Source organism: Caulobacter sp. GW821-FHT09H08, from assembly GCF_059415885.1.
In genome coordinates, this window is sequence record NZ_JBWKOC010000002.1 from 449,672 (window position 1) to 883,478 (window position 433,807).

Sequence of the window (433,807 nt, forward strand, 5' to 3'; positions counted from 1 at the left end):
GCACCACGGTGCTGTCGCGCGGCTACCGTGGCCCGGTCACCGTCGTCCCGTCGATCGGCGGCGCGGCCGCCTCGGTGGTCCGCACGCCTGGCACGCCGCTGGAGGAAATCACCGGCACGGGCAAGTACGAGTATTTCCTGCCCAGCGTGAACGTCGCCTTCGACCTGACCGACGTCGTGAAGCTGCGCCTGGCCGGCTACAAGGCCCTGTCGCGCTCGGGCATCGAGGACTTCAACGTCGGCATCACGCCGGTGGCCGACACCACGGCCACGACGGTGCAGGGCGTGCTGGCCAACAGCACCACGGGCAACCCGAACCTGAAGCCGCTGCGAGGCTGGAATCTGGATGCCTCGCTGGAGTTCTACGTCAATCGCGACACCTCGTTCGCGATCGCCACCTACTACAAGTGGCTGAAGGGCGCGTCGTTCGACGCCCAGGAGCCGCGCGAAACCAGCATCATGGCCAATGGCAGCCTGGTGACCTTCAACGCCATCGCGCCGGCCAACGACCCCGAGACCCGCGAACTGTACGGCGTCGAGTTCTCGGGCAACCATGCCTTCAGCTACCTGCCGGGCTTCCTCAGCGGTTTCGGCGTGCAGGGCAGCCTGGCGATCACCGAGGCCAATTTCGAGATCCCCGATCCCTCCACCGTCGCCGCGTACATGGGACCGGCCAACCTGAACGGCCTCTCGAAGTACACCGGCAACGGCTCGGTCTATTGGGAGAACGACAAGGTCTCGCTGCGCGCCTCGTACCGCTACCGCTCGGACTACTTCAAACCCAACAGCGGGACCAATCGCAGCGCCAAGGGTTCGGGCTACCTGAACCTGTCGGCGACCTACGACGTGACCAAGAAGGTCCAGCTGAAGCTGCAGGCGCTGAACGTCACCAACACGCGCGACGTCATGTACAAGGCCGGCGAGGACTCGATCACCGAGGTCTCGGACAACGGGGCGCAATACTACTTCGGCGTCCGCCTCCGCTTCTGATCCTAATCGGTCCGGCGGGTCCTTCACCTTATCCCCGCCGGATCGACCACTGTCCCGCCGCATCGCCGCGGTCCGTTGGTCGCCAGGATTCCCCTATCGCCTCCCAAGCGCGGAGCTCCTGACCGACAGATGATCCCCCAGCGAAGGCGCTGCGGGACGCGGGATCCCTTTATCCGCTTCGCCCCCATCGGGACGGAGTTCAGCAGCGACCGCGAGACACCTTCTGGCGCGGCCGCCGAACAATAAAGAAGGGGGAGAAGACCATGTCCTGCAAATCCATCCTGCTGGCGTCGGCGGCCCTGGCCAGCCTAGCCGGCGCCGCTCGCGCCCAGGAAACCGCCGCGCCGTCTACCGTCATCGAGGAAATCATCGTCACGGGCACCAAGCAGGCCCAGAACATCCAGAACGTCCCCGCCTCGGTGCTGGTCGTCACGGCCGCCAATCTCGAGCGCGGCAATGTCCGCGACTTCGACGACCTGCCGCGCGCCGCGCCGTCGCTGACCATCTCCAAGACCACCCAGCCGGCCAACAACTCGATCAACATCCGCGGCATTGGCACCTACGCCTTCTCGATCGCCACCCAGCCCAGCGTGGCCGTGGTCATCGACGATGTGCCGCAAGCCTTCCAGGCCGCCGCCTTTGCCGCCCTGGTCGACGTCCAGCAGGTGGAAGTGCTGCGCGGACCGCAGAGCACCCTGTTCGGCAAGGCCGCCTCCGCTGGTGTCGTCAACATCACCACCGAAGCGCCCAGCAAGACCTTCACCGCCAAGGCCGACGCCCTCGTCACCGACGATCACGAGCGCCGCCTGCAGGCCAGCGTCTCGGGCCCTGTCAGCGACACCGTCGCCGTCCGCCTGGCCGCCAACTACAGCCACTATCGCGGCAACATCCTGAACCTGACGACCGGCAACTGGCAGAACGGCACCACGGACTACACGGTGCGGTCGAAGATCGCCTGGAGCCCGACCGACCGCTTCACCGCCACCCTGTCGCCGTACTACACCAAGACCGAGGGCACCTGCTGCGCCCCGGCCCAGTACTTCCTGAGCCCCGGCGTCACCTTCAGCCGCGCCAACCTGCCGGCCTCGACGATCCTCGCGGGGATCACGCCCGGGCCGAACAATCGCCTCACGCGACTGGACCTCGACACCGAGGGCTTCGCCGAGGACTACGGCGCTGGTCTGCGTCTGGTCTATGACCTGCCGAACGGCGGGACGCTGATGTCGATCTCGTCCTACGACAAGTATCGCCTGGAGGACTTCAAGGACTCCGATTCCAGCGACTTCAACTTCCAGACCCTGACGGTCAGCGGCGTGAACTTCGCGGCCGCGCCGAAGGGCGGGGTAGGGGACGGCGGCTCGTTCGACGTCAAGACGCTGACCCAGGAACTGCGCTTGACCTCGCCGAGCAGCGGGCCGTTCCGCTACGTGGCGGGCCTGTTCTTCAGCAAGACCGACAGCACCCGCGACTATGTGCGGGGCTCCAACACTCACGGCAGCTTCAACGGGGTGATCTTCAACGGCGGCCAGCAACTGCCGACGACCAACTCGCTGGTCTATTCCACCTACATCACCAACTCGACGTCGAAGACCTATGCCGCCTTCGCCCAGGGCTCCTACGACGTCACACCGAAGCTCACTTTGATCGGCGGCCTGCGCTATCACCACGAGAAGCTCGACTACGACTTCCTGGATCGCGACACGGGGGTGACCTTCGGCCGACCGGCGTGCTCCACCAACACCCCGACACCCTCGCTGAAGATCTCGACCTGCGACAGCGACAGCGTCGTCACCGGCAAGGCGGCGGTCCAGTATCGCTTCACGCCCGGCTTCATGGCCTTCGCCAACTTCGCCAAGGGCTACAAGGGCTTGGCCTACGACCTGACCAGCATCCTGACCGTGCGCACGCCGACCACCGCGGCCGGCTCGTGCTTCGGCCTGCCGGTCGCCGACTGCGTGGCCGCGCGCCAGCCGATCCCGCCGGAGACCAGCAAGTCGTACGAGACCGGGTTCAAGGGCTCGTTCTTTGACCGTCGCCTGACCTGGAACATGACGGCCTTCTTCGAGGAGTACCGCCACTTCCAAGCCCAGAGCCGTGATCTGGATCTCGGCCAGAACATCCTGCAGAGCCTGGGCAAGGTGACGTCCAAGGGTGTCGAGAGCGAGGTGGCGATCTATGCCGGCGGCCTGACCCTGAACGCCAACGGCGCCTACAACATCGCCCGGATGGACGAGTTCCTCAGCGCCCCGTGCTACGCGGCCCAGACCGCCGCCGAGGGCTGTGTGAGCGGTCGACAAAACCTTTCGGGCAAGGGGCTGCCCAATGCGCCGAAGTGGACGGCCAGTCTGACGGGACAGTACGACTGGCGGCTGAACGCCGAGTATGGCGCCTTCATCCAGGCGTCGTATCGCTGGCAATCGGACGTGACCTTCAGCCTCGTTCAGGACCCGGACGCGGTGCAGGAAGCCTACGGGATCTTCAACCTGGGCGCGGGCGTGCAGAAGGACCAGTGGAAGATCAGCGTCTTCGCCAACAACCTGTTCGACAAGAACTACGCCCTGACCAAGGGGCGCGACAACGCCTGGAACTTCAGCCGCACGGCGACTCCGGCCACCCTGGCGGTGAACTGGAAGCCGGGCCGCGACAGCGAGCGCTACTTCGGCGTCCGCGCTCAGGTGAAGTACTAGTCCAATCCACGAGGGCGGCCTTCGCGCCGCCCTCGCTCTCGTTCGGAGCGTTTCATGAACCGGCGCGACTTCTTTCTGGGGACGGCCCTTGCCGTCACGACGTTCGGAACCTCGGCGGCGGCCGGTGGCAAGCTGGACCTGGCGGCGATCGACCGAGCGCGGATCCTGAAGGCGGCCGACCGCTATCTGATCGAGGAGCCGGTGACGATCACCGCGTTCGACGCGCCTCGTAGCCCCGGCAGTCGCCAGGACTACTACTCCGAAGCCGACTACTGGTGGCCCGATCCGGCGAACCCGAAGGGGCCGTATATCCGCAAGGACGGCTACTCCAATCCCGACAAGTTCACGGCCCACCGCGACGCGGTGATCCGGCTGGGCGTCCAGCTGCCGGCCCTGGCCGCAGCCTACAAGGTGACCAAGGACGCTCGCTATGCCGAGCACGCCGAAAAGCACCTGAAAGCCTGGTTCGTCTCGCCCGACACCCGGATGAACCCCCATCTCGAGCATGCTCAGGCGATCATCGGGGTGAATACCGGGCGCGGGATCGGCGTCATCGACACCCTGCACCTGGTCGAGGTCGCTCAAGCCGTCTCGGTGCTGAAGGCCGCGCGGCCGAAGGCGAGCGTCTATCCCCAGACGGTGGCCTGGTTCGACGCCTACCTCACCTGGATGAGCACCTCGGCCAACGGCGTCGACGAGCGCGATCAGAAGAACAACCACGGCACATGCTGGGCGCTTCAGGCCGCCGTCTTCGCGCAGCTTACCGGCCGCAAGGCCGAGCTGGACGTAGCGCGAGGCCGGATCAAGACACTGGTTCCCGGCCAGATCGCCGCCGACGGCTCCCAGCCGCTGGAGCTGGTTCGGACCAAACCCTACGGCTATTGCCTGTTCAATCTGGATGTCCTGGCCGCCTGCGCCCACGTTATGTCAACACCGGGCGACGACTTCTGGACCTGGAAGGGCGCGGCGGGCGGTTCGATCGCCGACGCGCTCGCCTACATGGCCCCGTTCATCGCCGACAAGAAGACCTGGCTCAAGCCGCCGGATGTCGAGGCCTGGGACGGCTGGCCCGTTCGCCAGCCCAGCTTGCTGTTCGGCGGCCTGGCGCTGAAACGGAACGACTACCTGGACCTGTGGCGCCGTCTCGATCCGGATCCCACCGAGGCCGAGATCATCCGCAACTATCCGCTTCGTCAGCCGGTGCTTTGGATCGATGCCTGATCTCTTTTCCCATGGAAGCCGGTCGGGCGCGGCCGCGGCGCTGATCGCCACCATCGCCATCGCGGGCTCTGCTCGGGCGGCCGAGGTCCATCGCGTGCCGTTCGGAAAGACCAAGGCCGGTCTCCTCGTCGTCAAGACCGTGATGCGCAACGACCTGGGCATGAGCGTCGCGGCGATCGACTTCGGCGCCACCCTGACCGCGATCGAGACGCCCGACCGCCAAGGCAAGATCGCCAATGTGGTTCTGAACCGCCCCGACATCGGCTCGTACGAGACCAACCAGCGTCGCTATGGCGCGATCATCGGGCGTTATGCCGGCCGCATCACGGACGCTCGTTTCACCTTGGACGGCCAGATCCACGCGCTGGAGGCCGGCCGCAACAACATGACCCTGCATGGCGGCTCGCGTGGCTACGACAAGCGGGTCTGGTCCAGCGAGGCCTTCTCTGATCGGCAGTCCGTCGGCGTCCGCTATCACCTGCTCAGTCCAGCTGGCGACCAGGGTTTCCCTGGCGCGCTGCGGTTTTCGGTGACCTATCGGCTAATGCGAAAGTCCAACGAACTGCGCATCGAATATGCCGCGCGCACCAGCGCTCCGACGGTCGTCAACTTCACCAATCACGCGTTCTTCAATCTCGCGGGAGCAGGGGCGGGGACCGTTGCGGACCACCGCGTCCACATCGACGCGGACCGCTATGCCGAGGTCGACGCGCGGAAGGCGCCGACCGGTGCGTTGCCCCCCGTGGAGGGCTCGGTGCTGGATTTCCGCGCGCCCAGACGACTCGGCGACGTGCTCCGGCTGGACGATCCCTTGCTGGCTTCGTCGAACGGTTTCGATCACAGCCTCGTCCTGCGTGACGCGGTCGCGCCGACCCCGCTTCCGGCCGGTTGGATCGAGGACCCCGTCAGCGGCCGGCGCATGACCGTGCTGACCACCGAACCCTCCGTGCAGTTCAACAGCGGCAACGGCTTCGACGGCAGCGAAATCGGTTCCGAGGGCGTAGCCTATCCCCGGCACGCCGGCTTGGCGTTCGAGACGCAACACCTGCCCGACAGCCCCAACCAGCCCGCCTTCCCATCGACGGTCCTGCGTCCGGGCGAGCAATTCAAGTCGACGACGATCCTGCGGTTCTCGCGTTAGAGACACCGAAGCGCCGCTCGACGTTCGCTTACCCGCGAAACGCACGCCCTCACCAGCGCCTTTTCGCGAGGCCCACACCCGAAGCGCATCAGCGTGCGTTCCGCGGTGCTTCGCAACCCATGCAAGAAATTGGTCGCCCAATTCTCTGGCCGCGCAAAACTGGTCAGGACATTTTGGTGGCGCAAGGGCTTGTTTTGTCTCGATATTCGAAATTGGCCAGGGGACTTTGTCAATTATCCTTTGACAGCGCTGCCATCGTGATGGATTAGATCGTTGCCCATCGAGCCGCCCCGGCGCGAGAAAACACCGTTACCGGTACCGTATTGGGGCGTTTCTGCGCAGGACTGTTCGGCTTGGCGTCGAATGGGATGGCGCGGTGCGATGAGACTGGTCGATCGAACTGGCCAGGTCACTTTGAACAACAACGGCGGATCAGCCGCCGAATGTGCAGGGGGAAACGAGATGAATTCGTCGCCGAAGAACCACTTCCAGAGCATCCGTGAGCGTTTGCAGCTGGGCGTCTCGATCATCGCGCTGGGCGTCCTGGCCAGCGCGCCAGCCGCCTTCGCCCAGACCGCGCCCGCCGCGCCGAAGAGCGAGCCGGAGACCGTCAGCGAGGTTGTCGTCACCGGCCTGAAGGCCAGCATCCAGAGCGCCCGCGACCTGAAGCGCAACGCCGACGTCGTCGTCGACAGCATCTCGGCCCAGGACATCGGCGCGCTGCCCGACCGGTCGGTGACCGAGGCCATCCAGCGTATCCCGGGCGTCTCGATCACCCGTTTCACCGCCGGCAACAATCCGGACCGCTTCTCGGTCGAGGGCAGCGGCGTCGTGGTGCGCGGCTTGACCTACACCCGCAGCCAGCTGAACGGCCGCGACACCTTTACCGCCAACAACGGCCGGGGCCTGAGCTTCGCCGACGTGCCGGCCGAGCTGCTGTCGGGCGTCGACGTCTACAAGAGCCCCAGCGCCGACATGATCGAGGGCGGTATCTCGGGCACGGTCAACCTGCGCACCCGCACGCCGTTCGACGCCCGAGGCCGACTGCTGGCCGCCACGGTCGAGCTGAACAACAGCGACTTCGCCAAGCGCTCCTCGCCGAATGTCTCGGTGCTGGCCAGCGACCGGGCGATGACCGGCATCGGCGAGATCGGGGCCATGGTCAGCTTCGTGCGCTCCGAGCTGCACTCGCGCGCCGATGGCATCCAGATCGCCAATTTCGGCCTGCGCGGCCTGGACGCTGCGGGCAACCTGGTGGCTCCGACCACGGCGGGCGCCAAGCAGGTTTGGGTGCCGCGCGGCGGCGGTCAGCGGACCCAGGAATACGACCGCGTCCGTTACGGCTATGCCGGCGCCCTGCAATGGAAGAGCCTGGACGGACGTGCGACGGCAACCGCGCAGTTCCTGCGCTCGGACGCCCGCGAGAAATCCGACGAACACACCGCCGAGATCGCCACCGACAACGTCACCTCGGCCGGCGACTCCCGCGCCCTGGGCGGAACCAGCTTCACCTTCGACGAAGACGGTGTCTTCACCGGCGGGACCCTGACCGTGCCGGTCGGCTATCGGGACGACCAGTACAATTCCCGCGCCCGCGTGCCGCTGACGGGCATGAAGAGCAACAACACGGTCCGCTATGTCGACCGCCACCTGGTCACCGACGACTTCGGGGCCAACTTCAAGTTCGAGATCAACGACCGCCTGGCCCTGACGGCCGACTACCAGCACGTCCGCTCGACGGTCGACGTCTACGACATGAGCGTGCGGGCGGTGACCTACCAGAACACCGTGCTGCAGTTGAACGGCGGGGATCTGCCGACGCTGAAGTTCATCCCGATCGAGCCCTGCACGACCGCGGCCGGCTGCCCGGGCATCACCTTCCGTCCGACCTACTTCACGACCCCGAACGACGGCTTCCTGAACCCGTACAATAGCTACTACGGCGCGGCGATGGACCACGTCGAGAACAGCACGGGCCAGGAGGACGCCGCGCGGATCGACCTGCGCTACTCGGCCCCAGACGGCTGGCTGAAGTCCATCGACGTCGGCTACCGCTGGGCGGATCGTAAGAACACGGCCCGCTTCTCGGCCTACAACTACGGCGTCCTCAGCGACATCTATGCCGGCGCCGGTCCGGTGTGGTTCGACGACCCGATCAACGGCAAGCCCGACAACGTCGGGACTGATCCCGCCCGCCTCGGCGGTCCGGTCGGGCCCCAGGAAGGCTTCCTGTTCAGCAACTTCCTGCGCGGCAAGGTCTCAAGTCCGGCGGGCGACGGCCGTCTCTACTACCCTTCGGCGCTGCTGCGCGACTACGCCGCGCTGAGCAGCTCACTGCTGCAGATCGGCGACGAGTGGCGTCCGCGCTTGCTGAACGGCTGCCCGCAGAACTGGGTCCCGCTCTCGCAGCGCTGCGGCGTGATCTCGGGCTCGGACTATCTGCCCAGCGAGATCAATCCGGTCGAGGAGAAGGTCAACGCCGCCTACGCCGTCGCGCGGTTCAACGGGACCTTCGACAACGGCTGGGCGCTGAGCGGCAATGTCGGCCTGCGCTACACCAAGACGACGCGCGAGGCCTCGGGCTATTACGCCTTCCCGTCCCGGGTCTACACCTGCACCCAGCCGACCTCGCCGTTCTGCGGCTTCGTGCCGGACGCCAACAAGTTCGCCAACGGCGCCATGACGCCGATCACCACCAAGCTGAACTATGACTATTGGCTGCCCTCGCTGAACGCCAAGCTGAATGTCGGCGGCGGACTGTTGTTCCGGGCGGCGCTGAACAAGTCGATCTCGCTGCCCGAGTTCGGCCTGACCCGCGCCTATTACAGCGTGGTGCTGAACACGGCCGACCAGACGATCATCACCAACGGCAAGCCGGTGGCGATCTTCAACGTCGGCAATCCGTACCTGAAGCCGGTGACGGCCACGAACCTCGACCTGACCGCCGAGTACTACTTCTCCAAGGTCGGTCAGCTGTCGCTGGCGGTGTTCGCCAAGGACCTGAAGGGCGTCGTCACCAACGGCACCGAGCGCCTAACCTTCAACAACAACGGCGTCAGCTTCGACGGCCTGGTCACCACCCCGCTGAACTCCAAGGACACCGGCAAGGTGCGCGGCTTCGAGGTCGGCTACTCCCAGACCTACGACTTCCTGCCGGGCGCGCTGAACGGCCTGGGCCTGACGGCCAACTACACCTATGTCGACGCTTCGGGCGTGCGCCAGAGCACGCTCAGCAGCACCGACCCGGATGTCGCCGCCGGCACCGTGGCCACGGTCGACACCAGCAAGCTGTCGCTGCAAGGCCTGTCCAAGCACACCTTCAACGTCCAGCCCTTCTACCAGAAGGGGCGGGTGGAACTGCGCGCCGCCTATTCCTGGCGCTCGAAGTTCCTGCTGACGACACGCGATGTGATCGTGCCGTTCGCGCCGATCTTCTCGGAGGCGACCGGCCAGTTGGACGCCTCGGCGTTCCTGACCGTCTCGCCGAACGTGCGCCTGGGCCTGCAGGGCTACAACCTGACGGCCGCGACGACGCGCACCTCGCAGGTGATCAACAACAACCTGGTGACCGCGCCGCGCTCCTGGTTCGTGGCCGACCGCCGCCTGACGGTGTCGCTGCGCGCCCGGTTCGGCGGCTAAGGCGGAGCGCGTGAAGATGAGATCGTGGATTGCGGCGGCCCCCCTGGCCGTCGTTGTCTGGGCCGCCGCGGTGCTCCTGGCCCCGCGGGCCGATGCGCAGACCCTGGTAGCGGCGGACCTGCGGGCGGGTCAGAGCCTCTCGGGCCTCTGGCATTACTCGATCGACCCCTATCGATCGGGCGTCACCGACTTCCACGGCCAGCCAGCCAACGCCAGCGAGCGGCGCTACGCCGAGACCGACGTCGACGCGGCGATGCGGGAGGGCGGAGGGCCGTTCGAGTACAATATGCAGGCCGCGCCGCTGGCGACGCTGCCGGGTTCGTGGCTGACCCATTCGGCCGAAATGCGCCACTACCAGGGGCTGGTCTGGTACCAGCGCCGCTTCGTGGCCCAGCTCGAGCCCGGCAAGCGCCAGTTCCTGCGGTTCGGCGCGGCCAACTACAAGACCCGCGTCTACCTGAACGGCGAGTTCGTCGGCGAGCACGAGGGCGGCTTCACGCCCTTCGCCTTCGAGGTGACCCAGCGCCTGCGTGCCGGCGAGAACCAGATCACGGTCGGCGTGGACTCGGCGGCCAGTCCGTCCAGCGTGCCGCCGCCGGTGACCGACTGGGAGAACTACGGCGGGATCACCCGCGATATCCGCCTGATCGCGACGCCCGCGACCTTCGTCGACGACGCCTGGGTGCGGCTGAGCCGCGATGGCCAGATCCTGGTCGACGTCCAACTGAGCGGCGCCCAGGCCGCCGCGCTTCCTGTCACGCTGCGCGTCGCCGCCCTGGGCCTGACGCTGTCTGGGACGACCGACGCCAATGGCCATTGGCGCGCCAGCGCGGCCGCGCCCAAGAGCCTGGTCCGCTGGTCGCCCGAACGGCCACAGCTCTACGACGTCGCCGTCGAGGCGGGCGAGGATCGTTGGCGCGACCGCGTGGGCTTCCGCACGATCCAGGTCCAGGGCAGCCAGATCCTGCTGAACGGCAAGCCGCTGTTCCTGCGCGGCATCAGCCTGCACGAAGAGGAGTTCGGCGTTGCGCCCTCGCGCGCCATTACCTCGGCCGCCGCCCGTGCTCTGCTGACCGAGGCCAAGACGGGGCTGCACGCCAATTTCGTGCGCCTGGCCCACTATCCGCATTCGGAAGTGACTACTCGCATGGCCGACGAGCTGGGCCTGCTGGTCTGGAGCGAGATCCCCGTCTACTGGCTGATCGACTGGGGAAACCCGACCACTCTGGCCGCCGCCCGCAAGATGCTGGCCGAGAACATCGTCCGCGACCGCAACCGCGCCGCCATCGCCATCTGGAGCATCGCCAACGAGACCCCCAACTCGCCGGCGCGCAACGCCTTCCTGCAGACGCTGGCGGCCGACGTGCGGACACTCGACGACAGCCGGCTGGTCGGCGCGGCCCTGCTGACCGAGCGGACCGAGGAGAACGGGACGCCGGTCATGACCATGAACGACCCGCTGGCCGCGTCCCTCGATGTGATGGGGATCAACACCTATAACGGCTGGTACACCGCCGACCGCCTGGCCAGCGTGCCGGCGATCCAGTGGCGCGTGCCCGCCGACAAGCCGCTGCTGTTCTCTGAGTTCGGGGCCGACGCCAAGGCCGGCTTCCACGACGAGCGCGCGACGCCGCAGAAGTTCTCCGAGGAATTCCAGCGCGACTACTACCGCGCCACCCTGGCCATGGCGGCCAAGATCCCGACGCTGCGCGGCGTCTCGCCCTGGATCCTCAAGGACTTCCGCTCGCCGCGCCGCCAGAACCCCTATCAGCAGGGCTGGAACCGCAAGGGGCTGGTGTCGGAGACTGGGCAGCGAAAGCTGGCGTTCGACGTCCTGGCCGACTTCTATGCCGACAAGGCCGCAAAGGAACTGAAGTGATGCGGATGGATCGACGCGCGATCATGCTGGGCGGCGCTGCCGCCGCCTTTGCGCCGACGGGCTTGGCTCAAGCGGCCGAGGGCGAGAGCCTGGCGGCCGCCGCGGCGCGCAGCGGTGTCCGTTTCGGCACGGCCGTGGGCTCGCGCGGCTTCGCCAACGCCGACTACCGCGCCCTGGTCGAGCGCGAGTGCGCGGTGATCACGCCCGAGAACGCCATGAAATGGGTCCCGCTGGCTCCTGGGCCTGACCGCTTCAACTTCGAGGAGGCCGACCGCTATGCGGCCTGGGCCGGCAACGCGGAAAAGGCCTTGCGCGGGCACACGCTGCTTTGGCCGCGCCAGGACCGGCTGCCGGACTGGGTCAAGACCTACGACTTCGGCTCCAAGCCCGTCGAGGCCTGCGACCGCCTCGTCGGCCGTCATGTCGCGACGGTGGCCAAGCGCTATGCCAAGCGCATCGACAGCTTCGACGTCGTCAACGAGGCGATCGATCCCAACACCGGCGGCATGCGCGACAGCATCCTGGCCCAGGCTTCCGGCGGACTGGGCCGGTTGATCGCCCTGTCGTTCCAGTTGGCCCGCGAGGCGGCGCCGAAGGCTCAGCTTGTCTATAACGACTACATGGACTGGGGGACGGGGTCGGCCCAGCACCGTGCGGGCGTGCTGCGCCTGCTGGAATCGCTGAAGAAGGGCGACATCCCGGTCGACGCCCTCGGTATCCAGGCCCACGTCACCGCGCCGGCGGACAAGTCCGCGGTGCAGCGGCGCGAGCGCGACTGGCGAGCGTTCCTCGATGAGGCGACCGGCATGGGCTACAAGTTGCTGGTCACCGAGTTCGATGTCGACGACCGCGATATCGCCGGCGACGCGGCCGAGCGCGACCGACAGGTGGCCGACTACGGCAAGGCCTGGGCCGACATCGTCCTGTCCTATCCGCAGACCACCACTTTCGTGACATGGGGCCTGTCGGACCGCTTTAGCTGGCTGGACAGCTTCCGGCCGCGCGCGGATGGCCAGCATAAGCGCGGATGCCTCTACGACGACGATTTTCAGCCCAAGCCGCTGGGGGCGGCCTTGCTCAAGGCGTTTTCGGCGGCGCCGGCGAGAACCTGAGGTCCACGCCGAACGGTCGGCCAAGGGGGCGCTGAAACGCAGTAGTCAAGGCTCCCCGAAATCCTTAAGCGTGGTCCCCTGAGGTTGAGTAGTGTGTTGGGGGAATCTTGCACCGTCGCTGGAACTGGTCGCCTGTGCTGCTCGCGCTGGCGGCTGCGCTGACGGCTTCGCCGGTTTGCGCCGCTGAACCCTCCGTCAAACCGGATCACCAGACGATCCGGCCCGACCCCTCCGTCCTGCGCGGCGTTCTGCCCAACGGCATGCGCTACCAGATAATGCGGAACGCCACGCCCAAGGACGCCATCTCCTTGCGGTTCGCGGTGGATGTCGGCAGCTACGAGGAAGCCGATTCCGAGCGCGGCTGGGCGCACTTCGTCGAGCACATGGCCTTTCGCTCGACCCGCGCCTTTCCCGATGGGGCGGTGGGGCGGGTGTTCGCGCCGGCGGGCGTTGCATTTGGTCGCGACCAGAACGCCATCACGACGCTGTTCTCGACCGTCTACCAGCTGGACCTGCCAAAGCCTGACCAGGCCCAACTGAAGACGGCTTTCGCCTGGTTGCGAGACGTCGCCGACGGCATCGTCTTCACCGAGGACGCGGTGTCTCACGAGCGGGGTGTCGTGCTGGCCGAGATGGAGACGCGCAACAGTCCCATGCTGATGGCGCAGGAAGCGATCAGCGCCTTCCAGGCCAGCGCCCAACGCTCCGCCAATCGCTCCCCCATCGGTCTCCGCAGCACCTTGGAAGCCGCCACCGCGTCCGGGCTCGAGCGCTACTATCGGACCTGGTATCGGCCCTCGCACACGGTGTTGACGGTTGTCGGGGATCGCCCGGTCGAAGCCATGGAAGCGGCCGTCAAGGCGGGCTTCTCAAGCTGGCAGGCCAGCGGCTCGCCGCCTGAGCGCGCCAAGTTCGTTCAGCCACCCGGCGGGCGGAAGTCGGAGGCGTTCACGCTCGCCGGGCCGACGCTGCCGGCAGCGCTCAGCGCCTGTCGTCTAGGGCCCGCGTCGCAGCAGGGCCCCGACGACGTGGCGCGTCTGCGCCGAAACGCGCGGACACAGATCTGGCAGCAGATTCTCAACCAGCGTCTGGAGCGGCGCGTCACCGCTGGCGACACCAGCCTGCTGGGGGCCGCCATGATGTCCAGCGACGCCCGGGACTTTGCGGCGGCTTGCCTGATCGTCATGCCTGTCGGCGAGGCTTGGCCGGAAGCGCTGAAGGCCGCGCAGGAAGAGATCAACAGCTTCGCCGCCGCGGGGCCGAGCGAGCTCGAGATCGAAAAGGCGGTGGAGCTGCTCCGCGCCCGACTTCGCGGCGCGGCCCTTTCCGTCAGCTCGCGCTCTTCGGTCGATATCGCCAACAATCTCTCCGCGCGCGAAGTGGCGGGAGAGGTCTTCGCCACGCCGGCTGACGCAATTTATGCCTACGATCTGGCGATCGAAGACCTGACGCCGGAGCAGGTCATGAGCAGCTTCGCGGCCGACTGGCCCAGCGGATCGCGCTTGCTGGCGATGACGAACCCCAAACCCGTGGCGCGCGAGGCTCTTCTCGCCGCCTGGGAAAAGGGCGCTGGTGCGATGGCCGAAGCGCGGCCGGCCGAAACGGCGGCGCGACCTTGGGCCTACGATGGGTTCGGCAAGCCGGGCAAGCTGGTCGAGCAGAAGCTGGTGGAAGATCCCGGCTTCCAGCGTCTGAAGTTCGCGAACGGTCTTGTCGTCAACTTCAAGCAAACCGCGCTGGCGCCCAACAAGGTCGAGGTGCGCGTTCATTTCGGCGCGGGGCAGCGTGAGGTCGACAAGAGCGACTACACCGTCGCGGAGCTCGGCCAGACGCTGCTGGCCGCCGGCGGACTGGGGCGTCACCGCCTGAGCGAGCTTCAGGCGATGTTTCCGACCTCGGGCACGTTGAACTTCACCATGGGCATGGGCCCTCAGAGCTTCGGGATCCGCGCGACGACCTTCGTGGACAATATCGAAGAGCAGCTACAGGTCATAGCCGCCTACATGACCGATCCGGGATTCGACCCCTCGCTGGATGCGCGGATCCCGTCGAGCGTCGATTTGATCTATCGGACGTTCCTGACCCAACCCGCCGCCGCGGTGAACATCGCGCTCATCGACGCCGTCGCGCCGGGTTCGGCCAATCGCATGCCGCCGCGCGAGGCGATGGCCGCAATCCGGTCGGCCGATTTCGCACGCGTGCTCAAGCCCATCCTGACGACCGCGCCGATCGAACTGACGCTTGTCGGGGACATCGATCAGGCCACCGCCGTACGCATCGTTTCGACGACGCTGGGCGCGCTTCCAGCCCGGCCCGGGACCGCGCGCGACAAGGGTGATCCCGGTTTCCTCCGTTATCCGGAGAAAGCGCCGGCGGTGATCCGGGCCGAACACGATGGTCCGGTCGACAAGGCCGCGGCCGCGATCGTCTGGCCGCTCTATGTGTCCACGCCCGAGCGCCGGCGCGAGGAGTACGCCCTCAAGCTTCTCGCGTCCGTGTTCGACACGACCTTGCGCCAGCGTATCCGCGAGGAACTGGGCAAGGTCTATGCACCCAACGTATCCTCTTCGGGTCCCGACTATGGCGATCAGGGCGTGCTGCAGGTGTCTATCGACGCAGCGCCAGGGGACCTGGAAGTCCTGATTGTCGAAGCCAAGGCGATCGCCGCCCGGTTGGCCGCGGGTGAGATCACGCCCGCGATGCTGGAAAGCGCCCGCCAGCCGGTGCTGGCCGCCGCTGGCGCACGACGACAGACCAATGCCTGGTGGGCTGGCGCGATGGGCGGCTCGGCGCGCGATCCGGCCATTCGTCGGGAAGCGTTGGACTATGAAACGCTGATGTCCGCACTGACCGTCGACGATCTCAAGACGGCCGCCGCGACCTGGCTGAGCCGTGATCCCATCGTGGCCACGGCCTATCCCCGGAAAGCCGCCACGGGAGCTTCCCAATGAGCCACGGCGACATCGCGCGGCGCATGATCGTCCTGCTGCTGGTTTCGAGCGCCTCATCCGCGCTCGCGGCCGCCTTGCCCTCGGCCGATCCCTTGAAGGCCTGCCTGACCGCCGACTCCGTCCGGGCCAAGCGTGCCGCCCGAGAGCAGATCATCGTCGATTGCGACAAAGCGCTGGAAATGGGCATCGCCGATCGCGCCCAGCACGTCCAGGCATTGGTCAATCGCAGCGGGGCCCATTGGCGACTCGATCACAATGCGGAAGCCGAGAAGGACGCCGAGGCGGCCCTGAAGCTGACTCCGAACGATGCCGATGCTCTGTTGGCCCGTGGCGTGGCGCGTATGGACCAGGATCAGGTCGATCGGGCCCTGGAGGACTTCAACACCGTGTTGAAGGCTCAGCCGACCAATAAACTCGCGCTGCTCTACAGGGGGCGGGCGAGGCAATGGCACAAGAACGATCCGGCCGGAGCGCGCGCCGACTACGACGCCGCCTTGAAGGCGGATCCGGACTTTGTCCGGGGGCTGACCCAGCGCGCGGATCTGCTGACGAGCGATGATCCAGGCCTCGCCGAGCGCGACCTGAAGCACGCCGTGGAGCTCTGGCCGACCGACAGCGGCGTGAAGTTGCAGTTGAGCGCCTTTTACGAGGCGCAGGATCGATCAGCCGAAGCGATGAAGCTCTATGAGGAAGTGATCCGGGCAGAGCCCGACAATCCCTATCCGCTCATCTATCGGTCGGCGTTGAAGCGGTCGCTGGGCGACACCGGCGGCGCGCTCCGCGACGCCGAGGCGTCGATCCGTGTCGATCCAAAGGCTTCGGATGGCTACAACGCGCGGGCGCAAGCCTTGGCGGAGCTGGATCGGGCCGACGAGGCGATGGCGGCCTATCGCGACGCCCTGCGCGTGGACGCCAAGGACCTGACCGCGCTTATCGGTATCGGCTTCCTTTCGCGTAAGACCAAACAGCTGGATGCGGGGTTGGAGGCCCTGGAGACCGCGCTGAAGATCGCGCCGAAGAACACGGAGGCCCTGTTCGACCGCGCCCTGATCTGGGCGGCCAAGGAAGACACCAAGCGCGCGATCGCGGACTACGATGCAGTCATCGCCCTGAAACCCAACGCGGCGGCGCACTACAATCGAGGCCAACTCCTCGCCGACCTGAAGGATCACAAGGCCGCGCTGGCCGACTATCGCAAGGCCGCGGAACTGGACCCCAAGGATCCCGACGCGCTGAACGCCATGGGGGTCGAGCTTGGTGAGCTGGGGCAGGGCGAGGAGGAGTTGAAGGCCTACGACGCGGCGCTCAAGGTCGATCCGAGCAACGGGCCCGCGAAGGTCAACAAGGCCATCTACTACGCCGACAGGAAGGACTGGTCCCGCGCGGCGGAAGCCTACCGGCTGGCGCTCCAGGGACAGCCGAAGCGCGCCGACCTCCACGTGGAGCTCGGCGACGCCCTGTTGAACCTGGATCAGGAAGCCGCGGCCCGGAAGGAATACGATCTGGCCGTGAAGCTGGATCCCAAGGCCGTCGATGGCTGGAGCGCCAGGGCGGAGCTGCATCGCCGCGCTGGCCGCCTCCGCGACGCGATAGCGGACTATGGACACGCTCTGGCGATCGAACCTGACAATGCCGATCTGCTGGTCCAGAGGGCGACGGTGCTGAAGCTCGACCGACAACAGGCCAGGGCGATGGCCGACTTGGATGCTGCTGTCCGGTTGGCGCCGAAGTCGGCCTTCGTCCTCAACAATCGTGGCCTGGCCCACGCCGACGCGGGTCGCAACGACGCCGCCTTGGCGGACTACGCTCAAGCCATCAGCGCCGATGCCGACTACGAGCCCGCCTACTACAATCGCGCCAACGTGTTCATCGACCAGGACCGGTTCGATCGCGCGATCCGCGACCTCAACGCCTCGCTCCGCCTTTCGCCGGGCGACGCCATGTCCCTCGCGCGGAAGGGCTATGTGTACTCCCTTCTGAAGGACTATCGGCGGGCCCTGGAAGAACTGGATTCCGCGCTATCGAGCGATCCGGACTACGCCCAGGCGCTGACCTGGCGCGCCGAGGTGAAGGAGGCCCTGGGCGATACGGCGGGCGCCAACGCGGATCGGTCCAAGGCAGGCGCGCGTCCGGGCTAAGCCGTTCAGGCGGACGCGCGCGCCATGACTAAGGGGCGTCTTTTGATGGCCCGGCCAGCTTCGCTTTCGTCGTGAGCGGCAGGTCCGCCGAGGAACCGCCCACGGCGATCGCGTAGTCGCCTGCGGGCCGGATCCAGCCCTTCTCGCCATACTCCGAGTAAGCCCGGGGTTCGGCGACGATGCGAACGGTCTTGCGCTCGCCAGCCTTGAGCGGGACGCGGACCCAGCCGGCCAAGCGCGGCGTCGCGCCGGGCGGGGTCACGTAGAGCTGGGCGATCTCGACGCCGTCGCGAGCGCCGGTATTCGCCACCTCGACCGAGACGGTCAGGGTCTTGCCCGGAACGGTCGCCAGCTTGGCGTAGGCGAAGCGGGTGTAGGAGAGGCCATGGCCGAACGGGAAGAGCGGCTTGGCCCCGGTGCGCTGGAACCAGCGGTATCCGACGTCCGCACCTTCGGGATACCGCGCCGAGAACGGCTGGAAGACGCCAAAGAAGGGCACGGTCGGCATGTCGACGCCGTCGACCTTCGGGCGCGGCAGCTGGGCTTCCGCAGCGGGGAAGGTCATGGGGAGTTTGCCCGAAGGATTGACCTTTCCGGTGAGGACATTGGCGATCGCCGTTCCGCCTTGCGAGCCGGGGAACCAGGCCTCGACGACGGCGCCAACCTCCGCGAGCCAGGGCATGGCGACCGGGTTGCCGGTTTGCAGCACGACCACGGTCTTCGGATTGGCCTTCGCCACGGCCGCGATCAGCGCATCCTGACCATCGCCCAGCGACAGGTCGGCGCTGTCGTCGCCCTCGCTCTGCCAGCGGTTGGCGAAGACGATCACGACGTCGGAGTGGGCGGCGAGGGCGGCCGCCTCGGCGAGGTCTTGGCCGCTGGCGAACGTGACCTGCATCCCCGGCGCGGCGTCGCTGAGGGCCTTCAGCGGCGCGACGCCGCCATAGGAGACCTTCGCGAAGGCGGCCGAGACGCCCTTGGTCACCGGAAGTTCCAGCTTCGCGCCGCCGTACGGCACGACCTGGGACGAGCCGCCACCGGAGAGGACGCCGACGTCGGCATGGCCGCCGATCACGGCGATGCGCTTGGCCGAGGCGGCAAGGGGCAGCAGGCCGCTGTCGTTCTTCAAGAGGACGATGCCCTGCTCGGCGGCCTGGCGGGCGACGTCGGCATGGGTCGCGCGGTCGATCGTACGCGGCGTGGCCGGGTGATCGACGACTCCCTTGTCGAACATGGTGCGCAGGATGCGGTGGACCATGTTGTCCAGACGAGCCTGTGAGACGGCGCCGCTGGCCAGGGCGGCCTTGAGCGGCGCGCCGAAGAAGTCGGCCTCCGCCGGCGTCGTCTTGCCGCCGACCTGGCTCCACACCATGGCGCGCAGTTGGTCGAAGGACTGGCCCGACTGCTGGTCCAGGCCCGCATTGGCGGCCGCGACCGTGCTGTGCACGCCGCCCCAGTCCGACATCACCCAACCCGGGAAGCGCCAGTCGCCCTTCAGCACCTGGTTCAGCAGGTAGGGGCTCTCCGAGGCGTAGGTCCCGTTGACGCGGTTGTAGCCGGTCATCACCGAACCGGGCTTGCCGCGTTCGATGGCGATCTCGAAGGCCAGGAGGTCGGACTCGCGCAGGGCCTTCTCGTCGATGTCGGACGAGACGACGTTGCGGCCGGTCTCCTGGGCGTTGATGGCGAAATGCTTGGTGGTCGAGATGACGTGGGCGCTCTGCACGCCGGCGATGGCTTCGCCGACCATGACGCCCGACAGCAGCGGATCCTCGCCGGCATATTCGAAGTTGCGGCCGTTGCGCGGATCGCGGGTCAGGTTGACCGCGCCGGCCAGCAGGACGTTGAAGCCCTTGGCGTGGGCTTCGGTCCCGATCATCGCGCCAGCTTCACGGGCCAGGGCCGGGTTCCAGCTGGAGGCCGTGGCTAGGCCCGAGGGCAGGCCGGTCGCTTCGTCGCCGGGGCGCAGGTGGCCGCCGTTGGCGACGCCCAGGCCGGCGTCGCTCTCGTGCAAGGCGGGCAAGCCGAGGCGTGGAACGCCGGGCACATAGCCGGCCGTACCCAACGCGCCGTCGGGTTTGACGTTCAGTGGTGGTGGCGCGTCCTTGAACGCGGCGCCGAACCGGCCATGCACTAGCGCCAGTTTCTCGTCCTGCGTCATCTCGCGCTGGAGCAGCCGGGCGCGTTCGTCCGGGTTCAGCCTGGCGTTCATCCAAGGGCGCGAGCCCTCGGCGGCATGGGCCAGGGGCGTCAGGGCCAGAGCGGCGGACAGGGCCAGCAGCGAAGGCGCGGCCTTGCGGGCGAAGGTCGTCATCGGGTGTCCTCTCAGTCCGGAAGGCGTTCGAACTGCGCGCGCATGGCCTTGAAGACCGGCGGCGGTTCGGCATGCTTAAAGGGAGCGAAGGTCTCGCGGGCGGCCAGCAGCCGCGCCTGCATCGCCTTGGCGATCTCGGGGAAGTTCTGGGCGACGCTGTAGTTCTCGCCCGGATCGGCCTGAAGGTCGTAGAGCTCGTCGTAGCCGAACAGGCGATAGGGCAGGAAGGCACCGCGATAATAGTCGCCGGCCACGTACTTCCAGCGCTGGCTGCGGATCGCGACCGGGACCTCGTTGTTGAAGATCACGACATCCTCGCGCGGCGAGGCCTTGCCGCCCTTGAGCACGCCGGTGATGTCGACACCGTCCAGCACCACGTCCTTGGGCGGCGGCAGGCCGGCCATGGCGCAGAAGGTCGGCAGCAGGTCGACGCCCGAGGCGATGGCGTCGGTTCGCTTGCCGGCGGGCAGTGTCCCTGGACGCCAGGCTATGAAGGGGACCCGCGAGCCGCCGTCATAGCCGCCGCCGCCCTTGCGGTCGCGAAGGTTCCCCGCGGAGCCCTCGAACCATGGCCCGTTGTCGGAGGTGAAGATCACCAGCGTGTCGCGGTCGAGATGCAGCGCTCGCAACTTGTCCAGCAGCCGCCCCATGATCGCGTCGATCTCGGCCACGACCGCGCCGTAAGGACCCGCGGCGGTCTTGGTGTCGAACGGCTCGTGCGGATACGACGGCAGGTGAGGGGCGCTGAGCGCCAATTCCAGGAAGAACGGCCGGTCTCTGTTGTCGTCGATGAAGCGCTCGGCCTGTTCGTAGAACCGCTGTTGCAGTTTCGGAAAGTCGACGGGCTCCTGCTTGATCTCGTCCGAGCCCGCCCGGGTCTCGAACAGCGCCAGCGGGGCCATGTCGTGGCTGTAGGGGATGCCGAAGAACCGGTCGAAGCCGTGCTTGGTCGGCGGCCAGGCCGCGCCCTGGTGGCCCAGGTGCCACTTGCCGATCAGGGCGGTGGCGTAGTCGGGCTTCAGCGTCTTGCCGATGGTCATTTCACTGAGCGGCAGGCCCCGGTTGTCCTGCTGCATGATGACCTCGTAGCCGAGGCCCGTGCGCACCGGATAGCGACCGGTCAGCAGGCCGGCGCGCGAGGGTGTGCAGAGGTTGGCCGGGGCGTAGTAGTCGGTCAGGACCACGCCCTCGCGCGCCATCCTCTCCAGGTGAGGCGTGCGGATCGCCGAGCGGCCGTAAACGCTGGTGTCCCCGTAGCCGAGGTCGTCGCACAGCACGACGATGAAGTTGGGCTTGCGGACCGTAGCGGCGGCCCGCGCACCGCCCGGAAGGGCGGCGGCGAGCGCGCCGGCAGCGCAGGCTTTCAGAAGGTCTCGGCGATGCATGCGCCTACTCCGCGATCTGGAACTAGAACTTGCCGCTGAGAGCGACACCGACAGTGCGCCGCGCGGCCTGGCCGAAGAACTGGCTGTAGCCGGCCGGAGTCGTGGCGTTCCCCGACTGGAACGAGCTGGGATAGATGAACGAGGCGTAGCGCTCGTCGAACAGGTTGCGGGCGAACAGCGCCAGGCGCAGCCCCTGGCCCGGCGTCTGGACGCCGAGGTTCACGCTGGCGATCCCGAAGCCTTCCTGGATCGTGTTGGGGTCCTGGTTGAGACTGAAGTTGACCTTGCTGCGGTAGGCGTAGTTGACGTCCACGAAGCCGTTCAGGTCATGCCACCCCAGCGGGCGCGTGTACGAGGCGCTGAGCGTGTAGGCCCACTTGGGAGCGTTGTTCAGCGGCGAGCCCTTCAGGTCCTGGACGAACGTCGCGCCCAGGGCGTGGCAGCGGCTGCCCGTGACCAGCATCTCGCCTGCGTAGCAGGGCGCGTTCGGGAAGTCGGTGAACTCGGCGTCGGTATAGGCCAGGTTCGCCGAAACCGTCAGGCCACGCGCGGGGGCCGCCAGGGCTTCCAGCTCGACACCGCGCGAGCGCAGTTCGCCGGCGCTGGTCAGGGTGTTGCTCTGGGTCAGGCTATCGTAGGCCGTGGCCTGGAAGCCCTTGAAGACCTCGTTGAACACCGTGGCGTTCAGCTGCAGGCGGCGGTCGAAGAAGGAGGTGCGCGCCCCGGCCTCGTAGGCCGTGGGGATCTCCGGCGGCACCAGATAGGCGCCGGTCGACACCTGGGCGGCGCTCAGGAAGTTCAGGAGGTTCAGGGCCGCGCCCTTGAAGCCGCGCGAATAGCTCGCATAGACCATCAGGCCGGGGGCGATGTCATACTGGACGCCAAAGCGGGTCGAGACCTTGCTCTCGTCCGACTTCAGGCCCTCGGCGATCAGCGGACCGCCAGCGACGGAGGCCGGAGCGGCGGCCAGGGCGCCGGGCAGCACCTTGCGGCGGAACCAGGCGCTCATCTGCTCGGTGGTGTATCGGCCGCCGGCGATCAGCGAGAGCTGGTCGGTCACGTGGAAGGTCGCTTGGCCGAACACCGAGGCGTTCTCGGTGTGGATGCCGCGATCGACCTGGCTGCCCAGGAAGGTTCCCACGGGCACGGCGCCCAGCGTCCCGGCCGACTGGGTCTGGGTCTTCAGGCCCTGGAAGAAGTAGTAGAGGCCCGCGACGTACTCGAGCTTGCCGCCCTTCGGCGAGGTGATCCGCAGTTCCTGGGTCAGCTGGTTCTGGCGCTGGTTGGCGTTGTTCAGGTCCAGCAGGTTGATCGAGACCAGGTCGGAATCGATGTTGTCGTAGACGTGGAAGTGCCGGAAGGCGGTGATCGACGTCAGGGTGAACCCGCCCAACTGCTGGTTCGCCTCGATTGAGGCGCCGGCGCTGTTCTGGTTGTTCACGGAATCGACGCTGGCGGAGGTCTGTTCGTTGTCCTTGCTGGGCGTGACGCCGAGGTATGACGCGTAGGTCTTGCCGAAATAGAGGTTGTTGGCCGTGACTGAGCGGATGGTCGGCGCGCAGCAGGCGCCCGAGCTCTTGGCGTAGTCGGCCATGGCCACCACGTCGAGCGTGTCGGTGGGCGTGAACAGCAGCTTGGCGCGGACGCCGTACTGCTTGCGGTCGTTCAGCTCCGTGCCCGTGGTCACGTTCTTCACGTAGCCGTCGTAGCCGCTGTAATAGGCCGTCAGGCGGGCGGCCAGCTTGCCGTCGACCAGTGGGCCGGTGACGGTGCCGCGCACCTTGCGCTCGCCCTGGTCGGTGATCGTCGCGCCATAGGCTCCGCCGGTCTTGAAGGTCGGCCGTTGGGTGACGATGCTGAGCACCCCGGCCGAGGCGTTCTTGCCGAACAGCGTGCCTTGGGGGCCGCGCAGGATCTCGACGCGGTCGATATCGATCAGGTCGAACACCGACATGGCTTGGCGACCCAGGACCACGCCGTCGATCACGGTCGAGACGCTGGGCTCGACGCCGTCGCTGAAGCTGAGCGTGCCGACGCCGCGGACGCTGAGGCCCTGGCCCCGAGCGCTGTTGGCGTCGTTGAAGGCCAGGCTGGGCGAGACCAGCGGCAGGTTCTCGACGCTGCTGATCTGCTGCTGCTCGAGGCGGGCGCCCGAGACGACGGCCACCGAGACCGGGACCTCCTGCAGGCTCTCGCTGCGCTTCTGGGCGGTGACCACCACCTCTTCGATCTGAATCGGCGCGGCGCTGGCTTGCTGCGCCATCGCGCCGCTCGCCGTCATCAGCATCGCAATGCCGCTCGCACCGCCGCACAGCACGGCCTTGATCCCCTGGCTCATGTCTCGTCCCCGTTGTTGGTCAGGCCGACGTCGTGCGGTCGGCTGAGCCCAAGGTTTTCGAGTTTGGATAAATATGTCAATATTTCTTATCGAAATTGACGACGAGCCCATACACAGGGGGCGTGTATGACTTCCAGGGCAGACGGGCGTGAGGATGCCCGCCGCGCCGTGAAAATGCGTCGCGGGCCTCTGCCATGAGCGCTGTTGTGATCGTTTCGGATGGTGGCGCGACCACCCGTATCGGCTTTCGTCGCGCGGTCGGGCCTTAAGCGGCGGGCAGCAGCAACTGGGCGATCAGCGCCGCGTAGTCCTCGCGACTGACCTTCCGGCCGGTGACGTAGGTCATGTAGGTGACGTTGTTCAGCACGAAGAGCAGCATCTGGGCGTTGATGTGTGGGGTGTAGCCTTGGTCGCGAAGGGCGCGATCTAGGGTCTCGACATTCGTCCGCCTGCGGCCTCGCTCGGCTTGGGCCATCGGCTCAAGCAAGCCGGGGCGGAGACGGGTCTCCGGCCAGATGAAGCTGAGGCAGGGGCCCAGCAGCGGGTCGTTGTAGAGCGCGCGCAGCTTGTCGGTGAAGATCAGCAGGTCGGCCGGGATATCGCCGCTTATCTCCAGCAAGCCGATCTCGAAGCGCTCGTTGAAGGCCTCGGACACTAGCACCGTGGGGGTCGTCCAGCGACGATAGAAGGTCGCCGCCGGCGCCTTGGCGCGAGCGCAGATCCGATCCAGCGTCAGGCCGCCGAAGCCGAATTCGGCCAGGATCTCCAGGGCGGCTTGCTTGAAGCGCTGCTCGATTTCGGGATCGCGCGGCCGGCCAGCGCCGCGCCGGCCGGCCGAGGGCTCGGGGGGCGGCAGGGCGGGCTGGGGCGATGTCGGTTCGGGCGGAGGGGAGAGCCCGGCGCCGGCGTCCGCGACGAAGGTGCCGCGTCCGCGCACCAAGCGAACCGCGCCTCGCGCCGCCAGTTCGTCATAGGCGTGTCTGACCGTATTGAGGTCCACGCCCAGATCGCCCGCCACCTGCCGCATCGTCGGCATCTGCTGGCCGGCGACGAGGTCGCCCGATGCGATCCGCTGAAGCAGGTGATCCCGAATCTGGACGTAGATCGGCACGCCAGTCCGTTCGATCACGAATGTGCTCTGTGTATGCATGTTCTCATACACATCGGTTCGAGGCCGTTTGTAAAGGGCGGCGACAAGGTCACGGCGGTCAGGGGTGATCCGGTCGACGTGACCACGGAGCGAACGCTGCGCCAGATTACCGGATGAAGCGGAGGCGTAACAACTTGGCCACGGGACGGCCAAGCCCGGCGGCTAGCCAGCGGGACTGGCTCTCGCAGGTAATCCATGTCCCGCAAACTTCTCGTCGCTACGGCCGCCGCCGCGCCGCTGCTCATCTACGCCGGCGCCGGCCTGGCCCAGGTGGAGGTCACCAGCAGTTCGCGCACGACACCGATCAGCACCTCGAGCCCGAACGACGGCGCCGCTGACGACGTGAAGGTGACGACCGATGGCGTCATCACGCTGAGCGTCTCGGGTCCGATCATCACGCTGGACAGCAACAATACCGTCACCATGAGCGGCGCGCTCGCCAGCTCCGACATCGACGATTCCGTCGGGATCCTGGTGCTCGGCGGCAAGACCGGCTCCGTCACCAGCGACGGCTCGATCAGCCTGCTGGAGGACTACACCGTCGAGGACGAAGACGAGGATGGCGACTACGACGGCCCGCTGGCCAAGGGCTATCGGCGCTACGGGATCCGCCTGACCGGGACCGATTCGTTCACGGGGACCATCACCCACTCAGGCACGATCTCCATCGAAGGTATGGATTCGGCCGGCATCAGCCTCGAAGCGCCCTTGATCGGCGGCTTCACGCACTCCGGTACGATCAGCGTGACGGGCGACCGCGGCTACGGTGTGCGGATCGCCGCGCCCGTGATCGGCGCGGTGACGATCCAGGGCTCGACCAGCGTGATTGGCCAGGGATCGGTCGGGGTCGAGATCGACGCGCCGATCGAGGGCGCGCTCGTCCTGCAGGGCTCGGTGTACTCCAGCGGCTATCGCGTCACCTCGCGCTATACCGACCCCGACGATCGCGCGCTAATCGACGAAGACGACCGGCTTGAAGGCGGCGGTGGCGTCAACATTTCCGCCAGCGTCACAGGCGGTGTGCTGCTGGATGTGCCGCCCACCGACACCAACGATGACACCACCGACGATGAAGATGGCGACGGCGTCGCTGACAACGCGGAAGGCTCGGCCTCGATCGCTTCGGTCGGCGGCGCGCCGGCGCTGCGGATCGGCTCGGACACCGGCGCGATCACGCTGGGTGCGGTCGGCGCGGACGACAACGCTTATGGCCTGATCATCAAGGGTTCCGTCGCGGCCTCCAGCCCATACGACGGGATCGAGACGACCGGCGTTCAGATCGGCGGCGACGCCGGCCAGCAGACCCTGATCGCCAACGGGATCCGGATCGGCGGCGTGGTGTCGGCCTCGTCCTACGAGGCGCAGACGACGGGGCTGCGCCTGAAGGCCGGCGCGGTCGCCGAGACCATCTGGAACACCGGAACGATCAGCGCGGCGTCGACGTCGGAAGGTGAGTTCTCCGCGCGCGCCGTCGTGATCGAAGTCGGCGCCCTGACCCGTGTTCTCAACAACGACGGCGCGATCAGCGCGACCGTCGCGGGGGAGAAGGGGAGCGCCTACGCCATCCTCGACAACGCCGGGACGCTGACGACGATCAACAACACCAGGGCGATCACCGCCTATGTCGTCCCGACCGACGACGCGTACGACACCGACGACGACAATACGGCCAGCTCGGACGAGGCGACGACCGGCAAGGCCATCGCGATCGATGTCTCCAGGAATTCCGGCGGCGTGGTGATCACCCAGCTTGGCGTCAATGATGGTGACGACGGCGCCGACGAGGTCGCTGACGTCGACACCGATGGCGACGGCGTGGATGACGGCGACGAGCCGGCCATCGTCGGCAAGATCCTGTTCGGTTCAGGCGACGACAGCCTGAGGATCCTGAACGGTACGCTCGTCGGCAGCATTTCCTTCGGGGACGGCGCGGACAAGCTGGTCATCGACGGTGGGGGCTATGTGCTGACCTCGCTGTCCGACGGCGATGGGCGTCTGGACATCACGATCGGTGACGGTGCGCTCGGCATGACCAACGCGGGCGATCTGAAGGTCTCCACCCTGACGCTCGGCTCCCAGAGCAAGCTGATCTTCAGCGTCGATCCCGCCGCTGGGACGGCCACCCGCGTCCTGGCCGACACGGCGACCATCGAGACGGGCGCGAACCTTGGCCTCATCCTCAACAACCTGCTGACCACGGCGACTACCTTCGAGGTGATCAAGGCCGGCAGCCTGACGGCGGGCGATATCGGCCAGGACCTGCTGGGCGATGCGCCGTATCTCTATGTCGCCAAGGCCTATCAGGCAGGGAACAGCATCGACATCGACGTGCGACGCCGTACGGCCGCCGAGGCGGGCATGACCCGCAATCAAGCTTCCGCCTATGACGCCGTGTTCGCCGCCCTGTCCAAGAACGAGGACATCGCCTCGACCTTCCTGCAGCAGACCACGCGGGACGGCTTCTACAACCTCTACAACCAAATGCTGCCGGACCAGGGCCTGGGCATGGCCTCGGCGCTGCAGGCGGTGAACCAGCAGATCTCGGCGGCGACCGCCATCCGCCCGGACCTGGGCGAACGCTACGGCCCCGACAGTGTCTGGGCTCAGCAGATCAATACCCTGGTCCGTCGCGAGAGCGGCGAAAGCCAGGGCTCCGACACCCAGGCCCTGGGCTTCGTCGCCGGCTACGAGGCGATGGGCGACGCCGGCGGCGCGCTGGGCGTCACCCTGGCGATGGTCAATGTCGAAGAGCACGGTACGGTCGCCAAGGTCGGCGAGCATGTCTCCAACTCGATGGTCCAGGCGGGCCTCTATTGGCGACGCGCGGTCGGCGGTTGGCGGTTCAATCTCGGCGGCGGAGGCGGTTATGGCTGGCTGACCGGCGACCGAAGCTTCTACAGCGAGGATGTCAACGGCGATGGCGTGGCGGATGTCGCGGTGACGAACACGGCGCACTGGAACGGCGCCACGGCCAACGCCTTCGCCGGGGTGGCCTATGAGCAGGCGATGGGCCGCGCCTTCATCCGACCCGAGGCTCGTCTGGACTATGTCTACTTCTCGGAAGGGCGACGGGTCGAAAGCGGCGGGGGCGACGGCTTCGACCTGACGGTGGATTCCCGCGCCTTCAGCAACCTCAGCGGCGACCTCGGGATCGTGCTGGGCGCGCAGTTCGGCAAGGCCGTCTGGTGGCGGCCCGAGGTGCGGGTCGGCTATCGCAAGACCCTGGCTGGGAGCGTCGGCGACACGGTGGCGCGGTTCCGGGGCGGGGATAGCTTCACCCTGACCTCGACGCCGGATCGCGACGGCGCCGTAACGCTCGGTTTGGCTCTACGCGCCGGCTCGGCCCTGTCCTATCTGGCGCTGGAAGGCGGGGCGGAGGCGAGCCGCAAATTGACCCGCTACTACATGCGCTTCTCGGGCCGGGCGATGTTCTAGCGGCGTTGCGAGCACCGCCACAATCGCGCCTCAATTCGGAATGTTCGAATACAATGAGCCGCTAATTTCGCCGCCTCCGGTCCTTAGCTTCGCTTCTCATCGAAGCAAGGAGCGCGGGGCGTGCGACAAAGAATTCTTCTTCTGGACGCGGATCAGACCGCGCGCTCGCAGCTCTACGATTTCCTGTCCCGGCACGAGTACGAGGTGATCACCGCCTCGTCGGGGCGACAGATGGACCGCATCCTGACCAGCGTGCCGGTGGATGCGGTGGTCCTCGACATCATGCTGCCTGGCGAGGGCGGCTTCTCGGTCTGTAACCGCCTGCGCAGCCACGTACCCGCGCCGGGTGTGATCGTCGTTAGCGCCATGGCCGAGGAGAGCGACATCGTGGTCGGACTGGAGATCGGGGCCGACGACTATGTCGCCAAGCCCTATCGCTCGCGCGAGCTCCTGGCCCGTATCCGCTCGGTTCTCCGCCGTCGCCAGGAGACGTTCCGGCGGGCCCCCGACGACGATCGTGGCCGTGTCTACCGTTTCAACGGCTGGCGGCTCAACGTCGTCACCCGGCAGTTGTTCGATCCCTATGACCGGTCCGTCGAGCTGTCCTCGGCCGAGTTCTCGCTGCTGCGGGTGCTGCTTTCGCATCCCCAGCAGATCGTGCCGCGCGCCAAGCTGATCCAGGACCCGCAAACGGGCGACTGGCGCGAAGGTCCGTCTCAGCTGAACGTCATCGTCAGCCGCCTGCGGGCCAAGCTGGCGCGGGTCGAGGGCGGCGAGGATTTGATCCGCACCGCCCGTGGCCAGGGCTATCTGCTGACGGCCGCGGTGGACACCGTGCCGCTCGACTAGGCCGCCATCCGCGCGGTGGCGGCCTGTGGCAGACGCAACTCGGCGACCAGGCCGGGCTCGCCGGAACGCAGGCTGAGGTCGCCGCCGTGCGCGCGGATCGTGGCGCGGGAGACCGAAAGTCCAAGGCCAACGCCCGATTGGCCCGAAGCCCGCGCCGCGACGCTGCGGTAGAACGGCTTGAAGACCTGATCCAACTCGTTGGCGGGTAGGCCCGGCCCGTCGTCGGCGACCGCCACGAACGCTTCGCCATTGTGAACCGCCAGGCTGACCTTGGCGCGGCCGCCATACTTGACCGCGTTGTCGACGAGGTTCTCGACGACCCGTTGTACGCCAACGACGTCGATTTCGACCAGGACCGCCGGCCCTGGCTCCAGTTCGGCGGGGCCCTGGGCGTCGTCGACCACCACCTCCACCAGCGAACGCAAATCGACGATCTGCCGGGGCGCGACATTGGCCTCGTCACGCATGAAGCTGAGCACGGAGGCGATCATCTCCTCCATCTGGTCCATGTCGCGGCCGATGGCCTCGCGGAGCGACGGCGGGGCGCGCTCCAGCTTGAACCGAATGCGCGTGAGGGGCGTGCGCAGGTCGTGGGAAATGGCGCGGATCATGCCCGTGCGATCCTCGACATAGCGCTTGAGCCGCTGCTGCATCAGGTTGAAGGCGTCGGCCGCCTTGCCGATCTCGGCCGGACCCGTGAGGGGCGGAAGGTCCGCTGACGGCTCGCGACCCAGTCGGTCGGCGGACTCGGCGAAGACCTTCAGGGGCGCGGCCAGGCGCCAGGCGACGAACAGGGCGAGCGGCGTGATCAGCGCGACGGAGAGGCCGAACCACAGCAGAACGCGCCGCTGCCAGCTGTTCAAGAAGCCTTCGGGGCGAGGCCGGACGGTCGCCCAGCGCCCGTCGGCCATGTGCATGGCCGCGACGAACTCGCCTTCGACATAGGGCGCCTGACCCAGGCGGAAGCCGGTGGTGGCGCTGGGCGGGTCCAGGGTGCGTTCGGTGACTGCGGGGGCGGGCGGTGGCGTCGCCGGGAGTGCGGTGCGCGGGATTGTCGTGAGCACGGGATCGACCGTGGGGCGGACAGGTTCGATCCGCTGCGGTGTCGTGACCGGCGGGGCGGCGGCCGGCGCCTGAGCGATCGGCACAGGGGCGGGCGGCGGCGGGCTGGCCGTCGCTTCCACCGGCGGTGGTAACGAGCGGACGATGGGGCGTGCGAAGACCGCCGCATCCAGCGGCGAACGGATGATCGGGCCTCGCGGCGGGCCGGTGAACGGTTGTGGGGGAGCGGGCATGCGGCCGGGGTCGGGACGGCCAGCGCCTGGCGGAGCGTTGGCGGGCATCCTTGCGGGCGTGGAACCCATCGGCGAGGGAATGGGGCTGGCGCTCGGTGCTCGTACGAGTGGCGGTTGCGAGGATGGCGCTCGACTGGTCGGCAAGCGTGAGCCGGGGAAGGTTCCGCCTGGGAAACCCGCTCCAGACGGCGGCATGCCCGCGCCGGGACCCGGCCTCGCACCTGGTCGACCGGGCGTCATGCCGCCAGGGGGCGGTCCGCCTGGGCCACCCGCGCCGCCGGCCTGGCCGACCTGGGCCATGCGAAGCGAGAAGGGGGGTCGCGTCGCCTCGGCATGCGGCGGAGGCGGCATCGGCGCGCCGGCCAACGGGGGCGGCGCATAGAACAGCAGCCGGACGTCGGCCTCGGCCGCACCGACCAACTTGGCGAGATCTCGCGTTGCGGGCGCCGACACGACCCAACCCGGGCTCTGCAGGCTAGGCGCGCCATCCTCGAAGCTCAGCACCAGCGGCCGCTCATGCTCGCGCGCCGTCGTTGAGCCGCGCAGCGCCGCGCCGATGTCGGTCAGGCTGTACTGGCGCGGAGGTTCCGGCGGAAAGAACACGGTCAAGGCCAGAGTCACCAGTTGCGCGGCGACCAGGGCGCCGACGACGATCGCCAGGATGCGAGCCCAGAGCGGCGGGCTGAGGCGTTTGGACCAGGTCATTCGCCGATCACTCCGGCATCCAGCATGTAGCCCACTCCTCGATAGGTGCGGATCATCTCGCGATCGGTCTGGTCCTGGATCTTGCGGCGCAGGCGGCCGATGTGCAGGTCGACGGCGCGGCCCATCTCCTCGGCCTCGTCCGGGCGTAGCAGGGCGATCAGGTCCTCGCGCGGCACCACCTGCCGGGCGCGATCCAGCAGCGCCGACAGGATCGCCAACTCGCTGCGCGTCAGCAGCAGGATCGCTCCGCTGGGCGCGCGCAGCTGGCGGGCGGCTAGGTCGAGGCGGAACTCGGCGAAGTGATAGACGCTGGTCTTGCGGCTGGTCGCGCCAGGAGGGCGTCGTCGCAGCAGGGCCTTGACCCGAGCCAGCAACTCGCGGGGCATTATCGGCTTGACCACATAGTCGTCGGCCCCGAGTTCGAGGCCGAGGATCCGGTCGATCGGATCGCCCAGGGCCGTCAGCATCAGGATCGCCGGACCGTCGCCGCCCGCCAGGGTCCGACACAGCGACAGACCGTCCTCGCCCGGAAGATTGACGTCCAGCACCGCGACCTGGATGGCGCGTTCGCCCAAGACCTTGCGCGCGCTGGCGACGTCGCCGACCTCGTGCACGACATGGCCGTTGTCGCGCAGATAGGCGGTCATTTCGCGGCGGAGCTCGAGATCGTCCTCGACCAAAAGGATTTCGGCGACAGGCGTCGTGGCGGTCTGCAAACTCATGGTCCGCACAGTAAACCATGAGCGTGCGCGAGCGGTCACATCGTTTCCTGCGGGGCGCGCGACCGGCCGACGCGGGATTGGTGCTCTCTCGGATCGACGAAGTCGGCGGCCGCCGAAGGGTTATAGGGCGGCGTCTAAAGTTATACCGGCGATGCGCTGGGGAGTTGGTAGTCCAAGGATGCGCCGGGCTTGAAGCCGTCGGGCCCCGGACCACCAAGATCAAGGTTCCCGCGTGATCATCGATTGCCACGGCCACTATACGACGGCTCCGCGCGCCCACGACGCCTGGCGCGACGCTCAGACCTCGGCGTTCAAGGTCGGCGGTGATATCGATCCGACCTATCCAGACATTTCCGACGATCAGATCCGCGAGACCATCGAGCAGAACCAGCTGCGCCTGCTCCGCGAACGCGGCGCCGACATGACGATCTTCTCGCCGCGCGCCTCGACCATGGCCCATCACGTCGGCGACGAAGCTGTCAGCCAGGCCTGGACGCTACGCTGCAACGACCTGATCAAGCGGGTCGTCGATCTGTTCCCCGAGACCTTCGTCGGCGTCTGCCAGCTACCCCAGTCGCCAGGCGTGTCGATCGAGAATTCGATCGGCGAACTCGAGCGCTGCGTGACCGAGCTCGGCTTCGTCGGCTGCAATCTCAATCCGGACCCGTCAGGCGGCCACTGGAACGGCCCGCCGCTGACCGACCGCGCCTGGTATCCGTTCTTCGAGAAGATGGTCGAGCTGGACGTGCCGGCGATGATCCACGTCTCGGGCTCGTGCAATCACAACTTCCACGCCACTGGCGCGCACTACATCAACGCCGACACCACGGCCTTCATGCAGTTCATCGAGGGCGACCTGTTCAAGGATTTCCCGGACCTGCGCTTCATCATCCCGCACGGCGGCGGCGCGGTTCCGTATCACTGGGGTCGCTATCGCGGCCTGGCCGACATGCTTGGGAAGCCGAAGTTGAACCAGCATGTGATGAGGAATGTCTTCTTCGACACCTGCGTCTATCACCAGCCCGGCATCGACCTGCTGTTCCGGGTCATTGACGTCGACAACATCCTGTTCGGCTCGGAGATGGTCGGGGCCGTGCGTGGCATCGATCCGGAGACGGGGCAGTATTTCGACGACACCAAGCGCTATGTCGACGCCTTGCCGATCCCGCTGGCGGACAAGCAGAAAGTGTTCGAGGGCAACGCGCGCCGGGTCTATCCGCGCCTCGACGCGATCCTGAAAGCCCAAGGTCGGTAACGGGGTGGCATTAGTGAGTGGCGCCGGCGATACGATCCTCGATCTCGCCGACATAGCCGCGCGCCGCATCCACGAAGGCCTGGGCGTTACGCAGAAGGGGCGTGTCGCCCCGGCGGATAAGCCCGGCAGGGCGTGGCCGCGAGGCCGTCTCCAGCGGCAGCAGGCGCATGGCCCCGCGCAAGAGATCGCCGGCCAGCAGCATGTGCGGCATCACCGCGACATTGTCCGTGGCGTAAAGGATCTCGCGGATCATCGCCGCCGAGCTGGAGCGCAGCGGCTGGCGGGGCGTGACGCCCATCTCGGCCAGCAGCACGTCGATCTCCTGACCGACGCGTTGGGACACCGTCGGCAGCACCAGGGTGTGATCGTTCAAGGCCGAGGCCAGATCGCCGCCGCGCGCGAAGATCGAGTGATCGCTGCGGGCCAGCACCGAGATCGGCTCAGCGTAGAACGGAAGCCGGACCAGGCCGTCGTCCTGCGGCATCGCATAGAGCTGGCCGATGATCAGGTCGATCTCGCGCAGGGTCAGCAGCGAGATCAATTCCTCGGTGCGGCCCTGGATGACGCGGACCTCGATGTCGGGCCGCGCGATCTTCAGACGCGCCAGGGCGCCGGGCAGGACGCCAGCCGCAGCGACAGGCAGGGCGCCCACGACCACCGGTCCGCCGTCGCCGCCTTCCAGGGCGTCCAGGTCGTCTTCCAGTCGTCCGATCTCGGCCAGAAGGCGACGAGCCGAAGCGGCCATGGTCGCGCCAAACGGCGTCGGATCGGCTCCGCGCGCGTGACGGTCGAAGAGGCGCGCGCCGACGATCTCTTCGATCTCTTGCAGGCTCTTGGTCAGCGCGGGCTGCGAAAGGCCCAGGGCCTTGGCGGCCTGCAGGATGCTCTCGTAGGTGACGATGGCGTCGATCACCCGCAGATGCCGGAACTTCAGTTTCTGTTGCAGATAGCGTTTCACGCGGAGCCCTCGTTCAACGCCTTTCTCCGCTGCGCGACCAGATCAAGCAACGCTCCAAGGTCCTCGACCCGTTCGCTAGACGCCGCAAGGCCAAGGGCGCCCTGACGGGCTTGAACCGCGACGGTGGCCGTGGTCATGGCCGCCTCCAGGCCAGCCGTCGCCAGCATGTCGGCGGCTTCGGCCATCTCCTCGCTGCGCCGCTGGCCATGGATCAGGGGGCGCGACAACAGATATCGCGCCAGGCCCGGCCAGTCGGGGTGGGGCAGGGTGTTGGACAGCGAGGCCAGCACCTCGGCCTCGACGCCGTGGTGGCGAGCGTTGGCCAGGCTCTCCGTGACCAAGGCTTCCAGCCCCTTCACGAAGATGCTGCGCGACAGCTTCACGGCCGAGGCATGACCGATGCGATCGCTGGCGAAAGTGGCCGCGAAGCCCAGCTCAGCCAACAGCGGCGCGATCTCTGCAGCGACGGGACCGCCCAGCAGGATCGGCGTCTTCAGGCGTTTGGGCGCGATCGGGGCCATGACCGCGCCCTCGACATAGCGGCCCCGGTGGGAAGCGAGGGCATCCGCCTGAGCCTGGCGCGTATGGGGCGCAACTGAGTTCAGGTCGAGGAAGACAGCGCACCCAAGATGCGGCGCGGCGGCCTCGGCGACAGCCAGGGCCTGGCCGGCCGTCACGGCGCTGATGACGAGGTCTCGATCGCGGCAAACGGTGGCGATGTCCGCTGCGACCTCGATCCCTCGTTCGGAGGCGACGCTTGATGGCGGCGAGGCAGGATCGGCGAACAGACGGTCGTGAACGACGATGTCCAATCCCGCTACCGCTGTGAGGTCGGTGTGCAGAATCTGACCCACCTCGCCGAAGCCGATCAGGCCGATGCGCGGGCTCATCGGCGACCATCCCAGACCGAGGTCGGCACGAAAACCTGCCCGGCCATCAGCAGGCGAGCCGTCCGCAGCAGGGCGGCCGAGACGACTTGGCCGTCGGCGAGGCTGAGCAGGGCGGTGAACTCGCCGGTCGGATGCTCGACGCTGACGGAGACTTCGCCGCGGGGCGTCGGCAGGACGGCCACCGACGCGGCGACCGACCCTGGCAGGCAGGCGGCGGTGGCGACGCTGACAGCGCCGAACACGCCGATGGCCTTGTGCACCGTGTGGGGGATGAAGCTACGCGTCGACAGTGCGCCGCCGGCGGTCGGGGCCGAGACCAGGGTCACCTTCGGTACGGTGGCGGTTCTCACGTCGCCGAGATTCATGCGGCGGCCGGCTTCCAGGCGGATCGCCTCGACCTTGGCGCGGAGCTCCGGATTGGCTTCGAGTTCGGCCGGTGTCTCGTCGCCGCGCACGCCCAAGTCGGCGGCGCGAACCAAGGCCACGGGCATGCCGTTGTCGATGCAGGTGACGTCGACGCCCTCGATCGTGTCGACCACGTTGCCCGTGGGAAGCAGTGCGCCGCAGGACGAGCCGGCGACATTGGCGAAGGTGATCGGGATCGGCGCGGCGGCGCCGGGAACGCCGTCGATCCGACAGTCGCCATCATAGTTCACGCGGCCGTCCGGGGTTTCGATCCGCGCGGTGGCCAGACCGTTGGTGTTGCGCATGAAGATACGAACGTCGGTCTGCTGGTCGGCGGCCTTCACCAGGCCCTGTTCGATCGCATAGGGGCCGATCCCGGCGAGGATGTTGCCGCAGTTCTGACGATCGGAGATCAAGCTCTCGGCGACCGAGACCTGCAGGAACAGATAGTCGACATCGGCGTCGGGTCGCGACGGCGGCGAGATGATCGCGACCTTGCTGGTCAACGAATCCGCCCCGCCCATGCCATCGATCTGCCGCTCGTCTGGCGAGCCCATCGCCGCCAGTAGAACCCGGTCGCGTAGCGCGACCTCGGTAGGTAGGTCCTCGGCGCGGAAGTAAAGGCCCTTGGAGGTGCCGCCACGCAGGATCAGGCAAGGGATCGCCGTCTGCATCGGTCAGTCGCCCTCGTGGTCGACATAGACCAGGCCCGCGGCCTTCAGCGGTTCGCGCATCCCGTAGAGGTCCAGGCCAAGTACGCCGGACGCCAGTTGGGCGCGCTTGTCGACCTCGCGAGCCTCGCGGTCCGCCGAGGCGGCCAGGACGGCGCTTGCCTGGTCGCGGGCGACCACCACGACGCCGTCGTCGTCGGCCACGATCACGTCGCCCGGCCTCACCAGCGCGCCACCGCAGATAACGGGGACGTTGACGCTGCCCAGCGTGGCCTTGACCGTGCCTTGCGCCGAGATCGCGCTGGACCAGACGGGAAAGCCCATCTCCTTCAGCGTGGCGACGTCCCGAACGCCCGCGTCGATGACCAGAGCCCGGACGCCGCGCGACATCAGCGAGGTCGCCAGGAGGTCTCCGAAATAGCCCGCATCGCTGGCCGACGTCGGCGCGACGACAAGGACGTCGCCGGGCCCGCACTGCTCGATGGCCACATGCAGCATCCAGTTGTCGGCCGGCGGGACCGACACCGTCACCGCTGTCCCGGCCACATGCGCGCCCGGCCAGATCGGGCGGAGCTTCGGCGACATCAGGCCGATGCGGCCTTGGGCTTCGTGCACGGTCGCGACCCCGAAGGCCCGCAGACCATCGACAGCGTCCTTGGGCGCGCGCGGCGGGTTCTGGACGACCTTGTTCACAAGCTTCTCCTGCGCTGGGCAGGGTTTGGCTAACACCAGCCATGGCAGGCGGCGTATGCATTTTGAGGTCGAGGTATAACCAAATCGCGGGTCAATCGCGAAAACACTTCGCTCCGTTATAGCCTGCGCGCTTTTGTTATACCGGCGCCGTCGCGCGGGCTTGCTAACGGCTTGGGCTCTGGGGCCGGACAAGGCGGGAGGACCACGTGGCGTTGGCGTTTTCGAAGGGCGCGATCCTGGCGGCGATCGGGGCCCTGGCCTTCTGGGGCCTGGCGCAGGCTCAGCCGGCGCCGAACCTCGCCGCCTTGGCGCCGCTGAAGCCCACCATGCCCTGCGAGGCGCTGACTTCCGCAGATGTCAGCGATGCGGTCGGAGCCAAGACCACGATCACCTCCGCGAAGGTCGCGGGTAGCGGCGACAAGGTCTTCTGCGCCGTCCAGGGCGTGATCGCGCCGAAGATCCGCTTCGAGCTGCGCCTGCCCACCAACGGCTGGACCCAGCGCTATCTGCAGATCGGCTGCGGCGGGCTGTGCGGTGTTCTCAGCATCCGCGCCGAGCACGCCGATGGCTGCACGCCGGTCAGGGACGGCGCCATCGCCCTGGCCTCGACCGACATGGGCCACCAGGGGCAGGGCGGCATGGCCGCCATGGGCGACGAGACCTTCGGGAACGATCCGCAGGCCCGCGTCGACTTCGCCTATCGCGGCGTCCACCTGACCGCCGTGGCCTCCAAGGCGCTGATCGCCAGGTTCTACGGCCAGGGACCGAAATTCTCGTACTTCTCGGGCTGCTCTGACGGCGGGCGCGAGGGGCTGATGGAGGCCCAGCGTTTCCCTGGCGACTTCAACGGCATCGCGGCTGGAGCGCCAGCGATGTACTTCACCGTTCAGAACAGTTTCTACCACGCCTGGCAGGCCGCCTCGAACACCGGACCGGATGGCAAGAGCGTCCTGGTCGCCGCGCGGCTGCCGATCCTGCACGCTGCGGCGCTCGCCGCGTGCGACGGGGCCGACGGCGCCAAGGACGGCCTGATCGACGATCCGCGCGCCTGCCGTTTCGACCCTGTCGTCGCCCAGTGCAAGGACGGGCAGGCGACCGACGCTTGCCTGACGGCCGCCGAGGTCGCGACCGCGCGCAAGCTCTATGACGGTCCCGTCGACGAGAAGGGGCGTCACTTCACCTTCGGTCAGCCTCAAGTGGGTTCGGAGCTGTCTTGGGCGGGTGTCTTCGTGCCGCGCTCGATGGAAGATCGGCCCAACAGCTACGGCATGGCCGAGCAGCCGGTGAAGTACCTGATGTCACCGACCAATCCGCCGGCGAGCTATAGTCTGGCGGCGGACTTCAAGTTTACCGGCGCGCAGTTCGAGGCCCTGGCGTGGGCGCACGGGCTGTACGACGCCACCGAGACCGACCTGCGTCCGTTCGCGGCCAAAGGCGGCAAGCTGATCCTGTGGCACGGCTGGTCGGACCCGCACATCTCGCCCCTGGGCACGATCGCGTACCGCGACGCGGTGGTGAAGGAGATGGGACAGCGCCAGGCCGACGCCGCGATGCGGCTCTTCCTGTTCCCGGGCCTCTATCACTGCGCGGGCGGCGATGGCCTGAACCAGTTCGACATCGTCACGCCGCTGATGGCCTGGGTCGAGGCCGGCCAGGCTCCGGACGCGGTGAGCGCGGCCCATGTCGACCTGCCGGCCTTCGGTCCGCCGCCGGCCGGCGCTCATGGTCCTCCGCCCGGCGGTCCGCCTCGGGGCGAGTCGCCCACGACCGCGCCCAACCTCGTGCGCCAGGTCCAGGCCTACAGGACTGGCCCCGCGTCGCGCGACGCCTATGCGGCCGCCTTTCTGACCCCACATTTCCATAGCGATTGCACGGTCGACGGCCGGGGGCTTTCCTGTACGCCCAGCGCCAAGCCGTAGGGATCAGACATGGCCAAGCTCATCGGCGCGATCGGCGTTTCCCACACCCCGACCATCGGCTACGCCCGCGACCGCAGCCTTGAGAAGGATCCGGTCTGGGCGCCGATCTTCGAGGCCTTCGAGCCCTTGAAGGCGTGGCTGGAAGCCAAGAAGCCCGACGCGCTGGTGATGATTTATAACGACCACGTCACCGCCTTCTCGTTCGACCACTACTCGGCCTTCGCCCTGGGAGTGGGGGAGGCCTACGAGGTCGCCGACGAGGGGGGCGGGCCGCGCGATCTGCCGCCCGTGCCGGGCCACGCGCCGCTGGCCCGCTGGCTGACCCGGGCGATCATGGCTCAGGACTTCGACCTGTCGATGTTCCAGCACAAGCCGCTGGATCACGGATGCCTGTCGCCACTGTCGCTGCTGACCCCGCCGGACGAGACTTGGCCGATCCCGATCGTGCCCCTGCAGTGTGGGGTGTTGCAGTTTCCAGCGCCCTCGGCGCGCCGCTGCCTGAACCTGGGCAAGGCGCTGCGCAAGGCGATCGACGCCTGGCCCGAGGACGCGCGGATCGTGGTGGTCGCGACCGGCGGTTTGTCGCACCAGGTCCATGGCGAGCGGGCTGGTTTCAACAACACCGCCTGGGACGAGGAATTCCTCGATCTGCTGGCCCGTGATCCAGAGCGCTTGGCCAATCTGACCCACGCCGACTATGCGCGACTAGGCGGGTTCGAAAGCACCGAGGTGATCATGTGGCTGATCATGCGGGGGGCGCTCTCGAACGATCTCAAGCGGCTGCACCACGCCTACTACCTGCCGTCCATGACCGCGATCGCCACCGTGCTCTACGAGGACGAGGGCGACGACACGGCGGAGGCCGACATCGCGCAAGTGCGCGAAGCAGCCGCGCATCAGCTGGCTGGCGCCGAGACGCTGGAGGGCACCTATCCCTTCACGCTGGAGACCAGCGCCAAGGCCTACCGCATCAACCGCTTCCTGCAGGGGCTGGTCGATCCGGCGGCGCGTGAGCGCTTCCTGGTCGACCCCGAGGCCGAGTTCGAAGCCGCGTCGCTCAGCGACGAGGAGCGCCGGCTGATCCGCGAGCGGGATTGGCGCGGCCTGATCCACTATGGCGCGATCTTCTTCGTGCTGGAGAAGCTGGGCGCGGTCGTCGGTGTGCCCAATCCGCAGATCTACGCGGCCATGAAAGGCATGAGCCTGGACGAGTTTCTGGCGACGCGGAACGCCAAGATCACCTATTCGGTGGCTCGCAAGTAATCGGGTCTCACCAGGGCATGATCCGGTTATAGGTCCCGGCTTTTATCTATAGCGGCGCCCGCCGATCCCCCTGTTAGCCAAGACGAGAGCTCAACAAGAGCTTTTCGAGCGACCCAAAGGCGCCTTCGGGCAGCCCAAGAGACGGTCGCCAGTCTCGACCCAGGGAGGGTAATTTGACTCACCATTCGGCCCTGAAGCTGGCCCTTTTCGCCTCGGCGGCCTTGTTGGCCTCCCAGGCGCTCGCGGATGAAAAGGCCGCGCCGAGCACGACGATCGAGGAGGTCGTTGTCACCGCCCAGAAGAAGACCGAGCTGGCCTCCAAGGCGCCCATCGCGCTGACGGCCTACAATGGCGACACGCTGAAGGCCCAGGGCGTGGTCAGCGTCTCGGATCTGCAGAACCTGGCCCCGTCGGTGAACATCGGCCGCGACGGTTTCGGCGTGAACACCAACATCCGGGGGATCACCACCACCGACACCACCAGCAAGGGCGAGCAGGGCATCTCGTTCAATGTCGACGGCGTGGCCATCGGCCGTCCCGCGATCCAGGGCCTTTCGTTCTTCGACGTGGAGCGGGTGGAGGTCCTGCGCGGGCCGCAAGGCACCCTCTACGGCAAGAGCAGCACAGGCGGCGCCATCAACGTCATCACCAACAAGCCCAAAGACCAGTTCGAGGCCGCGGCGAACCTTGAGTTCGGCAACTACAACACCCGCCGCGCCGATGGCTTCGTGAACCTGCCCATCAGCGACAAGCTGGCGGTGCGGGCGGCGGTGAGCACCAACAAGCGCGACGGCTATGTCTATCCCGCCGACGGCTCGCCGGCCCGCAACGATCAGGACGACACCTCGGCGCGCCTGTCGGCTCTGGCCAAGTTCAACGACGACACCAGCCTGCTGGTCTCGACCACCTTCGGCCATGTCGGCTCGGTCGGCACGACCACGGTCCCGTTCAACTACCTCGTGACCAAATCGAGCCGCGAGGCCCGCCACGTCTTCGGCAATCCGTTCGGCAGCAAGATCAACGAGGACTTCCACAACTACAACGTCGACTTCAAGACGGCCTTCCAGGGCGTGGCCGTGGATTATGTCGGGGCGCGTCACAGCTTCTCGTCGAATGACCGCACGTCGTCGACCAACGATCCGTTCGGCAACTACACGGGTCCGGGTCCGGCCGTCGCCACCTACAACTGGCGCCAGTACCGAGGCGACGTGAAGACCACCTCGCACGAACTGCGGCTGTCGAACGCTGAGCCGAGCCGCTTCGATTGGGTGGCCGGCGCCAACTACACCAAGGAAGATATCCACGAGAGCGACCATAACTGGAACGCTCCGATCACCAACGCCACCCTCGCTGGCAGCCGCAACGGCATCGATCCCGTCAACAACACGATCCACACCTCAAAGGGCGCCTTCGCCCAGGGAACCTTCCACGCCACGGACCGCCTCAACCTGACCGCGGGCATCCGACGCTCGTCGGACGAGGTGGATCGCCACGGCACCTTCGCGGCCGGCCCCGGCCCCTGGAAGAACGCGGCGGGCGGAACCTGCGTCGCGCCCGACGATTGCATCGGCACGCCCAACAACGGCTTCCAGAGCGCCAAGAAGACGACCTACCGCCTGGCCGCCGACTACCAGATCGCCGAAGGCCAGATGGTCTTCGCCTCGGTAGCCACGGGCTACAAGGGCGGCGGGTTCAACGACTTCGAGCCGTCCACCGGCACGGTCGGCACCTACAACCCCGAAAGCCTGACCGCCTACGAGGTCGGCTACAAGGGGCGGCCGATGTCGAACCTGCAGATCAACACGACGGCCTTCTACTACGACTATCCGAAGTCGCAGGTCTCCAGCCGCATCACGGTTTCGGGCACCACCGTGATCTACACCCGCGCGGTGCCGGTGACGATCTACGGTCTCGAAAGCGAGGCTAAGTTCAAGCCGACGCCGAACGACTCGATCGACCTGGCGGCGACCCTCATGCACTCCGGATACAAGCGCTTCATGGCTGGCATCCTCCAGAACGTGGACTGGTCGGGCGCTCGCCTGGACAAGACGCCGAAGGTGGCCCTGACCGGCGCCTACTCGCACGTCTGGGAGCTGTCGAGCGGCGGGTCGCTGACCGGCCGGGTCTCGAGCAAGTACTCCAGTGGCTATCTGACCAGCGATTTCGTCAACGCCAAGCGTTTCAAGCAGGACGCCTTCACCCGCACCGACGCCACCCTGACCTATGCCGACGGCGACGGGCGCTTCACGTTGGCGGCCTTCGTCAAGAACATCGAGAACGACCTGCAGATGATCAGCGCGCCGGGTTCGTACTCGGCGACCTACGTCAACTCGGCGTCGGTCGCGATCAGCGAGCCGCGCATGTACGGCGTGCGGCTGGGGCTTCGGTACTGAGACCTGTCCCCCTCGGAAGCAGCAGCAACCTGGCCCGGCGCATCCCGCCGGGCCTTTTGCTATTGGGCGGTCGTCTTCCTAGCCGAGTTCGCCTGCCGTCCAGCCGCCGCCCAGCGCCTGGATCAGGGCCACCGCCGTCGTTTGACGGGCCACCGCCGTGGTGATCAAGGCGCGGCGGGCGGACAGGGCCGAAGCCTGGGCGGTGACGACGTCGGTATAGGCCACCTGGCCGGCGCGATACTGGTTCAGCAGCATCTGCTCAGTCTGGTCGGCGGCCTGGGAGGCTGTGAGCTGCAAGGCGTACTGCCGCTCCAGGGTACGCGCGGCCGTCAGTTGGTTCTCGACGTCTTCGAAGGCTTGGAGAGCGATCTGGCGGTAGTCGGCGGCGGTCGCGTCATAGGCGGCGCGTGACTGCTCGACCCGCGCCTTTCGGACCCCGGCGTCGAACAGGGTCTGGGCGGCCGACAGGCCCAGCGACCAGGTATTGGCCGAGGCCGCGAACAGGTCGCCCAGCTTGCTGGCCGTCGAAGCGCCGTTGGCGCTTAGGCTGAAGGTTGGGAAGAAGGCCGCCCGGGCTACGCCGATGTCGGTGTTGGCGGCGGCCACGCGGCGCTCGGCGGCGGCGACGTCGGGACGGCGCTCCAGCAAGGTCGAGGGCACGCCGACCGGGATCTCCGGCACGACCGGCTTCCAGTTCGCCTCGGCGGCCAGGCGGAACCCGCTGGCCGGTTCGCCGACCAGGACGGCGATGGCGTTCTCGAAGGTCGCGCGGGTCTGGACGAGACCCTCGAGGGTCGACTCGGCGTTGGCGAGCTGGCTCTGGGCCTGCAGGACGTCGGACTTGGGCGCGATGCCGGCGTTGTAGCGGTTCTGGGTGATCTGCAGGCTGCGCTGGTAGCCCTCGACCGTGGTGTTGACCAAGGCGATCTCGGTGTCCGCGCGGCGCAGGCCCAGATAGCTGGCGGCTAGTTCGCCTTGAGCAGACAATTGAGCTGCGGCGAGGTCGGCGGCGCTGGCCTGCGCGCCGGCTTTGGCGCCGCTGATCCCCGCGCGAATGCGGCCCCAGACGTCCGGCTCCCAGCTGGCGCCGATGCCGACCTGGTAGCGCTGGGTGTCGCCAGCGCTGGTGGCGCCGCCGGCCGAGGTCGTGGTCTTGGTACCGCCGCCGCCCGACTTACTGGCCGACCCCGAGAGGTCGATCGACGGGAACAGGCCGGCCCGCTGCTCGCGGACCAGGGCGCGGGCCTGGCGATAGGCGGCCTCGGCGCGGGCGATGGTCTGGTTGTCCACTTTCACCCGCTCGGCCAGGGCGTTCAGCTGCGGATCGCCCAGCAAGGTCCACCAGTCGCCGCGATCCAGGTGGTCGGACGGGGTAGCCGTCTTCCAGCCTTCCAGGGCCTTGTACGCCGCCGGAGCGGGGCTCTTGAGGGCGGGGGTCTCATAGGCCGGCGTCATTGAGCAGGCCGAGAGCAGGACCAGCAGCGAGGCGGCGCCGAGCAGGCGGGAGGAGCGAGGCATCATGCGGGTTCCGGCGAGGTCGGGTGGTGGGCCAGATGTCGCTCGTCCTTGTCGCGCGCCTTGCCGCGCAGACGGTCGAGATAGACATAGACCACGGGGGTGGTGATCAGGGTCAGCAGCTGGCTGGCGATCAGGCCGCCGATGATGGCCACGCCCAGCGGGCGGCGGAGTTCAGCGCCTTCGCCGAAGCCGATGGCCAGGGGCAGGGCGCCCAGGGCGGCGGCCAGGGTGGTCATCAGGATAGGACGGAAACGCAGCAGGCTGGCCTCGCGCGCGGCCTCTTGGGCGGTGAGCCCCCGGCTGCGCTGGGCGTCCAACGCGAAGTCGATGATCAGGATGGCGTTCTTCTTGACGATCCCGAGCAGCAGGAAGACCCCGATCAGGGCGATGATCGAGAACTCCATCTTGAAGATCAGCAGGGCGATCACGGCGCCGACACCGGCGGCGGGCAGGGTGCTGAGCACCGTGATCGGGTGGACGTAGCTCTCGTAGAGGATGCCCAGCACGATGTAGATCGCCACGATGGCGGCCAGGATCAGCAGCGGTTGTTGCTTCATCTGGTCGTTGGCCTGGCGGGCCTGGCCCTGGAAGCTGCCGCGCACGGACGTCGGCATACCGATCTCGGCCTCGGCCGCCGCGACGGCGATCTGGGCGTCGCTCAGCGACTTGCCGTCCGCCAGGTTGAACGAGACCGTCGTGGCCAGCTCGCCGTTCTGGTGGTTGACCGAGGTCGGGGTGGCGTTCTGGGCGACCGTGGCGATGGCCGGCAGCGGCGTCATGGCCGTGGCGGCGGTGTTCAGGGCCGAGCCGGTCGACTGGTCGCGCAGGGCCGGATTGACGCTGGGACCGGTCCTGGCCGCCGTGCTGGAGGGGCGGGTCGGCACGTGGACGTCGTTCAACGCTTCGGGGCCTTGGGCGAACTGCTTCTGCCACTCCAGGATCACGGCATACTGGTTGACGTCCTCGTAGATGGTCGCGACCTGGCGCTGGCCGAAGGCGTTGTAGAGCGCGTTGTCGACGGCGCGCGGCGTAACACCCAGGCGGGCGGCGCTGTCGCGGTCGATGGTGACCAGGGTCTCGACGCCGTTCTCCTGCTGGTCGGAATCGACATCGGTCAGCACATCGTCGTGCCCCTTCATCGCCTCGGCCAGCTTGGCGGCCCATTCCTTGAGGGCGGCGCTGGAGTCGCTGTTCAGGGTGTATTGGTAGGTTGAGTTGCTCTGCCGGCCGCCCATGCGCAGGTCTTGCACCGGGTTCAGGAACACGCTGATGCCGGTCACGCGCTGCAACTGCGGGCGCAGGCGGGCGATGACGGCCGAGCCCTTCTCCTTGCGCTCGCCGATCGGCTTGAGGTTCACGAACAGGAAGCCGCCGCCCGCCCGGCCGCCGCCGGTGAAGCCGACCACGGTGTCGACGGCGGGGTCCTTATGGATGATGCCGACCACTTGGCGCAGCTTCTTCTGCATGGCCTGGGACGAGACCGACTGGTCGGCGCGGATGCCGGCGTTCAGCTGGCCGCTGTCCTGCTGGGGGAAGAAGCCTTTGGGCACGGCGACATACAGCCAGCCGGTCATAGCGATCACCGCCACCAGGATGAAGATCACCAGCGGCTTGGCGGCCAGGGCCCAGTCCAGGCTGCGCTCGTAGGTCTTGTGCACGAAGGCGAAGCCGCGCTCGAAGAAGCGGGCGATCGGGCCTTCCTTGTCCTTGCGCTCGGGGCGCAGCAGGTAGGCGCACATCATCGGCGTGGTGGTCAGGCTGATGACCAGCGAGATCAGCACCGCCGCCGACAGGGTGACGGCGAACTCGCGAAACAGCCGCCCCACCTGACCGCCCATGAACAGCAGGGGGATGAAGACGGCCACCAGCGAGATGCTGATCGACAGCACCGTGAACCCGACCTCGCGCGCGCCCAGCAGGGCGGCCGAGAAGCGGTCCATGCCCTTCTCGATGTGGCGGGCGGTATTTTCCAGCACCACGATCGCGTCGTCGACCACGAAGCCCGTCGCCACGGTGATGGCCATCAGGCTGAGGTTATTCAGCGAGAAGCCCATCAGGTACATCACGCCGAAGGTGCCCAGCAGCGAGACGATGGTCGCCGCCGCCGGGATGAAGGTGGCGCGGGCGCTGCGCAGGAAGACGCTGACCACCGCAACCACCAAGAGGATCGAGATCAGCAGGGTGATCTCGATCTCGTGCAGCGACGCGCGGATCGAGTTGGTGCGGTCGCTGGCCACCGCCACGCTAATGTCGCTGGGCAACTGGGCGCGCAGCTCCGGCAAGGTGGCGCGGACGCTGTCGACGGTCTCGATGATGTTGGCGCCCGGTTGGGCGGTGATCAGGACGATGATCGACGGCTTGCCGTTGAAGAGGCCGAGGGTGCGGGTGTCGGCGACGCTGTCGGTCACGTCCGCGATGTCCGACAGCTTGATGCCCGCGCCGCCGCGCCAGGCCACGACCAGGCCGGCATAGTCGGCGGCCTTGCGGCCCGCGCCGGTGGTGTAGATCTGATAGCGCTGGCCGCTACCCTCTAACGCGCCCTTTGGGCGGTTGGCGTTGGCCGACTGTATCGCCGCGCGGACGTCCTCCATGGCCACGCCGTACTTGTTGAGCAGGAACGGATTGGCTGAGATCCGCACTGCCGGCAGCGAGCCGCCGCCGATCTCGACGTCGCCGACCCCGCTGACCTGAGCCAGGCGCTGGGCGACGATGTTGGAGACCGCGTCGTAGATCTGGCCAGGCGTCTTTGAGTCCGAGGTCAGGGCCAGGATGATCACCGGCGCGTCGGACGGGTTGGCCTTGCGATAGGTCGGGTTGCTGCGCAGCGTCGCGGGCAGGTCGGCGCGGGCGGCGTTGATGGCGGCCTGCACCTCGCGCGCCGCGCCGTCGATCTTGCGGTTCAGGTCGAACTGTAGGGTGACCTGGGCTCGGCCGGTCGAGCTTTGCGAGGTCATCTCGTTGACCCCGGAGATCACGCCCAGTCGGCGCTCCAGCGGCGTGGCGACGCTGGAGGCCATGGTCTCGGGACTGGCCCCCGACAGGTTGGCCGACACCGAGATGGTCGGGAAGTCCACCTGCGGCAGGGGCGAGACCGGCAGCACGAAGAAGGCCGCGATGCCCGCCATGGCCACGCCGAGGGTCAGCAGGATGGTGGCGACCGGCCGCCGGATGAAAGGTCCGGACAGGTTCACGACGGCGCCCCCGGGATCGGGTCGGGATCGACGCGGCCGGGATGCTGGCCCTCATCCGTATGCTTGCGACGCGCGGCGGGGGCTAGGCTGTCGAAGGCCAGGTAGACGACCGGGGTCGTGAACATGGTCAGCAGCTGGGACAGCAGCAGGCCGCCGAAGATGGCGATGCCCAGCGGACGACGCAGCTCGGCGCCTTCGCCGAAGCCCAGCATCAGCGGCACGGCCGCGAACAGCGCCGCCAGGGTGGTCATGAGGATCGGGCGGAAGCGCAGGATGGCGGCCTGGAAGATCGCCTCCCGCGGGCTCTTGCCCTGCTCGCGCTCGGCGTCGATCGCGAAGTCGATCATCATGATCGCGTTCTTCTTGACGATGCCGATCAGCAGGATGATGCCGATGATCCCGATGACGCCCAGGTCGTTGCCGGTGATCCACAGGGCCAGCAGCGCGCCCACGCCGGCCGAAGGCAGGGTCGACAGGATGGTCAGCGGGTGGATGTAGCTCTCATAGAGCACGCCCAGCACGATGTAGACGCAGACCACCGCCGCCAGGATCAGCCACAGCTGGTTCGACAGCGAGTTCTGATACGCCCCCGCCGCGCCCAGGAAGGTGTGGGTAACGGCGGTCGGCATCTCGATCCGGGTCATGGCCTTGCGGATCTCGTCGACCGCGTGGCCCAGCGAGACGCCTGGCGCGGTGTCGAAGCCGATCGTGGTGGCCGGGAACTGGGCGACGTGGGTGACCTGCAGCGGCGACTGTTGCGTCTTGATCGTCGAGAACGCCGCTAGCGGGGTTGGCAGGCCGCCGCCGGTCTTGAGGTTCAGATTGCCCAGGGTGGTCGGGTCGGTCAGGACGCCGGGCTTGGCCTCCAGGATCACCCGGTACTGGTTGGTCTCGGTGAAGATCGTCGAAACGATCCGCTGGCCGAAGGCGCTGTAGAGGGCGTCGTCGACATCCGAAGCGGTGATCGACAGGCGCGCGGCGGTGTCGCGATCGATGTCGACATAGGCCGCTTGGCCGGTCGCCGAGGCGTCCGAATAGACGTTGCGCACCGCCTTCACCTTCGCCAGTTCCGCCGTGAGCTTGCTGGCCCATTCCTTGATCGTGGCGGTGTCGGCGCCTTCCAGCGACAGGCGGTACTGGGTGGGGCCGGTCTCGGCGTCGATGGTCAGGTCCTGGGTCGGCTGGAGGTACAGCGTCACGCCGGCGACATTGGCCACACGCTCGCGCAGCCGCTGCATGATCTTCTCCTGCGAGCCCGAGCGGTCGGGCTTGAGGTTGATCTGCATCTGGCCGGTGTGGAGCATGGCGTTGTTGGCGCCGTCGACACCGATGAACGAGGCGACGTTCTCGACCGCCGGATCATCCAGGATCGCCTCGGCCGCCTGCTGCTGCAGGGCCGCCATGCGGTCGTAGCTGACCGACTGGGACATCTCGGTGCGAGCTTGCAACTGGCCGGTGTCCTGGGTCGGGAACAGGCCCTTGGGGATGATCAGGTACAGCAGGCCGGTCAGGACCAGCGTGCCGACGGCCACGACCAGGGTCGCCACTTGGCGTTCCAGCACCCAGGCGAGCGCCGTCTCATAGCGGGCCTCGACGCGCTCGAAGAGGTCCTGGGTCTTCTTGCTGACGCCCTTGGCGTCCTTCTCCGGATGGGCGGTCAGCCAGCGGGCCGACAGCATCGGCGTCAGGGTCAGGGAGACCACCGCCGAGATCAGGATGGTGATGGCCAGGCTGATGGCGAATTCGCGGAACAGGCGGCCGACGACGTCACCCATGAACAGCAGCGGGATCAGCACGGCGATCAGCGAGATGGTCAGCGAAATGATCGTAAAGCCGATCTCCTTCGCGCCCTTCAGCGCCGCCTCCATGGGCTTCTCGCCCTTCTCGAGGTGGCGGGTGATGTTCTCGATCATCACGATGGCGTCGTCGACGACGAAGCCAGTGGCGATGGTCAGGGCCATCAGGCTGAGATTGTTCAGCGAGAAGCCCATCAGGTACATCACCCCGCACGAGCCGATCAGCGAGATCGGCACGGCCAGGCTGGCGATCACCGTCGCGCGCAGGCTGTGCAGGAAGAAGAAGATCACCAGCACCACCAGCGCCACGGCCAGCAGCAGCTCCATCTCGACATGGTGCACCGAGGCGCGGATGCCGGTGGTGCGGTCGGCCAGGACCTGGACGTCGAGAGTGGCCGGCAGACCCGCTTGCAGCTCCGGCAGTTTGGCCTTGATGGCGTCGACGGTCTTGATGACGTTGGCGCCGGGCTGGCGCTGGACGTTGACGATGATGGCCGGGGTCTTGCCGGCCCAGGCGCCCAGGCGGGTATTTTCGGCGCTCTGCACGACCTGGGCGATGTCGGAGAGGCGGATCGGCGCGCCGTCCTTGTAGCTGACGATCAGCGACTTGTAGTCGTCGACGCTGAGCAGCTGGTCGTTGGCGTTGATCGTGTAGCTGCGGGTGGGGCCGTCGAAGCTGCCCTTGGCGCTGTTGGCGTTGGCGGCGCTGATCGCGGTCTGCACATCCGACAGGGTCAGGCCGTAGCTGGCCATGGCCTGGGTATCGGCCTGGATGCGCATGGCGGGCCGCTGGCCGCCCGACAGTGATACGAGGCCCACGCCCGAGACCTGGCTGATCTTCTGGGCCAGGCGGGTGTTGACCAGGTTCTGCACCTCGGTCAGCGGCAGGGTGTCCGACGTGATGGCCAGGGTCAGCACTGGCGCGTCGGCCGGGTTGACCTTGGCGTAGACCGGCGGGGCAGGCAGGTCGGCCGGCAGCAGCGAGCCGCTGGCGTTGATGGCGGCTTGCACCTCCTGCTCGGCGACATCGAGCGTCTCGCCGAGATTGAACTGCAGGGTGACGATCGAGGCGCCGGCCGTGCTGACCGAGCTCATCCGGGCCAGCCCCGACATCTCGCCCAGCTGGCGTTCCAGCGGCGCGGTGACGGTCTGGCTCATCACCTCGGGGCTGGCCCCGGGATACAGGGTCTGGACCTGGATCGTGGGGTAGTCGACCTGGGGCAGGGCCGACAGCGGCAGCAGCCGGAAGCCGACCAGGCCGGCCAGGACGATGGCCGCCATGAACAGGGCCGTGGCGACCGGCCTCTGGATGAAGGGACGCGAGGGGTTCATCGCCAGCTTCCCGGGCTATTCCGGACGCTGCTGGCGTTGGCGGCCTTCGCCGCCTTGCCCTTGACCTTGGGCGCCGCCTTCACGCTTGCGGCGCTCACCCTTGCCCTTGCCGTCCTTGCCCTGGCCTTGCGGCTTGGCGCCGGGCAGCTGGACTTTGCCGCCGTCGCGCAGGCGGTCGCCGCCCTCGGTGATGACCTTGTCGCCAGCCTTCAGGCCTTCGGTGATCTGCACCTGGACGCCCGTGGCCTGGCCGGTCTTCACCGGGGTCTTGGAGACGGTCTTGTCGTCGTTCAGTAGCCAGACGAACGAGCCGTCGCCGCCTTGGCGCACGGCCGTGGCGGGTACGACGATCGCGCCCTTGATGGTGTCCAGCTCCATGCGGACATTGACGAACTGGCTGGGGAACAGGGTGTTGCCGTTGTTCGGGAAGCGGGCCTTGGCCTTCACCGTGCCGGTGCCCGTGTCCACGAGGTTGTCGAGGGTCGAGAAGCTGCCGCGATCCAGGGTCTGGGTGCGGGTGCGATCCAGCGCGGTGACTGGCACATTGGCGCGGCCCTGACGGGCGGCGATGCGCGGCACGTCGTCCTGCGGGACGGTGAACTCTACGTCGATTGGCGAGACGGTGGTGATCACAGCGACGCCGTTCGCATCACCCGCGCCGATATAGTTGCCAACGTCGGTCACCCGCAGGCCGACACGGCCCGAGACCGGAGCGGTGATCCGCGCGAAGCCGAGGTTCAGGCGCGCGGTGCCCACGGTGGCACGGTCGGACATCACCGTGCCCTCCAGCTGTTTCACCGTGGCGGCCTGGGTGTCGACCTCCTGGCGGGCGATCGAGTCTTGGGCCAGCAGGGTCTGGTAGCGGGTGAGCGTCAGGCGCGCGGCGGCCAGCTGGGCCTCGTCGCGGGTCTGGTTCCCCTGCGCCTGCAGCAGCGCCATCTGGTAGGGGCGGGGATCGATCTGGACGAGGGCTTGGCCACGCTGGACCGTCTGGCCCTCACGGAACATCACCTGAGTGATCGTGCCGCCCACCTGCGGGCGCACTGTCACCGTCGCGGCCGGCTTCACCGTGCCCAGGGCCTCGATGACGATCGGCAGGTCCGTGGCGGTCGCCGTGGCCACCGCCACCGTGCTGGCCGGGCCGCGACGTCCGCCGCCACCGCCGCCGGGACCTCCCGGGCCGCCCTGGCCACCGCCTTCGCCCTTGTCGCCGTGCAGCAGCGTCCAGGCCAGCCAAACCACGCAGACCAGCGCGAGGACGGCGACCAGCCCGCCAAGGATCAATCCCCTGCGGCCGGCCGGACGATGCGAGGGAGCGGGGGAGGTTTCGTGCATCGGGGCCTCGGTTCGAGCGGTGGCGCTGCGAGATGTCGGCTTGGCGACCTTGGTGGTCCCTGGCCAAACGAAGCTTGAGCTTTCGCGGTTCCTCGCGGCGCGCTGTCGTCCTCAGATGGCCGGACTGGTTTGCGGTCGGATTTCAGTCCGGAAATCCAACGCGCCTTGATTGGGTCGTCCGTCAGGCTAAGACGGCTGGACCAAGCATGGAGCCTCGAAGCCGCATGACGACCAAGACCCTAGCGTTCGCGTTGCTCGCAGGCGGCGGGCTGGTGACGGCGTCTTCGGCCCTGGCGCAGGCCAAACCGGAGGACACCGAGGTCTGGAAGCCTGTCCCAGCCGTTGTCGCGCCCGCCGCTACGGCGGCCGGAGCTCCCTCGGACGCGATCGTGCTGTTCGACGGCCACGACCTAGCCCAGTGGGTCTCAAGCCGGGACAAGTCGCCGGCTGAATGGACGGTCGCGGACGGCGTCTTCACCGTGAACAAGGCGCGGGGGAACATCGAGACCAGGCGCGCCTTCCGCGACTACCAGCTGCATCTGGAGTGGCGGATCCCGGCCGACATCACGGGAGCTGGCCAGGCAAGGGGCAACAGCGGGGTCTTCCTGGCGTCCACGGGGCCGCGCGATGAGGGCTACGAGGTCCAGATCGTCGAGTCGCATGACAACACGACCTACGCGAACGGTCAGGCCGCCTCCGTCTACAAGCAGCATCCGCCGCTCGTGAACGCCAGCCGCAAGCCGGGTGAGTGGCAGACCTACGATATCGTGTGGCGTGCGCCGATGTTCGGCGCCGATGGAGTCGTGCTCAAGCCGGCGACCGTGACTGTGCTGCACAACGGCGTGCTGGTGCAGGATAACGCGGTGCTGGCCGGCGAGACCGTCTATATCGGAAAGCCGTCCTACAAGGCGCACGGCCCGGCGCCGATCAAGCTGCAGGCCCACGGCGATCCCAGCGAGCCGATCAGCTTCCGCAACATCTGGGTCCGCGAACTGGCGCCGCGCCCCTAGGCTGGCGGCGGCGCGGTGCTCGACCGGACGACAAGCTGGTGGGGCAGGGTGACGTTCTGCAGGGCGGTGGTCCGGTCGGCCAGGATGTCGAGCAGCAGACGCACGACCTCGTGGCCGATCTGCTCCATCGGCTGGCTGACGGTGGTCAGCTGCGGGTCCAGGTACTGGGCGAAGCGGATGTCGTCGAAGCCGACCAGCGAGATGTCCTGCGGGCAGCGCAGGCCTCGGCGGCGGATGGCCTCCAGCGCGCCCATGGCCATCTCATCGCTGAAGCAGAAGATCGCGGTCGGGCGACCGGGCTCGTCCAGCAGTTCGCCGGCCTGGCGCAGGCCGGACTCGATCGAGAAGTCGCCGATGGCCATGCGTAGAGCGCTGGCGCGCCCGTGGCGCTGGGCGGCCGAGAGCACGCCGGCGAGGCGGTCGCTGCTGATCGGGCTGGCCAACGGTCCGGTGATGACTCCGACGCGGGCGTGGCCCAGGCCGTAAAGGTGCTCCATGACCTCGGCGGCGGCCTTGTCGTTGTCGATGTGAGCGCTGGACACCGCCAGGCCCGGCCGGAACTCGCAGCCGTTGACGATGGCGGTCTTGGGTCCCTTGGTGGCGACCATCTCGGCCAGCACGTCGGGCAGTCGATGGCCCAGGAAGATCAGGCCGTCTGCTTCCTTGCGCCGGAACATGGCCGCGTACTGCTCCTCGCGGGCCTCCTCGTGGCGGGTGTCGCCCAGCAGCACGGAATACCCCGCCGCCAGGGCGGCTTCCTCGACGCCGCGGATCACCTGGGAGAAGAACGGGTTCGAGATGTCCGGCACCGTGACCAGGATCTTCTCGGTGCGAAGGGTGCGCAGGCTCTTGGCGGCGAAGTTCGGTTCGTAGCCGAGCCGGTTTACGGCTTCCATGACCTTCTGACGGGTTGCTTCCACCACCAGTTCGGGCGCGCTGAACACGCGTGAAACCGTCGCCGTGGAGACGCCCGCGTCGCGCGCAACATCTTGAATAGTCGCCATTGGCGGGACACTGGCGACTAGGCGGCGCCTTGGCAAGGTGGCGGACCCCTGTTATCGATGATTTCGATTACATCGGAGCGGATGCGGCCCAACGAGGCCGAAAATCCGCCCAAGCTGGTCGGGGAGGGCCAGGACCATGAAGACGAGCTTCAAGCTCTTCGTGATGATGGTGCTTCAGCTGGCCATCTGGGGCGCCTGGGCGCCGAAGATATTCCCCTACATGGGCATGTTGGGCTTTGCGCCCTGGCAGCAGTCGCTGGTCGGCAGCGCATGGGGCGTGGCCGCCTTGGTCGGGATCTTCTTTTCCAACCAGTTCGCCGACCGCAATTTCTCGGCCGAACGCTTTCTGGCGGTCAGCCACCTGATCGGCGGCCTGGCCTTGGTCGGGACGGCGCTGTCCACCAGCTTCTGGCCGTTCTTCGCCTGCTACCTGATCTTCAGCCTGGTCTATGTGCCGACCCTGTCGGTGACCAACTCGATCGCCTTCGCCAACCTGAAGGACCCGGCCGCCGACTTCGGCGCGGTGCGCATGGGCGGGACGGTCGGCTGGGTGCTGGTCAGCTGGCCCTTCGTCTTCCTGCTGGGCGCCCACGCGACGGCCGAGCAGGTCCGCTGGATCTTCCTGGTCGCGGCGATCATCTCGTTCGCCTTCGCGGCTTTCTCGCTGACCTTGCCGCACACGCCAGCCCGCAAGGATGCGCCGGGGATCGACAAGCTGGCGTGGCGGCGCGCCTTCAAGCTGCTGGCCGCGCCGTTCGTGCTGGTCCTGTTCCTGGTCACCTTCATCGATTCCGTGATCCACAACGGCTACTTCGTGATGGCCGACGCCTTCCTGACCAACAGGGTCGGGATCGCCGGCAACCTTTCCATGGTCGTGCTGAGCCTGGGCCAAGTGGCCGAGATCCTGACCATGTTCCTGCTGGGCCGTGTGCTGGCCAAGCTGGGCTGGAAGATCACCATGATCGTCGGCGTGCTGGGCCACGCCGCCCGTTTCGCGGTCTTCGCCTTTTTCGCCGACAGCATTCCGGTGATCGTGGCCGTGCAGCTACTGCACGGGATCTGCTACGCGTTTTTCTTCGCCACCGTGTACATCTTCGTCGACGCGGTGTTCCCCAAGGACGTTCGGTCCAGCGCCCAGGGCCTGTTCAACCTGCTGATCCTCGGCGTCGGCAATGTGGTGGCCAGCTTCCTGTTCCCCACCCTGATCGGCCGCCTGAGCCAGGCCGGCGCCGATGGCGCGGCGGTGGTCGACTACACCAGCCTGTTCCTTGTCCCGACCGGAATGGCGCTGGCCGCCGTGGTGCTGCTGGCCGTGTTCTTCCGCCCGCCGTCGCGCGGTCCCGTCACCCAGGCCGATGAAGACGCCGCCGTGGCGGCCGCCAACCCGGCCCAGGTCTAGCCCATGCTCCTCCAGAACAAGGAAAGCCCCGTGCGTTCAGCAGCTTGCGAAACCCGAGTCCCACGCACCGACCTGTCGCGTCGCGGCCTGTTGGCGGCCGGCGCAGCGGCGCTGGGCGCGACCTATGCCGGCGGCGCAAGCGCGGCGGGGAAGGCCTTCTTCGAGAGCCGCAAGTTGCCGATCGGCATCCAACTCTACACCTTGGGTCCGGATCTGGCGAAGGACCTGGACGCCCAACTGGCCACCATCGCCAAGATCGGCTTCAAGTCGGTGGAGTTGGCCGGCTATCTGGGCCGCACGCCAGCGGAGCTTCGCGCAGCCTTCGACAAGGCGGGCCTGGTCTGCCCCAGCGCCCACATCTCGCCCAAGGGACCTAACGGCTTCAGCGGCGACCTCGCCAAGCTGGCCGATGAGCTGCATGTGATCGGCGTGAAGTCGGCGATCATGCCGATCCTCTACATCCCCGATCGCCTGGGCAACGACCTACGCCAAGCCGGTGTGCAGATGACCGCCGACGATTGGAAGTGGAACGCCGACTTCCTCAACGAGAAGGCCGCCGTGCTGAAGAAGGCCGGTATCGCCACCGGCTATCACAACCACAATTTCGAGTTCGCGCCGCTGGGCAACACCAACGGCATGCACATTCTGCTGGACGGCACGGACCCCAGCCTGGTCACGTTCGAGATGGATGTGGGCTGGGTCACCGCGGCCGGGCACCACCCGCTCAACATGCTGAAGAAGCACGTGGGTCGCTTCACCCAGATGCACGTCAAGGACATCAAGGCGACCACCCAGTCGAACTTCGAGCTGCGACAGGACCCCACCGAGGTCGGCAGCGGCAAGATCGACTGGAAGGCGCTGCTGCCCGCTGCCTATGACGCCGGAATTCGGGGCTTCTACTACGAGCAGGAAGCGCCGTTCGAGCATACCCGCCTGGAGTCGGCGAAGATCAGCTTCGACTATCTCGCGAGCGTGGTCGGCTGATGACTCTGCGGATGGCCATGGTCGGCGGCGGTCCCGGCTCGTTCATCGGGCCGGTGCACCGCATGGCCGCCGAACTGGACGGCCGCATCCGGTTGAGGGCCGGGGTGTTCAGCCGCGATCCGGCCAAGAACGCCCAGGCGGCCGCTGCCTGGGGTGTCGCGCCGGACCGTGTGTATCCGGATCATCATGCGATGATCGCGGCTGAGCGGGCCCGTGAAGACGGGGTCCAGCTGGTCTCGGTCGTGACGCCCAACCATCTGCACTTTGACGTGTCGGCCGCCGCTCTGCGCGGTGGCTTGCACGTGATCAGCGACAAGCCGGCGACCCTGAACCTCGCGGAGGCCCAGGACCTGGCGAGCGTCGTCGCGGCCTCGGGCAAGCTTTACGGCCTGACCTACACCTACACCGGCTACCCGATGGTCCGCGAGGCGCGTGAGATCGTGGCGCGTGGCGATCTGGGCGCGGTGCGCAAGGTCATTGTCGAGTACTCGCAGGGCTGGCTGTCGAAGCCGCTGGAGCGCGACGAGGGCAACAAGCAGGCTAGCTGGCGCGGCGATCCCAAGCAGTCCGGCGTCGGCGGCTGCATCGGCGACATCGGCGTCCATGCCTTCAACATCGCCGAGTTCGTGACCGGCGTCCGTGTCGAGCGCCTCTGTGCCGACGTCGCCACCGTGGTGCCCGGCCGCAGCCTGGACGACGACTGCAACGTACTGCTGCGGTTCGAAGGCGGCGCGCGCGGCGTGCTGATCGCCTCGCAGATCTCGGCCGGGGCCCGCAATGGCTTGACGCTTAGCGTCTATGGCGAGAGGGGCGGCCTGACCTGGTCGCACGAAGACCCCAACATCCTGACCATCGATTGGCTGGACGGACCCAGCCAGGTGCTTCACGCCGGCTCGGGCTATCTGGGGGCGGGCGCGCGAGCGGTCACCCGCCTGCCGACGGGCCATCCGGAAGGCTTCATCGAGGCCTTCGCCAATATCTATCGCGACTTCGCCGACGCCATCGAAGGGCAGGGCGGCGGCCTCGTGCCCGACATCGGCGAGGGCGTGCGCGGCATGGCCTTCGTCGAACGCGCCGTGGCCGCCAGCCGCGACGACGCGGGCTGGGTGGCTCTGGAAGGAGAGGGGCGATGAAGACGCTCAAGGGACCGGCCATCTTCCTGGCCCAGTTCATCGGCAGCGAGCCGCCATTCGACAAGCTGGAGACCATGGCCAAATGGGTCTCGGACCTCGGCTATGTCGGGGTGCAGATGCCGACGGGCGGGGCGGGCTCGTTCTTCGACCTGGCCCTGGCCGCCGAGAGCCAGACCTATTGCGACGACATCGCCGGGATGCTGGCCGAGTACGGCCTGGAGATCACCGAGCTATCGACCCACCTGCAGGGCCAACTGGTCGCCGTGCATCCGGCCTATGACGAGCTCTTCGACGGCTTCGCGCCGCCCGAGCTGCGCGGCAAGCCCAAGGAGCGTCAGGAGTGGGCTGTAGGGCAGGTGAAGGCCGCCGCTATTGCCAGTCGCCGTCTGGGCCTGAAGGCTCACGCGACCTTTTCGGGCTCGCTGGCCTGGCCCTACATGTACCCCTGGCCGCAACGGCCGGCGGGCCTGGTCGAGGAAGCCTTCGCCGAACTGGGGCGTCGCTGGAAGCCGATCCTGGACGCGTTCGAAGAGAATGGCGTCGACGCCTGCTACGAGATCCATCCTGGCGAGGACCTGCACGACGGCGCGACGTTCGAGCGGTTTCTTGACGAGGTCGGCGGCCACTCCCGCGCCAACATCCTCTACGACCCCAGCCACTTCGTCCTGCAGCAGCTGGACTACCTCGGCTACATCGACCTCTATCACGAGCGGATCAAAGCCTTCCACGTGAAGGACGCGGAGTTCCGCCCGTCAGCCCGCTCGGGCGTCTATGGCGGTTATCAAGGCTGGGTCGATCGGCCGGGCCGCTTCCGCTCGCTGGGCGATGGCCAGGTGGACTTCAAGGCGATCTTCTCCAAGCTGGCCCAGTACGACTACGACGGCTGGGCCGTGCTGGAGTGGGAGTGCGCTCTGAAGCATCCGGAGCAGGGCGCTCGCGAAGGCGCGCCGTTCATCCGCGATCACATCATCCAGGTCACGGACAAGGCGTTCGACGACTTCGCCGGCAGCGGGTCCGACGCCGGCCGCAATCGCCGCCTATTGGGCCTGTAGGCCGCCGCCAAATTCGACGGAGTTTGCTTGATGAAGTCCCCGCTTATCCTCGCCGTGGTCATGGCCGGCGCGGCCACCGCTGCTGTCGCCGCGCCGCCCTCGGGCCAGCAGGTGTTCGAGCAGCAGTGCTCGGTCTGCCACTCGCTCCAGCCCGCGCCGGGCAAGATGGGGCCCCCCCTGGCCGGCGTCGTCGGCCGTAAGGCGGGCACGGCGCCGGGCTTCGCCTACAGCAGCGCCTTGAAGGCCTATGGCGTCACCTGGAGCGCCGAAACGATGGACGCGTTCGTGAAGGCGCCGGGCAAGACCGTTCCCGGCACCAAGATGCTGCTGGGCGCGCCGGACGCCGAACGCCGCGCCGCCGTGATCCAGTATCTGGCGACGGTGAAGAAGTAGCGCCCAGCGTCCCTGACGGCGCTCAGCGCGCCGTCAGCTCCTGGATCTGGATATCCTTGAACTCGATCGGATGCCCTTCGCTCTGCAGGGCGATGTAGCCTTCGGTGACGGGGACGCCGCCGCGCGCCAGGATATAGGGCTTGGCGCCAGCCGCGACCGTGTCGTCGACGTCTAGGGTCACGCCCGCATAGTGGTGGACCACCAAGCCATTGATCTTCTGGAAGACCTCGCCGTTCGGCAGGACTTCCAGCTCGGCCTGCACCCAGGTCCCGTTCGGAACGGTCGGCGCGTCCTTCGGCGGCGTGCAGTGCTCCTTGGCCTTCACACCGTCGAAGGTGATGGTGATGCCGGGCGTGCAGACCGCGCCGGTGGGGCGGGGTTTGTCGCCGTCCTGGCCCAGCAGCTGGAACTCGACCGAGACCGGGAACGACTGCTCGACCGTCATGCTCTCGGCGCTCTGGCTGTGGAACATGATGCCGCTGTTGCTGCGCGCCCAGACGGGGGTGTCGGCCAGGCCGCCGTCGGTCAGGAAGCGGTAGGTCAGGCGCAGGCGATAGGCCTTGAACGGCGTCTTGTAGAACAGGTGGCCGAACTGGGCGTCCAGCTTGTCATAGCCGGCATAGGACACCCGGATGACGCCGTGGTCGGCGACGAAGGTGTCGCGGTAGTTCTCGCCCGCGGGGTGCTTGGCGACCTTGGCCGTCCAGCCGTTCAGCGTCTTGCCGTCGAAGAGCGGCTTCCAGGGGCCGGCCTTCACGTCCTCGGCGTTCGCGGCGCCCGCGCAGAGGGCCAATACGAGCGCGGCGGCGAGGTGGCGTGCGCGAAGGGGCGGCATGGTCATGGCGTTCCTGTCTCTCCCTGGTGCTCGACGATTTTGACGTGAAATGCCGAGCTTTGTTGCAATGTAACCCATTTCATGGAAGCCTCTAGCCAAGAATGAAGGGTTCTCCGAGGTCGGGGCGTCGCGTTGCTTACAGCTTCCGGCGTGGCCATCGAGAGGGCCGCAAAGGGAGCGAACATGGCCAATCTGAGCGGCCGCGCGCGTCGCAAGAACACCTACGACGCGATTGTCGTGGGTAGCGGTATGACCGGCGGCATGGCGGCCAAGGAGTTGACCCAGAAGGGCCTGAAGGTCCTGGTCCTCGATCGAGGGCCGATGGTCCGGCACCTCGAGGACTATCCCACGGCGGTCATGGACCCCTGGCAGACCAAATATCCGCGCGGGCAACTGCCGCAGGAGGAACTGGCCGCCCACTATCCCGTGCAGCGCCGCACCAACTACACGATGACGGAGTACACCAAGCACTTCTTCGTCCGTGACGACGAGCATCCGTATACCGAGGAAAACCGCTTCGACTGGATCCGCGGCTATCACGTCGGCGGTCGCTCGCTGACCTGGGGGCGGCAGAGCTATCGCCACAGCCAGCTGGACTTCGAAGGCAACGCCAAGGAGGGCGTCGCGGTCGACTGGCCGATCCGCTACGAGGACCTGGCGCCCTGGTACGAGCATGTCGAGCGCTTCATCGGCGTGTCGGGGCAGCACGAGGGCCTGGCGCACTTCCCGGATGGCCACTACCAGCCGCCGATGGAGATGAACTGCGTCGAGAAGGCCTTCAAGGCCAAGTCCGAAGGGCGGTTCCCGGAGCGCCGAATCTCGATCGGCCGCGCGGCCCACCTGACCGAGCCCACCGAAGAGCAACTGAGCCTGGGCCGGACCAAGTGCCAGTTCCGCAACCAGTGCATCCGGGGCTGTCCCTTCGGCGGCTACTACAGCTCCAACTCCGGCGCCCTGGTGTCCGCCGAGCGCACCGGCAACATGGTCATCCGGCCGAACTCGATCGTCACCGAGCTGATCTATGACGCCAAGGCGGGCAAGGCGACCGGCGTGCGCATCATCGATGCGACGACGAAGAAGGACGAGGAATTCCACGCCGACGTCATCTTCCTGTGCGCCTCGGCCTTCAACTCGGCCTGGATCATGATGAACTCCACGAGTTCGCGGTTCGAGAACGGTTTCGGCAACGCCAGCGACCAGCTGGGTCGCAACGTCATGGACCATCATCTGGGCGTCGGGGCGACGGGCGAAGCGCCCGAGTTCGCCGACATGTACTATTCGGGACGCCGACCGAACGGGATCTACGTGCCACGCTTCCGCAATCTCGGTGACGCGGCCACCAAACGCAGCGACTACCTGCGTGGCTTCGGCTACCAGGGCGGGGCTTCCCGACCGGGCTGGGATCGCGGCGCCAAGGGGTTCGGCGCCGAGCGCAAGGCCGCGCTCAGCCAGCCAGGACCCTGGGTCATGGGTCTGGGCGGGTTCGGTGAGATCCTGCCCTACGAGGACAACCGCATCACCCTGAACCGCGAGGTGAAGGATCAGTACGGCCTGCCGACGCTGTCGATCAACGTCACCATGCGCGAGAACGAGGCCGCCATGCGTCGCGACATGCAGAACGCGGCGGCCGAGATGCTGGAGGCGGCGGGCTTCAAGAACGTGCAAGGCAAGGACAGCGGCTTTTCACCGGGCCTGGGCATCCATGAGATGGGCACGGCCCGCATGGGGCGCGACCCGAAGACCTCGGTGCTGAACGCCCACAACCAGGTCCATGAGTGCAAGAACGTCTATGTCACCGACGGTGCGGCCATGACGTCGGCGTCCTGCGTGAACCCGTCGCTGACCTACATGGCGCTGACGGCCCGAGCCGCCGACCACGCGGTCCAGGCGCGCAAGCGGGGAGACCTGTGATGCTGAACCGACGCGACGCGATCCGAGGCCTGGCCCTGACGGTCGGGGCCGCGGCGACGGGCTGGGCCGGACAGGCGATGGCGGCTCCGGCGTCGGCCCCCGCGCTGACCTGGACGCCGACGGCGCTGACCCTGGATCAGGCGCGCCTGCTCGACGTGGTGGCCGAACTGATCATCCCGGCGACCGACACGCCCGGCGCTCGCGAGGCCGGCGTGCCGCAGTTCGTCGACCGCGCCCTGGCCAACTACTGCGAGAAGGCCCAGGTCGAGCAACTGGTCGGCGGGCTGACCCGCATGGACGCCGACGCCCGCGCCGCCCATGGCGACGTGTTCACGGCGCTGACGTCCGAACAACAGGTCGCCCTGCTGACCCGCTACGATCAGGAGGCGACGACCGCCCGCGGCCAGTCGCCCAGGCAGAGCCACTTCTTCCCGGTTCTCGAAGACCTGGTGACGGTCGGGTACTTCACCTCCGAGCCCGGGGCGACCGTGGCGCTGAAGTACGATCCCGTACCGGGCGCCTATCACGGCTGTGTGCCCCTGGCGGAGATTGGACGCGCCTGGGCCACCCGCTAGGCGCAAGCGATGCCTGTTCGGCATCGAGACGCGCGAAATGGGCATGAGCGATGCGTGTCGGCTCGGCCTAGTCTCCCCGTGTTTTTGGGAGGACTCTGCATGCGTGGTGGTTGGATGATGGCGGGCGCGGCCCTGGTCGGGGTTGCGCTAGCGAGTGGGGCTGCCAGCGCCCAATCGACCAACAGCTTCCCGTCCAAGGTTTGCGACGTACGTGATCACGGCGCGAGCGGCACGCGCATCTGGTTCGACACCGAGGCCTTCCAGAAGGCCATCGACACCTGCGCTCAGGCCGGCGGCGGCACCGTGCGGGTGACGCGCGGCGAATATCTGATCGGCCCGATCTGGCTGAAGTCGAACATCCGCCTGGAGATTCAGAAGGGCGCCGAGGTGCTGGCCGGCACGGATCCTGGCCTGTTCCCGCAAGGCGAGCGCGTGGGCGTCATCAATGTCGACGGGGCCCAGAACGTCGCCATCGTCGGCGAGGGACTCGTCGATGGCCAGGGTCAAGTATGGTGGGAGCGGATCCGCGCCGTGTGGCGCTCGATCCCCGACTACGCCACCAACGGTCAGGCCCGTCAGCAGCAGAAGGACGATCGTCCGCGCCTGGTCTGGGTCAACAAGAGCCAGAACGTGCTGTTCGAGGGGCTTCGGTTCGAGAACTCGCCGTCGTTCCACCTGGTGATCAACAACAGCGACCACATCACGATCAACAAGGTGCGCATCACCGCGCCGGCCCACGGGCCGAACACCGATGCGATCGATCCGATGAACAGCCGCCACATCGTCATCACCAACAATGTCATCAGCGTCGGCGACGACATCGTGGCCATCAAGTCGAATGGCCCCGACGCGCGCTATCCGGACGCGGTGTCGTCCGACATCCTGATCGCCAACAACACGATCCTCGAAGGCCGGGGCATCTGCATCGGCAGCGGCTCCAGCGGCGGCGTCCAGCGCGTGCGGGTCGAGAACAACACCTTCGAGGGCTCGATGTACGGCCTGCGCATCAAGTCGATGCGCGGCAAGGGCGGGACGATCAAGGACGTGGTGTTCAAGAACAACACCATGAAGGACGTCGAGACGCCGCTGGTCTTCACCAGCTACTATGAGTACCGGCCGCTCGACATCGCCTCGGCCGAGAAGCAGCTGCAGCCGGGCGGTTTCATCCTGGGCAACCAGATCTGGCCGGGGCCGACCGACGCGGCCCAGCCGTTCGTCCATGACAAGACGCCGGACATGTCGGGCATCGTCGTCGACGGTGTCACGGCGACGGGCGCGGACCTTGCCGGCATCGTGGTGGGCCTGCCGGAGAAGGCGATCGGCATTACGCTGAAGAACATCAAGATCGAGGCCAAGCGCGGACTGCTGGTCCGGAATGCCGAGGTCGCGACCCAAGGTGTGGTGATCAAGTCGGCGGACAAGACGCCGATCCGCCCGGAAGCGGGCGGGGTGGTGAAGGCGGCGAAGTAGCCGTTGGGCGCCTTACGTCGTCCTAGCCCTTCGACAGGCTCAGGGTGAGGACGATTTTCGACGGTTCAGTAGGAAACCTCACCCTGAGCTTGTCGAAGGGCGGGGTTTTCGGCTCCCGCTGGCTCACTCGCCCCCTTGAACGCCCCCAGCTCCGACCAGAATCCCTCGGCCGCCAGGCTTTGGCGCGCGGCGGGGCGGAAGACACGGATGTCCACCGGCACATCCCATTCGGCGCCGCCGGCCCGCACCAGACGGCCCTCGGACACTTCCATCTCGGCGAGCGTCGCCGGCAGCCACGCCACCCCACGCCCGTCTCTCGCCATCGGCATCAAGCTCGCGGCCAGGCGCGCCGAGAATACCTCGCGCAGGCCGGAGGCGCGGTCGACGAACCGCTGGGATTCCAGGATCCGGCCAAGGCCCGACTCGATGCTGTAGCCGAGATACGGAATGTCGCCGTCGCTGTCGGTCAGCGTCCAGCGCGGCGCGCCGGCGTCATTGGGCGCGCAGTAGGGGACGAGCGCGTCCCGACCCACCACCACCGACCGGAACTGCGAGCCGAACCGGCTCGGCGCGGCCGCGTGGTGGTGGCACAGCAGGAACTGCGCCTGGCCGTGCAGCATAAGTTCCTCGCAGGCCTGCATGCTGTCGGAAATCAGGCGCACGGGCCCCAGCGGCGCGCGGGACTCCAGCAGCCGCATCCACTGTGGGAAGAAGGTGAAGGACAGGGCGTGGGTGGCGGCGAAGCGCAGGGTCGCGGCCTCCTTGCCGCCAGCCTCGCGCGCCTCGCGGCGCAGTTGGATGATCCGGCGGATCAGCTCGTCGGCGCCGGTGCGGAACTGCTGGCCGGCGGCCGTCAGGGCCACGCCGCTGGCGGTGCGATCGAACAGCGGCGCGCCGATCCAGTCCTCCAGCGCCCGGATGCGACGGCTGAAGGCGGGCTGGGTGACGTTGCGGTTCTCCGCCGCCCGCGAGAAGTTGCCCGTCTCGGCCAGGGCCACGAAGTCTTCGAGCCAGATCAATTCCATCGATGATGCCTGTTGCGCATAGCGACCTTCGACAACGGCATTGGCCGGTGAGCGGGTCGAGAGCCTAGGGTTTCCTAGCTGACTGGAGAACCCCGTGCGAATTCTAGACATCCGCGAGAAGACCGTTTCAATCGCCTCGCCGATCGCCAATGCCTATATCGACTTCTCGAAGATGACCTGTTCGGTTGTCGCCGTCATTACCGATGTGTTGCGGGACGGCAAACCTGTCATCGGCTACGGGTTCAACTCCAATGGCCGGTATGGCCAGGGCGCTCTGATGCGGGAAAGGTTCCTGCCGCGTCTCGCCGAAGCCAAGCCCGACAGCCTGATCGACGAGCAGAACGACAACCTCGATCCATTCGCCATCTGGAACACCCTGATGACGAACGAGAAGCCGGGCGGCCACGGCGAGCGCTCGGTGGCGGTCGGCACGATCGACATGGCGGTCTGGGACGCCGTCGCCAAGATCGCCGAGAAGCCGCTCTACCAGCTGCTGGCCGAGCGCTATCGCGGTGGTCAGGCCGACGACAAGGTCTGGGTCTACGCCGCCGGCGGCTACTACTATCCGGGTAAGGACGACGCCCAGCTGCAGGCCGAGATGCGCAGCTATCGCGACCGCGGCTACAAGGTCGTCAAGATGAAGATCGGCGGCGCGCCGCTGGACGTCGACCTGCGCCGCATCGAGTCGGTGCTGGAGATCGTCGGCGACGGCCAGAACCTGGCGGTGGACGCCAACGGTCGCTTCGATCTGGAGACCGGCCTGGCCTATGCCGAGGCCCTGAAGCCCTACAATCTGTTCTGGTACGAAGAGGTCGGCGACCCGCTGGACTACGCCCTGCAGGCCGAGCTCTCGAAGCACTACGAGCTGCCGATGGCGACCGGCGAGAACCTGTTCTCGCACCAGGATGCCCGCAACCTGCTGCGTCACGGCGGCATGCGGCCGGATCGCGACTACCTGCAGTTCGACTGCGCCCTGTCGTACGGCCTGGTCGAATACCTGCGCACGCTCGAGGTCCTCGAGCAGAACGGCTGGTCGTCGCGTCGGATCGTGCCACACGGCGGCCACCAGATGTCGCTGAACATCGCCGCCGGCCTGCATCTGGGCGGCAACGAGTCCTATCCGGACGTCTTCAAGCCGTTCGGCGGCTTCGCGGACGGCATCCGGGTCGAGAACAGCTATGTCGGCCTGCCGGACGTCCCGGGTGTCGGCTTCGAGGCCAAGTCGGAGCTCCACGCCCTGATGCGCACCCTGACCGAAGACCTCGCCCACCAGGCGGCCTGATACGAGCACTGAAACGGGACGACCCGGCGAAGACAGCCGGGCGCCCCCGGGGGGACTAGAGACTTTGAACTTCAAGCGCCTGCTTTCGCAGATCTACGTCCAGGTCCTGATCGGCATTGTCATCGGGGCCGTGATCGGCGTCCTGTGGCCCCATGTCGGCGCTTCGCTCAAGCCGATCGCCGACGGCTTCATCAAGCTGATCAAGATGCTGCTGGCCCCGATCATCTTCGGGACCGTGGTGGTCGGCATGGCCCGGATGGGCGACCTCAAGGAGGTCGGCCGGATCGGGGTCAAGGCGTTGATCTATTTCGAGGTGCTGTCGACCATTGCTCTCGTGATCGGCCTCGTGGTCGTCAACCTCATGCAGCCCGGCGTAGGCCTGAACATCGACGCCGGCGCCCTGGATGGCAAGCAACTGGCGACCTTCACCGAAGCCGCCAAGGAGCAGGGCGTCATCCCGTTCCTGCTGGACATCATCCCCACCACCTTCGTCGAGGCCTTCGCCAAGGGCGCGATGCTGCAGGTCATCCTGCTGGCGGTGCTGATGGGGACGGCCGTCAGCCAGCTGGGCGAGCGCGGCAAGCCGCTGGTCGACTTCATCGACATCTTCCTGGACGCGATCTTCAAGGTCGTCGGCATGGTCATGCGCCTGGCGCCGCTGGGCGCAGGGGCGGGGATCGCCTTCACGATCGGCAAGTACGGCATCGACACCCTCTGGTCGCTAGGCCGGCTGCTGGTGGCGCTATACGTCACCTCGATCGCCTTCGTGGTCATCGTGCTGGGCTTGGTCATGCGCTCCACGGGTTTGTCGTTCTGGCGGTTCCTGGGCTTCATCCGCGAGGAGATCTTCGTTGTCCTCGGCACCTGCTCGACCGAGGCGGTGCTGCCGCGGATGATGAAGAAGCTGGAGGACCTGGGCTGCGCCAAGCCGGTCGTCGGCCTCGTTTTGCCGGCGGGCTACACCTTCAACGCCGACGGCACCTGCATCTACCTGACCCTGGCGACGGTGTTCGTGGCCCAGGCGACCAACACCCATCTGTCGCTGATCGACCAGCTGGTGATCCTGGCCGTGCTCCTGCTGACCTCGAAGGGCTCGGCGGGCGTGGCGGGCGCGGGTTTCATCACGCTGGCCGCGACGCTGTCGACCCTGCACGCCATCCCGGTCAGCGGCCTTGTGCTGCTGCTGGGCGTCGATCGCTTCCTGAACGAGGCGAGGGCGGTGACCAACCTGATCGGCAACGGCGTCGCCACGGTTGCGATCGCCAAGTGGGATGGCGCGCTGGACATGGACCAGGCGCGTGCGACCCTCGCCAAGGGCGCGCCCGGCGCATGACCCTTTCCCTGTACGAGCTTACCCTGTGAGAAGGAGCGCCAAGTTGGTGCGTCGATCGAACAAGGCCCTGCGGGCCGCGCTGTTGGCTTCGGCCGCTCTTCTGGCCCTGCCGACCATCGGCAGGGCCGACGGCCTTTTGTTCCACCTCACCGGCGACAAGGGCCTGAAGGCGGACGTGGCGGCCGGGGAGGCGACGCCGAACTTCGCCGACAAGGTCAAGATCAAGACCGACCCGACCCACGGGGCCTATGTCGAGGCCTCCAGCGAGCAGGTGTTGAGCTGGATGGCCCCGGGGAACATCTACGCCCAACGCGGGACCTTGAGTTTCTACTGGCGAGCGCGCGAGCCGGTCGGGACGACGCCGTTCCCGTTGTTCCGCGTCGGCTATGCCGACCACACCAGCTGGGACATGACCTGGCTGCGCATCGACTGGAACGGCAAGGGCTTCGACGCCTTCGTCACCGACAACAACCTCTCGCGCGTGCGGGTCTCGACCACCCAAGCCGCGCCAAAGCCCGACCAATGGGTGCTGGTCACCTTCGCCTGGGACGAGGCCAAGGGGATCGCGCTCTATATCGACGGCAAGCCGGTGGCCTCGAAGGCCCAGGTCGCGGCGCTGGACGCCGGCCTCGACCAGTTGGGTCCGCACAGCCGGGTAGTCTCGCCGCACCAGGTGCAGAGCGCCTACCAGTTCATCCGGGGTGGCGATGTCGATGACATCCGCATCTACGACCACGCCCTGAGCGACGCCGACGTGGCCGGTCTCGCGGCCGGCAAGGAGCCCGCCGGCGCCGCGCCCGCGCCGGACATGAAGGCCTGGGCCTATCGCTACGGCTGGAACCGTCCGACCGATCCGCCGCCCTATTTGGCCGACGCCGCGACCAGGATCCGCAAAGTCGAGTTCACTGATCAGTTCGACCTGAAGGAACGGATGAGTTTGGGCTCGGACGGTATCGCCGAGACCACCTGGCCGGGGGTGTACAACCGCTCGAAGCTGCCGGGCCGTCACGACTATTTCGAGCTGCCCGACTGGAACGTCTATGTCGAGGGCGGCAAGGGCATCACTTTCACTCTGCCGAACGAGCCGTGGAACCGGCTGGAGTTCCAAGGCGCGGCCTATGGGACGCTGACCGGGCCCGACGGTCTCGCTCTGAAGCGGCCGCAAGGCGAGCTTCGGACCCTGAACCAGTTCACCACGCGCACCGGCGGTCAGCTGAAATTCGAGAACCTGGTCCAGGAGACCCCGATCCAGGAGCTGGGCGCCTACTATGTCGCCGCCGGTGCGGAGCCTGACGAGACGACCCTGGACTATCGCGTGAAGGTCGACGCCGACGTCGCGACCTACCCGTCGCTGGATGAACTGACGAGCTTCGTGAAGGGCCGCTTCGGTCCGGGCGAGCGGACCATGCTGGCGGCCCTGCCGGCTAGGGCACCGAGTTCGCCGCGTCCGAAAGCCGAGGCTGGTCCGGCTCTGCCGATCGCCCACATCCTGATCCCGGCCGACTTTCGCCAGACCCGCGCGGCAGGGCCGGTCGGCAAGTTCCAGTACGGCTGGCAGGGTATGGACGCCGGCCTCGACGGCGTGGCGATCGATATCCCGGCCCTGAAGGTCGCGCCGACGGTCAACGGATTGTTCCCGCTGAACATCAAGGTCAAGGACCCGCTGTGGCCGGGGCGCGACCTGCTGGACGTCAATGTCTCGGTCAAGCCGGGCGAGGCGCGGACCGTGTTCCTCGACACCCGCGATCGCCTGATCATACCGGGCAAGAGCCTGCTGATCACCATCGCCGGTGGCGGCGCGGACTTCGACGCCCGCCAGCTAGACGGCATGGCCGTGCGCCTGAAGTTCAAGCCCGCCGATGACGCCAAGGCCGAGCACATCGCCGACCGCCTGGCCCAGGCGCGCGACAACCTGGCCTTCCTGGTCGAAGAGCACGACGTCTCCAAGCGCCTGGCCCGCTATGCGCGTCTCGACCTGGAGCTGTCGGACCTGCTGCGCGTGGACCCGAAGAACCAGCACGGCCGCGAGATGTGGGCCGAGCTCAATCCCGAGCAGCCGGGCACGCCGGTCACCGTGCCGACCCCGCCGGCCGGCGTGCCGGCCTGGGCGTTCCTGCAGACCGAGGACCTCAAGCGGGTCCGCAAGTTCATCGAGTGGTGGATCGATAATCGCCAGGTGGCCTACGGCGACTTCGGCGGCGGCATCTCGGACGATGACGACCTGACCCAGCAGTGGCCGCCCCTGGCCCTGATGGGCGAGATCCCGGACAAGGTCACGGCCTCGCTAAACGCCCTAGTGGACGCCGCCTACAAGAACGACATGCTCCCGGGCGGCCTTGGCAAGATCAAGACCGACGAGTTGCACTCGTACGAGGAGGCGATCAACGCCAAAGCCGAGGCGATGTACACCGGCTATGGCGACCCCAAGGTCGTCGAGCGGCTGATGGAGACGGCGCGGGCCTATCCGACCGTGATGAAGAAGGCCGAAGACGGCCACACCCACGTGATCAGCCGGTTCTTCTCGGCCACCGATGTGTCGCGCGACGGGCCGTGGGGCTGGTCGCATCCGTACTCGTACCTGATCCTGCACCCAGGCATCGTGCTGACCGACTTCAACGGCGACCCGACGATCAAGAAGCTGATCATCGACCTGGCCGACGGTCACATGGCCCACGGCAAGCAGCAGCCCGACGGGACCTGGGCCTATCCGGAGGACATCCATTCGGCCACCGGCGAGAGCCGTGGCCAGCTGGCCGCCGGCGCGCGTGGCAACGTCTCGGCCGCCCAGCTGTTCTGGGCCGCCTGGCGCTGGACGGGCGACGACAAGTACCTGCTGCCGCTGAAGGGCGAGATGGCGCGCGGCAAGCTGGCTGATCTGGACGAGCTGAACGCCGACGTCGTCGACAAGCTGGGCATGCGCGACAGCTGGGGCGCCAAGCTGAAGGCCGACGCCGATGCGGGCGCGGATGACGCCTACACCCTGTACCAGGCCTGGAAGAGCAGCGGCGACACCAAGTACCTGGAGAAGGTCTTCCACGACGAGGTCGTCACGGCCGAGCAGCGCATGTGGATGGTAACCGACGCCCACTGGTGGTCTGACCGGGTGGAGCTGTTCAGCGACACCTTGCAGCGCACCCGCCTGGGCGGCATGGCCCTGCGCCGCAACCAGATGGTCCCCGGCCATCTGGTCAGCTGGCGCTTCGACATACCGACGGCGGCCGAGGATGTCGGCATCCTGGTCACCGGGACCGGCGAGAAGAGCTTCAAGGTCACGGGCTTCAACCTGACGGACAAGCCGCTGCACGCGGTGATGACCGGCTGGGACGTCTCGGCCGGCCAATGGAAGATCGTCCGGGCGGTGGATGGCGCTGCTGATCCCGCCGCTGAAGTGGCCCTGGAGCGCACCACCGGCGTCGATCTGACCTTCGCGCCCAGCAAGACCACGACCTGGGAGTTCACGCTGACGACGGCCGCCGCGCCGCCGGCTCAGCGCTTCGACCTCGGCATCGGCGTCGACGACGTGAAGGCGCGCAAGGGCGGCGGGATCGACGTCACGGTCCACAGCCTGGGCGCCAAGCCCGCGCCGGCCAGCGTCGTGATCCTGGAGGACGGGCAGGGCAAGGAACTGGCCCGCGTCGCCGCGCCCGCCCTGGCCGCGCCGCTGGACCTGCACCCCAAGACCGCCACCGTTCGCCTCAAGGGCGAATGGAAGGCCGGATATCGCGTCCGGCTCAAGGCCGAGGGCGCGGAGATCACCCAGCTCAACAACCTCGTCACCGTCAAACCGTAAGCTTGTCCATGGCCGAGACTGTCACCGTATCCCGCGACACCTTCCAATGCTTGCGCGCACGGCTGCCCGCCGTGACGCGCGAGCGGCTTTTCGACTGCTATGCGATCAGCGAAACCACCTGGAACAAGCTGCGCGACGGCAAGCCCGTCAAGCGTACGACCCTGGACCGCATCCTGGCGCGCTACGCCCTGTTGGACACCCGCGCGGCGGCCTGATGCCGAACCAGCATAACCACGTTCCAACACGGCATTGGCCCGCGTCGGCGACCCGACCCTAGTCTTCCTGACAAGACGCCAAGCTCTCGCGCTCACCGCGCCGGGCTCAAGGACGTCGGCAACAAGAAGGCCCGACAGGGGAGGGACTATGCGTACCAAGGAACGCCAGCTGTGGCTGGTCAGCGTCTCGGCGGCGGCCATCGGCTTGAGTCTCGCGGGGGCCGCATCGGCCCAGCAGGCGCCGGCTCAGGAAGACAATTCGGTGACCGAAGTGGTCGTCACCGGCTTCCGCTCCAGCCTCGACAAGGCTCTGAACGTCAAGCGCTCGGAAGCCGCCGCCGTCGACTCCATCCTGGCCGAGGACATCGGCAAGTTCCCCGACCTGAACCTCTCGGAATCCATCCAGCGCATCCCAGGCGTGGCCCTGGCGCGTGACGGTGGCGAGGGCCGGCAGATCTCGGTTCGCGGCCTGGGTCCCCAGTTCACCCGTGTCCGCATCAACGGCATGGAAGCCCTGACCACCGCCGGCGGCGCCGACGCTTCCGGTGGCACCAATCGCGGCCGCTCGTTCGACTTCAACGTCTTCGCCTCGGACCTCTTCAACGCCATCACGGTGCGCAAGACCGCCGAAGCCGGCATCGAGGAAGGTTCGCTGGGCGCGACGGTCGACCTGCGCACGGCGCGGCCCTTCGACTATCGCGGCTTCACGCTCGTGGGCTCGGCCCAGCTTGGCTACAACGACCTGGCGAAATCGAAGAACCCGCGCGGCGCCTTCATGATCGCCAACACCTGGGCCGACGGTAAGCTCGGCGCCCTGATGTCGGTGGCCTACTCGAAGCGCAAGCTGCTGGACGAGGGCTCCTCGACGGTGCGCTGGGCGACGGGCAACGCCTTCTCGCCGGGCTTCAACGCGCTGCCGAACGCGGCTGGCCTACCGACCACGGTCAATCCGGCCGAGGCGACCAACAACGCCGCCTTCCACCCGCGCTTCCCGCGCTTCGACATCTACAAGGACGACCAGAAGCGCCTGGGCGGCACCCTGTCGCTGCAATACGCGCCGACCGACAAGACCGAGATCAGCCTCGACGTCCTCTATGCCGACTTCAAGGGCTCGCGTGAGGAGCAGTATCTCGAAGCGCCGTCCTTCAGCGTCGGCGGCGCCTGTACGGCAGCCAACGTGACCACCTCGTGCGGCATCGCCCAGACCCAGGTGGTCTCGGCGACGATCGACAGCGCGACGAACACCATGACCAAGGGGGTGTTCAACAATGTCGACCTGCGCGTCGAGGACCGCTTCGACGAGCTCGACACCAAATTCACCCAGGTGGGGCTCACGGGTAAGCACAACTTCACCGACGACATCCAGGTCGAGGGTCTGATCGGCCACTCTAAGTCGGACCACCAGAACCCGGTCCAGACGACGGTCCAGTTCGACCAGTTCAACATCCAGGGCTATTCGTACGACTACACGAGCGGTCGCCTGCCGGTGATCGGCTACGGCAGCGCCAAGCTGACCGACCCGTCGGCCTGGGTGCTCACCCAGATCCGAATCCGCCCGCAGTCGGCGGTGAACACCTACGACGTCGCGTCCATCGACGCCTCGTGGGCCAATCTCGGCATCTTCAAGCTGTCGGCCGGCGCGTCGTTCAAGAAGTACGACTTCGAGACCACCGAGTTCCGCCGTTCGAACGGCACCAGCACCAACCTCGAGCCGACCGTCCCGGCGGCGCTGGTCGCCATCGACAAGTCGACCTATGGCCAGGTGGTCAATTTCGCGGGCTTCAACAGCCTGATCCCCGACGTCTCCAAGGCCAAGAGCGTCCTTAGCCTCTACGACCAGACCGCCAACGGGGGCACGTTCAAGCTGGGCAAGGAACCGGCGCTTGGCAACAACCGCGGCGTCGCCGAAAAGGACAGCGGCGGCTACGTTCAGGCCGACTGGAACACCGAGATCGGCGAAATGCCGTTCCGAGGCAATATCGGCGTCCGCTATGTCGAGACCGAACAGAGCTCGACCGGCTACACCTACGTCTCGGGCGCGCCGCTGGCGATCTCGGCCGAGCGCAAGTACCACGACACCCTGCCGTCGCTGAACATGGTGCTGGAGCCGCGCGACAACTTCCTGATCCGCTTCGGCGCCGCCAAGGTCATGGCCCGTCCCGACCTGGGCAGCCTGACCCCCGGCGCGACGATCAGCGTCTCGGGCGCAGGGCGCTCGGTCAGCGCGGGTAACCCGAACCTGGATCCGTTCCGGGCCAAGGCCTACGACCTGTCGTTCGAGTGGTACTTCAAGAAGTCGGCCCTGCTGTCGCTGGCCCTGTTCAAGAAGGACATCAACAGCCTGGTCCAGACGCTGCAGACCAACACCACCTTCACCGGCAATCCGTTCGGCCTGCCCGACAGCGTGGCCCTGGCCGCCTGCGGCACGACCAACGGCTGCAGCCCCTCGGCCCAGTGGCAGTTCAGCACCCCGGTCAACACCCCCGGCGGCACGCTGAAGGGCTTCGAGGTCAACTACCAACAGCCGTTCAGCTTCCTGCCCGGCGCGCTGAAGCACACCGGCATCCTGCTGAACTACACGGGCGTGAAATCGGAGATCCAGTACCTGAACGGGGCGGGGGCGGTGATCGCCACCGGCGACCTGACGGGCCTGTCGCGCAAGTCCTACAACGCCACCGTCTACTATGAAGACAGCAAGTGGAGCGCCCGCGTCTCGGCGGCCTATCGCGACAACTACCTGACCCGCATCCCGGGTTCGGAAGCCGGCACCAACGCCGACGGCACCAAGGAGACGCTGAACGTCGACGCCTCGCTGCAGTACACGCTGAACGAACACTTCAAGCTGTCGCTGGAAGGCGTGAACCTGACCGACGAGTACCAGGATCAGTTCAACGACAGCGTCGCCGACCGGTCCTCATTCTACCACCACACGGGTCGCGAGTTCATCCTGGGCCTGCGGTACACCTTCTAGCCTGGGCATGACGCTGGCGGTTCCAGTCCTCCCTTGGACCGCTGGCAGCCAGGTGCTCGGACGCCAACACTCCTCCCGGCGTCCGAGCGTCTGGCGACTTTTTGTGGAATGATCGCGTCGATGCGACTTCGAGTGCTCCCCGGCCTGTTCCTCGCCGGCCTGCTTGCCCTGCCGGTGAGCGGGCTGGCGCAGATCGCCGTCTCGGCCAATGACGGCAAGCAGGTGCTGGACGACGGGAACCAGGTGGTTCCGGTCAAACCCGTGCCGGACACCGTCACCCTGATCGACCTTTCCGTTTCGCCGCCTAGGCTGCTCGGCTCGGTCGAGGCGCCGACCAGCGTCATCGGCCCTCCGGCCAGCGTGGCGGTGGCGCCTGACGAGTCGATCGCTCTGGTCACGGCGGCGCGCAAGCTCTCCGCCACTGGACCGGGCGGCCAGGCGCCCGACGACAAGCTCACCGTCATCGCCCTAAAGGGCGGACCGCCTCGGGTGATCGCCACGCTGAACGCGGGACAGGGCGCTTCGGGGGTCTCGATCAGCCCGGACGGCAAGCTGGCCCTGGTGGCCAACCGCGCCGAGGGCACGGTCTCGGTGTTCGTCATCGCAGGCCAGGATGTGCGCTCGGCCGGAACGGTTCGCATCGGCGACGAGAAGTCGGCGCCGGCCGAGCCCGTGTTCTTCGACGGTGGCCGTCGGGCCCTGGTCACGCGCGACGGTGACCATCGGATCTCTGTTTTACGGATCGAGGGGACGACGGTGACCGTCGAACCCGGCGTGATCGCGCCCGGCCTGCGGCCCTACCAGATCGACACCGTCGGTCCGCGCCGCTTCGCGGTGGTCGGCAATATCGGCGGCGGCGGGCGTGACATGGACACGGTCAGCTTGATCGACCTGACGTCTGAGGCCTTTCCGCGCGTCGTCGATGTCGTGGCCGTCGGCTTGACGCCCGAGGGGCTGAAGATGTCGCCGGACGGCCGCTGGGTGGCGGTCAATGTCAATGACGGCTCGAACGCCAGCCCCAAGTCGCCCCGCTATTCCAAGCAAGGTCTCGTTCAAATCTGGCGCATCGACGAACCGGGCAGGCTGGTGAAGGTCGCCGAGGCCAGGACCGGCGCCTGGGGACAGGGGATCGCCTGGTCGAAGGACGGCAAGACGCTGCTGGTCCAATGCATGGTCGAACGGGCGCTGGACGTCTTCGCCTTCGACGGGCACAGGCTCAAATACAAGACGCGTATCGCCATGCCGGCCGGGCCGGCGGCGATCCGCACAGCGGAGCCCTGAGTATGTCGACCAGCTTGAACCGTCGCACCGTGATCGCCGCCGGAGCGGCGCTTACCGCTTCGCCGGCCTTCGCCAAGTCGAGGTCGACGACCTGGACCTTCGATCGTCTCTCCGATATCGGCGGCGCGCCGACCCAGGTGGAGGGCGATCCGCAGCTGATCGACAGTCCCTATGGCAAGGCCGTGCTGTTCGACGGCGTCGATGATCGGCTGTTGATCGACAAGCACCCGCTGGCCGGCGCGGCCCAGTTCACCTTCGAGGCGTTGATCCGTCCCGACGGCGGGGCCTTCGCCCAGCGCTGGTTCCACCTCGCCGAGGACCCTCAGGCGCCGACCGACGGCCCGCCGCTCAACACGCGCTTTATGTTCGAGATCCGCACGGAGAACGGGCGCTGGTGGCTGGACGCCTTCGTCACGGGGCCGGGCTACAAGCAGACCCTGATCTTCCCCGACAAGACCTTCGTGGTCGGTCGCTGGTATGCGGTCGCACAGACCTATGACGGCAAGATCTACCGCATGTATGTCGACGGGATCCTGCAGGGCGAGGCCGAGATCGCCTTCAAGGCGCAGGGACCGGGCAAGGCCTCGGTCGGGGCGCGGATGAACAAGATCGACTACTTCAAGGGCGCGATCCGCGCGGCGCGGTTCACGCCCAAGGCGCTAAAGCCCAGCGCTTTCCTGAAGGCCTGATCGACGTCAGGCGGCGGGCAGGAAGCCGCGATTCCAGGCCACGAGCGGCGGGGCCGGTGTCAGCGTGCTGTGGGCGGCCGAGACGATGAGCACCGAATGGGTGCCCGCGTCGGTGATGCTGTCGATCGTGCAGCGCGCGACCGCCAGGCCGCCGCGATAGGCCGGCGGGCCGTCTCCCGACAATCGCCAGCGGCGCGGCGAGAAGCGTTCGGCCGCGCGGGCCGAACTGGCGAAACGCAGGGCCTCGTCCTGATCGGCCGCGCCCAGCAGCGCCACCCCGACCTCGGCCGATGCCAGCAAGGTGTCATGACTGGCGGCCTCCTTGCGCACGCAGAACAGGAAGCGCGGCGGCTCGACCGACAGGCCGGTGATCGAGCTGACCAGCAGGCCCTTGGGCGTGTCGCCTTCCCAGCACGAGATGATGGCGACGCCGCTCGCCAGGTGCGCCAACACCTCCTTGAAATCGACGGGAGATGTCGAGATCAGCGGCGAGGGCGGAGCGGCGTCGTAGGGATCCATGAGCCTCAGCTCGCGGCCCGGGCCAGGCGGATGTCGCGCTCGGCCAGCAGCTGGCGGACCAGCGGGATCAGGTCGCGACCGTAGCCAATGGCGTCCTCGACCGGGTCGAAGCCCCGGATCAGGAAGGTCGAGACGCCCAGGTCGTAATAGTCGAGCAGGCTCTCGGCGACCTGCTCGGGCGTGCCTACAAGGCCGGTGGAACTGCCTTGCGCGCCCGTGACGCCGGCCACGCCGGTCCACAGGCGCTTGTCGAGGCGCGATCCCTGCGCGGCGGCGTCCAGCAGGCGCTGCGAGCCGGCGTTGGGCGGACGGTGACCGGTGGTCGGCAGGCCGGCGGCCTCGCGCAGGGCTTTGGCGCGGGCGACGATATCGTCGGCGCGGGCCCAGGCGGCTTCCTCGGTGTCGGCGATCACGGGGCGCAGCGACAGCGAGAACTTCACTTGGCGGCCATGCTTGGCGGCGGCCGCGCGGACGCGGGCGATGGTTTCGCGGACCTGGGCCTGGGTCTCGCCCCACAGGGCGTAGATGTCGGCGTGCTTGCCGGCCACCGGGATGGCTGCGTCGGACGAGCCGCCGAAATAGATCGGGATGTGCGGCGCCTGCAGCGGTTTCACCGCGCCGAAGCCCTGGTCGACCCTGTAGTACTTGCCCGCATAGTCGAACGGCTTGTCGCCGGTCCATTCGGCGCGGACGATGTCCAGATACTCGCTGGTGCGGGCGTAGCGCTCGTCCTTGGTCAGGTGATCGCCGTCCTTGGCCAGTTCCTCGTCCGAGCCGCCGGTGATGATGTGCACGGCCACGCGACCGCCGGTGAAGTGGTCCAGCGTCGCCAGCTGGCGCGCGGCCAGGGTCGGCTGGGTGAAGCCCGGGCGGTGGGCGATCATGAAGTTCAGTTTCTTGGTCACCGAAGCCGCGTGGGCCACGACCAGCTGGCTTTCAGGTGACGTGGAGCTGAACGCGACCAGGGCGCGGTCGAAGCCGCCTTCCTCGTGCACGCGAGCGGTCTTCTCGACATAGGCCACGTCGATGGCCGGGCCGGACGGTGGGTGGATTTCGGACGCGTGCTGCGTGCCAATGAAACCGATGAATTCGACGCTCATGGCGTACTCCAGTCTTGTCGGAATGTTGGGAGGGGCGGTCGGCTTCAGATCACGTAGAAGCCGTGCGTGCCGTCGCGGGCCAACTGGTCAACCAGGCCGAACTCCCAGTCGAGATAGGCCTGCATGGCCTCGCGTGGATGATCGGCGCCCTCGTACGGGCGCTTGTAGACGTCCGTGGGGGCGTTGGCGGCGCGGGTGAGTCCGGCCTCGACGGCGCGGCCGGCGGCGATCCAGCCTTCCGTCCCGCCAGCCAGCACGCGCACGGGACGATCGGTCAGGGCTTCGAGCTCGGACGCCGCCAGAGTGGCGAGAGCGCCATCGGGCGACGTCAGGACGAAGGCCTTGTCCTTCGGCAGGCGTTCCACGGCCTCGGCGAGCTGGGCCCGGATGGCGAACCAGGCGCCGGGCACATGCGCCTTGCGATGGCGTGGGCTGGGCGCGAGGTCGATGACCACTACGGCCTCGTCGGCGATGGCCTGGGCGAGATCGCGCGGCGACAGGGTTTCGACGGTGGGCAGAGGCGGCAGGCGCGGCGACCATGCGCCTATTTCGAGATCGTCCTCGAAGCCGCCCTCCAGCACGTAGACTTCCCAGCCCAGCTGGGCCAGCCAGGAGGCGGTCATGTCGGCGCGCGGACCCAGGTCGTCGGCTAGGACGATGCGGCCGCCGCGCACGGGAGCGAAGACGTCGGTCTCCTGCACCAGCTGGCCACCCGGAGCGGAGCGGAACGCGGGAAGATGGCCGGCCGCGTACTCTTCGGGCGTCCGGACATCGAAGCGGTAGAGCGTGCGGTCCTGATCCCGAACCAGCCCGGCTAGACCTTCGCGGTCGATCCGGCGGACGCCCGCGCGATACGCGACGTCGCGGGCTCGCGTGCGGGCTTCCCCGAGGGTCTGCTCGCGCACGTCTGGGAACTTGCGGCTCTGGCCGTGTTCCAGCGTCTGCTGGGCCAGGGTCCAGCCGATGGTGCCGTTGCGTAGGGCGAAGACGGGGTTGGGCAGGCCGGCGTTCACCAGCGACTGGGCGCCGATCAGGCTGCGGGTGCGACCGGCGCAGTTGACGATGATGGTGGTGGCCGGATCGGGCGCCAGCTCGCGGGCGCGCAAGACCAGCTCGGCGCCGGGTGTGCTGACACCGCCCGGGATGCTCATCACGGCGTATTCCTCGAACCGACGGGCGTCGAGGATCACCTGGTCGGCCTTGGCGTCGATGCGGGCCTGGACCTCCTGGGCGGGCAGGGACGGCGTATGCCGCCGCGCCTCGACCAGCTCGCCGAACGCCTTGCTGTAGGAATTGACGTCCTGGAACAGCTCGTAGCCGGCGGCGCGCCAGCCGGCGAGACCGCCTTCCAAGGCGTGGACGTTGGTGTAGCCCAGCGCCGCCAGCCGTTCGCCGGCTCGGGCGACCAAGCCCTCGCCGTCGTCATAGAGGACGATCTTCGTCTCCTGGCGCGGGACGCGATCCAGGATCTCAACCTCCAGCCGGCTCAGCGGTAGTTGCGAGGCGAACAGAGGGTGGGCCTTGGCGAATGGGTCTTCCTCGCGCAGGTCCAGCAGGGCGATCTCGCGGCGGGCGATCAGGTCGGCGCGCACCTGCCAAGGGGTCACGGTGGGCAGGGTCATTCGGCGGCTCCGTAGGCCAGGGCGCTCTTGCGGTCGAAGAGGAGAGGCGGCGCGACGTCGGCGTAGCCGGAGATGAAGGTCTTCTGGCCGCCGTCGGCGTCGTAGGTCGAGCGCCGCACGGTTCCGATGTCGGCGCCGTAGACGTGAATGCTGATCGACACCCGGTCATCGAAGGCGTTGGCGACGCGGTGGATGTCGCCGACGGTCGGCGAGACGGCCTCGACCTGACCGGCTTCCAGGCGATGGACCTCGCCGGTCGGCGTCAGCGAGCATTCGCGTCGCGCATAGCCTTGCGAAAGCTCGGCTCCGCGCAGCAAGCCGACCAGGCCCCAGACGGTGTGGTCGTGGATCGGCGTCGCCTGTCCCGGCCCCCAGACGAAGCTGACCACCGAGAAGCGGCCCGCAGGATCACGATGCAGGAGATACTGCTGGTAGCGCGAGGGATCGGGCTGGCTATGCGCCTCGGGCAGCCAGTCGTCGGTCGCGACCAGATGAGCCAGCAAGGCGCCGCCTTCCCGCAGGATCACGGCCTCGTCCTGGGTCTGGTCGAGCAGGTCGGAGAGGTCGGCGACGAAGTCCGACAGGCGATGGGGGCGATGCTGGCTCATCGATCAGAGCACGATCTCGCCGGTCGGGAAGGCGACCAGGGCGCCTTCGCCATGGGCTGGAGCCGTCTCGACGCCCAGATGACCAAGCAGGCGGCGGCGGATGGCCTGGAAGCGGGCGTCGGGCGCGCGCGGGCGCTCGAGCGTGATCTGCTCCTCGGCGGCGATACGGCCCTTGTCCAACACCAGCACGCGGTCGGCCAGGGCGATGGCTTCGTCGACGTCGTGGGTGACCAGCAGGACGGCCGGGCTGTGTTCGCGCCAGAGCGACAGCACTAACTCGTGCATCTTCAGGCGGGTCAGGGCGTCGAGGGCGGCGAAGGGTTCGTCGAGCAGCAGTAGGCCGGGCTCACGAACCAGCGCGCGGGCCAGGGCGGTGCGTTGCGCCTCACCGCCGGAGAGCGTGCCCGGCCAGGCGTCGAGGCGATGGCCGAGGCCAACTTCCTTCAACGCGGTTTCCGCGCGGGCGCGGACATCGCCGCCCGAGAGACCCAGCGCCACGTTGCGCCAGACCTTCTTCCACGGCAGCAGCCGGGCGTCCTGGAACACGACGGCGCGGGCGTCGGGCGTCTTCACGTCCTGGTCGCCAGCGGTGTCGAGCCCGGCCAGGGTGCGCAGGAGGGTGGTCTTGCCCGATCCGCTGGCGCCGAGCAGGGCGACGAACTCGCCGGGAGCAATCGAAAGGTCCAGGCCGTCGATGACCGTATTGTCGCCGAAGCGGCGCACGAAGTTCGAGAGGCGTACGGCTGGCTCGACGGACTTCGGAGCCGAGCGGGCGATTTCTGGGCGGCGAAGGCGAGGCTGAGGGGCGGCCATGGTCATTGCTCCACGAGGCTGGGGCGCCACGCCAGCGTCTTGCGCTCCAGCGTGCGGACGAGGGCGTCGGCGGCGAGGCCGAGCAGGGCGTAGACGACCAGGCAGACGACGATGATGTCGGTCCGCATGAAGTCGCGGGCGTTGTTGACGAGGTAGCCGAGACCGGCCTGGGCGTTGATCTGTTCGGAGATCACCAGCACCAGCACTGAGACGCCGAGGGCGTAGCGCAGGCCGACGAAGAACGAGGGCAGGGTGCCGGGCAGGATCACCTCGCGCACGAGACTCCAGCCCTTCAGGCCGAAGCTGCGAGCGGCCTCGACCAGCTTGACGTCGACGCCCCGGATGCCGGCGAACAGGTTGAGGTACAGCGGGAAGGTCGCCGAGACGGTGATCAGCAGGATCTTCGGCGTCTCGCCGATGCCGAACCAGACGATGAACAGCGGCGTCAGGGCCAGGACGGGGATGGTTCGCTTGATCTGCATCAGCGGGTCCACCAACGTCTCGCCCCAGCGCGACAGGCCCGAGATCAGGCCCAGGACCGTCGCAAGAACCAGGGCGATGCCGAGGCCCGCGCCGGCCCGGGCCAGCGAGACCAGCAGGTTCTTCGGCAGCTCGCCGGAGGCGGTCAGGGTCCAGAAGGTCTCCAGCACCGTGGACGGCGCGGCCAGCACCCGCGGCGGGATCACGCCGGCGCGCGCGCCCAGCTCCCACAAGACCAGCAACGCGACGGGAGAGAGCCAGCGGGCGCGGGCCAGATTGGGCCAACGCCATGGTCTAGCTTCAGAAATTCTGTAGGTCGTCGCCAGAGACACTGCGGTCCTCTCTCGTCGGAAACCGTTGCGACGCAAGCGCCGCGGGTCCAGAAAGAAGGCCGTTGAATTCCTACTTGATCAATAGACTTATCCTCACAGGTCTTATTAGCAAACCTCAAGAGGGCCCGATGGCTACCAACCTGCCGACCGAACTGCTGCGGAGCTTCGTGGCCATCGTCGACTCCGGCTCGATGCTGCGGGCGACCGAGCGGGTGTTCGTCACCCAGTCGGCGTTGAGCCTGCAGATGAAGCGCCTTGAGGAGACGGTGCTGACGCCGCTGTTCCACCGCGAGGGGCGCAAGCTGGTGCTGACCCCGGCGGGCCAGACCCTGCTTCCCCGAGCGCGGGAGATCCTGGCGCTGAATGACCGAACCGTGGTGGCGCTGACCGGGGATGTCCTGGCCGGTCCCGCGCGGGTGGGCCTGGTGCAGGACTTCGCCGAGACCCTCTTGTCGGGCGTCCTGGCGCGCTTCACCCAGCTCAATCCGGACACCCAGTTGCAGGTCCGCGTGGCGGGATCGCCGGAGCTTCTAAGCCTTCTGGAAGCCGACCGCCTGGATGTCGTCCTCTGCATGGGCGCGGCGGACGATCCGCGCGCGGCGCGCGTGGCGCCGATGGTCTGGCATGGCGACTCGACCTTGGCCGAGAGCGACATCCTGCCGATCGCCATCCTCGAAGCCCCGTGCCGTTTCCGCGACGCCGCGCTGACGTCGCTGGAACGGTCGAACCGCCCGTATCGCGTCGCCTTGGAAACCCCAAGCCTGTCGGCGCTCCGGGCGGCGGTGCAGGCTGGATTGGCCGTGACCTGCCGGACGTCGCTGTTCCTGCCCGACCGCGCGCCTCTGGCCAGCAACCACCTGCCGCCGTTGCCGGAGGTGGCCTATGTCCAGCGCATCAACGATACGCCGCACGCTTCGATCGCGAAACTGGCGCAGTTGATCCACGCCGCGGCGCTGGATCTCTAGCGGCGCAGTGCGGCCAGCACGGTCTCGGCGACAGCCGCGGCCTGACCGCGGATGTCGGGGACGGCGGTCATTTCCCAGGACGCGCCGCGCGTCGCTGGGCCGACGGCGAGCAACGTCGGCGAGGCTTGGCCGGAGACATCGCGGAGGCCGCTCGCATCATCGACATCGAAGCCCAGCCGTAGTGGGTCGGGGCGGGCGAGGCCGCGCTTGACCAGGTCCTGGATCAGCGGATCGGTCGAGGCCAGCACGTCACTCGTCGGACCGGTGCAGTTGATGACGGCGGTGGCGCGGAAGACGTAGCCGCTCTTTTCGCTGCGGCCTCGCCAGCGACAGAGCGCGAAACCATCAGCCTCCAGCGTCAGGCTGCGGATCTTGCCGGCGGCCAGGGTCAGTTGGCCGGTGTCGCGCATGGCGCCGATCCGTCTGGCGACCAGCGGAGCCAGGCGATGGCGATGGATTTCCCAGAACGGCCGAGCGTGACGCAGGAAGGCCTGCTTCTCGCGGGTCGACCAGCCGCGCCACAGGCACTGGGTCGCCGGACGCGTGGCGTCGATGGCCGTGCGCCAGCCGTGCTCCCGCGATGTATGCTTAAGCCAGCGGAACATCTCAAGCGGCGAGAGGTCGTTGGCGGGCGGCGAGGGCAGGGAGAGCTGCGGTGCGCCGTCGTGCTCCAATGGCGCGAGGCCGCGTCGCGACAGGGCCAGCATCGGCCGGCCGTGCTGGGCATGGTTCAGCGACAGCGCCACGTCGACCATGGTCAGGCCCGTGCCGATCAGCAGCACGGGGCCCTTCGGCAGCGCGGCGGCGTCCCAGCGCCACGGATCGGCGATATAGGCGCTGGAGCCCGCGAAGGCTTCGCTGACGCCCGGCGGCCGGGCTGGCGGAGGATTGCCCAGGGCCAATACGACAGCATGCGCCGTGGCGCTCCGCCCCATGGCGCATTGCAGCCGCCAGCCGTCCCCGCCGGGCTCGATCCCAACGACCGCATCGGGAATCACAACGAGCCGTCCGACACCGGCCGGTCCTTCGGCGACCTCGGCGACCTGGCTTTGCAGGTAGCGACCATAGTCCTCGCGCGTGGCGAAGTCGGCCGGCCCGAGCGCGAAGTTCCGTCCCTTCAGCCACCGAACGAAGTGCCCAGGATCGTCCGGCCAGGCGGTCATGTTGCCGGCCCGCACATTGAGTCTGTGACCCGGATTATGGGTCGCATAGGCCGCGCCGAGACCGACCGGGGTGCGCTTCTCGAATAGAATGACCTTCGCATCGGGCGATCGGCGCAGGATGTTGAGGGCGGTCATCACGCCGCTGAACCCCGCACCGACGACGGCGATGACGGGCGCTGTAGGAGAGGGCATCCGGCAAAACTCTATGAATTTAGTAGAGATTTTGTCGACCATCCCGAGCCGACATGCAACAGGCCTTGTCGATATGCGCTCCGCAAATGCCGCATATTGCGACGCACGATATATAAAACTCTGTATTTGCTCGGAGAAATACTAGGTCGCTCCATCGGGAGGCTCCGACCATGGTGCCCCTCGCCAGCCTCAAGGCCGGCTTCACAGGAGGTTCCCATGAGCGCCGTCCTCGACAGAATTCAAGACGCCAAGCTGAGTGTCAGGCCGCTCAGCCCTACCATCGGGGCAGAGATTGGCGGACTGGATCTGCGTCAGCAACTGGATCGCCAGCAGCGCGATGCGTTGAAGGCGCTGCTGCTGCGCCACAAGGTCCTGTTCTTCCGCGACCAGGACATCAGCCGTGACGAGCAATTGGCCTTCGCGGCCAATTTCGGCGAGGTCTACGCGCACCCGGTCGGCGGGGTCGAGACCCACCGCGCCGTGCAGCCGATCTCTGCGGAAGCGCTCAAGAAGTACGACATCCGCGAGAACCATTGGCACACCGACACCAGCTGGCGGATCAATCCGTCGCTCGGCGCGGTGCTGAAGGCGGTGCACATTCCGGAGGTTGGCGGCGACACGATCTGGGCCGACGGCCACGCGATCTGGAAAGGCCTGCCCGAGGACCTGAAGGCGAGGATCGACGACCTCTACGTCATCCACGACTACCAGGACGCCCTCGCCAAGGCCGGCGAGCGCTACCCGCTGGTGGCCCATCCCGCGATCCGCACCCACCCGGAGACGGGCGAGGAGATCTTCTGGATCAATTTCGGCCTCAAGCCGCGCTTCGTCGACCTGGCGCCGGACGAGAGCCGGGCGCTGCTCGCCCGCCTCTATGACGAGGTCAAGCGACCGGAGCATCAGGTCCGGTTCCGCTGGAAGGCGAACTCCGTGGCCGTGTGGGACAACCGCGCGGGCCTCCACTACGCCGTCCGCGACTACGGCGACTTCCCACGGGTCATGGAGCGCGTGCTGATCGGCAGCGACGACATCCCGTACCGCGAGCGCAAGCCCGGCTAGTTCCGGCGTCCCAGGGCCGGGGACGTCCTTCCACTCACGAAACCAATGACGACGCTCGGCGACCCGCCGGGCGCGGGGGATAGACTTTTGCCTTCTTCGCAAGCCCGTACGGCCGCCCGACAGGGACCTTCGAAACTCCAATATCACGCCGCCTTGCTGACCTGCGCCTCGGTGCTGGCGCTGGCGGGCCAGGTTCGCGCCGATGAAACGGCGCCGGCCGTGGCGACGCCCGCGGCGGCCGAAGGGGATGGCGCGGTGGCGCTGGACAGCGTCATCGTCACCGGCGTTCGCGGTGTCCGCCGCACGGTCGCCGACAGCCCGGCTCCGGTCGACGTGATCAGCGGCGAGCAACTGCTGGCGACCGGCAAGGTCGGCCTCAAGGAGGTCCTGAACACCCTGATCCCGTCGTTCAACCTGCCGGGCATCAATGGCGGCGGCACGTCTTGGACGGTGCGAGCCATCACCCTGCGCGGCCTGAACGGCGACCAGGCCCTGTTCCTGGTCAACGGCAAGCGCCGTCACACCACATCGCTGATCAACAACCTGGCTCGCGTGGGCCGGGGTGGCGCGCCCGTTGACCTGGACCTGATCCCGGCCTCGGCGATCGCGCGTATCGAGGTGCTGCGCGACGGCGCCTCGGCCCAGTACGGCTCGGACGCCATCGCGGGCGTCGTCAACATCATCCTGAAGGACGACGCCGAGGGCGGATCGTTCAGCTATACCGGCGGCCAGAACTTCCTGGGCGATGGCGACACCCGCGCCGCGACGCTGAACTGGGGCCATGCCCTGGGCGACGAGGGCGGCTTCGTCCATCTCGCCCTGAACTGGAAGAACAACGAGGCGGCCAACCGCGCCATACCCTCGCGCGCCCAGTACCTCTACCAGCCCACCGTCATGTCCGTTGGCGGCGTGACGACCGTGACGCCAGATGCGCGCGACGCCACGGCCGACCGCTACTTCTGGGGGCAGAGCTACGGTCCCGGCGAGGAAGATATCCTGGCGGCCTCGTACAACGCCGAACTGCCCTGGCATGACCTGAAGCTCTATTCGTCCGGCACGCTGAGCCACCGCTCTTCGAGGAAGGTCACCGGCAGCTTCCTGCCCAATCTGGCGCCGGTCACCGGTGTTACGGCCGGCCGACCGCTGAACCGAAACTCGCTGCCCGAGGTCTATCCGAACGGCTTCAACGCCCAGCGCCGGATCTTCGAGCTGGACTTCCAGACCAGCTTCGGCGCGCGCGGCGAAAAGGCTGGCTGGGCCTGGGACCTGTCGACCACCCTGGCCCAGGACCACGCCCAGCTGGACGGCCAGAACACGCTGAACGCCACGCTCGGTCCGAAAAGCCCGACCTATTTCCACCTGTCGACCCACGAGTTCCGGCAGTGGACCAACAATCTCGACGTCACCCGCGAATTCACGGGCGTGCTGAAGAACCCGCTGCAGGTCTCGTGGGGCCTTGAGCACCGCTATGAGCGCTTCCTGATCGAGGCGGGCGACGAGGCGTCTTACATCGTCGGCGACTACGTCATCCCAGCCGGCCAGCCGTTCGCGGGTCTGCGTCCCAATCCGGGCCTGGCCTCCTATGCTGGCACCGCGCCGGAGGATGCGGGCTCGACGCATCGTCACAACGTTGCGACCTATGTCGATCTCGGGACCAACCTCACCGACAACTGGTACGTCGGCGTGGCCGGCCGCTACGAGCGCTACGGCAAGGGCGTGGGCGACACCGCCAGCGGCAAGTTCACCACGCGCTGGGAGTTCCTGCCGGGTTATGCGGTGCGGGCCACCGTCAGCAACGGCTTCCGCGCCCCGTCGCTGGGCCAGACCCTGTTCGCGACCTCGACCATCAACGGCAGCCTGTGCCCGGCCGCGCCGGCCAACATCTTCCGCGGCGCGCCTTGCGTGCCCGGCGAGTACCTGACCTTCCCGACCAAGGTCTTGCGCACCGACAGCGCCGAGGCCAAGGCCTTGGGCGCGGAACCGCTCAAGCCGGAAACGTCGACCAACTACAGCTTCGGCGTCACCGCCGAGCCGTTCGCCGGCCTGCGCCTGACCCTGGACGCCTACGAGATCCAGATCGACGACCGCATCGTCGACACCAGCAACCTCGACCTGTCGGTGGCGCAGCTAAGTTCGCGGCCGAACCTGTCGCCGCTGTTGGCGCGATTCCCGCAAGGTCTGACGGCGACCTACTACACCAATGCCGTCTCGACCCGGACCCAGGGCCTCGACTTCGTCGGCGAGTACGGCTTCAGCTTGGGCGACTTCGGCCGCCTGAACCTCAACGCCGCCTACACCTTCAACAAGACCAAGGTCACCAACCTGAAGGCCACGCCCGCCGTTCTGACGGCGGTGAACCCGAACCTCGTCCTGTTCGATCGCCAGAAGATCGCCGACCTGACCATAGGCACGCCGCGCGAGAAGATCATCGTCGGCGCCCAGTGGTCGCTGGCGAACTGGAACGTCAGCCTGCGCAACACCCGCTATGGCCGTTACACCGAGGCCGGCACCTCCGCCAGCCTGGATCGCACGTTCAGCCCGAAGTGGATCACCGATCTCGATATCGGTTGGCAGGTCCGCGAGACGACCAACATCGCGATCGGGGCCAACAACCTGTTCGACAAGCATCCCGACAAGATCGGGGTCCTCAACGCCGACCAGGGCACCGGCCAGTTCGGCATCTTCTCGCCCTTCGGCATCACCGGCGGCTACTACTACGCCCGCCTGACCCAGCAGTTCTGAGGGGGAGGGCGTGATGGATAGACGTCAGCTCATCGCCGGTATCGCGTTCGGAGGCCTGGCCGCCAGTCTCGCGGCTTGCGCCAAGGACTCCGGCGGCCAGCCGGTCCTGAAGGTCGGCAGCCAGCGCGGCGGCACCAAGGCCGTGCTGTTGGCGTCCGGCGCGCTGGAAGGCGTTCCCTACAAGATCGAGTGGAGCGAGTTCCCGGCCGCGGCGCCGCTGCTGGAGGCGCTTTCGGCGGGCGCGGTGGATCTCGGCGAAGCCGGCGACGCGCCGTTCCTGTTCGCCTATGCGGGCGGAGCCAGGATCAAGGCCGTTCAGGCCGGCCAGAGCGGCGGGGCCGCGACGGCGATCCTGGTGCGCAAGGACTCGCCCATCGCCTCGCCCGCCGACCTGAAGGGCAAGAAGATCGCCACCGGGCGCGGCTCGATCGGCCACTATCTGCTGTTGCGGGTGCTGGAGAGCGTCGGCTTGAAGCCGACCGACGTTTCGATCGTCTATCTCAATCCCGGCGACGCCAAGGCCGCCTTCACCGCCGGCTCGATCGACGCCTGGGTCACGTGGGGCTCGTACGTCGCCCTGGCCCGGCTGCATGACGCGGCGCGGATCCTGATCGACGGCCAGAACCTGCTGGGCGGCTTCGGTTACGAGGCCGCCAGCGAGAAGGCGATCGCCGAGAAGCGGCCGCAGATCGCGGACTTCCTGAGGCGGCTGGCCAAGGCCCGGCGCTGGGCGGCCGACAACCCCGACGCCTTCGGCAAGGTGCTGGCGCGCGAGACCGGCCTTTCGGAAGAGGTCGCGCTCTACACCGTTCGCCAGTACCGCATCCTGCCTGCGCCGATGGGGGAGGCTTCGGTCCGGGAGGCGAGAGCGGTGCTCGACCGCTTCCGCGCGGCTGGCGCCGTGAACACGGCCCGCGATCCGGCGGCCGCCTTCGACGCCTCGTTCAATGGGTCTCTGACGTGAGCGAGGCCCTGACAGGCTCGGCCGACGTCCTCGTGATCGGCGGCGGTCTGGCCGGCGCCTGGGCGGCTATGGCGGCCGCGCGCGAGGGCGCGAAGGTTGTCCTGGTCGACAAGGGCTACTGCGGAACCAGCGGCGTCACGGCGACCGCGGGCCCCGGCCACTGGTGGGTTCCCCCCGAGCGTCGCGAGGCCGTCGTGGCCGATCGGCTGAAACGGTCCCTCGGCCTGGGCGATCCGGACTGGATGCGGCGCATCATCGAGCTGACCTGGACCAGCCTGCCGGGCCTGCGCGATCACTACGCCTTCTCGACCGACGACCGGGGCGAGGTGCAGCACCGCGCGCTTCGGGGCCCCGAATATATGAGGGCCATGCGCGCGTACGCCTTGGCGGCGGGGGCGAGGATCCTGGACCACCATCCGGCGTTGCAGCTGCTGCGCCACGGCGACGGCTCCATCGCCGGCGCTTCGGGCGTTGTTCTCCGGGGCGAGCGGCCGTGGACGATCCGGGCGGGAGCGGTCGTGCTGGCCACCGGCGGCACGGCCTTCGCCTCGCGGCTGCTGGGCTCGGCGACCAATACCGGCGATGGCCTGCTGATGGGCGTCGAGGCTGGCGCAGATCTCTCCGGCATGGAGTTCACCAACTACTACACGCCGGCCCTGGCGGGTACGAACATGGCCCGCTCGATGGCCTACAGCTTCGCGCGCTGGTTCGACGCGGACGACAACGAACTCGACATCGTCAACGGCCCCGACGTCACGCCGCATCTGGCGAAGGCGCTGCTGAGAGGGCCGCTGTTCTGCCGGCTGGACCGAGTTCCAGAAGATATCCGGGCGGTAATGCCTGAGGTACAACCCAACTTCGTCTTGCCTTTCCAGAGGCTTGGGATCGAAACCTACAGCCAGCGCTTCGAAGTGACGCTGCATGCCGAAGGCACCGTTCGCGGCATCGGCGGGCTACGGATCGACGACGAGAACTGCCAGACGGCCGTGCCCGGGCTCTATGTCGCCGGTGACGCCGGCAGCCGTGAGCTGGTCACCGGCGCGATCTCGGGCGGCGGCGCGGTCAATTCGTCCTGGGCGCTGTCGTCGGGACAATGGGCGGGAACCGCCGCCGCACGACGGGCGCGTTCGATCGGCGCCCGCGAGACCGATCTTGCCGTCGCCACCGGTCGCGCCGGCCTGTCGCCCCGTGGCGCTTCGCGCGCCTTCGACACGGCCGGTGCTGTCCAGGCCGTGCGCGACGAACTGAACGCCTACGACAAGAACATCTTCCGACGCGGCGACGCGCTGAGCGTGTCCCTGGAACGGCTCGACGGTGTCTGGGCTGAGCTGGCCAACCATGGCCAGGCCCAGGGCAGGGCGGCGCTGCGGCTGCGCGAGGCCGCCGCCCTGGTCGCCGCCGGACGTTGGAGCAAGGCCGCCGCCCTGGCGCGGCGCGAGAGCCGGGGCATGCACCGCCGGGAGGATGCTCCGGGCCTCGATGCTCGCCTGGCCTCCCGTCAGCGCGTGCAAGGTCTCGACCGCGTGTTCACGCGCTTCGAAGCCGCGCCGGCCCCCGAATCTATCAGGGCGGAGGTGGCCTGATGATCGAAGTCGTCATCGAGGACCGCTGCACCGGCTGCGGCGACTGCGTCGAGGCCTGCCCCAGCGATGTGCTGCGCCTGGGCGAGGGCGGCAAGGCGGTGATCGCCGCCCAGGCCGACTGCCAGACCTGCCTGCTGTGCGAACTGCACTGTTCGGCCGATGCGCTGTTCGTGTGGCCCGAGGTCGAGCGCGTCGCCGGGATCACCGCCGACCAGGCCCTGGCCTCGGGCCAACTGGGCGCCTTCCGCCGCGATCACGGCTGGGGCGAGCACGCCGCCACCCACACCAATCAACACTGGCGGATGGGGACGATCTTCGAGCGCGCCTACCGCATGGCGACCGAGCTCGCCGCCGCCAAGACCGCTCGATCCGAGGACGCCCGATGAGCAAGAGCCTGAAAGACCGCCTGGCCGATCTCCACGCCGAGCGCGTGCGGACATGGGATCCGGCGGCGCTGAGGATCAATGTCGATCAGCGCCAGACCCTGATCGACACCGCCGACCCGTCGCGGTGGATCAAGGTCGGCAAGCGCCTGGAGCCGTTCACCTTGCTCGACGTCGAGGGCGGCGAGCTGTCGCTAGAGACGCTGATCCAGCGTGGGCCGGCGGTGCTGGTCTTCTTCCGCTTCGCCGGTTGCCCGGCCTGCAACATCGCCTTGCCGTACTACGAAGAGCGCCTGGCCGCCGGCCTGCGCGATCTCGGTGCGACGCTCGTGGCGGTCAGCCCGCAGGTTCCGGAACGCCTCGTCGAGATCAAGAGCCGCCACGGTCTCAGCTTCAAGGTCGCCTCGGACAAGGACAACGCCCTCGGTCGCCGTTTCGGCGTCCTCTACACGGCCGACGAGGCCAGCCAGGCCGCCCAGCGCGGCAAGGGCGGCTTCATCGGCGACACGACGGGCACCGGAACCTGGGAACTGCCCCAGCCCACCGTCGTCGTGATCGACCACGAGCGCGTCGTCCGCTTCGTCGATGTTAGCCCTGACTGGCTGGTCCGCACCGAGGCCGAAGTCGCCCTCGAAGCCGTTCGCGACATCACTCTAGTTCCCGCCGAATAGATCGGAGATTTCAAATGACTGCGCCCAAAACCTCCGCCCAGAACGACACGGGGCGTCAGCTGAAGCTCGGCTTCATCCTCCACGGCGTCGGCCCGGGCTGGGGCGATTGGCGTCACCCGGACGCCGAGCCCAGCGCCAGCACGGACTTCCAGTTCTACAAGCGCCAAGCCCAGATCGCCGAGGCCGGCAAGTTCGACTTCCTGTTCGTGGCCGACAGCGTCTACATCACCGAGAAGTCCAGCCCGCACTACCTGAACCGCTTCGAGCCGCTGACCATCCTGTCGGCCTTGGCCGGGGCGACCAACAACATCGGTCTCGTGGCCACCCTGACGGTCAGCTACAGCGAGCCGTTCAACGTCGCCCGCCAGTTCGCCTCGCTGGACCACATCAGCGGCGGCCGCGCCGGCTGGAACGTCGTCACCTCGTGGCTGGAAGGCAGCGCCGCCAACTACAGCCGCGAGAAGCACTACGCCCACGACGTGCGCTACCGCCTGGCCGGCGAGTATCTCGACGTGGTTCAGGGCCTCTGGGATTCGTGGGAAGACGACGCCCTGACCTTCGACAAAAAAGGCGGCCAGTTCTTCGATCCGGCCAAGCTGCACACCCTGAACCACAAGGGCGAGTTCTTCTCGGTGAAGGGGCCGTTGAACATCAGCCGCTCGCCGCAGGGACAGCCGGTGATCTTCCAGGCCGGCGCGTCCGAGGATGGCAAGAACTTCGCGGCCCAGCGGGCCGACGCCATCTTCGTCTCGCACGAGGACGTCGAGGCCGCCCAGGCCTACTACAAGGACATCAAGGCCCGCGCCGCCGGCTCCGGTCGCGATCCCGACCAACTGCACGTGTTGCCCGCCGCCCGTCCGGTGGTGGGCCGCACGGCGGAAGAGGCCGAGGCGCTCTACAAGGAACTGACAGAGCTGGTGTCGCTGGACAATGCCCTGTCCATGCTGGCCCGGCCCTTCAATGAGTACGATTTCGGCCAGCACGACCCCGATGGTCCGTTCCCGCTGGAGGCCGCCGTGTTCGGCGCCAATTCCAACCAAAGCGCGGTGACCCGCATCGTCGCGACGGTGAAGGAAGAGAACCTGACCCTGCGCGAAACGGCCCTGCGCTTCGCCACGCCGCGCGGCCATTTCGTCGGCGCGCCGGAACAGGTCGCCGACAGCCTGCAGCACTGGTTCGAAGCACGGGCTTCCGACGGCTTCGTACTGTTCGAGAGCCTGCCGGGTCAGCTCGAAGCCTTCGTCGAACTGGTCGTGCCGATCCTGCAGGCGAGGGGGCTGTTCCGCACCGAGTACGAAGGGACCACCTTCCGCGAGAACCTTGAATTGGACTTCCCGACCAACCGCTACGCCGGCGCGCTGCAGGCGGCGGAGTAGGGCGACGAGAGGGCGCGCTCGTGCGAGCGCGCCCTTCAAGTCAGTGCGTCGCCGCGGCGCTCATCTTGGCCATGAGCTCTTCCTTGCGGGCCTTCATGCGCTCGCCCATGGCCTCCAGGTCCTCGTCGCCCTTCTTGGCCTGGGAGAAGAGGCCGCCGGGCTGCTCCTCCTCCTTCACGTGGTGCTTGATGTACTCGCCCAGCACCTTGACCTTGGCGTCGTAGAACTCGTCGCCGGGCTTCATCGCCTCGATCTCGGCGATCAGCTTCTTGGCCCCGTCGTGCTCGACATAGGCCTCGTCCAGCAGGTCGTCCTCCACCTCGCCGCGGCTTTCGGGATAGAGAATCTCCTCTTCGATCTGCGTGTGCACCTTAAGAGCCAGGGCGATCTTGTTGAAGAGCGCCAGCTTTTCGGCGTCCTTCTCCAGCTGTTCGTACTCGTCGAACATCTGATCGACCTCGCGATGGTCCTTCTTGAGCAGGGCGATGGCGAGCGGATCGCGACGGCCGGTTCGGCGCGTGCGGCGGGCCTTGGCGGTCTTCTGGGCCTTGTGAGCGGTTTTGCTGGCGGCTGCCATGGGAATCTCCTGGTCTGTCATGGGCTTGAAGCCTCGCGACCAACCGCCGGTTCCAGCAGTCAAGCTAGTTGAGAGATGGTCTCAGTCTAGCTCGCCGGAGTCAGGGCGACATCGACCATGATCTCGCCGGAGATTTCCTCCAGCGCCGCCTGGACCGCAGCGGCCTTGAGGACAGGCGGCAGGCGCAGGCGGGCGTCCATGTGGAATAGCGGCGCGCCGGAATGGGGCTCGACGCTGAGGTGCGTGTCGAAGTCCTCGATATTGGCGCCGATGCCGCTGAGCACGCCCGTCACCTGGTGGACGATGCCCGGACGGTCCTGGCCGACCAGCGAGAACTGCACCGCCTCGCCTTGGGCGCTCGCGGCCTCGACCGTCGGCGCGATGCGGACTTCCAGGCCCTGGGCGTCCACGGCGCTGACAGCCACGCGCAGGGTGTCGACGCGGTCCGCATCGAGCTCCACGAGCACCGAACCCACATAGAGACCGCCCAGCTGGCTGAGATGGCTCTCCAGCCAGTTGCCGCCCGCCGACAGCACCGCGCACGCCAACGCCTGGGTCAGGCCGGGTTTGTCGCTGCCGATAACGCTCAGGATCAGGGTGGCCATGGTGTTCTCACGAAGGTCGACGACGCGACCGAACGAGCCACGCACGGCGACCGCAGTCAATGCGCACCCAGCGCCAGCGTGTTTCCCATTTCAATCAAAATACAAGCAGGATTGACTGTATTATTTCTCCGCCTATGGTCGACTCATAGAACAAGGGAGGCGCAATTGGCTCAGGACGGATTCGATCGGCGCGCGCTGCTGATGGGCGGCGTGCTTGGCGCGGGCCTGGCGGCGGCGAAGGCCACCGTGGCGGCGCCCAAGGCCGGCAAGGCCGTCAAGAGCGCGGCGCCGTCGGGCTTCCTGTGGGGCACGGCGGGCGCGGCCTATCAGATCGAGGGCGGCAACCACGCCAGCGACCTCTGGGTGATGGAGCATGCCAAGCCGACCATCTTCAAGGATCCGTCGGGCGACGCCGCTGACGCCTACAACCGCGTTTGGGAAGACATCGCCCTGGCCGCTTCGCTGGGCTTCAACACCCACCGCTTCTCGATCGAATGGTCGCGCATCGAGCCCGAGCCGGGCCAGATCTCGCTGGCCGCCATCGCCTACTACCGCCGAGTGCTGGAAGCGATCCGCAAGCACGGCATGACGCCGTTCGTGACCTACAACCACTTCACCACACCGCGCTGGTTCGCGGCGGCGGGCGGGTTCGAGACGCGCGACAACATCGACGCCTTCGTCCGTTACTGCACGATCATCACCCAGCATCTGGGCGACCTGATCGGTATCGCCTCGACCTTCAACGAGCCGAATCTGGGCGCGCTGATCAGCTGGTCGCCGGCCATTCGACCCCTGCGGCCCTATATCGAGATGTCGAAGAAGGCGGCGGCCGCGTCGATCGGCGCGACCCGCTGGGCCCCACCGGTGCTGGGCGACTTCCGCATCCAGCAGCCGATCATGATCGAGGCGCACGAGCGGGCCTATGAGGCGATCCGTGAGGCCTCGGGCGATCGCTATCCGGTCGGCGTCACCCTGTCGCTGAACGACGAGCGGGCCCCGGCCTCGGGTCCTAGCGGTGTCGAGGCCAAGCAGGCTCAGGTGATGCTGCCGTGGCTGGCCGCCCAGGGCGACTTCATCGGCGTGCAGAACTACACCTGGACCGAGGTCGGCCCAGACGCCGACCTGCCGCCACCCAAGGGTGTCGAACTGAGCCAGATGGGCTACCCCGCCGCGCCCGAGGCGCTGGAGGGTGTTATCCGCACGGTCGCCAAACACACGAAGAAGCCGATCTACGTCACCGAGAACGGCGTCGCGACCGAGGACGATACGCGCCGCGTCGCCTTTATCGACAAGGCCGTGCCAGGCGTCTTCGCCTGCATGCGCGATGGCATCGATGTGCGTGGCTACATCCACTGGTCGCTGCTCGACAACTGGGAATGGTTCTCGGGCTATGGGCCCAAGTTCGGTCTGGTGGCGGTCGATCGCACGACCTTCAAGCGCACGCCCAAGCCCAGCGCCCGCCACATGGGCGCGATCGCCCGCAAGGGCCTGCCCGCTGGCCTGAAGAGCCGCTGAGGAGCGTCGCCTTGTTGAAGCGTTTTGTTGGAATCCTGCTGATGACCTCGACCCTGACGACGGCCGGCGCGGCTCTGGCGCAGGTCGCCGATCCGGACGCCCGCGCCAAGGCGATGGTCGACGCCATGACCCTGGATGAGCAGATCAGCCTGCTGCGTACCCAGGCGGGCTTTGGCCTGCTGTCGCTGGGCATCCCGCTGCCGCCGTCGGTGCCCGAGAGCATGCGCAAGACTACCCCGCCTGGCGCTCTAGGCTCGGCTGGCTATGTGCCCGGGATCGAGCGTCTCGGCATGCCCGCCCAGCAGATGTCGGACGCCAGCCTCGGCGTCGGCAATCTGGGCGGCTTCATCCGGCGCGGCGACGAGGCGACCTCGCTGCCGGCGACCCTGGCCTTGGCCGCGACCTTCGACACCGACCTCGCCCAAGCCGCCGGCGACATGCTGGGCGCCGAGGCCCATGCGAAGGGTTTCAACATCCAGCTGGCCGGCGGCGTGAACCTGACCCGCGAGCCGCGTAACGGCCGGAACTTCGAGTATGCCGGTGAAGACCCGTTGCTGTCGGGCCTGATCGTCGGGGCGCAGGTGGCGGGCATCCAGGCCAAGCATGTGGTCTCGACGGTCAAGCACTTCGCCCTGAACGCCCAGGAAACCGGTCGCTTCGTGCACGACGCCCAGATCGACGAGGCCAGCTTGCGCGAGTCTGACCTCCTGGCCTTCGAGATCGCCATCGATCGGGGCCAGCCGGGCTCGGTCATGTGCGCCTACAACAAGATCAACGGCGTCTATGCGTGCGAGCATCCGTTCCTGCTGGGCAAGGTGCTGAAGGGCGATTGGAAGTATCAAGGCTGGGTGATGTCCGACTGGGGCGCCTCGCACAGCCTGGCGCCCGCTCTGCGCGCGGGCCTGGACCAGGAGTCGCCGCAGGACGCGCCGTTCTTCGGCGAGCTGAAGGCGGCGGTCGAGCATGGCGAGGTGTCGCCCGAGCGGGTGCGCGAGGCGGCGTTCCGTATCGTCCGTAGCCTCTATGCGGCTGGGGTCATGGATGATCCGGCCAAGCCGGGTGGCGTGATCGACAAGGAGGCCCACGCGGCCGTCGCCGAGCGCGTGGCGCTATCGGGCATGGTGCTGCTGAAGAACGACGGCGTGCTGCCCCTGGCGGCCAGCGCCAGGAAGATCGTCGTCATCGGCGGCTTCGCCGACAAGGGCGTGCTGTCGGGCGGCGGCTCGTCCCAGGTCATGCCGTACGGCGGTCATTTCACCGACCGGCGCGGGCGTGAGGGCATCTCCGCCATCCTTGCGCCCGTCTATGGCCTCTCATCGCCGCTGGACGCTTTGAAGGCCCTGCGGCCGGACGCCGACATCCAGTTCGACGACGGCTCCGACCCGGCGCGCGCCGCTGCCCTGGCCAAGGGCTCGGACGTGGTCATCGTCTTCGCCACGCGGCCGGAAGAGGAGGGCATGGACGCCGTCGCGCCCGACCTGCCCAATGGCCAGGACGCCCTGATCGCCGCCGTCGGCGCCGCCGCCGACCATACGGTGGTCGTGCTGGAGACGGGTAACCCGATCCTGATGCCGTGGCTGTCCAAGGTCGGCGCGGTGCTGCAAGCGTGGTATCCGGGGCAGCGCGGCGGCCAGGCCATCGCCAAGATCCTGACCGGGGCGGTCTCGCCCTCGGGCCGCTTGCCCATGACTTTCCCGGCCAGCGTCCAGCAACTGGCGCGTCCGGCCATCCCCGGCTTTGACCCCAACAACCGCAAGCCGTTGGGCCTGGGCGCCAAGGTCGCGCCGTTCGTCGTGCCGTTCAACGAAGGCGCCGATGTCGGCTACCGCTGGTTCGAACGCACCAAGGCCAAGCCGCTGTTCGCCTTCGGCCACGGCCTGACCTACACGCGGTTCGACTATTCGAAGCTGGCCACCGCCGGCGGCGACGGGCTCTCGGTCACCTTCACCCTGACGAACGGCGGCAAGCGCGCGGGGACCGAGGTCGCCCAGCTCTATGTCGCGCCGCCGGGGCGCACCCACCGCCTGGTCGGTTGGGCCCGCGTCGATCTGGCGCCTGGCGAGAGCCGGCAGGTGACCATCAGCGCCGATCTGCGCCTGCTGGCGTCCTACGACACCAAGGCCGATGGCTGGCGACGCGAGGGCGGGACCTATGGCCTCTATGTCGGCAAGTCGGCCGGCTCGCGCGATCTCGTCGGCAAGGTCAGCGTGAAGGCGGGCGCCCGATGAGCGTCGTCGCCTTCTTGGCCGCCGCCGCCCTGGCGGGGCCTGTCGCCAAGATCGAGACCGGCGTCCTGCAAGGCGCGACGTCCGAGGGCGTCACCGCCTTCAAGGGCGTGCCCTACGCGAGTGCGCCGGTCGGTGATCTCCGCTGGCGGGCGACGAAGCCCGCCGCACGCTGGAGCGGAACGCGAGACGCCTCCAGGCTTGGGCCCGACTGCCTGCAAGGCCGCATGCCCGGTTCGCCCGAGCCCGCGCCGCAGTCCGAGGACTGCCTGTTCGCCAATGTCTGGCGGCCGGAAGCGGCCAAGGCTGGAGCGAAGCTGCCGGTCATGGTCTGGATCCACGGGGGCGCCTTCGTGAACGGCGGTTCGTCCTCGCCCGAGACCTGGGGCGACGCCATGGCCAACCGCGGCCTGGTGTTTGTCACCTTCAACTACCGCCTGGGCCGGTTCGGCTTCTTCGGCCACCCGGCCCTGAGCGCCGAGAGCCCGGATGAGGCGACCGGCAACTACGGCCTGATGGACCAGATGGCCGCCCTGGCCTGGGTCCGGCGCAACATCGCCGCGTTCGGGGGCGATCCGAAGAACGTGACGGTCGTCGGCGGCTCGGCCGGCGGCATCTCGATCAACCTGCTGTCGGGCGCGCCCAAGGCCAAGGGGCTGTTCGACAAGGCCATCATCCAGTCGGGCGCGGGCCGCCGTTTCCTGACTCCCGAGCGGCGGCTGTCGCAGGATCTGCCGGGCAAGCCCTCAGCCGAGAGCGTTGGCGTGGCATTCGCCAAGCGCCTGGGCGTCGAGGGAACCGACGCTGCGGCCCTGGCCGCCCTGCGGGCCATGCCGGGCGACAAGATCGCAGCCAATCTCAGCATGGCCACGCTGGTCTTCCAGGGCGAGGGCGCGCTGTACTCGGGACCCGTCGTCGATGGCAAGCTGATCGTCGAGACGCCGGAGGAGGCCTATTCGCATGGTCGTCAGCACAAGGTCCCGGCCATCGTCGGAGCCACCAGCGCTGACCTCAGCCTGGACTTCCCGGCGACCGCAGAGGCCGCCTACGCCAAGTTCGGCGATGGCGCAGCCGCCGCCCGCGCGGCTTATGACCCTGACGGCAAGTTGCCGCTGAAGGCGTTGAACCAGGCGATCGGCGGTGACCGGAACATGGTCGAGCCGGCCCGCTTCGTGGCCCGCGCGATCGCGGCCAAGGGCGCGCCGACCTACGAGTATCGCTTCGGCTATGTCGCCCCGGCGGCGCTGGCCGGTTCTCCCTACGGCGCCAACCACTCGACCGAGGTGGCCTACGTCTTTGACCGCCTGTCGCCGGTTTATGGGGCGAACGTCACGCAAGCCGACCAAGCGGTAGCCGGGCGGCTGGCCGACTACTGGGCCAACTTCGCGCGCAAGGGCGATCCCAACGGTCCAGGCTTGCCGACTTGGCCGCGCTACGACGCCAAGGAGGATGCGATCCTGGATGTGCGTGCCGATGGAAGCTTCATCGGCGTCGCCGATCCCTGGCGCGCGCGCCTGGACGTTACGGAGCGGGCGGCGGCGAAGTAGTCGTCTGCCCCAGCCGCGGCCCCGCGCCCTCCATGGGCGTCAGGGCGGTGGCGATCATGTCGCGCAGCAGCTTCACGGCGCGATTAAGGTCGGCCTCGCCGTCCAGGGTCTTGGCGACCGAGAGGCCGCGAAGGGTCCAGACCATCAGGCGCAGCAGCGGCCGGATCGGCGCGCCGTACCCGCCATCGTGGCGTTCGGCCCAGGCGAAGGACTCGTTCTCGATCGTGTTCTGCAGCGGCAGCAGGCGCTCGGCCAACTCACGATCGCTACGTGAGCCCTGCAGCACCTCCAGCACCGCCACGCCGGAGGGGCGGCTGAGCACCTCCCAGGCGACTTCGACGATGGCCAGCAGCTTCTGACGTGGATCGCGGATGTCGCGCAGACGCGCGCCATACTCGGCGATCTCGCGGTCATAGACAGCGCGGACCACGAACAGCATCAGGTCCACCTTGGTCGGGAATTGATGCAGCATGGCGCCGCGACTGACGCCGGCCTCCTGGGCGACGAGCAGGGTGGTGCTCGCCGCATAGCCGCGCTCGTGCAGGCAGCGGATGGTGGCTTCCAGCACGCGAGCGCGGGTCTCGTCGCTGCGTTCGGCCTGGGTGCGGCGGGGCTTCTCCATGCTTAGTGCGCCGCCGCGAGCAGGGCGCGGACGCCCGGCGCGACCTTGATGATCAGGTCGGCCGGCGGCTGCTTGCCCAGGAAGCTGAAGATCGGACGGGCCGAGGCGGCGTCGAAGGCCTCGACGCGGGTCAGGACGGTTTCGGCCTGGGTGCGATCGGTGTCTGACATCGGCTTGCCGGACTCGACCGCGTCCATGGCCTGGAGGCCGGCCTGAGCGAGGGCGGCGATGTCGGCCGAGATCGGCAGGGCGGCCTCCAGGGCCGGACGCCCCTTGGCTACAGCCTGGAAGGCGGCGTCGTTGGCGCGCCAGGTCACGAGGTCAGCCCGCAACGCCGCGGCGTCGCTCCGTTCGCCCTTCGCCCAGGCCTTGGCGCGAGCCTCGAAGCGATGAGCCGCCAGGCTGTCGACCGGCGCGGCGTCGGCCGGGGTGTTGAGGTCCTGGACGATCTTCTGGCCACGCAGCATGGCCAGGATCCGATGATCGCGGGCCATGTTGCGAGTGGGGCCGACCAACTCTAGCAGCGTCATGATGGGGCCCGAGGCCCCGGGGGAGAGGCGGGCGGCCATTCGAGCCTGGTTGGCTTGGTCTTGCACGCCCTGCACACGCAGCTGGTCCTGCACGACGGGCAGGCGGCGATAGAGGTCGTCCACGTCACGGACGGCGCGCGGCGACCAGAACCGTTCAGCTAGGGCGGCGGCGCGCGGCCAGAGCTGGGCGTCGAGCATCTCGTCGGTGGCGATCTCGGCCCACATCGGCGCCTCGCCGCCCAGCACCAGCTTTTCCTGTTCCGGCGTCAGCGGCGGCAGCGGCTTGGCGACCAGGGCGTCCTTCAGCACGGCGGCCAGCAGGGGGCTGAGCTTGCGGCCCTTCTCGACCTCGGTCGGGGTGAGGCCGGCGGCCGAGGTGTCGGCCGGATCGAACGCATAGTGGAACGAGGCCGGCTCCTTCAGGTCGAGATAATAGCCGGCCGAAACGATGGTGCGGTGGCCCTTGGCGACGGCGGCGGCCGTGGCGTTCGAGGTCTGCCAGGCCTGGACCACCACATCCTTGGACGCGCCGCCGTCGGCGGCGACCTCTTCCCAGCCGATTGGAGTCTTGCCGTGGCCCTTGAGGATCGCCGCGACACGGCGATTGAAGTGGCTCTCGAGCGCCAGCTTGGTCGGCAGGCCCTGGGCCTTCATGAAGGCCTGAACGTGTGGATGATCCATCCAGACGGCGTCGCCGACCTCGTCGCCTCCCGCATGGAAGTAGGCGTCTGGGAACAGGCCGGCCATCTCGCCGAACAGTCGATCGAGGAAGCGGTAGGTTTCTTCCTTCGTCGGGTCCAGCGCCCGGTCGAGGGCGGCGAACGCATTTGCGGGTTTCACCGGCGCCAGGGCGAACTCGGGATAGGCGTCGGCGACGGCGCGGGTATGTCCGGGGACGTCGAACTCCGGCACGATCCGCACGCCCCGGTCGGCGGCGTAGGCGACCAGGTCCCGAACCTGATCCTGAGTATAGAACTGCCCGTCGCCGGTCGCCTGGAGCTTCGGGTAGCGCTTGCTTTCGACCCGGAAGCCCTGGTCGTCGGACAGGTGCAGGTGGAGGACGTTGAGCTTGACCCGCTCCATGGCGTCGATCTGCCGTTTCACGGTTTCGACGGTCATGAAGTGGCGAACGGTGTCGATCATTACGCCGCGCCAGACGAAGCGCGGCGCATCGTCGATCGTGGCGTAGGGCAGGGCGGCGCCCGGCGGGTTGGTCTCGATCATCTGGCGCAGGGTGGCCAGTCCCCGCAGGACGCCTAGCGAGCCGTCGGCTTCCAGCGTGACGCCATCCGCGGCGACGGCTAGGCGGTAGGACTCGACCTCCGAACTCGCCGCACCGCAGCGGATCGTCAGGCGTGGGCCAGGGCGCTCGATCAGGGCCAGGCCGGTCAGCGCGGCCACATCGCGCTGGAAGCGGCCGGCGGCGCGTGCGCCCGAGCCATCGCGGCAACCAGCCCACTCGATCTTGAACGCGCCGTCCAGCTTCAGCGCGCCTTGTGTCCAGGCTACGGAGCGGGGCAGGGGCATGAGCGCTGGCTCGGCGGCGGCCGGAGGGGCGCCGGTGGCAAACATCGCCGCCAGCGACAGGACCTTGAAGGCGGTCGTTCCAAGAAGGGCGTTCAGACGCATGCAGGCCTCCCGTCGCTCATTTACAAGCGAACTTGACTGCATGTTAGTGATGGTTCTAACGTCCGCGCAACCAAAAGGTCTAGATTGACCCAAGAACGCGGGAGAACAGCATGCGAATCGTGACGGCCCTGGCCCTGACCCTTTTGGCGGCCACGCCGGCCCTGGCCCAGAACACCTCGACCCCGGCGCCGGCCCCGGCGGCGGTCGCCGCTGCTCCGGCGTTCTCGGCCGACACGCCGCTTGAGGCCGTCGTCGCCAATCCGGCCGCCAAGGCGGCGCTGGACAAGACCCTGCCGAACCTGGCCAAGCACCCGGCCTTCGATCAGTTCAAGGCGATGAGCCTGCGTCAGCTGCAGCCCTATGCGCAGGGCGCGATCAGCGACGAAGCCATCACCAAGGTCGACGCCGACCTGAAGGCGCTCTCGGCCAAGCCCTAAGAAACCGCGCGCTCCAGAGCGGTTTCCAGACGCGTCATCAGCGACGTTCCGGAAGGGGCGGCGCCGATGGCGCGCGCCTGCGTTTGCGCTCTGTTGGCGGGCTAAGCGACGCAAAAGGCACAGAAAATCACATAACAGTCAGAGCTGACGGAATCTTCTTGCCAAATCAAAAACAATCATCATTGACTGTAAGTCGAGGCGCCTGACGACAACGAGCGCCAACTGAGAAATCGACATAGGGGACTGGGACATGCGAACTACTACTGGCGCCTATCGCGCCGTTCTGCTGGGATCGGCCATGGTAGGCCTGATGGGGGCGAGCGCTGCCCAGGCTCAGGACGCGGCTGCACCGTCGTCGTCGGTGACCAGTCTCACCGAAATCATCGTCACGGCGACCAAGCGCGCGCAACGCCTGCAGGACGTCCCGGTGGCGGTGACCGCCGTTTCGGGCCAGACGCTCGAGAAGTCGAACTTCCGCGAAGTCTCCGACATCCAGTACCTGGCGCCAAACGTCACCTTCTCGTCGACCAATCCCGTGGCCAACGGCGGCGGCTACCAGGTGCGCGGCGTCGGCACCCAGACCTATGACAGCGGCGTCGAGCAGACGGTCGGCCTGGTGGTCGACGGCGTGATCATCGGCCTGCCGCGCGACCCGGGCGCCACCGGCTTCGCCGACGTCGAGCGTGTCGAAGTGCTGCGCGGCCCGCAAGGCACGCTGTTCGGCAAGAACGCCTCGGCCGGCGTGATCCAGATCGTCACCAAGAACCCGCGCTTGGAGCAGACTTCGGGCGAACTGAACCTCTCCTACGGCGAACGCGAAGAGCAGATCGCGCGCGGCAGCGTAAACCTGCCGCTGGGCACGACCGCCGCCGTCCGCGTCTCGGGTTTCTACAACGCCCAGGACGGCGCCATCCCGTATGTCGTTCGCAAGAGCGGTCACGTCGGCGACCGCGAGAACTCCGGCGTGCGCGGCAAGCTGCTGTGGGAGCCGGTCGACAATCTCAGCATCGTGCTGGCTGCCGACTACCAGAAGGGCTTCGCCCGCGACGCGCCGATCGTCCACACGCTGGGCATCAACCCGCGCTACAACAACCTGTTCGCCGCGTTCAGCGAGAAGCCGGGTCCGGACAACTACAGCAGCTACCAGGACGGCGACTGGCGCGCCAACACCAAGGTGCGTGGCGTGTCCGGCCAGCTCGACTACAAGCTGGGCGGGTTCACCCTGACCTCGATCACCGCGGCGCGTAAGTCGCAGATGACCCAGCTGTCGGACATCGACCACGCGCCGATCGACATCTTCAACTTCAGTGACGGCGGGCTGGACAGCGACCAGTTCACCCAGGAATTCCGCATCACCTCGCCGTCCGGCGAGAAGCTGGAATACGTCGCCGGCCTCTATTACCTGCACACCCAGGTCGAGGGTTGGACGACCCAGAAGGGCGACTTCCTGAAGTTCTCGACGGGCAGTTCGGCCTATCCGCCGGCGGTGCTGTTCGGCGCCCGCTACCAGACCAGCAAGACCAAGAGCTACGCCGCCTACAGCCAGGCGACCTATGCCCTGAGCGACACCTTCAAGCTGATCGGCGGCCTGCGCTACACCAACGACAAGTCGTCCGGCACGCTGACGGTCAAGGCCGTCCCGGGCTACTTCACCTACGGCTCGCTGCTGCCCTATGATGGCGAGGTCTCGGCCGACAACGTCTCGGGCAGGATCGGCGGGCAGTACCAGCCCAGCCGCGACCTGATGGTCTATGCGACCTACGCCACCGGCTACAAAGGTCCGGCGATCGACAGCCTGAACGGCAAGATCAAGCGGGTGAACCCCGAGACGGTCGAAAGCTACGAGTTGGGGGCCAAGTCGACGCTGTGGGAAGGGCGCATGACCCTGAACGCCTCGATCTATCGCGCCGACTACACCGACTTCCAGGCCCAGGCCCTGGATCTGACCTCGGCGACGCCGCGCCTGGGTCTGACCAATGCGGGTCTGATGCGGGCCCAAGGCTTCGAGGTCGAGACCTCGATCAAGGTTGCCGAGGGCCTGACCGTCGGCGGCAGCTTCAGCTACAACGACGCCCAGTACAAGGACTACACGGGCGCCTGCTACACGGGCCAGCCGACGTCGACGACCGTGGGCCAGGGCTGCTACGCGCTGCCCGGCGCGGCCGGCACCTTCGTGGCCAACTACGCCGGCGCGCGCCTGACCAATGCGCCGAAGTGGAGCTACAACCTCAACGCCGCCTACGAGCGCGCTCTGACGGCCGACCTCAAGTTCGACGCGAGCGCCAACTGGTCGTGGCGCGACGACAGCTACGCCATCACCGCCGATCCCAAGGCGATGGTGAAGGCCTATGGCCTGCTGAACGCCAATGTCGGCATCGGCCAGGCGAACGGCGGCTGGCGCGTGGGTCTCTATGCCCGCAACCTCTTGGATAAGCGCTTCTACGCGCCCTATCCCTCGCTGACCCTGATCAACGCCGGCGGCTACGAGAAGATCGTCAGCCCCGATGCGTTCCGCACGGTCGGCGCCAAGTTGAGCCTTAGTTTCTAGGGCTCTCTGGGCGGGCGAGGCGCTCTTCCCAGCCTCGTCCGCCCTCCATCCTCGCTTCTTTTCAGGTGGCCCGATGCTGGCTCGAGCGACGTTCTGGGGCATGAGCCTGGCGCTGATCAACGCCGCTTCCGGGCAGGCAGCCGAGGTGGCGGACACCAGACCCGCCATCGTCGGCATGGTCGCCGAGCCGTGTCCTGCGCCTCTGGAAACGCCGCCGCCGGTGCGCGCGTTCAACGACGCTTTTCTCGCACCGGGCAAGGTCGACATGCCGCGCATGCTGGCCCTGACCAAGGACCCGGCTTTCGTCGCGTATAACGACGCCAAGACGGCGCGCGAGGCGACGGACTGGGCGGGGCTCTGCCGCTATCAGGCCGACAACGAAGCACTGCGGCGTTCGGGGCGACGGCCGGCGGTCGTGTTCTACGGCGACTCCATCACCGAGAACTGGGTTCCCGGCGATCCGGCCTTGTTCGGCGCTGATATCGTCGGGCGCGGTATCGGCGGGCAGACCAGCGCCCAGATGCTGGTGCGCTTCCATAGCGACGTCATCGCGCTTGCCCCGCGCGTCGTGCAGATCATGGCGGGCAGCAACGACATCGCCGGCAATCGCGGCCCGACCAGTGAGCGCGACTACCAGGACAACATCATGGCCATGGTCGAACTGGCCAAGGCCCACCGCATCCGCGTGGTGCTGGCCAGCATCCCGCCGGCCGCCCGGTTCTTCTGGCGTCCGGAAGTCGCGCCAGGGCCGCTGATCGCGCGCCTGAACGCCTGGCTGCGCGACTACGCCAAGCGCGAGGGACTGGTGTTCATCGACTACCACGCCGTCCTGGCAGGGCCTGACGGTGGCATGCGGGCAGGCCTGTCGCTGGACGGTGTCCATCCCAATCGCGACGGCTACGCGGCGATGCGAAGCCTCGCGGAGCGTGTGCGCTGAGCCGCGTCTCGACGAAGAGGCTGGACCGCGGCGGCGGTTGCGCTGATCCTGCGCGCATGACTCAAGGTTCGCAGACCCTCGACCCCGTCGCGGCTCGCCCTCGCCGCCGGACCCAGGCCGAGCGTAGCGCCGGGACACGGCGCATCCTGCTGGAGACGACCATCCGCTGCCTGCACCAGCGCGGCTATGCGGCGACCACCACATTGCTCGTGGCCGAGGAAGCGGGCCTGAGCCGGGGCGCCATGCTCCACCAGTTCCCGACCCGCGTGGACCTGATGATGTTCGTGGTCCAGTCGGTCTTCGACGACGAGGTGGCCATCTACGACGCGCGCCTGTCGGCCATCGCCGATCAGAAGGAACGGCTCTACGCCTTCCCGGAGATCGTCTGGGAAGTGCTGAGCCGTCCGTCCGGCGTGGCGGTGCTGGAGATTCTGCAAGGCTCGCGCAGCGATCCGGACCTGGCGACGCGCCTGGCCCCGTTGCAGGCCCAGATCGAGCAGAACGCCCTCGTGCTGCTGGGGCGCTGGTTCGGCGACACCGGGGCGGGCGGCAAGGCGGCCATGCGCCTGGTCGTCTGGGCCATTCGTGGCCTTTCGATTGCACAAGTGCTTGCGCCCGACCCGGAAGAGATAGAAAAGTCCGTGACGCTGTTGCGGCGCTTGTTCGAGGTCTATGCCGAACGGCCGCGCGACAAGATCTAGAGGCGGCTCAGCCTTCCTTTCCGACATTCAAAGATGATTAACCGCGAACCTTGGCTTTTCCTTAGGGCCAGGGTGCGAAAAGGCGGTCATCGAATTCGTCCGCAAGGGAATGGTGCACATGAAATTCTCGATCGCGCTCGCCGCTGGTATCGCCGGTAGCTTCTTCGTCGCTCAAGCCGCTTCGGCCGCTGGTGGTTTCGAAGACCAAATGGGCCGCTGCCTGCAGCAGTTCGCGAACACCCGCGACGCTGCGCAAGTGATGCTGGAATGCACGGCTGACGCCGGCAAGCTGTCGGACTGCAAGGTCGTCGACAACAGCGCCGCTGGTAAGGGCTTCGACAAGGCCGCCATGTGCATCGCCGAAAAGCTGCCGATGGGCGCCAAGACCGGCACCGTGAAGGTTCCGTTCCGCTTCCCGGGTGGCGCGTAAGCTCCACGCGCCAGTCGCATCCGAACAAAAGCGCCCCCGTCGATCCGTCGACGGGGGTGTTTTCGTTTTTAGTCGCCGCGCAGAACCGGCGCGGGGCGTTGCGAGAGCGCCAGGGCGGCGGCGATCAGACCGCCCACCGTGGCCAGCGAGGTCGCGCCGGCCAGCAGCGCCAGCACGCCATTCCAGTCGACGGTCCAAGTGGCCTCGAAGACCTTGACCACCACCGGCCAGGCCGCCGCGAAGCCGAACAGCACGCCGGCCGCGCCCGCGATCAGGCCCACGGCGCCATATTCGATAACATAGGCCAGCAGGATCTGGCCCCGCGTCGCGCCCAGAACTTTCAGGGTCGCCGCTTCCCGCGCCCGAGCGCGGGCGCCCGCCGCGATGGCGCCGGCCAAAACCAGCAGGCCTGCCAGGCCCGCGACGCCGGCCGCGCCCCGAACAGCCAGCGCCAGGCGATCGAACAGGGCGGCGGCTGCGTCCAATTGCTCGCGGACACTGATGACGTTCACGCTCGGAAAGGCCTCGCCCAGCTTGCGGGTCAAGGCCGCCTCCCGCTCGCGGTCCAGTCGGGCGATGGCGACGCTGCGCAATTCGGCGCCTTCCAGTGTCGCGGGATTGAAGATCAGCGCGAAGTTGGGTCCGAACCCGCCGAAGTCGACCTTGCGCAGCGCCGCGATCCTGGCCTCGATCTCGCGGCCCAAGACCTGCACGGTGATCGTGTCGCCGACATTGAGGCCGGCGGCCTCGGCGATCTCGGTGTTCATGGCGACGAGAGGCGGTCCGACGTAGTCTGGCTTCCACCAGTGCCCTGAGACAATCCCCGCCTTCTTTGGCTCGCGGGCGAACAGAGACAGGCTGATGTCGTTGTCGAAGGCCCAGCGCTGGGAGCGCGCGATCGCCTTGGTGTCGATCGGCTTGCCCTTCAAGGCGACGATGCGGCCGGTCGCGAACGGCATGCGCAGATAGGCGTCTTCGTCCAGCGGACCGGTCACGCCGGCCACCGTGGCGTCGAAGGCGGCGGCGCGGTCGCCCGGGATCTCAGTGAAGACCATGGCCGGCGCGGTGCGTGGCGCTACGTCGCTGACCTGGGCCAGCAGCGCCGACTGGATCAGCACCACGCAGGCCAGCAGGGCGACGCCGAGACCGATGGCGGGGCTGGCGGTCCGCGCGGCCGAGCCAGGTCCAGCCAGGTTGGCGAGGCCGAGCCGGGCCGGGCCGCGTGTCAGGCCTCGCGCCTTTCCGGCGACCCAGGCGGCGGCCCTGCCCAGGGCGGAAAGCAGGCCAAAGGCGACGACGACGCCGGCGATCATGATCGCGGCCGCCATCGGTGTGGGGGCGGTGACCACGGCCAGCGCGGTCAGCCCGATCCCGGCGAGGACGGCGCCGAAGGTTTCCAACCCGAGCGGCAGGCGAGCGCGGGGCGCACGCCGGAACAGCGCCGACGGCGGCGTGCTGCGCGCCCGGGCCAGCGGTACGAGCGAAAAGGCGGCGGCCGCCAGCAGTCCGAACAGACCCGCTTTCACCAGCGGCCAGGGATAGACCTTGAACAGGGCTGGAATGGGCAGGTTGGAGCCTGCCATCTGACCTAGGATCAGCGGCGCGACGGCGCCAACCGTCAGGCCGATCCCCACGCCCAGCAGGGCCAGCACGCCGATCTGAATCAGGTGCAGGTTGCGGATCAGGCCGCTTTCCGCGCCCAAGGCCTTCAGCACGGCGATGGCGGGTTCGCGGGTCGAGAGATAGGCCGACACCGCGCCGGCAACGCCCAGGCCGCCGGCGACCAGCGACGCCAGGCCTATGAAGCCTAAGAAGTATTCCAGCTGGTCGATCAGCCGTCGCGCGCCGGGCGCGCTGTCCAAGCGGTCGCGGACGCGAAGGTGGGAGTCCGGCAGCTTGGCTTGGACCGCCTTGCCCACGGCGCGCGGGTCCTGGCTGGCCGGCAGCGCGACACGGACGGTGCGGCTGGACAGGCCGCTGGGCGCGAGCAAGCCGGATCGTTCAAGGACCTCGCGGCGCACCAGGACGCGCGGCGCCATCGAGAAACCGCGAGACAGGCCGTCGGGTTCGCTGATCAAGCGAGCCCTGACGATCAGGGTCATGGAGCCAACCTCGACGCGATCGCCGATCTTGAGGTGCAGGCGATCCATCAAGGCCGGCTCGACCGCCGCTCCGGGAAGGCCGTTGTGGTCTGCCAGGGCGACAGCGAGGTTCGGCGCGCCCTCCAGCTTCACGGTTCCAGCGAGAGGGAAGCGGCTGTCGACCCCGCGTAGGCTAACCAATCGGCGATCGCCGCTGGGCGCCTGGGCCATGGCGCGTGCGCCGGCGGCATAGGTGGTGACGCCCAGCTTGTCGAAGGCGGCGCGCTCCTGGTCGGTGAAGTCGCGGTTCTCGACCGAGAACGACAGGTCGCCGCCCAGGATCTCGCGCGCCTGGCTGGCCAGGCCTTGGCGGAAGGCTTCGGCGGTCGAGCCGGCGGCGGCGATGGCGGCGACGCCCAGCGCCAGGCACGCCAGGAAGATGCGAAAACCGCGCACGCCGGAACGCAGCTCGCGACCGGCCAAGCGGAAGGAGAGGGGAAGCCCGCTCACGCGACGATCCGCCCGTCGGCCATCCGCACGATGCGGTCGGCGCGCGTGGCCAGGCTCGGGTCGTGAGTGACCATGACCAGCGCCGAGCCGACTTCGGCCACCAGGTTGAACATCAGGTCGGCGACCGAGGCGGCCGTCGCGCCGTCCAGGTTGCCGGTCGGCTCGTCGGCGAACAGCAATGCAGGGCGAGCGGCGAGGGCGCGAGCCAGTGCAACGCGCTGCTGCTCGCCTCCGGAGAGTTGGTGCGGGTAGTGGGTCAGGCGCGCGCCAAGACCGACCCGTGCCAGCCAGTCCTGCGCTGTCGCCGTGGCGCCGCGCACGCCGGCGATCTCCAGCGGCGTGGCGACATTCTCCTCGGCGGTCATGTTCGGCAGCAGGTGGAACGACTGGAACACCAGGGCCGCCCGACCGCGTCGCAAGCGGGCGCGGCCGTCCTCGTTCAGCTTGGCCAGCTCCTGGCCGAACAGGCGCACGGCCCCGGAGGTCGGCTCCTCGAGCCCTGCGCCGACGGCGATCAACGACGACTTGCCCGAACCCGAAGGGCCGACTACGGCGACGCGCTCGCCAGGGGCGATAACGAGATCCACGCCGCGAAGGATATTCACGGGGCCAGCGGAAGAGGGCAGGGTCAGGGTGACGGCGTCGAGGGCCAGGGGCGCGGCGGGCAGGGCGTCGTCGGTCATGTCGCTTCCTGAAGGACCAGCCATTGTTCCGCCGGCAGTCAGACTACATAGGAAGGCATGAGCCAGACCGCACAGCGTTTTCCCAACCGTCGTCGAATTTTGCTCGCGTTGGGCCTGTTGCCGCAGATCGCCGCCGCGCCGGAAGCGCCGGTGGTGACCGTGCTGGGCGACTCGATCACCGCCGGTCTCGGCCTGCCGGCGCGGGACGCCATGCCGGCTCAGCTCCAGGCAGCCCTGGCGCGACAGGGCGTTTCGGCGGTCGTTCGGGCTGCGGGCGTGTCGGGCGACACCAGCGGCGGCGGGCTGGCGCGGGTCGGTTTCAGTGTCGCGCCCGACACAAAGGTCTGCGTAGTGGCCCTAGGCGGCAACGATCTGCTGCAGGGCGTGGAGCCCTCCCAGACCAAGGCCAACCTGCGCGGAATCCTCCAGAAGCTGAAGGCCCGCGGCATCGTCGTGGTGCTGGTTGGCGTCGCCGCGCCGCCGTCCATCGGCGCGGCCTATGCCCGCGAGTTCAACGGCGTCTACACGGCGCTGGCGCGGGAGTTTTCCGCGCCGCTCTACGCGAACATCCTGGCCGGCGTCGGTGGGAACAAGGCCCTGATGCAGCGCGACGGCATCCATCCCAACGCCGTCGGCGCCAAGAAGATCGGCGAGGCCCTGGCGCCCTTGGTCGCGCGCGCGCTGAAGGCCGGAAAAGGCTGAGGCCGACGGGGAGCCGCCGACCTCAGGCCGACTACTTCGCGACCGAGACCTTGAACACCATGGTGTTCTTGTAGGCCTGGCCCGGATCCAGGCGGACCGGCGCGAACTGCGGCTTGTTCGGCGCGTCGGGGAAGTGCTGCGGCTCCAGCGCGATGCCGTCGCCCTGGCGATAGATCTTGCCGCTCTTGCTGATCGTCGTGCCGTCGATGAAGTTGCCGGCATAGAACTGGATGCCCGGCTCGGCGGTCAGGATCTCCAGCACGCGGCCGCTCTTGGGATCGGCCAGTCGCGCGCCCAGGCGCAGGGCGCCGCCGGACTTGCCGTTCAGGACGTAGTTGTGGTCGTAGCCCCGGCCGACGACCAGCTGCGGGTCATGCGCGTCGCGGATGCGGTCGCCGACGGCGGTCGGCTTGCGGAAGTCGAAGGCCGTGCCGGCCACCGGCGTCGTGGCGCCCGTCGGGATCAGCTCGCCGTCGACGGGCGAATAGCCATCGGCCGGGATGGTCAGGACGTTGCCCATTGCGCCTTCCGACACGCCTTCGCCGGCGACGTTGAACAGGGCGTGGTTGGTGATGTTGACGATGGTCGGCTTGTCGGTCGTGGCGCCGTAGGTGACCGTCAGCTGGTTCTGCTCATCCAGGGCATAGGTCGCCGTGGCGGTGAGCGTGCCGGGATAACCCTCGTCGCCGTCGGGGCTGACATAGCCCAGGGACACCGAGGCGGACGGACCGGACTTGGTGTCCAGCACCTTCCAGACGACCTTGTCGAAGCCCTTTACCCCGCCATGCAGGGCGGCGACGCCGTTGTTGTTGAGGGCCAGCTGATAGCTCTTGCCGTCCAGGCTGAAGCGGCCCTTGCCGATGCGATTGGCGAAGCGACCGACCGTGGCGCCGAAATAGCTGGCGTTCTTCACATAGGCGCCGGCGTCGGCGAAGCCGAGCACGATATCCGCGCCCTTGCCGTCGCGACCCGGGGCGATCAGCGACTGCAGGGTTGCGCCATAGGTGATGATCGTAGCGCTGACGCCGCGGGCGTTCTTGAGCGTGAAGGCCTCGACGGGCTCGCCCGACGGCGTCTGGCCGAACGGCTTGCGCGACAGCTCGGCGGCGCTCGCGGTCGTCGCGAGGAGGGCGGTCGCGCCGCACAGCGCAATGGTCTTCAGCTTCATGTTTCCTGTCCCTCTTGTCGTTCTTCTTGGATACGTCGGGCTATTCGACGAAGGCCGGTGCGACCACCCGCTCGCTGAGCATGAAGGCGTCGGCGACATGGCGTAGTGGGCTGACATCGACGTCGCTGGCGCCGTCGGCGATCAGCTTGGCGAACTCGTCGTAGAGGCCCGGATACTCGCGGTCCGGCCCCTCCTGCATCAACTGGTCGTCGATGTAGAGCTTGGCGCCGCCGTGGGTCAGCTTCAGCGCGCCGTCGTCGGTGTCGACCTCGATGTCCCAGCTCTGCGGGCCGGTCTGCAGGAAGTCGAGCTCAGCGCGGATCGGCGCGCCGGCGGCGTCGCGGAAGTCGAGCTCGGCCTGGATCGGCGACTGCTTGTTTTCCGGCACGTGCAGCACGCCCCTCGACAGGAAGAACGGCCGCGGCAGGATGCGGGTGACGATCGACAGGGCGTTGATGGCCGGATCGAAGACGCCCAGGCCGCCGGCCTCCCAGATCCAGTCTTGGCCGGGGTGCCAGACGCGTACGTCTTCCTTCCAGTTGATCCGCACGGCCTTGACCGAGCGCTCGGCCAGCCATTGGCGAGCGGGCTCGACGCCGACGGCGAAGCGGGAGTGCCAGGTGGCCTGAAGGGTCAGGCCCCGCGCGACGGCGGCCTGGCGCAAATCCTCGACCTCGCTGAGCGTCGCGCCCGGTGGCTTCTCCAGCATCACGTGCTTACCGGCGGCGAGCGCTAGGTGGGCCAGAGCGTGACGCGGCTGGGGCGGCGTGCACAGGGCGACGGCGTCGATCACCACGTCGCTGGCCAGGAGATCGCCCAGGGCGGTGAAGTGCGGCACGCCGTCCAGCTCGGCGTTGCGGCTGACGATGGCCGCCAGCTCGAAGCGCGGATCGGCGGCGATGGACGGCAGATGCTGGTCGCGGGCGATCTTGCCCAGGCCGACGAGCGCCAGGCGGATCGGGATCACAGCGACCTCACCGCGACCGGACGTTCGGCCGCCTGGGCCAGGACGTTGCGGACCGGGTAGTGGAACGGCGCGGCCTCGATCTCGAACACGTCGCCGACCTTGGTCTGGAATCCGGACGAGAACGACAGGGTGGCCGTGCCGAAGAAGTGGACGTGCACGTCGCCCGGACGACGGAACAGATCGTACTTGAAGTGGTGGTGTTCCAGATTGGCGATGGCGTGGGACATGTTGGCCTCGCCCGACAGGAAGGGCTGCTCCCACACCGTCTCGCCGTCGCGGATGATCCGGCTGGCGCCGCGCACGTCGGTGGGCAGGGGGCCGGTCAGCAGTTCGGGGCCCAAGGCGGCGTTGCGCAGCTTGGAGTGGGCCAGCCACAGATAGTTGCCGCGCTCGATCACGTGGTCGGAGAATTCGTTGGCCAGGCAGAAGCCCAGGCGGTGCGGCGTTCCGTCGGGACCGATCAGGTAGACGCCAGCGATCTCGGGCTCCTCGCCGCCGTCCTGCGCGAAGGCGGGGGAGGTGAGCGACTGGCCGGGACCGACCAACTGGCTGCCGTCGCCCTTGTAGAACCACTCCGGCTGGACGCCCGTCTGGCCGTCGACGGGCTTGCCGCCTTCGACCCCCATCAGGAACATCCGCATGGAGTCCGTCAGCTGTTCACCCGATTGGGTGGCCTTGTGCATCTTGTCGCGACCCTCGGCCGAGCCGAGGTGGGTCAGACCGGTGCCGGTCAGCGCCAGGTGGGCGGGATCGGGATGGTCGATCGGCGCCAGGACCCGGCCTTCGGCCAGGGCGGCGGCGATGTTGATGTCCTCACCCAGCGCGCGGGCCTGAGCCGCCTCGGCCAGGGTGGCGTCGACCCGGATAGCGACCTGGGCCAGTTCATAGAGCGTATCGGCGACCTCGACCTTGCGAGCACGACCGGCGTCGTCCACGGCCGCCAACTGGCGATCGCCGCTGACGCTCTTCAACTGCACGAACCGGAACACCACGGCGAACGACCTTTTCGAAGCTGTATAATAGTCTGACAAATACCGTGGTCGAGCCCGGTGTCAAATCGCGTTTGGCGCACCCGGCGATAGGAAGCGGGTCTGGAAGCCAGCGGAACCGGTGTTTCGGCGCGGTTCGGCGCGTCGATTGATCCTACATTTGGCGCTGCGACGCCTTCCTCACACGTCTGAACAAACAGGCGAATTCGCTTGTTCTCCGACAAATGGTCTCGCTAGAGTCGCGTCGGGCCGTTTTCCGGGTCTAATTTGTGTCGCTGAGGGAGCGAAGGACGCGTGTCGAAGGCCAAGGGAGCAGGTGGCGCCGCCGAGGGTGAGCGCGAGGAAGGCTTCTCCGGCCGTATCCATGGCTCGATCGCGCGTACCCTGGGGATCGCGATCGTCTCCGGCCAGCACCAGCCTGGCGACGTGCTGAACAACGAGATTGACGCCAGCGAGCAGTTGCACGTCTCGCGCAGCGCCTATCGTGAAGCCATCCGCATCCTGGCCGCCAAGGGCCTTGTCGAAAGCCGCCCCAAGACCGGCACCCGCGTCAGCGCGCGCTCGCGCTGGAGCTTGCTGGATCCGGAAGTCCTGGCCTGGTTCTTCGCCTCCGCGCCCAGCGAGGACTTTCTGCGCGAGCTCTACGAACTGCGCATGATCGTCGAGCCGGCCGCCGCCGCCCTGGCGGCCGAGCGACGCAACGACGCTCAGTTGGAGCACATGCGCGCCGCGCTGGTGACCATGCAGCACGAGACCCTGTCGACCGAGGCCGGACAGGCCGCCGACCGCGATTTCCACGACACCGTGCTGGAGGCCACCGGCAACGCGCCGCTGTTCACCCTGAGCAGCAGTATCGGTGCGGCCGTGCGCTGGACGACGATCTTCAAGCAGCGCGACGGTGAGTTGGCCCGTGATCCGATGCCCGAGCACTGGAAGGTGTTCGACGCCATCGCCGCCGGCCGCGCCGACCAGGCCCGCCAGGCCATGGAGCGGCTGGTCAACCTGGCCCTAGACGACACCCGCGCCGCCATTGCGCGGGGGCCTGCGCAGGACAGCTGATCCTTCGAAAACACTGACGATGTTTGCGGATCGCGAGGTCCGAGGCGTCGTCGCGCGACATGCTCGGCGCTCATTGACGCTGGGTACGGCGAGGTATAGTCAGACAAATACGATAAAGCGGGGTCGAGAAGGATCGGGCGGGTGATTCCGCGCTCGGCCTGGATGTTCACGAGCCACCGCTACGGCCAAGGATTGTCATGAGCGTTTCTTCCGTTCCGCCCCGCGCCCTCCGCTCGCGCGCCTGGTTCGACAATCCGGACAACATCGACATGACCGCGCTCTATCTGGAGCGCTACCTGAACTTTGGCCTGACGCTGGAAGAGCTGCAGTCGGGCAGACCGATCATCGGCATCGCCCAGACCGGCTCGGACCTGTCGCCTTGTAACCGCCACCACCTGGTCCTGGCCGAGCGCGTGCGCGAAGGCATCCGCAGCGCCGGCGGCATCGTTCTGGAGTTTCCGGTCCACCCGATCCAGGAGACCGGCAAGCGTCCGACGGCGGGCCTTGACCGGAACCTCTCGTATCTCGGTCTGGTCGAGCTGCTGTACGGCTATCCGCTGGACGGCGTGGTGCTGACCATCGGCTGCGACAAGACCACGCCCGCTTGCCTGATGGCGGCGGCGACGGTGAACATCCCGGCCATCGCGCTCTCCGTCGGTCCGATGCTGAACGGCTGGCACAAGGGCCAGCGCACCGGCTCAGGCACGATTGTCTGGAAGGCCCGCGAGATGCTGGCGGCCGGCGAGATCGACAATGCCGGCTTCATCAAGCTGGTGGCCAGTTCCGCCCCGTCAACCGGCTACTGCAACACCATGGGCACGGCCACGACCATGAATTCGTTGACCGAGGCCTTGGGCATGTCGCTGCCCGGCTCGGCCGCGATCCCGGCGCCGTATCGTGACCGCCAGGAGAACGCCTACCGGACGGGCCTGCGCATCGTCGACATGGTCCATGAGGATCTGAAGCCGTCCGACATCCTGAGCCGCGAAGCGTTCCTGAACGCCATCGTCGTCAACTCGGCCATCGGCGGCTCGACCAACGCGCCGATCCACCTGAACGCCCTGGCGCGTCACGTCGGCGTCGAGCTGTCGATCGACGACTGGCAGCAGACCGGCGAGGAGGTGCCGCTGCTGGTCAACCTCCAGCCCGCCGGTGAATATCTGGGCGAGGACTACTACCGCGCCGGCGGCGTGCCCGCTGTGTTCGGCCAGCTGATCGAGCAGGGCCTGATCCGCGAGGACGCCCGCGCCGTCTCTGGCCAGTCTATCGGCGAGCAGTATCGCGGCGTCGAGATCGAGGATGAGAACGTCATCCGTCCGTTCTCGCGCCCGCTGGTCGAGCGCGCCGGTTTCGTCGTCATGCGCGGCAACCTGTTCAACTCGGCGATCATGAAGACCAGCGTGATCGCCAAGGAATTCCGCGACCGCTACCTGTCGAACCCCGACGATCCGGACGCCTTCGAGGGCGACGCCATCGTGTTCGACGGCCCGGAGGACTACCACCACCGGATCGACGACCCGTCGGTCGGCATCACCGCCAACTCGATCCTGTTCATGCGCGGCGCCGGCCCGATCGGCTATCCGGGCGCGGCCGAGGTCGTGAACATGCGGGCGCCAAACTATCTGATCAAACAGGGCGTGAGCCAGCTGCCGTGCATCGGCGATGGCCGCCAGTCGGGCACCTCGGGGTCGCCGTCGATCCTGAACGCCTCGCCGGAAGCGGCGGCGGGCGGTGGCCTGGCGCTCCTGAAGAGCGGCGACAAGGTTCGCTTCGACCTGCGCAAGTCGCGCGTCGACGTGCTGGTCTCGCCGTCCGAAATCGTCGAGCGCCGCAAGGCGCTGGAAGCAGCCGGGGGCTTTGCCTATCCGGAAAGCCAGACGCCCTGGCAGGAAATGCAGCGCGCCGTGGTCGGCCAGATGGAGACCGGTGCGGTCCTCGAGCCGGCCGTGAAGTACCAGCGCATCGCCCAGACCAAGGGCCTGCCGCGCGACAACCACTAGGCGCTCGACGGAGGGCAGGGCGATCATGGACTTGAACCGTCGCGCCCTGCTCGGAGCCTCGACCGCGTTGGCCGCCGCATCGACGGCCAACGCCGCGCCGGCCAAGGGCAAGGCGCTGCTCGCGCCGACCCCGCCGATGGGCTGGAACAGCTGGAACAGCTTCGCCACCACCATCACCGAGGCCCAGACCTTGGAGCAGGCCGGGATCATGGCGCGCGAGCTGCTGCCCGCCGGCTACGACATCCTGACCGTCGACATCCAGTGGTACGAGCCCGGCGCCAGCAGCTACGAATACGCCGCCAAGCCGGTTCCGACCCTGGACGACCACGGCCGGCTGCTGCCCGCGCCGAACCGCTTTCCCTCCAGTGTCAATGGCAAGGGCTTCAAGCCGCTGGCCGACCGCGTCCACGCCCTGGGCCTGCGCTTTGGCGTGCACCTGATGCGCGGCGCCCCGCGCCTGGCGGTCGAGCGCGGGCTAAAGGTGCTGGGGACCGATATCCCGATCGCCGACATCGTGGACCGGAGCAGCGTCTGCTCCTGGAACCCCGATATGTATGGCGTCGACATGCGCAAGCCGGGCGCCCAGGCCTACTACGACAGCGTCTTCGCCTTGCTGGCCGCGTGGGGCGTGGACTTCGTCAAGGTTGACGACCTTTGCCGACCCTACGACGCCCACATGGCCGAGATCGAAGCGATCCATCGCGCCATCGGCCGTAGCGGTCGGCCGATGATCCTCTCGATGTCGCCCGGCGAGACGCCGGTGATCCGAGGCGATCACGCCCGCAAGCACGCCCAGATGTGGCGCATCTCCGACGACTTCTGGGATGACTGGCGGATGCTGGAGGCGCAGTTCACGCGCCTGGAGAACTGGTCGCCGTTCATCGGTAACGGCGGCTGGCCGGACGCCGACATGCTGCCGTTGGGCAAGCTGGCCTTGGGCGCGCGCGACACCAAGTTCACGCCCGATGAGCAGCGCACCGTGATGACGCTGTGGTCCATCGCCCGCTCGCCGCTGATCATGGGCGGCGACCTGCGTCACCTGGACGAGGCGACCAAGGCGCTACTGACCAACCCCGAAGTCATCGCCGTCAACCAGGCCTCGAGCGACAACCGCCCGCATTTTGTCGAGGATGGCATTCGCGTCTGGACGGCCAAGTTGTCAAACGGCGACGTCTACCTCGCTCTGTTCAACACCGGCGGCAAGTCGCGGGAGCTCGGGGTCGATCTGGCAAGGATCGGCTTGCCGGCGTCAGCTTCGGTGCGTGACCTGTGGGCGCGTCAGGCGTTCGCGAAGGCGTCTGACCGGTTCTCGGCCAGGCTGCCAGCGCACGGCTCAGGGCTCTATCGCCTCAGCCGCGCCTAGCGCGGCGCCTTGAACACGCGCGCCTCGAACACCGCCGCCCACTGGTTGGCGGCCATGTCGAACCGTACCTCGATCTTGTCGCGGCCCTCGGTCAGCGCCTCGGGCAGGGCATAGGTCTTCACGTTCAAGGTCGAGGTGCGTTCGCCCTCCAGGATCTCGCGGGCGATCTCCTGGCCCTCGATGAGGATCGCGAAGCGCTTGTTCCGCGCCGCGCCGTCGTAGCTCACTTGCAGGGCTAGCGGGCCCTGTGCGGTCGCCATCTGAAAAACGATCGAGCCCTTGTTGAGGATGCGGCTACGGACCGTCAGATTTCCGGTGTCCTGGGTGCCGGGGCTGGCCTTCAGGGCGTGGTCGACCTCGGGCTGCTGTTCGCCGAAGCGGAGGATGTCGACGGTGCGCTCGCGGATGTCGGCGCGGACCTTGGCCTCGGCGATCAGGCGCGGCTCCGCCTGCGCCCACTGATCCGACGTCAGGCGACGGAAATAGACGGCCGTGCGGTTGTGGTGCTGCTCGAAATACGGCCGGAAGGCCAGGTCTTGCGGATGTCCATGGTCGGCGAGCGCGAACCGCTGCGGCCCGCCCACCGGCGTCAGGGAGGGCTCACCGACCACCACCGGATCGAAACTGTCCCACGCCTGGTCGGCCGGGCCGAGATCAGCCGCCAGCACCAGCGGACCGTTCAGGAAGGCGATCAGGTCCGGCGCGTCCGGCATGGCCTCGGTCCGCACCGCCATCGGCAGGGTCAGGCTCACCCGGTCGCCGGCGCGCAGGGTGAGGTCGATGTATCCGTCCCGGGTTGTGATGGCCTGGGCGCGGCCGTTGACCTTAGCCGAAGGCTGGGCGCACCAGCCCGGAACCCGCAGTGACAGCGGCGTCGGCTTGCGCGCCTTGCTCAAGGTAAGTGCGACCTCTTCGCCGTACGGAAATTCGGTGTCGATCTCAAGCTTCACGCCCTTCTCGGCCCAGTCCAGCGTGGCCGGGTAATAGAGATTGACCCGCACCCGCTCGCCGTCCTGCCAGAAGATGCTGTCGCCCAGCTTGGCGTAGTTCTCCATGCCCGTGCCGACGCAGCACCAGAACGACTCCGTCAGTGTCGAGTGGCCGCGCGCATAGCCGGAGGCCAGCGGCGAGAAGTAGGTGAACATCCCGGTGTCGGGATCCTGCTGCGACAGGATGTGGTTCAGGTGGGCGCGTTCGTAGAAGTCGAAGTATCGGCTATCGCCCGACCAGGCGTGCAGATGCCGGGTCAGCTTCAGCATGTTGTAGCTGTTGCAGCACTCGCAGGTCTGTTGGCCCAGGCGTGTCGAGAGTTGACGCGGCTTACCCAGGTGCTCGAACTCGGAATTGCCGCCGATGACGTACGAGTGGTCATGGACGATCGTCTCCCAGAACACCATCGCGGCCTTGGCGGCGTTCGCGTCGCCGCCGGTCTCGTAGAGTCGGGCCTCGCCGATCAGCTTGGGGATCTGGGTGTTGGCGTGCTTGCCGGCCAGGTCGTCGCGGCCGGCGACCAGCGGATCGATGATGTCGGTGTGCTGGACACGCCGGGCCAGGTCCAGCCAGCGCGGCTGGCCGGTACGGGCGTGCAGTTCGGCGAAGCTCTCGACGATGCCGCCGTGCTCGATGCGCAGCACGGTCTGGACTTGCTTGGCGTCCAGCGCCTCGAACATCCGCCCGAGATAGTCGCCAAGGCCGGTAGCCACCTTTAGCGCCCGAGGATCGTCGCACAGGGCGTGGGCGTCCAGCGCTCCGGCCAGGACCTTGTGGTAGGTGTAGATCGGCACCCAGCCGCCATTGAGGCCGCCAGAGGTCTCGATCTTGCCGCTGCGGATCTCCTCGTAGACGACCTTGCCGTCCACGGTCTTGCCGCCGCGCTCGACCGTCGTGCCGCCGGTGTAGCCGTCACCGTTCGCGGTCTGGCAGGCGGCCAGTTCCTCGACGATGTAGACGGCGCGCCGCCGGAACTCGGGCTGGCCGGTCTGGGCCCACATCAGCGAAACCGCTGACAGGTAGTGGCCCAGGCTGTGGCCGGCGATGCCAGCGCTCTCCCAGCCGCCATAGGTCGCGCCCTTGGGCGTCAGGCCCGCGCCGGCGCGGAAATTATGCAGCAGCCGGTCAGGCTCCAGCGACAGCAGGTAGCGCTGGTTGGTCTCCTGCGCCGTCAGGAAGCGCGAAGGCTTCAGCCGCACCTGCGACAGCGCGAAGGGCGCGAGGCGTGATCTCGTGGCGGAGGCGGCGAGGGCGGGCGTGGCCAGGCTCGCCGCGCCGACGGCGGCGCCCGTCTTCAGGGCCGTTCGACGCGAGAGCCTGGTCATGAGCGGAGCCCTATTCGACGTGCTGGTCGGGGAGGGCGTTGGTCGCCTTTGAACCCCACAGCGCATAGAACAGCACATAGACCTCGCAGGCCGCCGTCAGCAGGAACGAAGTCTGCAGGCCGAAGGTGTCGGCCAGCCAGCCCTGGACGATCACCAGCGCGCCGCCGGCGATGGCCATGATCAGCAGGCCCGAGCCTTCCTCGGTCAGCGGACCCAGGCCCTTGATGCCCAGGGTGAAGATCGTCGGGAACATGATCGAGTGGAAGAAGCCGACCGCGATCAGGGCCCACATGGCCGTCGGACCCTGGGCGAACGAGGCCACCAGCATCACCAGGAAGGCGCCGATCGAGAAGGCGGCCAGTACGTGCTCGGCGGCGAAGCGGCGCATCAGCACGCTGCCCAGGAAGCGACCGACCATCATGCCGCCCCACAGGATGGCCAAGTAGCGCGAGGCCGCCTCGTGGGTGATCGCGGCGATGTTCGGCTGCGAGACGAAGTTGATGAAGAGGTTGGCCACACCGATCTCGGCGATCAGGTAGATGAAGATGGCCGGCACGCCGAACACCAGGTTGCGGTGCGACCACAGGGACAGGCTCTTGCGCTCTTCGCGCGAGGTGCGCTGGGTGGCCTGGCCAATGGCCGGCAGCTTCACCCGGCCCATGACCACGGCCAGCACGACCAGGGCGATCGTCACCAGCACATAGGGCAGGATCACCGACTGGGCGTCGGCAAGGCGCTCGGCCTGGGTGAGGACGACTTCTCCACCTGCCGTGCCGCTCTTGGAGCGGCCGAGGATCAGGTAACCGGCGAACAGCGGGGCCAGGGTGGTGCCCAGCGAGTTGAAGGCCTGCACCAGGTTCAGGCGGGCCGAGCCGGTCTCGGGCGGACCGATCACGGCGACATAGGGGTTGGCCGCCACCTGCAGCAGGGTGATGCCGCTGGCGATCACGAAGAGGGCCGTCAGCACCAGACCGTAGGACGCGAACATCGCCGCCGGGACCATCATGGCCGCCCCGACCGCCATGCCCAGCAGGCCAACGACGATGGCCTTCTGGTAGCCGATCCGCTCGATCAGCTTGGCCGACGGGATCGAGGCCACGAAATAGGCGATGAACCAGACGGACTCGATCAGGGTCGTGCGGGTGTAGTCCAGCACGAACACGCTGCGCAGGTGCGGCAGCAGCGTGTTGTTAATGACCGTGATGAAGCCCCACATGAAGAACAGGCTGGCCAGCAGGCTCAGCGCGGAGCCGTAGCGCTGCTGCGGGGTAGCGGAAGACGCGCTCGTCGAGGCGCTTTGCGGAAGGGCGGGCATCGTTTCCTCTTCGTCGGCGAAACTGGCGGCTCAAACCGCTCTGCTATTTTGTCGGAGTATAGTTGCTCGTGCGCTGCGTCAACGTGGGCCCGGCTTGGCCTGCGAAACCTAGCTGAAGGCAACGGCGTCAGGGGTTTGGATTTATCCCACAAATTGGGAGTTCAAATCCGATACCGGCCTTATTGTAGGACAAAATAACGCCTGCTACTTAACCACCAGAAGAATGCGGACGCCGCGAGCATCCGCGAACTCCGGAGGAGAGTAAGGATGGCGAAGGCCAACAGGTTCCTGGGCGCGGCGGTTGCGCTGCTGGCGATTGCGGCGGGCGCGCCAATGGCTGTTCAAGCAGCCGAGTTGACGGCGGCGGCGACGCTAAAGAGCGACCAGCCGGGCGCGCCGATCTCGCGCTACATCTACGGCCAGTTCTCCGAGCACCTGGGCGCGGGCATCTATGACGGCGTCTGGGTCGGTCCGGACTCCAAGATCCCCAACGTGCGCGGCATCCGCACCGACGTCGTCAACGCCCTGAAGGACATCAAGACGCCTGTCATCCGCTGGCCGGGCGGCTGCTTCGCCGACGAGTACCGCTGGCGCGACGGCATCGGCCCGCGCGACAAGCGCCCCTCGCGCAAAAACAACTGGTGGGGCGGGTCGCCCGAGACCAACGCCTTCGGCACCCACGAATTCATGGATTTCGCCGAGCAAGTCGGCGCTGACCCGTATGTCTCGATCAATGTCGGTTCGTCCAACCCAACCGAGATGCGTGAGTGGATCGAGTACATGATCTCGCCGGGCGACGACACGCTGGCCCAGGAGCGTCGCGCCAATGGTCGCGACAAGCCGTTCAAGGTCCCCTTCATCGGCATCGGCAACGAGAGCTGGGGCTGCGGCGGCGAGATGACGCCGGAATACTACGCCAATGAGTACCGCCGCTTCTCGTCGTTCTTCCATAAGAACGCCGATAACCCGGCCATCCGTGTCGGCTCCGGCGCCAATTCGTTCGACGTGAACTGGACGGATGTCGTCACCAAGAACGCCGGCAAGCGGATGGATGCGATCTCGCTCCACTATTACACGATCCCGACGGGCGACTGGAAGAAGAAGGGGGCGGCCACCGGCTTCGACAAGGCCGCCTGGGGCAAGACCATGGCCCAGACCCTGCGCATGGACGATCTGATCCAGAAGCACATCGCGGTGATGGACAAAAACGATCCCCAGAAGCGGATCGGCCTCTATGTCGATGAATGGGGCACCTGGTACGACGTCGAGGCCGGCACCAATCCGGGCCACCTCTATCAGCTCAACACCCTGCGAGACGGCGTGCTGGCGGCGGCGAACTTCAACATCTTCCACCGCTACACCGAGCGCGTGAAGATGACGAACATCGCCCAGACCATCAACGTGCTGCAGGCGATGATCCTGACCAAGGGTGACCAGATCGTCCTGACGCCGACCTACTACGCCTACAAGATGTACCTGCCGTTCCAGGACTCGACGGCGATCCCGCTGGACGTGACCGCCCCGGAGATCGACGTTGCGGGCAGCAAGATCCCGGCCTTCAACGCCTCGGCGGCCAAGGGCGCGGACGGCAAGACCTATGTGGCCGTGGCCAACATGTCGCCCGACGACAGCGTCAAGCTCGACGTCGCCTTGGGCGCGCTGAAGGCCAAGGCCGTGTCGGGCCAGGTGCTGACCGCCGACAAGATGGATGCGATGAACGCCTTCGGCGCCAAGCCGACCGTCGCGCCGGCCGCCTATACCGGCGGCAAGATCGCCGGCGACAAGCTGACCCTGACCATCCCGGCCAAGTCGGTCGTCGTTGTCCGACTGGACTGATTTCACACGGGAGCGTCGTTCGCGCGGCGCTCCCATGAATTTCATATTTGACGATCGAGTTTATATATGATGTCCATGCGGCAGGCGCTCCGTGAGAGGGCGTGGCCGGAGGAATCACTCATGACCCTGGGTAAGAGCTCGCGCGCGGGGCTGGCGCCGCTGGCGCTGATCACCGCCCTGTTCTTCCTGTGGGGCGTCGCGAACAATCTCAACGACGTCCTGATCCCGCATCTGAAGAAGGCCTTCTTCCTGACCGACCTGCAGTCGGGCCTGGTGCAGTCGGCCTTCTATCTGGGGTACTTCTTCTTGGCCTTGCCCGCCGGCCTGCTGATGCGTCGTTACGGCTACAAGGCCGCGGTGATCGTGGGTCTCCTGCTGTTCGGCGCAGGCGCACTGCTGTTCTGGCCGGCCGCCGAGCTGCGCCGCTACGAATTCTTCCTCTCGGCCCTGTTCGTCATCGCCTCGGGCTTGGCGTTCCTGGAGACCTCGGCCAACCCGCTGATCACCGTGCTGGGCGACCCGGCCAAGGCCGAGCAGCGGCTGAACCTGGCTCAAGCCTTCAACCCCCTGGGCGCCATCACCGCTGTCGTGGTCGGCCGTCAGTTCATCCTGTCGGGCGTCGAGCCCACCAAGGCAGAGTTCGCGGCCATGAGTTCAGCCCAGCTGTCGGCGTTCCAGGCCGCCGAGGCCAAGTCGACCCAACTGCCGTACCTGATCATCGCGGGCGTCGTCCTGCTTTGGGTGGTGCTGGTGGCGATCACCAAGTTCCCGCCGCAGGCCAGCCGCCCGACGGCCGAGGACCTGCACGAGGAGTGCGTCGACAAGCCGATCCTGGGCCTGTTCTCGCGTCCGCGCTTCCTGTTCGGCGTCGCCGCCCAGTTCTTCTATGTCGGCGCTCAGGTCGGGGTGTGGAGCTATATGATCCGCTACGCCCAGGACCAGGTCCCGGGCATGGGCGAGAAGGCCGCCGCGGCCTATCTGTCCTGGTCGCTGGTCGGCTTCATGGTCGGGCGCTTCACGGGCACGGCCCTGATGAGCAAGGTCGACCCGTCGCGCCTGATGGCGGCCTTCGCGGCGGTGAACGTCCTCCTGACCCTGGCGGCGGCCTTCGTCGGCGGCCATCTGGGGCTGCTCGCCCTGGCCTCGACCAGCTTCTTCATGTCGATCATGTTCCCGACCATCTTCGCCAGCTCGATCAAGGGGCTGGGCCCGCTGACCAAGACCGGTTCGTCCTTCTTGGTCATGAGCATCATCGGCGGGGCGGTCCTGACCGTGGTGATGGGCGGGATTTCGGACGCCAGCGCCATCCGCTTCGCGATCCTCGTGCCGTGCCTCTGCTTCGCCGTGGTGGGTCTCTTCGGGATCACCGCCAAGCGCCGCGTGATCGGCGCGCATGACGCGGTCCTGGCCGGAAGTCACTGAGCATGATGGATGTGCTGGTCTGCGCCGCGCCGGGCGAGTTGAGGGTCGAGCGCCGACCCACGCCGCAGCCTGCCGCCGACGAGGTGCTGCTACGCGTGCGTCGGGTCGGGATCTGCGGCACCGACATGCACATCTATCGCGGCGCCCAGCCGTTTCTCAGCTACCCGCGCGTGATGGGCCATGAGCTGTCGGGCGAGGTGATCTCAGCGCCAACCGACAGTGGCCTGACCGAGGGCGACCTCGCCTATGTCATGCCGTACCTGTCGTGCGGGACCTGCGCGGCCTGCGCCAAGGGCAAGTCGAACTGTTGCATGAACATCCGCGTGCTGGGCGTCCATATGGACGGCGGGCTCTGCGAGTATCTGGCCGTGCCGGCGGGCTTTGTGCGCAAGGTCGAGGGTGTCGGCCTGGACGAGGCCGCCATGGTCGAGTTCCTGGCCATCGGCGCTCACGCCGTCCGCCGCGCGCGGATCGTGCCCGGCCAATCGGTGCTCGTGGTGGGGGCAGGGCCGATCGGTATCGCCGCCACCCTGTTCGCCAAGCTGGCGAGCGCGAAGGTGACCGTGCTGGACGCGCGCGCCGATCGCCTGGCGTTCTGCCGCCAGCACCTGGGCGCGGACCATGTCGTGGGCCTGAGCGGCGAGACCCGCGCCGTGCTCTCCGACCTCACCGACGATGATTTCTACGACGTCGTGTTCGACGCCACCGGCAGCGCCGCGGCCATGCAGCAGGGCTTCGCCTATGTCGGCCACGGTGGGACCTATGTGCTGATCTCGGTCGTCTCGGCCGACATCACCTTCTCAGACCCCGAGTTCCACAAGCGCGAGATGTCGCTGCTGGCCAGCCGCAACGCCACGCTGGAAGATTTCGACCATGTGCTGGCGGCGATGCGCGAGGGGCAGGTTCCGACCAAGGAACTCAACACCCACAAGGCCTTGCTTGGAGAACTTCCAGCGGCGTTGCCGGGGTGGATGGAGCCGTCGGCCGGGGTGATCAAGGCGATCGTCGCGTGCTGATCGACAGTCACTGCCATGTCTGGCGGATCGGCCAGAACGACCACGAATGGCCGACGCCCGATCTGGCGGCGATCCATCGTGACTTTGACCTCAAAGATCTATCTCAAGTTGCTGGTTTGGATAATCTTTCCGGTGCGGTCCTGGTGCAGTCTCAGCCCAGCGAGCGCGATACGGAATGGTTGCTGCGCCTTGCCGAAGTCGATCCGCTGGCGCTGGGTGTCGTAGGCTGGACCGACATTGCCGCGCCCGACGCGCCGGCGCGGATCACGCGGTTGGCGGCGAACCCGTGGCTCAAGGGACTGCGGCCGATGCTGCAGGACCTGCCGAACGACTGGGTCCTAGATCCGAAGCTGGACGGCGCTATCGAGGCGATGATCGCGGCGGGCCTCACATTCGACGCCTTGATCAAGCCGCGCCACCTGCAGTCGATCCTGACCTTCGTCCGTCGCTGGCCAGAGTTGCGCGTCGTCGTCGATCACGGCGCCAAGCCCGACATCGCGGCGGGCGCTCTCGATCCGTGGCGCGAGCAGATGACGGTTCTGGCCGGGGCGCCGGGTGTCCATTGCAAGCTCTCGGGCCTGTTGACCGAGGCCGGCGAGACGCCGACCGCTGACACCGTCGCGCCCTATGCCACGCACCTGATCGAGGTCTTCGGGTCCGACCGCCTAATGTGGGGTAGCGACTGGCCGGTGCTGAACCTGGCCGGCGACTACGCGTCCTGGCGGGCCATGTGCGAAGACTTCATCGCCGCCGAGCATCACGCCGATGTATTTGGCGCGACGGCCCGCCGATTCTACCGCTTATAGGAAGGCGATGTCAGACGTGCCCGCCAAGAAGCGAGAATATCGCGCGCCCGCCCTCGAGAAGGGTCTCGACGTGCTGGAACTGCTGGCCGCTCATCGCGGTGGCCTGACCCTGGCCCAGATTTCGAATGCGCTCGACCGCTCGTCCAGCGAGCTCTTCCGCATGGTCCAGGTGCTCGAGGCGCGCGGTTATGTCGGTCGCGCCGCCGACGAGGATGGCCTCGTTTTGACCAACCGCCTGTTCGCCCTGGGCATGACCCGCGCGCCGGCCAAGGACCTTCTGGAAGCGGCCCTGCCGGTCATGCGCGCGGCCAGCCAGCGGATCGGTCAGTCCTGTCATCTGGCCGTGGCCAGCGGCGACCAGATGGTCGTCGTCGCCCGCATCGAGGCCCCGGGCGACCAGGGCTTCTCGGTCCGGGTCGGCTATCGCCGCAAGATCGTCGAGGCCACCTCGGGCCTGGTGCTGTTCGCCTTCCAGCCCGACGGCGTCCGTCGCCGCTGGAGTGAGGATCTCCGAGGCGACGCGCCCGACGCCGCCTGGAAGGCCTTCGAGGCCGGCGGCGCCAAGGCGCGCAACGACGGCTATGTCCGCGCCGACAGCTACGTCACCAAGGCCGTCGTCGACCTTTCGGTGCCGGTCTACGGTCCCGATGGTGTCGCTGCCGCGCTGACCAGTCCCTACGTCGACACGCCGACCGCGATCCCCATGCCGGAAACGATCGCGGAGCTGCAAAAGGCCGCCGCCGAGATCACCGCCGAGATACGCCCGACCGCTTAGAATCCAGGCCGTCGCCAGCGACGGCTCGGATTGACTTGGCGTGTCTGGAATGGAATTTTATCAGCAAGATCGATTTTACAAATGAACGGGACGGAAGCGCATATGGATGTCGAGAAGCGGTCGGGGACCTTGGCGCGTTTGCCGCGCCTGGGGTTCGGCGGCGCGGCCGTCGGCAATCTCTACAAGGCTATGTCCGACAGCGCGGCCCGCGATGTGGTCGAGACCGCGCTCGCGGCTGGCGTCGGCTATTTCGATACGGCTCCGCACTACGGCTTTGGTCTCAGCGAGACGCGCCTGGGCGAGGCGCTGGTCGGTCATGAGGTGATGATCTCCACGAAGGTCGGCCGTCGCCTGGAGCCTGTCGAAACGACGGAGCACGAGCGTCATGGCTTCGTCGACGCCGCGCCATTCGAGCCGGTGTTCGACTACAGCTACGACGGCGTCATGCGGGCTTTCGAAGGCAGCCTCCAGAGGCTGAAGCGCGAGCGGGTGGATGTGCTGCTGGCCCACGACCTGGGCCGCATGACCCACGGCGATCGGCACTCAGAGCACATGCGAAGCTTCCTGGAAGGTGGCTACAAGGCGATGCGAGAGCTGAAGGACGCTGGTGTCGTCGGGGCCATCGGCCTGGGCGTCAACGAACAGGCGGTGTGCGAGGAGGCGCTGGATCACGCCGACTTCGACGTCTTCCTGCTGGCCGGCCGCTACACGCTGCTGGAACAGACGGCGCTGGATACTTTTCTGCCGCGCTGCTTGGCGCGCGGTGTCGGGATCGTCATCGGTGGCCCGTTCAACTCGGGCGCCCTGGTCGAGACGACCGGGACCCTGCACTACAATTACGAGTCCGCGCCGGCCGAGATCGTCGAGCGGGTTGGGCGCTTGCGGTCGGTTTGCGCCAAGCACGGCGTGCCGCTGGCCGCCGCGGCCCTGCAGTTCCCGCTGGCCCATCCGGCGGTACTGAGCGTCATTCCAGGCATGGCGACGCCCGACCAGGCAACGCAGGCCACGGCGTGGATGGATCGGGCTATTCCTGTCGCACTCTGGGCCGACCTGCGCGCCGAGGGGCTGATCCGCGCCGATGCGCCGGTTCCCGCCACATGAAGCCGATCCTGCTACATCCGGACGACAACGTCCTGGTCCTGGCCCAGGCGATCCATGCCGGCCGAACCATCGAGATCGACGGCGCTTCGCTGCCAGCGCCGGGCGATGTCGCCGTCGGCCACAAGATCGCGCGCCGGTCCTTGTCCGTCGGCGAGAAGGTGCTGAAGTACGGCGCGCCGATCGGCTCGATGATCGCGCCCGCCGTCGCCGGCGAGCACGTCCACATGCACAACATGAAGAGCGACTACATCGCCGGCCATACTCGGCTCGCGACCGGCGAGAACCAGGAGCGATGAGCATCCAGGGCTATCTGCGCGCCGACGGCCGCAAGGGCATCCGCAACGTCGTGGCCGTGGCCTATCTGGTCGAATGCGCTCACCATGTGGCGCGGACCATCGTCACCAAGAGCGATGATCCTGACGTTCACCTGATCGGCTTTCCGGGTTGCTATCCAAATGCTTACGCCCTGAAGGTCATGCAGGCTATCGGCACGCACCCCAACATTGGCGGGGTCCTGCTAGTCTCGTTGGGCTGCGAGAGTTTCAACCGAGAGGCCCTGCGCGCGGCGGTCGCCGCCAGCGGGCGTCCGGTCGAGACCTTGGTCATCCAGGAGAGCGGCGGCACCGCCGAGACTATCCGTAGGGGCGTCGAGGCCGTGGCGCGGCTGAAGGCCGTCGCCGACCAGGCGCCGCGCATTTCGATGGATGTCTCCGAGCTGGTGATCGGCACCATCTGCGGCGGCTCCGACGGCACCTCCGGCATCACCGCCAACCCCGCCGTCGGCCGCGCCTTCGACCGCCTCGGCGCGGCCGGCGCCGCCTGCGTCTTCGAGGAGACCGGCGAGCTGGTCGGCTGTGAGAAGATCATGGCCGACCGCGCCCTGACACCGGAGCTGGGCGCCGAGCTCGAAGCCAGCGTCCGCAAGGCCGAGGCCTACTACACGGTCATGGGCTATGGCAGCTTCGCCCCGGGCAACGCCGAGGGGGGCCTGACGACCCAGGAAGAGAAATCGATGGGGGCCTATTCGAAGTCGGGTTCGGCCCCGATCGTCGGCATCCTCAAGCCCGGCGACCAGCCGCCGACCGGCGGCCTCTACCTGCTGGACGTGGTGCCGGACGGCGACGTCCGGTTCGGCTTTCCCAACATCTCGGACAATGCCGAGATCGTCGAACTGATCGCCTGCGGGGCGCACCTGACCCTGTTCACGACAGGTCGTGGCTCGGTCGTCGGCTCGGCCGTTTCGCCCGTGATCAAGGTCTGCGCCAATCCCGAGACCTACCGCAAGCTCTCGGGCGACATGGACATCGACGCCGGCCGGATCATGGAAGGGCGCGGCACGCTCGACGAGGTCGGCGACGAAATCTTCGATCTGATCCTCGCCGTGGCCGGCGGCCAGCGGACGGTGTCCGAGGCGCTGGGCCACCAGGAATTCATCCTCACCTACAAGGCCTTCGACCCTATCGGTCCGGCCTGCCTGCCGCTGCGGCGCGCGAGCTAAGGAACATTCGAATGGGAAGACTATCCGGCAAGACGGCCCTCGTGACGGCGGCGGCCCAGGGCATCGGCAAGGCCAGCGCGGAGCTGTTTGCCCGCGAGGGCGCGCGGGTCATCGCCACGGACCTCAACATGGACCTGCTGGCCAAGGTCGAGGGCTGCGAGGCGCGCCGCCTTGACGTTCTGGACCTGGACGGCATCAACGCCCTGGCTGCGGAGCTCGGTGCGATCGACGTGCTGTTCAATTGCGCCGGCTACGTCCATTCCGGCACGATCCTGGACTGCGACGAGAAGGCTTGGGCGTTCTCGAACGACATCAACGTCACGGCGCAGTACCGCACGGTTCGCGCCTTCCTGCCGGCCATGCTGGAGGCGGGCAAGGGCTCGATCATCAACATGGCCTCGGTGGCCAGCTCGATCAAAGGCGTGCCCAACCGCTTCGCCTACGGCGCCACCAAGGCGGCCGTGATCGGCCTGACCAAGGCCGTGGCCGCCGACTTCGTGGGGCAGGGCGTACGCTGCAACGCCATCTGTCCCGGCACGGTCGACACGCCGTCGCTGAACCAGCGCCTGGCCGATACCGGCGATTACGAGGCCGCCCACAAGGCCTTCACCGCCCGCCAGCCGATGGGGCGCCTGGGCAAGCCGGAAGAGCTGGCGCAGCTTGCGCTCTACCTTGCCAGTGACGAATCCGGTTTCACCACCGGCCAGATCCACATCATCGACGGCGGCTGGATCAACTGATCCGCCAAGTTCAGGACAAGACTGATGAAACTGCTTCGCTACGGCCCCGAGGGCCACGAACGCCCGGGCCTGCTGGACGCCGAGGGCGTGGTCCGCGACCTGTCCGGGATCGTCGACGACATCGCCGGCGTGACGCTGACCGCCGAGAACCTGGCGCGCCTGGCCGCGCTCGATCCGAACAGCCTCCCGAAGGTGGAAGAGCCGGGCCGCATCGGCCCCTGCGTCGGTCGCGTCGGCAAGTTCATCTGCATCGGCTTGAACTACGCCGACCACGCCGCAGAGAGCGGCCTGCCGGTCCCGGTCGAGCCGGTGATCTTCACCAAGGCCACCAGCGCCATCGTCGGCCCGGACGACAACGTCATCCAGCCGATCGGCTCGACCAAGCTGGACTGGGAGGTCGAGCTGGGCGTCGTGATCGGGACCGAGGCCCGCTACGTCTCCGAGGACAAGGCGCTGGACCACGTCGCCGGCTACTGCGTGGTCAACGACGTCTCCGAGCGCGCCTTCCAGATCGACGGCACGGGCACCTGGGACAAGGGCAAGGGCTGCGACACCTTCGGCCCCATCGGCCCCTGGCTGGTGACCAAGGACGAGGTTCCGGACGCCGGCGACCTTTCCATGTGGCTGAAGGTCAACGGCCAGACGTTCCAGGACGGCTCGACCAGGACCATGGTCTTTAAGCCCGCTTTCCTGGTCTCGTACGTCTCGCGGTTCATGAGCCTGCAGGCGGGCGACATCATCTCGACCGGCACGCCGCCGGGCGTCGGCATGGGCCAGAAGCCGCCGCGCTACCTGGTTCCTGGCGACGTCATGGAGCTGGGCATCGAGGGGCTGGGCGCCCAGCGCCAGACGGTCGTGGTCGAGACGCGGGTCTGACCATGCGCCGCTGCCTGGCCCTCGACCTGAAGGATGATCCCGCGCTGATCGAACGGTATGAGGCCTGGCATGGACCGGGAGCGGTTCCGCCCCCGGTTATCCGCTCGATCCGCGAGGCCGATATCCTCGACATGGAGATCTGGCGGATCGGGACCCGGCTTTTCATGATCATGGACACCGGGCCCAACTTTTCGCCCGAGGCCAAGGCCGCCGCCGACATGGCCTCGGAGGATGTCCAGGCGTGGGAGCGACTGATGTGGGAGTTCCAGCAGCCGCTGCCGGGCGTCGCGCCGGGCGAGAAGTGGATCGCCATGAGCCGCATCTTCGCCCTGTCGGAGCAGCCCTAAGCCCCCAACCTGCGGATCCTCAGTGGCGCCAGCGCAACCCGATGCGGAAATCCCGTCCGGTGCGGTGCTGGTAGTTCGGGATCTCGCTTCGATCGATGAAGTGGCGAACGACGGAGTCGGTCAGGTTCGAAGCGTCGGCCGTCAGGGTGATCTGCGGCGACAGCCTGTAGCGGAACGAGGCGTCGACCGTCGTCACCGGTTCCAGGCCCTCGGCGTCGCCGCCGGTCAGGGCCGGGATGTTCGAATAGTAGCGTCCGCGATGATTGACGCTGGCTCGGGCGTCGATACGCCGGCCGTCATAGACCAGGATCAGGTTGGCGACGACGCGCGGGCCGCCCAGGGCGTCCGAGACCAGCTCGATGTCGCCGTCGGGCATGCGGTAGCGGATCTTCGACTGGGTGTAGGCGACCGAGCCCTGCAGCCGCCAGGGCGCAAGGCGCGAGCCGGGTTGGCCTAGCGGCGTGGCGCCCGAGACTTCCAAGCCATTCAACTGCCCCTTGCCGGTGTTGGCTGGTCGGACGAACTGCCAGATCGGTAGGGCAGGATCGCAGCCGACGCCCTCACCGCAGGCCAGGGTCGCGACGCTGTCGGGCAGGCCGTACGGATTGGTCGAGAACCGCGCGGGCAGGGTGATGGTCTGCTGGACGATCGAGGCGATCGACTTGTGATAGGCCGCGATCGAGATGGCGCCGCCGTTGGGCGCGAACACCTCGACGGCCACATCGAAATTGCTGGCGTGGGTCGGGCGCAGAGTCGGATCTCCGGCCGAGACGGTCTTCAGGCTGGTGGTCGAGATCGTGAACCCAGGGCGCAGGCTGCGCAGGTCGGGACGCACCATGACCTTGGCCGCGCCGAAGCGGACGGTGACGTCGTTCGAGGCCTCCCAGACCAGGTTCGCCGCCGGGAGCAGGTCGTCATAGGTTCGGCGCGAGGTCACAGGCTTCAGCGCGCCGTCGGCCTGCAACTGGGAGCCGCTGGCTTCCTGGACGGTCCGGGCGAGGCGAACGCCGACATCGCCCCACAGGCGTCGCTCGGTGTCGCGAGGGCGGGACAGCAGGATGTAGGCCGCGTCATCGCGCTCGCCGATGGCGTAGTTGGTCGCCGCCACGGGCTCGGGGCCAAGGTCGAAGGCGTTGCAGCCGGCGCTGGCGCAGGCGTCACGCAGCAAGGACAGGCCTCGGCCCACGTCGGGCGACAGCCATTCACGCGGTGGCGAGACGGTGCCGAAGTCGGTCCCGGCGCCGACCAGGCGCGTGTAGTTCGCCACCGGCACGCGGGCCAGCGCGGTAGGGATCAGGGGGTTGAGGTTGGCGATCGTTCCGTTCGAACGGGTGAGCGAGACGGACTCGGTCCGATAGTCCTTGTGCAGGACGCCCGCTTGCCACTCCAGGCCGGCGACGGCGCCGCGGAAGTCCAGGCCGGCGGTCTTGAAGCTGTTGTCGACCCAGTTGGGATCGTCGCGGAACTCGCTGAGCGACCAGGCCGACGCCTTGTCCAGCATCGCGTTGCCATAGCCGACGAATGGTCGCGCGCGGTCGCTGAAGTCGTAGGCGTAGCCGTTCACCCCGTACTGGTCGAGGTGCAGGGTGTTCTGGACTGGATTGCTGAAATCCGAGCGCGAAAAGCCGAGCAGGGCGGTCGCTTCGACGCCGTTCGGCAATTGATGCGTGGCCGACAGCGTGGCTTGCCGGAAGATGGTGTCCAGTTCGTCGTAGCGGGCCTCGGACTTCACATCGACGCCGTCGAACGTTCCGGCGATCAGCACGGGCAGGCCGGGACGCAGCGTCTTGATCAGCGGGTTGGTCGCGGTGACGCCGTTCAGGCCGCAGGACGAAGGCGCGGCGGGGCCGCAGGCGCCGGCCGTGCGGAAGGTGAAACTCTCAAGCAGGAACTCGTTCCGCCGGGATTCCAGGGTCGCATACAGCAGGTCCAGCGAGACTCGGGTCTTGTCGGTCGGCCGCCAGTCGAGCGATCCGGTCAGGCCGAGGCGTGACTGGGCGACGGTCATCAGTTCCAGTCGCGGAATGCGGGCGTGCAGGGCGGCGTTGAGGTCGGCGAGACGGGTTCCGCCAGTGACCGCGCCGAAGCCAGGATAGAGGGCGTCTCCTGACTGCCAGCCCCCGGCGGTGCTGCCCGCATCTACGGCGTAGCGCCGGGAGTAGGCCGCTGAAACGAGGACGCCCAAGTGGTCGTCGGCCAGGCGGCGGGACAGCACGACCGAGCCGCGCGGCGCCAGGCGTTCGGCGCGGCTGTTGTAGGTTTGCTCGGCATAGAGCAGCACGCTGCCGTCGCGCAGGTCGAATGGCGAGCGGGTGCGGATGTCGACCGTCGAGCCGAGGGAGCCCTCGTCGACATCGGCCGAGGCAGTCTTCTGCAAGCGGATCTGCCGGAAGAGGTCGGCGGCGAAGACGTTGTAGTCGAAGGATCGACCGCGGTTGGTGCCGCCGCCCACGTTCGCCCCGCCGAACGTGGCCAGGGTTTCCATGCCATTGATCCGCACCCGGGTGAAGCGACCGGCGAGGCCCCGGATGGCCACCTGGCGGGTCTCGCCACCGTCGGCGACCGCCGCCGTTCCGGGAAGATCGCGCAGGGCGTCGCCCAGGCTGAGCGCGCCCGAGCGGGCGATCTCGTCCTCGGTCAGGATGTCGATGGGGGAGGGCGTACGGCGCTTCAGGTTGGCCGGCTGATCGGGACCCGCGATGGCGGTGACGCTGACGGGATCAACCTCGGCGGGGAGATCATCGATCATATGCGGAGGCGACTGCAACGGCGTTGGCGCGATCCGCAACGGAGAGCGGGGCCTAGTGGGCGCGGCAATGATCGTCACCACGCCATCGGCGCCGATGCGGAAGTCCAGTGGCGCGCCGGCCAGCAGGGTTCGCAGCGCCGCGTCCAGACTCATAGATCCCCGCAAGGCGGGCGCGGTCCGCCCGCTGATCAGCGGGGCAGGGGCCAGAACGACGGCGCCCGCGCGTTCCGACACGGCCAACAGCGCCCCTGCGAGCGGCTGGCTCGGTTGGTCGAAAACGAAAATCGCGGGGCGCTGGGCGGCCAGGGCCGGCGCTCCCGCCAGGAGCGCGACCAGGGCGGCCGCCGTGCCGAGCGGCGAGCGACGGGTCATCGGGCGGCGTCGATCAACATCGCGTCGCTAGCATTCGCCAGGGACGCTCTGAAAGCATGCCACTTGCGCGCATACACGGCCGAACACGCCGGATGATCACGCCGAACTTCTCCCCCCGCGATTCGAAGCTCTGCCCGCTTCGTCCAGGACACCGGCGCTCCCTATTGTCGTCGGCGTCCTCGTTTGCGGTGACGATGCGGGGGAACGGCCCTTCGATCAATGAAGAGCTGGGCTTTTGGCGCGATCCCGAACTTTTTTGTGCGGATCGGACGCCCCGAAACGTCGTTATAGTCCGCCAGCCCTTCGGCAATAAAACCCCATACATTTTCAATAGTTACCGGTAACTTTTCGCTTTTTGAAAGCGATCCGACATGCTTATCTCGAATGACACCGGTGACAAACATATCCGGTGAAGAACGGCCAGCAAGGCCGCGATTTGAGGAGAAGGGAGGAAACCGATGCTCGCGCCATCGCGCCGCGCCGTTTCGAGCGCACCCGCCGATCCGACCTTCTATTCGCGCCCAAGCCAGCTCCGCGCCGCCCCGTACGGCGTGTCGGAGCAACCGTTCCGCAACGCGAATTCCTGAACCCCGAGACCACCTCCTCCCGAGGTGACAACTAGGGCGGCGCTGGTCCTTACCCCGGCGTCGCCCGATCTTCCTTCCAGTGGAGTGTATCCATGCGTCTGAAAGCCCTGACCCTCGCGGCCCTGCTGGCGACCACGCCGCTGGCCGTTCAGGCGCAGACGTCCATCCAGCCCGCCGTGGCCGAGCCCGCGCCGGCCAAGTTCCGGGCGGTGAAGATCGTGCTGATCGGCGACTCCACCAGCGCCGTCCAAGGCGGCTGGGGGCCCAGCTTCTGCGGCTGGCACGTCACGTCGTTCGCGGCCTGCATCAACCTGGCGCGTGGCGGCCGCTCCAGCGGCAACTACCGCGCCGAGGGCTCGTGGGCCTTGGCCATGGACGAGATCAAGTCCGGCGGGTTCGCCGACACCTACGTCCTGATCCAGTTCGGCCACAACGACCAGCCGGGCAAGCCGGGCCGTTCGACCGATCTGGTCGCCGAATTCCCGGTCAACATGAAGCGCTATGTCGATGAGGTGAAGGCGGCCGGCGGCAAGCCGATCCTGGTGACGCCTTTGACCCGTCGCTCGTTCAAGGACGGCAAGTTGCTGGACGACCTGGGACCGTGGGCCGAGGCGGTGCGCAAAGTCGCCGCCGAGACCGAGGTTCCACTCATCGACCTGCACGCTCGCAGCCAGGCCGCCGTCCAGGTCATGGGCCCGGTCGAGGCCATGAAGTTCGCGCAGCGTCCGCCGTCGACCGAGGTGCTGGAGGCCGCGACCAAGACCGGTACGACCATCGCCGCCAGCACCGGCGTTCCGGTCGCTCCGGGCGCGCCGCCCGCCGCGCAGAACAACGCCGCTGTCGAGCCGATGGGCCAGGCCAAGCTGTCGTTCGACTACACCCATCTGGGCGTCGTCGGCGCCGACTACTTCTCGGCCATCGTCACCGACGAGTTGGCCAAATCCGTCCCGGCCCTGCGCCGTTATCTGATCCAGTAAGTCTCAAGGCTTGGCCATGTCCCTGACCCGCAGGTGCACACTCGCCGTCCTCGGCGCTTCCTCGGCTTTGGCCGGCGTTTCGGCGCGAGCCGCCGCGCCCAAGGCCTCGCCTTATCGCCTCTGGTATCGCCAGCCTGCCAAGGAATGGGTCGAGGCCTTGCCGGTCGGTTCGGGCAAGCTGGGCGCCATGGTGTTCGGCGGCGTGGCGGCCGAGCGGCTGCAACTGAACGAGGACACCCTTTGGGCCGGTGGCCCCTATGAGCCGATCAATCCGGAATCCAACGCGGCCCTGCCGGAAATCCGCCGCCTGATCGACGCCGGCGAGTATACCAAGGCCACCGAACTGGCCGACGCCAAGTTCATGGCCCTGCCCAAGCGCCAGATGTCCTACCAGACGATCGGCGACTTGAAGCTGGACTTCCCGGGGCTGGCCGAACCTAGCGGCTATATCCGCGACCTCGACCTGGACGGCGCCATCACGACGACCGGCTTCACGGCCGGCGGCGTCCGCTACCTGCGCGAGGTGATCGGCAGCGCGCCGGACGGCGTGATCGCGGTGCGCCTGACAGGCAGCAGGAAGGGCGCGATCAGTGTCGACCTTTCGTTCGCCAGCCCGCTGAAGTCCAAGCCGGTCTCGTCCGTTGAAGGCGCTCAGCTGATCCTGGCCGGCGCCAACGAGCCTTCGCAAGGCATCGACGCCAAGCTGAAGTTCGAATGCCGTGTCGATGTCCGCGTCAAAGGCGGCAAGGTCACAGGGCGGGGCGGCAAGCTGTCGGTGACTGGCGCTGACGAGGTGCTGCTGCTGATCGCCGCCGCCACCAGCTACCGCAAGTACGACGACGTGTCGGGCGATCCGACCGCGCTGAACAAGGCCACGCTGACCAAGCTGTCGGCCAAGCCCTGGGCGAAGATCCTGGCCGATCATCAGGCCGATCACCGCGTCCTGTTCCGCCGGGTCAGCGTCGACTTCGGCCGCACCCGCGCCGACCTGCAGCCGACCGACGAGCGGATCAAGCAGTCGCCGACCACCGATGACCCGTCGCTGGCGGCGCTGTACTACCAGTACGGCCGCTACCTGCTGATCGCCTGCTCGCGTCCTGGCAGCCAGCCGGCCAACCTGCAGGGCATCTGGAACGACAAGACCTTTGCGCCCTGGGGCGGCAAGTACACGATCAACATCAACACCGAGATGAACTACTGGCCGGCCGAGCCGACTAACCTCTCGGAGCTGGTCGAGCCGCTGATCGCCCTGGTGCAGGACATCGCCCAGACCGGGACCCGCATGGCCAAGGCCATGTACGGCGCGCGCGGCTGGGTCACCCATCACAACACGGATCTCTGGCGCGCCACGGGGGCGATCGACGGCGCCAAGTTCGGCGTATGGCCGACGGGCGGCGCCTGGCTCTGCAAGCACGTCTGGGACCACTACGACTACAACCGCGACCCGGCCTATCTGGAGCGCGTCTATCCGCTGATGAAAGGCTCGGCGCGGTTCTTCCTCGACACCCTGGTGGTCGATCCGAAGTTCGGGGTGCTGGTCACCAATCCCTCGATCTCGCCCGAGAACGGCCACGGCCATGGCTCGTCCCTGGTGGCCGGTCCGACCATGGACCAGGCGATCATCCGCGACCTCTTCACCAACTGCCTGAAGGCCGAGGCCATCCTCGGCGCGGACACCGCCTTCGTCGAGGAACTGAAGACCGCCCGTGAGAAGCTGGCGCCCTACAAGATCGGCAAGGACGGCCAACTTCAGGAGTGGCAGGAGGACTGGGACGCCGACGCCAACGACATCCACCACCGCCACGTCTCGCACCTGTACGGCCTGTTCCCCTCCGACCAGATCAGCATCGACACGACGCCTAAGCTGGCGGCGGCGGCCAAACAGTCGCTGTTGACGCGGGGCGACCTGGCCACCGGTTGGGCCATCGCCTGGCGTCTGAACCTATGGTCGCGGCTGGGCGATGGCGATCACGCCCACAGCGTGCTGAAGCTGCTGCTGGGTCCCGAGCGGACCTATCCGAACATGTTCGACGCCCACCCGCCGTTCCAGATCGACGGCAATTTCGGCGGGACCTCGGGCATGACCGAGATGATCCTGCAGAGTCGCAACGACCACATCTATCTGCTGCCGGCCCTGCCGTCGGTCTGGCCGACTGGTCATATCACCGGCCTCAAGGCGCGTGGCGCTGTCGGCGTCGACATCCGTTGGACGGGCGGCAAGCTGGCCGAGGCCGTGCTGACCGCCGAGGCGGACGGCAGCCACACGGTCGTTCACGCCGGCTCGCCCCTGAAGATCGACCTCAAGAAAGGCCAGACCGCGCGCCTCGTCGTGCGGGGCGGCGCCCTGGTGAAAGCATGATGATCGGCAAACGCCTCTTCCTGGGCCTGCTACTGGCGACGGCGCTGACGAACGTCGCGGTCGCCGCGACGCTCAAGGTCGGACCCAAGGGCTCCTATCGGACCCTGACGGCGGCGATCGAAGCCCTGCCGGCCGATGGCGGCACGATCGAGCTGGCGCCCGGCGAGTACCGGGAGAAGGTCACGGTCGCCAAGCCGAACGTCCGTCTGATCGGCAAGGGGAAGAAGCCTGAGGATGTGGTCATCGTCTGGAGCGACGGCGCCCGCACCGCCGGCGGCACCTTCAAGTCGTTCTCGATGAACGTCAGCGGCGACGGCTTCCGGGCCAAGAACCTGACCATCCAGAACGACTACCACCTGAAGGATCCGCAGCCGTCCCAGGCCGTGGCCCTGGCCATCACCGCCGACCGCGCCGTGCTGGAGAAGGTCCGTCTGCTCGGCGCCCAGGACACGCTCTATGCAGCGTCGAAGAAGGACAAGCCCAGCCGGCAGTACTTCAAGGAGTGCTACATCGAGGGCCACGTCGACTTCATCTTCGGCGACGCCAAGGCCTTCTTCGACAGCTGCCACATCCATGGCATCGCCCATCAGAGCGTGATGATCACGGCCCAGAGCAAGGTCCGGCCCGACCAGGACAGCGCCTATGTCTTCGACCGCACCCTGATCACCGCCGACAAGGACGCCACGGGCATCTTCTTTGGTCGCGCCTGGCGGCCGCTGGCCACGGTGATCTTCATGCGCTCGCGCATCGAGGCCCCGCTGGACCCCGCCGGTTGGCGCGAGTGGACGCCGGGCAAGACCGAGACGCTGAACACCGCCTATTTCGCCGAGTACGCCTCGACCGGTCCGGGGGCGAGTCCCACGACCCGCGAGCCGCGCACCCATCAACTGACCGACGACCAGGCCAAGACCTGGGACCGCCGCAAATTCCTGGCCGGCGCCGACGGCTGGAAACCTTGAGACCGAGTGACCCCATGCGTATCGACCGCCGCAGCTTCCTGATTACCAGTCTCGGCGTCGCCGCCGCCACCGGCCTGGCTCCGACCACCAGCCTGGCCGCCGAGCCGTCGCTAGCCATCCCGGACGATGGATGGCGTCTCTGGATCGACCAGGGCGCGGCCTGGAAAGACGATGTCATCCACCTGCCGGGGACGTTCGAGCTCTCCAAACTGCCGGTGAACCCGCCGACGGGCGGCTGGGGGGCGCTGGCCACCAGCGACGCCATCGGCGTGACTCTGCCGACCACGGTCGAGCAACACCTCTGGGGCCAGTTCGGCACGCGGCCGTATGGCCCCGATGAGTACCGCTACGCCGAGGACGACGACGTCCCCAAGTACGGCGCGTACAAGGGCGTGTCGTGGTGGAGCAAGACGATCGACATTCCCGCCTCGGCCAAGGGCCAGCGGGTGATGCTGAACATCCGCGGCGCGCGCAAGCGGGCCGAGGTGTTCCTGAACGAGCAACTGGTCGGCTATTCGATCATGTCGGAGCTGCCGGTCCACTGCGATCTCAGCGCCGCCATGAAGCCCGGCGAAGCCAACCGCCTGTCGATCCGCATCACCAATCCGGGCGGCCGATTCGACTGGCGCGACTCCACGACCATGATGTGGGGCAAGCTGAAGCTGTTCGCCGACCACGGCTTCGGCGGTCTCGATCGCGGCATGACCCTGAGTGTCCATCCGATGGAGGCTCGGATCGACGACGCGTGGGTGCTGAACACCCCTCAGGCGCGTCAGGTCACCGGCTTCATGGAGGTGGTGCTCGACAAGCCGCTGCCGAAGGCGGGCGTGGACAAGCTGAAGACTAAGGCCGCCGTCGCGCTGGTCGATGACGCCGGCGCGCCCGTCGCCGCCACGACCACGATCGAGGCTGTCGAGGCGGTGGACGAGCACCGCCTGCGCGTCCGGTTCACGGTCTCCGCGCCGGGCGCGAAGATCTGGGATCTCAAGACGCCCATCTTGCATCGCCTGCGTTTCCGCTGGTCCGAGAGCAAGAAGGCCGTCGATACCCGCGAGGTCCGGTTCGGCTTCCGCTGGTTCGGCGTCGATGGCGTCGGGACCGACGCGCTGCTACGCCTGAACGGTCGTCGTGTGCGGCTCTATTCGGCGATCTCGTGGGGCTATTGGGGCTTCAACGGGATGTGGCCGACGCCTGAGCTCGCGCGGCGCGAAGTGACTTCGGCCCACGCGCTGGGTTTGAACGCACTCCACTTCCATCGCAACGTCGGCAAGCCCGAGGTGTTCGACGCGATGGACGAGATGGGCCTGCTGCGGGTGATGGAGCCCGGCGGCGGCCGTCACGCCATCGGACGCGATCTCAAGGCCGGCGAGAGCCTGTCCGTCGCCGACGCGTTCAGCCGCGACTTCATGCTGGAGAAGTGCAAGGCCATGGTGCGGGCGTTCCGCTCGCGGCCGTCGCTGGTGCAATACACCCTGCAGAACGAGATCGGCGCCAACCTGGCCAATCCTGACGTGCAGATCGTGCTGAAGGCCATGCATGACCTGGATCCCAGCCGCGCGGTCGTCCTCAACGATGGCTTCGTCAAGCGCGGCGCGGCCCAGGCGATGTATTTGCCGTACAACGACCACTATTACCGCTCGGACGTCGAGCCGTGGGGCGGCTGGTGGGTCGAGCACCAGGGCGCGGGCGACCAGTGGTACGACAAGTTCTACAAGTCCAAGGACGAGTACATCCACATGCAGAAGGGCAAGCCCTTCATCGTCGAGTTCGGCGAGATGCAGGGGTGCGCCACGGCCGACAACCACGAGGCCATGGTCGTCGAGATCCTCAGCAAGGGTGGCAAGAGCTACGACCTGCAGGACCACAAGGACGTGGTCGCGACCACCAACAGCTACATCGAGCGCTGGGGTTTCAAGCAGGCCTTCCCGACCAGCGAGAAGCTGTGGCTGTCGGTCGGCCGCAAGGTCTACGAGTCCTGGCGCAACTACCTGGAGAACATCCGTCTGGGTGAGACGGTCGACATCGCCTGCGTCTCCGGCTGGGAAAGCACCTCGATCGAGAACCACTCGGGCGTGGTCGACAACCTGAGGGGCTTCAAGGCCGATCCGGCCCTGATGAGCCAGGCTCTGCGGCCGGTCATGGCGATCGCCAAGCCACGCGCCCTGGCCTATGCGGCCGGCGAGACGGCGGAGCTGGACATCTGGTTCTTCAACGACAGCGGAGCCGCCGCCGGCGGCGACGTGGTGCTGAGCCTGGTCGGCCCCGACGGGGTGGCGCAGGAGCTGGGTCGCTGGCCGACGCCGACCCAGACGCCGGACCAACTGAGCTATCTGCTGGCCGAGAGCTTCCACACGCCGGCTTTGACCCACGAGGGTCTCAATCACATCCGCGTGGCGTTCGGCGATGTCGTTTCCGATCGCGAGATCTGGGTCACAGGCGCCGGGCCGAAATCCGCCACGCCGGTCAAGATCGGCGTCTCGGGCATCGCCAAAAGCTTGCGCGAGCAGCTGACGGCCCTGCCAAACGTCGTGGTTGAGGACGTAAAGCTGGGCGTCCGCTACGCTGGCATCGTCGCCTCGGGCCTGAAGACCGACGAGATCGTCCGCCGCCAGGTGGGCGAGCAGACCGGTCTCGAGGTCCAGCCGAAGAAGGGCGAGAAGCCTGTCGTGGTCTTGGGCGAATTGCCGCCGGAGGTGCTGGCGGCCGCCAGGGCGGGGACGCCGCTGCTGGCCATGGTCCAGGAAGACGGGCTCGCCGACGGCGTCGCCAAGCAGCTCGCTGGTTTGGGTCTGTTCAGTTACGCCGGCCAGGTCGGCGGGCTGCGTGCGCCGTGGATGGGCAACTGGAACTTCGTCCGCACCCACGCCACCTTCGCCGGATTGCCAGCCGACATGGCCATGAGCGTCCTGCACCAGGTCGAAGGCCAACCTTCGAACGGTCTGGTGGTGGACGGCCAAGGCGTCGAGGTCATCGCCGCCTACAGCCGAGATCACGACCGCAAGAACGGCGCGGCCAGCTTCATCGCCCGCAAGGACGGCGCTCGCGTGCTGGTCCACCGCCTTCCCGACATGGCCAAGCCGCTGCAGCAGCGCTGGCTGGCCAACGCCATCGCCTGGCTGGCGACCGGCGCCTAGAGGAGTTTCCCGATGTTCACTCGACGTGATGCTTTCCTGGCCGGCGCGGCCCTGGTCGCCACCCCCGGTCTTGTTGTCGCCGCTCCGCGCAAGCTGGTCTTCGATCGCCTGGGCTGGGCCGCCAAGACCCCCGGTGGCGACGGCGGCAAGGTCATCCGCGTCAAGACGCTGGAAGGCGGCGGCCCGGGCTCGTTGCGGGAAGCCGTCGCCGCCAAGGGCCCGCGCACGATCGTCTTCGACGTTGGCGGCGTGATCGACCTGAAGCGCCACAGCATCAAGGTCGTCGAGCCGTTCCTGACCATCGCCGGCGAGACCGCGCCGTCGCCGGGCATCACCCTGATCAAGGGCAGTCTGGCCATCGAGAGCCACGACGTCATCGTTCGCCACATCCGCGTGCGCGCCGGCCGTGATGGCGAGCCCTCCAAGAGCGGCTGGGAAGTCGACGGCATCACCTGCTGGAGGGCCCACGACGTCATCATCGACCACTGCTCGACCAGTTGGGCGACCGATGAGAACCTGTCGGCTTCGGGCCCGCGCTTCGATGGCGGCGAGGATCAGGCTAAGTGGCGTGACGGCACCTCGCACCGGATCACCATCAGCAACAACATCGTCGCCGAGGGCCTATCGAACGCCAGCCACGTGAAGGGCGAGCACTCCAAGGGCAGCCTGATCCACGACAACGCCTACGAGGTGCTGATCGCCCGCAACCTCTATGCCCACAATCGCGAGCGCAACCAGCTGTTCAAGGGTGGCGTCGAGGCCGTGACGGTCAACAACTTCGTCTACGACCCGGGCACCCGCTGCATGCACTACGCCCTGAACGCCAGCGAATGGGTGGGCCACCAGTGGCGCGTCGGCCAACTGGCCATCGCCGGCAATGTCGTGAAGGGCGGCGCTTCGACCCGGCCGGACCTGCCGTTCCTGATCGTCGAGGGGCAGGGGGATCTCGAGCTCTACGCCCACGACAACCCGGCCCACTATGCCGACGGCAGCGAGATGCCACCGGTGCGGATCCTCAACACCACGCCGTTCCCGAAGATCAAGCACTTGGCCAAGGCGCCGTTCTGGCCGGAGGGGCTGAAGCTGATGCCCTCCAGCCAGGTCGAGGCTTACGTCCTGGCCAATGCCGGTGCACGGCCCTGGGATCGCGACGCCGTCGATCGTCGGATCGTCCGCGAGGTCAAGGCCGGCGCGGGCAAGGTCATCGACGACGAGCAGGAGGTCGGCGGGTATCCGAAGGCCTGACGCGCTAAACCCTATTGCAGGTGAGGCGGTCGCCCGGTGTCATCGGCGCGCCATTCCGCGAAATCCGCCACTCGAAGATCATCGTCTTCGGGTCTTGGCGGATGAAGGCGAAGGCTTCCTCGGGCTCGTCCTGGTCGCGCACGCGTGACCAGGTCCATTCGTCTCCCTTCCAGCCCTCCGAGCGGTACCAGCGCATCCCGCCGCCCGACGCGATCCCGGCGCGGTAGGTTTTGCGATCGGGCGCCTGGGCCCAGGTCTCGGTGGCGGAGAAACGGTTCGGCGCGCGGTCCTGGTGAGATTTCACCAAGGCGCCGCTGCGCGGATCGATCTGGAAATCCATGTCCGAGGCCAGCGGCCGGTTGGACGGCAGGAAAGCGCCTTCGCAGCTCCAGCTGCCTTCGAAATAGCTCCAGGGCGCAGGCGACGGCTCGGCCAGGAGGGCGGTCGAGGCCAGGATGAGGGCAAGCATGAACATACCGAACGATGTTACGTGACAAGCTTAGCTAGTGACGCTTGCGGCGACCGCAATGCCGAGCGGATGGCGTATCGGCCGTCTTCCGGCTAAGACGCGCCCTATGCTGCGTATTTCGGAACTGAAGCTGCCGCTCGGCCACCCGCCGGAGGCCATGGCGCCCGCCATTGTCGACCGTCTCGGGATCGCGCCTGACGACCTGCTGAGCCACGTGGTCGCCCGCCGCGCCCACGATGCGCGCCGCAAGGCGGCGATCCTGATGGTCTATTCCGTCGACGTCGAACTGCGCGACGAGGCTGCCGTCCTGGCCAAGTTCGCGGGTGATCACCACGTCCGCGTCAGGCCCGACACCGAATACAAGTTCGTGGTGAGAGCGCCGGAAGGTTTCGACGGCCCGCGCCCGGTCGTCATCGGCGCTGGCCCCTGCGGCCTGTTCGCCGGTCTGATCCTGGCCCAGATGGGCCTCAAGCCGATCATCGTCGACCGCGGCAAGGTCGTGCGCGAGCGGACCAAGGACACCTGGGGCCTGTGGCGCAAGAGCGAACTGAACCCTGAGTCCAACGTCCAGTTCGGCGAGGGCGGGGCGGGGACCTTCTCGGACGGCAAGCTTTACAGCCAGATCAAGGATCCGCGCTTCCTGGGCCGCAAGGTGCTGGAGGAGTTCGTCGCGGCCGGCGCGCCCGAGGAGATCCTGACCGAGGCCCACCCGCACATCGGCACCTTCCGCCTGGTGCACATGGTCGAGCAGATGCGCGCGCTCATCGAGAGCCTGGGCGGCGAGTATCGCTGGCAGCACAAGGTCGAGGACTTCGACATCGAGGTCGGCGCGGACGGTTCGCGCCGGCTGAAGGGCCTGCATATCGCCGGCGAGGACTACCTGCCGGCCACGCATGTGGTCATGGCTCTGGGCCACAGCGCCCGCGACACCTTCGAGGTGCTCCACGCGCGCGGCGTCCACATCGAGGCCAAGGCGTTCTCGATCGGCGTGCGCATCGAGCATCCGCAGTCGTGGATGGACAAGGCGCGCTTCGGGACCTGCGCCGGTCACCCCGACCTGGGCGCGGCCGACTACAGCCTGTCGCACCACTGCAAGAACGGCCGGACCGTCTACAGCTTCTGCATGTGCCCGGGGGGCACGGTAGTGGCGGCGACGTCCGAGCCCGGCCGCGTCGTCACCAACGGCATGAGCCAGTATTCGCGCAACGAGCGGAACGCCAATTCCGGCTTCGTGGTCGGCATCGATCCCGAGCGCGACTATCCGGGCCATCCGCTGGCCGGCATCGAGTTCCAGCGCAAGTGGGAGAGCCTGGCCTATGTGGCGGGCGGCTCGACCTACCAGGCGCCGGGCCAGAAGGTCGGCGACTTCATGGCCGGACAGCCGTCGGCCGAGCTGGGCGAGGTCGTCCCGTCCTACAAGCCGGGCGTCACCCTGACGGACCTGTCGGCCTGTCTGCCGGACTTCGTGATCGAGGCTATGCGCGAGGCGCTGCCGGTGTTCGGCCGTCAGATCGCCGGCTACGATCATCCCGACGTGCTGCTGACCGGCGTCGAGACCCGGACCTCCTCGCCGATCCGGATCACGCGCGGCAAGGATTTCCAGAGCCTCAACACCGCCGGTCTGTTTCCGGCCGGCGAGGGCGCGGGCTATGCCGGCGGGATCCTCTCGGCGGCGGTGGATGGCATCAAGGTCGCCGAGGCCGTGGCGCAGGCCTATGTCGCCGAGGGGCTGATCCCCGCAACAGCCTAGGCCGTCGCGGGGCGGGGCGCCTATTCGGCAGCTTGGAGCGTTTGCTCCAGCGTCGGATAGTCCGTGTAGCCCTCGGCGCCAGGGGCGTAGAAGGTGGCCGGGACCGGCGCGTTGAGCGGCGCGCCCTTCCGCAGGCGCTCCACCAGGTCCGGGTTGGCGATGTAGGCCTTGCCGAACATGACCGCGTCGGCCTTGCCGGCCGCGATGGCGGCGTTGGCGCTGGCCAGGTCGAACTTCTCGTTGGCGAAGTAGACGCCACCGAACGCGGCTTTCAGCGCCGGTCCCAGGCTGTCGGCGGCTTCGTGCTCGCGGGTCGAGATGAAGGCGATCTTGCGTTCGCCCAGGGCCTTGGCGACATAGCCGAAGGTGGCCGGCAGGTCGCTGTCGCTGATGCCGTGGCTATCGGCGCGCGGCGCCAGGTGGACGCCGACGCGGCCGGCGCCGAACACCGAAACCACGGCGTCGGTGACTTCCAGCAGCAGGCGGGCGCGGTTCTCGATCGGACCGCCGTACTGGTCGGTGCGTTGGTTGGAGCCGTCCTGCAGGAACTGGTCTAGCAGATAGCCATTGGCGCCGTGGATCTGCACGCCGTCGAAGCCGGCGTCCTTGGCGTTCTGGGCGCCTTGGCGGAAGGCCTCGACCACGCCGGCGACTTCCTCGGTCGTGAGGGCGCGCGGGGTCGGGTAGGGGCGCTCGGGGCGCAGTAGGCTGACATGGCCCTTGGCCGCGATGGCGCTGGGACCGACCGGCAGTTCGCCGTTCAGGTGCTCGGGGTCTGAGATGCGGCCGACGTGCCAGATCTGCATGAAGATGCGGCCGCCCTTGTCGTGCACGGCCTTGGTCACCTGCTTCCAGGCCTCGACTTGGTCCTTCGACCAGATGCCGGGCACCCCAGCATAGCCGACGCCTTGTGGGGTGACGGGCACGCCCTCGGTGATCAGCAGGCCCGCCGAGGCGCGCTGAGCGTAGTACTCGGCCATCAGGGCGTTCGGCGTATGGGTGGAACCGGCCCGCAGCCGGGTCAGCGGCGCCAGGACGACGCGGTTGGGGAGATCGAGATCGCCGACGCGCAGCGGGTCGAACAGGGTAGGCATGGGTACTGTCCCTCAAAGGGGCGCCGACCCTCCGTCGGCGTCTGCGCAGCTATCTGGGGATGGCTTCCTCTATCGCAACCGAAACAGTTCCGATTTCGTCTGAAGGCGAGGCGGTGAAAATCTGAAAGCGCCCCCGATCAGCGTCGCTGGCGATACTTGTCCAGGTCCAGGCCATGGCGTTCGATCTTGTCGTAGAAAGTCTTGCGGGGAATGCGCAGCACCTCCAGCGTCGCGCGAACGTCGCCGCCACAGCCGGCCAGGGCCTCCTCTATGACATGCGCCTCGTAGGTCGCCACGCGCTCGGGCAGGGGTGGCAGGTCCGCCGCACCGCCGCCGCTGGCCTGGTCCGCCAGGCCGAGCGCCACGCGCTGGGCGTAGTGGCCAAGCTCGCGGACATTGCCGGGCCAGTCGTGATTGTGCAGCCGCCAGCGGACCTTGTCGTCGATGACCGGCTGGGGACCGTCGAGACGCTCGCAGGCCCGGGCCAGGAAGTGCGCGAACAGCAGAGGGACGTCCTCACGACGCTCGCGTAGCGGCGGGATGCGGATACGCACGACATCAAGGCGGTGGAACAGGTCCTGGCGAAAGGTCCCGGCCGCCACGGCGTCGGCGAGGTCCGACTTGGCGGCGGCGACGACCCGCAGGTCCAGGGTGTGGGCGCGATTGGAGCCCAGGGGCGTTACCTCCCGCTCTTCCAGCACTCGCAGGAACTTGCCTTGCGCCTCGGGGGCGAGGGTCTCGATCTCGTCGAGAAACAGGGTGCCGCGATCGGCCTGTTGAATGCGTCCCACGCGCTGGCGGACCGCGCCGTTGAAGGCGCCCAGCTCGTGGCCGAAGAGCTCGCTGTCTAGCGCGCCGGCGGGCAGGGCGGCGCAGTCGACGGCCACGAACTCCCGGTCCCGGCGACGTCCCCAGGCGTGCAAGGCGCGGGCGGCCAGTTCCTTGCCAACCCCGGTTTCGCCTTCGAGCAGCACGTCGACATCGGCCGAAGCGAGCTGGCGCAGGGTGGCGCGCAGACGCTCCATCACGGGCGTCTGGCCGATCAGTGGCCAGTCGGACTGGGCCTGGGCCGCGAGGCTGCGCAGCTCTCGGTTTTCCAGCACCAGCCGCCGCTTCTCCAGCGCACGCCGGACGCTGGAGACCAAACGCTCGGGCGCATAGGGCTTGGCGACGAAATCGTAGACCCCGTCGTGCATGGCCTCGACCGCCTCGCTGACATCGGCGTGGCCGGTGATCAGGATGACCGGCAGGTCCTGGTCCTGCTCCTTCAGACGCCGAAACAGCTGGCGACCGTCCATGCGCGGCATCCGGATGTCGCTGACCACCACGCCCGGGAACCCGGCGCTCAGGGCGTCCAACGCCGTTTCGGCGGAGGCGAAGGCCAGGACCTCGAAGCCGGCCAGTTGCAACGTCTGGACATTGGCGTCGCGCAGGACGTCGTCGTCGTCGATGAAGGCCACTTGGTTGACGATAACGGGCATCTCTAACGCGCCTTGGGAAGGGACATGACGAAGCGCGCGCCGCCGGAGCCTGCTTCGAGGGAAAGCTCGCCGCCGAACTCGGCGACGATGTCGCGGCTGATCACCAGCCCGAGGCCGAGACCTCGGGGCTTGGTGGTCGCGAACGGGGTGAACAGGGTCTTGGCGGCTTCGGGCGCGACGCCAGGACCGTTGTCAGCCACCAGAATCCGCACCTGCGAGCGCTTGATCGAGACCTGCACGCGGATCTCGGGATCGGGGATGTCCTCCAGCGCCTCGATCGCGTTCTGGAGCAGGTTCACGAGCACCTGTTCCAGCCGGAAGCGCTCGGCCATCACCTTGGCGGCCTCGTCGGCCTCGTCGCGAACGACACGAACGCCTTGTTGGCGTAGGCGCGGGCCGACCAAGAGCAAGGCGCCATCGACGGCTTCGCGCACCGCGACCGGAGCGGCCGGGGCGCTGGACTTGCGGGCGAAGGCGCGCAGTTCGTCGGTGATCAGGCCGATCCGTTCGGTCAGGCCCGCGATCAGGCCAAGATTGGCCTTGGCGGTCTTTTCGTCAGAGCGATCCAGGAACTGGCTGGCGTTGTCGGCATAGGCGCGGATGGCGGCGACTGGCTGGTTGATCTCGTGGGCCACGCCGGCGGCGATCTGGCCCAGGGTCGCCAGCTTGTTCGACTGGATCAGCTCGTCCTGCATCAGGTGAACGTGGGCTTCGGCGCGGCGACGCTCCTCCATCTCGACGGTGAGGCGTTCGTTGGTCTCGCGCAGCTCCGTCGTTCGCTCGGCGACGCGGGCCTCCAGCTCCAGGCGCGCGGCTTCCTGGCGCGCTGCTCGGACGCTGGCTTGGCCGCGCCAGCGCAGGACGGCGGCGGCGAGGCCGCAGACCACCAGGCCAACCAGCAAGGCGATGGCCCTGGCGCCGGCGACCGCCGTTCTTAGCACCGCGCCCACCGGGGTGAAGGTGTAGATGGTCCACCCCGCCGCGCCCAGTTCGGCGCTGGCGGCCATGTAGCGCGTCTCGTCCTGCCCTGGCGCGCTGACGCTGGTCAGGATCGGCGCGCCACCGGCCAGAGGGGCGGGCGCGGCGTTCAGCACCGTGAAGGGGGCGTCGCCGAAGCGATGTTCGGCACGAAGCTGATTTTGCTCGGCGCGAGGCAGGAGGCGCAGAGTCGAGAAGCGCCAGGCCGGGATCGAGGTGACCAGCACTACCCCTTTCGGATCGGCCGCGAAGGCGGGCTCGGCCGCGGACCATTCCGCCTCCAGCGCCTCAAACTCGACCTTGACCACCACGACGCCGATCGGCCCCTCGGGGCTATCGACGCGACGGGACATGAAAAGGCCGGGACGACGGCTGACGGTGCCGAGGGCGAATAGCTCGGCGGTGCCGTTGGCGGCCGCGTCCTTGAAGTAGGGGCGGAAACTGTAGTCGGAGCCCACGAAGCTGGTCGGTTCGCGCCAGTTGCTGGCGGCGATGGTCATGCCCTGGGCGTTCAGGACGTAGATCACGGCCGCGCGTGTGCCGCCGCTAAGGGTCTCCAGCTTGCGGTTCAGGGCGTCGATGCCGCGCGGGTCGGCCGAGCGGAGGGTCGCGGCCACGTCAGGGTCCTGCGCGAGGACGAAGGGCAGGGAACGGTGCTTGGCCAGTTCACTGCGCAGGACGGCCGCATGCAGCGTGGCTGAGGCTTGGGCCTGCCGGGCCAGATCCGCCGTGGCTCGACGTTCGGCGATCGCGCCGACGAAGCCGACGACGGCGGCGAGGAGGGTTAGGCTTATCGCCAGGAACGCCGCCCAGCGGCGCACGATCGGGTCGGCCAGATTCGGCATTCGCAGCGACGTCATCGGAGCTCGTCCACGCTTTGTGCGGATTTTCGCACAAATCCGTTCGGCGGCGTGAGGAATCTCGCCGGATCGCGTAGGCCAGTCGCTACTCGAGAAATGGAAATATTGAGATAGAACAATGTTTTGTGGCTTTTCGTGAGGCCGCTTGCGCGGCGTCCTTCCCCCGAGGATCGTCTATCCAAGCGTCCTGGCAAAGGGGCGCGGGGTGGAAACGCGGCCTTCGGGCCTGGCCAAGAGGCGACAGTGCAGACGATCCAACCGGCCGCTCCGGCGCCGTCCGACGGACGACCCACGCCATTCTACCGTCACCTCTATTTCCAGGTGCTCGTCGCCATCCTGGTCGGCGGCGCGATCGGCCACTTCCAGCCCGAGATCGGGCAATCCCTGAAGCCGCTGGGCGACGCCTTCATCAAGCTGGTGAAGATGGTCATCGCCCCGGTGATCTTCCTGACGGTCGTGACCGGCATCTCCGGCATGCGTGACCTGGAGAAGGTCGGCCGCGTGGCGGTCAAGGCGATGGTCTACTTCCTCGTCTTCTCCACCCTGGCCCTGATCGTGGGTCTGATCGTCGCCAACGTTGTGCAGCCGGGCGCGGGCATGAATATCGATCCGGCCACGCTGAAGGCCGGCAAGGTCGCCGAGTACGCCGCCAAGGCCCACGACCAGACGATCGTCGGCTTCCTGATGAACATCATCCCGACCACCGTGGTCGGCGCCTTCGCCGAGGGCGAGATCCTGCAGGTGCTGCTGATCTCGATCCTGTTCGGTCTGTCCCTGACCCTGGTCGGCGAACCGGCCCGCCCGGTCGTCGACTTTCTGGAGCTGGTCGCTCAAGCCTTCTTCAAGCTGGTGCACATCGTGATGAAGGCCGCCCCGATCGGCGCCTTCGGGGCCTTCGCCTTCACGATCGGCAAGTACGGCATCGCCTCGGTGGCGAACCTGGCCATGCTGGTCGGCACCTTCTACCTGACCTCGCTGCTGTTCGTGATCGTGGTGCTGGGCGCCGTCGGCATCGCCAACGGCTTCTCGATCTTCTGCCTGATCCGCTATCTGAAGGCCGAACTGCTGCTGGTGCTGGGCACCAGCTCGTCGGAAGCCGCGCTGCCCAGCCTGATCGAGAAGCTCGAAAAGGCCGGCTGCCCCAAGTCCGTCGTCGGCCTCGTCGTGCCGCTCGGCTATTCGTTCAATCTGGACGGCACCAACATCTACATGACCCTGGCGGCGCTGTTCATCGCTCAGGCCACGGGCGTCCACCTGTCCTGGGAGCAGCAGGCGCTGCTACTGGGCGTGGCCATGCTGAGCAGCAAGGGCGCGGCGGGCGTGACCGGCGCCGGCTTCATCACCCTGGCGGCGACCCTGTCGGTCGTACCGGCGGTGCCGGTGGCGGGCATGGCCCTGATCCTGGGCGTCGACCGCTTCATGTCCGAGTGCCGGGCCCTGACCAACTTCACCGGCAATGCGGTGGCGGCGATCGTCGTCTCCCGCTGGGAGAAGGGGCTGGACGCGGCGGCCTTCAAGGCAGCCCTCGATCCCAAGGCCGCGCCCGCCAACGAACCTATCCCGGAAGCCGCGCGCCCTTAGGCGCGGCCTCGGACCCAGACGTAGCCATAACAAAAAGACATATTGGGGAGCTAACCGCGTGACCAACCAAGCCCATCGCAACCACCGCCGCCGTCTCGTCCAAGGCGTGGCCCTGATCAGCCTGCTCGCCGCCACCGGCGCGGCCGCCCAGGAGGCCGCCGACACGACCAAGGTCGAGGAGATCGTCGTCGTCGGCAGCCAGATCAAAGGCGCCAAGACCACAGCCGCCTTGCCGGTCACGGTGCTCGACAACAGCCAGATCGCCGCCACGGGCGCGGTCTCGGGCGATGACCTGTTCCGCTCGATCCCGCAGATGGGCGACGTGTTCATCAACCCGAGCAACGCGCCGCAGACCAGCAACTCCACGCGTGGCGACGTCAACTCGATCAACTTGCGCAGCCTCGGCGTCGGCAACACCCTGGTGCTGCTGAACGGTCGCCGCCTGGTGTCGCACCCGACCAGCCAGTCGTCGGGCACGGTGCCGCTGCTCGGCTACAACGCCAACGCCATCCCGACCTCGAACCTCGAGCGCTTGGAAATCCTGCGCGACGGCGCGGCCGCCATCTATGGCGCGGACGCGGTCGCTGGGGTGGTCAATACGGTGCTGCAGGACGACTTCGACGGTCTGACCGTCGACGCCCAGTATGGCTGGGCCGAAGGCACGCACCGCAAGGAATACAGCAGCAACATCTTCGCCGGCCGCAACTTCGCGGAAGGTCGGGGCAATATCTCGCTGAACGGCAACTTCACCTGGCGCACGGCCCAGCGTCCCAGCGACCGGCCCTATACCGCAACCCAGGACCTGCGTCCTCTGTTCGCCGGCTATGCCGACTACGCGACCAGCGCCGCGCCGGACAACCGCGGCAACCAGAACTCGTTCGCCAACTTCACGGTGTTCGGCGCGACCGCCGCGATCCGCCAGGGGACGACGGCCCTGACCACGGCGGCCGGAGCGACCCACGTGCAGCCCAACACCATCACCGGCTGCGCCACCCAGATCGGCAATGGCCTATGCCTGGGCACTGGCAACCTGGCGACCGGCAGCACCGCCAACGCGTATCGCTACAATGCGCCGCAGAACGACGCGACGACGATCGCGCCGGAGATCGAGCGCCAGAACCTGTTCCTGAACGGCCACTACGACATCAGCGACACGCTGACGGCCTATGGCGAGGTCGGCTTCTATCACGCCACGTCCGAGGGCCTGACGACCCAGGGCACCAGCCTGGTGGCCATCGGCGTGCCGGCCAGCAACTACTACAACCCCTTCGGCCCTGTGACCTTCGCCAACGGCCAGGCCAACCCGAACCGCCTGCCGAACCTGACCAACGTGTCGGTCAATGGCGCGGCGGTGACCTTCACCAACTATCGCTTCAATGACCTGGGCCCGAGCAAGGTGGAGGTCGAAAACTACCAGACCCGCTTCCTGGGTGGTCTGAAGGGCGAGAAGTGGGGCTGGTCCTGGGATTCGGCGGTCCTCTATTCGAAGGCCGACGCCAAGGACGAGAGCGACGGCATCGACAGCAAGAAGCTGGCGGCCCAGCTCGCCCTGTCCACGCCCGACGCCTACAACCCCTTCAACGGCGGTTGCCTGGACGGCATGGGCGGCCGTGACTGTACGCCCAGCTCGAAAGCCGCCCTCGATGCGATCCGCTTCCGCCTGAAGCGTCACTCGACCACGACCCTGACCCTGGCCGACTTCAAGGTCTCCAAGCCGAACCTGCTGACCATCTGGTCGGGCGATGTCGGCGTCGCCGCTGGCGTAGAGTTCCGCCACGAGACCCAGCAGGACCGCCGCGACCCGATGCTGGACGGCCGCACGCCCTTCACCGATCCGGTCACCGGCGCGACCAGCAACAGCAACGTCACTGGCGTCAACGACACACCCAGCACCAAGGGCTCGCGCGATGTCGGCTCGGCCTTCATCGAATTCGCCCTACCGCTGGTCTCGCCCGACATGAACATCCCGCTGGTCCGTCGCATCGACGTCCAGCTGGCCGGTCGCTTCGAGAACTACAGCGACTTCGGCTCGGTCGCGAAGCCGAAGGTGGCGTTCGCCTGGGATGTCGTCGACGGCGTCCGCTTCCGCGGGTCCTGGCAGCAGGGCTTCCGCGCCCCGAACCTGGAGACCACCAACCCGTTCGCCTATTCGCGGACCAATACGGTCACGGACTACTACCGCTGCGAAGCCGACCTGCGCGCCAAGCGCATCGCGAACTTCACGGCCTGCTCGCGTGGGGTCGGCATTCGCTTCACCACGGCCGGCAACCCGGACCTGAAGGCCGAGGAGAGCGAAAGCTACTCGGTGGGCGTCGTTCTGCAGCCGACCTTCATTCCCGAGCAGTTCGGCCGCTTCACGCTCACGGTCGACCGCTGGCAGATCAAGCAGGAAGGCATCGTCGGCACGCTCGGTTCGACCAACGCGGCCATTCAGGACTATCTGTTCCGCCTGGGCGGCAACACGAACGCCAATGTCATCCGAGCCGCTCCGACCGTCGACGATGTCGCCCTGTTCAATGGCACGGGCCTCACGCCCGTCGGCCAGATCCTGGAGATCCGCGACCAGTTCAAGAACCTGCAGCCCCAGACCGTCAGCGGCATCGACTTCGGCCTGAACTGGACGCTGCGCACCGAGACCATCGGCCGGTTCAGCCTGAACGTCGACGGCACCTTCATGGACAAGTACTCGCAGCAGCTTGCCCCGCCGATCGCCGACCTGTTCGCCGCCCGCGCCGCCGGCACGATTAATCCCGCCACCCCGCTGACCGACCCGGGCGATCTGCTGAAGCGGAACGGCAAGCCGAAGTGGAAGTGGAGCAGCACGGGCACCTGGCGCGCCGGTCCGGTCCAGGTGGGCGCCTCGGTGATCTATACCGGCGCGGTGCTCGACACCGACTTCCTGTCGACCACGGGCGAGCCCTGGCGCGTGAAGCCGCTCACGACGGTGAACCTGTACGGTCAGTATCGCATCGAACAGAAGGGCTGGGCGCATGACACCCGCATCCGGGTCGGCGCGCGCAATCTCTTCGACAAGGACCCGCCGCTGTCGGCGAGCGGCTACATGGGCTCGCTCTACAACCCCTATGCCCGCTACTGGTACTTCAGCATCGCCAAGTCGTTCTGATGCTGATCCGGCCGGCCGCTCCCACCTCCCTGGAGCGGCCGGTCTCTCTGCTTCGCGTTTCAAAGGTCTGCATGGTCATGAAGCTTTCTGTCGCCGTCCTGGGTCTGGGCCTGGCGCTCACTGGCTGCGCGACGCGCGCCGAGCCAGCGGCGGACAAGGCCTGTCCCTCCGGCTTGCCGGCTGAGACCCGCTGCCTGGCGGGCCAGGATCAGAACGGGGCCTATTACTGGATCGCCATTCCCAGGGCGTGGAACGGGACGCTGGTCCTCCACACCCACGGTGGTCCGCGCCTGAAGACGCCCAAGCCTGACGACGCGGTCGAGGACCTGCAGCGCTTCGCCGTCACCGTGGCCGAGGGTTATGCCTGGGCGGGTTCGAACTATCGCCGCGAAGGCTACGGTGTCCGCTCGGCCGCCGAGGATAGCGACAACCTGCGCAAGCTCTTCTGGGACAAGTTCGGACGACCCAAGCGCACGGTGCTGCACGGCCAGTCCTGGGGCGGCAATGTCGCGGCCAAGACCGCCGAGCTCTACGGCAAGGACGCCCAGGGCAAGCTCGTCTATGACGGCGTGATCCTGACCAGCGGCGTGGTCTCGGGCGGCACGCGCGCCTACGACTTCCGCGCCGACCTGCGGGCCGTCTATCAATATTATTGCGGCGACCACCCCGCGAAGGACGAGGTTCAGTATCCGCTGTGGCAGGGGCAGCCCGTCGGCTCCAAGCTCACCAACAAACTGCTGGATGAGCGCCTCAACGCCTGCACCGGCGTGAACCTGCCGGCCGACAAGCGTACGGCTGAGCAGCAGCGCAAGCTGACCAACATCCTGGCGGTGACGCGGATTCCCGAGCGCACCCTGGACAGCCACCTGGGCTGGGCGACCTTCACCTTCGCCGACATGGTCAACAAGCGCCTGGGCGGGAAGAACCCCTTCACCAACGAAGGCGTCGTCTACAAAGGCTCCGACGATGACGCGGCCTTGAACAAGGGCGTGCCGCGTTTTGCCGCCGATCCGGAAGGCGTGCGGCGGCTCGCCGAGGACAGCGATCTGACCGGCAAGTTGCTGGTCCCGACCCTGACCATGCACGCCATCGACGACCCGACAGCCTTCGTCGAGCTGGAGCAGGTGCTACGCGACACGGTCGCCAACGCCGGCAAGGCCGATCTCCTCGTCCAGTCGTTCACCGACGAGCACGAGCACTCCAAGCTGGCCACGCCCGAGTACGCGGCGCTGCTGCGCGCGATGACCGCGTGGATAGAGCAGGGGACCAAGCCGAGCCCGTCGTCCCTGGCCGTCGGTTGCGCCGAGGCCGTAAAGACCTACGGCGAGGCCTGCCACTTCCAGGTCGACTATCGCGTCCCGGACCTTTCGACTCGCAGCTATCCGCGCGCGAAGCCGGGCCTGCCGACGAAATAGACCCTCCTGTTCTGGCGGCCGGTTTTGAGCCAGTCGGCCGGGCCCTGACGATCAGAACGCGTCAATTGCGTGCAGAGGGCTGCTCAGGCCTGCTTTGCTGCTGTGCAAAATGGCGTCTTTTGTGCGCCGCGGCGGCCGCGAACGCCGTTTTGCGATTGCCGGTTTCCGCCGCCGGCCGCCTCCTGATCACGACACGGGGGACAACGACGTTTCCCGTTGGCCTGTAAGGGCCGCCGGCGGTGCTGTAGCCGTCTGGCAAGCTTGGACAACGACGTCCGGAGAGACCGCTGTACGCGGGCTCGCCGGGCGTTTTTTTGTTTTGGCCTTAGGGGATGAAGGCATGAAACCTACTCGATTTATGCTGCACTGCGGTGCGGCACTGAGCGCGCTTGCCTGGAGCACGGCCGCCTTGGCGCAAACAGCGCCTGATCCAACGCCGAAGCCGGCGGAAGAAGCGGCCGCGGAGCCTGCCGCCGAAGCGGCGCCCGAACCGCCGCCACCTCCAGCCCCACCGCCGACGATCAGCGACCAGATCGGCGCCGGTAAGCTGATCCTGGAGGTTCGGTCCCGCTACGAGACCGTCGACCAGACGCGCACCGCAACGCTGCTGGACAAGGCCAACGCCTTCACCGTCCGCACCCGCCTGGGCTGGGAAACCGCCGAGTTCAAGGGCGTCAAAGGCCTGGTCGAGTTCGAGGACGTCCGCCAGCTCGGCTCCGAGCACTACGCCGTCAACGTGCCGGGCGTGACCACCGCGCCGCTGAACGGGGCCGACAAGGCCCGCTATCCGATCGTCAACGATCCTGACGTCACCGAGCTGAACCGCGCCCAGCTGACCTGGACGCCCAGCGCGGCCCTGCAGGTCACTGCCGGCCGCCAGCGCATCCTGCTGGATGACCAGCGCTTCGTCGGCAATGTCGGCTGGCGCCAGGACGAGCAGACCTTCGACGCCATCCGCGCGGATGTCGCCTACAGCCGCTTCAAGGCGACCTACGCCTATGTCACCCACATCAACCGCATCCTGGGCGAGCTGCGCGACTGGGGCAGCGACAGCCACCTGTTCAACGCCACCTGGTCGCCGGCCGAGGCGCTGCGCCTGCAAGGCTTCGTCTACGCCCTCGACTTCGGCAACTCGGCCGCCAACTCGTCGATTACCAAGGGCGTGAAGGCTTCGGGCAAGACCTGGTTGGGTCTCTATCAGGTGGCCTACAACGCCACCTTCGCGCGGCAGTCGGACTATCGCCACAACACGGTGGCTTACGACCTCGACTACTTCGGCGCGGACCTCGCCGGCACGTTCGACATCTATACGGCCAAGGTTTCCTACGAGTCCCTGGAAGGCGACGGTGTTCGCGGCTTCACGACGCCGCTGGCCACCACCCATGCCTTCAACGGTTGGGCCGACGCCTTCGCCGCTCCGGGCGGCAACAAGAGCTTCGTGGACGGGATCGAGGACTTGAACCTCAGTCTGAATGTCAAGCCGCGCTTCCGCCGGACCTACTTCTTCAACAGCGACATCGTGATCCGCTACCACGACTTCGACGACCAGCGGACCGGCGCCGATCTCGGCCACGAGTGGGACGCGCAGTTCACCGCCGCCATCACCACCAAGCTCTCGATCCAGCTGAAGTACGCCGACTTCCAGCGCGTGAAGACCGTGCCGGTCGGCACCGCCACGCCGCCAGCGTCGCGGACCAAGACCTGGCTCACCCTCGAATACAAGTTCTAGCCCTCAGGACGCATGACCATGAGCAAGACCGACAAGACTCAGTCCGGCCTAACGCGCCGTCACGCCCTGATGGGCGCCGCCGCCACCGTCGCCGCCGTCAAGGCCGCGTTCCCGGCCGGGGCCCACGCCGCCGGCGCGGGGCCGGAGACCGCCAAGGCTCGCCTGGGCTTCATCGCCCTGACCGACAGCTCGCCGCTGATCATCGCCAAGGAGCGGGGCATCTTCGCCAAGTACGGCCTACCCGATATCGAGGTCGTCAAGCAGGCCTCGTGGGCCGCTACCCGTGACAACCTGGTGCTGGGCTCCGAGCGCGGCGGCATCGACGGTTCGCATATCCTGTCGCCGATGCCCTATCTGATGACCACGGGCGCGATCACCAACGGCGTGCCGACGCCGATGTACATCCTGGCCCGCCTGAACGTGAACGGGCAGGGGATCTCGGTCGGCAACGACCTTAAAAGCGTCCAGGTCGGCCTGAACAGCGCCGGCGCCAAGGCCAAGTTCCAGCAGATGAAGGCTGCCGGCAATATCGCCAAGATCGCCATGACCTTCCGAGGCGGCACCCACGACCTCTGGGTTCGCTACTGGCTGGCAGCGGGCGGCATCAACCCCGAGACCGATGTCGCCACCATCGTGATTCCGCCGCCGCAGATGGTGGCCAACATGAAGGCCGGCACCCAGGACGCCTTCTGCGTGGGCGAACCCTGGAACGGTCAGCTGGTGAACCAGAAGGTCGGCTACACCGCCTGCCTGACCTCCGAACTGTGGATGAACCACCCGGAGAAGGCGCTGGGCATGCGCGCGGCCTGGGTCGACAAGTACCCCCGCGCCGCCCAGGCCATCACCGCCGCCGTCCAAGAGGCGCAGATGTGGTGTGACAAGACCGCGAACCTGCCGGCCATGTGCTCGATCGTCTCGGGTCGCCAGTACATCAACGTGCCGATGGGCGACATCCTGCCCCGCCTGCAGGGCACGGTGGACTATGGCGACGGCCGGACGCTGAAGAACTCGCCGCACCGGATGAAGTTCTGGAGCGACAACGCCAGCTTCCCGTTCAAGTCCCACGACCTGTGGTTCCTGACCGAGGACATCCGCTGGAGCGTGCTGCCTCAGAAGACCAACACCAAGGCCCTGGTCGATAAGGTCAACCGGTCGGACATCTGGCGCGCGGCCGCCAAGACCCTCGGCCAGAACGGTCCGGCCGGCGACAGCCGCGGCGTTGAACGGTTCTTCGACGGCAAGGTGTTCGACCCGGCCAATCCGGGCGCCTACCTGGCCAGCCAACCGATCAAGAAGCTGGTCTGAGGAGAGGGCGCGTTATGACCTATCCCAAGCCCTCGTTCACCCCTGCGACGCCAGCCCTAGCCCCGACCCCGGTCCCGACTGGTGCGTCGGCTCCGGCGACGATTCCGGCGCCGGAGCCGGACAAGCCCTCGGTGCTGCCGGAGCTGGGCCGTCGCGCCAAGGCCATCGCTGGCGTGTTGATCCCGCCGGTCCTGACCCTGCTGGTCGTGCTTGCGTTCTGGCAGGTGGCGGTAGGTGACGCCTACACCGGCCTGCCGTCACCCAAGCAGGTGTGGTTGGAATCCAAGGACCTGATCCTGCATCCGTTCTATGACAACGGCGGCGTGGACAAGGGGCTGTTCTGGCACGTCTTCACCAGCCTGAAGCGCGTCGGTGTCGGCTTCTCGATCTCGGCTGTCTGCGGGATCCTGCTGGGCGTCTTCGTCGGCTCCAACCGCTGGGCGCATCGCGGCCTCGACCCGATCTTCCAGGTCCTGCGCACCGTGCCGCCCCTGGCCTGGTTGCCGATCTCGCTGGCGGCCTTCCACCAGGCCCAGCCATCGGCCCTGTTCGTGATCTTCATCACGGCGATCTGGCCGATCATCATCAACACCGCCGTCGGCGTGCGGAACATACCCAGCGACTACGTCAACGTCGCCAAGGTGCTGCGCCTGTCGCCGGCCGAGTACTTCTTCAAGATCCTGTTGCCCTCGACTACGCCCTACATCTTCACGGGCCTGCGCATCGGGATCGGCATGAGCTGGCTGGCCATCGTCGCCTCGGAAATGCTGCTGGGCGGCGTCGGCATCGGCTTCTTCATCTGGGATCAGTACAACGCCTCGCGCATCGCCGACATCATCGTGGCCCTGGCCTGGGTCGGTATGACGGGCTTCTTCCTCGACCGCATGGTGGCCCTGATCGGCCATTTCGTCTCGCGCGGCAGCGCGGCCAGCTAGGAGGTCACACCCATGGCAAAGTCCTACCTCTCCATCGAGAACGTCGGCGTGACCTTCGCCAAGGGCGCGTCCCGCAGCGAGGTGCTGACCGGCGTCGACCTGAAGGTCGAGAAGGGCGAGTTCGTCTCGATCATCGGCCACTCAGGCTGCGGCAAGTCTACGCTCCTGAACGTCGTGGCAGGCCTCGTGCCCGTCACCACCGGCGCGGTGATCCTGGACAAGCAGGAGGTCAATGCGCCCGGTCCTGACCGCGCCGTGGTCTTTCAGAACCATTCGCTGCTGCCGTGGCTGTCGGTCCGCGAGAACGTGGCGCTGGCCGTGGACAAGGTGTTCGGCGGATCCAAGTCCTCGGCCGAGCGTCGCGACTGGACGCTGCACAATCTGGAGTTGGTCAAGATGACCCATGCCCTGGACAAGCGCCCGTCCGAAATCTCCGGCGGCATGAAGCAGCGCGTCGGCATCGCCCGAGCCCTGGCCATGGAGCCCAAGGTGCTGCTGCTGGACGAACCGTTTGGAGCCCTTGACGCCCTGACCCGCGCCCACCTGCAGGACAGCGTCATGGAAATCCATTCGGCGCTGAAGAACACGGTGCTGATGATCACCCACGACGTGGACGAGGCTACCTTGCTCTCGGACCGCATCGTGATGATGACCAACGGCCCGCGCGCCTCGGTGGGGCAGGTGCTGGACGTGACGTTGGATCGCCCGCGCGACCGCCTGGCTGTCGCCGAGCATCCGACCTACGTGCACGCACGGGCGGCGGTGATCGAGTTCCTCTACGCCCGCCGAGCGGCTTGATTTTGGCCGCGCGATGGCCGCCGAAACCGGCTGCCACTTTCGGCTATCGCACTCAGGTCGCCGGTTTCAGCTCCTGCAGCATCGTCGGGATCAGCTCCGACACCGTCGGATGGATGTGCACCGCCCGCGAAATCACGGTGTAGGGGGCCTTGGTGTACATCAGGTCGATCATGCCGTGGATGGCCTCGTCGCCGTTCAGGCCCAGGATGGCGGCGCCGAGGATCAGCTTGGTCTCGGCGTCGACCACCACCTTCATGAAGCCCTGGGTCTCGCCCTTCTCGACGGCGCGGCCGACGCGAGTCATCGGGCGCTGGCCGATCAGCAGCGGTCGGCCGGTGGCCCTGGCTTCGGCCTCGGTCATGCCGACCCGGCCCAGCGGCGGATCGACGAACAGGCCGTAGCAGGTGATGCGGTCGCTGACCTTGCGAGGATCATCGTCGAGCAGGTTGGCCGCGATGATCTCGAAATCGTTGTAGGCCGTGTGGGTGAAGGCGCCCTTGCCGTTGCAGTCGCCCATCGCCCAGATACCGGGCACATTGGTGCGCAGCTGATCGTCGACGTTGATGTAGCCGCGCTTGTCGAGCTCGACCTTCGCCTTTTCCAAGCCCAGGTCGTCGGTGTTCGGCTTGCGTCCCACGGCCAGCAACACGTGCGAGCCCGTCACCTGAGGCGCGCCGGCCTCGCAGGTGACGTGGACGCAGACGCCCTCATCGTGGGGCGCGAAGCTGATGCATTCGGCGTTCAGGCGGAAGGCGACGCCTTCGGCCTCGAGGATCTCGCGGATTGTGTCCGAGATTTCCGGATCTTCACGGCCGATCAGGCGCGGCCCCATCTCGACGACGGTGACCCGGCTGCCGAAGCGGCGGAACATCTGGGCGAATTCCAGCCCGATATAGCTGCCGCCGACGATGACCAGATGCTCGGGCAGCGTATCCAGCTGCATCATGTCGACATTGGTCAGGTACGGAATGTCGCCGATCCCCGGCATGTCCGGCGCGTTGGCCCGGCCGCCGACATTGAGGAAGATCTTCGGCGCGGTCAGCAGCTCGTCGCCGACCCGGACCGTATTGGCGCTCTCGAACCGGGCATGGCCCTGGATCACGGTGATCCCCGGCATGCCGCGCAGCCATTTCTCGACACCGCCGCGCGCGTTGCGAACGACCGTCTGCTGGCGCTCCTTGACCCGCTTCATGTCGACGCCGACCTCGCCACCCAGGGTGACGCCATGGTCGGCGGAGCGACGGGCCAGGTGCGCGGCATAGGCGCTGGTCACCAACGTCTTGGTCGGCATGCAGCCGGTGTTGACGCAGGTGCCGCCGAAGTCCTTGCGCTCGATCATCGCCACCGTCTGGCCGGCGGCGGTCAGGCGGCCGGCCAGGGACGGGCCGGCCTGGCCCGCGCCGATGATGATGGCGTCGAAGCGCTTGGTCATCGGGCCAGCGCCACGATGGCCAGGGCGCCGAAGACCGCCACGGCGTCCTCGATCAGTGCGGCGGGCAGGTCCTTGCCGAACTTGGCGGCGAGGCTGCCGCGAACCTTGGCGCCGCCCAGGGTGCCGATCACCGCGCCGACCGCGCCGATCCCGGCGCCCAAGATCCACTGGCCGCTCGGCAGAAGCAGCGCCGCGCCGCTGAAGGCGCCGGTCAGGATGCGTGTGCCGAACTGGTGGGGGACCTTGCGGCTGGGGGTCTTGGGATGCTGGTCGGCGAACAGCTCCAGCGCGGCCAGGACAGTAAAGACCGCAACCGCGACCGTGCCGCCTAGCCAGGCCAGGGGAAGGCCCGCGAGGGGCAGCCAGCCGAGACGCGCGGCCCAGGCCACGGCGGCGGGCGCGGTCATGGCGCGCAGGCCGGCGACCACGCCGATCAGCAAGGCGAACAGGTAGAGGGACATGCAAGGCTCCGCTTCAAGTCGCGCCGTGGAGACTGGCGCGTGTCCTGATGAGAGCGCAAGACCGGTGACGTCTATTGCACGTTCCGAGCGTGTCGAGCGCCCGAATGCCCCTTCACGCGGCATGGCCTTGCTTGGGCGGGCAAGGGCGCGGCAGCGTGATGCCACAGACTGGCTTGCCAGGGGCGGCTTTTGGTTTCGCCCAAGGAACGATCAGGTTTGCTCGATCCGTGAGCATCTTCTCGAGCCGCGCCGCCAGACAGGGGAAAGTTCGCCCCAGCCGGGGAGCCGCCTCCTAGGACCAATAGCGATGCGGGTGCTCGTGATTGATCCAGATACCGCGCGCGCCGCTCTCGTGGCCGAAGGGCTAGAGGGCGTGCAGCCGCTCGAAGTGCGTCGTTCGGCCGTCTATGACGAGGCCGAGGTGCTGGCGTTCGCGCCCGACGTGGTGGTCATCGCCGCCGAGAGCCCCGACCGCGACACGCTCGACAGCCTCAAGGAATCCAGCGCCGGCCACGCGGTCGTGATGTTCGTCGATAGATCCGAGCCCGGCCTGGCCGAGCAGGCGGTTAGGGCAGGGGTCGCGGCCTATGTGGTCGATGGCTTGGCGCCAAGCCGCATCCGTTCGATCCTCGACGTTGCCATGAGCCGCTTCGCCCTGACCCAGCAACTGCGCGGTGACCTGGCCAAGGCCAAGGCCGACCTGGAATCGCGCAAGACCGTCGAGCGCGCCAAGGGCCTGCTGATGAAGGAGCGCGGTCTGGACGAGGACGGCGCCTATCGCCTGCTTCGCAAGCTGGCCATGGACAGGGGCAAGCCGATCGGCGCCGTGGCGGCCGACCTCCTGGCCTTCGCTGGAGTGCTGAAGGGGGACGCCTCGTGAGCGGTCTCTCCGATCTGCGCCTGGGCTTCATCCCGCTGAGCGACTGCGCCCCGCTGGCGGCGGCTCATGCCCTGGGCTTCTTCGAGGAAGAGGGGCTGAACGTCGAACTGGTCCGCGAAGCCTCGTGGGCCACGATCCGCGACAAGGTCGCCGCCGGCGTCCTGGACGGCGCGCACATGCTGGCGCCGATGGCCCTTATGACCACCGCGAGCGGCGAGGGCGAAATTCTGGCGCCGCTGGCCCTGAATCGGAACGGCAGCGCCGTGACGGTTTCGACCGCCCTCGCGCAAGCGATCGGCGCGGCCGAGCCGCAGGATCTGGGTGGCCGACCGGTGACGGCCCAGGCCTTGGCCAAGGTGGCCGCCGACCGCAGGGCCGCCGGCCAGCCGCCGCTGACCTTCGCGGTCGTCTTCCCGTATTCGATGCACAACTACCTGCTGCGCTACTGGCTGGCGCAGGGCGGAGTCGATCCGGACCAAGATGTGCGGATCGTCGTCATCCCCCCGCCGCGCATGGTCGAGCAGATGCGAGCCGGAGCCGTCGACGGCTTCTGCGTCGGCGCGCCCTGGAACGCCGTGGCAGAGGCCGAAGGCGTCGGTCGCATTCTGATCGCCGCCTCGCAGTTCTGGCCGGGCGGGCCCGACAAGGTGCTGGGCGTGCCCGCCACGCTTGCCGATCAGCGCCCCGACGAGCTGCGCGCCGTGCTGCGGGCGGTGATCCGGGGGGCGGCCTGGGCCGACGCGCCCGAGAACCGCGAGGATTTGATCGCCTTGCTCGCCAGGCCCGACCGAGTCGGCGCCGCCGAGGCCGAGATCGCCCGGGCCATCACCCACGAGATCGTCTTCCACCGCGACGCCGCCGGCCTGCCGCGCCGTGAGCATGGCCTGTGGTTCCTGTCGCAGATGGGCCGCTGGGGACAGATCGGCGTCGAACAGGATCTGCAGGCGCTGGTCGATCGCGTCTATCGCCCGGATCTCTATCGGGAGGCGGCGCTGTCCGTCGGCCCGATTCTCGAACCGGCCCTGGCCTTCGCGGACGCCGTCGGTCCCGCCGAAGCACGCCTGTTTGACGGGCGTTCGTTCGACCCGGCGGCCGTGCGCGCCTATGCCGCCAGCTTCCCGATCAGTCGGGCGCTGGCCTGATTTGCACATTTTCCGAGCGGTGCTGCTGTGCAAATGCTGAGCAAGTGTGCGCCGCAAGAAGCTTCGGCGCCGCAGCGCGGCATAGGCGGTGACACCAAGCCCGACACGGGTCTCCACTAAGTTCAAGGCCAACGAACAACGGCGTTCGCGGCTGCCAGAGGACCGCTCGGATGCGGTCAGCCACCCGGGACGATGACGTCCCGCTCTCGCAGACACGCAAACATCCGAGGCCGTCATGCTCTCCCGCGATTTCCTCAAGGCCGGTCATACGCCGACCCTGTTCGCAGCCTTCCTCTATTTCGATCTCAGCTTCATGGTCTGGGTGATCCTGGGTCCGCTGGGCGTCGCCATCGCCAAGGACTTCCACCTTGATCCCGCCCAGAAGGGCCTGATGGTCGCCATCCCCGTCCTGGCCGGCGCGCTGCTTCGCCTGGTCAACGGCGTGCTGGTCGACCGGATCGGTCCGAAGAAGACGGGCATGATCGGCCAGCTGATCGTGCTGACCGGCCTAGTCCTGGCCTGGGCCGTGGGCATCCACAACTACCAGCAGGTGCTGGCCCTGGGCATCATCCTCGGCGTCGCCGGCTCGTCGTTCGCCGTGGCCCTGCCACTGGCCTCGCGCTGGTATCCCGCCGAGCACCAGGGCCTGGCCCTGGGCATCGCCGGCGCCGGCAACTCGGGCACCGCCCTGGCGGCCCTGTTCGCGCCGGCCTTGGCCAAGATCTTCGGCTGGCAGGCCGTGATCGGCCTGGCCGCCCTGCCGCTGGCCGTCGCCTTCGTCGTCTACATGCTGCTGGCCAAGGACGCGCCGGAACAACCTGCGCCCAAGAAGTTCGCCGAATATCTCGACGTCCTGAAGGTTCCGGACGCCTGGTGGCTGATGCTGCTGTACGGCGTGACGTTCGGCGGCTTCGTCGGCCTGGCTTCGTCGCTGACCATGTATTTCAACTCGGAGTACGGCCTGGATCCGGTCATCGCCGGCTTTTTCACCGCCGCTTGCGTGTTCGCCGGCTCGTTCATTCGCCCGGTGGGCGGGGCCCTGGCCGACAAGTTCGGCGGCGTGCGCACCCTGAGCTTCGTCTACCTCCTGGCGGCCCTCGGCCTGGCCGTCGCCAGCTTCCAGCTCCCCTCGGCCTTCATGGCCCTGGCCGTGCTGCTCTTCTCGATGCTGGTCCTGGGCGCGGGCAACGGCGCCGTGTTCCAGCTGGCGCCGCAGCGCTTCCGCAAGGAGATCGGAGTCATGACCGGCCTTATCGGCATGACCGGCGGCATCGGCGGCTTCTACCTGGCCTCGAGCCTGGGCATGGCCAAGAAGATGACCGGTTCCTACCAGTCCGGCTTCCTCGGCTTCGCCCTGCTGGCCCTGTTCGCCTTCTTCGCCCTCTACGGCCTGAAGGCCCGCTGGCGGGCGGTGTGGCCGACCCTGCACGGCGACGCCGCCAGCGTCCGCGTCTGATCCTCCCGCTTCGACGAACGAGATATCCATGACCCATCCTAAGGAACGTCTGGTCGTCATCGGCAACGGCATGGCCGGTTGCCGGGCGGTCGAGGAAGTGCTGAAGCGCGACCCCGCCCGCTACGACGTCACCATCTTCGGCGCCGAGCCGCGGGTGAACTACAACCGCATCATGCTCTCGCCGGTTCTGGCGGGCGAGAAGACCTTCGACGATATCGTCATCAACGACGAGGCCTGGTACCGCGACAACGCCATCACCCTGCATGCCGGTCGCACGGTCACCGCCATCGACCTGGAGTGCCGGACGGTCTCCGCCGAGGGGGGACTGGAAGTCGGCTACGACAAGCTGATCCTGGCCACCGGCTCGGACCCGTTCCGCCTGCCGCTGCCGGGTTCGGACCTGAAGGGCGTGGTGACATTCCGCGACCTGGACGATGTCGAGGCGATGGTCGAGGCCTCCGGCAAGCCCGGCGCCCGCGCCGTGGTCATCGGCGGCGGCCTGCTGGGCCTGGAAGCCGCCTACGGCCTGGCCCGTCGGGGCATGGCCGCAACGGTCGTCCACCTGATGGACGTGCTGATGGAGCGCCAGCTGGACGAGAGCGCCGGTTATCTGCTGCGCGAGGCCCTGGCCGAACGCGGCGTCGAGACGGTGCTCGGCGCTCACTCCGAAGAGATCGTCGGCCAGGACGGTAACGTCGCCGGCCTGAAGCTGAAGGACGGCCGCGTTCTGCCCTGTGATCTGCTGGTCATGGCCGTCGGCATCCGCCCGAATGCGACCCTGGCCAAGGCTTCGGGCCTGCAGGTCAATCGCGGCATCGTCGTCGATGACGTCATGCGCACCTCGGACCCGGCCGTGTTCTCGGTCGGCGAGTGCGTCGAGCACCGCGGCAACTGCTATGGCCTGGTCGCGCCCATCTGGGACATGTGCCGGGCCCTGGCCGAAGAGCTGACGGACGGCGAGGGCGGTTATCAGGGCTCGGTCCTCTCGACCCGTCTGAAGGTGTCAGGCGTCGACGTCTTCTCGGCCGGCAAGTTCGCCGGCGGCGACGGCTGCGAGGACATCGTGTTCCGCGATGCGGCGCGCGGCGTCTACAAGCGCGTGGTCATTGAGGACGGCAAGGTCGCTGGCGCGGTGCTGTTCGGCGACGCGGCCGACGGCGGCTGGTACTTCGACCTGATGAAGGCGGGGACCGACGTCGCGGAAATCCGCGAGACCCTGATCTTCGGGCAAGCGATCACGGAGGGCCTCTCGGGCCTGGACCCTAGCGCGGCCGTTGCGGCCATGCCCGACACGCAGGAGATCTGCGGCTGCAACGGCGTCTGCAAGGGTGCGATCACGGGCGCCATCACGGCCCAGGGCCTGACCTCGCTGGACGAAGTCCGCGCGGTGACCAAGGCCTCGGCCTCGTGCGGCTCGTGTACCCCGCTGGTGGAACAGGTCATCCGCCTAACCCTCGGCGACAGCTTCAAGGCCCAGACGGGGCCGAAGCCGATGTGCAAGTGCACGCATCATCCGCATGGCGACGTGCGCAAGGCGATCGTCGAACTGGAATTGAAGTCCATGCCGGCCGTGATGCAGGCCATGGAGTGGGACACGCCCGACGGCTGCGCCTCGTGCCGTCCGGCCTTGAACTACTACCTGCTGTGCGCCTGGCCGGGCGAATATATCGATGACAGCCAGTCGCGCTTCATCAACGAGCGCGTCCACGCCAACATCCAGAAGGATGGCACCTATTCGGTCGTGCCGCGCATGTGGGGCGGCATGACGACGCCCGATGAACTGCGCGCGATCGCCGACGTCGCCGACAAGTATGACATTCCGGCGGTCAAGGTGACGGGCGGCCAGCGCATCGATCTGCTGGGTGTCCAGAAGGACGACCTGCCAGCGGTGTGGGCCGACCTGAACAGGGCGGGCATGGTCAGCGGCCACGCCTACGCCAAGGGCCTGCGCACGGTGAAGACCTGCGTCGGCAGCGACTGGTGCCGTTTCGGCACCCAGGACTCCACGGGCCTGGGCATCAAGCTCGAGAAGTTCATGTGGGGGTCCTGGGCCCCGGCCAAGGTCAAGCTGGCCGTGTCGGGTTGCCCGCGTAACTGCGCGGAATCGACCTGCAAGGACATCGGCGTGATCTGCGTCGACAGCGGCTACGAGATCCATGTCGGCGGCGCCGCCGGCCTGCATATCCAGGGCACGCAGCTGCTGACTAAGGTCGCCACCGAAGAGGAGGCGATCCAGCTGATCTCGGCGGTCATGCAGATGTACCGCGAGGGCGGCTGGTACCTGGAGCGGATCTACAAGTGGATGGCCCGCGTGGGTGTCGACACGATCCGCGCCCAGACCGTGGACGACCTCGACAACCGCGCGGCGCTGTTCGCCCGCTTCGTGGTCTCGCAGGAAACCGCCCAGATCGACCCGTGGGCCGAGCGCGCCACCGGCGGCGTGGCGGCTGGCGAGTTCACCCCGATGGCGACCCTTCCCCTGGAGATGGCGGCCGAATGACCGTTCAAGCCCATATCGACCCCGACTGGCGTGACGTCGGCGCCGTGACCGACATCCCCGAGCGCGGCGCGCGTCGGGTGGCCACGGCCCAAGGCGACGTCGCCGTGTTCCGCACCGGCGACGGTCAGGTCTTCGCCCTGGTCGATCGCTGCCCGCACAAGCACGGTCCGCTGAGCCAGGGCATCGTCCACGGCCACGGCGTGACCTGTCCGCTGCACAGCTGGGTCATCGACCTGGCCACCGGCCACCCGACCGGCGCCGACGCCGGCAAGGGCTGCACGCCCGTAGTGCCGGTGCTGGTCAAGGACGGCCGCGTCCTGCTGGCCCAGCCGGCGATGGCGGACTGACCGCATGGCCGACGGTTCCGCAGCCCTGAAGACCGTCAAGACGACCTGCGCCTATTGCGGCGTCGGCTGCGGCGTGACGGGCGTGGTCGGGGAGGGACGGTCGGTGTCGGTCGCCGGCGACGCCGTCCACCCGGCTAACCTCGGTCGGCTGTGCTCCAAGGGCTCGGCGCTTGGCGCGACGGTCAGTCTGCAGGGCCGGCTGCTGGAGCCGACGATCAACGGCAAGGTCGCGTCCTGGATCGAGGCCACCACCCTGGTGGCCAAGCGCTTCAAGGACACCATCGCCCGCTATGGCCGCGACAGCGTCGCCTTCTACGTCTCGGGCCAGCTGCTGACCGAGGACTACTACGTCGCCAACAAGCTGATGAAGGGCTTCATCGGCTCCGGCAATATCGACACCAACAGCCGCCTCTGCATGGCCTCGGCCGTGGCCGCCCACAAGCAGGCCTTTGGCGCCGACCTGGTGCCGGGCTGCTATGAGGACCTCGACGTCGCCGATCTGGTGGTGTTCAGCGGGCACAACGCCGCCTGGACCCATCCAGTGCTCTTCCGCCGTATGGAGGCGGCCAAGGCGCGCGGCCAGAAGCACGTGGTCATCGACCCGCGCCGCACTGACACGGCCGAGGGCGCGGACCTGCACCTGGCCATCGCCCCGCAGAGCGACGTGCGGCTGTGGAACGGTCTGCTGGCCGATCTCATCCGGCGCGGTGCGATCGATCGCGACTACATCGCCGAGCACGTGAACGGTTTCGATCAAGTCATTGCCGCGCTTCTGGAAATGGATCAGTCCTTGAGCGCGGTCGCCGCCGATTGCGGTGTGGCGATCGAGGATCTCCAGACCTTCTACGACCTGTTCGCGGCTCATGAGCGCACGGTCAGCCTGTTCTCGATGGGTGCCAACCAGTCGGCCCAGGGCGTGGCCAAGGGCCTGTCGATCATCAACGCCCACCTAGCCACCGGCCGGATCGGCAAGCCGGGCGCCTGTCCGTTCTCGATCACCGGCCAGCCCAATGCGATGGGCGGACGCGAAACCGGCGGCATGGCCAATACCCTGGCCGGTCACATGGACTTCGCACCCGAGGATCGGGACCGTGTCGCCCGCTTCTGGGGCGCGCCCGACACCGCGCGCGCGCCGGGCCTGAAGGCGGTCGAGATGTTCGAGGCGGTCCGCGACGGGCGGATCAAGGCGATCTGGGTGATGGCCACCAACCCCGCCGTCAGCCTGCCCGACAGTGGCGCGATCCGTGATGCGCTGGCCAAGTGCCCGTTCGTCGTGGTCTCCGACTGCGTCGAGACCGACACCACCGCCTTCGCCGACGTCAAGCTGCCGGCCCTGGGGTGGGGCGAGAAGGACGGCACGGTCACCAATTCCGAGCGCCGTATCTCGCGCCAGCGGGCCTTGTTTCCAGCGCCGGGCAACGCGCGCGCCGACTGGAAGATCATGGCCGATGTCGCCACGGCGATGGGCTATGGCGGCTTCGGTTGGGCCAACAACGCCGGCGTCTTCCGAGAATGGGCCCGCCTGACGGCCTACGAGAACGAAGGCCGGCTACTGAACCTGTCCGGTATTTCAACTTTGACGCCAGAGGCTTACAGCGAACTTCTGCCGATTCAATGGCCAGTGAAGGCTGACGGCAGGGGCACGCCGCGCCTGTTCGTCGATGGACGCTTCCAGACCCCCGACGGCCGCGCTCGCGCGGTTCCTGTCAAGCCGCGCGGACCGGCCGAGGCGGTGGGCGCGGCCTATCCGATGTCGTTGAACACCGGCCGCATCCGCGACCAGTGGCACACCATGACCCGTACCGGCCTGGCGCCGGATCTCTGCCGTCACGCACCCGAGCCGTTCGTCGAGGTGCATCCCGACGACGCCAAGGCGCAGGGGTTGAGGGAAGGCGCCCTGGCGCGGGTGATCACCGCGCGCGGCGAGGCGGTCGCGGTAGCCAAGCTCACGGACCGCCAGCGGCGTGGCGGGCTGTTCATGCCCATGCACTGGACCGACGCCTTCGCGCCGTCCGGCCGGGCCAATGCTCTGGTGGCGCCGAACCTCGATCCCACCTCCGGCCAGCCGGAATTCAAGCATACGCCCGCTCGTGTCCGCGCCTATCGCGAGACCTGGAAGGGCTTTTTTCTCGCGCGATGCGGCCTGGCCGCTCCCGCTGGCCTGGATCTCATCTGGCGGCGGATCCCCCAGGACGCCTGCCAGCAACATGAATTCGCGGGCCGGGGCGACGTCGCCGAGCGCGACGCCCTTCGCAAGGTCCTGACCAAGGGTCTGGCGGGCGAACTCGTCAGCTACGAGGACGCCGCCAGTGGCTCGCGCCGGCAGGCCTGGATCGAGGATGGGCGGCTGGTCGCCGTGCTGTTCACGACGGTCGAAGGCCGTCTGCCGCCGCGCGACTGGCTGGCTGAACTGTTCGGCGTCCCCCTGACCGCCGAGGCCCGCGCGGCCTTGCTGTTCGGCCGTGCGCCGGGCGCGCAGGGCGACAAGGGGCCGATGGTCTGCGCCTGCCTGAAGGTCGGCGCCAAGGCTGTCGAGGCCTCCATCGCCGCCGGAGCCTGTACGCCGGACGCCGTCGGCGCGGCCACGGGCGCGGGGACCAATTGTGGGTCCTGTCGCCCCGAGATCGCTCGAATGATCAAGGCCTTGGCCGTGACTTCTAAGGAGCCTGCCCATGTCGGTTGAGAACAAGTTCGGCAAGGTGATGCTGGTCGGCGCCGGCCCCGGTCCGGTGGACCTGATGACCGTCCGCGCCTTCCGCGCCGTCGAGAGCGCCCAGGCGCTACTCTACGACGCTCTGTGCTCGGAGGAGGCCATCGCCCTGGCCCCGCCCGGCTGCGTGCGCATCCAGACCGGCAAGCGCGCCGGCAAGCCCAGCATGAAGCAGGACGAGATCAACCGCCTGATGCTGCGCTTGGCCCGCAAGGGCCTGAAGGTCGTTCGTCTCAAGGGCGGCGATCCGTCGATCTTCGGTCGCGTGGGCGAGGAGGCGGCATTCCTGAATGGCTTTGGCGTCGAGACCGAGGTCGTGCCCGGCGTCACCGCCGCCTGCGCCGCCGCCGCCCAGTTCGGCTTCCCCCTGACCCATCGTGGCGAGGCCCGCCGCGTGGTCTTCACCACCGCGCGCCTGGAAGCCGGCAAGCTGTCGGGCGACTGGAGCGCCGCCGCCGATCCCGAAGCGACCCTGGCCGTCTATATGGGCGGCGACGTGGCCGGTGATCTCGCCCAGCGGATGATCGACGCGGGCCGCCCCGCCGACACCCCGGCCGTCGCGGTCGAGAAGGCTGGTGGCGCGGATGCCAGGCTCTACCGGGCGACCCTGGCCACCCTGGCCGAGCGCGTCGAGGAGGCCGGCGATGGCCCGCTGCTGATCGTGGTCGGCGAGGTCGCCGCCCAGGCCCACGCGGTGGCCGAGATCGTCGAGCAATCGCGCCGGACGGCCTGACAAAAGTTCAATACTGACAGCAGGGTGTCAGTAGGCTTCCTCTAGAACGGCGTTCAACAAACGCTCATCGAGAGGGAAGCCCGATGCTGAAGACCTATACCGGCAGCTGCCACTGCGGCGCGGTCCGCTACGAAGCGGACATCGACCTGGAAGCCGGCACGGGCCGTTGCAACTGCTCGATCTGCAAGAAGGCCCGCAGCTGGGGCGCGCTCATCAAGCCGGACGCCTTCCGGCTGCTGGCGGGCGAGGATCGTCTGGGCGAGTACAAGTTCGGCACGATGAGCGGCAATCACCAGTTCTGCACGACCTGCGGCGTCCGCACGTTCGGCCAAGGCTATGTCGAGCAGATCGGCGGGGCGTTCGTCTCGATCCAGGTCGCCACCCTGGACGACGCGACGATCGAAGAGCTGGCCGCCGCGCCGATCAACTACGGCAATGGCCGCGACAATCTCTGGTGGGAGCAGCCGTCGGAGGCCGAGAAGCGCTATCTGTAGGGATCGCGCGATGACCAGCCTTCGCTTCAGAGCGACGATCGAGATCAACGGCATCAATCCGTTCGTGCCGGTCGACGCCGAGCAGGCCGCACGCCTGCGCGAAGGCTGGCGCAAGCCGATGCCGGTGCTGGTCCAGATCAACGGCGCCCCGGCCGAGCCGTGGCGGATCAACATGATCCCACGCGGCGATGGCGGTTTTTTCCTCTACCTGCATGGCATCGTCCGCGAGGCGGCGGCCGGCGTCGGGGTGGGCGATACGGTCGAGGTGTCGGTCGCCTTCGACGAGGCCTATCGCGGCGGCCCGGCCGATCCGATGCCGGAGGCCTTCGCCGCGGGGCTGAAGCGGAACAAGGCCGCCGCCAAGGCCTGGGAAGCGCTGACGCCGAGCCTTCAGAAGGAAGCCCTGCGCCGCTTCGCCAGCGTCAAGTCCGACGCAGCCAAGGCTCGCAACATAGAGGCCGCCCTGGCTGTGCTGGGCGGCGCCGAGGGGCGGTTCATGGCCCGCGACTGGAAGGCCGGCGCGGTCGTCTAGCCCGCGCGCAAGGCGTCGAAGCCCCGATCCAGGTCGACTTTCAGGTCGTCGATGCTCTCCAGCCCGATATGCAGACGCAGCAGCGGGCCTTCCAGCTTCACCGGCACGGACCGGTTCTTCAGCTGCGGATCGCAGTGGATGGCCAGGCTCTCATAGCCGCCCCACGAGAAGCCCAGGCCGAACAGCTTCAGCTCGTCCAGGAAGGCGTGGACGGCGCGCTGTGAGCAGTCCTTCAGCACCACGCCGAACAGGCCGCAGGCGCCGGTGAAGTCGCGCTTCCACAGGGCGTGGCCTGGATCGCCGGGCAGGGCGGGGTGCAGGATGCGCGACACCTCGGGGCGGTCCTGCAGCCAGCGGGCGATCTCCAGGCCGTTCTCCTGGTGGCGCGGCAGGCGGGTGGACAAGGTCCGCAGGCCCCGCAGCATGGTGTAGGCGTCATCCGGGGATACCGACCAGCCGATGTCCCACATGGCGTTGCCCAGCTCGTTGCCGATGTCGACGTCCATGGTCGTGGCCGAACCCATGAAGCAGTCCGAATGGCCGCCGACATACTTGGTCAGGGCCTGGACGCTGATGGTCACCCCGTGCGCCAGCGGCTTGAAATAGAAGCCGGCCGCCCAGGTGTTGTCGATCAGGGTAATGATGCCCCGTTCATTGGCCGCCTTGGCGATGGCCGGGATGTCCTGCATCTCGAAGGTCAGGGAGCCCGGCGCCTCCAGCAGGATCATCCGGGTCTTCGGCGTCGCCAGGGCGAGCAGCGCTTCGGGCGTGAGGGCTGGGTCGTAGTAGGTGGTCTTGACGTTGAAGCGGGTCAGCACCCGGTCGCAGAACCGGCGCGTGGGCTTGTAGGCGCTGTCGACCACCAGGATCTCGTCACCGGCCTTCAGCACCGCCAGCATCGCGCCGGTGATCGCCGCCAGGCCCGACGGATAGAGGGTGACGTCCGGCGAGCCCTCCAGCTCGGCCAATGCCCGCTGCAGGGCGGCGGGCGAGGAGAGGCCGGTGATGCCGTAGGTGATCTGGTCGTCGTCATACAGTGACGCCGCATTGGGCAGCAGCACCGTCGAGCCGCGCTGGATCGGCGGATTGACGGTCCGCGCCAGCGCAGTCGGTTCGGAGCCTGTACGGATCAGGCGGGTTTCTTCGTCCATCGGAGTACTCTTCGGCGACGCGGTGCGACGGTTGTGGTTTAAGGCCACCCGCGCGCGGTTCAAGGGAGCGATCGGGTGTCGGTGCGATTTGGCGTGATGATCTTGTCGATGCTGGCCCTGACGGCCTGCGATCGACGCGCGCCTGACGCTGAGCCAAAGCCCGTCGAGGCGACCGCGCCGCTCAAGCTCAAGCCCGCCGCGCCGAGCCCCACCCTGAAGGCGATTAAGGCGCGGGGCGAATTGCGCTGTGGCGTCAATCCCGAGCTGCCAGGCTTCGCCTTCCAGGACAACAGTGGGCGCTGGCGCGGGTTCAATGTCGACTTCTGCCGCGCCCTGGCCGCCGCCGTGCTGGGCAAGGCCGACAGGGTGATTTTCGTGCCGCTGGGCAACGAGGAGCGGATCACGGCGCTGCGGACCGGAAAGGTCGACGTCCTCTACCGCAACACCTCCTGGACCTTCTCGCGCGACGCCGGCGACCAGTTGGACATGGCGGCGGTCTCCTACTTCGACGGCCAGGGCTTCCTGGTCCGCCGCAGTCTGAACCTGACCAGCGCGGTCGAGCTGAACACGGCCAAGATCTGCGTCCAGAGCAACGCCACCTCAGCCCAGAACCTAGAAGACTTCTTCCGCTCGCGCGGCATCGCCTACACCGCCATGGTGTTCGACAGCGAGGACCAGGCGCGAGCGGCCTATCAGGCCGAGAAGTGCGACGCCTTTACGGCGGACATCTCGGCCCTGGCGGCGGCCCGGACGTTGATGAGCGCGCCCGGCGACCACGTGATCCTGCCGGACGCCATCTCCAAGGAACCGCTGGGGCCGTTTGTGCGCCAGGACGACCCGGCCTGGACCGATATCGTCCGCTGGACGCTCTACGCCCTGATCCTGGCCGAGGAGCACGGGGTGACCAAGGCCAATGCCAAGGAGATGAAGACCGGCGCCGATCCCGAGGCCCGGCGACTGCTAGGCGAGGGCGGCTATGGCGCCATGCTGGGCCTGGACGCCGACTGGGCCTATCGCGCGATCACGACGGCCGGGAACTACGGCGAGACCTTCGACCGCGATGTCGGGGGTGGTTCGGCGCTCAAGCTGGATCGTGGCCTGAACGCGCTGTGGAACGCGCCCAAGCCGGGTCTGCTGTACGCGCCGCCTCTACGCTAGACGGCCGGCCCCGTCGCCACCGGCGTGTCCGCCAGGCCGCCCCATTCCGTCCACGAGCCGTCGTAGACCGCCGAGCGGGGCTTGCCCATGCGGGCCAGCGCGAGCGCGACGACCGAGGCAGTGATGCCCGAGCCGCAGGTCGAGGCGATCGGTTTTTCGATGTCGACGCCGGCGGCCTCGAACACGATCTTCAGCTTGTCGGCCGACAGCAGCGTGCCGTCCGGTGCGATCATGGCCGACAGTGGGATGTTGCGGGCGCCGGGCATGTGGCCGCCACGCAGGCCGGCGCGGGGTTCGGGATCTCGGCCTTCGAAACGGCCGGCGGCGCGGGCGTCGATGATCTGCTCGCGGCCGGTCTCGACGATCTCGCGCATCTGCTCCAGCGAGCGGTAGATGTCGGCCTGATAGCGCGGCGTGAAGTGGCGTTCCTGCGGGGAGGTTGGGCCGTCCTCGATGGCGCGGCCCTCGGCGATCCACTTGGGCAGGCCGCCGTCCAGCACCACTACGTCCTCGTGGCCCATGGCGCGGAAGTGCCACCAGGCGCGGGCGGCTGGCAGGATGCCGATGCTGTCGTAGACGACGATCCGCGAGCCGTCGCCCAGGCCCAGCTTTTTGGCGCGGGAGGCGAACTTGGTCGCCGTCGGGATCATGTGCGGCAGGTCCGAGGTCTCGTCGGAGATGTCGTCGATGTCGAAGAACACCGCGCCGGGGATGTGGGCGACCAGAAACTCCGCGCCAGGATCGCGCTGAGCGGCCGGCATGTGCCACGAGGCGTCGACCACCCGCACGTCAGGCGCATCGAGATGCTCGGCCAGCCAGGCGGTGGAGACCAGCGGATCGGACGGAGTGCTCATGGAACGCCTCTTCGGAATCTGACTCGCCGGCGACCTTACATCCAAGGCGGCGTCGGCAGCCCCTTTTCCTTCAGGAAGTCGGGATTGAAGAGCTTGGATTGATAGCGCGAACCATGGTCGCACAGGATGGTCACGATGGTGTGGCCGGGCCCCAATTCCTTGGCCAGCTTGATCGCGCCGGCGACGTTGATGCCGGTCGAGCCGCCCATGCAAAGGCCCTCGTGCTGGACGAGGTCGAAGATCACCTCGACCATCTCCTGGTCGTCCACGCGGAAGGGGAAGTCGATCTTGAGGTTCTCGAGATTGGCCGTGACTCGGCCCTGGCCGATGCCTTCGCTGATCGAGGTTCCTTCGGACTTCAGCTCGCCGTCCTTGTACCAGCTGTAGAGCGCCGCGCTGTAGGGGTCGGCCAAGCCGATCTTCACGTCCGGATTGCGCTCGCGCAGGGCCGCGGCCACGCCGGCCAGGGTGCCGCCCGAGCCGACCGCGCAGATGAAGCCGTCGACCTTGCCGCCGGTCTGCTCGAAGATTTCCGGGCCCGTGGTCTTGTAGTGGGCGTCACGATTGGCGGTGTTGTCGAACTGGTTGGCCCAAATCGCGCCATTGGGTTCGGTCTTGGCCAGTTCCTCGGCAAGGCGGCCGGAGTAGCGGACGTAGTTGTCGGGATTGGAATAGGGGACGGCGTCCACCTCGACCAGCTCGGCGCCGAGCAGGCGGATGGCGTCCTTCTTCTCCTGGCTCTGGGTGCGCGGGATAACGATCGTCGTCTTGTAGCCCAGCGCTGAGGCGACCATCGCCAGGCCGATGCCGGTGTTGCCGGCCGTGCCCTCGACGATGCGACCACCGGGCTTCAGCAGGCCCTTGGCCTCGGCGTCTCGGATGATGTGGAGGGCGGCGCGGTCCTTGACCGACTGGCCGGGGTTCATGAACTCGGCCTTGCCCAGGATCTCGCAGCCCGTGGCCTCGCTGGCGCGGTTCAAGCGGATCAGGGGAGTATTGCCGATGGCGTCCAGGACGCTGGTCTTCACAGTCATGATCTTGGTCCGGCCGGGCAGGTCTTGAGCGCCTTAGATCGTGACGTACACCCGACAGGCAAGGCCAGTTTTCCTAAAAGCCCGAACGGCGGCGTCAGGGATCGCGAAGGCGCGGTCGCGATCAGTCGATCCGCTGGGTGATGATCACGTTCAGTAGCGCCAGATTGCCCGCCACCGTGGTCGCCGCGCACCAGGCGCCGTGCAGGCCCTCGACCTCGACCAGGCGGTTCTCGACCGCGTCGATCATGATGCCCTCAGCGACGTTGGAGGAGATCTCGCCGAGCAGTTGCTCCTCCTGGAGCTCGTTGCACCAGGCGGTGACCGCGTCGACCTCGGTCGCGGCGTCGAACTGGCTGATATAGGTGCCGCCGTGGAAGTCGAGGACCATGGTGTAGAGGTTCATCGCCCTAGCTCCTGCTGAGGCCCAGTTGGATCACGTTGGTCCGTTCCGTTCGGAAGCCGGCCTCGCAATAGCTGAGATAAAACCGCCACAGCCGCCGGAACCGCTCGTCGAAGCCATCCTTGCGGATGTCGCTCCAGGCGCCTTCGAAACGGCGCGCCCATTCGGCCAGGGTGTCCGCATAGTTCTGGCCGAAGCGCTTGAGGTCGCTCCACTCCAGGCCCGCGCGCTCGGTTTCTTCTTTCAGCCGCGCCTCGCTGGGCAGCATGCCGCCCGGGAAGATGTAGCGCTGGATGAAGTCGGTGCGACCGCGATAGCGACCGAAGAGCTCGTCGCGGATGGTGATGATCTGCAGGCCCGCACGGCCGCCGGGCTTCAGCACGTCGCGAATCTTTTCGAAGTAGGTGGGCCAGTAAGCCTCGCCCACCGCCTCGAACATCTCGATGGAGGCCACGGCGTCGAACTGGCCCTGGATGTCGCGATAGTCGATCAGCTGGATGTCGGCCTTCTCGGCCAGGCCCTGGTCGAACAGGCGCTTCCTGGCGAAGTCGTACTGGGCCTGGGAGATGGTGATGCCGGTGACCCTGGCTCCGGCCTCCTTGGCCGCGAACTCCGCGAAGCCGCCCCAGCCGCAACCGATCTCCAGCACGTGCTTGCCGGGCGTGAGACCGATCGTTCGGGCCAAGGCCGCATACTTGGCGTGTTGGGCGTCGGGCAGTGGCTGGTTCGGCCGCTCATAGAGGGCGGAGGAGTAGGTCATGCTGGGGTCCAGCCAACGCGAATAGAAGGCGTTGCCCAGGTCGTAGTGAGCATGGATGTTCTTCCTCGCGCCTTCGCGACTGTTGCGATGGATCAGGTGGTGGATGCCGTTGATTGCTCGCATGATTGGGTTGCCGGAGAGCAGGCTGGAGAGCTTGTCGAAGTTCAGCGAGAAGGCCTCCAGCACCGCCGACAGGTCCGGGGTTTCCCATTCGCCGGCCATGAAGCCCTCGGCGAAACCGATGACGCCCGACGAGAAGGCGCGGCGCATGAAGTTATAGTCGTTGATCAGCACGACCGCGTCGGGTCCCGGCTTGCCGCCCGCGAACCTCAGCGCCTTGCTGGTGGGCAGGATCCAGGTGACCGAGCCGGTATCCCAGTTGGTCGCCACCACGCGGAGGGCGGCGCGGAACGCCGTCGGCGCGTCCTTGAGGTCGGGATCGTTCCAGAGCGCAGTATCCAAGGCAGGGCCTCGCATCCGGGTGACGCAAGAATTAGCGCCGTTAACAGCCGGACCGTAAAGCCCCGTCTGGTCAGAGGCTGCGATAGGCCTCCATCGCCCGTTCCCGGGCCCGGGCGTGGTCGACGATCGGTCGTGCATAGAGACGTTTGGCTTCCGCCGGCAGATGCAAGGCCCGCTCCCACGGCTTGTGGATAAATTCGTCGGGAACGCCGCCCAGTTCGGGGACCCAGCGCCGGACATAGACGCCGCGCGGATCGAACTTCTCGCCCTGGGCGATGGGATTGAAGATGCGGAAATAGGGCGAGGCGTCGGCGCCGCTGCCGGCCACCCACTGCCAGTTGCCGACGTTGTTGGGCAGGTCCGCATCGACCAGCGTGTCCCAGAACCAGGCCTCGCCCTCGCGCCAATCGACCAGCAGGTGCTTGATCAGGAACGAGGCGACGATCATCCGCACCCGATTGTGCATGAAGCCGGTGACCCACAACTCGCGCATGCCGGCATCGACAATGGGATAGCCCGTCTCGCCCTTGGTCCAGGCCTCGAAGGCGGCGTGGTCCCGGGCCCATGGGAAGGCGTCGAACTCCGGCTTGAAGTTCTTGGTCGGCAGTTCCGGCCAGTGGAACAGGATCGAGTGGTTGAATTCGCGCCAGCCGACCTCGGATAGGAACTTCTCGATCTCGCCGGCGGGGGCGTCGCCATGCTCGCCAGCGTTGCGGGCGGCCAGCCAGACCTGGCGCGGACCGATCTCGCCGAAGTGCAGGTGCGGCGACAGGCCGGAGGTCGCCTCCACGCCGGGGATGTCGCGCTTCTCGCCATAGCCGTCGACCGGGCCGGTCAGGAAGTCGTCCAGCCTCTCCAGCGCGCCGGCCTCACCGGGTGTCCAGAGGTCGAAGCCCTTGGACCAGTCGGGTTTGGTCGGATGCAGGTTCCAGCCCGCCAGGCTTTCGCTGTGGGGGAAATGGTCGGGTGATTTCAGTGACTTCGGCGCGGGTTCTACGACGACATGGGTCAGCTGCTCACGCGCCGCCCGCCAGTAGGGCGTGAAGACCTTGTAGGGTTGCTTGGCGCCGTTCTGGACCGTCCAGGGCTCGTTCAGCAGGCCGGCGTTGAAGCTCTGGCAATCGACGCCGGCGTCCTTGAGGCGGGCCTTGATCGCGGTGTCGCGGTCGATCGAGGCCTTGTCGTAGAGGCGGTTCCACAGCACGCAGGTCGCGCCCGTGTGCTCCAGAACGTCGTCCAACACGTCGGCCGCCAAGCCCTTGCGCAGCACCAGCTTATTACCAAGCTTCTCAAGGCTTTCGCCCAGGCTCTTCAGCGACTTGTCCAGCCACCACAGCGAGGCCGCGCCCATCGGCCGGACGCCCGGCGTCTCGTCGAGGATGTAGAGCGGGACCACCGGACGCCCGCTTTCCGCGGCATGGCGCAGGGCCGGATTGTCGGCTAAGCGCAGGTCGTTGCGGAACCAGACGATGATCGGGTCCTGGTCGCTCTGTGTCCGCACTTGCTTCACCCCGCCCGAAAGGTCACCTCTTGGGCGCCTGAAATCCCTGTCCGCCGGAAGAGTTGCCTTGAGTCAGCCGAAAGCCGTAGCCCCCAACGCCGTCGTCGAGGTCAAGACGCCGACCGGCGCGCCCGTCCGCATCGGCAACGGCGAGAAGCTCTCGATCATCGCCGGCCCCTGCCAGATGGAAAGCCGCCAGCACGCGCTGGAAACGGCCCATGCGCTGAAGGAGATGGCGGATCGGCTTGGCGTCGGCCTGATCTACAAGACCTCCTACGACAAGGCCAACCGCACCTCGGCCAGCGCCCAGCGCGGCATCGGCCTGAAGGACAGCCTGCCGATCTTCCAGGAGATCCGCGAGGCCTCTGGTCTGCCGACCCTGACCGACGTGCACGAGATCCACCATTGCGCGCCGGTAGCCGAGGCCGTCGACGTCATCCAGATCCCGGCCTTCCTGTGCCGCCAGACCGACCTGCTGGTCGCCGCCGCCGAGACGGGCCGGGCGATCAACATCAAGAAGGGCCAGTTCCTGGCCCCCTGGGACATGAAGAACGTCATCGCCAAGGTGACCGGCGCGGGCAATCCCAACGTCATGGCCTGCGAGCGCGGCGCCTCGTTCGGTTACAACACCCTGGTCAGCGACATGCGATCCCTGCCGATCATGCGCGAGATCGGCTGCCCGGTCGTGTTCGACGCTACCCATAGCGTCCAGCAGCCGGGCGGGCAGGGAACCTCGTCGGGCGGCCAGCGCCAGTTCGTGCCGACCCTGGCCCGCGCTGCGGTGGCCGTCGGCGTGGCCTGCGTCTTCATCGAGACCCATCCCGACCCCGACAACGCCCCGTCGGACGGTCCCAACATGGTGCCGATGAGCCAGTTCGAGGCCTTGGTCGCGAACCTGCTCGAATACGACGCCCTGACCAAGCGAGCCGCCTGATATGACCCGACGCATCGTTCTCGTCACCGGCGGCGCGGGCTTCATCGGCTCCAACGTCGTCGCGCGGCTCTGTGAAGACCCGACCCTCGACGTCGTCGTCTGCGATCGTCTGCGCGATGCGGCCAGCGGCAAGTGGCGCAACATCGCCAAACACCCGATCGCCGACTTCGTCGCGCCGGAGCAACTGACCGACTGGTTGGCGCGCAAGGGCAAGGACGTCGAACTGGTCGTCCACATGGGCGCGGTGTCCTCGACGACCGAACAGGACGCGGACAAGATCGTGCAGTCCAACTTCGTGCTGTCGCGCGACCTGTGGGACTGGTGCGCCGAGCACGGCAAGCGGCTGATCTACGCCTCGTCGGCCGCGACCTATGGCGACGGAACCCTGGGGTTCGAGGGCAAGGACGACCTGGGTTCGCTGCACGCCCTGCGGCCGCTGAACGCCTATGGCTGGTCCAAGGCCCTGTTCGACATCTACGCCGTGCGCGAGGCCCATCGCGGCCACGCCCCGGCCCAGTGGGCGGGGCTGAAGTTCTTCAACGTCTATGGCCCCAACGAGGACCACAAGGCCGGCATGAAGTCGGTCGTGGCCCAGATCTGGCCGCGCATCGCCGCCGGCGAGGGCGTGAAGCTCTTCAAGTCGCACCATCCGGACTACGAGGATGGCGGCCAGCTGCGCGACTTCGTCTATGTCCGCGATGTGGTCGACGTGATCGCCTGGCTGGCCAAGAGCTCGGCGGTGAACGGGATCTTCAACCTGGGCTCGGGCCACGCCCGCTCGTTCCGCGACCTGGCCGAAGCGACGTTCCGGGCGGTGAACCGCGAGCCGGACATCTCGTACATCGACATGCCGGAGGTGCTGCGCGGCAAGTACCAGTACTACACCCAGGCCGACATGAGCCGCCTGCGGGCCGCCGGCTACAACGCGCCGATGACCGCGCTGGAGGACGGCGTCGCCGACTACGTGGCGGGCTATCTGAACACGGAAGACCCTTTCCGCTAAGGCCTGGGCGCTGACGTCAGGGCACGGTTGCCGTCCATTTCCGCGAGCGTAAGCTGAACGCCGATAAGTCGGGTCCACCCGACAGGCAGGGAGCGTGAAATGGCCGGCATCGCCGCCTGGGGAGCATACGCGCCCCGTCTTCGTCTGAGCCGCAAGGCCGTGACCGAGGCCAATGCCTGGGTCGCCCCGAACCTGAAGGCCAAGGGCAAGGGCGAGCGGTCCATGGCCAACTGGGACGAGGACGCCCTGACCATGGCGGTCGAGGCGGCCCGCGACGCCCTGGGTCCCGACGACGACCGCTCCCAGATCGACAGCCTCTATTTCGCCTCTACGACCGCGCCGTTCGCCGATCGGCTGAACGCGGGCATCGTCTCGGCGGCCCTGACCCTTGAGAAGTCGATCACCGCCAGCGATGTCACCGGCTCGCAACGCTGCGGCCTGACGGCCCTTGGCCAGGCCCTGGCGGCAGGCGGGACCTCGCTGGTGGCGGTCGGCGAGCATCGCAGGGCCCGCGCGGTTTCGGCCCAGGAGCTGGACTTCGGCGACGGCGCGGCGGCGTTCGTGGTCTCCGGCGGCCCCGGCGCGGCCGAGTTGCTGGGGCGCGGCAGTGTCACTGACGACTTCGTCGACCACTTCCGCGGCGATGACGGCGGTTTCGACTATTACTGGGAAGAGCGCTGGATCCGCGATGAGGGCATCGTCAAGCTTGTCCCGCCGGCGATCCGCAAGGCCCTTGAAGTCGCCGGACTAAGCGCCTCCGACGTCGATCATTTCTGCTTCCCATCGACCTTCACCGGCATGGCCGCGACCCTGGCCAACTCCGTCGGCATCAAGCCCGAGGCCGTCCGCGACAACCTCGCCGCCGTGATGGGGGAGGCCGGCTGCGCGCACGGGCCGATCATGCTGGCCCATGCCCTGGAGCAGGCCAAGGCCGGTGAAGTGATCCTGGTCGCTCAGTTCGGCCAGGGCGCCGAGGCCCTGGTCTTCCGCGCTACTGGACAGGGCCAACGCCCCGCGCGCGGCGTCACCGGCTCGCTGGCCGATCGTCAGGAAGAGACCAACTACCTGAAGTTCCTGACCTTCAACGGCCTGGTCGAGTGGGACAAGGGCATGCGGGCCGAGAAGGACAACAAGACGGCCCTGACCACGCTGTATCGCAACGAGGACATGATCCTGGGCCTGGTCGGCGGCCGCTGCCGCGAGACCGGCGTCGTCCAGTTCCCGCGCACCCGCATCTCCGTTGCGCCCAACAACCCCGCCGTCGACACCCAGGAGCCGTACCGCTTCGCCGAGCGGAGGGCCTCGGTGCTCAGCTACTCGGCCGACCACCTGACCTTCTCCATGGCCCCGCCTAACCACTACGGCATGATCGTGTTCGAGGGCGGCGGGCGGATCATGATGGACATCACCGACGTCGCGCCGGGCGACGTCGAGACCGGCCTGCCGGTGCGGATGGTGTTCCGCATCAAGGAGGTCGACGAGAAGCGCGGCTTCGTCCGCTACTTCTGGAAGGCCACGCCCGACCGCGCCGCCATTTCCGCCAACACCGCTCAAGCCGCCGAATAGGGAGACCGATCATGCCGCAGGGTATCCGGGATAAGGTCGCTATCCTCGGGATGGGCTGTTCGAAGTTCGGCGAGCGCTGGGACGCCGGCCCCGACGACCTGATGGTCGAGGCCTATCTGGAGGCCATGCGGGACGCCGGCATCGATCAGACCCAGCTGGACGCGGCCTGGTTCTCGACGCACATCGACGAGATCGGCTCGGGCAAGGGCGGCACGCCGCTGTCGATCGCCCTGCGCCTGCCCAACATCGCCGTCACCCGGGTCGAGAACTTCTGCGCCTCGGGCTCGGAAGCCTTCCGGGGCGCGGTCTACGCCGTAGCGGCTGGCGCGGCCGATATCGCCCTGGCCGTCGGTGTCGAGAAGCTGAAGGACACCGGCTATGGCGGGCTGCCGGTCGCCAATCCCGGCACACTCGGCCCGCAGGTCATGCCCAACGGCTCGGCTCCCGGCAACTTCGCCCAGCTGGCCAGCGCCTACCGCGCCAAGCACGGCGTCTCCAAGGACGACCTGAAGCGCGCCATCGCCCATGTCTCGGTCAAGAGCCACGCCAATGGCGCCAAGAACCCCAAGGCTCACCTTCGCAAGCCGATCACCGCCGAACAGGCCCTGAACGCCCCAATGATCGCCGAGCCATTGGGCCTGTTCGACTGCTGCGGCGTCTCGGACGGCGCGGCGGCGGCCATCGTCACCACGCCCGAGATCGCCCGCAGCCTCGGCAAGCACGACCTCGTCACCGTTAAGGCCCTGCAGCTGTCGGTCTCAAATGGCTACGAGAGCCAGTACAATGGCTGGGACGGCAGCCATTTCCACACCGCTCGCATCGCCGCCGGCAAGGCTTACCGCGAGGCGGGCATCGAGCGCCCGCGCGAGCAGATCTCGATGATGGAGGTGCACGACTGCTTCTCGGTCACCGAGTTGGTGACGATGGAGGACCTGTTCATCTCACCCGAGGGCCAGGGATGGCGCGACGTGCTGGACGGCTTCTACGACGCCGACGGCGGGGTGCCGTGCCAGATCGATGGCGGCCTCAAGTGCTTCGGCCACCCGATCGGCGCTTCGGGCCTGCGGATGCTCTACGAGATGTACCTGCAGCTCCAGGGCCGCGCCGGCGAGCGCCAGCTCTCGAACCCGGTCTTCGGCATGACCCACAACCTGGGTGGCGCGCCGGCCAGCAACGTCTGTTCCGTGGCGATCATCGGTCAGGAAGGCGCCTAAGAAAGGGGATTAAAGCGGATCAGGCCTTGGTGTACCGAAGGTCGCATGGGTCAGTTCAAAGGCTTCAAGCGCTGGATCTTCACGGGCGTCGTGCTGTTCCTGGCGCTGATCCTGTCGGCCGCCTTCATCTGGCGCTACGACATCCTCAGCAACGCGCTGGATCCCAAGATCCCGTTCCTGACCTACCACCCGCCGCCCGCGCCGGACTATGGCAAGCGGGACTCGTGGGCGCTGCTGCCTAGGGACCCCGAAGGCGTCGCGCCGGCGGACCATCCGGTCGACGTCTTTTTCGTCCATCCGACCACCTTCGACGGCGGGCGCGACTGGAATGGCGGCATCGACCAGCCCAAGGCCCAGCGGTTCCTGTCGCGGGTGGTGATCCCGAACTATGCGGGGCCGTTCGACCGCGTCGGCCGCGTGTTCGCGCCGCGCTATCGCCAGGCCAGCCTCTACACCTATCTGACCCTGCGCGACGACGCCCGCGAGGCGCGGCGGTTCGCCTATGGCGATGTGAAGCAGGCCTTCGCCGCCTTCCTGGTCCGCTACAACCACGACCGGCCGTTCATCATCGTCGGCGTGGAGCAGGGGGGCTCCCTTGCCGCGCGGTTGCTGCGCGAGGAAATCGCCACCAAGCCCGAGCTCAAGCGCCGCCTGGTCGCTGTCTATCTGATCGAGACGCCGGTCCCCGCCGACGAGTACGCTTCCGACGCGCCGACGCCCGCCTGCGATCGCAAAGGCGAGACAGGCTGCGTCGCCGCCTGGATCTCGGTCCCGGAGGGCGACTTCCAGGGCGCTCAGGCGGTGATGGGGCGCTCGTTGGTCTGGGACGCGGCCGACCAGCTGGTCAATCTGGAGCGCCGTGCGCCACTTTGTTTCAACCCTCTGCTGGGCGGCGTCTCGCTGGAGAAGGCGCCGGCCCGGCTGAACCTGGGCGCAGCCAACGCCACCGGCCTGGAATGGGGCGCCCGGCCGGCGTTTCTGCAGCGGCAGGTGGCGGCGCGGTGCGAGGAAGGCGTCCTGCGCACCAGCAAGCCGAAGTCGAGCTCGCTGCGCGACACCGGTTCTTGGGCCGACCGGCGCAAGGTCGACGCCTACAACCTGTTCTATGCCGACCTGGAGGCCGACGCCCAGGCGCGGGTCGTCGACATGACCGGTCGTCCCCTAGCCGCCGCGCCCGTGGTGACCGGCGCCGAGCAAGGCCGCTAGCCCGCCGTAGGTGGGCTGGTCGATGGCGACCTGGCCGATGGCCGTGGCGCGCAGGTGGGCCAGCACGATCGGGTCCAGCGGATCAAGCCGCCCGTCGCGCAGGTCTTCGCAGAGTTCGGCGTTGAGCGCGGCGTAGTCGCCGCTCTTACCGAGCAGGGCCTGCAATCGTGCGATCGCTTCCGCCTCGAGGCGGGCGCTGTGCTCGGCCTCGCGGGCCAGGGTGGCGCGGGCGTTGTCGGTCACGCGGGCGAGGAAGGCATGGCGAGCATCGCCGGGCGCAGCGATCTCGGCCTCGAACGCGGCGACGGCCTCTGACAACTCGGCGGCGGTCGGATGGCTGATCATGCGGCCTCCATCAGGGCGACGAGGTCGATCTCGGTCTCGCTGGTCCGCCGGCCGATCATGGCGCGCTCGATGGAGCGGTCAGCGCCCGTGGCGAAGCTCTGGTACATCATCAGGCACATGACGCCCCATTTCAGCGAGCCGAGCGCCTGCCAGAACCGCACGCGCTCCAGCGTGACGCCGTTTCCATAACCGGCCAGCAGGTCCGCATATTCGCCGAAACCGCCGACAGGCTTCTTCCAGTCGCCGAAACGCCAGGAGTTGACGCAGATCCAGCCAAGGTCCTCGGCCGGGTCACCCAGATGAGCCAGCTCCCAGTCCAGAACGCCGACCAGGCCTTGCTCCGGATGGATCATCAGATTGCCGTTCCGGAAGTCGCCGTGGACCAGGACGGGCCGCTCAGGCGGGGAGGGCGCGGCGCGCTCCAGCCAGCGGAAAGCGGCCTCCAGGATCGGCCGGCGCGCGCCCAGCTCGCGATAGATCGCCTCGTAGCGCGCCAGCTCGCCGCGCGCGTCGGAGGTCGCCAGCGGCGGCAGGCCCCCGGTCGGAACGGCGTGGATGCGCGCCAAGACCTCGCCGCACCGTCGCGCAAGGCCGGGCCGCACGCCGGCGAAGGCCTCGTCGCGGACGATCCGGCGACCCAGGGTCTCGCCCTCCAGGCGGCGCATGACATAGGCCTCGCCGAGGCCGTCGTCGGGCGCGCAGACATGAACCACGCTGGGCGCCGGCGCACCGCCCTGATCGGCGGCGCGTATCAGGGCGGCCTCGGAGGCCAAGGGCAGGGCCGTCTCGCGCATCGCCGCGCCGTCGGGCCGACGACGCAGGATCAGCGGCGCGCCGTCATCCAGGTCGAAGGCCCAGGTCTCCAGGCTGGCGCCGCCCGACAGGCGGCGAGCGTTCGCCGCTCCAGTCGCGGTCGGCGACAGGCGCGGGGCGAGGCGATCAAGGGCGGCGACGACGTCCATGGCGAGAGCTTCCAACCCTCACCCAGCGTCATGCAAGGCCCTCCAACCTTTACGGCGAGCCCGGCGCGCCTTACGCAAAGAGGGCCCAACTCTGGCTGTTCAGGATCTCCCATGCCCTCCGGTCTCGCCGCGCTGCTCGATGACGTCGCCGGCATCACCAAGATCGCCGCCGCCTCCCTGGACGACGTCGCCGGCGCAGCCGGCAAGGCCGGAACCAAGGCCGTGGGCGTTGTGGTTGACGATGCGGCCGTGACGCCGGGCTACGCCATGGGCTTCACGCCTGACCGCGAGCTGCCGATCGTCTGGAAGATTGCGCTGGGCTCGCTGCGCAACAAGCTGCTGTTTCTCCTGCCCGGCGCCCTGCTGCTCAGCGCCTTCGCGCCCTGGGCCGTGACGCCGCTCCTCATGCTCGGCGGCGCCTATCTGGCATTTGAGGCGACCGAGAAGGTCCTGGAGGCCTTCACGCCGGAGTCCGAGGGCGAGGCGATCGAGGAGCTGGCGCTCAGCGGACCCGAGCTCGAGAAGGAGAAGGTGACGGGCGCCATCCGCACGGACTTCATCCTGTCGGCCGAGATCATGGCCATCGCCCTGGCCGACGTCTCGGGCAAGCCGCTGCCGATCCAGGCCGGCGCCCTGGCCTTGGTCGGCGTGCTGCTGACCATCGGCGTCTACGGCGTCGTGGCCCTGATCGTGAAGATGGACGACATCGGCCTGCATCTGGCCAAGCGCAAATCGAAGGGAGTCGCCGGTTTCGGGCGCGGCCTGGTCAAGGCCATGCCCTACACCATGGAAGCTCTGACCGTGATCGGCACGGCGGCCATGCTGTGGGTCGGCGGCGGCATCATCGTGCATGGCCTGGAACACTTCCACCTGACGCCGGTGCCGACCTGGGTCGAGGGTTTCTCGCATTGGGCGGGCCAGGCACCGGGCGTCGGCGCCCTGACCGGCTGGCTGGCTTTTGCCCTCGGCTCGGCCGTGGTCGGTCTGGTGATTGGCGGCGTGCTCGCTGGCGTCATGCACCTCTGGCATCACCGCAAGGGCGCGGCGGCGCACTAGGCCGGCTTGCGGCCCGCCACCAGGGTCGCGCAGCCGAAGAAGCAGCGCTTGAACTCGACCTCGAGGCCTTCGGCGCGCAGCATGTCGCCGAAGGCCGAGGCGTCGCCGAAATTGGTGCTGTAGGTCCCGATCATCGTGAAGTCCTGGGCGCCGGCCAGGAAGATCCGCTCGATCAGCGGCAGCACGACCTTGAGGTGGAACAGGTAGAGCGGCCGCAGGACCCAGCCCTTCGGGTCCGACGCCTCGATCAGCGAGAAGACGCCGTCGGAGCGCAGGCTGCGGGCGATCAGCTTGGCCAGTCGCCGATGTTGCTCGGGCGCGAAGGTCTTCAGGCCGAAGGTCGAGATCACGAAGTCCGCGCCGGCCTCCGGCAGAGCGCTGTCCAGCACGTCGTCCTCGACGAAGGTGATCTTGTGGGCGCGATGGCGATGCAGCCGCTCCAGGGCGCGCTGGTGCATGCCCGACGAGATGTCGACGGCGGTGATCGACGCCAGATCTGGAAAGCGCCGAAGCAGATGTGGCCAGACCTCGCCCGTGCCGGCCATCAGGTCGTAGCCCGTCGGCGTGCTGGTCAGCGGTTCCGGCAGGGCGGCGACGCACTGCTTGCGCCAGCGCTCGGTGAAGCCGAACGAGCAGATGAAGCTGAAGGCGATGTACTTGCCCGAGCACCGATCGAAGACGGCCTTCACGAAGGTCGGATCGTAGATGTCGGGCATCGGCGGCTCCTGCTAGCCCGCTTCGTTCAGCGGCGAGGCGGGCTTCCAGTCGAACAGCTCCTGCAACATCCGCAGGGCCTGGCCGCGCGGCGAGGTCAGGTCGGGGTCGCGCGCCAGGATCAGGCGAGCGTCGTCCGCCGCCACGGCGATCAGGTCGCGGTGCGCTACCGGATCGGCCAGGCGATAGGCCGGGAAGCCGCTCTGCTTGAGGCCCAGCGGATCGCCGCCGCCGCGCAGCTCCAGGTCCTTCTCGGCGATCTCGAAGCCGTCGTCGCTACGACGTAGAATGTCGAGGCGCTGTTGGGCTACTTCCGACAGCGGCGGGTCGTAGAGCAGCACGCAGGAGCTCTCCCGCGTGCCCCGGCCGACGCGACCGCGCAGCTGGTGCAGCTGAGCCAGGCCGAAGCGGTCGGCGTGTTCAATGACCATGATGCTGGCGTTGGGGACGTTGACCCCGACCTCGACCACCGTAGTGGCCACCAGCACGCTGACCTCGCCATCGACGAAGCGCTGCATGACGGCGTCCTTCTCGGCGACCGGCATCTGGCCGTGGACCAGGCCGACCCCGGGCAGATGTCGGGCCAGATCGGCGGCGCGATCCTCGGCGGCGCGCAGGTCGACTTTGTCGGACTCTGAGACCAGCGGGCAGATCCAGAAGGCCTGGGCGCCGGCGGCGATAGCCGAGCGCAGGCGGTCGACGATCTCGGGCACGCGCGGCGTGGGCGCGGCGCGGGTGGCGACGGGCGTGCGGCCCGGTGGCTTCTCGTCGATGCGCGAGACGTCGAGGTCGCCGAAGACAGTCAGCTCCAGGGTGCGCGGGATCGGCGTGGCGGACATCGCCAGAAGATGGACGCCTTCGCCCTTGTCTTGAAGCCGCCGCCGCTCGTTGACGCCGAAGCGGTGCTGTTCGTCGATGATCGTCAGGGCCAGGGCCTTGAAGGCCACGTCGTCCTGGAAGAGGGCGTGGGTGCCCACGGCGATGTGGTGCGTCCCGTCCGCCAGGCCCTTCAGCTTGGTCGCACGGCCGGCGCCCTTGTCGCGTCCCGTCAGCAGGACCACCGACAGGCCCAGCGCCTCCAGCGGCGCGGCGATCGTCTCGAAGTGCTGACGGGCCAGGATTTCCGTCGGAGCCATGAGGGCCGATTGCAGGCCGCCGCTGGCGACATCGGCCATGGCCAGCATCGCCACCACGGTCTTGCCCGAACCGACGTCACCCTGCAGCAGGCGGCTCATCCGCTCGCCGGAAGCGAGGTCGCCTCGGATCTCCGACAGCGCGCGGATCTGGGCGCCGGTCAGCCTGAAGGGCAGGGCCTTCTCGGCGGTCTCCGACAGCGGTCCGGCCGGAATGCGCGGACCTGGCGTGGAGCGCCGTGACGCCTTGCGCTGAGCCAGCGCCAGTTGGTGGGCCAGCAGCTCGTCATAGGCCAGGCGCCGCCGCGGACGGCACAGCGGCGAGAGCTCGGCCTCGCTGGCCGGCGCGTGGACTGCCGCCAGGGCCTCACGCCAGCCCGGCAGCTTCTCGCGCTGGCGCCAGGCGGCGTCCTGCCATTCGGGCAAGTCCGCTGCGCGGTCCAGCGCTTCCAGGGTGAACTTGCGGAAGGTGCGCGAGGGAAGGCCTTGCGTGGCCGGATAGACGGTCTCGATCTCGGGGATGTCGGCCGCGCGCGCTTCGTCGACAATGTAGTCGGGATGGGCGATCTGGAGTTCGGAGGCGTAGCCGTCCGGTCGCTCTACCTTGCCGCTGACCGCACGCCGCGCGCCCTTCGGGTGTTGGCGCTCTAGGTGCGGGCCGTGGCCCTTGAACCAGATCAGGGTCAGGAAACCGGTCCCGTCCCAGGCGCGGATCTTCCAGGGATGGCCCAGGCGATGCGGCGGCTGGTGCTGGTCGATGGTGACCACGAAGGTATGGACCTGGCCCTCCACGGCCTGGTCGACCGTGGTCACGCTGCGCCGGATCAGGCCGGTCGGCGCCGTGAACAGCACGTCCCGCACGATCGGCCCGGCCAGCTTCTCGACCAACGGCGCGACGCGCGGGCCCACGCCCTTGAGCGTGGACACCGAGGTGAACAGAGGAAAGAGAATCTCCGGGCGCATGTGGCGGGACCATAGCCGGTCCCGCGCGCCCGCGTAGAGCCCTCAATGGGACCTATCGGCGACCGATTAGTCGGCCTTGTTCATGACCGGCTGCAGCGCGATCACGATGTCGGAATATTCGTCGGCCCGCGAAGCGCCCGAAACGTTCAGGCGCGTGTAGAGCCACGTCGCGCCATGACGCGAATAGGCCTCCGACCAACGCGCCTTGGAGTCGATCAGGTTGTTGGCCTCGCCCGCGTAGACGACGGCTCCCTTGGAGTCGACGTACACGTAGTTGCCGGCGATCGTGGTGTTGGGATCACCACTCTCGGCCAGCTTGTAGCGATAGACGGCGCCCGAGGCGCCCTTGAGTTCGATATAAGGCTTCACGCTGTCCTCGCCATAAAAGCCACCCGGCGCAGGGCTTTGGATTCAATAGTTAAAGCACGTGTGAGCGGCGAGGCCGCCTACGCATTCGCCTGACGCGCGAGACCACGAGGTGAAGCGTCCCGTGGGCCAAATTATGGCTGGAGCACACCCGATCTGGCCAGGAACCGACGCGTCCGCTCCTCACGTGGGGAGGCAAGGAGCTGACGAGAAGGTCCTTGCTCCACGATCACGCCGCCGTCCATGAAAATCGTGCGGTCGGCGACATCTCGCGCGAAATCCATCTGGTGGGTGACGATGACCATGGTCCGTTTTTCGGCGGCCAGATCGCGGATCACGGCCAGCACTTCGCCGACCAGTTCCGGGTCGAGGGCCGAGGTCGGCTCGTCGAACAGGATGACTTCCGGGTCCATGGCCAGGGCGCGGGCGATGGCGCAGCGTTGCTGTTGACCGCCCGACAGCGCGGCCGGATGGGCGTCGGCGCGACCGCCGAGACCGACCTTTTCCAGCAGGGCCAAGCCCTTGGCGCGAGCTTGAGCGGGATCGGCCTTGCGGACGACCACGGGACCCTCGATCACGTTCTCCAGCGCCGTCTTGTGCGGGAACAGGTTGAAGTTCTGGAAGACGAACCCGACCCGCCCGTTCAGCGCCTTGGCCAGCGGAACCTTGCCGCCCTCGACGACGCCCGCGATGGTCAGGTCGCCGGCGTTGATCGGCTCCAGGCCGGCCAGGCAGCGGAGCAGGGTGCTCTTGCCCGAGCCGCTGGGACCGATGATCGCCACCACCTCGCCGGGGACGACATTCAGGTCGACGCCCGCCAGGACTGGGGTTTCGCCATAGCTCTTCTTGATGCCCTTGGCGTCAATCGCGCTCATCGGCGGCCCTCCGCGGCGCGGCGTTCCAACCCGCTTTGCACGGCCGCCAGCACGGTGGAGAGGATCCAGTAGATGGCCGCCGCGGCCAGATACATCGTGAAGATCTCATAGGTGCGGGCGGTGATCAGCTGGGCCTGGCGGAACAGCTCCGGCACTTGGATGGTGGCGGCCAGGGAGGTGTCCTTCACCAGGCCGATGAAGCTGTTGGATAGCGGCGCCAGGGCCGTGCGGGCGGCTTGCGGCAGGATGATCCGGCGCAGGGCCTGGCCGCGGCTCATGCCCAGCACGCTGGCGGCTTCCCACTGGCCCTTGTCGATGGCGTCGATGGCGCTGCGCAGGATCTCGCAGCTGTAGGCCGCAACGTTCAGTGAGAAGCCGATGCCGGCTGCCAGCAGGGGCGGCATTTCGATCCCGAACTGCGGCAGGCCGTAGTAGATCAGGAACAGCTGCACCAAGAGCGGCGTGCCCCGAAAAGCCGAGACGTAGACGGCGGCGGGCCAACGCAGCAGCGGGCTCCGCGAAAGGCGCATCAAGGCCAGGCCAAAGCCCAGGACGACGCCCAGGCCCATGCCGATGACGCTAAGCAGGACGGTGTAGCCGGCGCCCTTCAGCAGCAGGGGCGCCGACTGGCGCAGCAGGTCCAGACCGGTTTCCATGAGCCTAGCGGGTCACGTCCATGCCGAACCACTGCTGCGAGATCGAGGCCAGGTCGCCGCTCTTGCGCAGGGCGTCGATAGCCTGGTCGATCACGACCTTCAGGCCCGGATCTTTCTTCATGGCCACGCCCGAGCCTTGGGCCGCGAACGGCGGGCCAGAGGCGACGAATTCCGGTGAGGTCTTCACGAAGTCGGCGGCGACCAGGCGGTCGTTCAGCACCGCGTCGGTGCGGCCGGCCTTGAGGTCCTGGTACTTGGTGGGGTCGTCGTCATAGGTGCGCACGTCGGCGCCGGGGACATTGGCGCGGATCCACTGCTCGTAGTTGGTGCCGAGGCCGACGCCGACCTTCTTGCCGGCCAGGTCCTCGGGCTTGGTGACGCCCGTCTTGCCCTTCACCGTGATGATCTGGATGCCCGAGACCGTGTAGGGCTCGGAGAAGTCGTATTTGACCTGGCGGTCGGGGGTGATGGTGATCTGGTTGATCACGACGTCCACGCGGCCCGATTCGAGCGAGCCCAGCAGGCCGGCGAACGGCGCGGGGCTGAACTCGGCCTTCAGGCCCAGCTGAGCGGCCAGGGCCTTGGCGAAGTCGACTTCAAAGCCGGCCAGCTGGCCGTCCTTGTCCTGGAAGTTGAAAGGCGGATAGGTGCCTTCCAGGCCGACCCGCAACTTGCCCGAAGCCTTGATCCGATCCCAGGCGCTGACATTCGCGTCCGGTTTCTTGCCGCAGGCGGCGAGCAGGGCAAGGCCGAGACCGGAAAGAACGGCGCGGCGGGCAGGGAATCGCATCGGAAAGACCTTTGGGCGAAACAACTCGCCTTTTCTATACGCGCGCGCGCCGTTCGCCAGCCCGAACGTTGCCGTGTTTCGCCGTCCACGGACCGTGACGACGAATTAAGCTGACGCCGTTCCCGGACTCGGGGCCTGCTCCCGCGCACATCTCCGGGGAGAGGGACATGTCCAAATTCGATCCGGCGGCCGCCACGGCCGCCTATCTGGCGCAATTGCCGCCGGAAGCGCACGTCAAGGCGCAGCACTACACCCAAGGCGGCCACTGGCTGCTGCTCTGGGGCTTCCTGGTCTCGCTCGTCGCCGCCTGGCTCATCATCCGCACCGGCGTGCTGGTGAAGGTCCAGCAGGGCGTCGAGCGCAAGAAGGGGCGGCCGTTCCTGGCCAGCCTGCTGGTGGCTTCCGTCTATGTCGCCGTCAGCTGGCTGCTGGAGCTGCCGTGGTCGGTCTACGCCAACTGGTGGCGCGAAAAGCAGTACGGCCTGACCGACCAGGCGTTCGGCGGCTGGTTCAAGGAGAACCTGATGGGCACGGCCATCTCGGTCGTGTTCACCGCGATCTTCCTGGCGCTGCTGTACCTGTTGATCCGCAAGGCGCGGAAGCTGTGGTGGCTGTGGGCCGGCGGCCTGACCGCGGCGACGATCGTGTTCGGCATGCTGATTTCGCCGACCTTCATCGAGCCGCTGTTCAACAAGTACACGCCCGCGCCGGCCGGTCCGGTGCGCGACGAGGTGGTGGCCATGGCCAAGGCGGTCGGCGTGCCGCACGACAAGATCTTCGTCTACGACGGCTCCAAGCAGTCCAACGCCTACACCGCCAACGTCTCGGGCCTGGGCGGCTCGGCGCGCATCGCGATGAGCGACACCATGTTCAAGAAAGGGGCGGATATCGCCGAGGTGCGCGGCGTCGTCGGCCACGAGATGGGCCACTACGCTCATCAGCACAGCCTGTGGATCACGGGCATCTTCGCGGTGCTGGCGGTCGTGGCCTTCTTCATCGTCGACCGGACGTTCCCGTGGTTCGCGGCGCTCTTGAACGCCAAGGGCGTGACCAGCGTCGCCGACCCGGCTGGCCTGCCGGTGCTGGCGGTCATCCTGGCCGTGCTGGGGCTGCTGGGCGGGCCGATCACCAACACCCTGATCCGCGAGGTCGAAAGCGACGCCGACCGCTTCAGCCTGGTCCACTTCAACGAGCCGGACGGCCTGGCCAAGGCTCTGGTGAAGACCATCGAGTATCGGGCGGCGACGCCGTCCAAGGTCGAGGAGGTTCTGTTCTACGATCACCCGGCCGTGGGCGTTCGCGTCCGTCGCGCGATGGACTGGAAGGCGACGCATCCGAAGCCGTGAGACATGAAAAAGCCCCGCGCCTTCTGGCGCGGCGCTTTGATCTTTGATGATAGGTGGAACCTAGCGCTTGCGCACGAACACTGTGCCCGCCGAGTAGCCCGCGCCGAAACTGCAGATTAGCCCCGTCTCGCCCGAGGCGAAGTCGTCGTTGGCGGTGTGGAAGGCGATGATCGAGCCGGCCGAGCTGGTGTTGGCGTACTCGTCCAGGATGATGACGTTCTCTTCCGACGTTGGGTCGCGGCCCAGCACCTTGCGGCCGATCATCTCGTTCATGTTGATGTTGGCCTGGTGCAGCCACAGGCGCTTGAGGCCGTGCGGATCGATGCCCAGGTCGCCGGCATGCTCGACGATCATCTCGCTGACCATCGGCACCACCTCACGGAACACCTTGCGGCCTTCCTGCACGAACAGCTTGTCGCGCGCGCCTTCGCCTTCCGGCGCGGCGCGGTTGAGGAAGCCGAAGTTGTTACGGATGTTGTTGGAGAACTGGGTCTTCAGGCGCGTGCCCAGGATTTCCCAGCCGTCGGTCGCCTGATCGGCGTCCTCGACGATCACGGCCGTGGCCACGTCGCCGAAGATGAAGTGGCTGTCGCGGTCCTTGAAGTTCAGGTGGCCCGAGCAGATCTCGGGATTGACCATCAGCACGGCCTTGGCGCTGCCGGTCGTGACGAAGTCGGCGGCGGTCTTGATGCCGAAGGTGGCCGACGAGCAGGCGACGTTCATGTCGAAGGCGAAGCCGTCGATGCCCAGGGCCTGCTGGATCTCGATGGCCATGGCCGGGTAGGGGCGCTGCATGTTCGAGGCGGCGCAGATCACCGCGCCGATCTCGCTGACCGGCTTGCCCCAACGTGCGATCGCCTGCTTGGCCGCCTCGACCGCCATCTCGGCCAGGATCGACAGCTCGTCGTTCGAACGCTCGGGCAGGATCGGCCGCATCAGGTCCGGATCGATGATGCCGTCCTTGTTCATCACGAAGCGCGACTTGATGCCCGAGGCCTTCTCGATGAACTCGGGCGAGGAGGGCGCCAGGGCGACCACGTCGCCGGCCGCGATGGCGTCGGCATTGGCGGCGTTGAACCGCTCGACGAAGGCGTTGAAGGCCTCGACCAGCTCGGTGTTCGAAATGGCGAAGGGCGGAGTGTACAGCCCCGTGGCGGCGATGACGGCTTGCGGCAAGGCGACGGTCCCGATGATACGCACGGACCTCGATGAGTCCGCGTTCTGACGCTTGTTTGAACCCGTAGATAGCATGGATGACGCCTCCGTCATCACTCCACGACCACTGCGGCTTTTCGGCAACGACACGCAACGGCCTCAAACCGGGCCGTGAACCGCCCCATGCCCGCCGCGTTATCCGCCTACCACGGGCTGGCTGAGGGAGCTGAAGACTACGAGTAGAATTGGAGTACAAGAATGAAGACTCTCATCACCGCTACCCTGGTCGCCGGTTCGGTCCTCGCGGCTCCGCTCTATGCACAGGCTCAAAATTCGACCGACGCCTATGGTTCGTTGAATTACAATCAAACTCGGACGAAGGGCGCGGATACCGGCGCTATTCAAGGTCGCGCCGGCGCCAAGCTTACGCCTAATTTCGGTGTCGAGGCCGAGGTCGCCGGCGGCGTCGATGGCGACAAGGTCTATACGCCGGGCGGTCCGGCGAATGTGAAGATGGAGCACCAGGTCGCCGGCTATGCCGTGGGCTATCTGCCGGTGACCCCGAACCTCGATATCCTCGGCCGCGTCGGTTATGGCTCGACCAAGTTCAAGACGTCCAATCCGGCCGCCACCCAGTTCAACGGCAGCCGCGAAAGCTGGAACTACGGCGTCGGCGCCGAGTACAAGTTCGACGACAAGAACGGCCTTCGCGCGGACTACACCAAGTCCGAATACACCAAGAGCGACCTGAACTCCGACACGGTGTCGGTGGGCTACGTTCGCCACTTCTAAGCAGGCGGTACTTCGAAACTTGAGGACGGCGCGCTCCCGACGGGGCGCGCCGTTCGCGTTCGTGGCGACGTCGTGACAGCTTGACGCCGTCGTTCCGCTCGTCAAACTTAACAGCAATAAGTTACGGGGGGATGCGTCGGTCTTGGACAAGGCGCTGTTGATTCAGTTGGGCGGCTCCGTGGTCGCCGTGGCTTTGCTTGTGGGGTTCGCGGCGTGGCTGGGGGTGGCGCGATCGACGCCGCCGCTCGACGCCGAGTCGGCCAAGGCCCTGCTCGATCTCGAATTCCCGGATCATAGGCCGGACGCCGTCTGGATCGCCGCCGACGGCGCCGCGGTCATCGCCCGCGAAGGGGCGCTGGCGCTGGTGCTCTACCGCCGTGGCGATGGCTATGTCGCCCGCGACCTGCCGTGGAGCAGCATCGCCGCCCTCAAACCGACCAACGGCCGGCTCACAGTACGCCTTGCCGACGCCCGTCCCATCTTCGCCGTCAATGACGACGTCTGGCCGCCGAAAGAGCTCGCCTGATGCTGAAAGCCTCGTTCGACCCCGTCCAGATGGCCATCCCGTTCTTCGTGCTGGCCGTTATCCTGGAAATCCTGCTGGGCCGTTTCGGCAAGGCCAAGGCCAACTACGAGACCCGCGACACGGCCATGTCGTTGTCGATGGGCCTGGGCAGCACCATCGCCGGCGCGCTGCTGGGCGGGGTGATCTTCGCCATCACGGTCTGGGTCTATCAGCATCGGATCTTCACGATCCCGATGACCGCCATCTGGGCCTGGGTCGCCGTCTTCCTGCTGGAGGACCTGACCTACTACTGGTTTCACCGCATTGCCCACGAGCGCCGTGTCTGGTGGGCCAGCCACGCCAATCACCACACCTCGACCCACTACAACCTGTCGACCGCTCTGCGTCAGACCTGGACCGGCGGCGTGGCCGGCACCTGGCTCCTTTGGCTGCCGCTGTCGTTCCTGGGCTTCCCGCCGGCCATGGTGGCCATCCAGAAGGGCATCAGCCTCGTCTACCAGTTCTGGATCCACACCGAGGTGATCAAGCGCATGCCACGCTGGTTCGAGGCGGTGTTCAACACGCCTTCGCATCACCGCGTGCACCACGCCCGCAACGCCCGCTATCTGGACGCCAACTACGCCGGCATCCTGATCATCTGGGACCGTATGTTCGGCACCTTCATCCCCGAGGTCGACGAAGAGCCCTGCCGCTATGGAACGGTGAAGAACCTCGGCAATTTCAACATCCTGCACAACGTCTTCCACGAGTGGATTGGCATCGGCAAGGACGTGGCCGGCTCCAAGTCGCCGCGTGACGCGCTGGGCTACGTGTTCGGCCCGCCGGGCTGGAGCCCCGACGGCTCCCGCGACACCTCGCATACGCTGAAGGCCAAGTGGCGGGCGCGGGTGGAAGCCGAAGAGGGCGGTTCCTGACGGGCCGCTATTGGCAGACGTCCGACCACTTCTGCTCGATGGCGTCGGTGCCATCGGCTTCCTCGACGGTCAGGGCGCCCGACGAGAAGACATAGCGCTCCTCGCCGTCGAACGAGTCCTGCTCCTCGACGATATCGACCCGGCCACAGACCGACGGTACCTCGCCGTCCCAATGGACGAAGGTCTTGCCGTAGGTGACCTGGGCGTCCGGGAAGCGGTTCTGGATGGCGATCTTGGCGCCCGCGATCTGCAGCGCGTCATCGTGCGACTGTTCGACCGCCTCGGTCTCGACGTCGCGGCCGACATAGAGCCAAAGGCCGACGCCCACGCCGGCCAGCAGCACGGCGGCGATTGTCGCGATCAGGACGTTTCGTTTCGCCATCTTGAGGCGAGCTTAGGGCGAACCTCGCCCTGCCTTCAATCCAAAGAAGCCTTCAGTCCCGCAGCAGCGGCAGGGAGAGGCCGGTGGCCTGGCGCGTCGCCAGCATCTCGCGGCGGAAACGGAACAGCTCGGCGGGGCGACCACCGGTTTCGGCGTCCAGGCGACCCAGGCCCTCGACCAGTTCCTCGCGCTCGACCACGCGGCGGAAGTTCTGCTTGTGCAACGGCACGCCGGCGATGGCCTCCACGGTGCGCTGCAGGGTCGAGAGGGTGAACTCCTCGGGCGTCAGCTCGAACACGACCGGGCGGTACTTGATCTTGCCGCGCAGGCGCGACAGGCCCGTAGCCAGGATGCGACGGTGATCCGAGATCATCGGCTCGCCCAGAGCCGCCGACAGGGCGGCGGGTTCGGCCGGAGCGTGGCCGTCGGCGCGGGCCCGGTCACGGGCGGCTTCAGGGGCCAGGCCGGCCTCGTAGAGCAGCTCGTAGCGCTCCAGCACCCGTTCTTCGTTCCACGGCGCGCCGTCCAACGCGAAGGCCAAGCGCGCCCGGGACCACTTGGCGGAGTCGTCGCCGGCCCAGCGGCGCAGGGCAGGGGCGATGGCCTCGTCCAGCAGCGCGGGGCGGCCCGCGCGCCAGTCTTCCCAGGGGAAGAACCGCGTCCACGGCGCCCAGGCCGTGTCCGGGGCGTCGGTGTCGACAGCCTTGGGCGTCAGGCCCAGATAGCCGACCGAGACCACGCGCGCCGCGCCGGCCCCGACCTCGGCGCGCGGGGCGTCGCGACCCTTGTCGCCGAAGGTGTAGAGCTGCTCGACATAGCCCAGCTGGAACCGCGTCTGCTCGGTCACGAAGGCCCGCAGGCCCAGTTCGAAGGTGCGGTGCGCTTCCGGATCGAACGGGCCGAACGGCAGGCCCGAGAGCGGCGAGGCTACATCCGTGACGGCGTCGTGCGGTCGCACGGTCAGCACGACGGTCTCGCCGTCGCGGATCGCCACGACCACCGCCGACAGACCGATGACGACCGAGATGCTCATTCGGTCTCGAACGCCGCGCCGGGGGCGGACTCGTAGCCCGCCGCGCGCGAAAGGACGTGGAACCGCTGCACATAGCGCGCCTGGGCCTCGAAAGGCGGCTGGGGGGTGATGCGCAGATCGTAGCCGGCCGGCGGCGCGCCGAAGATCGCCAGGGACTCGGCATGCTCGAAGCCGGCCAACTGCGTGGCCTCGAAGAAGGCGCAGGCGCGGTCGGCTTGCTTGATCAGTTTCTTGATCGGGGCGGGAGTCTTCACCGGCAGTCCGAAGCGAATGTGGATGGCGTCCTCCAGCCTAGCCTCGAAATCCTTGTAGCTCACCCCCAGCGCCGCCTTGAACGGGCTGATCATGTCGCCGATCACATATTCGCTGGCGTCGTGCAGCAGCGCGGCCAGACGCCACTTGGGCTCCAGGTCCGGTTTGATGTGGGCCGCGATCTCCTCGACCACCAAGCTGTGCTGGGCCACCGAGAAACCGTGGTCGCCGATCGTCTGGCCGTTCCAGCGCGCGACGCGGGCCAGGCCATGGGCGATATCCTCGATCTCGATGTCCATCGGCGACGGATCGAGCAGGTCGAGCCGACGTCCGGAGAGCATCCTTTGCCACGCGCGGGGCGGTCCGCCCTTATGCAGCCCTTTGGCCACGAGATCGTTCCTTATGGTGAAGGTGGTTGACTGGCCTATGGATTGAGAAAGATCAATGTGGCCGTCGCCGTCATCTGTGGAAATGCCCTTCAAGGGAGTTCGATCATGAGTTGGGCGAGAATTATGGTTCCGCTGGCCGGAACGCCGAACGACCAGGGCGTCTTGACCTCCGCCGCGGCCCTCGCGGGCGCCTTCGAGGCCGAACTGGCTTGTGTCCACGCGCCGGCCGACATGGCCGACCTGATGCCCTGGATGGGCGAAGGGTTCATGGGCGGCGTGCAGGTCACCGCGCTGGAAAGCTTGAAGGAAGCCGCGCTGGAAGGCGCGCGCGCCGTCGGCAAGCTGGCCGCACAGACCGGCTATCCGCGCACGCGTGTCGTCAGTCTGGATTCTCCCGTCTGGGCGGGCCTGGCGATGGAAGGTCGGCTGTCCGACGTCATCGTGTTCGACGACGCCTCGGCGCGTGGCAAGGGACCGCTGGCGGAGTCCTTCCAGCAACTGGTCGCCGACGAGCAGCGCCCGACCCTGGTGGCCCGTCCGGGCTTCAAGGTCGACGGCGTGGCCCTGGTCGCCTGGGACGGCGGCAAGGAGGCCAGCCGGGCCATGCGAACTTCACTGCCGCTTCTGCAGAAGGCCGGCTCGGTGATCATCGCCGGCGCGCCCGGCGCCTCGTCGCGCGCTTTCGAGCTGGATCGCCTGGTCGAGTTCCTGGCCGCACGCGGCGTGAAGGCTACGGTGAAGCTTCTGGAAGGCAACGGCGACGCTGCTGGCCTGTTGCTGGGCGCGGCGAAGGACACCGGCGCGAACCTCCTTGTGGCTGGTGCGTTCGGTCATCCCAGGCTGCAGGAGTTCATCTTCGGGGGCACGACCCGCACGCTGCTGAACAGCGACGGGCCTTCCCTGTTCCTGTCGCACTAAGTCCAAACTGTTCCGAAAGAAGGGAGACTCGCATGTCCCTGTCCCGCATCGTCATGCGCCTGGCGCGCAATCCCGGCACCGAGTTCGCCGGCGGCGACGACCACCGTGGATACGCCCTGACCGCGCCGCTGACCGAGGACGGCCACATCGACGAGGGCGCCTACGCCAAGGTTAAGGGCTCTTGCAGCGTGCGCCGTTTCGCGCCGGACGAGGATGCGGTGGACGGTCGCCTAAACAAGCGTGGAACGCGCTGGTTCTTCGACTATGACGACGACGACGTGGCCGACGACGAACCTCTGCACCGCTTGGGCGAGCATCGCTTCGCGCTCGGCGAATACGTCACCGTCACCGACGAGGACGGTCGGCCGCTGACCTACAAGGTGATGCAGGTCGAGCCGGTCACGCAGTAGGGGCCTCAGCCCCCGACGTTGTGGCGGACCAGCGCCTTCATATCCCGGAAGATGTCGTGGTCGTCGGTGTTACGGGTCTTGGCCTTCACCACGGCCACGGCCAACGGGCCGCCCTTGGGGCCGCGAGCCTCGTAGCCGGCCAGGCGGTAGCCCCTCGGGGCCTTGTCGTTGGCCAGGATCAGGGTCGAGCGGACGACTTCGCCCGCCTTCTTGGCGCGGATCTCGGCGGCGTGGTTGTCGGCCTTGATCGTGACGTCACCTTCGCCGTGTTCGTCATCGGCGGAGATGGCGATGTCGTGATGGCCGTCGTCCTTGAAGTTGACGTTCTTGTTGACCTTCACCTCGGCGGCTCCGCCGTCGCTGTTGATGGTCAGGTGGCCGATGCGGATATCGGCGCCGTCGTCGCTGGCGTCGATGTTGATGCCGGGCAGGTGGATGCTGGTCTTGTTCTTGCCGGTCTTGCCCTTGGCGGGCTTCGGCGAAGCCGGCGGAGTTGGCATGACCTCTTTCAGCTCGGCCTCGACCGGCGCCAAGGCGGCCTCGGCGTCGCCGCCGTTCAGTCGCACCAGCCGCAGATCGACTATCGCCTCGCTGGAGGAGTAGGCGCACGACTGGCCGTCGGCGGCCGCGGATACCCGCGTCAGCTCGCCTTGGCGCTCGGGGCAGTCCAGGCGGTCGATGGCGCGGATCGGCTCGCGGCGGCCCAGGCGGCGCTCGTGATGGTCCGGCTTGTCGGCTTCGACGCGATGGCAGGCCGTCACGGCGGCCGAGCTGGCGCTGAGCACCAGCACCGCGGCCAGCCATTTCGAATGACGCATGGGTGTTCCCCCCAGGACCTTCCCAGATTTGAGCGGGAAGGTGGGCGCACGCCCTACGCGCGTCCAGTGAAATCCAAGTAACGGCTGTTTCGCCGCACCCCCTCGCGGGAGACTACTGCCCCGGACGCGAGCCCGAACCCTCGCGACGAGCCAGGAAGGCCAGGCGTTCGAAGAGGTGGACGTCCTGCTCGTTCTTCAGCAGGGCGCCGTGCAGGGGCGGGATGAGCTTGGTCGGATCTTTCTCGCGCAGGACCTGATCGTCGATATCCTCGACCAGCAGCAGCTTCAGCCAGTCCAGCAGCTCCGAGGTCGATGGCTTCTTCTTCAGGCCCGGCACCTTGCGCATGTCGTAGAAAATCCGCAGCGCCTCGGCGACCAGCTTCTGCTTGATACCCGGGAAGTGGACGTCGACGATGGCCTGCATCGTCTCGGTTTCCGGGAAGCGGATGTAGTGGAAGAAGCAGCGGCGCAGGAAGGCGTCCGGCAGTTCCTTCTCGTTGTTCGAGGTGATGATGATGATCGGCCGGATCTTGGCCTTGATCGTCTCGTCGGTCTCGTAGACGTAGAACTCGTTGCGATCGAGCTCCTGCAGGAGGTCGTTCGGGAATTCGATGTCGGCCTTGTCGATCTCGTCGATCAGCAGCACCGGGCGCACGCCACTTTCGAACGCCTCCCAGAGCTTGCCCTTCTTGATGTAGTTCTTGACGTCCTTGACGCGCTCGTCGCCCAGTTGGCTGTCGCGCAGACGGGTGACGGCGTCGTACTCGTAGAGGCCCTGCTGGGCCTTGGTCGTCGACTTGATGTGCCAGGTGATCAGCGGCGCGCCCATCGCCTTGGCGACCTCGTAGGCCAGCACGGTCTTGCCGGTGCCCGGCTCACCCTTGATCAGCAGGGGACGCTCCAGGGCCACGGCGGCGTTGACCGCGACCTTCAGGTCGTCGGTGGCCACGTAGTCGGAAGTGCCTTCGAAGCGCTGGCTCATGCCCATCTCCGCCGGAATCGAATCCGGTTCGAACAGTTGTTCAAAACGAACTGATCAAACTACCGGCGCTAACGCGGTTGGCAAGAGTAACGATGGGGAAGGGACCCTAGACGGGGAGTTGCGCATCGAGGTCGTCGGCCGAAAAACCCTTGTCCAGCAAGCGGGCGCGCGCCTCCGAACGGTGCTCGGACCATTCCTCGGCAAGCAAGCCCAGGCCGATCACATCCTGGGGGGCGCCGCCCTTGATCACGTGAGCGCGTAGCAGGGCCTCGCGGCGGAAGCCGTGGCTCATGTGCAGCGTCCAGGCGACCTCGTTGTCGGCCAGCACCTCGGACCACAGCTTGCGCAGGCCTATCTGACCGAACGCGTGGTCGATCATCTTGAATTCGGCGAAGCGCCCCAGGCCAACGCCGTGCGGCGCTTCCGGCGCCAGATAGCGGGCCACGGTGGCGCGGCCATGTTCGATATCGATGTCCACCAGGCGATTTAAGCCCATCGGCTCGCCGTCCAGCAGGACGATCCAGTCCAGGTGACGCCCGCTGGCGAGCAGGCCGTCGAACCACCGATCATGCCCCTTACGGTCGATCAACTGGTCGGAAAACATGAAGGCGGCGACGGCCGGGTGATCGCGCCAGACCATCAGTCGGTCACGGTCGGTTTCATCAACAGGACGGAGCGAGGCCTTGGACATGCTCAGACCCGCCGATCGCCGCCGTACGCCGCCAAATCGGGGCGACTGCGCACAAATGCGCGGACCGCCGCGGAGTCGAACGCCGGATCCGTCTGATAGAGCGCATCATAGACCGCGCGGACGAACTCCAGGTCGTCGGGCCGATCGACTGTCCAGCGCACCTCGCCCTCGTCGGCCGCCTGCGCGTAGCCGGCCAGGCGGAAGCGCCCCGGGGTGCGGTAGAGGTAGGGCGTGACGTGTTCCCGATCGTAGGGATCGGCGCTTTCGACGGCGGCTCGACGCAGGGCGGCCGCCTTCATCACCTCCACATCCAGTCCCTTTGGGAAGGTGCGCGGCTCGGCGACGTTCGAGGCGTAGTCGGCCTGCGTCTCATGGAAGCGGTCTATGGTGGCGTCGATGACGTCCGGATCGGCCAGGGGGCAGTCGGCGGTCAGGCGGATCAGTGTTTCGACTGGACCGAAGGCGTCCAATGCGCCGATGAAACGGCCCAGGACGTCATCCAGATCGCCACGATGAATTTCCACGCCCGCTGCCTGGACGGCCTCGGCCAAAGGATCGTCATCGGCGCGGACGGACGTGGCCACCACGATCCGCTCCAGCCGCTTGGCGCGGCGCAGGCGCTCGATCTGGCGCAGGATCATTGGCGCGCCAGCCACAGGCGCGAGCACCTTGCCGGGCAAGCGACTGGACGACATTCGGGCTTGCAGGACCGCCAGCGCCATGGCGTCAGCCGCCGACCTTCTCGGTCAGGGCCTTGGCCACATCGCGCAAGGCCGGTTCCCAGTCACTGAAGTTGGGCGGGGAGAAGACGCGCGCCTGCGGGTACCAGGGGTAATGATCGGTGCCCAGCCGGGTCCAGACCTTCGGCGCGGTGATCATCCAGATCGGCGCGCCAGAGGCGCCCGCCAAGTTCATCGTGGCGTTGGAGTAGCCGATCGTGAGGTCGACCGCGGCGCATAGCGCCGCGACGTCGTCCAGATCCTGCTTCAGGTCGATACCCGGCGGCTGCCAGATTTCGACGCCGAACGCTTCCTTGGCGTGCGCGATCTCCTCGTCGCAGTCCCCGTACTGCAGATTGATGAAGGTGACGCCCGGGGTCTTCAGCACCGGCTCCCAGGCGTGGAACGACGAGAACTGGCGCGCCCGTTCGGCGGTGAGCACGAGGCTCTTCCACAGCAGGCCGACCTTGAGACCAGGACCCAGCTTTTCCAGTTCGGCCTTCCAGTGGGCGACCCGCGCCGGATCCGGCGTAAGGAAAGCGTCGCCCTGGCCGAAGGACTCGACCGTGCCACGCAGGCTGGGCAGGAATTCACCGAGCGCGGCCCAGTAGTCGAAACGGCCGAAATCGTCGATTTCGGGGATCGCGCGCCAGACACGGCCCTCATACGAAACGGTGCGATGGGGGACGATCTCGATATCCGGGAACGACCGTTCGAACAGCGGGACCAGACGGCGCTCGACCGCCAAGGTCACCGTGGTTTCGGGACCGAGGTCTTTCAGAATGTCCGGCAGCAAGCTCGCGAGCATGACCTCGTCGCCGAGTCCTTGCTCCGCGATGATCAGCACGGCCTTGCCTTTGAGATCCTGGCCCGACCAGCGGGTTCCGGGGATATAGAAGAGCGGGGCCTCGGTAAGCTCGTGTGAGAAACGAGCCTCATAGGCTTTCCAGCCTTCTTCGAGACGGCCTAGCGCCAGAAGCAGGACGGATTGGGCGAAGCGCATGATCGCCAGGTCTTGAGCCTGGGCGGGACGCTTCATCGCCTCCTCGCAGTCGACCAGCGCGCCCTCGAGATCGCCGAGGTCCGTCTTGGCGAAGGCCCGGTTGTGCCATGCCTTGGCGTAGTTGGGCTCCAGGCGTAGCGCTTCCTCGAAGAAGACGAGCGAATCCCCGGCCTTGCCGAGGTTGCACAGCACCGTCCCAAGTGTGTTCCAGAGCGCGGGTGCGGCCGGATTGATGCCGATCGCTTCCTTCAGCACCTCGATCGCCTCGTCCTCGCGGTTCAGTTCGCGCAGGGCGCAGGCCAGGTTGTTCGAGGCTTCGACGTCCTCCCGGCGGGTCAGGCGGAAGTGGGCGAAGAACTTCACCGCGAGTTCCGGCATGTTCATGCGGAAGGCTAGGCGGCCCAGGTCGCCCGCGACGGCGCTGTGGTCGGCCAGAAGCTTCAGCGCGGCCTCGTAAGCGCGCAGGGACGAGGCATAGTCGCCATTCTTTTCGCGCGAGATGGCCAGGATGTGCCAGGCTAGGCCCAGCTGCTCGTCGCTTTGCAGCAGCTTCAGGGCCCATTTGTCGGCCTTCACGTAGTCGCCGGAATGCACCGCCTGGATCGCGCGGACCAGCAACTTGCTGTTCTCGGCGTTTTTAACGTCCTGGGTGGCGCGTTTCAGGCGCTCCAGCGATTCCGCCGAGGCCGAGTCGCCGATGGCTCCGGCGATTTGACCGTTGTGAATCGGCGCGGCGCCCACGTCGGCCTGGGCGAGGGCGCTGGCGGACATTTCGAGCGCGGCTTTGCGGGACATACGAGGGACCTTAGACTCTGCTGTTAACCATGTCTTGAGGCGCTATGCTTAATCGAGTCCTAAGCTGCGGCTCACGGTCGCAAGGCGGTCGTTTGAGATGCAAGATGGCGTTAACACGTGTTCGCCTAGCTTGCCGATCAAGCCGCCGTCATTGGCGGGGTCGGGCTCGCAGCGCAACGAGAGGGAGCGGCATTAAGTGCCTTTGAAGCTGTCGCTGAAGCCCGGCGAGAAATTCGTTCTCAACGGCGCCGTGGTCCAGAACGGAGACCGGCGCGGTGTTCTGGTGCTCCAGAACAAGGCGTCTGTCCTTCGCGAGAAGGACATCATGCAGCCGGATCAGGTCACGACGCCCGCGCGTCGGATCTATTTCCCGGTGATGATGATGTACCTCGAAGAGGGTACGGCCGAGAAGTTTTACGAGGAATTCGCGACGCGCCTTAACGATTTTATGGGTGTTGTGCGTAATCCTACGGTCCTTCAGGACTGCATCGCCATTTCGAAGCACGTGATGGCGCGTGAGTACTACAAGGCTCTGATGTTGAGCCGAAAGTTGATTGAATACGAAGACGAGAGGTTGGGGCATGTCTCTTCGGGCGTATCAGCAGGCGGCGACGCGGGCTGAGAATCCCCGTGAAATGGAGTACCGCCTGTTCGGTCAGGTGACGCGCGCCCTCATGGACGCGTCGCAGGCCTCGGCGGACGACATTGCTACGCGGATCGACGCACTGGATTGGAATCGCAAGGTCTGGTCGGCCTTGGCGACCGATTGCGCCTTGCCGGAAAACCAGCTGCCCATGGAAATGCGCGCGAGCATTATCTCGCTGAGCCTGTGGGTCGGTCGTCACTCCAGCGCTGTGATGCGCAAGGAGGAGGACTTCGAGCCCCTGATCGAAATCAACCGCATGATCATGCAGGGCCTGGCCGGCCGCGCCGACGCGGCCTAGTTTTCCCTTATCTAGGCGTCGCGCCGATGCGGCGGACGTCTTCTGCGAGCGGCCCGCCGCCGCCATCTGATTCTTCGATTTCCGCAAGACTGAACGTCTTGCCTAGCACCTCCGGAAAAACCTGCCGCCCGGCGAATATTGCATTCGCCGGGCGGTTTTGTTTTTACCCCGGCTTGCTCATATAATTCAATAAAATCAGTAACTTGCGCAATGGTACCGAACGCCGTTCGGCTGGCCCGACGCTTGCGATGGTTCGCGCGGGCAAAACGCCTACCCGGCAATACGCCGGATAAATCCCACCAAAACGGTAGGTATCCAATGCTGAATTCGATCAACACCAATCCTGGTGCGCTGCTCGCGCTCCAAAATCTGAACGCCACTAACACGGAGCTCTCCACCACCCAGAGCCGTATCAACACCGGCAAGAAGATCGCTAACGCCAAGGACAATGGCGCGATCTGGTCGATGGCCAAGATGCAGAGCGCAAGCTCGAGCTCGTTGAACTCCGTGAAGGATTCGCTCCAGCGCGGTCAGTCGACGATCGATGTTGCTCTCGCTGCAGGCGACACCATCACCGATCTGCTCAGCAAGATGAAGGAAAAGGCCCTGGCCGCTTCCGACACCTCGCTGAACACCGCCTCGTTCAACGCCCTCAAGGCGGACTTCGAATCGCTCCGCGACCAAATCCAAAAGGCCGCGGACAATGCGAAGTTCAACGGCGTCAGCCTCGCTGACGGCAGCACCACGAAGCTCGCTTTCCTGGCCAACTCGGACGGGGGCAACTTCACGGTGAATGCGCAGACCCTCGATCTGGATGGTCTGTCGCTGTCGGCGAACTTCACCTTCACGTCGGCGACCAACGCGAAGAGCATCATCCAAAAGATGACCGACGCGCTGCAAACGGCAACGAACAAACTGTCTTCCCTGGGCACGTCCTCGACCGGTCTGGATACTCACCTGACCTTCGTGGGCAAGCTGCAGGACAGCCTGGACGCCGGCGTGGGCAACCTCGTCGACGCGGACCTGGCGAAGGAAAGCGCCAAGCTCCAGTCGCTGCAGACCAAGCAGCAGCTGGGCGTGCAGGCTCTCTCGATCGCCAATCAGAGCCCGCAGTCCATCCTGTCGCTGTTCAAGGGGTGAGCCCGATACGCCGGACGGCCGTCAAAAGCCGTCCGGCGCCTCTTTTCTGCTGGGTGCGCATATTGTGCCCGGCAACAATTGCCTATGTCGAAAGCCTCCCGGCAAAAATTGCCGGGAGGCTTCGTCGTTAATGGATGTATAACTCAGTAATTTCAGCGATTTAGCGGGATTGTCGCAGCCCGGCAGAATTGGCCCGGCAATTGCTACAGACCTTTTCGAGCAAAACGCTCCCGGCAGCCAAAATGGCGTCGGATACCTTGAAAAGGAACCTAGTCGTATGCCGCTGAATAGCATCAATACGAACGCTGGCGCTTTCGTCGCCCTGCAAAACCTGAACACCACGAACAGCGAGCTGGGTGTTGTCCAGCAACGCATCAATACCGGCAAGAAGGTCGGTAACGCCAAGGACAACGGCGCCATCTGGGCCATGGCCAAGAACCAGACGGCCACCGCCAACAGCCTGAATTCGGTGAAGGACTCGCTGCAACGCGGCCAGTCGACCATCGACGTGGCGCTGGCCGCCGGCGACACCATCACCGACCTGCTGGGCAAGATGAAGGAAAAGGCTCTTGCCGCTTCCGACACCTCGCTGAACACCGCCTCGTTCAACGCCCTCAAGGCGGACTTCGAGTCGCTGCGCGATCAGATCGAAAAGGCCGCCACCAACGCCAAGTTCAACGGCGTCAGCATCGCTGACGGCAAGACCACCAAGCTGACCTTCCTGGCCAACACGGACGGTTCGGGCTTCACGGTCGCCGCCAAGAGCTTGAACCTGACGGGTCTGAAGCTGTCGGCTGCCTTCACCTTCACCTCGGCCGCCAACGCCAAGTCGCAACTCGTCGAGATCGACAAGGCCATCGGCACCGCCACCAACAAGCTGGCCTCGCTGGGTACGTCGTCGACGGGCCTGGACACCCACCTGACCTTCGTCGGCAAGCTGCAAGACAGCCTGGAAGCCGGCGTCGGCAACCTGGTGGACGCCGACCTGGCCAAGGAAAGCGCCAAGCTGCAGTCGCTGCAAACCAAGCAACAGCTTGGCGTGCAGGCGCTGTCGATCGCGAACCAATCCTCGTCGTCGATCCTGAGCCTGTTCCGCTAAGGAACTGGAGGAGGCGGGTCCCGGGGACCCGCCTCCCTCTTTCCTCAGGATCCGATCGCAGGAGCATTCAATTCGTAAGGAGGGTCGGCACGTAATCGCCGGCGATTAGAAAATGGAACCCAAAGCCGCATTGTCGGCCATTCGAGACTTCATTGCCCCCGTTTCTCCCGCGAACGCCCCGGACCCGTCCGAGGGCGCGAACGTCGTTTCGGGGCAGGGCGGCCTGGCGGCCGCGGCGCCGGTGGAGAAGGCCCTTCCAGCCGAACCCGCCAAGCCTGTCGACGATGGCCCTCAGCCTGGTGATCTGCGTCTCGTGATCGAGCAGGACGACGACTCCGGCGAGTATATCTACAAGACGGTCGACCGCCGCACCGGCGAAACGCTGCAACAGTTCCCGCGCGAGCAGGTCCTGAAGCTGCGCGAAGAGTCCGACTACGCGTCGGGCGACGTCTTCGACGGCCAAGCCTAGGCGGTAGCAAGTCTAGGCCGGGCCTGTTGGGCGCGTCCGACGGGGAGGGTGCGACGGCGGGCCGCAGGCCTTAACGGACATGGTTTATATCCGTTAACCATAATCTTACTTTCTGAGCCCAATTTCGGCGGCGACTAGATCGCACGTCGAATCGCGTGCGGTCGCAACCAACGGCAAAATCGCCGATCGGAGGCCGCGATGACGCTAAGCGTCAACACGAACCAGCCCGCGCTGATCGCGCTGCAGAACCTGAACCGCACCAACGACGACATGCAGTCGGTGCAGACCCGCATCAACACGGGCCTGTCGATCTCGACCGCCAAGGACAATGCCGCCGTCTGGTCGATCGCCCAGGAACAGCGCGCCGACCAGAGCGCCCTCGGCGCGGTCAAGATGAGCCTGGATCGCGCGACCTCGATCGCCGACGTGGCCCTGGCCGCTGGCGAGTCGGTCTCCGACCTCCTGAAGCTGATGCGCGAGAAGGTGGTGGCCGCCAAGGACACCTCGCTGACGACGACGTCCCGCACCTCGCTCAACGCCGACTTCCAGGGGCTCCTGAAGAACCTGCAGCAGGTCGTGAGCAGTGCGGTCTTCGACGGCGCCAACCTGCTGGACGGCAGCCAGGCCGCCGATATGCAGTTCCTGGCCGACGCCGATGCGGCTCAAGCCATTACGCTGTCGCTGCAGAACCTGTCGCTGGGCGGTCCGGTCAATACGCTGAACCTGACGGACGACATCCTGACGCCGGCCAACGCCACAACGGTGCTGGCGAACCTCGACACGACGATGAGCGCGGTCAACCAGGCCGTCGGCAACATCGGCACCCAGGCCAAGCAGATCGACGCCCACAACAGCTTCGTCTCGCGCCTGACCGACGTGCTCGAGACCGGCGTGGGTAACCTCGTCGACGCCGACCTCGCCAAGGAAAGCGCTCGCCTGCAAGCCCTGCAGGTCAAGCAGCAGTTGGGCGCCCAGGCTCTGTCGATCGCCAACGGCGCGCCGCAGATCATCCTGTCCCTCTTCAAGGGCGGCTAACCCTCCAGGTTGAAAGCCAGTCTGAATTAGGTCCCAAGGCCCGGCCGAGCTAAGCTCGCGCCGGGCTTTTTGGGGATTCGGCGAAGGGCATGATCGAGCTGCGCGACTTGCGGGACGAGGACGAGGCGATCCTCTTTCAGTGGCGCTCGGAGCCCGAGGTCGACCGCTGGATGTCGGACGCCGATCTGCCCAGCCGCGAAGCCCACGCCGCCTGGTTCCAGGCTCTGCGCACAGATGCCGACATGCGCGGCTGGATGATCACCCGCGGCGGCGCGCCGATGGGCTTGCTGACCCTGACCGGCCTGACCAGCCATCATCGCCGCGCCAGCTGGAACTGGTTCCTGGGCTCGGCCGAGGCGCGGGGCAGGGGCGTCGGTCGCGCTGCTCAAGTGCTCGGACTGGACCACGCCTTCGGCGAACTCGGCCTGCACAAGGTATTCGCCGAGGTCATGGCCGACAACGACGCGGCCCTGAAAGCACAGTCGGCCGCCGGTTTCCGCCGCGAAGGCTATCTGCGGGGGCATGTTCTTAAGGACGGTCAGCCCCGCGACGTGGTGCTGCTGAGCATTCTCGCCTCGGAATGGGCGGAGCTGCGCGAAGGCGCTCGCCGGGCTCTTTCCGACGCTAACCTTATCGCGGCTTAAGCCTAGGGCTTAACGAGTCGTAAGCGATCGTCTGGCAAAGGTACCAGCGGGGCATTTTGCGCTCCGCCCGGATTCGCTCGTGATCAGTTTCGATACCAGCGCGCTGCTCAGCTACTATCAGGCCCGTTCGGGCCTGACGGGCGCTGCTGCGTCCGCGCCGGTCACGAAGTCCAAGGCCGTCGTGCCGAACGCGCCCTGGCTTGGCGGCGCAACGCCGCCGGCCAGCGAGCTGGTCCGTTCGGCCCTTAACGGCCGCAAGTTCGTTGACGAAGGCGCCAACACCTCCAGCCTCAAGGGCGTCAGCCCGGACTACAAGAAGTTGTTCGCCACCTATCAGGCGCTCAACACCCTGACGGCGCTGAATACGCGCGCAGGTGAGAAGGGTGTCGCGGATGGCGAGATCGAGCGCCTGCAGACCGCGCTGACCAAGGGGCTCGGCGAGATCGGAAACTACGTCCAGGGCCTGTCGCTGGACCAGATGCGCCTGACGACGGGCTCGGTCACGACCACGGCCAAGAGCACGGTCGGCGTGCCCAAGGCGACCTATTCCTACACGACCGACACGCTCTACAGCGGCCAGGTCGACGACGAGGTGCCGAAGTTCCAGGGCAATGTGTCGTTCAGCGTCGCGGTGAAAAGCTTCGGCGTCACCTCGAACGTGACCATGGACCTGTCGGAGATGGGCTCGACGCCGCGGACGATGTCCAATGTCGTCAGCTACATGAACGGCAAGCTGAAGACGGCGGGCTTCAACACGAGCTTCTCGGTGCAACGCACCACGGGTGAGGAGCGCACGGTCCAGGTCAACGGCAAGCCCGTGAAGCTGCCGGCCACGGGCGACGACTTCGCCCTGAAGGTCAACGGCGACTCGGCGGAGCAACTGACCTTCTCGGCGCCGACCACGGCGCCGGCGGTCTATGTGACGACCAAGGCCGGCGATCCGGACCCGGACAAGAACGCGGCGACCGACGACGGCGTCTTCGAGACCACGCTGAGCAAGTACAGCGCCTCGGGGACCGGCGGCGGCGCGGGCGCGGGCGCGCCGGGCGGCAAGGTCTTCACCGAGACGCTGCAAGGCACGATCTCCACGGTCCGCAAGTCGGTGACCGGCGCGGACGGCTCGATCTATATGCTGGCCGACGTCGACACGGCGGTGGAAGGCAAGACCGACCTCAACGGCCAGATCATCAAGGGCGAGAGTGACGTCGCCCTGCTGAAGTACGACAGCGCCGGCCATCTGCTCTACGCCCGGACCCTGGGCGCGACCGACGAGGCCAACGGCCTGTCCCTGGCCGTCGCCGACGACGGCAGCGTCGCCGTGGCCGGTTCGGTCAGCGGCCGCCTGCAAGGCGCGGTCACCGGTCCGATCAACAACGGCGACAGTTCTTCGGTCACCGACAGCTTCGTCACCCGCTACGACGCCAAGGGCGACGAGCAATGGACGGTGCGCCGCGGCGGCCTGCAGGAGGACGAGGCCACGGCCCTGGCCTTCGGCTCCGACGGCGTCCTCTATGTGGGTGGTCGCAGCAAGTCCGACCTGCCGGGCGCTGTCGGCACGGATCCGTCCGGCGGCTGGGATGCTTACCTGACGGCCTTCGCCGCGGACGCCGGCGGCCAGCCCAAGGCGCTGTTCACCCAGAAGTTCGGCACGGCCGAGAACGACTCCGTCTCGGACATCGTCGTCAACGGCTCGCAGGTCATCGTCGGCTCGAAGGAGAACGGCGAGGCCATGCTGCGCAGCTTCGACGTCGCGGCCAATGTCGTGACCGAGAACGTCACCCAGCTGGACCAGTACGGCGCCTATCAGAGCGTTCCGGTGACCTACACCAAGACCGCCACCGTGACGGCCGGCGCGACGCGCGACCTGGGCTCGCTGAAGGGCGGCGAACTGGTCGGGCTGAAGATCGACGGCGGCCAGCTCTATGTCGGCGGCTATACGGCCAACAACCTGATGTCGATCAACGGCGCGACGACCGCGCCGTCGGGCGGCATGGACGCTTTCGTCGGCCGCATGTCGCTGGACATCTCCGACAACGGCGCCGACACGCTGACCTATTACGGCGGCACCGGTGACGACACTGTCACGGGCTTCGCGGTCTCGAACGGCACGGCCTGGTTCGCCGGTGCGGCCGGCAAGAACCTGGACGGCCAGGAGACGGTGGGGACCAAGGACGGCTACGTCGCCCAGGTCAATGTCGGCACGGGCAATGTCGACTGGAGCCAGCGCCTGACCGGCAAGGACGGCAACGCGACGCCGACCTCGCTCGCGGTTTCGTCGGCCGGCGCCTCGTCCCTGGACCTGTTCGGCCTGCCCAGCGGCAAGATGGACTTCACGCAGTCCGACCGGATTGTCTCGGCGACCGCGGCGCGGGCCGGCGACACTTTCCAGATCCGGACGCGCGAGCGCGGCACGCTGACCACGATCAAGATCGAGGCCAACGACACGCTGGAAACCCTCGCCGACAAGATCAAGCGCGCCTCGGGCTATCGCGCCAAGGTCGAGGTCGGCAGCAACGGCAACAGCCGCGTGCTGAAGATCAGCCCGGCCTCCAGCACCTCGACCATCGAGATCGTGGCCGGCAAGGGCGGGACCGACGTGCTGAGCTCGCTAGGCCTGGCCGGCGGCGTGGTGCGCGCCACCAAGACCGACGACGGCAAGACCGTTTCGGCCGACGGCAGCGGTCCGGTCTACGGCCTGCAACTGCCGCCCGAGCTGGACATCACCAGCGAGGCCGGCCGGAAGAACGCCAGCATCGTCCTGCAGCGCGCCATGTCGTCGGTTCGCTCGGCCTATCGCGAGATCGCCGACACGGCGATGGGGATCAAGAACGACAGCGGATCCAGCTCCGGCAAAACCGACGGCACGGTGCCCGCCTATCTGAAGAACCAGCTTTCGAACTATCAGGCGGCGCTGAACCGGCTGACGGGCGGCTGACACCAGCCCTTTTCTGGCCCCGTCGTGCTTGAAAGCGTCATCGACGCGTCGTAGCCAGGGACCATGGATTTCCTCAAAGATCGACGGACCGTTCTCATCTTCGGCGGCGGCGCGGCTTTCGCGGTGCTGGCGGGTCTGGGCATCGCCGTGGCCCTGATGTCGGGGCACAAGCAGACCGAGGCCCCGCCGGCCTCGCGCGGCGGCCTGATCGTCGAGACCGGCCGTGACGACGACAGCAAGTTGGACCCCGCGCGCCCGCTGCGCTGCTTCGTCGGTGGGACTTTCGTCGGCGAGATCACCCTGGCCGAATGCGCCAAGAAGAACGGCGTCGCCACCGGCGCCCTGGACGTCGGCGTCGACGAGACCGGGGCCCTGGCCGCCGCCGACCAGGCTGGCACGGTGCTGACGCCGCTGCCGCCGACCCCGACCGTCACCGCGCCGACCGCGCCCGCGCCGTCGAACCCGGTCGCGCCTTCGACGCCGACCAATGCTTCGGCCAACACGCCGCTGGGCGCCTGCTGGCGCTACGCCGGCAACGAATGGCGGCGCCTGCCTGGCGAGATCACCCTGAACGCCTGCGCCCAGCAGCTGTTCGGCGGTCGCTGCGAGAAGACCGGCGGCGCCACCTATGGTCGCTGGGGCGAGGAAACGCTGCGCCTGGTGCCTGGGCGGGTCGAGATCTCGTCGGACAACCGCAGCTTCCACACCGCGTTCGACCAGGGCCCGAACTGCTCTATCCCGAACGGCTGATTGGTTTTATAAGTGTAATCCATGAAGAAGACCGTCCTCGCCGTTGCCGCACTCCTGACCGTCTCCAGCCTCGCGCTCGCCGGGTGCGAGAAGCAGACCAAGGCGCCGTTCGAGCAGGGCGTCTGCTTCCATGTGGGCGTCAACAAGGACGGTACGCTGCGCTACAATCCGGTGGCCCGTAACGTGCCGCAGATGGAAGAGTGCGCCGCCACGCTGGAAGGCATGCGCATCCGCTTCGTCCGCATGGGCCAGTCGAACAGCAAGAGCATGGTCGGCGCTTACCAGGGATCCTTCATCTTTATCGAGAAGGAGGGCATCTATCTGGGCCAGACCTATGAAGGCGCGCGCTTCATGTCGCTGGTCCGCACCGGCGATGGCCGCCTGGCCGTCCCGGGCGCCATCCGTCCCGCCCAGTAACGCTTCTCTCTGACGCCTCGACGAAGCGGGCGGGCGACTCGTCCGTCCACAGCCCTCTTGCTCGTCCACAAGAACATTGCAAGAACAAAGCTTGCATTTCGGGCGCGCACTTCGTTAACGTCCGCGCTTAGATTCCGGCGCAAGGGTCGCCGGGCGAGAGCAAGGTCAAGCGATGGCTGGCAGCGTCAACAAAGTCATTCTGGTGGGCAACCTCGGGGCCGACCCCGAAATCCGCAGCCTGGGTTCGGGCGACCGCGTCGCCAACCTCCGCATCGCAACCTCGGAAACCTGGCGCGACCGCAACAGCGGCGAGCGCAAGGAAAAGACCGAGTGGCACCGCGTGGTCATCTTCAACGACAACCTGGTGAAGGTCGCCGAGCAGTACCTGAAGAAGGGCTCGACGGTTTACATCGAGGGCGCGATCCAGACCCGCAAGTGGACCGACAACACCGGCGTCGAGAAGTACTCGACCGAAATCGTGCTGCAGAAGTTCCGTGGCGAACTGACCATGCTGGGCGGCCGCGGCGACAGCGCCGGCGCCTCGTCGGGCGGCGGTGACGAGTACGGCGGCGGCTATTCGGGCGGCGGCGGCTCCAGCTTCGGTGGTGGTGGCGGTCAGCGCAGCCAGCCCAGCGGCCCGCGCGAGAGCTTCTCGGCCGACCTGGACGACGAAATCCCGTTCTAGAGCCAGATCGGCAAAAGATAGTGGAAGGCCGTATGGCGGCCGCTTAGAGCCAAAGACGGCGCCTCCACGGGGGCGAGTGGCGGACGATCCGGTCGGGTCGTCCGCCGCTTTCGTTTTAGGGGGCTAGAGCAGGGCGCTTGGCGCCGACCACCGATACCGCACCACATCCACCTCGCGCCCGCCTGGAGCCGCCTCGCGATAGCACGCGACCTCCACGCCGCCCTTGCGCTCGTAGAAGCCCAGCGCTGAGGCGTTCGGCGCATAGACCTCCAGGTGCAGCGGCGCGCCGCCGTGCTCCTCGACCAGCCATCGCGCCACGCCGGCCAGCAGGGCCGAGCCCAGGCCGCCGCCTTTACGCTCGGGGGCGACGTGCAGGTTGTCGAGCAAAGCGCCCACCTCGGGCCTCAGCCGGAACGAGGCATAGGCCAGGCCTACGGGTTCGGCGCCATCCATGGCCGCCAGAATCAGGTCGCTCGCGGGATCGAAGTCGGCGAACCGCGCGCGCCAGGTCGTCCGCGAAACCTCGAACAGCTCGGTGTCCAGATAGGCGTCGCCATAGAGGCCGCGATAGGCGACCTGCCGACTGCGAGTGTGCAGGTCGGCGATGGCGTCAGCGTCGTTTCGGGACGCGCCGAGTCGGGCGAGCAGGGGGCTCATACGCATCAGAGGATGCATTTCGCAGCGCGAAGACAAGCGCTCAGATCGTCCGGTTCCGGTTCAAGTCGCGGATTCGCCGCGCGCTCGCCGCGAAGCTTGCGAAGTCCGATATGCGGACAACGTTGTCATTGGAATTATTTGCCGAATTCTCTTGTTATCACTTGGAACGCGAACCGCCAGTGGACGCGTTCTTGGCCAAAGTGCTACTGAGGCGCCCGGATATTGCACTGCGGGATCACGACACGCGGAGCTGTTCCAGGGCGAGACGACCCCCGTCAGAGGGGCGCGGCCTTTTCACTTATCGCAGGGTGAATTCAAAGATGCCGGTTGAGACGCTGACCAAGGCCCGCTGGGTTTACGGTTTCGGGGGAGGCGGCGCTGACGGCGACGCTTCGATGAAGAATCTCCTAGGGGGGAAGGGCGCCAATCTCGCGGAGATGTCGTCCCTGGGCCTGCCGGTTCCGCCCGGCTTTACGATCACCACCGAGGCCTGCGTCCACTACTACGCCAACGGCAAGCAGTACCCGGCCGAGCTGGCTCAGCAGGTCGCCGCCGGCCTGGCCAAGATCGAGGAGATCACCGCCAAGACCTTCGGCGACGTCGCCAACCCGCTGCTGGTCTCGGTGCGCTCGGGCGCCCGCGCCTCGATGCCGGGCATGATGGACACGGTGCTGAACCTGGGTCTCAACGACGAGACCGTCGAAGGCCTGGCCAAGCTGTCGGGCGACCGGCGCTTCGCCTATGACAGCTATCGCCGCTTCATCCAGATGTACTCGAACGTCGTGCTCAATCTCGAGCACCACATGTTCGAGGAGATTCTGGACGACCACAAGGATCGCCTGGACGTCCACGTCGACACCGGCCTGACGGCCGACGACTGGGCCGAGGTCATCAAGGACTACAAGGCCGCCGTCCGCGACCACCTGGGCAAGCCGTTCCCGCAGGACGCCCAGGAGCAGCTGTGGGGCGCCGTCGGCGCCGTGTTCGCCAGCTGGATGAACGATCGCGCCAAGTTCTATCGCCGTATGCACGACATTCCCGAGAGCTGGGGCACGGCCGTGAACATCCAGTCGATGGTGTTCGGCAATATGGGCGAGACCTCGGCGACCGGCGTGGCCTTCACCCGCAATCCGTCGAACGGCGACAACCGCCTGTACGGCGAGTTCCTGATCAACGCCCAGGGCGAGGACGTGGTGGCGGGCATCCGCACGCCGCAGTCCCTGACCAAGGCCGCCCGCGAGGAAATGGGCGACGTCGCTCCCTCGATGGAAGAGGCGATGCCGGAGGTGTTCGGCCAGTTCAAGTCGGTCGTGGAGACGCTGGAGCGTCACTACCGCGACATGCAGGACATCGAGTTCACCGTCGAGCGCGGCGTGCTCTACATGCTGCAGACCCGGAACGGTAAGCGCACCGCCAAGGCCGCGCTGAAGACGGCCGTCGACATGGCCGCCGAGGGCGTGATCAGCAAGGAAGAGGCCGTCGGCCGCGTCGAGCCGGCCTCGCTGGACCAACTGCTGCACCCGACCATCGATCCGTCGGCCCATCGCGACGTGATCACCAAGGGCTTGCCGGCCTCGCCCGGCGCGGCGACCGGCAAGATCGTCTTCGACAGCGACGCCGCCGAAAAGGCCGCCGCCAATGGCGAGTCGGTGATCCTGGTGCGCGAGGAAACCTCGCCCGAGGATATCCACGGCATGCACGCCGCACGCGGCATCATCACGGCCCGGGGCGGAATGACCAGCCACGCCGCCGTCGTGGCGCGTGGCATGGGCCGTCCCTGCGTCTCCGGCGCCGGCGACGTGTCGATCTTCCCCAAGGAAGGCCTGTTCCGCGTCCGTGGTCGCGAGTTCAAGCTGGGCGAGACCATCACCATCGACGGCTCGACCGGCGACATCCTGGCCGGCTCGCCGAAGATGATCGAGCCCGAGCTGACCGGCGACTTCGCCACCCTGATGGGCTGGGCCGACGAGGTCCGCCGCCTGAAGGTGCGCGCCAACGCCGAGACGCCGCTGGACGCCAAGACCGCCCGCCAGTTCGGCGCGGAGGGCATCGGCCTGTGCCGCACCGAGCACATGTTCTTCGACGACACCCGGATCGCCGCCGTGCGCGAGATGATCCTGGCCGATGACGAGAAGGGCCGCCGCGCGGCCCTCGCCAAGATCGCGCCGTTCCAGAAGGCCGACTTCGTCGAACTGTTCACGATCATGGAGGGCCTGCCGGTCACGATCCGCCTGCTGGATCCGCCGCTGCACGAGTTCCTGCCGCACACCGAGGAGGACGTCCAAGCCGTGGCCGAGGCCACCGGTCTGGACGCCGCCAAGCTGCTGCGCCGGGCCAAGGAGCTGCACGAGACCAACCCCATGCTGGGTCACCGCGGCTGCCGCCTGGGCGTCTCGTATCCCGAGATCTACGAGATGCAGGTCCGCGCCATCATCGAGGCCGCCTGCGAGATCGCCAAGTCGGGCAAGGCCGCTCCGGTCCCCGAGATCATGCATCCCCTCGTCGCCAAGGGCGAGGAGATGAAGTACCTGCGCGACCTGACCGACCGCACCGCCAAGGCTGTGCTGGAAGAGCAGGGCGTCGAGATCACCTATTCCGTCGGCACGATGATCGAGCTGCCCCGCGCCGCCCTGCGCGCCGGTGACCTAGCCCAGAACGCCGAGTTCTTCAGCTTCGGCACCAACGACCTGACCCAGACGACGTTCGGCATCAGCCGCGACGACGCCGGCAAGTTCCTGAACGCCTATATCGACAAGGGCATCTTCGAGAAGGACCCCTTCGTCAGCCTCGACCAGGAAGGCGTCGGCGACCTCATCCGCTTGGCCGCCGAGCGCGGCCGCGCGGTGCGTCCGGACGTCAAGCTGGGCATCTGCGGTGAACACGGCGGCGACCCGGCCTCGATCAGCTTCTGCGAGAAGGTCGGCCTCGACTACGTGTCGTGCTCGCCCTACCGGGTGCCGATCGCGCGGTTGGCTGCGGCGCAAGCGGCGTTGGCCAACAAAGGCTAGAACCCAAGAAGGGGCCTCGGACTGGACAGTCCGGGGCCCTTTCCCTATCCGGGATCGATATCTCGGGGGATTTCATGGCCTATCTGCGCTGGCGCCGATTCACGGAGCTGATGTCCCTAGACCGTCCGTGGGTCGGCGAGCTGTTCATGCGCAAGCGGAACAAGCCGATCATCGCCGCGCCGGTCGAGAAGTGGGACGCCGAGTACCAGGACGGCATCTACGACCGCCTGAACCGCTCCGAACAACGCCACCATCACCGCCTGCTGGCCGCGATGATCGCCGACCGCTGGCCCAATCCGCGCGTGCTGGAGATCGGGGCGGGCGAGGGCGTGTTCTACGAGGCCTTGCGGGCCCACCGGCCGGCCCGCTATGTCGGCGTCGACTTCTCCAAACCCGCCGTCGAGCGCGGCGAGATGCGCCTCGCGCCCGAGATCGCGATCGGCGAGGTCAAGATGCTGCTGGGCGACGGCCGCATCTTCGCGACCGACGAGACCTTCGACGTCGTGGTCTTCTCCGAGTGCATCGAGCATCTGGGCGAGGTCGAGGCACTGGTGGCGCACTACGCCCCGAACCTGAAGCCCGGTGGCGCCGTGGGCCTGACCATGTGGCTAGCCCTGAAGCCGCTGCGGCTCTGGCATCGCTTGAAGGCCCTGGGCGAGATGCTGGACGAGGCGGTGATCAACACGCCGTGGGGCGGCGGCTGGCTGACGGCCGTGGTGCGTCCGAAGGACTGATCCACCGGCTGGATTATCCAATTCAAAAATTTGGCTAGACCAATTTCGGGCCGACGCTATACCCAGGAGCAAGACTTCTGGGAGGAAGCATCATGCTGGCGATCTTGGCCTTCAGCGCGACCCTGGCCGCCGCGCCTGATCCGCAGCCTCAGATCCTGACGCTTCCGGTCGCAATCGACCTCGCCAAGGCCGCCATCGGCGCCTGCGCCGCCAAGGGCGCACATGTCTCCGCCGCCGTCGTCGACGCCAAGGGCAATCCGCTGGTCGTCCTGCGCGATGAGCTCAGCCCCAAGCCGCCGATCGCCGCGCCGCGCAAGGCCAATGCCGCCGTCGTCTTCGACCTGCCCGGCAGCGTCATGGAGCCGCGTGAGAAGTCCGATCCCGAATTCGCGGCCAAGATCGCCGCCGATCCCGATCGCCTGAACGCCCACGCCGGCTCGTTGCCGCTGCACGTGGGAACCGCCGTCGTCGGCGGGCTGGCGATCGCCGACACCACGCACGAGGCGGCCGATCAGTGCGCCCGGGCGGCCCTGGCCAAGTTTCCGCAGTTCCATTGAGAGCGTTCGAGATGAAGAAGACCCTGATCCTCGCCGCCGTCCTGGCGCTCTCGCTGGGCTGCGCCCACGCCCAGGAGCACGCGCCCGCCAAGCCGCTGCCCAAGCCCGACGCCGAGGGCCAGAAGCCGCGCGCCACCGTGGTGCTGGCCCCGTACCGCTTCAACGACATCCTCTGGGAGAACGACCGCACCGCGCACCGGATCTACAGCCGCGACCTGGAGAAGAACGAGCCGCCGTCGACCTCGGGCGTCGACGCCTGGGGCAAGAGCGAGCGGTGGCCTTACATGGACCGCCAGCTGAAGACCGGCGACCAGCACGCCAACCATGGCGAGGGACTGGACTTCTACGACGTCGGCACCGGTCGCGGCGCGGGCGGGCTGGGCGTCTGGCAGGACAACAAGCTCTGGACCTCGCGCAACTGGTCCAGCTGGAAGATGATCCAGAACGGGCCCGACGTGGCCTCGTTCAGCGTCGACTACGCGCCGTGGCCGGTCGATGTGGATCGCAAGGTCTGGGAGACGCGGACCTTCACCCTGCCGCTGGGCACCAACTTCACGCGGATGGTCTCGACCATCAGCTCCGACCAGCCGGGCCCGCTGATCGTCGGCATCGGCATTTCCAAGCGCAAACGCGCTAGCGGGACGGGCGTGTTCAAGAAGGACCTGGCGCCTGGCCGCGTCACCTTCTGGGAGCCGGCGGATCCGGAGAAGGGCTCGATGGCCATCGCCCTGATGGTCGACCCCAAGTCGGTCGTCGAGGTGCGCCAGGACTTCGACAACTACCTCGTCCTGATCAAGGTCGAGGCCGGCAAGCCGTTCGTCTACTACATGGGCGCGGCCTGGGATAAGGGCCTGGACTTCCACTCGGCGGCCGAGTGGGACGCCTATGTGACCTCGCAGGCCCCGGATTTCGATCCGAAGCACTAGCTGCAAATAGAACGAAAAGCCGCCCCGAGGCGGAGGGAGTCCTCGGGGCGGTTCGTTGATCGTCGGCCATTGGGGGAGGGCGCGGACGATCGGCTACGGCTTGTAGATCCTTGGAGGGAGGATCAGCCGTGCAGCTTGAGGGCGGTCTCGGCGATCTTGCGGCCCTGGTAGCGGGCGCCGACCAGCTCGTTTTCGCTGGGCTGACGCGAGCCGTCGCCGCCGGCGATGGTGCTGGCGCCGTAGGGGCTGCCGCCGGTGACTTCGTCCAGCGTCATCTGACCGGCGTGGCCGTAGTCGAGACCGACGATCACCATGCCAAAGTGCAGCAGGTTGGTGATGATCGAGAACAGCGTGGTCTCGTTGCCGCCGTGCTGGGTGGCCGTCGAGGTGAACGCGCCGCCGACCTTGCCGTGCAGGGCGCCGCGGGCCCACAAACCGCCGGCCTGATCGAGGAACGAGGCCATCTGCGAGCTCATGCGGCCGAAGCGCGTGCCCGTGCCGACGATGATGGCGTCGTAGTCGGCCAGTTCAGCGACGGTCGCGACCGGCGCTTCCTGGTCCAGCTTGAAGTGGGCCTTCTGGGCGACTTCAAGCGGCGCGGTTTCCGGCACGCGCTTGATGTCGACCTGGGCGCCGGCTTCACGAGCGCCTTCGGCGACGGCCTTGGCCATGGTCTCGATGTGGCCGTAGGATGAGTAGTAGAGAACGAGAACCTTGGCCATGACGGCCTCCTTGCGGGAACTGTGGGGAGGAAGGTCGGACGCGAGGTTTAGGTTTCCTCGCGTCCTGTTTCTTGAATGGAACGGTCGCGCTTACGCCGCGTCGACCAGAACCAGTTCGGCGTCTTCCAGCGCGGTGACGGTGATCACGTCCTCGTCCTTGATGCCGGCGCCATCGCGGGCGTTCAGCTTTACGCCGTTGACTTCGACGACACCGACGGCGGGCACCAGATAGCCGCTGCGATCCTTGCCCAGGGCGTAGGTCGTGCTCTCGCCGGCCTTCAGCGTGGCGCCCAGAACGCGGGCGTCGGTGCGGATCGGCAGGGCGTCGGCGTCATCGGCGAAACCCGAAGCCAGGGTCACGAACTTGCCCGAGCGGTCGCCCTTCGGGAACGGCTTGGCGCCCCAGGAGGGAGCCGCGCCGAAGGTCTTGGGCTCGATCCAGATCTGGAAGATCCGGGTCGTTTCCGGCTCGAGGTTGTACTCCGAGTGACGGATGCCCGTGCCCGCGCTCATCACCTGGACGTCGCCGGCCTCGGTGCGACCCTTGTTGCCCAGGTTGTCCTGGTGGGTGATCGCGCCGTCGCGGACATAGGTGATGATCTCCATGTCGCTGTGCGGGTGCGGCGGGAAGCCGGTGTTGGGGGCGATTTCGTCGTCGTTCCAGACCCGCAGCGCACCCCAGTTCATGTTGCTGGGATCGTAGTAGCTGGCGAACGAGAAGTGGTGCTTGGCGTTCAGCCAACCGTGGTCGGCGCCGCCAAGATTATCGAACGGCTTGTGGACGATCATGGCTCTAAACCTTTCTGTACCCTCTGGAGTGCGCCGCGTCGGCGCGTCCTGTTGAGGAGAAGATAGGCGGCTGGCTGAGATCATAAATAGAAACGATTGAAACTCATCGTTTCCAAAACTACGATTATGCCATGTCCAAGCTTCCCGATCTCGAAGGCCTCGCCGTGTTCGCCAAGGTGGTCGAGCTGCGCTCGTTCGCCGCCGCCGCCGACGAGCTGGCCATGTCCAAGGCCACGGTCTCCAAGGCCGTCACCCGGCTGGAGGAGCGCCTAGGCGCGCGGCTCTTCAATCGCACCTCGCGTCGCCTGGCCCTGACCGACGCCGGCCAGTCCCTCGTCCAGCGCGCCAGCCGCGTCCTGGCCGAGGCGCAGGCGGCGGAGGAGGAGGCGTCCAGCCAGTCCTCGGCCCCGCGCGGCAACGTGCGGATGGCCGTGCCGATGTCGCTGGGCATCACCAGTCTTGGGCCGGTGCTGCCGGGCTTCTTCGAGGCCTATCCGGACGTCTCCGTCGACCTGCACCTGTCGGACGCCACCGTCGACCTGGTCGGCATGGGCTTCGACCTGGCCCTGCGCGTGGCGGCCCTTCCGGACAGCTCGCTGGTCGCTCGGCGGCTACGCGCCGTGAAGCGGCATGTCGTGGCTGCGCCTGGCTACTGGAGCAAGCACGGCAGGCCGAACCATCCCGCCGGCCTGGCCGAGCATCGTGGCCTGACCTATGGCCACCAGTCCGCGCCGGAGACCTGGCGCTTCCAGAAGGGCGGGGAGGAGGCGTCCGTGCGTCCCCGCTCGGTGATCCGGGCCAACAACGGCGACGTCTTGGTACCATCGCTGATCGCCGGGGTCGGCGTGGCGGTGCTGCCGGACTTCATCGTTGGCGAGGCGCTGGCGGCCGGAAGGTTGGAAGAGGTGCTGACCGACTGGACCGCCGCCCCGATTGCTCTGCACCTAGTCATGCCGCCCGGCGGCCCGCGTCCGGCACGCGTCGAGGCCTTGGCGAACTACCTGGCCAAGGCGCTGGCCGGCAAAGCCTAGGGAAGCCGCTCGACCTGAGCCGGGGTGAAGGCGCCGACTTGCAGTGGCGTCATCGATGCGACGTTGGTCGCCGACAGCCAGCCTAGCTGCGAGAGGGTCAGGCCCGGAATCTGGGCCGGCTGCAGGTAGCTGACCTGGGTCGTGGTCAGGCTGGCGATCACCGAGGTCGCCAGCGAACCGACCTGGGCCGCGGTCAGGGCTTGGACCTGCGGGCCATTGAGGCGGGCAAAGGCGGTCGCCGTCAGGCTGCGCAGCTGGAACGCCGACAGGCCCGTCAGGGTGCTGGGCGCCAGGGCCGAGACCTGGTCGGACGACAGCGCGGCCAGGTCGGTCACCGACAATGCGACCAGCTGCGAGGCCGTCAGGGCGGAAACCTGAGTCGTGGTGAAATCGCCGATGTCCGTGGTGCTCAGCGCGCTGAGCTGCGTCTGGCTGAGGCCAGCGATCTGCGAACGGCTCAGGGCCTGGAAGGCGGTGGCCTTGAGCCCGCTGAGGTGACTGGCCGACAGTCCGCCGATCTGGGTTCCGGACAGCGAGAAGAACTGGGTCGTGGTCAGCTCGGCCAGGTCGGTGTCCGACAGACCGCCCATTTGCGTGGCGGTGAGGCCGGCCAGTTGGGTCGAGGTCAGGCCGCGGATCTGCGTCAGGCTCAGGCCGTTGAAGTTGGTCGTCGACAGCCCGCCCATCTGAGCGCCGCTGAAGCTGTCCAGCTGAGCCTGGGTGAACTTCGCGAAGTCGGTTTCGGAGAGGCCGCCGATCTGGGTCGCCGTCACCGCCGCCAGCTGCGATCCGCTCAGACTGCGGACCTGGTCCTGGCTGAGGCTGTTGAAATTGGTCGTCGACAGCGAAGCCATCTGGGGCGGCGTCAGATGCTGGACCTGGCTCGGCGTGAACTTGGAGAAGGTGTCCTTGGCGAGCCCGGCCACCTGCGTCGGGGTCAGGGCCGCCAGCTGGTTCTCGGTGAAGGCCTGGATGTTTTCCTGGGTCAGGCCGTTCAGGGTGGTGGTGGCCAGGGCGGCCACCTGGGTGGCGTTGAAGGTTTCCGCCTGGGAGGTCGTGAACTCGGCATAGTCGGTCTGCGACAGGCCGCCGATATGCGTCGTTGTCAGCCCCGCCAGCTGGGCCGCGGTCAGCGCCCCGATCTGGCTCCGGTCGAGCGCGTTGAAGTTGGTCGTCGTCAGCGCGGCCAACTGCGTGGTCTTGAAAACCTCGACCTGGGCGGGCGTGAACGCCGCGAGGCTGGTCTGGGACAATCCGCCGATCTGGGTCGTGGTCAGGCCGCCCAACTGGGTGGCGGTCAGGACCTGGATCTGGTCTTGCCTCAGGTTGTTCAAGCCGGTGGCGGTCAGGGCTGCCAGTTGGGTGGTGCTGAAGATCTCAACCTGGGCCGGCGTGAATTCACCGAGATCGGTTTCCGAGAGACCGGCGATCTGGGTCGTGGTCAGCGCGGCCAGTTGCGTCGCATTGAAGACCTGGATCTGGGTCTGGCTCAGGCTGTTGAGACCGGTCGTACTCAGGGCGGCCAGCTGGGTGTTGCTGAACACCGCTACCTGGGCTGGGGTGAACTCGGCGAGTTCGTTAGCGCCCAAGGCGCGAATCTGGGTCGTTTTCAGGCCTACGATTTGGTCCGCCGTCAAACCGGCCACGTGCTCGGCCGAAAGGCCGGCGAAACCATCGGCGCTGAAGCTGGCTAACTGCGTTGCCGTGAGGCCTTGGACCAGCGCGTCGGAAAAGGCTGCGGTCTGGACGCCGCTCAGGGCCGTGATCTGAGTGGCCGACAGCGCGCCCAGATCGGTGTCGAGGGCCCGGATCTGGTCGCTGGTGAGCGCCGCGATCTGGGTCGCGGAGAAGCGCTGCAGGTGCGTGCTGGTCAGCGACCCCAGGCGCTCGCCCGCCAGGGACGAGATCAGGGTGGCGGGCAGGGCGGCCATCTGGGTGGCCGACAGGGTCGCGAACTTCTCCGGCGAGAGCTCGTTCAGGTCCTCGGCGCTGAACGCGGCGATCTGGGTGACGGACAGCTGCGCGATCTGGGTCGTGCTGAGCGCGGCGACCTGGGTGGCGTCCAGACCCGTGAAGTGGGTGGCGTCCATCGTGCCGACCTGGGTGGCGCTCAGCGCCTGCAAGCGCTGGGAGTCCAGCTTGGCCAACTGGGTGGAGGTCAGGGCGTTGAGTTGGACGCCGCTGAAGGCCTGTAGCTGGTCGATGTCGAACAGGAGGTTCTGCGAGAAGGCCGGGATTTGGGTGGCCGTCAGGCCTTTGACCTGGGTGGACGACAGCGCCGAGACCTGGCTGGAATCCAGGACGCCGATCGCTTCGCCCGACAGCGCCCCGACCTGGGTGCTGGACAGGGTTTCGAGCTTGGTCGTCGAGAGGTTCTGGATCGTCGTCGTCGCCAGGTTGGCGATCTGGGCGGCGGAGAGGTACGAAATCGGCACTGGACTCGTTGCCCCAAAGGTCGCGACGCGAATCGTTCGCGTTAACCATAGGCAAAAGCCGCAGGCGCGGCCATGCGGCGAAAGGGACTAGCTCGCTCGCATGGTCCAGAGATCGAGATCGGCTTCGCGACCGATCAGCGCCAGGCCCGAGGCGATCGACTCGAACTCGCCGCCGCTTTCGATCTTCTCGGCCCCGAAGCGGCGCAGGAAAATCTCGCGCACGGCCGGCACGAACGAGCTGCCGCCGGTCAGGAAGACGCGGTCGACGCCGGCTTCGGTCAGGTCGGCGCGTTCCAGGGCCTGGCCGACGGCGGTCTCGATGGCCGTCAGTTCCGGGTTGATCCAGGCCTCGAACTCGCTGCGCTGGACGTGCTTCTCGATCTCCACCGAGCCGGCGGCGAAATGGAAGGTCGCCTCGGTCTGGCTCGACAGCGCCTCCTTCAGCGCCGAGACCGACTTGTAGAGGGCGTAGCCGTGGTTGCCGTCCAGCACCTCGATCAAGGCCGCGATCTTCTCGGGCTCCACGGCCGCGCGCTCTAGGGCGCGGATGTCGCGCATGTCCTTGGAGGCGCGGAGCAGGGCCAACTGGTCCCAGCGAGCGAAGGCGGCGTAGTAGCGCTGCGGGATCGGCAGGCTGTTGGAGAACGAGCGGTACTCCGAGCCCTTGCCCAGCTCGGGCGAGACCAACTGGTCGATGATCCGGTAGTCGAAGGCGTCGCCCGCCACGCCGACGCCCGAACGCGACAGCGGCGTCGAACGCAACGTGCCATCGGCGGCGCGCTCGAAACGGACCAGAGAGAAGTCCGAGGTGCCGCCGCCGAAGTCGGCGACCAGCACGGTGGCGTCCTGCTTCAGCTGCCGGGCGAAGAAGAAGGCCGCGCCCACGGGCTCGTAGGCGTAGCGGATGTCGGTGAAGCCCAGGCGCTTGAAGGCGTCCTCGTAGCGGCTCAGCGCCAGGCTCTCATTGGGCGAGGAGCCGGCGAAGGTCACCGGGCGACCGACGACGATGCGCGGGGGCAGGGCGTCCAGCTGGCCGGCGGCATGGTCCTTCAAGCGCAGAAGGAACGCGGCCAGCAGATCCTCGAACTGGTAACGCTTGTTGAGGATACGGGTCTCGGTGAAGGCCGAGGAGGCCGCGAAGGTCTTGAACGACTGGATGAACCGCGTCTCCAGCGGATCCTCAAGATAGGACTCGATCGCCCACGGGCCAGCCTCGACGACACGCTCGTTGGCTTGGCCGCCCACGCCCTGAACGCTGTGGAAGCTGAGCGCCGAGCGGAAGGCGAAGAGCTCGCGATTGTCCAGCGTGAAGCGCACCAGATGCGCGTGATCGTCGCCGTGCGTCAGCGAGACGACGGTGTTGGTGGTGCCGAAGTCGACGCCAATGGTCGGCGCGAGAGGTGCGGCCGTCATGGGATGGCTCGATATCTGTCGGGGCGGAGGGGGCGTGCGTCGTAACGCCTCCATCAAGAACGTCAAGCGCCCTGACCAGTTTAAGCGCTCATTTACGGTCGGCGCCGGAATCCTATTCGGTAATGGAGCCGGGTTGGGCACGATTCGTCTGACACCGGTGTCGCTCGCACAAAGTATGGCGAGCTCGCGTAAAGCTGGGGGGAAGGCTGTGAAGCTCGACGATCTCAAGATCTCCTCGAAGGTGCTGTTGCCCGCCGCCGTCCTGGCTGTCGCCACGGTGGCCTGCGCCGGCCTCGGGGTCTGGCAACAGAAACGCGCCGATGCGGCGACCGAACAGCTGGTGGCGCACCGATCGCCGGCCGAGGTCCAGTCCGCGCGCTACCTGCGCCGCCTTTCCATGATGGGCTACGCCGCGCACCGGATCGTCACCTATGACGGCGCCTCCGAGCAGGCCGAGTCGGCCTCCAAGCAACTCGACAAGGTCTATGGCGAGGGCAAGGAAAGCCTCGACAAGATCACCGCCGCCGATCCCAAGACCGCCGAATATACGGGCGAGATGCGGACCAAGCTGGACGCGGTCTATGCCGACGCGCGCTCGGCCGCCGACCTGGGCCTGAAGAACGACGACGTCGCCGCCGCTGGCGTGCTGGCCAAGGTCGATCCGGCCATCGACGCCCTGGCCAAGGAAGGCAAGACCTGGGGCGACGCCTACAACAAGGAAACGGCGGCCATGGTCGCCAGCGCCAGCAAGTCGGCCGCCGCCGGCTCGTGGCTGACCCTGCTGTTCGGCCTGGGCGCGGCCGCCTGCGGCATGGGCTTCTCGCTCTATATCGGCTCGTACAAGATCTCGCGTCCCGTGCGCTCGCTATCGCGCAGCATGACCGACCTGGCCGATGGCCAACTGAATGTCGCCGTGGTCGGCGCCGGTCGCCGTGACGAGGTCGGGTTGATGGCCCGGTCGGTCCAGATCTTCAAGGACAACGCCGTGGCCCTGCGCGCCTCGGAGGCCGAGCAGGCCCGGGTCAGCGCCGCCAGCGACAGCGAGCGCGCGCGCAACGAAGCCGTCTCGTCGGCCGCCGCCCGCGATCAGGCCTTCGTCATGGAGCGGCTGGCCGACGCCCTGTCGCGCCTGTCGAATGGCGACCTGACCGTCCGTGTCGCCGACGCCTTCCCGAAGGGCTACGAAGCCATCCGCGACGACTTCAACGGCGCCATCGCTCAGTTGGACGACGCCATGGGCGGCATCGTGGCCGTGGTCGGGACCGTCGGCTCCAGCGCCGACGAGATCGCCGCCGCCGCCGACAACACCGCTCGTCGCAGCGAACAGCAGGCCGCCAGCCTGGAAGAGACCGCCGCGGCGCTCGATGAGATCACCGCCACCGTCCGTCGCGCCTCGCAGGGCGCGGGCGAGGCCAGCCGGGTCGTCACCTCCACGCGGTCGGACGCCGAGCGTTCGGGCGAGGTGGTGCGCGGCGCCGTCTCGGCCATGAACCAGATCGAGCAGTCCTCGACCAAGATCGGCAATATCGTCGGCGTGATCGACGAGATCGCCTTCCAGACCAACCTCCTGGCCCTGAATGCCGGTGTCGAGGCCGCGCGCGCTGGCGAGAGCGGCCGGGGCTTCGCGGTTGTCGCCCAGGAAGTGCGGGCCCTGGCCCAGCGCTCGGCGGAAGCGGCCAAGGAGATCAAAGGCCTGATCAACGCCTCGACGGCCCAGGTCGACGAAGGCGTGCGCCTGGTCGGCCAGACTGGCGAAGCTCTGGATGGCATCGTGCTGAAGGTCGGCGAGATCGACGCCCTGGTGTCGGAGTTGGCCGCCTCGGCGCGCGAGCAGGCGACGGGCCTCAACGAGGTCAACGCCGCCGTGAACCAGATGGACCAGGGCGTGCAGCAGAACGCCGCCATGGTCGAGCAATCCACCGCCGTCAGCCACGCCCTCAAGAACGACATCGGCGGCCTGGTCCAGATGATCGGCCGCTTCGAGGTCAGCCAGAAGGCGCCCCCGCAGCGCCAACAGGTCGCCTCGCGTCCGGGCTATCGCCGCGCGGGTTGATTGACTTGCACGCCCGGCTCCGGTCGAAGGGACCGGAGTTGAGGTAAGTGGTCTTGGAAACTTTCGACGTCTTGGTTGTCGGCGCGGGCGCGGCCGGCATGATGTGCGCCATCGAGGCTGGCAAGCGCGGGCGCTCCGTGCTGGTGATCGATCACGCCAAGGCCCCGGGCGAGAAGATCCGCATCAGCGGCGGCGGCCGGTGCAACTTCACCAACACCGGCGCGTCGATCCATAACTTCCTGTCGGCCAACCCGAAGTTCGCCCTGTCGGCCCTGCGGCGCTATCGGCCGAAGGACTTCATCGCCCTGGTCGAGCGGTACGGCATTGCCTACCACGAGAAGACCTTGGGGCAGCTCTTCTGCGACGGCTCGGCCAAGCAGATCATCGACATGCTGCTGACCGAGATGAAGGCCGTCGGCGTCAAGCTACGGCTGGAGACGAGCTTTCAGGACGTGGCCAAGACCGAGGCCGGCTTCGAGGTCGAATTGTCATCCGGGACCGTCCGTTGCGCCTCGCTGGTGGTGGCCTGCGGCGGCAAGTCGATCCCGAAGATGGGCGCGACGGGCCTGGGCTACGAGATCGCCAAGCAGTTCGAGATCGGCATCGTCGAGACTCGGCCGGCGCTGGTGCCCCTGACCTTCGAGGCGGGTATGCTGGCGAAGCTGACGCCGCTGTCGGGCGTGGCGCTGGACGCTGTGGTCGCCCACGGCAAGACCAAGTTCCGCGAAGGCATGCTGTTCACCCACCGGGGCCTGTCGGGCCCCTCGATCCTGCAGATCTCGTCCTATTGGCGCGAGGGCGACGAGATCCGGGTCGACATGGCGCCGGGCGTCGACGCCCTGGCGACGCTGAAGGCGGCGCGTACGGCCTCGCCACGTCAGGCGGTGGCGACGGTGCTCTCGACCCTGCTGCCCAAGCGCGTGGCTCAGCTGATCGCCGACGACGAGGACGGGGCGAAAGGCAATATCGCCGACTGTTCGGACAAGGTGCTCGGCAGGCTGGCGGAGGCGGTCAATGCCTGGACCTTCAAGCCGGTCGGCTCGGAAGGCTATCGCACGGCGGAGGTGACGCTGGGCGGGGTCGATACCGATGCGCTCGACTCCCGCACCCTGGAGGCCAAGGCTGTCCCGGGCCTCTATTTCATCGGCGAGGTGGTCGACGTCACCGGCTGGTTGGGCGGCTACAATTTCCAGTGGGCCTGGGCGTCCGGCTGGTCGGCGGGGCAAGAGGCCTAAGAAAAGATCTGCTCCCCTCCCGGGGGAGCTGTCGCGGAGCGACTGAGGGGGCATCGCCGGCCTATGCCGAGCTACCCCCTCTGGCCCTCTGGGCCACCTCCCCCAGAGGGGAGGAGAACCCAATATCTACTTCTTCTTGAACGGCTTACCGGCCGGCTTGCCGCCGGGCTTGCCGCCGGGCTTGGCGTCAAAGCTCTTGGCCTTGAAGGGCTTGGGGCCCTTGAACGGCTTGCCAGGACCCGCGTCGTCACGCTTGCCGGCATAGGGCTTCGAGTACGGCTTCGGGCCGGCGGCGTTGTCGCTGAAGGCCTTCTTGAAGGGCTTCTTCGGGCCGTCGCCGTCAGCGCGCGGCGCACGCGGCTTGAACTCGCGCGGCGCATCGGCTCCGGCCTCGTGACGCGGCTTGAAGGCGCGCTTGGGAGCGCCTTCCGAGTCCTGCGGCGAGTACGGACGCGGAGCTTCGTCGCGCTTGAAGTCGCGCGGCGCGTCATTGTCTCGCGGTGCGCGGCGCGGCTTGTAGTCGCCCTTGGGCTCTTCGCCACGGCCATACGGCTTGGCGTTGCTGACGCCGTCGGCGCTGTAGCTGGACGGACGCGGCGTGTGATCGCGCGAGCCCGGCGCGTTGTCACGCGGCGGGCGCGGCTTGAACTCGCGCGGGCTGTCGTTGTCACCACGCGGCGGACGCGGCGTGAATTCACGGCGCGGACCCGCTTCGCGCGCGGCCGGAGCCGCTGTCGGAGTGATCGTGACGTCTTCGCGCACCGTCTGCTGGACCGCCGCGCCGAACTTCACGGCCGCCTCGGCCGAGATCTCGAACTTGGTGTCGTAGTCGAAGATCCGGATCGACCCGATGTCCTTCTTGGTAATGTGGCCCAGGCGGCAGATCAGCGGGATCAGCCACTTGGGGTCGGCGTTGTTGCGACGGCCAGTGTTCAGGCGGAACCACTCCGAGCCTTCCATGCTGACGCGTTCCGGGCGGTCGCCGAAGTCGCGATCGCCGCCGAACTCGCGGGGCTCACGCGGCTCGCGGCTGCGCGGGCCCGGATCGGCGCCATGGCGCGGGTCGTCATAGATCTCTTCCGGAGCCGGCAGCTTGGCGCGGCGGGCGCGGATCAGGGCCGAGGCCAGCTCTTCGGGCGTGCGCTTTTCCAGCATGGCGGCGACCAGGCCGGCGTCATCCTCGTTGGCGGCCTCGGAGAAGATCGGATCGTCCAACAGACGTTCCTGATCCTTGATGCGGATCTCGTCGGCGGTCGGAGCGCCGCCCCACTGGCCTTCGACGCCGGCGGCCATCAGCAGCTGCTCGGCCTTGCGGCGACGCGTGTAGGGGACGACCAAGGCGCTGACGCCCTTCTTGCCGGCCCGGCCGGTGCGGCCCGAACGGTGCAGGAGGGTCGCCTTGTTGACCGGCAGTTCGGCGTGGATGACCAGGCCCAGGTCCGGCAGGTCTAGACCGCGCGCGGCGACGTCGGTGGCGACGCAGACGCGGGCGTGGCCGTCGCGCAGGGCTTGCAGGGCGTCAGCGCGTTCGCGCTGCGAGAGCTCGCCCGACAGGCCAACGACGTCGAAACCGCGCTCGCGCAGCTTGGAGTGCAGCGAACGGACGCTTTCACGGGTGTTGGCGAACACCAGCGCGCCGGGGCTTTCGAAATAGCGCAGCAGGTTGACGACCGCGTGCTCGACCTCGTTCGGCGCGACGCGGACGGCGCGGTATTCGATGTCGCGGTGCGGTTCGTTGCGGCCGATCGTGTCGATGCGGATGGCGTCGTTCTGGTAGCTCTTGGCCAGCTGCACGATCTCGCGCGCCAGGGTGGCCGAGAACAGCAGGGTGCGGCGCTCGGCCGGGGCGGCGTCGAGGATGAACTCCAGGTCCTCACGGAAGCCCATGTCGAGCATCTCGTCGGCCTCGTCGAGGACGGCGACCTTCAGCTCCGACAGGTCCAGGTGGCCGCGCTCGATGTGGTCGCGCAGACGGCCCGGGGTGCCGACGACGATGTGCGCGCCGTAGTTCAGGGCGCGCTGCTCGCGGCGAGCGTCCATGCCGCCGACGCAGTTGACCACCACGGCCTTGGCCTCGGCGTAGAGCCAGGTCAGCTCGCGATTGACCTGGATGGCCAGTTCGCGGGTCGGGGCGATGACCAGGCACAGCGGCGCGGCGGCGCGGCCGAAGATCTCTTCCTCACCCAGGAGGGTGGGGGCGGCGGCCAGGCCGAAGGCCACGGTCTTGCCCGAGCCGGTCTGGGCGCTGACCAGCAGGTCGCGGCCTTCGGCGTCGGCTTCCAGCACGGCGGCTTGGACGGGGGTGGGCTCGGCATAACCTTGAGCGGCGAGAGCCCGCTCAAGAGCGGGGTGAGAGGCGGGGAAGGGCATTTCGGTCCAGTTCATTTGCGGCCGCACACACAAACGCGCGGCTCGCGCCAATGACCAAATCGGGCCCCTGAAGCCTAAATGCTTCCCTCGGACCGCTTCTTGGTCGAATTCAACGAAAATAGCCCCCTTTCGCGGCCGCGACGATGCGTCGGCGACGAAAAGGGGGCTTGATGAGCGGCCTTATGAGGCTATCCGCCGTCGGAAAGCAAGTGCGGCGGCATATTTGTCGCGGTTCAGACGAGGCCTGTGTCTTCCAGGCGACGCCCAGAGAGCTCTCCGGCCAGGCGCGCGACCCCGGCGGTCAGCAGCCCGAGCATGGCCATCATCAGGGCCTCGGCCAGGCCCGGCGCCAGGATGGCGAGGCTCGGGGTGGCGCCCAGATTGGCGATCCCGACCGCGCCGGCCAGCAGGGTGTAGGCCGCTGCGGCGAAGCCCAGGGGCAGGGCGCTTCTATTGATCGCCGCCAGCCATTTCGGCTCGAGGCGGGCCAGCGCGATCACCGGTCCGGCGATCAAGCCGGCCACCAGCAAGACGGCGATCAGTTTCACTGGGATGGCGGCGTCGACGAAGATGCCCAGCAAGGTCAGGGGTTGCTTGCCGGTAGAGGCCAGGGCAGGCGTAGCGAGCATCACGGCGGCTGCCGCGACGAGTGTTAGATGGCGTAGGCGCATGGTGAACTCCAGCGTGATTACGGATGTAATTCATACGGGAGAGTTACGCGCGTAAATTTTGGAGTCAAGCGCCCGAAATCAGCGCCTGATCGATGGCCTCGGCGATGCGCTCCGGCGTTTCAGCCCCGACCACGGCGACCTTGCCGGCGAAGATGGCGAACGGCACGCCGGTGACTCCGCCCTGGACGGCCATGGCATGCTCACTGGCCACGGCTTCCTTGTCGGCGCCTTCGGATAGCAGCTGCAACACCACGATCCGCTCCATGCCGGCGGCTTCGGCGATGTCGGCCAGCACCATCGGATCGCCGATATCGAGGCCTTGGGTGAAGTAGGCGCCGAACATCGCTTCGACGACCTCGTCCTGGACGCCGGCCGTCAGGGCCCACCGGATCACGCGATGAGCGGCGTTGGTGTTGGGCGAGAGCGTGATGGCCTCGAAGTCGAAGGTGATGCCTTCCTCGGCGCCGCCCTCGACCAATGCCGCGTGGACGGCTTTCAGCTTGTCGGGATCCTTGAACTTGTTGGCCATGTACTGCTTGCGATCGACGCCTTCCTCGGGAAGCGTCGGGTCCAGCTGGTAGGGCCGCCAGACCAGCTGGGCCTGGACGTCAGGGCGCAGGGCGACCGCCGATTTCAGGCGTCGCCAACCCAGATAGCACCAGGGGCAGACCACGTCGGCGACGACGTCGATAATCATCTGCTGAGCCACGGCGCACTCCTCACGAAACCGCTACAAGACGGGTTCCATATAGGAGCTGCCGCTACGGCGCCCAAGCTTCACTTTAGGAGTAGAAACTTAGCCGGCGTCGCGCTTCAAGGCGCTGGCGGCGGCGCGTTCCAGGGCCTTCACGGCGCCTTCGCCCGGCTGGACCTCGGCGACGCCGATGTCGAACTCGCAGACGAACGGCGGGCGGTCGTCGCCGGCGTCGAAGGCCGTGCAGCCGATCACGGCCGCGATCCGCTCGGCGGCGGCGCGGGCGGCGCCCAGGTTGGTCGCGGGCAGGGCCAGGGCGAAGACCTCGGTGGCCAGGCGGGCCGGAGTGTCCTCGACGCGGACCAGGCGGCCGACCATCGAGCCGATCTGCGGGATGGCGCGGTCCAGCCAGCCGTTCTGGCGCGCCCAGACGGTCTCGGGCTTGTCGGCGATGCGCAGGACGCAGATCGACAGCGGCCGGGCTCGTTCACGGGCGGCGGTGGCCAAGCGGGCCAGGTGGGCGGCGAACAGGTCGCGAGTGAAGAGGCCGGTGGCCGCGTCCATCAGGCCCGAACTGCGAGCCTTCTCCAGGGCGCCGCGGATGGCCTCGCCGCGTCGGAAGCTGCGGGCCAGCTCCATGACGCGCATGGCCGTCTCGACCTCGGGCGTCTCGGGCGAGGCCACGTCGGACACGCCGCGATGGAACGCCTCGGACATGGTCACGTAGCTCTCGGCCTTCAGATAGAGCAGGGCCGGGATGTGGAAGAGGCGGGTGTTGCGGCGCATGCCGGCCGCGATCGACAGGGCTTCCTGCTGGCTGTCGCCGGCCCAAAGCACCACGGAGTCGAACGCCCGCTCGTGCAGGTAGTCGAAGGCCGTATAGGCGGTGAAGGCGCCGACCACCTCGGCGCCGCTGCTCTGCAGGGCGTTGGCGAGGGCCAGGAACTGCGGGGCCGGCTCGCCGACGGCCAGGATACGGTAGGGCGTATCCGGCGGCTCGGGCAGGTCGAGGCGACGGCCACGCTCGCCGAAGGTCTCGAGGCGCAGCTCGAACTCTTCCTCGGCGATGGCCGTGCGCACCAGGGTCTCCAGGCGCAGGGCGGCCTGGGACGGATGCAACGGCGGCGAAAGCGTCAGGTCGAACGACTGGTTGCGATAGTCGCCTTCCGGGTCGCCGATGGCGATGACGGGCAGGCGGCGCGGCTGGACGGCGGCCTTCAGGCGACGGGCCAAGGTCTGGGTCTCGGGGCCAGCGCTGGCCAGGTCGACGATGACGGCCTCGATCGGCAGGTCGCCCAGCGCGGCCAGAGCGGCATAGGGACCGCGCGCGGTGATCGTGCGCCATCCCAGCCGGTCCAGCCCTTCGGCCAGCGGTCCGGCGCGAACGTCATCGCGCGCCACGATCAGGATCCGGGCGTCAACCGCCAAACCAACCTCCGCCCGAATGCTCGCGTGGCCTGTACCACGGGTACGGCTGAGATTCGACGCCGCAACATAGCAGAGGCGCAGCGACGTCAAAGCTACGCAACGCCGCAGGCTGGGGGTGAAACGAAGATCGTCGCGAACCTGGGCGGGAGGGCTTGCCTGACCGAGCGTCAGGGTCGTTCTAGTGGGCACAAGGTCGGCCACGTTCGAAGGGCCGTCCCTCAAGGGAAGACTGGGAGATCGCGTCATGGGCCAGGGGCCGCTTTCGGGACTGAAGATCGTCGAGTTCGCCGGCATCGGTCCGGGACCGTTCTGCGGCATGCTGCTGTCGGACCTCGGCGCGGATGTCGTTCGGATTGACCGAAAGGGGCAGGGGCGGGGCTCGCCGGCCGATGTCACCGCGCGGGGCCGCCGCTCGGTGGCGCTGGACTTGAAGAACCCGGAGTCGATCGAGACCTGCCTGAAGCTGCTGGAACAGGCCGACGGCCTGATCGAGGGCTTCCGGCCGGGCGTCATGGAGCGGCTGGGCCTGGGCCCGGACGTGGCGCTGGCCCGCAATCCCAAGCTCGTCTACGGCCGCATGACCGGCTGGGGCCAGACCGGCCCCTACGCCAAGGCCGCTGGCCACGACATGAACTACATCGCCATCACCGGCGCGCTGCACGCCATCGGCACGAGCGACAAGCCCGTGCCACCGCTGAATCTGGTCGGCGACTTCGGAGGTGGCGCGCTCTACCTGGCCTTCGGTCTGCTGGCCGGGGTGATCCACGCTCGCTCGACGGGGCAGGGGCAGGTGATCGACTGCGCCATGAGCGACGGCGCGGCCTCGCTGATGGCCATGTTCTACGGTTTCAAGGCTGGCGGCATGTGGAACGAGGGGCGGCGGACGAACCTGCTCGACGGCGGAGCGCACTTCTACGACACCTACGAGTGTTCGGACGGCAAATGGATCTCGATCGGCTCGATCGAACCGCAGTTCTACCTGCTGCTGCTGGAGAAGACCGGCATCACCGATCCTCAGTTCCAGCACCAGATGAGCCGCGAGGAGTGGCCGGAGCTGCGCGAGAAGCTGGCCGCCGTGCTCAAGACCAAGACTCAGGGCGAATGGTGCGCGATCATGGACGCCACCGACGTCTGCTTCGCCCCGGTCCTGACCATGGACGAGGCGCCCAAGCACGCCCACAACGCCGCCCGCGAGACCTTCGTCGAGGTGGCCGGCGTGACCCAGCCGGCGCCGGCGCCGCGCTTTTCGGCCACGCCCGGCGCGATCCAGGGGCCGCCGCCCAGGATCGGCGGGCATAATGAGGAAGCCTTGGCCGACTGGGGCTTCTCCGCCGGTGCGATCGCCGGTTTGAAGGCCTCCGGAGCGCTCTAGATCGGATGACCGCCGCGTTCAGGTGCGGTTCAGGCGGCGGGTCCTAGCTTACGGGTGTCGACCGGTTGCTACGCCCATCCGTCCCTCGAAGTGGCGACCGGTTCACAGGTACGACCAACAGGCACGTCCTGCGGAGACGCGTCGCCTTCCCCAAGGCGGCGCGTCTTTGACGTTTGGCTCTCCGCTTTGACTCCGGGGGTCCGCATCGCCATGGTCCGCCGGATGCAAGATCCGCTGCACCAAATCCGTTGGCGCGACCTCGACCTCGATCCGACACACTGGGTGCGTGAAATCCTCCGCGTTCTAGGGCTGGCCTTGTCGCGCCTCTGGGGCCGCGATGTGATGCTTTACGTCGGTGGCGTCTCGTTTTTCGCGCTGCTGGCGGTGTTCCCGGGGCTGGCGATTCTGATCGGCCTCTACAGCTTCTTCCTGACGCCGGAGTCGGCCGCGCACCAGGCCACGAAGCTGGCCGAACTGATTCCCTCCGGCGCCCGCTCGATGTTCCAGGACGAGTTCGGCCGCCTGGCACACGCGCCTGGACAGACAATCTCGCTGCAGAGCGCGGTGGTGCTGATCGTTGGCGCCTATGCCGCCCATCGCGGCTTCAAGGCCCTGCTGGCGGGCCTCTCGTTCATCCACGACGAGGAGAATCAGCGCGGCTTCTTCGGCTTCAACCTGATGGCCCTGCTGGTGCTGATGGCGGCCTTCGGCCTGCTTTTCATCATGTCGGGCGTCTTCCTGTTCCTGCGCCTGCTGGGCGCGGCCCTGAGCCTGCGGCCGCTGGCCGGCGTGTCGTGGATCCAATCAGAGTGGACCTGGGCCAGCTTCGGCATCGTGGTCGGCATGACCCTGGTCTATCGCTACGCCATGTCCCGCGAGCCGGTCGGCTGGCGCGCCTCGATCGCCGGCGGCGTGGCCGCGGCGGCGCTTTGCGTCTTCATGTCGTGGGCCAGCGCCTTCTATGTCGAGAAGATCGTCCACCTGGGCGCGACCTACGGCTCGGTCTCGGCCGTGATCATCTTCCTGATCTGGCTGTCGTGGAGCGTGAACGCCATTTTCTTCGGCGGCGCCCTGGCCACCGAGGTCGAGATCGCGCTGGACGAGCGGCCACGCGCACTTCTGGAAGGCCCCAAGCCTATCCCGCTGAAGTCGCCTTCCGAATACGAATCCTGATCACGCCGCCGTCCTGATCGGCGACCTCCAGCACTTCGGCGCCAACCAGGGCAGCGAAGTGTGGTGCGTCGATGCGCGCCATCGGGTCGGTGGCCAGCAGCACCAGCTCCGCGCCCGGCGCGGCGGCTTCATGGGCTTTGCGCAGCTTCAGCGTCGGAACGGGGCAATGGTGGCCCCGCGCATCGACCAGGATCGGCTCAGCCATCGGCGAACACCGCCTCGGCTTCGTCGGCCGGCAGGATGCGATGTTGGCCCGGCTCCAGGTCGGCGGGCAGGACGAGGCCGCCGATCCGTTCGCGATGCAGTGCGACCACGTGATTGCCGACGGCGGCGAACATGCGCCGCACCTGGTGATAGCGGCCCTCGGTGATCGTCAGCCGCGCCGTCTTCTCGTCGACGACATCCAACTGGGCCGACAGCAGCGGCTTTTCCTCGCCGTCCAGCATCAGCGTCCCGGCGGTGAAGACCTCGCCCTCTGAGCCGGCCAGCGGCCGGTCGAGCGTGACGAAATACGTCTTGGGCACGTGCCGCTTGGGCGAGATCACCCGGTGCAGGAAGTCGCCATCGTCGGTGATCAGGATCAGGCCGCTGGTGTCCTTGTCCAGCCGGCCGACGGTCGACAGGCCGGGATCCCGCAGCCGCCAGCGGCGTGGCAGGAGGTCGTAGATCTTCTCGCCGTCCTCCTTGTGCGAGCATGTCACGCCCAGCGGCTTGTGCATGATCAGCACCAGCGGGGCGGGAGGATCGACCGGGACGCCTCGGATGGTCATGCGCTCGGGCAGGGTGGCGTCGACGGCGATGCGGGCGCCGGCGTCCTTCACGACCTTGCCGTCCAGCACAACCTTGCCCGAGGCGACCAGCGCCTGGACGTCCTTGCGGCTGCCATAGCCCAGATTGGCCAGCAGCCGATCCAGGCGCGCCATCAAGGCCTTGCCGCTCACTTCTTCGCCTCGAACACCTTGTAGCCGCCGCCTTCCGCGACCAGCCGGACCTTGGCGAAGCTCTCGGCCAGGATCGCCTCGTAGGGCAGGTGGCGGTTGGCCACGATCCACAGGCTGCCGCCCTTGCGCAGCACCTGCGCCGCCGAGCGGATGAAGGCCTGACCCAGCGTCTTGTCCTCGCCGCCACCCTCGTGGAACGGCGGGTTGCTGACCACGAAGTCGAGGTCCTTCAACTCCGACTGGCGGGCGTCGCCCCAGGCGAACGCGGCGCGCGGGTCGGTGACGTTGCGCTTGGAGACCTCGATGGCGCGATGGTCCAGCTCGACCAGGGTCAGCTTGGTCACCTTGGCCGAGGCCAGGACATTCAGCGCCAGCAGGCCGATGCCGGAGCCGAAATCGGCCCCCGTGCCCGCGAACTCGGGCAGAACCTGCAGCAGGGCGTTGGTGCCGGCGTCCAGGCGATCCCAGCTGAAGACGCCCGGTTGGGTCCACAGGCCGTTCTCGCTGATCCGACGCGGCGCGCCGGCGGCGATGGCGTCGGCCAGGCCCTTGATCTCGGCCGGGCGGACGACGACGCAGATGCGATTGTGCCGGCGGGCGTTTTCGCCCACCTCGCAGCCCAGGGCCTGGAGCTCCTTCTTCAGGCGCAGGCCGCCCCGATCCTTGGGCGCGAAGGCCGTGAGACGAGCGCCAGGCGCCAGAAGACGCAACGCCTGGGCGAGGACATAACGTCGCTCCACCGCTCCGGCGGGCGCTCGAACGGTCACCGCCGCGAAGGATTCGTCCGGAATCGAAGCGATATCGGTCGAGCCGACGACCAGGGGTGACAGCTGAACTGCGTCCGGCGCGGACGGCGCCAGATCGAGATCGGCCTGGCCATAGAGCGCGGTACGGGTCGCCGACATGCTTGTCCTGAAAGGGTTTTCTGGGCCTGGAAGTTGTGGCGGACAGGGTGGGATTCGAACCCACGGTAGGCTTCCACCTACGGCGGTTTTCAAGACCGCTGCCTTAAACCACTCGGCCACCTGTCCGGAGCAGGCGGCTATATCAGCGCGCCCGCGCCTTAACCAGACTTCAAAACAAACAGGCGAAGATGCCAGCTCGGAAGGGTGCGACCCGTCTGGACGGCTTGGAGATGAACCAGCGTATCGATCAGGTTTGGCGGACCGTGCGCAACCTGGGCCTTCTGGCCCTGGCGGCGGCGAGCCTCGCCGCCTGCGCCACGCCCAAGTACGAGGCCGGCAGGCCCTCCATGACCGTGGCTGCCAGCACCGGCAGCGCGCCGCGTCCTGGCTCGACGGTCGGCCGCGACGGCAAACCGCTGCGCGGCACCGAAAAGCCCTATCAGATCAAGGGCATCTGGTACTATCCGCACGAGGACAAGGACTACAACGTCACCGGGACCGGGTCCTGGTACGGCGAGCAGTTCCACAACCGCCGCACCGCCAACGGCGAAATCTTCGACATGGATATCCCGTCGGCGGCCCATAAGACGCTGCCGCTGCCCAGCCTGGTCGAGGTGACCAATCTCGACAACGGCCGCAAGATGATCGTCCGGGTCAATGACCGCGGTCCGTTCATCGACGACCGCATCATCGACCTCTCGAAGGCCGCCGCCGACGAGCTGGGCTATCGCAAGAACGGCCTGGCCAAGGTCCGCGTCCGCTATGTCGGCCCGGCGCCGAAGACCGCCTTCGACACGCCGCGCCAATACGCCCGCGCCGAGACCGCGCCACGCAGCTTCGACGACATCAAGGAACCGCCGCAGCGCGTGCAGGTCCTGCCGCCGCGCCGTGAACCGGAGTGGACGCCGCCCGTGCAGCCGGCCCGACAGCTTCCGAGCATGGCCGACTATTCCGCGCCGGAGATCAATCCGCCGAACCTGGGCGCCATCCCGGCCAAGGCTTACCGCATCCAGGCCGGCTCGTTCTCGAACCGCGAGAACGCCGAGAAGGCCGTACGGCAACTGGCCGGCGCCGGACGCGCCCTTATCGAGCCGATCGAACGCGCCAGCGGCACGCTTTACCGCGTCACGGTCGCCGCCGGTCAGGACGAGGGCGAGGCTTGGAGCCTGCGCGAGCGGGTCGAGTCGCTGGGCTATTCCGGCGCTACGGTCCTTCGTCCCTAGAAGCGCTGGACAAGGCTCGGAAACCGGTCGAATGGAGACCGGTGACCCAGGGCCATTTCATCAGTTTCGAAGGCGGGGAGGGGGCTGGTAAGTCCACCCAGATTCGCCGCCTCGCCGAACGTCTGCAGGCCGCCGGCCATGACGTCGTCGTCACCCGCGAACCGGGCGGCAGCCCGGGCGCGGAGGCTATCCGCGAGCTACTGGTCAACGGCGCGGCCGACCGCTGGTCGTCGGTCACCGAAACGCTCCTGATGTACGCCGCTCGCCGCGACCACGTGGAGCGGGTGATCCGTCCGAGCCTGGCTCAAGGCAAGGTCGTGCTGTGCGACCGCTTCGCCGACTCGACCCGGGCCTACCAGGGCGCCGGCGGCGATGCGCCGGCGACGTTGATCGCCTCGCTGGAAGACCACGTGCTGGGCGGGACCGTTCCACATCTGACCCTGATCCTGGACCTGCCGGCCGAGGTCGGCCTGACGCGAGCCGAAGCCCGTGGTGGCGCCGCTCGGTTCGAGTCCAAGGGCCTGGAATTTCATCAGCGCCTGCGCGCCGGCTACCTGGAGATCGCCCGCAAGGAGCCCGAGCGCTGCGTCGTCATCGACGCCAACGCCGAGATCGACGCGGTTACGGTCGCGATCGGCGACGCCGTCACTCAGCGCCTGGACCTCTGATGGCGACGCCGGCTCATCCCCGCGACGTTTACCGCCTGGACGGCCAGTCCGCCGCCGAGGCCGCTTTCATCGACGCCCTGGACCGTGGCCGGCTGCACCACGCCTGGCTACTGACGGGTCCCGAAGGCGTCGGCAAAGCGACCCTGGCCTACCGAATGGCCCGCCGCCTGCTGGGCGCTCGGCCCGATCCGAGCCAAGGCCTGCTGGGCGCCGCGCCGTCCGACGTCGTCAGCCGCCAGGTCGCGGCCCGCTCGCATCCGGATCTGATGGTGCTGGAGCGCCTGACCGACGACGGCAAGGCCCGCAAGTCGATCCCGGTCGACGAGGCCCGCCAGCTGCCGGAATTCTTCTCCACCACGCCGGCGGTCTCGCCCTATCGGGTGGCGATCATCGATGCGGCCGACGACCTCAACGTCAACGCCGCCAACGCGGTGCTGAAGACGCTGGAAGAGCCCCCACCGCGCGGCGTCATCCTGCTGATCAGCCACGCGCCAGGAAAGCTGCTGCCGACCATCCGCTCGCGCTGCCGCCGTCTGGCCGTGCCCGCGCCGGGCGTGCCGGCCGCCGCCGAGATGGTCGAGCGCATGGCCGACGTTTCCGGCCGCGACGCCGAGCGACTGGCCCGCATGGCCCACGGCGCGCCGGGCAAGGCGCTGCAACTGGCCGCCGCCAAGGCCATCGAGATGGACGACGCAGCCAACGAGATCCTGCGCGGCCTGCCCAAGATCGACGAGGGTGCGCTGCTGGCCATGGCCGACACCTTCCGGGGCGCGGAAGGCGCGGCGCGGTTCGAGCTCCTGATGGATCGCATGGCCGACCAGGTGCGGATCTTCGCCACCCAGGTCGCGGCCGACGGCAAGAATTCGCCAGGCCTGGACCGCTGGGCGGCCGCCTGGGAGCGCCTCTCCAGCTGGCCAGGCGAGGCCGAGGCGGTGAACCTGGACCGCGCCGACGTGTTCTGGAGCGTCATCTCGGACTTGCGCGCGGCGGCCAAGACGGCGATGTGAGCCGCATGCTCATCGACAGCCACGTAAATCTCCACGCCCCCCAGTTCGCCGAGGACAAGGACGCCGTCATCGCCCGCGCTCGTGAAGCGGGCATCGGCCTGATGGTCACCATCTGCGACAAGGTCAGCTCGTTCGAAGCCGTGCACGAAATCGCGATGGCCGAGCCCGACATCTGGTGCACGGTCGGCACCCATCCGCACGAGGCCAAGGAAAACCCCGGTCTAGTCGCCGCCGATCTGGTCGCGCTGGCCCAGCGTCCGCGCGTCATCGGCATCGGCGAGTGCGGCCTCGATTTTCACTACGACCTGTCGCCGCGCGAGGTGCAGGCCGAGGTGTTCCGCCAGCACTGCATCGCCGCGCGCGAGAGCGGCCTGCCGCTGGTGGTCCACACCCGAGAGGCCGACGATGTGATGGCCGAGATCCTGGAAACCGAGCACGCCGCCGGTCCGTTCAAGATCCTCATGCACTGCTATACTAGTGGCCCCGAATTGGCCGCCCGAGCCGCCGCGCTGGGCGCCTGGTTCTCGGTCTCCGGCATCGCGACGTTCAAGGCAGCCGAAGAGGTGAGGGCGGTGATCCGCGACATGCCGGCCGACAAGATCATCGTCGAGACCGACTGCCCCTATCTGGCGCCGGTGCCGATGCGCGGCCGTCGCAACGAGCCGGCCTACCTGCCGCACATCTACGACAAGCTGGCCGAAATCCGAGGCTGGACGCGCGCCGAGACCGAGCAGCGGACTGAAGATGCGTTCTTCGCCCTGTTCGACCGGATCCGACGCCCATGACCGGTCAGCTGGAGTTCACGATCCTGGGCTCCGGCTCCTCGGGCGGTGTTCCGCGCTCTGACGGCAATTGGGGCGATTGCGATCCGGCCGAGCCCAAGAACCATCGCTCCCGCTGCTCGCTGATGGTGCGGAAAATCGGGGAGGGCGTCCCTTCCCGCGAGACGACGATCATCGTCGACACCTCGCCCGATTTGAGGCTCCAGACCGCCTCGGCCGGCGCCAAGCGCGTCGACGCGGCGCTGTTCACCCACGACCATGCCGACCAGGCCCACGGTATCGACGACCTGCGGCCGTTCTTCCTGAACCAGCGGGCGCGTATCCCGGCCTATATGGACCAGGCGACGCATGACGGCCTGCTGGCGCGGTTCGAGTACATTTTCAAGACGCGGGGCGGCTATCCGGCGATCCTGGAGCCGCGCCTGGTTCCGCCGCTGGGCGAGGATTTCGCGATCGAGGGCCCCAGCGGGGCGATCCCGGTCCATACGTTCGATGTCGACCACGGCGAGGTCCGCGCCGTCGGCTACCGCTTCGGCGGCGTGGCCTATACGCCGGACATTCGGGCGGTGCCCGACGCCAGTTGGGCCAGCCTGGCCGATCTGGACGTCTGGATCGTCGATGCGCTGCGCTGGACGCCGCATCCGACCCACGCCCATGTCGAACTGGCCCTGGACTGGATCACTCGCGCCAAGCCGCGTCGCGCCGTCCTGACCAATCTGCACATCGACCTGGATTTCAACGCGCTGAAGGCCAAGCTGCCGTCCGGCGTGGAACCCGCCTACGACGGTATGCGCTTCACGCTCTAGATTACCGCGTTGTCACTTTTGACCGTCGTTTCGAGGCGTAAGCTGCCTAAACCAGGCGCTGAAAGCGCTCCCAAACGTCCTTCGTCGCAACTTCCCCCAAGTTCGGCGAAAACTTGGCCTTACGTAACAGCGTTGAAATAAGCTCGTCCAACAACACCGTCATAGGGACGCGGTAGAGTTCACTTACCCGAGCGTCACTCGACCCAATCGTCATGGCCGAAACCGTCACCATCTCTCGCGAAGTGTTCCAGCGTCTCAGGGCGCGCTTGCCCGCCGTCACGCGCGAGCATCTGTTCGACTGCTATTCGATCAGCGAAACGACCTGGACCAAGCTGCGCGACGGCAAGCCCGTGAAACGTTCGACCCTGGACCGCGTATTGGCCAAGCTGGCGCTGCTGGACGCCCGGGTCGCGGCCTAGAGCCGACTACGCGCACAACGGCCGAAATCTCGACCTCATTGACGAGTTCGTGCGCCGTAAGCCGCAGAACTTGCGATCAACGCCGAAATTGCGGCTGGATCCGCATCGGTGGGCGCAAAACCAAGGCCATCCGCTATTTCTGATAATATATCTTAGACGATATATGGATTGGCGAAGCTGGACGCGCCTGTCGCTGGCCGTCTCACGCTTCCCTCTGATCCATGAAGTTTAGGAAACGGCCGAAGACCCTCGTCTCCGACCGTCTCTCAATCCCTCAGGCGCCCCTCGGCGCCTTCCTGGTCTTGCTGGACGCCTTGGCGGCGTTCAGCGCGACGGCGGCACGGATCAGCGCCTTGAACGCGGTCTCGTTGATCTCGACGCCTTCGCCGAAATCGATCGCTCGCCGGGTCGCGCCTTCCAGGCTGGAATTGAACAGCTTGCTGGGATCCGCCACCGACGCGCCGTTAGCGAAGGTTGTCTTCACGGCGGTCTTGTAGCTCTCGCCGGTGCAGATGATCCCGTCGTGCGACCAGACCGGCTGACCCCACTTCCATTCCTCGACCACATCCGGGTCGGCTTCCTTGATCAGCGCGCGCAGCCGGCCCAGCGTTTCGCCACGCCAGCCGCCGAGCTCCTGGATGGCCCGATCGATCAGGATCGAGGCCGGAACGCCTTCATCTTCTGGACGGGACTTTTTCATGATCTGGCCGCTCGTTAATGATTATGAAGCGCTGGCTCGGCCGCGCATCCGCAGCACGTACGGCAGCGCGAACAGATAGAGCCCGGTGACCAACAGTATGATCAGCGGGATCAGGGCCAGCAGTCCGACCCAGCCCGGCGGTTGGGCTTTGCCCACGGTCATCGTGACGATGTAGGTCAGAACGCCCAGTGTGAAGGCGATCGACAGCCAGCGGTGAACCTGGCGCATCCACTTGTTCATGGTGAGAGTCCCCTACTCTACGGTTTGGTCCAGCCGCGTCAGCAGCTGCTCGAGATTGCCGAAGAAGGTCTTCCAGCCGGCATGGGCGCCGCCGAAGGCCTGCTTCTGGTCGGGACGGAAGCCCACCTGCTCCATGCGCAGATGCGTGCCGCCGCCGGTCGGGGTCAGGGTGAAGGTCACCACGCTCTTGAGGTCGTAAGCCGGGTCCTCGTGCTCGAAATCCCAGCTGTAGGACAGCGACGTCGGCGGCTCGACCTCGATCACCTTGCAGTCCAGGACCCCGCCCCATTCGCCGCGCAGATTGAACTTGTGGCCGACGGTCGGCTGGAAGTCGTTCTGCATCAGCCATTCGGAGATCAGGTGCGGCTGCGTCAGGGCGCGCCATAGCTTTTCGGGCGGATGAGAGATGTCGCGCTCGACGATGACGGAACGGGCTTCGGTCATTGGTCCATCCTGTTGAGAAGGTTTTCGAGGTTGTCGAACCGGGCTTCCCAGAAGCCGGTCATCTGGCGCGTCCAGTCCGTCAGCGGCGCCAGGGCGCCCAACTGGGCGCTGTAGTGGGTCTGACGACCCTCGTGGCGATCACGGACCAGGCCGGCGAGCTTGAGCACGCCGAGATGTTTGGAGACCGCTGGTTGGGACACGCCCGCCTGGACAGTGATGGCGCCGACGGTCTGTTCGCCGTCACGGCACAGGCGCTCGAAAATGGCTCGCCGTGTGGGGTCGGCCAGTGTTCTGAAGAGCGCGTCTTGGGCATCGGTTGCCGACAACTCATAACTCCTTGGATATGAGTTATTCATAACCGCAGAGCTATAGGTTCGTCAAACCCGAAAAATGGACGCTCGCGACGACGCCAGGAGGATCGCCTCGTCGCGAGCGGCGTCCGGTTTATCGCCAGACGAAGGTCCCGGCGGAGCGGGCCGGTAGGAATGCCTTGAAACGCCGAGCGCCCTCGCCGATCGCGAAGCTCGCTGGCTGGGTTCCGACGTTCAGTACGATCATCACGCGCTCACCGTTCTTGTTCTGGAACGCGACGGTTCGCAGGTCGCCGACCTTGGCCGGCGAGCCGATCCGCACCGCGCCGGGCTTCACGAACCGACTGGCGTGACCGAAAGCGTAGTATTCCTGGGTCCGCGTGACCGCGCCGGTCTTGCTGTCGATCGAGACGACGCCCCGGCAGCCGCCGCAGCCGCCCTTGTGCGGGCCGAAGGTCTCGTCGAGGGCCAGGTTCCACATCAGGACGCCGCGCGCGCCGCCTCGGGTGGAGCCGATGATCAGTTGCTCGACCACCCACGAGAAGCTGTCGTCGAACTTCGCCGACCATTCCCCGCTCGAGCATTCGGTGAAGAAGACATCCTTGTCGGGGTGAACCGCCCTCACCTGCTCCTGGGCCGCCACTTCGCCCGCGTAGCAGTGCCAGGCGACGCCGGCGAGGAAGGCCTTGGCCTTGGGATCGGCCAGCACGGTCAGCGGCTGCTGCGGCTGGTCCCAGTTGTGATCCCAGTCGAGAACCTTGGTCGTGATTCTCGCGCGCCTGAAGGCCGGCGCGAGGTTCTCGCCGAAGAACCGGGCGCGATCCTGGGGCCGCCAGCGCATGCCGGGATAGTTCTCGGGCTCGAAGTCGGGCTCGTTCTGGATGCTGAGATAGTCGGTCGGCACGCCGACCTTGGCCGCATCCTTGACGTAGCGGGCGAAGAAGTCGGCATAGACCGGATAGGCCTCGGGCTTCAGCTGGCCCTTCACCAGCGAGCCCGTGGTCTTCATCCAGGCCGGGGCGCTCCAGGGCGAGGCCATGACCTTGAGCTCGGGATTGATCTTCAGAGCCGCGCGGACGGTCGGGAAGACGTATTCCTGTGGCCGCTTCAGCGAGAAGTGCTCCAGCGTCGGATCGGCCGCCCCGCCTGGGGCGTCGTCCAGGCTGTAGTGATCCAGCGAAAAGTCCGACGCGCCGATGGTCACGCGGGTGAAGCTGAACCCCAGACCGCCCTGCTCGCGTCCGTAGAGCTCCTTCAGCAGGCTGTCGCGCTGGGCTGGCGTCAGCTTGTTCTGGATCAGCCAGGCCGAGGCGTCGGTGATCGCCGCGCCGAAGCCGACGATCGACTGGTGGCGCTCCTTGGTATCGACGGCGATCAGCGGCAGGCCGGCGACCGCATCGGCCGGCACCGCGCTCGAAGGCGCCTGGGCGGACATCAGCTGGCTCTTGTCGCCGGTCGTCACCCAGGCCTGGAGCTTGGGCGCGGCGATGGCCGGCGCCGCCGAAGCGAGCGCCACGACCGCGACGGTGGCGTGGAGCGCGCGCATCACGGCTTCCTAGACCAGGCCTTGAGATTGGCCTTGCCGGTCAGCACGGCCTCGCCCGCGTTGCGGCCGACGTAGAGCGGATAGCTGCCCGCCGCGATCGTCCAGCCGGGCTTGGTGACGTCGTAGTCGGCCAGGAGGCGCGGTTCGACGGTCAGGGTGACGCGCTTGGTCTGTCCCGGCGCCAGATCGACCTTCTCGAAGCCCGCCAGGCGGACCATCGGCTTGCGCTTGCCGGCCGTGACATAGAGCTGCGGCGTGTCGGCGCCGGCGACCTTGCCGGTATTGGTGACATCGAAGCTGACCTTCAGGCCCGCCGCGTCCTCGACCTTGAGGTTCGCGTAGCCGAAGCTCGTGTACGAGAGGCCATAGCCGAACGGATAGAGCGGCTGGCGCTTCTCTTGCGCGTACCAGCGGTAACCGACGGCGGCGCCCTCGACGTACTTCACGGGGAAGCCCTTGATGCCCGGGACTTTCTGACCGGCGCGGCGAGCATCGTCGATCGCGGCCTGCTCGGCGAAGCCCGGCGCGCTGGCGCGCGGCGCCTGATCGGCGGACTTGGGGAAGGTCATGGCCAAACGGCCCGACGGATTGACCTCGCCGAATAACAGGCGGGCGATGGCCTGGCCGCCGCGCTGGCCGGGATACCAGGCCTGCAGCACCGCGCCGACGCGACCCAGCCACGGCATGGTCACCGGGCCGCCGGTCTCCAGCACCACGATCGAATTCTTGTTGGCCGCCGCGACCGCATCGATCAGGGCGTCCTGGTTCTCGGGCAGAACGATCGACGGAGCGTCCTGAGCCTCGGTCTGCCAGTGCCAGGCGAAGACGATGGCGATGTCGGCATCCTTGGCAGCGGCCGCTGCGGCCGCCGGGTCTTTGCCGTCGACATAGATCACCTCAGCGCCCGGCGCGGCGGCCTTGATGGCCTCCAGCGGCGAGGAGGCGTGCCAGGTGACGCGGACGAACGAAGCCGCCTCGCCGCCGTTCAGCGGGATCTCGACCGGCGCGCCGCCGACCGAGCGGACCTGGGACGAACCGCCACCCGAGATCACGCCGACATCGGCATGGGCGCCGATCAGCACGATCTTCTTGGCCGTCCTGGCCAGGGGCAGCAGGTTCCCGTTGTTCTTCAAGAGCACGGAGCCGCGCTCGGCCACGGCCTGGGCGACCTTGGCGTGGGCGTCGTAGTCGATCGGCTGGGCGGTCGTCGGCAACGGATTGTCGATTAGGCCAGAGGTAATCACCCCATGCAGGATGCGGCGGACCATGTCGTCCAGCCGCGCCTGGCTGACCTCGCCCTTGGCCAGCGCCGCCTTCAGATCGTCGCCGAAGAAGATCTGGGTGTCCAGCTCCTGGCCCGACTGCTGATCGAGGCCCGCCAGGGCGCCCTTCACCGTGCTGTGCACCGCGCCCCAGTCGGACATCACCCAGCCCGGATAGTTCCAGTCGCGCTTGAGCACCTTGTTGAGCAGGAAGTCGTTTTGGCAGGCCCAGTCGCCATTGACCTTGTTGTAGGCGCACATGACCGAGGCCGGATGGCTCTTCTCGATCGCGATCTGGAAGGCCAGCAGGTCGCTCTCGCGCAGGTCGGCCTCGTCGATCTGGGCGTCCATCACGTGGCGGCCCGTCTCCTGGGCGTTCAGGGCGAAGTGCTTGATCGTCGAAACGATGTGGTTGGACTGCACGCCCTTGATCTGCTCGCCGGCCATCTCGCCGGCCAGCAGCGGATCTTCGCCCAGATATTCGAAATTGCGGCCGGCCCACGGGTCGCGGGTCAGGTTCATGCCGCCGGCGAGCAACACGTTGAAGGTCTTGGCGCGGGCTTCCGAGCCGATCATCGCGCCGCCGGCATAGGCCAGCTTGGGCTCGAAGGTCGAGGCCAGGGCCAGGCCCGACGGCAGGGCCGTGGCGACATCGCCCTTGCGCTGCTCGACCTGGTTGGCCACGCCCAGGCTGGCGTCGCTCTGGCGCAAGGTCGGGATCTTCAGGCGCGGCACGCCCGGCACGTAGCCGGCCGAGGGGATCATGTCGGCCGGGACCGTCTTGGTCATCGGCGGGAACAGGCCGTGCAGGTACGTGATCTTCTCGTCGAGCGTCATCTGTTTGACGAGCGCGTCGGCGCGGGCCCAGGCCGGGTCGTTGGCGCGCGGCGCCAGCGGGGCGCTGTTCTTGGTCGGCATGACCTCGGCGAGCACGCCCGACATTGGAGCGAGGGAAAGCAACGCCACGGCGGCAGTGGTCCGGCACAGGATCCGCAGGGCGGATGAAGGCTGGGCGGCGGTCGTCATGGCGTTACTCCGTAAGCGTCTAAGATGTTGGGGCTGAGGGCGCGGCCAGCGGCGGCGCCTGGCACGTGCGCGCCACGAACTCGGCATGGCTCGGCATGACGTTCAGGCACTTGCCGATGACGGCTTGGATATTGCCGAGGTAGCGGGCGATCTCGTCGTCCGACTGGACGCGGACCAGCGGGTCATGGCCGCGCGGGATCACGCCCTGGCCCAGGAACACCTGGATCCAGCTCTCCTCGGTGAAGAGCTCGTCGTCCTCGCGGAACACCCGGCCGTTGGCGCGGAAGAGGTCCATCTTCCGCTGCAGCGTCGCGGGAACCTCCATGTCGCGGCAGTAGCGCCAGAACGGCGTGTCGTCGCGCTCGGTGGCCTTGTAGTGGAGGATGATGAAGTCGCGGATGCGCTCGTACTCGAAGTCGCTCTGGCGGTTGAACTCATCGACATTGGCCTGGTCGAAGCCGGCGTCGGGCAGCAGCCGCACCAGGCGGATCACCGCCGACTGGATCAGGTGCAGGCTGGTGGACTCCAAAGGCTCCATGAAGCCGCTGGCTAGGCCGACCGAGACGCAGTTCTTGTTCCAGATCTTCTTGCGCTTGCCGGTCGTGAAGCGGATGCGCAGCGGATTGGCCCGCTGGGCGCCGTCCAGGTTCGACAGCAGGACGCGCTCGGCCTCGTCGTCGTCGATATATTTGGACGAATAGACGTGGCCGTTGCCGGTGCGGTGCTGCAGCGGGATGCGCCACTGCCAGCCGGCGTCATGCGCGGTCGAGCGGGTATAGGGCGTGAAGTGCTCCGAGCGCTCGGACGGCAAGGCGATGGCCCGGTCGCAGGGCAGCCAGTGCGTCCAGTCCTCGTAGCCGGTCTTCAGCGCCTGCTCGATGATCAGCCCGCGGAAACCCGAGCAATCGACGAAGAAGTCGGCGACGATGACCTCGCCGTCGTTCATGGTCACCGACTGCACGAAGCCGTCCTCGGGCCGCAGGGTAACGTCGACGATCTTGCCCTCGCGCCGGTTGACCCCGCGCGCCTGGGCGTAGGTCGACAGGTGCTTGGCGTAGAGGCCCGCGTCGAAGTGGAAGGCATGGGCGATGTGGCCGATCGGGGACTCGGCCATGTCCGCCCGGGCGCGCATGAACTTGTCCTGCAGCGCCATGGCGTTGTTGATCGACAGGTCGTTGAAATCGCCCGCGCGGCCCAGTTCGCGCATGCGCAGCCAGTACTGGTGGACGCGCAGCCAGCCGAGATCCTGCCCCAGCACGCCGAAGCCGTGCAGGTAGCTCTCGCCCTTGCGGAACCAGTTGCGAAATTCGATGCCCAACTTGAACGAGCCCTGCGTCTTGCGCAGGAAGTCGTCCTCGTCGATGCCCAGAAGCTCGTTGAACTTCTTGATGGCGGGGATGGTCGCCTCCCCTACCCCGACGGTGCCGATCTCCTCGGACTCGACGAGCACGATCTCGTAGAGGCCTTGAAACAGGCGCGAGCACAGCGCCGCCGTCATCCATCCAGCGGACCCGCCGCCGGCGATCAGTATCTTCTTGAGCGGTTGCAACCACCCGCCTCCCGTTAAGCGAAAGGTCGAGGGGGACATGCCCCCTCGCCTCCCTTGGTTCTTGCCTGGCGAGCCGGACCGCTGGGGAGAGCGGCCGGTTCAGCCCTCTGCTTAGAACCGATAGTTCACGCCGAACAGGATCTGACGGCCGTACTTTTCGTAGGTCTCCGGCAGCGAACCGCCGCTGCTGGTCTTGGTGCCGCCGCCGTCCAGGCCGAGGCGCGTCCGGTACGGCGTGTTGGTCAGGTTGTTGACCTGCACCAGGAAGCCCAGGTTCTCCATCGGACCGTCCTGGAAGGTGTAGCCGACCTGGGCGTCCACCTGCTTGTCAGCCAGGATCTCGGTGAAGCCCCGGGTAGCGAACAGCTGCACCACTTCGCCCTTGAAGGCCGAGCGGTAGCGCTGGCTGATCCGCGCCTGGAAGCCGCCACGCTCGTAGTAGCCGGTGACGTTGTAGACCGTGCCCGACAGGCCCGGGATGCGGACCTTGGCCTTGGGATCGGTGCTGGTCGTCGGATTCAGGTTCGACTTGGTCAGCGACAGGCTGCCCTGCATGCCGAAGCCCTTCAGGATATCGGCGAACTGGCCGAACTCGACCGCGCCGCTGAATTCCAAGCCCTTCACGACACCGCCATTGCCGTTGGCCGGCAGGGTGATCTGGCCGATCGGGCTGATGGTGATGCCCGGCGGGATCGCCGAGGCGGTCGTGGGCAGCGGGACGCCGGTGAAGTCGAACTTGCCGGTCTGCGTGTAGATGTAGGTGTCGAGCTTCTTGTAGAAGCCGGCCACCGACACGTAGGTCGCGGGGCTGACGTACCATTCGTAGGCCAGGTCGGCGGCCTTGGCTTCCCACGGACGCAGGTGCGGATTGCCGCCGCTGGCCGACCACGGATTGACCGTCGTGCCGGGCGCGCAGGGCTGACCCGAGCAGACCAGCGAGTTGAAGCCCGGGGTCACGTTGGCGCGCATGTCGTCCATGCGCGGACGGGCCATGGTCTTCGATAGCGCCAGGCGCAGGCGATGGCCGCCGCCCAGGTCGTAGATCAGGTTCAGGCTGGGCAGGACGTCGGTGTAGTCGTCCTTGGTGCTGATCTTGGTCGGGGTGATCGGCTTGCCCGGCTCGGTGCCGTTGATGACGATGCCGGCCGAGGCCTGTTCCTGCTTGACCACCTGGACGCCCAGGTTGCCGCGCAGATCGCCGGCCTGGAAGTTGGCGCGGGCGAAGAGGGTCGTCACCTTCTCGGTGATGTCCCAGGTCTTGTCGTAGTAGTTGGCGTCCAGGATCGGCGCCCAGTTGTAGTACTTGCGCCAAGCGTCGCCGATGTTGACGCTAAGCACGCTGCCAAAGCCGGCGAAGCCCAGGCTGGTCGGATCGACCAGGTCGGCGGCGTCGACATAGACCTGCTGGCGACCGTTCTTCAGGAACAGGTCGTTGTCCGAGACGGTCTTGCCCTTGTCGCGCTTGGTGTGGTTCACGCCCGCGCTGACCTGGGTGATGAAGCCGTCCAGCTCGTGCTCGAGGCGCACGTCGATGGTGGTCACGTCTTCCTTGACGTGCGGGAAGCGGATCGCGCCGTCATGGCCCCAGCCGCCCCACGGTGCGCGGTCGCCGAGGGTGACCTTGCCGGCGTCGGCGTAGTTGAAGCCCTCATCGTACTGCGAGAAGCCGTTGTCGGCGACGCGGAAGCCGATGTTGTCGAAGGTGCGGCCGATGTCCGGCGTGGCCGGGGTGACGCCGCCGACGCCGCGGCCATAGCCCGCGTACGTCTCCATGATCTGTTCCTTCCGCTTGTTCGACGAATAGGACAGGTCGGCGACCAGCTTGGTCTTGTCGGTGAGCTGGAACTCGTTGTTCAGGCCGGCCGAGAACAGCTGGTCCATGCGCGTGTTGTAGTCGTTGCGCAGCTGCGGGACGCCGTTGTGCAGCACGCCGCTGCGGGCGAACTGCGATCCGCCGATCTCCTCGGTCTTCACGTCGGTATAGGTGGCGTTGTCGGCCCAGCCGTTCGAGAACCACTGCGCGCCGCGCGTGGCTTCCTTCTGGCGGAACGTCGAGTAGTAGAGGTCCAGGGTCGAGTGGATCTTGTCGTTCGGCTGGTACTCGAAGATGCCGATGGCCGCGTCACGCTTGTTGAAGCGCGAGGTGGCGAAGATCTCCTGGCCATTCAGCATCAGGGCGTTGTCGGCGCTGTCGGGCGTGACCGCGAAGCCGAAGGCCTCGTAGCCGTAGGCCTTGTAGTGCTTGACCTGCGAGGGCGAACCCAGATGGGCGTAGCCCAGGGCCACGCCGAACGTGCCGTCGGCGAACTGGTTGATGTAGCTGGCGCTGTAGCGGCCGCCCCAGTTGTCGATGTCGTCGTTCAGCTTCTTGCCGGCGGTCTGCTCGCCCCGGATGTTCACGGCCAGGGCGCGCTTGCCGTAGGCGAGCGGACGCACGGTGCGCAGGTCGGCGGTGCCCGACAGGCCCATGCCGGAGACCTGGGCGTCCGGCGTCTTGTAGATCACGACGCTGGACAGCAGTTCGGACGGATACTGGTCGAACTCGACGGCGCGGTTGTCGCCGGAGCTCGCCTGCTGGCGGCCGTTCAGCAGCGTGGTGGTGAAGTCGGGCGCCAGACCGCGGATCGAGATCACCTGGGCGCGGCCGTTGACGCGCTGCGCGGCCAGGCCAGGAAGACGGGCGATCGACTCAGCGATCGAGACGTCGGGCAGCTTGCCGATGTCCTCGGCCGAGATGGCCTCGACGATCGAGGTCTCGTTCTTCTTGATGTTGATCGAGTTCTGGATGCTGGCCCGGATGCCCGTCACCACGATGGCTTCGACGGTGTCGTCTTGGGCGGGCTTGGCGGCTTGGTCGGTCGATTGCGCCCAGGCCGCGCCCGGGCCGGCGATGGCCAGGGTGATCGCGGCGGCCGAAGCCGTGGCGTAGAATCGCTGGATGGACGGACGCGCGCCGCTCGTCGTGCGGTTTCGCATAAGCTCTCCCCTATGAACTCGCCCCTGCGCGGGCGGCCTTATCGTTTTTTGTTTTCGGGCCAAGCATGGCCGTGGAAGCGCTTCCATGGAAGCGCTTCCAATAACGTGCAGCCCGACAACGTTGTCAAGCGCGAAACAATCTCGAAACAGAAACGGGGCGGAACGAGCCTAGGTCGCGGCCGTCGTCTGGCGCGAAACGACGGCGTGCTCCAGCTGTTGGAACACGGGCTCGGGGGCCAGGTTGGCTCCGGTCAGACGGGCGACCAGAAGCTCGACGGCGCGTTGGCCCAGCACCTTCACGGGCTGGTGCACCGTCGTCAGAGGCGGCCAGACGATGGCGGCGACAGGGGCGTCGTCAAACCCTGTAATGGAAAGGTCCGCCGGGATGCTGAGGCCCCTGGCGTGAGCCGCTGAAAGCACCCCCGCGGCCATGTCGTCATTGGCGCAGACCAGGGCCGTCGGCCGCAGCGGATGGTCCAGCAGGCTGGGCGCCAGATGGGTCCCCGAGCGGAATGTGAAGTCGCCGCGCACGACCACATAGTCGGTCGCGCCGAGCCCCTGCTCGTCCAGGGCGCGCTGGAAGCCCTTCAGGCGGCGATCGGCCGAAAGGTGGCCCTCGAGGCCGGCGATGAAACCGAATCGGCGATGGCCCAGGCGCAGCAGTTCGCGGGCGATGTCGTAGCCGCCCGCCTCGTCGTCGACGCCGACGCCGTCGAACCGGACCTTGGCCGGACCGCCAGGCGAGACGGTGACGACCTTGCAGCCCTGGGCCAGCACGGCCTCGATCAGGGCCACGTCGTCGCTGTAGGGCGGCGACAGGATCAGGCCTTCGCAGCGCTGGGTGGTGATCAGCTCGATGACCCGCTTGTGGCAGTCGGGCGTCTGGTCCGGAACGTTCTGGACCAGCACCTGATAGCCCAGCGCCAGGCAGGCCCGCAGCGCGCCCAACTCCAGGGCGGACTCGTAGTACGAGTTAGGGTCATTCTCGGGGTCCGAGGCGAACACGAAGGCCAGCAGCCGGCTGGCGCCGCCCGCCAGGCTGCGCGCCTGCGGATTGACCTTGTAGTCCAGTTCCTCGACGGCCTGCATGACGCGAGCCCGGACCTCGTCGCGGACGTTGGGACCGCCGTTGAGCACTCGAGACACCGTCACGCGCGCCACGCCCGACAGGCGGGCGACGTCGTCGATGGTCGGTCTCTTACTCGTCAAGTCGGGCTCCCCTCGAAGGCCGGGAAGATGATCAGGAAAGCGGCGCAACACAAGCGGTTGAACCGGATGGCTCGCCGATCGGTCGTCCGCCGCCGGATGACGACGCGACAAATCGGCCGGACCAATGCTCTAATATTGGCATGACCAATAATTGACAAGCTTGCTGATTGGCCAGATATCTTCCTGCAACATCCGCACCGTAGGTGGGTGACAGAGTTTCCTGGGAGGCCACCTTGAAAACCGCATGGCTCGCTGCTTGCGCCCTGACCCTCGTCGCGCCCGCGGCTCACGCCACCGACTACGCCCTGCTGGGGCCCACCTTCGGCAAGGGCGCGGTCTCCCCTGCCCTCACCGACTCCATCGTCAAGCGCGCCACGGCCACCTTGGACCGTCCACCCGGCGCCATCCCGCACGCCCACACCGAAGGCACCCTGCCCGGCAAGGGTATCCGCGAGATCAGCCTCAAGGCGCGCGAGGATCAGCCGATCGTGCTGAACTCGGCCATCGCCTACCGCCTGACCGGCGACAAACGCTTCCTCGAGGCGACCGGCCGCTATCTCGAGAACTGGGCGGACGTCTATCAGATCTCGCTCAACCCGATCGACGAGACCGGCTTCGACACCTTGCTCATGGCCTACGACCTGACCGAGGACGACCTCGCCGCTCCCATCCGCGCCAAGGTCGACGCCTTCTGGCGCAAGATGGCGGTCGGCTATCTCGACGCCATGGACGGCGTGACCCGCAACAACAACACCAACTGGCAGAGCCATCGCGTGAAGCTGGCGACCATGGCCGCCTTCCAGACCGGCGACGCCAAGATCATCGACCGCGCCCGAAAGGCCTATCAGAAGCAGGTCAGCGTCAACCTGTACGCCGACGGCTCGATGTTCGATTTCCACGAGCGCGACGCCCTGCACTATGTCACCTACAACCTCGACCCGCTGATGATGGCAGCCCTGTCGGCTCAGGCGCACGGCGAGGACTGGTTCAACTGGAAGAGCCCGTCCGGCGCGAGCCTGCCCAAGTCTCTCGACTGGCTGGCGGGTTTCGCGACCGGCGAGAAGACCCACGTCGAATTCGCCAACTCCAAGATCCAGTTCGACCGCGACCGCGCCGCCACCGGCCAGAAGGAGTACGCGCCGCATCCGTGGGACGTCTCCAACGGCGTCGGCACCTACGGCCTGGCCAGCCTGCTGGACCCGCGCTTCCTGGCGCTACGCGACGACCTGGTGAAGCGGACCAGCAAGCGGCCCCAGCCCTGGACCGAAATCCTGCGCGCGTCACGCTAGCCCTCGCCCTGATTGACACCGGTTGACCCCGCTCCTCCCGCCTGCCTCACTCTGGGTGGGAGGACTTCATGACTCGTACGAACCGCATCCTGGCCGGCCTCGGCCTGGGCCTTGCCGTGATCGTCCTGGTCGGTGGCTACTTCGCCTCCCCGATCCTGGCCCTGAACAGCCTGACAGTCGCCGCCAAGGCGGGCGATCGCGCCAAGCTGGAGCGCGGCATCGACTTCCCGGCCGTGCGCGAGAGCCTGAAGGTCCAGCTGAAGGCGGCGATGACCCGCTCGATCGACGACGACCCGAAGCTACGCGACAACCCGTTCGCGGCCCTCGGCCAACTGCTGCTGGGCGGCGTGGTCGACAAGGTGGTCGACACCTACGCCACGCCCGACGCTATCGCCAACATGGTCGCCACCAACCGCGCGCCCAGCGAAATCACCACGCCGCCGGCGCCCGGTGCGCCCGCTCCCGCGCCCGAAACGTCCAAGCCGGAACCGAAGGCTAATTCGAAGACCGAGGTCCGCTACGGTTACGAGGACCTCAACCACTTTCGCGCCACCTACCGCGATGCTGATGATGAACCGGGCGAGGAATTCGGGCTGCTGCTGGAGCGGCGGGGCGTCTTCAAGTGGAAGCTGACCCGGATCGACCTGCCGAACCTCGGCAAGTCCTAGTCCAGCCGCCAGTCGAACACCGCGCCTTCAAAGGCGTCGACACCCCGACCGATGCCGGCGATGGCCCGGCTCATCGCGCCGTCGCGGCCCAGCGCCCGATCGGCCAGCGCCACCATCAGCGGATTGGGCGTCGCTTGCGGACAGACCGATCGCAGGTATTCGGCCAAGGCCTGCTCGTCGCTCGCCGAGCGCGCCGCGCAAGCCAGGATGTACGCAGCAGCCGTCGAACGGCTGACGCCGGCGTAGCAATGGATCAGTAGGACGCCGTTCACGGGCATCATCGCGCCCAGGGCCAGGATCCGCGAGACGATTGCGTAGCTCGGCGCCACGAGGCCAGGTCGTTCTTCCGCGATGTCGTTGAACCGCAGCAGGGTCCTGGGGGGATCGACGACCGGCGCCTCGGCGTCGGGCGAGATCAGCGTCAGGACGTGATCTACACGCTCGCTGGCCAGCAGGCGCCCGACCGCCGAGCCCGGACCGACCAGGAGCCTCATGCCAGCGCCGCCACGCCCAGCAGGAAGCCGACTTCGAACGCCTGCTCGACCGCGCCGAGGACATCGCCCGTATGACCGCCGATCAATCGACGCGCCAGGAGCGCCAGGCCGCCGGCCAGAACGGCGCCGGCGATGACGCCCGCCAGGATGGCTTGTGGGGGAAGCAGGAACAGAGGCCAAGCCGCGATCAGCCAGGCGACCAGCACCTCGCCGCCCTGTACGCCGAGCGGAACCGGATTCCACTTCCCGGCCTCGCCGCTCGGTGCATAGGGCGTCAAGCGCATGACCACCACGGCCGCTGCTCGCCCCACGCCGTGGGCGGCGAGCAGTGCCAGCGCCGCGATGGGCGCGGCGGTCGCGCTCAACGCGCCAGCCTTCAACGCCAGGACAGAAACCAGCGCGCAGACGCCATAGGTCCCGATCCGGCTGTCCTTCATGATCTCCAGCCGCCGCTCGGGCGTCTGGCCGCCGCCGAGACCGTCGAAGGTGTCGGCCAGGCCGTCTTCGTGAAAGGCGCCGGTGATCAGCAGGCCGGCGGCCAGGGCCAGCACGATGGCGACAGGGCCGTTCCAGACCTGCTGGGCCGCCACGAGCACCAAGGCGCTCAGCGCGCCGACGCCCTGCCCCACCAGCGGAAAGTAGCGGGCGGATCGCGTGATCCATTCGCGCTCGAAGGTCTTCAGCGCGGGCGTGGGGATACGCGTCAGGAACTGGATCGCGCAGATCAGCAGCAGAACCTGTTGGCGCGCCCAGGCCATGGCTCAGAGCCGCCCGCTCAGGACGTCGTCCAGGCTGGCGACCTCGTTCAGCAGGCCCGAGGCGGCGCGGACGAGCGGCAGGGCCAGCAAGGCGCCGGTCCCCTCGCCCAGCCGAAGCCCGAGATCCAGCAAGGGCTCGACCTGCAAGGCCTCCAGCATCCGGCGATGCCCCTGCTCGGCCGAGCGGTGACAAAACACGCAGTAGTCCTGGACGCCGGGGACCAGCCGGATCGCCGCCAGCGCCGCCGCCGAGGCGATGAAGCCGTCGACCAGCACGGGGACCCGCACCGACGCCGCCCCGATCACGGCGCCGGCGATCATGGCGATCTCCAGTCCGCCGAACTCCGCCAGGACGGCGCGCGGGTCGGTCGTGCCCGAACGCGCCGCCGCGCGCTCCAGCACCGCGAGCTTGCGCGCCAATCCTGCGTCGTCATGGCCCGCGCCGCGTCCTACGCAGTCCGCCAGAGGCGCTGGCGCCAAGCGGTGCATCAACAGGGCCGCCGAGGCGGTGTTGCCGATGCCCATCTCGCCCAGCGCAAGGATCTCGAACCCCTCCCGCGCCGCGTCGCGGGCGATCCGAGCGCCGGCTTCGAGCGCGCGGTCGACCTCGTCCAGGGTCAAGGCCGGCTCGACCGCCGCGTTGCGCGTTCCTCGTCGGATCTTCTCGGCCAGCAGGTTCGGGTGCGGCGCGAGTTCGGCGTCGACACCGGCGTCCACGACCCGCAGCTCGGCCCCGACCGCGCGGGCAAAAGCGTTGGCGCTGGCCTTGCCGGCTAGGAACGTCGCGACCATGGCCTGGGTGACGGCGGGGGGATAGGACGACACGCCTTCGGCCGTCAGGCCGTGATCGCCGGCGAAGACCAAAAGCAGCGCTCGCTCGAAGCGCGGCGGGGCGCCCTCGGCGATCAGCCCCAGCTGGACGGCCAAGTCCTCGATCCGCCCCAGCGCGCCGGGCGGCTTGGCCTTGCCGTCGACCCGTGCGCGCAGTCCGTCCACCTGGGCGACATCGATGGGCGGTACGGTCGGCAAACTCATCGGAAACCCTCCAGGCCGGCGATCGCCGCGAGGGCGGGAATGTCGAAGGCCTGCTCCAGCATGGTCGCGATCTCGTCCAGCGCGGCGTCGACGCGAGCGGCCTGATCGATGGCCTCGGACCGCGCGCCGAGCTCGGCCAGCAGTTCCGCCCGCGCCTCGCCGCGATCGAACAGGCCGTGGACGTAGCATCCCCGTACGCGGCCATCGTCGGAGACGGCGCCGTCGTCGGTTCCGTCGGCGAAGGTCAGCATGGGGCGAGCACCACTAGTGGTACGGCCGACGTGCATCTCGTAGCCTTCGAAAGCCGCGCCGCCGGGCAGCCGTCCTTGAACGGGCCGCAGCGTCTTGTCGCCGCTCATCACGGTTTCGACGTCGAGCAGGCCCAGCCCCTCGACCGAGTCCGGCGGTCCTTCGATCCCGTCTGGGTCGGACACCCGCTTGCCCAGCATCTGGTAGCCGCCGCAGACGCCCAGGACGCGTCCGCCTCGTCGGACATGGGCGCGCAGATCGATGTCCCAGCCCTGGGCGCGCAGGAACGCCAGGTCCGCCAGGGTGGCCTTGGTCCCCGGCAGGATCACCAGGTCGGCGTCGCCCGGCAAAGGCGAGCCGGGCGGGACGAAGGCGAACTCGACATCGGGCTCGGCGCGCAGGGCGTCGAACTCGTCGAAATTGGCGATGCGCGACAGCATGGGAACCACGATCCGGATCTTGCGGCCATCGCCGGCCACGCCGCGTTCCAACACCACGGCGTCCTCGGCCGGCAGCCGCCGCGCCGCCGCCAGCCAGGGCGCCATGCCCAGATCGTCCCAGCCCGTGCGGCGGACGATCTCGGCGCGGCCATCCTGGAACAGGGTCGGGTCGCCCCGGAACTTGTTGATCAAGAAGCCTCGGATCATGCCGCGGTCGGCGTCGTCCAGCACCGCATGGGCGCCGACCAGGGCCGCGATGACATGGCCTCTGTCGATGTCACCGACCAGTACGACAGGCACGTCGGCGGCGATCGCGAAGCCCATATTGGCGATGTCATTGGCCCGCAGGTTGATCTCGGCAGGACTGCCGGCGCCCTCGACGATGACCAAGTCGCTCTCGGCTTCCAGCCTGCGGAAACTCTCGACGACGGTGTCGAGCAGCGCGGCCTTGCGCTCCTGATAGCCCCTCGCCTTCCAGGTGCCCGCCATCTGGCCGTGCACGATCAGTTGGGCGCCGACATCGCTCTGGGGCTTCAGCAGAACCGGGTTCATGTCGACGGTCGGTGGCGTCCGGCAGGCGATGGCCTGCAGCGCCTGGGCGCGCCCGATCTCGCCGCCGTCGGCGGTCACGGCGGCGTTGTTGGACATGTTCTGCGGCTTGAATGGCCGGACCGTCAGGCCTCGGTTCGCGAACAGGCGGCACAGCCCCGCGACCAGGACCGACTTGCCGACGTCGGAGCCACATCCCTGGATCATCAGCGCGGCCATGCGAATCCTCCCCAGACGAACCCCGTTAGGGCCAGCATCAACCAGACGAGCCCGCCGGCGAGAAGGTAGATCCGAAGCGCGCGATCCAGGTCGGCCGCGCGCGCGGGACCACCATCGCCCAGGATCGGACGTTCGGAGACGACGCCGTCGTACCAGGCCGGCCCGCCTAGCCGGACTCCCAGCGCTCCGGCCATCGCCGCCTCGGGCCAGCCGGAGTTTGGCGAGGCATGCTTGCCGGCGTCGCGCAGCATCACCCGCCATCCGCCTCGCCCGACCAAGGCGATCAAGCCGCCCGCCAGCCGCGCCGGAATCAGGTTCAGCAGATCATCGAACCGCGCGGAGGCCCAGCCGAACGCTCGCCAACGCGGCTCCCGGTGGCCGATCAGGCTGTCGGCGGTGTTGACCGCCTTGTAGACGAACAGGCCCGGCAAGCCGCCGACCACGAACCAGAAGATCGGCGCGACGACGCCATCGCAGAAACTCTCGGCCAGGCTTTCGATGGCCGCCGTCGCGACACCGTCGGCGTCTAGCCGCTGGACGTCGCGGCCCACGATGCGGCCGACAGCGGTCTGGGCTTGCTCCAGATCACCCGTCCGCAAGGGAACGGCGACCGCGCGGACATGATCGAACAGGTTCCGCTGCGCCAGGCCCAGAGCGCCGACCAGGGCGACAGCCCAAGGCCCGCCGAAATGCACGATCAGCCCGCCGCCGCCGCTGACGACGATCAGGACGAGCAAGGTCGCCACGCCCAGGAGGCGGCGAACGCTTTCGCTGAAGGCCGGTCTGTTGAGCCGCGCGTCAAGCGCCGAGATCAGGCCGCCGATCCAGGCCACGGGATGGGGAACGCGCCGGTGCAGCGCGTCCGGATAGCCGCAGACGGCTTCCAGGCCCGCGGCCGCCAGCACGAGCCAGGGGCTAACCGGCACGGCCCAGGATCTCGATCAGCGTCCCGCCCTCACCCGCATGCCGCCGGACCGTGACGCCATAGACGGACGACAGGGTCTCCGGCGTTAGCGCCGCCTCGGGCGGGCCGTCGACGATCAGGCGCCCCTCGTTCAGCATCAGCACCCGGTCCGCGAAGCGCGCGGCTAGGTTCAGGTCGTGCAGGGTGACGATCACGCCCTTGCCTTGATCGTGGGCCATGCGGCGGAACAGGGCCAGGGCGTCGAGCGCGTGGCCAGGATCGAGGCCGGTCAGCGGCTCGTCGGCCAGCAGCCAGTCGGTCTGGCCGGCCAAGCCTCGCGCGATCAGGGCCCGGGCACGCTCGCCGCCCGAGAGCCGGGTGACCGAGCGGTCGACGAAGGCCTCGAGGCTGGCGGCGGCGATAGCGGCCTCGACCGCCGCGCGATCCTCGCCGCTGGGCCCGAACGCGCCCAGATGCGGCGTGCGGCCCAGGCTGACGAAGGTTCGCACGTCGACGTCCCAGGCGATCTCGGGCATCTGGGCCAGGAAGGCTATGCGGCCGGCGCGCCGACGGCCGGGCATGGTCGCGACCGCTGCGCCGTCCAGTGTCACCGCGCCTGCGTCCGGCCTGAGCAGGCCCGCCAGGCACGACAGCAAGGTCGACTTGCCCGCGCCGTTGGGACCGACGATGGCGATCACTCCGCCCTTGGCGAAATCGGCTGTGATGCCGGCCAGCACCGGGCGACCGCCCAACGCCAGGGTCAGGTTTTCGGCGCGCAGGCTCATGCCAGCCTCCGTCGCATCGAAATCAGCATGGCCAGGAAGAACGGCCCGCCCAGGATGGCCATGGCCACGCTCAGCCGGATCTCACTGGCGGCCGGGGTCAGGCGCACCAGGATGTCGGCGGCCAGGGTCATGACCGCACCGCCCAGGAATGACGGCAGCAACACCGCGCTCGGCTTGGAGCCCAGCACCGGACGTAGCAGGTGTGGCGTGATCAGGCCGACGAAGCTGATCACCCCGGTGACCGCCACGCTGGAGCCGACCGCCACGGCGACGCCGATGGCCACCAGCAGACGCGTGCGGGACAGCTCGACACCCAGCGACCGCGCGCCCTGCTCACCCAGGGTCAGGGCGTCCAGCGGGCGGCCCAGGGTCAGCAGCAGCAGCGAGCCGGCGATGACGCCGGGCGCGGCCAGCTTGACCTCGTCGACGCTGCGGTCGGCCAGCGAACCCATCAGCCAGTTGACGATCTCGTTCACCGCCCACGGGTTGGGGGCCAGGTTCAGGGCCAGGGCGATCATGGACCCGCAGACCGTCTGGATAACAAAGCCGGCCAGGATGAAGGTGACGATGCTGGAGGTGACGCCGGCCAAGCTCAGCAAGACCGCCACGCCTAGGCCCGCACCGAGCATCGCGGCGGCCGGCAGGATCCAGTTCGCCTCTCCCGCCGCGCCGAGATAGAGGGTTAGCACCGCGCCCAGCGCCGCCGAGGTCGAGACGCCCAGCGCCGCCGGATCCGCCAGCGGGTTGCGGGTATAGCCCTGCAGCGCCGCGCCGGAGAGGCCCAGCGCGCCGCCGACTAGGATGGCCAGCACGGTGCGCGGCAGGCGCAGGCCGAAGACGATGGCCGAGCGCGGGTCGTCGCCGCCGAACCACAGGCTCCAGGGCGTCCAGACGCGTCCGGCGCACAGGCTAGCGGCGAACAGCACCACCACGACCAGGATCAGCACGACGCAAACCAACCATGGGGATCGCGTTTTCATGCGCCCTCCTTCAACGCAGGACCCGCGCCCGCGCCAGGGCGGCGGCGGAATCGATCAGGACGGGACCGCCGCAATAGAGAAGCTTTTCGGGCAACTGCACCTGGCGCATGCGCCTGGACACAGCCCTCAACGCCGGATGGGTCATGACCCGGTCGGCCCAGCTGCGCGCGCCCGGGCCCGGAACGCCGACCAGCAGCACTTGCGGCGGATCGGCCAGCAATCGCTCCAGCCCCACATTGCCCCAGGTCTTGAGGCCGTAGCGGCGCGCGACATTGTCGAAGCCGGCATGGTCCATCATCTCGTCGACCAGGGTGCCGGGGCCGGCCGCGAAGCCGTTCGGCTGGTAGATCAGCGCCGACAGTCGCCGGGCGCCCGCCGGCGGCGTCGCGGCGGCGATCGCGGCCTGGATGCGTCCGACCAGGGCCTCGCCACGGTCGGGATGGCCGATCAGCTTGGCGATCTTGCGCACCTGCCCCAGGCTCTCGTCGACCGACTTGGGCACCTTGAAGCGCTGAACCGGCACGTGCAGGCGTTTCAGCGCATTGCGGGTCGCCAGGGCGGAGTGCTGGCTGGAGAGCACCAGGTCGGGCTCCAGCGCGATGATCTCCTCGGCGCTCTCCCAGGTGAACGGCAGGGTTCTGGCCTGCGCCGCCACCGTCGAGCCGTGCGGCTCGCGGGCGTAGTGGCTGAGCGCGGCGATCTGGTCGCGATCGGCCAGGTGCACCAGCATGGCGTCGAGGCAGGCGTTCAGCGATGCGATCCGGCGCGGCGCGGCCTGGGCCGTCCCTGCGCTCGCCAGCGCCACGGCGGCGCCCAGCACGATCCGACGGTTGACGCTCATGCCCGCGCCCTTTGAAGAGCTTCCCGCAAGCGATTGAAATCGTTTCGGGAAGGCAGGCCCATCCGAAGTCGATCCGGGCGGTCGGCGAAAGGCCGCGTCAGCACGCCCTGCTCGCACAGTCGGCCAAACAGGTCGTGGGCGTCGGGCGCCTCGACCCAGCGGAAGAGATCGCAGCCGCCGGCCGGGGTGAGCCCGACCTCGACGAGCAAGGCGTCGACCCGCGCCGCCTGAACGGAGAGCCAGGCGCGGGCCGTTTCGCGCCACACCACGTCGGCATAGGCGCCGAGGCCGAGCGCCAGCGCGTCAGCGCTCAGCGGCCAGTCGCCGAGCAGCAGCCGCAGCCGCTCGGCCAGGCGCCGACTGGCGATGACGAAGCCCAGTCGGGCGCCGGGCAGGCCGTAGAACTTGCCGAACGAGCGCAGCACCACCAGGCGATCGATCTCCTGGTCGGCGACGCTGAGGTCGGGCGCGACTTCGACGAAGGACTCGTCGACGATGGTCCAGCGCCCCTGCTCGGACCGCGCCGCCGCCTGTTCGCAAAGCGCGTCGCGCTCGATGCGCCGCCCGTCGGGATTGTTCGGATTGACCAGCACCGCCACGTCCGCCCCGTCGGCGGCGTCCAGCGACGGCTCAGACCGGGGCGATCGCGCCGCCCAGGCCTCGCGATGGCCGCCATAGATCGGCGCCACCAGGGCGACGTTCGGCTTGCCCAGCAAGCCCGGCAAAAGTCGCAGAGCCGCCTCCGCGCCGGGCGCGGCGACGACGCGGCCGGCATCCTTCACGCCGAAGGCCCGCGCCGCGGCAGCCTCGAGCCGCGCCAGATCGCGCGGATCCGGCAGGCGTTGCAGCGCCTCGGCCGACGCCCGTGCGCCGGGCCAGGGTTCGGGATTGATCCCGGTCGAGAGGTCCAGCCAGGGACGCGGCGCGTCCGGATAGGCGGCCGTCGCCTCGAGGAGACGGCCGCCATGCCGAAAGGCGCCGATGGGGGGGATCGGCGCCACGGCCGGGACTAGAACCGCGCGCGCAGGCCGATGAAGGCCCCGCGTCCCGGCGTCCCGTAGTTCAGGATCGTCTGGTAGTCCTTGTCGAACGCATTCTCGACGCGGCCGAAGGCTTCCAGGGTCTCGCTGATCGAATACGAAGCCCGCAGGTCGACGGTCGTGTAGCCGGCGACCACCTGGGTGTTGGTGTCGTTGTTGTAGGTCTTGCCCACCCGACGCGCGGCCACCGTGGTCGACAGGCCGACCGGCCAGCGATAGGTCGCCGACAGGTTGGCCATGTTCTTGGGCCGGCGGGTCAGCTGCTTGCCCTTGCTGGCGCCGCTATCGGACTCGGCGTCGGTATAGGTGTAGTTGCCCGTGAAGGTCAGACTCTCGACCGGCTTCAGCTCGCCTATCAGCTCCAGGCCCTGGGCCTTGGTCTTCTGGACGTTGTCGTAATAGCCGAAGCGGAAGGTCCCGCCCGGATTGCACAGCGCCGTCGTCGAGCCCGAGGCGCACGAGAAGAAGCGGATCTCGTTGTCGGCTTCGCGGTGGAACCAGGTCGCCGAGGCGCGGGCCTTGCCGCCCAGGAAGCGCTGCTCGATGCCGGCGTCCCAGCTGTCGAAGTCTTCCGGCGACAGGGTCAGGTTGCCGTATTCGCTATAGAGCTCGTAGAGGCCCGGGGCCCGGAAGCCTTGGCCGAAGCTGGCGCGCAGGACGGTGTTACCTTCGTTCAGCGCCCAGGCGGCCGCGACCTGACCCAGGGTGTGGCTGCCATAGGTGTCGTGGTCCTCGTAGCGCAGGCCGCCGGTCAGGGTCAGGCCCTTCACCGGTTCCACCTGCAGCTGGCCATAGACGCTGTCGACGCCGACCTTGCCGGTGCGGAAGGCGATCAGCGGCTGGGCGACGGACGGCGAGCGGGTGCGCATGCGGGCCTGCTCGCTCTCGGCGCCGAAGGTGGCGTTGACGATGTCGGTGATCGCGAAGGCGCCCTGGTATTCCCAGCGCTTGTTCTTGCCGGCGGCGTCGAAGGTCATCGGCACGGCGCGCGCGGGGTTGTAGTTCTCGCGGTCGGTGTCGGTGTAGGCAAAGCCGACGCGGTTGTTCCAGCGACCGTCCAGCAGGGCGAAGTTCAGGCCGCTATAGACGACCAGTTCCTTGGTCCGGCCGAACTCGGCGCTGTCGACGTTGAAGCCGTCGAAGTCGTTCTTGCCGCGCGAATAGACCGAACGGACCTCGGCCGAGACGTTCTCGTTGATCTGGAAGCGCAGGCGACCGGAGACACCGGCGTTCTGGTAGCCGTCCTTCTCCTTGCCCGGCTTGTACGAGGAGAAGCCGTCGGTGGTGTAGTAGCCGCCCGCGACGCGCCAGGTGATCTTCTCGGTGGCGCCGCCGACGCCGGCTCGCAGGTAGCCGGTCTTGCGCGCGCCGGCCTCGACGTCGACCGAGCTGGTGAACGGGCTGGTCGGGTCGGCGGTCACGATGTTGACCACGCCGCCGATGGCCTGGCTGCCCCACAGGGTGGACTGGGCGCCGCGCAGGATCTCGATGCGCGAGATGTCGCCGACCAGCAGGTTGCCGCTGTTGAAGCCGCCCTGGGTCGAGGACGGGTCGTTCAGCTTGACGCCGTCGATCAGCACCACGGTGTGCTGGGTCTCGGCGCCGCGGATGTTGAGGCTGGTGGTCATGCCCGGACCGCCGTTGCGGGTGAAGCTGACGCCCGGCGCCTGGGCCAGAAGTTCGGTCACCGAGATCGCCTGGCTGGCCTCGATGGCCGGCTGGGTCAGGACGGTGACGGACGCGCCGACCTTCTCGATCGGTTGGGCGGTTCGGGTTGCGGTGACCACCAGTTCGGCGACGCCGTTGGCGCCCGCCTTGCCGGCGACGTCGGCCTCGGGGGCCTTCTGCTCGTCGGCCATGGCGGCGCCGGCAATCAGGATGGTGGAAATGGCGGTTGAGCTCAAAAGCGCTCGGATCATGGTCTTCTTCCCGTTCGAAACGATCCGCGCACTGACCCGCGACGCACTCGCAAGCTCTAAAAGCCACGCGTACGCCTCGGACCGACACGCGGTCCTGTGACAGTCGTTTCTCGGGAGACCCCGTTCGTTTGGCGCACCCCGGCCAAGCGATGAACGACCGCGCCGGGCAGGTCTCCTGGCTCACGGGTCATCGCTCTTGGCGTCGCCTTCCCAGGCCGTGAGGGCCCAGTGGCATGTGACGCTAGAACTCGCCGCTTACAGTTGCGGGGGCAGCCGAGGTCTTGAACCTCGTTCCCTTTTAATCCTCTTTCGAGGAGCCTGACGCGTCGCCAGCCCTATATGCTGCATCGCACACCGTCAATGTGGAGCTTCCATGACGACCACCCTGGTGTTGGGCGGAGCCCGCTCCGGCAAGAGCGCCTTCGCCCAGAAAGCGGCGGAAAACGCCGCCGGCGCGGGGCGTCCGATGCTGATCGCGACGGGGCAGGCTTTCGACGATGAGATGGCCGAACGGATCGCCCGGCATCGCGCCGACCGGGGCGAATCGTGGACGACCGTCGAGGCGCCCCTCGCCCTCGTCGACGCGATCGGCGCCCTGCCCGTCGACGCCGTGGCCGTGGTCGACTGCCTGACGTTGTGGCTCTCGAACCTGATGCTGGCCGAACGGGACGTTCCGACGGCCGCCGACGCGCTGGTGCAAGCCGTGGCCGCCTGCTCTGCCCGGCTCTGGCTGGTCAGCAATGAGGTAGGCATGGGGATTGTGCCGGAGACCCCGCTGGGACGCCGGTTCCGCGACGAGGCCGGACGACTGCACCAGCGGCTCGCCCAGGCGGTCGACGAGGTCTACCTTGTCGCCGCCGGTCTCCCCCTGCGTCTGAAGCCGCAAAACTGATCATTGTTCAGAAGGGCTGGCGCTCGACGAACATTGCTCGCACACTCGTTTCAAACAGCCGTCCAAAGGCGGAGTGACCGAGCGCGATCAACAGCGCGGGGAGGAGTAACACGATGACCGACAGACGTTCATCTTGGTCGCTGGCCGCCTTCGCGGCGCCCTGCATCCCGATCGCGGCCATGGGCCTGCCGCTCGTGGTCTATCTGCCCGAGTACTACATCAACTCGCTGGGACTCTCGCTAACGACCGTCGGCGCGGCGTTCCTGATCGTGAAGCTGGTCGACATCATCTTCGACCCGATCTTCGGCGGCATTCTCGACCGAACCCGCACGCGCCTGGGCCGCTTTCGCACCTGGATGCTGATCGGCGCGCCGATCCTGGCGGTCGGCGTCTTCGCCCTCTTCATGGCCAAGCCCGGGGTCGGGCCGCTGTATCTCTGGTTCTGGCTGGCCGTGCTCTACATCGGCTACACCATGACCTCGCTGTCCCAGACCGCCTGGGGCGCGGTGTTGTCCAGCGACTACCAGCAGCGATCGCGGATCTACAGCTGGTGGCAGGCCGGCAACGTGGTGGGCATGATCCTGGTGCTGTGCCTGCCGCCGCTGATCACCGGCGTGTTCAAGGGCGACCACATCGCCAGCGTCCGCGCCATGGGCTGGTTCATCGTCATCCTGGCGCCTTTGACCATCCTGCTGGCCGTCTCCAGCGTCGGCGAGCCGCCGCCTCCGCCCAAGCAGGGCGATAGCGGCATCAAGCAGTATCTCCAGCTGCTGAAACGCCCCTCGGTCCAGCGGCTGCTGTTCGCTGACCTGCTGATGGGCCTGGCGCCGGGCATCGCCGGGACGCTGTTCCTGTTCTTCTTCGAGCGCATCAAGCACTTCGACAAGACCCAGGCCGGCGTCCTGCTGCTGGTCTATTTCATCGCGGCGTTGGCCGGCGCGCCGATCTGGCCGCTGCTGGCCAAGCGGATCGGCAAGCACCGCGCGCTGACCGTCGCGGCGATCGTCTATGCCGGCGTCCAGGTCGCCGCCGTCGTCACGCCGGCGGGTAACTCGCTGATCGGCATGTTCGTGCTGATCCTGGCCGGCCTGCCCTACTCCGCCGCGCCGGTCCTGGTCCGCTCGATGATGGCCGATATCGGCGACGAGGAGCGCCTGGCCAGCGGCGTCGACAAGACCGGCCTGCTGTATGCGGTAGTCACCGGCACGGTGAAGCTGGGCTACGCCCTGGCCGTGGCGGTGTTCATCGCCCTGGGCTGGATGGGGTTCGATCCCAAGGCGCCGACCCCGGCCGGCGACGCCGCCCTGGTCGGTCTCTACGCATTTGCGCCGGCGGGCCTCGCCCTGCTGGTCGCGGCGATCATGCTGCGGTATCCGCTGGATGCGAACCGTCTCGCCGAGATTCAGCGCCAGCTCGCGGCGCGGGATGCGGCGGCGGTGGACGCCAAGCCCGCAGCCGAGCCGGATCCTCATGTCATTGTCGCCCCCGCCGAGTGAAGACCACCCCCTCTTCCGCCTGATCGAGATCATGGCGAAGCTGCGCGATCCCGATGGCGGCTGCCCCTGGGACCTGGAGCAGACCTTCGCGACGATCGCGCCCTACACGGTCGAGGAGGCCTACGAGGTCGCTGACGCGATCGAGCGGGGCGATCTGGGCGAGCTGAAGGAAGAGCTGGGCGATCTGTTGCTGCAGGTCGTGTTCCACTCTCGGATGGCCGAGGAGCAGGGCGCGTTCGATCTCAAGGACGTCGCCGCCGCCATCAACGACAAGATGATCCGCCGCCATCCCCATGTGTTCGGCGACCACGCCTATGACGACCTGTCGGCCCAGGTCGCCGGCTGGGAACAGCTAAAGGCCGAGGAGCGCAAGGCCAAGGCCAAGACCGGCGTGCTGGACGACGTCCCGACCGGCCTGCCCGCCCTGACCCGCGCCGTGAAGCTGACCAAGCGCGCCGCCCGCGTCGGCTTCGATTGGCCGACCGCCAACGAAGTCCTGGACAAGCTGCGCGAAGAGACCGACGAGATCGCGATCGAGATCGAGGCCGGCGACATGGCCAAGGCCCGCGAGGAACTGGGCGACATCCTGTTCGTCTGCGCCAACCTGGCTCGCAAGCTGGACGTCGATCCGGAAGACGCCCTGCGCGCCACCAACGCCAAGTTCGCTCGCCGCTTCGCCTTCGTGGAAGCGGGCCTGGCCCAGCGCGGCAAGACGCCGGACCAGTCGGATCTGGCGGAAATGGACGCGCTGTGGAACGACGCCAAGGCGGCGGAGAAGGCAACATCTGCCGCTCATCCCCGCAAAAGCGGGGACCCAAGCTGACTTTCAGCAAGCTGCGCGGACGATGAGCCATCCCCAATCGCCGCTTGGGTCCCCGCTTTCGCGGGGATGAGCGGTGTTTTTGCTTAGTCGACTGTCCCGACGAGGGCGCCGGGATACTGGCGCTCGAACCGGCCGAGCGCCTGGCTGTCGAGCCGGGTGACGATCGTGACGTCGCCGTCTGGACCGTCGTAACGGCTCAGCACCCGGCCGTTGCGGTAGATCCAGGCGATGGCCTGGCCATCCTGGGCCTTCAGCTGGATCTCAACCGGCGGCGAGTCGTCGATCAGGCCGCTGATCCGGCGCAGCAGGGCTTCGCAGCCCTCGCCCGTCACGGCCGAGACCGCGGAGGCTTCCTTGCGGCGGGCCTGGCCCTCGATGTCCTCGCGGTCGTCCTCGGCCAGCAGGTCGATCTTGTTCCAGACTTCGACGACGGTCTTGCCCTCGTCGAAGGTGACGCCCAGTTCGGACAGCACCGTCGCGACGTCACGGGCCTGCGCCTCGCTGTCGGGGTTGGCGACGTCGCGGACGTGCAGCACCACGTCGGCCTCCTGCACCTCCTCGAGAGTGGCGCGGAAGGCCTCGACCAGTTCGTGCGGCAGGTCGGAGATGAAACCGACGGTGTCGGACATGATCGCCGGCCGGCCGTCGGGCAGCTTCACCGTTCGCAGGGTCGGGTCCAGCGTCGCGAACAGCATGTCCTTGGCCAGGACTTCCGCTTCGGTCAGGCGGTTGAACAGCGTGGACTTGCCGGCGTTCGTGTAGCCGACCAGAGCGACCGTCGGGTACGGGACCTTCTTGCGGGCGCTGCGATGCAGGGTCCGCGTACGACGCACCTCCTCAAGCTCCTTCTTGAGCTTGATGATCACGTTGGCGATCAGGCGGCGGTCGATTTCGATCTGGGTTTCGCCGGGGCCGCCAGTCGAGCCGGTGCCGCCGCGCTGGCGTTCCAGGTGGGTCCAGGTGCGGACGAGGCGCGAGCGCTCATAATCGAGCCTGGCCAGCTCGACCTGCAGCTTGCCTTCCCGGGTCCGGGCCCGCCGGGCGAAGATCTCGAGGATCAGCCCCGTGCGGTCCACGACCTTCACCTTCAGCGCCTTTTCGAGGTTGCGTTGCTGGATCGGGGTCAGCTGGTCGTCGAAGACGGCGACGTCGATGTGCTCGACCTCGCAGATCGCGGCGAACTCTTCGACCTTGCCCTTGCCGAACAAGGTCGCCGGCGTGACGAGGCGCAGGGGCGCGATCATCGTCTCGACCACTTCGAGGTCGAGAGCGATGGCCAGGCCGACGGCCTCCTCGAGCCGGGCATTGGGATCCCGGGCTTCGAGGGCCGCCTGGCCACGCAACTGGCGCGCGGGGTGGATCACGAGCGCCTTTAGGATCGGCGCGGCGTGGTCAATCGACTTGGATGTGGACTTGGACAAGCGTCTCTAGATTCAGTCGTCGGAGTCGGCGCTGGGCTCATAGAGCTGAACAGGCTGAGCCGGCATGATGGTGGAAATGGCGTGCTTGTAGACCAGTTGCGACTGGCCATCGCGACGCAGGAGGACGCAGAAGTTGTCGAACCAGCTGACCACGCCCTGCAGCTTTACGCCATTGACGAGGAAGATGGTGAGCGGCGTCTTCGACTTGCGCACGCTGTTCAGGAAGGTGTCCTGAAGGTTTTGCTTCTTTTCGGCGGACATCGGGGGTTCCCCTCTTTTGTTTTCGGAGGGCCACACGCCCCCCACACACAAGGTCATGCTAGATGATTTTTCGCTGAAAGCGACACGCCCTCAGCGAAAAATTCCGCATGCTCGCCCGACATAAAGTCGCGCCGGTCGGATATTGATCCGATCTCAGACGGCTTTCTGTCGAGCGCGCTCGATATAGGAGCGCCGGAGGTTGTTCGCCACCGGTCCCGGCTTGCCGTCCCCAAGTTTTACGCCGTCGACCTCGATGATCGGGGTCACCAGCGAACCGGCGCCGGTGATGAAGGCCTCCTTGGCGGCCTGGGCCTCGGCGATCGTGAACGGCTTTTCGCTGATCGGCAGGCCGCTTTCGCGGATCACTTCCAGGAGGGTCGAACGGGTGATGCCACGCAGGATGTTGGCGTTGGTGTCCCGGGTGCGCAGCACGCCCTCGGCGTCGATGATCCAGGCGTTGGACGACGCGCCCTCGGTGACCAGGCCCATGTCGTCGACGAACCAGGCCTCGATCGCGCCGCGCTCGCGGGCGGCCTGCTTGGCCAGGGCGTTGGGCAGGAGGCCGATCGACTTGATGTCGCAACGGCCCCAGCGGTTCTCTGGGACCGAGATGACCGAGGCGCCCTTTTCGGCCTTCGCGTTGGTGGCGGCGCGATCCAGCGACTTGGCGGTGATCACGATCGACGGGGGCACGGCCGGGTTCGGGAAGGCATGGTCGCGACGCGCCACGCCGCGTGTCACCTGGATGTAGCAAAGCCCTTCGCGGACCTTGTTCCGACGGACCGCCTCACGCAGGACGATGGTCAGGGCCGCCTCGCTCATCGGATGGGCGATGCGCAGCTCGTCGAGGCTGCGCCACAGGCGGGTGAAGTGCCCCTCGGCGTCCGCCAGCTTGCCGTCGAACACCGACCAGACCTCGTAGACGCCGTCTGCCAGCTGGTAACCGCGATCCTCGATGTGGACGGCGGCCTCGCCGTGGCGGACGAACTGGCCGTTCACATAGGCGAAACGCGACATCTACTCTTCCTCTTCCGCCCGGGCGCTGGCCACACCCAGGGACTTCAGCTTGCGGTGCAGCGCCGAACGCTCCATGCCGATGAAATTGGCGGTGCGCGAGATATTGCCGCCGAACCGCAGGATCTGGGCGTTCAGGTACTCGCGCTCGAACAGCTCGCGAGCCTCGCGCAGCGGCAGGGCGATGATCCGCTCGGCTCCGATGGCGCCCGCGTTACCTGCGCTAGGCTGATCCGCCCCCGACAGCATCTCGGCGGTGATGACCTCGCCGGGCTCGCCCGAGGCCAGGATCAGCATGCGTTCGACGTTGTTGCGCAGCTGTCGGACATTGCCCGGCCAGGTCTGAACCTGCAGCGTGGCAAGGGCGTCCTCGCCCAAGCGGCGGCGCGCCAAGCCCGTAGCCTCGGCGATCCGCTCGACGAAGAAGTTGATCAGCTCCGGGATGTCCTCTCGGCGCTCGGCCAGGCCCGGCACCCGCACCGGCACCACGTTCAGGCGGTGGAACAGGTCTTCGCGGAAGCGGCCGGCGGCGATCTCGTCGCGCAGGTCGCGCGAGGTCGAGGAGATGACCCGCACGTCGACCTGAACGTCGTTGTCGCCACCTACGCGGCGGAAACGCTGCTCGACCAGGACCCGCAGGATGCGCCCCTGCGTCTCGCGCGGCATGTCGGCCACTTCGTCCAGATAGAGCGTGCCGCCGTGAGCGCGTTCGAACACGCCGATCTTGCGCGGACGACCGCCCTCGCCTTCCTCGCCGAACAGTTCGACGTCCAGACGCTCCGGCGTCATGCCGGCGGCGCTGACGGCCACGAATTCCTGCTTGGTGCGGGTGCTGGCGCCGTGGATCAGGCGGGCGACCAGTTCCTTGCCGGCGCCGGGCGGGCCCGAAACCAGGACGCGGCTGTTGGCCGGCGCGACTTTCAGGATCAGCTGGCGCAGGGCCTGGGCCGGCGCCGATTTGCCGATCAGGCCGTCAGGCGCGAGCGTCTGGGTCCGCAGGCGACGGTTTTCGCGACGCAGCCCGGCCGCCTCAAGCGCCCGCTCGACGATCAGCAGCAAGCGATCCGACTTGAAGGGCTTTTCCAGGAACTCGTAGGCGCCGCGCTTGATGGCGCTGACGGCCGTCTCGATGTTGCCGTGGCCCGAGATCATGATCACCGGCAGGTCGGCATCCAGCGCCTTGACCATGTCCAGCAGTTCGAGGCCGTCCATGCCGCCGCCCTGCATCCAGATATCCAGGACAAGCAGGGCGGGCTTGCGCGCGCGGATCGCGGCCAAGGCCTGGTCGGAATCGGCGGCCGTGCGCACCGCATAGCCCTCATCCTCCAGGATTCCGGCCACCAGTTCGCGGATGTCGGCTTCGTCATCCACCACAAGAACGTCGGCGCTCATATCATCTCCTCAACGCCACTGGGCGCCGCGGCGGTTAGCCGCGCGGTCGTCGGAAACTTCAGGATCACGCGGGCTCCGGGAAGCTCGCGTGCGTCGGTGAGGGCCAGGCTGCCGCCGTGGTCCTCCATGATCCGCTTGACGATGGCCAGGCCAAGGCCTGTGCCCTTCTCGCGGGTCGTCACATAGGGCTCGGTCAGGCGGTCGCGATCCTTGGCGGGCAGGCCCACGCCATTGTCCTCGACCGTCACGCAGAGTTCGTTTTCATCCGAGGCCAGAATCGCGGTGATCCGGCCCGGCAGTTCAGGCTCGGCCTGACGCCGCGCGCCAACGGCCTCGCCGGCGTTCTTGAGGATATTGGTCAGCACCTGGCCGATCATCCGCTCGTCGCAGGTGATCCAGACATCCTCGACGGCGCGCGCGTCCAACTTCACCTCGATCTCGGCGTCCTGGAACTTCTGCGCGAAGACGGCTTGGCGCAGCATCTCGGTCAGGTTGGCCGGCTCGAAGCGCGGCGCAGGCATCCGGGCAAAGGCCGAGAACTCGTCGACCATCCGGCCGATGTCCCCCACCTGACGGATGATCGTGTCCGTGCAGCGGTCGAAGGTCTCCAAGTCGCTGGCGATCTCCTTGCGATACTTGCGACGCAGGCGCTCAGCCGAGAGCTGGATCGGGGTGAGCGGGTTCTTGATCTCGTGGGCGATCCGGCGCGCGACGTCCTTCCAGGCCGCGTTGCGCTGGGCGGCCATCAGGCGGGTGATGTCGTCGAAGGTCAGAACCAGGCCTTCGGCCACATGGCCGGCCGCGCGGACGCGCAGACGCCGGGTCTCGCCCTCGCGCTGGATGTCGACCTCGACGTCGGTGTCGGGACGGCTCTCCTGAAGCGCGACCATGACAGTCTCGAACTCCGGCGCGAGCTGGATCAGGTCCACGCCCAGGGCGCCGTCCGGCAAGCCCAGCAGGGTCACGGCGCGGCGATTGACGGCCGAGACGCGCCCGAGTTCGTCCAAGCTGACCACCCCCGCGCTGACGCCCGACAGCACGGTCTCGATGAACTGTCGCCGACCTTCCGCGTCGAGACTGGCCGCCTTCAGCGCCGCCTGCTGCAGTTGCAGCTCGCTGGTCATCATGTTGAAGGCGTTGGACAGCGCGCGAATTTCCTCAGGACCCGTGTCGGCCTCGACCCGGGCGTCCAGGTCGCCGCCGGAGACGCGACCCGCAGCCTCGACGAGGCCCGCGACGGGGCCGGCGATCGAGTTGGCCGCCGCGATGCCGACCCAGATCGCCGCGACCAGCACCAGCAGCGCCGTCTCCAGGTAGCTGAGGCCGAAGATCGCCTGGATGCGGCCGCGACTGCGCTCGGCGTCGCGATAGGACACCAGCGCGTCCTGGGTCTCGATCAAGTGGTTCAGGATGCCCTTCTCGATCGGACGGACCACATAGAGATAGGCGTCCGGAAACGCCTTCAGCCGGTAGAGGGCGCGGAACAGGTCGGCGGACACGAACCGCTGGGCGGTGACCTCGCCACTGTCGGTGGCCTCGTAGCTGGAGGGCGGCGGCGCCAGGAAGGGCGGCGCGTCTCGCAACTCCGCGCGGGCCAGGATACGGCCGTCACGGTCGAGCACATAGGCGGCGGCGAAACCGGCGTCCTTGGTCTCCTCGGCCAGGTAGTGCCCGAAGGCCACCGGCGAGTGCGCCAAGGCCGGCGCGGCCTCGTTCACGCGACCGGCCATCGGCCCGATGTGCTCGGAAATGTACTTGGTCTGCTGCTCGACATACGAGTTGGCGACCTTGGCCGAATTGCCGACCACGGTCTGGACGCGTTGGCTGAACCAGCCGTCGACGCCCCGATTGACCAGCACGCCGAAGAACAGTGCGACGATCACGGCGGGCGCTACGGCGGCCAGCGAGAACAGGCCCACGAAGCGCAGGTGCAGACGAGCGCCGGCGTCGCTGGCTCGGGCGTCGATCAGATCGTAGAGGCGCAGCCCCACCACGGTGGCCACGCCCAGGATCAGCACGAGATTGAAGCTGAGCACGACCAGGATGACCGTGCTGGCGGTGCTGATGGAGTCGGTCTTGGGCGGCGACGAGGCCAGGGCGACGCCCGCCACCGTCAGAATCACGGCCAGGGCGTAGCCGCCGCCGGTCAGATAGCGCGACCGCAGAAGGTCCCGCCACCAGGCCCGGCTGAACCGGGTCGGCGGGCTTTCCGATCCCGTCGCGTAAGCCACTGAAGACATCGCCGTGGAGTTTAGGACTGTGTGTCCCAAATTCAACAGCTATGTGCTGAGAAAGCTTCAGCCTTGAAGGTGCTAGCGACGTCCGCGGGTCATCTCCACACCCAGATCCTGGATCTTCTTGCGCAGCGTATTGCGGTTCAGGCCGAGGATTTCAGCCGCCCGCACCTGATTGCCGCGGGTCGCCGACAGGGTCAGCTGGATCAGCGGACGCTCCACCTCCTCCAGGATCCGGTCGTACAGGCCCGCCGGCGGCACGCCATCGGGCTGATCGGCGAAGTGCGAGGCCAGGTGGCGCTCGACCAGGGTCGCCAGCGTGACTGGCCCCTCTTCCGAGCGAACGGCCGGCGCGTGATCCTGCAGTTCCCGATCGACGATGCGGGCGGTGATCAGCTCCTCGGCATAGAGGGCGCACATCCGGCGCATCAGGTTTTCCAGCTCGCGGACATTGCCCGGCCACGGATGGCTGCGCAAACGATCCAGGGCGCCCTGATCGATGGTCTTGGCCGGCAAGCCTTCGCGAGCCGCGCGCAGCAGGAAGGTGCGGGCCAGGTCCGGAATGTCCTCGGCGCGATCACGCAGCGGCGGCAGACGCACCGGGGCGACGTTGAGACGGAAGAACAGGTCCTCTCGGAACAGACCCTGCTGGATCAGGCCACGCAGATCGCGGTTGGTGGCGGCGATGATCCGCACGTTCGGGCGGCGGCCGGTCTTGGGATTGATCACCGGCTCGGTGCCGTCGATCACGCGCAGCAAGCGGGTCTGGGCGTCCAGCGGCATGTCGCCGATCTCGTCCAGGAACAGGGTGCCGCCGTCGGCTTCGACGAGGCGGCCGTTGTCGCCGTCGCCGCGCCCGAACAGCTCGACCTCGACCCGCTCGCGCGGCACGGCGGCCAGGTTCAGCACCACGAACTTGCCGTCGCGGCGGCGACCCAGTTCGTGCAGGGCGCGGGCGACCAGTTCCTTGCCGGTGCCGCTTTCGCCCAGGATCAGGACCGTGAGGTCCGCGCCCACCAGGCGGGCGATGGTGCGGTAGACCTCTTGCATCGGCGCCGAGCGACCGATCAGCGGCAGGCGCTCGTCACGCATGGCCCGGGCCTGGGCCTTGGAGGCCTCGGCGTCGGCCGGACGCGACAAGGCGCGGCGGGCGGCGGCGGTGACGTCGTCCAGGTCGAAGGGCTTGGAGACATATTCGAACGCGCCCGCGTCGGCGGCGTTGACCGCCGTCAGCAGGGTGTTCTGGGCGCTCATCACGATGATCGGCAGCTTGGGCCGTTCCTTGCGGATGCGCGGCAGCACGTCGAAGACGTTCTCGTCCGGCATCATCACGTCGGTGACGACCAGATCGCCCTCCCCGTCCGTAACCCACTTCAGCAGCGTCGTGGCGTTGCCCGTGGCGCGGACCTGATAGCCAAGCCGGGTGAAGGCCTGGCTGAGCACCAGACGCACCGAGCTGTCGTCGTCGGCGATCAGGATCTTCTTGCTCGCGGCGTTCATGCTCAGGCGTCTCCGAAGGCGGTTTGACTGTTCACGTTTTCTGGGGCGCCAATTTGGGGCGCAACAGGCAGCAGCACCCGGAAGGTGGTGCGGCCCGGCTCGGACTCGAAATCGATCAGACCGCCATGGGCGGTGACGAGCTTGGTGACCAGCGCCAGGCCCAGGCCCGTGCCGTTGGCCTTGGTGGTCACGAAGGGCTGGAACAGATGGTCGCGCAGGCTCGCCGGCACGCCGGGGCCGTTGTCGGTCACCTTGACCTCGATCGGCGCGCCGCTGACCGATTTGCCGTCGGCGCCGCGCACCCGCACGCCCGGACGCCAGGCGGTATGGATCGAGATCGTCCCCATGTCGTCGCCGCGCATGTGAGCGGCCTCGGCGGCGTTCTTGGTCAGGTTCAGGAAGATCTGGATCAGGTGATCTTCGTCGCCCCAGACCGGCGGCAGCGAAGGATCGTAGCTTTCCTTCATCTGCAACCCGTCGGCGACGCCATTGGCGGTCAGGGCCCGCACGCGGTCCAGGACCTGGTGGATATTGACCGGTTCACGCGGAGTCGGGACTTCGTCGGAGAAGGCCTCCATCCGGTCGACGAGGCGCCGGATACGGTCGGTCTCGTCGACGATCAGCTGGGCCAGGGGCTGGTCGACGGCGCTGGCCCCGGTCTTCAGCAACTGCGCCGCGCCACGGATGCCGGCCAGCGGGTTCTTGATCTCGTGCGCCAGCATCTTGCCCAGGCCCACGACCGATCGCAGGCCGGCGGCGTCGGCGGCCTTGTCGATCCCCAGGACGCCCTTCACGTGCAGGGTCAGCAATACCGAGCCGTCGCCCAGCGGTGCGGCTGCGCCGTCGGCCTCGAACGGCGGCTGCCCGAAGAGGTTGACCTCGACGCCATGCTCGCGGACCAGAGCCCCCTCGAACACGGCGCGATCCAGCAGCGAGACCAGCACCGAACCCGGCGGCAGGGCGGCGCGGAAGCGGCCACGGGCCAGCAGCGACAGGCCGTGACCGAAGAGCGCCTCGGCCGCTTCATTGACCGCTACCAGCCCGCCATCGCGGTCGACCACAAGAGCCGGCTCCGGACTGAGGTCGAAGGCGGCGGCCTTCAGGGCCTCTGGGGTGACACCACCCAGGGCTCGGGCGCGGTCGGTCATGCGGCTAGTCTCCCGCCCGCAAGCCAAAGGTCGCTGAGAGCGGCCTCCACGATGGCGGGATCTTCGATACGGCACAGGGTAGAGCGAGCTTCCCGACGCGCCTCGGCCGTCTCCGGCCAGGGCGCGGCCTCGATGTACGAGGCCAGGTGCTTGCGGAACATTTTCAGGCCCAGACGCTCGCCATAGAACTCGAGGCTGCGCCGGAAGTGGGTGAGCGCGATGGCCAGGCGTTCCTCGGCCTCGGGTTCGGCGAAGCCGCGACCTTCGAGGGCGGCCTCGATGGCGCCGGCGATCCACGGGCGGCCATACACGCCTCGGCCGATCATGACGCCGTCGGCGCCGGACTGCTCCAGGGCCGTACGGGCGCTGTCGCCGTCGATGATGTCGCCATTGACCAGGACCGGCACCGAGACGGCCTGCTTCACAGCCGCGACGGCGGTCCAGTCGGCGACGCCCTTGTAGAACTGGCTTCGCGTGCGGCCGTGCACCGTGATCGCCTTGGCGCCGACCGCTTCGGCACGGCGCGCGATGTCGGGTGCATTGCGCAGATTGTCGTCCCAGCCCAGCCGCATCTTGACGGTGACGGGAATATCGACGGCCTCGACCGCCGCACGGACCAGGGCTTCGGCCAGGTCGGGCTCGCGCATGATGGCCGAGCCCGATTGCTGGCCGGCGGACACTTCCTTGGCGGGGCAACCGAAGTTCAGGTCGACGATCTGGGCGCCGGCGTCGGCAGCCATGCGAGCGCCCTTGGCCATCAGGCCCGGATCGCGCCCGACCAGTTGGACCACCATCAGCGGCAGCCCTTCGCCCACGGCCGCGCGGCGCACGACATCGGGCCGCCCTCGCGCGAACTCGGCGCAAGCCACCATTTCCGTTGCCACGTAAGGCGCGCCGAGCGCCGTGGCGGTTTCTCTGAAGGGCAGGTCCGAGACCCCGGTCATGGGTGCGATCCACACCCGACCAAGAACTTCGACGCCGCCGACCTCGAGCGTATTGCTCATTTTGTAATCATCCCCGTAGCCGTCTTTTTAGGCACATTGTGCGGCGCAGTAAAGCCCGGATCGACTGGACTTCGGTGGCGGTCGGACTAAACAGCCGCCATGACCTTTTCAGCCGTGATCGTCGCCGCCGGCTCCGGAACCCGGGCTGGACCGGGCCAGGCCAAGCAGTGGCGGCCCGTGGCTGGCAAGCCGGTGCTGCGCTGGTCGGTCGAGGCCTTCCTAGCCGCCGGCGCGGCGGAAGTCGTGATCGTAACGACCGAAGACGGCGAAAAGGTGCTTCCCGAAGCGCTCGCGGGACTCGGCCACTGGCGCGCGGCGCGCGGCGGCGCGACTCGGGCGCTCTCGGTTCAATCGGGTCTTGCCGCCCTCGCCCATCGCCCCGAGGACGAGCCGGTCCTGATCCACGACGCCGCCCGACCGTTCCTGACCGGCGTGACCATCGACGGCGTCCTGAAAGCGCTAGAAAGCGCCGACGCCGCCCTCCCCGCCCTGCCCGTCGCCGACACGCTGAAGCGCGCCGCGCCCGACCAGAACCCGGTGACGACCTCTCGCGAGCACCTCTGGCGGGCCCAGACGCCCCAGGCCGCTCGCCGCAACACTCTGCTGGCCGCCTACGCCGCCTGGTCCGGCAGCGAACCGACCGACGACGCCCAGGTGGTTGAGACCGCCGGCGGCCGGGTGGCCATCGCGCCGGGCGATCCCCTTCTGATGAAGCTCACCTATCCCGAGGACTTCGCCATGGCCGAACGGCTCGCCGGCGCCGCGCGCATCACCCGAGTCGGCCAAGGCTTCGACGCCCACCGCTGGGGACCGGGCGAGGAAGTCTGGTTGTGCGGTGTGGCGATCAAGCACGACGAGACCCTGATCGGCCACTCGGACGCCGACGCCGGCTTGCACGCCCTGACCGACGCCATCCTGGGCGCGATCGGCGAAGGCGACATCGGCGACCACTTCCCGCCGACCGATCCGAAATGGAAGGGCGCGGCCTCGGACCAGTTCCTGAAGCACGCCGCCGAATTCGTCACCGCCAAGGGCGGAACGATCATCAATGTCGATGTGACCCTGATCTGCGAGCGCCCCAAGATCAAACCGCACCGCCAGGCCATGCGCGAACGCTTGGCGGAGATCCTGTCCCTTCCTGTCGACCGGGTCAGCGTCAAGGCGACCACGACTGAAAAGATGGGCTTCACCGGTCGTGGCGAGGGTCTCGCGGCCTCGGCGGTCGTGGCGGTCGAGACGCCGGCCTGAACGGGCTAAGGTAAGGCCGCGAATCCGGAGACCGCGATGTTCCCGCTGGAAATCCAGACCCTGGCTAGGCTGCTGATCGACGAAGCGCGGAGCAAGTCGCTGCGGGTCGTGGCGGCCGAGAGCTGCACCGGCGGCCTGGTGGCTGGCGCGATCTGCTCGATCTCGGGGGCGTCCGACATCTTCGAGCGAGGCTTCGTCACCTACACCAACCGCGCCAAGTCCGAGATGCTGGGCGTGCCGGGCGACCTGATCGCCGACCATGGCGCCGTCTCCGAGCCCGTGGCGCGGATGATGGCCGAGGGCGCGCTGCGTGAGAGCAATAGCCATGTCGCGGTGGCGATCACTGGCGTCGCTGGCCCCGGTGGCGGCACGCCGATGAAGCCCGTCGGCACGGTCCATTTCGCTGTTGCCCGCGCCAATCGTTCGGTCGTTCACCGGCACGAGCGGTTCGAGGGCGAGACACGAGAGGCCGTGCAGTTGGCGGCGGTGAGAACCGCTCTGGAAATGCTTCGCGAGGCGGTGGCCTAGTGCCGGAGACCGCGCCCAGCGACTGGAGACGCTTCGCCGGCGTCAACCTCTCGCAGCGAGCGCTGAAGGCCGCGGCCGCCCGCAAGACCGAAATCCGCCACGCCATCCGCGTCTCCGCCGCCGTCGGCGCGGCGTTTGCCCTGGCCACGCTATTGCGTCTGCCCCAGGGCTACTGGGCGGTGTTCACGGCTGTCATCGTGGTGCAGTCCAGCCTGGGCGCGACCATCACCGCCTCGATCGAACGGTTCATGGGCACCGTCGTCGGGGCCCTGGCGGGCGCTGGGGCGGCCTATTTCCATACCAAGTGGCCCGAGTTTGGCGGGCTGATCCTGTGCGTGACCGTGGCGCTGCTGGCGTTTGTGGTCTCGGTGCGGCCGGCGCTGAAGGTGGCGCCGGTCACCGCCGTGATCATGCTGATCGGCCAGACGACCCACATGGATCCGCTGATCGCCGCCAGCTTGCGGGTCGCCGAGATCACGGTCGGCAGCCTCGTCGGCGTCGCGGCCACCCTGCTGATTTTCCCGGCTCGCGCCCACACGTCGGTGGTGACCAGCGTCCAGAAGATCGCCGGCCTGCAGGCCCATATCATCGACAGCTACATCCTCATGCTGCGCGGTACGCCGGGGCCGACCGACTACCTGAAGGCCCAGGACGACCTGCGTGCGGCGCTGGCCAAGCTGCAGACCTCCATTACCGAGGCCGATCGCGAGAACGCCAGCAAGCTCAGTGAGCGATCCGTGTCGGAGGCCATCCCCCGCACGCTCTGGCGGTTGCGCAACGACACGGTGATGGTCGGTCGCACCCTGCGCGAGCTCCTGCCCGCCGCCGACCTGGCGCCCGCAGCCGCCGATATGCTCGAAGCTAGCGCGCGGTTCCTGAGGGCCACGGCCGACCTGCTGGCCGGCGGCGCGCGGCCGGACCGCATCGCCTTCGCCGAGGCGCATCAGGCGTTCCAGACCTGCGTGGAAGGCCTGCGCGAGAAGGGCGTCACCCGCGATCTGGAATTCGATGACGCCGCGCGGGTTTTCGGCCTGGTCTTCGCGATCGAGAACCTGTTCGCCAACCTCGGCGACTTCGAGGAGCGGATCGAGGAAGTCGCTGAAAAGAAGGACTAGGCCTTCACGCCATAGACCTGCTTCGCACGGTCCTCGAAGCAGGCAATCAGCTTGTTGGCAGCCTTGTCGATATTGGCGGCCAGCATCTTGTCCAGCAAGGCGGCCTTGAAGGCGAAGTCGATCACGAACTCGACTCGCGTCACCTCGCCCTCGGCGACGAACCGCCAGCCGTTCGAGAGCCGCTTGAAGGGGCCATAGAGCAGGTTGACGTCGATGCTCAGCGCATCGCGGTCACGACGCACCCGGGTGGCGAACTTCTCGCGCAGGAACGAGAAGCCGACCTGGGCCTCGGCGTCGACCGTGCTGACGGCGCCGTCGACACGGCCGTTCCAGGTGCGCATGGCGGTGATCCACGGCACGAACTTCGGATAGGCCTCGACGTCGCCGACCAGCTCGAACAACTGCTCCGGCGCGTACGGCAGCACGCGCGTGACCACGTGACGATGCACGGCGGTTACGCCGTGCGGGCGTCGAGGGCGCGACGCGCCGCCTGCAGCTTGGCGAAGTCCTCGCCCGCATGGTGCGACGAGCGGGTCAGCGGGCTGGAGGAGACCATCAGGAAGCCCTTGGCCCGGGCGATCGCCTCATAGGCCTTGAACTCTTCCGGCGTCACGAAGCGGTCGATAGCGGCGTGCTTGCGGGTCGGCTGCAGGTATTGACCGATGGTGATGAAGTCGACGCCGGCCGAGCGCATGTCGTCCATCACCTGCATGACCTCCTCCTTGGTCTCACCCAGGCCAACCATCAGGCCGGACTTGGTGAACTGGGAGGGATCGCGCTGCTTCACGCGGTCCAGCAGGCGCAGGGAGTTGTAGTAGCGGGCGCCGGGACGGATCTTCAGATAGAGCCGCGGCACGGTTTCGAGGTTGTGGTTGAAGACGTCCGGCCTGGAGTCGATCACCACGTTCTCGGCATTGTCCTTGCGCAGGAAGTCAGGCGTCAGGATCTCGATGGTCGTGGTCGGGGTCGCCGCGCGGATGGCCGTGACCACCTCGGCGAAGTGACGGGCGCCGCCATCCAGCAGATCGTCGCGGTCCACCGAGGTGATGACGACGTGCTTGAGGCCCATCTTGGCGACGGCCTCGGCCACGCGGCGCGGCTCGTCGGGATCCAGCTGGGTCGGCAGGCCGGTGGTGACGTTGCAGAAGGCGCAGGCGCGGGTGCAGATCTCGCCCATGATCATCATGGTCGCGTGCTTCTGGCTCCAGCACTCGCCGATGTTCGGGCAGGCCGCTTCCTCGCAGACCGTGGTCAGCTTGTGCTCGCGCACGATGCCCTTGGTCTCGTTATACTGACCCGAACCCGGCGCGCGGACGCGCAGCCATTCAGGCTTGCGGAGCACCGGCGTGTCGGGGCGGTTCTGCTTTTCGGGATGGCGCACCGCTCGGTCTTCCGAGCCGCGAGCCTTCAGGGTGTCGATCACCGTGGCCATGGCGCCTAAATCGGTCTTCTTGGCCTCCGGATCAAGCGCTTGATCTTGCTTATGGGCGCGACGCGCGAAATGAGTGGTCAAGTATGCGTCGCCGCCTCCTCGCTATCGCCCTGGCCCTAAGCCCGATCGTGGCCGTTTCCGCCTGTGGCGACGGGACCTCGCGCGCGCCTTTCGCCGACACGCGGACGCCGCCCGCCCTGGGCGCCCGCTTCTATCCGCCGCAAGGCTGGGCCTGGGGTTTTGTCCGCAGCGGCGAGGGTTTGACCCAACGCTACGGCGTCGCCGCGCCGCCCGTGACGTCGCGGGCCACGGTCCTGATCCTGACCGGCTATGGCGAAAGCGCCGAGGCTTGGTTCGAGACCGTCACCCATCTCACGGCGCAGGGCTTCACGGTCTGGGTGCTGGAGCGCCAGGGCCAGGGCGGGTCCGAGCGAGCGACGCCTTGGCGCGACCTTGGCCACGTCGACAGCTTCGATCCGGACGTCGAGGTCGTACGCGCCATGATCAACGGCGTGATCCGTCCGGGGGGCAATGCGCCGCTGGTGGTGATCGGCCATTCGGAAGGCGGCCTGGTCGCCCTGCGCGCCGCCCAGAAAGGCGTGGCGATGGACGGGCTGGTCCTATCCTCGCCGGCGTTCGGCCTGACCGCTCTGCCCCGCTCCCGCGCCGATTTCGCCAGGTTCACGCCGGCGATTCGGGCCTTGAGGCTGGGCTGGATGCGTACGCCCGACCAGACCGGCTGGCGGCGCGAGGGACCGGATGGCCTCAAGTCCGGCCTCACCCACGATCCCGAACGCGGCAAGGTCCAGGCCGCGTGGATGCTGGCCAATCCCGACTTGCGCATGGGCGGCCGGAGCCTCGGCTGGTTCGCGGCCTTTTTCGACAGCTCTGAAGCGGCGGCGCAGGATATCCGGCGCACCGCGGTTCCGACCCTGATGCTGGACGCCGGCAAGGACCGCGTGGTCACGGCCGGCCCACAAACGCGCCTGTGCAAGGCCATGGCCGATTGCACGGAGACCCGCTACCGCGACGCTGGCCACGATCTGCACATGGAATCGGACGCCGTACGCCAGGCCTGGCTGACCGCGATCGTCGACTTTACCCGCGCCCGGATCGACGCCCGAACCCAGCGCCGCAAGGGCTGAAACTCACGGCTTGTGACTCTTTCTTGCAAAGCTGGACCTTCCCCGGCAGACTCGGCGTTTAACGACGAGAGCGCCTAGTGCTCTTCGGGGAGGTTTCGCCGGGATGCCGGTAGCTTACGACGCGCGAGACGGCCAAAAGCCTCTCTTCGACGCCCTTATCGACGCTCGCGACAAGTACGGGGCCAAAAAACCGATCCTGGAAGATCAGGACCGCAACCCGCTTTCCTATACGGACCTGATCCGCGCCAGCTTCGCACTCGGCCGCAAGATCGCCGCCATGACCAAGGCGGGCGAGCACGTCGGCGTGCTGCTGCCCTCGGGCTCGGGCGCCGTGGTGACCTTCTTCGCCCTGCATGCCTTCGGCCGCGTGCCGACCATGCTGAACTTCACGGCCGGGCTGCGGAACCTGAAGGCCGCCTGCCAGTTGGCCGACGTGAAGATCGTGCTGACGGCTCACAAGTTCATCGAACTGGGCAAGCTTCACGACGTCATCGACGCCATCGAGACCAAGGCCAAGGTGGTCTATCTCGAGGACGTGCGCGGCACGATCGGTCTGCCCGACAAGCTGTTCGCCGCGGCCGCCGGTCTGTTTCCGCGCCAGTTCCGCGCTCACGCCAAGCCGTCGGACAAGGGTGTGGTGCTGTTCACCTCAGGCAGCTTCGGCGCGCCGCGGGGCGTGGTGCTGACCCAGGCGAACCTGGTGTCCAACGCCGTGCAGGTCGCCGCCCACATCGATCTCGATCCGGACTGGGTGTTCTTCAATCCGCTACCCGTTTTCCACTGCTTCGGCCTGACGGGCGGGGTCATCCTGCCTCTGCTGAAGGGCATGAAGGCGTTCCAGTATCCGTCGCCCCTGCACACCAAGCAGATCCCGCCGCTGGTCAAGGACACCAAGGCCTCGGTGCTGTTCGCGACCGACACCTTCCTGAACCACTATGCCCGGGCGTCCGACGGCGACGAGCTGTCGGGCCTTCGGTTCATCGTCTGCGGCGCCGAGAAGGTCCGGGACGAGACCCACAACCTGATCGCCGAGAAATTCGGTCCGGTGCCGGTGCTGGAAGGCTACGGCGCGACCGAGGCCTCGCCGGTCATTGCGGTGAACAAGCCCGACGACAACCGTCGCGGCACGGTCGGCGGCCTACTGCCCGGCCAGGACTGGAAGATCGAACCCGTCGAAGGCATCCCCGGGGGCGGTCGCCTGCTGGTCCGTGGTCCCAACATCATGGCCGGCTACCTCCGTGAGGACGGCGGCGTCGACGCTCCCGAGGGCGGCTGGCATGACACGGGCGACGTGGTCACAATCACCGACGATCTCTGGATCACCATCAAGGGCCGCGTGAAGCGCTTCGCCAAGATCGGCGGCGAGATGGTCTCCCTGACCGCCGCCGAGGACCTGGCCTCGGCCGTGTGGCCCGATGGTCGCCACGCCGTGATCTCGATGCCCGACAAGAAGAAGGGCGAGAAGCTGGTCCTGGTCACCGACTGCCAGAGCGCCGCCGTCACCTCCCTGGTGGCGCACGCCCAAAGCATTGGCGCGCCTGAGTTGGCCGTGCCGCGCAAGATCCTCAAGGTGCAGGAAGTTCCGGTGCTGGGCAGCGGCAAGACCGACTATGTCGCCATCCAGCGCATGGCCGACAGCGAAGCGGCCTAGGCGTCTGGCGGCGATCCTTTTTCTAAGCCTTCGAGTAAGCGTCGAGCCGCGAAGGGCTCCCTGCGTTCGCATCAAGGAGGGAAAAAGAATGGACCGTCTCGTCTCGTGGGCGCCGCGTGTGCTCAGCCTGCTTCGTATCATCACCGCCCTGCTCTTCATGGAGCATGGCCTGATGAAGCTCATCCATTTCCCGGCCGCCCAGCCCGGCGCGCCCGATCCGCTTCCGCCGCTCCTGCTGGCGGCAGCGCTGCTCGAGGTTGTGGGCGGCGGCCTGGTCGCGGTGGGCCTGTTCACCCGGCCGGTGGCGTTCATCCTGTCGGGCCAGATGGCCGTCGCCTACTTCCTGGCGCATGGCAGCAAGAGCTTCTGGCCCGCCCTGAACGGCGGCGATGGGGCGATCCTGTTCTGCTTTGTCTTCCTCTATCTGGTGTTCCAGGGCCCCGGCGAGTGGAGCCTCGACGCCCAGGTGCGGAAGCGCCCCTAGAAGGTCCCGCCCAGGGCTTCCAGCTCCGTGCGGAAGCCCTGCTTGCGGCTGTGCATGGCCCGCAGGTCGGCGACGAAGGCCGCGTGGTCAGGATACTCGCCGAAGTCTCCGATCATCACCGATAGCGACTCCGCCTCCAGCAATTGTCGCGCCGCCTCGGCATAGCGCGCGGCGACGCCATAGGTCAGCACGTACTGGATCGACGCGCGCAGCAGCAGCGTCGCCGCCAGCGGATAGGCGCCTTCCAAACGGCGCGCCGCTTCCGCCATCAAGGTGTCGTCGGCGCCGTTGATCTCGCCGGAGCGCGTCTGCACCAGGCGGGAAGCCGCCGCCAGGTCGGGCCAAGAGACCAGGAACGCAAGCGCTGTGTCGAAGCGCGGAAAGCGCTTGGCGACGGCCTTGGCCTGGTCCTCGGCCTCGACATCGTCGAAGTCCGGCAGACCCTTGAGGTAGGTTCTCAGGCGCGGGATCGAGAGCGTTCGCTCGAACTCGGCCCAACGGCGCTTCTGGGCCTCGTCGTGATGGCCCGTCGCCTCCAGGACGTCGAGCATCGTTTCTTCCCAGGCCGTGCGTTCGTCCAGCGAGCTCTGGTGGCGACCGCCCTGCTCGCTCGGCGCGCCGGCGTGGAGGGTGGCCAGGGCGTCCTCGGCTCGCCCCGCTTCCAGGAGCCGGCGGGCGATCTCGGCCGAGACCAGGGGCGTACGGCGCAGGTCGGGCGGGAAGGTGGCTTCGAAGGCGTCGACATCGCCGCTAGCGTCGGCCAGACGGCGCAGGGCGTCCTTGTAGACGGCCGCCATTGGGTCGGGGCCTCGGAGCCGCTTGGCGTTGACCGCCAGGACTGTCTCCAGGACCTGTCGCAGATGGGCCTGCCCCTGTGGTCCCATGGCCGGGGCCAGGGCGCCGGCCAACGGCCCCATCTGAGCATGATAGTCTGTCGCCAGCAGTTTGGAGGTTCGCTCCGCCAGAGCGATCGGTTCCGGCATGGCCTTACCGGCGATCGCGCCGATCGCGTCGCGGGCGGCCAGGAAGACGTCCTTGATCGGACCTTCGGTCTGGTTCAGGCGGTCCAGGGTCGGCGACGCTAGGTCCAGGAGGTCCAGCATCAGGTCGAGGGCGGCCGTGGCATCGTCTTCCGCCAGCCGTTCGATCATCTTGCGATGCAAATCGAGATCGCGGGCGAAGGCGGGCCGCTTGCGCCAGTGGATGCGCGACGACGACTTGCCGATGGTCGCCAGGCGCTTGGAGATCTCCAGCGCCAGCCCCTCGGCGCTGGACTCGGCGAACAGCTCCAGCCGCAGCACGCGCTTGACGTGGCTGTCGCTGGACAGGTCGAGCAGAATGGCGGCCAGGCGCTCGGGACCCAGGTCAGCCAGATTGGCCTCGGAAAGGGTCGTCTTCGATCCCTTCCGAGCCTTGGCCGGCTTCACCTTGTCCGGCCCCGCCTTGTTTAGGGCGTCGTCCGTCGTCGTCGCGGCCTTGCGCGCCATCCAGTGTCCTCAAACGAGGCCTAGATGTGCAGGACTCGTCCGTAGGCGTCCAGAGCGGCCTCGTGCATGGCTTCCGACATGGTCGGGTGGGCGTAGACGATGCCGTGCAGGTCTTCCTCGGTGGCTTCCAGGGTGATGGCGGTGACGAAGCCCTGGATCATCTCGGTCACTTCGTGGCCGATCATGTGGGCGCCGATCAGGGCGCCGGTCTTGGCGTCGAACACGGTCTTCACGAAGCCCTCGATCTCGCCCGCGGCCACGGCCTTGCCGTTGACGCGGAACGGGAAACGGCCCGCCTTGACCTCGATGCCCGCCGCCTTGGCGCCGGCCTCGGTGTAGCCGACCGAAGCGACCTGTGGGTTGGCGTAGGTGCAGCCCGGGATCGGCGAATTGACGTTCGGGGTCTTGTAGCCGGCGATGGCCTCGGCGGCGTGGATGCCTTCGTGGCTGGCCTTGTGGGCGAGCCAGGGCGCGCCGGCGACGTCGCCGATGGCGTAGAGGCCGGGGACGTTGGTCTTGCAGTGCTTGTCGGTGACGGCGTGACCGCGATCCAGGTTCAGGCCCACGGTGTCCAGGCCTTCGCTGTTCGGCGCGATGCCGACCGCGACGATGCACTTCTCGGCCGTCAGTTGCTCGATCTTGCCGCCGACGTCGACCGTCACCGAGACGCCGTCCTTAGTCTTCTCGACCTTGCTGACCTTGGCGCCGATGCGGAACTTGATGCCGCGCTTCTCGAATGCCTTCTGGGCGGCCTTGGAGACCTCCTCATCCTCGACCGGCATGATGCGGTCGATGGCTTCGACAACGGTCACCTCGGCGCCGAGGGCGCGGTAGAAGCTGGCGAACTCGATGCCGATGGCCCCCGAGCCGATCACGACCAGCGACTTGGGCATGGACTTCGGCGCCAGGGCGTCACGATAAGTCCAGATCTTGTCGCCGTCCGAGACCGCGCCGATGGCCGGGATCTCGCGGGCGCGAGCGCCGCTGGCCAGGATCACGTTCTTGGCCTGGACCGTGCGGCTGCCGCCGGCCTTCAGGGCGATGACGAGCTTCGGAGCCGGATTGCCTTTCTCCAGCTTGGCTTCGCCCTCGATGACCTCGACCTTGTGCTTCTTCATCAGGAAGGCGATGCCGCCCGACATGTTCTTGGCCACGCCCCGCGAGCGCTCGATGATCTTGCCGAAGTCGAACGAGGCCTTCTCCACCGACAGGCCGTAGCCGCCCAGGTGCGAGAGTTGTTCGTAGACCTCGCCGGACTTCAGCAGGGCCTTGGTGGGGATGCAGCCCCAGTTCAGGCAGATGCCGCCCAGGTTCTCGCGCTCGACAATGGCCGTCTTCAGACCCAGTTGGCTGGCGCGGATCGCGGCCACATAGCCGCCAGGACCGGCGCCGATGACGACGACATCGAATTCCGTGGACATGTTCATTTAACCCTAGCTTGGACGTCGTCCGGGAAAGAGAGCCGGACGGCCTAGATCGATCGGCCTGCAAGCCGATCCGGGAGAAACTAAAGCAGCGCCTCGACCGCGACCTTGAGGTCTTCGGGCTTCACGGTGGGCGCGAAACGCTCAACGACCTCGCCGTCCTTGCCGATCAGGAACTTAGTGAAGTTCCACTTGATCGCCTCGGTGCCCAGCACGCCCTTCTGCTCCGTCTTGAGGAAACGGTAGAGCGGATGGGCGTCGGCGCCGTTGACGTCGATCTTGCTCATCACCGGGAAGGTCACGTCGTAGGTCAGCGAGCAGAAGTTCGCGATCTCCTCGGCGTTTCCCGGCTCCTGAGCGCCGAACTGGTTGCAGGGGAAGGCCAGGATCGTGAAACCACGATCCTTGTGGCTCTTGAAGAGCGCCTCGAGGCCTTCGTACTGATGTGTGAATCCGCATTTGCTGGCGGTGTTCACGATCAGCAGCACCTGGCCGCGATAGTCGGCCAGGCTCACGTCCTGGCCGTCCAGCGTCTTGGCCGAATAGTCGTAGACCGACATAGCCGTCCCCTTACCGCGACCTGGATCAGACGATCAGGGTCAGCGGCTCTTCGATCAGCGGCTTGAAGGCCGCCAGGAACTTGGCGCCGACCGAACCGTCGACCACGCGGTGATCGCAGGTCAGGGTCACGGTCATGACCGTGGCGACCTTGATCTCACCGTTCTTGACGACCGGACGCTGTTCGCCCGCGCCGACGCTCATGATCGCGCCTTGCGGCTCGTTGACGATCGAGGCGAACGACTTGATGCCGAACATCCCGAGGTTGCTGATCGAGAAGGTGCCGCCCTGGAATTCCTCGGGCTTCAGCTTCTTGTCCTTGGCGCGTTGGGCCAGGTCCTTCATCTCGGCCGAGATCTGGGCCAGGCCCTTGGTTTCGGCCTTGCGGATGATCGGGGTGATCAGGCCGCCGTCGACGGCCACGGCCACCGCGATGTCGGCGTTGTGGTGCATCGCGATGCCTTCCGGCGTGTACGACGCGTTGGCTTCCGGCACACGCTTCAGGGCCACCGCCGCGGCCTTGATGACGATGTCGTTGACCGAGACCTTCACGCCTTGCTTCTCCAGCAGGCTGTTGATCTTGGCGCGGGCCGCCAGCAGCGCGTCGATCTCCAGATCGATCTGCAGCGGGAAGTGCGGCACGTCGCGGAAGCTGTCCGTCATGCGGCGCGCGATGGTCTTGCGCATGCCGTCCAGCGGGATCAGGTCGTACGAGCCGGCCGGGATGCCCTGCTGTTCCAGCGACTGGACCTGACGCGGCGCGGCGGCGGCCGGAGCAGCGGCGGGCGCGGCAGCCGGAGCGGCCTTGGCGGCGGGCGCGCCGCCCGACTTGGCGGCTTCGACGTCCGACTTCACGACACGGCCGTGCGGGCCGGTGCCCTTGAGGCTCTTCAGGTCCAGGCCGGCGGCCGAGGCCAGGCGGCGGGCCAGCGGCGAGGCGAAGACGCGCGAGCCGTCAGCGGCGACCGGAGCGGCCGGCGCGGGCGCGGCCGGGGCAGCAGCAGGAGCCGGGGCGGCGGCAGGCGCGGCGACAGCGGCCTTGGGCGCTTCGGCCTTCGGAGCCGGCGCGGGGGTGTCGCCCTCGCCCGCCAGCTTGGCGATCAGGGCGTTGACCTTGACGTTCTCGGTCCCGGCGTCGACCAGGATGGCTTCGATCACGCCTTCATCGACGGCTTCGACTTCCATCGTCGCCTTGTCGGTCTCGATCTCGGCGATCACGTCGCCGGCCTTGACGGTGTCACCGACCTTGACGTGCCACTTGGCGAGGGTCCCCTCCTCCATGGTGGGCGACAGGGCGGGCATCAGGATGTCGATCGACATTGAGCTTTTTCCTCAATCGTTCGGGACGTAGTCGGCCCCCGTGGTGTACTGGGCCGGCGTCCGCGATACCCCGCTTGAAGCGGGATGCATTCGTTGGCCAAGACGATGCGGCCCCTGCTCGTCGGGAGCAAGGGCCGCGCCAGTCTTAGCGGTAGCTGACCGTCTTGGCGGCCTTGACGATCTTCTCGACCGACGGCAGCGACAGGACTTCCAGGTTCGCCGCATAGGGCAGCGGCACGTCTTCCTGGTGGACCCGCAGCGGCGGGGCGTCCAGGTAGTCGAAGCCGAACTCCGTGATGCGGGCGACGATCTCGGCGCCGACGCCCATCGGGCCCCAGCCTTCCTCGACCGTGACCAGACGGTTGGTCTTCTTGACGCTTTCCAGGACCGTGGCGTGGTCCATCGGACGGATCGTGCGCAGGTCGACGACCTCCGCCGAGATGCCCTCCTTCTCCAGTTCCTCGGCCGCCTTCAGGGCGAAGCCAACCATGCGGCTGTAGGCCACCAGGGTGACGTCCGTACCTTCGCGGCGGACCTTGGCCTTGCCGATCGGCACGACCCAGTCCTCGACGTCCGGAATGTCGAACTCGTGGCCGTACATCATCTCGTGTTCGAGGAAGACAACCGGGTTCGGATCGCGGATGGCGGCCTTCAGCAGGCCCTTGGCGTCGGCCGCGTCGTACGGTGCGATGACCTTCAGGCCCGGGACGTTGCCGTACCAGGCGGCGTAGTCCTGGCTGTGCTGGGCGCCGACGCGCGAGGCCGCGCCGTTCGGGCCGCGGAACACGATCGACGACTTGATCTGGCCACCGGACATGTACAGCGTCTTGGCGGCCGAGTTGATGATGTGGTCGATCGCCTGCATGGCGAAGTTCCAGGTCATGAACTCGACGATCGGCTTCAGGCCGGCCATCGCCGCGCCGACGCCCATGCCGGCGAAGCCGTGCTCGGTGATCGGGGTGTCGATGACGCGCTTGTCGCCAAACTCTTGCAGCAGCTCGCGGCTGACCTTGTAGGCGCCCTGATACTGGGCGACTTCCTCGCCCATCAGGAACACGCGGTCGTCCTTGCGCATTTCCTCGGCCATGGCGTCACGCAGGGCGTCGCGGACCGTGATCTTCTTCAGAGCCGTGCCGGCCGGAATTTCCGGATCGGCGAAGGTCGAGGCGGCCGAGATCGGGCCGCCAGCGGCCGGAGCGGCGGCGACCGGAGCCGGAGCGGCTTCAGCGGCGGCGGGAGCCGCAGCTGGAGCGGCCGGAGCCGCGGCTTCGCCCTCGCCCTTGAGGCGGGCGATCAGGGTGTTGACCTTGACGTTCTCGCTGCCGGCAGGAACCAGGATGGCTTCAACCACGCCTTCATCGACGGCTTCGACTTCCATCGTCGCCTTGTCGGTCTCGATCTCGGCAATCACGTCGCCGGCCTTGATGGTGTCGCCTTCCTTGACGAGCCACTTGGCCAGGGTGCCTTCCTCCATCGTGGGGGAAAGCGCGGGCATCAGGATGTCCGTCACTGAGCGGCCTCCAGGTAGACGTCGGTATACAGTTCCGAGGGATCAGGCTCGGGGCTCGTGCGAGCGAACTCGGCGGCTTCGGCGACGATGCGCTTCACTTCCGCGTCGACGCCCTTCAGGTCGTCCTCGGTGACGCCGGCCTTGGCCAGGCGTTCCTTGATGTGATCGATCGGATCGCGGGTCGTCTTGACCTCGTCGACCTCCTCCTTGGTGCGGTACTTGGCCGGGTCCGACATCGAGTGGCCGCGATAGCGGTAGGTCTTCATCTCGAGGATGTAGGGGCCTTGGCCGCTGCGGGCGTGCTCGGTGGCGCGGGCGCCGGCTTCACGCACGGCGACGATGTCCATGCCGTCGACTTCCTCACCCGGGATCCGGAACGAGACGCCGCGCTTGTGGAAGGCCGTCTCGGACGCCGCGCGCTCGACGCTGGTGCCCATGGCGTACTGGTTGTTCTCGATCACGTACACGACCGGCAGCTTCCACAGCTGGGCCATGTTGAAGCTCTCGTACACCTGGCCCTGGTTCGCCGCGCCGTCGCCCATGTAGGCGTACGAGACGTTGCCATTGCCCTTGTAGCTGTTGGCCAGCGCCAGGCCGGTGCCGAGCGCCACCTGGGCGCCGACGATGCCATGGCCGCCGTAGAAGCCGGTCTCGATGTCGAACATGTGCATCGAGCCGCCCTTGCCGCGCGACGAACCGCCAGCGCGGCCAGTCAGCTCGGCCATGACTTCGCGGGGATCCATGCCGGCGGCCAGCATGTGGCCGTGGTCACGGTAGCCCGTGATGATCTGGTCGCCCTTCTGCGAGATCGACTGCATGCCGACCGCGATGGCTTCCTGACCGATGTACAGGTGGCAGAAGCCGCCGATCAGGCCCATGCCGTACAGCTGGCCGGCGCGCTCCTCGAAGCGTCGGATCAGCAGCATGTCCTGATAGAATTTCAGGAGTTCGTCCTTGCCGACGAAGGCGTTGACACCGGTGTCGTTCGCCTTCCCCTCAGGGGCCTCAGCCTTGCGCGTACGCGCCATTCAAATCTCCCTGGCCAATCTTCATCGCGGCCTTCGTCCAGAGAGCATTTCCCGCCGAAAAAGTCGTCGGTTCCGCGAAGGAAAAGCCCTGATGTCTCGTCAAGATCGATCCGGAATCCGAAGACTCAGGGCCGACCGGCAGTCGATTCCGAAGTTAGGCGACCTGTCAGCTCGAACGCTTGACGCGGATCACATAGTCCCTCGGATCGGCGTATCCCAGGAGAGAACGCGCGCGTTCCTCCAAAAGATCAGCCGAAAGACTGCCGCTGCGTAATAGACGAGCGCGGGCCTCCAGGTCCATCCTCTCCGCACGTATCTTCCTGAGTTCCTTTGTTTTTGCTGCGAGGTCCGCATTGCGTTGCGAGATCGACAGCAGGCCTCGATCACCCGTCAGAGCGTGAAAGGCGAAGTAGAAAATCAGGAAAAAGATCGCCGCAGTCGGCAGGAAGGGTTGCAGTCGGGCGAACATTTCAGTGTCCCAGAGGGGGATTCGCAGGATCGCCTATCGTGCTTAACGCCTTCTAAATCCAGGCGTAGCGAAGGGTTATCATCAGCTCGCGAATTTTACCGCCGATGCTTTCAGATGAGATGGTTTCACCGGCATCTAGATGCCGCATCGCCGAAGCCAGTTCGCGACCGCGAAGGCGGGAAAACTGGTCTCGTTTGAAACCACTGCTTAGCTTTTAGAAAATTTGTGGGTTAACGTCGCTGGCAAGCATACCGACGGTCGCCAGAAGGGCTGTCGTGGTCCCGGAATCGCCACGATCAGGCGCATCCTGAGGTGGAGCTTGAAGGGGATGAAACCGATGACTTCGCGTCGAAACGTGTTTCTGGGCGTGGCTGGCGGCCTGCTCCTTCCTACCCTGGCCCGCGCCGTGGAGCCCGTCATCGTGAAAGGTCGCAAGGGCGGGCCCGACATGATCAAGGGCGATCCGCCCAGGCTGGACTTCGGCGGTGGGCTGCTCGTGCCGATGAACGGTTCGATCTTCAAGGCGCTGTGGGAAGGCGAAGACCGCTGGATCACCTATAGCCACGCCCTCTCCCGACAGCAGGTTCGGGCCATGGGGCAAGCCGAGACCGCCGCCGTCGGCAAGATGAAGCTGATGCTGCTGACCCTGGCCTTCGCGCCGGACCGCCTGGAGCGTGTCGAGGGCTGCGGCTGGAAGCTGAGGTCCGACAACACCGCCGATCTTGTCAGAGGCGATATCGCCCTGCCCGGCCGTCCCGTGATGCCCACGGTGGACGAGGTCGGCGACTCGGCCGGCGGCGCGACGCCCGAGGGCGAGTCCATGGGAAGCTCCGCCTATCACGCGATCACCGGCTACATGGTGATGAAGAAGGACGCGTCCCTGGAGTACGTAAAGCAAAAGGCGCAGCTCCTTTCGGGAACCGCGCCTTCCTAGCTTCAGCGATGCGAGAGGGGCTTAGCGGCCCTTCAGCACCTTGCGACCGGCGTAGACGCCCTGATCGTCCAGCATCTCCTGGATGCGGAGCAGCTGGTTGTACTTGGCCGTACGGTCCGAGCGGGCCAGCGAGCCGGTCTTGATCTGACCGCAGTTCAGGGCGACGGCCAGGTCGGCTATCGTCGAGTCCTCGGTCTCGCCCGAGCGGTGGCTCATGACGCTGGTGTAGCCGTGACGGTGGGCCAGATCGACGGCGTCGATGGTTTCCGACAGCGTGCCGATCTGGTTGACCTTCACCAGGATCGAGTTGGCCAGGCCCTGATCCAGGCCGATCTGCAGGCGCTTGGGGTTGGTCACGAACAGGTCGTCGCCGACCAGCTGGACCTTCTTGCCCAGGGTGTCGGTCAGCAGCTTCCAGCCGTCGAAGTCGTCCTCGGCCATACCGTCCTCGATCGACAGGATCGGGAACTTGGCGACCAGATCGGCCAGGTAGTCGACCATCTGGGCCGGATCCAGCGACTTGCCTTCGCCTTCCAGCTCGTACTTGCCGTTCTTGAAGAACTCGGTCGAGGCCACATCCAGGCCCAGGACGAAATCGTCACCGGCCTTGTAGCCGGCCTTCTCGCCAGCCTTGACGATGAAATCGAGCGCGGCCTCGGCCGACGCCAGGTTCGGGGCAAAGCCGCCCTCGTCGCCGACATTGGTGTTGTGGCCGGCGTCCTTCAGGGCCTTCTTCAGGCTGTGGAAGATCTCCGCGCCCATGCGCAGGCCTTCGCTGAAGTTCGCGGCGCCGGTCGGCAGGATCATGAATTCCTGGATGTCGATCGGATTGTCGGCGTGGGCGCCACCGTTGATGATGTTCATCATCGGGGTCGGCAGCACGCGGGCGTTCACGCCGCCGACGTACTTGTAGAGCGGCAGGCCGGCCGACTCGGCGGCGGCCTTGGCGGTCGCCAGCGAGACGCCCAGGATGGCGTTGGCGCCCAGGCGGGCCTTGTTCGGCGTGCCGTCCAGTTCGATCAGCAGGTTGTCGACGCGGCGCTGGTCTTCGGCGTCCACGCCCGACAGCGCGTCGAAGATCTCGCCATTGACGGCGTTCACGGCCTCCAGGACGCCCTTGCCGCCGTAGCGGGCCTTGTCGCTGTCGCGCTTTTCGTTGGCTTCGTGAGCGCCGGTCGAGGCGCCCGACGGCACCGCGGCGCGACCGAACGCGCCGTCTTCCAGAACGACGTCGACTTCGACGGTCGGGTTGCCCCGGCTGTCGAGAATTTCGCGGGCGATGATGTCGACGATCTCGGTCATGGACTGCTCCTCAAGGCCAAAAGGCGCGGCAGCCTTTAGCCGCCATGCGCTCCGGGCGCAACTTGACTTCCCCTCGGGAGGCCGACTGATCGTTGGTCATAAACGGGAGGAACCCATGCTGGACGTCGAACGCCACGGCCCGGTGGCCATCGTCACCCTCAATCGTCCCGAGGCGATGAACGCTCTTTCCAAGGCCCTGCGGTCGGCCCTGCACGACGCCATGGTCGCCCTGGACCAGGATCCGGACGTCAGCGTGGTGGTGCTGACCGGCGCCGGCGAGCGGGCCTTCACCGCCGGCCTCGATCTCAAGGAGCTGGGCGGCGATCCCGACGCCATGAGCGCCGCCAATGCGCAGGACGCCCGCTCCAACCCCGTCCGCGCCATCGAGACCTGCCGCAAGCCGGTGATCGGCGCGATCAACGGTGTCGCCATCACCGGCGGCTTCGAACTGGCCTTGGCCTGCGATGTGCTGATCGCTTCGGAGAACGCGCGCTTCGCCGACACCCATGCCCGGGTCGGGATCATGCCGGGCTGGGGCCTCTCTCAGAAGCTGTCGCGCCTGATCGGCCTCTATCGCGCCAAGGAGCTGTCCCTGACGGGCAATTTCCTCGACGCTAGGACCGCCGCCGACTGGGGGCTGGTCAATCGCGTCGTGCCGGCGGCCGAACTGATGCCCACGGCGCTGAAACTGGCCGAGGACATGGCTTCGATCCCGGTGGAAACACTGTCGTTCTATAAAGGGCTGATCGACGACGGCTACGCCCGCAGCTTCGGCGATGGCCTCGCCGTCGAGCACCAACGCTCCAGCGGCCATAACCGCGAGGTCACGCCGGAGAGAGTCGAGGAGCGCCGCCGCCAGGTGATGGCCCGCGGACGCTCCCAGTAAGGTCAGGCGTTGAAGGTCGGGGCGACCAAGCCGCCCTGCCCCAGCCGGAACAGCACGCGCCCCACGCCGAAGTCCAGCTCGACCCGCGAGAACAGCCGCAGCACGTCGACCCCGATCAGGGCCGCCGGTTTCTCGTTCAGCGACCAGATGTCGAAGATGTGCAGGTCGGCGAAGGCCATCGGGATGTTGGTGATCCGCAGGTCGCCCATCGTGATCGACGGCACGATGCGGAACTCGCCCAGTTGCATCTCGCCGCCGGCGGTGAGCAAACGAGCCTGCTGGACGATGTCCGGCGAGCGGCGGCGACGGGCGGCGATGGCGCGAGCCAGGGCCATGTTGCCGATGCTGACACCGCCACCGGAATCGATGAAGGCCAGCGATCGAGCCCCTGCGACCCGAGAGTCGGCCATGGTCAGGCGGCCGAACTTCTCGTCGGCCATGACTGAGACCTCGCGAGACGTCCTGAAGCCTTCCGGAGCCGGCGAGCTACGGCGGACTTCCAACTGCTTCTTGCGGAAGTCCATGACGACGTTGCGGCCTTCCAGGATGTCGACGCCCAGGAGGCCGTCGGCCCCGACGCGGTCATAGGGCAGCACGGGAAGAACGCCGTCGGCGAGATGGGCGTCACCGGTCCGCAGACTGGCGACCCGGGCCGTTCGGCTTTGGATCGAGCCGGAAACGCCGTGGACGATAACGTCCGGTCCGGCCGGCAGATTCAGGCGCTCGGCCAGGCCCGGGGTCAGGACGCTGCGGTCGGCCCCGGTGTCGACGACGAATTGGAAGGGCCCCTGCCCGTTCAGCATGACGGGCACCGTCAAGCGGGCGTCCTGGTCCAGGGAGGCGTCCAGGATCAGCAGAGGCGTCTCGTTAGACGGCGTCCCGCTTGGCAGCGCCTGGTTGGGCGGAGACGGGCTCTGCGTCAGCGAAACCGGCATGATCGCTTCGGCCAGCGCCGGTGGCGCGGCTAGCGAAAGTCCCAGTCCCGCCGTGATGTTCCGGCGTGTGAGCATGGGCGTACCTCCCTTAGGGAAGGCTAACACCGTTTTTTGAGCGCACGACGAAAATACGACGAAAAACGCCGCCCGGCGAACCGGGCGGCGTTTTCAAAGCCGTCAGTGACGGAAGGAAACCTTAGTCTTCCTTCGGCGTCAGGATCTGCTTGCCGTTGTACATGCCGGTCTTCAGATCGACATGGTGCGGACGGCGCAGCTCGCCGGTGTCCTTGTCCTCGATGAACGAGTTAGCGCCCAGGGCGTGGTGCGACCGGCGCATGTTCCGGCGAGAAGGCGAAGTTTTTCTTTTGGGAACGGCCATCGAAGTGACTCTGCTCGCTGAGCGTGAAAATTAGGAGCGGCGACTAGGGTTCGACCCAGGCCGCCGCGTGAGCGGGGGCTTATGCCCGAATCTCTCCCCAGATGCAAGCACCTGGGGAAAAGGCATCAGACAAGGCGTCCGTGCTCCTTCGCGGCGGCGATGAAGCTGGCGAAAAGCGGGTGCGGAGCGAACGGACGGCTCTTCAGTTCCGGGTGATATTGCACCCCGATGAACCAAGGATGGTCGTCGCGTTCGACGATTTCGGGCAGCACGCCGTTGGGCGAACGGCCGGTCAGTTTCAGGCCCGCGTCCTCCATCAGGTGGGCGTAGCCGATATTGACCTCGTAGCGGTGCCTGTGGCGCTCGCTGATCTCGGTGCCGCCATAGATCTCGGCGACCTTCGAACCGGCCGTCAGGACCGCGTCGTAGGCCCCCAGGCGCATGGTGCCGCCCAGATCGTCGTTGGCGCGCCGCTGGACGGTCTCGTTGCCCTTGATCCACTCGGTCATGATGCCGACCACGGGGCGCTCCGTGGGGCCGAACTCGGACGAGCTGGCGTCCTTGATCCCGGCGACGTTTCGCAGGGTCTCGATGACCGCCATCTGCATGCCGAAGCAGATGCCGAAGTACGGCACCTTGCGTTCGCGAGCGAACTGGGCCGCGCGGATCTTGCCTTCCGCGCCCCGCTCGCCGAAGCCGCCGGGCACCATGATGGCGTGGGCGTTCTCCAGGCGGGCCGCGGCCGCGCCCTCGTCGCCCTCGAAGGTCTCGCTCTCGACCCAGTCCAGGTTGACCTTGACCTTGTTGGCCAGGCCGCCGTGGTGCAGGGCCTCGATCAGCGACTTATAGGCGTCCTTCAGGACGGTATATTTGCCGACGACGGCGATGGTGACCTCGCCGTCGGGATGCTGGACGGTGTTGTCGATCGTCTTCCAGCGCGTCAGGTCCGGGGCCGGAGCCTCGTGCATGCCGAAGACGTCCAGGACTTCGGCGTCCAGGCCCTGCTCGTGATAGTCGATCGGCACGGCGTAGATGGACGATGAGTCCATCGCCTGGATGACCGCGCTGGGGCGGACATTGCAGAACTGGGCGATCTTGCGCTTTTCCTCGGCCGGGATCTCCTGCTCGCAGCGGCACAGCAGGATGTCCGGCTGGATGCCGATCGAGCGCAGCTCCTTGACCGAGTGCTGGGTCGGCTTGGTCTTCATCTCGCCGGCCGTCTTGATGAACGGCAGCAGGGTCAGGTGCACGTAGCAGCTCTGGCCGCGCGGCAGGTCCTGGCGCAGCTGGCGGATGGCCTCGAAGAACGGCAGGCCCTCGATGTCGCCGACCGTGCCGCCGATCTCGACCAGCACGAAGTCGACCGGCTTCTGGCCCGTCTCGTCCATGGCGGGCGAGAGGACGAATTCCTTGATCTCGTTGGTGACGTGCGGAATCACCTGGACGGTCGCGCCGAGATAATCGCCGCGGCGCTCCTTCTCGATGATCGTCTTGTAGATCTGTCCCGTCGTGATGTTGTCGGCCTTCTTGGCCGACACGCCGGTGAAGCGCTCGTAGTGGCCGAGGTCGAGGTCGGTTTCGGCCCCGTCATCGGTCACGAAGACCTCACCATGCTGATACGGGCTCATCGTGCCCGGATCGACGTTCAGATAGGGATCGAGTTTGCGAAGACGGACCGTGTAGCCGCGCGCTTGCAGCAGCGCGCCGAGCGCCGCCGAGGCCAGACCCTTGCCAAGCGAGGAAACCACGCCGCCGGTGATGAAAATGTACCGCGTCATGGGCGATCAGATTACCCGTGATTCGACGACGCCGGTGAAAAGACCTGCGTTCATCAACAAGATTAAACCCCCGAGGTTGCCCTCGGGGGTCGGTGAGAAGTCCGTCTTGGGACGGTTATTGCTTGGGCTGGTCCGCCGGCGGGGCCGCGACCGTCGGGGTCGAGGCGGCCGCGGGGGCCGTTGCGGCCGGCTTGGGCGCCGCTTTCGGAGCCGTCGCCGGCTTCTTGGCGGGCTCGGTCGGCGCCAGCAGCGCGGGCTGGGTCGCGGCCGGAGCCGGGGTGTTCAGCTGCGGCGTCGGCGCCTGGATCGCGCCCGGCTGGGCGGTCGACGGCAGCGAGTTCACCGAACCGGGCGTGGGAGCCACCGGGGCCGGAGCGACGTTCAGGGACTTGGTGTCCAGGCCCTTGACCTGATCGGCCACCGAGCCGCCGGTGTTGGCGCGGCCGGTCAGCAGGGCCAGCGCCAGGCTGATGACGAGGAAGATCGAGAACAGGATCCAGGTGATGCGGGTCAGCAGATCGCCAGCGCCGCGAGCGGTCATGAAGCCGCTGTTGCCGCCGCCCATGCCCAGCGCGCCGCCTTCGGAGCGTTGCAGCAGGACGACCCCGATCAGACCGAGGCAGACGATGATATTGATAGCCAGCAAAACGCCGATGAGCATGACGAAGTTGTTCTCGATCCGGGCGCGGGCGAAATGCCGCGCGAAAAACGAAGCGGCCCCTCTACCACTAGCGGCGGCTCCGCGCCATAGCTGGGAAGCGCTCTCCCAAGCGCAAGCCCCCAAGCCAAGCTTCAGGACCGCATGATCCTCGAGACCGAACGCCTGACCCTCACGCCCCTGACGGTCGACGACGCGCCCCTGATCTATCCGTTCCTCAGCGATGCGGAGGTGATGTCGAACCTGGACCAGGAGCCGATCGAGGATCCTGACGAGGTCGCCAGCAGCGTCGCCGCCCAGGTGGACGAGATGGCCGCCGGCGACGCCGCCTACTGGACGATCCGCCATACGACCAGCGGCGTCTTCCTCGGCTATTGCGAGTTCATCGACATCGACAAGCGCCACGACCGCGCCGAGATCCGTTTCGTCGTCGACCGCAAGGGCTGGGGCCAGGGCTTTGGTTCGGAGGCCGTCCGCGCCCTCCTCGCCCAAGCGGCGGGCGATGGCCTCAAGAGCATCGTCGCCAGCACCCATGTCGGCGACAACCGGTCCGAGCGCCTGCTGCAGCGACTGGGCTTCAAGGCCGAGGGCTATCTGAAGGGCGCTGTGCATCGCGACGGCGAGCGCAGGGACCGGCGGCTGTACGAACTGACGCTGTAAACCGTGGGTGCGGCGATCGGTGTTATCGACCGCCGTGGTTAACAAAGGCATCTTGCCTGTTAACCATCGCGCCTCGAATCGGCCGCGACCGGAACGGAGAACCCGATGCGCTCGCCCGCCGACATGGACATCGTCCAGATCGACATCAGCACCAAGTGCCACCTGGCCTGCTCGAACTGCACGCGCCTGATCCCGCACCAGACGCAGCGCGCCGACATGGCGGTCGAGGTCTTCGAGCGCTCGGTGAAGAGCATGGAAGGCTGGAACGCCCCCAACAAGGTGATCGGCGTCATCGCCGGCGAGCCTACCCTGCACGGCAATTTCGAGCAGATCTCGCGCCGTTTCGCCGAGCTGTGGGGTGGACCCAACACCAGCAACGGCAAGTTCCCGATCAAGGACTTCAACGACTTCGCCACCCAGCGCCTGTTCGACCGCTCGAACGGCCGGGGGCTTTGGACCAGCCTGGGGAACGGGTTCTACAAGAACTACGAGACCATCATGGAGGTCTACAGCCACTTCAACACCAACACCCACGAGACCGCGGGCCAGCACCAGGCGCTGCTGATCAGCCGCAAGGACTATACGGGCGCGACGGGCATGTCGGACGCCGAGTGGGAGTACAACCGCGACAATTGCTGGGTGCAGAAGCTCTGGTCGGCGACGATCAACGACAAGGGCGCCTATTTCTGCGAGGTGGCCGGCGCCATCGACCGCCTCTATTTCAACGGCGAGCACGCCTGGCCGGTCGAGCACGGTTGGTGGCAGCGCACGCCGGAAGATTTCAAGGACCAGCTGGACCTCTGCAACTATTGCGGCCTGGCCCAGCCGGGGCCTTCGCAGCTGGACCTGCTGGACCGCGACATCATCTCGGCCGAGCACAAGGCGATCCTGAAGAAGCTGGGCAGCCCGGCGATCCGCAAGCGCGCCTACGAGATGTTCGACCCCGAGCTGCACATGCAGAAGCGCCAGGTCGAGACGCGCGACAACTATGTCGGCGACGCCAGCTCCGGCCGCCGCGTCGGGATCGGTCACAACTCGACCAAGCCGCGCAAGCTGGTCTGCGTCCTGACCTCGGTCGGCTATGGCGACGACCTGGCCCTGACCCTGCCGGCCAACATGCGCGAGTTCGACGAGATCATCGTCGTGACCTCCAGCGACGACCAGCGCACCCAGGACGTGGTCAAGGAGAACGGCGCGACCCTGGTGATCTCGGACCGCTGCTTCGAGGACGATCACGCCTTCAACAAGGGCAAGATGCTCAATGACGGCCTGAAGGTCCTCAAGGACGCCGACTGGGTGGTCTTCACCGACGCCGACATCGTCATGCACGAGGGCTTCTACGAGATCTTCATGTCCCACTCGTGGAACCCGGGGTGCCTGTATTTCACCAAGCGGATCGACAGCCAGAAGGTCGAGGGCAAGGAAACCGAGAAGACCAACTCGCAGCCCAACGGCTACTTCCAGCTGTTCAACGTCCGCGCCACGGCGATCCGAGACAACTGGCCCAACATCGTCAACGAGAACTTCTGCTCGGCGGGCAGCGTCGACAGTTGGTTCTATCAGCAATGGCGTCGCGACAATCTGGTGGGCATCACCGACATCCCGGTCCAGCACATCGCCAGCGCGCGCCTGGGCGAGAACTGGAACGGCAAGCAGGCCAAGCCCAAGAAGTGGCGCCAGTTCGGCATCCTGACCCCCGAAGGTTTCTCGGCCCTGGCCCCCGACGCCACGTCCGTGCCGGACATCATCCGCCTGACCGACACCTGCAATGGCGAGACCGTCGAGCTGCATCGCGACGACCTCGACAAGCATGTTCACCTCGGTCCCAACGGCCTGATCTTCCAGGGCAAGGACATCGGCCGCATGCACATCCACGTGGCGTACTGGGCGGACTGAGGCGCAACTCCGCCGCTTCACGCGGGAGATCGCTGAAGTTCTGGAAAGGGATGCGGAGCGCCGGACAACGTCCGGAGTGTGTTTGAGTTAGTACCGTTTCGACGAAGCCAGACGCTCCGCGCGACCGTTATCCGCCAGCGTCCCGTCGGGTGGCCCTGTTCAGGCCTTACCGGGACCCGGGAGCTTCCGTTTCCGGAAGTTCCCAGCGGTCGAAGAGGGCGGGCCACTCCAGGCCAAGACATGCCCTTTTGCCTTCAACCACGCCGACGGCGGGCGGGCCTGGCCAGCAACCAGGTCCCCGGACCGTCCGAGTATCCCCCTCGGACCTAGCCCCGCTCGATCACACCCCGCCGCCGCAACGGTCGCTGGCCATGCGCCCTTTCCTCGCGACGAGGTGGGTAGACTGTACGGCGGCGCATAAGGCCGGGGACAAGGTGACGCGAATGCTCGTCGCGTGCTCACCCTCTCCCCAGGGGAGAGGGTGACTATGCCCGTCCCCGTCGCTGGGTAGCCCCCTACTCCTTTGCCAGCTTGGCCAGCACCGCCAGGATTTTCTCCGCCGCATCCAGTCGCTGGGCCGGGGTGTCCCATTCGCCCTTGATCACGACCTTCTGGTCGGGGCGCACCTTCCAGATCAGGCTGTTCTTGGCCACGTACTGCATCAGCCCCAACGGGTTGGCGTAGGTGTCGTTGCGGAAGCTGGCCACGGCGCCCTTCGGCCCGACGTCGATCTTGGCGACATTGGCCTCGCGGCACAGGCCCTTGATGGCGACGACCTTGAGCAGAGAGTCGGTCTCGGGCGGCAGGGGGCCGAAGCGGTCGATCATCTCGGCGGCCAGGGCTTCGCGATCGGCGGCCTGTTCAGCGTCGGACAGGCGGCGATAGAGCGACAGGCGCACGTTCAGATCGGGGACATACTCGTCCGGGATCATCACGGCCGCGCCGGTGTTGATCTGCGGCGACCAACCCCGGTCTTCCAGCAGAGCCTCCTGGCCCTGGCGCTGGCGCAGCTCGGCGACGGCGTCTTCCAGCATCTGCTGGTAGAGCTCGACGCCGATCTCCTTGATGTGGCCGCTCTGCTCGTCGCCCAAGAGGTTGCCGCCGCCGCGCTGGTCCAGGTCGTGGCTGGCCAGCTGGAAGCCGGCGCCCAGGCTGTCCAGCGACTGCAGCACCTGCAGGCGCTTCTCGGCCGACAGGGTCAGCGACTTCTCGACCGGCGTGGTCAGGTAGGCATAGGCGCGGGCCTTGGACCGACCGACGCGGCCCCGGATCTGATAGAGCTGGGCCAGGCCAAACATGTCGGCGCGGTGGACGATCAGGGTGTTGGCCGACGGAATATCGAGCCCGCTCTCGACGATCGTGGTCGCCAGCAGCACATCGTACTGGCCCTCGTAGAAGGCCGTCATCACGTCTTCCAGCTGGGTGGCCGCCATCTGGCCGTGGCCGACGACGTACTTCACCTCGGGCACCTGGGTGCGGAGGAACTTCTCGATGTCCTCCAGGTCCTTGATGCGCGGCACCACGTAGTAGGACTGGCCGCCGCGATACTTCTCGCGCAGCAGGGCCTCGCGCAAGGTCACCGGGTCGAACGGGCTGATATAGGTCCGCACCGCCAGGCGATCGACCGGCGGGGTGGCGATGATCGACATCTCGCGGATGCCCGATAGCGCCATCTGCAGGGTGCGCGGGATCGGCGTGGCGGTCAGGGTCAGCATGTGCACGTCGGCGCGAAGCTCTTTGAGCTTCTCCTTGTGCTTGACCCCGAAGTGCTGCTCCTCGTCGACGATGACCATGCCCAGGTCCTTGAACGAGACCTGTTTGGAGAGCACCGCGTGGGTGCCGACCACGATCTCGACCGTACCGTCGGCCAGGCCTTCGCGGGCCTCGGCGGCTTCCTTGCCGGTGACCAGGCGCGACAGGCGCGTGACCTTGATCGGCCACCCCTGGAAGCGCTCCTTGAAGGTCTTGTAGTGCTGGCGGGCCAGTAGGGTCGTCGGGCAGACGATGGCGACCTGCTTGCCGCTCATCGCCACCACGAAGGCCGCGCGCAGGGCCACTTCCGTCTTGCCGAAGCCGACGTCGCCGCAGATCAGGCGGTCCATCGGCTTGCCGGACGACAGGTCCTCCAGCACGTCGTGGATGGCGCTGAGCTGGTCGTCGGTCTCCTCGTAGGGGAAGCGGGCGCAGAACTCGTCGAACACGCCCTGGGGCGCTTCGGTCTCCTCGACGGACTTCAGTTGGCGGGCGGCGGCGATCTGGATCAGGCCCTCGGCCATGACCCGCAGGCGCTCTTTCGCTTTCGCCTTGCGGCCCTGCCAGGCCGCGCCGCCCAGCTTGTCCAGCTGGACGCTGTCGGGGTCCGAGGCGCCGTAGCGGGTCAGAAGGTCGATGTTCTCGACCGGCAGATACAGCTTGGCCTCGCCGCCGTACATCAGGTCCAGGCAGTCGTGCGGCGCGCCCTGGACGTCTAGGGTCTTCAGGCCCTCATAGCGGCCGATGCCGTGATCGATGTGGACGACCAGGTCACCAGGCGTGAGCGCGGACGCCTCGGCCAGGAAGTTGGCGGCGCGGCGCTTCTTGCGCGGGCGGGCCAGGCGGTCGCCCAGGATGTCGGTCTCGGAGATGACCGCCAGCTGGTCGGTCTCGAAGCCGTGATCCAGCGGCAGCACGACGCGCTGCGGGGTCTTGGGATCATTGGCCTTGGCCGCCTGCCAGTAACCGGCATAGGGGACCTTCTTCAGGCCGTGGTCCGATAGCATGGTCCCCAGGCGCTCGGACGAGCCCTCGGACCACGAGGCGAACAGCACGCGCTTGCCGTCGGCCGCCAGCTTCTTGGCGTGGTCGGCGGTGGCCTCGAACAGGTTGACGCTGTCCTGGGCCCGCTCGGCAGCGAACACCCGGCCGAGCTTGGCGCCCAGGTCGACGACATCCAGGCCCTGCGGCTGGAACGGCGTGAACTTGCGGTTCGTGCGGTCGTCGAGCTCGCGGTCCCACTCGGCGGCGGTCAGGTACAGGGCCTCGGGCGCCAACGGGCGGTAGGCGGACTTGCGGTCGGCGCTGGCGCGGGCGTCATAGGCGTCGGCGATCATGGCCAAGCGCTCGTCGCGGGCCTCGGCGGCCTGGTGGTCGACGCCGATCAGGGCGCCGGCCGGCAGATAGTCGAACAGCGTCGCCATCCGCTCGTAGAACAGCGGCAGCCAGTGCTCGAGACCGGCGCGGCGGCCGCCCTCGCTGACGGCGGCGTACAGCGGATCATCGCCCGGCGCGCCGAACTCGGCGACATAGCCCTTGCGGAACCGCGAGATGCCCTCGGCGTCCAGCAGGGCCTCGCTGACCGGCAGGAGGTCGATCTCGCGCAGTTGCTTGGTCGAGCGCTGGGTCTCGGGGTCGAAGGCGCGGATGCTTTCCAGCGTGTCGCCGAACAGGTCCAGGCGCACCGGCTCCTCGGCCGCCGGAGGATAGACGTCGATGACGCCGCCCCGGATCGCGAACTCGCCGCGCTCGGAGACGGTGGAGGCGCGGGCATAGCCGTTGACGGCGAAATAGCGCTCCAGGTCCTTGATATCGACGCTATTGCCGACCTTGGCGCTGTAGGAGGCGCGCAGCAGGACGTCCTTGGTCGGCACGCGCTGCAGCAGGGCCGGCGCGGCGATGACCAGGATGGCCGGCTTGCTCTCGCCCAGGCCCCGGGCCAGGCGCGACAGGGTCGCCATGCGCGTGGCCGAAACGCCCGAGGACGGGCCGATGCGGTCGTACGGCAGGCAGTCCCACGAGGGCAGCAGCACCGCCTCGATCTCGGGGGCGAAGAACTTCAGGGCATCGATGAAAGCGCCGGCGCGAGCCGTGTCACGAGCGACAAAGGCGGTCAGGCCGCCCCGCGCCCGGGCGATGTCGGCCATCACCAGCGCGTCGAAGCCCTCCGGCGCGCCGGCCAGGGTCAGGCCTCCCGAGGCCTTGGCGATCTGTTTGGCGTCGTAGGCCATCAAGTCTCTTTGTCTTAGGCGCCGTCGCCGACAGGGCGAGATGCGTGCGCGTCGAACCTGAACGCGCGGATCATCGCCAGGACGTCCGTCTCGAACGCGGCGGGCGTTTCTTCCTGGCCGACGATCCAGGCGTAGATCTCGCGATCCGACTGTTCGAGCAGGGTTTCCAGGGTGTCGAACTGCTCAGGGGTGAGGTTCGGGCCATGGATGTCCGCGAACGGCCCCAGAATGAGGTCCGCTTCCCGGAAGCCGCGATGCCAGGCGCGGAAACGAAGGCGCCTTAGGCGGGAGTCGTGGTCGATCGTCATGTGTCGGCGGATATAGAGCGACGTCAGGGCTTGCGCCACTCCAGGATCACGTACCAGGGCGCGCGCCGGTATCTGTCAGCACGTTCCGGCGGGCCGCCGACAGGCGCGGGCTCGTCGAAATGGGTCAGGACCAGGCCCGTGGCTAGGAACCACTGCATGTAGTCCTTGAGCGGACGGTGCCAGTTGATGATCTCGATGCCGCGCCAGCGCTGCCACGACGCTCGGGTCGCCAGATAGTGGTCGATGGCGAAGTGGGTCTTGCGGCCCAGCAGGTTCCGCTGCCAGCCGTCATTGGCGCGAGCGCTGGAAAAGCCGGTCAGGTTAGCGACCAGCAGGGTCCCGCCGGGCTTCATCACGCGCGCCATCTCGGCGATCGCCTGGTCGGCGGCCTCGATATCGATCAGCGACAGGCAGGCGACCACGAGGTCGAAACTGGCGTCGGCGAACTCCAGCATCTCGGCGCGACCTTCGACATAGGCGCCCTCCGAATCCTTGGCCCGCGCGGCCTCCAGCAATTCGGCGGTCGGGTCGAGGCCGACAGGATCGAAGCCCTCGCGCTTGAGAATACGGCAGAACCGCCCTTCCCCGCAGCCGACATCCAAGGCCCGGCCGCCCCGCAAACCCCGCAGGCGCTCGATCATCGGCGTGTCGAGCACGTACTGGCGGCCATAGTCGCCCGTATCGCCCATATCCTTGATCCAGGCCTTGGCCGAGGCTTTCCAGCCGTTGTCACTCATCTTCCGAATACCCCCTATCGCCTTGTGGTGATTGACTTTGCCGACTTTGAGCCTATTTATCCCCACCTTCGGAGCAGGTCTGGCGAATCCGCGCCGCCCGCTCGCCCAAGCACGGGCGGCTCCGATCAGACCAGCGTGTAATGACAGAATTTTCCGATCTCGGGCTCTCGCCCACGACCCTGCAGGCGGTCGCCGACACCGGCTATACGACTGCGACCCCCATTCAAGCCCAGGCCATTCCGGTCGCCCTCGCGGGCCAGGACGTGCTCGGCATCGCCCAGACGGGCACCGGCAAGACCGCCGCCTTCACCCTGCCGCTGATCGACCGCTTGCAGTCGGGCCGCGCCAAGGCCCGCATGCCGCGCGCCCTGGTCATCGCCCCGACCCGCGAACTGGCCGACCAGGTGGCCGCCAGCTTCGAGAAGTACGCCAAGGGCACCAAGCTCTCGTGGGCGCTGCTGATCGGCGGCGTCTCGTTCGGCGACCAGGAAAAGAAGCTGGACCGCGGCGTCGACGTGCTGATCGCCACGCCGGGCCGCCTGCTCGACCACTTCGAGCGCGGCAAGCTCTTGATGACCGGCGTGCAGTTCCTCGTCGTCGACGAAGCCGACCGCATGCTGGACATGGGCTTCATCCCGGACATCGAGCGCATCTTCAAGATGACGCCGCCGAAGAAGCAGACGCTGTTCTTCTCGGCGACCATGCCGCCGGAAATCACCCGCCTGACCAAGCAGTTCCTCAAGGATCCGGTGCGGATCGAGGTGGCCAAGCCGGCGACGACGAACGCCAACATCACCCAGCTGCTGGTCAAGGTTCCCTCCTCCGATCCCAAGGCCAAGCGCCTGGCGCTGCGTGCGCTGATCGAGAAGGCCCAGATCGAGACCGGCATCGTGTTCTGCAACCGCAAGACCGAAGTCGACATCGTCGCCAAGTCGCTGCGTGTGCACGGCTTCGACGCCGCCCCGATCCATGGCGACCTCGACCAGTCCCAGCGCATGAAGACCCTGGCGGACTTCCGTTCGGGCGCGCTGAAGATCCTGGTGGCCTCGGACGTCGCCGCGCGTGGCCTGGACATTCCGGCCGTCAGCCACGTCTTCAACTACGACGTCCCGCACCACGCCGACGACTACGTCCACCGCATCGGCCGCACCGGCCGCGCCGGCCGCTCGGGCGTGACCTACATGCTGGTCACCCCGGCCGACGACAAAGGCTTCGACAAGGTCGTCAAGCTGATCGGCTCGACCCCGGACGAAGAGAAGCTCGAGCTCGACTACTCCAACGCCGTGACCGTCAAGCGCGACGGCGACCGGGACCGAAAGCGCGGTGGTCGTGATCGTGACCGTGGTGGTGAACGCAGCGAGCGTGCCCCCCGTGGCCGCGGCCGTGGTCGCTCGGAAGACGCCGCCGCCGAAGCGCCGGTCGAAGCCGTCGCCGCCGCCGAGGCTCCTGAAGCTGAAACGCCCGCCGCCGAGGAGCGTCCCGCCCGCGAACGCCGTCCGCGCCGCGAGCGTGATCGTGACCGCGCTCCCCGCGCCGAAGCCGCTCCGGCGGCCGAAGCCGAACAGGCCGAGCGTCCGGAACGTCCCGAGCGTCCGGCCCGCGCCGAGCGCCCGGAACGCGCCGAACGTAGCGAACGCCCGGCTCGCGCTGAACGTCCGGAGCGCAGCGAGCGCCCGGAACGTACGGAACGCAGCGAGCGTCCCGAGCGCGCCGAGCGTAGCGAACGCCCGGAGCGCCCCGAGCGTCCGATCCGTGGCGTTCAGCCGGTTCGCGATCGCGACGACGACGATCGTCGCGTGGTCGGCTTCGGCAACGACGTCCCGGCCTTCCTGGCGCGCCCGCCGCGCAAGTAGGCCTTTCATCGAGACTATCGCGAAGGCGCCGGACCTAAAGGTTCGGCGCCTTTTGCTTGTCCGCTCAGTGGATCAGCCGCGCCTGCAGCCACAGGATGGCCGGATAGACCGCCAGCCAGGTCCAGAAGAAGCGGTTCAGGCCGAACAGCCAGGCATTGGCCAGGTGGAAGGTCGCCGCCACGGCCAGGCCGGCGATCAGGGCCGGTTTCCATAGCAGGGTCAGCGGGAACAGCAGCTCGAAGCCCATCACCGCCCAGGACATGGCCAGCAGCAGGCGCGGCCGGTCCGCGAAACGGCGCAGGTTCTCGCTGACCGGATAGGCCGAGAACTGGAAGACATCGGCCAGCGCCCGGCCCGATCGCCAGTCCGGGTTCACGATCTTCACTCCGCCCGAGATGACGTAGGACAGGGTCAGCTGCGCGCCGAGATAGCCGAAGGCCAGCTCCTGCAACGCCGGCGCGGGTAGCAGGCGCGAGAGCGTCAGGCACCACAGCGCCAGCAGGCCCATGCGATCGCTGCCGCCGTTGTAGGGCCCCTGAAAGCGGACCAGGATCAGCACCGACAAGCCCGCCAGGGCGAGCAGCGGCCACGGCGCGGCGACGCCGGCGACGACCAGCAAGCACAGCGCGATCCGCCCGCCGAACAGCACCTGCTCGTTCCGGAACCGCACCAGATGCTCCAGGCTCTGCTGGATCAGCGCCAGGGCCAGTAGGGTCTCGGTCAGGCGGGCGGCAATCTCGAGGCTCATCGGACCGCGATCTCCGCAAGGCGACGCGGCGCGGGTTGGAACAGCACCTCCTGGGTCAGCGCATCGCCTTCGCGACTGACGAACACCAGCCGAAAGCAGAGCCAGGGCCGGGCCTCGTCGGCCGGCTCGCGAGCGAGGTCGGCGGCGATCCGCTTGAAGATCTCGTCCTCGCTGTGCGCCGTCGGCTCGTCGGTCAGGCGCTCGGCGCAACTTGCCAGGAACAAGGTCTCGTTCCAGCGCGGGTTCCAGACCATCCGGGTCAGTATGGCCAGCGGCGACAGGCGCTCTGGCCGGGGCCGGAACTCCCGCCAGTCGCCCGAGGCGTCGCCGATCGTGCGCAGCAGCGCGTATTCGACGCGCGGCGACGGGGCGATCACGTCGAAGAAGTTCCACGACGGGATCAGCGCCGGCAGAAGCAGCTTCAGGGGACTGCGCACGCTTTCTCCAGAATCGGCGGGGCGGCTTCGAAGTCTAGGCGCGACCGCCCTTTCCGCCCAATGGTCAGGCTCGCGGAACGCTGTTATCGTGATGATGTTTTCGGCTCGATCGCGCCGATTTCGGCCCGGTTGCGCCCAACAAGAATGGGAGGACTGCACTTGGCCGCCATCGAACCCGAACTCGACAAGGAAGCCATTCTCGTCGCGCACGAGAGGACCTATCACGCCTTCGCCGTACTGCTGCGCTGGTCCATGCTGGGCCTGGCGTCGGCGATCAGCGCCCTGACGGTCTGGTTCGCCACGCCGGGCGGCTTCTGGGGCGGCTTGGTGACCTTCGCCGTCATCTGGGTCGCCGGCTACTACGGCATGGTCAAGCGCGAGGAAGAGCAGTCGCTCGACCCGTGGGCGCCAGGCCGCAAGGGCATCCTATAGCGCCGCGTCCACAACCCTCAGCAGGTCTTCATAGTCCGGCTGATAGGCGAACCTGAAACCCTTGTGCGCCCGGACCCACAGCGGGGCCTTTCCGGGCGCGCAAGGTGACGCGCACACATAGCCGCGCCACTCCACGCCGACCTGCAGGCAGGCGCCGCGGACCCATTGGCTGGAGAAGTTCAGCGGCTGGATTTCGACGACCCGCGAACCTGCTGGCATGAACAGCACATTGGCCAGGGCCGCGCCGCTGGGCGCGACCACGACCTCGGCGTCGCGCATCAGGGCGACCTGCTCGACGACGCTCAGCTTTTCAGGCCGCACGATGGTGAAGCCCCGCCGACGCAGGGCCCATTCGAAGCGCCATTCGCCGACCATGTGCCGGTTCACCTGGCCACGCCGCGAGAAATAGACCCGCTTGGACTTGCGCGCGCTCGCCGGCAACGGCGCCGCCCTTCCCTCCGCGCCGAGTTCGGCCGCCAGGCCGTCCACGCGGTGCAGGAAGTGGTTCATGCTGTCGGCATAGATCACCCGGCCCAGCCGCACGATCGGCTCGGCGAACTCGATCACCTTCAGGCCCGGGAAGCAGACGGCGATCAGTTCGCGCTGCCATGGCGCCAGCTTGGGGGCCACGACCGGGGTGTCCTTCAGGAGCCCGGCCTTCTCCATGGCCCGCAGCGTGCCCAGGCCGTCCAGCAGGTAGTGGCCGTAGTTGAAGAGCCCGCCCCACGGCATGAACACCGCGCCGCTCTCCAGATAGGGCGCATCTTCCGGCGGGGTGAAATCCAGGTCGCCCGAGAAACCCGGCGTCGTCTGGAAGGTCGGATAACCGTGACGGACCTCGTAGGAGGCCGCGTCGAACACCTCACCGTTCGTTTCAACGATGACGCCGTGCGCCGGCACCCACCAGCTCTCGCCGGCCGCGCACAGCAGCGGCGGGACCATCGGCGGCGGGCCGGCCATGTCGCCGCCCCACCAGGCGGCGGCCTCGGGGCCAGCCAGGACGTCCGGCGCGGCCGGATGGCTGGGCGGCGTCAGCTCGGTCGGCGTACGCGCGCGCTCCCCGGCGGCGAACCGGGCCTTGAAGGTGGCGAAATCGACTTCCGGCAGGGCTTCGAGTTCATGGACAACTCGAACTGGGAGGACGCGTACAGGCGTGGGAGCGCTCATGGCGCCCCCTTAAGCACGACGCGAAGTCCCGAACCAGCCCATCTTGGCCGATCAGCGTTTGATCTGCCCGGCCAGATACTTGCGGATCCCCTCCCCGTACGGCGGGCGCAGCCCCAGCATCGGGGCGATGTCCTTCTTCAGCTGCTGGAATACCGCCTTGCGGTGGCTGAATTCGCGGAAGCCGTCGTGGCCGTGATAGGCGCCCATGCCGGCCGGGCCGACGCCGCCGAACGGCAGGTCTTCCTGGGCGACGTGGAAGATCACGTCGTTGACCGTGACCCCGCCGCTGGTGGTGTTGGCCAGCACGCGGTCCTTCTCGGCCTCGTCGGTCCCGAACCAGTAGAGCGCCAGCGGCCGGTCGTGGGCGTTCACATAGGCCACGGCCTCATCGACGGACTTGTAGGTCTTCACAGGCAGGACGGGACCGAAGATCTCCTCCTGCATCACCTTCATGTCGTCGGTGGGGTCCAGGATCAGGGTCGGGGCGATCTTGCGGTGTTCCTGCTGCGACAGGTCCTCGCCGGCCGGGTTGATCTCGATCACGCGGGCGCCCTTGGCCCGGGCGTCGTCGACATAGCCCTTCACGCGGTCGTAGTGGCGCTGGGCGACAACGGCCGTGTAGTCGGGATTGTCCTTGATGGTCGGGAAGTAGCGGCCGACGGCGGCCTGGGCTTCCTCGACGAAGGTCTCGACCTCTTCTTGCGGGGCCAGGACATAGTCCGGCGCCAGGCAGATCTGGCCGGCGTTCAGGGTCTTGCCGTTCATGATCCGCGCCGCGGCCGTGGCCATGTCGGCCCCACGCGACAGGATCACTGGGCTCTTGCCGCCCAGTTCCAGGGTTACGGGCACCAGGTTCTCGGCCGCCGCGCGCATCACGTGACGGGCGACCGAGGTCGCCCCGGTGAAGACCAGGTGGTCAAAGGCCAGGCCGGCGAAGGCTTGGCCAACCTCGGGCCCACCGACGAAGACCGCGACTTCCTCTTCCGTGAAGGCCTTGGCGAACATCGCCTTCAAGAGCTCGGAGGTGGCCGGCGTATATTCCGACGGCTTGATCATCGCCCGGTTCCCAGCGGCGAACACGCCGGCCAGCGGAGCGAAGGTCAGGTTGACCGGGAAGTTCCAGGGACTGATCACGCCGACAACGCCCTTGGGCTGCCACTGCACGCTGGCCTTGGCGCCGAACAGACCCAGGATCGCTGGCGTCGTCTTGCGCTTCTCCGGCTTCATCCACTTGGTGAGGTTGTCGCGCGCGAACTTGAGCGGACCAATCGAGCCCGCCACGTCGGTCAGCGAGGTCGCCTCCGGCGAGCGCGAACCGAAGTCCTCGTTCACCGCCTTGGCGATCTCGGCCTGGTGACCGACCAGAAGATCGATGCACCGGTTAATCCACCCGATTCGGGTTCCCGCACTCAGCGGGCCATCCCGCAGATGCGCGGCTTTTTGGCGCTGGAGGATGTCGTTCATCACCGCTTTCTGCGCGTCGTAGGACAGATTCACCGGTGCATTCATGGCCTTGTCGCTCCCTCCCACGGCTCCGCGTTACGCAGCGGAACTCAGCTTATCAATGATCACCATGGTCGAGAGATCGACACGACGCAAGCGAACGGCGTTCGTTCTTAACCGCTCGTAAGAACTCTCGCATTTAAGGTCGCGCTCCAAGCGATCGGTGTTTCCGCAGGGGGAGCCACCGACGGGGGAAGAAGAAGATGTCGGACGTCGAAACCACGCTGCGCGGTCCCGAAGCCTACAAGATCGCTTCGCGCGCCCTCGAACTCATGGAACGCCATCAGGTGTGGCCGACCGCGCTGAACTTCGAGCTGTGGACCCACTATGTGGCCGATCCCGACGGCGCGCTGGCCCGTGAGCTGACGCGCCTGATCTCCCTGGGCGAGCCGATGACGGAGCTGGTCAGCGAAGAGCTGGCCGCCACCTACCTGCCCAAGGCCCGCCTGAACGAACAGATCCGCGACGCCGGCGACATCCTGTCGAAGGAACTGGAAGCCGTCTCCAAGGCCATCCAGAACGCCCAGAAGTCGAACGCCGCCTTCGGCAAGCAACTGGCCGGCGCCAGCAAGAGCCTGGACGGTCCGACCGACGTCGACTCCATCAAGACCCTGGTCTCGGGCCTCGCCGACGCCACCCGCCGGGTTCACAAGGAAAACCAGTCGCTGGAATCGCGCCTGGCCGACTCCACCGCCGAGGTCGAGCGCCTGCGCGAGCACCTGGAACAGGTCCGCCGCGACGCCACCACCGACGGCCTGACCAACCTGGCCAACCGCAAGGCCTTCGACGACGAGCTGGACCGCGCCTGCGCCGACGCCGACGACACCGGCACGACGATCTGCCTGGCCGTGCTCGACATCGACCACTTCAAGGGCTTCAATGACACTTGGGGTCACCAGACCGGCGACCAGGTCATCCGCTACGTCGCTTCGGTGATCGGCCGTGTCGCCGCGCCGCCGCGCTTCGCCGCCCGCTACGGCGGCGAGGAGTTCGCGATGATCTTCCCGCGCGAAGCCGCCGCGACCGTGGCCATGACCCTGGAAGAAATCCGCGTCGAGGTCTCCTCGCGCATGCTCAAGCGTCGCTCGACCAACGAGGACCTGGGCGCCATCACCATCTCGTCGGGCTTCGCCGAGCGTAAGGCGAACGAGAGCGGCCACTCGCTCATGGAACGCGCCGACGCGGCGCTCTACGGCTCCAAGCGTGGCGGCCGCAACCGCGTCACCGCCGCCGAATCCATGCCGGGCGCGGCCAACGCCGCCTGATAGACCTTCAGCAGAAGACCTGCCTTGGACGCCGCCGGTCGCAAGATCGGCGGCGTTTCCTTGTGAAGATTCCAATTTCCTCGGAAGATTCCACTGGCCTTCCCAAGGGGCAAAGGCGCCTAGACTCTCCCCAATGAACAAACGGGAGGCCCAGGCCGTGGACTACCAGAAGATCCGTGTCGCGACCCAGGATGGCGTCGCCACCGTCACCCTCGCCGATCCCACCACCCTGAACGCCGCCAGCCTGGAGATCGCCCGCGAGCTGATCCACGCCTTCTCGTCGATCGCCGCGGGCAAGATCGAAGCCCGGGCGGTGATCCTGACGGGCGAAGGTCGCGGCTTCTGCTCGGGCGCCAACCTCTCCGGCGGCGGCGCGGCCGGGCGCGAGCTGGACGTCGACGGCAAGCCGGACGCGGGTTCGGCGCTGGAGAACACCTACAATCCGCTGATGACCCTGCTGCGCGACTTCCCGCTGCCGATCGTGACGGCGGTGAACGGTCCGGCGGCGGGCGTCGGCTGCTCGATCGCGCTGATGGGCGACATCATCGTGGCCAGCGAGAGCGCCTATTTCCTGCAGGCTTTCCGGCGCATCGGCCTCGTGCCCGACGGCGGCTCGACCTACCTGCTGCCGCGCCTGATCGGCAAGGCGCGAGCCATGGAGATGATGCTGCTGGGCGACAAGATCCCGGCGGCCACGGCGCTGCAGTGGGGCCTGGTCAATCGCTGCGTTCCCGACGTCGAACTGATCCCGACCGCCCACGCCCTGGCCCTGGAGCTGGCCAAGGGACCGGCGGCGCTGGGGACGATCCGCAAGCTGGTCTGGGACAGCCTCGACACCGACTGGACCGGCCAGCTGCACGCCGAGCGCAAGGCCCAGAAGATCGCCGGCAAGACCGAGGACTTCATCGAGGGCGTGAGCGCGTTCCTGCAGAAGCGCGCGGCGGCGTTCAAGGGGCGCTAGGCTGAGGCCTGCAGGGCCAGGAGCACGGCCACCGCCTCGTCGGCTCGCTCGACCGGTACGAAGACATGGTCGTGGTTCAGCGCCGCGACCATGTTGCAGGCGATCCCGGCCTGGGCGAGCGCCGTGGCCACGGCGGCGGTCAGGCCCACGCCGTCGAGGGCCGAATAGACGTTCAGGGTGATCAGGGCCATCGCCCCCTCGACCGGAAAACCGGCCGCCAGGGCCGCGTCACGCTCCAGGATCAGGCTGACGCCCTCGGCCTCGCGGAACATGGCCAACGGGTTCAGGGCGGCCCAGTCGCGGTCGGCGGCGGCGCAGAAGACATAGACGCCAGGCTTCAGCGCCGGCGTCATGCCAGCAACCATTTCCCGAGTGTTGCGAATGACTTGCGTCATTTCTCTGACTTCGCGAGGTAGGGCTTGTAGCTCTTCTCCTCGACGATTTCCGAGCCGGCGGCTTCGTTGATGGCGCGCTTGATGGCGGCGCGCTTGTCGTTGTCGATATAGACGCGACGGGCCAGGGCCACGAACTCCGGGCCGAAGTCCTGGCGGCGTTCGCAATCGCGCTTGCCGTCCTCGATGTCCCAGAGAGCGGCGTTGACGGCCGTCAGCTCCTCGGTCAGGCGGGCGATCTCTTCAGTGCCTGGCAGGTACTCGGCCGCCGTGGCCTCAAGCAGCGCCAGCTCCTTGCGGACATTGGCCTCCTTGGCCGGATCGCCGATGCGCTGGGCCTTCACCCGCAGGATGGTGATCTTGTCGACCAGTTCGCCCGCCGAGATCGGCGCGAGGATGGACATTCAGGAGGCTCCGGACACCAGCTTCTGGAGGGCGTCCCAGGCCGCATCGACCGGCAGGGCGCCCATGCCGCTTCCGTAGTCCTCCGCGACCAGCATCTCAAGCCGCTGGGCGGCGGGGCGGAACTTCACCGACTTGCGGCGGTCCTGCTGCAGCGACAGCAACGGCGCGCCGCCGGCGGCCAGCATGTGGCCGGGGCCGGCGTCATTGGCGACTCCCGCCGCCAAGCGTCCGGACAGGGCGATGACCAGCAGCGGGCCCTTCACGGTCGCGAACGGATCCGTGCGATTGCGTTCAGGCTGCAAGGCCTGCGGGACCTCGCGCGCGGCCATGGCGGCGTCCTCGGCCTCGTCGGGACCGAAGAAGAAGACCGGGGTCCAGCCGTTGGCGACGACGCGACGCGCCAGTTCCAGATAGTTCTCCAGCGGCCAGCGCTTGTCCTGGCCGCCCGCGCCCGGCGCCAGGCCGACATAGGTCGGGCCGGTCGGCAGCAGGAGCTCGGCGGCCGCCACGGCCTCGAGGTTGGCCAGGGTCAAGGGACGGGGTGCGCCGTGCCCGTCCGTGGCCAGGCTGAGCAGCCGCGCCAGGCGATCGGTGACCGCCACGGGCCAATCCTTGTCGCGCGCGTGCCGAGCCGCCGAGACGAAGCGTCCGCTCGCACCGCGCAGGGCGACGCCGCTGCGGCCGATATGCTCCTGAGTGTCGATGACGAGGTCGAACTTGCGGCCGCCGAACGGTTTGCTCCACGGCAGGCCGTCGGCGAATTTCGCACCGTTGCGGCCTTCCAGGATCAGCTCGTCGATATAGCCGGCGACAACGCCCTTCAGCGCCCCGGCATAGACGGTCTCGACCTTGGCGGCGCACCAGCTGATGCGCGCATCCGGAAAGGCCGCGCGCAGGCCGGCGATGAAAGGCAGCTTGATCAGGCCATCGCCGATGACCTCGCCCATCGAATAGATCAGAACCGTCTGCACCATGGCCCGTGTGTCGCCGCCCGGCCGGTTCGGGTCAATCTTCGTATTGTAAGTGATTACTCACTTGCATTCCGAAGCGCCCATGGCATACTCAACTCATGAGCGCCAAACCCCGCATCGAACGCGCCGCCCTCGAGGCCTTCGTCATCGACGGCGTCGACGCGACGACCACCAAGATCATCGCCGCCCGCGCTGGCGTCTCCGAAGGGGCGATCTATCGCCACTGGAAGAGCAAGGACGAGCTCGCGCTGGGACTGTTCATGAACTGTCACCGCCGGCTGTCGAAGCTGGTCGAGGACGAGGCCGAGGCGGCCTCGGGCATCAAGGCCAAGGCCGCGGCTATCGTGAAGGCCTATTGCGCGGTGGCCGACGAGGACTGGCTGCTGTTCTCGTTCCACCTGCTGCAACTGCATCACTTCCTGCCCTACTACCAGGAAGACGGCCGCGACCCGGTCACCCTGGTCGAGAACGTGATCAAGCGAGCGATGATGGACGCCGAACTGCCGCCGGGCGACCCGCGCGTGCTGGCCGCCATGGCCATCGGCGTCATCACCCAGACCGCCCAGAACAAGGCCTATGCCCGCCTCGGCGACGACGCCCTGTCGGCTCACGCGCCTCTCATGACCGCGGCCGTCCAGGCCGTGCTTTTCGCCCGCTAAGGATCGAACACAATGCGCAGCGCGCTGTTCAACGCCTACTACTGGGTTCTGTCGATCTTCTACGGCGTCTCGGCCGCCTTCGCGGCGCTGGCGCCCGGCCGCAAGCCCGTGGCCTTCGCCCTGCGGCTCTACAGCAAGCGGATGCTATGGGCGCTGGACACCTTCGCCGGCGTCAAGGTGCAGCTGAAGGGCCAGGAGAACCTGCCCGCCGGCCCCTGCATCATCGCCGCCAAGCACCACAGCTGGGGCGACGGCTTCGTGATGTTCGCCAATGTCGACAACCTCAGCTTCGTCACCGGCGACCACCTGGAGAAGTTCCCGCTGGTCGGGGCGATCCTGAAGAAATTCGGCGCCATCGTCGTCGACAGCTGCGGCGGTCCCGAAGCGCGCGAAGCCCTGTCCAAGAGCGCCGCCCAGGTCGCGGCCGAGGGGCGGCGGATCCTGATCTATCCCGAGGGCCATCTGGCCAAGCCGGGCGAGCATTTCCGCTACCGCACTGGCGTCTACTACATGAGCAAGGACTTCGGCCTGCCGGTGGTGCCGGTGGCGACCAATCTGGGCTGCTTCTGGCAGCAGCAGGACGCCAGGAAGACGCCGGGCGTGGTGACCGTCGAGTTCCTGCCGCCCCTGCCCCAGGGCCTGGAGAAGAACGACTTCATGAAGCTCATGGAGACGACCATCGAGGGCCGCACCAACGAACTGATCGCCCAGGCGCGTGGCGAACCCGTCCGACCGTCTGTGCTGGTGGACGCGCCGAAGAAGGCCAAGGCCTCGACGCCTGGCCCGGCGACCGCCTAGCCCGCCATGCTCTCGCTCTTGCTGTTCGACATCGTGGTCCTGCTGCTGGCGGTGGCCTTCGCGAAGTGGCGCGGCGCGACCTGGACCCGGGCCTCGCTGCAGGCGATCCTGCTCGCGCCCATCCTAGCGCTGATGGTGCTGGGTTTGATCTACAACGCCGAGCGCAGGATGCCGGCCGAGCTGCCCGACTGGGTCGGCGGCGCGCTGGAGGTGCTGTTCTGGAGCACAGTGCCCCTGGGCTTGGTGGTGATCGGGCTCGTCAAGAACGGCCGAACGCCGGCGACGGTCTTCGCCTTCTTCCAGGTGCTGCTGGGGTTCGTCTGCGCGTTCGGCGTCGGCATGCGGGTGACCGGGGCTTACCCCTAGGCCCGCACGGCCTCAGTCCAGCGCTTCCGGTGCCGGCTGGATCGTGACGCTCTCGCCGCAGCCGCAGGCGTCGGTCTCGTTCGGATTGTGGAACACGAACTTCGAGGAGAGCTTGGTGACCTCGTAGTCGATCTCGGCGCCGATCAGGAACAGCACGGCCTTGGGCTCGATCAGGATCCGGACGCCCTTCTCCTCGATGACCTCATCGATCGGGTCCTGGGTCTCGGCATATTCAAAGACGTACTCAGACCCAGCGCAGCCGCCGTTCTTCACGCCGACGCGAAGACCGGCGTAGGGCTTTTCGGCGCGGTCCATGATCTCCTTCACGCGCGCAGCCGCGGCGTCGGTCAGGGTGACGACCTTGGGGCGCGGACGGCGGGGACGTGCGGTGATCGCGGTTTCCATGGGCTTTGAACCGATCAGAACATGTTCAGTTGCAGCTTGGCCTCGTCGCTCATCCGCGAGGAATCCCACGGCGGCTCGAACACCAGCTCGACATTGCAGGACTTCAGGCCCGGGATCTCCATGACCGCGTCGCGGACCCAGCCCGGCATTTCCCCAGCCACCGGGCAGCCCGGCGCGGTCAGGGTCATGTCGATGGCCACGTCCTTGTCGTCGCTGACGTCCACCTTGTAGATCAGGCCCAGCTCATAGATGTCGACCGGGATTTCCGGGTCGTAGACGGACTTCAGCTTCTCGATCAGCAGGTCCGTGAGCTTGTTCAGCTCGTCCTTCGAAAGCGCCGAGGGCGCTTCAGCGGAAACGGGCTCGGGCGTGGCGGCGGCGTCGGTCATCGGTGGCTCAACTGAAGAAACTGCGGGCCTTGGCCAGCGCGTCGACGAACGCGTCGGCCTCGGCCTCGGTGTTATATAGGGCGAAGGAGGCGCGCGCGCTCGACGTAACGCCGAAACGGCGCATCAGGGGCTCGGCGCAGTGGGTGCCGGCGCGAACGGCGACGCCATACCGGTCCAGCACCTGGGCGATGTCGTGGGCGTGGGCGCCCTCGACCGTGAACGACAGCACCGCGCCCTTACCGGGCGCCTCGCCCAGGATCCGCACGCCGTTGACGCCGCGCAGCTGCTCGGCGACGCGCTCATAGAGGGCGTGCTCGTGGGCGAAGATGGCGTCGCGATCCAGGCCGTTCAGCCACTCGATCGCCGCGCCCAGGCCGACGGCCTCCAGGATCGCCGGGGTGCCGGCTTCGAAGCGGTGCGGGGGGTCAGCGTAGGTGATCTTATCGAGACTGACCGAACCGATCATCTCGCCGCCGCCCTGGTAAGGCGGCAGGGCGGCAAGGCGCTCGGCCTTGCCGTAGAGTACGCCGATGCCGGTCGGGCCGTAGAGCTTGTGGCCGCTGAAGACGTAGAAATCGACGTCCAGCGCCTTCACGTCGACCTTGGTGTGGACCACGCCCTGGCAGCCGTCGAGCAGCACCGGGGCGCCGGCCGCGTGGGCCAAGCGGACGATCTCGGCGACGTCGTTGACCGTGCCCAGCACGTTCGACATGTGGGTGACGGCGACCATCTTGGTCTTTTCCGACAGCAGGCCCTTGAAGGCCTCCATGTCCAGCGAGCCGTCGTCCAGCACCGGGATGAACTTCAGGACCACACCCTTGCGCTCGCGCAGGAAGTGCCACGGCACGATGTTGGCGTGGTGCTCCATCTCGGAGATCACGATCTCGTCGCCGGCGTTCAGACCCAGGCCGAACGAGGCCGCGACCAGGTTCACCGCTTCGGTGGCGCTCTTGGTCCAGACGACCTCGTTGGTGTCGGCGTTGATGAAGTTCGCGACGGTTTCGCGGGCCTTTTCATAGGCTTCCGTGGTTTCGTTCGCCAGCGTGTGCAGGCCGCGGTGGACGTTGGCGTAGGAGGTGCGGGCCAGGCCGGTCATGGCGTCCAGCACCACGTCGGGCTTCTGGGCGCTGGCGGCGCTGTCCAGGTAGATCAGCGGCTTGCCGTGCACGGTGCGCTGCAGGATCGGGAACTGCGCGCGGATCGCGGCGACGTCGAAGGGCGCGTCGAAGGCCATTACGCGACGCTCCCCAGCTTGCGGGCCACCCAGGCGGCGGCGATCTCGCGCGCCCCCTCGTGCTCGATGCGGTCGACCACCTCACCGACGAAGGCGACGGTCAGCATGGCCTTGGCCTCGGCTTCCGGGATGCCGCGCTGCTCGGCATAGAACAGGGCGTTCTCGTCGAGCGCGCCGATCGTGTTGCCATGGGCGCAACTGACGTCGTCGGCGAAGATCAGCAGTTCCGGCTTGGCGTCGACCTCGGCCTTGTCCGACAGGATCAGGGCGTGGTGGCCCATGCGCGCGTCGGTCTGGTCGGCGCCTTGCGCGACCACGATGCGGCCCTGGAAGACGCCGCGCGCCTGGTCGGTGACCATGCCCTTGGTCAGCTGGCTGGTGGTTCCGTCGACTCCGGCGTGGGTGACGACCGTGGTCTGGTCGGCATGACGCTGGGCGTCCAGCAGATAGGCGCCGTCGAGGCGGACATGAGCGTGGGCGCCCGGATGGCTGACCCGCGTCTCGATCCGCTGGCGGCGCGCGCCGGAGGTCAGGACGGTCTGAGCGAACTTGGCGCCGGGGGCGACCCGAACAACCGCCGTGCTGACACTGACGCCTTCTTCCGCATCCTCAGCGATCACAATCCGCTCCAGGCTTGCACCGCCTTCCACGATGATCTCAAGCAGGGTGTTGGATAGGTAACGCTCCCCCTTCCCTTCGTAGCTCTCCAGCAAGGTCGCGCTGACGCCTGCTTTCACCACGACGCCGACCCGGGCGTGGTGCGAGGTCGCGTCTGCGTCGGTGACTAGGCGCACCAGCGCAACGTCGTCCCCATTGAACTGGATGATCGAGACCGGCGGCTCAAGCGCTAGTTCAGCAGCCATTGCCGCCATCGGCAGCTCATCGGGCGTGTAAGGGTTATCCGGCGACTGGTGCTCGAAGAACTCGACAGTCTTACTATCCTTGCCCGGCCACCGGTTGTGGCGGCCGTTGGCGATCACCAGTTCAGCCTTGGCCAAGCCCTTGAATGGACCACCAGGCTGCACGGAGTCGGCGATGCGCGGCGACGGCGCCGGCAGGGTCCGCAGCAGGCCGTGCAGGTCGGTCCAGCGCCAGTCCTCGTCTCGCCGAGAGGGCAGCGTGGTTGAAGCGCTGGTCTTGAGGGCGAGGGTCAAGCCGCCGCCCCGACGTAGCGGTCGTAGCCTTCGGCTTCCAGCTGCAGGGCCAGTTCCGGACCGCCCGAGGCGACGATGCGGCCGGCGGCCAGAACGTGGACCTTGTCGGGTTTGATGTAGTCCAGCAGGCGCTGGTAGTGGGTGATGACCAGCATGCCGCGCTCGGGCGAGCGCAGGGCGTTGACGCCTTCGGAGACGATCTTCAGGGCGTCGATGTCCAGGCCGCTATCCGTCTCGTCCAGGATCAGGAAGCGCGGCGACAGCATCGCCATCTGGAAGATCTCCATCCGCTTCTTCTCGCCGCCCGAGAAGCCGACGTTCAGGCCGCGCTTGAGCATGTCGAAGTCGATCTTCAGCGAAGCGGCCTTTTCCTTGGCCAGCTTCAGGAAGGCCGGAGCGGCGATTTCGTCCTCGCCACGCGCGCGTCGCTGGGCGTTGAGGGCGGTGCGCACGAAGGTCAGGGCCGGAACGCCCGGGATTTCAAGCGGATACTGGAACGACAGGAACAGGCCCTTGGCCGCCCGCTCGTTGGGCTCCAACGCCAGCAGGTCGTCGCCGTTCAGCTCGGCCGCGCCTTCGGTGACCTCGTAGCCGCCACGGCCCGTCAGCACGTAGGACAGGGTCGACTTGCCGGCGCCGTTGGGGCCCATGATCGCGTGGACCTCGCCGGCCGGCACGTCCAGCGTGACGCCCTTCAGGATCGGCTTGTCCTCGACGCGGGCGTGAAGGTTCTGGATCTTAAGCATGGGTCTCGTCGATTTTTCTGTATTCCGCGTCGCCACCCGCGAAGGTGCCGGCGACAGCGATCTGGCCTTGGATGGCCGCGTTTAGAAGCGAAAGATCCTCGGCGGGGATCCAGTATTCCTCGTGGCCTGGCGTACCGACGATCTTGTTGTCGTAGGCCTTCAGAAACGTCGCCGTGACGTGGAACCGCACGACATAGCCGCGCCGATAGGTGCTGTGCGCCGCGTTCCAGCTCCGGGCCTGCAGGGCTGCATAGCTCTCGCTGGCGACCGGGCGGAAGATCGGCTGTTCGGGATCGTGCTCCGGAAACTCTTTCCAGCCCGACGCCCGGATGTACTGCAGCTCTTCGATGCCGACCGGCTGGTAGAGGGCGACAAGCATCATCCGACGCTGCCCTCCAGGCTGATCGCGACCAGCTTCTGGGCCTCGACGGCGAATTCCATGGGCAGTTGCTGCAGCACGTCCTTGACGAAGCCGTTGACCAGCAGGGCCACGGCCTCTTCCTGGGAAAGGCCGCGCTGCTGGCAGTAGAACAGCTGGTCGTCCGACAGGCGCGTCGTAGTCGCCTCGTGCTCGAACACCGACTGGCCGTTGCGGGCCTCGATATAGGGCACGGTGTGGGCCGCGCAGTCCTTGCCGATGAGCAAGGAGTCGCACTGGGTGAAGTTGCGCGCGCCCTTGGCTTTCGGGTGGGCCGAGACCAGGCCGCGATAGGTGCTGGTCGACTTGCCGGCGCTGATACCCTTGGCGACGATCCGCGACTTCGTATTGGCGCCCAGGTGGATCATCTTGGTGCCGGTGTCGGCCTGCTGATGGCCGTTGGTCACGGCGATCGAGTAGAACTCGCCCGACGAGCCCTCGCCGCGCAGCACGCAGGACGGATACTTCCAGGTGATGGCCGAGCCGGTCTCGACCTGGGTCCACGACACCTTGGAGCGGTCGCCACGGCAGTCGGCGCGCTTGGTGACGAAGTTGTAGATGCCGCCCTTGCCGGTCTCGGGATCGCCCGGATACCAGTTTTGGACGGTCGAATATTTGATCTCGGCGTCGTCCAGCAGGACGAGCTCGACCACGGCCGCGTGCAGCTGGTTCTCGTCACGCATCGGGGCCGTACAGCCCTCCAGGTACGAGCAGTAGGCGCCCTTGTCGGCGATGATCAGGGTGCGCTCGAACTGGCCGCTGTCCTTGGCGTTGATCCGGAAATAGGTCGACAGCTCCATCGGGCAGCGCACGCCCGGCGGGATGTAGACGAACGAACCGTCGGAGAAGACCGCACTGTTGAGGCAGGCGAAATAGTTGTCCGAGGTCGGCACGACAGAGCCAAGGTACTGGCGCACCAGTTCCGGATGCTCGCGAACCGCCTCGCTCATCGAGCAGAAGATGACGCCGACCGCCGCCAGCTCCTTCTTGAAGGTCGTGACGACGCTGACGCTGTCGAACACGGCGTCCACGGCATAACGCGGCGCGCCTTCGACGCCGGCCAGAACCTCTTGTTCCTTCAGCGGGATGCCCAGCTTGGCGTAGACGGCCAGGATCTCGGGATCGACCTCGTCCAGGCTCTTGGGGCCTTCCTTGGTCGAGGGCGCGGCGTAGTAGTAGCTGTCCTGGTAGTCGATCTTGGGGAAGCTCACCTTCGCCCAGGTCGGCTCTTCCAGCTCAAGCCAGCGGCGATAGGCTTCCAGCCGCCAGTCCAGCATCCATTGCGGCTCGCCCTTCTTGGCCGAGATGAAACGGACGATGTCCTCGGACAGCCCTTTGGGTGCGAACTCCTGTTCGATGTCCGTCGTGAAGCCGTGCTCGTATTTCTCGAGCGCGGCGACGGTTTCGACAGTTTCCTTGACCGCGGCCACTACGCCACCTCCCGGCGCCGGGCGCCGATACGCTTCCAGGCGGCGAGCCAGGCGTCGCCGCACTTGATCCAATCGTCTTCCGTACTGGCCCAGCCGCCGCTGACACGCAGGGCGAACGGGGCCAGATCGGACCGGCCCATGGCTTCCACCACGCGGCTGGCCTTGACCTTGCCCGACGAGCAGGCGCTGCCGGCGCTGACCATGACCCCGGCCAGGTCCATGTTCATGACCTGGACCTCGGAGCCGAAGCCCTCGCCCGCAAAGCACAACGTCTGGGGTAGGCGATCCGCGCCCTCCCCGAGCACGACCGCGCCTTGCGCCTTGACCCGTTCAGCCAGGGCGTCGCGCCAATGGGACGTTTCGGCGGTCGAGGCAAGGCTTTCCTGCGCCACACGGGCGGCCGCGCCGAAGCTGGCGATGCCCGCGACGTTCTCGGTGCCGGCCCGACGGCCGCGCTCCTGACCGCCGCCGTGCTGGCGACGAGTGACCGTGGCGCGGGTTCCGGCGACCAGGGCGCCGACGCCCTGAGGCCCGCCCAGCTTGTGGGCCGACAGCGCCATCGTGTCGGCGCCGAGGGCGGAGAAATCGACCGCGATCTTGCCGGCCGCCTGGACGGCGTCGACGTGCAGCAGACCATCCTTGGCGCGGACCAGGGCGGAAGCCTCCGCCACCGGCTGGATGACGCCGGTCTCGTTATTGGCCAGCATCAGGCAGACCAGGGCCTTGCCCGGCGCTTCGAGCGCCTCGGCAAGCCAAGCCAAGTCGGCGACGCCATTGCTATCGACCGGCAGGATCTGGACCGGCAGGCCCGAAACCTTGGCGGTTTCGGTCACCGCGTCATGCTCGATGGCGGAAATGATGATGCGGTCGACCTTGGCGCTCTGGATGGCCAGCGCATTGGCTTCCGTGCCGCCGCTGACGAAGGTCACGGAGCCGGCGGGCACGCCGACCAGGGCCCCGACCTCGGCGCGGGCGCGCTCGACCACGTCGCGCGCGGCGCGACCGGCGGCGTGGACCGACGAGGGATTGGCCGGGCTCTCCAGGGCGCGCAGCAGCGCTTCCTTCGCCTCCGGCCGCATGGGGGCCGTGGCGTTGTAGTCGAGATAGACCGATGTGCGGGTGATGCTCACTCGGCCGCGATCTCCATGGGCGCGGCTGGACGCAGCTTGCCCGCCAGGACATCGGCCACCGACACGCTGGCGAGGTAGCCATGAATCTGGCGTCCCATCTCTTCCCACAGGCCGTGGGTCATGCAGCGCTCGCCGCCGGCCATGCAGCCCTTGGCCTGGCCCTTGGTGAAGCCGCAGCGGGTGGCGCGCAGCGGCTCGTCGACCGCCAGCACGATGTCGGAGATGAAGGTCTCGGTCGACGCCTTGGCCAGGCGATAGCCGCCGCCAGGGCCGCGAGCGCTGATCACCAGGCCCTTGCGGCGCAGGCGCGCGAAGAGCTGTTCCAGATAGGACAGCGAAATCTGCTGGCGCGCGGCGATCTCTGCCAGGGCCACGGCGCGACCCTCGCTTTCGTCCTGGCGCTTGGCCAGGTCGGTCATCGCCATGACCGCGTATCGACCTTTGGTGCTCAGGCGCATGCCTTACCCCTTGCAGATTCCGCGCGCATCGGCTTTTGCGTGTGCTACAAGCCGCGACTTCGCGCGCGGGCCCTCCAGCCCGCTGTGCGGTTCGCGATTTAGGAAGACCAAGCGCAGCGGTCAAGTATTCTGCCCCCGAAAAAGGGCCGGAAACGGACCGTCGCCAGCTAAAGGGGACGATATGCCTGATGTGATTTTGACCGGCGCGTCCGGCCGGATCGAAGGTCGCTATTCTCCGGGCAAGACCGAAACGGCGCCGATCGCGCTGATCCTGCACCCCCACCCGAAGGCCGGCGGTCATATGAACCACCCGGTGTCGGTGCAGCTGTACCACCTGTTCATGAAGCGTGGCTTCGCGACCCTGCGCTTCAATTTCCGCGGCGTGGGCCGCAGCCAGGGCGAGTTCGACGCAGGCATCGGCGAGCTGGCCGACGCGGCCACCGCGCTCGACTGGCTGCAGACCTCGAACCCGGCCGCCAGCCAGACCTGGGTCGCCGGCTTCGACTTCGGCGCCTATATCGGCATGCAACTGCTGATGCGTCGTCCGGAGACGGACGGCTTCATCTCGGTGTCGCCGCCGACCAACATGTACGACTTCAGCTTCCTGGCCCCCTGCCCGGCCTCAGGTCTGTTCCTGACGGGCTCGGCCGACACCATCACCCCGCCGGTCGAGGTGGAGCGCGTGGTCACCAAGCTGCGGACCCAGAAGGGCATCACGATCGACTACGAGGTCATCGACAAGGCCACTCACTTCTGGGCCGAGCATCTGCCCAGCGTCGAGAAGAGCGTCAGCGACTATCTCGATAAGCGCCTGGCGGAAAACCCAATCTAGACGATTTCAGAAGGCCTCCCTCCGGGGAGGCCTTTTTCGTTGTGCGGTGCGTCAAGACGGCGCTGGCGTAACGCGGGTCGCCATCCTATATATTCACTGATTGATGAATATAACTGGAGACGGTGATGCACTACGACATCGTCATCGTCGGCGGTGGCGCCGGCGGGCTGGAACTGGCGTCGCGGCTGGGCCGCAAACTCGGGGGCCGCAACGGCAAGCGGCGGGTGCTGCTGATTGACCGCTCCAGCTTCCACATCTGGAAGCCGACCCTGCACGAGGTGGCGGCCGGCACGCTGGACGTCCACCAGGAAGGCATCTCGTACTCGATCCTGGGCCGCAGCAACGGCTTCAACTTCCTGCTCGGCGAGTTGGAGACCTTCGATCCGGCCGCAAAGCGCCTGGCCCTGAAGGCGATCACCGGCGACGACGGACAGGTCCTGGCGCCGGAACGCGTCATCAGCTTCACCTATGGCGTCCTGGCGATCGGTAGCGGCTCGAACCTGTTCGGCACGCCCGGCGCGGAGCAGGCGCACCTGCTGGAGCGCACCGAGGACGCCGAGGCCTTCCACGCGCGGCTGCTGGCGGCCTTCACCAGGGCCTCGTTCTCGGCCGAGAAAGTCATGCGGGTCGCGATCGTCGGCGGCGGCGCGACGGGCGTGGAGCTATCGGCCGAGCTGATCGAGGCGCACCGCGAGCTTCTCGGAAGTCTCGGTGACGAGCAGCGCTTCCGACTGGACATCACCGTGGTCGAGGCCGCGCCGCGCATCCTGAACGGCCTGCCGCAGAAGATCGCCGACAAGGCCACGCTTGCGCTCGAACGCAAAGGCGTGGCAGTGAAGACCAGCGCCAAGGTGCTGGCCGTCCATGCCGATCGACTGGAGACCAGCCAGGGCGACATCCCCGCCGACCTGATCGTCTGGGCCGCCGGCATCAAGGCCGCCGAGACCAATACGAGCTTCGGCCTGGAGACGAATGGCGGCCACCAGTTCGTGGTCAACGACCACCTGGAGACCTCCGCGCCCGACGCCTGGGCCCTGGGCGACTGCGCCGCCGCGCCGTGGAAGGACGGCCGGACGATCCCGGCCCGCGCCCAAGCCGCGCACCAGCAGGCCAGCTATCTGGAGAAGGCGCTGCTGGCGCGCCTGGCCCAGCGCCGGATCGAGGCGCCGTTCGTCTATCGCGACTTCGGCTCGCTGGTGTCGCTGGGCGACAACAAGGGCGTCGGCGCGCTGATGGGCGGCCTGGGCGGGCCGAACTTCTTCATCGAAGGCCTGGTGGCCAAGCTGGCCTACATGTCGCTGCACCTGGACCACCACCGGGCGATCCTGGGCCTGGGGCGGACGGTGACCCTGGCGCTGGCGCGGCTGCTACAGCAGCGGGTATCGGGGCGGTTGAAGCTGCACTAGCGCCTAAGGCGTAACGATCCGCCCGCCCGTCATCGCCGCCTTCACGCCCGTGGTCCCTGGGAAGCTGATCGGCAGCCCCTTCGCCGTCCGCGCCGCCAGATAGGCGAACGCCTCGGCCTCGATCGCGTCGCCGCGCCAGCCGTAGTCCTCGGCGGACTTCACCGGGACCGGGGCGCGATCGGCCAGGGTCTTCATAATCGCGGGATTGTGCCGACCGCCGCCGCAAACGATCAGGGCGCTGGGCGTCTCGCCGCCCTGGGCGAAGGCGCGGAAGACGCCCTCGGCGGTGAAGGCCACCAGGGTCGCGGCGGCGTCCTCGACCGACAGACGCGCCACCGGCTCCAGCGAGAAGTCGTAGCGGTCCAGCGACTTGGGGACCGGTGCGTCGAAATAGGGGCTCGACAGCAGAGCGTTCAGCGCCAGTTCGTCCACGCGGCCGACCGAGGCCAGCTTGCCGTCCTGGTCGAAGCGAGCGATCCCGCGCTCCTGCAGCATCAGGTCGATCATGCCGTTGCCCGGGCCGGTGTCGAAGGCGAGCAAGGACCCGTCCGCGCCGATCAGGGTGATGTTGGCCACCCCGCCGATGTTCAGCGCCGCCACCGGCGCGGCCAGACCCGAGGCCCGGGCGCGGGCAGCGTGGTAGATCGGCGCCAGCGGCGCCCCCTCCCCGCCGGCCGCCACGTCGGCAGTGCGGAAGTCGAAGGCCACCGGGCGGCCGCAGGCCCTGGCCAGGCGCTCGGCGTCCAGCAGCTGCACCGTACGGCCGACGCGCTCCGAATTGGGCCGCTCGTGCAGCACCGTCTGGCCGTGGACGCCCAGCAGGTCGAACTCACCCCACGACAGACCGTGCTCCTTCAGGAAGCTCTCGGCGGCGTGGAAGTGTTCGTCAGCGACGGCTTTGCGGGCATCATTGAAGATCGCCGGCTCGGGCTCGTCGCGCGGCCAGGCGCGAGCGATGTCGGTGGTCTTCAACAGCAGGTCGCGGGTCGCCTCGCGCAGCTTGCGCTCGCCCGCCGGGCCGAAGCCCTGGATCTCGACGCCATCGGTCTCGAGCACCGCCATATCGACCGCATCCAGCGAGGTGCCGGTCATGAATCCCAGGATCTTCATGGGAACGTTGACTGCCATGGTCGCGAAACGGTAGCTAGGCCCCATGATCGACGCTTTCGTCCTGGCCCGCCCCTATTACCGCCCGCTGCCATAGCGGGAGGCCGACCAGACACGTCGCTTGCCCCGCCTCGCCGGGGTCGCTTCCTTCCAGTCGATCATGCGCTCCGGCTTCCTCCCCGGAGTCCGAAATGAAACCCTCACATTCAGGCCCCGCCGTGCTAGACGGCCCGCCAAGTCAATCAGAGAGTCGATCCATGTCCGCCGCCTCGTCCTTCAAGTCAGAGTTCCTGCGAACCCTGGAGGCCCGCGGCTACATCCATCAGATCACCCACCCGGATGAGCTGGACGCCGCGGCTGCCGGCGGGATCGTCACCGCGTACATCGGCTTCGACGCCACGGCGCCCAGCCTGCACGTCGGCAGCCTGATCCAGATCATGATGCTGCGCCGCCTGCAGCAAGCCGGTCACAAGCCCATCGTACTGATGGGCGGCGGCACGACCAAGGTCGGCGATCCGACTGGCAAGGACGAGAGCCGCAAGCTGCTGTCGGACGCCGACATCGCCGCCAACATCGCGGGCATCAAGCAGGTCTTCGCCAAGTTCCTGACCTTCGGCGACGGCCCGACCGACGCCATCATGGTTGACAACGACGAGTGGCTTTCGAAGTTCGGCTACGTGCAGTTCCTGCGCGACTACGGCGTGCACTTCACGGTCAACCGGATGCTGGCCTTCGACTCGGTCAAGCTGCGGCTCGAGCGCGAGCAGCCGATGACCTTCCTCGAATTCAACTACATGCTGATGCAGGCCACCGACTTCCTGGAGCTGAACCGCAAGTACAATTGCGTGCTCCAGATGGGCGGCTCGGACCAGTGGGGCAACATCCTGAACGGGGTGGAGCTGACCCGCCGCGTCGACCAGAAAGCCGCCTTCGGCCTGACGACGCCGCTCCTGGCCACCGCCTCGGGCGCCAAGATGGGCAAGACCATGGCTGGCGCGGTGTGGCTGAACGCCGAGCAGCTCTCGCCCTACGACTACTGGCAGTTCTGGCGCAACACCGAGGACGCCGACGTGGGCCGCTTCCTGAAGCTGTTCACCGACCTGCCGCTCGAGAAGATCGCCGAGCTGGAAGCCCTCGAAGGCGCCCAGATCAACGACGCCAAGAAGGTGCTGGCCGACGAGGCCACGCGCATGGCCCACGGTGACGAGGAAGCCCGCAAGGCCCGCGACGCCGCCGAGAAGGCCTTCGAGCAAGGCGCGCTCTCGGCCGACCTGCCGACCTTCGAGGTTCCGGCCGCTGACCTGGACGCCGGCATCGTGCTGGCGGCGCTCTTCACCGACGCCGGCCTGGCCGGTTCGCGCGGCGAGGCTCGTCGCCTGGCCCAGGGCGGCGGCCTGAAGGTCAACGACAAGGCCGAGGCCAGCGCCGACCGCGTCATCACCTCGGTCGACCTGGTCGAAGGCGTGGTCAAGCTGGCCGCCGGCAAGAAGAAGATCGTCTTGGTGAAGCCTGTTTAGTTAGCTAGTTGATTGTCATCCCGGCCGTGGCGTAGCCAAGGGCCGGGATGACGGATTCCCATGGTGGAGAAGCGTTCGATGCTGCAGCCCGGCGACAAGGCTCCCGATTTCGACCTGCCGACCGACACCGGTCGCGTCAGCCTGTCGGGCCTGAAGGGCAAGAACATCGTCCTGTACTTCTACCCGAAGGACGACACCGCCGGCTGCACGTCCGAGGCGCTGCAGTTCTCGTCGGAAGTCGAGGAATTCCAGAAGCTGGGCGCCGTGATCGTCGGGATCTCCAAGGACAGCGCCGCCTCGCACGCCAAGTTCCGCAAGAAGCACGACCTGACCATCGAGCTGGCGGCCGATCCGCTGGGCGATATCGTCGAGGCCTATGGCGCCTGGGTCGAGAAGAGCATGTATGGCCGCAAGTACATGGGCATCGACCGCTCGACCTTCCTGATCGACCGTGAGGGCGTCGTCCGCGAGGTCTGGCGCAAGGTGAAGGTCCCCGGCCACATCAAGGCGGTCATGAACGCCGCCAAGCTGATCAAGTAATTTTCGTCTCTAAGGGGAACCGGTTCGTCGGCTGGGTGTTGTATCCGCGCCGCTACCTGTGACCTTTGCGCGCAAGCACAGCCTTAATGCGTGACTAGCGCGAATAGGAAACGTTAAGGATCGCGGAGCAAAACTCATATTTTGCGACTCGCGCTCTCTCAGGGCGCGAAGAGTCTTGCGCCTTTCGGAAATCTCATAACATATCGCCGGGACCTGAAACGGGGGGTTTCCTGGGGCGATGGCGATTACGCGCTTCAAGCGACTGCGGCATTCTCTGGAAGCCCTTTTCCCCGAGAGGCACATCTACATCCGCTCCGGCGGTGAGATGCGCGGATACGTCTTCTCCACCAACAAGCAGCTGCTGGGCGCGACCGCTGTCACCGCCGCCGCGCTGTGGATGGGCGTCTGCACCGCTTCGATGATGGTCAATGCGCTGGCCGTCAGCTCGACCGACCAGCAGGTGATCAAGCAGAAGGCCTATTACGAGCGCCTGAACGCTGACCGTCAGGCCCGCCTGAACAGCGCCGTGGCCCAGCTGTCGGCCACCAACGGCTCGCTGGACGACCTGGCGACTTCGGTCGAGAAGCGCCACGCCGCCCTCGCCTTGCTCGTATCCGATTTCAAGGGCGTACCCGGCGCCGCCGAGGCCCTGACGGTCGCCAAGCCGCGCCTTCTCGCCGCCAGCCCAGTGCAGCGCATCCAGGCGACCCGGATGGATCAGGAGCGCCTGATCGACGCCGCTGAAAGCTTCGCCAAGAGCCGCGCCGAGCGCCTGCGCCTGGCCATGCGGATGGCGGGCCTGGACGCCAGCAACTTCACCGGCCGCGGCGTATCGCTGGGCGGCCCGCTGATCGAGGCCAAGGATCCCCGCGCCCTCGCCGCCGTCCTGGACGTCGACGAGGATTTCGCCGGCCGCATCCAACACGCCGCCAACGACATGTCGGACATGCGCTCGCTGAGTGCGGCGTCCAAGAAGCTTCCGTTCTACCGCCCGACCGGCAATCCGGCCCTGTCGTCCAGCTACGGCGTCCGCTTCGACCCGTTCACGCGCCGGCCGGCCTTCCATTCGGGCCTGGACTTCCCGGGCGCCTTCTACACCCCGATCATGGCCACCGCGCCGGGCGTCATCTCGTTCACGGGCGTCCGCTCTGGCTACGGCAACACGGTCGAGATCGACCACGGCGGCGGCTTCAAGACCCGTTACGCCCACCTCGCCACCATCGGCGTCCGCGTCGGCGAGCGCGTCTCGATCGGCTCGCGCGTCGGCGCCATGGGCTCGACCGGCCGTTCGACCGGTCCGCACCTGCACTACGAAGTCTGGGTCAACGGCAAGGCCCAGAACCCCAATCGTTTCCTCAAGGCTGGTGAGTATGTTCAGCAAGCAAGCTAAGTCGGGCGACAAGACCTCGGCCCGCGTCGAGCCGCTGCCGACCGCGCTGTCGGTCGCGCCCACCGATCAAGTCCGTCGCGCGCCGCCGAAAGTGGCCTCGCTGCTCTCGGCCGACCTCGTCATCGAGGGCAGCGTCAGCGGCGAAGGCGAGTTGCAGATCGACGGCGTGGTCAAGGGCGACGTCCGCGTCGGCCGCCTGACCGTCGGCGAGACCGGCCACATCGAAGGCTCGATCCATGCCGAGGCCGTGGAAGTGCGCGGCCGCGTCGTCGGCTCGATCACCTCCAAGCAGGTCCGCCTCTACGGCACCTCGTATGTCGACGGCGACATCACCCACGAGCAGCTGGCCATGGAAACCGGCGCCTTCTTCCAGGGCCGCAGCCTGAAGTTCCAGCGCCCCGCCCCGGTTCCGGTCCCAGCGCCGGCTCCGCAGCCCGCGCCGCAAGCCGAGGCCACGCTGGCGGTCGTCAAGCCGGTCGCCTGACGATCGGACAGATCCGAAACGAGAAACGCCCCGGATCACTCCGGGGCGTTTTGCTTTAGCGGCTCGACAGCACGAAGGTGTTGCCGTCCGGGTCCTTGAACTTGGCGAAGGTCCCCCAGGGCTGCTTTTCCGGCGGACCTTCGAACTCGACGCCCTTTTCCGAGAGCTTGCGATAGGCGTGCTCGACATCGTCGCAGGCCAGCGAGCCGTTGAAGAAGCTGCCAATGCGGTCCTCGTGGCCGTCCGGGGTGAAGAGCACCAGGCCCGTCTCGGCGCCCGGGATCGACAGCTCGATCCAGCGCTGCTTGCCCATCGGCTGATCGGTGGCCACGCGCAGGCCAACCTTCTCGGTCCAGAACGCCAAGGCGCGGTCCTGGTCGGTGACCGGGATGCTGACGAACTTTACCTTGCTGATCACGCTCATGGCTGTCCCCTCTTCCTTGCGACGATCCGTGAGGCAGGGCGTACCGCGCCATCCTTGCGTCGGTGAAGACGTGCAGGCATTGCTATAGCAATGAGTGCGCAACCCTATCAGATCGACCGCTATGTCCTCGACACGCTGATGGCCGACCTCGTCGGTCACGACCACAAGCCGTCGTCGTTCCTGGTCTATCTGGCCATCATCGCAGCCCACGCCGACGGCCGCGCCAGCTTCAGCCACGCGGAGCTGGCCGAGCGCACGGGCCAATCGCGACGCACCGTCCAGAACGCCGTCGAGAACCTGAAACGAAGAGGATTGGTCGAGGTCAGCCGCCAGGGACCGACCGAGGCGGCGACCTATGTCCCGCTGACGCCTTGGAAGCGCCAGGGCTTAGCCTGAGCCAAGCCCTGTTCTTGGAAGTGTGGAGCCCGCTCCACGCGGGCTCCAGCGGGCTTAGGTCGGCTTAGGCCTCGCCGCCATCGCGGGTGTGACCCACGCGCTGGGCCAGCGACGCGCCCATGAAGGCGTCGAGGTCGCCGTCCAGCACGCCTTGGGTGTCGGAGGTCTCGACGTTGGTCCGCAGGTCCTTGACCATCTGGTAGGGCTGCAGGACGTAGCTGCGGATTTGGTGACCCCAGCCGATGTCGGTCTTGGTGTCTTCCAGCGCCTGCTGAGCGGCTTCCCGCTTCTGCAGCTCGGCCTCGTAGAGGCGCGCGCGCAGCATCTTCCAGGCTTCCTCGCGGTTCTGGTGCTGCGAACGGCCGGCCTGGCAGGCCACCGCGATGCCGGTCGGGATGTGCGTCAGACGCACGGCCGAGTCCGTCTTGTTGATGTGCTGACCGCCGGCGCCGGAAGCGCGGTAGGTGTCGGTCCGCACGTCGGACGGATTGATCTCGATCTCGATATTGTCGTCGACCACGGGATAGACCCAGGCCGAGGCGAACGAGGTGTGGCGACGGGCGCTGCTGTCATAGGGGCTGATGCGCACCAGGCGGTGCACCCCGGCCTCGGTCTTCAGCCAGCCGTAGGCGTTCGGGCCCTTCACGAGAAGGGTCGCGGACTTGATGCCGGCCTGGTCGCCGTCGGTCTCTTCGATCAGTTCGGTCGTCATGCCGTGAGCGTTGGCCCAGCGCGTGTACATGCGCAGCAGGATACCGGCCCAGTCGCAGGACTCGGTGCCACCGGCCCCGGAGTTGATTTCGACATAGGCGTCGTTGCCGTCGGCCTCGCCGGACAACAGGGCCTCGAGCTCGGCGCGGCCGGCTCGCTCCCTGATGGCCTTCAGCTGGGCGCGGGCGTCGTTCAGGGAGTCCTCGTCGGACTCCATGTCGGCCAGCTCGGCGTATTCGACCGCGTCTTTCACGTCGCGTTCGATCGACTGCACGGCCTCGACCTTGGCGGCCAGGGCGGCGCGTTCGCGCGAGACGGCCTGGGCCTCGGACGGACGGTCCCAGAGGGTCGGGTCTTCGACCCGAGCGTTTAGCTCATCGAGCTTTCGGAGGGCGACATCCCAGTCAAAGACGCCTCCTGAGCAGTCCCACGGACTGCTCGATGTCGGCCGCAGCGGCCTCGACATCCGGTCGCATCACGTAACTCCGTGACAGTGTTGAAGGGCGCGGGAGATAACGCGCGTCGCTCTCCCGCGCAATGACATCAGTAGAGCCCGCTGAGCGGATCGACTTTTTGCGGCGGCGGCTTGCCCGGCTGGGCTTGCGGTTGCTGGACCGGCGGCAGCCCCGGCGACAGCTCCTGGTACGGGATCGGACCGGTCGGGGCGACCTCGACCTTCGGCTCCGTGCCCGGGCGGAAGGCTTCGCGCATGCCACGGACCATGGCGAATTTGGCGCTCTTCGGCGGCTTGAAGTCGACGGCCGGCTGGCCTTCCAGCGCCACCTTCATGAAGTCCATGAACACCGGCACGGCGTCGACGGCGCCCGTCTCGCCTTCGCCCAGCGAGCGGTTGTCGTCGAAGCCGACGAAGACGCCGACCACGAGGTTGGGCGAATAGCCGACGAACCAGGCGCTGCGATACTCGTTGGTGGTGCCGGTCTTACCCGCGAGCGGACGGCCCAGAGAGCTGACGGCGGCGGCGGTGCCGCGCTGGACCACGCCCTGCAGCATCGAGGTGATCTGGTAGGCGGTGACCGGATCCATGACCTGTTCGCCCGGCGCGGCGAACCGGGGGCTCTCGTCGCCGTTGAAACCGGCGTCGCAGCGCTCGCAGTCGCGCTTGTCGGCGCGGAAGATCACCTTGCCCTCGCGGTCCTGGACCAGCTCGATCAGGTGCGGCTCCACGCGGCGGCCGCCGTTGACGAACGGGGCGTAGGCGGCGGTCAGCTTGAATGGCGTCGTTTCGCCCGCGCCCAGGGCCATGGCCAGCACGGGGTCCATGTCGCGGGTCACGCCGGTGCGCTTGGCGAACTCGACGATCTTCTTCATGCCGACGCCCTGAGCCAGGCGCACGGTCATGGCGTTGATCGACTGTTCCAGGCCCTTGCGCAGCGGCTGAGCGCCGTAGAATTCCTTGTGGTAGTTCTCGGGGCTCCAGTCCTCGCCGTTCGCGCCCTTGAAGGTGATGGCGCTGTCGACGATGACGCTGGCAGGCGTGTAGCCGTTCTCCAGGGCCGCGGCGTAGACGAACGGCTTGAAGGACGAGCCCGGCTGACGCATCGCCTGCGTCGCGCGGTTGAAGTTCGAGAGCGAGAAGCTGTAGCCGCCCACCAGCGCCACGATGCGGCCGGTATAGGGCTCCATGGCCACCATGGCCCCGTTTACGGCCGGAACCTGGCGCAGGCGATAGCCGCCGGTGGCGGTCTTCTCGACGAAGACGAGATCGCCGGCCTTCAGCCCCTTGCCGTTTTTGGCCCAGGTCACGTCTTCGCCGACGAGCTGGCCTTCGCCTTCCTTCTTCACCAGGCGCACGCGGCCGTCGTTGGAGACCACCAGCGCCGGACGCCAGGCGCTGCGCTCCGACGGGATCGACTTGGCCAGGGCGGTCTTTTCCCAGTTGAGGTCGGTCGACTCGACGTGACCCCAGGCGCCGCGCCAGCCGTGGCGGCGATCGTACTTCTCCAGGCCGTCCATCAGGGCGACCCGAGCGGCCGTCTGCATGCGCGGATCCAGGGTGGTGCGCATGTAGTAGCCGCCTTCGTTCAGGCGGGGCCCCAGCGTGGCCATGCCGCGCTGACGCACTTCCTCGACGAAATAATCGGCGTCGCGATAAGCGGCGCGCTTCGGCGCGGCCTGGACCACCAGGTCCTCGGCCATGGCCTTCTGGGCGTCCTCCTTCGAGACCCAACCCTGCTCGGCCATCTGGCCCAGCACCCAGTTGCGGCGGGCCATGGCTTTGGCCTTGTTGCGGATGGGGTGGTAGTTGTCCGGGCCCTTGGGCAGCGACGCCAGATAGGCGCACTGGGCCAGGGAAAGGTCCGGCAGGGACCGGCCGAAATAGTTGTAGGCGGCCGCGCCGACGCCGAACGAGCGATAACCCAGCCAGATTTCGTTCAGATACAGCTCAAGGATCTGCTGCTTGGTCAGCGACTGCTCCAGGCGGTGGGCCAGGATCGCTTCCTTGAACTTGCGGCCGACGGTGGCGTCGCTGGTCAAGAGGACGTTCTTGGCGACCTGCTGGGTGATGGTCGAACCGCCTTCGAGGCGGCGACCACGGATGGCGTTGCCGACGTTCTTGAGCATGGCCCGCGAGAGGCCGCCCACGTCTACGCCGCCGTGCTGGAAGAAGTTGCGATCCTCGGCCGCCAGGAAGGCCTGGGCCAGCTGCGGCGGGATCTGGTCGTAGGGAATGAAGATCCGGCGCTCTTTGCTGTACTCGCCGATCAGGGTGCCGTCCCACGCATAGACGCGCGTGGCGGTCGGCGGACGGTAGTCCTGCAGCTCACCGGCGTCGGGCATGTCGTGGAACAGCCACGCGGCGTAGATCGCGATCGCGAAGCCCGCGACGGCGATAGCCGAAAGCACCGCCACGCCCGCGATGGCCATCCATCGTTCGGTGGGTTTCAGATCCACGCGACCTCCGTCGGGCAGGCCCCCTCGCCTGCCACACTCCCTTCACTAGATCGCTTGCCACCTAACCGTAAGCGGTTTTGCGGTCGCATCCGCATGACGCAGGCGCGCGCGATCACTCCCAGTGATTAGAGTGCGCCGGGGAAAAGGGAAAGCGGCGGGCGAAGCCCGGCCGTCAGGACTTGCGCAGACCCGCCGAGAAATAGGCTTCGATGGAGTCGGCGACCGCGTTCACCAGGCGGGCCCGGCTGGACTTGGTCGTCAGGAACGCCTCGTCGTCCGGATTGGTGATGAAGCCCATCTCCAGCAGCACGGCCGGCACGTCTGGCGCCAGCAGCACGATGAAACCGGCGTCGCGATGGCTGCGGCGGAGCAGGCTCGTCTCCTCGCCGACATTGGCCAGCAGAAGCTGGGCGAAAGCGGCCGAGCGGTTCTTGGTGGCGCGCTGCGACAGGTCCAGCAGGATCTGGCTCACGGCGCGGTCGCGGCCCGGCATGTTGGCCTTCATCAGCCAGTCGTCCTTGTCGAGGACGAGGCCGACGCGCTCGGTGCCCTTTTCGGACAGGGTGTAGACCGAGGCCCCACGGGTCGTGGTGTCCGGCCCCGAGTCGGCGTGCATGGAGATGAAGAGGTCCGCGTCGGCGCGGCGCGCGATCTGCACGCGCGATTCCAGCGGGATGAAGGTGTCGGTCTCGCGGGTCAGCACCACTTGGAAGCGACCCGTGCGCTCCAGACGATCCTTCAGCGCCATGGCGGCGGCCAGGGTGACGTCCTTCTCGTGGACATTGGCGCCCAACGAGCCCGGATCCTTGCCGCCGTGACCGGCGTCGATGACGATGACCTTCTTCAGGCGCAGCGGTGCGGCCTTGACCGGCAGGTTGGCCAGGGTCAGGCGCGGGGCTTGCGGAGAAGCAGAGACGCCGTCCACGGCCTTGAGGTCGATGACATAGCGATAGGCCGTCGCGCCGTCGCCGGGAGGCAGCAGGAAGCGGCGGCGAACCTCGGCCTTGCCGGCCAGGTCCAGGCGCAGACGGGCGCCGCCGGCGGCCTCGTCGATCACCCAGCGCTTCACGAGCCCTTGGCCGGAACCCTGGAGATCGCCCGAAACGAGGACATTGGGCAGAGCCATGACCAGGCGCTGGTCGCTCATGCCGTCGGAAATCAGCTTGCCCGCGGCGGCGCGGTCCAGGTCGATGACCACGCGCGTCTCGGCGCGGTCGCCGCCGAAGCGGACCTTCTGCACGCCCGCAGGCGCGGCCGGACCTTGAGCCGTGGCCACGGCGACGCCAGCGGTCGTCAGACCGCCGACAATCAGGACCGCCCTGACCCAGCCCATGCGGGCCAAACTGATAAGAACCTTACGCATCCGCCCGCGCTAGCCGGAACTGGTGAACCGACCGTCAATATCGCCCAGCCCCGGTAGCCAAAGGGTTAAGTCGAGATCATCCGTCGAACGCTTTTCTTTTGTGCGCTTCTGTGGCTACAGTCCCGCCGCGCGCGAAGTCCGTGATCGTCACGACTCCGTGCGGGCCGTCCGTGCTTCGAAAAGAGGTCTGAACCTCTTCCGTCGCGGGGCCGGCAGATTAGATAGTGTTCGAGACACGGTCGATCTGACGAGCAAGATGCTTGCCTAGACACCGGGTCGCGGGGCTCGCGTCGGGCTCAAACGCCTTTCTGGCGACGACGCGCCATCCGATCCGCGCCATCCGGCGCGACAACAAACACCTCTTCGCGTCATTCGTGGCGCGACAGGCAAACAATCCGGTCCGCGCACCGCGCGGGAGGGACAAAACGAAACCCCCATGGGCTGCGCCGCACCCGATCGCCATTGGCAACTGACCCTTCGGACCCGCTTCAGCGGGACGACGGCGGTCTGCGACGCGCGCGCCCTTCATTCATATCGGCGACCGGGCCTCGCGCCCGCCGTGCGCCGTGGAGACTTCCTTAATGTCGAAGAAGATGCTGATCGACGCAGCACACGCGGAAGAAACGCGTGTGGTCGTCGTGGACGGAACCCGGGTTGAAGAGTTCGATTTCGAGAGCCAGACCCGGAAACAGCTTCGCGGAAATATCTACCTCGCCAAGGTGACGCGCGTCGAACCCAGCCTGCAGGCTGCGTTCGTCGAGTACGGTGGTAACCGCCACGGCTTCCTGGCGTTCAACGAAATCCACCCGGATTACTACCAGATCCCGGTCGCCGACCGCGAAGCGCTGATGCGCGACGACAGCGGCGACGACGAGGATGACACCCCGGTCTCTCGTCGCGCCTCGGGCGGCGACGACGAGGACGATGGCAACGGCCGGGATCACGCGGTCGACGACGACGATGATGACGTCGAAGAAGAGCTGGCGCGCCGCAAGCGCCGGCTGATGCGCAAGTACAAGATCCAGGAAGTGATCCGCCGCCGGCAGATCATGCTGGTCCAGGTCGTCAAGGAAGAGCGTGGCAACAAGGGCGCGGCCCTGACCACCTACCTGTCGCTGGCCGGCCGCTACGGCGTCCTGATGCCCAACACCGCCCGTGGCGGCGGCATCAGCCGCAAGATCACGGCGGTGACCGACCGCAAGCGCCTGAAGAGCGTCGTCCAGAGCCTGGACGTGCCTCAGGGCATGGGCCTGATCGTCCGCACGGCCGGCGCCAAGCGCACCAAGGCCGAGATCAAGCGCGACTACGAATATCTGCTGCGTCTGTGGGAGAACATCCGCGACAACACGCTGCACTCGGTTGCGCCGGCGCTGATCTACGAGGAGGAAGACCTCGTCAAACGCGCCATCCGCGACATGTACGACAAGGACCTGGACGGGATCTGGGTCGAGGGCGACGCCGGCTACAAGGAAGCGCGCGACTTCATGCGCATGCTGATGCCGAGCCAGTCCAAGAAGGTCTTCAACTACCGCGACCCGACCCCGCTGTTCGTGAAGAACAAGATCGAGGACCATCTGGCCCAGATCTATTCGCCGGTCGTGCCACTGCGTTCGGGCGGCTATCTGGTGATCAACCAGACCGAGGCCCTGGTCGCCATCGACGTCAACTCGGGCAAGGCCACGCGCGAGCGCAATATCGAAGCCACGGCCCTCAAGACCAATGTCGAGGCCGCCGAGGAAGCCGCTCGCCAGTTGCGCCTGCGCGACCTGGCCGGCCTGATCGTCATCGACTTCATCGACATGGATGAAGGCAAGAACAACCGCACGGTCGAGAAGGTCCTCAAGGACGCTCTCAAGGACGACCGCGCCCGCATCCAGATGGGCAAGATCTCGGGCTTCGGCCTGATGGAGATTAGCCGCCAGCGTCGCCGCACCGGCGTCCTGGAAGGCACGACCCATGTCTGCGAACACTGCGAAGGCACCGGCCGCGTCCGTTCGGTCGAGTCCAGCGCCCTGGCCGCCCTGCGCGCGGTCGAGGCCGAGGCCCTGAAGGGTTCGGGCGCCGTGATCCTGAAGGTCTCGCGCTCGGTCGGCCTCTACATCCTCAACGAAAAGCGTGCCTACCTGCAGCGCCTGCAGCAGACGCACGGCCTGCACGTGACCGTCATCGTCGATGACAGCCTGCACGCCGGCGACCAGGAGATCGAGCGCACGGAACTGGGCGAGCGTATCGCCGTGGCTCCGGCTCCGTATGTCGAGGAAGACGACGACTTCGATCCCGCCGCCTTCGAGGACGAGGAAGAGGACGACGAAGTCATCCTCGACGACGAGGACGACATCGAGCGCGAAGACTCCGATGACGACGACGCCTCGACCCGCAAGCAGGCCCGCGACGACGATCGTGGTGACCGCAAGGGCCGCCGGGGTCGTCGCGACCGCAGCCGTGGCCGTGGTCGCCGTGACGAACGCGAAGCCGACGCCGAGGTGGAAGGCGAAGAGGAAGAAGTCGAAGGCGAAGCCGGCGACCGCGCCGAGTTCGGCGACGACGAGGACGAAGGCGCCCGCCGCCGTCGCCGTCGCGGCCGTCGTGGCGGTCGTCGCGGTGGCCGCGAGGACGGCGATCGTCCGACCGACGCCTTCGTGTGGATCCGTCCGCGCGTCCCGTTCGGCGAGAACGTCTTCACCTGGCACGACCCGGCCGCCCTGGTCGGCGGCGGCAGCGAGCCGCGCCGTCCGGCGCCCGAGCCCCGCGCCGAAGCCCCGGAAGCCGTCGAGCGTCCAGAACGTGCCGAGCGCGAAGAGCGTCCCGCCCGCGAACGTGGCCGTCGTGGCCGCGATCGTGGTCGCCGTAACCGCGACGAGACTATCCAGGCCGAAGCCGTCGCCGAGACCGCGTCGGTCGAGGTGATCGCCGCCGAGCCGGCTGAGCCGTTCGAAGCCCCGATCCTGGCGCCGCCGGTGATCGCTGGTCCTCCGGCCGACGTCTGGGTCGAACTGCCCGAGACCGAGGAAGCGCCGAAGAAGCCCAAGCGGACGCGCTCGCGCAAGAAGGCCGCGCCTGAAGCCGAGGCCCCGGAAGCTGAAGTCGTCGCCGAAGCCGCTGTCGAGCCGGTCGTTGACGTCGCACCGGAACCGGCCCCCGAGCCGGAGCCTGCCGTCGAAGTCGCTCCGGCGCCCGCGCCCGAACCGGAACCCGTCGTCGAAGCGACGCCCGCCGCTCCCGCCGAGCCGGACCCGAACGAAATCACCACCCCGCCTGAAAAGCCCCGCAAGGGCTGGTGGCGCCGGTAAGGTGACGTGATGACGGCCCGCGCGTCCCAGACGCGCGGGCCGAAATCGTCTGACATCAAAAGTGTCGGATGGGGGAACGGAACCCTTGTTCCCTCGCCTTCTCGATCCAAGTTAGACTGGTCAGGGTTCGCGGGGGCGCGATCTGGAGATCATTCGATGACCTCGCGTAGCGGGCGGGCTGGGACCTCCCAGATGGGAAAACGACTGGGCGCGGCCACCGCCGCGCTGGCCGTCCTGGCGTCCGGTGTTTCGGTTCCCCAGGTCGCGGCCGCCCAGGACGGCGGCGTCTCGCTGATCCGCGACACCGAAATCGAAGAGATCCTGCACCACGACTCCGACCCGATCTTCGCGGCCGCGGGCCTGGATCCCCGGAACGTCCGGATTCTGATCGTCGGCGACAAGTCCCTGAACGCCTTCGCGACCCAGGGCCTGCAGATGGGCCTGAACACCGGCCTGATCCTGCAGACCGAGAACCCCAACCAGCTGCGTGGCGTCATCGCCCACGAAACCGGACACTTGGCCGGCGGCCATCCGATTCGTTCGGACGAGATGATGAAGGCCGGCCTCAAGCCTATGATCCTGACCATGGGCCTGGGCATCCTGGCCGCCCTGGCCGGATCGCCGGACGGCGGCGCGGCCCTGATCGCCAATTCGCAGTATGCCGGCGCGCTCGGCGCGCTGGGCTACAGCCGTGAGCAGGAATCGCGGGCCGACCAGGCCGGCGCCGGCTTCCTGGAGGCCACCGGCCAATCGGGTCGCGGCCTCGTCGAGTTCTTCGACAACTTCCGCTACCAGGAGGTCTTCGATCAGGCTCGCCGCTTCGCCTATTTCCGCAGCCACCCGCTGTCGTCCGAGCGGATCGAGGTGCTGCGCAGCCGCGTGGAGCGCCAGCCGCACTTCAGCGCCGTCGACACGCCGGAAGACCTGGCCCAGCACGAGGTCATGAAGGCCAAGCTGGAAGGGTTTCTGAACCCGCAGGTCGCCTTGATGAAGTACAAGGAGACCGACACCGGCTTCCCGGCTCGCTACGCGCGCACCATCGCCTACTACCAGATGAAGGAGCCCGACCGGGCCCTGAAGCTGCTGGACCCCCTGATCGTCGACCACCCCGACAATCCCTATCTGTGGGAGCTGAAAGGGCAGATCCTGTTCGAATTCAATCGCATCGCTCTGGCCGAAGAGCCCCAGCGCAAGTCCGTGCAGCTGAAGCCCGACGCGGCGTTGCTACGCGTGAACCTGGGCCAGACCCTGATCAGCCTGGACGATCCCAAGAAGGTCGAAGAAGGCATCCAGGAGCTGAAGCGCAGCCTGCTGAACGAGCCGGACAACTCGGTCGCCTGGCGCTTGATGGCCCAGGCCTACGACAAGCAGAAGAAGGACGGCGAGGCGCGGCTGGCGACCGCCGAGCAATACTTCTCGCTGGGCGCCGTGCGCGAAGCCAAGGTCTTCGCTATGCGGGCCCGGGAACTGCTGACCCGCAACACGCCGGACTGGCGACGCGCCACCGACATCGTCCTGGCTTCCCGGCCATCCAACCAGGAACTGAAGGACCTGGCCAAGGAAAGCCTGGCCCCATAAATCCCGAGCCTCCTGACGCTCGCCTCTTCTGTTCGAGACTTCGATGACCCTGCTCCGCCGCGCCGCGACCCTCGCCGTCCCCTTGGCCGTCGCCGGCCTGACCCTCGCCGGCTGCGGCCAGTCCAAGCCCGACAAGGCCTTCGGTGAGAAGGTCCGCGCCTATCTCCTGGAGCACCCCGAGGTGCTGATGGAGGCTAGCCAGGCGCTGCAGAAGAAGCAGGCCGCCCAGCAGGCCGTCTCGGCCCAGAAGGCCATCGGCGAGTACCGCCAGGCCATCGAACGCGACCCGCGCGACATCGTTATCAATCCGGCCGGGACGATCACCGTCACCGAATTCTTCGACTACAAGTGCGGCTATTGCCGACACGTCGCGCCCGAGATCGTCGAGCTGGTCCAGAAGAACCCCGACATCCGCCTGGTGCTGAAGGACTTCGTGATCTTCGGCAATGACAGCCAGGCCGCCGCGCGTATCGCGCTGGGCGCCAAGGACCAGGGCAAGGGCCTGGAGCTCTACAAGGCGCTGATGGCCGAGAACGCCTTGGACGCCGCCGGCGCCCTGCGCATCGCCAAGGGTTTGGGCGTCGACATGGACAAGGCCAAGGCCGTCGGCGAGAGCGAGGCCGTCACCCAGCACCTGGCCGATACCGACGCCCTGGCCCGCACCCTGAACCTCTCCGGCACCCCAGCCTTCATCGTTGGCGACACCCTGGTGCCCGGCGCCGACGTCAACGCCCTGAAGCTGGCGATCGAGCAGACCCGGGCCAGCAAGGCGAAGGCGGGCTGACGGCCCATCCTAGCCCCTTCGACAAGCTCAGGGTGAGGACTATGGGCTAGTCCGGCGGATCACTAGAAACCTCACCCTGAGCTTGTCGAAGGGCGAGGTTTCGGTTCCGCCTAGATCAGCCCCGCCAGCGGTGAGCTGGGATCGGCGTACAGGCGCTTCTGCATTCGGCCGGCGAGGTAGGCCTCGCGGCCGGCGATGACGGCGTGCTTCATCGCCTTGGCCATGCGGATCGGGTCCTTGGCCTCGGCGATGGCGGTGTTCATAAGGATAGCGTCGCAGCCCAGCTCCATGCCGATCGCCGCGTCCGAGGCCGTACCGACGCCGGCGTCGACCAGCACCGGCACCTTGGCGTTCTCTATGATGATCCGCAGGTTCACGCGGTTCTGGATGCCCAGCCCAGAGCCGATCGGCGCGCCCAGCGGCATGATCGCCACCGCGCCGGCCTCTTCCAGCTTCCGCGCGTAGACCGGGTCATCCGAGCAATAGACCATCACCTGGAACCCGTCGGCGACCAGCAGCTTCAGCGAGCGCAGGGTCTCTTCCATGTCCGGGAACAGGGTCTTGGGGTCGCTGAGGACCTCCAGCTTGACCAGGTCCCAGCCACCGGCCTCACGGGCCAGGCGCAGGGTGCGCACGGCGTCCTCGCCGGTGAAGCAGCCAGCCGTGTTGGGCAGATAGGTGAATTCCGTGGGCTTCACGTAGTCGATCAGTAGCGGCTGGCTGGGATCGGTCAGGTTCACGCGGCGCACGGCCACGGTGACGATCTCGGCGCCGGCCGCGCGGGCAGCCGCGGCGTTGGTCGCATAGTCCTTGTACTTGCCCGTGCCGACGATCAGGCGCGAGCGGAAGGTGCGGCCGGCGACGGTCCAGGTTTCATCGGTGTCGGGTGCCGAGACGGAGTCGGGGGAAACGTGCGCGTTCATGCGGCTGGTTTACGCCCCGTCAGCCGGTGTTTCAAACCCGTGAGTTCAGCCGCCGCCGATAAAAGTGACGATCTCGATGCGGTCGCCATCGGCCAGGGCCGTATCGGCATAGGTCGATCGCGGGGCGATCTCGAGGTTGCGCTCGACCGCCACCTTGCGGGCGTCCAAACCCAGGCTGGCCACCAGATCGGCGATCGTGACGACGTCCGTCAGGTCCCGCTCTTCGCCGTTCAGTAAAAGCCTCATCTCACCTCCGAAGCGAGCCGTGCTTGTGACCCGGCGGAACCGGCTATACAAGACCTCCCGGAATCGACGGCGGAGCCGCATGGTAAAACCGATCCACGTGCTGAGCGGACCCAACCTCAACCTGTTGGGAACGCGTGAGCCCGAGATTTATGGCAGGGACACCCTCGATGATGTCCGGGCGCGCTGTGAGGCGCGTGCGGCTTCGCGTGGCGTTTCGGTGGTCTTCCGCCAGTCCAACCATGAAGGCGTGCTGATCGACTGGGTGCAGGAGGCGCGTGAGTCGGCCTCGGCCCTGATCCTCAATCCGGCCGGTTACGGCCATACCTCGATCGCGCTTCTGGATGCGCTCAAGACCTTGAGCATCCCGGTGATCGAGTGCCATCTGTCCAACCCGGCGGCGCGGGAGGAATTCCGCCGCCACACCTTCGTTTCGCTAGCGGCCACCGGGATCGTCTCCGGCTTCGGCGCGGCGAGTTATGAACTGGCGATCGAGGCCGCTTTCGGCCTGATCCGCGTTTAACAACGACATCGCCCGGCGTTTTCCGCCGCCGAGGCGCTCAAGAGAACAAGGTAAGCTTCCATGTCGAACCCCAAGGCCCCCGCCGATCCGGTCGAAGCTCCGGCCATCGACGCCCGTCTGGTCCGCAAGCTGGCGGACATCCTGAAGGACACGGGCCTGTCCGAGATCGAAGTCGAGCACGCCGGCCTCAAGATCCGCGTCGCCCGTGAACTGACCGCCGCGCCGGTCAACTACGTCCAGGCCGCCGCGCCGGCCTATGCGCCGGCTCCGGTCGCGGCTCCGGCCCCGGTCGCCGCCGCGCCCGTCGCCGAGGCCGCTCCGGCTCCGGCCGCCGTCCGCGGCGACGCCGTGAAGTCGCCGATGGTCGGCACCGCCTACCTGTCGCCCCAGCCCGGCGCCGACGCCTTCATCAAGGTCGGCGACACCGTCTCGGCCGGCCAGACCCTGCTGATCGTCGAAGCCATGAAGACCATGAACCCGATCGCCGCGCCGAAGGCCGGCAAGGTCGTCGAGATTCTGATCGCCGACGCCCAGCCCGTCGAGTTCGGCGAGCCGCTCGTCGTCATCGAGTAACGGTCATGTTCGACAAGATCCTCATCGCGAACCGGGGCGAGATCGCGCTCCGGGTTCACCGCGCCTGCAAGGAAATGGGCATCGCCACCGTGGCGGTCCACTCCGAGGCCGACCGCAACTCCATGTGGGTGCGCCTGGCGGACGAAAGCGTCTGCATCGGCCCGGCGCCCGCCGCCAAGAGCTACCTGAACATCCCGTCGATCATCGCCGCGGCCGAGATCACCGGCGCCCAGGGCATCCACCCGGGCTACGGGTTCCTGTCGGAGAACGCCCGCTTCGCCGAGATCGTCGGCGCGCATGGCTTCACCTTCATCGGCCCGAAGCCCGAGCACATCCGGATGATGGGCGACAAGATCACCGCCAAGCAGGCCGTGAAGGACGCGGGCATCCCGGTCGTTCCCGGTTCTGACGGCGGCGTCGCCACCGAGGAAGAAGCTTTCGCGGCCGCCGAGGAAATCGGCTTTCCGGTGCTGATCAAGGCCGCCTCCGGCGGCGGCGGTCGTGGCATGAAGGTCGCCCAGACGCGTGAAGACCTGGCCGAAGCCGTCTCGACGGCCCGCTCGGAAGCCCGCGCCGCGTTCGGCGACGATACGGTCTATATGGAGCGCTACCTCCAGAAGCCGCGCCACATCGAGCTGCAGGTCATCGCCGACAGCCACGGCAACGTCGTGCACCTGGGCGAACGCGACTGCTCGCTGCAGCGCCGCCACCAGAAGGTGCTGGAAGAAGCCCCCTCGCCGGCCCTCGGCGCGGCCGATCGCGCCAAGATCGGCAAGATCGTCGTCGATGCCGTCCGGGCCATCGGCTACCTCGGCGTCGGCACCATCGAGTTCCTGTGGGAGAACGGCGAGTTCTTCTTCATTGAGATGAACACCCGCCTGCAGGTCGAGCACCCGGTCACCGAAGCCATCACCGGCATCGACCTGGTGCGGGAGCAGATCCGCATCGCCGCCGGCCTGCCGCTGTCGTTCACCCAGGAAGACGTCGTCTTCGAGGGTCACGCCATCGAGTGCCGGATCAACGCCGAGAACGCGCGGACCTTCACGCCCTCGCCCGGCACCATCACGGACTTCCACGCCCCTGGCGGCCTGGGCGTTCGCCTGGATTCGGCGATCTACACCGGCTATGCGATCCCGCCCTATTACGACAGCCTGATCGGCAAGCTGATCGTGCACGGCCGCGACCGCGCCGAGTGCATCGCTCGCCTGAAGCGCTGTCTGGGCGAGATGGTCGTCGGCGGCGTCGAGACCACGATCCCGCTGTTCCAGGACTTGCTGGTGCAGCCCGACATCCTGGCCGGCGACTACGACATCCACTGGCTGGAACGCTGGATCAAAGCTCAAGAGAGCTAGGAAACGGCATGGTGCACGCCGACTACTGGAACGTCACCGACGAGCAGGTCGTCGAAAAGACCGGACATCCCCTGGCCCACTGGGCCGGGGTGATGGCTCCCCTCGCCAGCCAGAAGTCCAATGACATCGTCGCACACCTGCAGTCGGCCCACGACGTCCCGCGCTATTGGGCGCGCACCCTGACGACGTGGTATCTCAAGCAGCAGGCTGGTTGAGACGGATACCCAGTGGACGCCTTCACGGTCGACGATCTGATCGCCTGCTATGCGCGGGGCGTCTTCCCGATGGCCGACGCTCGCGAGGACGAGAGCGTCTTCCTGATCGATCCTGAGCGACGCGGCGTCCTTCCCCTCGGCGACTTCCACATCCCCAAGCGCCTGGCGCGCACCGTTCGCACCGGGCCCTACGAGGTCCGGATCGACACCGCCTTCGACGCGGTGATCGAGGGCTGCGCGGCGTCGAAGCCGGGGCGGCTGGAGACCTGGATCAACCACCCCATCCAACGCCTCTATGGTCAGCTCTACGCGCGCGGCTTGGCCCATAGCGTCGAGACATGGCTGGGCGACGAACTGGTCGGCGGGCTGTACGGCGTCTCGCTGGGTGGCGCGTTCTTCGGCGAGAGCATGTTCTCGACCGCGCGCGACGCCAGCAAGGTGGCGCTCGTACATCTCGTGGCGAGGATGGTCGCCGGCGGCTACCAACTCCTGGACACCCAGTTCCTGACCGAGCACCTGACCCAGTTCGGCGCGGTCGAGATCAGCCGCGCGGACTATCGCCGACGGCTGGCCAAGGCCCTGGGCGTCGAGGGCGACTTCTACGGCTTGGCGGGCGGCGCGACCGGCGCGGCCTGCTTGCAGGCGATCAGCCAGGCGTCATAGACCGGGTGCTGTAGCGGGTTCAGGCCCGGCGAGCTCGAGTACATCCAACCCTTGTAGACTTGGCGTCCCGGCGGGGCGGCGCGGCCGCCCTGGGCCTTGGGCTGGGTGTCGACCACGACATAGGCCGTCGACTCCGGCGCCAGCTCGTCCGAGGCCGCCGTCTCGCAGGCCCGGACGGTGAAGATCAGGGTCTTGTAGCGGATCGGCTGGCCGATCGGGACCTCGAACCGCATGGTCTCGGTCGTGACCTTGTCCAGGGCTTGCAGGATCGCGACGGTGTAGCGCGGACGCTTGGTCGGCTCGGCCGGCTTGGCGGGCGTCGTCGTGGCCGGCTTGGCCGTCGTGGCGGCGGTCGGCGCGGGCGAGGCCGGCGGATTGGGATTGGCGATGGCCGGCGCGACCTGGGTCGGCTGGGCCGGACGCAGCTCGGCGGCCGGCGCCGACGTCACGGGACGCGGCGTGGGCGCAACCGGCGCCTGAGGCGCCGGCGGCGGGGTCTGGGCCTGCGGGGCGGTGCTCTGGCGCGCGAACGCGGCGCCCGTCACGGCCAAGCCGGACAGGACCGCTGCGGCGGCGACCAGGGACGCCCGGCGGGCCACCCGGTCTATTCCGGCTTCCAGGCTTCGTAGTCGCTGGTGGCGGCGGCGCGTTCACCGCCGTTGGCCAGCGAGCCCTTCGGACGCCAGGCGTGGATCGTGCCGGTCAGGTTCGGCAAAGTGTCCTTCTCCCACTCGCGACGCTTCAGCGGCTCGCGGGTCGGCGGCTCGTCCAGGGTGTAGTGCAGCCAGCCGCTCCACTCGGCCGGAACCTTCGAAGCCTCGGCATAGCCCTTGTAGATCACCCAGCGGCGCTTGCGCTGATCGTAGCTGTCGCTGTTGTCGCGGGCTTCGAAGTAGCGGTTGCCGTAGTCGTCCTGACCGACAAACACGCCGCGGCGGCCGATATGGAAGCGCTGACCGATGGTCGCGCCGTTCCACCACGTGAAGATCGCTTTCAGCACTACGTTCGCACCTGAAATTGCAAGGCTTTGCTCACATCGCGACAGGCGCGACGAAGCGGCCGGAACATAGCGTTCTGCTTCGTCAGCGTCCAGCGGCGCCCGGCAAAGCACGACTTCAACATCTTGTGGATTAGCCACGCCGCACCCTCAACATCTATTGAGGCTCGCCGACCAAGGTTCTAGCGTGGGGTGCGACCTTAAGCGCAACCCAACCCCTGGAATCAGGCGTTAGGGATTTGGTAAGATATTAAATCTGGCAGACCGGACCCGGAACTCGCCCATGCGCACGCCCGCCAAAGCTTCAGGACTTGTCCCCGCGATGGAATGGCGCGACCTGGAACGTGCCGACGAGATCGTCGTGGTGTCCGCGCCATTGGCCTGGACCGACGCCCGTGTCGAGGCCTGGCTGGACTGGGCCGGCGAAATCGAGCCCAAGGCTCCGCTGGGCGGCGGTCCGGCCCGCTATGCCGACCGCATCGCCCAGATCGGCCTGTCGCGCGGCCTGTTCGGCGACAAGGCCGACGCGGCCGCGTTCCGCGAAGCCCTGCTGGCCACCATGCTCTCCGGGATCGCCACCCCGACCGGCGGCCAAGCTGGCCTTGAGCTCTTGCCGGACATCGCCGAGTTCGAATTTCAGAGCGTGGTGAAGGGCAGTCTGGCCCGCCGCCGCGCCCACGCCCTGGCCGCCCAGGCCTCGGCCCGCCTCGACGCCGCCCTGGCCCAGGTGGCCGACGCCGTCCGCCGCTGCTCGGGCGACCCGCGCGCCTGCAGCGACGTGCGCAAGAACCCCGCGCTGGCCCGCGCCGCGCGCAAGGCCCGTGAGCTAGGCGCAGACGACCGCACCATCCTCGACGCCATCGCCACGGCCGACACGCCGCGCGCCATCTCGTCCGAACTGCCGCCGCTGCGCGAGCCGGCCCTGGTCGCTTCGGCCTCGCGCCAAGGCGTGGCCTCGGGCGACGAGGCCTCCGCCCTGGCCGCCCAGGCCGGCTGGGAGACCAGCGCCCTGACCCTGGCCCTCTCGCCCACGGACGCCGACCTGTTGTCGCGCGGCGTCGGGATCGGCGCGGCTATCGACGCCGGCGCGTTCCTGGACGGCGACACCTTCGACGTCGAGCGCTTCACCTATGTCTGCCACCTGTGGGGCACCGCCCTGGAGCTGGAGCGCGGCGACCGCCCTGCCCGCCTGGGCCTGGCCGGGGTCGGCGATTGCCTGCTGAGCCGAGGCTTCTCGCAGGCCAGCGTCGAAGGCCGCGACGGGGCCGCCGCCCTGTGGGCCCTGGCCGCCGGCGCCGCGCTGTCGGCCAGCGCCGAGGCCGCCGCCGTGCTGGGCCAGGACGAACTGTTCGCCCAGGACCGCCAAGGTGTGCTCAAGACCCTGGCCGAGCGCCGCGTCCGCGCCGCCGCCCTGCGCTCGGCCCTGGCCACCGAGGCCGCCGCCGCGCTGGCCACCGCCCACGCCCTGGCCCGCAAGCACGGCCTGCGTTCGGCCGCTCTCGTCGGTCCGTTCCAGGATCCCGAGGCCACCCTGCGCCTGGGCGGCGCGCCGGTCGGCCCCGCCGGCGCCATGTCGCCGGTGTCGGTCACCCAGACCGCCGATGGCTTCCTGCTGCCGAGCTTCAGCGCCGCCGCCTTCGAGGCCCTGTCGACCGAGGGCGTCGACCTGGACGCCGCGCGCCGCCACGCCCTGGGCCATGGCTCCCTGATGGAGAGCCCGGCCATCGACCACGCCATGCTGCAGGCCCGCGGCTTCACCGCCCACGAGATCGAGAAGGCCGAGCACGCCCTGCGCGAGAACCACGGCATCCGCGCCGCCTTCGCCCCGGCCGTCGTCGGCGCGGGCTTCCTGCGCGACGTGCTGGGCGCCTCGGCCGAGGACGTGGCGCGTCGCGACTTCGACACCCTGGCCTTCGCCGATTTCTCGGCCACCGAGATCGCCGCCGCCGAACGCCACGCCCTGGGCGCCGGCACGCTGGGCGACTGCGACGCCTTGAACCCCGAGCTGCGCGAGGCCTTCCAGTCGGTCGAGGCCCCGGCCTTCGCCGACCGGCTGGCGATGATCGCCGCCGTCGAGGGCTTTGCCTGCCTGCCGACCACCGTCGCCATCCCCGTGGCCTTCGATGCCCGGCCGGCCGACGCCGTCCGCGCCCAGGCCGCCGCCGCGCGTTCGGGCATCCGCGCCCTGCGCCTGCAGCGCGCCGCCGCGCCGATCGACTTCAAGCTGGACCTGCCCGACGAGCCGGCCGCCGAAGCGCCCCGCGCCCCGGCTCCGATGCGCGAGCCGATCGTCACCGAGCGCGTGGTCGAGAAGATCGTCGAGCGCGACCGCTCACGCCGCCGCCTGCCCGATCGACGCAAGGGCTACATCCAGAAGGCGGCCGTCGGCGGCCACAAGGTCTACCTGCACACCGGCGAGTACGAGGACGGCGAGCTGGGCGAGCTGTTCATTGACATGCACAAGGAAGGCGCGGCGTTCCGCAGCCTGATGAACAATTTCGCCATTGCCGTGTCGCTGGGCCTGCAGCACGGCGTGCCACTGGAAGAATTCGTCGACGCCTTCGTCTACACCAAGTTCGAGCCGGCGGGCCCGGTGTCGGGCAACGACTCGATCAAGTCGGCGACGTCGATCCTGGACTACATCTTCCGAGAACTGGGCGTGTCGTACCTGGGTCGCGACGACCTGGCCAATGGCGACCCCAGCGAGTTCAACGCCGAAGGCCTGGGCGGCGGCAAGCCGATGATGGACGACGAGATCGACGATGTCGGGCTCGATCCCGTGCTGGCCAGCAAATTCATCTCCAAGGGCTTCTCGCGCGGCGCCACGCCCGACAACCTGGTCTTCGCCTCATTCGGGCGTCGCCGTGTCGAGGGCGCGGATCGTCCGGGCGCCGACGGCGAAATGTGCCCCGCTTGCGGCGACCTCTCCCTGGCCCGTCGCGGCGGCATGACCGTCTGCGACACCTGCGGAGCGCAATCCGACCGTCCCGGGCCCATGGCCTCTTCGTGACAACGTTCGGTTGGCGTTAAGCTTGCTAGGCCAAGGTGCGAAACGCCTTTTCCGCCTAGGATGTGCGCCAGAATGAAACCGATCGCTCTCTTTTCGGCTCTCGCCGTGCTGATCCTTGCGAATACTGCTCAGGCCCAGAACGCCGGCCAGATCGCCTCTGTCCGCAACGGCGCCAGCTGCCCGCGCTGCAACCTGTTCCAGGCCGACCTGTCGAACCTGGAGCTGAAAGCTAAGAACCTGGCGGGCGCGCGCCTGCGCCAGGCCGATTTCTCGACGGCGATCATGAACCGCACCAGCTTCGCCGGCGGCGACCTGCGCGACGTCAACGCCTATGGCGCGGTGCTGACCGGCGCCAGCTTCGCCCGCGCGGACCTGACCAACGCCAGCTTCGTCGGCGCCTATCTCGAAGGCGCGAATTTCTCCGGGGCCAAACTGTCCGGCGTGAACTTCTCGGGCGCCGAAATGGACCGCGCAACGGGTCTCAGCCAAGGTCAGTTGAACCAGGCTTGCGGCGATGACTCCACGTTGCTGCCGCGAGGTTTTCGCATCCCCCGCTGCCGTTAAATCCCCGTCATTACCGCGATTTAAGTGGCTTCTGACTACCCGACAGTCCAAACCGTAACTCACACAGTCGCGTATGGACTGCACGGAGAAGTCGATGTCCCGCTTGGGCGTTTCCATCGCCGCCTTGACGCTGAGCCTGCTGGCCATGACCGGCCCGGCTCATGCTTCGATCGAAGACAAGGACGTCGCCAAGCTGACCTCCTTCGGCGGGATGTGCGCCAGCTGTGACCTCGCCGGCCGCAAGCTGATGAACGCCAAGTTCACCGGCGCCAACTTCGCCAAGGCCATTCTGATCGGCACCGACCTGCGCGGCGCCATGTTCTACGGTAGCAACTTCGGCTGGGCCGATCTGAGCCGGGCCGACCTGCGCGGCGCCGAGATGCGCGGCGCGATCTTCAACAACGCCAACTTCACCGACGCCCGCATGTCCGGCGTCGAGAGCAGCGGCGCCAACTTCACCCAGGCCTCGATGGTCCGAGTCGACCTCTCGTCGGCCGAACTGCACGGCGCTCTGATGCCCGGCGCCAACCTGCAGCGGGCCAAGCTGTCGAACTCCGAGCTGATCGGCACCAACCTGGCGGGCGCCAACGCCCGTGACGCCGACTTCTCGAACGCCGACATCAACCACGCCAATCTGAGCGGCGGTCGCTTCGACGGCGCCAACTTCCGCAACGCCGACATGACCGCCTCGAACCTGCGCGGCGGGATCTTCCATGGCGCGGACTTCCGCAACGCCGACCTGACCCTGGTGGTGCTCAGCGGCGCGGACCTGTCCGGCGCCAAGGGCCTGGACCAGGACCAACTGGACGAAGCCTGCGGCGACGGCGGCACTCGCCTGCCTTCGGGCCTGAGCGTCCGCCCTTGCCGCGGCATTTCCGGCGAGCGCCACTTCATGCTGCTGCGCGCGGTGCCCAAGCCGCCGGAAGCCCCGGCGGCTCCCGCACCGCCCCCGGCCCCGCCGAAGCCGCCCAAGCCTCCGAAGTACTGATCGGACGCTTCGAGCACCGACCAAGAAAAAGCCCTCCGATCGCGAGACCGGAGGGCTTCTTGTTTCTGGGCTCTTGCCCCGCGCTTAGACCTTGATGGCCTAAACCTTGATGGGGGGCGCGGTGCGGATGTGCAGCTCCTTGAGCTGCTTTTCGAGCACATTGGCCGGCGCGTTCATCAGCAGGTCCTGGCCCTGCTGGTTCAGCGGGAAGGCGATGACTTCGCGGATGGCGACCTGGTCGGCCAGCAGCATGACGATGCGATCGATGCCGGGGGCCAGACCACCATGCGGCGGGGCGCCATAGCGGAAGGCATTCAGCATGCCGCCGAACTGCTCCTCGACCACTTCCGGGCCGTAGCCGGCCGTAGCGAAGGCCTTGAGCATGATCTCGGGCTTGTGGTTCCGGATCGCGCCCGAGCACAGCTCATAGCCATTGCAGACGATGTCGTACTGGTAGGCGCGGATGGTCAGCGGGTCCTGGGTCTCCAGGGCCTCCAGACCGCCCTGCGGCATCGAGAACGGGTTGTGCGAGAAATCGACCTTCTTCTCTTCCTCGTTCCACTCGAACATCGGGAAATCGACGATCCAGCAGAACTTGAACTGGTTCTCTTCGACCAGCTTCAGTTCCGTGCCGACGCGCGTACGGGCCAGGCCCGCGAACTTGGCGAACACCGAGGGATCGCCGGCCACGAAGAAGGCGGCGTCGCCGGCGCCGAGGCCCAGCGATTCCATCAGCGCCTGGGTGGGTTCACCCAGGTTCTTGGCGATCGGGCCGCCCCACGAGCCTTGGTCTTCCGACCAGAACACGTAGCCCAGACCCGGCTGGCCTTCGCCCTGGGCCCAGCTGTTCATGCGGTCGCAGAAGGCGCGGCTGCCGCCGGTCGGCGCAGGGATGGCCCACACCTGGTTCTTGGCGTCGGCGCCCAGGATCTTGGCGAACAGGCCGAAGCCACCGTCGCGGAAGTGGGCCGAGACGTCTTGCATCTTGATCGGGTTGCGCAGGTCCGGCTTGTCGCTGCCGTACCAGGCCATCGACTGGGCGTAGGTCAGGCGCTCGAAGCCCTGGTGCTCGAACGAAGCCCCAAAGTCGTTGGTGAAGGTGTGCGTGCCGCTGATCGGCGAGACCGGCTTGCCGTTCGAGAACTCCTCGAACACGCCGTGCATCACCGGTTCGATGGCCGCGAACACGTCTTCCTGGGTGACGAAGCTCATCTCGACGTCGAGCTGGTAGAATTCCAGCGAACGGTCGGCGCGCAGGTCTTCGTCGCGGAAGCACGGCGCGATCTGGAAGTAGCGGTCGAAGCCCGAGACCATCAGCAGCTGCTTGAACTGCTGGGGCGCTTGCGGCAGCGCGTAGAACTTCTCGGGGTGCAGACGCGACGGCACCAGGAAGTCGCGCGCGCCTTCCGGCGAGCTGGCCGTCAGGATCGGCGTCTGGAACTCGTTGAAGCCCTGGGCGAACATGCGGTTGCGGATCGACTGGATCACGCGCGAGCGCAGGACGATGTTCTTGTGCAGCGTCTCGCGACGCAGGTCGAGATAGCGGTGCTTGAGGCGGATTTCTTCCGGATAGTCCGGCTCGCCGAAGACCGGCAGCGGCAGCTCGGCGGCTTCGCCCAGCACTTCCACGGCCGAGACGCGGATCTCGATCTCGCCGGTCGGCAGGTTGGCGTTCACCACGCTGGCGTCGCGGGCGATGACTTCGCCGTCGACGCGGATCACGCTCTCGGCGCGCAGACGCTCGACGATGCTGAAGCCCGGGGTTTCCGGGTGCAGGACCAGCTGCGTCAGGCCGTAGTGGTCGCGCAGGTCGATGAAGACCAGACCGCCATGGTCGCGCTTGCGATGGATCCAGCCCGACAGGCGCACCGAAGAACCGGTGTCGGAAGCGCGCAGGGCGCCGCAGTTGTGAGTGCGATAGGCGTGCATGGTGGTCATGAAAGTCTTGAATACGCGCTGATTTGCAAGGCGCGGTTAGGCGCACGTGGGCACCGCGATGTCAAGGATTCTGGGACGGACCGTGCGTCCGCGCGGCCCGTCCGGAGAACGATTTTGACCCCTCAGGCCGCTTCGATGATGGCCAGGAAGTCCGCGGCCTTCAACGAGGCGCCGCCGACCAAGGCCCCGCCGACCTCCGGCGCGGCCAGGATTTCCCGGGCGTTTTCGGGCTTCACCGAGCCGCCATAGAGGATCGGAACGCCCCGGCCCTGCTCGCCGAACATATCGATGAGCTCGGCGCGGATGGCCGCGTGCATCTCGACAATGTTGTCGACCGAGGCCGTGTGGCCGGTGCCGATGGCCCAGAGCGGCTCGTAGGCGACGTTGAACGCCTTGCCCGCCAGACTGGTCGGCAGGGATTCGCGGATCTGGCCCAGGACGTGGGAAACTGCCTGGCCGCCCTGGCGCAGGTCCAGGGTCTCGCCGACGCAGACGATCGGCTCCAGGCCGGCCGCCACGGCGGCCTCGGCCTTTCCGGCCACCTGGGACGAGGTCTCGCCGTGATCGGTGCGGCGCTCGGAATGGCCGCAGATCACCAGGGTCGCACCGGAGTCGGCGATCATCTCGGCCGAGATATCGCCCGTGTGAGCGCCGCTGGCCTTGTGATGGCAGTCCTGGCCGCCGACCAGGACGAACGAGCCCTCCACGGCCTCGGCGAGGCGGTGCAGCAGGGTGGCGGGCGGGAAAATGGCGACGCGGGCGGCGGCCGGCTGGCGGTCCAGGCCCGCCGCGACGGCGCGGGCCTCGTCGAGGGCGGCCGAAAGGCCGTTCATCTTCCAATTTCCGGCGATCAGAGGCCGGGGTGTTGTGCTTGAAAGGGTCATGGACGCCTTCTTGGCGTCACGCTCGCTTGGGAAGTCAAGTCCACGCCGCTTGCCCCCTCGCCTTCGGCTCTACTATATCCGCTGCTCCTGGTCGGTGCGCGTGCGCGTCGCCGACCCGCCTGGAAGGTATTTCGAACGCATGCTCGCCGGTTTCCGCTCCTTCGCCAAATCGCCGTTCGCGGTGATTTTGTTCGGCCTGTTGATCGTCAGCTTCGCCATTTTCGGCATCAGTGACGTCTTCAAGGGTCCGCAAGGCTCCGGCGTGATCAGCGCCGGCTCGCGCAGCATGTCGCCGCAGGACTTCAAGGCCCGCTTCGACAACTACCGCAAGGGCATGGAACAGCGCTCGGGTGAGTCGATCACGCCGGACCAGGCCGTGGAGCGCGGCGTCGACAAGCAGATCGTCCAGGAGCTGACGCTGCAGGAATCGATCGCCGCCGCCATCACCAAGATGGGCGTCGCGCCGTCGGACAAGCTGGTCAGCAACATCGTTCACGAACAGATGAGCCAGCTGCCGCCCGGCCAGCGCCCGTTCAACCCGATCACCGGCAAGTTCGACCCGCAGGCCTATGCGGCTCTGTTGGGCCGAAACAACCTGACGCCGGCCGCCTATGAGTCGGCTCTGCGCGACGAGATCGCCAACGCCCACTTCTTCTCGGCCGTCGCCCAGGGCATGAAGGCCCCGCGCATCTACGCCGCGCTGCAGGGCGCCTACCTGCTGGAAGGCCGCGACATCGCCGCCTTCCCGATCAATCCGGCCTCGGTCGAAAAGCCCGCCCCGCCGACGGACGCCCAACTGACCGCCTTCATGAAGGAAAACGCCCAGACCCTGACGCGCCCCGAGACGCGCGTGCTGTCGATCATGCGTGTCAGCGCCAAGGCCCTGGAACCGAGCGTCGCGATCGACCAGGCCGAGGTCCAGAAGGCCTTCGACTTCCGCAAGGACAGCCTGGCCAAGCCGGAAACCCGCTCGCTGATCCAGATCGCCGCCCCGGACGCCAAGGCCGCCGCCACGATCTCGCAGCGCCTGTCCAACGGCGAGGATCCCGTCGCCGTCGCCAAGGCCTTCGGCAAGACGCCGCTGGTCCTGACCGACAAGCCGAAGTCCGCCGTTCCGGACCGCAAGGTGGCCGACACCGCCTTCACCCTGGCCGCCGGCCAGGTCAGCGCGCCGATCGCGGGGCAACTGGGCGTCTCGGTGATCAAGGTCACCAAGATCACGCCAGGGGTCACCCCCACGCTCGACAGCGTCCGTCCGCAGATCGAGGCCGAGGTTCGCGCCCAGACCGCGCAAGGCAAGGCCTATGACCAGACCCAGGCCTATCAGGACGCCCATGACGGCGGCGCGGACCTGCTGGCCGCCGCCAGCAAGGCCGGCGCCTTCGTCGTAACCACGGCGCCGATTACCGCCCAGGGTACGGACATGCTCGGCCAACCGGTCGCCGGCCTGACGCCGGACATCCTCAAGACCGCGTTCGAACTGTCGCAAGGCGGTGAGAGCGAGCTCGTCGAAGCCGGCAAGGGCGAATACTACGCCGTGAAGGTCGAGAAGGTGGCTCCGTCCGCCCTGCCCCCGCTGGCCGAGATCAAGCCGCAGCTGAGCTCGGTCTGGCTGGGCCAGGAAATGGGCAAGCGCATGAAGGCCAAGGCCGAGGAACTCTCGGCCCGCGTCAAGAAGGGCGAGTCGCTGGACGCCGTGGCCGCCTCGGCGCAGACGAAGGTCCAGAAGGTCCCGGGCCTGTCGCGCCAGAACGCCCAGCAGCATGCGGGCCTCGGCAACGAGTTCCTGGCCGGGGCATTCGGCGCCAAGCGCAATGAGGTGTTCGTCGCGCGCGCCGGTCCGCAGGGCCAGGCCTATGTCGTCGCCAAGCTGGAAGCCATCCACTCGGCCCCGACGGCCAGCGTGGCCCAGATCACCGGCCTCGCGCAGCCCCAGGCCTCCAACGGCCTGATGCGTGACCTGGGCGAAGCGGCCCGTAACGCCGCCAAGACCCAGCTGAAGACCAAGAGCAACCTGACCCTGGCCCGCCAGGCCATCGGCGTCGACACCGAGGCCCTGGCCAAGGCCAAGGACGGCAAAGCCGGAAAGAAAGCCGAGTAATGAGTCTGGAACCCGCGTTCGACGCCTTTTCGGAAGCCTATGATTCCGGACGGCAGCAGGTCGTCTGGACCCGTCTAATCGACGATCTCGAGACCCCGGTCTCGGCCTATCTGAAGATCGCCCAGACGCGTCCCTACAGCTTCCTGTTCGAGAGCGTCGAAGGCGGGGCCTGGCGGGGTCGCTACTCCATCGTGACCATGAACCCGGACCTGGTGTGGCGCTGCCGCGGCGACCAGGCCGAGATCGCCGAGGGCGACGACATCGCCGCCGGTCGCTACACGCCCCAGCCGGGCGGCGCGCTGGACAGCCTGCGCGACCTGGTCGCCCGCTCGCGAATGGAACTGCCCAAGGGCCTCCCCCCAATGGCCGCCGGCGTGTTCGGCGCCCTGGGCTACGATCTCGTCCGCCTGGTTGAGCGCCTGCCGGACATCAATACGGACACGCTGGGCCTGCCGGACGGGATCATGACCCGCCCGCAGATCGTGGCGATCTTCGACGCTATCGCCCAGGAGATCATCCTGACCACGGCCGTGCGTCCGCAAGCCGGCGTTTCGGCCAAAGATGCCTACGCCGCCGCCCGGTCGCGGGTCGAGGCGGTCATGGCCGACCTGCACCGTCCGCTGGCGCATGACGCACCGCGCGCGCCGCGCGGTCCGATGGACTTCACCACGCCGGTCAGCCGCGCCGACTACGCCGACGTGGTCGCCAAGGCCAAGGACTACATCGCCGCCGGCGACATCTTCCAGGTCGTGGCCAGCCACCGCTTCCGCGCGCCCTTCGACCTGCCGCCGTTCGCCCTCTACCGCTCGTTGCGCCGGACCAACCCGTCGCCTTTCCTGTTCTTCCTGAACCTGGACGGCTTCAATCTGGTGGGCTCCAGCCCCGAGATCCTGGTCCGCCTGCGCGACAACAAGATCACCATCCGGCCGATCGCCGGCACCCGTCCGCGCGGCGCGACGCCGGAGGAGGACGCGGCGCTGGAAGCCGAACTGCTGGCCGATCCGAAGGAACGCGCCGAGCACCTGATGCTGCTGGACCTGGGCCGTAACGACGTCGGTCGCGTGGCCATGCTCAATCACCAGGGTCGCAACGCTCCGGCCGAGCGTCCGAAGGGGCCGAACGTCCGGGTGACCGAGAGCTTCACGATCGAGCGCTACAGCCACGTGATGCACATCGTCTCGAACGTCGAGGGCACGGCGCCCGAGGGCGTCGATCCGGTCGACGTGCTGATGGCCGCCCTGCCCGCCGGCACGCTGTCGGGCGCGCCCAAGGTGCGGGCCATGGAGATCATCGACGAGCTGGAAGTCGAGAAGCGCGGCATCGGCTATGCCGGCGCTGTCGGCTATTTCGGCGCCGACGGCTCGGTCGACACCTGCATCGTGCTGCGCACGGCGCTGGTCAAGGACGGCATGATGTACGTCCAGGCCGGCGGCGGCATCGTCGCCGACAGCGACGCGGACGCCGAGTACGACGAAACCCTGCACAAGTCCCGCGCCCTCAAGCGCGCTGCCGAGGAAGCCTGGCGATTCAGCTGAGCCTTAGGGCTGCTTAGGGACCGCCCCTATGGACCGCCCAGGCGGTCGTCTGGAAGGTGCTGGGTGACCGCCGGCGGCGCCAGCACCATCACGGTGGCGAAGGTCAGGGCGCAGAACGCGGCGAAGGCCGCGGCGGCCAGCACCGGCGCCATCTTCTGGACGCGCTTCTTCGACCGCAGCAAGGCGCGGGCGTAGGCCAGAGCGACAGGGTCCAGGGCGGAATCACGCGGGTCCATGGCGTCCATGATGCCCCGGTCCGCGACCGCTGTAACCGTTACTGAAAGCCGCAGGCGAAAATGGCGCTACACATCCGCCCGCCTCAGGCTAGAACCGCACTTCGAAAGGCGGCGTCATGATCCTCGTCATCGATAACTACGACAGCTTCACCTACAATCTCGTCCACTATCTGAACGAGTTGGGGGCCGAGACCGTCGTCTACCGCAACGACGCCCTGACGGTGGAGGAGGCCCTGGGCCTGAAGCCCGCCGCCGTCCTGCTGTCGCCGGGCCCCAAGGCCCCGGACCAGGCCGGTATCTGCCTGCCGCTGCTGGGCGCCGCGCCGGCCGACCTGCCGATCCTGGGCGTGTGCCTGGGCCACCAGGCCATCGGCCAGGCCTTCGGCGGCGAGGTGATCCGCGCCAAGGCCGTGATGCACGGCAAGGTCAGCAAGGTGCGCCACGACGACAAGGGCATTTTCAAGGGCCTCCCCAACCCCTTCACCGCCACGCGCTACCACAGCCTGGCGGTTCGCCGCGAAGACCTGCCGGCCGATCTGGAGGTCACCGCCTGGACCGAGGACGGCGAGATCATGGGCGTGCAGCACAAGACGCGGCCCGTGTTCGGCGTCCAGTTCCACCCGGAATCGATCGCCACCGAGGGCGGTCACCAGATGCTGGCCAATTTCATGGACCTGTCGGGCGTCAAGCGCGACGCGGCCACCTGGGTCTAGGGTCAGCGCATGTCCGACGCTTTCAAGCCGCTGCTGGCCAAGCTGGCCGACGGCCAGACCCTGGGCGACGACGACGCCGAGGTGTTCTTCGCCGCCTGCCTGCGCGGCGAACCGACCCCGGCCCAGGTCGCCGCCGCCGTCACCGCCATGCGCCTGCGCGGCGAGACGGTGGGCGAGATCGCCGCCTGCGCCCGCGCCATGCGCCGCGCCGCCGTTCAGCTGGAGCACCCGTACGACGTCATCGACGTCTGCGGCACCGGCGGCGATGGCCTGCACACGCTGAACATCTCCACCGCCGTGGGCTTCGTGGCCGCCGGCGGCGGGCTGAAGGTCGCCAAGCACGGCAACCGCGCCATCACCTCCAAGTCCGGCACCGCCGACGTTCTGACCGCCCTGGGCGTCAATATCGACGCCACGCGCGAGCAGCAGCGCCAAGCCCTGGACGAGGCCGGCATCTGCTTCCTGTTCGCCCAGTCGCATCACGGGGCGATGAAGCACGTCGCGCCGATCCGCCAGCAGCTGGGTTTCCGCACGATCTTCAATCTGCTGGGCCCGCTAACCAATCCGGCCGGCGCCAAGCGGCAGGTTGTCGGCGTCTCGGCCCCGCGCTTCGTCGAGCCGATCGCCAAGGCTCTGGGGGCTCTGGGCGCCGAACGCGCCTGGTCGGTGCACGGCTCGGGCATGGACGAGCTGACCACCACGGGTGAGACCGAGGTCGCCGAATGGCGGGACGGTCGCATGCACCTGTTCAAGATCACCCCCGAAGCCGTCGGCCTGCCGCGCGCCTCGCTGTCGGACATCACCGGCGGCGATCCGGCGTTCAACGCCGCCGCCCTGACCCGCCTGTTCGACGGCGAGCTCGGCCCCTATCGCGACATCGTGCTGCTGAACGCCGCCGCCGCCTTCCTGGTGGCCGACAAGGTCGAGACCCTGGCCGAAGGCATCGAACTGGCCGCCGACGTCATCGACGCAGGCCGCGCCAAGGCCGCCCTCGCCGGCCTGGTGGCCGCCACCAATACGGAAGTTTCCGCGTGACCGACATCCTCGCCAAGATCGCCGCCTACAAGCGTGAGGAGGTCGTCGACCGCAAGCGTCGCCGCACCCAGGCCGCCCTCGAGACCGCCGCTCGGAACGCCTCCTCGCCTCGCGGCTTCAAGCAGGCCCTGATCAATAGCCACGCTCCCGGCAAGCTGTCCCTGATCGCCGAGATCAAGAAGGCCTCGCCGTCCAAGGGCCTGATCCGCGCCGACTTCGATCCGCCGGCCCTGGCCCGAAACTACGAAGCCGGCGGCGCGGCCTGCCTTTCCGTCCTGACCGACGGCCCCAGCTTCCAGGGCGCCGACGCCTATCTGATCGACGCCCGCCGGGCGGTCAGCCTGCCCTGCATCCGCAAGGACTTCCTGGTCGATCCCTGGCAGGTGGCCGAGAGCCGCGCCCTGGGCGCCGACGCCATCCTGGTCATCCTGGCCATGATCGACGACGTCCTGGCCGCCGAACTGATGAGCGAGGCCAAACGCCTGGGCATGGACGCCCTGGTCGAGGTCCACGACGAAGCCGAGATGGCCCGCGCCGGCGCCCTGGGCTCGGATCTGGTCGGGATCAACAACCGCGACCTGAAGAGCTTTGTCGTCGACCTGGCCGTGACCGAGCGTCTGCAGGCCCATGCCCCGAAGGACGCCTTGCTGGTCACGGAGAGCGGCATCTTCACCCACGACGACGTGGTGCGGATGGAAGCGACCGGCGCCAAGGCGATGCTGGTCGGCGAAAGCCTGATGCGTCAGGCCAACGTCACCGAGGCCACCAAGATCCTGATCGGCTGACGGATACCGACCGACGGATCGGGTACGCGCCGTCTGGCGTTTTCTTCCTCGCCCGCCCACAGTCGCCTCAACAAGACAGCCGCCGCGCCACGACGACGGCGGACGCCACGCGAGGAAACGCGAATGCATTGGGTCGCCCGCGTGGTGAATTGGTCCCTCGTCGCCTTCTTCAAGCGCGAGGGCTGGACGATCGAGAGCTCGGCCCCGACGACGACCCGCAAGTTCGTGATCATCGCCGCCCCGCACACCAGCAACTGGGACTTCGTCTACTTCCTGGGCGCGGCAGACGCCCTGAACCTGAAGCTCAACTTCATGGGCAAGGCCTCGCTGTTCCGCTGGCCGTTCGAGCGGATGATGAAGGACCTGGGCGGCGTGCCGATCGACCGCTCGCAATCGCGTGACACGGTCCAGGCCATGGCCGACGAGTTCGCCCGCCGCGACGAATTCATGCTGGTGATCGCGCCAGAAGGCACGCGCGGCAAGGCCGCCGGCTGGAAGACCGGCTTCTACAACATCGCCCTGAAGGCCGGCGTGCCCATGGTGCCCGCCTTCATGGACTACGAGCGCAAGGTTGTAGGCCTTGGCCCGGCGATGACGCCCAGCGGCGACTACGAGAAGGACCTCGCGGTGCTGGCGGCGTTCTATGCGCCGGTGACGCCCAGGCACCCGGAGCGGAAGACCGTCCTCTAAGGGCGCCACGTTTTGGCCAAGCTCCGCCGTCTAGCTAATGGCCAGACGGAGGGACATCGATGACCGAAGCGCGCGCCGAGAAGACCGGCTGGATCCATGGACTGGTCGAGACGGCCAAGACCTTCGCCATCGTGCTGGTGGTGTTCCTGATCCCGCGTACGGTCTTCTGCCAGCCGTTCACGATCCCCTCGGAGTCGATGCAGCCGACTCTGCTGGTCGGCGACTACATCCTGGTCTCCAAGTATCCATACGGCCTGAGCCGCCACTCGATCCCGCTCAGCCCGCCCGTCGGCCATGGCCGCCTGATGGCGCAGGCGCCCGAACGTGGCGACATCGTCGTGTTCAAGAGGCCCAGTGACGGTCGCACTGACGTGATCAAGCGGGTGATCGGCCTGCCCGGCGACCGCATCCAGGTCAGCGGCGGCCAGTTGCGCATCAACGGCGTCGCCGTTTCCCAGAGCTTGACGGGCATCGACGCCGATGGCGCGCCCGGCGCCTATCCGATCCCCGTCCGCCATCTGCGCGAAACCCTGCCCAACGGCCGGACCTACGCCACCAACAGCTTCGGCGCCGACACCCTGGCGGCCAATACCGGCGTCTATACCGTGCCGGCCGGCTGCTACTTCGTGATGGGCGACAATCGCGACAACTCGGCCGACAGCCGGTTCAACCCGGGCTCGACGCCGAGCGGCTACGCTTCGTGCCCGTGGGACGTGGCCCGCGACGCCAATCTGCCGCCGGAGCTGGGCATGGGCTTCATCCCGGCCGAGAACCTGGTGGGGCGCGCCGAGCGTATCCTGTTCTCCTGGAACGGCCACGGCCTGCGCCTGGACCGCACCTTCCGCAAGTTGCCCGCGCCGAAGGTTGGCTGAGACCTGGCAGGTCGCTAGGGTCCGCCCGCTTCGGATCGAAAGGGAATCGAATGCGGGACGGCCCGTTCCTCACGGCTCTGCGCAACGCCACGCCCGCGCCCTTGCGTCCGGTGCTGGGCCGCCTGCGCCGTGCGCTGATGCCGACGCCCGCCCCTAGCGCCGCCGGAGCCGCGCCGAGCGATCCCGACGCCCTCCAGGCCCCGCCAGAACTTTGGCACCTGGTCGGCGCCGCCGACGCCGACTTCATCCGCGTGGGCCAGCAGTTCCGGGACCTCTTCATCGACGCCGGCCTGCAGCCACACCACGCCATCCTCGACGTCGGCTGCGGCATCGGTCGCGCCGCCGCGCCGCTGGTCGAGTATCTGGACGAGAACGGGCGCTATGCCGGCTTCGACGTGATGGCCCAGGCCATCGACTGGTGCAAAGCCAACATCGCCGTCGGTGACCCGCGCTTCGCGTTCGTCCACGCCGACATGCACAGCGACCGGTACAACCCGGAAGGCTCACAGCCGGCCAGCGCCTATGTCTTCCCTTATCCGGACAACAGCTTCGACTATGTCTGGCTGGGCTCGGTGTTCACCCACCTGCTGGCCGCCGACCAGGCCCAGTTCGCCCGCGAGATCGCGCGGGTGCTCAAGCCCGGCGCTATCAGCATCGTCTCCTGGTACCTGATCGACGATGAGGCCCGCGCCAACACCGGGACGGGTAAGGCCGTATTCGACTTCGTCTACCCGCTGGACGGTTGCTGGACGGCCACGCCGGACCTGCCGGAGGCCGTGATCGGCTACGACCTGGAACCCGTGCTGGCGCAATACGACGCCCTGGGCCTAGACGTCCTGAACCAGGCCCTGGGCGGCTGGCGCCGCGAACCCACCCAGGACCAGGACATCATCGTCGCCCGCAAGCGGGCCTAGGCGCCACCAAAGACGAAGTCGGCCTTCCAGTAGCCCTTCGCTGGATCGAGGATGTCGATGGCGAACGGCGCTGCGCCGTCCGACAGGTCCAGCATCCAGGCGTCGTTGGATCGAACCATGACGCCCAGGTCGGCTTTCTGCGCCTCGGCGAGCAGCCACCCCACCATGGCGGCCTTCGTGCCGATCCCGTTCGCGCCGTCGCCGCCATAGGCCGCGAAATAGTCCGTGCGGGTGTCGATCAGGGCGTGGATCTTGGCGTCGGTGGGCGTCCCGCCGAAGATCGCCGCATAGGCCTTCCTGGTCGCGTCGAACAGCGACAACGACCCGTAGTCGGCCGTGAATTTCGCATTGCCTTCGCCCAGCTTGCCCAGGTTGACCGCGAAGTTGATGTAGCGGTTCTCCAGATTGAAGCTTTGGTAGTAGCCGCTGTTCAGGTTGTTGGCGTTCGGCCCCGTCGGCGAAACCAGGTAGTCGACGCCGCCGCTTCCAGGGATCTTTCCGGTGAAGAACTGGTACGCCAGGGTCGCGACCGCGGTCGTCGCTCCCGCGCCCCGGATCACCTCGGTGATCGCCGCCGCCTGGGAGAGGGTCCCGGCCGCGATGCGCGCATCGAGGTCGCCGGCGCTGGCGCCGATTCCGCCGCGCAGGATAGCTTCCACAGCGACCTGCGAGGCCGACAGCAGCAGCGAGACGGTCTTGTCAGCGAACTTCAGGCTCTCGACATTGATCAGCGTGTCGACGCCCTCGCCGCCTGTCGTCCGTTGATCGCGGACCGTCCACGAGCCGTCGCCGTTGCGGCTCCAGCTGAAATTGGTCGAGGCGGCGGCATAGCCCATCACGTCGACGCCACCCCCGCCGTCGATCCGGTCGTCGCCGCTGCCGCCAGCCAGGGTGTCGGCCCCTGAGCCGAACTTGACGTCCAGCCGCTCGACGTTGCGCAGGTGCACGGCGGCCAGACTCGTCAGGCTGCTGGGAACGAAGATGTCGCCGTTCAGGTCCCGGACGATCCGCAGGGCTTCGCTCCGGGCGCTATAGTCGGCCTTGAACAGGTCGACGCCCGCCCCACCGTCAAGGTCGGCCAGCCAGGTCTGGTCGAAGATGTCGTTGCGCGTCGTGCCCAGGCCAGCGTCGGCCAGGAACGCCAGGTCGAGGTCGCCGATGGAATAGCGATAACCTCGATAGTAGGCGACGCCGTTCATCAGGCCCGTCAGCGGATCGCCGCCGCCTGGGAAGGCGCCGGACGTGCCGTAGTGGCTATAGTTGCCGGGCGTCAGCGGTGCGCTCTCGCCACGCAGGGCCAGAACATTGGGCCCGGAATAGAACGGCGCGCCGCCCTGTTTCACGACCCGGAGGTCGTAGGGCGAGCGGTAGACATCGGTCGGCGTCTCGCCATAGCCGCTGAAGGCCAAGCCATGGCCCAGTTCGTGAAGAATCACGCTCAGCGCGTCGGTGCGATTGGTCGGGATGTCGTCGGCCGTGTCCGGTGTCGGATCGAACCAGAGCTCGTTGCGCAGGTAGTCGATCGAGAACTGCAGGCGCAGATCGTCGGCGCTGCCATTCGGATTGGTCCCGGACCGCAGTTCCGCGCTCAGCGTCCCTTCGGCGAGAATCAGGCCGTCGGCGAATCGCGCCGAGGTCGTGACGGCCGCCGGACCGCCCTGGGCGCGGCCCGAGGATGTCGTGGTCATGACCTCGACGATGATGTTGGCGGTCCCCGAGCCGGCCAGCACCGCGCTCCACTTCGAGAGCGCCAGCGTAATGGTCTGGGTCAGGTTGGCGCGTTCGACATCGGTGATCCCCACACGGTCGTCAAAGCGGATCGAGGGCGTGATCGTCATAAGGATCAATCCGTTAGAGCCAGGACCTGAATGTCTCGCCGATCGTGCCGGAACGAAAGCGCGTTGGCCCGTCGTCCCATCGTTGGCGGAGAAGCTATCCCTTTAGTCGCCTGGGTTCACGACTTGTGTCGTTGGTAATCGTCAACTTGACATTAAGGAAGAACGCCTAGAGAACATTCGAAAGGTTTGCGGTTTGTTCCGCGCTCCAGCCGAGGTCGACATGCTCACTCGCAAGCAGCACGAACTGCTGATGTTCATCCACGAACGCATCAAGGAGACCGGTGTCTCTCCCTCGTTCGACGAGATGAAGGAAGCGTTGGATCTGGCCTCGAAGTCGGGCATTCACCGGCTGATCACGGCGCTGGAGGAGCGCGGCTTCATCCGCCGTCTGGCCCACCGGGCCCGGGCGCTGGAGGTCGTGAAACTGCCGCAGCAGGCGACGACGGCGGCGCCGCCCAAGGGCCGTGGCGCGTTCCGCCCGCAGGTCTTCGAGGGCGGCGGCGCACCGCCGCCGGCTCCGGTCGCCTCGGCGCCCGCCAACGACAGCCGCGAACTGCCGATCTTGGGCAAGATCGCGGCCGGCACGCCGATCGACGCCATCCAGCACGAGCGCGAGCGCCTGCCGGTGCCCGAAGCCATGCTGGGCAACGGCGAGCACTATGTCCTTGAGGTTCAAGGCGACTCGATGATCGAGGCCGGCATCCTCGACGGCGACTACGTCATCATCAAGAAGGGCGACACCGCCACCTCGGGCGAGATCGTCGTCGCGCTGGTGGGTGAGGAAGCTACCCTCAAGCGCCTGCGCAAGAAGGGCGGCTCGATCGCCCTGGAAGCGGCCAATCCGAAATACGAGACCCGCATCTTCGGCCCCGACCAGGTCGAGGTGCAGGGCAAGCTGGTCGGCCTGATCCGCCGGTACCACTGAGGTCATCCCGCGAAAGCGGGGACCCAAGCGACTAAAAATTCGGCCCCGATCTTCATCCCAGGATCGGGGCCTCTTCGTTTCTATGGCTTGGGAGCTAGCCGCCCCTCCTCCGCCAGACGCTTGGCGACGACGTCGAAGCCGGCCCAGGCCGAGGCGGCCAGGGAGGCGCCGGTGCTGACCCGGCGCACGCCCAGCGCGCCCAGGCTCTCGACCGACATCTCCGCCCCCCAGAAAAGGATATTGACCGGCTTGGGCGCGACAGCCTCGACGATGGCTTTGATCTCCTGCGGATCGGTCACGGCCGGCGCGTAGAGGCAGTCGGCGCCGGCGGCGGCATAGGCCTTCAGCCGCTCCAGCGTCGGCGCCAGAGCCCGATTGCCGCGCAGATAGCCTTCGGTGCGGCCCACCAGCATGACGTCCTGTCCCGAAGCGTCGATGGCGGCGCGGGCGGCCTTGAGGCGTTCCAGGGCGACCGGCAGGTCGTAAAGCGCCGAACCCGACCAATCCTCGATCGAGAGACCCGAGACCCCCGCCTCGATGGCCAGGGTCACGCTCTCGAAGACGCCTTCCGGCGTGGCGGCGAAGCCGGCCTCGAAGTCGGCGTTCACCGGCAGGTCCGTGGCCGCGCACAAGAGACGCAGGTGCTCGATCACCTCGTCGCGGGTGATCTGGCCATCGTCCTTGCCCATCGCCCAGGCCGCCCCGGCGCTGGTCGAGGCCAGGGCCTTGAAACCCAGCTTCTGCAGGCGCTTGGCGCTGCCGGCGTCCCAAGGATTGGGCAGGGCGAAGCAGCCGTGGGCATGCAGGGCGCGGAAGGCCGCGCGGCGGGCGGCGAACGGATTGGACATGGCTACTCCTCCGAGGCGCGATGGTGTTCCGCGCTCATGACGACGCTTAGCGGTCGGTCGTGACATAGGGTGTCAGCAGGCGGCTCCCAAATGCCCGCCTCTCAAACGTCTGGCTCCACGGGCGATCGCCGCGCAAGGGCTGGGCCCAGACGATCCGCCAGCCGTCGGGGCGTCGATAGAGCTCGGCGGCCCCTCCCCGCGCGAAATCCTCGGCGGTCAGCAGCACCGCGTCAGCGCATAGCGGCGGGATCCGGTCAGGCGCCGGGCCCCGGATCACCACGACCTCGCTACGCACGCACAGACTGGACAGAATCTCGGCCGTCGGGGTCTTGCGCGACCAGGCGATCGACAGCCGCACCGGAGCGCCCGGAGCCGGCGCACAAGCGCGCTTGTCGCAGGCATAAAGGTTCCAGGCCGCCGGCGTCAGGCCGCGCCGCCTCGCCCAGAGCTCGGCTCCGAACCGCTTGGCGTCGGTGCGCAGCAGGACGGCCGCGTCGCCGGATCGCACGGCGGCCGTGGCGCCGTCATTCGCGATCCAGGCGTCCGGCGCGGCTGGCCGAGGCCACAGGGCGACTGCCAGGGCCAGGGGCGCGCCGATCCAGCGCAGACGGCCCCGCCACAGGCAGAGGATCATCAACCCCAGGAAGGCGACCACCAGCACCTGCGGCGGCGCGCTCGCGACGATCCGCTGGGCGCCGTGCGCTTGCGCGAAGCCGTTGGCGATCCCGACCATGCCGTCGATGCCCCAGCCGGCCGCCTTGAGAAACGGCGCGCCGAGCCCGAAGGACTCAAGCAAGGTGCCGACCGCCAGGAACGGCATGATCACGAACGACGATAGCGGCGCGACCGCCAGATTGGCCGGCAGGCCCCAGACGGCAACGCGGTTGAAGTGCTGCATGGCGAATGGCGCGGTCGCCAGGCCCGCCACGAGGCTGGCGGCGACGCTGCCGACCAGCCAGACGAAGCCCGCCTGCGGCCAGCGGATCCACCAGGGCGTCGAGATCTCGCGCACCGGCTGAGGCCAGGCTTCGGCCAAGGCCACCAGCGCGGCCGTTGCGGCGAAAGACATCTGGAAACCCGGCTCGCCCGCCGTCTCGGGCTTCAGGAGCAGGATCAGCAGGGCGGCGACCGCCAGGCCATGCAGGGTGATCGCCCTGCGGTCGAACAGGATGGCCAGGAAGGCGACGCTGGCCGTGATCGCCGCGCGCTCGGCCGGCGGCGGCGCGCCGGAGATGACCAGGTAGCCCAGCACCGCGACAAGGCCGGCGACGGCGGCGATCTTCTTGCCCGGCGCCCGCAGCGCCAGCCAGGGCCAGGCCGCGACGCCCAGGCGGATCGCCGCGAACACGAAGCCGCCGACAATGGCCATGTGCAGGCCCGAGATCGACAGGATGTGCGCCAGGCCTGACGCGCGCATGGCCTCGGTCTGCTGCTCGGTGATCCAGGCCTCGTGGCCCGTGACCATGGCCGCGCCGATGCCGCCGCTCGAAGGCCCCATCCTGGCCAGGATGCGCTGCGCCAGGCTCCAGCGGAACGCATTGACCGCCATGGAAAGGCGCAGCCTGAGGGGCGGCGGCTCGAGCCTCGCAGCGTCGATGTCGCCGATCACGAAGCCCACCCCGCCGATGCTGTCGAACCAGGCGTCGCGCGCGAAGTCATAGGAGCCGGGTGCGGCCGGCGGCGGCGGTGGGCCCAGCATGGCCTTGAGGTGGACCGTCTCTCCTGGAGCCGGGGTCTCGTTCTCGCCGATCGTCACCCGGATCCGACGCGGCGTCCGCTCCGGCGCCAGTCCAGAAACCCTGACCGGCGCGATCAGGAGACGCGGCCCACCGGCGCTAGGGCTGACAACGTCGACGACGAAGCCGTCGACACGGCGCACGACGCGCTCGCCGGCCATGACCGGCGCGGCCACCCGGTCGCTACGCACCTTGGCGGCCAAGGCGCCGGCGGCTCCGCACGCCGCGAGGCTGGCCAAGGCCACGACCAGGGTCACGGCGTTGCGAAGGCGCAGCGTCCACCAGGCCGCCGCCAAGACCAGGGCGACACCGGCCAGCGCCCAGAGCGATGGCTCCCGGCTCATTTCCAGATATCCGGCCGCGCCCAGACCGAACGTCACGGGCGTCCAGAGAAACGCGCGGTCCTGATTGACTCGCAGTTCGGTCAAGGCCGACGTCCCCAAGGCGCGCCAGGAGATCACAGCGCCGGACATCGTCGGCGCCGATCCTGCGACTTCGATACCTAACATTCGGAAACCGTTGGATTTTTTACATCGACGCCAAGTTCGCCGCGATGCGGAAAACCGCTAGTCCATGTACGAACCGGCGTGCTAAGACGCGCCGCCCAAGCCGCTTCGCGGCCAGCGTTTTCCGACGCCATTCCGGCGCCTCGCCCTACAGCCCTGAAGTCCATGTCGAACCCCACTCCTTCCGGCGTCGTCACGCGCTTCGCCCCCTCGCCCACCGGTTTCCTGCATATCGGCGGCGCCCGCACGGCGCTGTTCAACTGGTTATATGCACGCCATACGGGAGGGAAGTTCCTTATTCGCGTCGAGGACACAGATCGTGAGCGCTCGACCGAGGCGGCCGTCGCCGCGATCTTCGAAGGCCTGAACTGGCTGGGCCTGGAATCGGACGACGAGGTCGTCTTCCAGCACACCCGCGCCCCGCGTCACGTCGAGGCCGTGCAGCAAATGCTCGCCGCCGGCCGCGCCTATCGCTGCTGGATGACCGTCGAGGAACTGGAAGTCGCTCGCGAGAAGGCCCGGTCCGAAGGCCGCGCCATCCGCTCGCCCTGGCGCGACGCGCCGGAAGGCGACCTATCGGTCCCGCACGTGATCCGCTTCAAGGGTCCGCTGGAGGGCGAAACGGTCGTCGCTGACCTCGTGAAGGGCCCGGTGACCTTCAAGAACATCGAGCTGGACGATCTGGTCCTGCTGCGCGCTGACGGCGCCCCGACCTACAATCTCGCTGTGGTCGTCGACGACCACGACATGGGCGTCACCCACGTGATCCGGGGCGACGACCACCTGAACAACGCCGCCCGCCAGAGCTTGATCTATCAAGCGATGGACTGGGACGTGCCGGCCTTCGCCCACATCCCGCTGATCCACGGCCCGGACGGCGCCAAGCTTTCCAAGCGTCACGGCGCTCAGGCCGTCGGGGAGTTCGCCGACCTGGGCTACATCCCCGAAGGCATGCGCAACTACCTGGCGCGCCTGGGCTGGGGCCATGGCGATGACGAGGTCTTCAACGACGAGCAGGCGATCAGCTGGTTCGACGTGGCCGACGTGGTCAAGGCGCCCGCGCGCCTGGACTGGGCCAAGCTGAACCACATCAACGCCCAGCACCTGCGCAAGGCCGACGACGCGCGCCTGACGGACCTGGCCCTCGACGCCGCCCAGAAGCGCGGTGAGGCCCTGCCCGCCGACGCCCGCGAACGCATCGCCCGCACGGTTCCGGAAGTGAAGGAAGGCGCCAAGACCATCCTGGAATTGGTCGATCACTGTGCGTTCGCACTGAAGGTCCGCCCGTTCGCGCTCGAGGAAAAAACTCAAAAGCAGTTGAACGAGGAAACGGTCGAGCGGCTGAAGCGCTTGCGCGACCAGCTGGCGGCCGCGCCGGCCTTCGATGCCGCCACCCTGGAAACCGTGTTGAAATCCTTCGCGGAATCCGAGGGCGTCGGCTTCGGCAAGTTCGGCCCAGCGCTGCGCGGCGTCCTGACCGGCGGCGCCCAAGCTCCGGACCTCAACAAGACCATGGCCGCCCTCTCCCGCGAAGAGAGTCTCGGCCGTCTTGACGACGCCCTAGCGCCGCGCGCATGAGGCGCTATAACGCACCCGCGAAAAGCCAAAGTTGGACTGCACGTTCCAATTATGAAGGGGTCTTCGAATGACCGATAAAGCCACGCTGACGATCGGCGACAAGAGCTACGACCTGCCGATCCTCAAGGGCAGCACGGGTCCGGACGTCCTGGACATCCGAAAGGTCTACGCTGAGAGCGACCACTTCACCTTCGATCCGGGCTTCACCTCGACGGCGTCGTGCGAGAGCAAGATCACCTATATCGACGGTGACGCTGGCATTCTGCTGCACCGCGGCTATCCGATCGACCAGCTGGCCGAGAAGTCCTCGTTCCTCGAGGTCTGCCACCTGCTGCTGAACGGCGAACTGCCGTCGGCCGACGAATTCGCCAAGTTCGAACGCAACATCACCTACCACACGATGCTGCACGCGCAGTTCGACGCCTTCTTCCAAGGCTTCCGCCGCGACGCGCACCCGATGGCCGTGATGACCGGCGCCGTCGGCGCCCTGTCGGCCTTCTACGCCGACAGCATCAATGTCGATGACGCCCGTGAGCGCGAGATCAGCGCCCATCGCCTGATCGCCAAGATGCCGACGATCGCCGCCCGCGCCTACAAGTACACGGTCGGCCAGCCGTTCGTGTCCCCGCGCAACGACCTGTCGTACTCGGAAAACTTCCTGCGCATGTGCTTCGCCGTGCCGGCCGAAGACTGGAAGCCGAACCCGGTGCTGACCCGCGCCATGGACCGGATCTTCATCCTGCACGCCGACCACGAGCAGAACGCCTCGACCTCGACCGTCCGTCTGGCCGGCTCGTCGGGCGCGCACCCTTTCGCCTGCATCGCCGCTGGCATCGCCTGCCTGTGGGGCCCGTCGCATGGCGGCGCCAACCAGGAAGCGCTGGAGATGCTGGAGACCATCGGTTCGGTCGACAAGATCCCGGAATACGTCCAGGGCGTGAAGGACCGTAAGTACAAGCTGATGGGCTTCGGCCACCGCGTGTACAAGAACTTCGACCCGCGCGCGAAGGTCATGCAGAAGACCGCCCACGAAGTGCTGGCGGAACTGGGCCACAACAATGACCCGCTGTTGCAGGTCGCCCAGGAGCTGGAAAAGGTCGCCCTGAGCGATCCGTACTTCATCGACCGCAAGCTGTACCCGAACATCGACTTCTATTCGGGCATCACCCTGCGCGCGATGGGCTTTCCGACCAACATGTTCACCGTGCTGTTCGCCCTGGCCCGCACCGTCGGCTGGATCAGCCAGTGGAAGGAAATGTTCGAGGACCCCACCCGCAAGATCGGTCGTCCGCGTCAGCTCTATACGGGCGCCACGCAGCGCGACTACGTGCCGGTCGACAAGCGCTAGGCGCTTCGTCTCCAGGACCAAGGATCAGGCCCCGCTTCGGCGGGGCCTTTTTCGTTTAGCGCTTGAGGAGAAAGCTCAGGACTTCGGCCACGGCGCGGTAGAGCGCCTCGGGGATCTCCTCGTCGACCTCGATGGTCGACAGGGCCTGGGCAAGGACGGGGTCTTCCTCGATCGGCACGCCATGCTCGCGAGCCGTCTCGATGATCTTTTCGCCGACCCAGCCCTGGCCCGACGCCACGACCTTGGGGGCATTGGGGTCCTCGTAGAGCAGCGCCACGGCGATGCGGCCGCGCGGGCCCGAAGGTCCGGAAATCCCGCTCATGAGGCCTGGTCCACGAAATGGCCCAAGGGGCCGCCGCCACGGGTCGGCGGCGCGCCCGAATGGACCGCGACCTCGGGGCTCAGTTCGGCCTGGCGCAAGGCCGCGCCCAGGCTCTCCTCGCCGGCGCGCAGGCGGGCGATGGTCTCGGCGCGCTCCGCCCACAGCGAAACGCGCGCGCGGGCGCCGGTCAGGGTGACCAGGGCGTGGACCGGGCCCAACGGCTCCAGGTCGATGGAGAAGCGAGCCTTGTAGGTCCGCTCGGCTGGACCAATCGCGCCGCCACCAGTTCCGCCGCCGTCGTGGCTGATCTCGAACTGGGCGACCGCCACACCCTGGGGCGTCACGAACGGCAGGTCGAGGTTCAGGCGCGCGCCGTGGTGGCGGGTCTCGACGGTCTCCGTCTCGTGATGGTGCGCCTCGGGCAGCGAGGCGATCTGCATCAGGTCCTGCCGCGCCAGGGCGCCGCCGGTTCCCTTCAACAGGCGGCGAACGACCTCGGTGGTCGAGAGGTTATCCTGGACCTCTGGCGCCGTGGGTTTCTGGCCGGCCATGGGGCCACCCGCATAGGGCGGCGGCGGGACCTTGGGCTTGGCGGCTTCCGCCGAAGCGGCTCCGTACCCGCGCGGCAGGACGGGTTTGGCGTCGGTCGGCGGCGCTTGCGGAGGCGCGCTCTCTCGACCGGCTTCCTCGGCCATCAGTCCCAGCTGGACCAAGGCGGAGAACACCGTGCGCGCTTGGGCTTGCGGGGCCGGCGTGGACTTGGGCGTGGCCACGAACGAGGCGAACCGCGCGGCTAGGCCGTCGTCTTCGGGAGGAGCCGGCTTGACGGTCGGCGCCGGCGTTGGCGGCGCGTCCTCGGCGACTTCGGGTGCGGTGACCGTGGGGCCTGCCAAGGCTGGCTGCGGGACCTCGTCCACGGGCGAAGGAACGGTCGGCGCGGTTGGCGTCGAGAGGGCGGGCCGAGACGCGGTTGGGGACACCGTCGGAGACGTTATTGGGGGCGCTGTTGCGACGCTGGGCGACGGAGCGCGCGCTGGGTTTGCGGGCGTCTCGACTTCGGCCTCGATAGACGGCGACGGCTCAGCGGAGACCGATGGCGCGCTTTCGCTGGCCGGCAAACGGACGGCCTGCTGAGCGGGCGGCGCAACTCGCGTCGGCGTAGGCGTAGGCGTCGGCGCGGCCTGGGTCTGCGCCTGCGGAGCGGCGGCGGGCTGTTCGCTTGCCTGAATCGCGGCGCCGGCTGGGCCTGCGGCGGGTAACACGGCTGGCGGAGCAGCGGTCATCGTCGGTCGCGTCGAGGGTGGCGTCGTAGACTGCCCAGGAGCGGCCTGGGCGGCGGGCGCGCGTCCGGCCAGGGGCGCCGGCCTCTCGCCCTCGTCTTCGGACACATTCGGGGGCGGCGCTTCAACGCTCGCGTCGATGTCCAGCACTTGCGGCGCGGCCTTGGCCAACCAGGCCGACAGGGCGCCCCTGAACACCAGCAGAGCCGCCTTCAGATCATGGCCCTGGCCGGGTTGCGGCGCGGGCTCCGTCGAGGGCGCGACGGCGACGCGGGCCATCCGGGCCTCAAGGAACACACCGGACCGCTCCACGGCCTTCCGCAAGCCCTGCGGCGTGGCGATCTCGGCGACCGAGGGCGTCTTGGCGAGCAGCGCCCTGCCCGCCTCGCGGACTTCCGTCGGCATGTCGGGACGGTCCACGACAGCTCGGACATTGGCCATCAGGGGCGCGAGACCCGCCTGGCGTGGAACCGCCTCGGCCGCTGCCGTGCGCACCGCGCGGGCCATTCGCGTCTCCGGCGCCCCGCGCGCGACGACGACGGCGTTCGGGGCGACAGGCGCGCCCTTGGCGCTCGGCGCGTCGGCGGTGTGACCCGTGTCCTGGGTCGAGGTCTGGCCGGCCTGTTCGACCGGAGCGCCGGTCTTGGCCGGCGTCGCCCCAGGACGGCCGACAATCTCGCCCAGTTGATTGGTCGTGTTGGTCAGGGCCGCGCGCGCCATCGCCTGCAGCACCGCGACCGAATCCGGCGCGGTTCCAGCCGGAACGGTTGGAATGATCGGGGTCAGGGGCGTGGTCGGGTCGATGGCCACGACGACGGCTCCACGGCGACAGGTTTCACGAGGCTAGGCGGCGACCGTAAACCAGCGGTTAACCTTGAGCATACGGGCCGCGCGTTATTCCCGCTTGCTGGGCACTACACAGTGACTCTGAGCATTCGGCCAGCGCCGAGCGTCGTGAAAACGCGCACGGACCGAGATCACCACCAGCAAAGATGCAAGGACTTCTAGGTTCGTGCGCCTGAGTCGCGCGTCTGCAGATAGGCCAGCAGCGCGTCGGCGGCTGCTTCGGATGGATCCGGCATGCCACGCCCCATCCGATCCAGCGCGGCGTATTGCTCGGCGGTCTGGCGGGCGCGGAGTTCGGGGTCGTCCAGAAGCCGGGCGACCTCCCGCGCGAGCCCCTCACCTTCGCAAGCGTCCTGGATCAGTTCCGGCGCGATGGTCTTGCCGGCGGCGATGTTGAAGAGCGTGATCCATTTGGGCTTCATCAGCCGCTTGGCGATGAAGTAGGTCACCGCGCTGGTCTTGTAGCCGACCACCATCGGCCGGCCGGCCAGGGCCAGTTCGGTCGTCACCGTGCCGCTGCACGCCAGGGCGACATCGCCGGCGACGAAGGCGTCGTCCTTGAGCTGCTCGTCTTCGATCACATGGGCGCGGAACGGCCAACCTGCGACACGGGCCTTCACCGCCTCGGACACCGTGTAGGCGGCGGGGATGACGACGACGAGTTCCGGCCGATCAGCCTTCAGGCGACGCACCGCGTCCTCGAAGGCCGGCATCACGCGCTCGATCTCGGAGGGGCGGCTGCCCGGCAGGATCAGCAGGATCGGATCGCTGGCCGACGCGCCTACCGCCGCGCGCAGACGCGCGCCTTCGGCATGGTCGAAGCGCTTGGCCAAGGCCGAGTTGCCGACGAAGACGCTGTCCAGCCCGGCGGCGTCGAAATACGGCTTGTCCATCGGCTGGATCGACAGCAGCAGATCGACGGACTGGGCCAGCGACCGGGCCCGACCGGGACGATAGGCCCAGACCTGCGGCGCAACGTACTTCACCAGCGGCAGATTGGGGTCGAGCTTCCGAAGGGCGTGGGCCAGGCGGATGTTGAAACCCCAGCTGTCAATGAGGACGGCCACGTCGGGCTTTTCCCGCGCCGTGAGGGCCACAGTGTCCTTCAGGCGGGCCATGACCATCGGATAGGCCTTCAGCCCCTCCAGGATGCCCAGGATCGACAGCTGGGCGATATCGAAGGGGCTCTCCACCCCCTGCTCGGCCATCTTGGCCCCGCCGACGCCGACGAAGGCCACCTGGTCGCCCAGCCGCGCCCGCAGCGCCTTAGCCAGACCAGCGCCCAGGGCGTCGCCCGAGACCTCGGCGGCCACGAGCATGATCTTCAAGGGCCGGCTCACGGCCTGCCCTGCGGGTCGACCCCCAGCACGAAGAGACCCAGATCGTCGGCCGTGGCGATGACGGCGTCGCGATCGACGACCAGCAGACGGCCTGTCTCGCCCACCACGCCAGCCAGGCCGGCGCGGGCGGCGCGCTGGATAGTGGCGACGCCGATGGTCGGCAGGTCGACCTTGGTCTCTTGGATCGGCTTGGGCGCCTTGGCCAGCACGCCCTTGAAGGCTTCGGCAGAACCCCGGATGGCTTGGGGAAGCTGCTCTACGCGGCGGAGCATGGCGTCGGTGCCTTCTTGGGCCTCCACGGCCAGGACCAGCCCGTCGCAGACGACGGCGCCCTGCCCGACGTCCAGGCGACCGATCTCGCGCGCCACCATCAGGGCCTTGTCGATGTCGGCCATGTGCTCTGGTTTGGGCGAGACCTTGCCCAGGCGGCCTTGCGGCAGGGTCATTTCCCCGACCACCTCGTGCGCGCCCTCGATCTCGAAACCTTCCTTCTCGAATTCGTCGAGCACGCGGCGCAGCAAGGCGTCGTCGCCCCGCCGAGCGGCCACGATCAGGCTGGGCAGGGCCTTCAGGCCCCGTGCGTCTGGCATCAGGGTCGAGAAGTCAGGACGGCTGACATTGCCGGCGAAGCAGACGACTTCGCAGCCTTCTGCCCGCAGCGCCTTGAACATCTTGCCGAACTCGCCGAGGCCGACCTCATGGCCCGGATAGCGCGCCAGCGAGGGGTCGGCGAAGCTCTTCAGGCGCATGACCGCGAACGAGCGCCCGGCGGCCTGGCAGTGGGCCGCCAGTTCGACGGGAAGCGCCCCGCCGCCGGCGATCAGGCCCAGCTTGCGCATCACGGTTCCTAGACTTCCCGCTCGGGCAGGCAGAGCGGACGGTTGGCGTCGGCGCGGATGAAGTCGACGATTTCCATCACCTCGGGATTGCCGGCGTGGATCTCGGCCACGTCGTCGAGGCGTTCCTGGAAGGTGCCTTCGTCGGCGAACATCAGGCGATAGGCCGCGCGCAGGGCGTTGATCGTCTCGCGCGAGAAGCCCCGGCGCTTGAGGCCGACTAGGTTCAAGCCTTCCAGGTGCGCGTGGTTACCCCACACCGAGCCGTACGGAATGACGTCCTTGGTCACGGCGGCCAGGCCGCCGATGAAGCTGTAGCGGCCGATGCGCGAGAACTGGTGCGCAGCGGCTAGGCCGCCCATGAACACGTAGTCGCCGATCGAGACGTGACCGCCCAGGGTCGCGCCTTTGGCCAGGACCACGAAGTCGCCGACCGTGCAGTCGTGGGCGACGTGCGAGCCGACCATGTAGAGGCCGTCCGAACCGATCAACGTCACGCCCTTACCCGACGCCGTGCCCGTGTGCATGGTCACGTGCTCGCGGATGATATTGCGCGGACCGATCAGCAGTTCGGTCTTCTCGCCCTTGTGGCCCAGGTGCTGCGGGGGGCCGCCCAGATTAGCGAACGAATGGACGACGCAGCCTTCGCCCAGTGTCGTCGCGCCTTCCACCACCACGTGCGACAGCAGGCGAACACCGGCCTCTAGCGTCACATCGGGGCCGACGATGCTGTAGGGCCCGATCTCGACGTCCGAGGCGATCTTGGCCTCGGGCGCGATGATGGCGGTCGGGTGGATCGTCATGCCTTGGGTCCCGTATCGACCACCATGGCGGCGAACTCGGCCTCGGCGGCCACCTTGTCGCCGACCTTGGCGACGCCCTTGAACTTGAAGATCGACGAGCGCGCGCGGACGACCTCGACTTCCATGCGGATCACGTCGCCGGGGCGCACGGGATTGCGGAAGCGGGCGTTGTCGACCGACATGAAGAAGATGGTCTTGCCCTCGGTGTCGACTTCCAGCGACTTGCTCATCAGCACCGCGCCCGTCTGGGCCAGGGCTTCGATGATCAGCACACCGGGCATCACCGGATTGCCTGGGAAGTGGCCCTGGAAAAACGGCTCGTTGATCGTCACGCACTTGATGCCGACGATCGACTTGTGCGGCTCGTAGGCTTCGGCCCGATCGACCAGCAGGAACGGGTACCGGTGCGGGATGCGCGCCAGGATCTCCGCGATGTCGATATCGGTCTGCACCGTTTGCTCGGCGTCTTGGCCCATACTCAGCCCCTCGTCCCTCGGCCGCCCGCCATGCGCGACAGCCATGCGGTCTCCCGAAGCCACCGCTTGAGCGGTCGCGCCGGGAAGCCCGTCCAAGTTTCACCTTCCGGCACGTCCTTGAACACCGAGGCGGCCGCCCCGATGCTCGCGCCCGAGCCGATGTTCAAATGGTCGGCGACGCCGGCCTTGCCGCCGAATGCGACGCCGTCGCCGACGATCGTACTGCCCGACAGCCCGGTATAGGCCGCCAGCACGCAATTGCGTCCTACACGGACGTTGTGCGCGACATGCACCAGGTTGTCGATCTTGGTGTTTTCACCGACGGTCGTATCGGCGAAGGCGCCACGGTCGACGCAGCTGTTGGCGCCGATCGTGACGTTGTCCTGGATCACCACCCGGCCCAGCTGCGGCAGGTCGACCATGCCGCGCGGCCCGACGGCGGCGCCGAAGCCCGCCTCGCCCAGAACCGCGCCGGCCGAGACCGACACGCGGTCGCCCAGAAGCGCGAAACCGATGACGACGTTGGGACCGATGACGCAGTCGCGTCCGATCAGGACACCCGGACCGATGACCGCGCCGGGGCCGACGCGCGTGCCGCGTCCGATCCGAGCCCCCTGCCCGATCGTCACGTTCGGCGAGAGCAGGACGCCCTCTTCGAGCTCCGCTTCCGGGTGGACGGCGGATGAGCCCGGCTCGTGGCGGCGCGGCGTATGGAGGCGGCTGGCGGCGGCGGCCCAGGCGGCCTGCGGGTGCTTGGTGACCAAGGCGGCGCAGGTCGCGGGCAGAAAGTCGCGATGCTCGGGGCGCACGAAACAGGCCCCGGCCTTGGTGGCGGCGGCCGCGCCCTTGCGCTTGGCGTCGGAGAAAAAGCTGACCGCCTCGGCGTCGGCCGTATCAAGCGGCGCGGCGCAGAGGATCGGCCGGTCGCCCAAGGCGGCGTCCGCCAGTTCGGCGGCGCCGGCCCGGGCCAACTCGGAAAGCGCTGCCGGACCCAGGCTGTCGAAAAAACGCGGGTCCGGCATGGTTCCTCACGGCGAGAACGTTCCCCTAGGTAATCCTAAAGGAGACGATTCGCTTACTTATTGGTCGGTTGCAGAGCGCCGGCGCCCGGGACTTGTTGGTCCAGACGTTCGCGATCGAAGGTCAGGGTCTTGATGCGGGCGTCGAGGGCGGCGACCACGGCGTCGGTGATGTCCATCGACGGGTTGGCCAGCATCACCGACTCGCGGTCCAGCAGGACGCTGCACTTCTGGGCCTGGTAGACCTGCTTGATCGGCGTATCCAGCTCTTGATAGACGCGGGCCAGCGCCTTCTGCTCGGTCGCTTCCACTTCCTTCTGGCGCAGCTGGCCCTTGCGCTGCCAGGCGTTCGACTTGGCTTGCAGGGTGGCGGCCTGTTGCTCCAGGGCGTCTTGGGCCGTGGTGGCCTTCTTGGCGTCCAGAGCCTTGGCTTCATTTTCCAGCGCCGTGCGTTCGCCGCCCAGTTCGGCGTTCACCTGCTGGATGATCGTGCCCAGGCGCGTGTTGACGGCCTTGCCGACGGCCGACTGGCCCACGGCGCGCTGGCTCGAGAAGATGCAGACGCCGGTCAGGGCCGGGCCATGCGTGACGGCCGGAGCGGCCGGAGCGGCGGGAGCCGTCTGGGCCGTGGCGCTGGTCGCGATGGCGAGAGCGACAACGCTGGTAGCGGCCGCGGACAGGAACTTGGACATGTTTATTGGAACCTTGTGGAGGTGGAGAACCGGAACGTTTCGGTTCGGTCGTAGCTTTCCTTGGCCAAAATGCGGCTGATATCGAATCGGATGGGGCCCATGGGGGACTTCCAGTCGATCGAGATACCGGCCGACGCACGCAGGCCCAGGTTATCCTTGATGTTCGGATCGAAGACGCCGGGCGACTTCTGACGATCCACATCGTCCAGCAGACCGGCCGTACCCACGTCGCTGAACAGGGCGGCCTTGATGCCGTACTGCTCGGGCAGGAAGGTTGGAACGGTCAGCTCGAAGGTGCTGATGGCGTAGAGCTTGGCGCCCATCGAATTGTAGGTGCTCGAGACGTCGCGCGGACCGATACCGGCGATCTCGAAGCCGCGGAACGAGGTGCCGCCGCGATAGAAGCGGTCGTTGATGCGGACGTTGTCGCCGCCCCAGCCCTCGATATAGCCGAACGAGCCGGTGGCGCTGAACACCAGTTCCTTGGCGATACCGTAGTACCAGCCGGCGTCCGCCTCGGTCTTGAGGTACTTCACGTCGCCGCCGATGCCGGCCAGATCCTGGTTCAGGTCGGCGAACCAGCCGCGGGTCGGGTTGATCGGGTCGTTGCGCTTGTCGATGCGCAGGCCGTAGCCGATCATCGAGGTGATGTAGGCGCCGCGTTGCAGGCAGAGGATCTGCGAAACCGAGCCGCTGGTGCAAAGGCTGTCGGCCACGTCCACCTCGTCCTGGCGGACGGTGTAGCGCAGGCTCATCGACGAGTCATTGGTCAGCGGGAAGCCGAAGCGGATGTCGCCGCCAACCGACTTGGTGTCGTAGGCCGCGTAGTCCGACAGGTCGTAGCGGAAGGTGTAGAGGTTCAGGCCCGCGACGAGGTTGCGGCCCAGGAAGCGCGGCTCGCTGAAGCCGAAGTCGATCTGCTGACGCAGCGAACCGACCGAGACGCGGGCGCGCATGTTCTGGCCGCGACCGCGGAAGTTCCGCTCGGTGATGCCGACGTCCAGGACCAGCTTGTCGACCGAGCTATAGCCGGCGCTGAACGACAGTTCGCCCGTCGGCTGCTCCTCGACCTTGACCCGCAGGCTGGTGCGGTCGGGGGCCGAGCCCGGATTGTCCTCGATCTCGACTTCCTTGAAGAAGCCGAGGCGACGGATGTTGTTCTTCGAGCGGTCGACCAGGACGCGGTTGTAGGCGTCGCCTTCCGCCACTTCCAGCTCGCGGCGCAGGACGTAGTCCAGCGTGCGGGTGTTGCCGACGATGTCGATGCGGTCGACGTAGACGCGCGGGCCTTCACGGACCTGGAACACGACGTCGACGGTCTTGGTTTCGCGGTTCGGCACGTAGCGCGGGCGCACGTCCACGAAGGCGAAGCCGGCCGCGCCCGCCGCGAAGGTCAGGGCGTCGGTCGCCTGCTCGATCTTCTCGTCTTCGTACAGCTGACCGGCGTGGATGGGCAGGATCTGGGCCAGCAGGTTGCCGTCCAGCTTCTTCAGCTCGGTCTCGACCGTGACCTTGCCGAACTTGTACTTCGGGCCCTCGTCCAGGGTGTAGGTGACCGCGAAGCCGTTCTTGTCCGGGGCCAGCTCGGCCACCGACGAGACGACGCGGAAGTCGAAATAGCCGCGGTTACGGTAGTGCTTGCGCAGCTGTTCGCGGTCGTACTCGATCCGGTCGGGATCGTAGTTGTCGTTGCTGGTCAGGATCTTGTACCAGCGGCTTTCCTTGGTCACGACCACGTCGCGCAGGTCGTTGTCCGAGTAGGCGCTGTTGCCGAGGAAGTTGATCCCCAGCACGCCGCTCTTGGGGCCTTCGGCGATTTCGAACACGAGATCGACGCGCTTTTGCGGCAGCTCGACCACCTTCGGCGTCACGGTCGCCGAGATACGGCCCGAGCGGCGATAGAGTTCGATGATGCGCTGGACGTCGGCCTGGACCTTGGCGCGGGTGAAGATGCCGCGCGGGCGGATCTGCACTTCGTCCTTCAGCTTGTCTTCCTTCAGGGACGAGTTCCCCTCGAAGACCACCTGGTTGATGATCGGGTTCTCGACGACCTTCACGACGAGGTCGCCACCCTGCATCTCGACCTTCACGTCGGCGAACAGTTCCGTGCGGGCCAGGGTCTTCAGCGCCAGGTCGAGGCGCTGCGAGTCGACCGTGTCGCCCGGCTGGATCGGCAGATAGGACAGCACCGTGCCCTGCTCGATACGCTCGTTGCCCTGGACGACGATGCGCTGGACCACGCTGGTCTGGCCGGCCTGTGCGAAGGCCTGCTGAGGAGCCACCAGGGCCGTCGAGCCGAGGAGTAGCGCCATACCAGTGGCGAACGCGGCGCTGCGGGCGCGAAGTTTGTTCATGGGACCAATCATGGACGAAGAGCGGGCGTTCACGTGAACAGGCCGCCGATGAATTTGAACACGTCGTAGCGGTTGAGGTCGTTCCATGCCGCGAACAGCATGAAACCCAGGATCAAGGCAAGCCCCGCGCGGAAACCGGCCGCCTGGAAATCCGCCCGTAGGGGCCGCTTGGCCACGGCTTCGTAGGCGTACATCAGCAGATGCCCGCCATCGAGGACCGGGATCGGCAGCAGATTCATGAAGCCGATGCTGACCGACAGGCTGGAGATCAGCACCATGCCGTTCAGGAGCAAGCGCAGCGCCATCGCGCCTGCGCTGGGAGCGCCCTCGACGCTCGCCTTGGCGACCGCGCCGGTGGTGTGACCGATGCCGATCAGGCCGCTGATCTGATCGGCGGGCACCTGGCCGGTGACGAGTCGGCCCAGATAGAAGCCGATCGTCTTGATCATGCCCCAGACCTCGACCGTGGCGTCGGGGATGGCGCTGAGCACGGTCGACTTCTCGAGACGGGAGAAGCTGGCGAGCTCCACGCCCATCTTGCCTTCCTTGACCCGGCCGCGGATGGCGTCCTGGCTCTCCACCAGCTTCGGAACGACGACCACGTGCTGGAGCTTGCCCGCGCGCTTCACCGTCAGGTCAACCGGCAGGTTGGCCCGGAGCGAGACGTAGGTCGTGATATCGCCCACGCCGCGGATCGGCTTGTCGCCGACGCGGACGAAGACGTCACCCGACTGCAGTCCGGCGGCGGCGGCCGGCGACCCGGGCAGGATGCGCTGCGCGGTCACCTCTCCGCGCGGATTGCCGATCACGACCAGGAAGACGGCCATGATCAGGATGGCCAGGATGAAGTTCGCGAGCGGGCCCGCGAACGCGATCAGCGCGCGCTGCCAGACCGGCTTGAAATGGAAGTAGCGATTGACGGCCGTCTCGCCCTCGCGCTCGACGATGGCGCGCTTCATGGCCGCAAGATCGTTCTGGTCCGGCACGCTGGCGGCGTTCTCATCGCCCGCGAAACGCACGAAACCGCCCAGCGGAATGGCGGCGATCCGCCACTCGACGCCGTGCTTGTCGCGCCACGAGACCAGCGGCCGGCCGAAACCGATCGAGAAGCAGTCGATCGCAACGCCGCAAGCCCGGGCCACCCAGAAGTGGCCCAGTTCGTGGACCGTCACCACGATGGACAACACGATGATCGTGGGAACGATGTAGAAAAGCAGGTTGATCATGTAGTGGCCGGGTCCCCCGGATCAGGTCCGGCGATGCTTTTGCGCGACAACCTCGGCCGCAATGCGGCGAGCGCTGGCGTCGATCATCATCGCGTTATCGACTGCGTCGCTATCCGCGACGGCGAGACTGCCAAGACTGTTCATTCGCTCGAGGGTCCCCGCCACCGCGGCGGCAATATCGAGAAACCCGATACGCCGGTCAAGGAAAGCGGCCACGGCCACTTCATTCGCGGCATTCATGGCCGCCGGCGCGCCGCCTGCAAGGCGAAGCGCCTCACGGGCGATTCCGATGGCGGGGAAGCGTTCCAGGTCCGGCGATTCGAACGTCAGCTGGCCGTAGGCGGCCAGATCCAGACGCGGCGCGGGCCACGGCAGACGGTCCGGCCAGGCGAAGGCGCAGGCAATGGGGCTGCGCATGTCCGGCGGGCCCAGCTGGGCCAGGGTGGAGCCATCGGCATATTCCACCAGGCTATGGATCACGGACTGGGGATGGATCACGACGTCGACGCGGTCTTCCGGGGTTCCGAACAGGTAGGAGGCTTCGATCATCTCGAGCCCCTTGTTCATCATCGTCGCGGAATCGACCGAAATCTTGGCGCCCATGGACCAGTTCGGGTGGGCGATGGCCTGCTCGGGCGTGGCGTCCGCCATGGCGGCCTTGTCCCAGGTGCGGAACGGGCCGCCCGAGGCGGTCAGGATCAAGCGGGCCACGCGGTGCGCGCACTCGGGCTGCAGCACCTGGAAGATCGCCGAATGCTCGGAATCGACCGGGATCACCGAGCCGCCCGCCGCCTTGGCGATGGCCAGCAAGGCCGGACCGGCGCAGACGAGGCTTTCCTTGTTGGCCAGGGCGATGACCGCGCCGGTGCGGGCGGCGGCCACGGTCGGCGCCAGGCCGGCCGCGCCGACGATCGCCGACATCACCCAGTCCGCGCCCATGGCGGCGGCCTCACTGACGGCGCCAGCGCCCGCGGCGGCGCGCACGCCCGTACCGGCCAGGCCATCCTTCAGGGCTTGGAGTTTGGTTTCGTCCTCGATGACGGCGACCTGGGGCTTCCACTGCCTGGCCTGCTCGATCAGGCGCTCGACATTGCGACCGGCCGTCAGGGCCAGGATCTCCACCGGCGCGCCGGACTCCTGGAACAGGCTGAGGGTGGAAACGCCGATCGAACCCGTCGAACCCAGCACCACGACTTTGCGGGCCAAGGTCAATGGCCCCACTTCACGTGATCGATCAAACGGATAGCCGCGACGACGATGGCCGCGAACATCAGGCCGTCCACGCGATCGAGCACCCCGCCATGGCCGGGGATGATGTCGCCGCTATCCTTCACGCCGAAGCGGCGCTTGAGCATCGATTCCCACAGATCGCCGGCCATCGTCGCCAGGCCGCCGAGCAGACCGACCAGCGCCGCCGCCGGCCAGACCAGCTTCAGATTGAAGAAGTAGGCGATCAGCACCGCGCCGATCATGGCGGCCACCAGGCCGCCAATGAAGCCCGACCAGGTCTTGTTGGGCGAGATCTGGGGCCACAGCTTGGGCCCTTTGAAGATGCTGCCGGCCACATAGGCGAAGATGTCGGCGAACCAGGTGACCACGAACAGCAGCAGGGTCCAACGCAGACCATCGGGCAGCGAACGGACCCAGACCATCGCGATGACGGCGGGCGCGATATAGACGACTCCATAGGCCGCGTCGGCCCGGCGCTCGACCGCGCCCCGCGCGATCAGTCCGGCCAGGAAGGCGCCGACCAGCACGACCGACCAGGCAATCAGGAACTGGTGCAGGAAGGCGGCGACGACCGCGATGGCGCAGAACACCCCGACCACGCCGCCCACGGCGTTCGGAGCCTTGGGCGCGCTGATCTTGCCCCACTCACGGGCCAGGAGCGCCGTGCAGACAAGGGCGAGGGCCAGGAACCAATAGGTTCCCAGCCAGATGGCGGCCACGACCGTAGGCACCAGCACGGTGGCCGAAACCACGCGCATTCGAAGATTGCCCCAGTTGAAGCGCTTAGCCGGCGACGGCGACGTCATCGGCCGCGATCCCTCCATAACGTCGATCCCGCCCGCGGTATTCGGCGATAGCCGCCGCCAGGGCCTCGGGGCCGTAATCGGGCCAGAGCACGTCCTGGAAGACGAGCTCGGCATAGGCGCATTCCCAGAGCAGGAAATTCGAGATGCGGCGCTCGCCGCTGGTGCGCACGATCAGGTCCGGCGCGGGTGCCGAGGCCGTCGACAGAAAACGCTCGAACGTCTCTTCGGTAAGGTCCGAGGCCTTGGCCTCGCCGCGCTCGACCTTCTCGGCGAAGGCGCGCGCGGCGTCGGCGATGTCCGCCTGGCCGCCGTAGTTGAAAGCCACCTGCAGTGTGAACTCGGTATTGCCTTCGGTCCGCCGTTCGGCGCGCTCGATCACCTCGGCGATGTCCGCCGAGAGACCGGTGCGACGGCCGATGATGCGGACCCGGACGCCCGCCTTGGCCAGGCGCTCGAGGTCCGATTCGACATAGGCCTTCAGCAGGCTCATCAGCTCGGAGACTTCGTGCGCCGGGCGGCGCCAGTTCTCGGTGGAGAAGCCGAAGACCGTCAGAACGCCGACATTCTGGGACTGCGCGCCCTCGACGGTGCGCTTGAGCGCGTTGACGCCGGCCCGGTGACCCAGGACGCGCGGCATCCCCCGCTGCTTCGCCCAGCGACCGTTGCCATCCATGATAATGGCCACGTGCAGGCGTTCCCTGGACGCGCCCTCCCCGGCGCGACCCGAAACACCCTGCAGACCGGTGGTCGGCGGCATTCGCTTCAACCTTCCCTCGTTCCTCCCCTAAACACGCAAGGAGGCCGATTAGACCTGCATGATCTCTTGTTCTTTGGTTTTCAAGGCCTCGTCGACCCGCTTGATGGCCTCGTCGGTCATCTTCTGGACCTCGGTTTCCATCTTCTTGCGTTCGTCCTCGGCGATCGCGCCGTCCTTCTCGGCCTTCTTCAGGTCGTCATTGGCGTCGCGGCGGACGTTGCGGACGGCGATCTTCTGCTGTTCGGCATACTTGCCGGCCAGCTTGGAGAGCTCCTTGCGGCGCTCCTCGGTGGGCGGCGGAAGCGGAATACGCAGGTTCTGGCCTTCGACGACCGGGTTCAGGCCCAGGCTCGAGGCGCGAATGGCCTTCTCGACCGCGACGACGACGCCCCGGTCCCAGACGCTGACATTGATCTGGCGCGGCTCAGGCACGCTGACCGAAGCCACCGCGTTCAGCGGCGTGGTCGAGCCATAGGCGTCGACCATGATCTGGTCCAGCAGGCTGGCCGACGCGCGTCCGGTGCGCAGACTGCTGAATTCTTCCTTCAGGGCAACGATGGCCTTGTCCATGCGATCGCGATAACGCGAGAGGACGGGTTTTTCGGCGGCGGCCATGTGGGCTCTCCTCGCTGGTCTCTAGTTCGTCTTAAGCGGTGCGGTCTTCGGCGACCACGGTGTAGGTCCCCTCGCCTCGCAGGACGCCCAGCAGATTGCCGCGCCCCTTGATCGAGAAGACCACGATCGGAATGTTGCTGTCGCGCATGAGCGCCACGGCCGAAGCGTCCATGACGCGCAGGTCCTTGGCCAGGACGTCCATATAGCTCAGGCGGTCGTAGCGCTCGGCCTTCGGATCCTTCTTGGGATCGGCCGTATAGACGCCATCGACGCTGGTGCCCTTGAACAGGGCGTCGCACTGCATCTCGGCCGCGCGCAGGGCCGCGGCGGTGTCGGTGGTGAAGAACGGGTTGCCGGTGCCGGCGGCGAAGATCACCACGCGGCCTTTTTCCAGGTGACGCTGGGCGCGGCGACGGATGTAGGGCTCGCAGACCGTGGCCATCGGGATCGCCGACTGCACGCGGGTCTCGACGCCGATGCGCTCCAAAGCGTCCTGCATGGCCAGGGCGTTCATCACGGTGGCCAGCATGCCCATGTAATCGGCGCTGGAACGCTCCATACCCTTGGCCGCGCCGGCCATGCCGCGGAAGATGTTGCCGCCGCCGATCACCAGGCACAGCTCGACGCCCGACTTGACGATCTGGGCCACGTCCTCGGCCACGGCTTGGACGGTGTTGGTGTCGATGCCGTAGGGCGTGTCGCCCATCAGGACTTCGCCCGACACTTTCAGCAGGATGCGGCGGAACTTGAAGGGCGCGCTGGTATCGGACATGGGACCGCTATTCCTGAGTCGTCGGCACGCACATTACGTGCGTTCTACAGAAGTGGGATGTGTTTTGCCAACCGCCGTCCCGCCTTTGAGGCAGCCGGACAGCGGGCGCAAAAAAGGCGCGGCGCGCGCTTGATGCGCGCCGCGCCCTGATTGTCTGACCGGGACCCGAAGGTCCCAGGGGTCAAGCCTTAGGCCTGGCCGGTCATCGAAGCGACTTCGGCGGCGAAGTCGTCTTGCTTCTTTTCCACGCCTTCGCCCAGGGCGAGACGGGTGAAGCCCTTGATGGTGATCGGCGCGCCGAGGGTCTTGCCGGTCTCGGCGACCAGCTGCTCGACGGTCTGGTCCGGGTTCATGACGAAGGCTTGCTTCAGCAGCACGACTTCTTCCAGGAACTTGCGGATACGGCCTTCGATCATCTTTTCGACGACAGCCGCCGGCTTGCCCGACTCTAGAGCCTGCTCGGTGAACACGGCCTTTTCACGCTCGATGGCGGCCGGGTCCAGATCGTCCGGCGACAGCGACAGCGGAGCGGTCGCGGCGACGTGCATGGCGATCTTGCGGCCCAGCTCGCGCAGGGCGGCCTTGTCGCCGGTCGACTCGACGGCCACCAGAACGCCGATGCGGCCGAGGTCCGGCGCGGTGGCGTTGTGGATGTACGAGGCGACGACGCCGTTCTCGACCGTGTGCTTGGCGGCGCGACGGACCATCATGTTCTCGCCGATCGTGGCGATCAGGTTCGTCAGGTGGTCCTGGACGCTCTCGCCGCCGGCCAGCTTCGCGGCGGTAATGGCGTCGACCGAACCGTCGGTGGCCAGGGCGGCGCCGGCGATCTGACGAGCAGCGCCTTGGAACAGATCGTTACGCGACACGAAGTCGGTTTCGGCGTTCACTTCGACAGCCGTGGCGGTTTCACCAGCGCCTTGCTCGGCGGTGGCGACGGCCACCAGGCCTTCAGCGGCGGCGCGATCGGCCTTCTTGGCGGCCTTCGAGAGGCCCTTGGCGCGCAGCCAGTCGATGGACGCTTCGATGTCGCCGTTGTTTTCCGATAGCGCCTTCTTGCAGTCCATCATGCCGACGCCGGACTTTTCGCGCAGTTCTTTGACCAGCGCAGCCGTGATCTCAGCCATGGAAAATCTCCATATTCAAACGGTTAGCGACCGGGCTTGTCGCCCGCCTAATCCATAAAGAGTAGCGACCGGGCTATTAGCCCGGTCGCATGTCAGGGTCGCGACGGTCTCGCGCCCCGGCCGAGCCGAGACGGAGACGCGTGGGAAATCAGCCTTCGGCCGATTCCGAAGCCGTTTCAGCGGCTTCCGGGGCGGCCTCGACGGCGGCTTCCGGAGCGGCTTCAACAGCAGGGGCAGCTTCGACAACGGCTTCCGGTTCCGGAGCCAGAGCACGGGCCAGGGCCGGCTCGGTCGGGTTCACGGCGGCGCCCAGGTCGACGCCCGAACCGGCTTGGCCAGCGGCCAGACCGTCGAGAACGGCGTCAGCGATCAGGTCGCAGTACAGCTGCAGGGCGCGGGCGGCGTCGTCGTTACCCGGGATCGGGTAGGTGATGCCGTCCGGATCGCAGTTGGTGTCGAGGATGGCGACGACCGGGATGTTCAGCTTGCGGGCTTCCAGGATCGCGATCGCTTCCTTGTTGGTGTCGATCACGAACATGATGTCGGGGATGCCGCCCATGTCCTTGATGCCGCCCAGCGACAGTTCCAGCTTGTCGCGCTCGCGCGTCAGCTGCAGCAGTTCCTTCTTGGAACGGCCCTGCGCTTCGCCGGCCAGGACGCCTTCCAGCTCGCGCAGACGAGCGATCGAGCCCGAAACGGTGCGCCAGTTGGTCAGGGTGCCGCCGAGCCAGCGGTGGTTCACATAGTACTGGGCGCAGCGCTTGGCGGCCGTGGCGACCGGGTCGCTGGCCTGGCGCTTGGTGCCGACGAACAGCACGCGGCCGCCGGCGGCGGCGACTTCACGGACCTTCACCAGGGCTTGGTGCAGCAGCGGGATCGACTGCGACAGGTCGATGATGTGGATGTTCGAGCGCGAACCGAAGATGTAGCGGTCCATCTTCGGGTTCCAGCGGTGCGTCTGGTGACCGAAGTGGGCGCCGGCTTCCAGGAGCTGACGCATGGAGAATTCGGGAAGAGCCATCGGGCCTTTATCCTTTTTCCGGTTGAACCTCCGCGGACACCCCCGTTCCAGACCATTCTGGAAGCGGGACCGGAACGGCGACGCCGGGATGTCTCCCCGGTGCAACCGAACGTCCACGTGTGGAATGGCCGCGCAGATAGTCGCTTGGCGGCGAAAAAGCAAGCCCTGACCGTCCTGGGACGGATTTGCGCACGCGCAAGCCGCGCCAGAAGCCCCATCCGGCGCGAAAACGCCCCCGCATCGCCGCACCGACGCCGAAATCCCGCCATTCCTCCACAGGAGATTCGGACGGGCTTCGCCGTACCTACACATAGGCGTGGCCCAATACCCTCGCCTTCGCTTCGAGGCGGCTGGAGGATCATGGCCATGCTCGCTGTGTTCGACCTGGACGGGACCTTGCTGGATGGCGACTCCACGGCGCTCTGGCTGTTGGAGCGCGTGCGCCGCTCCCCCTTGCGCGCCCTCGCCGCCCTGGCCGCGGCGCCATTCGCCGTACCGATGGTGATCCTGCCCCGAACGCGCCGCGCCGGCGCCTCCATCCTGTTGTGGATCGCCACGGTCGGCCTCCGCGAACAGGATCTACGGGACTCGTACGCCGTGTTTGGCGAGCGCTTCCAGCGGGAGAGTAGCGCCCTGGCCTGGCGCGCGGGCGGCATGGCGGCCCTGGTCGAGCATCTCCAGGCCGGCGATCGCGTCGTTGTCGTGACCGCCGCCCCCACCCTGCTGGCTCAAGCTCTGATCGGTCCGCTGGGCCACCCGATCGAGGTGCTCGGCACCTCACTCAAGCCGCGCGCCGGCGGGTGGGTGGCCGACATCCATTGCCGCAACCAGCGCAAGTGCCAGGCGCTGGCCGAGGCCGGTCATGGCGCGCGTTGGGCCTACGCCTATACCGACAGCCTGGACGACCTGCCCCTGCTGCGTGGCGCCGAGCGCCCCGTGATCGTCAAGGGCGGCAAGAAGGCCGAGCGTCGGCTGTTCCGCGCGGGACTGCCGCAGGCGCGGGCTGCGGTTTGGTGAGTTCCATCGACAACGTCGGCCAATCGGCATCGGCCCCCTCCTGAAGGTCAGTCAGGGCCGTTCAACGGATAGCGCTTGCTGATCCGATCGACTGTCGCGCCGTCCTTCAGGGGCACAGCTTCGCGGACCGCGTGATCCGCGAAGCCCATGCGGCTGTAGAAGGCCAGGCCACCCGTATTGTCCGCGCGGATCGTGGCGTTGATGGCGACAAGGCCCTGCCGGCGCGCCTCGGCGCGCGTGGCGACGAACAAGGCCGAACCGACACCGCGCTGGATGCCGTCCACGCGGGCGAAAGTGCCGATATCGCCGACGTCGGCGGGAAGGTTGGGATAGCGGCCCAGGGTCTGGAAGCCCTCAAGGCGGCCCGAAGTCCGGTCGATCGCGACGAAGCAGCAGATGACATCCGGTCCGGTGAGATAGGCCTCGGCCAGGCCTTCGGGCGTGAAAGGCTCTTCAAGCGCTGTCGTGCCGCCCCGACCGATGACCTGGTTTAGCAGTTCGGCGAGTTCCGTGGCGTCTCCCGGGCGGACGGGCCTGACTTCCAGTTCCATCGACTTTCCTATCTACGCCGCGAAGCCCAGTGATGACGGTCGAGCGTTCGGGCGCCTCGGGCCCCAATCCGCCAAGCGTCTAGATGGAGACCGAAGCCCTGCCTTTCCAGGCAAGCCTGGCGCGCCATTTCGTCGACATCAGAACGACCTGCCGTCCACCTGCTGCGGCTGCAGCGCGAAGATGTCGACGTCGTCCAGGCACCGCACATTGATCGCCACCATCGCCTGACCATTCGGCGCCACGCCGCGCCCGAACGACTGGATGCCGCAGGTCGAGCAGAAGAAGTGCGAGATCTTGTGGGTGTTGAACTGGTACTCGGTCAGGTCGCCCTCGCCGCTCTTCAGGTCGAAGGCGTCGGCGCCGGTGAAGGCCAGGATCGAACCCAGCTTGCCGCAACGCGAGCAATTGCAGGTGATCAACTTGTCCAGTTCGACATCAGCTGCAAACCGCACCTTAACGCACTGGCAGCCGCCTTCGTGTTGAGCCATCAGTGACCTCCCTGTTCCAGCCGGACGGCCTCTAGGGCGCGATCTCGGCGCATGTTTATCCGAGCCAGGCCGACTGCTGGCTTCCACGCGATCTCAAACGCACGGCGGCGCCGGGAGGCTTCCGCCTCGGGGCCGAAACCGCTTCGGTCTCGCCCCGTCGTGGTCTGTGCGGACCCAGTGGAATAGGAAAATATTCCTACACATCCTCCAGCAGCGCGACGCCTGGCGCGGTCTTCAACGCGCCTCGCAAGGCGGCGTCGAGGGTGTAGCGACCTGGCAGGCGCAGCTCGATCTCGCGGCCTCCGCCGATCGCGGCGACGAAGGTCACTTCGCCGCCCTTCTGTCCCTGGGCGGGTTCGAGGCGGCGCCGGAGCGCTTCGATCTCGGTCGCCGATGGCGACAGGTGCACGCGCAGGCCGGCCACAACGTTTTCGATGGCCTTCTCGATCGGCTCGGCGTCATCGCCGAAGAAGCGGACCTCACCATCGCGCGCCTTGGCGCGGACCTTGATGACCACGGCCTTGCCGGGTTCAAGCACGTCACGGCACTTGCGCAAGCTCTCCGGCGGGAACAGCACCTCGTACTCGCCGGTCGGATCCGACAGCGAAACGAAGGCGAACTTCTCTCCGCTCTGCGAGGCGCGTTCCTGGCGGCGACGGACGACGCCGCACATGCGCAGGGCCTCCATGCCGGCCTCGGCCTGGGCCATGGCTTCGGTCAGCATGGCGGTACGGCGCCGGCGCAGCATGCCGACCACGTCCTCCAGCGGGTGACCGGTCAGGTAGAAGCCGACGGCCGAGAGTTCCTCGTCCAGCAGATCGACCTGGTTCCAGTTCTCGGTCTTGGCCAGGCGCGGACGGCCCGCCCCCGGGTCCGAACCGAACAGACCGCCCTGCCCGCCCTGCCGGTCGGCATGGCAGCTCTGGGCATGGGCGATCAGCACATCGGCCGAGGCCACGATCTGGGCGCGGTTCTTGTGAATCTGGTCGAAGGCCCCGGCCCGGGCCAGGTTTTCGATGGCGCGCTTGTTGACCTGCTTGGGATCGATCCGCTCGACGAAGTCGAAGATGTCGCGGAACGGCCCGCCCTCTTCGCGGATGGCGACCAGGTGCTTCATGGCCTCCAGGCCGACGTTGCGGATGGCGCCGAGGGCGTACAGCACCTCGCCGTTCTCCACCTCGAAGTCCGCGCCCGACATGTTGACGTCCGGCGCTCGCACCGTGACGTCGAACTTGCGGGCGTCCTGGTGGAAGACGGCCAGCTTGTCGGTGTTTGACAGATCCAGGCTCATCGAGGCGGCGAAGAACTCAACCGGCGTGTTCGCCTTCAGCCAGGCGGTTTGGTACGAGATGAAGGCGTAGGCAGCGGCGTGCGACTTGTTGAAACCGTAGCCCGCGAACTTGGCCACCAGTTCGAAGATCGAGCCCGACTGCTCCTCGGGGACGTTCTTTTCCTTGGCGCCGGAAACGAAACGGATCTTCTGAAGATCCATCTCCTCCTTCTTCTTCTTACCCATGGCGCGACGCAGAAGGTCGGCCTCACCCAGGCTGTAACCCGCCAGGATCTGGGCGATCTGCATCACCTGCTCCTGGTAGACGATGACGCCGTAGGTCTCCTTCAGCACCGCCTCCAGCGAGGGGTGCAGGGTGTCGACGGGCTTTCGGCCGAACTTACAGTCGACGAAGGTGTCGATGTTATCCATCGGGCCCGGGCGATAGAGCGAGATCAGCGCGGTGATTTCCTCGATCGACCCGCAGCGCATCTTGCGCAGGGTGTCGCGCATGCCCTGGCTTTCGAGCTGGAACACCCCGACCGTCTGACCCGAGGCGAGCAGTTCGTAGCTCTTGGTGTCGTCGAACGACAGGCGGCCGAGATCGACCTCCATGCCGCGTTTCTTCAGGTGTTTCACGGCGCGATCAAGCACCGTCAGGGTCTTGAGGCCCAGGAAGTCGAACTTCACCAGGCCGGCGCTCTCGACCCATTTCATGTTGAACTGGGTGGCCGGCAGGTCCGAGCGCGGATCCTTGTAGAGCGGAGTCAGTTGGGTCAGGGGCCGGTCGCCGATCACCACGCCGGCGGCGTGGGTCGAGGCGTTGCGGAACAGGCCTTCCAGCTGCAGGGCCACGTCCAGACAGGCCGAGACGTTGGCGTCTTCCTTCTTGGCCTGCTTGAGGCGTGGCTCAAGGTCGATGGCCTGGGCCAAGGTCACCGGCGCGGCCGGGTTGTTGGGCACCATCTTGCAGAGACGGTCGACCAGGCCCAGCGGAAGCTGCATCACCCGGCCGACGTCGCGCAGCACGGCCCGCGCCTGCAGCGAACCGAAGGTGATGATCTGGGCCACGCGGTCGCGGCCGTACTTCTCCTGCACGTAGGAGATCACCTCTTCGCGTCGCTCCTGGCAGAAGTCGACGTCGAAGTCGGGCATCGAGACCCGCTCGGGATTGAGGAAGCGCTCGAACAGCAGGCCAAAGCGCAGCGGGTCGAGGTCGGTGATGGTCAGCACCCAGGCGACCAGCGAACCCGCGCCCGAACCCCGCCCCGGGCCGACCGGAATACCGTGCGCCTTACCCCATTTGATGAAGTCCGACACGATCAGGAAGTAGCCCGGGAACCCCATCTTCTTGATGATGTCGAGCTCGAAATCGAGCCGCTTCCAGTACTCCTCCTCGGGCGCGGCCAACTCCAGGCCCTCAAGGCGCATCTTCAGGCCTTCGCGGGCCTGGTGCGTCAGTTCTTCACCTTCGTTCCGGCCATCACCGGTCGGGAAGCTGGGCAGGATGGGGTCGCGCTTGTGCACCATGAAGGCGCAACGACGAGCGATATCGAGGGTGTTCTCGCAGGCTTCCGGCAGGTCCGAGAACAGCTTGCGCATGTCGGCCGGCGGTTTGAGCCAGTGCTCGGGCGTGACACGACGGCGCTCGTCCTGGCCGACGAACGAGCCGTCGGAAATGCAGAGCAGCGCGTCGTGTGCGTCGTAGAAGCTTTCCTTGGCGAAGTAGACGTCGTTGGTGGCGACCAGCGGGACGTCGTTTTCATAGGCCCAATTGACGAGACCCGGTTCGGCCGCCGCCTGCTTCGGCAAGCCATGACGCTGCAGCTCGACATAGAAGCGGTCGCCGAAGACCCGCTGCATCTCGGCCAGGGCCGCCGTGGCTTCAGCGGTCTTGCCCGCCGCGAACAGGGCGTCGACGGGCCCGTCGGTGCCGCCCGAGAGCAGGATCAGGCCTTCGCTGTATTCGATCACCTTGGCCCAAGGCACGATCGGCTCGGGCAGTTCGGCGCTGTCGAGATAGGCGATCGATGAGAGTTCGGAGAGGTTGAGATAGCCCAGCTCGTTCTGGGCCAGCAGCATGATCGTCGGCGCCCGCGCCCAACGCTCGGTCGGTCCGCCGCCGATGCCCGTGATGGGAATGGCGCAGCCGATGATCGGCTGGACCCCCGCATCCTTGGCGTAGGACGAGTATTCAAGAGCGCCGAACAGGTTGGCGCGGTCGGCGATACCCGCCGCCGGCATGCCCGCGGCAGCGACCAGCTTGCCGATCTGGTCCGCCTTGATGGCGCCTTCCAGCAGCGAATAGGCCGAGCGGACCCGCAGATGGACGAAACCCTGTCCTTCTCCGTCCACCATGACCGACCTCCGCTACACGACAGCCGTATACACGACTCAGGCCACCAGCTGGGCGACCGTGCACATCATCCAGACGAAGCTGGCGACCGACACAAGGGCCAAAGACTCACGCGCGATACGGATCATCGGAACCTCCACAGATTTCTTGTTTTGTTCCATATTCCGGTTTTGTTCTGTTCACAAGATGTTCCGCGACGTTCCACCGCATTTTCTTCGCCCGAGTCAGTGGCTGGGCGGCCTACCGCGCCGAAAATCGATATGGCCAAGCCAGACGGATCGGTTCAGATCGAGCCCATGCGCCTGATCATCGACACCGACACGGCCGGCGACGACGTTTTCTCGCTGATGCTGGCCCTTACCCGCCCCGACGTGACCGTCGAGGCCATCACGATCGCCCACGGCAATGTCGGCTTCGTGCAGCATGCCGAGAACGCGCTAGTGACCCTGGAGATGTGCGACCGGACCGGCGTGCCGGTCTATCTGGGCGCCCAGGCCCCCTTTACGCGCGCGCGCCTGGATGCGGCCTATGTGTTCGGCCGCGACGGCATGAGCGACAGCGGCTTCGCCAGAACCCCTCAACGCCCCGCGGAGGGCCATGCGGTCGACGAGTTGGTCCGGCGGATCATGGATGCGCCCGGCGAGATCACCCTGATCGCCCAGGCGCCGCTGACCAACATCGCTCTCGCTTATCTACGCGAGCCGCGCATCGCAAAAGCGCTCAAGCACCTGTGGGTCATGGGCGGTACGGATAACGGCGTGGGCAATGTCACGCCGGCGGCCGAATACAACTTCTATGTCGATCCGGAGGCGGCCAAGATCGTCGTCAACGCTGGCTTCAATCTGTCGATCGCCACCTGGACCCTGACGCTGCGGGACGGCCTCTGGAACACAGCGCAGTTGGCGGAACTGGAAGCGCTGGAAACTCAGAAGGCCCGGTTCTTCACCGACGTGAACCGCGCTTCCCTCGCCTTCGCCCGCGAGACGGAAGGGTTGGACGGCAGCCTGCACCCCGACGCCCTCACCTGCGCCATCGCCCTGGACGAGAGCCTGATCCTGGAAGCTGAGAACTGCGTCGTCGATGTCGAGACGATGGGCGAATTGACTCGCGGCTATCTGAGCGTCTCGCACACGATCCTGCCCGACATTGAGATCGCCGACCCCGCCTTGAAACGGCGAGCGCCGAACGCTCGTGTAGTCAAGAAAATCAACCAGGCGGGCTTTTTTGCCGCAATGAAGCGCGCACTTCTTTAACCTTATCGCAGCGGACTGGGCGCAGACTGGGCGTCATGGGGAAAGCCGCCTTCGTTGTTCTGGGCCTTGGCCTGAGCATGGCGAGCGCCGGTGCGGCGCGCGCGCAGGTGGACCTGTTTTCCCGCGACACCCTCTCCGGCCTGGTCGACGTAAGGCTCGTGGCCGCCGACGGCGAGAAATCCTGGATCGACGGCCGGGTCGGCAAGGCGCGCTTCGGCGACGGCCACCAGGGCCTGCGCCTGGGTGAAGCCGCGCTCGTCTGGAACCCGCGCTTTTCCGAAACCCTGTCGGCCGTGATCGTCGGCGAAAGCCAGGATGGCCAGCGACACCTAGTCGATCTCGGCGAAGGCTATCTGGCCTACCGTTCGCGTCCCGGTTCCTCGCTGCGCCTTTCGGCCCGGGCCGGTGTGTTCTATCCGCCGATCTCGCTGGAGCATGACGGCCTGGACTGGTCGGTGCCCGACACCATCACGCCCTCGGCGATCAACACCTGGGTAGCCGAGGAGACCAAGGTCATCGGCGTCGAGGCCACGATCCGCCGGACGCTGGCCGGCCAGACCTTCAGCTTCACGGCGGGCGGCTTCAGGAATGGCGACACCTCGGGCACGGAGCTGACCTTCCGAGGCTGGGCGCTGCACGACATCAAGTCACCCGTGTTCGGCCACTTCCCCTTGCCGCCGCTGGCGGGGCGCATGGCCTCCCGCCAAGGACCGTCGACGACGCCCCTGGCGGAGATCGATGGCCGGATCGGCTATTACGGGCGCATCGAATGGCGCCCCTCGTCGCGCCTGGCCTTCGATCTCTTCCGCTACGATAACGAGGGCGACCGGATCAGCGTCGACACAAACCGCGAATGGTCGTGGGAGACGCGCTTCTGGAACCTGGGCATGCGGTTGGACCTCGACGCCGTCGCCGTGAAGGCCCAGGTTATGACCGGCGAGACACTGATGGGCTATTCGAACGCCAACGGCATCTGGGCCGATGTGGGCTTCGAAGCGGCCTATGTCTCGGCCAGCAGGGCGCTTGGGCCAGGCTCGGCCACGGTGCGTTACGACCACTTCTCGACGACCGATCGCACCAACAAGGCCACGGACAACAACGCCGAGCACGGCTGGTCGGCAATGGCCGCCTATCGCTGGGACGTGAAGCCGAACGCCCAGATCGTGTTCGAGGCGCTGTACATCGACAGCTTCCGCCGCGACCGCGCGCGGCTGGGCCTGGCGCCCGCTCAGGACCAGACGGTCCTGCAGACGGCCTTCCGCCATCAGTTCTAGAACTTCAAATTTTTAGAGGTTTTGGGCTTCCAGGTGGCCGTCCTTGAGGGCCACGACGCGGTCCATGTAGCGGGCAAGCTCCATGTTGTGCGTGGCGATCACGGCCGCGACCCCCTGTTCCCGACAGACCTGATATAGCGCCTGGAACACCGCCGCCGACGTCGCAGGGTCGAGATTGCCTGTCGGCTCATCGGCCAGCAGCAACTTCGGATGGTTGGCCAGGGCGCGGGCGATGGCCACGCGCTGCTGCTCGCCGCCCGACATCTGGGCCGGCTGGTGATTCAGCCGATGGCCCAGGCCAAGGCCTTCGAGCAGTTCCTTGGCCCGCGCCTCGGCGTCCTTGCGGCTCTTACCGGCGATCGTCAGCGGCATGGCCACGTTCTCGAGCGCGGTGAACTCGGGCAGCAGGTGGTGGAACTGGTAGACGAAGCCCACCGTGGCGAGACGGATCCGCGTGCGGGCACGCTCCGAAAGCTTGGAGCAGTCGCGGTTCTCCAGCGCGACCAGGCCGGCATCGGGATGCTCCAGCAGGCCGGCCGAGTGCAGCAGTGAGGACTTGCCCGAGCCCGAGGGGCCGATCAGGCCGACGACCTCGCCCGGATAGACGTCGATATCGACGCCGCGCAGCACGGGCAGCGGGCCGGCTTCGGTCTTGTAGACGCGCTCGACCCCACGCAGGGCCAGGACAGGACTACTCATAGCGAAGCGCCTCCACCGGATCGAGGCGCGAGGCGCGCAGGGCCGGCGGCAGGGTCGCCAGCACGCTCATCAGGGCCGAAACCGCCACGATGCCGCCGACCTCGTTCCAGTCGATCTTCGCCGGGATGTGCGAGAGCATGTAGACGTCGGCGCTGAACACGGCGGTGCCCGTCACCCACTCCACGAAGTTCTGGATCGGCGTGATGTAGGCGCAGAACACCACGCCCAGGGCCAGGCCACACACGGTGCCGGCCACGCCGATCGTGGCGCCGGCCATGACGAAGATGCGCAACACCGCCCCCTGGCTGGCGCCCATGGTGCGCAGGATGGCGATGTCCTTGCCCTTGTTCTTCACCAGCATGACCAGGCTGGAGATGATGTTCAGGGTGGCGATCGCCACGATGCAGAACAGGATCAGCCGCATCACCTTCCGTTCGACCTGGAGGGCGGTGAAGTAGCTGTGGTTCTTGTCTTGCCAATCGCTGACCAGCGCGCCGGGGCCGGAGGCGACCTCGACGTCGTGCTTGTATTCCTTGGCCTTGTCGGGATCGTCGACCTTGATCTCGACATAGTCGACCGTGGTGTCGCGGCCGAAGAACAGTTGGGCCTGCTCCAGGGGCATGTAGACGAAGGCCTCGTCGAACTGGCTCATGCCGACGCTGAACAGGCCACCGACGATGTAGTTCTTCTCGCGGGTCGAGGTCCCGAACGCCGTGGCCGGGCCGGAGGGCGAGATCAGGGTGATCGGGTCGCCGACCTGCACGCCCAGGGTCTGGGCCATGCGGTCGCCGATCAGGACGATGTCACCGCCGTATTCGCCGACGCCGAAACCCTCCAGCGAGCCCTTCTTGATGTTGCTCGCGATCAGCGACATGTGGCGCAGGTCGCTGGTCGTGACCCCGCGCACGATAGCGCCGGTCACCTGGGTCGGGCCGATGACCATGGCCTGGGCCTCGACCATCGGCGCGGCCTGGATGACGCCCGGTGCGGCCTTGATCCGGCGCAGGATGGTATCCCGGTCAGGGCCATTTATGAGCGGCGACTGGGCGTAGAGGTGGCCGTTGAAGCCGACGATCCGGCCCAGCAGCTCGGCCCTGAAGCCGTTCATGACGCTCATCACGGTGATGAGGGCGAAGACCGCCAGCATCACCGCGCAGAACGAGATCAGGGCGATGAGCGCCACGCCGCCGTTCTTGCGCTTGGCGAACAGATACCGGCGAGCGACAGAGCGCTCCCAGCGACTGAAGGGACCGGCGGCGCGGGCGTCTGGCATCAGGCGGTCTTACCCTTGGTCAGGCCTTCGAGCACCGACTCCAGCGAGGCCGTGTGGCGCTCGCCGGTCTTGCGGTTCTTGATCTCGACCACGCCCTCGGCGATGCCCTTGGGACCGACGATCAGCTGCCAGGGCAGGCCGATCAGGTCCATGGTGGCGAACTTGGCGCCGCCGCGGGCGTCGGTGTCGTCGTAGAGCACGTCCTTGCCGGCGGCCTTGAGCGCGGCATAGGCCGTCTCGCAGGCCGCGTCGCAGGCCGCGTCACCCTGGCGCATGTTGACGATGCCGACGTCGAACGGCGCGACGCTTTCCGGCCAGATGATGCCGCCCTCGTCGTGGCTGGCTTCGATGATCGCGCCCAGCAGACGCGAGACGCCGACGCCGTAGCTGCCCATCTGGGCCGGGACTTGCTGGCCGTCCGGTCCCTGGACCGTGGCCTTCATCGGCTCGGAATACTTCGTGCCGAACGAGAAGATGTGGCCGACCTCGATGCCGCGCGCCGACAGGCGGTCGCCTTCCGGCAGTGCGTTGAAGGCGGCTTCGTCGTGCATCTCCTCGGTCGCGGCGTAGAGCGCGGTGCGCTGGTTCACCAGCGGCTGCAGGTCGCCGTTGATCCAGTCCAGGTCCGGACCGGGCGCGGGCATCTCGACGAGGTCCTTGTGGCAGAAGACGGCGCTTTCGCCCGTCTCGGCCAGGACGATGAACTCGTGGCTGAGGTCGCCGCCGATCGGACCGGTGTCGGCGCGCATCGGTACGGCCTTCAGGCCCATCCGCGCGAACAGGTTCAGATAGGCCACGAACATGCGGTTGTACGACTTGCGCGCACCGTCAGCGTCGAGGTCGAAGCTGTAGGCGTCCTTCATCAGGAACTCGCGACCGCGCATCACGCCGAAACGCGGACGGCGCTCGTCCCGGAACTTCCACTGGATGTTGTAGAGGTTCTTGGGCAAGTCCTTGTAGCTCTTGACCGAGGCGCGGAAGATGTCGGTGACGACCTCTTCGGCCGTCGGGCCGAACAGCAGCTCGCGCTTGTGACGGTCGGTGATGCGCAGCATCTCGTCGCCGTAGTCGTCATAGCGACCGCTTTCGCGCCACAGCTCGGCCAGCTGGATGGTCGGCATCAGCAGCTCGATGGCGCCGGCGCGATCCATTTCCTCGCGGACGATCTGCTCGATCTTGTTCAGCACGCGCAGGCCCAGCGGCAGCCAGGCATAGATGCCCGCCGCTTCCTGGCGGATCATGCCGGCGCGAAGCATCAGTTGATGCGAAACGATCTGGGCGTCGGACGGTGCTTCCTTCAGCACTGGCAGGAAATAGCGCGACGAGCGCATGCGCGTGGAAACTCCGGGGAATTCGAGAAGGGCCCGAGATAGCCTTTCACCCGACAGCTTGGCAACGCGCGAGGCTAAAGTAAGGCTCCACCGTGGAAAAAAGAGAGGCCGCGCGGATCGCCGCGCGGCCTTTCAGTTCATCGTCGGGGAAGACGCCACAGACGAGACCGGCAAGGCCGATCTCCTGAAGTCACCTTACGCCCCGAACATGTGTTGGGGCACGCCATCACATGGGAAGCGCTAACAATGGGGCGGTTCGCCCAAGGCTTGGGCGTTTGAGGGCAGATCGCTCACCCCGCGCCCAAGGCTTGTGCATCCGCCCGCATCAGCCGCCCATCGGACGGTCCGGCAACGTGATCAGGTGAAAGTGCACGACCAGGAAGAACAGCACGAACACGACGGCCGAGACCCAGGTCGTGGTGATGAACTTGCGCTTCAGGTTCGGATTGATCGGCGCGCCCGGATCCACGCCCGGCGGCGGCTTGACGCCCGCCTCGTAGAAACTGCGCGAGCCCAGCGGCAGGACGGCGAACAGCACCGTCCACCAGATGGTTAGGTAGATCGCGAACCAGGTGATCGGGCTCATGTCAGTGAGCGTCCTTAGGCGTTTCCATGAGCTCGACCAGCAGGCCGCCCATGTCCTTGGGGTGAACGAAGATGATCAGCGTACCGTGGGCGCCGATGCGGGGCTCGCCCAGCACGGTCGCGCCCTTGGCCACGAGGTCATCGCGGGCTTCGTAGATGTTCTCGACCTCGAAGCAGATGTGGTGCTGGCCGCCCTTGGGGTTCTTGGCCAGGAAGCCGTGGATCGGCGAGTTCTCGCCATAGGGCTCGATCAGCTCGATCTGGCTGTTGGGCAGGTTGACGAAGCAGACCCAGACGCCCTGCTCCGGCATCGCCCACTTGTCGGTAACCGAGGTGGCGCCGAGCAGGTCCCGGTACATCTTCACCGAGTCGTCGATGGACGGCGTGGCGACGCCGACGTGGTTGAGCTTGCCGATCATCCTTGAACTCCCGCTGCATTTTTCTGGTTGTTGGCTCATGGCCTAGCACCAGTGCTGCAATGCGGAAAGATAGGGCGACCACGGCGTTTTCGCGGCCGCCCTAGCTGTTTAGATGCGCAGGACCGTCGTCTCGACGACCGGCTTGCGTTCCCAGATCCGGAACGCGGCCTTCTTCACGGCGCGGGAGATGGCGCTCTCGATCGCTTCGTCGAGCTCTCGGGTGTCGCCTTGGAGCTTCTTGTAGGCGCCCTCGGCTTCCTCGGCGAGATCGTCCAGCGCGTCGTCGAGGCTGTACTCCTCGTCGCCTGTCAGGCCGATGCCGCGAACCTGCGGGCCAGAGACGATCTTGTTGCGGCCGTCCAGGACGATCGACACGGCCAGCATGCCATTGAATGCCGCATGGCGGCGCTCACGCAGGGCGTCGCCGTTCTCGGGTGTGACCACGCCGCCGTCGACATAGAGACGGCCAGCCGGCACTTCGTCGATGATCTCAGGCATGCCCGGCGCCAGACGCACCATGTCGCCGTTGCGCGGCGAAATGGCGTGCGGGACCTGCAGGTCCTTGGCGAAGGCGGCGTGCTCGATCAGGTGACGGCGCTCGCCGTGGGTCGGCACGGCGATTTGCGGGCGAACCCAGGCGTACATCTGGCGCAGCTCGTCGCGGCACGGGTGGCCCGAGACGTGGATGCCAGGCGTGTCGCGCTCGGTGTGCAAGCGCACGCCGCGATCGGCCAGCTTGTTCTGCAGGTTGCGGATCGGGATCTCGTTGCCCGGGATGACCCGCGAGCTGAAGATCACATGATCGCCCTGCCCCAGCTTCACATGCGGATGGCTGCCGTCGGCGATGCGCGACAGAGCCGCACGGGCCTCGCCCTGGCTGCCGGTGCAGAGGAACAGGACCTCGTTCTCCGGCAGGTGCTTGGCCTGGTCGTCGTTGATGAAGGGCTCCAGGCCCTCCAGCAACCCGACCGACCGCGCTGCGGCGGCCATGCGGTGCATCGAACGGCCGGCCAGGCTGACCTTGCGGCCGCAGGCCTGTGCCGCGCGGATCACGGTGTCCATGCGCGCCACGTTCGAGGCGAAGCAAGCCACGGCGATCTTGCCCGTCAAGCTCTTGATCAGGTTGCCCAGCGCCTCGCGGACGCCAGCTTCCGATCCCGCCTCGCCTTCCACGAAGACATTGGTGCTGTCGCAGACCATGGCCAGCACGCCCTCGTCGCCTAGGCGGCGGATGGCGGCTTCGTCGGTCGGGGCGCCCAGCTGGGGCTCGGGATCGATCTTCCAGTCGCCGGTATGCAGGATCGTGCCCAGCGGCGTCTTGATCGCCAGGCCGTTCGGCTCGGGGATCGAGTGCGTGAGGGTGATCAGCTCCAGCTCAAACGGACCCAGCTCGAACGTGCCACCCAGCGGCACCTCGGTGATCTGGACCTCGCCTAGCAGGTCGGCGTCGCGCAGCTTTTCACGCAGCAGGAAGGCGGTGAACGGCGTGGCGAACACCGGCGCCTTCAGGCGCGGCCATAGCCAGTGCACCGCGCCCAGGTGGTCTTCGTGCGCGTGGGTCAGGACGATGCCGAGGATGTCGTCGGCATAGGGCTCGATATAAGTCGGGTCCGGCAGGATGATCTCGACGCCGGGCGTCGTCTGGTCGCCAAAGGTCACGCCGAGGTCGACCACGATCCACTTGCGATCGTGCGCCGGGCCGAAGCCGTACAGGTTGAAGTTCATGCCGATCTCGTTCGACCCGCCTAGCGGCAGGAAGACGAGCTCGTCGTTCTTGGATTTTTTCATCAGGTCTCGGAAATGGTGTTTCGACGATAAATTTCGAGGAGACCCCGTATCGTCAGGTCGGAGTCGAAGTGGTCGATGCTCTCGGTGGCGCCCTCAAACAGCGAGGCGACGCCGCCGGTGGCGATGACGGTCATGGGCTCGCCGCGCTCGGCCTTGATGCGCGAGACGAGACCTTCGATCAGGGAGATATACCCCCAAAAGACGCCGGACTGCATGGCGGACACGGTGTCGGTGCCCACGATCCTGTTACCGGAGGGGCGCTGGATGGCGATCCGAGGCAACTTGGCCGCCGCTTCGTGCAGGGCCTGCATCGAAAGATTGATGCCCGGGGCAATGATCCCGCCCTCGAAGGCGCCGTCGGCCCCCACGATGTCGAACGTCGTGGCCGTGCCGCTGTCGATGACGATCAACGGCCCCTTGTAGACCATGCCCGCCCCGATGGCGTTGACCAGACGGTCGGCGCCGGCTTCGGACGGCTTCTCGATGCGAACGGCGATGCCGAGATTGGCGTTCTCGCCGATCACCAGCGGCTCGACGTTGAAGTAACGCCGGGAAAGGTTGCGCAGGTTGAAGATCGACTGCGGCACGACGCTGGAGATGATCACCGCGTCGATGGCCCGGAAGCCCAGGCCTTGCATGGACAGGAGCTGCGAGAGCCAGACCACGTACTCGTCGGCGGTGCGGGTGCTCTCGGTCGCCGAGCGCCATTGGGCCACCCACGACGCGCCGTCGTGGATGGCGAACATGGTGTTGGTGTTGCCCTGTTCAATGGCCAGCAGCATCAGGCGGCTCCAAAGAAAACGTCGCCGGCGGTGATCCGGCGGACCCGTCCGTCGTCGAGACGCAGGCGCAAGGCCCCGTCCCCATCCAGGCCCTCGGCGATCCCCTCGACGGTCTCGGCTCCCAGGCGGGCGGTGCACGGCTCGCCCAGGCCATGGGCGCGGGCGGTCCAGGCGTCGGCGATGGCGGGGAAGCCCAGCATATCCCAGGCTCGACGCCAGCGCTCGAACGCGCCGGCCAGGGCCTCGATAGCCTCGGTCGGGTGCGGCGGCGGGCTTTCGCGATAGGTGGCGATGGAGGTCGCCGGGCGCTCGGCGTCGATCGGCTTGCGCCGGAGGTTCACGCCGACGCCCACGGCGATCCAGAGACCGCCCAGCGGCGAGGCGCCGGATTCGACGAGGATGCCGCTGACCTTCAGTCCGCCCAGCATCGGATCGTTGGGCCATTTCAGGCTGATCAGGGACGACGGCACGTATTCGGCCAGCATGTCGGCCACGGCCAGGGCGGCGACGAACGAGACCTGGGCGGCCTCGGCCGGCGGCTTGTCGGTGCGGAAAAGGTAGGTGGCGGCGAGGTTGCCCTCGCCGGTTTCCCAGGCGCGACCGCGACGGCCACGGCCGGCGGTCTGGCGCAGGCCGACCAGCCACAACGGGCCGGCCTCGCCCGCCTCCGCCCGGCGACGGGCTTCGGCGTTGGTGGAGTCGATCTCGTCGAGGACGACGACGGGCGGGACGCCCGTCACGTCACGCGTGACCAAAGGCGGCGGCGGCGGCCTTGGCGGCCGGATCCAGCCAGACCAGGGCCACAAGCACGATCGGGAACGAGAACAGAGCGGCCGCTAAGGCGACGGCGCGAGCCGACGGCGACGGGGCGTCGACCGAACCGGTCGAGGCGTCGAACCACATCGCCTTGATCAGGCGCAGGTAGTAGAACGCCGCGACGACCGAGCCGACCAGACCCAGCACGGCGGCCCACTGCAGGACCACGTCGCCGGTGCCGATAGCGGCCTTGAAGACGTAGAACTTCGACCAGAAGCCCGAGAACGGCGGCAGGCCCAGGGCCGACAGCGAGAACGCCGTCATGGCCAGGGCGACGCCCGGACGCTCCTTCACGAGACCGGCCATGTCCTGGATCGTCTCCATCGGCTTGCCGTCGCGGTTCAGCGCCTGCAGGCAGGCGAAGAAGCCGGTCACGTCGACCATGTAGAGCGTCATGAAGACCAGCATCGACTGCAGGCCGACCTCGCCACCAGCCGCGACGCCCAGCAGGGCGTAGCCGACATTGGCGATCGAGGAATAGGCCCACAGGCGCTTCAGGTTGGTCTGGGCCAGGCCCGCGAAGGCGCCGACGAAGACCGACAGCAGGGCCGCGATCACCAGAACCTGGCGCCATTGATCGACCGAGCCCGGGAAGGCGTCGCCCAGCACGCGCGCGAACATCATCATGGCGGCCAGCTTCGGCGCGGCGGCGAAGAAGCCGACGACCGGGGTCGGGGCGCCTTCATAGACGTCCGGGGTCCACATGTGGAACGGCGCGGCCGAAACCTTGAACGCCAGGCCGCAGATCAGGAACACCAGGCCGAACAGCAGGCCCACGCCGTGCGAACCGCCATGCGAGGCGGCCAGGGCGATCTGGCTGAAGTGGGTCGAGCCGGTGAAGCCGTAGATCAGCGAGCTGCCGTACAGCAGCAGGCCCGACGACAGCGCGCCCAACACGAAGTACTTCAGGCCCGCTTCCGACGACTTGGCGTCGTCGCGGCGCATGGCGGCCAGGACGTACAGGGCCAGCGACTGCAGCTCGACGCCGACATAGAGGCTGATCAGGTCGCCGGCCGAGGCGGTGACGCCCATGCCGAGCGCGGCCAGAACAACCAGGACGGCGAATTCGATCTTCTGGTCGCCGCGCTGGGCCAGCCAGCGGTCGCCCAGCACCACGGCGATGGCGCTCGATAGATAGATGGCCACCTTGGCGTAGGTCGCCGCGGCGTCGGCCGTGTAGACGCCGCCGAAGGCGTGGCCATGCGGACCCAGCACCGCCGTGGCGGCGGCCGCGACCAGCGAGGCGACGGCGGCCAGGGTGAAGATGGCCCCGACCTTGCCCCGGAAGGCGCCGGCGACCAGCAGAACCAGCGCCGCGATCGCCAGGACGATCTCAGGCAGGACGAGCGAGAAGTTGGCGGAAAAGGTCATAGGCTCCTCACCCGCCCACGGCGGCGCGCCAGGCGCCGACGAGCGCGTCGACGGACGTCGCGGTCAGGTTGAACACGAGATTGGGATAAACGCCGAGCACCAGGGTCATCACGATCAGCGGGGCGAAGATCAGGATCTCGCGCTTGTCCAGATCGGTGATCTCGGCCAGCTGCGGGTTGGTGATCTCGCCGAACATCACGCGGCGGTACAGGGTCAGGGCGTACATGGCCGACAGGATCACGCCGGTGGCCGACACGATCGCCGTCCAGGTCGAGGCCTTGTAGACGCCGGTCATCGTCAGGATTTCACCGACGAAGCCCGAGGTGCCCGGCAGGCCGACATTGCCCATGGTGAACAGCAGGAAGGTCGCGGCGTACCACGGCATCCGGTTGGTCAGGCCGCCGTAGAAGGCGATCTCGCGGGTGTGCATGCGGTCGTAGACGACGCCGACGCAAAGGAAGAGCGCGCCGGAGATCACCCCGTGGCTCAGCATCTGGAACAGAGCGCCCTGCTCGCCCGCTGCGTTGCCCGAGAAGATACCCATGGTCACGAAGCCCATGTGGGCGACCGACGAATAGGCGATCAGCTTCTTGATGTCGGTCTGACGGAAGGCGACCAGCGAGGTGTAGACGATGGCGATGGCCGACATCGCGAACACCAGGGGCTGGAACAGCTCCGAGGCGTTCGGGAACATCGGCAGGCTGAAGCGCATGAAGCCGTAACCGCCCATCTTCAGCAGGATGCCCGCCAGGATGACCGAACCGGCCGTCGGGGCCTCGACGTGGGCGTCGGGCAGCCAGGTGTGCACCGGCCACATCGGCATCTTCACCGCGAACGAGGCGAAGAAGGCCAGCCACAGCCAGGTCTGGAGCCACGGCGCGAACTTGAAGGTCATCAGCGCCGGGATCGACGAGGTGCCGGCGATGCCGATCATCGCCAGGATGGCGGCCAGCATCAGCACCGAGCCGAGCAGCGTGTAGAGGAAGAACTTGTAGGCCGCATAGACCCGGCGCTTGCCGCCCCAGATGCCGATGATCAGGAACATCGGAACCAGGCCGCCCTCGAAGAAGAGGTAGAACAGGATCAGGTCCAGCGCGCAGAACACGCCGATCACCAGGGTTTCCAGGACCAGGAAGGCGATCAGGTACTCGACGACGCGCTTCTCGACCGACTTCCAGCTGGCCACGATACAGATCGGCAGCAGGAAGGCGGTCAGCAGAACGAACAGCACCGAAATGCCGTCGATGCCCATGCGGTAGTGCAGGCCCGCGAACCAGGCGACGTCTTCCACGAACTGGAAGCCGGGGTTCTTCGGATCGAACTGGACGGTCAGGACGATGGACAGGCCGAACGTGACCAGGGTGGTCACGAGCGCGATCCACTTGGCCAGGGTGTCGGTCTTGTCCCCCGCGCCGTGCAGGGCGCGCGCGGCGAGGATCACCGCGACGCCGACCAGGGGCGCGAAAGTCGTTAGGCTGAGAAGGCCGCTCATGAGCTCCGTCCCCCTCAACGGAATGCGTACAGGGCGAAGGTCAGCAGGCCGGCGACGCCGAGCAGCATGACAAACGCGTAGTGGTAGAGATAACCGGTCTGGAGCTTTCCCGTGCGCTTGCCGACCTCATACGAGACCGCGCTGACGCCATCGGGACCCAGGCCGTCGATGATCTTCTGGTCGCCGCCCTTCCAGAACAGGTCGCCCAGGAACTTGGCCAGACGCACGAAGGTGGCGTCGTACAGCTCGTCGAAGAACCACTTGTTGTAGAAGAAGACGTAGGCCGGACCCCGGCGCTCGGCCAGCTTCAGGCCCAGACGCTCGTTGCCCTTCAGCAGGTAGACGTAGGCGGCGATGATCAGGCCGATGATCGAGGCGATCAGCGGGCTCCACTTCACCCACTCGGCCACTTCGTGCGCCTGGTGGAGCACGTGGTTGGTCGGGGCGTTGTAGATCGCGCCGCGCCAGAACTCTTCCTGGTGGTGACCCACGAAGTAGTCGACGAACACGAAGCCGGCCGCGACGGCGCCCAGCGACAGCACGATCAGCGGGAACAGCATCACCCACGGGCTTTCGTGCGGCTTGTGGTCGTGACCATGGCCATGATCGTCATGTGCGTGGTCGTCGTGGCCATGCGCATCGTGAGCATGGTCGTCATGACCGTGAGCAGCATGCGCGTCACCGTGAGCGTGGTGGTCGTCATGACCCCAGCGTGCCGTGCCGTTGAAGGTGAAGAACGCCAGGCGCCACGAGTAGAACGAAGTCAGGCCGGCCACCAGCACGCCGATCACCCAGGCGAACATGGCGATGCCGTTGTGGCCGCCAGCCGCGAAGGCCGCTTCGATGATGGTGTCCTTCGAGTAGAAGCCGGCGAAGCCCAGGTGCAGCGGCGGGAAGCCGAGGCCCGTGATGGCGATCGTGCCGATCGTCATGGCGATGAAGGTCACCGGCAGCAGCTTGGCCAGCGCGCCGTAGCGACGCATGTCCTGCTCGTGGTGCATGCCGTGGATCACCGAACCGGCGCCCAGGAACAGCAGGGCCTTGAAGAAGGCGTGCGTGAACAGGTGGAACATGGCCGCCTGGTAGGCGCCGACGCCGGCCGCGAAGAACATGTAGCCCAGCTGCGAACAGGTCGAGTAGGCGATCACGCGCTTGATGTCGTTCTGGGTCAGGCCGACCGTGGCGGCGAAGAGGGCCGTCACCGCGCCGATCACCGTGACGATGTTCTTGGCCACGGGGGCGTATTCGAACATCGGCGACAGCAGGCACAGCATGTAGACGCCGGCGGTGACCATGGTGGCCGCGTGGATCAGGGCCGACACGGGGGTCGGGCCTTCCATGGCGTCCGGCAGCCAGGTGTGCAGGAAGAACTGCGCCGACTTGCCCATCGCGCCGATGAACAGCAGGAAGCAGGCGATATCCATCAACGGGAACGTATGGCCCGCGAACTCCCAGGTGCGACCGGCGTTGGCGGCGATCTGCGGGAAGAGTTCAGCGAACTGGATCGTGCCGAACGCCCAGTAGGTGGTCATGATGCCGAGGGCGAAACCGAAGTCGCCGACGCGGTTGACCACGAACGCCTTGATGGCCGCGGCGCTCGCCGTGGACTTCTTGAACCAGAAGCCGATCAGCAGATACGAGGCCAGGCCCACGCCTTCCCAGCCGAAGAACAGCTGCATGAAGTCGGCGGCGGTGACCAGCGACAGCATGGCGAAGGTGAACAGCGACAAGTACGCGAAGAAGCGCGGCTTGCTGTCGTCCTCGGCCATGTAGCCCCAGGAGTAGATGTGCACGAGGGCAGAGACCGTCGTGACCACGATCAGCATGGTCGCCGACAGGGCGTCGATGCGGATCGACCAGTTGGCCTGGAAGTCCCCGATGTGGATGAACGGCAGCAGGTTGACCGTGAAGGCCTCCATGTGCCCCCAGGTCCACTGGCTGAACGTGTACCAGGACAGGCCGCAGGCCAGGATCAGCGCGCCGGTGGTGACCGACTGCGAAGCCACGTTGCCGATGCGGCGGCCGAACAGGCCGGCGATGGCCGCGGCGATGATCGGCGCGAAAACGAGAATGGTGACAAGCGTCTGCATGACGTCGCTTAGCCCTTCATCATGCTGGCGTCGTCAACCGCGATGTCGCCGCGGTTTCGGAAGAAGGTGACCAGGATGGCCAGACCCACGGCCGCCTCGGCGGCGGCGACGGTCAGGACGAACATGGCGAAGATCTGCCCCGCCACGTCGTGCAGGAAGGCCGAGAACGCCACCAGGTTGATGTTCACCGCCAAGAGGATCAGCTCGATCGACATCAAGATGACGATGATGTTCTTGCGGTTCACGAAGATGCCGAAGACGCCGATCGTGAAGAGGATCGCGGCGACGACGAGATAGTGCGGCAGGCCGATCATTCGGAGATCCCCTCACCCGGCTTGATCTGAACCAGCTCCATGCCGGTCTTGGGCGTGCGGGCCACCTGCTTGCCGATGTCCTGGCGCTTGACGCCCGGCTTGTGGCGCAGGGTCAGGACGATGGCGCCGATCATGGCGACCAGCAGCACCAGGCCCGCCAGTTGGAAGAAGAAGACATAGTCGGTGTAGAGCACCCGGCCGATCGCTTCGGTGTTGGGCACGCCGCCCGGCGAGGCGTTCGGCAGCGGGTTCTTCGACGCCGCGCCGTTGGTGGCGACCGTGGCCGCGACGAACACCATCTCCAGCGTCAGGACGCCCCCGACCAGACCGCCGATCGGCAGGTACTGGGCGAAGCCCTGGCGCAGCTCGGCGAAGTCCACGTCCAGCATCATGACGACGAACAGGAACAGCACCGCGACCGCGCCCACGTAGACGACGATCAGCAGCATCGCCAGGAACTCCGCGCCCAGCAGGACGAAGAGGCCGGCGGCCGAGAAGAAGGCGGTGATCAGGAAGAGCACCGAGTGCACGGGATTTCGCGCCGACACGACGAGGAGACCCGCCGCGATGGTCGTGAAAGCCAGTAGATAGAAAGCGATCGCCTGCAAGGGCATTGGCCCAGGGCTCCCCTGAAATCTTACGTTCGATGACGACCCGCCCGAAGACGCATCGCCTGCTTCGGATTCGCGCCCGTCTTTAACGGTAGGGCGCGTCCAACTCCAGATTCTTCGCGATCAGGCGCTCCCAGCGGTCGCCGTTGTCGAGAAGACGTTCCTTGTCGTAGTAGAGCTCTTCGCGCGTCTCGGTCGCGAACTCGATGTTCGGACCTTCGACGATGGCGTCGACCGGGCAGGCCTCCTGGCACAGGCCGCAGTAGATGCACTTGACCATGTCGATGTCGTAGCGGGTCGTCCGCCGGCTGCCGTCCTCGCGCGGTTCGGCCTCGATGGTGATGGCTTGGGCCGGGCAGATGGCTTCGCAGAGCTTGCAGGCGATGCAGCGCTCTTCACCCGACGGATAGCGGCGCAGCGCGTGCTCGCCCCGGAAACGCGGCGACTGCGGGCCGCGCTCGTTCGGGTAGATCACCGTCTTCTTCGGCGCGAGCATGTACTTCATCGCCAGGCCGAAGGCCCCCGCGAAGTCCAGAAGGGCCGCGCCCTTGACCGCTTGAGTGATGCGCTGGAACACCAGAGCTCTCCTAACACTTTTCCTTGGGGAAGGGCTTTACAGACCTCCCCTGCTCTTTTTGCTGCCGCCGCATCTGTTGCTCGAGGACGCATTTCTTGGTCTTGGCGTCTTCCTTGCGGCGCGCCTCGACCTGCTCCTCCTGCGAACGCTGCGGCGGTCGCGAGATACCCCGTCCCCAGGTCGAGCAGCCGGCCAGCAGGCCGATCACCACGATCCCAAGGACAACCCGCCTCATTTCCCGGCTCGGGGAACGATGCAGGTGTAGTTCGACAGCTGAACGGGGTCGCCCCCGTCCTGCTTGAAACGGATCGTCCCGCCGTCGGCCTTGCACTTGTCGCCGGCGCGGCGGAGGTCGTCGTAGCCGACGATCCCCTCGCCCAGCGAGTAGGACCGATCCGGCGCCGAGACGGCCTGGCAGGCCGTAAGGGCGAGGCCGGAAAGGCCCAGCGCGATGACTGCGGCGCGACGCACTAGGCCGCCGGACCGAACACGCGCCAGGCGGCGACCGCGGCCACCAGCACCAGCGAGGTCGGCAGGAACACCTTCCAACCCAGGCGCATCAGCTGGTCGTAGCGGTAGCGAGGCACGATGGCCTTCGCCATGGCGAACATGAAGAACCAGAAGCAGATCTTGGCGTAGAAGACCAAGGCCAGCAGGAACTTGACCAGGAACGGCGGCCAGCCGGCGGTGAAATCGATCGGGAAGCCGGGGTTCCAGCCGCCGAAGAACAGCACGCTGATCATGGCGCACATCAGGACGATGTTCGAATACTCGGCGACCATGAACAACAGGTACGGGGTCGAGCTGTACTCGACCTGATAGCCGGCCACGAGTTCGGATTCGGCTTCCGGCAGGTCGAACGGCGGGCGGTTCGTTTCGGCCAGGGCCGAGATGTAGAACATGCCCATGGCCACGACCATGACCGGCAGGATGACGATGTTCTTGAGACCGCCACCGCCGAAGACGTTCCAGTTCCAGATCCAGCCCGACTGCTTCTCGACGATGGTCGAGAGGTTCATCGAGCCGGCCAGCAGGATCACCGTGATGATGATCAGGCCGATGGAGACTTCATAGGACACCATCTGCGCCGCCGAACGCAGCGCGCCCAGGAACGGGTACTTCGAGTTCGAAGCCCAGCCGCCCATGATGATGCCGTAGACGCCCAGCGAGCTCATGGCGAGCAGGTAGAGAATGCCGACGTTGAGGTTCGACACGACCCAGCCCGGCGCAAACGGCACCACGGCCCAGCCGACGAAGCCCAGGATCAGACTGATCAGCGGCGCCAGGATGAAGATCACCTTGTCGGCGCCGGCCGGGATCACGATCTCCTTCAGCACGAACTTGAAGAAGTCTGCGAAGGATTGCAGCAGACCGAAGGGACCAACGACGTTGGGACCCTTACGCATCTGGACGCCGGCCCAGATCTTACGGTCGGCCAGCAGCAGGAAGGCCAGGCTCAGCAGAACCCAGATCACGACCAGCAGGATGCCGCCGGTCGTCAGGCCAAACCAGAGAAGCGGAGAAGTCGAGCCCACGATTTACTCCGCAGCGATCTTGGCGGCGCCCGAAGCCACGGCCGCGCATTCGGCCATGGTCACGCTGGCGCGCGCGACGGGGTTGGTGAGGTGGAAAGCCTTGATCGGGCTTTCGAACGGGGCGTCCGAAGCCTCGCCCGCACCGCCCAGGGCGCCGACGTCGAACACGGTCGGGACGGAGCCCGGCGCGTAGTCGATCTGGCCGAAGGTCGGATGGTCGGCGAACAGCTTGGCGCGCAGTTGGTCCAGGCTGTCATACGGCAGCTTGGCGCCCAGCACTTCCGAGAGCGCCCGCAGGATCGACCAGTCTTCCTTGGCCTCGCCCTTCGGGAACACCGCGCGGCGGCCCATCTGGACCCGGCCTTCGGTGTTCACATAGAGGCCGTTCTTCTCGGTATAGGCCGCGCCCGGCAGGATCACGTCGGCCTTGTGCGCGCCGGCGTCGCCGTGCGTGCCGAGATAGATCTTGAAGGCGGTCGAGGCCGACGCCTCGCACTCGTCGGCGCCCAGCAGGAAGAGGACGTCCACGGCGCCCGGCTTTAGCATGTCGGCCGTCGACAGACCGCCCTCGGCCGGGACGAAGCCCATGTCGAGGCCGGCGACGCGGGCGGCGGCGGTGTGCAGGACGTTCCAGCCGTTCCAGCCTTCGCGCACGACCTTGACGGTCTTGGCGAGGCCGGCGGCGGCCTTGAGGATCGCGGCGCCATCGGCGCGGGACAGAGCGCCCTGGCCGATGATGATCGCGGGACGCTCGGCGGCCTTCAGGGCGGCGACGAAGTCGTTCTTGCTCTTGGCCAGGCCCGACAGGGTCTTGGCGCCGGCGCCGAGGTAGTCGTAGTCGAACGTCAGGTCGGCTTGCTCGCCGATGACGCCGAAGCGGGTCTTGCCGGCGATCCACTGCTTGCGGAAGCGCGCGTTCAGGACCGGGGCCTCGAGGCGCGGGTTCGTGCCAACGAACAGCACGACGTCGGCGTTCTCGATACCGGCCAGGGTCGAGTTGAACAGCCAGCCTTCGCGCGGGCCAACGCCCAGGGCCGAACCGTCCTGGCGGCTGTCCAGGTTCTTCACGCCCAGGGCGGTGAAGAGGTCCTTGGTGGCCTTCAGGCTTTCGGCGTCCTGCAGGTCGCCGGCGATAACGCCGATGCGCTCAGGGGCGGTCGCCTTGATCTTGGCGGCGACGGCGGCGAAGGCTTCCGACCACGTGGCCGGCTTCAGGCTGCCGCCGACGCGGACGTACGGACGATCCAGACGCTGACGGCCCAGGCCGTCGACGGCGTAGCGCGTCTTGTCCGAGATCCACTCTTCGTTGATGTCGTCGTTGTTGCGCGGCAGGACGCGCAGCACGGCCGAGCCGCGGGCGTCGACGCGGATCGACGAGCCGAGGGCGTCCATGACGTCGACGCTCTCGGTCTTCTTCAGTTCCCACGGACGGGCTTCGAAGGCGTAGGGCTTGGACGTCAGGGCGCCGACCGGGCACAGGTCGATCACGTTGGCGCTGAGCTCCGACGTCACCGCCGCGCCCAGATAGGTCGTGATTTCAACGTCTTCGCCGCGCGAGATCAGGCCGATTTCCGGCGAACCGGCGACTTCGGTGATGAAGCGGACGCAGCGCGTGCATTGGATGCAACGCGTCATCACGGTCTTGATGAGCGGGCCCATAGCCTTCTCTTCGACCGCGCGCTTGTTCTCTTCGTAGCGGCTGTCGTCGCGGCCGTAGCCGACGGCCTGGTCCTGCAGGTCGCACTCGCCGCCCTGGTCGCAGATCGGGCAATCCAGCGGGTGGTTGATGAGCAGGAACTCCATCACCCCTTCGCGGGCCTTCTTGACCATCGGCGTCTTGGTGAAGATCTCCTGGCCCTCGGCGGCCGGCAGGGCGCACGACGCCTGCGGCTTCGGCGGACCGGGCTTTACCTCGACGAGGCACATGCGGCAGTTGCCGGCGATGGAGAGACGCTCGTGGTAGCAGAAGCGCGGGATCTCTTCCCCAGCCAGTTCCGCGACCTGCAGGACCGTCATGCCGGGTTCGAACTCGACCTCGACGCCGTTGACCTTGGCGATAGCCATTCTTGTTACTCCGCCGCGATCAGCTTGGCGCCCTGCACGTGCAGGCGACCGCTACGATAGGAAGCGATCCGCTCCTCCACCTCGTGGCGGAAGTGGCGGAACAGACCCTGGATCGGCCAGGCGGCCGCATCGCCCAGGGCGCAGATGGTGTGACCCTCGACCTGGGTCGTGACGTCCAGCAGGGTGTCGATCTCTTTCGGATCGGCCTCGCCGGTCGCCATGCGCTCCATGACGCGCCACATCCAGCCGGTGCCTTCACGGCACGGCGTGCACTGGCCGCAGCTCTCGTGCTTGTAGAAGTACGCGAGACGGGCGATGGCGCGGACCAGGTCGGTGTCCTTGTCCATGACGATGACGGCCGCGGTCCCGAGGCCCGAGCGCAGGGCGCGCAGGGCGTCGAAGTCCATCGGCAGGTCTTCGCACTGCTCGGCCGGGATCATCGGGACGGACGAGCCGCCCGGGATGACGGCCTTCAGATTGCCCCAGCCGCCCCGGATGCCGCCGCAGTGATCCTCGATCAGCTGGCGGAAGGGGATGCTCATCGCCTCTTCGACGTTGCAGGGCAGGTTCACATGGCCCGAGACGCAGAACAGCTTGGTGCCGGCGTTGTTCGGACGGCCGAAGCCCGCGAACCAGGCCGCGCCGCGACGCAGGATCGTGCCGGCGACGGCGATCGACTCGACGTTGTTGACCGTGGTCGGCATGCCGTAGAGGCCCGCGCCGGCCGGGAACGGCGGCTTCAGGCGCGGCTGGCCCTTCTTGCCTTCCAGGCTTTCCAGCAGGGCCGTCTCTTCGCCACAGATATAGGCGCCGGCGCCGTGGTGGACGTAGATGTCGAAGTCCCAGCCATGGACGTTGTTCTTGCCGACCAGCTTGGCCTCGTAGGCTTGCTTGATCGCCGCTTCCAGGCGCTCGCGCTCGAAGACGTACTCGCCGCGGATGTAGATGTAGCAGGCGTGGGCCAGCATCGCGCGCGAGGCGATCAGGCAGCCTTCGATCAGGAGATGCGGATCATGCCGCATGATCTCCCGGTCCTTGCAGGTGCCCGGCTCGGATTCGTCGGCGTTGACGACCAGGTAGTGCGGACGACCGTCCTTCACTTCCTTGGGCATGAACGACCACTTCAGGCCGGTGCCGAAGCCCGCCCCGCCCCGGCCGCGCAGGCCGGAGTTCTTCATGTTGTCGATGATCCAGTCGCGCCCGGCGTCCAGGATGTCCTTGGTGCCATTCCAGCAGCCGCGCTTCTTCGCACCCTCGAGGCCCCAATCGTGGAGACCGTAGAGGTTCGTGAAGATGCGGTCCTTGTCTTCGAGGATACCGACCATGACTCAGCTTTGCGGATCGAATGGATGGGCGCGCACATAGCGCGTCCGACGAATGATGACATAGGCGAAAAGCAGCCAGCCCACGCCGATGGTGGCGAGACCGGCGATGACCGCCCAGAACGGCGCGCCGGCGACGGTGCGACCCCAGATCAGCAGGATCGCGCCCGAGAGGCACGCCACGAAGCCCACGCCGCGTTCACGGCGATAGAGGCCCCGGATGGTGTCGATGTACGCCGCCTTGCGGGTGTTGAGGTCGCTGTCGTCGATCATGACGAAGCCCCCTCTTTCTTGGTCGCGCGCATCCAGCCCCAGATGAACCAGATCTGCGCGCCAAGACCCCCGACCAGCGCCACGAAGAAGACCGGCAGCAGCCAGTCGATCTTCAGGGACACCGCGCCAACGATCGCCACGCCGGCCAGCACGAAGCAGACCACGGTGATGCCGAGCATCACGGTCAGGCGCTTCTTCTGGATGACGGCGTCGGCGGTCATGTTAGGCGGTCGGCTCCGACTTGGCCTTAGAAGCCTTCGGCTTCTCCGGCAGGTTCGGGATCTTGATCTTCTTGGCGTACGAGCCGTCGTACAGCTTCGGGTCCGTCAGGGTGTGGATAGCGCCCTTCGGCTCCGAGGCGCCGCGGCCTTCGTAGCTGCCCGGCTTCGGGTCCTTGCCAGCCGCGAAGTCGTCGAGGATCTGGGCCAGGCTCTCCGGCGTCAGGTCCTCGTAGTAGTAGTCGTTGATCGCGGCCATCGGGGCGTTGCAGCACGCGCCGAGGCACTCGACCTCTTCCCAGCTGAACTTGCCGTCGGCCGAGACATGGTGAGCGTCGCCGATCTTGGCCTTGAGGACCTTCTTCAGGTCCTCTGCGCCGCGCAGCTGGCACGGCGTGGTGCCGCACAGCTGCACGAAGGCGACCTTGCCGACCGGCTGCAGCTGGAACATCACGTAGAAGGTGGCCACTTCCAGCACGCGGATGACCGGCATCTCGAGCTGCTTGGCGATCTCCTGGATCGCCGGCTCGGAAATCCAGCCTTCCTGCTTCTGGGCCAGCCACAGCATCGGGATCACGGCCGACTGCTTGCGGGCGGCGGGATACTTGGCTTTCCACCAATCGGCCTTGGCCTGGCTGTCCTTCGAGAAGGCGAAGCTGGCGGGCTGTTCCTTGGCGAGACGACGTACGCTCATCGGGCGAAATCCACGCGGACGATCTTGTCGCCCTTGAAGGTGTAGATGGCGGCGACCTGGAACGGCGCATCGCCGTTGCCGCGGTCGACATGTTCATGGTCGATCACGTTCGAACCGACCACGATGCGGTTCAGGAGCTTGGCGTTGTTCTTGGGGAACTCGGCGAAGGTCTTGGCATAGAAGGCGCGGTAGGCATCGAGGCCCGTACGCGCCACGTCGCCGTTCAGGCCCGCCACGACGACGTCGTCGGCGAAGTGGGCGCAGTGCGCGTCCAGGTCCTGGGCGTTGTAGGCGTCGAGTTGCGCCTGCGCGATCGCTTCAAGGGTCACCGGTCGACCTCGCCGAACACGATGTCGAGCGAACCCAGGATGGCCGAGACGTCGGCCAGCTGGTGGCCGCGGTTCATCCAGTCCATCGCCGCCAGGTGCGAGAAGCCCGGCGCCTTGATCTTCACGCGGTACGGCTTGTTGGTGCCGTTGCTGACCACGTAGACGCCGAACTCGCCCTTGGGCGCTTCGACGGCCGCGTAGACCTCGCCTTCCGGCGTCTTGAAGCCCTCGGTGTAGAGCTTGAAGTGGTGGATCAGGGCTTCCATCGAGCGCTTCATCTCGGCGCGACGGGGCGGGCTGACCTTGTTGTCCTCGGTCAGAACCGGACCCTGCACACCACGCAGCATTTCAACCGCTTGCAGGATGATCTTCGTCGACTCGCGCATCTCCTGCATGCGGCAGAGATAGCGATCGTAGCAGTCGCCGTTCTTGCCCAGCGGGATGTCGAACTCGAACTCGTTGTAGTTCTCGTACGGCTGGTTGCGGCGCAGATCCCAGGCGATGCCCGAACCGCGCACCATCACACCCGAGAAACCCCAGGCCCAGGCGTCTTCCTTGCTCACGACGCCGATGTCGACGTTGCGCTGCTTGAAGATGCGGTTGTCGGTGATCAGGCCTTCGATGTCGTCGCAGATCTTGGGGAACGCCTTCGCCCAGGTCTCGATGTCGTCGATCAGTTCAGGCGTCAGGTCCTGGTGGACGCCGCCCGGACGGAAATAGTTGGCGTGCAGGCGAGCACCGCAGGCGCGCTCGTAGAACACCATCAGCTTCTCGCGCTCCTCGAAACCCCAGAGCGGCGGCGTCAGGGCGCCGACGTCCATGGCCTGGGTCGTCACGTTCAGCAGGTGATTGAGGATCCGGCCGATCTCGCAGAACAGCACGCGCACGATCTGGCCGCGGCGGGGCACTTCGACGCCCAGCAGCTTCTCGATGGCCAGGCAGAACGCATGCTCCTGGTTCATCGGCGCCACATAGTCGAGGCGGTCGAAGTACGGGATGTTCTGCAGGTAGGTGCGCGCTTCCATCAGCTTCTCGGTGCCGCGGTGCAGCAGGCCGATGTGCGGATCGACGCGTTCGACGATTTCGCCGTCCAGCTCCAGCACCAGACGCAACACGCCGTGCGCGGCCGGGTGCTGCGGGCCGAAGTTGATGTTGAACTTGCGGACCGGCGTTTCCGGGATGGCCGGAGCGGTCGGTTCGTCGCGGAAGAAGTCGGTCGCCGCAGCGGGTGCGTTCGTGCCAGTCATGACTTAAGCCTTTTCCGCCTTCTCGTCGCCCGGCAGGGCGTACTTGGCGCCCTCCCACGGAGACATGAAGTCGAAGGCGCGGAACTCAGTGATCTTCACGGGTTCGTAGACGACGCGCTTGAGCTCGTCGTCGTAGCGGACTTCGACATAGCCGGTCATCGGGAAGTCTTTCCGCAGCGGGTGGCCGTGGAAACCGTAGTCCGTCAGGATGCGGCGCAGGTCCGGGTGACCGTCGAAGAACACGCCGTACATGTCGAACGCCTCGCGCTCGAACCAGTCGGCGACCGGGAACACCGGCGTGGCGCTGGGCACCGGGGTGTCTTCGTCCGTCATCACCTTCAGGCGGATGCGGGTGTTCTTCACCATCGACAGCAGGTGATAGACGACGTCGAAGCGCGCGGCGCGCTCCGGATAGTCGACCGCCGTCAGGTCCACCAGCTGGTGGAACCGGGTCGCGGCGTCGTCACGCAGGAAGATCAGGGTCGCAACGACGGTCTCGGCCTTGGCCACGATCGTCAGTTCGCCGAACGCCACCGAGTGGCCCAGCACGCCAGGCGCGCGGGCGACGATGTCCTGGCCCAGGATTTCGAGGTCTTGGCTCATCGCTCGATCGTCCCCGTGCGACGGATCTTCTTCTGCAGCTGCAGCACGCCGTAGACCAGCGCCTCGGCCGTGGGCGGGCAGCCCGGCACGTAGATGTCGATCGGCACGACGCGGTCGCAACCGCGCACGACGCTGTAGCTGTAATAGTAGTAGCCGCCGCCATTGGCGCAGCTGCCCATCGAGATGACGTAGCGGGGCTCCGGCATCTGGTCGTAGACCTTGCGCAGGGCCGGAGCCATCTTGTTGGTCAGCGTGCCGGCGACGATCATCACGTCCGACTGACGCGGGCTGGCGCGCGGCGCGAAGCCGAAGCGCTCCAGGTCGTAGCGCGGCATGGCCGAGTGCATCATTTCGACGGCGCAGCACGCCAGACCGAACGTCATCCACATCAGAGACCCCGTACGGGCCCAGGTGATCAGGTCGTCGGCGGCGGCGGTGATGAAGCCCTTGTCGGCCAGCTGCTGCGAGACGCCGTCGAAGAACGGGTCGTGCAGCTTGGGGTCATAGCCCTCGACCGTCGAGCGGCCGCCCGAAAGCGCCGGAACAGACGACGAATTGGCCGGAACGATCACTCCCATTCGAGGGCGCCCTTCTTCCATTCATAGATAAAGCCGACGGTCAGGACGCCGAGGAACACCATCATCGACCAGAAGGCGAACTGGGCCGCGTCGTGCGGCAGCTTCATCAGCGTGACCGCCCAGGGGAACAGGAACGCCACTTCCAGGTCGAAGATGATGAAGAGGATCGACACCAGATAGAACCGGACGTCGAACTTCATGCGCGCGTCGTCGAAGGCGTTGAAGCCGCATTCGTACGCGGACAGCTTTTCCGGGTCCGGCGCCCTGGGCGCGAGCACGGCGGCCGCGAGAATGAAGACGATGCCGATAGCCGCCGCGATCCCGAGAAAGATCACGATCGGCAGGTACTGGAGAAGGAAGGCGGTCATGACAGCCCTTGGCTTGAATCGAGCGGGTTGTAGCCCACTGTCGCCAACGCTTCAAACACCCCAGGCCACATTGAGAAACGATCTCAACTGGCCTTGATTCCGCTAACGGCGATCTGTCGGCGACGAACAGAAAAGCCTTTGCGCGCAAAGAGCGGGCGATACATCCCCCAACGGCAGGCCAACGCGAAAGCGAGCCTGTGTCCACAGCCTTTTGCCGCATCTTCGATATGGCCGTTGACACGAGTCTTCGGTCGACATATCAGACGCCCCTCGCCGCAGGGCGGGTCGCACTTTCGCTTCGGCGAAGGGATATGCG

At 67.4% G+C, this 433,807-nt stretch carries 379 protein-coding genes, 1 tRNA gene, 2 pseudogenes and 1 riboswitch (1 of these 383 only partly in view); of the genes and pseudogenes, 180 read left to right on the forward strand and 202 right to left on the reverse strand.

Going from position 1 to position 433,807, the window contains the following annotated elements; translation table 11 throughout:
- From AC07NN_RS07295 to AC07NN_RS07335, 9 genes are all read left to right on the forward strand, one after another.
- Positions 1-989 carry the end of a TonB-dependent receptor gene (locus AC07NN_RS07295; RefSeq protein WP_494639025.1) on the forward strand. It extends 1,855 nt beyond the left edge of the window, so the window shows 989 of its 2,844 coding nt (coding positions 1,856-2,844); the start codon falls outside the window, past its left edge; its stop codon occupies positions 987-989.
- Between the two features lie 263 nt (positions 990-1,252).
- On the forward strand, positions 1,253-3,676 hold the full coding sequence (locus tag AC07NN_RS07300) for a TonB-dependent receptor (RefSeq protein WP_494639027.1): 2,424 nt from the start codon (positions 1,253-1,255) through the stop codon (positions 3,674-3,676).
- Positions 3,677-3,730: 54 nt separating this feature from the next.
- A complete protein-coding gene (locus AC07NN_RS07305) occupies positions 3,731-4,897 on the forward strand; it encodes an alginate lyase family protein (RefSeq protein ID WP_494639030.1) in 1,167 nt (388 codons plus the stop codon).
- On the forward strand, positions 4,890-6,038 hold the full coding sequence (locus AC07NN_RS07310) for an aldose epimerase family protein (RefSeq protein ID WP_494639032.1): 1,149 nt from the start codon (positions 4,890-4,892) through the stop codon (positions 6,036-6,038). The genes AC07NN_RS07305 and AC07NN_RS07310 overlap by 8 nt, the downstream gene beginning before the upstream one ends.
- Positions 6,039-6,500: 462 nt before the next feature.
- Entirely contained in the window at positions 6,501-9,677 is a 3,177-nt protein-coding gene (locus tag AC07NN_RS07315; protein WP_494639034.1) for a TonB-dependent receptor, read from the forward strand.
- A 16-nt stretch (positions 9,678-9,693) separates the two neighbouring features.
- Complete coding sequence (locus AC07NN_RS07320; RefSeq protein ID WP_494639036.1) at positions 9,694-11,556, forward strand: glycoside hydrolase family 2 protein; 1,863 nt, start codon at positions 9,694-9,696, stop codon at positions 11,554-11,556.
- Positions 11,556-12,668: an endo-1,4-beta-xylanase gene (locus AC07NN_RS07325; protein WP_494639038.1), complete on the forward strand. Its 1,113-nt coding sequence runs from the start codon at positions 11,556-11,558 to the stop codon at positions 12,666-12,668. Before AC07NN_RS07320 ends, AC07NN_RS07325 begins: the two co-directional genes overlap by 1 nt.
- 134 nt (positions 12,669-12,802) lie before the next feature.
- On the forward strand, positions 12,803-15,619 hold the full coding sequence (locus AC07NN_RS07330; RefSeq protein ID WP_494639040.1) for a M16 family metallopeptidase: 2,817 nt from the start codon (positions 12,803-12,805) through the stop codon (positions 15,617-15,619).
- Positions 15,616-17,757 (forward strand): tetratricopeptide repeat protein, encoded by a 2,142-nt coding sequence (locus AC07NN_RS07335; RefSeq protein WP_494639042.1) that lies wholly within the window; start codon positions 15,616-15,618, stop codon positions 17,755-17,757. The genes AC07NN_RS07330 and AC07NN_RS07335 overlap by 4 nt, the downstream gene beginning before the upstream one ends.
- Positions 17,758-17,785: 28 nt before the next feature.
- Here the strand turns inward: AC07NN_RS07335 and AC07NN_RS07340 are convergent, their stop codons facing one another.
- The 4 genes from AC07NN_RS07340 to AC07NN_RS07355 all read right to left on the reverse strand — a co-directional run bounded on the left by AC07NN_RS07340 (position 17,786) and on the right by AC07NN_RS07355 (position 24,923).
- Positions 17,786-20,071 (reverse strand): beta-glucosidase, encoded by a 2,286-nt coding sequence (locus AC07NN_RS07340; protein ID WP_494639044.1) that lies wholly within the window; start codon positions 20,069-20,071, stop codon positions 17,786-17,788.
- 11 nt (positions 20,072-20,082) lie between these two features.
- Positions 20,083-21,456: a sulfatase family protein gene (locus tag AC07NN_RS07345; protein WP_494639046.1), complete on the reverse strand. Its 1,374-nt coding sequence runs from the start codon at positions 21,454-21,456 to the stop codon at positions 20,083-20,085.
- A gap of 22 nt (positions 21,457-21,478) precedes the next feature.
- Positions 21,479-23,794, reverse strand: coding sequence for a TonB-dependent receptor (locus AC07NN_RS07350; RefSeq protein ID WP_494639048.1), 2,316 nt, complete (start codon positions 23,792-23,794; stop codon positions 21,479-21,481).
- 265 nt (positions 23,795-24,059) lie between these two features.
- Positions 24,060-24,923, reverse strand: a complete 864-nt coding sequence (locus tag AC07NN_RS07355) for a GntR family transcriptional regulator (protein WP_494639050.1) — start codon at positions 24,921-24,923, stop codon at positions 24,060-24,062.
- A 216-nt stretch (positions 24,924-25,139) separates the two neighbouring features.
- Between AC07NN_RS07355 and AC07NN_RS07360 the strand changes: the two genes are divergently transcribed.
- Entirely contained in the window at positions 25,140-28,379 is a 3,240-nt protein-coding gene (locus tag AC07NN_RS07360) for an autotransporter outer membrane beta-barrel domain-containing protein (protein ID WP_494639052.1), read from the forward strand.
- Positions 28,380-28,499: 120 nt separating this feature from the next.
- A complete protein-coding gene (locus AC07NN_RS07365; protein ID WP_494639054.1) occupies positions 28,500-29,228 on the forward strand; it encodes a response regulator transcription factor in 729 nt (242 codons plus the stop codon).
- Here the strand turns inward: AC07NN_RS07365 and AC07NN_RS07370 are convergent.
- Positions 29,225-31,228 carry a sensor histidine kinase gene (locus tag AC07NN_RS07370; protein WP_494639056.1) on the reverse strand — a complete coding sequence of 668 codons (2,004 nt, stop codon included), beginning with the start codon at positions 31,226-31,228 and terminating at the stop codon, positions 29,225-29,227. The two genes, AC07NN_RS07365 and AC07NN_RS07370, sit on opposite strands and share 4 nt — an antisense overlap.
- Positions 31,225-31,950, reverse strand: a complete 726-nt coding sequence (locus tag AC07NN_RS07375) for a response regulator (protein WP_494639058.1) — start codon at positions 31,948-31,950, stop codon at positions 31,225-31,227. The genes AC07NN_RS07370 and AC07NN_RS07375 overlap by 4 nt, the downstream gene beginning before the upstream one ends.
- Before the next feature lie 232 nt (positions 31,951-32,182).
- Between AC07NN_RS07375 and AC07NN_RS07380 the strand changes: the two genes are divergently transcribed.
- The gene (locus AC07NN_RS07380; RefSeq protein ID WP_494639060.1) at positions 32,183-33,205 is read left to right on the forward strand and encodes an amidohydrolase family protein; all 1,023 of its coding nucleotides are present in this window, start codon (positions 32,183-32,185) and stop codon (positions 33,203-33,205) included.
- Positions 33,206-33,215: 10 nt separating this feature from the next.
- Here the strand turns inward: AC07NN_RS07380 and AC07NN_RS07385 are convergent, their stop codons facing one another.
- Genes AC07NN_RS07385 through AC07NN_RS07400 form a run of 4 tightly spaced genes read right to left on the reverse strand, consistent with a single transcriptional unit; the run spans position 33,216 to position 36,822 of the window.
- Entirely contained in the window at positions 33,216-34,163 is a 948-nt protein-coding gene (locus AC07NN_RS07385; protein WP_494639061.1) for a LysR substrate-binding domain-containing protein, read from the reverse strand.
- Positions 34,160-35,053 (reverse strand): DUF1932 domain-containing protein, encoded by an 894-nt coding sequence (locus tag AC07NN_RS07390; RefSeq protein WP_494639063.1) that lies wholly within the window; start codon positions 35,051-35,053, stop codon positions 34,160-34,162. The genes AC07NN_RS07385 and AC07NN_RS07390 overlap by 4 nt, the downstream gene beginning before the upstream one ends.
- The gene (locus tag AC07NN_RS07395) at positions 35,050-36,132 is read right to left on the reverse strand and encodes a 4-oxalomesaconate tautomerase (RefSeq protein ID WP_494639065.1); all 1,083 of its coding nucleotides are present in this window, start codon (positions 36,130-36,132) and stop codon (positions 35,050-35,052) included. The genes AC07NN_RS07390 and AC07NN_RS07395 overlap by 4 nt, the downstream gene beginning before the upstream one ends.
- A 3-nt stretch (positions 36,133-36,135) precedes the next feature.
- Positions 36,136-36,822: a 4-carboxy-4-hydroxy-2-oxoadipate aldolase/oxaloacetate decarboxylase gene (locus tag AC07NN_RS07400; RefSeq protein ID WP_494639067.1), complete on the reverse strand. Its 687-nt coding sequence runs from the start codon at positions 36,820-36,822 to the stop codon at positions 36,136-36,138.
- 206 nt (positions 36,823-37,028) lie between these two features.
- On the opposite strand from AC07NN_RS07400, the gene AC07NN_RS07405 reads away from it, so the two are divergent.
- The 3 genes from AC07NN_RS07405 to AC07NN_RS07415 all read left to right on the forward strand — a co-directional run bounded on the left by AC07NN_RS07405 (position 37,029) and on the right by AC07NN_RS07415 (position 42,397).
- Positions 37,029-38,741 (forward strand): tannase/feruloyl esterase family alpha/beta hydrolase, encoded by a 1,713-nt coding sequence (locus AC07NN_RS07405; protein ID WP_494639069.1) that lies wholly within the window; start codon positions 37,029-37,031, stop codon positions 38,739-38,741.
- 9 nt (positions 38,742-38,750) lie between these two features.
- Entirely contained in the window at positions 38,751-40,004 is a 1,254-nt protein-coding gene (locus AC07NN_RS07410; protein ID WP_494639071.1) for a gallate dioxygenase, read from the forward strand.
- A gap of 173 nt (positions 40,005-40,177) precedes the next feature.
- Positions 40,178-42,397, forward strand: coding sequence for a TonB-dependent receptor (locus AC07NN_RS07415; RefSeq protein ID WP_494639073.1), 2,220 nt, complete (start codon positions 40,178-40,180; stop codon positions 42,395-42,397).
- Between the two features lie 78 nt (positions 42,398-42,475).
- On the opposite strand, the gene AC07NN_RS07420 is transcribed toward AC07NN_RS07415, so the two are convergent.
- From AC07NN_RS07420 to AC07NN_RS07435, 4 genes are read right to left on the reverse strand one after another with little or no spacing between them, the layout of a single operon-like run.
- Positions 42,476-43,918, reverse strand: a complete 1,443-nt coding sequence (locus AC07NN_RS07420; RefSeq protein WP_494639075.1) for an efflux transporter outer membrane subunit — start codon at positions 43,916-43,918, stop codon at positions 42,476-42,478.
- On the reverse strand, positions 43,915-47,106 hold the full coding sequence (locus AC07NN_RS07425; protein ID WP_494639077.1) for an efflux RND transporter permease subunit: 3,192 nt from the start codon (positions 47,104-47,106) through the stop codon (positions 43,915-43,917). Before AC07NN_RS07425 ends, AC07NN_RS07420 begins: the two co-directional genes overlap by 4 nt.
- On the reverse strand, positions 47,103-50,234 hold the full coding sequence (locus AC07NN_RS07430) for a multidrug efflux RND transporter permease subunit (protein ID WP_494639079.1): 3,132 nt from the start codon (positions 50,232-50,234) through the stop codon (positions 47,103-47,105). The genes AC07NN_RS07425 and AC07NN_RS07430 overlap by 4 nt, the downstream gene beginning before the upstream one ends.
- Positions 50,235-50,249: 15 nt before the next feature.
- On the reverse strand, positions 50,250-51,569 hold the full coding sequence (locus AC07NN_RS07435; protein WP_494639081.1) for an MdtA/MuxA family multidrug efflux RND transporter periplasmic adaptor subunit: 1,320 nt from the start codon (positions 51,567-51,569) through the stop codon (positions 50,250-50,252).
- Positions 51,570-51,793: 224 nt separating this feature from the next.
- Here AC07NN_RS07435 and AC07NN_RS07440 point away from each other — a divergent pair, with 224 nt between their 5' ends.
- A complete protein-coding gene (locus AC07NN_RS07440) occupies positions 51,794-52,579 on the forward strand; it encodes a 3-keto-disaccharide hydrolase (RefSeq protein WP_494639083.1) in 786 nt (261 codons plus the stop codon).
- Here AC07NN_RS07440 and AC07NN_RS07445 read toward each other — a convergent pair.
- Positions 52,576-53,583: a LacI family DNA-binding transcriptional regulator gene (locus AC07NN_RS07445; RefSeq protein ID WP_494639085.1), complete on the reverse strand. Its 1,008-nt coding sequence runs from the start codon at positions 53,581-53,583 to the stop codon at positions 52,576-52,578. The genes AC07NN_RS07440 and AC07NN_RS07445 overlap by 4 nt on opposite strands.
- Positions 53,584-53,719: 136 nt before the next feature.
- Between AC07NN_RS07445 and AC07NN_RS07450 the strand changes: the two genes are divergently transcribed.
- From AC07NN_RS07450 to AC07NN_RS07470, 5 genes are read left to right on the forward strand one after another with little or no spacing between them, the layout of a single operon-like run.
- Positions 53,720-54,982, forward strand: coding sequence for an MFS transporter (locus AC07NN_RS07450; RefSeq protein WP_494639087.1), 1,263 nt, complete (start codon positions 53,720-53,722; stop codon positions 54,980-54,982).
- 3 nt (positions 54,983-54,985) lie between these two features.
- Positions 54,986-55,966 (forward strand): sugar phosphate isomerase/epimerase family protein, encoded by a 981-nt coding sequence (locus AC07NN_RS07455; RefSeq protein ID WP_494639089.1) that lies wholly within the window; start codon positions 54,986-54,988, stop codon positions 55,964-55,966.
- Positions 55,966-57,099 (forward strand): Gfo/Idh/MocA family protein, encoded by a 1,134-nt coding sequence (locus tag AC07NN_RS07460; RefSeq protein WP_494639091.1) that lies wholly within the window; start codon positions 55,966-55,968, stop codon positions 57,097-57,099. Before AC07NN_RS07455 ends, AC07NN_RS07460 begins: the two co-directional genes overlap by 1 nt.
- Complete coding sequence (locus AC07NN_RS07465) at positions 57,096-58,151, forward strand: sugar phosphate isomerase/epimerase family protein (RefSeq protein ID WP_494639093.1); 1,056 nt, start codon at positions 57,096-57,098, stop codon at positions 58,149-58,151. Before AC07NN_RS07460 ends, AC07NN_RS07465 begins: the two co-directional genes overlap by 4 nt.
- A 30-nt stretch (positions 58,152-58,181) precedes the next feature.
- On the forward strand, positions 58,182-58,544 hold the full coding sequence (locus AC07NN_RS07470; RefSeq protein WP_494639095.1) for a c-type cytochrome: 363 nt from the start codon (positions 58,182-58,184) through the stop codon (positions 58,542-58,544).
- Positions 58,545-58,566: 22 nt separating this feature from the next.
- On the opposite strand, the gene AC07NN_RS07475 is transcribed toward AC07NN_RS07470, so the two are convergent.
- Positions 58,567-59,457: a 3-keto-disaccharide hydrolase gene (locus AC07NN_RS07475; protein ID WP_494639097.1), complete on the reverse strand. Its 891-nt coding sequence runs from the start codon at positions 59,455-59,457 to the stop codon at positions 58,567-58,569.
- Positions 59,458-59,562: 105 nt separating this feature from the next.
- Between AC07NN_RS07475 and AC07NN_RS07480 the strand changes: the two genes are divergently transcribed.
- The 4 genes and pseudogenes from AC07NN_RS07480 to AC07NN_RS07495 all read left to right on the forward strand — a co-directional run.
- Positions 59,563-61,290: a GMC oxidoreductase gene (locus AC07NN_RS07480; RefSeq protein WP_494639099.1), complete on the forward strand. Its 1,728-nt coding sequence runs from the start codon at positions 59,563-59,565 to the stop codon at positions 61,288-61,290.
- Positions 61,290-61,865, forward strand: a complete 576-nt coding sequence (locus AC07NN_RS07485) for a gluconate 2-dehydrogenase subunit 3 family protein (RefSeq protein WP_494639101.1) — start codon at positions 61,290-61,292, stop codon at positions 61,863-61,865. The genes AC07NN_RS07480 and AC07NN_RS07485 overlap by 1 nt, the downstream gene beginning before the upstream one ends.
- A gap of 99 nt (positions 61,866-61,964) precedes the next feature.
- Positions 61,965-63,335 (forward strand): glycoside hydrolase family 28 protein, encoded by a 1,371-nt coding sequence (locus tag AC07NN_RS07490; RefSeq protein ID WP_494639103.1) that lies wholly within the window; start codon positions 61,965-61,967, stop codon positions 63,333-63,335.
- 19 nt (positions 63,336-63,354) lie between these two features.
- A pseudogene (locus tag AC07NN_RS07495) lies at positions 63,355-63,444 on the forward strand (hypothetical protein); the annotation flags it as partial.
- Here the strand turns inward: AC07NN_RS07495 and AC07NN_RS07500 are convergent.
- On the reverse strand, positions 63,401-64,360 hold the full coding sequence (locus tag AC07NN_RS07500; protein ID WP_494639105.1) for a LysR family transcriptional regulator: 960 nt from the start codon (positions 64,358-64,360) through the stop codon (positions 63,401-63,403). The pseudogene AC07NN_RS07495 and the gene AC07NN_RS07500 overlap by 44 nt on opposite strands.
- A 94-nt stretch (positions 64,361-64,454) precedes the next feature.
- Here AC07NN_RS07500 and AC07NN_RS07505 point away from each other — a divergent pair, with 94 nt between their 5' ends.
- The 7 genes from AC07NN_RS07505 to AC07NN_RS07535 all read left to right on the forward strand — a co-directional run bounded on the left by AC07NN_RS07505 (position 64,455) and on the right by AC07NN_RS07535 (position 75,921).
- Positions 64,455-65,642 (forward strand): mandelate racemase/muconate lactonizing enzyme family protein, encoded by a 1,188-nt coding sequence (locus tag AC07NN_RS07505; protein ID WP_494639107.1) that lies wholly within the window; start codon positions 64,455-64,457, stop codon positions 65,640-65,642.
- A gap of 64 nt (positions 65,643-65,706) precedes the next feature.
- On the forward strand, positions 65,707-66,975 hold the full coding sequence (gene dctA, locus AC07NN_RS07510; RefSeq protein WP_494639109.1) for a C4-dicarboxylate transporter DctA: 1,269 nt from the start codon (positions 65,707-65,709) through the stop codon (positions 66,973-66,975).
- Positions 66,976-67,021: 46 nt separating this feature from the next.
- Entirely contained in the window at positions 67,022-70,765 is a 3,744-nt protein-coding gene (locus tag AC07NN_RS07515; protein WP_494639113.1) for a LamG-like jellyroll fold domain-containing protein, read from the forward strand.
- A gap of 8 nt (positions 70,766-70,773) precedes the next feature.
- A complete protein-coding gene (locus tag AC07NN_RS07520; RefSeq protein WP_494639115.1) occupies positions 70,774-70,980 on the forward strand; it encodes a hypothetical protein in 207 nt (68 codons plus the stop codon).
- 148 nt (positions 70,981-71,128) lie between these two features.
- Positions 71,129-73,951: a TonB-dependent receptor gene (locus AC07NN_RS07525; RefSeq protein ID WP_494639117.1), complete on the forward strand. Its 2,823-nt coding sequence runs from the start codon at positions 71,129-71,131 to the stop codon at positions 73,949-73,951.
- A gap of 120 nt (positions 73,952-74,071) precedes the next feature.
- Positions 74,072-75,232, forward strand: coding sequence for a YncE family protein (locus tag AC07NN_RS07530; RefSeq protein ID WP_494639119.1), 1,161 nt, complete (start codon positions 74,072-74,074; stop codon positions 75,230-75,232).
- A gap of 2 nt (positions 75,233-75,234) precedes the next feature.
- The gene (locus AC07NN_RS07535) at positions 75,235-75,921 is read left to right on the forward strand and encodes a LamG-like jellyroll fold domain-containing protein (RefSeq protein WP_494639121.1); all 687 of its coding nucleotides are present in this window, start codon (positions 75,235-75,237) and stop codon (positions 75,919-75,921) included.
- A gap of 6 nt (positions 75,922-75,927) precedes the next feature.
- Here the strand turns inward: AC07NN_RS07535 and AC07NN_RS07540 are convergent, their stop codons facing one another.
- From AC07NN_RS07540 to AC07NN_RS07565, 6 genes are read right to left on the reverse strand one after another with little or no spacing between them, the layout of a single operon-like run.
- Entirely contained in the window at positions 75,928-76,440 is a 513-nt protein-coding gene (locus tag AC07NN_RS07540) for a flavin reductase family protein (protein WP_494639123.1), read from the reverse strand.
- 5 nt (positions 76,441-76,445) lie between these two features.
- Positions 76,446-77,540, reverse strand: coding sequence for an LLM class flavin-dependent oxidoreductase (locus AC07NN_RS07545; RefSeq protein ID WP_494639125.1), 1,095 nt, complete (start codon positions 77,538-77,540; stop codon positions 76,446-76,448).
- Between the two features lie 44 nt (positions 77,541-77,584).
- Positions 77,585-79,162, reverse strand: coding sequence for a rhodanese-like domain-containing protein (locus AC07NN_RS07550; RefSeq protein WP_494639127.1), 1,578 nt, complete (start codon positions 79,160-79,162; stop codon positions 77,585-77,587).
- Complete coding sequence (locus AC07NN_RS07555; protein WP_494639130.1) at positions 79,159-79,770, reverse strand: cysteine dioxygenase family protein; 612 nt, start codon at positions 79,768-79,770, stop codon at positions 79,159-79,161. Before AC07NN_RS07555 ends, AC07NN_RS07550 begins: the two co-directional genes overlap by 4 nt.
- Positions 79,771-79,773: 3 nt before the next feature.
- A complete protein-coding gene (locus tag AC07NN_RS07560; RefSeq protein WP_494639132.1) occupies positions 79,774-80,583 on the reverse strand; it encodes an ABC transporter ATP-binding protein in 810 nt (269 codons plus the stop codon).
- A 2-nt stretch (positions 80,584-80,585) separates the two neighbouring features.
- Positions 80,586-81,305, reverse strand: coding sequence for an ABC transporter permease (locus AC07NN_RS07565; RefSeq protein WP_494639134.1), 720 nt, complete (start codon positions 81,303-81,305; stop codon positions 80,586-80,588).
- Positions 81,306-81,523: 218 nt separating this feature from the next.
- Between AC07NN_RS07565 and AC07NN_RS07570 the strand changes: the two genes are divergently transcribed.
- Complete coding sequence (locus tag AC07NN_RS07570) at positions 81,524-82,360, forward strand: LysR substrate-binding domain-containing protein (RefSeq protein ID WP_494639136.1); 837 nt, start codon at positions 81,524-81,526, stop codon at positions 82,358-82,360.
- Here AC07NN_RS07570 and AC07NN_RS07575 read toward each other — a convergent pair.
- Positions 82,357-83,715 (reverse strand): FAD/NAD(P)-binding protein, encoded by a 1,359-nt coding sequence (locus tag AC07NN_RS07575; protein WP_494639138.1) that lies wholly within the window; start codon positions 83,713-83,715, stop codon positions 82,357-82,359. The two genes, AC07NN_RS07570 and AC07NN_RS07575, sit on opposite strands and share 4 nt — an antisense overlap.
- 216 nt (positions 83,716-83,931) lie before the next feature.
- On the opposite strand from AC07NN_RS07575, the gene AC07NN_RS07580 reads away from it, so the two are divergent.
- The 7 genes from AC07NN_RS07580 to AC07NN_RS07610 all read left to right on the forward strand — a co-directional run bounded on the left by AC07NN_RS07580 (position 83,932) and on the right by AC07NN_RS07610 (position 92,493).
- Positions 83,932-84,774: a TauD/TfdA dioxygenase family protein gene (locus AC07NN_RS07580; protein ID WP_494639140.1), complete on the forward strand. Its 843-nt coding sequence runs from the start codon at positions 83,932-83,934 to the stop codon at positions 84,772-84,774.
- A 153-nt stretch (positions 84,775-84,927) separates the two neighbouring features.
- A complete protein-coding gene (locus tag AC07NN_RS07585; RefSeq protein WP_494639142.1) occupies positions 84,928-87,516 on the forward strand; it encodes a TonB-dependent receptor plug domain-containing protein in 2,589 nt (862 codons plus the stop codon).
- 13 nt (positions 87,517-87,529) lie between these two features.
- Positions 87,530-88,480 (forward strand): ABC transporter substrate-binding protein, encoded by a 951-nt coding sequence (locus AC07NN_RS07590; protein ID WP_494639143.1) that lies wholly within the window; start codon positions 87,530-87,532, stop codon positions 88,478-88,480.
- On the forward strand, positions 88,477-90,063 hold the full coding sequence (locus AC07NN_RS07595) for an FAD-dependent oxidoreductase (RefSeq protein ID WP_494639145.1): 1,587 nt from the start codon (positions 88,477-88,479) through the stop codon (positions 90,061-90,063). Before AC07NN_RS07590 ends, AC07NN_RS07595 begins: the two co-directional genes overlap by 4 nt.
- Positions 90,063-90,449, forward strand: coding sequence for a 4Fe-4S dicluster domain-containing protein (locus tag AC07NN_RS07600; protein ID WP_494639147.1), 387 nt, complete (start codon positions 90,063-90,065; stop codon positions 90,447-90,449). Before AC07NN_RS07595 ends, AC07NN_RS07600 begins: the two co-directional genes overlap by 1 nt.
- Positions 90,446-91,117 (forward strand): peroxiredoxin-like family protein, encoded by a 672-nt coding sequence (locus tag AC07NN_RS07605; protein ID WP_494639148.1) that lies wholly within the window; start codon positions 90,446-90,448, stop codon positions 91,115-91,117. The genes AC07NN_RS07600 and AC07NN_RS07605 overlap by 4 nt, the downstream gene beginning before the upstream one ends.
- A gap of 14 nt (positions 91,118-91,131) precedes the next feature.
- Positions 91,132-92,493, forward strand: coding sequence for an LLM class flavin-dependent oxidoreductase (locus AC07NN_RS07610; RefSeq protein WP_494639149.1), 1,362 nt, complete (start codon positions 91,132-91,134; stop codon positions 92,491-92,493).
- Between the two features lie 40 nt (positions 92,494-92,533).
- Here AC07NN_RS07610 and AC07NN_RS07615 read toward each other — a convergent pair whose 3' ends face one another.
- Positions 92,534-93,070: a hemerythrin domain-containing protein gene (locus tag AC07NN_RS07615; protein WP_494639150.1), complete on the reverse strand. Its 537-nt coding sequence runs from the start codon at positions 93,068-93,070 to the stop codon at positions 92,534-92,536.
- A gap of 86 nt (positions 93,071-93,156) precedes the next feature.
- Positions 93,157-93,675: a glycine cleavage system transcriptional repressor gene (locus AC07NN_RS07620; RefSeq protein ID WP_494639152.1), complete on the reverse strand. Its 519-nt coding sequence runs from the start codon at positions 93,673-93,675 to the stop codon at positions 93,157-93,159.
- 165 nt (positions 93,676-93,840) lie between these two features.
- Between AC07NN_RS07620 and AC07NN_RS07625 the strand changes: the two genes are divergently transcribed.
- From AC07NN_RS07625 to AC07NN_RS07635, 3 genes are read left to right on the forward strand one after another with little or no spacing between them, the layout of a single operon-like run.
- Positions 93,841-95,190 carry a glycoside hydrolase family 1 protein gene (locus AC07NN_RS07625; RefSeq protein WP_494639154.1) on the forward strand — a complete coding sequence of 450 codons (1,350 nt, stop codon included), beginning with the start codon at positions 93,841-93,843 and terminating at the stop codon, positions 95,188-95,190.
- A gap of 41 nt (positions 95,191-95,231) precedes the next feature.
- Positions 95,232-97,418, forward strand: coding sequence for a beta-glucosidase family protein (locus AC07NN_RS07630; protein ID WP_494639156.1), 2,187 nt, complete (start codon positions 95,232-95,234; stop codon positions 97,416-97,418).
- Entirely contained in the window at positions 97,415-98,962 is a 1,548-nt protein-coding gene (locus AC07NN_RS07635) for a carboxylesterase/lipase family protein (protein ID WP_494639157.1), read from the forward strand. Before AC07NN_RS07630 ends, AC07NN_RS07635 begins: the two co-directional genes overlap by 4 nt.
- On the opposite strand, the gene AC07NN_RS07640 is transcribed toward AC07NN_RS07635, so the two are convergent.
- Positions 98,937-99,584 (reverse strand): TetR/AcrR family transcriptional regulator, encoded by a 648-nt coding sequence (locus tag AC07NN_RS07640; RefSeq protein ID WP_494639159.1) that lies wholly within the window; start codon positions 99,582-99,584, stop codon positions 98,937-98,939. The two genes, AC07NN_RS07635 and AC07NN_RS07640, sit on opposite strands and share 26 nt — an antisense overlap.
- Before the next feature lie 2 nt (positions 99,585-99,586).
- Positions 99,587-101,743, reverse strand: a complete 2,157-nt coding sequence (locus AC07NN_RS07645; protein WP_494639160.1) for a beta-N-acetylhexosaminidase — start codon at positions 101,741-101,743, stop codon at positions 99,587-99,589.
- Positions 101,744-101,853: 110 nt separating this feature from the next.
- On the opposite strand from AC07NN_RS07645, the gene AC07NN_RS07650 reads away from it, so the two are divergent.
- From AC07NN_RS07650 to AC07NN_RS07670, 5 genes are all read left to right on the forward strand, one after another.
- On the forward strand, positions 101,854-102,180 hold the full coding sequence (locus tag AC07NN_RS07650) for a hypothetical protein (RefSeq protein ID WP_494639162.1): 327 nt from the start codon (positions 101,854-101,856) through the stop codon (positions 102,178-102,180).
- 250 nt (positions 102,181-102,430) lie between these two features.
- Positions 102,431-104,728: a TonB-dependent receptor gene (locus tag AC07NN_RS07655; RefSeq protein ID WP_494639163.1), complete on the forward strand. Its 2,298-nt coding sequence runs from the start codon at positions 102,431-102,433 to the stop codon at positions 104,726-104,728.
- 73 nt (positions 104,729-104,801) lie between these two features.
- Positions 104,802-105,665, forward strand: a complete 864-nt coding sequence (locus AC07NN_RS07660) for a GDSL-type esterase/lipase family protein (RefSeq protein ID WP_494639165.1) — start codon at positions 104,802-104,804, stop codon at positions 105,663-105,665.
- A 56-nt stretch (positions 105,666-105,721) separates the two neighbouring features.
- Entirely contained in the window at positions 105,722-106,366 is a 645-nt protein-coding gene (locus AC07NN_RS07665) for a TetR/AcrR family transcriptional regulator (RefSeq protein ID WP_494639167.1), read from the forward strand.
- Positions 106,367-106,484: 118 nt separating this feature from the next.
- A complete protein-coding gene (locus tag AC07NN_RS07670) occupies positions 106,485-106,796 on the forward strand; it encodes a hypothetical protein (protein ID WP_494639169.1) in 312 nt (103 codons plus the stop codon).
- Between the two features lie 68 nt (positions 106,797-106,864).
- Here the strand turns inward: AC07NN_RS07670 and AC07NN_RS07675 are convergent, their stop codons facing one another.
- Both AC07NN_RS07675 and AC07NN_RS07680 read right to left on the reverse strand, forming a co-directional pair.
- On the reverse strand, positions 106,865-109,387 hold the full coding sequence (locus AC07NN_RS07675) for an ABC transporter permease (RefSeq protein WP_494639171.1): 2,523 nt from the start codon (positions 109,385-109,387) through the stop codon (positions 106,865-106,867).
- Entirely contained in the window at positions 109,384-110,070 is a 687-nt protein-coding gene (locus AC07NN_RS07680; protein ID WP_494639173.1) for an ABC transporter ATP-binding protein, read from the reverse strand. Before AC07NN_RS07680 ends, AC07NN_RS07675 begins: the two co-directional genes overlap by 4 nt.
- 57 nt (positions 110,071-110,127) lie before the next feature.
- Here AC07NN_RS07680 and AC07NN_RS07685 point away from each other — a divergent pair, with 57 nt between their 5' ends.
- Positions 110,128-110,772, forward strand: a complete 645-nt coding sequence (locus AC07NN_RS07685) for an arylesterase (protein ID WP_494639175.1) — start codon at positions 110,128-110,130, stop codon at positions 110,770-110,772.
- A gap of 31 nt (positions 110,773-110,803) precedes the next feature.
- On the opposite strand, the gene AC07NN_RS07690 is transcribed toward AC07NN_RS07685, so the two are convergent.
- The 3 genes from AC07NN_RS07690 to araD1 are packed head-to-tail and all read right to left on the reverse strand — an operon-like array spanning position 110,804 to position 113,899.
- On the reverse strand, positions 110,804-111,940 hold the full coding sequence (locus AC07NN_RS07690) for an aldose epimerase family protein (protein ID WP_494639178.1): 1,137 nt from the start codon (positions 111,938-111,940) through the stop codon (positions 110,804-110,806).
- A gap of 40 nt (positions 111,941-111,980) precedes the next feature.
- Positions 111,981-112,907, reverse strand: coding sequence for a Gfo/Idh/MocA family protein (locus AC07NN_RS07695; protein WP_494639180.1), 927 nt, complete (start codon positions 112,905-112,907; stop codon positions 111,981-111,983).
- Positions 112,904-113,899 (reverse strand): AraD1 family protein, encoded by a 996-nt coding sequence (gene araD1, locus AC07NN_RS07700; protein ID WP_494639182.1) that lies wholly within the window; start codon positions 113,897-113,899, stop codon positions 112,904-112,906. Before araD1 ends, AC07NN_RS07695 begins: the two co-directional genes overlap by 4 nt.
- A 291-nt stretch (positions 113,900-114,190) precedes the next feature.
- Here araD1 and AC07NN_RS07705 point away from each other — a divergent pair, with 291 nt between their 5' ends.
- The 3 genes from AC07NN_RS07705 to AC07NN_RS07715 all read left to right on the forward strand — a co-directional run bounded on the left by AC07NN_RS07705 (position 114,191) and on the right by AC07NN_RS07715 (position 118,318).
- Positions 114,191-114,955 carry a FadR/GntR family transcriptional regulator gene (locus tag AC07NN_RS07705; RefSeq protein ID WP_494639184.1) on the forward strand — a complete coding sequence of 255 codons (765 nt, stop codon included), beginning with the start codon at positions 114,191-114,193 and terminating at the stop codon, positions 114,953-114,955.
- Positions 114,956-115,152: 197 nt separating this feature from the next.
- Positions 115,153-116,955: an IlvD/Edd family dehydratase gene (locus AC07NN_RS07710; RefSeq protein WP_494639186.1), complete on the forward strand. Its 1,803-nt coding sequence runs from the start codon at positions 115,153-115,155 to the stop codon at positions 116,953-116,955.
- Between the two features lie 25 nt (positions 116,956-116,980).
- Complete coding sequence (locus AC07NN_RS07715) at positions 116,981-118,318, forward strand: glycoside hydrolase family 27 protein (protein ID WP_494639188.1); 1,338 nt, start codon at positions 116,981-116,983, stop codon at positions 118,316-118,318.
- On the opposite strand, the gene AC07NN_RS07720 is transcribed toward AC07NN_RS07715, so the two are convergent.
- Both AC07NN_RS07720 and AC07NN_RS07725 read right to left on the reverse strand, forming a co-directional pair.
- A complete protein-coding gene (locus AC07NN_RS07720; protein ID WP_494639190.1) occupies positions 118,315-120,633 on the reverse strand; it encodes a beta-L-arabinofuranosidase domain-containing protein in 2,319 nt (772 codons plus the stop codon). The two genes, AC07NN_RS07715 and AC07NN_RS07720, sit on opposite strands and share 4 nt — an antisense overlap.
- Before the next feature lie 10 nt (positions 120,634-120,643).
- Positions 120,644-121,948, reverse strand: coding sequence for a sugar MFS transporter (locus tag AC07NN_RS07725; RefSeq protein ID WP_494639192.1), 1,305 nt, complete (start codon positions 121,946-121,948; stop codon positions 120,644-120,646).
- Between the two features lie 267 nt (positions 121,949-122,215).
- Between AC07NN_RS07725 and AC07NN_RS07730 the strand changes: the two genes are divergently transcribed.
- The 11 genes from AC07NN_RS07730 (at position 122,216) to AC07NN_RS07780 (ending at position 132,365) form a co-directional block, all read left to right on the forward strand.
- Positions 122,216-123,784, forward strand: coding sequence for an alpha-N-arabinofuranosidase (locus tag AC07NN_RS07730; RefSeq protein WP_494639194.1), 1,569 nt, complete (start codon positions 122,216-122,218; stop codon positions 123,782-123,784).
- A gap of 120 nt (positions 123,785-123,904) precedes the next feature.
- Positions 123,905-125,206: an L-fucose:H+ symporter permease gene (gene fucP / locus AC07NN_RS07735; RefSeq protein WP_494639196.1), complete on the forward strand. Its 1,302-nt coding sequence runs from the start codon at positions 123,905-123,907 to the stop codon at positions 125,204-125,206.
- A gap of 2 nt (positions 125,207-125,208) precedes the next feature.
- Positions 125,209-126,222, forward strand: coding sequence for a zinc-binding alcohol dehydrogenase family protein (locus AC07NN_RS07740; protein WP_494639198.1), 1,014 nt, complete (start codon positions 125,209-125,211; stop codon positions 126,220-126,222).
- Entirely contained in the window at positions 126,216-127,028 is an 813-nt protein-coding gene (locus AC07NN_RS07745) for an amidohydrolase family protein (RefSeq protein WP_494639200.1), read from the forward strand. The genes AC07NN_RS07740 and AC07NN_RS07745 overlap by 7 nt, the downstream gene beginning before the upstream one ends.
- Before the next feature lie 7 nt (positions 127,029-127,035).
- Positions 127,036-127,803 carry an IclR family transcriptional regulator gene (locus AC07NN_RS07750; protein ID WP_494639202.1) on the forward strand — a complete coding sequence of 256 codons (768 nt, stop codon included), beginning with the start codon at positions 127,036-127,038 and terminating at the stop codon, positions 127,801-127,803.
- A gap of 81 nt (positions 127,804-127,884) precedes the next feature.
- The gene (locus AC07NN_RS07755; protein WP_494639204.1) at positions 127,885-128,904 is read left to right on the forward strand and encodes an aldo/keto reductase; all 1,020 of its coding nucleotides are present in this window, start codon (positions 127,885-127,887) and stop codon (positions 128,902-128,904) included.
- Positions 128,901-129,200, forward strand: coding sequence for a UxaA family hydrolase (locus tag AC07NN_RS07760; RefSeq protein WP_494639208.1), 300 nt, complete (start codon positions 128,901-128,903; stop codon positions 129,198-129,200). Before AC07NN_RS07755 ends, AC07NN_RS07760 begins: the two co-directional genes overlap by 4 nt.
- On the forward strand, positions 129,197-130,402 hold the full coding sequence (locus AC07NN_RS07765) for a UxaA family hydrolase (RefSeq protein WP_494639211.1): 1,206 nt from the start codon (positions 129,197-129,199) through the stop codon (positions 130,400-130,402). Before AC07NN_RS07760 ends, AC07NN_RS07765 begins: the two co-directional genes overlap by 4 nt.
- A gap of 11 nt (positions 130,403-130,413) precedes the next feature.
- The gene (locus tag AC07NN_RS07770; protein ID WP_494639214.1) at positions 130,414-131,142 is read left to right on the forward strand and encodes an SDR family oxidoreductase; all 729 of its coding nucleotides are present in this window, start codon (positions 130,414-130,416) and stop codon (positions 131,140-131,142) included.
- Positions 131,143-131,166: 24 nt separating this feature from the next.
- Positions 131,167-132,018 (forward strand): fumarylacetoacetate hydrolase family protein, encoded by an 852-nt coding sequence (locus AC07NN_RS07775; RefSeq protein ID WP_494639216.1) that lies wholly within the window; start codon positions 131,167-131,169, stop codon positions 132,016-132,018.
- 2 nt (positions 132,019-132,020) lie between these two features.
- Entirely contained in the window at positions 132,021-132,365 is a 345-nt protein-coding gene (locus AC07NN_RS07780) for an L-rhamnose mutarotase (protein WP_494639218.1), read from the forward strand.
- Between the two features lie 19 nt (positions 132,366-132,384).
- On the opposite strand, the gene AC07NN_RS07785 is transcribed toward AC07NN_RS07780, so the two are convergent.
- Positions 132,385-135,486 carry a TonB-dependent receptor gene (locus AC07NN_RS07785; RefSeq protein ID WP_494639220.1) on the reverse strand — a complete coding sequence of 1,034 codons (3,102 nt, stop codon included), beginning with the start codon at positions 135,484-135,486 and terminating at the stop codon, positions 132,385-132,387.
- A gap of 679 nt (positions 135,487-136,165) precedes the next feature.
- Between AC07NN_RS07785 and AC07NN_RS07790 the strand changes: the two genes are divergently transcribed.
- From AC07NN_RS07790 to AC07NN_RS07810, 5 genes are read left to right on the forward strand one after another with little or no spacing between them, the layout of a single operon-like run.
- Positions 136,166-137,050 carry a rhamnogalacturonan acetylesterase gene (locus tag AC07NN_RS07790; protein ID WP_494639222.1) on the forward strand — a complete coding sequence of 295 codons (885 nt, stop codon included), beginning with the start codon at positions 136,166-136,168 and terminating at the stop codon, positions 137,048-137,050.
- 16 nt (positions 137,051-137,066) lie between these two features.
- Positions 137,067-139,409 carry a glycoside hydrolase family 95 protein gene (locus AC07NN_RS07795; protein ID WP_494639224.1) on the forward strand — a complete coding sequence of 781 codons (2,343 nt, stop codon included), beginning with the start codon at positions 137,067-137,069 and terminating at the stop codon, positions 139,407-139,409.
- Positions 139,406-140,368, forward strand: a complete 963-nt coding sequence (locus tag AC07NN_RS07800) for a pectinesterase family protein (protein ID WP_494639226.1) — start codon at positions 139,406-139,408, stop codon at positions 140,366-140,368. The genes AC07NN_RS07795 and AC07NN_RS07800 overlap by 4 nt, the downstream gene beginning before the upstream one ends.
- Positions 140,369-140,382: 14 nt before the next feature.
- Entirely contained in the window at positions 140,383-143,502 is a 3,120-nt protein-coding gene (locus tag AC07NN_RS07805; protein ID WP_494639228.1) for a sugar-binding domain-containing protein, read from the forward strand.
- Positions 143,503-143,514: 12 nt separating this feature from the next.
- Positions 143,515-144,747 (forward strand): pectate lyase family protein, encoded by a 1,233-nt coding sequence (locus AC07NN_RS07810; protein ID WP_494639230.1) that lies wholly within the window; start codon positions 143,515-143,517, stop codon positions 144,745-144,747.
- Between the two features lie 4 nt (positions 144,748-144,751).
- Here AC07NN_RS07810 and AC07NN_RS07815 read toward each other — a convergent pair whose 3' ends face one another.
- The gene (locus AC07NN_RS07815) at positions 144,752-145,216 is read right to left on the reverse strand and encodes a hypothetical protein (RefSeq protein ID WP_494639232.1); all 465 of its coding nucleotides are present in this window, start codon (positions 145,214-145,216) and stop codon (positions 144,752-144,754) included.
- Positions 145,217-145,322: 106 nt separating this feature from the next.
- On the opposite strand from AC07NN_RS07815, the gene AC07NN_RS07820 reads away from it, so the two are divergent.
- On the forward strand, positions 145,323-146,966 hold the full coding sequence (locus AC07NN_RS07820) for an NAD(P)/FAD-dependent oxidoreductase (protein WP_494639234.1): 1,644 nt from the start codon (positions 145,323-145,325) through the stop codon (positions 146,964-146,966).
- A gap of 20 nt (positions 146,967-146,986) precedes the next feature.
- On the opposite strand, the gene AC07NN_RS07825 is transcribed toward AC07NN_RS07820, so the two are convergent.
- From AC07NN_RS07825 to AC07NN_RS07835, 3 genes are all read right to left on the reverse strand, one after another.
- Positions 146,987-148,060: an alkene reductase gene (locus AC07NN_RS07825; protein WP_494639236.1), complete on the reverse strand. Its 1,074-nt coding sequence runs from the start codon at positions 148,058-148,060 to the stop codon at positions 146,987-146,989.
- Positions 148,061-148,197: 137 nt separating this feature from the next.
- A complete protein-coding gene (locus tag AC07NN_RS07830; RefSeq protein WP_494639238.1) occupies positions 148,198-149,541 on the reverse strand; it encodes a sigma-54-dependent transcriptional regulator in 1,344 nt (447 codons plus the stop codon).
- Between the two features lie 2 nt (positions 149,542-149,543).
- Positions 149,544-151,379 (reverse strand): sensor histidine kinase, encoded by a 1,836-nt coding sequence (locus AC07NN_RS07835; protein ID WP_494639240.1) that lies wholly within the window; start codon positions 151,377-151,379, stop codon positions 149,544-149,546.
- Positions 151,380-151,622: 243 nt separating this feature from the next.
- Between AC07NN_RS07835 and AC07NN_RS07840 the strand changes: the two genes are divergently transcribed.
- From AC07NN_RS07840 to AC07NN_RS07870, 7 genes are all read left to right on the forward strand, one after another.
- The gene (locus AC07NN_RS07840; protein WP_494639242.1) at positions 151,623-152,960 is read left to right on the forward strand and encodes a dicarboxylate/amino acid:cation symporter; all 1,338 of its coding nucleotides are present in this window, start codon (positions 151,623-151,625) and stop codon (positions 152,958-152,960) included.
- 58 nt (positions 152,961-153,018) lie between these two features.
- Complete coding sequence (locus AC07NN_RS07845; RefSeq protein ID WP_494639244.1) at positions 153,019-156,084, forward strand: TonB-dependent receptor domain-containing protein; 3,066 nt, start codon at positions 153,019-153,021, stop codon at positions 156,082-156,084.
- 77 nt (positions 156,085-156,161) lie between these two features.
- Positions 156,162-157,499 carry an alpha/beta hydrolase gene (locus AC07NN_RS07850; protein ID WP_494639246.1) on the forward strand — a complete coding sequence of 446 codons (1,338 nt, stop codon included), beginning with the start codon at positions 156,162-156,164 and terminating at the stop codon, positions 157,497-157,499.
- Between the two features lie 340 nt (positions 157,500-157,839).
- Complete coding sequence (locus AC07NN_RS07855) at positions 157,840-159,228, forward strand: alginate export family protein (protein WP_494639248.1); 1,389 nt, start codon at positions 157,840-157,842, stop codon at positions 159,226-159,228.
- 12 nt (positions 159,229-159,240) lie between these two features.
- On the forward strand, positions 159,241-160,533 hold the full coding sequence (locus AC07NN_RS07860) for a CmpA/NrtA family ABC transporter substrate-binding protein (protein ID WP_494639250.1): 1,293 nt from the start codon (positions 159,241-159,243) through the stop codon (positions 160,531-160,533).
- 14 nt (positions 160,534-160,547) lie between these two features.
- A complete protein-coding gene (gene ntrB / locus AC07NN_RS07865) occupies positions 160,548-161,468 on the forward strand; it encodes a nitrate ABC transporter permease (protein ID WP_494639253.1) in 921 nt (306 codons plus the stop codon).
- A 12-nt stretch (positions 161,469-161,480) separates the two neighbouring features.
- Complete coding sequence (locus AC07NN_RS07870; RefSeq protein WP_494639255.1) at positions 161,481-162,266, forward strand: ABC transporter ATP-binding protein; 786 nt, start codon at positions 161,481-161,483, stop codon at positions 162,264-162,266.
- A gap of 52 nt (positions 162,267-162,318) precedes the next feature.
- Here the strand turns inward: AC07NN_RS07870 and AC07NN_RS07875 are convergent, their stop codons facing one another.
- Both AC07NN_RS07875 and AC07NN_RS07880 read right to left on the reverse strand, forming a co-directional pair.
- Positions 162,319-163,698 (reverse strand): FAD-containing oxidoreductase, encoded by a 1,380-nt coding sequence (locus AC07NN_RS07875; protein WP_494639257.1) that lies wholly within the window; start codon positions 163,696-163,698, stop codon positions 162,319-162,321.
- Entirely contained in the window at positions 163,695-164,159 is a 465-nt protein-coding gene (locus AC07NN_RS07880; RefSeq protein ID WP_494639259.1) for a DUF4126 family protein, read from the reverse strand. The genes AC07NN_RS07875 and AC07NN_RS07880 overlap by 4 nt, the downstream gene beginning before the upstream one ends.
- Before the next feature lie 307 nt (positions 164,160-164,466).
- Between AC07NN_RS07880 and AC07NN_RS07885 the strand changes: the two genes are divergently transcribed.
- The 9 genes from AC07NN_RS07885 (at position 164,467) to AC07NN_RS07925 (ending at position 174,953) form a co-directional block, all read left to right on the forward strand.
- The gene (locus AC07NN_RS07885; protein WP_494639261.1) at positions 164,467-165,039 is read left to right on the forward strand and encodes an ANTAR domain-containing response regulator; all 573 of its coding nucleotides are present in this window, start codon (positions 164,467-164,469) and stop codon (positions 165,037-165,039) included.
- Entirely contained in the window at positions 165,036-166,181 is a 1,146-nt protein-coding gene (locus tag AC07NN_RS07890; RefSeq protein WP_494639263.1) for an ABC transporter substrate-binding protein, read from the forward strand. Before AC07NN_RS07885 ends, AC07NN_RS07890 begins: the two co-directional genes overlap by 4 nt.
- Positions 166,182-166,416: 235 nt before the next feature.
- The gene (locus AC07NN_RS07895) at positions 166,417-167,637 is read left to right on the forward strand and encodes a nitrate/nitrite transporter (protein ID WP_494639265.1); all 1,221 of its coding nucleotides are present in this window, start codon (positions 166,417-166,419) and stop codon (positions 167,635-167,637) included.
- Positions 167,638-167,665: 28 nt separating this feature from the next.
- Entirely contained in the window at positions 167,666-170,137 is a 2,472-nt protein-coding gene (nirB, locus tag AC07NN_RS07900; protein ID WP_494639267.1) for a nitrite reductase large subunit NirB, read from the forward strand.
- Positions 170,134-170,484: a nitrite reductase small subunit NirD gene (nirD, locus tag AC07NN_RS07905; protein ID WP_494639269.1), complete on the forward strand. Its 351-nt coding sequence runs from the start codon at positions 170,134-170,136 to the stop codon at positions 170,482-170,484. Before nirB ends, nirD begins: the two co-directional genes overlap by 4 nt.
- A 4-nt stretch (positions 170,485-170,488) precedes the next feature.
- Positions 170,489-173,167, forward strand: a complete 2,679-nt coding sequence (locus tag AC07NN_RS07910) for a nitrate reductase (RefSeq protein ID WP_494639271.1) — start codon at positions 170,489-170,491, stop codon at positions 173,165-173,167.
- Positions 173,157-173,927, forward strand: coding sequence for a uroporphyrinogen-III C-methyltransferase (gene cobA, locus AC07NN_RS07915; protein WP_494639273.1), 771 nt, complete (start codon positions 173,157-173,159; stop codon positions 173,925-173,927). Before AC07NN_RS07910 ends, cobA begins: the two co-directional genes overlap by 11 nt.
- 83 nt (positions 173,928-174,010) lie before the next feature.
- The gene (locus tag AC07NN_RS07920; RefSeq protein WP_494639275.1) at positions 174,011-174,421 is read left to right on the forward strand and encodes a GFA family protein; all 411 of its coding nucleotides are present in this window, start codon (positions 174,011-174,013) and stop codon (positions 174,419-174,421) included.
- Between the two features lie 10 nt (positions 174,422-174,431).
- Complete coding sequence (locus tag AC07NN_RS07925; RefSeq protein WP_494639277.1) at positions 174,432-174,953, forward strand: YdeI/OmpD-associated family protein; 522 nt, start codon at positions 174,432-174,434, stop codon at positions 174,951-174,953.
- On the opposite strand, the gene metC is transcribed toward AC07NN_RS07925, so the two are convergent.
- Entirely contained in the window at positions 174,950-176,104 is a 1,155-nt protein-coding gene (metC, locus tag AC07NN_RS07930; RefSeq protein ID WP_494639279.1) for a cystathionine beta-lyase, read from the reverse strand. The genes AC07NN_RS07925 and metC overlap by 4 nt on opposite strands.
- 75 nt (positions 176,105-176,179) lie before the next feature.
- On the opposite strand from metC, the gene AC07NN_RS07935 reads away from it, so the two are divergent.
- A complete protein-coding gene (locus AC07NN_RS07935) occupies positions 176,180-177,262 on the forward strand; it encodes an amino acid ABC transporter substrate-binding protein (protein WP_494639281.1) in 1,083 nt (360 codons plus the stop codon).
- Here AC07NN_RS07935 and sseA read toward each other — a convergent pair.
- The 5 genes from sseA to AC07NN_RS07960 form a co-directional block, all read right to left on the reverse strand.
- Positions 177,259-178,116: a 3-mercaptopyruvate sulfurtransferase gene (gene sseA, locus AC07NN_RS07940; protein ID WP_494639284.1), complete on the reverse strand. Its 858-nt coding sequence runs from the start codon at positions 178,114-178,116 to the stop codon at positions 177,259-177,261. The genes AC07NN_RS07935 and sseA overlap by 4 nt on opposite strands.
- Before the next feature lie 35 nt (positions 178,117-178,151).
- Entirely contained in the window at positions 178,152-179,150 is a 999-nt protein-coding gene (locus AC07NN_RS07945) for a cysteine synthase A (protein WP_494639286.1), read from the reverse strand.
- Between the two features lie 121 nt (positions 179,151-179,271).
- Positions 179,272-179,553, reverse strand: a complete 282-nt coding sequence (locus AC07NN_RS07950) for a hypothetical protein (protein ID WP_494639288.1) — start codon at positions 179,551-179,553, stop codon at positions 179,272-179,274.
- 4 nt (positions 179,554-179,557) lie between these two features.
- The gene (locus AC07NN_RS07955) at positions 179,558-180,787 is read right to left on the reverse strand and encodes a class I SAM-dependent methyltransferase (protein ID WP_494639290.1); all 1,230 of its coding nucleotides are present in this window, start codon (positions 180,785-180,787) and stop codon (positions 179,558-179,560) included.
- 55 nt (positions 180,788-180,842) lie between these two features.
- Positions 180,843-182,282, reverse strand: a complete 1,440-nt coding sequence (locus AC07NN_RS07960) for a cryptochrome/photolyase family protein (protein ID WP_494639293.1) — start codon at positions 182,280-182,282, stop codon at positions 180,843-180,845.
- A gap of 58 nt (positions 182,283-182,340) precedes the next feature.
- Here AC07NN_RS07960 and kdsA point away from each other — a divergent pair, with 58 nt between their 5' ends.
- The 5 genes from kdsA (at position 182,341) to AC07NN_RS07985 (ending at position 188,196) form a co-directional block, all read left to right on the forward strand.
- Positions 182,341-183,207: a 3-deoxy-8-phosphooctulonate synthase gene (gene kdsA, locus AC07NN_RS07965; protein WP_494639295.1), complete on the forward strand. Its 867-nt coding sequence runs from the start codon at positions 182,341-182,343 to the stop codon at positions 183,205-183,207.
- Position 183,208: 1 nt separating this feature from the next.
- Complete coding sequence (gene rfaD / locus AC07NN_RS07970; RefSeq protein WP_494639297.1) at positions 183,209-184,210, forward strand: ADP-glyceromanno-heptose 6-epimerase; 1,002 nt, start codon at positions 183,209-183,211, stop codon at positions 184,208-184,210.
- A 99-nt stretch (positions 184,211-184,309) separates the two neighbouring features.
- Positions 184,310-185,776, forward strand: coding sequence for an OB-fold domain-containing protein (locus tag AC07NN_RS07975; RefSeq protein ID WP_494639299.1), 1,467 nt, complete (start codon positions 184,310-184,312; stop codon positions 185,774-185,776).
- Between the two features lie 11 nt (positions 185,777-185,787).
- On the forward strand, positions 185,788-186,990 hold the full coding sequence (locus tag AC07NN_RS07980; protein WP_494639302.1) for an acetyl-CoA acetyltransferase: 1,203 nt from the start codon (positions 185,788-185,790) through the stop codon (positions 186,988-186,990).
- Positions 186,991-187,035: 45 nt separating this feature from the next.
- Complete coding sequence (locus AC07NN_RS07985) at positions 187,036-188,196, forward strand: DUF3089 domain-containing protein (RefSeq protein ID WP_494639304.1); 1,161 nt, start codon at positions 187,036-187,038, stop codon at positions 188,194-188,196.
- Here AC07NN_RS07985 and AC07NN_RS07990 read toward each other — a convergent pair.
- The gene (locus AC07NN_RS07990) at positions 188,152-188,541 is read right to left on the reverse strand and encodes a DUF6285 domain-containing protein (RefSeq protein ID WP_494639307.1); all 390 of its coding nucleotides are present in this window, start codon (positions 188,539-188,541) and stop codon (positions 188,152-188,154) included. The genes AC07NN_RS07985 and AC07NN_RS07990 overlap by 45 nt on opposite strands.
- Entirely contained in the window at positions 188,538-189,503 is a 966-nt protein-coding gene (locus tag AC07NN_RS07995; RefSeq protein ID WP_494639309.1) for a phosphotransferase family protein, read from the reverse strand. The genes AC07NN_RS07990 and AC07NN_RS07995 overlap by 4 nt, the downstream gene beginning before the upstream one ends.
- A gap of 111 nt (positions 189,504-189,614) precedes the next feature.
- Here AC07NN_RS07995 and AC07NN_RS08000 point away from each other — a divergent pair, with 111 nt between their 5' ends.
- Positions 189,615-190,559, forward strand: a complete 945-nt coding sequence (locus AC07NN_RS08000; protein ID WP_494639311.1) for a DUF808 domain-containing protein — start codon at positions 189,615-189,617, stop codon at positions 190,557-190,559.
- Here AC07NN_RS08000 and AC07NN_RS08005 read toward each other — a convergent pair.
- From AC07NN_RS08005 to tcyJ, 6 genes are all read right to left on the reverse strand, one after another.
- Positions 190,556-191,275 (reverse strand): class I SAM-dependent methyltransferase, encoded by a 720-nt coding sequence (locus AC07NN_RS08005; RefSeq protein WP_494639313.1) that lies wholly within the window; start codon positions 191,273-191,275, stop codon positions 190,556-190,558. The two genes, AC07NN_RS08000 and AC07NN_RS08005, sit on opposite strands and share 4 nt — an antisense overlap.
- 12 nt (positions 191,276-191,287) lie before the next feature.
- Positions 191,288-193,369, reverse strand: coding sequence for an ATP-dependent DNA helicase RecG (gene recG, locus AC07NN_RS08010; protein WP_494639315.1), 2,082 nt, complete (start codon positions 193,367-193,369; stop codon positions 191,288-191,290).
- A gap of 66 nt (positions 193,370-193,435) precedes the next feature.
- A complete protein-coding gene (locus AC07NN_RS08015; protein ID WP_494639317.1) occupies positions 193,436-193,738 on the reverse strand; it encodes a hypothetical protein in 303 nt (100 codons plus the stop codon).
- A gap of 131 nt (positions 193,739-193,869) precedes the next feature.
- Positions 193,870-194,610 carry an amino acid ABC transporter ATP-binding protein gene (locus AC07NN_RS08020; RefSeq protein ID WP_494639319.1) on the reverse strand — a complete coding sequence of 247 codons (741 nt, stop codon included), beginning with the start codon at positions 194,608-194,610 and terminating at the stop codon, positions 193,870-193,872.
- Positions 194,607-195,266 carry a cystine ABC transporter permease gene (gene tcyL / locus AC07NN_RS08025; protein WP_494639321.1) on the reverse strand — a complete coding sequence of 220 codons (660 nt, stop codon included), beginning with the start codon at positions 195,264-195,266 and terminating at the stop codon, positions 194,607-194,609. The genes AC07NN_RS08020 and tcyL overlap by 4 nt, the downstream gene beginning before the upstream one ends.
- 4 nt (positions 195,267-195,270) lie before the next feature.
- Positions 195,271-196,056, reverse strand: coding sequence for a cystine ABC transporter substrate-binding protein (gene tcyJ / locus AC07NN_RS08030; protein WP_494639323.1), 786 nt, complete (start codon positions 196,054-196,056; stop codon positions 195,271-195,273).
- Between the two features lie 167 nt (positions 196,057-196,223).
- Between tcyJ and AC07NN_RS08035 the strand changes: the two genes are divergently transcribed.
- On the forward strand, positions 196,224-197,402 hold the full coding sequence (locus tag AC07NN_RS08035) for a M48 family metallopeptidase (RefSeq protein ID WP_494639325.1): 1,179 nt from the start codon (positions 196,224-196,226) through the stop codon (positions 197,400-197,402).
- Between the two features lie 60 nt (positions 197,403-197,462).
- Here AC07NN_RS08035 and AC07NN_RS08040 read toward each other — a convergent pair whose 3' ends face one another.
- Positions 197,463-198,578 (reverse strand): beta-ketoacyl-ACP synthase III, encoded by a 1,116-nt coding sequence (locus tag AC07NN_RS08040; RefSeq protein ID WP_494640034.1) that lies wholly within the window; start codon positions 198,576-198,578, stop codon positions 197,463-197,465.
- 237 nt (positions 198,579-198,815) lie between these two features.
- Here AC07NN_RS08040 and AC07NN_RS08045 point away from each other — a divergent pair, with 237 nt between their 5' ends.
- The 3 genes from AC07NN_RS08045 (at position 198,816) to AC07NN_RS08055 (ending at position 200,789) form a co-directional block, all read left to right on the forward strand.
- A complete protein-coding gene (locus AC07NN_RS08045) occupies positions 198,816-199,349 on the forward strand; it encodes a porin family protein (RefSeq protein WP_494639327.1) in 534 nt (177 codons plus the stop codon).
- A gap of 142 nt (positions 199,350-199,491) precedes the next feature.
- Positions 199,492-199,875, forward strand: a complete 384-nt coding sequence (locus AC07NN_RS08050) for a hypothetical protein (protein WP_494639329.1) — start codon at positions 199,492-199,494, stop codon at positions 199,873-199,875.
- On the forward strand, positions 199,875-200,789 hold the full coding sequence (locus AC07NN_RS08055; RefSeq protein WP_494639331.1) for a sterol desaturase family protein: 915 nt from the start codon (positions 199,875-199,877) through the stop codon (positions 200,787-200,789). The genes AC07NN_RS08050 and AC07NN_RS08055 overlap by 1 nt, the downstream gene beginning before the upstream one ends.
- Positions 200,790-200,796: 7 nt before the next feature.
- Here the strand turns inward: AC07NN_RS08055 and AC07NN_RS08060 are convergent, their stop codons facing one another.
- The 3 genes from AC07NN_RS08060 to AC07NN_RS08070 are packed head-to-tail and all read right to left on the reverse strand — an operon-like array spanning position 200,797 to position 202,845.
- Positions 200,797-201,171 carry a hypothetical protein gene (locus tag AC07NN_RS08060; protein ID WP_494639333.1) on the reverse strand — a complete coding sequence of 125 codons (375 nt, stop codon included), beginning with the start codon at positions 201,169-201,171 and terminating at the stop codon, positions 200,797-200,799.
- A 52-nt stretch (positions 201,172-201,223) separates the two neighbouring features.
- The gene (locus tag AC07NN_RS08065; RefSeq protein ID WP_494639335.1) at positions 201,224-202,204 is read right to left on the reverse strand and encodes an NUDIX hydrolase; all 981 of its coding nucleotides are present in this window, start codon (positions 202,202-202,204) and stop codon (positions 201,224-201,226) included.
- Positions 202,201-202,845: a YfbR-like 5'-deoxynucleotidase gene (locus AC07NN_RS08070; RefSeq protein WP_494639337.1), complete on the reverse strand. Its 645-nt coding sequence runs from the start codon at positions 202,843-202,845 to the stop codon at positions 202,201-202,203. The genes AC07NN_RS08065 and AC07NN_RS08070 overlap by 4 nt, the downstream gene beginning before the upstream one ends.
- Positions 202,846-202,950: 105 nt before the next feature.
- Here AC07NN_RS08070 and AC07NN_RS08075 point away from each other — a divergent pair, with 105 nt between their 5' ends.
- Both AC07NN_RS08075 and AC07NN_RS08080 read left to right on the forward strand, forming a co-directional pair.
- The gene (locus tag AC07NN_RS08075) at positions 202,951-203,763 is read left to right on the forward strand and encodes a universal stress protein (protein WP_494639339.1); all 813 of its coding nucleotides are present in this window, start codon (positions 202,951-202,953) and stop codon (positions 203,761-203,763) included.
- 32 nt (positions 203,764-203,795) lie between these two features.
- The gene (locus AC07NN_RS08080) at positions 203,796-204,173 is read left to right on the forward strand and encodes a hypothetical protein (protein ID WP_494639341.1); all 378 of its coding nucleotides are present in this window, start codon (positions 203,796-203,798) and stop codon (positions 204,171-204,173) included.
- 5 nt (positions 204,174-204,178) lie between these two features.
- Here AC07NN_RS08080 and AC07NN_RS08085 read toward each other — a convergent pair whose 3' ends face one another.
- The 5 genes from AC07NN_RS08085 to AC07NN_RS08105 form a co-directional block, all read right to left on the reverse strand.
- Positions 204,179-204,991: a hypothetical protein gene (locus AC07NN_RS08085; protein WP_494639343.1), complete on the reverse strand. Its 813-nt coding sequence runs from the start codon at positions 204,989-204,991 to the stop codon at positions 204,179-204,181.
- 112 nt (positions 204,992-205,103) lie between these two features.
- Positions 205,104-205,973, reverse strand: a complete 870-nt coding sequence (locus AC07NN_RS08090; protein ID WP_494639345.1) for an AAA family ATPase — start codon at positions 205,971-205,973, stop codon at positions 205,104-205,106.
- A 106-nt stretch (positions 205,974-206,079) separates the two neighbouring features.
- On the reverse strand, positions 206,080-206,664 hold the full coding sequence (gene pseH / locus AC07NN_RS08095) for a UDP-4-amino-4,6-dideoxy-N-acetyl-beta-L-altrosamine N-acetyltransferase (protein WP_494639348.1): 585 nt from the start codon (positions 206,662-206,664) through the stop codon (positions 206,080-206,082).
- A gap of 2 nt (positions 206,665-206,666) precedes the next feature.
- Positions 206,667-207,386: a cytidylyltransferase domain-containing protein gene (locus AC07NN_RS08100; protein ID WP_494639350.1), complete on the reverse strand. Its 720-nt coding sequence runs from the start codon at positions 207,384-207,386 to the stop codon at positions 206,667-206,669.
- Between the two features lie 4 nt (positions 207,387-207,390).
- The gene (locus tag AC07NN_RS08105) at positions 207,391-209,181 is read right to left on the reverse strand and encodes a tetratricopeptide repeat protein (protein ID WP_494639352.1); all 1,791 of its coding nucleotides are present in this window, start codon (positions 209,179-209,181) and stop codon (positions 207,391-207,393) included.
- Between the two features lie 196 nt (positions 209,182-209,377).
- Between AC07NN_RS08105 and flbT the strand changes: the two genes are divergently transcribed.
- The 11 genes from flbT (at position 209,378) to AC07NN_RS08160 (ending at position 219,299) form a co-directional block, all read left to right on the forward strand.
- The gene (gene flbT, locus AC07NN_RS08110; RefSeq protein ID WP_494639354.1) at positions 209,378-209,803 is read left to right on the forward strand and encodes a flagellar biosynthesis repressor FlbT; all 426 of its coding nucleotides are present in this window, start codon (positions 209,378-209,380) and stop codon (positions 209,801-209,803) included.
- The gene (gene flaF / locus AC07NN_RS08115) at positions 209,763-210,125 is read left to right on the forward strand and encodes a flagellar biosynthesis regulator FlaF (protein ID WP_494639356.1); all 363 of its coding nucleotides are present in this window, start codon (positions 209,763-209,765) and stop codon (positions 210,123-210,125) included. The genes flbT and flaF overlap by 41 nt, the downstream gene beginning before the upstream one ends.
- 318 nt (positions 210,126-210,443) lie before the next feature.
- Positions 210,444-211,265 carry a flagellin gene (locus AC07NN_RS08120; RefSeq protein ID WP_494639358.1) on the forward strand — a complete coding sequence of 274 codons (822 nt, stop codon included), beginning with the start codon at positions 210,444-210,446 and terminating at the stop codon, positions 211,263-211,265.
- Positions 211,266-211,542: 277 nt separating this feature from the next.
- Entirely contained in the window at positions 211,543-212,364 is an 822-nt protein-coding gene (locus AC07NN_RS08125; RefSeq protein ID WP_494639360.1) for a flagellin, read from the forward strand.
- Positions 212,365-212,476: 112 nt separating this feature from the next.
- A complete protein-coding gene (locus tag AC07NN_RS08130; RefSeq protein WP_494639362.1) occupies positions 212,477-212,833 on the forward strand; it encodes a flagellar protein FlaG in 357 nt (118 codons plus the stop codon).
- Positions 212,834-213,031: 198 nt separating this feature from the next.
- Positions 213,032-213,868 (forward strand): flagellin, encoded by an 837-nt coding sequence (locus tag AC07NN_RS08135; protein ID WP_494639365.1) that lies wholly within the window; start codon positions 213,032-213,034, stop codon positions 213,866-213,868.
- A gap of 89 nt (positions 213,869-213,957) precedes the next feature.
- The gene (pseH, locus tag AC07NN_RS08140; RefSeq protein ID WP_494639367.1) at positions 213,958-214,512 is read left to right on the forward strand and encodes a UDP-4-amino-4,6-dideoxy-N-acetyl-beta-L-altrosamine N-acetyltransferase; all 555 of its coding nucleotides are present in this window, start codon (positions 213,958-213,960) and stop codon (positions 214,510-214,512) included.
- A 79-nt stretch (positions 214,513-214,591) separates the two neighbouring features.
- Positions 214,592-217,447, forward strand: a complete 2,856-nt coding sequence (locus tag AC07NN_RS08145; RefSeq protein WP_494639369.1) for a hypothetical protein — start codon at positions 214,592-214,594, stop codon at positions 217,445-217,447.
- Positions 217,448-217,510: 63 nt separating this feature from the next.
- Positions 217,511-218,197 (forward strand): hypothetical protein, encoded by a 687-nt coding sequence (locus AC07NN_RS08150; RefSeq protein ID WP_494639371.1) that lies wholly within the window; start codon positions 217,511-217,513, stop codon positions 218,195-218,197.
- Between the two features lie 21 nt (positions 218,198-218,218).
- The gene (locus tag AC07NN_RS08155; protein ID WP_494639373.1) at positions 218,219-218,614 is read left to right on the forward strand and encodes a hypothetical protein; all 396 of its coding nucleotides are present in this window, start codon (positions 218,219-218,221) and stop codon (positions 218,612-218,614) included.
- Positions 218,615-218,786: 172 nt separating this feature from the next.
- A complete protein-coding gene (locus tag AC07NN_RS08160) occupies positions 218,787-219,299 on the forward strand; it encodes a single-stranded DNA-binding protein (RefSeq protein WP_494639375.1) in 513 nt (170 codons plus the stop codon).
- Between the two features lie 123 nt (positions 219,300-219,422).
- On the opposite strand, the gene AC07NN_RS08165 is transcribed toward AC07NN_RS08160, so the two are convergent.
- Positions 219,423-219,962, reverse strand: a complete 540-nt coding sequence (locus AC07NN_RS08165; RefSeq protein WP_494639377.1) for a GNAT family N-acetyltransferase — start codon at positions 219,960-219,962, stop codon at positions 219,423-219,425.
- Between the two features lie 314 nt (positions 219,963-220,276).
- Between AC07NN_RS08165 and ppdK the strand changes: the two genes are divergently transcribed.
- The 4 genes from ppdK to AC07NN_RS08185 all read left to right on the forward strand — a co-directional run bounded on the left by ppdK (position 220,277) and on the right by AC07NN_RS08185 (position 225,181).
- Complete coding sequence (gene ppdK, locus AC07NN_RS08170) at positions 220,277-222,964, forward strand: pyruvate, phosphate dikinase (RefSeq protein WP_494639379.1); 2,688 nt, start codon at positions 220,277-220,279, stop codon at positions 222,962-222,964.
- A gap of 74 nt (positions 222,965-223,038) precedes the next feature.
- Positions 223,039-223,698 carry an SAM-dependent methyltransferase gene (locus tag AC07NN_RS08175; protein ID WP_494639381.1) on the forward strand — a complete coding sequence of 220 codons (660 nt, stop codon included), beginning with the start codon at positions 223,039-223,041 and terminating at the stop codon, positions 223,696-223,698.
- A 92-nt stretch (positions 223,699-223,790) separates the two neighbouring features.
- Positions 223,791-224,255 carry a heme-binding protein gene (locus AC07NN_RS08180; protein WP_494639383.1) on the forward strand — a complete coding sequence of 155 codons (465 nt, stop codon included), beginning with the start codon at positions 223,791-223,793 and terminating at the stop codon, positions 224,253-224,255.
- 11 nt (positions 224,256-224,266) lie between these two features.
- Entirely contained in the window at positions 224,267-225,181 is a 915-nt protein-coding gene (locus AC07NN_RS08185) for a DUF4861 family protein (RefSeq protein WP_494639385.1), read from the forward strand.
- Positions 225,182-225,303: 122 nt separating this feature from the next.
- Here the strand turns inward: AC07NN_RS08185 and wrbA are convergent, their stop codons facing one another.
- Entirely contained in the window at positions 225,304-225,903 is a 600-nt protein-coding gene (wrbA, locus tag AC07NN_RS08190; RefSeq protein WP_494639387.1) for an NAD(P)H:quinone oxidoreductase, read from the reverse strand.
- Between the two features lie 90 nt (positions 225,904-225,993).
- A complete protein-coding gene (locus AC07NN_RS08195; protein WP_494639389.1) occupies positions 225,994-226,692 on the reverse strand; it encodes a pirin family protein in 699 nt (232 codons plus the stop codon).
- Positions 226,693-226,823: 131 nt separating this feature from the next.
- Here AC07NN_RS08195 and AC07NN_RS08200 point away from each other — a divergent pair, with 131 nt between their 5' ends.
- A complete protein-coding gene (locus tag AC07NN_RS08200) occupies positions 226,824-227,723 on the forward strand; it encodes a LysR family transcriptional regulator (RefSeq protein ID WP_494639391.1) in 900 nt (299 codons plus the stop codon).
- Here the strand turns inward: AC07NN_RS08200 and AC07NN_RS08205 are convergent.
- Both AC07NN_RS08205 and AC07NN_RS08210 read right to left on the reverse strand, forming a co-directional pair.
- Complete coding sequence (locus AC07NN_RS08205) at positions 227,720-230,158, reverse strand: hypothetical protein (RefSeq protein ID WP_494639393.1); 2,439 nt, start codon at positions 230,156-230,158, stop codon at positions 227,720-227,722. The two genes, AC07NN_RS08200 and AC07NN_RS08205, sit on opposite strands and share 4 nt — an antisense overlap.
- Before the next feature lie 87 nt (positions 230,159-230,245).
- Positions 230,246-231,571, reverse strand: coding sequence for an Hsp70 family protein (locus AC07NN_RS08210; RefSeq protein WP_494639395.1), 1,326 nt, complete (start codon positions 231,569-231,571; stop codon positions 230,246-230,248).
- A 208-nt stretch (positions 231,572-231,779) separates the two neighbouring features.
- On the opposite strand from AC07NN_RS08210, the gene AC07NN_RS08215 reads away from it, so the two are divergent.
- Both AC07NN_RS08215 and AC07NN_RS08220 read left to right on the forward strand, forming a co-directional pair.
- Positions 231,780-233,624, forward strand: coding sequence for a methyl-accepting chemotaxis protein (locus tag AC07NN_RS08215; protein ID WP_494639397.1), 1,845 nt, complete (start codon positions 231,780-231,782; stop codon positions 233,622-233,624).
- 53 nt (positions 233,625-233,677) lie between these two features.
- Positions 233,678-234,859: a BaiN/RdsA family NAD(P)/FAD-dependent oxidoreductase gene (locus AC07NN_RS08220; RefSeq protein WP_494640035.1), complete on the forward strand. Its 1,182-nt coding sequence runs from the start codon at positions 233,678-233,680 to the stop codon at positions 234,857-234,859.
- A gap of 126 nt (positions 234,860-234,985) precedes the next feature.
- On the opposite strand, the gene AC07NN_RS08225 is transcribed toward AC07NN_RS08220, so the two are convergent.
- The 4 genes from AC07NN_RS08225 to AC07NN_RS08240 all read right to left on the reverse strand — a co-directional run bounded on the left by AC07NN_RS08225 (position 234,986) and on the right by AC07NN_RS08240 (position 240,022).
- Positions 234,986-237,229: a DEAD/DEAH box helicase gene (locus AC07NN_RS08225; protein WP_494640036.1), complete on the reverse strand. Its 2,244-nt coding sequence runs from the start codon at positions 237,227-237,229 to the stop codon at positions 234,986-234,988.
- Between the two features lie 233 nt (positions 237,230-237,462).
- Positions 237,463-237,900: a hypothetical protein gene (locus AC07NN_RS08230; RefSeq protein ID WP_494639400.1), complete on the reverse strand. Its 438-nt coding sequence runs from the start codon at positions 237,898-237,900 to the stop codon at positions 237,463-237,465.
- A 64-nt stretch (positions 237,901-237,964) separates the two neighbouring features.
- Positions 237,965-238,597, reverse strand: coding sequence for a DsbA family oxidoreductase (locus AC07NN_RS08235; protein WP_494640037.1), 633 nt, complete (start codon positions 238,595-238,597; stop codon positions 237,965-237,967).
- 99 nt (positions 238,598-238,696) lie between these two features.
- Positions 238,697-240,022, reverse strand: coding sequence for a diguanylate cyclase domain-containing protein (locus AC07NN_RS08240; protein ID WP_494639403.1), 1,326 nt, complete (start codon positions 240,020-240,022; stop codon positions 238,697-238,699).
- Between the two features lie 244 nt (positions 240,023-240,266).
- Here AC07NN_RS08240 and AC07NN_RS08245 point away from each other — a divergent pair, with 244 nt between their 5' ends.
- Positions 240,267-241,394, forward strand: coding sequence for a CaiB/BaiF CoA transferase family protein (locus AC07NN_RS08245; RefSeq protein ID WP_494639405.1), 1,128 nt, complete (start codon positions 240,267-240,269; stop codon positions 241,392-241,394).
- A gap of 210 nt (positions 241,395-241,604) precedes the next feature.
- A complete protein-coding gene (locus AC07NN_RS08250; protein ID WP_494640039.1) occupies positions 241,605-242,567 on the forward strand; it encodes a YihY/virulence factor BrkB family protein in 963 nt (320 codons plus the stop codon).
- Here the strand turns inward: AC07NN_RS08250 and AC07NN_RS08255 are convergent.
- The 4 genes from AC07NN_RS08255 to AC07NN_RS08270 form a co-directional block, all read right to left on the reverse strand.
- The gene (locus AC07NN_RS08255; RefSeq protein ID WP_494639407.1) at positions 242,530-242,772 is read right to left on the reverse strand and encodes a sulfurtransferase TusA family protein; all 243 of its coding nucleotides are present in this window, start codon (positions 242,770-242,772) and stop codon (positions 242,530-242,532) included. The genes AC07NN_RS08250 and AC07NN_RS08255 overlap by 38 nt on opposite strands.
- Positions 242,765-243,490, reverse strand: a complete 726-nt coding sequence (locus tag AC07NN_RS08260; protein ID WP_494640041.1) for a pseudouridine synthase — start codon at positions 243,488-243,490, stop codon at positions 242,765-242,767. The genes AC07NN_RS08255 and AC07NN_RS08260 overlap by 8 nt, the downstream gene beginning before the upstream one ends.
- A 14-nt stretch (positions 243,491-243,504) precedes the next feature.
- The gene (locus tag AC07NN_RS08265) at positions 243,505-244,413 is read right to left on the reverse strand and encodes a class I SAM-dependent methyltransferase (protein WP_494639410.1); all 909 of its coding nucleotides are present in this window, start codon (positions 244,411-244,413) and stop codon (positions 243,505-243,507) included.
- A 36-nt stretch (positions 244,414-244,449) separates the two neighbouring features.
- Positions 244,450-244,539 (reverse strand) — tRNA-Ser (locus AC07NN_RS08270).
- 104 nt (positions 244,540-244,643) lie between these two features.
- Here AC07NN_RS08270 and AC07NN_RS08275 point away from each other — a divergent pair.
- From AC07NN_RS08275 to AC07NN_RS08300, 6 genes are all read left to right on the forward strand, one after another.
- The gene (locus AC07NN_RS08275; RefSeq protein ID WP_494639412.1) at positions 244,644-245,636 is read left to right on the forward strand and encodes a septal ring lytic transglycosylase RlpA family protein; all 993 of its coding nucleotides are present in this window, start codon (positions 244,644-244,646) and stop codon (positions 245,634-245,636) included.
- A 41-nt stretch (positions 245,637-245,677) separates the two neighbouring features.
- Positions 245,678-246,304 carry a dTMP kinase gene (gene tmk / locus AC07NN_RS08280; protein ID WP_494639416.1) on the forward strand — a complete coding sequence of 209 codons (627 nt, stop codon included), beginning with the start codon at positions 245,678-245,680 and terminating at the stop codon, positions 246,302-246,304.
- Positions 246,301-247,311 (forward strand): DNA polymerase III subunit delta', encoded by a 1,011-nt coding sequence (locus AC07NN_RS08285; protein WP_494640043.1) that lies wholly within the window; start codon positions 246,301-246,303, stop codon positions 247,309-247,311. The genes tmk and AC07NN_RS08285 overlap by 4 nt, the downstream gene beginning before the upstream one ends.
- The gene (locus tag AC07NN_RS08290; protein WP_494639419.1) at positions 247,308-248,096 is read left to right on the forward strand and encodes a TatD family hydrolase; all 789 of its coding nucleotides are present in this window, start codon (positions 247,308-247,310) and stop codon (positions 248,094-248,096) included. The genes AC07NN_RS08285 and AC07NN_RS08290 overlap by 4 nt, the downstream gene beginning before the upstream one ends.
- On the forward strand, positions 248,093-248,899 hold the full coding sequence (locus AC07NN_RS08295) for an MBL fold metallo-hydrolase (protein WP_494639424.1): 807 nt from the start codon (positions 248,093-248,095) through the stop codon (positions 248,897-248,899). The genes AC07NN_RS08290 and AC07NN_RS08295 overlap by 4 nt, the downstream gene beginning before the upstream one ends.
- A 212-nt stretch (positions 248,900-249,111) precedes the next feature.
- The gene (locus tag AC07NN_RS08300; protein WP_494639428.1) at positions 249,112-249,318 is read left to right on the forward strand and encodes a hypothetical protein; all 207 of its coding nucleotides are present in this window, start codon (positions 249,112-249,114) and stop codon (positions 249,316-249,318) included.
- 274 nt (positions 249,319-249,592) lie between these two features.
- On the opposite strand, the gene AC07NN_RS08305 is transcribed toward AC07NN_RS08300, so the two are convergent.
- The 9 genes from AC07NN_RS08305 to AC07NN_RS08345 all read right to left on the reverse strand — a co-directional run bounded on the left by AC07NN_RS08305 (position 249,593) and on the right by AC07NN_RS08345 (position 260,581).
- The gene (locus AC07NN_RS08305; protein ID WP_494639430.1) at positions 249,593-250,018 is read right to left on the reverse strand and encodes a DUF1801 domain-containing protein; all 426 of its coding nucleotides are present in this window, start codon (positions 250,016-250,018) and stop codon (positions 249,593-249,595) included.
- A gap of 21 nt (positions 250,019-250,039) precedes the next feature.
- Positions 250,040-250,258 (reverse strand): hypothetical protein, encoded by a 219-nt coding sequence (locus tag AC07NN_RS08310; RefSeq protein WP_494639432.1) that lies wholly within the window; start codon positions 250,256-250,258, stop codon positions 250,040-250,042.
- Between the two features lie 12 nt (positions 250,259-250,270).
- Entirely contained in the window at positions 250,271-250,702 is a 432-nt protein-coding gene (locus AC07NN_RS08315; RefSeq protein ID WP_494639434.1) for an SRPBCC family protein, read from the reverse strand.
- Complete coding sequence (locus AC07NN_RS08320; protein WP_494639436.1) at positions 250,699-251,028, reverse strand: ArsR/SmtB family transcription factor; 330 nt, start codon at positions 251,026-251,028, stop codon at positions 250,699-250,701. Before AC07NN_RS08320 ends, AC07NN_RS08315 begins: the two co-directional genes overlap by 4 nt.
- Before the next feature lie 118 nt (positions 251,029-251,146).
- Positions 251,147-252,559 carry a glycoside hydrolase family 30 protein gene (locus AC07NN_RS08325; protein WP_494639438.1) on the reverse strand — a complete coding sequence of 471 codons (1,413 nt, stop codon included), beginning with the start codon at positions 252,557-252,559 and terminating at the stop codon, positions 251,147-251,149.
- The gene (locus tag AC07NN_RS08330; protein WP_494639440.1) at positions 252,559-254,847 is read right to left on the reverse strand and encodes a beta-glucosidase; all 2,289 of its coding nucleotides are present in this window, start codon (positions 254,845-254,847) and stop codon (positions 252,559-252,561) included. Before AC07NN_RS08330 ends, AC07NN_RS08325 begins: the two co-directional genes overlap by 1 nt.
- 19 nt (positions 254,848-254,866) lie before the next feature.
- The gene (locus AC07NN_RS08335) at positions 254,867-256,396 is read right to left on the reverse strand and encodes a tryptophan halogenase family protein (RefSeq protein ID WP_494639442.1); all 1,530 of its coding nucleotides are present in this window, start codon (positions 256,394-256,396) and stop codon (positions 254,867-254,869) included.
- A gap of 111 nt (positions 256,397-256,507) precedes the next feature.
- The gene (locus tag AC07NN_RS08340; RefSeq protein ID WP_494639444.1) at positions 256,508-259,372 is read right to left on the reverse strand and encodes a TonB-dependent receptor; all 2,865 of its coding nucleotides are present in this window, start codon (positions 259,370-259,372) and stop codon (positions 256,508-256,510) included.
- 168 nt (positions 259,373-259,540) lie between these two features.
- Positions 259,541-260,581: a LacI family DNA-binding transcriptional regulator gene (locus AC07NN_RS08345; protein WP_494639446.1), complete on the reverse strand. Its 1,041-nt coding sequence runs from the start codon at positions 260,579-260,581 to the stop codon at positions 259,541-259,543.
- 233 nt (positions 260,582-260,814) lie between these two features.
- On the opposite strand from AC07NN_RS08345, the gene AC07NN_RS08350 reads away from it, so the two are divergent.
- Together AC07NN_RS08350 and AC07NN_RS08355 are read left to right on the forward strand one after the other, a co-directional pair.
- Entirely contained in the window at positions 260,815-261,870 is a 1,056-nt protein-coding gene (locus AC07NN_RS08350; RefSeq protein ID WP_494639448.1) for an alginate lyase family protein, read from the forward strand.
- Between the two features lie 68 nt (positions 261,871-261,938).
- Positions 261,939-262,538, forward strand: a complete 600-nt coding sequence (locus AC07NN_RS08355) for a DUF2939 domain-containing protein (protein WP_494639450.1) — start codon at positions 261,939-261,941, stop codon at positions 262,536-262,538.
- Here the strand turns inward: AC07NN_RS08355 and AC07NN_RS08360 are convergent.
- Genes AC07NN_RS08360 through AC07NN_RS08405 form a run of 10 tightly spaced genes read right to left on the reverse strand, consistent with a single transcriptional unit; the run spans position 262,535 to position 272,751 of the window.
- On the reverse strand, positions 262,535-263,032 hold the full coding sequence (locus tag AC07NN_RS08360; protein WP_494639452.1) for a tyrosine phosphatase family protein: 498 nt from the start codon (positions 263,030-263,032) through the stop codon (positions 262,535-262,537). The two genes, AC07NN_RS08355 and AC07NN_RS08360, sit on opposite strands and share 4 nt — an antisense overlap.
- Positions 263,029-263,790 (reverse strand): adenosylcobinamide-GDP ribazoletransferase, encoded by a 762-nt coding sequence (gene cobS / locus AC07NN_RS08365; RefSeq protein ID WP_494639454.1) that lies wholly within the window; start codon positions 263,788-263,790, stop codon positions 263,029-263,031. Before cobS ends, AC07NN_RS08360 begins: the two co-directional genes overlap by 4 nt.
- Positions 263,791-263,793: 3 nt before the next feature.
- Entirely contained in the window at positions 263,794-264,825 is a 1,032-nt protein-coding gene (gene cobT / locus AC07NN_RS08370) for a nicotinate-nucleotide--dimethylbenzimidazole phosphoribosyltransferase (RefSeq protein ID WP_494639456.1), read from the reverse strand.
- Entirely contained in the window at positions 264,822-266,282 is a 1,461-nt protein-coding gene (locus AC07NN_RS08375) for a cobyric acid synthase (RefSeq protein WP_494639458.1), read from the reverse strand. The genes cobT and AC07NN_RS08375 overlap by 4 nt, the downstream gene beginning before the upstream one ends.
- On the reverse strand, positions 266,270-267,208 hold the full coding sequence (gene cbiB / locus AC07NN_RS08380) for an adenosylcobinamide-phosphate synthase CbiB (protein ID WP_494639460.1): 939 nt from the start codon (positions 267,206-267,208) through the stop codon (positions 266,270-266,272). Before cbiB ends, AC07NN_RS08375 begins: the two co-directional genes overlap by 13 nt.
- Positions 267,198-267,971 (reverse strand): ABC transporter ATP-binding protein, encoded by a 774-nt coding sequence (locus AC07NN_RS08385; RefSeq protein WP_494639462.1) that lies wholly within the window; start codon positions 267,969-267,971, stop codon positions 267,198-267,200. Before AC07NN_RS08385 ends, cbiB begins: the two co-directional genes overlap by 11 nt.
- Complete coding sequence (locus AC07NN_RS08390) at positions 267,968-268,951, reverse strand: FecCD family ABC transporter permease (RefSeq protein ID WP_494639464.1); 984 nt, start codon at positions 268,949-268,951, stop codon at positions 267,968-267,970. Before AC07NN_RS08390 ends, AC07NN_RS08385 begins: the two co-directional genes overlap by 4 nt.
- A gap of 10 nt (positions 268,952-268,961) precedes the next feature.
- Positions 268,962-269,792 (reverse strand): ABC transporter substrate-binding protein, encoded by an 831-nt coding sequence (locus tag AC07NN_RS08395; RefSeq protein WP_494639466.1) that lies wholly within the window; start codon positions 269,790-269,792, stop codon positions 268,962-268,964.
- The gene (locus AC07NN_RS08400) at positions 269,789-270,793 is read right to left on the reverse strand and encodes an aminotransferase class I/II-fold pyridoxal phosphate-dependent enzyme (RefSeq protein ID WP_494639468.1); all 1,005 of its coding nucleotides are present in this window, start codon (positions 270,791-270,793) and stop codon (positions 269,789-269,791) included. Before AC07NN_RS08400 ends, AC07NN_RS08395 begins: the two co-directional genes overlap by 4 nt.
- An 8-nt stretch (positions 270,794-270,801) precedes the next feature.
- A complete protein-coding gene (locus tag AC07NN_RS08405) occupies positions 270,802-272,751 on the reverse strand; it encodes a TonB-dependent receptor plug domain-containing protein (protein ID WP_494639470.1) in 1,950 nt (649 codons plus the stop codon).
- A gap of 148 nt (positions 272,752-272,899) precedes the next feature.
- A riboswitch (cobalamin riboswitch) is annotated at positions 272,900-273,088 on the reverse strand.
- A gap of 36 nt (positions 273,089-273,124) precedes the next feature.
- Between AC07NN_RS08405 and cobU the strand changes: the two genes are divergently transcribed.
- The 3 genes from cobU to mazG all read left to right on the forward strand — a co-directional run bounded on the left by cobU (position 273,125) and on the right by mazG (position 275,962).
- A complete protein-coding gene (gene cobU / locus AC07NN_RS08410; protein ID WP_494639472.1) occupies positions 273,125-273,643 on the forward strand; it encodes a bifunctional adenosylcobinamide kinase/adenosylcobinamide-phosphate guanylyltransferase in 519 nt (172 codons plus the stop codon).
- Between the two features lie 113 nt (positions 273,644-273,756).
- The gene (locus AC07NN_RS08415; protein WP_494639474.1) at positions 273,757-275,139 is read left to right on the forward strand and encodes an MFS transporter; all 1,383 of its coding nucleotides are present in this window, start codon (positions 273,757-273,759) and stop codon (positions 275,137-275,139) included.
- A complete protein-coding gene (mazG, locus tag AC07NN_RS08420) occupies positions 275,114-275,962 on the forward strand; it encodes a nucleoside triphosphate pyrophosphohydrolase (protein ID WP_494639476.1) in 849 nt (282 codons plus the stop codon). The genes AC07NN_RS08415 and mazG overlap by 26 nt, the downstream gene beginning before the upstream one ends.
- Positions 275,963-276,045: 83 nt before the next feature.
- Here the strand turns inward: mazG and hflX are convergent, their stop codons facing one another.
- From hflX to dusB, 8 genes are all read right to left on the reverse strand, one after another.
- Positions 276,046-277,383 carry a GTPase HflX gene (hflX, locus tag AC07NN_RS08425; protein ID WP_494639478.1) on the reverse strand — a complete coding sequence of 446 codons (1,338 nt, stop codon included), beginning with the start codon at positions 277,381-277,383 and terminating at the stop codon, positions 276,046-276,048.
- 12 nt (positions 277,384-277,395) lie between these two features.
- Positions 277,396-277,644 (reverse strand): RNA chaperone Hfq, encoded by a 249-nt coding sequence (gene hfq, locus AC07NN_RS08430; RefSeq protein ID WP_013079113.1) that lies wholly within the window; start codon positions 277,642-277,644, stop codon positions 277,396-277,398.
- A gap of 153 nt (positions 277,645-277,797) precedes the next feature.
- Positions 277,798-278,661 (reverse strand): D-amino-acid transaminase, encoded by an 864-nt coding sequence (locus tag AC07NN_RS08435; protein ID WP_494639480.1) that lies wholly within the window; start codon positions 278,659-278,661, stop codon positions 277,798-277,800.
- Entirely contained in the window at positions 278,662-280,050 is a 1,389-nt protein-coding gene (gene ntrX / locus AC07NN_RS08440) for a nitrogen assimilation response regulator NtrX (RefSeq protein ID WP_494639482.1), read from the reverse strand.
- Positions 280,047-282,290 carry a sensor histidine kinase NtrY-like gene (locus AC07NN_RS08445; RefSeq protein WP_494639484.1) on the reverse strand — a complete coding sequence of 748 codons (2,244 nt, stop codon included), beginning with the start codon at positions 282,288-282,290 and terminating at the stop codon, positions 280,047-280,049. Before AC07NN_RS08445 ends, ntrX begins: the two co-directional genes overlap by 4 nt.
- A gap of 72 nt (positions 282,291-282,362) precedes the next feature.
- A complete protein-coding gene (locus tag AC07NN_RS08450) occupies positions 282,363-283,784 on the reverse strand; it encodes a sigma 54-interacting transcriptional regulator (RefSeq protein ID WP_494639486.1) in 1,422 nt (473 codons plus the stop codon).
- Between the two features lie 2 nt (positions 283,785-283,786).
- Positions 283,787-284,932 (reverse strand): two-component system sensor histidine kinase NtrB, encoded by a 1,146-nt coding sequence (locus tag AC07NN_RS08455; RefSeq protein ID WP_494639488.1) that lies wholly within the window; start codon positions 284,930-284,932, stop codon positions 283,787-283,789.
- Positions 284,929-285,936 (reverse strand): tRNA dihydrouridine synthase DusB, encoded by a 1,008-nt coding sequence (gene dusB / locus AC07NN_RS08460; protein WP_494639490.1) that lies wholly within the window; start codon positions 285,934-285,936, stop codon positions 284,929-284,931. Before dusB ends, AC07NN_RS08455 begins: the two co-directional genes overlap by 4 nt.
- Before the next feature lie 99 nt (positions 285,937-286,035).
- On the opposite strand from dusB, the gene AC07NN_RS08465 reads away from it, so the two are divergent.
- The 3 genes from AC07NN_RS08465 to AC07NN_RS08475 are packed head-to-tail and all read left to right on the forward strand — an operon-like array spanning position 286,036 to position 288,827.
- Positions 286,036-287,184, forward strand: a complete 1,149-nt coding sequence (locus AC07NN_RS08465; protein ID WP_494639492.1) for a bifunctional 2-C-methyl-D-erythritol 4-phosphate cytidylyltransferase/2-C-methyl-D-erythritol 2,4-cyclodiphosphate synthase — start codon at positions 286,036-286,038, stop codon at positions 287,182-287,184.
- Between the two features lie 36 nt (positions 287,185-287,220).
- A complete protein-coding gene (locus AC07NN_RS08470) occupies positions 287,221-287,712 on the forward strand; it encodes a CinA family protein (protein ID WP_494639498.1) in 492 nt (163 codons plus the stop codon).
- Positions 287,712-288,827, forward strand: a complete 1,116-nt coding sequence (locus AC07NN_RS08475; RefSeq protein WP_494639503.1) for an FUSC family protein — start codon at positions 287,712-287,714, stop codon at positions 288,825-288,827. Before AC07NN_RS08470 ends, AC07NN_RS08475 begins: the two co-directional genes overlap by 1 nt.
- Here AC07NN_RS08475 and AC07NN_RS08480 read toward each other — a convergent pair.
- Both AC07NN_RS08480 and lipA read right to left on the reverse strand, forming a co-directional pair.
- Positions 288,824-289,276 (reverse strand): type II toxin-antitoxin system RatA family toxin, encoded by a 453-nt coding sequence (locus AC07NN_RS08480; protein WP_494639507.1) that lies wholly within the window; start codon positions 289,274-289,276, stop codon positions 288,824-288,826. The genes AC07NN_RS08475 and AC07NN_RS08480 overlap by 4 nt on opposite strands.
- A 5-nt stretch (positions 289,277-289,281) precedes the next feature.
- A complete protein-coding gene (gene lipA / locus AC07NN_RS08485) occupies positions 289,282-290,259 on the reverse strand; it encodes a lipoyl synthase (RefSeq protein WP_494639512.1) in 978 nt (325 codons plus the stop codon).
- Positions 290,260-290,342: 83 nt separating this feature from the next.
- Between lipA and AC07NN_RS08490 the strand changes: the two genes are divergently transcribed.
- From AC07NN_RS08490 to AC07NN_RS08500, 3 genes are all read left to right on the forward strand, one after another.
- Positions 290,343-291,404, forward strand: a complete 1,062-nt coding sequence (locus AC07NN_RS08490; protein ID WP_494639516.1) for an alpha/beta fold hydrolase — start codon at positions 290,343-290,345, stop codon at positions 291,402-291,404.
- Positions 291,405-291,507: 103 nt separating this feature from the next.
- Complete coding sequence (locus AC07NN_RS08495; RefSeq protein WP_494639521.1) at positions 291,508-293,055, forward strand: AMP-binding protein; 1,548 nt, start codon at positions 291,508-291,510, stop codon at positions 293,053-293,055.
- Positions 293,056-293,143: 88 nt separating this feature from the next.
- On the forward strand, positions 293,144-293,539 hold the full coding sequence (locus AC07NN_RS08500; protein ID WP_494639525.1) for a DoxX family protein: 396 nt from the start codon (positions 293,144-293,146) through the stop codon (positions 293,537-293,539).
- Here the strand turns inward: AC07NN_RS08500 and AC07NN_RS08505 are convergent.
- The 7 genes from AC07NN_RS08505 to AC07NN_RS08535 all read right to left on the reverse strand — a co-directional run bounded on the left by AC07NN_RS08505 (position 293,536) and on the right by AC07NN_RS08535 (position 301,335).
- On the reverse strand, positions 293,536-295,026 hold the full coding sequence (locus AC07NN_RS08505) for a DUF6880 family protein (protein WP_494639528.1): 1,491 nt from the start codon (positions 295,024-295,026) through the stop codon (positions 293,536-293,538). The genes AC07NN_RS08500 and AC07NN_RS08505 overlap by 4 nt on opposite strands.
- A gap of 20 nt (positions 295,027-295,046) precedes the next feature.
- A complete protein-coding gene (gene lpdA / locus AC07NN_RS08510; protein WP_494639532.1) occupies positions 295,047-296,447 on the reverse strand; it encodes a dihydrolipoyl dehydrogenase in 1,401 nt (466 codons plus the stop codon).
- An 86-nt stretch (positions 296,448-296,533) separates the two neighbouring features.
- Positions 296,534-297,010 (reverse strand): glutathione peroxidase, encoded by a 477-nt coding sequence (locus AC07NN_RS08515; protein ID WP_494639535.1) that lies wholly within the window; start codon positions 297,008-297,010, stop codon positions 296,534-296,536.
- Positions 297,011-297,035: 25 nt separating this feature from the next.
- Positions 297,036-298,328, reverse strand: a complete 1,293-nt coding sequence (locus tag AC07NN_RS08520) for a pyruvate dehydrogenase complex dihydrolipoamide acetyltransferase (protein WP_494639541.1) — start codon at positions 298,326-298,328, stop codon at positions 297,036-297,038.
- A gap of 145 nt (positions 298,329-298,473) precedes the next feature.
- Positions 298,474-299,838: a pyruvate dehydrogenase complex E1 component subunit beta gene (locus AC07NN_RS08525; RefSeq protein ID WP_494639546.1), complete on the reverse strand. Its 1,365-nt coding sequence runs from the start codon at positions 299,836-299,838 to the stop codon at positions 298,474-298,476.
- A complete protein-coding gene (gene pdhA / locus AC07NN_RS08530) occupies positions 299,835-300,866 on the reverse strand; it encodes a pyruvate dehydrogenase (acetyl-transferring) E1 component subunit alpha (protein WP_494639552.1) in 1,032 nt (343 codons plus the stop codon). The genes AC07NN_RS08525 and pdhA overlap by 4 nt, the downstream gene beginning before the upstream one ends.
- 166 nt (positions 300,867-301,032) lie before the next feature.
- Positions 301,033-301,335 carry an FtsB family cell division protein gene (locus AC07NN_RS08535; protein WP_013079094.1) on the reverse strand — a complete coding sequence of 101 codons (303 nt, stop codon included), beginning with the start codon at positions 301,333-301,335 and terminating at the stop codon, positions 301,033-301,035.
- A 337-nt stretch (positions 301,336-301,672) separates the two neighbouring features.
- On the opposite strand from AC07NN_RS08535, the gene AC07NN_RS08540 reads away from it, so the two are divergent.
- Positions 301,673-302,269, forward strand: a complete 597-nt coding sequence (locus tag AC07NN_RS08540) for a hypothetical protein (RefSeq protein WP_494639558.1) — start codon at positions 301,673-301,675, stop codon at positions 302,267-302,269.
- Between the two features lie 21 nt (positions 302,270-302,290).
- Here AC07NN_RS08540 and eno read toward each other — a convergent pair whose 3' ends face one another.
- Positions 302,291-303,571, reverse strand: a complete 1,281-nt coding sequence (gene eno / locus AC07NN_RS08545; protein WP_494639562.1) for a phosphopyruvate hydratase — start codon at positions 303,569-303,571, stop codon at positions 302,291-302,293.
- A 115-nt stretch (positions 303,572-303,686) separates the two neighbouring features.
- Here eno and AC07NN_RS08550 point away from each other — a divergent pair, with 115 nt between their 5' ends.
- The gene (locus AC07NN_RS08550; RefSeq protein WP_494639572.1) at positions 303,687-304,457 is read left to right on the forward strand and encodes an enoyl-CoA hydratase; all 771 of its coding nucleotides are present in this window, start codon (positions 303,687-303,689) and stop codon (positions 304,455-304,457) included.
- A 2-nt stretch (positions 304,458-304,459) separates the two neighbouring features.
- Here the strand turns inward: AC07NN_RS08550 and AC07NN_RS08555 are convergent, their stop codons facing one another.
- The 4 genes from AC07NN_RS08555 to secG all read right to left on the reverse strand — a co-directional run bounded on the left by AC07NN_RS08555 (position 304,460) and on the right by secG (position 308,210).
- Entirely contained in the window at positions 304,460-305,467 is a 1,008-nt protein-coding gene (locus AC07NN_RS08555; RefSeq protein WP_494639575.1) for a retropepsin-like aspartic protease, read from the reverse strand.
- Between the two features lie 121 nt (positions 305,468-305,588).
- On the reverse strand, positions 305,589-305,771 hold the full coding sequence (rpmF, locus tag AC07NN_RS08560) for a 50S ribosomal protein L32 (RefSeq protein ID WP_010919589.1): 183 nt from the start codon (positions 305,769-305,771) through the stop codon (positions 305,589-305,591).
- A 125-nt stretch (positions 305,772-305,896) separates the two neighbouring features.
- Positions 305,897-307,549: a CTP synthase gene (pyrG, locus tag AC07NN_RS08565; protein ID WP_494639577.1), complete on the reverse strand. Its 1,653-nt coding sequence runs from the start codon at positions 307,547-307,549 to the stop codon at positions 305,897-305,899.
- Between the two features lie 115 nt (positions 307,550-307,664).
- On the reverse strand, positions 307,665-308,210 hold the full coding sequence (secG, locus tag AC07NN_RS08570; RefSeq protein WP_494639579.1) for a preprotein translocase subunit SecG: 546 nt from the start codon (positions 308,208-308,210) through the stop codon (positions 307,665-307,667).
- Between the two features lie 141 nt (positions 308,211-308,351).
- On the opposite strand from secG, the gene AC07NN_RS08575 reads away from it, so the two are divergent.
- Together AC07NN_RS08575 and AC07NN_RS08580 are read left to right on the forward strand one after the other, a co-directional pair.
- Positions 308,352-308,867, forward strand: a complete 516-nt coding sequence (locus tag AC07NN_RS08575; protein WP_494639581.1) for a GNAT family N-acetyltransferase — start codon at positions 308,352-308,354, stop codon at positions 308,865-308,867.
- Positions 308,868-308,972: 105 nt separating this feature from the next.
- The gene (locus AC07NN_RS08580) at positions 308,973-310,763 is read left to right on the forward strand and encodes a hypothetical protein (RefSeq protein WP_494639583.1); all 1,791 of its coding nucleotides are present in this window, start codon (positions 308,973-308,975) and stop codon (positions 310,761-310,763) included.
- 166 nt (positions 310,764-310,929) lie between these two features.
- Here AC07NN_RS08580 and AC07NN_RS08585 read toward each other — a convergent pair.
- The 4 genes and pseudogenes from AC07NN_RS08585 to AC07NN_RS08600 all read right to left on the reverse strand — a co-directional run bounded on the left by AC07NN_RS08585 (position 310,930) and on the right by AC07NN_RS08600 (position 315,809).
- Positions 310,930-311,182, reverse strand: a pseudogene (locus tag AC07NN_RS08585) (hypothetical protein).
- Between the two features lie 96 nt (positions 311,183-311,278).
- Positions 311,279-314,746 carry a transcription-repair coupling factor gene (gene mfd / locus AC07NN_RS08590; protein WP_494639585.1) on the reverse strand — a complete coding sequence of 1,156 codons (3,468 nt, stop codon included), beginning with the start codon at positions 314,744-314,746 and terminating at the stop codon, positions 311,279-311,281.
- 14 nt (positions 314,747-314,760) lie between these two features.
- A complete protein-coding gene (locus AC07NN_RS08595) occupies positions 314,761-315,054 on the reverse strand; it encodes an FAD assembly factor SdhE (protein ID WP_494640045.1) in 294 nt (97 codons plus the stop codon).
- A 23-nt stretch (positions 315,055-315,077) separates the two neighbouring features.
- Positions 315,078-315,809, reverse strand: a complete 732-nt coding sequence (locus AC07NN_RS08600; RefSeq protein ID WP_494640047.1) for a class I SAM-dependent methyltransferase — start codon at positions 315,807-315,809, stop codon at positions 315,078-315,080.
- 122 nt (positions 315,810-315,931) lie between these two features.
- Here AC07NN_RS08600 and AC07NN_RS08605 point away from each other — a divergent pair, with 122 nt between their 5' ends.
- A complete protein-coding gene (locus tag AC07NN_RS08605) occupies positions 315,932-317,644 on the forward strand; it encodes a DEAD/DEAH box helicase (protein ID WP_494639588.1) in 1,713 nt (570 codons plus the stop codon).
- Between the two features lie 64 nt (positions 317,645-317,708).
- Here the strand turns inward: AC07NN_RS08605 and AC07NN_RS08610 are convergent, their stop codons facing one another.
- On the reverse strand, positions 317,709-318,491 hold the full coding sequence (locus tag AC07NN_RS08610) for an HTTM domain-containing protein (RefSeq protein ID WP_494640049.1): 783 nt from the start codon (positions 318,489-318,491) through the stop codon (positions 317,709-317,711).
- Positions 318,389-318,829 carry a hypothetical protein gene (locus AC07NN_RS08615; RefSeq protein WP_494639590.1) on the reverse strand — a complete coding sequence of 147 codons (441 nt, stop codon included), beginning with the start codon at positions 318,827-318,829 and terminating at the stop codon, positions 318,389-318,391. Before AC07NN_RS08615 ends, AC07NN_RS08610 begins: the two co-directional genes overlap by 103 nt.
- A gap of 159 nt (positions 318,830-318,988) precedes the next feature.
- On the opposite strand from AC07NN_RS08615, the gene AC07NN_RS08620 reads away from it, so the two are divergent.
- Positions 318,989-319,261 (forward strand): hypothetical protein, encoded by a 273-nt coding sequence (locus tag AC07NN_RS08620; RefSeq protein ID WP_494639592.1) that lies wholly within the window; start codon positions 318,989-318,991, stop codon positions 319,259-319,261.
- Here the strand turns inward: AC07NN_RS08620 and AC07NN_RS08625 are convergent.
- Both AC07NN_RS08625 and AC07NN_RS08630 read right to left on the reverse strand, forming a co-directional pair.
- On the reverse strand, positions 319,256-320,428 hold the full coding sequence (locus AC07NN_RS08625) for a glycosyltransferase family 61 protein (RefSeq protein WP_494639594.1): 1,173 nt from the start codon (positions 320,426-320,428) through the stop codon (positions 319,256-319,258). The two genes, AC07NN_RS08620 and AC07NN_RS08625, sit on opposite strands and share 6 nt — an antisense overlap.
- 51 nt (positions 320,429-320,479) lie before the next feature.
- On the reverse strand, positions 320,480-321,937 hold the full coding sequence (locus AC07NN_RS08630) for a coniferyl aldehyde dehydrogenase (protein ID WP_494639596.1): 1,458 nt from the start codon (positions 321,935-321,937) through the stop codon (positions 320,480-320,482).
- A 197-nt stretch (positions 321,938-322,134) separates the two neighbouring features.
- On the opposite strand from AC07NN_RS08630, the gene AC07NN_RS08635 reads away from it, so the two are divergent.
- Both AC07NN_RS08635 and AC07NN_RS08640 read left to right on the forward strand, forming a co-directional pair.
- Positions 322,135-323,196, forward strand: a complete 1,062-nt coding sequence (locus AC07NN_RS08635; protein ID WP_494639598.1) for a GGDEF domain-containing protein — start codon at positions 322,135-322,137, stop codon at positions 323,194-323,196.
- 157 nt (positions 323,197-323,353) lie between these two features.
- The gene (locus AC07NN_RS08640; protein WP_494640051.1) at positions 323,354-324,157 is read left to right on the forward strand and encodes an enoyl-CoA hydratase/isomerase; all 804 of its coding nucleotides are present in this window, start codon (positions 323,354-323,356) and stop codon (positions 324,155-324,157) included.
- Here AC07NN_RS08640 and AC07NN_RS08645 read toward each other — a convergent pair.
- From AC07NN_RS08645 to AC07NN_RS08655, 3 genes are read right to left on the reverse strand one after another with little or no spacing between them, the layout of a single operon-like run.
- Entirely contained in the window at positions 324,154-324,552 is a 399-nt protein-coding gene (locus AC07NN_RS08645) for an ACT domain-containing protein (protein ID WP_494639600.1), read from the reverse strand. The genes AC07NN_RS08640 and AC07NN_RS08645 overlap by 4 nt on opposite strands.
- A complete protein-coding gene (locus AC07NN_RS08650) occupies positions 324,549-324,953 on the reverse strand; it encodes a DUF6165 family protein (RefSeq protein WP_494639602.1) in 405 nt (134 codons plus the stop codon). Before AC07NN_RS08650 ends, AC07NN_RS08645 begins: the two co-directional genes overlap by 4 nt.
- Positions 324,954-325,928, reverse strand: a complete 975-nt coding sequence (locus tag AC07NN_RS08655; protein WP_494639604.1) for a glycosyltransferase family 9 protein — start codon at positions 325,926-325,928, stop codon at positions 324,954-324,956.
- Between the two features lie 95 nt (positions 325,929-326,023).
- Between AC07NN_RS08655 and AC07NN_RS08660 the strand changes: the two genes are divergently transcribed.
- The 3 genes from AC07NN_RS08660 to AC07NN_RS08670 are packed head-to-tail and all read left to right on the forward strand — an operon-like array spanning position 326,024 to position 327,748.
- Complete coding sequence (locus AC07NN_RS08660) at positions 326,024-326,584, forward strand: TetR/AcrR family transcriptional regulator (RefSeq protein WP_494639606.1); 561 nt, start codon at positions 326,024-326,026, stop codon at positions 326,582-326,584.
- A gap of 12 nt (positions 326,585-326,596) precedes the next feature.
- Positions 326,597-327,382 (forward strand): lysophospholipid acyltransferase family protein, encoded by a 786-nt coding sequence (locus tag AC07NN_RS08665; protein WP_494639609.1) that lies wholly within the window; start codon positions 326,597-326,599, stop codon positions 327,380-327,382.
- A gap of 6 nt (positions 327,383-327,388) precedes the next feature.
- On the forward strand, positions 327,389-327,748 hold the full coding sequence (locus AC07NN_RS08670; protein ID WP_494639611.1) for a hypothetical protein: 360 nt from the start codon (positions 327,389-327,391) through the stop codon (positions 327,746-327,748).
- 12 nt (positions 327,749-327,760) lie between these two features.
- Here the strand turns inward: AC07NN_RS08670 and AC07NN_RS08675 are convergent, their stop codons facing one another.
- The 9 genes from AC07NN_RS08675 to AC07NN_RS08715 are packed head-to-tail and all read right to left on the reverse strand — an operon-like array spanning position 327,761 to position 335,112.
- Positions 327,761-328,153: a HesB/IscA family protein gene (locus AC07NN_RS08675; protein ID WP_494639613.1), complete on the reverse strand. Its 393-nt coding sequence runs from the start codon at positions 328,151-328,153 to the stop codon at positions 327,761-327,763.
- Positions 328,154-328,167: 14 nt separating this feature from the next.
- Positions 328,168-328,542 carry an SUF system Fe-S cluster assembly protein gene (locus AC07NN_RS08680; protein WP_494639615.1) on the reverse strand — a complete coding sequence of 125 codons (375 nt, stop codon included), beginning with the start codon at positions 328,540-328,542 and terminating at the stop codon, positions 328,168-328,170.
- Positions 328,543-328,549: 7 nt separating this feature from the next.
- Positions 328,550-329,776 (reverse strand): aminotransferase class V-fold PLP-dependent enzyme, encoded by a 1,227-nt coding sequence (locus AC07NN_RS08685; RefSeq protein WP_494639617.1) that lies wholly within the window; start codon positions 329,774-329,776, stop codon positions 328,550-328,552.
- Positions 329,776-330,930 (reverse strand): Fe-S cluster assembly protein SufD, encoded by a 1,155-nt coding sequence (gene sufD, locus AC07NN_RS08690; RefSeq protein WP_494639618.1) that lies wholly within the window; start codon positions 330,928-330,930, stop codon positions 329,776-329,778. The genes AC07NN_RS08685 and sufD overlap by 1 nt, the downstream gene beginning before the upstream one ends.
- Positions 330,927-331,676, reverse strand: a complete 750-nt coding sequence (sufC, locus tag AC07NN_RS08695; protein ID WP_494639620.1) for a Fe-S cluster assembly ATPase SufC — start codon at positions 331,674-331,676, stop codon at positions 330,927-330,929. The genes sufD and sufC overlap by 4 nt, the downstream gene beginning before the upstream one ends.
- On the reverse strand, positions 331,669-332,058 hold the full coding sequence (locus tag AC07NN_RS08700) for a hypothetical protein (protein WP_494639622.1): 390 nt from the start codon (positions 332,056-332,058) through the stop codon (positions 331,669-331,671). Before AC07NN_RS08700 ends, sufC begins: the two co-directional genes overlap by 8 nt.
- Positions 332,055-333,524, reverse strand: a complete 1,470-nt coding sequence (gene sufB, locus AC07NN_RS08705) for a Fe-S cluster assembly protein SufB (protein WP_494639624.1) — start codon at positions 333,522-333,524, stop codon at positions 332,055-332,057. The genes AC07NN_RS08700 and sufB overlap by 4 nt, the downstream gene beginning before the upstream one ends.
- Positions 333,524-334,654: a cysteine desulfurase family protein gene (locus AC07NN_RS08710; protein WP_494639626.1), complete on the reverse strand. Its 1,131-nt coding sequence runs from the start codon at positions 334,652-334,654 to the stop codon at positions 333,524-333,526. Before AC07NN_RS08710 ends, sufB begins: the two co-directional genes overlap by 1 nt.
- Positions 334,651-335,112, reverse strand: coding sequence for an Rrf2 family transcriptional regulator (locus tag AC07NN_RS08715; RefSeq protein ID WP_494639628.1), 462 nt, complete (start codon positions 335,110-335,112; stop codon positions 334,651-334,653). Before AC07NN_RS08715 ends, AC07NN_RS08710 begins: the two co-directional genes overlap by 4 nt.
- A gap of 181 nt (positions 335,113-335,293) precedes the next feature.
- Here AC07NN_RS08715 and AC07NN_RS08720 point away from each other — a divergent pair, with 181 nt between their 5' ends.
- The gene (locus AC07NN_RS08720; RefSeq protein ID WP_004615265.1) at positions 335,294-335,944 is read left to right on the forward strand and encodes an alpha/beta hydrolase; all 651 of its coding nucleotides are present in this window, start codon (positions 335,294-335,296) and stop codon (positions 335,942-335,944) included.
- Between the two features lie 125 nt (positions 335,945-336,069).
- Positions 336,070-337,350 (forward strand): NAD(P)/FAD-dependent oxidoreductase, encoded by a 1,281-nt coding sequence (locus AC07NN_RS08725; protein WP_494639630.1) that lies wholly within the window; start codon positions 336,070-336,072, stop codon positions 337,348-337,350.
- Between the two features lie 3 nt (positions 337,351-337,353).
- On the opposite strand, the gene AC07NN_RS08730 is transcribed toward AC07NN_RS08725, so the two are convergent.
- The gene (locus tag AC07NN_RS08730; RefSeq protein WP_494639632.1) at positions 337,354-338,460 is read right to left on the reverse strand and encodes an anhydro-N-acetylmuramic acid kinase; all 1,107 of its coding nucleotides are present in this window, start codon (positions 338,458-338,460) and stop codon (positions 337,354-337,356) included.
- A gap of 43 nt (positions 338,461-338,503) precedes the next feature.
- Between AC07NN_RS08730 and AC07NN_RS08735 the strand changes: the two genes are divergently transcribed.
- The 5 genes from AC07NN_RS08735 (at position 338,504) to AC07NN_RS08755 (ending at position 342,388) form a co-directional block, all read left to right on the forward strand.
- Positions 338,504-338,554: a hypothetical protein gene (locus AC07NN_RS08735; protein WP_024265744.1), complete on the forward strand. Its 51-nt coding sequence runs from the start codon at positions 338,504-338,506 to the stop codon at positions 338,552-338,554.
- Positions 338,555-338,648: 94 nt separating this feature from the next.
- A complete protein-coding gene (tyrS, locus tag AC07NN_RS08740; RefSeq protein ID WP_494639634.1) occupies positions 338,649-339,974 on the forward strand; it encodes a tyrosine--tRNA ligase in 1,326 nt (441 codons plus the stop codon).
- Between the two features lie 78 nt (positions 339,975-340,052).
- Positions 340,053-340,514 (forward strand): peroxiredoxin, encoded by a 462-nt coding sequence (locus AC07NN_RS08745; protein ID WP_494640053.1) that lies wholly within the window; start codon positions 340,053-340,055, stop codon positions 340,512-340,514.
- Positions 340,515-340,752: 238 nt separating this feature from the next.
- Positions 340,753-341,904, forward strand: a complete 1,152-nt coding sequence (locus tag AC07NN_RS08750) for a M23 family metallopeptidase (RefSeq protein WP_494639637.1) — start codon at positions 340,753-340,755, stop codon at positions 341,902-341,904.
- Positions 341,885-342,388, forward strand: a complete 504-nt coding sequence (locus AC07NN_RS08755; protein WP_494639639.1) for a bactofilin family protein — start codon at positions 341,885-341,887, stop codon at positions 342,386-342,388. The genes AC07NN_RS08750 and AC07NN_RS08755 overlap by 20 nt, the downstream gene beginning before the upstream one ends.
- A 55-nt stretch (positions 342,389-342,443) precedes the next feature.
- Here the strand turns inward: AC07NN_RS08755 and AC07NN_RS08760 are convergent, their stop codons facing one another.
- Positions 342,444-342,812 (reverse strand): VOC family protein, encoded by a 369-nt coding sequence (locus AC07NN_RS08760; protein ID WP_494639641.1) that lies wholly within the window; start codon positions 342,810-342,812, stop codon positions 342,444-342,446.
- Between the two features lie 90 nt (positions 342,813-342,902).
- On the opposite strand from AC07NN_RS08760, the gene AC07NN_RS08765 reads away from it, so the two are divergent.
- On the forward strand, positions 342,903-343,208 hold the full coding sequence (locus tag AC07NN_RS08765) for a helix-turn-helix domain-containing protein (RefSeq protein ID WP_494639643.1): 306 nt from the start codon (positions 342,903-342,905) through the stop codon (positions 343,206-343,208).
- Positions 343,209-343,272: 64 nt separating this feature from the next.
- Here the strand turns inward: AC07NN_RS08765 and prfB are convergent.
- The 3 genes from prfB to AC07NN_RS08780 all read right to left on the reverse strand — a co-directional run bounded on the left by prfB (position 343,273) and on the right by AC07NN_RS08780 (position 348,195).
- A protein-coding gene (prfB, locus tag AC07NN_RS08770) for a peptide chain release factor 2 (protein ID WP_494639645.1) occupies positions 343,273-344,395 on the reverse strand; the annotation gives its coding sequence in 2 pieces (ribosomal slippage) (positions 343,273-344,325 and positions 344,327-344,395; 1,122 coding nt in all).
- A gap of 67 nt (positions 344,396-344,462) precedes the next feature.
- Positions 344,463-346,832 carry a penicillin-binding protein 1A gene (locus AC07NN_RS08775; RefSeq protein WP_494639647.1) on the reverse strand — a complete coding sequence of 790 codons (2,370 nt, stop codon included), beginning with the start codon at positions 346,830-346,832 and terminating at the stop codon, positions 344,463-344,465.
- Positions 346,833-347,004: 172 nt separating this feature from the next.
- A complete protein-coding gene (locus AC07NN_RS08780; protein WP_494639649.1) occupies positions 347,005-348,195 on the reverse strand; it encodes an N-acetylmuramoyl-L-alanine amidase family protein in 1,191 nt (396 codons plus the stop codon).
- A gap of 436 nt (positions 348,196-348,631) precedes the next feature.
- Here AC07NN_RS08780 and AC07NN_RS08785 point away from each other — a divergent pair, with 436 nt between their 5' ends.
- The 4 genes from AC07NN_RS08785 to AC07NN_RS08800 all read left to right on the forward strand — a co-directional run bounded on the left by AC07NN_RS08785 (position 348,632) and on the right by AC07NN_RS08800 (position 353,847).
- Positions 348,632-348,853, forward strand: a complete 222-nt coding sequence (locus AC07NN_RS08785) for a hypothetical protein (RefSeq protein ID WP_494639651.1) — start codon at positions 348,632-348,634, stop codon at positions 348,851-348,853.
- Positions 348,777-351,485 (forward strand): Rne/Rng family ribonuclease, encoded by a 2,709-nt coding sequence (locus AC07NN_RS08790; protein ID WP_494639653.1) that lies wholly within the window; start codon positions 348,777-348,779, stop codon positions 351,483-351,485. Before AC07NN_RS08785 ends, AC07NN_RS08790 begins: the two co-directional genes overlap by 77 nt.
- A 156-nt stretch (positions 351,486-351,641) precedes the next feature.
- Positions 351,642-353,063 carry a M48 family metalloprotease gene (locus AC07NN_RS08795; RefSeq protein WP_494639656.1) on the forward strand — a complete coding sequence of 474 codons (1,422 nt, stop codon included), beginning with the start codon at positions 351,642-351,644 and terminating at the stop codon, positions 353,061-353,063.
- A gap of 43 nt (positions 353,064-353,106) precedes the next feature.
- Positions 353,107-353,847, forward strand: a complete 741-nt coding sequence (locus AC07NN_RS08800) for a DsbA family protein (protein WP_494639658.1) — start codon at positions 353,107-353,109, stop codon at positions 353,845-353,847.
- Between the two features lie 110 nt (positions 353,848-353,957).
- On the opposite strand, the gene AC07NN_RS08805 is transcribed toward AC07NN_RS08800, so the two are convergent.
- Together AC07NN_RS08805 and thiS are read right to left on the reverse strand one after the other, a co-directional pair.
- Positions 353,958-354,770, reverse strand: coding sequence for a thiazole synthase (locus AC07NN_RS08805; protein ID WP_494639660.1), 813 nt, complete (start codon positions 354,768-354,770; stop codon positions 353,958-353,960).
- A 45-nt stretch (positions 354,771-354,815) separates the two neighbouring features.
- Positions 354,816-355,016, reverse strand: coding sequence for a sulfur carrier protein ThiS (gene thiS, locus AC07NN_RS08810; protein ID WP_494639662.1), 201 nt, complete (start codon positions 355,014-355,016; stop codon positions 354,816-354,818).
- Positions 355,017-355,095: 79 nt separating this feature from the next.
- Here thiS and aroQ point away from each other — a divergent pair, with 79 nt between their 5' ends.
- The 5 genes from aroQ to aat are packed head-to-tail and all read left to right on the forward strand — an operon-like array spanning position 355,096 to position 358,339.
- Positions 355,096-355,536 carry a type II 3-dehydroquinate dehydratase gene (gene aroQ, locus AC07NN_RS08815; RefSeq protein ID WP_494639664.1) on the forward strand — a complete coding sequence of 147 codons (441 nt, stop codon included), beginning with the start codon at positions 355,096-355,098 and terminating at the stop codon, positions 355,534-355,536.
- Positions 355,537-355,596: 60 nt separating this feature from the next.
- Entirely contained in the window at positions 355,597-356,109 is a 513-nt protein-coding gene (accB, locus tag AC07NN_RS08820) for an acetyl-CoA carboxylase biotin carboxyl carrier protein (protein ID WP_494639666.1), read from the forward strand.
- A gap of 5 nt (positions 356,110-356,114) precedes the next feature.
- Complete coding sequence (accC, locus tag AC07NN_RS08825; RefSeq protein ID WP_494639668.1) at positions 356,115-357,461, forward strand: acetyl-CoA carboxylase biotin carboxylase subunit; 1,347 nt, start codon at positions 356,115-356,117, stop codon at positions 357,459-357,461.
- A gap of 8 nt (positions 357,462-357,469) precedes the next feature.
- Positions 357,470-357,676 (forward strand): DUF4287 domain-containing protein, encoded by a 207-nt coding sequence (locus AC07NN_RS08830; RefSeq protein ID WP_494639670.1) that lies wholly within the window; start codon positions 357,470-357,472, stop codon positions 357,674-357,676.
- Between the two features lie 12 nt (positions 357,677-357,688).
- Positions 357,689-358,339, forward strand: a complete 651-nt coding sequence (gene aat / locus AC07NN_RS08835; RefSeq protein ID WP_494639672.1) for a leucyl/phenylalanyl-tRNA--protein transferase — start codon at positions 357,689-357,691, stop codon at positions 358,337-358,339.
- Here aat and AC07NN_RS08840 read toward each other — a convergent pair.
- Both AC07NN_RS08840 and AC07NN_RS08845 read right to left on the reverse strand, forming a co-directional pair.
- Positions 358,276-358,938, reverse strand: coding sequence for a DUF2155 domain-containing protein (locus AC07NN_RS08840; RefSeq protein WP_494639674.1), 663 nt, complete (start codon positions 358,936-358,938; stop codon positions 358,276-358,278). The genes aat and AC07NN_RS08840 overlap by 64 nt on opposite strands.
- A gap of 5 nt (positions 358,939-358,943) precedes the next feature.
- The gene (locus AC07NN_RS08845; protein ID WP_494639676.1) at positions 358,944-359,339 is read right to left on the reverse strand and encodes an NADH:ubiquinone oxidoreductase subunit NDUFA12; all 396 of its coding nucleotides are present in this window, start codon (positions 359,337-359,339) and stop codon (positions 358,944-358,946) included.
- Positions 359,340-359,619: 280 nt separating this feature from the next.
- Between AC07NN_RS08845 and AC07NN_RS08850 the strand changes: the two genes are divergently transcribed.
- From AC07NN_RS08850 to AC07NN_RS08860, 3 genes are all read left to right on the forward strand, one after another.
- Positions 359,620-362,346 (forward strand): TSCPD domain-containing protein, encoded by a 2,727-nt coding sequence (locus AC07NN_RS08850; protein WP_494639678.1) that lies wholly within the window; start codon positions 359,620-359,622, stop codon positions 362,344-362,346.
- A gap of 72 nt (positions 362,347-362,418) precedes the next feature.
- Positions 362,419-362,910: a pentapeptide repeat-containing protein gene (locus AC07NN_RS08855; RefSeq protein ID WP_494639680.1), complete on the forward strand. Its 492-nt coding sequence runs from the start codon at positions 362,419-362,421 to the stop codon at positions 362,908-362,910.
- 94 nt (positions 362,911-363,004) lie between these two features.
- Entirely contained in the window at positions 363,005-363,898 is an 894-nt protein-coding gene (locus AC07NN_RS08860; protein WP_494639682.1) for a pentapeptide repeat-containing protein, read from the forward strand.
- A 99-nt stretch (positions 363,899-363,997) separates the two neighbouring features.
- On the opposite strand, the gene aspS is transcribed toward AC07NN_RS08860, so the two are convergent.
- Positions 363,998-365,836, reverse strand: coding sequence for an aspartate--tRNA ligase (gene aspS / locus AC07NN_RS08865; protein WP_494639684.1), 1,839 nt, complete (start codon positions 365,834-365,836; stop codon positions 363,998-364,000).
- Between the two features lie 122 nt (positions 365,837-365,958).
- Complete coding sequence (tpiA, locus tag AC07NN_RS08870) at positions 365,959-366,720, reverse strand: triose-phosphate isomerase (RefSeq protein WP_494639686.1); 762 nt, start codon at positions 366,718-366,720, stop codon at positions 365,959-365,961.
- 139 nt (positions 366,721-366,859) lie between these two features.
- Between tpiA and AC07NN_RS08875 the strand changes: the two genes are divergently transcribed.
- Both AC07NN_RS08875 and trpE read left to right on the forward strand, forming a co-directional pair.
- On the forward strand, positions 366,860-368,821 hold the full coding sequence (locus AC07NN_RS08875; RefSeq protein ID WP_494639688.1) for a peptidylprolyl isomerase: 1,962 nt from the start codon (positions 366,860-366,862) through the stop codon (positions 368,819-368,821).
- Positions 368,821-370,356 (forward strand): anthranilate synthase component I, encoded by a 1,536-nt coding sequence (trpE, locus tag AC07NN_RS08880; RefSeq protein ID WP_494639690.1) that lies wholly within the window; start codon positions 368,821-368,823, stop codon positions 370,354-370,356. The genes AC07NN_RS08875 and trpE overlap by 1 nt, the downstream gene beginning before the upstream one ends.
- 26 nt (positions 370,357-370,382) lie before the next feature.
- On the opposite strand, the gene AC07NN_RS08885 is transcribed toward trpE, so the two are convergent.
- Positions 370,383-370,592: a hypothetical protein gene (locus AC07NN_RS08885; protein WP_494640055.1), complete on the reverse strand. Its 210-nt coding sequence runs from the start codon at positions 370,590-370,592 to the stop codon at positions 370,383-370,385.
- Between the two features lie 116 nt (positions 370,593-370,708).
- On the opposite strand from AC07NN_RS08885, the gene AC07NN_RS08890 reads away from it, so the two are divergent.
- The 6 genes from AC07NN_RS08890 (at position 370,709) to AC07NN_RS08915 (ending at position 375,601) form a co-directional block, all read left to right on the forward strand.
- The gene (locus AC07NN_RS08890) at positions 370,709-371,305 is read left to right on the forward strand and encodes an anthranilate synthase component II (RefSeq protein WP_494639693.1); all 597 of its coding nucleotides are present in this window, start codon (positions 370,709-370,711) and stop codon (positions 371,303-371,305) included.
- 9 nt (positions 371,306-371,314) lie between these two features.
- Positions 371,315-372,340, forward strand: coding sequence for an anthranilate phosphoribosyltransferase (gene trpD, locus AC07NN_RS08895; protein WP_494639696.1), 1,026 nt, complete (start codon positions 371,315-371,317; stop codon positions 372,338-372,340).
- The gene (trpC, locus tag AC07NN_RS08900) at positions 372,337-373,125 is read left to right on the forward strand and encodes an indole-3-glycerol phosphate synthase TrpC (protein WP_494639698.1); all 789 of its coding nucleotides are present in this window, start codon (positions 372,337-372,339) and stop codon (positions 373,123-373,125) included. The genes trpD and trpC overlap by 4 nt, the downstream gene beginning before the upstream one ends.
- Positions 373,126-373,248: 123 nt before the next feature.
- On the forward strand, positions 373,249-373,815 hold the full coding sequence (locus AC07NN_RS08905) for a lysophospholipid acyltransferase family protein (protein ID WP_494639701.1): 567 nt from the start codon (positions 373,249-373,251) through the stop codon (positions 373,813-373,815).
- A 59-nt stretch (positions 373,816-373,874) separates the two neighbouring features.
- A complete protein-coding gene (lepB, locus tag AC07NN_RS08910; RefSeq protein WP_494639703.1) occupies positions 373,875-374,687 on the forward strand; it encodes a signal peptidase I in 813 nt (270 codons plus the stop codon).
- Positions 374,688-374,737: 50 nt separating this feature from the next.
- Positions 374,738-375,601 (forward strand): class I SAM-dependent methyltransferase, encoded by an 864-nt coding sequence (locus AC07NN_RS08915; RefSeq protein WP_494639706.1) that lies wholly within the window; start codon positions 374,738-374,740, stop codon positions 375,599-375,601.
- On the opposite strand, the gene AC07NN_RS08920 is transcribed toward AC07NN_RS08915, so the two are convergent.
- Positions 375,598-377,439: an alkaline metalloproteinase gene (locus AC07NN_RS08920; RefSeq protein WP_494639708.1), complete on the reverse strand. Its 1,842-nt coding sequence runs from the start codon at positions 377,437-377,439 to the stop codon at positions 375,598-375,600. The genes AC07NN_RS08915 and AC07NN_RS08920 overlap by 4 nt on opposite strands.
- A gap of 220 nt (positions 377,440-377,659) precedes the next feature.
- Here AC07NN_RS08920 and lexA point away from each other — a divergent pair, with 220 nt between their 5' ends.
- Positions 377,660-378,364 (forward strand): transcriptional repressor LexA, encoded by a 705-nt coding sequence (gene lexA, locus AC07NN_RS08925; RefSeq protein ID WP_494639710.1) that lies wholly within the window; start codon positions 377,660-377,662, stop codon positions 378,362-378,364.
- 80 nt (positions 378,365-378,444) lie between these two features.
- Here lexA and AC07NN_RS08930 read toward each other — a convergent pair whose 3' ends face one another.
- Both AC07NN_RS08930 and AC07NN_RS08935 read right to left on the reverse strand, forming a co-directional pair.
- Entirely contained in the window at positions 378,445-379,212 is a 768-nt protein-coding gene (locus AC07NN_RS08930) for an isocitrate lyase/PEP mutase family protein (protein WP_494639712.1), read from the reverse strand.
- Positions 379,213-379,258: 46 nt separating this feature from the next.
- Positions 379,259-381,457, reverse strand: a complete 2,199-nt coding sequence (locus tag AC07NN_RS08935; protein WP_494639714.1) for a ComEC/Rec2 family competence protein — start codon at positions 381,455-381,457, stop codon at positions 379,259-379,261.
- A 162-nt stretch (positions 381,458-381,619) separates the two neighbouring features.
- Here AC07NN_RS08935 and gltX point away from each other — a divergent pair, with 162 nt between their 5' ends.
- Positions 381,620-383,032 carry a glutamate--tRNA ligase gene (gene gltX, locus AC07NN_RS08940; protein WP_494639717.1) on the forward strand — a complete coding sequence of 471 codons (1,413 nt, stop codon included), beginning with the start codon at positions 381,620-381,622 and terminating at the stop codon, positions 383,030-383,032.
- A gap of 67 nt (positions 383,033-383,099) precedes the next feature.
- Positions 383,100-384,380, forward strand: coding sequence for a citrate synthase (gene gltA / locus AC07NN_RS08945; protein ID WP_494639719.1), 1,281 nt, complete (start codon positions 383,100-383,102; stop codon positions 384,378-384,380).
- 55 nt (positions 384,381-384,435) lie between these two features.
- Here gltA and AC07NN_RS08950 read toward each other — a convergent pair whose 3' ends face one another.
- The 17 genes from AC07NN_RS08950 to rpsB all read right to left on the reverse strand — a co-directional run bounded on the left by AC07NN_RS08950 (position 384,436) and on the right by rpsB (position 401,902).
- Positions 384,436-384,702, reverse strand: coding sequence for an EscU/YscU/HrcU family type III secretion system export apparatus switch protein (locus tag AC07NN_RS08950; RefSeq protein ID WP_494639722.1), 267 nt, complete (start codon positions 384,700-384,702; stop codon positions 384,436-384,438).
- Positions 384,699-386,792, reverse strand: a complete 2,094-nt coding sequence (fliK, locus tag AC07NN_RS08955) for a flagellar hook-length control protein FliK (RefSeq protein ID WP_494639724.1) — start codon at positions 386,790-386,792, stop codon at positions 384,699-384,701. The genes AC07NN_RS08950 and fliK overlap by 4 nt, the downstream gene beginning before the upstream one ends.
- 194 nt (positions 386,793-386,986) lie before the next feature.
- Positions 386,987-388,168 carry a lipid-A-disaccharide synthase gene (lpxB, locus tag AC07NN_RS08960; RefSeq protein ID WP_494639728.1) on the reverse strand — a complete coding sequence of 394 codons (1,182 nt, stop codon included), beginning with the start codon at positions 388,166-388,168 and terminating at the stop codon, positions 386,987-386,989.
- Complete coding sequence (lpxI, locus tag AC07NN_RS08965) at positions 388,165-389,007, reverse strand: UDP-2,3-diacylglucosamine diphosphatase (protein ID WP_494639730.1); 843 nt, start codon at positions 389,005-389,007, stop codon at positions 388,165-388,167. The genes lpxB and lpxI overlap by 4 nt, the downstream gene beginning before the upstream one ends.
- Positions 389,008-389,015: 8 nt before the next feature.
- A complete protein-coding gene (lpxA, locus tag AC07NN_RS08970; protein ID WP_494639732.1) occupies positions 389,016-389,807 on the reverse strand; it encodes an acyl-ACP--UDP-N-acetylglucosamine O-acyltransferase in 792 nt (263 codons plus the stop codon).
- On the reverse strand, positions 389,804-390,283 hold the full coding sequence (gene fabZ, locus AC07NN_RS08975; protein WP_494639734.1) for a 3-hydroxyacyl-ACP dehydratase FabZ: 480 nt from the start codon (positions 390,281-390,283) through the stop codon (positions 389,804-389,806). The genes lpxA and fabZ overlap by 4 nt, the downstream gene beginning before the upstream one ends.
- 2 nt (positions 390,284-390,285) lie before the next feature.
- Complete coding sequence (gene lpxD, locus AC07NN_RS08980) at positions 390,286-391,305, reverse strand: UDP-3-O-(3-hydroxymyristoyl)glucosamine N-acyltransferase (protein ID WP_494639736.1); 1,020 nt, start codon at positions 391,303-391,305, stop codon at positions 390,286-390,288.
- Positions 391,306-391,358: 53 nt separating this feature from the next.
- Entirely contained in the window at positions 391,359-391,994 is a 636-nt protein-coding gene (locus AC07NN_RS08985; protein WP_494639738.1) for an OmpH family outer membrane protein, read from the reverse strand.
- A 2-nt stretch (positions 391,995-391,996) separates the two neighbouring features.
- Positions 391,997-394,360, reverse strand: coding sequence for an outer membrane protein assembly factor BamA (gene bamA, locus AC07NN_RS08990; RefSeq protein WP_494639740.1), 2,364 nt, complete (start codon positions 394,358-394,360; stop codon positions 391,997-391,999).
- Positions 394,361-394,377: 17 nt separating this feature from the next.
- Positions 394,378-395,574 carry a M50 family metallopeptidase gene (locus tag AC07NN_RS08995; RefSeq protein WP_494639742.1) on the reverse strand — a complete coding sequence of 399 codons (1,197 nt, stop codon included), beginning with the start codon at positions 395,572-395,574 and terminating at the stop codon, positions 394,378-394,380.
- Between the two features lie 21 nt (positions 395,575-395,595).
- Positions 395,596-396,795, reverse strand: a complete 1,200-nt coding sequence (gene dxr / locus AC07NN_RS09000; protein ID WP_494639744.1) for a 1-deoxy-D-xylulose-5-phosphate reductoisomerase — start codon at positions 396,793-396,795, stop codon at positions 395,596-395,598.
- A complete protein-coding gene (locus AC07NN_RS09005; protein ID WP_494639746.1) occupies positions 396,783-397,628 on the reverse strand; it encodes a phosphatidate cytidylyltransferase in 846 nt (281 codons plus the stop codon). Before AC07NN_RS09005 ends, dxr begins: the two co-directional genes overlap by 13 nt.
- Entirely contained in the window at positions 397,588-398,367 is a 780-nt protein-coding gene (gene uppS, locus AC07NN_RS09010; protein WP_494639748.1) for a polyprenyl diphosphate synthase, read from the reverse strand. Before uppS ends, AC07NN_RS09005 begins: the two co-directional genes overlap by 41 nt.
- A 48-nt stretch (positions 398,368-398,415) precedes the next feature.
- Complete coding sequence (frr, locus tag AC07NN_RS09015) at positions 398,416-398,982, reverse strand: ribosome recycling factor (protein ID WP_492861363.1); 567 nt, start codon at positions 398,980-398,982, stop codon at positions 398,416-398,418.
- Positions 398,983-399,013: 31 nt separating this feature from the next.
- Positions 399,014-399,754, reverse strand: a complete 741-nt coding sequence (gene pyrH / locus AC07NN_RS09020) for a UMP kinase (RefSeq protein ID WP_494639751.1) — start codon at positions 399,752-399,754, stop codon at positions 399,014-399,016.
- 188 nt (positions 399,755-399,942) lie between these two features.
- Positions 399,943-400,881, reverse strand: coding sequence for a translation elongation factor Ts (gene tsf / locus AC07NN_RS09025; RefSeq protein ID WP_492925824.1), 939 nt, complete (start codon positions 400,879-400,881; stop codon positions 399,943-399,945).
- Between the two features lie 148 nt (positions 400,882-401,029).
- Positions 401,030-401,902 (reverse strand): 30S ribosomal protein S2, encoded by an 873-nt coding sequence (gene rpsB, locus AC07NN_RS09030; protein ID WP_494639753.1) that lies wholly within the window; start codon positions 401,900-401,902, stop codon positions 401,030-401,032.
- A gap of 366 nt (positions 401,903-402,268) precedes the next feature.
- Between rpsB and AC07NN_RS09035 the strand changes: the two genes are divergently transcribed.
- The gene (locus tag AC07NN_RS09035; protein ID WP_494640056.1) at positions 402,269-402,919 is read left to right on the forward strand and encodes a haloacid dehalogenase-like hydrolase; all 651 of its coding nucleotides are present in this window, start codon (positions 402,269-402,271) and stop codon (positions 402,917-402,919) included.
- A 47-nt stretch (positions 402,920-402,966) separates the two neighbouring features.
- On the opposite strand, the gene AC07NN_RS09040 is transcribed toward AC07NN_RS09035, so the two are convergent.
- The 4 genes from AC07NN_RS09040 to sidA all read right to left on the reverse strand — a co-directional run bounded on the left by AC07NN_RS09040 (position 402,967) and on the right by sidA (position 407,713).
- On the reverse strand, positions 402,967-403,470 hold the full coding sequence (locus AC07NN_RS09040; protein WP_494639755.1) for a GNAT family N-acetyltransferase: 504 nt from the start codon (positions 403,468-403,470) through the stop codon (positions 402,967-402,969).
- A 138-nt stretch (positions 403,471-403,608) separates the two neighbouring features.
- The gene (locus tag AC07NN_RS09045; RefSeq protein ID WP_494639757.1) at positions 403,609-403,959 is read right to left on the reverse strand and encodes a GFA family protein; all 351 of its coding nucleotides are present in this window, start codon (positions 403,957-403,959) and stop codon (positions 403,609-403,611) included.
- A gap of 196 nt (positions 403,960-404,155) precedes the next feature.
- On the reverse strand, positions 404,156-407,587 hold the full coding sequence (gene dnaE, locus AC07NN_RS09050) for a DNA polymerase III subunit alpha (RefSeq protein ID WP_494639759.1): 3,432 nt from the start codon (positions 407,585-407,587) through the stop codon (positions 404,156-404,158).
- A 36-nt stretch (positions 407,588-407,623) separates the two neighbouring features.
- The gene (gene sidA / locus AC07NN_RS09055) at positions 407,624-407,713 is read right to left on the reverse strand and encodes a cell division inhibitor SidA (RefSeq protein ID WP_156136740.1); all 90 of its coding nucleotides are present in this window, start codon (positions 407,711-407,713) and stop codon (positions 407,624-407,626) included.
- Between the two features lie 168 nt (positions 407,714-407,881).
- Here sidA and AC07NN_RS09060 point away from each other — a divergent pair, with 168 nt between their 5' ends.
- Both AC07NN_RS09060 and AC07NN_RS09065 read left to right on the forward strand, forming a co-directional pair.
- The gene (locus AC07NN_RS09060) at positions 407,882-408,838 is read left to right on the forward strand and encodes a nucleoside hydrolase (RefSeq protein ID WP_494640058.1); all 957 of its coding nucleotides are present in this window, start codon (positions 407,882-407,884) and stop codon (positions 408,836-408,838) included.
- A gap of 35 nt (positions 408,839-408,873) precedes the next feature.
- Positions 408,874-410,112: a hypothetical protein gene (locus AC07NN_RS09065; protein WP_494639761.1), complete on the forward strand. Its 1,239-nt coding sequence runs from the start codon at positions 408,874-408,876 to the stop codon at positions 410,110-410,112.
- 12 nt (positions 410,113-410,124) lie between these two features.
- Here AC07NN_RS09065 and AC07NN_RS09070 read toward each other — a convergent pair whose 3' ends face one another.
- The 27 genes from AC07NN_RS09070 to AC07NN_RS09200 all read right to left on the reverse strand — a co-directional run bounded on the left by AC07NN_RS09070 (position 410,125) and on the right by AC07NN_RS09200 (position 433,491).
- Positions 410,125-410,811, reverse strand: a complete 687-nt coding sequence (locus AC07NN_RS09070; RefSeq protein WP_494639763.1) for an ABC transporter ATP-binding protein — start codon at positions 410,809-410,811, stop codon at positions 410,125-410,127.
- Complete coding sequence (locus AC07NN_RS09075) at positions 410,804-412,084, reverse strand: lipoprotein-releasing ABC transporter permease subunit (RefSeq protein ID WP_494639765.1); 1,281 nt, start codon at positions 412,082-412,084, stop codon at positions 410,804-410,806. Before AC07NN_RS09075 ends, AC07NN_RS09070 begins: the two co-directional genes overlap by 8 nt.
- Positions 412,084-413,415, reverse strand: a complete 1,332-nt coding sequence (gene proS / locus AC07NN_RS09080) for a proline--tRNA ligase (protein WP_494639767.1) — start codon at positions 413,413-413,415, stop codon at positions 412,084-412,086. Before proS ends, AC07NN_RS09075 begins: the two co-directional genes overlap by 1 nt.
- A gap of 325 nt (positions 413,416-413,740) precedes the next feature.
- Positions 413,741-414,001 (reverse strand): DUF1467 family protein, encoded by a 261-nt coding sequence (locus tag AC07NN_RS09085; RefSeq protein WP_494639769.1) that lies wholly within the window; start codon positions 413,999-414,001, stop codon positions 413,741-413,743.
- 1 nt (position 414,002) lies between these two features.
- Positions 414,003-414,419 (reverse strand): methylmalonyl-CoA epimerase, encoded by a 417-nt coding sequence (gene mce / locus AC07NN_RS09090; RefSeq protein WP_494639771.1) that lies wholly within the window; start codon positions 414,417-414,419, stop codon positions 414,003-414,005.
- Between the two features lie 108 nt (positions 414,420-414,527).
- A complete protein-coding gene (locus tag AC07NN_RS09095) occupies positions 414,528-416,207 on the reverse strand; it encodes a ribonuclease J (protein ID WP_494639773.1) in 1,680 nt (559 codons plus the stop codon).
- A complete protein-coding gene (locus tag AC07NN_RS09100) occupies positions 416,207-416,992 on the reverse strand; it encodes a type III pantothenate kinase (protein ID WP_494640060.1) in 786 nt (261 codons plus the stop codon). The genes AC07NN_RS09095 and AC07NN_RS09100 overlap by 1 nt, the downstream gene beginning before the upstream one ends.
- Positions 416,989-417,744, reverse strand: a complete 756-nt coding sequence (locus AC07NN_RS09105; protein ID WP_494639775.1) for a biotin--[acetyl-CoA-carboxylase] ligase — start codon at positions 417,742-417,744, stop codon at positions 416,989-416,991. The genes AC07NN_RS09100 and AC07NN_RS09105 overlap by 4 nt, the downstream gene beginning before the upstream one ends.
- Positions 417,731-419,176, reverse strand: a complete 1,446-nt coding sequence (gene nuoN / locus AC07NN_RS09110; protein ID WP_494639777.1) for an NADH-quinone oxidoreductase subunit NuoN — start codon at positions 419,174-419,176, stop codon at positions 417,731-417,733. The genes AC07NN_RS09105 and nuoN overlap by 14 nt, the downstream gene beginning before the upstream one ends.
- Before the next feature lie 7 nt (positions 419,177-419,183).
- On the reverse strand, positions 419,184-420,686 hold the full coding sequence (locus AC07NN_RS09115) for an NADH-quinone oxidoreductase subunit M (RefSeq protein ID WP_494639779.1): 1,503 nt from the start codon (positions 420,684-420,686) through the stop codon (positions 419,184-419,186).
- Positions 420,683-422,758: an NADH-quinone oxidoreductase subunit L gene (gene nuoL, locus AC07NN_RS09120; protein ID WP_494639781.1), complete on the reverse strand. Its 2,076-nt coding sequence runs from the start codon at positions 422,756-422,758 to the stop codon at positions 420,683-420,685. Before nuoL ends, AC07NN_RS09115 begins: the two co-directional genes overlap by 4 nt.
- 8 nt (positions 422,759-422,766) lie before the next feature.
- Positions 422,767-423,072 carry an NADH-quinone oxidoreductase subunit NuoK gene (gene nuoK, locus AC07NN_RS09125; protein WP_172271469.1) on the reverse strand — a complete coding sequence of 102 codons (306 nt, stop codon included), beginning with the start codon at positions 423,070-423,072 and terminating at the stop codon, positions 422,767-422,769.
- A complete protein-coding gene (locus AC07NN_RS09130; protein ID WP_494639783.1) occupies positions 423,069-423,686 on the reverse strand; it encodes an NADH-quinone oxidoreductase subunit J in 618 nt (205 codons plus the stop codon). The genes nuoK and AC07NN_RS09130 overlap by 4 nt, the downstream gene beginning before the upstream one ends.
- Before the next feature lie 82 nt (positions 423,687-423,768).
- The gene (gene nuoI / locus AC07NN_RS09135) at positions 423,769-424,260 is read right to left on the reverse strand and encodes an NADH-quinone oxidoreductase subunit NuoI (RefSeq protein ID WP_354072622.1); all 492 of its coding nucleotides are present in this window, start codon (positions 424,258-424,260) and stop codon (positions 423,769-423,771) included.
- 10 nt (positions 424,261-424,270) lie between these two features.
- Positions 424,271-424,468, reverse strand: a complete 198-nt coding sequence (locus AC07NN_RS09140; RefSeq protein WP_494639785.1) for a hypothetical protein — start codon at positions 424,466-424,468, stop codon at positions 424,271-424,273.
- Between the two features lie 23 nt (positions 424,469-424,491).
- Complete coding sequence (locus AC07NN_RS09145; protein ID WP_494639787.1) at positions 424,492-424,731, reverse strand: hypothetical protein; 240 nt, start codon at positions 424,729-424,731, stop codon at positions 424,492-424,494.
- A complete protein-coding gene (nuoH, locus tag AC07NN_RS09150) occupies positions 424,731-425,795 on the reverse strand; it encodes an NADH-quinone oxidoreductase subunit NuoH (RefSeq protein ID WP_494639789.1) in 1,065 nt (354 codons plus the stop codon). The genes AC07NN_RS09145 and nuoH overlap by 1 nt, the downstream gene beginning before the upstream one ends.
- A 3-nt stretch (positions 425,796-425,798) precedes the next feature.
- On the reverse strand, positions 425,799-427,859 hold the full coding sequence (gene nuoG, locus AC07NN_RS09155; protein WP_494639791.1) for an NADH-quinone oxidoreductase subunit NuoG: 2,061 nt from the start codon (positions 427,857-427,859) through the stop codon (positions 425,799-425,801).
- A gap of 5 nt (positions 427,860-427,864) precedes the next feature.
- The gene (nuoF, locus tag AC07NN_RS09160; RefSeq protein WP_494639793.1) at positions 427,865-429,184 is read right to left on the reverse strand and encodes an NADH-quinone oxidoreductase subunit NuoF; all 1,320 of its coding nucleotides are present in this window, start codon (positions 429,182-429,184) and stop codon (positions 427,865-427,867) included.
- A 3-nt stretch (positions 429,185-429,187) separates the two neighbouring features.
- On the reverse strand, positions 429,188-429,454 hold the full coding sequence (locus tag AC07NN_RS09165; protein ID WP_494639795.1) for a hypothetical protein: 267 nt from the start codon (positions 429,452-429,454) through the stop codon (positions 429,188-429,190).
- On the reverse strand, positions 429,451-429,675 hold the full coding sequence (locus tag AC07NN_RS09170) for a hypothetical protein (protein WP_494639797.1): 225 nt from the start codon (positions 429,673-429,675) through the stop codon (positions 429,451-429,453). Before AC07NN_RS09170 ends, AC07NN_RS09165 begins: the two co-directional genes overlap by 4 nt.
- 1 nt (position 429,676) lies before the next feature.
- The gene (gene nuoE, locus AC07NN_RS09175) at positions 429,677-430,366 is read right to left on the reverse strand and encodes an NADH-quinone oxidoreductase subunit NuoE (protein WP_494639799.1); all 690 of its coding nucleotides are present in this window, start codon (positions 430,364-430,366) and stop codon (positions 429,677-429,679) included.
- Complete coding sequence (locus AC07NN_RS09180; RefSeq protein ID WP_494639801.1) at positions 430,363-430,695, reverse strand: nuclear transport factor 2 family protein; 333 nt, start codon at positions 430,693-430,695, stop codon at positions 430,363-430,365. Before AC07NN_RS09180 ends, nuoE begins: the two co-directional genes overlap by 4 nt.
- Positions 430,692-431,942 carry an NADH-quinone oxidoreductase subunit D gene (locus AC07NN_RS09185; RefSeq protein WP_494639803.1) on the reverse strand — a complete coding sequence of 417 codons (1,251 nt, stop codon included), beginning with the start codon at positions 431,940-431,942 and terminating at the stop codon, positions 430,692-430,694. The genes AC07NN_RS09180 and AC07NN_RS09185 overlap by 4 nt, the downstream gene beginning before the upstream one ends.
- Positions 431,943-431,945: 3 nt before the next feature.
- A complete protein-coding gene (locus AC07NN_RS09190) occupies positions 431,946-432,545 on the reverse strand; it encodes an NADH-quinone oxidoreductase subunit C (protein ID WP_494639805.1) in 600 nt (199 codons plus the stop codon).
- Positions 432,542-433,144, reverse strand: coding sequence for a NuoB/complex I 20 kDa subunit family protein (locus tag AC07NN_RS09195; RefSeq protein WP_125158568.1), 603 nt, complete (start codon positions 433,142-433,144; stop codon positions 432,542-432,544). The genes AC07NN_RS09190 and AC07NN_RS09195 overlap by 4 nt, the downstream gene beginning before the upstream one ends.
- A complete protein-coding gene (locus AC07NN_RS09200; protein WP_494639808.1) occupies positions 433,114-433,491 on the reverse strand; it encodes an NADH-quinone oxidoreductase subunit A in 378 nt (125 codons plus the stop codon). The genes AC07NN_RS09195 and AC07NN_RS09200 overlap by 31 nt, the downstream gene beginning before the upstream one ends.
- Positions 433,492-433,807 lie beyond the last annotated feature (316 nt).

Bases quoted from the DNA above. Each gene is read 5' to 3' on its own strand.
- AC07NN_RS08680 (WP_494639615.1), bottom strand. From the start codon at position 328,542: ATGACCGACGCCGCCGCCACGCCCGAGCCCGTTTCCGCTGAAGCGCCC.
- AC07NN_RS08275 (WP_494639412.1), top strand. From the start codon at position 244,644: ATGAACCAGCGTATCGATCAGGTTTGGCGGACCGTGCGCAACCTGGGC.
- AC07NN_RS07665 (WP_494639167.1), top strand. From the start codon at position 105,722: ATGACTCAAGGTTCGCAGACCCTCGACCCCGTCGCGGCTCGCCCTCGC.
- AC07NN_RS07730 (WP_494639194.1), top strand. From the start codon at position 122,216: ATGGCGAAGGCCAACAGGTTCCTGGGCGCGGCGGTTGCGCTGCTGGCG.
- AC07NN_RS07835 (WP_494639240.1), bottom strand. From the start codon at position 151,379: ATGACGTCGCTGCGAATGCCGAATCTGGCCGACCCGATCGTGCGCCGC.
- AC07NN_RS07880 (WP_494639259.1), bottom strand. From the start codon at position 164,159: ATGTCCCTCTACCTGTTCGCCTTGCTGATCGGCGTGGTCGCCGGCCTG.
- AC07NN_RS07525 (WP_494639117.1), top strand. From the start codon at position 71,129: ATGCGTACCAAGGAACGCCAGCTGTGGCTGGTCAGCGTCTCGGCGGCG.
- AC07NN_RS08210 (WP_494639395.1), bottom strand. From the start codon at position 231,571: ATGACGGCCGCACCTCTCGCGCCGACCATTGGCGTCGACTTCGGCACC.
- metC (WP_494639279.1), bottom strand. From the start codon at position 176,104: ATGGACGAAGAAACCCGCCTGATCCGTACAGGCTCCGAACCGACTGCG.
- AC07NN_RS08500 (WP_494639525.1), top strand. From the start codon at position 293,144: ATGGACCGTCTCGTCTCGTGGGCGCCGCGTGTGCTCAGCCTGCTTCGT.
- AC07NN_RS08885 (WP_494640055.1), bottom strand. From the start codon at position 370,592: ATGGACCCGCGTGATTCCGCCCTGGACCCTGTCGCTCTGGCCTACGCC.
- AC07NN_RS07985 (WP_494639304.1), top strand. From the start codon at position 187,036: ATGGGTCAGTTCAAAGGCTTCAAGCGCTGGATCTTCACGGGCGTCGTG.
- AC07NN_RS07485 (WP_494639101.1), top strand. From the start codon at position 61,290: ATGCTGAACCGACGCGACGCGATCCGAGGCCTGGCCCTGACGGTCGGG.
- AC07NN_RS07520 (WP_494639115.1), top strand. From the start codon at position 70,774: ATGGCCGAGACTGTCACCGTATCCCGCGACACCTTCCAATGCTTGCGC.
- AC07NN_RS07740 (WP_494639198.1), top strand. From the start codon at position 125,209: ATGATGGATGTGCTGGTCTGCGCCGCGCCGGGCGAGTTGAGGGTCGAG.
- thiS (WP_494639662.1), bottom strand. From the start codon at position 355,016: ATGAGGCTTTTACTGAACGGCGAAGAGCGGGACCTGACGGACGTCGTC.
- AC07NN_RS07785 (WP_494639220.1), bottom strand. From the start codon at position 135,486: ATGACCCGTCGCTCGCCGCTCGGCACGGCGGCCGCCCTGGTCGCGCTC.
- lipA (WP_494639512.1), bottom strand. From the start codon at position 290,259: ATGGCCACGGTGATCGACACCCTGAAGGCTCGCGGCTCGGAAGACCGA.
- AC07NN_RS08260 (WP_494640041.1), bottom strand. From the start codon at position 243,490: ATGGCGCGCCTGGATCGGCTGCTGGCCAATCTGGGCTATGGCAGCCGC.
- AC07NN_RS08805 (WP_494639660.1), bottom strand. From the start codon at position 354,770: ATGAACGCGCACGTTTCCCCCGACTCCGTCTCGGCACCCGACACCGAT.
- AC07NN_RS07795 (WP_494639224.1), top strand. From the start codon at position 137,067: ATGTCCCTGACCCGCAGGTGCACACTCGCCGTCCTCGGCGCTTCCTCG.
- AC07NN_RS07995 (WP_494639309.1), bottom strand. From the start codon at position 189,503: ATGGACGTCGTCGCCGCCCTTGATCGCCTCGCCCCGCGCCTGTCGCCG.
- AC07NN_RS08450 (WP_494639486.1), bottom strand. From the start codon at position 283,784: ATGAACGCCGCGAGCAAGAAGATCCTGATCGCCGACGACGACAGCTCG.
- AC07NN_RS08090 (WP_494639345.1), bottom strand. From the start codon at position 205,973: ATGAGCCAGCGCTTCGAAGGCACTTCCGACTACGTGGCCACCGACGAC.
- AC07NN_RS07570 (WP_494639136.1), top strand. From the start codon at position 81,524: ATGGCTACCAACCTGCCGACCGAACTGCTGCGGAGCTTCGTGGCCATC.
- AC07NN_RS07420 (WP_494639075.1), bottom strand. From the start codon at position 43,918: ATGATGCCTCGCTCCTCCCGCCTGCTCGGCGCCGCCTCGCTGCTGGTC.
- AC07NN_RS07475 (WP_494639097.1), bottom strand. From the start codon at position 59,457: ATGGGTTACATTGCAACAAAGCTCGGCATTTCACGTCAAAATCGTCGA.
- AC07NN_RS07990 (WP_494639307.1), bottom strand. From the start codon at position 188,541: ATGATCAGCCATCCGACCGCCGCCGAGTTGTCAGAGGCCGTCGCCGCG.
- AC07NN_RS08645 (WP_494639600.1), bottom strand. From the start codon at position 324,552: ATGACGCAAGTCATTCGCAACACTCGGGAAATGGTTGCTGGCATGACG.
- AC07NN_RS07310 (WP_494639032.1), top strand. From the start codon at position 4,890: ATGCCTGATCTCTTTTCCCATGGAAGCCGGTCGGGCGCGGCCGCGGCG.
- AC07NN_RS07870 (WP_494639255.1), top strand. From the start codon at position 161,481: ATGGCAAAGTCCTACCTCTCCATCGAGAACGTCGGCGTGACCTTCGCC.
- AC07NN_RS08020 (WP_494639319.1), bottom strand. From the start codon at position 194,610: ATGAGCGCGATTGACGCCAAGGGCATCAAGAAGAGCTATGGCGAAACC.
- AC07NN_RS08755 (WP_494639639.1), top strand. From the start codon at position 341,885: ATGTTCAGCAAGCAAGCTAAGTCGGGCGACAAGACCTCGGCCCGCGTC.
- AC07NN_RS08905 (WP_494639701.1), top strand. From the start codon at position 373,249: ATGCATTGGGTCGCCCGCGTGGTGAATTGGTCCCTCGTCGCCTTCTTC.
- AC07NN_RS08505 (WP_494639528.1), bottom strand. From the start codon at position 295,026: ATGGCGCGCAAGGCCGCGACGACGACGGACGACGCCCTAAACAAGGCG.
- AC07NN_RS08760 (WP_494639641.1), bottom strand. From the start codon at position 342,812: ATGAGCGTGATCAGCAAGGTAAAGTTCGTCAGCATCCCGGTCACCGAC.
- AC07NN_RS08085 (WP_494639343.1), bottom strand. From the start codon at position 204,991: ATGCGTCATTCGAAATGGCTGGCCGCGGTGCTGGTGCTCAGCGCCAGC.
- eno (WP_494639562.1), bottom strand. From the start codon at position 303,571: ATGACCGAGATCGTCGACATCATCGCCCGCGAAATTCTCGACAGCCGG.
- AC07NN_RS07375 (WP_494639058.1), bottom strand. From the start codon at position 31,950: ATGAGTTTGCAGACCGCCACGACGCCTGTCGCCGAAATCCTTTTGGTC.
- AC07NN_RS07780 (WP_494639218.1), top strand. From the start codon at position 132,021: ATGCGCCGCTGCCTGGCCCTCGACCTGAAGGATGATCCCGCGCTGATC.
- AC07NN_RS07325 (WP_494639038.1), top strand. From the start codon at position 11,556: ATGCGGATGGATCGACGCGCGATCATGCTGGGCGGCGCTGCCGCCGCC.
- AC07NN_RS07685 (WP_494639175.1), top strand. From the start codon at position 110,128: ATGAGCCAGACCGCACAGCGTTTTCCCAACCGTCGTCGAATTTTGCTC.
- AC07NN_RS08185 (WP_494639385.1), top strand. From the start codon at position 224,267: ATGAAGAAGACCCTGATCCTCGCCGCCGTCCTGGCGCTCTCGCTGGGC.
- AC07NN_RS08355 (WP_494639450.1), top strand. From the start codon at position 261,939: ATGACTCGTACGAACCGCATCCTGGCCGGCCTCGGCCTGGGCCTTGCC.
- AC07NN_RS07535 (WP_494639121.1), top strand. From the start codon at position 75,235: ATGTCGACCAGCTTGAACCGTCGCACCGTGATCGCCGCCGGAGCGGCG.
- AC07NN_RS08790 (WP_494639653.1), top strand. From the start codon at position 348,777: ATGTCGAAGAAGATGCTGATCGACGCAGCACACGCGGAAGAAACGCGT.
- AC07NN_RS07925 (WP_494639277.1), top strand. From the start codon at position 174,432: ATGACCAGCCTTCGCTTCAGAGCGACGATCGAGATCAACGGCATCAAT.
- AC07NN_RS07875 (WP_494639257.1), bottom strand. From the start codon at position 163,698: ATGACCAAGCGCTTCGACGCCATCATCATCGGCGCGGGCCAGGCCGGC.
- accC (WP_494639668.1), top strand. From the start codon at position 356,115: ATGTTCGACAAGATCCTCATCGCGAACCGGGGCGAGATCGCGCTCCGG.
- AC07NN_RS08625 (WP_494639594.1), bottom strand. From the start codon at position 320,428: ATGAGCGCTCCCACGCCTGTACGCGTCCTCCCAGTTCGAGTTGTCCAT.
- AC07NN_RS08300 (WP_494639428.1), top strand. From the start codon at position 249,112: ATGGCCGAAACCGTCACCATCTCTCGCGAAGTGTTCCAGCGTCTCAGG.
- AC07NN_RS07320 (WP_494639036.1), top strand. From the start codon at position 9,694: ATGAGATCGTGGATTGCGGCGGCCCCCCTGGCCGTCGTTGTCTGGGCC.
- AC07NN_RS07975 (WP_494639299.1), top strand. From the start codon at position 184,310: ATGGCCGGCATCGCCGCCTGGGGAGCATACGCGCCCCGTCTTCGTCTG.
- AC07NN_RS08725 (WP_494639630.1), top strand. From the start codon at position 336,070: ATGCACTACGACATCGTCATCGTCGGCGGTGGCGCCGGCGGGCTGGAA.
- AC07NN_RS09170 (WP_494639797.1), bottom strand. From the start codon at position 429,675: ATGACCGCCGACGCCGTCATCCAGAAGAAGCGCCTGACCGTGATGCTC.
- AC07NN_RS08635 (WP_494639598.1), top strand. From the start codon at position 322,135: ATGTCGGACGTCGAAACCACGCTGCGCGGTCCCGAAGCCTACAAGATC.
- AC07NN_RS07710 (WP_494639186.1), top strand. From the start codon at position 115,153: ATGAGCGTTTCTTCCGTTCCGCCCCGCGCCCTCCGCTCGCGCGCCTGG.
- AC07NN_RS07825 (WP_494639236.1), bottom strand. From the start codon at position 148,060: ATGCCTACCCTGTTCGACCCGCTGCGCGTCGGCGATCTCGATCTCCCC.
- AC07NN_RS07590 (WP_494639143.1), top strand. From the start codon at position 87,530: ATGGATAGACGTCAGCTCATCGCCGGTATCGCGTTCGGAGGCCTGGCC.
- lpdA (WP_494639532.1), bottom strand. From the start codon at position 296,447: ATGTCCACGGAATTCGATGTCGTCGTCATCGGCGCCGGTCCTGGCGGC.
- AC07NN_RS07720 (WP_494639190.1), bottom strand. From the start codon at position 120,633: ATGACCAGGCTCTCGCGTCGAACGGCCCTGAAGACGGGCGCCGCCGTC.
- AC07NN_RS09035 (WP_494640056.1), top strand. From the start codon at position 402,269: ATGCTCGCTGTGTTCGACCTGGACGGGACCTTGCTGGATGGCGACTCC.
- tcyL (WP_494639321.1), bottom strand. From the start codon at position 195,266: ATGGAAACCGGTCTGGACCTGCTGCGCCAGTCGGCGCCCCTGCTGCTG.
- AC07NN_RS08470 (WP_494639498.1), top strand. From the start codon at position 287,221: ATGTTCCCGCTGGAAATCCAGACCCTGGCTAGGCTGCTGATCGACGAA.
- AC07NN_RS07315 (WP_494639034.1), top strand. From the start codon at position 6,501: ATGAATTCGTCGCCGAAGAACCACTTCCAGAGCATCCGTGAGCGTTTG.
- AC07NN_RS08120 (WP_494639358.1), top strand. From the start codon at position 210,444: ATGCTGAATTCGATCAACACCAATCCTGGTGCGCTGCTCGCGCTCCAA.
- AC07NN_RS07575 (WP_494639138.1), bottom strand. From the start codon at position 83,715: ATGCCCTCTCCTACAGCGCCCGTCATCGCCGTCGTCGGTGCGGGGTTC.
- AC07NN_RS08550 (WP_494639572.1), top strand. From the start codon at position 303,687: ATGCTGGACGTCGAACGCCACGGCCCGGTGGCCATCGTCACCCTCAAT.
- fabZ (WP_494639734.1), bottom strand. From the start codon at position 390,283: ATGGGCCAAGACGCCGAGCAAACGGTGCAGACCGATATCGACATCGCG.
- AC07NN_RS08180 (WP_494639383.1), top strand. From the start codon at position 223,791: ATGCTGGCGATCTTGGCCTTCAGCGCGACCCTGGCCGCCGCGCCTGAT.
- rpmF (WP_010919589.1), bottom strand. From the start codon at position 305,771: ATGGCCGTTCCCAAAAGAAAAACTTCGCCTTCTCGCCGGAACATGCGC.
- cobA (WP_494639273.1), top strand. From the start codon at position 173,157: ATGTCGGTTGAGAACAAGTTCGGCAAGGTGATGCTGGTCGGCGCCGGC.
- AC07NN_RS08605 (WP_494639588.1), top strand. From the start codon at position 315,932: ATGACAGAATTTTCCGATCTCGGGCTCTCGCCCACGACCCTGCAGGCG.
- AC07NN_RS09195 (WP_125158568.1), bottom strand. From the start codon at position 433,144: ATGGAAGAAGGGCGCCCTCGAATGGGAGTGATCGTTCCGGCCAATTCG.
- sidA (WP_156136740.1), bottom strand. From the start codon at position 407,713: ATGATCCGTATCGCGCGTGAGTCTTTGGCCCTTGTGTCGGTCGCCAGC.
- AC07NN_RS08875 (WP_494639688.1), top strand. From the start codon at position 366,860: ATGCTCGCCGGTTTCCGCTCCTTCGCCAAATCGCCGTTCGCGGTGATT.
- AC07NN_RS08360 (WP_494639452.1), bottom strand. From the start codon at position 263,032: ATGAGGCTCCTGGTCGGTCCGGGCTCGGCGGTCGGGCGCCTGCTGGCC.
- nirD (WP_494639269.1), top strand. From the start codon at position 170,134: ATGACCGTTCAAGCCCATATCGACCCCGACTGGCGTGACGTCGGCGCC.
- wrbA (WP_494639387.1), bottom strand. From the start codon at position 225,903: ATGGCCAAGGTTCTCGTTCTCTACTACTCATCCTACGGCCACATCGAG.
- ntrB (WP_494639253.1), top strand. From the start codon at position 160,548: ATGACCTATCCCAAGCCCTCGTTCACCCCTGCGACGCCAGCCCTAGCC.
- AC07NN_RS07860 (WP_494639250.1), top strand. From the start codon at position 159,241: ATGACCATGAGCAAGACCGACAAGACTCAGTCCGGCCTAACGCGCCGT.
- AC07NN_RS07950 (WP_494639288.1), bottom strand. From the start codon at position 179,553: ATGAACCTCTACACCATGGTCCTCGACTTCCACGGCGGCACCTATATC.
- AC07NN_RS08155 (WP_494639373.1), top strand. From the start codon at position 218,219: ATGAAGAAGACCGTCCTCGCCGTTGCCGCACTCCTGACCGTCTCCAGC.
- AC07NN_RS07610 (WP_494639149.1), top strand. From the start codon at position 91,132: ATGACTGCGCCCAAAACCTCCGCCCAGAACGACACGGGGCGTCAGCTG.
- AC07NN_RS08655 (WP_494639604.1), bottom strand. From the start codon at position 325,928: ATGGTGCAGACGGTTCTGATCTATTCGATGGGCGAGGTCATCGGCGAT.
- AC07NN_RS08165 (WP_494639377.1), bottom strand. From the start codon at position 219,962: ATGCGTATGAGCCCCCTGCTCGCCCGACTCGGCGCGTCCCGAAACGAC.
- AC07NN_RS07775 (WP_494639216.1), top strand. From the start codon at position 131,167: ATGAAACTGCTTCGCTACGGCCCCGAGGGCCACGAACGCCCGGGCCTG.
- AC07NN_RS08265 (WP_494639410.1), bottom strand. From the start codon at position 244,413: ATGTCGGCGACCCGTACCGCGCTCTATGGCCAGGCCGATCTCGATCTG.
- AC07NN_RS08245 (WP_494639405.1), top strand. From the start codon at position 240,267: ATGGGCCAGGGGCCGCTTTCGGGACTGAAGATCGTCGAGTTCGCCGGC.
- AC07NN_RS08385 (WP_494639462.1), bottom strand. From the start codon at position 267,971: ATGAGCCTGCGCGCCGAAAACCTGACCCTGGCGTTGGGCGGTCGCCCG.
- AC07NN_RS08150 (WP_494639371.1), top strand. From the start codon at position 217,511: ATGGATTTCCTCAAAGATCGACGGACCGTTCTCATCTTCGGCGGCGGC.
- nuoG (WP_494639791.1), bottom strand. From the start codon at position 427,859: ATGGCTATCGCCAAGGTCAACGGCGTCGAGGTCGAGTTCGAACCCGGC.
- AC07NN_RS08685 (WP_494639617.1), bottom strand. From the start codon at position 329,776: ATGGCCTTCGACGCGCCCTTCGACGTCGCCGCGATCCGCGCGCAGTTC.
- proS (WP_494639767.1), bottom strand. From the start codon at position 413,415: ATGCGCTCGTCGCGCTATTTCCTGCCAGTGCTGAAGGAAGCACCGTCC.
- tsf (WP_492925824.1), bottom strand. From the start codon at position 400,881: ATGGCTGAGATCACGGCTGCGCTGGTCAAAGAACTGCGCGAAAAGTCC.
- AC07NN_RS07660 (WP_494639165.1), top strand. From the start codon at position 104,802: ATGCTGGCTCGAGCGACGTTCTGGGGCATGAGCCTGGCGCTGATCAAC.
- AC07NN_RS08830 (WP_494639670.1), top strand. From the start codon at position 357,470: ATGGTGCACGCCGACTACTGGAACGTCACCGACGAGCAGGTCGTCGAA.
- AC07NN_RS09095 (WP_494639773.1), bottom strand. From the start codon at position 416,207: ATGAAAAAATCCAAGAACGACGAGCTCGTCTTCCTGCCGCTAGGCGGG.
- AC07NN_RS08315 (WP_494639434.1), bottom strand. From the start codon at position 250,702: ATGACCGAAGCCCGTTCCGTCATCGTCGAGCGCGACATCTCTCATCCG.
- AC07NN_RS09005 (WP_494639746.1), bottom strand. From the start codon at position 397,628: ATGGAGGGATCGCGGCCGATGACGTCGCCGTCGCCGGCTAAGCGCTTC.
- AC07NN_RS08330 (WP_494639440.1), bottom strand. From the start codon at position 254,847: ATGACGACCGCCGCCCAGCCTTCATCCGCCCTGCGGATCCTGTGCCGG.
- pyrH (WP_494639751.1), bottom strand. From the start codon at position 399,754: ATGTCCGATACCAGCGCGCCCTTCAAGTTCCGCCGCATCCTGCTGAAA.
- AC07NN_RS07715 (WP_494639188.1), top strand. From the start codon at position 116,981: ATGGACTTGAACCGTCGCGCCCTGCTCGGAGCCTCGACCGCGTTGGCC.
- AC07NN_RS08055 (WP_494639331.1), top strand. From the start codon at position 199,875: ATGCTGAAAGCCTCGTTCGACCCCGTCCAGATGGCCATCCCGTTCTTC.
- AC07NN_RS08130 (WP_494639362.1), top strand. From the start codon at position 212,477: ATGGAACCCAAAGCCGCATTGTCGGCCATTCGAGACTTCATTGCCCCC.
- ppdK (WP_494639379.1), top strand. From the start codon at position 220,277: ATGCCGGTTGAGACGCTGACCAAGGCCCGCTGGGTTTACGGTTTCGGG.
- AC07NN_RS08415 (WP_494639474.1), top strand. From the start codon at position 273,757: ATGACCGACAGACGTTCATCTTGGTCGCTGGCCGCCTTCGCGGCGCCC.
- AC07NN_RS08860 (WP_494639682.1), top strand. From the start codon at position 363,005: ATGTCCCGCTTGGGCGTTTCCATCGCCGCCTTGACGCTGAGCCTGCTG.
- AC07NN_RS08495 (WP_494639521.1), top strand. From the start codon at position 291,508: ATGCCGGTAGCTTACGACGCGCGAGACGGCCAAAAGCCTCTCTTCGAC.
- AC07NN_RS08060 (WP_494639333.1), bottom strand. From the start codon at position 201,171: ATGGCGAAACGAAACGTCCTGATCGCGACAATCGCCGCCGTGCTGCTG.
- AC07NN_RS07490 (WP_494639103.1), top strand. From the start codon at position 61,965: ATGCGTGGTGGTTGGATGATGGCGGGCGCGGCCCTGGTCGGGGTTGCG.
- AC07NN_RS07855 (WP_494639248.1), top strand. From the start codon at position 157,840: ATGAAACCTACTCGATTTATGCTGCACTGCGGTGCGGCACTGAGCGCG.
- AC07NN_RS07850 (WP_494639246.1), top strand. From the start codon at position 156,162: ATGAAGCTTTCTGTCGCCGTCCTGGGTCTGGGCCTGGCGCTCACTGGC.
- AC07NN_RS07440 (WP_494639083.1), top strand. From the start codon at position 51,794: ATGACGACCAAGACCCTAGCGTTCGCGTTGCTCGCAGGCGGCGGGCTG.
- AC07NN_RS07655 (WP_494639163.1), top strand. From the start codon at position 102,431: ATGCGAACTACTACTGGCGCCTATCGCGCCGTTCTGCTGGGATCGGCC.
- AC07NN_RS08000 (WP_494639311.1), top strand. From the start codon at position 189,615: ATGCCCTCCGGTCTCGCCGCGCTGCTCGATGACGTCGCCGGCATCACC.
- lexA (WP_494639710.1), top strand. From the start codon at position 377,660: ATGCTCACTCGCAAGCAGCACGAACTGCTGATGTTCATCCACGAACGC.
- AC07NN_RS08715 (WP_494639628.1), bottom strand. From the start codon at position 335,112: ATGCGCCTGAGCACCAAAGGTCGATACGCGGTCATGGCGATGACCGAC.
- nuoK (WP_172271469.1), bottom strand. From the start codon at position 423,072: ATGATCGGCCTGCCGCACTATCTCGTCGTCGCCGCGATCCTCTTCACG.
- AC07NN_RS08855 (WP_494639680.1), top strand. From the start codon at position 362,419: ATGAAACCGATCGCTCTCTTTTCGGCTCTCGCCGTGCTGATCCTTGCG.
- AC07NN_RS08195 (WP_494639389.1), bottom strand. From the start codon at position 226,692: ATGATCGTCCACAAGCCGTTCGATAATCTTGGCGGCGCCGACCACGGT.
- rfaD (WP_494639297.1), top strand. From the start codon at position 183,209: ATGACCCGACGCATCGTTCTCGTCACCGGCGGCGCGGGCTTCATCGGC.
- AC07NN_RS07305 (WP_494639030.1), top strand. From the start codon at position 3,731: ATGAACCGGCGCGACTTCTTTCTGGGGACGGCCCTTGCCGTCACGACG.
- AC07NN_RS07630 (WP_494639156.1), top strand. From the start codon at position 95,232: ATGACCTCGACCCTGACGACGGCCGGCGCGGCTCTGGCGCAGGTCGCC.
- AC07NN_RS08455 (WP_494639488.1), bottom strand. From the start codon at position 284,932: ATGACCGACCGCGCCCGAGCCCTGGGTGGTGTCACCCCAGAGGCCCTG.
- AC07NN_RS08765 (WP_494639643.1), top strand. From the start codon at position 342,903: ATGAGTGCGCAACCCTATCAGATCGACCGCTATGTCCTCGACACGCTG.
- flaF (WP_494639356.1), top strand. From the start codon at position 209,763: ATGTCTCTTCGGGCGTATCAGCAGGCGGCGACGCGGGCTGAGAATCCC.
- AC07NN_RS07620 (WP_494639152.1), bottom strand. From the start codon at position 93,675: ATGGCCACCCTGATCCTGAGCGTTATCGGCAGCGACAAACCCGGCCTG.
- AC07NN_RS08595 (WP_494640045.1), bottom strand. From the start codon at position 315,054: ATGACGATCGACCACGACTCCCGCCTAAGGCGCCTTCGTTTCCGCGCC.
- nuoF (WP_494639793.1), bottom strand. From the start codon at position 429,184: ATGGTCGGTATCCTCGAAGACAAGGACCGCATCTTCACGAACCTCTAC.
- AC07NN_RS08340 (WP_494639444.1), bottom strand. From the start codon at position 259,372: ATGCGAAACCGCACGACGAGCGGCGCGCGTCCGTCCATCCAGCGATTC.
- AC07NN_RS08785 (WP_494639651.1), top strand. From the start codon at position 348,632: ATGGGCTGCGCCGCACCCGATCGCCATTGGCAACTGACCCTTCGGACC.
- AC07NN_RS07980 (WP_494639302.1), top strand. From the start codon at position 185,788: ATGCCGCAGGGTATCCGGGATAAGGTCGCTATCCTCGGGATGGGCTGT.
- AC07NN_RS08540 (WP_494639558.1), top strand. From the start codon at position 301,673: ATGACTTCGCGTCGAAACGTGTTTCTGGGCGTGGCTGGCGGCCTGCTC.
- AC07NN_RS08700 (WP_494639622.1), bottom strand. From the start codon at position 332,058: ATGATGCTTGTCGCCCTCTACCAGCCGGTCGGCATCGAAGAGCTGCAG.
- AC07NN_RS08135 (WP_494639365.1), top strand. From the start codon at position 213,032: ATGACGCTAAGCGTCAACACGAACCAGCCCGCGCTGATCGCGCTGCAG.
- AC07NN_RS07335 (WP_494639042.1), top strand. From the start codon at position 15,616: ATGAGCCACGGCGACATCGCGCGGCGCATGATCGTCCTGCTGCTGGTT.
- AC07NN_RS08255 (WP_494639407.1), bottom strand. From the start codon at position 242,772: ATGGCTGAGCCGATCCTGGTCGATGCGCGGGGCCACCATTGCCCCGTT.
- AC07NN_RS07450 (WP_494639087.1), top strand. From the start codon at position 53,720: ATGAAGACGAGCTTCAAGCTCTTCGTGATGATGGTGCTTCAGCTGGCC.
- AC07NN_RS08650 (WP_494639602.1), bottom strand. From the start codon at position 324,953: ATGTCCATCCTCGCGCCGATCTCGGCGGGCGAACTGGTCGACAAGATC.
- AC07NN_RS09085 (WP_494639769.1), bottom strand. From the start codon at position 414,001: ATGAGCCCGATCACCTGGTTCGCGATCTACCTAACCATCTGGTGGACG.
- AC07NN_RS08250 (WP_494640039.1), top strand. From the start codon at position 241,605: ATGGTCCGCCGGATGCAAGATCCGCTGCACCAAATCCGTTGGCGCGAC.
- AC07NN_RS08515 (WP_494639535.1), bottom strand. From the start codon at position 297,010: ATGTCGGTCTACGACTATTCGGCCAAGACGCTGGACGGCCAGGACGTG.
- cobS (WP_494639454.1), bottom strand. From the start codon at position 263,790: ATGGCCTGGGCGCGCCAACAGGTTCTGCTGCTGATCTGCGCGATCCAG.
- AC07NN_RS08395 (WP_494639466.1), bottom strand. From the start codon at position 269,792: ATGAGCGTCAACCGTCGGATCGTGCTGGGCGCCGCCGTGGCGCTGGCG.
- nuoE (WP_494639799.1), bottom strand. From the start codon at position 430,366: ATGAGCGTACGTCGTCTCGCCAAGGAACAGCCCGCCAGCTTCGCCTTC.
- AC07NN_RS08295 (WP_494639424.1), top strand. From the start codon at position 248,093: ATGACCGGTCAGCTGGAGTTCACGATCCTGGGCTCCGGCTCCTCGGGC.
- AC07NN_RS08555 (WP_494639575.1), bottom strand. From the start codon at position 305,467: ATGCTCACACGCCGGAACATCACGGCGGGACTGGGACTTTCGCTAGCC.
- rpsB (WP_494639753.1), bottom strand. From the start codon at position 401,902: ATGGCTCTTCCCGAATTCTCCATGCGTCAGCTCCTGGAAGCCGGCGCC.
- AC07NN_RS07830 (WP_494639238.1), bottom strand. From the start codon at position 149,541: ATGCCCGTTATCGTCAACCAAGTGGCCTTCATCGACGACGACGACGTC.
- AC07NN_RS08200 (WP_494639391.1), top strand. From the start codon at position 226,824: ATGTCCAAGCTTCCCGATCTCGAAGGCCTCGCCGTGTTCGCCAAGGTG.
- mfd (WP_494639585.1), bottom strand. From the start codon at position 314,746: ATGGCCTACGACGCCAAACAGATCGCCAAGGCCTCGGGAGGCCTGACC.
- AC07NN_RS08080 (WP_494639341.1), top strand. From the start codon at position 203,796: ATGTCCCTGTCCCGCATCGTCATGCGCCTGGCGCGCAATCCCGGCACC.
- AC07NN_RS08175 (WP_494639381.1), top strand. From the start codon at position 223,039: ATGGCCTATCTGCGCTGGCGCCGATTCACGGAGCTGATGTCCCTAGAC.
- lpxA (WP_494639732.1), bottom strand. From the start codon at position 389,807: ATGACGATCCACCCGACCGCCATCATCGCGCCCGAGGCCAAGATCGCC.
- cobU (WP_494639472.1), top strand. From the start codon at position 273,125: ATGACGACCACCCTGGTGTTGGGCGGAGCCCGCTCCGGCAAGAGCGCC.
- AC07NN_RS07545 (WP_494639125.1), bottom strand. From the start codon at position 77,540: ATGAGCGTCGAATTCATCGGTTTCATTGGCACGCAGCACGCGTCCGAA.
- AC07NN_RS08935 (WP_494639714.1), bottom strand. From the start codon at position 381,457: ATGTTAGGTATCGAAGTCGCAGGATCGGCGCCGACGATGTCCGGCGCT.
- AC07NN_RS07635 (WP_494639157.1), top strand. From the start codon at position 97,415: ATGAGCGTCGTCGCCTTCTTGGCCGCCGCCGCCCTGGCGGGGCCTGTC.
- AC07NN_RS07550 (WP_494639127.1), bottom strand. From the start codon at position 79,162: ATGACCCTGCCCACCGTGACCCCTTGGCAGGTGCGCGCCGACCTGATC.
- AC07NN_RS08490 (WP_494639516.1), top strand. From the start codon at position 290,343: ATGCGTCGCCGCCTCCTCGCTATCGCCCTGGCCCTAAGCCCGATCGTG.
- AC07NN_RS07805 (WP_494639228.1), top strand. From the start codon at position 140,383: ATGCGTATCGACCGCCGCAGCTTCCTGATTACCAGTCTCGGCGTCGCC.
- AC07NN_RS07955 (WP_494639290.1), bottom strand. From the start codon at position 180,787: ATGCGAGGCCCTGCCTTGGATACTGCGCTCTGGAACGATCCCGACCTC.
- AC07NN_RS07755 (WP_494639204.1), top strand. From the start codon at position 127,885: ATGAACGGGACGGAAGCGCATATGGATGTCGAGAAGCGGTCGGGGACC.
- AC07NN_RS08390 (WP_494639464.1), bottom strand. From the start codon at position 268,951: ATGAAAACGCGATCCCCATGGTTGGTTTGCGTCGTGCTGATCCTGGTC.
- AC07NN_RS07465 (WP_494639093.1), top strand. From the start codon at position 57,096: ATGAAGACGCTCAAGGGACCGGCCATCTTCCTGGCCCAGTTCATCGGC.
- cobT (WP_494639456.1), bottom strand. From the start codon at position 264,825: ATGAGTTTGCCGACCGTACCGCCCATCGATGTCGCCCAGGTGGACGGA.
- AC07NN_RS08780 (WP_494639649.1), bottom strand. From the start codon at position 348,195: ATGCGTAAGGTTCTTATCAGTTTGGCCCGCATGGGCTGGGTCAGGGCG.
- AC07NN_RS07895 (WP_494639265.1), top strand. From the start codon at position 166,417: ATGCTCTCCCGCGATTTCCTCAAGGCCGGTCATACGCCGACCCTGTTC.
- mce (WP_494639771.1), bottom strand. From the start codon at position 414,419: ATGATCGGCAAGCTCAACCACGTCGGCGTCGCCACGCCGTCCATCGAC.
- AC07NN_RS07600 (WP_494639147.1), top strand. From the start codon at position 90,063: ATGATCGAAGTCGTCATCGAGGACCGCTGCACCGGCTGCGGCGACTGC.
- AC07NN_RS08795 (WP_494639656.1), top strand. From the start codon at position 351,642: ATGACCTCGCGTAGCGGGCGGGCTGGGACCTCCCAGATGGGAAAACGA.
- AC07NN_RS08325 (WP_494639438.1), bottom strand. From the start codon at position 252,559: ATGCGCGCGCTCCACGCCACCGTCGCGGTCGTGGCGCTCGCTTCGGCG.
- tpiA (WP_494639686.1), bottom strand. From the start codon at position 366,720: ATGACCCTTTCAAGCACAACACCCCGGCCTCTGATCGCCGGAAATTGG.
- lpxI (WP_494639730.1), bottom strand. From the start codon at position 389,007: ATGCGCAAGCTGGGCCTGATCGCCGGCGGCGGGGCGCTTCCCGTCGAA.
- AC07NN_RS08930 (WP_494639712.1), bottom strand. From the start codon at position 379,212: ATGTCCAATCCGTTCGCCGCCCGCCGCGCGGCCTTCCGCGCCCTGCAT.
- AC07NN_RS07910 (WP_494639271.1), top strand. From the start codon at position 170,489: ATGGCCGACGGTTCCGCAGCCCTGAAGACCGTCAAGACGACCTGCGCC.
- AC07NN_RS07820 (WP_494639234.1), top strand. From the start codon at position 145,323: ATGCTGCGTATTTCGGAACTGAAGCTGCCGCTCGGCCACCCGCCGGAG.
- AC07NN_RS07410 (WP_494639071.1), top strand. From the start codon at position 38,751: ATGGCCAAGCTCATCGGCGCGATCGGCGTTTCCCACACCCCGACCATC.
- bamA (WP_494639740.1), bottom strand. From the start codon at position 394,360: ATGATTGGTCCCATGAACAAACTTCGCGCCCGCAGCGCCGCGTTCGCC.
- AC07NN_RS08850 (WP_494639678.1), top strand. From the start codon at position 359,620: ATGCGCACGCCCGCCAAAGCTTCAGGACTTGTCCCCGCGATGGAATGG.
- AC07NN_RS07370 (WP_494639056.1), bottom strand. From the start codon at position 31,228: ATGACCTGGTCCAAACGCCTCAGCCCGCCGCTCTGGGCTCGCATCCTG.
- sufC (WP_494639620.1), bottom strand. From the start codon at position 331,676: ATGCTTAAGATCCAGAACCTTCACGCCCGCGTCGAGGACAAGCCGATC.
- AC07NN_RS08745 (WP_494640053.1), top strand. From the start codon at position 340,053: ATGCTGCAGCCCGGCGACAAGGCTCCCGATTTCGACCTGCCGACCGAC.
- AC07NN_RS07765 (WP_494639211.1), top strand. From the start codon at position 129,197: ATGAGCATCCAGGGCTATCTGCGCGCCGACGGCCGCAAGGGCATCCGC.
- dnaE (WP_494639759.1), bottom strand. From the start codon at position 407,587: ATGGTGGACGGAGAAGGACAGGGTTTCGTCCATCTGCGGGTCCGCTCG.
- AC07NN_RS07345 (WP_494639046.1), bottom strand. From the start codon at position 21,456: ATGCATCGCCGAGACCTTCTGAAAGCCTGCGCTGCCGGCGCGCTCGCC.
- AC07NN_RS08520 (WP_494639541.1), bottom strand. From the start codon at position 298,328: ATGTCGATCGACATCCTGATGCCCGCCCTGTCGCCCACCATGGAGGAG.
- AC07NN_RS07470 (WP_494639095.1), top strand. From the start codon at position 58,182: ATGAAGTCCCCGCTTATCCTCGCCGTGGTCATGGCCGGCGCGGCCACC.
- AC07NN_RS09065 (WP_494639761.1), top strand. From the start codon at position 408,874: ATGGGGAAAGCCGCCTTCGTTGTTCTGGGCCTTGGCCTGAGCATGGCG.
- AC07NN_RS07455 (WP_494639089.1), top strand. From the start codon at position 54,986: ATGCTCCTCCAGAACAAGGAAAGCCCCGTGCGTTCAGCAGCTTGCGAA.
- AC07NN_RS07670 (WP_494639169.1), top strand. From the start codon at position 106,485: ATGAAATTCTCGATCGCGCTCGCCGCTGGTATCGCCGGTAGCTTCTTC.
- AC07NN_RS07340 (WP_494639044.1), bottom strand. From the start codon at position 20,071: ATGACGACCTTCGCCCGCAAGGCCGCGCCTTCGCTGCTGGCCCTGTCC.
- secG (WP_494639579.1), bottom strand. From the start codon at position 308,210: ATGCTCATCGGCGTTTTGCTGGCTATCAATATCATCGTCTGCCTCGGT.
- AC07NN_RS09200 (WP_494639808.1), bottom strand. From the start codon at position 433,491: ATGACCGCCTTCCTTCTCCAGTACCTGCCGATCGTGATCTTTCTCGGG.
- AC07NN_RS07725 (WP_494639192.1), bottom strand. From the start codon at position 121,948: ATGCCCGCCCTTCCGCAAAGCGCCTCGACGAGCGCGTCTTCCGCTACC.
- AC07NN_RS08375 (WP_494639458.1), bottom strand. From the start codon at position 266,282: ATGGCCGCGCTGATGATCCAGGGATGTGGCTCCGACGTCGGCAAGTCG.
- AC07NN_RS08045 (WP_494639327.1), top strand. From the start codon at position 198,816: ATGAAGACTCTCATCACCGCTACCCTGGTCGCCGGTTCGGTCCTCGCG.
- trpD (WP_494639696.1), top strand. From the start codon at position 371,315: ATGTCCGACGCTTTCAAGCCGCTGCTGGCCAAGCTGGCCGACGGCCAG.
- AC07NN_RS08730 (WP_494639632.1), bottom strand. From the start codon at position 338,460: ATGAAGATCCTGGGATTCATGACCGGCACCTCGCTGGATGCGGTCGAT.
- AC07NN_RS08160 (WP_494639375.1), top strand. From the start codon at position 218,787: ATGGCTGGCAGCGTCAACAAAGTCATTCTGGTGGGCAACCTCGGGGCC.
- AC07NN_RS08465 (WP_494639492.1), top strand. From the start codon at position 286,036: ATGACCTTTTCAGCCGTGATCGTCGCCGCCGGCTCCGGAACCCGGGCT.
- AC07NN_RS08435 (WP_494639480.1), bottom strand. From the start codon at position 278,661: ATGTCGCGTTTCGCCTATGTGAACGGCCAGTTCGTCCGCCACGGCGAG.
- AC07NN_RS07500 (WP_494639105.1), bottom strand. From the start codon at position 64,360: ATGGAATTGATCTGGCTCGAAGACTTCGTGGCCCTGGCCGAGACGGGC.
- AC07NN_RS08915 (WP_494639706.1), top strand. From the start codon at position 374,738: ATGCGGGACGGCCCGTTCCTCACGGCTCTGCGCAACGCCACGCCCGCG.
- AC07NN_RS09190 (WP_494639805.1), bottom strand. From the start codon at position 432,545: ATGAGCCAAGACCTCGAAATCCTGGGCCAGGACATCGTCGCCCGCGCG.
- tcyJ (WP_494639323.1), bottom strand. From the start codon at position 196,056: ATGCGATTCCCTGCCCGCCGCGCCGTTCTTTCCGGTCTCGGCCTTGCC.
- AC07NN_RS07690 (WP_494639178.1), bottom strand. From the start codon at position 111,940: ATGAAGCTGAAGACCATTGCGCTGTGCGGCGCGACCGCCCTCCTCGCG.
- recG (WP_494639315.1), bottom strand. From the start codon at position 193,369: ATGCGCCCGGAGATTCTCTTTCCTCTGTTCACCTCGGTGTCCACGCTC.
- AC07NN_RS09130 (WP_494639783.1), bottom strand. From the start codon at position 423,686: ATGCCCTTGCAGGCGATCGCTTTCTATCTACTGGCTTTCACGACCATC.
- AC07NN_RS08750 (WP_494639637.1), top strand. From the start codon at position 340,753: ATGGCGATTACGCGCTTCAAGCGACTGCGGCATTCTCTGGAAGCCCTT.
- AC07NN_RS07390 (WP_494639063.1), bottom strand. From the start codon at position 35,053: ATGAGCCCGCGCATCGGCCTGATCGGCTTCGGCGAGGTGGGTCAGATT.
- nirB (WP_494639267.1), top strand. From the start codon at position 167,666: ATGACCCATCCTAAGGAACGTCTGGTCGTCATCGGCAACGGCATGGCC.
- AC07NN_RS08660 (WP_494639606.1), top strand. From the start codon at position 326,024: ATGAGCGCCAAACCCCGCATCGAACGCGCCGCCCTCGAGGCCTTCGTC.
- dusB (WP_494639490.1), bottom strand. From the start codon at position 285,936: ATGAGCAATACGCTCGAGGTCGGCGGCGTCGAAGTTCTTGGTCGGGTG.
- AC07NN_RS08035 (WP_494639325.1), top strand. From the start codon at position 196,224: ATGTCCAAATTCGATCCGGCGGCCGCCACGGCCGCCTATCTGGCGCAA.
- AC07NN_RS07680 (WP_494639173.1), bottom strand. From the start codon at position 110,070: ATGACCGACGACGCCCTGCCCGCCGCGCCCCTGGCCCTCGACGCCGTC.
- AC07NN_RS07435 (WP_494639081.1), bottom strand. From the start codon at position 51,569: ATGCACGAAACCTCCCCCGCTCCCTCGCATCGTCCGGCCGGCCGCAGG.
- AC07NN_RS07790 (WP_494639222.1), top strand. From the start codon at position 136,166: ATGCGTCTGAAAGCCCTGACCCTCGCGGCCCTGCTGGCGACCACGCCG.
- fucP (WP_494639196.1), top strand. From the start codon at position 123,905: ATGACCCTGGGTAAGAGCTCGCGCGCGGGGCTGGCGCCGCTGGCGCTG.
- AC07NN_RS08890 (WP_494639693.1), top strand. From the start codon at position 370,709: ATGATCCTCGTCATCGATAACTACGACAGCTTCACCTACAATCTCGTC.
- AC07NN_RS07430 (WP_494639079.1), bottom strand. From the start codon at position 50,234: ATGAACCCCTCGCGTCCCTTCATCCAGAGGCCGGTCGCCACGGCCCTG.
- AC07NN_RS07560 (WP_494639132.1), bottom strand. From the start codon at position 80,583: ATGGCCGCCCCTCAGCCTCGCCTTCGCCGCCCAGAAATCGCCCGCTCG.
- AC07NN_RS08225 (WP_494640036.1), bottom strand. From the start codon at position 237,229: ATGCCCTTCCCCGCCTCTCACCCCGCTCTTGAGCGGGCTCTCGCCGCT.
- AC07NN_RS07650 (WP_494639162.1), top strand. From the start codon at position 101,854: ATGCGAATCGTGACGGCCCTGGCCCTGACCCTTTTGGCGGCCACGCCG.
- uppS (WP_494639748.1), bottom strand. From the start codon at position 398,367: ATGCCGCCGACCACCGGTCTGCAGGGTGTTTCGGGTCGCGCCGGGGAG.
- AC07NN_RS08665 (WP_494639609.1), top strand. From the start codon at position 326,597: ATGCGCAGCGCGCTGTTCAACGCCTACTACTGGGTTCTGTCGATCTTC.
- AC07NN_RS08575 (WP_494639581.1), top strand. From the start codon at position 308,352: ATGATCCTCGAGACCGAACGCCTGACCCTCACGCCCCTGACGGTCGAC.
- AC07NN_RS07605 (WP_494639148.1), top strand. From the start codon at position 90,446: ATGAGCAAGAGCCTGAAAGACCGCCTGGCCGATCTCCACGCCGAGCGC.
- AC07NN_RS07480 (WP_494639099.1), top strand. From the start codon at position 59,563: ATGGCCAATCTGAGCGGCCGCGCGCGTCGCAAGAACACCTACGACGCG.
- AC07NN_RS07540 (WP_494639123.1), bottom strand. From the start codon at position 76,440: ATGGATCCCTACGACGCCGCTCCGCCCTCGCCGCTGATCTCGACATCT.
- AC07NN_RS07920 (WP_494639275.1), top strand. From the start codon at position 174,011: ATGCTGAAGACCTATACCGGCAGCTGCCACTGCGGCGCGGTCCGCTAC.
- AC07NN_RS07360 (WP_494639052.1), top strand. From the start codon at position 25,140: ATGTCCCGCAAACTTCTCGTCGCTACGGCCGCCGCCGCGCCGCTGCTC.
- mazG (WP_494639476.1), top strand. From the start codon at position 275,114: ATGTCATTGTCGCCCCCGCCGAGTGAAGACCACCCCCTCTTCCGCCTG.
- trpE (WP_494639690.1), top strand. From the start codon at position 368,821: ATGAGTCTGGAACCCGCGTTCGACGCCTTTTCGGAAGCCTATGATTCC.
- nuoN (WP_494639777.1), bottom strand. From the start codon at position 419,176: ATGACCTTTTCCGCCAACTTCTCGCTCGTCCTGCCTGAGATCGTCCTG.
- gltX (WP_494639717.1), top strand. From the start codon at position 381,620: ATGTCGAACCCCACTCCTTCCGGCGTCGTCACGCGCTTCGCCCCCTCG.
- AC07NN_RS09040 (WP_494639755.1), bottom strand. From the start codon at position 403,470: ATGGAACTGGAAGTCAGGCCCGTCCGCCCGGGAGACGCCACGGAACTC.
- ntrX (WP_494639482.1), bottom strand. From the start codon at position 280,050: ATGAGCGCCGACGTTCTTGTGGTGGATGACGAAGCCGACATCCGCGAA.
- AC07NN_RS07580 (WP_494639140.1), top strand. From the start codon at position 83,932: ATGAGCGCCGTCCTCGACAGAATTCAAGACGCCAAGCTGAGTGTCAGG.
- AC07NN_RS08310 (WP_494639432.1), bottom strand. From the start codon at position 250,258: ATGAACAAGTGGATGCGCCAGGTTCACCGCTGGCTGTCGATCGCCTTC.
- AC07NN_RS07460 (WP_494639091.1), top strand. From the start codon at position 55,966: ATGACTCTGCGGATGGCCATGGTCGGCGGCGGTCCCGGCTCGTTCATC.
- nuoL (WP_494639781.1), bottom strand. From the start codon at position 422,758: ATGCAGACGCTTGTCACCATTCTCGTTTTCGCGCCGATCATCGCCGCG.
- AC07NN_RS07770 (WP_494639214.1), top strand. From the start codon at position 130,414: ATGGGAAGACTATCCGGCAAGACGGCCCTCGTGACGGCGGCGGCCCAG.
- AC07NN_RS07810 (WP_494639230.1), top strand. From the start codon at position 143,515: ATGTTCACTCGACGTGATGCTTTCCTGGCCGGCGCGGCCCTGGTCGCC.
- AC07NN_RS08920 (WP_494639708.1), bottom strand. From the start codon at position 377,439: ATGACGATCACGCCCTCGATCCGCTTTGACGACCGTGTGGGGATCACC.
- AC07NN_RS09165 (WP_494639795.1), bottom strand. From the start codon at position 429,454: ATGATCGACGACAGCGACCTCAACACCCGCAAGGCGGCGTACATCGAC.
- AC07NN_RS08445 (WP_494639484.1), bottom strand. From the start codon at position 282,290: ATGTCTTCAGTGGCTTACGCGACGGGATCGGAAAGCCCGCCGACCCGG.
- AC07NN_RS08670 (WP_494639611.1), top strand. From the start codon at position 327,389: ATGCTCTCGCTCTTGCTGTTCGACATCGTGGTCCTGCTGCTGGCGGTG.
- AC07NN_RS07760 (WP_494639208.1), top strand. From the start codon at position 128,901: ATGAAGCCGATCCTGCTACATCCGGACGACAACGTCCTGGTCCTGGCC.
- gltA (WP_494639719.1), top strand. From the start codon at position 383,100: ATGACCGATAAAGCCACGCTGACGATCGGCGACAAGAGCTACGACCTG.
- hfq (WP_013079113.1), bottom strand. From the start codon at position 277,644: ATGTCCGCCGAAAAGAAGCAAAACCTTCAGGACACCTTCCTGAACAGC.
- AC07NN_RS07750 (WP_494639202.1), top strand. From the start codon at position 127,036: ATGTCAGACGTGCCCGCCAAGAAGCGAGAATATCGCGCGCCCGCCCTC.
- AC07NN_RS07395 (WP_494639065.1), bottom strand. From the start codon at position 36,132: ATGCAGACGGCGATCCCTTGCCTGATCCTGCGTGGCGGCACCTCCAAG.
- AC07NN_RS08995 (WP_494639742.1), bottom strand. From the start codon at position 395,574: ATGATCAACCTGCTTTTCTACATCGTTCCCACGATCATCGTGTTGTCC.
- AC07NN_RS08305 (WP_494639430.1), bottom strand. From the start codon at position 250,018: ATGAAAAAGTCCCGTCCAGAAGATGAAGGCGTTCCGGCCTCGATCCTG.
- AC07NN_RS08105 (WP_494639352.1), bottom strand. From the start codon at position 209,181: ATGTCCCGCAAAGCCGCGCTCGAAATGTCCGCCAGCGCCCTCGCCCAG.
- AC07NN_RS08675 (WP_494639613.1), bottom strand. From the start codon at position 328,153: ATGGAAACCGCGATCACCGCACGTCCCCGCCGTCCGCGCCCCAAGGTC.
- AC07NN_RS09045 (WP_494639757.1), bottom strand. From the start codon at position 403,959: ATGGCTCAACACGAAGGCGGCTGCCAGTGCGTTAAGGTGCGGTTTGCA.
- tyrS (WP_494639634.1), top strand. From the start codon at position 338,649: ATGAAACCCTCACATTCAGGCCCCGCCGTGCTAGACGGCCCGCCAAGT.
- AC07NN_RS07815 (WP_494639232.1), bottom strand. From the start codon at position 145,216: ATGCTTGCCCTCATCCTGGCCTCGACCGCCCTCCTGGCCGAGCCGTCG.
- lpxD (WP_494639736.1), bottom strand. From the start codon at position 391,305: ATGCCGGACCCGCGTTTTTTCGACAGCCTGGGTCCGGCAGCGCTTTCC.
- AC07NN_RS08065 (WP_494639335.1), bottom strand. From the start codon at position 202,204: ATGAGCATCTCGGTCGTCATCGGTCTGTCGGCGGTGGTCGTGGCGATC.
- AC07NN_RS07945 (WP_494639286.1), bottom strand. From the start codon at position 179,150: ATGACTGTGAAGACCAGCGTCCTGGACGCCATCGGCAATACTCCCCTG.
- AC07NN_RS08005 (WP_494639313.1), bottom strand. From the start codon at position 191,275: ATGCCCGACATCTACGATCCGACCTTCGTGAAGGCCGTCTTCGATCGG.
- AC07NN_RS07885 (WP_494639261.1), top strand. From the start codon at position 164,467: ATGCGGGTGCTCGTGATTGATCCAGATACCGCGCGCGCCGCTCTCGTG.
- AC07NN_RS08075 (WP_494639339.1), top strand. From the start codon at position 202,951: ATGAGTTGGGCGAGAATTATGGTTCCGCTGGCCGGAACGCCGAACGAC.
- AC07NN_RS07530 (WP_494639119.1), top strand. From the start codon at position 74,072: ATGCGACTTCGAGTGCTCCCCGGCCTGTTCCTCGCCGGCCTGCTTGCC.
- AC07NN_RS07445 (WP_494639085.1), bottom strand. From the start codon at position 53,583: ATGGCGACTATTCAAGATGTTGCGCGCGACGCGGGCGTCTCCACGGCG.
- lepB (WP_494639703.1), top strand. From the start codon at position 373,875: ATGACCGAAGCGCGCGCCGAGAAGACCGGCTGGATCCATGGACTGGTC.
- AC07NN_RS09060 (WP_494640058.1), top strand. From the start codon at position 407,882: ATGCGCCTGATCATCGACACCGACACGGCCGGCGACGACGTTTTCTCG.
- AC07NN_RS08950 (WP_494639722.1), bottom strand. From the start codon at position 384,702: ATGAGCGGGATTTCCGGACCTTCGGGCCCGCGCGGCCGCATCGCCGTG.
- pseH (WP_494639367.1), top strand. From the start codon at position 213,958: ATGATCGAGCTGCGCGACTTGCGGGACGAGGACGAGGCGATCCTCTTT.
- pseH (WP_494639348.1), bottom strand. From the start codon at position 206,664: ATGTCCAAGGCCTCGCTCCGTCCTGTTGATGAAACCGACCGTGACCGA.
- AC07NN_RS07300 (WP_494639027.1), top strand. From the start codon at position 1,253: ATGTCCTGCAAATCCATCCTGCTGGCGTCGGCGGCCCTGGCCAGCCTA.
- AC07NN_RS07640 (WP_494639159.1), bottom strand. From the start codon at position 99,584: ATGGAGAAGCCCCGCCGCACCCAGGCCGAACGCAGCGACGAGACCCGC.
- AC07NN_RS08235 (WP_494640037.1), bottom strand. From the start codon at position 238,597: ATGATTATCGACGTCGTCGCCGACGTGGTCTGCCCCTGGTGCTATCTG.
- AC07NN_RS07645 (WP_494639160.1), bottom strand. From the start codon at position 101,743: ATGCGTCTGAACGCCCTTCTTGGAACGACCGCCTTCAAGGTCCTGTCG.
- accB (WP_494639666.1), top strand. From the start codon at position 355,597: ATGTCGAACCCCAAGGCCCCCGCCGATCCGGTCGAAGCTCCGGCCATC.
- AC07NN_RS08720 (WP_004615265.1), top strand. From the start codon at position 335,294: ATGCCTGATGTGATTTTGACCGGCGCGTCCGGCCGGATCGAAGGTCGC.
- aspS (WP_494639684.1), bottom strand. From the start codon at position 365,836: ATGACCACCATGCACGCCTATCGCACTCACAACTGCGGCGCCCTGCGC.
- AC07NN_RS08405 (WP_494639470.1), bottom strand. From the start codon at position 272,751: ATGATCCGAGCGCTTTTGAGCTCAACCGCCATTTCCACCATCCTGATT.
- AC07NN_RS07555 (WP_494639130.1), bottom strand. From the start codon at position 79,770: ATGAGCCAGCATCGCCCCCATCGCCTGTCGGACTTCGTCGCCGACCTC.
- AC07NN_RS08125 (WP_494639360.1), top strand. From the start codon at position 211,543: ATGCCGCTGAATAGCATCAATACGAACGCTGGCGCTTTCGTCGCCCTG.
- AC07NN_RS09070 (WP_494639763.1), bottom strand. From the start codon at position 410,811: ATGAGTAGTCCTGTCCTGGCCCTGCGTGGGGTCGAGCGCGTCTACAAG.
- AC07NN_RS09185 (WP_494639803.1), bottom strand. From the start codon at position 431,942: ATGACTGGCACGAACGCACCCGCTGCGGCGACCGACTTCTTCCGCGAC.
- AC07NN_RS09075 (WP_494639765.1), bottom strand. From the start codon at position 412,084: ATGCCAGACGCCCGCGCCGCCGGTCCCTTCAGTCGCTGGGAGCGCTCT.
- AC07NN_RS07350 (WP_494639048.1), bottom strand. From the start codon at position 23,794: ATGAGCCAGGGGATCAAGGCCGTGCTGTGCGGCGGTGCGAGCGGCATT.
- AC07NN_RS07800 (WP_494639226.1), top strand. From the start codon at position 139,406: ATGATGATCGGCAAACGCCTCTTCCTGGGCCTGCTACTGGCGACGGCG.
- AC07NN_RS08580 (WP_494639583.1), top strand. From the start codon at position 308,973: ATGCGCTCGCCCGCCGACATGGACATCGTCCAGATCGACATCAGCACC.
- AC07NN_RS08230 (WP_494639400.1), bottom strand. From the start codon at position 237,900: ATGCGCCTACGCCATCTAACACTCGTCGCGGCAGCCGCCGTGATGCTC.
- AC07NN_RS07615 (WP_494639150.1), bottom strand. From the start codon at position 93,070: ATGGCAGCCGCCAGCAAAACCGCTCACAAGGCCCAGAAGACCGCCAAG.
- aroQ (WP_494639664.1), top strand. From the start codon at position 355,096: ATGGTAAAACCGATCCACGTGCTGAGCGGACCCAACCTCAACCTGTTG.
- pdhA (WP_494639552.1), bottom strand. From the start codon at position 300,866: ATGGCGCGTACGCGCAAGGCTGAGGCCCCTGAGGGGAAGGCGAACGAC.
- AC07NN_RS08985 (WP_494639738.1), bottom strand. From the start codon at position 391,994: ATGTCCAAGTTCCTGTCCGCGGCCGCTACCAGCGTTGTCGCTCTCGCC.
- AC07NN_RS08800 (WP_494639658.1), top strand. From the start codon at position 353,107: ATGACCCTGCTCCGCCGCGCCGCGACCCTCGCCGTCCCCTTGGCCGTC.
- sseA (WP_494639284.1), bottom strand. From the start codon at position 178,116: ATGAGCACTCCGTCCGATCCGCTGGTCTCCACCGCCTGGCTGGCCGAG.
- AC07NN_RS08100 (WP_494639350.1), bottom strand. From the start codon at position 207,386: ATGGCGCTGGCGGTCCTGCAAGCCCGAATGTCGTCCAGTCGCTTGCCC.
- AC07NN_RS08630 (WP_494639596.1), bottom strand. From the start codon at position 321,937: ATGAATGCACCGGTGAATCTGTCCTACGACGCGCAGAAAGCGGTGATG.
- frr (WP_492861363.1), bottom strand. From the start codon at position 398,982: ATGGCCGCCGCCGAAAAACCCGTCCTCTCGCGTTATCGCGATCGCATG.
- AC07NN_RS08535 (WP_013079094.1), bottom strand. From the start codon at position 301,335: ATGTTCGCCCGACTGCAACCCTTCCTGCCGACTGCGGCGATCTTTTTC.
- pyrG (WP_494639577.1), bottom strand. From the start codon at position 307,549: ATGACGCGGTACATTTTCATCACCGGCGGCGTGGTTTCCTCGCTTGGC.